Origin of the sequence: Pseudomonas umsongensis (genome assembly GCF_012647205.1) — a bacterium.
Taxonomy (GTDB): Bacteria; Pseudomonadota; Gammaproteobacteria; order Pseudomonadales; family Pseudomonadaceae; genus Aquipseudomonas; species Aquipseudomonas umsongensis.
In genome coordinates this window covers 5311978-5769388 of record NZ_CP051487.1, presented here as the reverse complement: position 1 = coordinate 5769388, position 457411 = coordinate 5311978, and the positions used below count along the sequence as shown (strand labels likewise).

The window sequence follows — 457411 nt, the reverse complement described above, 5'->3', positions numbered from 1 at the left end:
GCAATTGGTGACCTCTACCTGCTGGGCAATAGCCTGATTGGTGAGTTCAAGGGCTTCAAGTCCGGCCACGCACTGAACAACCAGCTGCTGCGCAAGTTGATTGAGCAGACAGATGCCTGGGAAGTCGTGACGTTCGAAGACGCCAGCACCGCACCGATCTCTTACATGCGCCCTGTAGCGGCCGTGTAAGTAAAAAACCTCTCTAGTTTTTTAAAGGCTGCCTTCGGGTGGCCTTTTTTTATGTGTGCGAATGTTCATCGCCATCCACTACAAGGCTACCACCCGATTGCGCCCGGTCTCCTTGGCTTGATACAACGCTTTGTCCGCGGCGAACATCAGCACCTCCAGGTTGATGTCGGAGCAGGCGTTCCAGGTGCTGATGCCAATGCTCACGGTAATCGGCGAGTCGGTTCCGTCGATCGGCGGTAGCTGCTCGACGGCCTCTCGAATGCGCTCGGCGATCTGTTGCGCGCCCGCCATATCGGTTTCCGGCAGGACCACCGAAAACTCCTCGCCACCGTAGCGCGCGACCAGGTCGGCAGGCCGTCTTACGTGGGTGCGCAACACATTGGCCACCGCGCGCAAGGCCTCATCGCCGGCTTGATGGCCGTGACGATCGTTGAAGGCCTTGAAGTGATCGGCGTCGATCATCAGCAGCGACAATGGCTTGCCGGAACGCTGGGCGCGAAACCACTCATGACGCAACGTCTGGTCCAGCGTGCGGCGGTTCGCCAGACCGGTCAAGGCGTCGGTGGCGGCCAGTTGTGCCAGTTCCAGTTCGGCATGGTGGCGCAGGCGCAGTTCGCGGCAGAGCAACCAGGTCAGCCACAGCAGGCACGCACACAGCGCAATTGTGGCCAGGCTGACCACCAGCGCCGTGCGTTGCCAGGAAGCAAACACTTCCGCGCCCGACAGCGCCACGATGACAATCAGCGGCAGATTGCCAACCTGGGAAAAGGTGTAGAGCCGTTGATCCTGGTAGCGACTTGAGACACTGCTGAAGCTGCCGTTGCCTTCCTTGACGATGCGCTGGAAGTTGGGGCGACTGCTGAAGTCCGAGCCGGTCAGGTCTTCGCCCAGGCGAGGGACTTGGGCTAGGAGAATTCCATCCTTGTTGATCAGGCTGATCGAGCTGTCAGGACCGATGTTCAGGCTGTTGAACAGCTGTTCGAAGTAGCTCAGGCGCATGGCCGCTTCGGCGACTCCAAGGAACTCGCCCTGGGCGCCACTGATCCGGCGGCTGAAGCTGATGCGCCATTCGTTGTTGGCCAACCGGGACCGAAAAGGACGGCTGATGAACATGCCCGGGTCGCTGTTGTTCACGTGGGACTGGAAGTACTCGCGGTCGGCAAAGTTACCTTTCCTCGGTTCTCGCGAAGCCGAGTCGGCGACTACGTTGCCCTGCTGGTCGAGCAACAGGATGTCACCCTTGTACGGTGCCGCGGTGGCGCGATCGAACAAGGCCAGGTGACGGATCTGCGGGGAAACGTGCATGAGGTCTTCACGACGCGAGGCCGCGATCAAGCCGAGCAAGGAGACGTCATAGAGCTCGATGTTGCGCAGGACGTCGGCTTCGATCAATTGCACAATGTTGGCCGCGGAGCGACTGGCTGACAGTTCGGCATTGGCGCGTTCACGCACCAGCAGGAACGCCACGATGCCGAGGATGGCAATCACCATCAAGACGCTGCCGACAATCACCAATCGCTCGGAACGCGTGGATGGGGTTGTGGGGTGAAATGTCGCGCTGCGCTCGCTCATGGTTCTGGCTTCTGCTGTCTAGGCGTCGGGAACATTCTTTTACAAGAATCGGGCAGCGTTCCGGACACCCGTCATATCCACCGCCTCCCTGCGCACTCCGGATAAAAAAAGGCCAGCAAAACGTGCCGGCCTTTTGTTTACTGAAGCTTAGAAGACATTGAGCGGGTAGTCGAAAATCACCCGGTATTCGTCAGTGTCCTGATCCAGTGCGCCATAACCGTTGCCACCCCGGTTCGTTGCCCATTGCAGGCGTAGGGCAAGGTTTTTCGCCTGGCCAGCCTGGACCACGTACTTGAGTTCGATGTCGCGCTCCCAGTGCCTGGCGTTTTTGCCGTCGGCGCTATACCAAGCGCTGTACCCTGGGCTGTCTGGATCGACTTTGGTCAGGTCCAGCTTGCCTCGGGAGTAGGACAACGCGGAGGTCAGTCCCGGCAGGCCGAGTCCGACAAAGTCATAGGCGTACTTGAGTTTCCATGAGCGTTCGTTGGGGCCGTTGAAGTCCGAGTATTGCTGGGAGTTGTCGAGGAAGACGCTATCGCCCTGGCTGATGTAGTCGAATGGGGTGTTGCCATTGACTCGCTGGTAAGCAGCGGTGACGCTGTGATGGCCGATGCCGAGGGTGAAATGCAGGCTGTAGGTGTTGTTGTCGATGTGGCCGAGCAGCGCGTCACCGGTGTCTTGCGTGTGATAGAAGTGCAGGCCTGGGTTGAGGCTGACCACCTCGTTGAGCGCATAGGTGTAATCGAGGTCGTAGTAGTACTGGTTCCAAATGTCCTTGAGCTCGGCGGCATACAGGCTGCTGCTCAAGCCGGGCAGACCGCTCCAGGCCACGCCTGCCCAGTTGAGATGCCGGCTCTCGTCACCTTCGGCCAAGGTGCCGTAGGATGTGCCGATACGGGTATGGCCACTTTGGTTATACGGCTTGGTGAAGCTCGCTTGCCCACCCTCTATCAGCCAGCCGTCGAAGCTGTGGTTGGTCAGGCTGACCCCGCGAAAGGTCTGCGGCAACATGCGGGTCTCACCGCCGGCAATCACCGGATTGGCGAGAAACAGGTCACCGGCCTTCAATTCGGTATCGAAGGCACGCATTTTCAGGGTGCCGCCTGCGGTGGAGAACGAGCCCGGTGCCTTGCCGTTGCCATCGCTGACCGGCAGGATGCTCGAATTGTCCGTGCCGCCACCACCGTCGAGCTTGAGCCCAAGCATGGCATGTGCGTCGAAGCCGAACCCGACGCTGCCTTCAGTGAAGCCCGATTCGAAGATGCCCAGGAAACCCTGGCCCCATTCAATATTGTCATCGGCCTGCTGCTGGCGATTGCGGTTCATGTAGTAGTTGCGCGCGTTGAGGGTGAGGCTGGCGTCTTCGGCGAAACCTTGGGCAGCTGAATTGTCGGTGGCGTGAGCATTGGCCGTCATCGTTGCAGCGATTGCAACGAACAGCGCAGGTGAACTGAGTGGGAAACGCACGGGGGGTAAAGCTCCTGGGTCAGCGGGGAACAGCACTTTTCCTGCAGTCGCAGAGGTGTCTTGTTGGCGAAAAAAGGACGCAGCGGGTGTTAAAACCACAACGAAAAAAAGCCGCTGACAGCAGCGGCTTTGAAGACAACTTTTCAATGGGAAGAGCCGTTGAAAAGTGTCGAGGGAAACTGGAGCGGTGAGCGGCGATCAGCTGTCTTTCTCAGCCTGCTTGGCCTGGACGCTCGACGCTTGTGGGGCTTGGGTGGCCTCCTGGGCTTTGGCGGTCATCTCGATCTGGTGCTCTTCGTAGGCTGCGGCCCGGGCGGTATTTTGTGCGACGAAGGCCTGTGACTCTTCGGCCATGGCGAACGGAGACAGGAACAGAGAAGACAGAACGAAAGCGCTGGCAATACCCATACTGTTGGACATCTTTTAAACCTTCTTGCTTGGCAAGTGCTGTTTGGTGCGGGCAAAGATAAGGGGCTTGAGGGAAAGGAAAAAGAGCGGATTCATGAAAGGACTGTTACCTAAAGAGCAAAGATCGAGCTTCCGACACAACGCGCGGGAAAGATTTTTTGTAGGAGCCAGGTTTGCCGGCGAAGGCGTCCTTACAGCTGGAGCTAATCTTTCAGGTGTACATATCCAATTCTGCGGTAACGGCCACCTATGGTTTCGCCCTTACGGCGAGTCACTTGGAAAAACGGAACGCCGCCCGGCCCTAAGTAACCAAGGGCTCTTGCCCCTGGCGTTCGGAGCCTCGCTCCGGTCCTGCTCCGTGGGTCGCCGCGCTGGGCCATCCTTGGCCCAGCGCGGCTAAACCGGCATCCATGCGGGTTTACCCACTGCGCAGAACCGGAACGAAGCCTCTCGATGGGGCAAGAAAATCAAAAACCAAATCAAAAACCAAAGCGAGGCGGCCTGACAGCCGACCTAATTGCAGGCTTGTCCGCGATCCCCTGTGTGAGCCAGCCTGCTGGCGATGAGCGTCCAGACAACGCGATCCTTCAGACAGGGCGCGTTATCGTTGACGTCCATCGCGAGCAAGCATCGCTCCTACAGGGGTACGTGCTCACTTGAAGTCAGGTCGGCTTTAAGGCCGCCTCGCTTTTGTTTTTGATCGTGGGCGCCCCGTTAAACCACGATGGCCGAACGCAGGCATTGCGCAGTGGGTAAACCGGCAGGACGCAGGTTTAGCCGCGCTGGGCCAGGGATGGCCCATCGCGGCGACCCACGGAGCAATGCCGGAGTGAGGGCATGCCGAGCCCTAGCGAGGCACCGAGTGGTGGGGCAAAGCCTTTTGCTTCCTTTTTGGCGTTTGAAAAAGGGAGTCGCTGTAAGAGCGAAACCATAAGTGGCCGTTACCGCAGCAACGGATATGTACTCCGCAGCAATGGATATGTACTCAGACAACAATCTCCCACAGGCTTCGACGCGGCACGGATCAACGAGCAACACCCAAAACGAGGCGGCCTGCCGGTCGGCCTGTTTTCGGGGGGGAGGGAGCGTGGGGCCTCAGACGGGCAAATGCATGCCAAAGGTATTCATGCCATGGTCGCTGTGCACGAACACATCGCCGCCATGCATCAGGGCAATCGCCTTGACGATGGCCAGGCCCAACCCGTGGTTGTTGCCACTGTTGCTGCGTGAGGCATCGACCCGGTAGAAGCGTTCGAACAGGCGCGGCAGATGCTCGCTGGAAATCGGTGCGCCCGGGTTGGCGACGCCGATGCTGACCTGGTGCTCGCCTGCTTCGATTCGCACCTTGATGACTTGTCCGGGGTCGGTGTGCTGCACGGCGTTGTTGAGCAGGTTGATCAAGGCCCGGCGCAGGTGGGCGATCTCGATTCGCACCTGGGCATCGCCGCTGACCTGAACCTGTACCTGGGCGTCCTCGAGAATGAAGTCCAGATATTCCAGGGTCGTCGCCACTTCCTCCGCCAGTGAGGTGGAGGTCAGTTTGGTGGCCTTGCTGCCCTGGTCGGCGCTGGCCAGGAACAGCATGTCATTGATGATCGAGCGCAGCCGTTCAAGTTCTTCAAGGTTCGATTGCAGCACCTCGAAATAGTGTTCCGCCGAACGCCCGCGTGTAAGCGCGACCTGGGTCTGGCCGATCAGGTTGGTCAGCGGCGAGCGCAGTTCATGGGCGACATCGGCGTTGAACGATTCCAGGCGCGAGTACGCCTGTTCGACCCGTTCCAGTGTCGAGTTGAACGAGTCGACGAATTGATTCAACTCAGGGGGCAGCGACGACAGGCGCAAGCGACCTGAACGCAATGGCGGGGCCAGGCGCTGGGCTTCCTGGGATAGCTTGATCAATGGTTTGAGCCCGATCCGCGCCACCCAGTAACCCAGCGCCGAGGCCATCAGCACGCCGATAACCGCCAGGCTGATCAGGGCGATCAGCAACTGGTGCTGGGTATGGTAAAAAGTTTCGGTGTCGATACCGATCATGAATCGCAGGGGCGGGCGCTGGTCCTTGGCCGGGAATTGGCTGACCAGCACTTTCAGCGGGTAGGGGTGATCCGCCAGTTGCAAGTCGCGCATGCCCAACGGTCCTTCGGCGAAGGCACGGATGCTCGGGGTCGGATTGCCGTATTCGTACTGGGGATCGCCGCTGACGATCCAGAAACTGATGCGCTTGTCTTCTTCGCCGAGCAGCTTGAGCTTGTTATTGATCTTCACCCAGTGCTCGGGCGTGCCGTAACGGCCGACGGTCGATTCGAGCACGCTGTAGCGCGCGTCCAGTTCGGCTTCGGGCAACAACCCCAAACCTTTGTCGACCTGTTGGTACAGCGCCCAGCCGATCAACAGGAACACCAGCAGCGCCACCAGGGTAAACATCCCGCTCAGGCGCAGCGCAATGCTATTACTGGACACCACGGCTCTCCAGTACATAACCCATGCCACGAATCGTGTGCAGCAATTTCTCTTCGAATGGCCCATCGAGCTTGGCTCGCAAGCGTTTGATCGCGACTTCGACGACGTTGGCGTCGCTGTCGAAATTGATGTCCCAGACCATTTCGGCGATGGCCGTCTTCGACAGGATTTCACCCTGGCGACGGGCCAGAACACTGAGCAGCGAGAACTCCTTGGCTGTCAGGTCCAGGCGTGTGCCGGCGCGGGTGGCCTTGCGGCTGATCAAATCTATCCACAGGTCGGCGATGCTCACTTGCACCGGCTCGTGGCCACCGCTGCGCCGGGTCAGCGCCTGTAGGCGTGCCACCAGTTCGAGGAAGGAAAATGGCTTGCCCAGGTAGTCGTCGGCACCGTCGCGCAGGCCCTTGATGCGGTCTTCGACCCGTTCGCGGGCGGTGAGCATGATCACCGGCGTTTGTTTGCGCGCACGCAAGGCGCGCAATACACCGAAACCGTCGAGGGCCGGCAGCATCACGTCGAGGACGATCACCGCGTAGTCGCTTTCCAGCGCCAGGTGCAGGCCTTCCACGCCATCGCGGGCCAGGTCCACGGTGTAACCCTGTTCCGTCAGGCCGCGGTGAAGATAGTCCGCGGTTTTTTCTTCGTCTTCGATAATCAGGACGCGCATGACCCCGCCTCAGTCTGTGCTCGCCAGCGCCGGCACGGGCGCGGGCTTGGGCCTATGGAAGAGTCGTTCAAGCCATAAGTATATGACCGGCGTGGTGAACAGCGTCAGTGCCTGGCTCACCAGCAGGCCGCCGACCACCGCGATCCCCAGGGGTTGGCGCAGTTCGGCGCCGGTGCCATAGCCGAGCATCAGCGGCAGGGCGCCGAGCAGTGCGGCGAGGGTGGTCATGATGATCGGGCGGAACCGCGTGAGGCACGCCTGGAAGATCGCTTCCTCCGGCGCCAGGCCACCCTTGCGCTGCGCGTCGAGCGCGAAGTCGATCATCAGGATGCCGTTTTTCTTGACGATGCCGATCAGCAGCACCAGCCCGATCAGCGCCATGATCGAAAAGTCCTGGCCGCAGATCCACAGCATGATCACTGCGCCCAGCCCGGCCGAGGGCAGAGTCGAGATGATCGTCAGCGGGTGGACGAAGCTCTCGTAGAGCACACCAAGAATGATGTAAACCGCCACCAGCGCCGCCAGGATCAACCATGGCTGACTGGCCAGCGAACTCTGGAACGCCTGGGCCGCGCCCTGGAAGTTACCGCTGATGGCCGTTGGCATGCCGATGTCGACCTTGGCCTGGTTGAGCATGATCACTGCATCGCCCAGCGCCACACCGGGCGCCAGGTTGAACGACAGGTTGGCGGCCGGGAACATGCCGTCATGGGCGATGGACAGCGGCCCCACCGTGGGCGCATCGAATTTCGCCAGGGCCGACAGCGGCACCATTTCCCCGCTCAGGGGCGAGCGCAGATAGAAGTAGTTAAGGCTTTCGGCCTTGCCGCGCTGGCGCGTGTCCAGTTCCAGGATCACGTTGTACTGATTGATCTGGGTCTGGAATTCGTTGATCTGGCGCTGGCCGAAGGCGTCGTACAGCGCTTCGTCGACATCGCTGGCCGTCAGGCCAAAGCGTGCCGCGGCACTGCGGTCGATGCTGATGTGGGTGATGCTGCCGCCCAGTTGCAGGTCGTTGGAAATGTCGCGAAAGGCCGGGTTGCCACGCAGTTTTTCCGTCAGGCGCTGGGTCCAGGTGCTCAGGATTGCACCGTCGTTGCTCTTGAGTACGTACTGGTACTGGGCCCGGCTCGGGCCGGAGCTGAGGTTGATGTCTTGCCCGGCGCGCAGGTACAGGACGATGCCCGGAACTTTCATCAATTGCGGGCGAATACGGTCGATGAATTCGCTGGCTGAAACATCGCGGTCGCCGCGTTTTTTCAAGGCGATCCAGAAGCGGCCGTTGGCGATGGTCTGGTTGCTGCCCGACACCCCGACCGAGTGCGAGAAGGTCTCGACGGCGGGGTCGGCAGCGACGATTTCAGCCATCGCCAAGTGTTTTTTCACCATGTCGCCGTAGGAAATATCAGCGGCGGCTTCGGTTGTGCCGAGGACAAACCCGGTGTCCTGGATCGGGAAGAAGCCCTTGGGAATAAAAATGTAACCGGCAACGGCCAGGGCCAGCGACAGACCGAATACGCCGATCATCAACTTCTGGTGAGCGAGCGCGCGGCGCAGGCCTTTTTCGTACAGCGCGAGCAGGCGTTCGCCGAAGCCGGGCTTGTCGTGGGCGTGATGCACCGGCGCGCGCATGAACAGCGCTGCCAGGGTGGGCGCCAACGTCAGCGACACGACCACCGAAATCATGATGGTGGCGGTGGCGGTCAGGGCGAACTCCTTGAACAGGCGTCCGACCACGCCGCCCATGAACAGCAGCGGAATGAACGCCGCGACCAGCGAGAAACTGATCGATACCACCGTGAAGCCGATTTCTCCGGCGCCCTTGATCGCGGCCTCGCGCATACCGTCGCCTGCCTCCAGGTGGCGGTGGATGTTTTCCACCACCACGATCGCATCGTCGACCACAAACCCCACGGCCACCACGATTGCCACCAGCGTCAGGTTGTTCAGGCTGAAGCCCATCACGTACATCAATGCAAAACTGGCGATCAGTGAAACCCCCAGTACTGCCGACACGATCAGGGTTGCCGAGAGCTGGCGCAGGAACAGCGCCATCACCGCCACCACCAGCATGATCGCGATCAACAGGGTGATTTCCACTTCATGCAGCGAAGCGCGGATAGTCTGCGTGCGGTCAATCAGTGTCTTGACCTGCACCGAAGCCGGGAGCATCGCTTCCAGGCTCGGGAGCGCCGCTTGAATGCGGTCCACGGTCTCGACGATGTTGGCCCCCGGTTGGCGGAAGATCACCAGGTTGACGCCCGGTTGGGTGCCCGCCCAAGCCTGGACGTAGGCATCTTCCGAGCCGTTGACGACTTTGGCGACATCCCTGAGATGGACCGGTGCGCCGTCCTTGTAGGAAACGATCAGTTGGTTGTATTCCTCAGGATGGAACAACTGGTCGTTGGTGGACAGGGTCGAGATGCTCGATTCCCCATACAGCGCACCTTTGGCAAGGTTGAGGCTGGTCTGCTGGATCGCCAGGCGAATATCGGCGAGGGTCAGGCCAATGGCGGCGAGTTTGTCTGCCGAGACCTGGACACGAATCGCCGGACGTTGCTGGCCGGTAATCACGACCTGGCCGACACCGTCGATCTGACTGATCTGACGGGACAACAGGGTTTCCACCAGGTCGCTGAGCTCCGGGCCGGGCATCAGGGACGAGTTGACGCTGAGGATCAGTACCGGGCTGTCGGCCGGATTGACCTTGCGCCAGGTCGGCAGGTTCGGCATGTCCTTGGGCAGTTTGCCTGCCGCGGTGTTGATCGCGGCCTGGACCTCCTGGGCGGCGGTATCGATGCTCTTGTCGAGGGTGAATTGCAGGGTCAGGTTGGTTGAGCCCAGGGCGCTGCTCGAGGTCATTTGCGTCACGCCGGGAATGGCGCTGAACTGCACTTCAAGGGGTGTGGCCACCGATGAGGCCATGGTTTCCGGGCTGGCCCCCGGCAGTTGCGCGGCCACCTGTATCGTCGGAAATTCTGCTTGCGGAAGCGGCGCGATGGACAGGCGCGGGAAGGCAATCGCCCCCAGCAGCACCAGGGAAAACGTCAGCAGAATCGTCGCCACAGGGTGGTCAATGCACCAGGCGGATACCGAACCGTGGCCTTTCATGGCGCCGACTCCGATTTTACGACCTGCGGCGGGTCGGTGAGTACTTGCACGGTAGCACCGGGCTTGAGCCGCGACTGGCCATCACTGACCAGCACGTCACCGGGTTTCACCCCTTTGATGATGCTCTGACCGCTACTTTGATGAACCATCTGCACCGGTACGGTTTCGACCTTGTTGCCATTCACCCGATAGACGAAGTGCTGATCGAGGCCACGCTGCACGACGGTGGGCGGTACGACCAGCGCATCTTTATCCAGCGCTGTCTGGATCTTTACTGTCACCAACAGGCCTGGCCAGAGTTTTTGCCCAGGATTATTGAATTCGGCCTTGGCGCGGATGGTGCCGGTGTTGGCGTTGATCTGGTTGTCGATCAGGGTCAAGTGGCCTTCGCCCAGCAGGTTGCCGGTTTCACCATCGGTGTCGGCACCGATGTAGGCCTTGACCTTGGCATGTTGTGGATCGTTGATCAGGCCTTGCAGGGTCGGCAGCATCTGCTGCGGCAGGGAGAATTCCACGGCGATAGGGTCGATCTGGGTCACCGTGAACAGTCCCTGGGTGTCCGTCATGCGCAGGAAGTTGCCTTCATCCACCGTACGAATACCGACGCGACCACTGACTGGGGAGCGAATCTGTGTGTACGACAATTGCACCTGGGCTGCGTCAATCGAAGCCTGGTTGCCTTGGGCCGTGGCCTTTAGCTGGTTGACCAGCGCTTGTTGCTGGTCGTAGGTCTGTTTGGACACCCCGTCGTCGACGCTCAACAGTTTGTAGCGCTTGAGATTGACCTGGGCCACTTGCAATTGCGCCTGGCTTTCGCCCAGTTGCGCCCTGGCCTGGTCCAGACTGGCGCGGATCGATCGGTCGTCGATCGTGGCCAGCAAATCACCTTTGCTCACCAGTTGGCCTTCCTTGACCAGGATCCTGGTGAGGATGCCGTCGATTTGCGGACGGACTACCACGCTGTGCAGCGATAGCACTGAACCGATACCGCTGACATAGCGGGGCACGTCTTTTTCGACCACGTTGACCACGCGTACCGGAATGGCGGCCTGTGTAGTTACCCGGGCTGCAGAGGGTTTGCCCAGGTACCACGCACCCAGCGCTACCAGCACGATCAGAAAGGCTGCAATAACAACGGTTTTTTTCTGAGTTCGCATGCGAGAGGGGCGCCGGGTCGGAAAGTGGAAGTGTGCGCAGCTTTGTCTATCTACGTTATATCCCTGTGACCCGGTCAGGAAAGTGACTGCTGACTGACAGCGGTGTCAGTTTGGGCGTATGGAGTCCCATTCGGTCACGTAGGCTGTTTTGCTTTTCTTGTTGTAGAGGCACAGTTCGGTTCCTTGTCGGCCTTTCATGTGCTTTTGCGGGTACTGGCCTTGCAGCAGCAGCGCGGTGTAACCGACCCGATCATCGAACTGCGCGGCGTTGCCGACGGGTTTGGCATTGGCCAGACCGCTGGCCTTGGTGCAGCTGGCGAGTACGGCTTTGTCGAAGGCGGCCCAGGCGTCGGGGCTGGAGGCCTGGGCCTGGGTAGCGAGGGCCGTGAGGCAAACGAAGGTGAGGGTGACGGCTTTCATGGTTTGGTGATCCTTGGGCGGGTGTGGGCCAAGGCCTGAGTATGCCTGAAGGTCTGGGTCAGACCGGCACTGGTTCCCGGCGGACTACATGCATCCCAGCCCTTTCATACAACTGCTGTGCGCGAACGTTGTCTTCCAGCACTTTCAAATCGACATACCCTTCGCGCCGCAGTTGAAACACCTTGAAGGCATTGAGCAGCAACGCTCGCCCCAAGCCCCGGCCTTGCGCCCGCGGATGCACCACCAGATCCTTGATGTAGGCGCTGGTCCAGCACTGACACACACCCGCGATACCCTGGGCATCCAGGGCGATGAAGCACAAGGCCGGATCATATTCAGGATCGGATTCAAAACGCTGTTGCCATTCGTCCAGGGCCGGGACGCGGCCGCCTCCTTGGGAGTAACCCAATTCCAGCAAGTCGTGAACCTCTTCTGCCTGATCGGGACGATAGCCGGTCAGGACGATCCCCTGAGGCCAGGCGGGGGCGGGCACGCCTCGCGCGAGACTGCGCCGCATGAGATAGCAGAATTGCTCGTTCAAGACTCAACGACCTTGTTCGGCGACAGCCTTGGCCGCGTCGATCAGGCACTTGGTCAGTTCCGGCGAAGAGAACTTGGTCAATACCGCATTGGCCCCCGCGAGCCGCGCCTTTTCGCTGTTCATCGCACTGTCCAGGGAGGTATGCAGCAGCACGTAGAGGTGCGCGAAGTCCGGGGTTTCACGCAGGGTACGGGTGAAGGCGTAGCCGTCCATTTCGGACATTTCGATGTCCGAGACGATCAGGTTGATCTGCTGGGCGGTGCCTTGCAGGTCCAGCAGGCAGTCGATGGCTTCCTTGGCGCTGCGGGCCGTATGGCATTGGAGGCCCAGGTTGCGCAAGGTGTGCACCGATTGCTGCAGCGCCACCTGGCTGTCATCGACCACCAGGATACGAGCGCTGCCCAGTATTTCTGCGTCTTCCATGCTGAGCTCGGTCGGCGCCATGTCGATGGGGACCGGGGCGATGCCATGGATGACCTTCTCGATGTCCAGCACCTGCACCAGAGTGCCGTCGACCGAGGTCACGCCGGTGATGTACGAGCGCGAACCGCCAGAGCCGAAGGGTGGCGGACGGATGTCGGTGGTCAGGCAGTGCACGATCTTGCTCACCGCCTGGACATGCAAGCCTTGCTTGGAGCGGCTGACGTCAGTGACGATCAGGCACCCACCGTCAGGGTCTTCCAGCGGACGCTCACCGATGGCGCGGCTGAGGTCGATTACCGACAACGACGTGCCGCGCAGGGTGGCGATGCCTTTGACATGGGGGTGCGATTCGGGGAGTTTGGTCAGTGGTGGGCAAGGGATGATTTCACTGACTTTGAGCAGGTTGATCGCCATCAGCTTGCCACTGCGCAAGGTAAACAGCAGAAGCGAAAGTGAATCTGCGCGGGCTTTGGTGGAGGACATAAAAACCTTCTGTGGAAAAAGGTGGTGAGGTGATCAGTGGATCACCCACGGCTATCGATGCCAGGTTATCGACTTGTGGGGAGCAGGCTTTAGGAAAAATCCCCTGGGCCGGTTGAGACATTGGCAAATTGAAACAAAAAAGCCCCGCCTCTTTAAAAGAGCGCGGGGCCTTCTGTTACATCGAGGCGGGCAGTGTAGAACTTACTCGTCGTCGCCCATCTGCGATTGCAGGTAGTTCTCGATTCCGATCTTGTCGATCAGTCCCAGTTGGGTTTCCAGCCAGTCGATATGTTCTTCTTCGGATTCAAGGATATCTTCAAGCAATTCACGGCTGCCGAAGTCGCCCGCTGTTTCACAATGCGCGATGGCCGCTTTCAGGTCGGCATGTCCAGTCTTCTCGATACGCAGGTCACACTCAAGCATTTCCTGGGTGTGCTCGCCGATTTGCAGCTTGCCCAGGTCCTGGACGTTCGGCAGGCCTTCAAGGAACAGGATGCGCTTGATCAGCTTGTCCGCGTGCTTCATCTCGTCGATGGATTCGTGGTACTCGTGCTTGCCGAGCTTGTTCAGGCCCCAATCTTCGTACATGCGTGCATGCAGGAAGTATTGATTGATCGCGACCAGTTCATTGGCAAGGATCTTGTTGAGATGCTGGATGACTGTAACGTCGCCTTTCATGATGGGGTCCTGCCCTGTATTAGCTGTCTATAAGGCAGAGTTTGAGCCGCACTACTAAGAGTGTCAAACCTAAGTTATTGAATCATATATAAAAATTAATCGGAATAAGAATGTTTGTGTTCCGCGTCTAGCGCCTAAGCAGTTGATTTGCAGACATAAAAAAACCGGACATGAGTCCGGTTCTTTGAAATGCGGGATTTAGGCGGCAGTAAATTCAACTGGAAACGGGATCGAAGCCTGGGCCGTCTGCAACTTGGTCAGGGTCTCGCGGACCACTTCCTTGGCAAGGCAGGCACATTTGCCGCATTGACTGGCAACGCCGGTGGCCTGGCGCACTTCCTTGTAGCTGCAGCATCCTTCATAGATCGCATCGCGGATTTGGCCGTCGGTGACGCCAGTGCAGAGGCAAACATACATAAGTGAAGACCGTCGCTTGTTGATGTCTCGAATGCGATGGATCTTAATGTTAACGAGAATGATTGTCAAAGTGCTTTGAGAGCACTTTTTGCCAGGTCTGACGAACGGTTGGTCCGCAGTGTGCTGCCATCCCGATGACCCTTCGTCCTTTTTTACGCTCAGGGGAGAAACCGTTACGGACACGCCAAAAACGCGGTGTATGATGGCCGGTCTTTTCGAAACGGGTTTGTGTCACAGGGCTGTCGCCTGAGGGTGGCAGGCTGATGCAAACCTTGTTCTTAACGCTTCTACACCAGGAGATATCCAATGAGCGTACTCGTAGGCAAACAAGCCCCTGACTTCACCGTACCGGCCGTACTCGGCAATGGCGAAATCGTAGACAGCTTCACCCTGTCGTCGGCCATCAAAGGCAAATACGGCCTGGTGTTCTTCTACCCGCTGGACTTCACCTTCGTTTGCCCGTCGGAGCTGATCGCTCTGGACAACCGCATGTCTGAGTTCAAGGCGCGCAACGTTGAAGTGGTCGCTGTGTCGATCGACTCGCACTTCACCCACAACGCATGGCGCAACACCCCGGTTAACGACGGCGGTATCGGCGCAGTTCGTTACACCATGGCTGCCGACATCAAGCAGGAAGTCATGAAGGCCTACGACGTTCAGTCCGCTGACGGCGTGGCATTCCGTGGCGCCTTCCTGATCGACGACAAAGGCGTTGTCCGCTCGCAGATCATCAACGACCTGCCGCTGGGCCGTAACATGGAAGAGCTGCTGCGTCTGGTTGACGCCCTGCAATTCCACGAAGAGCACGGTGAAGTTTGCCCTGCCAACTGGAAAAAAGGCGACAAAGGTATGAACGCTTCGCCAGAAGGCGTTGCGGCTTACCTGACCGAGCACGCTGCTGCGCTGTAAGGCACACGCTCCAGGTACAAAAAAACCGGCCCTTGAGGCCGGTTTTTTTATGCGCGGAGTAAACGCAAGACCCCTGTAGGAGCGAGCATGCTCCGGGCGGCGCTCCGACGATGGACTCAAGAACACCGCGGGAATCCAGACTGCCCGCGTTATCGTTCACGACCATCGCGAGCAAGCTCGGCTCCTACAAAGAGCAAAGGGCAGAAAATCTTCAATCAATCGTCGAAATCTTCCCAACCACCCATTTGTTTCCAGCGGTTGACGATGCCGCAGAACAGCTCGGCAGTCTTCTCGGTGTCGTAGCGAGCCGAATGCGCCTCGCGACCGTCGAAGTCGATATCGGCGGCCTGACAGGCCTTGGCCAGCACGGTTTGACCGTAAGCCAGGCCCGCGAGCGTCGCGGTATCGAAACTGGAAAATGGATGGAACGGGTTACGCTTCATGTCCAGGCGCGCAACCGCGGCGTTGAGGAAGCCCAGGTCGAAGCTGCTGTTGTGCCCAACCAGAATCGCCCGTTTGCAGCCGTTGGCCTTGAGTGCCTTGCGCACGCCGCGGAAGATATCGTTCAGCGCCGCTTCTTCAGTCACGGCCATGCGCAGCGGGTGATCAAGCTTGATCCCGGTGAACTCCAGGGCTGCCGCTTCGATGTTCGCACCTTCAAAAGGCTCGACCCTGAAGAAGTAGGTGTGATCGGGGTACACAAAACCCTTTTCATCCATGGCGATCGTGGTTGCAGCAATTTCCAGCAGGGCGTCGGTGGCCGAGTTGAAACCACCGGTTTCTACGTCGACGACAACCGGCAGGTAGCCACGAAACCTGGCGGCCATTGGATGACGGGAACCGCCACCACCGCCTTGACCTTCCTGTTCGTCGTCGAAATGGTCTTCACTCACGCGTGTTCCTCCAGCAGGCGCCAGCGCAGTTTTTCACCGGCGCGCAGCGGGATAACGGTCAACTCGCCAAACGGCAGGCTGGTCGGGGCGGTCCATTCTTCGCGGACCAGGGTAATGCGATCGGTGTTGGCCGGCAGGCCATAGAAACGCGGGCCGTTGAGGCTGGCGAAGGCTTCGAGCTTGTCCAGCGCGTTACGTTGTTCGAACGCCTCGGCGTACATCTCGATCGCCGCATAGGCGGTGTAGCAGCCGGCGCAGCCGCAAGCGGCTTCTTTGGCGTGCTGGGCGTGGGGCGCCGAATCGGTGCCGAGGAAGAACTTTTCGCTGCCGCTGGTGGCGGCGTCGAGCAGGGCTTCCTGGTGCGTATTGCGCTTGAGGATCGGCAAGCAATAGAAGTGCGGCCGAATTCCACCCACCAGCATGTGATTGCGGTTGTACAGCAGGTGATGCGCGGTGATGGTCGCGCCAACGTTGGCCGAAGCCGAGTTGACGAACTGCACGGCGTCGGCGGTGGTGATGTGTTCGAACACCACCTTGAGCGTCGGGAAACGCTCGACCACCCGACGCATGTGCTCATCGATGAAGATTTTTTCGCGGTCGAACACGTCGACATCGCCGCGGGTGACTTCACCGTGGATCAGCAAAGGCATCCCGACTTCGGCCATGGCCTCGAGTGCAGGGAAAATCTTGTCGATGCTGGTGACGCCCGAGTCCGAGTTGGTGGTCGCGCCGGCCGGGTACAGCTTGGCGGCGTGAACGAAACCGCTGGCCTTGGCCTCGCGAATTTCTTCAGGCTGGGTGCGGTCGGTGAGGTACAGGACCATCAGCGGTTCAAACGGGCTGCCGGCCGGGCGGGCAGCGAGAATCCGCTGGCGATAGCCGTCGGCTTCAGCCGCATTGCGCACCGGCGGTACCAGGTTGGGCATGATGATGGCGCGGCCAAAGGTGCGCGCGACATCCGCGACGGTATTGGTCAACACGGCACCATCGCGAAGATGAATATGCCAGTCGTCGGGACGCAGCAGGGTCAGGCGGTCGGACATGAGGGGATTCCAGGCGGGTCAAACTCAAGGGAATGCTACCGGAAAAGACTCTTGCAGGCACCCGCTATCAAGTTTTACGGGAAGCTTCCGATATCCAACAGGTATGCCGTAAACATCTGTGTGTCGGTCTTTTTGTCGTAGAAGCCAGTGGAGCCTCCCGTGCGCCAGCGTTATTTAGCCTTGCTCAGTGTGTTTGCCAGCCTTCCCGCAATGGCACTCACTTTCCAGACTCGCCTGGAGAGCATTGAGTGGACGGTCGAAGGCGACAAGTTCGAGTGCCGGCTGACGCAGCCGGTCACTGATTTCGGCTCGGGCCAGTTCGTGCGCCGCGCTGGCGAGCAGGCGATATTTCGTTTGAATGCGTACAACGCAATGATGGGCGGTGGTTCTGCCACTTTGTTGGCCGCCGCCGCGCCTTGGCAGCCAGGACGTGGTGATATCAATCTGGGCACGGTACGGATCGGCAGCGGCAATGTCCTGTTCAACAGCTCACAGGCCCAGGCCGGACGCTTGATCAGCGGCCTGATCGACGGACGCAGCCCCGTGGTCCGGCACTCCTCGGGCGATGGCCGGGTATCGGAGGTGCGTTTGTTGCCGGTCAGGTTCAACAAGGCGTTTGCCGATTATCAGGGCTGCGTGGCCAAGTTGCTGCCGCAGAACTTCGATCAGGTGAAGCAATCCCAGGTCGGCTTTCCCGGTGGCGGTATCGATCTGGACGGGCCCGCCAAAGCCAGGCTGCAAGTCATGCTGGAATACATGAAGGCCGATCCGACCGTCAATCGCATCGAACTGGACGGCCACTCCGACAACAGCGGCAATCGCCTGACCAACCGTGACCTGTCACGGCGCCGGGCGCTGGCGGTGATGGAGTTTTTCAAGGCCAACGGCATCCAGGAGTCACAGATCACCCTGCGTTTCCATGGCGAGCGCTATCCACTGGCACCCAATACCAGCAACATAAACCGGGCGAAAAACCGCCGCGTGGCGATACGCCTGGAGCGGGGAGCCCCCGCGGAGCAGGTGGCCCCTCAAGCGACGAAGCCTACCGCTTCGGCAACTTCCTGACCCTTCGGTCATCGTCGCGCTCTCGACATAATCTGTCGCTTCGTCGTCATAAGCTGTCGCGCCACTGTAAATTATTCTGTATGGGCGGTAGACTTGACGGCTTTCCGTAGAACCCCGTGGAGTGATGGCATGGCGGACGTAAACAAGGTCGTTCTGGCGTATTCCGGCGGCCTGGACACTTCGGTGATCCTCAAGTGGCTGCAGGATACTTATAACTGTGAAGTGGTGACCTTCACCGCTGACCTGGGTCAGGGCGAAGAGGTCGAACCTGCGCGTGCCAAGGCTCAAGCCATGGGCGTGAAAGAGATCTACATCGACGACTTGCGCGAAGAGTTCGTGCGCGATTTCGTTTTCCCGATGTTCCGCGCCAACACCGTTTACGAAGGCGAGTACCTGCTGGGTACTTCCATCGCTCGTCCGTTGATCGCCAAACGCCTGATCGAAATCGCCAACGAAACCGGTGCTGACGCCATTTCCCACGGCGCCACCGGCAAGGGTAACGACCAGGTTCGTTTCGAACTGGGCGCCTATGCCCTGAAACCAGGTGTGAAAGTGATCGCTCCATGGCGCGAGTGGGACCTGCTGTCCCGCGAGAAGCTGATGGATTACGCCGAAAAGCACGCCATCCCGATCGAGCGTCACGGCAAGAAAAAATCCCCGTACTCGATGGATGCCAACCTGCTGCACATCTCCTATGAAGGCGGCGTGCTGGAAGACACCTGGACCGAGCACGAAGAAGACATGTGGCGTTGGACCGTCTCCCCGGAGAAGGCGCCCGACAAACCGCAGTACCTGGAACTGACCTACCGCAACGGCGATATCGTGGCACTGGACGGCGTCGAAATGACTCCTGCCACCGTGTTGGCGACCCTGAACCGCATCGGTGGCGAGCACGGTATCGGCCGCCTGGACATCGTCGAAAACCGTTACGTGGGCATGAAGTCCCGTGGCTGCTACGAAACCCCTGGCGGCACCATCATGCTGCGTGCCCACCGTGCGATCGAATCGATCACCCTGGACCGCGAAGTAGCTCACCTCAAGGACGAGCTGATGCCCAAGTATGCCAGCCTGATCTACACCGGTTACTGGTGGAGCCCTGAGCGTCTGATGTTGCAACAGATGATCGATGCCTCCCAGGCACACGTGAATGGTGTGGTTCGCCTGAAACTGTACAAGGGCAACGTGATCGTCACCGGACGCAAGTCCGACGAGTCGTTGTTCGACGCCAACATTGCCACTTTCGAAGAAGATGGCGGCGCGTACAACCAGGCCGACGCAGCGGGCTTCATCAAGCTCAACGCCTTGCGCATGCGTATCGCAGCGAACAAAGGTCGCAAGCTGTTCTGAGACCTTTGATGTAATGGAATGTGTGGCCCGGTCATCGACGGGGCCACACATTTTGAAAAGTGGGTGTCTGCCTGCATCAACATACTTCCGGCTTTTTGCTTTTTCCTCGCACATCCTTCCCTTCAGATTGATCGTCAAACGCCACGGGCTGTCGTGCGTCGCTTGGCAACTGTTGATCAATGACCGTCAAGCCCTGTGAATTCAAATTGTAGGCAGCACAAAATGTAGTGCGGCAGGATCTCTTCGCGTGTTTTACAGGGTTTTCCGCGCCTTCCTTCAGTATTGAATCTGACGCGTTGCAGGTGAGGAATACGACTGCACGCGCAGCTTTCCCCGGTTCGTTGTGAATGCTCTCCATCAAGTGGCAGAGCTCGGCGTTGCCTGTCATCGCGCGTGCATCAACGACATACAGGTCCCTCAACCGTTCAGGCAGGCGTAGGCGGTGTAGCGCCGAAAGGGCGACGCCAGGGACCGATTTCGAAGGTGGATCCTGTGCCTTGGAGGGGCGGCGAGTGGATCGGCCGCCACTGCCTGATGTCCTGCCAGCGGACTTTCTATTCTTCCCGTTTTCGGGTTGCTCAGCACCGTCCATGAATTTTATGAAATGTTTTCCCTTCTCAAAGTCAGAGGGGGCGTACAGCGATCGATAGTTGAAGTTGAGCGTTGCGAAGAATAGCAACAGCAGATAAAAGGGAAAGCTGATCAGGAACCAGATGTAGACGTCTCTGTCATCGTCATCAAGGAACGGCAATGTAACGGCCGCTGATGTTTCTGACAGAGTTGCAAATATTGCAATCACTGTCATGGGATTGCTTATGCTTTTTTTGAGCTTATCCATTTTTTATCCTCGTACTGTTATTTGGTGTGGTGTTTGTTTTTAATTTAATGCATCTAACTGATCTTGGGCATCCCGGAGTTTTTATTTTTCAAGTAATTTAATGTCAGGCCGGCACCCTTGCTGTTTATCGTTTCCATAAGGGCGATGATGTGTTGGTTTTTGCTGTAAGGGCGAGTTGATAAGTCATGTGTGATATTTTTGGGGAGGAGAGGATATTGGATAACCTTAGTTACCTTTGAGTTTGTGGGGCGGGTCGATACATGTCTGTTCGCTGTCTGAAAATTAAATTCCCCAGGTTATTTTGTTGCAGGTCGATACAAAAAAATAATCTCAATTGGAAAGTCAAGTCCTCAATTAAGGTTTTCTGTCCTGGGGTTTCTTGGGTTTTTTGTAAGAAAAGTCTCTAATTTCTGTAGGGAATGTCTCTGGGTGCGAGTGGCCGGGGGGAGCGACATGCCAGGGGGGAAACGACTAGGCTATTGTGCGGGTTCTAAAAAATCGAATAGCGAAATTGGACTTGCCCATGAATAAAGTGCTGATTGTGGATGATCACCATATCCGTTTGTCGATTGGCGCTATTTTTAGGTTGCGATTCTGCTTCTGCCCGCTAGAGTGAATTGATGCAAATGGAGCGTGAGATTATGGGTTATTCGTTCCAGGTTGTTTATACGGACCCAAATATCCTTCGAGATTCTGGCTATGGAAAAGTGTCAGATATCCCTTGCATATTCGATAGTAGGCCAGGCTTTCACCGGGCGGGAAGTCAATTTCTTCAAGAACGCGGGTTAGGGGTTTGGAAGCCATTAAAATGTCGAAAGAAAGGCAGAGTATTTTTATTATCGGCAATATCGGTTAAGAACTATGCTAATCGGTTAGCCAACTTTCTTGAGTGGTGCGATGTTAATGGCAGGGACCCTGCGACCTGTCCGTCCGAAATAGACATCATTATAGATTATAAATCAGATATGTCTGGCGGCGCTTGGGCCGTTAAGGGTAAACGATTGTCAGTGGCTACGGTTAATGTTCGTGCAGATACCGCAATGGAGTATTTTGAGTGGCTAACTCATAAAAAGCTGAGATATGAAGAGGCTAGGCTTGTCATAAACTCTGAGCTTGGATCTGGAGGTGAATCCGCAGGGCGAGCGGGTAAGAGCGGTGTAACAAGAGCAACGCCGAGCAAGCGAATGATTACATTCCCGCCTCAGAGTATGCTAGCTGCTTGGTACAAACGTGTTGAGACAAGGGCGGTGAGAGGGGCGGTTGAAGCATTGATAGTTGACCTTATGATGGAAACCGCGATTCGCCTCAATGAGGCAGCTTGTTTCAGGGTTGATACTATACCAATTAAAATAGATGATTGGGTAATCGCAAATCCACATGTATCAGACGAGCTCAAAACTGTTTTAGTAGAGATTAAGTATGGAACAAAAGGACCTGATTTTGGTATTGATCATGGCGACAAAATTGGCCCGGTTGGGACCATAAGAGTTCCCTATAAGCTCGCATTGAGATTGCATGATTACCGGCGCACGCTTAGGTTGAAAGCGTTGAGTATACGAGTGTTTGAAGGCCGCAGCGCTAGAGAACAAATCAAAATTCGCAATGAATGCGTGCATCTTTTTTTAAATCCAATCAGTGGTCGCCGCTACACTGCGGATAATATTTATGAACTTTGGAGATTGGCAGACCCACCCAAGGGATGGAGCCCTCATCGATGCAGAGATTATTGGGCCTGTACCGTGCTGTGGGAACGGCTTGAGCAGCAAAGGTTGTTGCTGGAAAAGGCGTTAGGAACTGACAGCGTGGATGAAATTCGGAGGGCTGTAGTTATGAGTGCTGAAACTTGTATTCAGTTGGAAATCCAACCTCAACTACGGCACCGCTCATCAGATACTACTGTTATTTATCTGCAGTGGCTATCAGACCGAATTGGTTCAAATGTAAATTTTCAATTAAATTGGATTGATGAAATTACTGAGGGCTAGCAGTTCATGGTCCGGGAATATTTAAAGAAACAGGAAGAAAGCGACGAAATATTACTTAGCAGAGTCTCAACGATTTCAAGTATTATCAATTCAGAAACTGAGCTGACATTCTGGACTTGCCATGAAACTAGGCAAACATTTGTTGATCTCACCGAGTTTAAAGAAGGTTATATAGGCAAAAGAAAGTCATCAGGTTCATTTTTGGGGCGGCCTGAGTTGATCCTTCAGCTTGCACCTTCGATTAAGAAGGTTATGAAAGATTACAGCTCGTTTTCGGTAGATTCCGCACTGATGTGCCTGAGATCCTGGTATCGGATATTCGACACGGTGGAGGCCTTGCTGTCGATATCTTCAGATGAGCCAATCAGGCCATTGCGAGATATCAGTGAACTGAATGTAGTTCATTATGATGCCGCATATCGTACGTTAAGCCCTGATACTTTCCGTTGGTTTTTGAGAGTTGTGAATAATACTTTAGAAGCTTCTGGCCGGGCTAAGCTATATTGGGATACACCTCCTGAAAAAGATGTCGTTAGATCTTTGCCTGATGAAAAGAAGATTTTTCTGCTGCGAATAGCTTTGAAACAAGAGTGGGCAAAAGTTGAAGTACGTTGGGCTGATCAAGATCAGGTTAAACTTGATGGGTTTCGACCTACCACTCCTGCCCAGGCTGATGGACTCGCCGCATTCGTTTTTATGAGCCAAGCACAACGACTCACAGGGGATTATGTGCCCGACTCACCTCATGTTCAAAGTGTACTGCCTTGGCTAATTAGGGATAACCGGGTTTCCGACGGTCTCCACATGCGCAAATTGTGGGAGCTAAATTTTCCCAATCATTGGGATATATTAACGGCATTTCACATGTGTCTTGCAACAACGGGGTGGAATGTGAGTGTTTTAAACAGTTTAGATTCCAGTAAAGAAAGTGATTGGCTTTATGATCATCCTTCTGATCCTAATAGATATGTGCTTGTTGGTCATAAAGTTCGATCCAATGAAAAAGCGATGCCTGTGATCGGTCTCTGGAAGACGAGCTTTGGGCCCGGTGCTGTGATAAAGAAAGTCATTGGCCAAACCCGGCCTCTTCGAGATCAGTTGAAATTATCCTTGATTTCAGCTGAGAAAAAGTTAACCAGTATGGTGATGTCTAAGCAAGCTCACAGTTCGGTTGACCTCAAAGATCAATACGAATTAGTACAGAAATTGACCGAAGGCACCCGTTCTGTATGGTTATATGTTAATAAATTGGGTGCGATATCTTGGCCTTCCAGAAATTCTACTACGGCAATGAGCGCTCTTGCTAAGTCTAAAGTCAATTATTTGGATGTGTTAATACCGAAAATAAATACGGAGCTGTTATTGGGCGGCCACGACTCCATACCTCGAGTCGTGGCTAGCGATTTTCGCGACATGTTTGCGCAGTATGTTTGGGAAAGTAGTGGTGGGAATATTCTGCCCGTGATGAGGGCGTTGGTTCATAAAAGATTATCAACAACCCAGAGATATATCGATAATAATATTTCAAATGTCGAAAGGGATGCTCAGCTTCTGTCGTTTTTGAATACTTTTTTCGTTCAACTAAGCGAAGGGCGTATCGACACTACGCTTTTGGCGTATCAGAATAGGTTTGGTGCAGTTCCTGAGGCGGAAGTTGAAATTCTCAAACAGTTTCGAAGTTTAGAGCGTAGTCGATTGAGTGTTGCATGTAAAGATCCTAAGTCTCCGCCAATTAGTACTCAGACCGTAGGCAAATCAAGGTGTAGTTCGCAAAGATGTCTTATATGTCCAGAAAACGCAATAATATTACCTGAGTCTTTGCATGGGATCGCGATGCGTGCAGAGGAATTAGTAGCTATAAAACTAACGATTCCGTATGAGGCTTGGTCAACTTCAAATTTTGACATCGAAATGGAAAATGTTGAACTCGCTTTGTCTATATTTAACGTTGCCGATGTTTTGAGTTCACGTAATTACTGGCAAGAAAAGATTGCCGCAGGACAACACATAGTACCTGGGTTATAGGGGTGAATATGCGCTCTGTTAAATATCAGGGATTTAGCGATAATGAATTTATTGGGCATTCAAAAGCTAAAGTTTTGAGCGAATATAGTGTTGATAAAATACAGTATTTTGATAAAGCGACAGTCATTAAATGTCAAGAGGCACTCGGGCATGGCTCGGTATATGGCATTTGGAGAACCGGCCCAGAGCTAACGGGCAGGAATATTACTCCGTCCCTTGAAGCTGTCAATTTTCGATACGAAATACAATCTAAGATGGGGGCGTATTTACAAACTCCTCTATTTTTCGAGTTGCTTGATCAGTCTGAGCTTTGGTTAGCCAGATATGCGCTGCTATTACGTATTGGTCCATCTTCCTTAAGGTTTGTAAGTGGTTGCCTTGATATTACAACCATCTCAAAAACACTTAGGGATCATATTGCTCGCCTAATAGCAACTGCAATTAAGTGTAAGCTAGTGGCCGAAACTTCACCCATTAGCTTGTTCTTAATATTGACAACTGATGATGTTCAGAAGCTTAAAAACAACCATCGGTCCATAAGCGCAGAGCTGGCAAGGATGAAAAAATTCCATGAAATGGGTTTGTTGTCAGATATCTTCTGTGACGCTTCGGTTGAAACAGAATTTAACCCTCGTGGTGATAAAGTTGAACCACAAAAGGAACGGGTTCGTGAACCATGGTTACCACTACCTGATTGGTTTATGTCTGAAATAGGTCCCAAGGTTTTAAGGCTAGTTAAAACGATTGGGCCGAAAATTATAGATCTCGGGAACGAGCTTGTACAGATCGCGAAGGATAGCGATGCCTCACTATTTCCAACTTTAGTACAAAAGTTTACAGCAAATTATTTTTGTGAATTTAAGGAGCGTGAAGGGGCGGACGTATTGGATTACTCATTGTACGTTGGTCCGGCCCGAATAAACGGTAAAATGACTGAATACTTATCTTGGGGGTATTGGCCTCCCAAAGACTTTGTTCAGTTTAAGGCTGCTTGCGCTGCTTTGCAGGGAGCGCATTTATGGCTTGTAATGCTTGCTGTTGCGGGTAGAAGTCAAGAAATTCTATCTATACCTAGGAAATGTTTCGTAGAGTCCTCTGAGGGGCCACTCACCATCAATGGCAAAACTTATAAGCTAAGTAAGTTTTTCGCTGGCGAAAACCGTGATTGGGTTGTTCCACCACTTATTATTGACGTTTTAAAACAACAAACCGAACTGGCGGACTTATGTGAGAGTTTAGCTGATCAAAGGGGACGGGAGAGTAGCCATAGGGATAATCCGCCTTTGTGGATAAGACTTGACGCTAGGGGTAAAGGGGGAAGGGTAGGTGACCAACTAATCGATCTCAATAACGCATTGATGTACCTATGTGTCCGTTTGGGTGTAACGTCCAAGCCAGAAGGAGTTAGAGTCCATTCGCATCGGTTTCGTAAGACAATTGCTAGACTCGCAGCGCTAGCCATAACAGAAAGTCCTAGGGTGCTAATGCAGTTGTTCGGTCACAAGGATGTTGGTATGACTTTATCTTACATTTTAACTGACAAAACTTTGCAAGCTGAAATATCACAGATTTCTCGAGAGATGCGTATCATGCGCTGTAGGGATATTGTTGAGCGAGTGCATGACAATTTAACTACTGAACGCTCTCCTTTTGAAAAGTATGGGGGGTATGGTGGAGGTGCAATGCCGGGAGTACTCTCAGCTGTTAAAGCGCGTGAGAGTCTCCTACTACAGTCAGATAAAACTTGGGGTGTTAATACGGCATATGAGTTAGGCAGTTTACTCAGCTTAAATGGCGAGGGATATCGATTGATACGCCCTGGGGTGATATGTACTAAGCCTTTGAAGGATTTTATGCCTTGCGTATGCGGTTCAGACTGTGTAAATCGTATCGAGGATCGTACACTGAGGCGTGACACGGCGAAGGTGTTGGAAGTTTTGATGGGCGACGGTATAAGAGCTAGGTCAGAAAACAATCTACTGTTGTTAGAGTGCATCGTTGGACAAATTAGCACTGAGGCTTCAAGGTTTCCCGACATTGAAAAGACACTGCTCGACGACCCTGATTATTGTGCGCTTAAATTGGCTCTTGAGGGCGGTTATGAATAATTATAAGCAGGCTGCTATTCGAAACGGATCTGCACGTACTCAACTTATTTTTACAAAAGTTAAAAATATGCTTGATGATATGCGTGAGGAGATTCAATTGAATGGGGGGGTTTACCCTTATAATGGAGGTAAAATATCTAAAAATGAGGTATGCAGAAGAGCCGGTATTGGAAAGACGACGATATTTTCCGATAAGCAGCGCGAGCTAAACTCTCATGTTGACGCGTGGTTGGATCAGTTCCTGCCGAAGAAAAACTATAATTCTCAACGGAAATCTAAAACAGAATTAGCGGCTCAATGGAAGAGCAAGTTTCTAGCACTTTCGGAAAGTCATCATGTGACCGAACTTGATCTCCAAGCGTTACGTTCTGATTATGATAAGATCCTCGAAAAAAATGTTGCGTTGCAATGCAAGCTTGATGCGCTTATGGAAAGTCTAAAGTCTCAAAAGGTCAAAATTATTTTTCCAATTAAATAGAAGCGTGAACCGTTCAGTACATTGCATCTCGTTGTGTTTACTTGTAGTTGAGCCACTAATGTGGCTAATCTCACAGCCGCACGCGACGCAACTTTGGCAAACAAAGCGCTAGCAAATGGGCGGCCTTTTTGCATGTGCTTGTTACGCATGAATATCAATTCTGCAACAGACAAAGAAAGCTCCGAGCTCAAAAGATATCTCAAAGTTATCATGCGTTACTCCTAGTTTGCCCTCGCTGTCTACGGGCATTTTTCTAACCGGTCATACCCCTATCTACCTGAGGCCTCGGTTGGTTATAGATAGAAATCGGCCTGTCGCGACCTCTTACCGTGATCGGCATCATGAAAAATTGCGAGCATTTTGACGTGTCCCCGTAATGCGGAGTTAGATCATCAGTGAAACTCAGAGCTGGCAGCCAAATGCCATGACTCCACAGATGAAAGTGGCGACATAATCTTCGATCTACCACCAGAACTGCTTACGAGCTTGGCTTGGTCCTTGATGACGAACTGACAATCGAGATCTTGACGGTGACATAGTCCTGAAGCTGATCCGCCGGCGAAGTGTGCGGAGTTGAAGGGGATATTTCAGTCTGCATCAGGGTCAACGTTCGCTTTGCGCCAATGTCGGTCCACAGTCGTTGTTCCAACACCGAGCTTACGAGATATCTCTATTTTGCTAAGCCCTTCGGATTGGAGTTTCTGAATGGCGATGCGATTGTTCTCAGCACGCTTTCCTCGCACCCCTTGAATAGCTCCCGCACCAATTTCGCTGCGTAACTTTCCAGCCTTGAGATATTCATCGAGCTCGCTGCTTTGTCTTGCCTGGTACTCCCCTAAACTCAACGATGCCAAGCGGGCCTCTACGGTGAAAAGCACGATGCTCGGCGTAACTCCCAGGCATTCGCATAAGGACCAAAACTTTGCGATCGAAATGCTTTGACGGCCCCGCTCTACGCTGGCGAGGTATTCGCGACTCAGCGCCCTCGAACAGTCCTCCCGTCTAAGTCCGGCGTCTACTCGAATTTCTCTCAGAGTTTGCCCAAGAGCCTCCAGATATCCCATTGCTCTTCCGTACAGCCGCAAAAGAGACAATGAGGCCATGCTTTGACACCCCACATCGCGGGGCTATAACATGTATATACGGGGTGTTGATATCGTTCCCCTAGCGTTGCACCACCTTCATAGATCGCAGGTCCTTCTGATGCTGCGGTAACCAAGCCCTGCAGTGGCAACTGACCAAAACCCAGGCCGCATCAGGCGGAGCCTGCTTATTCGCAATGGAGCAACTAGTGATTTACGTGCTTGACCCCAGGAGCCGCGCAGTTCATGCAAGGTCGCACTGTGAAGTGGAAGGCTTCTGCTTTCTGATAACCATCACCTCAATCCAAACGGGCAAACGAGACCGTGCTGCTATAGTCCGTTGCACCTATGAGCTCCAGAACTATCTGAGTTTTGCCAGGGATGTCCTCATCGAAGGCGTACAAATGCTTTGTCCACCCAGTGTGAACGGTCGGGAATTTTGGAGCTTGGAGGACGTAATTCAGATTGTCTGCTTTAGAGGTACCGAAGCTGACGAATCAGCGGTGGTCTACAGGACAGCGACAGGTACCTACAAGCTTGGGGAACTCGATCTCCGCCGAAAAAAAACTCGCCATGTCTGGTATTCGGAACATCGTCTCCATGCTCACACTCCTCAAGTCTCCAGCCGTGTGCTGAATGAAAGCGAGCTGTTCCTTTATGCGGCCGTTCCGTGACGCGACTTGTCATCACCGGCAGAGAGCGGCATGTCGGCGTCCGCGCCTAACTGATCCAATTGCCAAGATATCACTGACGCAGCCTGACGCCTCGCGAACCCGAAGTTTACTGGATTTGTTCTGATTTGAAGGTGGATTAGTCTTGCGTCAACACGTCGACAAATTCGGTGTTGGCTCAAAACCGTGATTAACCTAATCGCCGTTTCATGGACCATCGGCGAACTGGAACGCCTAAGTCAAAGGTGGAAGAAGTGCGGTCCACTCCGTTACAGGTAAAACGTATGCAGGGTACAAAGCGCTGGTGCGCCACCGGTCGACGCGGTGCCTCCGACGACGATCCGGCTGCGGCCTCAAGAAAAAACACAGCAGCGATTGGCGACTGAGGCATACGCGACCATCGCGCCTCGTCGTGTGGAGTTGAGGGGGAGGACTGACACAAGGAACGAATCGCAGGGTGGCCACTACCATTCTCCGAATGAAATGGTGGCGCTCCGTCTGTGGATATAACTAACGTATCGCAGGAATCGTTATGAAAGGTAAACGCAAAGTCAAAACGCTCAAGTGGCAGAACGCAGCGCCCCTCAGGGCGCAGGCTCGCTGCCGACTCGAACGGCGCACGTCGCGGGCCTCGCGATTCTTGGATGTTGCCCTGTCGCTCGGTAAGGAGTTCGAACCGGTTGGACTGCTAGCGGGTAGCGGCAACCCATGTTCGCTGAAATTATGAGCGCACCGGCTTATCGCGCTTACCGGCTACGACTGGAAGCGTCGTTGCGCATTCCATCCGACGCTGCAGATCAAGAGATTCATGAAATCATCGCGGCTGGGTTTGCGTCTACGAGGGTAAATAACTGGTGCGAGCAGAGTATCTTCAGCGCTGATGCGCTCAGCCAGGTAATTCCGATGAGCACTGTCCGTCGCCGATTAGCTCGCGGACAGCGCTTTACCGTGGGCGAGAGTGATCGATTGTTTCGACTTGCGCATGTGACGGCCATGGCCGAGACGGTGTTTGGGGACAAAGAAAAAGCCCAGCGTTGGCTGTGCAAACCGAAACAGCGTTTTGCGGGCACTCCCCCCATTGCGCTGCTTTCTACCTGCCAAGGCACTCGCTTGATTGAAGAGTTGCTCATTGAGCTTGCAGAGGGATTGGCGTTTTGAGTGGTCAAGACGTCAAAGGCTCAGGGTTCGGATCCACGAGGGTCCTGGTTAGACATGGCTGTCATCCCGCTGCTATTCAAGTACTTTGTGAGCAGATGGGCTGATGCATTCACGTAATCAATGATTTTCATCCATGGACCGTTATGGCTATTCCAAATCTTTCAAAGCTTCTCGCTCAAGTCACCGATATCGTCGAGCGTGCAGGCGTCTTGCTTTCCGAGGAGTGGAGTCGTGCGGAAGGACCTCGCGGGCAGGGTGATAAAGCCGTGGTTGATGTGGAAATTGAAAATATTTTGAGGCCTGAACTTCTCAACTTGCTAAGTTGTGATTTCTGGGGTGAAGAGACGGAGCGCTTATTCACAGGGCATGCTTGGTGTTGGGTTGTAGACCCAAACGATGGCACAAGCGATTTTTTGAAGGGTTTGAAGGGGTCTGCTATATCGGTCGGGCTACTGTGTGAATCGATCCCGGTACTGGGGGTTGTCTGTGCACCTATAACTCCTGAGGGGCTTGCTGACTGTATCGGTTGGGCGGAGGGAATTCCCCATTTGATTCGCAACGGCCAATCAGTAAATGTGCGTCTTGCTGATAAGCAGCTTTCGAGCGGCAGCACAATAATGGTCAGTGCCGCGGCGGTGAATAAACCGGAGCTCAATCGTGATCTGTGCGCGCCAGGGCGTTTTCATGCAATGCCATCAATCGCATACAGGTTGGCAAGAGTTGCCGCCGACGATGGTGTATGCGGTATCTCGCTCTACCCGGTCTCAGCCCATGACGTTGTAGCTGGCCATGCACTGTTGAGAGGTGCAGGAGGTGTGTTGCTGGATGAAAATGGAGTCACCATCCGCTATTCGTCAGAGGCCAATATGGCGAATGTGTCGAAACGCTGCTTTGGTGGATCACCTTCCGCATGTTACGAATTGGCCGCGCGTGAATGGGATCGGGTGCTCTATACCTAACGCCACGAATAACAAATACGCGAATCAATATTAGAATGCTTCCGGACCAGATTCGACGCCTGTGAACGTGACCTCTACTGGTTCGCCTTGCTGGGTATGTACAAACTGCGAAATTGCACCCTACTTGACCACCCGTTTGCGTTGCATGTGACCACCTATTTGCATCGGACCTGACCAACTGTTTGCATGGGACTTGACCAGATGCTTTGAATTAAATCCTCAGAGCATGAGAGTGTTGCTTTCGACCATTTTCAGATCACAGTTGGGTAATTGCACGGGTATGGCCCCGCTTGCCTTAACCTGATCAGTCATATGCTCCATGTTTGACCAGCAAGATTCGTGGAGTCATTAGCAGCAGAGAACGGCCAAAAGCTGTCTGTGGTAACGGGCAGAAAACGACCCATTGCGGCCAGTCGCTGCAGGCGATAATCAGCAATGTGTCTACGAAATCCGGGCTATGAAGTCTCAACAGCTATGGTTTTGCGGCGTGACCATCATCCGTTGGTTTTTTCTCCGGAACAATAAAACTCACTATCGTACTGGTCAGGATTTTGTGAGTCGGGTCGGCCACTTCAAGAAGAACCTTGTGAGTGCCAGGCGTCAGCCCAACCAAGATAATCGGGTCTTCACTGGTGTGCGCCCATGTACCTTTCCAGTCGTCGACGGTCACGTGAAGGTGACCGAGACGTGGTGATACTTCAGCAGCTGCTTTGCCGAATACCGGCATGATCCTGGCGTGCTCTGTTCGATACTGGATAATGACAACACCCCGGGCGAGCGGCTCGGCAAGCGGCGGAAAGGCAGAGAGTTTTGGCAGCGTCTCAGATTCCAATGGGAGTATTGCCGGTGGGTGATTGCTGTCTGCTTCTCCTTGACCGAATGCTGCTATGCAAAAAAAGCCCAAGGCAAAGGCAAACAGATTTCTGAGAGCGAGGGACATGGAGTTTTCCTCCCGCGTGGTTTCGATTATTTCGATCGGCAGTGGCAGTGCGCTTACTATTTCTCGCTTGTAACCAGATTAAGGCAGTTCTAGTACAAGCCTCTCTACACTGACAGGTATGAAATGGGATGCATTGATGCGCTCGTTGAGTCTATTCAAAAACGCCTCGGCCTCTGCATGACTGCGAAATTTGACGCACCAGGTGTCCATCCAAACAACCCAGCCTTCAGCGGCGCTCGCTTTCTCGATTTTGAGCAGCATTCCTGAATTCCTCCGTACTCCGTTTCAGTTCGACTTCGAGTGCAGACGAAACACTAGGATGTGGGACGCGATCCCTTCTCGACACGAATGATAAGCCTAGCAGCGGCGAGAAATATTTGTGGGTTCATGGGCGATCTTGAATGGCTGCTATTAACCATTGCAGCCGGTCGCGATAGGCAGCACAAGGCCAGAAGCGACTGTCAACGCAGGTCTGCTTCCCGCTAGAAGCGCTCGGTTCCGATCCTGCTTCGGATCAGACACTTAGGCGTTGATGTTGGTTTGGCCAATGTCACCACCGAAGATCGCAAGAATGTTGGATTTTTCGGCTGCCCCGACAATTGCCGAGATCGCCATGACCAAGGTCGTCACCAGGGTGAGTTTCGATAGCCACTTGCGTATAGGAATCATCTGACTTACTCCCTTGCTCGTTGGGGGTTGTGAAGCAACGGACCAGTAAGTGCACTTAAGCCCTACCATCTTCTCTCAGCGCCATAATCTAGGTTCTCTTCAACCCCATCCCTTCCTTGATTCCGTACTTAACTACGGAAATAGAGTCCACTCGTGGAAATAAAACCCGAGAGGAGGCTGTTATGAAATACCTAAGACTACTGCTGATAGTTGGTTCGACTCTGTTGTCATCCACGATATGGGCCGAGGGCGGGAGCGATCGTTCGATTGAGCGGGCCGCCTCTATGCACGACAAGGCGGAGGCGGCCTTGGTGGTGAAGATTGAGCAACGAGGGGGCACGGCGGCTAGCCGTGTCGAAGAGCAGCCCGCCTGTTCACCTGCAGGGTAGGACATGAACGACCGCCGCACGCTCCACTCAACCAGACTCAGCGTGAGCCGTCCTGATAAGGCGCGAGCGTAGATGTCAGTTACCCATCTGTGGCCTCGCAAGTGCTCCTTCGGCCATTCAGCGGCGCTCATTGAGCGCCGCTTTTTTTTAAGCCCCCAGCCGACCAACAGGGGCGCCTTACGAAACTGCTGATCGTAGGTCAGCGCGGCTCTTTGTTGCTATGCAGTGAAAGGATCAGCGGACAGGAAACAGTCCCGTGGCTCGCACAACAGTCCTGAACCAGTTGCTCCAAAACTGACTCGATCCGCTTCAAATCCGCAAGTTTCCCGCGCACATCCCCAAGCTTCTGCTCGGCGAGCACACGCGCGTCATCGCAGTGAGCGCCGTCATCCAGCCTCAATAGCCCCGCCACTTCTTCGAGGCTAAAGCCCAGCCTTTGCGCGGATTTGACGAATTTCACCCGTGCAACATCCGCCTCGCCGTAGCGGCGAATGCTGCCGTAGGGCTTGTCCGGTTCGGGCAACAGCTCCTTGCGTTGATAGAACCGGATGGTTTCCACGTTGACCCCGGCCGCCTTGGCGAAAGCGCCGATGGTCAGTCTTTCAAAATTGTTTTTCATTTCGCTTGATTCCGTACACGACTACGGAAGTAACGTTAAACCATCAACCAAATCCTCGAAAGGAGAAATGCATGTCTGAACCATCAAACGGGCGCGCCCCTCTTGTCGCTGGGGTGCTTGCAGCGATTCTCGCCTCAACTTGCTGTCTTGGGCCATTGGTACTGATCGCACTGGGATTCAGCGGGGCCTGGATCGGCAACCTGACCGTGCTGGAACCTTACCGCCCGATCTTTATCGGCGGGGCGTTGATCGCGCTGTTTTTTGCCTACCGGCGAGTTTTTCGACCGCAACACGCTTGTAAGCCGGGCGAAACCTGCGCGATCCCTCAGGTACGCACCACCTACAAACTGCTGTTCTGGGTGGTAACGGCCTTGGTGCTGGTCGCACTCGGCTTCCCCTACATCCTTCCCTTGTTCTACTGATCAGGAGTAAACCATGAGAAAACTGCTTGCATCCTTAGCCCTCGCCACTCTCGTCGCCACACCTGTCTGGGCGGCCATGCAAACCATCACTCTGGCGGTGCCGGGCATGACCTGTCCTGCCTGCCCGATTACGGTGAAGAAGGCGTTGACCAAGGTCGATGGCGTGACCAAGGCTGAGGTGAGTTTCGAGAACCGCGAGGCCATCGTCACCTTCGACGATACCAAGACCAATGCCCTGGCGCTGAAAAAGGCGACCGAGGACGCTGGCTATCCGTCCAACATCTATCAATAGGAGGCCATTCTGATGGCAAATCCTCTCAATCTGTTCACTCGGATCGGTGACAAAGCTGGTTCCGTCGGCGTGCTGATTTCTGCAATAGGCTGCGCCATGTGCTTTCCCGCCCTTGCTAGTCTGGGGGCCGCAATCGGTCTGGGCTTTTTGAGCCAGTGGGAAGGCCTGTTCATCACCACGCTGCTGCCCCTGTTTGCTGGACTGGCTCTGCTCGTTAACGCCCTTGGCTGGCTCAATCATCGGCAGTGGAAACGGACTGCGCTCGGCCTGATCGGTCCTACCCTGGTGCTGGCAGCGGTATTTTTTATGCGGGCTTACGGCTGGCGGAGCGGCTGGCTGCTTTATATCGGCCTGGCCCTCATGTTTGGTTTGTCGATATGGGATTTTGTGTCGCCCGCCAACCGCCATTGCGGGCCGGATTCCTGTCCGACTCCGCAGAAAAAATAATCCCGACAAGAGATCCATCTGAGGAATATCGCTATGACCAAACTAAAAATCATTGGCATGACCTGTGCCTCCTGCGTCGAGCATGTGAAAGATGCCTTGGAGAAGATTCCGGGCGTGCATCAGGCGGATGTTGCCTACGCCAGCGGGCAGGCTGAATTGAAGGCCGACAAGGGCGTAAGCCGAGAGCAAATGCAGGCCGCCGTCGAGGCCCTGGGGTATCGAGCGACGTTCGAAGACGCCACAACACCAGTCCGTCACGGCCTGCTCGACAAGGCTCGGAGCTGGCTGAGCGGTGGCACTGACGCCGGGAAAGAGGGTGACAGACTGCACGTTGCGGTCATCGGCAGCGGTGGCGCCGCCATGGCGGCCGCGCTCAAGGCGGTGGAAGGCGGTGCGCGCGTCACGCTGATCGAGCGCGGCATCATCGGCGGCACCTGCGTCAACGTGGGCTGCGTGCCCTCCAAGATCATGATTCGCGCCGCGCATGTGGCCCATCTGCGCCGCGAAAGCCCGTTCGACGCCGGGCTTTCTGCCATGACGCCGACCGTCCTGCGCGAACGTCTGCTCGTGCAGCAACAAGACCGTGTCGCCGAACTGCGCCACGCCAAGTACGAAAGCATCCTGGAGAGCACGCCGGACATCAGCGTGCTGCGCGGCACCGCCCGTTTCCAGGACGGCCACACGCTCAGCGTGGAACTGGCCGAGGGTGGCGAGCGCATCGTGGCCTTCGACCGCTGCCTGGTTGCCACCGGCGCAAGCGCGGCCGTTCCGCCGATTCCAGGGCTGAAAGACACGCCGTACTGGACCTCGGACCAGGCACTGGCGAGCGACACAATCCCTAAGCGGCTCGCCGTGATCGGCGCCTCCGTAGTGGCGGTGGAACTGGCGCAGGCCTTCGCCCGGCTGGGTAGCGAGGTCACGATCCTGGCACGCAGTGCGATGTTCTTCCACGAAGACCCGGCCATCGGCGCGGCGGTGACGGAGGCCTTCCGTATGGAGGGCATCGAAGTGCTGGAGCAAACGCAAGCCAGCCAGGTGTCCCACGCCAACGGCGAGTTCGTACTGGCCACCAACCATGGTGAGTTACGTGCCGACCAACTGCTCGTCGCCACCGGCCGCACGCCCAATACCCAGGGCCTGAACCTGGACGCGGCCGGCGTGCAGCTGGACGAGCGCGGTGGCATCCAGATCGACCAGGGCATGCGCACCAGCGCAGCGGATATCTATGCGGCCGGCGACTGCACCGACCAGCCGCAGTTCGTCTATGTGGCGGCAGCGGCTGGTACCCGCGCGGCAATCAACATGACCGGCGGCGAGGCCAAGCTCAATCTCGACGTCATGCCGGCCGTGGTGTTCACCGATCCGCAAGTGGCCACCGTCGGCTACAGCGAAGCCGAGGCGCAGCACGCCGGCCTCAAAACCGACAGCCGCACCTTGACCCTGGACAACGTGCCGCGCGCGCTGGCCAACTTCGACACGCGGGGTTTCATCAAGTTGGTCGCCGAAGCGGGCTCCGGCCGGCTGCTGGGCGTGCAGGCGGTGGCCCCGGAAGCGGGCGAACTGATCCAGACGGCGGTGCTCGCCATCCGTGCCCGGATGACAGTGCAGGAACTGGCTGACCAGTTGTTCCCCTATCTGACGATGGTCGAGGGGCTGAAGCTCGCCGCACAGACCTTTAACAAGGACGTCAAACAATTGTCCTGCTGCGCCGGGTAATGAGAGAGGGAGGTTGAAACATGAGCAACACGGCAGACGATCTCGGTAGGTGCGACAGCCTACGCAAGACATGGCAGGTGATCAGCATCTGGGGGCTGCCTGCCGTCGTGTCCAGACTGCTACTGGCTCTGGGGGCTACACCGTTGCTCCTCTGGCTACCTGAGCGCTTGGCTGGAAGGAAATATCTGGGCGCCCCAGTTTACGTTGAAGACCGGGAGTGTCGGTGATGAATTCCTACTCCATATCCAAATTGGCCGAGGACGCGGGCGTCAGTGTCCATATAGTCCGCGATTATGTGCTGCGCGGCTTGCTGCATCCCGCGCGGCGCACGGAAAGCGGTTACGGCATTTTCGATGAGCGGTCCCTGGCGCGGCTGTGCTTCGTGCGTGCCGCCTTCGAGTCCGGTATCGGACTCGACGAATTGACACGGCTCTGTCGAGCGCTCGATGCAGACGATAGTACCGATGTGATCGGGTGTATCGACCGCTTGCTTGGGCAAATCGCGACACGGCTGGCAGCTTTAGCCGCAGTGAAAACGGAGTTGGTCGGACTGACCCATCGCGCCGTCGAAGGTCACACCCATGCGTAATACCAACCAATTCGAATCAATCAAAATGCCCCGCTGGCGCGCCTACACATGGGGTGTGCTCGCCGCGCTCACTTGCCCCTGTCATTTGCCGGTGTTGGCATTGCTGCTTTCAGGGACTGCGGCCGGGGCCTTTGTCAGCGAACATTGGAGCCTTGCCGCGCTCGCACTGGCGGTTGTCTTCATCCTTTTCCTGAGAGCGGCACTGCGGGCCTTTCAGGAGCGGCGGTGACCAGCTCAGACACTGCGCGGTCTCCGCTACCGAATTGCGGCAGGCTCGGGAGCGTCGGGAGTTTTTGCTGCAGTACCAGCCCCAGGTCGATCTGTGCACCGGTGCGGAAGGGTTACTAGGTTTTCTTGGACGATGGAGGAACCCCATCATGAACGCAAACCACACCCCACCATCAATTGCTGCGAATGTTGCAAGGAAGGTTCCCTTGACACCGCGCTTATTCCAGAAGGTACCGAGTACGTCGTGCACTTCTTTGGCCTGGAGTGCTTTCAGCGTTCCAAGTCGCGCGTGGATGAGAGCGCGGCATCCGAGCCTGGCCATCCTTGCACACCAAAGGTCAGTACCCGTCACGACGGCTAAAACAGCAATGAAATGGGACAGGAACTATGGAAACCACGCTGTACATCACCAAAATCGTTGAAAGCCTCTCGTCTGCGAATAGCACTGATGATTTCGCGGACCTCTTCGTTGCTCTTCTTCGCCAGATTGCCTTGGGAAGTCCAGTTTCACGAGAGACGCTTGGAGCCGCGCTCAGTTGGTCTACCGAAAGAACCGCGGCGGCACTTGACCAGATACCCGGCACCGAGAACGACGAGGAGGGGAACATCGTCGGCTATGGCTTGACGCTGCGCAAGACGCCTCATGCTTTTGAAATCGATGGCCAACGCCTCTACACCTGGTGTGCACTGGATTCCTTGATGTTCCCCATGATAATTGGCAAGGAGGCGCGCGTGCTTTCGCGCTGCCCCGCGACAGGAGCGCCAGTGTCGCTCATCGTGACACCGGATCAAGTCAGTCATATTGAGCCTGCGGAAGCAGTGGTATCGCTGCTGCTGCCGGATGAATCGTCCGACATCCGCCGCTCCTTTTGCTGCCATGTGCATTTTTTCGCCTCTGCCGCTGTGGCCGACAAATGGATGTCGCAACACGGCGAGACGGCGATTGTTGTTAGTGTTGAGGAAGCGTTTCGTCTGGGGCACGCGATCGGTTGCAAATTGTTAGATCCTGCCGGACCAGCCCCATCGTGAATGCCTACTCGTGGTCAGGTCGGATGCAAGCGCCTAGTTAAATGGAGTGCAAATGGGTGGTCACGTCGATGCAATTACACAGTCCGCTGCGTACTGCTGTGCGCGCTAAAATTCCCCCGCCTCGTTTCACCTGGGTAACCGTCCGCTTCTGGCCGTTTTCTGCCCATCGTGAGAGGCAGAAAACGACCCAAAGCGCTTATCTAGGACAGGTGACTATCAGTGTGCTTTCTTTAGTCCCTTCAAGCGCACATTCGCCCTCTGCACCGCAGCCATTTTTTCAGGCCGCTTCATGCGTTTCCACTTCCTGATGTCTTCCTTGCTGCGCCCGCAACTCACACACAGATCGCCGCTCAACTGGCAGACCGAAATGCATGGGTTTTCGATTTCTTTAGCCATCGTCAACCACCCTGGATCACGCGCGGCTGCGCAAGGCGCTTCTGCCAATCACCACCATGAGTGCGTTGGCACTCCTCCTCAGAGTCGAACCGGACAGTGTGATCTGAAGGTTTAACATCAATGTTTGCCTCGATCAACGCGATAGCTGTCAGCTCGAAAATCCGCGCTTTCACGTTAGACTGGGCGAGCTTTTTGTCGCTCAACGTTTCGAACACCCAAGTCACCTTCAGTGTTTGAGCAAAGGCGTTCAAGTCAGCTGTATGGGTGAGCCAGGTAAAACCTTTGATTTCACCTTTTGCGGTCTCGCAGGCATCGGTAAGCGTTGTAACTAAACGGCGCTCGATCCGAGCAAGTTCACGTTTGCCCAAGGGCATAGCGGGCTCCTTTGGAGAGGAAAAAGGGAAGCACTTTGCACCGTGTGTAGGGAGAAAGCCGCAAAAGGACTCAAGCCTGTTCACGAAATCAGCCAACAATTAACCCTGCTTGGTAGCCCTAGCAGGAGTCAGAAGGAGGTGCATTCGATGATTTCCCCCCCTGTGAGCATCTTTAACAGTCCCACGAGGTTTTTTAGTTGCCAGGGCTCTCCGCCATAATTACCGCCGAAGCTTCGCGTTATCATCGATGGTTATTTATTGATCACTGAAGCATAGGCAGCCCAATCGATTGCTGGGACCGTTCCCAGGGATTGGAGTCGAGCGAGGAGGCGGAATAAGAAATAGATGAGTGCCCCTTCAGAGCCGACAACTTTTAAGCTGTCATCGAAACTGTCGAACGCACCGTCATCAAGGGCGCATCCACAATCCAACCTCTCCATATTTTCGATCGGAAGATTTTTTAGAAAATGCTCTCCTAGCCCATCCGCCCAACTCGATTTCGCGGCAACGATGCCTGCGATGATTGGAAATAGCGGCTTCGGCGCAAAGGTCCCGCCGGCATGCGCGATGGGAACAGAGGTTCGGTGTAGCTTTCGCACCGAGGCAGCTTTATCCCCGGCATACTCGATATAGCTTTTATCGAAATGTGGCTTCGATTCGAATACGGCATACACCGCTTCGACTGGGATGTATCGATGGTTCTGTTGGTCAAGCAGCGTAGGAGTGAAGTGACGGTCAAAAATCACAATGTCAATCTGATCACTGCGATTACCTAGGCTGTCGATCACTAAGCCTGTATTCACCGCATAACGGTTGGGTAGGTAAGACCGGAAAATATCGATCCAATGATCTTCGTTGACTGCGCCGTGGGTCCCTGCGTGTGAAATGGATTGAGCCGCCCGTTTCAGTTTGATTGCTAATTCCGCCTGAACGTCTACGAAGGACTCTTTCATCCAGGCTGTATCGGCAATGCGATCTTTTTTGGTGGCCATAATTCACTCCTTATCGATGCATTCAGTGGAACGGCAAGCTATTGGCGGCTAACGGACGTGATCTTGAAACGGAGGTGTCGGATCCATTTTTCGTGCGATTTCCACTGCACGTATTGGATCAACAGCTTGCGTCGGATAGGCATCCAAAACTATCGATGGGATCAGACGCTGGGTCAGGTCCGAGAATGTGAAGCCTGGAACTTTGCCATCTTTAGGACCCGTGAACTTCACCATGGCTTCGATGATTGATGCCGGGATGCCAAGCGTACCAAGCTGCCTAGTCAGAATGTATCGACGCTGCTCGTCATTTGGACGATCGAAAGTAAGCACTTCAGCCGCGCGGCGACGTACAGCCGGGTCCAGGGAATTAAGGCGGTTGGTGCACATGATTACCGCCGCTGGAAGCTGAGCGTTTGCGATCCTGTCGATGCCCCGGATGAAAGCATTAACGCCTGCGCGATCTTCGTGGTGCATCTGAGCGTTTTCACGGGATTGAGCTAGCGCGTCTGCCTCATCCACGAGCAGGATGACAGCTCCACGGGAGCGTCCTTCTCTGGATTTGAGCTTTTGTGCTTCTTCAATGGTGTAGTCAAAAGCTGCTGAAATAAGCTGAGTCATCTCGCCGACTCGACCTTGTCCGCGAGTGGAGAGGCTCAATGGAAAAAGTGTGATGCCAATTTTTTCTTGGCGCGCGACAGCATCACCAATCGTTTCCCCAAGCTCCGACTTGCCTGAGCCCACGTCGCCGGCCAGGACAACGAGGGGAGGGCGCCGTAGTACGGTTTCCAACAAGGCTACGGAATTAGGGTGAAAGTTATTTGCCCACTCGGTCAAACCAGTCGAGTTGACCAGCAGACCAAGGGCTTTTGTCAGGCGCAGCTTCTGTTCATCCAGACCTACTAGCCTCGCCAAGCGCGCTTGGGGCTCGAAGTCTGGGTAATTCACTCGGTTTTCGAACAGTTCATCAAGCGTAGGTTTAGTGCTCATTAGAAACTCCTTACTGTCGAGCGATTGAGGGCGCGACCACCCGAGGAATAAGAGCGGTCGTCGACGAGATAGCCGCTAACACCAGGTGCTGAAGCAGTACCGCGAGAAAATGGTCGCTCTCTTTCAAAGGCGTCTTTTTCGCTTTGCGTAGAGAGTTCCCAAGCCGCGCTATAAGTCAGGTAACTGTAGAAAGTGGCACCTGAGATATCCGCCCCTGGGCGAATGCGACCAGGAGAATCGTCGGTCCCTGTGCCCGAAAGCTCAGACGCTGAATAGTTGAGTGTGGGTTCGATCCAGTTTTCTCCACGCTTGAATCCGTAGATCACCGATCCGAGAAAACCCGCCTTCAACAGCAGGGTTATCTCCTGTTCGAAGTCAAGAATTCGTTGAGTGGTCGGTGTCCCATAAAGACGCTGGAGGCGCATCAGATCGGCAGCGACCTTTGCGGCCATATGCTTGGCATGGGTGAGAGTAAAGGTTTGGGTCTCCGCGACCGTATAGCTGTAAGACGACATATTGCTACCTCACACTTGGAAGGAAGACCCAAAGACCTGTTGCCAGTAACCGACAGTTAGCTGCTTTGTCGGCGCATAAAGAGCTGCATCGATGGCGTCACCTGCATCCAGAGCAGCGTCGATGATTGCGTCGACATTTTGCTTTGTGTAGAGGCAGGCGACGTTGTTGTCGGGGTTTACTGGATCGATGATTTGCACGGGATCTGTGAATACACCGACCTTTGAGGCTGAGTAGTTATCTTCGAAGAAGATTTTTTCCCGAAGCTCTGAGCGAGCGATGTACGTAAAGAAAGCCTGTAGGGCTTCGGGGTAATCGGAAAAGTCGACGCCTTGGTCGCTGAGTTTTGCCAAGATCATTTCGATCATGAACGACTTGAAGCGAAATCCGTCGCGCTCCTGTTTCATCAGTCGGGCCCAGAATTTCACAAGCCTTACGATTTGCGCGTAATGAGTAGGCTGTGCCTGCTTACGCTTTTTTGCGAAGGCCAGGTGCAGTGGGATGCTAGTTTCCAGAAAGGAGCCGTCATCTTGGCTGATCAGGTTGCCACGCCATTCAGGCAGGCCCGAATACAAGACAGGAACGATGTCGACGTCCAGGCCCGAACCGCGAAAGGAAACAGTTACGGAATAGGTTTGTGGTACCACTTGATCAGGGGTGAAGTTCGGAAAAGCCTTACGCAGTTTTTCCGCCAGGTAGTCGAGCAGCGCCTTGGTGTCATGTGGAGCATCGGAGCCACTCACATAAACAGCGACATCGATGTCATTCAGGGAGCGTAGCGCGGTGCCTTTCGCCAAGCTCCCGGAGACCATCATCCGCTTCAATGAAAAGTCAGGGTGATCGGAAAGGTAGCCTTCCAACTTGTCCTGCAAACGTCCTGCCTGCTCCCGATATGCGCTAGCCTTGTCTTTCGGAAGGTTCACCTTTTCTTCGGCAAATCGAACGAGGTCTCGGTGATCAACGTGTTCTCTGGACATACCTGCCCCCAGTGGGAATAGATCAGTTGAAGGCAGGACGACTACACCTAAACTGCGGGTTATCGGCTAGCCAGACAAAAAGTTCGGTATAGCGAACTTTTTGTAAACCTACTCCTTCTATCGCGGTTGTCAAACGCTTTGTTCGGAATAGTGGTACTATTTTTACCAATCACCATCAAAAGGGAGGCGCGATCGTGACAACCCGTCTCGGCGAAAAGCTTCGCGACTTGCGCAAGCAACGCGGGCTGACCTTAGAGAAGCTGGCGGACATGGCAGGTCTGAGCAAAAGCTATCTCTGGGAATTGGAAAACCGTGAGTCTCAGCGGCCCTCCGCGGAAAAGCTAACGGCCCTAGCAGACGTTTTAGGCGTAGCGACACCGTATTTTTTTGAAGAGGATGTCCGTGCACCACAGGAACGGCATTTAGACGATGCATTCTTTCGCGGGTACAAAAACCTTGAGCCAGATGCGAAAGAGCAGCTTCGAAAGATTTTGGAAACCTTCAAAAAGGGATCTTGATGAGCGACGAGCAGGTATGGACACCTCAAAAAGCTGCTAACCGGCTATCTAAAATCTCAGAGGCATTCGGTAAGGCGCATGGCGGGGGCAGGTTCCCGGTCGATGTGCCTTTGCTCGCGTTGGAGGCTGCTAACATTTTCGGCTGGTCTGACCCCATTACCGAGGTCAAGCCTGTCGATATCAAAAGCTTCGACGGCGCGCTGTTCCCGGATGGTGAGCGTAAGAAATGGATGCTTTTGTTTAATAGCGCGATGTCATCACCAGGTCGTATCCGTTTTACCCAAGCCCACGAGTTAGGCCATTACATTCTGCACCGACAGATGCGTGAGGCATTCCAGTGCAGTAATGACGACATGCTTGATTGGGAAGAAAAAACGATTGAGGCACAGGCTGATCTTTTTTCCTCTTACCTGCTTATGCCTTTGGACGATTTTCGAGCGCAAGTCACGACGCTGGTCGATCTTGAAATGCTTGGGCACTGTGCAGATAGATATGGCGTATCGCTGACCGCAGCTGTGTTGAAGTGGATTCAATACACGGAAGAAAACGCCGTCCTGGTCTTGTCACGTGATGGCTATATGCAATGGTCTTTTTCGAGCCGACAAGCAGCGCGTGCCGGTGCTTTTTTTCGGACTCGAAAACAAACTGTTGCCGTACCGGCAGGCTCTATTGCCGTCGCACCTGGAGTGAAGCATGAACGACGAGGCATCGAAGTACCCGCCAAAGTCTGGTTTCCTCATGCTGATGCAGGGATGTCGGTCCGGGAGATGAAAGTATCCTCTGACCAGTTTGATTACGTCCTATCTCTCCTCTACCTGCCGCGATCAGCATCGGTATGGCGTCCATCTGAGACTGAAAGGCATAGCTGGTAACATTCGACGAAGCCGGTCCTCTATTCCGGACTATCGGAAGCTTGCGTTGGACAGATCAGATGTCAGCATCCTTAAAAAGGATCTTTGGATCTAATGTAGTTCTTTCAATTCCCTCCAAGAGAGTTTTTACGAAGGCTTCGGAGGCCCCATTCTTTGGATCATCTGGTATCAGCGAGTGTTCCGTTTTAGAGGTTCTGAGAACAATCATTCTGAAAATTAAGGTCATCGAACGCAGGAACACCTTGCGCGGAGGAGAGCCTTTTTCGCCAATGCCATAGTAATTCAGCTCCATACATCGAGACTTGATGCTATGTGTTTCAAACGTCTTGGGCGCCGTGCTATGAGCGAATTCATTTCTGATGGCGCGTAGCAGGTGGAGGTCCTGCCTGAGAGCATTAGGTAATAGGCCCAACAAAAAAGCATGGTCTATTCTTCCCGAAAATGATCCAAGCGCGCCGTTAAAAGAAAAAGCGCTTTTGATAAGCTTCTTATCATTTACCATTTTTGACTTTATGAGCTTTGCGAGTTCTTCACAGAGGATCTCCGCGGCAACCAAGGCAGCACCTCGGTCGCTTTCTTCGTTAAGAGTCTCGGTAAACTCTCTGAGTTGCTTGAAGCTAGCCGCCGCTTCCTTCGTTAGGTAGCTATAAACCACCTCCTCAAGCTCCTCCATAAATTTGTGTTCGTCGCTTTTTTCGTCGTCAGCCATGGTTTTCTCGAATAGAGGAGCGTTCGCAGAATTGAGAGTTCTGAATTGCCTTTTTTTAGACATCTCTGAAGGGGCTTTTGGCCGAAACGCGCGCTTCATGGGAGGCTACTTTCGACACCATAGATGTCGGACATTTTGTTTAGAGAACCATATGAAATTCACTAGGACTGTCGTATTCGCATAATCGCATCTGTAATCGCCTTTGCATTTGTGTCCAGGGTTTCCATTGCCACTGCTGCATTAACTGCGACACTCTCTACGCCATTCTCTGACAACCACTTGCTGATCTCTTCGATCGCCGCGCTTAGGGCATGCTGATTGTGCAGGAGCAGTGTCAGAGCATCTGCAGTGGCGATCTTGCAGCCTGAGTTATCTGGCATGGCGGTCGTCCTTGGGTAATGGTTAAAGAAGTCTAGTTCATCCCACCGCTGACTACGGCTGGGTAGGTCATCGCATAGAAGCTCGACCGAGAGCAGCGACCGAATGACAGCAGGCAGTCACAAATGGCGATGTACAGCCAGAGGCGGTCCTGTGTTGACTGAAAAATGGAGCCGGTTCAGATCCAATGCAAACAAGTTGTTACGGCCGTGTAATTACCAAAGAGCACTATTTTTGAAAAATTTGATAATTTACAATCTATTGGAGATTAAAATAGCGACGCTCCACGGATAGTCCACCCCGTCATTCGTCTCGCGGTACGAATGCTGATGGAGCGTCATGGCTACGAAGTCATTGCAGAAACAGATAATGGTGTGGATGCATTGCAACTGGCCCGAGAATACATGCCGGACATTGTCATACTGGATATTGGAATACCGAAACTGGATGGACTGGAAGTTATTGCGCGGCTGACATCGGCTGCGATGCCGATGAAAGTACTGATATTAACCTCTCAGTCACCTGGGCATTTTTCCATGCGCTGCATGCAGTCCGGCGCCGCCGGGTATGTGTGCAAACAGCAGGATCTCACGGAGTTGCTCAGTGCAATAAAGGCGGTCTTGTCAGGCTACAGTTACTTCCCCAATCAGGCGTTGCATACAGTGCGTGCCAGTCTTGGCAATGCCAGTGAAGCCGATATGGTGGATCGTCTTTCAGGGCGGGAAATGATGGTGTTGCAGCAGTTGGCCCGGGGCAAGACCAATAAAGAAATTGCTGATGGGATGTTTCTCAGTAACAAGACCGTCAGTACCTACAAGACCCGACTGCTGTTGAAACTCAATGCGCGCTCCCTGGTCGATCTGATCGAGCTCGCCCAGCGTAACGGCCTGGCATGATGAGCCCGAGTTTTACGAAGTGCCACAGGCGAGCATTGATCGCGACTCGACACTTGGTAAAAAGCCTCCGTTTCGGGAGGCTTTTAGGTTTTACAAGTCAAAATCGTAATCGGCCAATTGCTTTTGCAGTCGGCGCTCCTCCAGCAGGTTGTCGATGGTCCGACGCTTGCTCAGGTTGGTTTTCGCTACTTCAGCCACCGGCTCGGCATCATCAGCCTCTCCGGCGGTAAAGTCCTCATCCACGTCCAATTGTTCTTTGCCAGTGCTCATTTAGTTACTCCAGGCGAAGAAGGCCTTTGGGGCTCCTTATATCGACAATCTTGCGACGGGTAAAAAAGATTTTTTCAATCGATAAATCGAAAACCCCAATAGCAGCTCAATCGTCCGACGTCTTGTGCTTGTATTCGCACAAGTCTTCGATCCGGCAACTGCCGCAGCGAGGCTTGCGGGCAAGGCAGACGTAACGCCCGTGAAGGATCAGCCAGTGATGGGAGTCGAGCAGGTATTCCTTGGGCACAAACTTCATCAATTTTTTCTCGACCTCGACCACATTCTTGCCAGGCGCGATGCCGGTGCGGTTGCTGACCCGAAAAATGTGGGTATCCACGGCCATCGTCAATTGGCGAAATGCAGTATTGAGCACCACGTTGGCGGTCTTGCGGCCGACGCCAGGCAAGGCTTCGAGTTCCTCACGGGTCTGCGGCACTTCCCCTCCATGACGCTCAACCAGCAGCCGGCAGGTATCGATCACGTTTTTAGCCTTGCTGTTGTAAAGGCCGATGGTCTTGATGTATTCCGACAATCCTTCCACGCCCAGGGCATAAATCGCCGCCGGGGTATTGGCAACCGGAAACAGTTTTGCCGTGGCCTTGTTGACGCCGACATCGGTTGATTGCGCCGAAAGAATCACCGCAATCAGCAACTCAAAGGGTGAGGAATAGGCCAGTTCGGTCTTCGGTTCCGGATTGTCTTCATGCAGCCGGCGGAATATTTCCAGACGTTTTGCGGCGTTCATGTGCGGTGCGTTTCCTCGAAGGCGATCAGTGTGAGGGTGGGGGGCGATGCCAGGCTTGCCAGGCGGCGATGAGCAACCCGAGCAGTATGAAACCGCCAGGGGCCAGCGTGGCCAGTCGCAAGCCACCGTCAGCGGTCAGCAACCAGCCCTGCCAATCCGCGTGCGTTGCACCCGCCAGCCAGGGCAGATGATTGCCGAGGGTCCCGTAGCCAATGAGTTCGCGCAGCAAGCCCAGGGACACCATCAATGCGCCGAACAGGCCGCAGAGGCGCCAGCGTTCGCGCCAGGGGCCCTGGAAGAAATCACTGCGCTCCAGTACGACGCATTGCAAGGCGATCAACCCGGCATAGATCCCGGCATGTTGATGCCATTGCAACGACCAGGCCTGCGCGCCGAGTTCTGCGCAACTGGTCAGCGTTGCGGCAAGCAATACGCTGGCCGGCAAATGGGTCGCTGGGAGCAGGCGCGAGCGCAAGGCGTTCATGCAGAGGCCAAAGGCACTGGTTACCACCATGAACATCAACCACAGGCCCAGGGCATTCACCAGTGAGCCGGTGGCGCCAATCAGTGGCACGAGCATCAGGGTGTTCCGCAGCCGCAGCGATTCATTCATTTGAAGGGCTCCCAAGCAGTGAGGCTCGGTGCTCATCGAAGTAGCGCAATGCGTCATGGGTGGCGTGGATCACCGCTCTTGAGGTGATGGTCGCTCCCGCAACCTGGTCAAACTGTCCCTGGTCCTTTTTCAAGGCCCACCCGTTGTCAGCCGGATCGGTTCGCGACCTGCCGGAAAAGCCCTCGAGCCAGGCGTTCGGCCAGTCGGCGATGCGTGCGCCGAGCCCCGGGGTTTCCATCTGCCTGAGAGTTTTGACCCCCAGCAACCTACCGTTGCGATCGATGGCGATCAGCAAGTCAATGGCGCCCGCGTAGCCCAGGGTCTGGCTGCGCAGCAGCACGGCATAGGCTCGGCCGGCCTTGGTCGCACGGTAGCCCGCCAGCAGCGTGCTGTTGGCCAACGTAGCGTTTTCGAGGCTGAGCGGTTGCTCCAGCGGTTGATTGTCATAGCCGTCGGGCGGCAGCAGGTCCAGCAGGTTGCGACTGTCGATCAGGCGCTGTTCAGTCGCAATCCGCGGTGCGCTGGCGTGCTGCACGAGATAAGTCAGGCCAGCCCCGAGGGTGGCGAGCAATGCAAGGATGGCGGCGCTCGACGCTCGGCTCATGGTGCGCGCAGCTCCTGCCTGGCCGCGACAAGCCGCTCCAGCGCCGGTACACAGAGGTTCATCAACAGCACGGCAAAGGCCACGCCGTCCGGGTAGCCGCCCCAGGTGCGAATAAGGTAGGTCAGCAACCCCACGCCTGCACCGAACAGCAGTCGCGCACCGGGGCTTTTTGCGCCGGACACCGGTTCAGTGACGATGAAGAAAGCGCCGAGCATGCTGGCACCGGTGAGCAGATGAAACAGCGGTGATCCGTGGGAGTCTGAGCCCGAACCGTTCCAGCACAACAGGCTGATGATGAACAGGCTGGCGAGCATGCCAACCGGTGCATGCCAGCTGAATACGCGGCGTTGCAGCAAGAACGCGCCCCCGGCGAGAAAGGCCAGGTTGACCCATTCCACGCCATGGCCACCGAACTGACCAAAGGCCGGATTCGCCGCGAACAGTTCATCCATGGTCAGGCTTTTGTTGATCCGCAGGCTGTCCAATGCCGTGGCCCGGACCCAGGCGTCCGGGTCTTGGCCTGCGCCGAACACTTGCTGCACGCCACCCCACAGGTCCATGCCGTGGGAGGCTGGCCAATGGGTCATCTGCTGTGGAAAGGTCACCATCACCAGGGCGAAACCCAGCATTGCCGGGTTGAACGGGTTGCTGCCGACCCCGCCATACAGGTGCTTGCCCAGCAACATCGCAAACGCCGCAGCACTGATCGTCAGCCACCAGGGACAATAGGGTGGCAAGGCCAGGGCCAGTAGCGTGGCACTGACCAGGGCGCTGCCATCGCTCAAGGTCGGCTTGAGCGCGCGCTTGCGCAATCGCAGCACCGCCGCTTCAAAGGCTAAGGCACTGACACCAGCGAGCGTCAAGTTGATCAACACCCCCCAGCCATAGAACCAGAACAACGCCAACACGCCTGGCAGCGTCGCCAGCAGAACCAGTTTCATCGCCTGCTGCAGACGTTCGTCCGCCGATTCAAGGGGCGGCATGTGCATCCACCTGGCGTTCGGCTTCGCTCAGGGCTCGCTCCAGGGCTTCGATCTGCTCGATGGGAGCCGCACTCGCCTGGGCTTTCTTCAGCTCGGCACGACGCATGGCTAGCTGGATCTTTGCGCGTTTCAGGTCGGCGTCGTTCGCCACAGCGGCGACAGGCGCCACGGCTGGCGGCGCAACGCGTTCCAGTTGGGCCAAGGCTTGCTCGGCGGCTTCGAACTGCTGTTGCAGCACAATCAACTGCGATTGCTGTTCGAAGGTCGGCGGATGACCGAAGGCCTTGAGCGACTTGTTCAGTTGCGCCCGGCTCATCGCCAGGTCGACCTTGGCTTTTTTCAAGGCGGCATCGGCGTTCGCGGCCTTCTGCGCGCGCACGCGTTCGAGGGCTGCCTGCACCGGGTCGAGCGCCACTTCACTGGGTTGGACGGCCCGTTGCGCACGGGCTTCTCGCTCGGCAATTTTTTGTTGCTCTTCACGCTGCAAACGGGCGTTGCGCTGCTCGAAACGGCGCCGTGCATGATTGCGTTTGGCGGCTCGCGCCCGTTGTTCTTCCAGGCTGGAGGCCAGGCCACCGACAATCGGCAGCACGCCGCTCAAGGGCAGCGGATGCATTTCGATGCAGTCCACCGGGCATGGCGCCACGCACAGGTCGCAACCGGTACATTCATCGATGATGACTGTGTGCATCAACTTGGCCGCGCCGACGATGGCGTCAACCGGACAGGCCTGAATGCATTTCGTACAACCGATGCACTCCGCTTCACGAATATAGGCGATCTGCGCCGGAGCCGAACCGCGACTGGCGTCCAGTTCCAGCACCGGCACGTTCAACAGTTCGGCCAGGGCAATAATGGTTTCACTGCCGCCAGGCGGGCATTTGTTGATCGGCTCACCGCTGGCGATGCCTGCGGCGTACGGCTTGCATCCGGGGTGGCCACACTTGCCGCATTGGGTCTGCGGCAAAAGGGCGTCGATGCGTTGAATCAGACTCATGTTTTGATTAGCCCGCTGAATCCGAGAAAGGCCACTGCAATCAGGCCGGCGCCGATCAGGTCGATCGGCAGGCCGCGAAAGGGCAGGGGCACATCGTTGTCGAGTGTGCGCTGGCGCAGGTCCTGGAACAGACTCAGTACCAGCCAAAAGCCCAGCCCGGCACCGATGCTCAAGGCTGAGGCGTGAAAAAATCCGTTGTTCTCCCGGGCGTTGAGCAATGCCACGCCGAGCACCCCGGCATTGCACAGCAGCAACGGCCAAAGACCTTCGAAGGACAGTGTCGAAAACACCCGTGCAAGCAACTTCAACAACGGGCCGATCAGCAGCGCACTCAATGGCAGGAACACGAACAGCTGCAGCGCGGTCAACGCCAACGGTACCAGCAGCCATTGATAGATCACATAGCCAAGCACCCCGGTAACCAGCATCAGGCAAGTCGTCGCGATGCCCAGGGCATGCACCTGGCGACGTTCGCTGCCCAACAGGGGATCTACACCCAGCGGCCAGTGCAACACGAGGTTGTTGAGCAGGGCGGTACTGATGAGCGTAAGCAGGGTTTCGGTCATGATAGTGCTTTGTGGCGAGGGGATTTATCCCCGTTCGGCTGCGAAGCAGTCGTAAATCCGAACAACTCGGTCTGTTTGAACGGTTGCTGAGGGCTGCTTCGCGGCCCAACGGGGCGGTGCGACGTCTCGATGAATCCCCTCACCACATATTTCTTGCTCGCCTTAAAATTGTCTTAAGTGAACAGCATTACGGCAAGAACGGGGCTTTTTCAACGCAGCCGTCTAAAAAGTTTATGCATTATCCGGCAAGGACGGAGGGTGGGCCAGACATGAAAATCCCACAGTCGCGCCAGGCACGACTGTGGGATCGGTTTACCGCAGTGCCTTACTTGATCCGCTGACCAGGCTTGGCGCCGCTGTCAGGGCTCAGCAGGTAGATTTCTTCACCGCCGGGACCTGCCGCCATCACCATGCCTTCGGAAATGCCGAACTTCATTTTGCGCGGCTTGAGGTTGGCGATCATCATCGTCAGTCGGCCATTGAGTTTGGACGGGTCCGGATAAGCGCTCTTGATCCCGGAGAATACATTGCGCTGCTCGTCACCGATATCCAGGGTCAGGCGCAACAGCTTGTCTGCGCCTTCCACGTGCTCGGCCTTGACGATCAGGGCGACGCGCAGGTCAACCGCGGCAAAGGTGTCGAACTCGATCTCCGGCGACAACGGATCCTTCGCCAATTCGCCATTGCCCGCAGGTAAAGCCTCGCCGGTGTCGGTCTGGCTGGCGGTCAGGTCTTCTTTCGAAGCGTCGGTCATGGCCTGCACTTTTACCGGGTCGATACGGGTCATCAGCGGCTTGAACTCGTTCAGCTGATGGTTGGCGAGCAAGGTCGCGTGGTCGTTCCAGGTCAGCGGCGCGACGTTGAGGAACGCCTCGGCATCGGCGGCCAGCAGCGGCAGCACCGGCTTGAGGAAGATCACCAGTTGACGGAACAGGTTGACGCCGGTGGCGCAGATGGCCTGGACTTCTTCCTGCTTGCCTTCCTGTTTGTTCAGCGACCAAGGTGCCTTGTCGGCGATCCAGGCGTTGGCGCGGTCGGCCAGGCCCATGATCTCGCGCATGGCGCGTGCAAAGTCGCGGGCTTCATAGGCGTCGGCAATGCTTGGTGCGGCAGCCAGGAACGCTTCGGTCAGCTCCGGCGCGGCGTTGGTCTCGACCATCACCCCGGCATTGCCCTTGTTGATGAACCCGGCGCAACGGCTGGCGATGTTGACAACTTTGCCGACCAGGTCGGAATTGACCTTCTGCACGAAGTCTTCGAGGTTCAGGTCGAGGTCGTCGACGCCACGGCTCAGCTTGGCTGCGTAGTAGTAACGCAGGTATTCCGGCGACAGGTGATCCAGGTAGGTCCGGGCCTTGATGAAGGTGCCACGGGACTTGGACATTTTCTGGCCGTTGACGGTCAGGTAGCCGTGCACGTTGATGCCGGTCGGCTTGCGGTAGCCCGCGCCTTCGAGCATCGCTGGCCAGAACAGGGCATGGAAGTTGACGATGTCCTTGCCGATGAAGTGGTACAGCTCGGCGGTGGAGTCCTTGCCCCAGAACGCGTCGAAGTCCAGCTCCGGCGTGCGGTCGCAAAGGTTCTTGAAGCTCGCCATGTAGCCGATTGGTGCGTCCAGCCACACGTAGAAGTACTTGCCCGGCTCATCGGGGATTTCAAAACCGAAGTACGGCGCATCGCGGGAGATGTCCCACTGTTGCAGGCCCGCATCCAGCCATTCGGCGATCTTGTTGGCCACGGCGTCTTGCAGGGTGCCGCTGCGGGTCCAGGCCTGCAGCATTTCCTGGAAGTCCGGCAGCTTGAAGAAGAAGTGCTGGGAATCCTTGAGCACCGGAGTGGCCCCGGAAATCGCCGACTTCGGATCCTTCAGGTCGGTCGGTGCGTAGGTCGCGCCGCACTTTTCGCAGTTGTCGCCGTACTGGTCCTCGGTGCCGCATTTCGGGCAGGTGCCCTTGATGAAGCGGTCGGCCAGGAACATTTTCTTTTCCGGGTCGAAATACTGCGTGATCGAACGCGTGGCGATGTGCCCGGCGTCGCGCAGCTTCAGATAGATCTGGCTCGACAGCTCACGGTTTTCTTCGGCGTGAGTGGAGTGGAAGTTGTCGAAGTCCACCAGGAACTCGGCAAAGTCGGCGCTGTGTTCAGCCTGGACGTTGGCGATCAGTTGTTCCGGTGTAATGCCTTCCTTTTCCGCGCGCAGCATGATCGCCGAACCGTGGGCGTCGTCGGCGCAGACATAGATGCATTGGTTGCCGCGGTGCTTCTGGAAGCGCACCCACATATCGGTCTGGATGTATTCCAGCATGTGGCCAAGATGGATCGAACCATTGGCATAGGGCAGGGCACTGGTGACGAGGATCTTGCGTGGCTCGGACATGGGGCTCGGCTACTTGATGAAACGGAGGTCGGCCACTATAAAGCGCCGGCAAAGATATTTCACCCCTGCAAATCGTTGCCAGGCATGCCGTCCGGAAGACAGAAGGGGTAGGATACCCGCCATCTATTCCCAGTCTTGTTTTCGGAGTTGCCCATGAGCGCCGTCAATCGCGCAGCGGTGGAAGCCGTCCTTCGCCAATACACCGACCCCTATCTGAACCAGGATCCGGTCAGCGCCGGCTGCGTGCGCCACATCGAGATCCAGGGTGAGCGCGTCACCGTGCAGCTGGAACTGGGTTATGCCGCCGGCTTGTTCAAGAGCGGTTGGGCGCAGATGCTGCAAATGGCCATTGAAGGCCTTGACGGGGTCAGCGCCGCCCGCGTCGATATCACCAGCGTGATCGCCGCGCACAAGGCCCAGGCACAGATCCCGGGCCTGGCCAACGTCAAGAACGTCGTGGCCGTGGCATCCGGCAAGGGCGGGGTGGGCAAGTCCACCACCGCGGCCAACCTCGCGCTGGCCCTGGCCCGCGAAGGCGCCAAGGTCGGGATCCTCGACGCGGACATCTACGGGCCGAGCCAGGGCATCATGTTCGGTATCGCCGAAGGCACCCGGCCGCAGATCAAGGATCAGAAATGGTTCGTGCCGATTCAGTCCCATGGTGTCGAAGTGATGTCCATGGCGTTCCTCACCGACGACAACACGCCGATGGTCTGGCGCGGGCCGATGGTCTCCGGCGCCTTGCTGCAATTGGTGACACAAACCGCGTGGGGCGACCTGGATTACCTGGTCATCGACATGCCGCCAGGCACCGGTGACATCCAGCTGACACTGGCACAGAAAGTCCCGGTGGCCGGCGCGGTGATCGTGACCACGCCACAGGACCTGGCATTGCTGGACGCACGCAAGGGCGTGGAGATGTTCCGCAAGGTCAACATCCCCGTACTGGGCGTGGTGGAAAACATGGCCGTACACATCTGCTCGAACTGCGGGCATGCCGAACATCTGTTCGGTGAGGGTGGCGGTGTGAAACTGGCCAATCAGTATGGCGTCGAGCTGCTGGCGTCGCTGCCGCTGGCGATGGCTATCCGCGAACAGGCCGATGGCGGCAAGCCAACGGTCATCGCCGAACCGGACAGCCCGATTGCACTGGTTTACCAGGAACTGGCCCGCCATGTCGGTGCGCGGATCGTGTTGCAGGAAGCCGCCACGCCAGCGATGCCGAATATCACCATCAGCGACGATTGATATCTGCCGGATAACGCCGGTACCTGTGGGAGCGGGCTTGCTCGCGAATGCGGATTAACATTCAACAGTATTGTTGACTGAACCACCGCTTTCGCGAGCAAGTCGAATCGTCGCACCGCCGCTCCCACATTGGTTTAGGGGGGCTCTAGATGCGCAACCCGCCATCCAACTCCAGAATCCGACCGGTGTAATAGTCGTTCTCAAAGATGTAGGCCGCCGAATGGGCGATTTCCTCAGGCTTGCCCATGCGCTTGAGCGGAATCCCCGACGTCATTTTCTCCAGTGCTTCAGGTTTCATGCCCAGCGTCATTTCGGTTTCGATGAAGCCCGGTGCAATGCCGGCCACCCGGATGCCATAGCGCGCCAGTTCCTTGGCCCAGGTCACGGTAGCTGCCGCGACACCGGCCTTGGCGGCGGAGTAGTTGGTCTGGCCAACATTGCCGGCGCGGGAAATCGACGAGATATTGATGATCGCGCCGCTGTTGTCGAGCTCGACCATTTTCGCCGCGACTTCACGGGTGCACAGGAATACGCCGGTCAGGTTGACGTCGATGACCGCCTGCCATTGAGCCAGGGTCATCTTGGTCATTTCGCCATCCTTGACCTTGAGCAGCAGGCCATCACGCAAGATCCCAGCATTGTTGATCAGGCCATGAATAGCACCAAAGTCGCTGGCGACCTGGGCGACCATATGGCTCACTTGCTCTTCATTGGCGACGTTGCACAGATAGGCGCGGGCTTCGACGCCCAAGGCCGTGCAGGCAGCGACGGTGTCGTCGAGCTTTTCCTGGTTCAGGTCGACGAGCGCCAGTTTTGCGCCCCTGGCGGCCAAATACTCGGCCATGGAGCGGCCTAAACCCTGGCAACCGCCCGTGATAATGATTACTTTGTCAGTGAGTTTCATTCGCATGCCCCCGGTGGCAGGTCTGGTTGGTTTTGCTTCTTGAGTGCCTCTCGATCTGCGCCCGAACTGGCCACGGCTGCACATGAGAACTACCCCAACGGCATGCTGGAACTTTCATCAGCAGCCTGTCCGTTTTTGCGACGGATTCTTAATAAGGAGTCATAAATTGAGCGTTGAAGCGGCTAAGCATGCACGAGAATTGCTCCTCAAGGAATACCGTGGGGTGCTCTCCACACACTCCAAGTCAATGCCTGGTTTCCCGTTCGGTTCCGTGGTTCCGTACTGCCTGGACGAGCTCGGCCGGCCGCTGATCCTGATCAGCCGCATCGCCCAGCACACCCACAATCTGCAAAAAGATCCGAAATGCTCACTGTTCGTGGGCGAGCGTGGGGCCGAAGACGTCCAGGCCGTTGGTCGCCTGACCTACCTGGCCGAAGCGCAACAGGTCGAAGACGTTGCCGCCATCGAAGCGGCCGCCGAACGGTACTACCGCTATTTCCCGGATTCGCAGAACTATCATCAGGCCCACGATTTCGACTTCTGGGTGCTCAAGCCGGTGCGCCATCGCTACATTGGCGGGTTTGGCGCGATCCACTGGGTCAACGAGCTGACCCTGGCCAACCCGTTTGCCGGCAAGGCCGAGGCGAGCATGATCGAACACATGAACGCCGATCACGCCAAAGCCATTGCGCATTACGTCGAACTGGCCGGCTTGCCGAAAACTTCGCCGGCGACCCTGGTGGGCATCGACAGCGAAGGCATGCACCTGCTCATCGGCCAGGGGCTGCACTGGCTGCCGTTTCCAGCGCCTTGTAATACGCCGACACAAGTGCGCGAGGCCTTGGTTTTCCTGGCTCATGCCGAACATTGGCCGAAAAAGGCAGTGGCTGACGCTTGAATTCACGAAATGGCGACGTCATCTAAGGATTACTGGCAAGGCATTCTTGCGTTGAGGAACCATTTGATGCGCCCTTTTTTGTTGCTCTTTCTGCTGTTCCCGGTGTTGGAGCTGTTCGTATTCGTCAAGGTGGCAGGGTCGATCGGGTTTTTCCCGGCCCTGCTGCTGATCATTCTCGGCTCGATGTTCGGTGTGTTCGTGTTGCGCGTTGCCGGGTTGGCCACCGCACTGCGTGCCCGTGAAAGCCTGAATCGTGGCGAATTGCCAGCCCAGACCATGCTGGAAGGCCTGATGTTGGCGTTGGCCGGTGGCTTGTTGATTCTTCCGGGTTTCATCAGCGACGTGATCGGCCTGGTCATGCTGATGCCGATCAGCCGTCGCCTCCTGGCCAATAAAATGCGCCAGCGTGCCGAGGAACAAGCGATCCGCCAGCGTGCGTTCGCCGACGACCTCCAGCCCCGTGGGGGGCCTGCGCCGCGCGAGCCTCTGGGCCGCGAGCCGAACGTGATCGAAGGCGAGTTCGAACACCGCGATACCAAGTAACAGCAATATCGACACGGCACCTTCGGGTGCCGTGTTCGTTTTCGGGCGATCACCGTAAAAATTTTTCGATCTGCGCCCTTGTAATAAGCTTGTGCGCCCTTATGTAACGGTCACCGCAAGGTTTCTGGTGATCACGCCAGACAGACTTCCGCGGTTCGCTCGACGAACCGCACCCGGCACCGCCGGACTTTGTTAAACCCGCCGGGACTACACCGGCCGATGAAAACCACAATTAGGAGAGATCGACAATGAAGCTTCGTCCTCTGCATGACCGCGTCGTCATCCGTCGCAGCGAAGAAGAAAAGAAAACCGCTGGCGGTATCGTCCTGCCAGGTTCGGCTGCTGAAAAAGCCAACAGCGGCGAAATCCTCGCTGTCGGCACCGGCCGCGTACTGGAAAACGGTGAAGTGCGTGCACTGTCCGTGAAAGTGGGCGACAAGGTTGTGTTCGGTCCTTACTCCGGCAGCAACACTGTGAAAGTCGACGGCGAAGACCTGCTGGTAATGAGCGAGAACGAAATCCTCGCTGTTGTCGAAGGCTGATTCCCCGCTCATTTTCCCGTTACTACAAAGTATTTAAGGAATATCGATCATGGCTGCTAAAGAAGTTAAATTCGGCGATTCCGCCCGCAAGAAAATGCTCACCGGTGTCAACGTCCTGGCTGACGCAGTAAAAGCGACCCTGGGCCCGAAAGGCCGTAACGTGATCATCGAGAAGAGCTTCGGCGCTCCGACCATCACCAAGGACGGCGTTTCCGTAGCCAAAGAAATCGAACTGGAAGACCGTTTCGAAAACATGGGCGCGCAGCTGGTCAAAGACGTTGCCTCCCGTGCCAACGATGACGCAGGCGACGGCACCACCACCGCTACCGTTCTGGCTCAATCGATCGTCAACGAAGGCCTGAAAGCCGTCGCTGCCGGCATGAACCCGATGGATCTGAAGCGCGGTATCGACAAAGCGACCATCGCTATCGTCAAAGAGCTGAAGGCCCTGTCCAAGCCATGCGCTGACACCAAGGCTATCGCTCAGGTAGGTACCATCTCCGCCAACTCCGACAACTCCATCGGCGACATCATTGCTGAAGCCATGGAAAAAGTCGGTAAAGAAGGCGTGATCACCGTCGAAGAAGGCTCGGGCCTGGAAAACGAACTGTCGGTTGTTGAAGGCATGCAGTTCGACCGTGGCTACCTGTCCCCGTACTTCGTCAACAAGCCAGAGACCATGGTCGCTGAGCTGGACGGCCCGCTGATCCTGCTGGTCGACAAGAAGATCTCGAACATCCGCGAAATGCTGCCAGTACTGGAAGCCGTTGCCAAAGCCGGCCGTCCACTGCTGATCGTGGCCGAAGACGTTGAAGGCGAAGCCCTGGCGACTCTGGTTGTGAACAACATGCGCGGTATCGTCAAAGTCGCAGCCGTCAAGGCGCCTGGCTTCGGCGACCGTCGCAAGGCCATGCTGCAGGACATCGCCGTTCTGACCGGCGGTACCGTTATCTCCGAAGAGATCGGCCTGAGCCTGGAAAGCACCACCCTGGAGCACCTGGGTAACGCCAAGCGCGTAACCCTGTCCAAGGAAAACACCATCATCGTTGACGGTGCTGGCGTTCAAGGCGACATCGAAGCACGCATCAACCAGATCCGTGCCCAGGTTGCCGAGACTTCCTCGGACTACGACCGTGAAAAACTGCAAGAGCGTCTGGCCAAGTTGTCCGGCGGCGTTGCAGTGATCAAGGTTGGCGCTGGTTCCGAAGTTGAAATGAAAGAGAAGAAAGCCCGCGTTGAAGACGCCCTGCACGCTACCCGTGCAGCCGTTGAAGAAGGCGTGGTGCCTGGCGGTGGCGTGGCCCTGATCCGTGCTCTGGAAGCACTGACTCAACTGAAAGGCGACAACGCCGATCAGGACGTGGGTATCGCTGTACTGCGTCGCGCTGTTGAAGCGCCGCTGCGCCAGATCGTTGCCAACTCCGGCGACGAGCCAAGCGTAGTGGTCGACAAGGTCAAGAACGGCGAAGGCAGCTTCGGCTACAACGCTGCGACTGGCGAATACGGCGACATGATCGAAATGGGTATCCTGGACCCAACCAAGGTCACCCGTTCGGCTCTGCAAGCTGCAGCGTCCATCGGCGGCCTGATCCTGACCACCGAAGCTGCGGTAGCTGACGCACCGAAGAAAGACAGCGGTGCTGGCGGCGGCATGCCAGACATGGGCGGTATGGGCGGCATGGGCGGCATGATGTAAGCCAGCCTTACCCCTGTATAAAAAAACCCCGCCTGCGTAAGTAGGCGGGGTTTTTTATTGCCCGGATTTTGAAGTGCAAGCGATTCAGTGTGGGAGCGGGCTTGCTCGCTAAGACGGTGTGTCAATCACCGGGGAGGTTGACTGATCTACCGCCTTCGCGAGCAAGCCCGCTCCCACATTTGATCTGTATTTCAGGCACTGACCGGCTGTGCTTCGAGCTCTCTCTCGGCCTTGGAAGTGGGTCGATAAAGGATGTAGTAATACGACCCCAGGCAAATCAGCCAGCAGAATACCGCCGTCCACACGTTGTGCGAGAAGAAGTGTGCTCCCTGCAGCATCCGGCCGATGGAAAAAACCGAGCCCAGGGCGAAGGCGAAAACAAAGGCCGCACGCGCCATGCGCGGACGGCGATCACGCAACACGAAGAACAGTGCAAACAGGGTGAAACCGGTCGCGGCGTGACCGCCAGGCCAGCAACGCCCCGGTTTTTCTGTAGCCGGACGCGGGCTCAACAATTCGCTGTAGGTCTCGTGACCGCCGAATTGCTCCAGGCTCCACGGGCATTGCACCGCCGTCACCGCTTTCATCGGCGTGACAAAGGACGTCGCCAGCCCCAGGGACAGCACCAGGCAGCCCAGTTCCCGCTTGAACGGCTTGAGCCGGGGCAGAAAGAACGAACCGGCAAAACCGAGGATAGCCAGCACCGAGAAGGCGATAACCACTTGCTTGGCCCGATCATGCAGGACGGTTTCCAGGAAATAACTGTGCCGGCCGATGAAGTCCCCGGCGACCGGATCGTAGAACAGCCTGGCCAGGTCCATGTCCAGGGTCGTCAGTTCAAGCAACACCAGAATGATTGCCGCAACGGCGGGAACACCCAGGCACACCCAGAAGTTGAGCGGGCGAGAAGCGGGGCGTGCAGAGATCGAAACCATGGTCAATCCTTGGTCAGTGAAATGTTCTTGAATACGCAGCCGCGCGGAGTCTGGGCTCGACCCTGTCGTCAACCCGTGAACCGATAGTGAAAAAAACGTTGGGGCTTGATCCGACGATTTCGCCCAACCGACGACTGCACGCAACCCTGGCCCTGAATCACGCTTGGCCTTAAGCTGCGCGGGCCGAGACGGCCGTTATTGTGTACGGAGAAGATGCCCATGCGAATTTTATTGGTTGAAGACAACCGCGATATCCTGGCTAATCTGGCCGATTACCTGGGACTCAAGGGCTATACCGTGGATTGCGCACAGGACGGTTTGTCGGGCCTGCATCTGGCAGCTACGGAGCATTACGACTTGATCGTACTCGATATCATGTTGCCTGGCATCGACGGCTACACGCTGTGCAAACGCCTGCGCGAAGATGCCCGGCGCGACACGCCGGTGATCATGCTCACTGCCCGTGATCAACTGGACGACCGGCTGCAAGGCTTCAAGTCCGGTGCCGATGACTACCTGATCAAACCCTTCGCCTTGTCTGAACTGGCGGCGCGGATCGAAGCAGTGATGCGTCGCACCCAAGGTGGAGGTCGCCGGACCTTGCAGGTGGGTGACCTGAGCTATGACCTCGATACGCTGGAGGTCACCCGCGAAGGCCGATTGCTCAAGCTCAACCCGGTGGGCCTGAAGTTGCTGGCGGTCCTGATGCAGAAAAGCCCGCATGTACTGCGCCGCGAAATTCTCGAAGAGGCCCTGTGGGGCGATGACTGCCCAGACAGCGACAGCCTGCGCAGCCATGTCCATCAATTGCGCCAGGTGATCGACAAGCCGTTCGCCAAACCGCTGCTGCAAACCGTGCACGGTGTGGGTTACCGCCTGGCCGAGGGGCGTGATGGAGTTTAAACAGAGCCTCGCTCAACGGATCATCATTGCCTTTGCGCTGATGAGCGCACTGGTGGCGGGCGCCTTTGCCATGGGCATCGTTGCCACCGTGCACCTGGTGGAAGAAAAATTGATTTCGGCGGGCCTGGGTGGCGATTTGCAGCGCCTGTTGCTGATGGACAGCGTTTCGGACTGGAGTCATCGCCCGGAACCGGACCAGTTGTTTTATTTCAGCGGCGGGCGGGGCGATTTCGAGTTGCCCAAGGATTTGCGGCACCTGGATCCAGGGTTTCACGAGGTTTTTCGCGAGCAGCTGTCGTACCACGCGATGGTCGAGGTGGTCGATGGTCGGCGCTATGTGCTGTTGCAGGACCAGAGTGACTTCGAAGAGCGCGAGCGAGTGCTGTTTGCCGTGGTGCTGGTGGGCTTCGTGCTGAGCCTGGCGCTGGCGGTGTTTCTCGGCTGGGTGCTGGCGCGCAAGGTAATGGCACCGGTAGTAAGGCTGGCGCGTCAGGTACGTCATCGCGATCAGCTACTGGGTCTGGCACCGCCACTGGCGCCGGATTATGCGGCCGATGAAGTGGGTGAGCTGGCCGTGGCCTTCGACGCTACCCTCGGCCGGTTGCGCCAGGCGCTGACCCGTGAGCGCATGTTCACCAGTGACGTCAGCCATGAACTGCGCACGCCCTTGATGGTGTTGGCCAGTTCCTGCGAGTTGCTGTTGGAAAACCCCGGGATCGACCAGCGCGGCCTTGCCCAGGTCGAGCGAATTGCCCGCGCCAGTGAAGAAATGCGCGAGTTGGTACAAACTTTCCTGATGCTGGCCCGCGCTCAGCGCGAAGACGCCGGCATGTCTGCGCAGCAAACGCTGGATGAAGTGGCCGACGGCTTGATCAACCTGTGGCGCGAGCAGATCGAGGCCAAGGGGCTCAAGCTGATTGTCGACTGGGGTGGTCCCCACACTACTCGGTATAACGCAACGCTATTGCACGCGGTCATGGGCAACCTGCTGCGTAACGCATTGCATTACACCGACCGTGGATTTATCCGGCTGAGCCTGATGCCCACCGGGTTCACGGTCGAGGACAGTGGCGTGGGTATTCCCGAGGAAAAACGCGAAGCGATGTTCGAACCTTTTGTGCGAGGCAACGAGAAACGCGGAGAGGGCCTCGGGCTTGGACTATCGTTAGTACAACGGATCTGTGAAAACCAGGGCTGGAGCGTCAGCCTGACGACCATGGAACCCAATGGCTGTCGTTTTCAGGTCCAGTTCAATGCGTCGACTGTGAGTTGATGGTCGCTGGACGGTTGGTTGAGATTGCCGCCTTGTAATACCTCGAAACGTTTCGAGGTTTTCATCACGAAATTTTCACAATCGCATGACCTGACCCTCACACATCACTGCCTAAGGTGGTTGGAATCAGAAGCTCAGGAGATTGATGATGGTGGATGGCCCGATCAAACTGGATTTTTCCAACAAGTACGACGATCAACACGCCAAACGTTACCTGCAAAAACACAAGGATGGCGTCGGCCGCCGCCTGTCCCACTGGCGTGACGTACAAATGGCGCGCAAGGCGCTGGCGTTGGTCGGCGAGCCGGGCCTGGTTCTCGATCTGCCCTGCGGTGCGGGGCGTTTCTGGCCAATGCTGGCGGAGAAACCCAACCGCGTGATCATCGGTGCCGACAACTCCGAGTCCATGATCAAGATCGCTACACAGTCGCAACCGGCTGAAGTGGTGAAACGGGTACAACCCTTGCAGACATCCGCGTTCGACATTGCGTTGCCGGATAACGCTGTCGACAGCATTTTCTGCATGCGTTTGCTCCACCACATCGGTGAAGCCCAGCATCGACTGGCGATCTTGCGCGAATTCGAGCGCGTCAGCCGAGACAGCGTCATCCTTTCACTGTGGGTCGACGGTAACTTCAAAGCCTGGAAACGCAAGCGCGCGGAGAGAACCCGTGGGCAGGAAGGTTACCAAAATAGATTTGTGTTACCGGCGGCTACCGTAGAAAAGGAGTTTGAGCAGGCTGGTTTCCGTATTCAGGAACGTATCGACTTTTTGCCGCTCTATGCCATGTGGCGAGTTTATGTATTACGCAAGAGGTAACAGATGGTAGAGCAGTGTGCAGCAGGAACAGGCGTCGCCTCCCAGGACCGATTCGATTACTTCTGGAATCAGCGCGGAGAATGGGTGGAAGAGCCCAACGTCCGGCGCGGTGGCGAGAGTGGCGTGCAGCGTCTCATGGACAGTGATGGACAACTGCTCTACGTAAAACGCCAGACCGGCCATATCCATCGGGGTCTTTTGCACCCTTTCGGACGGCCGACGGTGCTGCGCGAGCGTGATGCACTCACCGGCTTGCGCCTGCTCGATGTGCGCGTCCCGGAAATCGTGTTCTGCGAAGCGCAACGCGATCCCGTGCACAAGTGGCGCGCCTTGTTGGTGACCAAGTCTTTGGACGGCTTCGAGGAAATCGAACGTTGGTACGAAAGCGGCGGACGCGAGCGTCATGGTGAGGCTGTGCACGATCGCGTGCTCAAGGACCTGGCCGAGAACCTGGCGCGGATGCACAAGGGGCGTTGGCAACACAGCTGCATCTATATCAAGCACGTATTTGTTCGCGTCACCGGTGAGGGTGAGGCAGCCAAAGTCGAAGTTGCCTTGATCGATCTGGAGAAGTGCCGGCAGCGCTTGACCGCTCGCCAGGCGGCGGCCCATGACATGAAGCAGCTGCGCCGCCACTCGTCATTCAGCCCGACGGACTGGAAGAAACTCGTCTATTTTTATGAGACGGCGTTTGGCAGCGCTATCAAAGGTTTATAGCAATGAAACTTGAAGTTGCGCGAGGTTTGTTTCTGGTAGGAGCCTTGGCAGTTGCTTCACTCGCGGTGGCGGCATGGGAGCAGCCCCGCACGCAAGTCTTAAGTTCAGTACACAGTGGCGAGCACTGTCCGTTGCCACGGGTTGCCAAGGCATCCGTGGCCACTCAACCCGATCATGATTTGTTGCTGTTCATGTTCGGACTCTCTCAAGGATTGAGGCCGCAAAGTTGAACACAATGAAGCCCAAATAAAAGGCCTCGCTGATGCGAGGCCTTTTTTGTTGCGCAGTGCAGATCGTTCCCACGCTCTGCGTGGGAATGCAGCCCGGGACGCTCCGCGTCCCAAATCAAGAGCCGAACGCGGAGCGTCCGTAGAGGCATTCCCACGCAGAGCGTGGGAACGATCTTAGCGAGAGGATTTGGCCAGCAGCGTATACACGCACGGCAACACAAACAGCGTAAACAGCGTCCCAATCGACATCCCGGTGGCAATGACCGTACCGATATCGAACCGGCTCACCGCGCCGGCCCCCGTGGCGATGATCAACGGCACCATGCCGAATACCATTGCCGCCGTGGTCATCAATACCGGGCGCAGGCGAATGGCCGCGGCTTCCTCCACCGCTTCGCGGGGCGTCAGGCCCCTGTCCTTGCGCAGCTGGTTGGCGAATTCGACGATCAGGATGCCGTGCTTGCTGATCAGGCCGATCAACGTCACCAACCCGACCTGGGTATAGATGTTCATGCTCGACCAGCCGAGGAACAGCGGCAGCAAGGCGCCGCAGATCGACAGCGGGACGGTCACCAGGATCACCAGCGGATCGCGAAAGCTTTCGAACTGGGCCGCCAGTACCAGGAAGATGATCGCCAGTGCCAGGCCAAAGGTCACCCATAGTGCACTGCCTTCCTGGACGTATTGCCGCGATGCACCGGCATAGTCGAAGGCAAAGCCCGCCGGCGCTTCTTCCCGGGCGATCTGACGCACGGCGTCGATGGCCTCGCCCATGCTGACCAGCGGCACCCCGGAAAGAATCGCCGAGTTGAGTTGCTGGAACTGGTTCAGTTGCCGAGGGCGCGCCCGGTCGGTCACGGTGATCAGGGTCGAGAGGGCGAGCAGTTCGCCCTGGGTGTTCTTGACGTAGTAGTTGTTCAGCCAGTCAGGGTTATCCCGGAAGGGGCGTTCGACCTGGGCAATGACTTTGTAACTGCGGCCATCCACGGTGAAACGGTTGATTTCCGCCTCACCCAGCAACGTCGCCAGTGTCCCGCCCAAATCCTGCATCGACACGCCCATCTGGGCCGCCTTGGCACGGTCGATATCCACCACCACTTCAGGTTTGTCAAAGGCCAGGTCGACGTCGACGAAGGCGAATTTACCGGACTCCATCGCGCGTTTTTTCACCCGGTCGACCACTTGCAGCAGTAACTCGTAATCGTTGGCCGTGTTGACGACGAACTGGAACGGCAGACCCTCGCCGGTACCCGGCAGGGAAGGCAGGTTGAAGCCGAATACCTGCAAGCCTGAAATGCTCTCCAGCTTGGCCTGAACCTCGGGCAGGATCTCCATTTGCGTGCGACTGCGCTCGTTCCAGGGCTTGAGAAGGAAACCGCCAATACCCGATTGCACACCGTTGAAGCCGTTGATCTGGAACGACGAGTAGTACTCGGGAAACGCCTTGAAGATCGTGATGAACTCGTCGGTGTAGGTGTTCAAATAGTCGAGGTTGGTCGGTTGCGGTGCACTGGCCAGCATGAAAATGATGCCCTGGTCCTCATCCGGCGCCAGTTCCGACTTGGTGAACTTGAGCAGCACGGGAATCAGGCACAGCACGATCACCGCGAACACCAGCACCACCGGCCGGGTGTTGAGGGTGCCGTGGAGCATTGTCTGGTATCGGCGCTTGAGGCTTTCGAAAATCAGGTCCAGGCGATGGGCCAGGCCCGTGGGGTTTTCGTCGTGACGCAGCAGCAGGGCGCACATCATCGGCGACAGGGTCAGGGCGACGATGCCGGAAATCACCACCGCACCGGCCAGGGTAAGGGCGAACTCCTTGAACAGCGCCCCGGTAAGGCCCGTGAGGAAGCCGATCGGCGCATACACCGCCGCCAGGGTGATAGTCATCGAGACCACCGGCATGGCGATCTCCCGGGCGCCCTCGATGGCGGCATCCAGCGGCGTCTTGCCTTCCTCGATGTGGCGGTGGATGTTTTCCACCACCACGATGGCATCGTCCACCACCAGGCCGATGGCCAACACCATCGCCAGCAGGGTCAGCAGGTTCAGCGAGTAACCCATCATCTGCATGAAGAACATCACGCCGATCATGGACAACGGAATGGTGACCACCGGGATCACCACCGAGCGCAACGCACCGAGGAACAGGAACACCACCACGATCACGATCAGCACCGCTTCAAACAGGGTCTTGATCACTTCGTTGATCGAGGCCTGGATGAACAGCGTCGCGTCGTAGGCGATTTCCGCCTTCAGGTTCGGTGGCAGTTGGGCCGTAAGCTCCGGCATGATCTTGCGCACTTCCTTGATCACGTCGAGGGGGTTGGCCGCAGGCGTGGCCTTGATGCCGATGTACACCGAGGGCGTACCGCCGAACGAGCTGATGGTGTCGTAGTTTTCCGCTCCCATCTCGACCCGCGCGACATCGCGCAGCAGCACGCGACTGTCACCTTCGACCTTGAGCGGGATCGCGGCGAAGGCTTCGGCTGATTTGAGCTCGGTATTGGCGCTAATGCTGGTGACCACGTACTCACCTTTCACTTCGCCCGCGGCGGAAAGGAAGTTGTACTGGCGCACCGCGTTGGTCACGTCGCTGGCGCTGAGGCCGAAACCGGCCAGCTTCACCGGGTCCAGCCACAGGCGCATGGCGAAGACCTGGTTGCCGAGAATCTCGGCTTCGGCCATGCCCGGCAAGGTTGCCAGCTTCGGCTGGATGACGCGCGACAGGTAATCGGTAATCTGCGGGTTGCTCAGCTCCTTGCTGGAGAAGCTGATGTACATCAGCGCCGAGGCGTCGGCAGCTTCCTTGCTCAGCACCGGGTCCTCGGCATCCTGGGGCAGGCGGTTCTTGACCTCGTTGGCCTTGGCCAGCAGTTCGGTGAACAAGCGGTCGCTGTTGGAGCCGATGCGTGCGTAGATCGAGATCACCGAGAAATTCTGCCGACTGACCGAAGTCATGTAGTCGATACCTTCGGCACTGGCCAGGCTCTGTTGCAACGGTTGCGTGATGTAGCCCTGGATGGTTTCGGCGTTGGCCCCGGGGTACGCGGTGGTGACCGTGATCAGGGCGTTTTCCATTTGTGGGTACTGGCGCAGCGGCAGCGTGCTCCAGGCCTGGAAGCCCAGCAGCACAATCAACAGGCTGACTACGGTGGCGAGCACCGGGCGACGGATGAATGGGTCGGTAAAAGCCATTGGGGGTTCCTTGATCAGTCAGCGCGTGGCTGACTGTTCTTTTCGGCCAGGGTCTTGTCGTCGCTGATGGCGATGTGCGCACCGTTGTCCAGTTTGATCTGGCCGGCCGTGACCACCTTTTCGCCGTTCTGCAGACCTTTGGTAATTACCACCTGCCCGTCGCGGCGTTCACCGGTTTCAATGAACCGCCGTTCAGCGATCAGGATCGGCTGGCCCTTGTCGTCTTTTTCGAGGCTGCCGTCTTCAGCCTTCTTCTCTGCAACGACATACAGGGAGTTGCCGTAGAGCGTGTAGGTGATCGCGCTTTCCGGCACGACGATGCTCGGCCGCGGGTTGGGCAACATCACCTGCAGGTTGGCGAACATGCCTGGCAGCAGCTTGCCATCGGGGTTGGCCAGGGTCGCGCGGACCTGCATGTTGCGCGTGCTGTTTTCCAGTTTCGGGTTGATCGCACTGATGGTGCCGGGGAAGGTCTGGGACGGATACGCCGCGACGATGATTTCAACCGGCTGGCCAATGGCGATCTTTGGCACCGACTGCTCTGGCACGAAAAAGTCGACGTAGAGGCTGCTGAGGTCTTGCAGGGTGGCAATCATGGTGCCACTGGCCAGGTAGTCGCCAACGTCCACCTGACGAATGCCGATGGTCCCGTTGAAGGGGGCAACGATGCTTTTTTTGCCCAGCGCGGCCTTGAGTTGGTTGACCGTGGCCTTGCTCTTTTTCAGTACCGCCGACAGTCGATCGAACTCGCCTTTGGAAATGGCCTGGCTGCCCACCAGCTGGCTTCCGCGACCGTAATCGAGTTGGGCCAGGCCGAGGTCGGCCAGGGCGGTTTCGAGGAACGCGCTTTCCACGGCGCTGTCCAGGCGCAGGAGGGGTTGACCGGCTTTGACTTTCTGCCCGGACTCGAACTGCAGGTCAACGACCGTACCATCGGTCTCCAGGCTCAGGTCTACGCCTTGCAGCGCCTTGAGGGTGCCTACGGTAGGCAGCCTGGCTTGCCAGGGCCGTTCGATGGCCGTGGCCACGGCGACGCTGATCGGCGGTTTTGGCGCGGAGAAGCCCTGAATCATCGTATAGATGGAGAAGGCTTTGTAACCGGCCAGGACCAGCACGATCAACAGTACAACACCCAACATGATCAGCATGCGGCGACGCAGCATATTTCCAGTTCCTTGGAGAAATCAGGTGAGACAGTGGGGCACATTACCGCGAGTGGGAAGGGGAATCCAATGGCTGATTTTTGTCGGTTCCGGAAAAGATCGCAGCCTGCGGCAGCTCCTACAGGTGTACACATGACCCTGTAGGAGCTGCCGCAGGCTGCGATCTTTTTGGGCCTGACTCAAGCCATCAGATGCAGATGGTTGTCCCAGAGCCCCGCCGGCAGATCCAGCGGTTTGGCGAGCAGATTTGCCTGGCGGCAATCGTAGTACCGGCAGCGTCCCTGGCCCGAGGTCACGACGAATCCGTCGGCCACCGCGCCCACTCCGGCGCAATCGGGCAGTGGCGCGTCCAGGCGCACTTCGCCGCTGTCCAGGTCCCAGATGAAAAAGCGGTTGCCCCGAGGCGCGGTCAGCGCGACCAGGCGCAAGTCGCTGTGCACCGCAACGCTGGCGGTGTAGTGCCCCATGGCTTGCAACTGATGCTCCGGCACCGGGAACGCCACGAACGGCTGGCCCGGACGCTTGATCGCCAGCAGCTCCGAATGCTCGTGGGCTGCCCCCATGAATTGCTGGCCGGCGACGATGGTGCCATCGCTGGCAATGCCCAGGTGACGCACGCTGTTCATCTGCTGGCCGAGGGTTTCCTTGCTCAGCAGGGTGCCGTCGCGCTGCATCAGGACCAGGCTCGGCTCCATGGCATTGAGGTTCATCTCGACCCGGCTTTCGGCTTCGGTGCGGATACCACCGTTGGCCACCACCAGGGTCTCGCCATCGGGCATCCACGACACTTGATGCGGGCCGATGCCGTGGGTGGAAATCTCACCGCTGTGCACCAGGCGTTCGCCTTCGAACGTGTACACGCCGAGCAAGCCGCGACCCGGATCGGTGGTGTCGTTTTCGGTGGCGTACAACCAGTCACCGCTGTGGTGAATCACCGCATGACCGTAGAAGTGCCGGTTCGGTTGCGACGTCACGGTTTGCAGGAGCGTGCCGTCACGCAGGTCGATCAGGTAGCTCTCGGTGCCCGGACGCCGGGCAACGAACAGCGCGATCGGCAGCGTCGGGTGATTGATGATGTCATGGCAGCGCTGGCCGACCTGGGTGGCAAACACCCGGGTGCCGTCCAGCCGGTAACCGACGGCGTAGTGCTTGCCGTCGGTATCGTCCCGCGCCGAGAGCAGCAGCGGGCTTTTATCCTTGTGCCTGGACAGCGTCCAGCCGCCCAGTGACACCGCACCCAGCAGCAAACTCCCTAATTTCAGAGCCTGGCGTCGTAGCATGGAACTCGCCCTCATCAGTCACCGTCGTTGGCGTTGAAGCCCAGTTGGATGCCCAGCGCCTTCGCCAGCTCGCCTTCGTGCAGGCGGTGGACCACGTTGATGCTGTCGTAGAGATCATTGAGTTGCTGGCGACCGGCGTCGTCGTTGAGCATTTCGGTCAACGAGCGCTGGCTGCTGGCGAACAGTTTCAACGAAGCGGCGTAGGCCGCGTCGATCTTGTCGGCCAATGGCTTCTGGTCGCTTGGCAACAGGCCGCGCAGGCCTTTGTTGTCGACACCTTCCCATACCGTTCTGGCCGCAGCGAGGCTGGCCTCCAGGGCGGTCAGGGACGACTGGCTGCGCCAGGCATCGGCCTGGAACGGCTGCGGCACGCCTTTGCTCTGGCGGCCCATCGGTGTGCCGAGCTTCTTCTTCAAGGTATCGAGGGCGGTCACCTGCACGCGCAACAGATCGGCGATTGCTTCGTGGGAGTCGGCGTAGCGCTGGTTCGGGAACTTGCTCATTTGCGCGAGCATGCCGTCGGTGTTGTTCCAGCTTTTGAGGATTTCTTCGGCCAGCTGTTTCTGACGCTCGCCAATGGCGATCAGCAGCGGGCAGTACTTGGCCTTCTGCTCGGCGTTGGCCACATCAGGCTTGCTGTCGAACAGGATGTATTCGTAGGCCGACAGGCCTTGGACCACCACGCTGGATTTGGCCAGTGCAGCAGCATCGATCTGCGGTTGTGCAGTGACCAGTTGCTCGACCTGGCGGCCGACCAGGTTCTTCTTGTCGGGCCAGAACTGCACCTGCCAGGCACGGTTGCCCTCGGCCAGCGGACCAATCAGCAGCGGTTGCAGTTCGGCCCAGGCTTTTTGCGCGTGCAGGAAGTCGGCGCGGGCGGTTTCGAGATTTGCCTTGCCTTCGCAGTAGGCGAGGGCGCTGACGGCCAGCTGGCGGTCGGCTTCAACCCAGCGGGTATAGGTCGGCAGAATCACCGACTTGGCGATCGCAGCCGAAGTGACGGCCTGCGGGTCCTGTGGCGAGCAGGCGCCCAAGGCTAGCGCGGCAAGGCTGGTGAACAACAATTTGGGACGGAACATGTCGGGCTCCCGCGGGAAGATGGGTATTAAAGGGAATTCAAGAACGCCAACAACGCAGCGCGCTGCTCGGTATTGAAAGACAAAACTTGTTGTTGCGCCGCTTTTGCCTCGCCGCCATGCCAGAGCACAGCTTCGAGCAGGTTGCGGGCGCGGCCGTCGTGCAGGAACTGGGTGTGGCCACTGACGGCTTGAGTCAAACCAATGCCCCACAACGGCGGGGTACGCCAGTCGCGCCCTCCGGCCTGGAATTCGGTGCGGTTGTCGGCCAGGCCATCGCCCATGTCATGCAGCAGCAGATCGCTGTAGGGGCGAATCACTTGATTGGCCAATTCAGCTTCGGCGGCGTCGGCGGCGGTGGTGTACTTGGGTGTGTGACAGGACTGGCAACCGGCCTGGTAGAACAGGGTCTTGCCGGCCAGCACTTGCGGCGTGCTGACATCGCGGCGCGCCGGTACGGCGAGGTTACGGGTGTAGAACAGCACCAGGCGCAGGATGTTGTCGCTGACTTCCGGCTCGCCATCGGGGCCGTTGCCACTGGGTGCCTGCTTACAGGCCGTTTGCGCGTCGGTGCAGTCGTCAAAGGGCCTCAGGTGGGTCGTGAGGCCCATGTCACCGGAAAACGCATGGACATTTTGTTGATTGAGGTTCGGCTGCCCGGCTTTCCAGCCAAATCGCCCGAGCACGGTTTTCTGCTGCATATCATCCCAGACCCGGTTCGGGCGCCCGGCGATGCCGTTTTTCGCTTTGGCCTGCGCGTCCGCATTCGCCAGGATGGCCTCTTCAGGAATGGCTTCCAGCAAGCCCAGGCCGATCATCGGAGGTGCGACACGGGCCGAGAAGCGCGTGTCGGGGTGCATCGGGCCGTAGTTCAGCTGGGTGATGTTCAGGCTCGGCTTGCGCAGTTCCACTTCGGTGCCGTCCTTGAAGCGAACCATCACCGGCGAGTAGTCGACCCGCACCTTGCCTTCCGGCGTCACGCCGGGCACGGCCATGTCCTGGAACTGCCCGCCATACACGGGCTCCGGTACGACACCCTGTTGCTCGATGACTTTGGCGTAGGCTGGGGTGTCGGGAATCGACAGGCGTATCAGCATCGACACGGCATTGCGCGCATCTGGCGCAGGCGGGTGACCGCGGCCGTCCTTGATATGGCAGCCCTGGCAGGCATTGGTGTTGAACAGCGGACCGAGGCCGTCGCGAGCGGTGGTGGTCGACGGAGCGATCACCCAGGGATTACGAAAAAAGCTATTGCCGACACTGAAGTCCACACGCCGCGATGGCGGCAGGTTAGCGGAGGGCAGCGAAAAGGCGTTCTGATCGGTCTTGCGCACGGTCGTACCGCCGCCGGAGCGGGCTTCACCGGGTTCAGCCTGGGTGAATTTCGGGGCGTCATCGCAGGCACTCAGGCCCAGGGCCAACAACAGTGCGGACAAGCGAAGAGGCAGCGAGGGCATCAGACATCCTGCAAGACGAGCAAAACAAGGGCGCAAAGTCTAACAGGGGATGGGAATTTGAATAAGAGGAATTATCGTTCGCTTAGGCAGATGATCGTTCCCACGCTCCGCGTGGGAATGCCTCAACGGACGCTCCGCGTTCGGCTTTTGATTTGGGACGCGGAGCGTCCCGGGCTGCATTCCCACGCAGAGCGTGGGAACGATCGGCAACCGAAGAGCCTGCGGTGATCAGAACTCGTGATCAGCGTTGTCCGGGTTCAGGTCGCTGATGCCCAGTTTGCCAGCGGCGGCTTCGATCGAACCGGTCTGCTTGACCAGGGAGGCGATGGCGTCACGGACGATCTGGTTGCCGGCGGTGTTGCCGGCAGCGATCAACTGGTCGTAGTGCTCACCCTTGTTGGCGTGGTCGACGATGACCTGCATCTTGGCTTCGGTGGCAGCCAGGTCGGCTTTCAATGCGGTGTCTGCCGCTGGATCGACCTTGGCCACCAGGGACGACAGGCTGGCGCCGGTCATCTTGCTGCCGTCGACACGGGTGTATTCGCCCAGGTACACGTTACGAATGCCTTTGGCATCGTAGAACTGCGAGTTGTGGGTGTTGTCGCTGAAGCAGTCGTGTTCGTCTTCCGGGGAGTTGGCTTCCAGGGAAACCTTCATGCGCTCGCCCGCCAGTTCGCCCAGGGACAGGCTGCCCATCCCGAACAGCATTTTGCGCAGGCCGCTTTCAGCCGGTTCCGCTTCCAGGGTGGCGCGGTAGTTGTCGGCCACGTTCGGCTTCCAGTTACCGACCATTTCTTCCAAGTCGCTGACCAGCAACTGAGTCACGGATTTCAGGTAGGCGCGGCGACGATCGTTGTGGCCGCCAGTGGCGCCTTTGCCTTCCAGGTAGTCGGAAGCTGGACGGTTGCCGGCGCCAGGGCCGGTGCCGTTCAGGTCCTGGCCCCAGAGCAGGAATTCGATGGCGTGGTAGCCGGTGGCGACGTTGGCCTCGGAACCGCCCAGCTCGTTCAGGCTGGCGAGTTTTTCCGGGGTGATGTCCTTCACGTCGACCTTGTCTTCGCCGACCTGGATTTCAGTATTGGCGATGATGTTGGCCGTGGCGCCGGGGTTACCCAGTGCGTGCTCGTAGGATTTGTCGACGTAGTCGATCAGGCCTTCGTCCAGTGGCCAGGCGTTCACTTGGCCTTCCCAGTCGTCGATGATGGTGTTGCCAAAGCGGAACACTTCGCTCTGCAGGTAAGGAACGCGAGCAGCGATCCAGGCGGCCTTGGCGGCTTTCAAGGTGTCGGCGTTCGGCTTCGCGAGGAAGGCGTCGACGGCGCTTTGCAGGGTTTTCGCAGTAGATTCGGCATCGCTGTAAACGGCGAAAACCATGTCGGCATAGTGCGCGACAACGGCTTTGGCGGCCGCTTCGTCGACTTTGCTGGCAGCGGCAGGCGCAGCAGCTGGTGCGACTTGGGCCGCAGAAGTGCTGGCCGCTGGCGCAGGAGCGGCCGCTTGTTCTTTGTCTTTGCCTTCACCGCAACCGGCGAGGGAAATTGCGATGGCCAACAGACTGGCGGTAGCCAGAGGCATACGAATCATGGCGAACATCCTGCTTCGAGAGGGGGTGGAATAACGCGTCCGGCGCGCAAAAGTGACACATAATGCAAATCTTTCGCATTATGTGTAAAGGGTTGCGGTTGGAAATATTTCTTATTCACTCTGTAGGAGCGAGCATGCTCGCTCCTACAGGGGGGGTTACAAGATTGCCGCGTTACTGCGCTGGGCTTGCTTCAGATAAGCCACCAGCTCGCGGGCCGGCAGGGGCTTGCTGTAGAAGTAGCCCTGACCCTCGTGGCAGCCTTCGGAGATGATGTAGGCCTCCTGCTCCAGGGTTTCCACGCCTTCGGCGATCACCTGCATGCCCAGGCTCTTGCCCAACTGAATGATGGCGCGAACGATGGTTGCGTCGTCGTCGTCATCGAGCAGGTCCTGGACGAAACTCTTGTCGATCTTGATCTTGTCCAGCGGCAGGCTTTTCAGATAACTCAGTGACGAATAACCGGTGCCGAAATCGTCGATCGCGATCAGCGCACCGGAGCGGCGCAGGCTGAGCAGATGCTGGGCGGCGGTGCTGATGTCTTCCATCAGGCCGGTTTCGGTGACTTCCAGCTCCAGGCTGCGTGGCGGCAGGCGATACATCTGCATCAGGTTGTTGATCACCCGTGGCAACTCGGCGTGGTGCAATTGCACGGTGGAAAGGTTCACGGCCATGCGCATGTCGCTGAAGCCCTGGTCGTGCCAGTCGCGCAATTGCTTGCAGGCCTGGTCCAGCACCCATTCACCAATGGCGATGATGGTGCCGTTCTGCTCGGCCAGCGGAATGAACAGGTCCGGTGGTACCAGCCCGTGCTCGGGATGCTGCCAGCGAATCAACGCTTCGACGCCAACGACCCGGTGATCGCGGTAGCTGATCTGCGGTTGGTAGACCAGGTAGAACTGGTCGCGGACCAGTGCGTCGCGCAGGTCTTTTTCCAGCTCGCGACGGCGGCGCATCTCGGTGTCGACGCTGGCGATGTAGAACTGATAGCGGTTGCGCGAGCGCGTCTTGGCCAGGGTCATCGTCTGTTCGGCTTTTTGCAGCAGCTTCTCGGTACTGTTGCCATCTTCGGGGAACAGGGTGATGCCAATGGTGGCGCGCAGGCGGATCTGCTGATGATCGAGGGCAAACGCCGCTTCCAGGTCATCGAGGATGCTTTGGGCCAGTTCGGCGGCTTCGTAGGGTTGTTCGATATCGGCCTGCACCAGGGCGAACTGGTCGCCACCCAGGCGGGCGAGGGCGCCCAGGCGTCCACTGTGCGCGCGCAGGCGATCGGCCAGGGCCAGTAGTAGCTGGTCGCCGGTCTGGTAGCTGAACTGTTCGTTGATGCCCTTGAAGTCATCGAGCCCGACGCACAGCACCGCAACCCGGCGCTGCAACTTGCCGGCATCGACGAGGATCTTGTCCAGCTGCGTTTGCAATTGCTGGCGGTTCGGCAGGCCGGTAAGGAAATCGTACTGGGCCATGCGCAACAGGCTGTTTTCCGCTTCGTGGCGCAGGTGCGTGTTGCGCTCGATGGATTCGAGCAACTGGTTGGCGGTGTTGATCCACAGCCCCAGTTCGTTCTTCTCGTGGCCCTTGAGCAATGGAATCTTGTGCTCGCTGGGGCGGTCGGGATTGATTTCGGTCAGGTGCTCGATGATGCGCGACAGGGGTTTGGTCAACAGCCAGTGATAGACCAGGTACAGCACCAGGCCCATCGCCAGGGCACGCAATACCCCGGAAATGAAGATGATTACCGAACTGACGATAAAACCCTTGCCGTAGGTGGCGGTGTCGAGGGTAATGCTCAGGTCGCCGTAATACTCGCTGTAAGGGCCGCGTCCCACCAACTGGGTGGTGAAGGTGCGTTCCTTGCCGAGGATCAGGTCGGTCAGCCAGCGACTGCTGGACTGCTGCAACTCACGGGATTTTTGCGCCAGCATGGCTTCGTTGGGATGGCCTATGGAGGCCTGACGCACCGCATCATCCTGGAACAGGCCTTCGATCACCTGCATGCCCATTTCCCGGTCCAGGCTGTAGACGGCCTGGGTCGAGGGGTCGCGGAACATGTCGAGAATGCGTTCGGCATCGCTGGCGACGGCCTGGCGTGTTTTATAGGCATCGAAAACAATCTGCGCGCAGCTCAAGACCACGCCGACGATCAATGCCGACAGGAGCACGACCCGGAGCAACTTCACCGACAAGCTGTTCTTGAGTTCCAGCTTCAAAGGGTAATTCCTTGTTCCGTGCGGGTAGCATCAAGTTGCCATGAGTATTGGCAATCCCGTGGTGGCAGTCAAAGGGACAATCCATCCTGCGGGATAATGCCAGCAGCTTGGCCGATTTGCTGTGTCTGGGGCAATTGCCCGATCAGTACTGTGTCGGTAGTCGAGTCCTTCAACTTGAGGGGATTGGGACAAAATTTCCTTTCGTTTGATGTTAGACCGCTGTGGCGTTGAGGCAAGGCCCCGGGTGCTGCTTTTGGACTGGTAGCTCGCCCACAAAAAAGGCGACCCCCTTGCGAGGGTCGCCTTGGCGCTAGCTACGGTTGTTACTTATTCCGACAGCTTGTAGGCAATCACATAGTCGCCCTGTTTGGTGCCCAGTGAACCGTGGCCGCCAGCCACGACCAGCACGTATTGCTTGCCGTCCTTGCCGGTGTAGGTCATCGGCGTGGTTTGCGCGCCTGCGGGCAGGCGACCTTCCCACAGTTGCTTGCCGTTTTTCACGTCGTAGGCCCGCAGGTACTGGTCCAGGGTGCCGCTGAGGAAACCGACGCCACCGGCGGTGATGAAGGTGCCGCCCAGGCTTGGTACGCCCATGCTCAGCGGGATCGGAACCGGCGAGCTGTCGCGCACGGTGCCGTTCTTGTGCATCCAGATTTTTTCATGGGTGGTCAGGTCGATCGCGGCCACGTAGCCCCACGCTGGCGCCTGGCACGGCAGGCCCATTGGCGACAGCAAGGCTTCGAGCACCACGCCGTACGGCGCGCCCTTGTTGGGTTGCACGCCTTCGGTTTCGCTTTTGCGCGGGCCTTGGGCGGCGATTTCGGCGGCCGGGATCATTTTCGACTTGAACGCCATGTAGCTCGGGTTCACGAACGCGATCTGACGCACCGGGTCAACCGAGATGCCGCCCCAGTCGAACACACCGAAATTGCCCGGATAGACGATCGAACCCTGCAGCGATGGCGGGGTGAACGGGCCGTCGTAGCGCAAGGATTTGAAGTCGATCCGGCAGATCAGTTGGTCGAACGGCGTGACGCCCCACATGTCGCGCTCTTGCAGCGGCGGTGGCATCAGGTTCAGGTCGGATTTGGGTTGCGTCGGCGAGGTGTGGTCGCCTTCCACCGCGCCTTGCGGTACCGGCACTTCGTTGATCGGCACGATGGCCTGGCCGGTGCTGCGATCCAGCACATAGATGCTGCCTTGCTTGGTCGACGCCAGGACGGCCTGCTTCACGCCGTCGGCGGTCTTGAGGTCCATCAGGGTCGGCTGGCCGCCGACGTCCATGTCCCACAGGTCATGGTGAGTGAACTGGAAGTGCCAGCGCACTTTGCCGGTGGCGATGTCCAGGGCGGTCAGGCCGGCCGCGTGCAGTTCCGATTCAGGGGTACGAGCGCCGCCGAACTGGTCCGGGGTCTGGTTGCCCATCGGCAGGTACAGCATGCCGAGTTTTTCATCGACCGCGAATACGGACCACATGTTTGGCGAGTTGCGGGTGTAGGTCTTGCCCTCGGCAATCGGCGTCGTGTCGTCCGGGTTGCCGCTGTCCCAGTTCCACACCAGTTTGCCGGTGTGCACGTCGAACGCGCGGATCACGCCGCTTGGCTCGTCGATGGAAACGTTGTCGGTGACGTGGCCGCCAATCACCACCAGGTCCTTGGTGACCGCGGGTGGCGAGGTGGAGTAGTAACCGCCGGCCGTGAAACCGCCGATGTTGGCGCGCAGATCGACCTGGCCCTTGTCGCCGAAGTCCTCGCACATTTTGCCGGTGTCGGCGTTCAGCGCGATCAGGCGGGTGTCGGCGGTCGGCAGGAAGATCTTGCGCGGGCAAGCGCTGGCCGGGGCCGGACTGGCGGAACCGGTCGGGCTCTGTTCGGAGGCATACACCGCGTCATCGTGATAGGTCACGCCACGGCAGGTCATGTGCGCCCAACCCTTGAAGTTCGCCGCATTCTGCGTCGACAGCTTCGGATCGAAACGCCAGATTTCCTTGCCGGTGTCCGGGTCCAGGGCGATCACCTGGCTGTGCGGCGTGCACACGTAGAGCATGCCGTTGACTTTCAGCGGGGTGTTTTCGGCGGTGGTTTCGCCCGGGTCGTTCGGCCCTGGCAGGTCACCGGTGCGGTAGGTCCAGGCCGGTACCAGTTTGTTGACGTTCTGCGGGGTGATCTGCGCCAGCGGCGAGTAACGGTCGCCATGGGCGCTGCGGCCGTAGGAGTTCCAGTCACCGTCGGGCATGGCCGGCGCGGTGTTGGTCATGCCCGGCACGCTGTCGCGGTCCAGTTGGCCCTTGATTTCGCCCGGGTTGGTGAACTGGCTGGCCAAAGCGGTCGCGCCTGCGATCACCACAGCCACGCTCAGTGCGCCGGTGCCCAAGGGGGCGGCGCCATCACGCAGCAGCGGACGACGAAACCACGGCAGCAACATGACCAGGCCCAGCGCGAACAGCATTGCCAGGCGCGGCACCAGCTGCCACCAGTCGAGGCCGACTTCCCACAGTGCCCAAACGGTGCTGGCGAACAGTACCAGCGCGTACAGGCCCAGCGCGGCACGGCGCGCGGCGATCAGCAGGATGCCGGTCAGCGCAAGACCGATACCGGCCAGCAGGTAGTAGAGCGAGCCGCCGAGCATGCTCAGCTTGATCCCGCCGGCCAGCATGGCCAGGCCCATTAGCAGAAGCAGTATGCCGAGCAGGGTCGGCAACAGACGGCTTCGACTCAAAGCACCCTCAGTGCTCATAGTGTGGTTCTCCGTTACGTTTCAAGTGGTCCCGCGCAGGTTCACTGTAGATGACGATCCCGCGGGGGCGTGGTTCATATAACAGGTGTTCAGTCGATGTAATCCCTTGTGGGAGCGAGCCTGCTCGCGAAAGCACTGTGTCATCCGACGCTAATGTTGGATGTGATGGCCTCTTCGCGAGCAGGCTCGCTCCCACAGGGGTTGTGGTGTTGGTTAGAAGGACGACTGGATCTTGATCCCGCCAATCAGCGCGTCATCGACCTCGTTCACGCCACCGGGGTGGCGGATGTATTGCAGGTTCGGGCGCACCGTCAGCCAGTTCGTGACGTGCACGCCGTAGTAGAGTTCGGCGCTGTATTCGGTGTCTTGGGGCGGCAGGTAGGCCGGGTTGTCGTAGTCAAAGACAGCATTGGCCTGATTACGCGCCTCGGCATTCTTGCGGTACGCCGGGTTGACGTGCACGCGGGCCATGGCGAAACCGATGTCATCCCTGGCGCGGGCATCGAACAGGCCTTTGTAGACGAGGCCGGCCTGGACATAGTTGTCGATGGCGTTGGTCTTCTTGTCGTGCATCGTGCCATTGGCGAACAGGCTCAGGCCTCGGGAATGGTCGCTGGCAATGCTGGTGACTTGCTGCTGCAGGCCGAGCCAAACACCGTGCTTGCTTGAGGCGCTGCGATAAGCCTCGCCACTCAGCGCGGCGGGCTGGCCGTTGCTGTCTTTGTAGACATCGGTGGCGTCGGCGTTGCTGTAGTAGTAGCCGGCACGGTATTCACCCGGCAGGCCGTTGAACTTTGGTGTCCACACCAGCTCCACCGGCAGGATGGCCCCTTGGGTGCCGCTGCCGCTGAGCTTGAAGCCGTTGTCGCGATCGAGGTTCGACGGGTTTTGCTCATAGGCGCCAACCTGTGCGTACAGTTCGGGCGTCAGGTGATACTTGACCCGCATCGCCCACTGGCTGACGGGCCAGTTGTACCAGATGTCGCCCACCCAGTTGCCGACCTGGGAGCCGCAGAACGCCAGGTTCTGGAAGTCGCAGGGAAAACTGTTGAAGTCTTCGCCTTCGCCGAAACGGCCGACCTTGATGTCGAGCGTCTGGTCGAGGAACTTCTGCTGGTACCACATCTGCGTCAGGCGCGTGGTCTGGCCACGGCCCCAGACTTCCTGTGCCGAAGTGAATCCGCCCACTCGCGGGTCATTGATCCGGTCGTTACTGATGTTGTTGCCGCTGCGCTTGGTGATGGTCAGCTGGAACTCTGCGTCATCCCAGCCAAGGATTTTCTGCAGGTCCAGGTGAGTGCCGAAACCAAACTGATCGCTGTAGCGAGCGGTGTGATCCTGGTCGTAGCCGCCCTGCAGATTGCTGCCCATTTCGCCGGTGTAGTCGATCTTGAAATCGTAGCCCTTCGCCGAAAGATCACTGCGGGTGCCGTTCCAGTCGCCAAGCATCCACGGGGAGTCGCTGTCGAAGGCGGGCGCCGCCTGGGTACACGTGGCGAGGCTGAAAGCGCCTAGGCCTGTGAGCAGGCTAACAGTAGTCTTGAAGACAGCGCTGTCTTTGGGGAGTCGTAAATCAGGCATAGAGAAGAAATTCTTGATCTTTTTCTGGGGAATGAACGTAAAACGGCAGACGCAAAGCAGAGGAGGAAACGTTTCAGCTAAAGCGGGCGTAAGGATAATGTTCTGTTACAAATAGAGAAAGGTCTTTTCCTGACATGCATCCTTTCGGATTCGGTAACAGTCCTTGTAGGCGCTGGGGCAGGATGCGATCTTTTGGGTTTCACCTACATTTAACGTAAGGTGCGCGGCTTCCAATTCCCACTCCTGCTCGAAGGCTTGGCATGAACGAACACAACCCCGATCCGCTGCACGGCGTCACCCTGGAACAGATCCTCAATGCGCTGGTGACCCATTACGAGTGGTCGGGATTGGCCGAGCGCATCGATATACGTTGCTTCAAGAGCGATCCGAGCATCAAGTCGAGCCTGACGTTCCTGCGCAAGACCCCGTGGGCACGGGAGAAAGTGGAGCGCTTATACGTGAAGCTGATGCGCACCAAGCGCCCGGTTTGACATGCCACCCAAGGAAGGCGTGCAGCGACGCTTGATGACGTTGGCGGCCGTGCTGGGCTGGGCCGGGCTGAGTATTCAGCTGTACCTGATTTTTTTTGCGCGCTGGAGCATCGGCGCCAGCCTGCTGGGCGGGCTGATGAGTTTTTTCAGTTTTTTCACCGTGCTGAGCAACACCCTGGTGGCGACCGTGCTGACCTGTGCAGCCACGTCCCGCGAGTCGGCGGCGCGTCGCTGGTTTCTGCAGCCGGGGGTCAGTAGCGGTGTTGCCGTGAGCATCGTGGTGGTTAGCCTGGCCTACAACCTGCTGTTGCGGCATTTGTGGCATCCGCAAGGCTGGCAATGGCTGGCCGATGAGCTGTTGCACGACGTGATGCCGCTGCTGTTTCTGCTGTATTGGTGGTTCTGTGTGCCGAAAGGCACCTTGCGTCTGCGGCACATTGCGCTGTGGCTGATTTACCCGTTGCTGTACTTCGCATACACACTGCTTCGCGGGCACGTGTTGGCGGCTTATCCCTATCCGTTCATTGATGTGGACAAGTTGGGTTATCCACAGGTGTTTTTGAATGCCGGCGGATTACTGATGGGGTTTGTGGTGATTGCTTTGTTGTTGATGGCGCTGGATCGTCGGTGGCGGTGACCACTGGGCTCTCAGATGTACCCGATCTACTGTGGGAGCGAGCTTGCTCGCGATGAACCTGAGAGCACCCTGGGGTGTCTGGTACCCAGCGTCATCGTTGACGACCATCGTCGGAACGCCGCCCGGAGCATGCTCGCTCCTACAGTTCAAACCTCATTACTCCTCGTCGCTGTCGTCCAGCCGCCAGTAGCCGACGGCCTTTACGAACTGTTCGTTCAAACCGTGCTTGTCGAGCAACACCCGACGTATCTGCCGCGACACCTTGCTCTCGGTTGCCACCCACGCGTACAGGCTGCCGGCTGGCACCTGGATCTGGCGCACGGTGCTCAACAAATGGTCTTTGCCCCCTTCGCGCAGCACCCAGATCACATTGACCTCGGCAGCGCTTTGCAGCACTTGCTGTTCCTTGCCATTTTCCACTTCGATCACCACCAGCGCCTTGCGATTGGCCGCCAGGCCTTCAAGGCGTCGGGCGATGGCGGGCAGGGCGGTCTCGTCGCCGATCAGCAGGTAGCTGTCGAAGATATCCGGCACGATCATCGAGCCCCGGGGCCCGCCGATGTGCAGGAACTGCCCGGGTTGGGCCTGTTCGGCCCAGGTCGACGCAGGGCCGTCGCCGTGCAGCACGAAATCAATATCCAGCTCCAGGGTGTCCAGGTCGTAGCGCCGCGGGGTGTAGTCGCGCATGGCAGGCATCGGGCCGTTGTCTTTGCCGGCGCCGAGTACCAGGGTTTCCAACGCCGCCTGTTGCTCCGCGTTCTGCGGGAACAGCAGCTTGACGTGGTCGTCGGTGCCGAGGCTTACGAAGCCGGCCAGCTCAGGCCCACCGAGGGTAATGCGGCGCATGCGTGGCGTCAGGTCGACGACGCGCAGCACCTCCAGGCGCCGTCGTTTTATTTCATGCATCACGCGGTGAATGGTTTGGGAAGGCACGATAACGTCGGTCATTCGGCTGGCTCCTGGGCAAATTGAACGGCGGGGCCGTCGACAATGGCTTTGGCGGTGTTGTTGAGCAGGTTGGCGACACGCTGGATCTCTTCGGCACTCCAGCGTCCATGGTGCAGTTGCAAGGCATGACGCAGGTTATGCACCGCCTCGTGGATCTGCGGCGGGCGATCGTGGCCGCGCAACGAGCGCTTGCTCACATCGATGCGTGTGCGCACGCCGTCCAGGGCAATCGCTTGTTCGGTTAAAGACAGACGTCCGGCGTCGGTCACGCTGTAGCGTTTTTTGCCACCCTCGGCATCGCCCTGAATCATTTCGCTCTCTTCCAGAAAGGTCAGGGTCGGGTAGATCACCCCTGGGCTGGGGCTATAGGCGCCGTCGAACATGCCTTCGATCTGGCGGATCAAGTCATATCCGTGGCAAGGCTGCTCGGCAATCAGCGCCAGCAGCAGCAATTTCAAGTCGCCGGGGGCGAACACCCGGGGGCCGCGGCCGCCGCGTTCGCGCCCGGGACGTTTTTCGAAGCCGTCACGGCCGTCGCCGTGTTCGCGGTGCGGGGAATGATGGTCTCTCATTTTTTCCTTCTCCTGTGATTTCTAGATACAACGTAAGATATATCTTATGCAGTGCGCAAGCTTTATTGACCGACGGTCGGGAGACCAGAAGCTCCGCCGGTCTGGCGGGAGAAGGGAGTGTTGGTAATTTTAGAGTGACTAAAATAATTATCAGGTTCCAACTGTTGTTGGTAATGAGTTAATGAATAAGTAGTACACTTCTTACAGAAGTTGTTTTAGTTCTTTTCTGTGTGTTTTTATTGCGAAAACTGGACTGCCCCTACCAAACCGGACACCAACTCCCCGTTACATTGATGCTGCCGCATAGCAATACGGCCTTCGTGCCGACGCGGCACGCCGGGTTGTTTGATCCGACGTTCAAGCAAAAGGTTTGTTGTCACGTATCACCCGGTAAACCCGTTTCAACAATGGCCAGCTTCTGCTCTGGGCTCCAGCGGCGCCGCCGCTCCTGGGCCAAAAGCTCCCCACTCTTGTCGTCGCTATTAGTCATAAGCCCTGTTTGCCTATCCCCTATCGTAAGGGGGGAACGGTGTCCTGTCGGTCATGGGGCTCGTTCAAAAACTGTGTGTAGGATATGGCTGATAGGTAAATGTCTTACTCTGTTGTTTTTCGTGCTTTTTCCACGGGTGCGTGGGGTACTTTAACTACATCTTGCATGGAGTTTTCGTACTTACTTTCCTAGGATTTTGGTTGATCATTGTTGGCGTCGAAAGTTGAGCAGGAATGCCATCACGCTGGTTGCTGGCACGGTTCATTAAAACTTTCCACAGACCAATCCTTTGAAAAAAAACAGGTACTCAACAATGTTCAAGAAGTTTGCAATCGCCGTCCCGATGACTCTCCTGGCCCTCAGCTCTTCGATGGCGTTCGCTGCGGATGAAGCGCGCTCGTCCATCAACATCAGCGCCTTTATTCCCACCAACACATTCCACGCCCAGCCGGTGAATCCTGAATTCGGTAAAGATGAAAAATTGGCCTACGACGTGGTAAATGAGAAATTGAGCACGCTGCGTGCGACTTACGATATCCGCCACACTCTCGGTTCGGTCAACGCTTATGTGGAAGGTGGTCCGCAACCCCTGCACAACGGCACCAACTTCATCGCACTGACCTACGCCTTCAACGGCGTAACCTTGAGCGGTACATCCCAGGAAGTGGTCAGCGATGCCGCATCCAACGGGGGCATGCGGGCTGATCTGGTGATTACCCCCGCCCAGCCGCTTGTTGCTCAGACAGGTCTTTACACGGCCAGTCCGGTCGTGATCTTCGACGCCGTTCCACGCATCAACTAAGTCGGCCATGACTTAAGGCCCAGCCTTATTCGTTAACACTTACCGGTCGATGGGTAACCAGTGCCTGTCGATCGGGTTTCAACGAATTTATCTTCAGAGTATTTCGTTCATGTTCCCGATGACTCCCATCGCGGCGGCGCTTGCCCTGTGTTTTTGCGCAACTGCCGTGGCCGCGCCCATGGAAAACGGCCACACACCTCGAAGTTTGCTGGCGCAGGCCAAAGGCTTGCCGAAGGGTTTCGAAGAACACTTCTTCGATGTGCCGATGGCGGTGCGCGTGGAACTTGACCAACAGTTTCTTGGTGAAGCGATGATTGTGCTGACGCGCGACGATCGCGTCACTTTGGTTAACTTCGTCGATGTCAGCGACAGCACCATCAAGCCCAGTGAGCGCGACACCTGGGCTAACTATCTGAAGCAGGGCGTAGCCTTGGGCGGCTGTCAGGCGAAATGCCCCGAGCAGCTGTTGGCTGTGCATTACAGCCTTGAAAATTCCCTGGTGTCGATCCTCACGGAAAACGCCGAGCGTGACGGTGAGGTACAGCGTTACTACAACCTGCCGGAGCACGGCAGCACCGGGTTGATCATACGCAACCAGTTGAACCTCAATGGCGGTCAGAATCAGGACCTTGGCGGACGCTACGGCCTGGACGCCAGCAGCAGCCTGGGCAACTGGACCCAGGCGGTCAACTTGCAACTGTCTCGACTCGGTGGCCTGGACAACAAGCTCTACCACGCCGTGTACGAACTCTTCACTCAACGCGAACTGGAAGGCAACTTCCTGCGCCTGGGTTATTTCACGCCGACTTCCGAAGGCTTGACCCGTCAGCCCCGCGCCTTTGGCATCAGCCCCGACACCGCGCTGGGGGTGATGTACGGCAGCTCCGACAGCCTGGCCATCAACAACCCGAAACCGGCGGTGTACCCCATCTATGTCACCGCCAATCGACAGGGTTCGGTGGAGATTTACCGCGACGGTTTGCTGATCAACACCCAGGCCGTGCCAGCAGGGTTGCAGACCCTCGATACGCGTGCGCTGCCGGGCGGCATCTATGAAGTGGAAGTGCGCCTGATCGAAGACGGCCAAATCACTTCCAGCACCCAGGAACTGGTCTACAAACCGAGCAACTGGCGCAACCATGAGGAGCGCTGGCGCTACAACCTGTTTGCGGGTCGCGAATCGAAGTTGCTCAGCAACTGGGAGGAGCAGCACGATGGCGACATGACCGCCGGTGCGGCGTTTAACTACCTGTTTCACCCACGCGTAATCCTCGGCCTGAACGCTCGCCAGGTGCGCGACTCGCTGCAATACGGCACCTCGGTGGACTGGGCCATCGTCAATAACGCCAGCCTGTTCGCCAACGTCTACAAGACTCAAGACTACGGCACCGGCCTCGATGTACAGGGCCTTTATTCCTACGGCAGCGGCAGTCTCGTCGCCAGTCACACCCGCAGCTGGCTCGACACCACTCGGCTCTACGACACCTTGCCCGATGGCACGCGGGTGCGGCAGCGCAATGTGTTCGTCGGCCAAACCAGCAATTCGTCGCTGTCGATCAATCACCGAGTCACCACTAAAAGCTCAATCAACGCCCGGGTGTCCCACAGTGAAGGCAACATCAACGGCACGGGCGTGGACCTGGGCTGGAGCCAGCGCACTCAACTGTTTGGCAGTGACGCCAATTGGCGCCTGTCGCTGTTCGATCGGCCGGGCAGCGTGAGTTCGGGAGACGACCGCAATCGCGGCATCGACTTGAGTGTGAATATCGCGTTGGGCGGTCCCGGTGAACAGATTTCCGGCAGCATTGGCACCCGCACCGCGAGGGAAGGCGGGCGCGATAACAATGCCTCGATCACCTATCGCAAAACCCTGCAGGACCATGTGCTGCAAAGCGTCTCCGCCTCGGCCATCACCGATACCTATGGCATCGGCTTGAATGCCATGGCGACCATGAGTTCGGACCTGGTCAATGGCGACGGCTTCATCCAGCGTTCGTCCTTCAACAACGACCTCACCGGCGGCTTGAACCTCGAAAGCACCGTGGCCGTCGGCGGGCAAAAAATGGTCATGACCAGCCAATACCACCGCAACGGTGCCGGGATGATCATCGACGTGGAGTCGGACATCGAGGACATCGCCTTGCGCGCCGATGATTTGAGCGGCGGCAGCGCGATACTCAAGCCAGGGCGCAATTTCGTGCCGATCACCGCCTACAAAAGTAGCTCGGTCAGTTTCGATTTCGAGGGTAACCACGTTCCCGCAGCCACCATCCAGCCGGCTCGTTCCAGCTATCACCTGAACAAAGGGGGGGTGGAATATCGCCAGGTGAAAGTGATGAGAACCCTGACCGTGCTCGGTCGCTTGATCGACCCGCAGGGCAACCCGCTCAAGGGCCACCACATCATCAACCACGCCAGTCGCGGGGTGAGTGAAGTGGACGGCTTCTTCTCCATGGAAATGAACGCCGGCTCACCGACCCTGGAGGTGCGCCACGGCAACCAGTTGCTGTGCCAGTTCCGTCTCGACCCGAGCGATGGCCGCACGGAAAACAACGTGCTGATGATCGGCGATCTGCGTTGCACGCCGGATACGTTGGCGGATGCGACGTTCAAGGCTCGAACTGCGGGTTAACCCCCGGCAAACCGGATTAATTAACGAGGTAGGGACGATGAAACGTCTGTTGGTATTAGTTGGTTTTTGTTTGTTCACCCAAACGGCTCACGCTAGCCCGAGCATCAATATCGGTACCGTCTACGACTATCTGGACGGAGATAAAAGCACCTTCCTGAAACGTGTGTTCAATGGCGGCGACAGTACGGCATTCGTCAAGGTCAACATCCTCGAGATTCTCTACGACGCCGATGGCAAGTCGCAGGAAGTACCGCTTCAATCCAATGCCGATGGCAGCTCCCGCGACGGCTTGATGGCCAGCCCGGCGCGGTTGATCGTGCCGGCCAACGGCATGCAGGGCACGCGTTTGCTGTACATGGGCGAGCGTGACCGGGAGCGGTATTTCAGGGTGCGTTTTGTACCGGTGGTGCCGGAGAAGGAAGACGCGTTCGCGCTGTCCAGCGAAGAACAGGAAGACTACAAAAAGTCGCTGTCCGCCGGTGTCACCGTGCTGGCAGGTTATGGCGCGGTGTTTTTCGTGCGGCCCAAGGAAACACGCTTTGACAGCGCGGTTGAAAACGCCACAAGCACCTATCGGATCCGCAACAACGGCAACTCCGTTGTGGTGATCGATGAGTTCAAGGACTGCGCGGTCAAAAACGATCAGGACTGCCAGCCCACGACCAAGCATCACATCCTCGCAGGTCGCACTTTTGAGTTCGAAAAGCAGGCCGGTCGCGAATACCGCTTCACCTTGGTCGAAGGTGAACGCAGCAAAAATCTCGACGTGAAGGGCTGACCCATGAACAGGAAACTGATCCAGGTCTTGTTGTCGGCCGCCGTGATGGGGGCGAGCGCGGGTGCCTTCGCCGCCCGGGAAGAGCACACCTTCGACGTGTTCGTGACCATTCCGACCCCGGCGTTTTACGTCATCCCCTCAGACCCGGGCTGGATTCATCGCGAGCAGCAACTGCCGTGGAGGCTGGCGACGTCGACACTGGGCAGCCTGCGCAAGTACTTCGATGTGAAGAATGTTGCAGGCTCGATTGAAGCGCGGCTTGACGGCCGACCCTATCTGTCTAACGGCACCGATGCCGATGACATCGCCTTGCGTGTGCTGTTCAACGGCAAATTGTTGAGCGAGCACGAGAGCGGCGAAGTGGTGTCCCTGACCGATGCAGCACCCGGAAAACGCGTGTTGCTGGAAATTCTCCCGATGCCGCCTGCCAACGGGGTTTACAAGCCCGGCAGGTACTTTGGCAGCGTCAACATGGTTTTTAATGCGGTGTTGCCCGATGCTTGATCCCGAGCCTGGAAAAGGAGTGCAGTAATTATGGAAAAGCTCAGAAAAATCATCCCGCTGAGCGGTGTGGTATTGGCGTGTGCGTTCATGCAATCCGCCATCGCGGCCACCGTTGATATGACCGCAGTGTTCCGTCCCGATCCGGCGAACCCGATGAAAAATGCCTTTATCAATACAACGCCTCAGGGCGGATATTGCGGGGACCATCCTGAATACTGCGAAGACGGCGTTTTCAGTATTGCGTTGCCCATTCGCTTCAGGTCGATAGGGCTGATTCAGGCGATGCATGAGCAACGTAAGGGCGCCATGTTCAAGGTACCGTCGTCATGGAAGGACCTGACGGTCATTCACGATGGCACCGGTGAAACCGAGACGGTAAGAATGCGTGTTAACGGCATCGGCGCTGCTTACAGAATTAAAAGCCCGCTTCCCGTAGGTGTCTGGGACAGTTCGTGGGTCAATGCGCCATCGCCGTGTCGTTACGGCGGGGTAGGCTACGGCAATGCCACGTACTATGCGTTTTTTTGGAGAGTGCCGGCCGACGCGGGTGTCTGTGCCAAGCAGGCCTACAAGGACATTACTGAAGACTACCAGTTCGCTTACGAGAACACCGGGTTCACCTACGAACTGATCACGCCTAACCCACTCAAGATGTCGGCAGGCACCTATAGGGGGGTCTTGAACTACTCGGTCGGGCCCCAACAGGATTTCGACATGGGCGATTTGATGTTGCCTGACGACAACCTCATAACGCTCAACTTCGCTTTGAATGTCGAGCACACCTTGAAGGTGGATATCCCCCCTGGCGGCAACCAAGTGGAGCTCGTTCCGCCGGGAGGCTGGCAGTCCTGGCTGACCCAGGGGCGCAAACCAACCCGGTTGTTTCGCGATCAAACCTTCAACATTTCCTCGTCTAGCCGTTTCAAGATGCAGCTTCAGTGCGAAATCACCGGACTTTTCGATTGCATGATTCGCGACCCCGTTTCCAAGCGAGCCGCCGTGGTGCAACTGAGCGTCAGCTTGCCCAACGGCTTGACGGATCTCAGTGGTCAACCGGTCACTCGTCGTCCTTTGCATGTCGGACAGGTGAACGCCCAGGAATTCAAACCCGGCTTTTATGTAGATCGTGCGCCCGGCACCCTGCATTTCGAAGTTGCACCTTATTACGTGGACTACATGATCAAGGCAGGCGAAGCTTCCAAATTCAGGGGCAATATCACCGTGATCTGGGATTCCGAAGTGGGATAGATAACGCGTGCCCTGAAGGCGTGACGGCCTTCAGGGCGAGGTCTGCCAAAAATAACCGAATGACCACCCGCGATCAGCGTCGGGCGACTTCAACAGGCAGGCATTCGGTGTGACTTCCCGGTTGCAGGTACGGCGTCAGGATCGGTGCCATGCCTTTGAGCACTTGCACCGGCAACGCCGAGGTGAACTTGAACGCTTCGGCCGAGCGCCCCGGCACGAAGGCGGTCAGGGTGCCGAAATGGGTGTCGCCGATGTAGAACACGAAGGTCGCCGTCCGGTTGATCGACTTCGAGCTAAGAATCCGGCCGCCCGAACCGATGGCTTCGATGCGGTTGTCGCCGGTGCCGGTCTTGCCGCCCATGGCCAGCGGCTTGCCGTCTGGCGTGGTGAAGCTACCGGCGACGCGCTTGGCCGTACCGGCGTCCACCACCTGTGACAAGGCTTCGCGCATGGCCTTGGCAACCTCGGACGGCATCACCCGTTTGCCGACGTCCGGGTCATTGATCAGTTTGGTTTCATAGGGCGTGTTCGCTGCGAAGTGCAGGCTGTCGATGCGCAACGTCGGCATGCGCACACCGTCGTTGAGGATGGTGCCGATCAGCTCGGCCAGTGCGGCCGGACGGTCGCCGGAGCTACCGATGGCGGTGGCCAGCGAAGGCACCAGGTGATCGAACGGATAGCCCACTTGCTGCCAGCGCTGGTGAATGTCGAGGAAGGCTTCGATCTCCAGGATGGTGCGGATGCGGTTGTCGCGCGCGCCCTTGTGACGACTCTTGAACAGCCAGCTATAGACTTCCTGGCGCTCGAACTGGCTGGCTTTGACGATGTCCTTGAACGTGGCGTCCGGGTGGGTTAGCAAATAGCCCATCAGCCACAGGTCCAGCGGGTGGACCTTGGCAATGAAGCCCTGGTCGGGCAAGTCATAGGTGCCGGGGCCATAGGCGAGGTACAGGCGTTCGAGGCGCTCGTCAGTGAGTTTTTCCTTGTCGATGCTGGATTTTTCGCCGGTGAGGTGCGAGCGCACAAAGGTGTTGAAGCTCTGCTGGCTGGCCTGCGGCAGCAGGTAGCGGTGCACGGCGGCCAGGCGGATCGGGGTCGGGCGCATGCTGTCGAGGAAGGTCTCGAGCCGCGCCTGGGTGTCCTTGTTCTTGTATTTTTTCCAGAACTTGAGCAGGAACGACGTGCCCTCGCGGTCGGCAAACGAAGCCAGGTATTCCTGGCGGCGAGGGTCGCGGTCGTCCTTGAGCAATTCGGCCCGGTTGTTGGGGCCGGAGTACGTGGTGTAGCGCACCAGGTCGCGCATCAGGCGAATGAACGGCAGGTTGATCGACTCCCGCAGGGCGTCGCGCAGGGTCGGGTTGCGACCATTGTCTTCCTTGCGGAAGTTATTGAACGTGTGCAAGCCGCCACCGGTGAAAAATGCTTCGCCGGGGCTGGCGGAATACTTGCGATCCAGCGCGGCGCCGAGCATGGGTTGCAGGCTGTGGTCTTTGTTCTGGATCAGGTAATCGACCACCCAGCGGCTCAGGCGATCCTGTTCCGGTATCTCGACTTTCTTCAGGTCCGGGACGGACATCTCGCCGTATTTGTCATGCAACTCGGCAATGATCTGCAGGTAAGTGGTGAGCACGCGCATTTTCGCCGTGGAGCCCAGTTCCAGCTTGCTGCCTTCATTGATGTCGAACGGTTGATCGGTGCTGTCGGTTTGGACCCGCACCCGTGAGCCATCCGGTGTCAGCTCGAACAGTGTGAAGCTGTAGCGCACCTGGGTGGTGCTGGTGGGGGTCAGCAAGCGTTCGCCCATCAGGCCGATTTCAGCGGCATAGGCCGGGTCGGCCAGGCGTTTGAGATAGGCTGTGGCCTGGGTTTGCAGCTCGCCTTGCAGGGTGCTGGTGGCCGAGAGGTCAAGCCGATCGAGATCGTACAATGGACGATTGAGCAACCCGGCCAGGCGGCTGCGGGCCACGCTGATGCCCTTGTTGGTTTCGATTGGTTGAATGGTCGGTTGGGTCGCCCAGTCGCGATACGTGACTTTGCTGGCCAGGGCCGCGGCGGCAAAGGGCGCATCGATCACGCCGTTTTGTGCCAGCAAACGAATGTGACTGTCGGTGAGGTCGGCCAGTTCAACGTGGCCTTTGGTCAAGTAATGGGACGGGCGGCGCTGGGCAATCATCAACGACAGCATCTCGCGCAGGGCCAGGCCTTTTTCCGCCATGCTTTTTGGATCCGTGGCGTCGCTCGCCAGGGTTTCGTTGGCCTTGTTGAAGTCGGCGCCATACCACACGCGCAAACCTTCGGCCATGCCATGCACTTCACCGTGGCCCGGCACCGCCGACAGCGGCACGCTATTGAGGTAGTCGCGCACCACGTTCTGCCGAGCCTTGAGCGTTTGCGGGCCATCCTGGTAGGCGCGCACGGTGGCGGAAATCATCTGGCGAATTTTTTCCCCACCCGAGACGGTCAACCCATCGGGTGAATGTCGATACTTCTCAAGTTGCGTGGCCAGGGTACTGCCACCCGCCGATTGACCGGGCAGGTGCAGCATCTTGGCGACTTGGGTATACGCCGCCATGCCGAACCGTGGCCAGTCCACCGCCGGGTTGGCGAGGGGCTGGCTAGGGTCGAGCAAAAAGCGGTTTTCGATGAACAGCAAGCTGTTGACCACCACCGGCGGGATCGCCTCGAAGCTGGAATAGAGCTGTTGCGGATACTTGTATTGGTACAAGGGGTTGGCGCGGCAATCGGTGATTGACAGCCCAGCCTGGATTTTCTCCGCATAAGGCACGAACAGGCCCTTGTCTGTGTAGTCCATCAAAGCCTTGGAAAACCGGGTCTGGGCAGAAATGACGTAGTCACGCTTGATAAGGCGTGGCAGAAATTCGTCCAGCGAGCTGTAACCCAGGCGCAGGTCGAATGGGCCCGCGCCAGGGTAGTGAATGGCGTCGCTGGGACCGGGTTTGAGTTCATAACTCAGGGTCTTGGCAAACTTGCTGACCTCCCTGGCTTGAAACCTCGAGGTACGCATTTCCTTGGCCGCCGCCAGACCCACGACAATCGCAATGATTACTAACAAAAGCCAAAACGCTTTCCAGCCGTGCTTGACGCGACTGCGAGGGGGTTTTTCAGGTATTGGCGCTTCATCCACAGGTTCAGTCTGGACCACGGTTGTACTCGAATCGGTTTGCTGTAAAGCGCCCATAGTCGATTGATCCATTCACGCAGATTGATCGGACTTGTCTGAAGCTTAGTAGGCGCTGCCGCAGGCTGCGATCTTTTGATCTTGTCTTTTAAAAGCAAATCAAAAGATCGCAGCCTGCGGCAGCTCCTACAGGGTTGATCCAGAGCCCTCGAGAGGTTTAGCGGGGCATGACGACGCACCAATACCGTGCAATACTCGCCGCCGTTTCAAAAAGCGAAAATTCCTACAAGACCCAGATAATCCATCTCCGTGGATACCGCTTTCGCCGAGATTTACACCTGATTTTTGTGGTTTATAGAGTGAAAATCTCTGTCGCGAGCTTTTTATACTGCACCCCCCGCTGATCTCGCAGGTTTCGGACTGCAAGACGGTTCTGCCCACGAAGCAGAGTCGGTCAAGGCAGGCGATGGCTTATCGGTCAACGCTTCGCCACTCGGTGGATATATCCAATAACAATACGAGGTTGTACCCATGCCCGTAGGCAATCACCTGCCCCACGGCGAGACCGCTCAGGGCGGCCCGCTCAAACGTGAACTCGGCGAACGGCATATTCGCTTGATGGCACTCGGTGCCTGTATCGGCGTCGGTCTGTTTCTGGGTTCGGCCAAGGCCATTGAAATGGCTGGCCCGGCCATCATGCTGTCCTACATCATCGGCGGCCTGGCCATCCTGGTGATCATGCGTGCGCTCGGCGAGATGGCCGTGCACAACCCGGTCGCCGGCTCGTTCAGCCGTTACGCCCAAGACTACCTCGGCCCGCTGGCGGGCTTCCTGACCGGTTGGAACTACTGGTTCCTGTGGCTGGTGACCTGTGTCGCGGAAATCACAGCCGTGGCGGTGTACATGGGCGTCTGGTTCCCTGATGTGCCGCGCTGGATATGGGCACTGGCGGCATTGGTCAGCATGGGTTCGATCAACCTGATTGCGGTGAAAGCTTTCGGTGAGTTCGAGTTCTGGTTCGCCTTGATCAAGATCGTCACCATCATTGCGATGGTGTTCGGTGGCATCGGCATCATCGCATTCGGCTTCGGCAACGATGGCGTGGCCCTGGGGATTTCCAATCTCTGGACCCACGGCGGCTTCATGCCAAACGGTGTGCAGGGCGTGTTGATGTCCCTGCAAATGGTCATGTTCGCCTACCTCGGCGTGGAAATGATCGGCCTGACCGCCGGTGAAGCGAAGAACCCGCAGAAGACCATTCCCAGCGCCATCGGCTCGGTGTTCTGGCGGATCCTGCTGTTCTACGTCGGTGCGCTGTTCGTGATCCTGTCGATCTACCCGTGGAACGAAATCGGTACCCAGGGCAGTCCGTTCGTGATGACTTTCGAGCGTCTGGGCATCAAAACTGCGGCGGGCATCATCAACTTCGTGGTGATCACGGCTGCGCTGTCGTCCTGTAACGGCGGTATCTTCAGCACCGGGCGCATGCTCTACAGCCTGGCGCAGAACGGGCAGGCCCCGGCCGGCTTTGCCAAGACTTCCAGCAATGGTGTGCCGCGTCGCGCCTTGCTGCTGTCGATTGGCGCCCTGCTGCTGGGCGTGTTGCTCAACTACCTGGTGCCTGAGAAGGTGTTTGTCTGGGTGACGGCGATTGCCACCTTCGGCGCGATCTGGACCTGGGTGATGATCCTCCTGGCCCAGCTCAAGTTCCGCCAAGGCCTGAGCGCCAGCGAGCGAGCCGGCCTCAAGTACCGCATGTGGCTGTACCCGATCAGCTCTTACCTGGCTCTGGCATTCCTTGTGCTGGTGGTCGGCTTGATGGCGTATTTCCCGGACACGCGCGTGGCCCTGTATGTGGGGCCTGCGTTCCTGGTGATGCTGACAGTATTGTTCTACGTGTTCAAGCTGCAACCGACCAATATCGCGCAGGGTGCGGTGCGTTCGGCTTCGTAAATCGTAACGCCTGAAATGCAAAAGCCCCGATCGAATTGATCGGGGCTTTTTTTCATCCTGTAGGAGCCGGCTTGCCGGCGAAGGCGTCCTTGGGCATTGCGCCGCACTTTCGGGTGCCTTCGCTGGCAAGCCAGCTCCTACAAGGCGGCTACCGCCGAAGCCGGTCGATTCAAGCGCTTGTTGAACTCAAGCCACGCCCCCAGCAACGCCATCAACCCGGCCCCCACCAACGCGGTAAAAATCTGCATGGCGAACGCATCGTCGGTCAGCGCATTGAGCATGTCCGCCAGAGGCGCCAGCAACACGCCCAGGCAGAAAATCTCCAACGAAAAACGCCCCATGCGACAGCTCTGCTGCGCCAGCCAGTTTTGCGTCCAGCCGGTGTTGGGCAACAGTTTCGCGGTGACGTAGGCCAACGCCAGGAAGTGCAGCAGACGCACAGGCGACAGGTTGGTCTTACTGATCGGGTACAGCAGATTGCCCAGGCTGGCGGGCATCAGGGCGTCGTGGACTTGAGGCCAGCGCCAGGCGATGGTCAGCACCGCGGCGATTACGCAATACACCGCCGCCATCATGAACAACGGCTGGCGCACCAGCGGCCGGGTATCGGGCACGCGAGGGCGTTGAGCATGCATCGCCGCCGCACCGCCAAGGACAAACAGCAGTTGCCAGGCCACGGGGTTGAAGTACCAGACGCCATCCTTGATCGCTGCCAGGTTCCAGCCGAACAACGGCACCGTCATGTACAGCGCAAAGGACACCGCCACCACCGGCCAGGCCTTGCGTACCAATATCGGCAGCACCAGCGGCAAGCCCGCCAGCAGCACGATATACAGCGGCAGCGGGTCCATCAGGTTCGGTTTGAAACGCAGCAACAACTCATCGATCAGGGCCTGCTGAGGGTCGCTGATGAAATGATGCATGCCCATTTCTTCCACAAGGTCGCGGGTTTCCACGTGGCTGTTGGCGAAAAATACAATGCCCATCAGCATTGCCAGCAGGAAGATGTGCACCACATAGAGCACCCAGGCGCGGCGCAGGATTTTCACACAGGCGATCAAAAAGCCTTCGCGCGCCAGGACTTTGCCGTAGGCCAGTACGGCCGCGTAACCGGCGAGGAACACGAAGACTTCGGCGGCATCGCTGAACCCGAAGTTGCGCAGCGTGATTTGACCCAAAGGGTTGTGGGGCACGTGATCCCAGAAAATGAAGATCAGTGCCAGGCCGCGAAAAAAATCGATCCGGTGATCGCGCGCTAGCGTCATGACGTCAGGCTCGTAGACAGGTATTGAACAAAGGATTAGCCAAAGGCGCAAAAAGTTGCGCGCCACATATTGGCGGCGCGCAGGGTGGACTGATTCGCCGGCAATTGCAAAGGCGGGGTATTTCGGAATGTCTCCTGCCCTGATTGCAAGTCCTGACCGCTGGTCTGAAAGGTTGGCCGACCTGCGATTTCTGACAGTAGACAAGCTCAAATACCTGTGTATTCAGCGTTCTGTCGCAGGAGCGTTACATGAGGCTTTCATGCAAAGGCTTGTCCAGCTACACGGTGATTGGCGTTGCGAACACGCTGATTCACTGGCAGATCTTTTTTCTATTGAGCGTGGCTGCCGGCTTCACGCAAGCGGCCAGTAACCTGGCGGCCTTTTGCGTGGCGGCCTCGTTTTCCTTTTATATGAACGCGCTCTATACCTTTGACGCCAAGGCGTCGGTAGGCGGCTACCTGTCGTTCATGCTGGCGATGGGTGCGCTCAGCTTCGGCGTCGGTCATGCCGGCGATGTCTGGCGCTTGCATGGCCTGCTGACCGTGGCGTTGTTTTCCGGCCTGAGCCTGGTACTGGGTTTCCTGTTTTCCAAATACGTGGTGTTTCGTGAGCGTGATTCATGAAGGTTTCGCTTATCGTCCCGGTGTTCAACGAAGAACAGGCGATCAACCTGTTTTACCAGGCGGTACGACGTGAGTTGAAACTCGACGGTGCCGAGGTCGAGATCGTGTTTATCAATGACGGCAGCACCGATGGCACCGCCGCACAGGCCGCGGCCCTGGCGCAGGTGGACGAACAGGTGATGCTGATCAATTTCTCGCGCAATTTCGGCAAGGAACCGGCGCTGTTTGCCGGGCTGGAATATGCCAGCGGCGATGCGGTCATCCCGATGGACGTCGACCTGCAGGACCCGATCAGTGTCATCCCGCTGTTGATCGAACAATGGCAACAAGGCGCGGACGTGGTTCTGGCCAAGCGCCGCGACCGCACCTCCGACAGTTACTTGAAGCGCCACAGCGCGGCGCTGTTCTATCACCTGTTGAATCGAATTTCCTACACCCGGATCGAAGAGAACGTCGGTGATTTCCGGCTCATGGACCGCAAGGTGGTGGACGTGATCCGGACCTTGCCCGAGCATCAACTGTTCATGAAAGGCGTGTTGTCCTGGGCCGGGTTCAACACGGTGGTGGTGGAATACGAGCGGGCCGAGCGTGTGGCAGGCAGTAGCAAGTTCAACGTCTGGAAATTGTGGAACCTGGCACTGGAGGGTGTGACGTCGTTCAGCACCGTGCCGCTGCGCCTGTGGACTTACGTCGGCGGCGGGATTTCGATTTTTGCGGTGCTCTACGCGGTGTACATGGTGCTGGACAAGATTTTCTTTGGGAACAGCGTGCCCGGTTACCCCTCGTTGATGACTGCTATCCTGTTTCTCGGCGGTGTGCAGCTGATCGGCATCGGTATCCTCGGCGAATACGTCGGCCGGATCTACATCGAAGCCAAGCACCGGCCGCGCTATGTGATCAAGGACATCGTTGGCGGCAAAGACAGGCGCAAACCCTAAATGGGCAGGTTCAGCGATTTCTTCATCAAGGAACTCACTCGCCGCCAGGCCTGGCTGTTTTTTCTGTTCGCAACCTTTGTGTATGTCCTGCCGCTGATCCTCGCGGATTTTCCCTACATCGATGACAACTGGCGTTCGCTCTCGGCCGGTATGGCCTGGGCAAAGGAAGGGCGATTGTTCGCCGAGTTGTTCTACAAAGCGCTGACCTTCAGCAACGGCGCGCCGAACATCTTTCCCCTGCCGCTGTTGATCGCCACCCTGGTCATGTCCTGGGCACTGACCAGCCTGACCTTTCATCACTTCCGCCAACCGACCGTTGCCTGTTGCCTGGTGCTGTTGCCGCTCTGGTACAACCCGTTCTTCCTGCAAAACCTGACCTATCAATACGACGGTCCGGTCATGACACTGAGCGTGGTGGCGGTGATCTACGCCATCACGTTTCATCACCCTTCACGTATTTTGCAATGGCTGGTGCCTTCCTTCCTGATCGCGCTGGCGCTGGGCTTGTATCAAGTCAGCATCAATGTGTTTCTTGGCCTGTGCTGTCTGGAAGTGCTCAGGGCAGTCAATGAGCAAGTGGCCTGGGAGCGGTGGGGCGGCTTGATCGGCTGGAGGATCGCCCAGCTGCTTCTCGGCTGGCTGATTTACTGCGTCAGTGCATTTCCCTTCATGGGACAGGACCGCACGTTGCTGCTCAACGGGGGAACGCAGCCTTTGCTGCAAATCCACATGAACATCGCGCGAGTGCTGGAAAAAGTCGTGCTGCTGTTCCATGGCGGATTTTCCTGGGTGTCTGCCGGGTTGTTGCTGTGCGCCGTTGCCGGCGCTGTTTGTCTGGCATTGGAGATTATCAAGCGTAAGGACAGCGGATCGAAGAAGCTCCTGATCGGCCTGCTGTGTCTTCTGTCCGTACCGGTTGTGGTGTTATTGGTGTCCGGTGTCGCGCTGTTCTTTCGCGACTTCAACGAAGGCGCCAGGACCTTGATGGGGTTTGCGGTGTTACTGGTGCTGCTGTTCTTTTTGAGTCATCTGGCGCTGGCAATGCTGCATGACCGCCTGCCGCTGCTGTTGCTGGTACCGCTGCTGGCCATGCTGTCGTTGTCGTTTGCCTATGGCCGGGTCCTGACGGTGCAGAAAACCTTCGCCAGCAGTGCGCTGAATAGCCTTGAACGCGACATTGTCAGCCATCAACCCTTGCGTGAGGCCAAACGCATCTACATGTCGGTGACCTATTCCGATCACTGGCTGCTGGGAGCCGCGGGTTCGTTCAAGCAACTGCCGGTGTTGCATTATCTCCTGAACGTCGACTTCTACATGCTGGCTGAAAACCTGCCGAAAGTGGGCATCACCAACGTGGTCGCGGAGAAGGAGCGACGCAACGCGACACGGGTGGGTTATCTAGACTACACACCGCTGGTGGAAAGCCAGTTCTACCGGATTTACCTGATTGGCGATTACGGCTTCATCGTCATGAAGGAGCCGGCCCCGATCAAATCGCTGCGTTGGTGACGCGCAATGTCGGGGCCGCGAAGGTCAGGCCGCCGCCACCTCATTGGGCTCGAAACTGTCCGCCCGTGCCATCTGCCACATCCGCGAGTAGAACTCGCCATTGATTTCACCGGTCAGCAACTCTCCTGGTTTAAGGAACACATGCAGCTGCGAGAACAGTTTGATCTCGGTCGCCGACATGCGCCGTACCAAGTGCTTGGCCGACAGCTGCGATGGGTGTTCAAGGCCCGCGGCGGCGAGCATCTCGGCCAGGCCCTTGAGGGTGTTGCGATGGAAGTTGTACACGCGTTGGGCCTTGTCCGGTACCACCAGCGCGCGCTGTCGCAACGTATCCTGGGTGGCGACGCCGGTCGGGCATTTGTTGGTGTGGCAGCTTTGCGACTGGATGCAGCCGATGGCGAACATGAACCCGCGCGCCGAGTTGGCCCAGTCGGCGCCGATGGCCAGCACGCTGGCGATATCGAACGCGCTGACGATCTTGCCGCTGGCGCCGAGCTTGATTTTGTCCCTCAGGTTCAATCCCACCAGGGTGTTGTGCACGAACAACAAACCTTCGCGCATCGGCACGCCGATGTGGTCGGTGAATTCCACGGGCGCGGCACCGGTGCCACCTTCCTTGCCGTCGACGATGATGAAGTCCGGGAGAATGCCGGTCTCCAACATGGCCTTGGCGATGCCCATGAACTCCCACGGATGCCCCAGGCAGAATTTGAAGCCCACCGGTTTACCGCCGGACAACTCGCGCAATTGCTGGATGAAATGCATCAGCTCTATCGGCGTGGAAAACGCGCTGTGGCGTGACGGCGAGATGCAGTCTTCGCCCATCAGAATGCCGCGGGTGTCGGCGATCTCCCGAGTGACCTTGTGCTTGGGCAGGATCCCGCCATGGCCCGGCTTGGCGCCCTGGCTCATCTTGATTTCGATCATCCGCACTTGAGGTGTTCGTGCTTGAGCGGCGAAGCGTTCCGGGTCGAAGCGCCCGTCGGCCGTGCGGCAACCGAAATATCCGCTGCCCAGCTCCCACGTCAGATCGCCGCCGTGTTCGCGGTGATAGGGGCTGATGCTGCCTTCACCGGTGTCATGGGCGAAGTTGCCGAGCTTGGCGCCCTGGTTCAGCGCGCGGATGGCGTTGGCGCTGAGCGAGCCGAAGCTCATGGCCGAGATGTTGAACACCGACGCCGAATACGGCTGGGTGCACTGCGGGCCGCCGACGGTGACGCGGAAACCGCTGGGGTCGCTCAAGGGGGCGGGACGCATCGAGTGGCCGATGAATTCAAAGCCGGACTGGTACACGTCGATCAAGGTACCGAATGGTTTGTCGGCACTCTCATTCTTGGCGCGGGAATAGACCAGCGAACGCTGGGCGCGGGAAAAGGGCAGGGCGTCGCTGTCGGATTCGAGCAGGTATTGACGGATTTCCGGGCGAATCGCTTCGACCAGGTAACGGATGTTGCCCAGGATCGGGTAATTGCGGCGCACCGCGTGGGGGCTTTGCAGTAGATCGAAAATGCCGATCAGGCTGAGGATGCCGGTAACGACAGTGATTGGCCAGAGCCAGTCGTGATCGAGGAAGGGCAGGCTGGCGAGGGTGAAAATTACGCAGACGGCAAAGAAGGCGTAGCGGCTCAGGAGTGACAGGCTCATACGGTTTCCTTGGGTTCGGACTCGGTTTTTAAAGATCGCAGCCTTCGGCAGCTCCTACAGGTGGGTGCATGGCTTGCCTTTTTAGGCGCTGCCGAAGGCTGCGATCTTTTCAGGCGTTTTGTGCCTGGAGAAAAATCGAAAACAGCTCGGACTGGGACTTGATCCCCAGCTTGCTGTACATGTGTTTCTTATGGACTTTCACGGTCTCGATCGAGATTTCCAGTTTGCGGGCGATTTCCTTGCTGGAGCAGCCGCTGAGCATCAAGCGCCCGACATCCAGCTCCCGGGCGGTCAATTGTGCGCCCATGAGTTGCTGCACCGAAGCTTCCAGTTGCACGCGCCAGTCGCCTTGTACCGGCGCGGGGGCAGAGGCCGCCAGCACTTCGTTGGTCTCGTAGGGCATGCGCTGGCGCAACAACCCGAGCACCCAGGGCTGGATCAGCGAAAGCAGGGCAATCTGCTGCGCACTGAAGCGTTGCTGGCTGCCCAGTGACAGGCACAAGGTGCGATCGCCCTCCAGTTGGCAATTAAACTGTATTTCGTCGGCCACGACATTCACACGAAAGTATCGTTGATAGTACTCGGTGAGTTCGAACTGCTCCGGCGCGACTTCCGACAGGCGATACAAACCGCTGCGCGACTGCTCGCGGCAGGCGATATAGAACGGGTCGAGCAGGTACAGGCCGCGCAGGTAATCCTGGAACAGCGGGTCGGGGCTGGCGTCAATGCCTGGGCATTCAGCAAACACCTGTGGGTGCTGGTCGGCGCTGAACAGCAAGGCCACCCAGCTATCGCAGGGCACGTATTGATCCAGCAAGCGCACCAACTGCGTCCAGAAATTGGGCTTGTCCAAGGCATCGATCAATTGCCCGACCGAGCGGTGCCAGGCGATGTCGTCCAACGCGAGTGTCATGCCTCTACCCCTATCGTGTTACCCCGGCGGCGTGATTTTCGACCGCGTGCTTGCTGCGCATACTGGCGCACACACAACGACCGGGCAATCTTTCCGGCGTTCAGAACAAGGACTCCCCATGAAAGTCGAACTCGCCCAATTGGCGGGCCGTGACAATGACACGGCTTACAACCTCGAACGTGCCCTGGCGGCGATCAACGCCTGCGCTGCCGATACGCAACTGATCATGTTCCCGGAAAGCCACCTGATGGGCTTCCCGTGCACGGAGTCCGTGGCCGAGGTTGCCGAACCGCTGGAGGGCCCGACCGTCAGTGCGATTGTCGCAGCCGCCCGTGATCGCAACATTGCCGTGGTCATCGGCACCAGCGAGCGCGACAACGGCCGGTTCTACAACACTACGTTGCTGATTACCCCCGAGGGTATCGCCCTCAAGTATCGCAAGACGCACCTGTGGCCGTCGGAGCGTGGCGTGTATGAGGCCGGTGATCGCTTCGCCACCTGCCTGTGGAACGGGGTGCGAGTTGGTTTGCTGATCTGCTACGACATCGAGTTCCCGGAAACCGCACGCGCCCTGGCGCAACTGGATGCCGAATTGTTATTGGTGACCAATGGCAACATGGACCCCTACGGTCCCACTCACCGCACGGCGATCATGGCCCGAGCCCAGGAAAACCAGGCGTTTGCACTGATGGTCAACCGGGTGGAAGAGGGCGATGGCGGTGTGTTGTTTGCTGGCGGCAGTGCGTTGGTCGATCCCTTGGGCACGCTGTTGTTCGAGGCCGGGCGCGACGAGGGGCAGTTTGCACTGGAGCTGGACCTGGAGCGGTTGACGGCGGCGCGTCGGGATTATCGATACCTGGAGGATCAGCGGCTGAAGTTGCCAGGGGAATTGGTCGAACATGCTTGTGGATTGCGGGAGCTGATGATTCCTGCGCGTTAACTGATCGTTCCCACGCTCTGCGTGGGAATGCATCAACGGACGCTCTGCGTTCGGCTTTTGATTTGGGACGCGGAGCGTCCCGGGCTGCATTCCCACGCGGAGCGTGGGAACGATCAACCGACTCCTACACAATCGGTGGCGGACATGTGATCCTTGGCGCTTTTGAGTCAAAGGCCTTTGTTCATGTCGACGTTTGCTGCCCAATCTTGCGGACTTATCCACATCGCCGCCGCCCTGTTGATCGGCCCGGACGGCCGTACGCTGCTGGTGCGCAAGCGCGGCACCCAGGCATTCATGCAACCGGGCGGCAAGATCGAGGCCCATGAGCAACCGGCCAGCGCACTGGCCCGGGAGCTGGAAGAGGAGTTGGGGCTGGTCATCGATCCGACGCAAGCCACTTTCCTCGGGCAGTTCTCGGCCCCTGCCGCCAATGAACCGGGTTTTGTCGTACAGGCCGAACTGTTTCTGCTGACCATCGACACCGATGTGTCCCCGGCCGCCGAGATCGAAGAGGTGCTCTGGATTGATCCGGGTACCGACGGTGGTGTCGTTCTGGCGCCATTGACACGGGACCTGATCCTGCCGTTTTATCGAGCTTCGCTGACCGCGACCGCCTGATCATTTACGCAAAGGACTTCGCCCATGATCCCGCTTCAAGACCTGCTGATTTTCGCCGCTGCCGCGTTGTTGATGGTGCTGACACCGGGGCCGAACATGATCTACCTGATCTCCCGTTCGATCTGCCAGGGCCGCAAGGCTGGGGTCACTTCGTTGCTCGGCGTGGTCGCGGGTTTCTTTGTGCATCTGTTCGCCGCCGCGGCCGGGTTGACCGCCGTGTTCCTGGCGGTGCCGATGGCCTACGAAGTGTTGAAGTGGGCCGGCGCACTGTACCTGTTGTGGCTCGCCTGGCAGGCGGTCAAGCCGGGAGCGCGTTCGCCGTTCGAAGCGCAACAACTACCACCGGATTCGTCGCGCAAGTTGATCACCATGGGTTTTCTCACCAGCGCCCTGAATCCGAAGATTGCGGTGTTCTACCTGTCGGTGTTTCCGCAATTCATCACCCCTGAGCACGGTTCGGTGTTCACTCAAAGTATCGTCCTGGGCCTGACCCAGATCAGCGTCAGTTTCTGCGTGAACCTGATGATCGCCCTGTTCGCGTCGGGCATCGCGTCATGGTTTATCAGCAATCCGACCTGGCTGGCATTGCAGCGTTATTTCATGGGCTTTGTGTTGTCGGCACTGGCGTTGCGCTTGATGCTCGAGCAAAAACGGATGGCTTGAGCAGCTTTTGTGGCGAGGGGACTTGTCCCCGTTGGGCTGCGAAGCGGCCCTGATACCCACGAGCAATGTTTGTCTGAAAAATTGCAGGGGAGTGCTTTGCACTCCAGCGGGGACAAGTCCCCTCGCCACAAGGCGGTTAACGAACCGCGCTAACCCCATCCAGCGTCGAAAACGACGTGTCCTTGGCCGTCAGCAAGAAGTCCCGCATGTACGGCGCATCGAGCATGTCGGCCCGGATTGCCGCATACAGCGTCGCAAACAGGCCTTTCTCGCCCAGGCGCTTGGCCTTCACGTAGCCCCGTGAGCTGTATTCATGCAGCGCCCAATGGGGCATGCCGCACACGCCGCGCCCGCTGGCCACCAGTTGCATCATCATCACCGTCAGTTCCGAGGTGCGGACCTGGGCCGGTTCGACGTCGGCCGGTTCCAGGAAGCGCGTGAAGATATCCAGCCGGTCACGTTCCACCGGATAGGTGATCAGGGTTTCGCTGAGCAAGTCTTGCGGGACGATGTAGGCCTTGCTGGCCAGGCGGTGCTGGTTCGCCACCGCGAGCATCGCTTCATAGGTAAACAGTGGCACATAGGTGATCCCTACCAGCTCCACCGGGTCGGACGTCACCACCAGGTCCAGGTCGCCACGGGCCAAGGCGGGCAGCGGGGCGAAGGAGAAGCCCGAGGCCAGGTCCAGCTCGACTTCCGGCCAGGCGTCGCGGAACTGGTCGATGGTCGGCATCAGCCACTGGAAACAACTGTGGCACTCGATGGCCATGTGCAAGCGCCCCGCGGTGCCACCGGCCAGCCGCGCGATGTCGCGCTCGGCGGCGCGCAGCAGCGGCAAGGTGGCGTCGGCCAGTTGCAGCAGGCGCAAGCCGGCACTGGTGAAACGCACCGGCTTGGTCTTGCGCACGAACAACGGCATGCCCATGCGTTCTTCAAGTTCCTTGAACTGATGGGACAGCGCCGACTGCGTCAGGTGCAGGCGGTCGGCTGCATCCACCAGGCTATCGGCTTCGCGCAAGGCGTGCAGGGTCTTCAGGTGACGGATTTCAAGCACCGTGGGGCTCCATGAGAAAAACTTGTGATCAACACGAAAAGGTTGAGTTTGTCTCATGATGGCTTCGCTGTCGACAATAGCGCCATCTTTTACCCAGGAGCAATTCGACATGGCCGTAGCCCACACCCTTGGTTTCCCCCGCATCGGTGCCGACCGCGAATTGAAAAAAGCCCTCGAATCCTACTGGAAGGGCGACCTCGACCAACAGGCGCTGAAAAGCGTCGGTCGCCAATTGCGCACCCGCCACTGGCAATTGCAGAAAGACGCCGGTATCGACCTGCTGCCGGTCGGCGATTTTGCCTGGTACGACCAGGTACTGACTCATTCCCTGGCCTTCGGCGTGATCCCCGAGCGTTTCGACAGCACCCGCGACGCGCGTGGCCTGCCGACCCTCGACACGCTGTTCGCCATGGCCCGTGGCGCCACGGCGAGCTGCTGCGGCGCGGAGCACGGCTCAGAGCAATACGCCCAGGAACTGACCAAGTGGTTCGACACCAATTACCACTACCTGGTCCCGGAATTCAGCGCTGACCAGCAGTTCACGCTGAGCTGGGAACAGCTGTTCGATGAAGTCGATGAAGCCAAGGCCCTGGGGCACACCGTCAAGCCGGTGATCATCGGCCCGCTGACTTACCTGTGGCAGGGCAAAGTCAAAGGCCAGGACTTCGATAAACTCGACCTGTTGGAACGCCTGCTGCCGGTCTACAACGAAATCCTCGTGCGTCTCGCTGCCCAAGGCGTGGAGTGGGTACAGATCGATGAACCGATCCTGACCCTCGACTTGCCGCAGGAATGGAAAAACGCCTTTGAACGGGCCTACCACATCCTGCAGTACTCGCCGCTGAAAAAGCTGCTGGCCACTTACTTCAGCGGCCTGCAGGACAACCTTGGCCTGGCTGTCGGCCTGCCGGTGCAAGGCTTGCACATCGATGCGGTGCGTGCGCCGGATCAACTGCTGCACGTGCTCGATCGCCTGCCAACCTACAAGATTCTTTCGGTGGGTCTGGTCAATGGCCGCAACGTCTGGCGCTGCGAGCTGGAACCGGTGCTGGCGCAACTGCAATTTGCCCAAGAGCGTTTTGGCGACAACCTGTGGGTCAGCACCTCCTGTTCGCTGCTGCACAGCCCGGTAGACCTGGAGCGTGAAGACAAGCTCGATCCGGAACTGAAAAGCTGGCTGGCGTTTGCGGTGCAGAAATGTGGCGAAATCGCGGTACTGCGCGATGCCCTGAATGATCCGCAAGCACCCAAAGTGCAAGCGGCGCTGGCTCAAAGCCGTGCCATTGCGACCAGCCGCGCCGAGTCGCCGCGTATTCACAAGGCCCAGGTACAGGCGCGGATCAACGCCATCGTTGCCACGGACAGCCAGCGTCATTCACCGTTTGCCAAACGCATCGAGCAACAGCGCGCACGCTTGAAGTTGCCAGCGTTCCCGACCACCACCATCGGCTCGTTTCCGCAGACTGGCTCGATTCGCCTGGCGCGTCAGGCCTTCAAGCAAGGCAAGCTGTCGGCCAACGATTACACCGATGCCATGCACCACGAAATTCGCCACGCAGTGCAGATTCAGGAGCGTCTGGGGCTGGACGTGCTGGTGCATGGCGAAGCCGAACGCAATGACATGGTCGAGTACTTCGCCGAACAGCTGGATGGGTATGCCTTTACCCGCTTCGGATGGGTGCAGAGCTACGGTTCGCGCTGTGTGAAACCGGCAATCATCTATGGCGACCTGAGCCGTCCCAAAGCCATGACGGTCGACTGGATCAGCTACGCGCAGAGCCAGACCGACAAGGTCATGAAAGGCATGCTTACCGGTCCCGTGACCATGCTGATGTGGTCATTCCCCCGCGAAGACGTGTCACGCAAAGTCCAGGCGCAGCAACTGGCCCTCGCCCTGCGCGATGAGGTGCTGGATCTGGAAGCCGCCGGCATCAAGATCGTACAGATCGACGAAGCGGCGTTCCGCGAAGGGCTGCCACTGCGCCGGGCGCAATGGCAGGAGTATCTGGAGTGGGCGGTAGAGGCGTTCCGCTTGAGCGCCAGCGGTGTGCGTGACGAAACGCAGATTCACACCCACATGTGCTACAGCGAGTTCAACGATGTGATCGAGGCCATCGCAGCGATGGACGCCGATGTGATCACCATTGAAACCTCGCGTTCGGACATGGAGTTGCTGCAAGCCTTTGAGGCGTTCGACTACCCGAACGATATCGGTCCGGGTGTCTACGACATCCATTCGCCACGGGTGCCGGACACCGCCGAAATGGTCAAATTGATCAGCAAGGCCGTCAAGCGGATCCCGGCCGAGCGGCTGTGGGTCAACCCCGATTGTGGTTTGAAGACCCGGGCGTGGCCGGAAACCGAGGCTGCCTTGGTGAACATGGTCGCCGCGGCACGACAACTGCGCAGCCAACTGGCTTGAGGACGATAACGGGAGTGGTTCAACCGCTCCCGTTATCGCGTGTCAGGCCTGATCGAAATGTCGCAATACCGTTGACCGTTTGCCAATGTCGGCATAGGGCAGGGTGGCGTCATCGGCGTGGGTCAGATACCGGTACTGCGGCAGTTTCAGGTGCGCCTTTTCGAATTCGGCGAAGGCGGGTGTGGCCTTGCTGTAATGAAAATGGGCGTACCACAACACGTTGGACGGGACGCTGGTCAGGTCCCAGATTTCGTATTCCTGCAGGTAGTCGGCTCGGCCACCCGGGCGTTTTCGCAGGCTTTTGATCGGGCTGGTTTTACGTATCTCCACAGCGTTGTGGGTAATCAAGTCATCGAGCATGCCATCCGTAGGGTTTTTGCTCAGTAGCGACTGCCGAGTACGCATCTGGCGTCCGGTGGCGATCAGTTCCGTCGCCTTGTTACGCAGTTGCTCGATGACGGGGCTCTGTGGAACAACGGCTTCGATGTCCAGCGCCCGCCGCGTCAGCTCGCTGGCTTCACTGACCATCATGTGCTCCAGATCGACCGGGAGCATGTCTTGCGCCGCATAGGTTTCGATCTTCGACTGGTAGGCCTGCTGCGACTGAAGGCGGTTACGGGCGTCTTCGAGCATGGCGGCAGGGTTCCTTTGCGCGGGACGAGCGGTCGGCGCTGCTGGATTGAGCAAGCGAAACTTGCCGTTTGCACCCTGTTCCCACGTTTCCTGGACACCACCCTGGCCAGTCAGGATGTATTGGTGCTTCTGGGTTGTCGGCTCCCAGCGTTCGACCCCGATTAACAGATGGTCGTCTTCAGTGGTGAAGATTTTCTTGCTGCGTTGCCCGGAGGGCAGGGCTGGAGCCGGTTGGTCGATAGCCTTGCGTGCCCGTTCGGCCATTTTCTCGATACCCTCGAGCAAGGGCGCAACAGCGTCGAGATGAAAGTGCCCGGGGTAGCTGGCGGTCCAGGCGTTCATGCCGCGACGAAATTGCTGATAGTGCTCAAGGCACTCCTGAAGAATCTGATTGCGCTGGGCTCGGTTGGCGGTGACTTCCGGCAGGCTGTATTGGGTAAACAATGCACGGTCGACTTTGGTCCGCAGGCTGTCGACCTGGGCCTGTAGATGGAACCAGGAGAGATCCTGTGTCGTGTCGAAGCGCTGGACGGTTTCCAGCAAATGCCCGGTTTTCAAGTAAAGCAGATTGGCTTCACTCAGGCGTGCGTTCAACATCGTTACTTCGGGCGTCATTTGCGCCTTTTCGGTACTGATCGTAATGCGCTCGTACCACCGCTTGAGCTCGCCCATTGCCGTTTCCATCTGCCCCAGGTGGCCGATCAGTTCGACGCGAATTTTTCGGATGTCTTGCAGAATCCGAAGGCGTTCGGCGTGCGCGTTGTCCGGTAACTCGTCCAGTTGGTCGATTAGAGCGTCGATCCTGTCCATGAGCGGGTTAGCTCGATGATTGATGAAAAAGACCCGCTGCTTTTGGCGATCGGCGATCACGAGGGCATCATTACTTTGCATGTCCTTGAGTACACGCCGTTTGTTGCCATGTGTCAGGGGCGCCAGTTCGACCAGCGTCTGATAGTGCCTGTTGACTATTTCGATGTCGCTGAGACAGGCTGTATCGGCGGCTGGCAACAGGTCCGGGCGGGCTTCGACGGGGCTGCTGTTGTACCGGTTCAGCGTTGCGTTAGTGCCCTGGATCCGGGTCTCGATTTGCGGCGCCAAGTCATCGGCGGCTTCGGTCAATTCATGGTGACGACGAAACACCCGATCGGCCCACCAGCGTGGCAGTCGCTCGCGAATGGCGGCCGGCCAGAGCGGGTCGAAGGTGTCCGCCAGATGTCCGAGCACGCCACCACCACCCAGCCCGCCGCCGTCGAAAGTCGACCCGTAAACACCGAACCAGGTGTCCCACCGGCCTGCTTCATCGAGAGCGATGGGTTGCTTGTAGGTTTTTTTATGAGTGCCGCTCAGTCGCCAGCCGCGTGAGTCCTTGCTCAGTTCAGCCTGGAAGATTCGGCCATGGCGCGTGATGAAGTCACCATCGGCATGACGGTACACATTGCGATAGACACCGTGCTCGACCGGTTGCAACCCGACGAGGGAGATTGGTTTTTCATACTCGTAACCGGCGAAACGTTGGGCGATGTGCCGCGCCTGGTGTTTTGAGGTCGGTGGCAAGGCCAGGGTGCCTTTGCCAAGCGCCTTTAACTGACGAGCACGCGTCAACGTGCGGGCGGCTGCGGCCGATCGGGTGCCCATCGTACTGGGAAGGAGGTCCATGGCGGCATCGATCAGAGACAACAGCACCGACTCTATCTCTGTCAGGCCTTCACCCGCGTCCGCGCGTAACAGCGCTGCGACAGCCCGATTGGCGCTGCTCCAGGCATCGTAGAGAGCAATGGCTGCGCCCACGTAGGGCACAAGGCCCAAGGCCATTTTTATGTAGTTCAACGCCTTCGGTCCGCTGAGCGCGTAGCGTTCCAGGAATAACGCTTCGTTGGAACGCGATGTGCCGCGATGGGCTTCGATCAGGCGTCCCATCTGGGTATTGAGCAGGTGCGCGGCCAGTGAAGTGACCGCCGGCCAGCGTGCCCCGACACCGATCATGGCGTCGAAGTGTTTGAGGACGGCCTGGTTGATCCGGCTTTCATGAGCCCGCACGTCTCCCTGCAAAGCGCGATCGGCCAGGTAGCTGACCATCTCACTGCGCAGGCACAGGTTGAACAGGGCCTTGCGCGCGTCTTCGAGGCTGTCGTGACGGCGCAGGAACTGGCCATCGGGACTGTCGGGCAGGTACAGCAAAGTCATGCCGCTGACCTGTTCGTGAATGAACGTCACCCCGGACAAGGTCACCGGGCCCTCGTTGGGGGTGTCCTTGCCGCCCGCGCTCAGGTAGGCCGGCAATAATTCGATGCGCTTGCCGCCCGCGAGCCAGGCTTGCGGGGTATCGGCGTCGATGGCGGCGTTCAGGACGAGCAGGTCGTCGAGGCCGATGTGTCGTTGCAGGCGTGCACACTCCCCTTGCAGCTTGAGGGTCTGGCGCCAGGGCTCGATCAGGCATTCCCGGCGATGTTCCCTTACAAACAGCGGTTCGCCGTGACTGCCCATGAACGTGTCATAGATGAGTTGTTCGTAGACCTTGGGCAAGTCGAGTTCCGGCAGCGTCTTGCGCAGGTAGGCATGGGTGATGCCGGTTGTCAGGGCCTGGCGTTCGCCGTCGTCCGGCGCCTTGACTTCCACCCGCATGAAGCCCAGGCGCAAGGACAAGGGCTCAAGCTGCATCGACGGCTTGTTGTCGATGTTGAGTTGGGCGAGTTCTTCGAGTGACATCTTGCTTCTGGCGGTACTGGGCACCGTCACCAGTTTTTGCGGGGTACCGGGAGCCGCGCCGTCCGTCAGTTGTTTTTGCAGCGTGACGGAGTCGGGCAAGTCCAGTTGGACGTCGAAGTCGCCTTTGAGCGAGAAATCCTGGCGCAGGCGCGCCTGAAGGTGTCGACGGGTGAAGACTTCGCGAGGCGCCAGGGTTTTTTCCAGTTGTTCGTGGCCGCGTTTCATGGCCTGGATACAAGCGCTGGTCAGGCTCTTGAGCCTGGCACGGTCGGGAGCTGCCAAGGTCGTCAACCAGGTGGGAAGCCTGGCAACTATCGCGGCGCTGCGCTGCTGTTCCAGAATATGCATGAGCGCCAGGCTTCTCGCTGCGTTCACCGGGACCTGCAGTAGTGCCAGCGTTTGTTTGCGCAGCTTTTCCAGTGCCTGCGCACGTTGTGTCGCCTGGCCGCTGTCAGGATAGCGCTGGCGTGTTTGCGCGGCTTGTTCTTCGAAAAAGCTGATCTGTTGATTGAGGCTGTATAACAGCGGATCGGTCGTGATGGTCTTCAGGTGCAGGGCCAGGACCGGGTCCCGTCGCTGGATTTTCAACAACTGCTCTTCCAGGTCCTTGCGGTTGGCGAATCGTTGCAAGCCGCCGCCAATACCGGGCCAGTAGAGCAGCAGGCTGTGAGGGGATTCTGGATCGGACAGCGCGTGTGTCCGGCCAATCACAAACACCCCTTTGAGCTCATGGGGCAAAGGATCGCCGGCGTCTGTTCTCACACTCAGCATCAGGCTGGCGAATGCAACGTCAGGGTCTGGCTCGGCGGCTGTGTCCAGCAGGCCCCTGAGCAATTCGAGTTCCGTGCTATCGAGCTGATTAAGCGTGCGTTGCAGTTCCACCTCGGCCTTCAGGCCGTCTTTGTGTGCCTGGTAGAGTGCGTTGAAGCCACGATTGAACGTTATCAGGTCCAGTGTGCGCGATCGGTAGAGCAAGGTGGATGCGGCAGCGTCTGCAGCAAGCTCTGCGGTTTCCAGCGCCTTGAGTGTGTCCTCAAGTGCTTGTTGAAGGTCACTGTCCAGCGCCTCACCCAGCAGTGTTTCGAGCACCGCACGCTGTTTGCCAAGCGAGGCCTGGCGCAGCGACAGTGGAATATCCGCAGACAGGCTATCGAATAGCGATGATTGATCTTCATCGCCAACGCCTTCGGTCTGATCCAGGTCCTCAAGGGGCGGCGCTTGGGCGAATACCTCGGCGAGGCGCCCTTGCGGTCCGGGCGAAAACAGGTCCGCGATGCCTGTCGTCAATGGCCCGGTCCGGGCCGTGTATTCAAACCTGTAATGGCTGGGGAGCTCTGGCGGGGCGAGTAGTTGCGCGGACAACCAGTGCTCCATGTCGCTGCGGTCTTTGAAGGCCTGGACGGGGACCGGTCGAGACGGCAAGTACAGCAATTGCGCGACGGGGTGCTGGTTGCCCACGCTGATCACCCAGGCCGCGGGAAGTTTGAGGATGCTGTTGTCGCTCAGCTTCAGCGCCAGGTGTTCGCAGTGGATCAACTGATCGTCCAGCTGCATTGCCTGGGGCCCTGAATCCAAAACCAACCACAACGGTTTCAATTGTTCGGCGCTCACGGTGCTCAGGGCGAATGCCACCTGGGCCGCGGCTTCGATATGTTCGCGGTACAACTGACTGGCCCGATCACGCCGTGACAGCGGTGTTCCGGGGGCGCGGGCATCCCAATAGGCATTGGCGTCTTCGCTGCGCGGCGCGTCGGCGAACAGCGCCTGCAAACCTTCCTTGCATGCTTGCCAACGGGTCAAGGCGCCTTGCAGCAGGCTCTGATCGATATGGCTCGGCAGCGTCGAGAACTCGGGGATGGGGATTAGAGAGGGGGTGGGGAGAGTTGGGGGCAGCAGCGTCGGGAGCAGTCTTTCGGTCATGGTGGAGGGCTCTTCTACGGGGAGCGGCAAGTCCACTCCTGATCCAGCGCCATTAAAAAAAAATCCCCCAGGCCCGTGGTACTACATAGTTACCGCATCGACCGCTGAGCGGCATTCATCAAATTGTCATGCAACTGTGGCAGCGCGCTTGAACAAACTTCATCAGACTTTCGCTCTACTGGGGTTCTGCGTTTCGGTGTTTTTCATGCGTGCACGATTTTTATCGACAGCGGCCTTTTTGGCCGCGTTGTTGTTGAGTTTTCCTTCTTTTTCGGCGTCCCGCTGTGACGTCAATGTGGCCACCGAGCGGGTCAACCTGGATCAGGTAAGCCTGGCGTACCAGAGCATCGGTCGCGCCTCGGACCCGGCGTTGCTGCTGGTGATGGGCCTGGGTGGGCAGTTGATTCATTGGCCTGACGAAGTGGTGGTTGCGCTCTGTCAGCAAGGGTTCCGGGTGATTCGCTACGACAATCGCGACGTCGGCCTGTCGACCTGGCGGCACCCCCCCGTCGAGGCCAACCTGACCTTCGAAGTGTTGCGCTATAAGCTCGGCTTACCCGTGTCGGCGCCATACTCCCTGACCGATATGGCGGATGATGCACTGGGCCTGATGGATGCGTTGCACATCGAGCAATTTCACGTGCTGGGCGCCAGCATGGGCGGGATGATTGCCCAGCACATGGCGGCGATGGCGCCACAGCGGGTTGAAAGCCTGACCCTGATCATGAGTACTTCCGGCGCCGAAGGTTTACCCGCACCCAGTGCGGCGCTGCTGCAGTTGCTGGCGCGCCGGGGGGCGCCCAATCGTGAAATCGCACTGGAACAACAGGCGGACCTGCTGGCGGCACTGGGCAGTCCGTCGGTGACCGATGATCGTCAGGCACTGTTGCATCAGGCGGCACTGGCGTATGACCGGGCATTCAATCCCGAGGGGGCTAAACGGCAGATCCTGGCGATCCTGGCCGAGCCGAGCCGAGTGGCACTGCTCAACCAGCTACGGGTGCCGGCGCTGGTGGTGCATGGCACGGCCGATCCGTTGTTGCCGGTGATGCACGGCGTGCACCTGGCGGCGCATCTGCGTGGCAGCCAGTTGAAGTTGATACCGGGGTTGGCTCATCGGTTTCAGGAAGCGTTCAAGGCGCCGTTGCTGGCGGCGGTGTTGCCGTACCTACGGGCGCATCGTGAGGACACTTCGCATTGGGCGCAGGTTGAGCCCGTGGCGGAACACAACCTTTTGTAACACCGCCTTCCCCTGTGGTAGCGAGCCTGCTCGCGAAAGCGGTGGCACAGTCAACATTGGCATGACCGACCCTCCGTCTTCGCGAGCAGGCTCGCTCCCACAGAGGAATTGTGATCAGGCCTGCAAGCGAATCCAAACTGTGACCAGCGCCGTCGCCGCGATCAACCACGCCACTGCCGCCACGGCCAGCGATGCCTCGAGGCGCATGCGATCGACCAGCACATAGAGGGTTGCCAGGTAGATGAAGTAAGGAATGATCGACCACATGCCAAACACGATGGTGGTCTTCAAGTCATCCAGCGAACGACCCTTGCCGACAATGTAGTGGGCAATCAGTGCAAAGGTCGGAAACAGTGGCACCAGTCCGGCGATGTAATAGTTTCTGGTCTTGGCCAGGGCCGCGAGGATCACCACCACCGATGCGCCCAGGGTTGCTTTGAGAATCAGATCCATCAGTGGCTTAGCCCGTACTTTTTCACTTTGTCGAACAGCGTGGTCTTGGCCATGCCCAGTTCCTGGCTGGCCTGGGTCAGGTTGCCGCCGCTGCGTTGCAAGGCATCGCTTAGCAAGTTGCGCTCAAAGGCCTCCACCGCTTCAGCGAAAGCCAGGCCTTGGGCGGCACCGCCCGCACCCGGTTTCTTGAATGCCGGCAGGCCCAGGGCAAATCGCTCGGCGACGTTGCGCAATTCGCGCACGTTACCCGGCCAATCGTGGCTCATCAGGTTAGACAGGGTCTGGTTATCCAGCTCCGGTACGGCGCGGTCGAAACGCAAGGACGATTGCTGCAAGAAAAACTCGAACAATTGCAGGATGTCTTCGCGGCGCTCGCGCAGAGGTGGCAGTTCCAGGGTCACCACATTAAGGCGGTAATACAGGTCGCTGCGAAATTCACCGGCCTTGCTCGACTCGTCGAGATCGGATTTGGTGGCCGCGATCACCCGGCAGTCCACCGCCACGCTCTGGTTCGAGCCGAGGCGTTCGAGGGTGCGCTCCTGCAATACCCGCAGCAGTTTGATCTGCAGGGGCAGGGGCATGCTTTCCACTTCGTCGAGGAACAGCGTGCCGCCGTCGGCATGCTCGATCTTGCCGATCCGCCGTTTGCCTGCGCCGGTGAAGGCGTTGGCTTCGTGGCCGAAGATTTCGCTTTCGAACAGGTTTTCCGGCAGGCCACCACAATTGAGCGCCACGAATTGCCGGGTGTGCCGACGACTGAAATCATGCAGGCAGCGCGCGACCAGTTCCTTGCCGGTGCCGGTTTCGCCCTCGATCAGCACGTTGGCTGACGTATCGGCAACATTGGCAATGAGTTCGCGCAAGTTCTGCATTGCCGGCGAACGGCCGATGATTCGACCTTCAAGTGAGTCGCGCTCGGCCAGTTGCCGGCGCAACGACGAGACTTCTCGTGCCAGGCTGCGTTGCTCCAGGGCACGGCGCGCTACATCCACCAGGCGTTCGGGAGAGAAGGGCTTCTCCATGAAATCGTAGGCACCTTTCTGCATGGCGCCGACGGCCATGGAGATGTCGCCGTGACCGGTAATCAGCACTACCGGCAAGCTGCGGTCGCGGGCCTTGAGTCGGTTCAGCAGTTCCAGTCCATCGATGCCGGGCAGGCGAATGTCACTGATGACGATGCCGGCGAAGTTTTCGCCCACCCGCTCCAGGGCTTCCTCGGCACTGCCGACACCGATGCAGGGAATATCTTCCAGGGTCAGTGCCTGCTGGCAGCCGAGCAAAACATGGGGGTCGTCTTCGACGATCAATACACTAAGGTCGTTGTTCATATTGGCTCAGCGGAAGTGGGGCTTACCAACGGTAAACTGAGGACGAAAGCAGTACCACCGCTGGCCGGGTGTTCGACACCCAGGTGACCGCCAGTGGCAGCGGCCAGGCTCGCGGAAAGGGTCAGGCCTAGGCCCAGGCCTTGTTCGCCGGGCTTGGTGGTGAAAAATGGTTCGAACAGGTGTTTGCGCGCTTCGGCATCGATGCCGTGGCCATTGTCCCGTACACGCAGCCGATATTTACCCTCCAGTGCTTCGCCTTCAAGCCACAATTCGGGCTGCGGCTGCGCCTGCATGGCGTCCAGGGCGTTGCCAACCAGGTTGACCAGGATCTGCTCCAGGCGCGTCTGATCGATCTGCATTTGCACATCGTCGAAGTGGCGATGCACCTGCAGATGGGCGTTTTCCACACGCCCGCCGAGCAATTGCAAGGCGGCGTCCACGGCTTTGCCAAGACAAGCCTGGCCCTTGTCGTCACCGCGCCGGGCGAAGGAGCGCAGGCTGGCGGTGATCCGGCCCATGCGGTCGATCAATTCGTTGATGGTCTTGAGGTTGGTGCTGGCCACATCCAGTTGACCGCGCTCGAGAAACCGCACGGTGTTGCCGGACAAGGTGCGCAGCGCCGCCAACGGCTGGTTCAATTCGTGGGCGATGCTGGTGGACATCTGGCCAATCGCGGCGAGTTTCCCGGCCTGCACCAGTTCGTCCTGGGCACGGCGCAGCGTCTCTTCGGCGTGACGACGCTCGCGGATCTGCCCCTTGAGCCGCTCGTTGCTGGCGCGCAGGTCGGTGGTGCGTTCGGTAATCCGACGCTCCAATTGGTTGTTGGCTTCCTGCAAGGCTTCTCGGGCAGCGAGGCGGGTGGCGATCACTTTGCGCCGCTCGTTCCAGGCGATCAGCAGGAACGCCACAAGGGCAAAGGCCACGGCCACCAGAATCCCCTGGTTGACCGCTTCGCGGCGCAGATCCTGCAGTGGCGTGAGCAGGGTGAAATTCCACGGTGTATCGCTCAGGGGACGAGTTTGTGACAGGTAGCTGATGTTTTCGTCATCGGAAACCAGTTCGCTATTGGCGGGGAAGGTGAGTTTCTCCACGCCCTCGGACAGGGTTTCCCGGGCCAACGGTTGCAATTCGTTCAGTGGGAACCAGTAGTACTGGAGACTGCGGGCGAGCTTTTCCTTGGTTTCTTCGCTCAGCGGCACCACCGATTTCAGGCGTCGAGCGGGGTCACTGGAGAGAATGATGATGCCGTTCTCGTCGCTGACGAAGGCTTCAAGGCGCGCGCGTTGCCAACGCTCCTCCATGGCCTCGAGGCGGACCTTGACCACCGCGACGCCGATGATCTTGCCGTGTTCTTCCAGGCCATGGGCCAAGTAGTAACCGGGTTCGCCGTTGGTGCTGCCAATGCCATAGAAGCGTCCGGGCTGGCCACGCACGGCGTTCTGGAAATAGGCACGGAAAGACAGGTCTTCACCCAGGTAACTGTCGACATCGCGCCAGTTGCTGGTGGCCATGACGCGGCCGGTGGTGTCCATCACGTAGATGGCCCGGCTGCGGCTGCGCCGGTTCAGGCCTTCTAGGTAATCATTGACGGTCTGCCGGTGCTCCGGCGTCGGGTCGGCCAGCAACTTCGAAACACTGGTTTCGAGTTCCAGCAGGCTGGGTAGGTAAGTGTATTTGCTGATCTCGCTCTCGACAGCGCGGGCGTGCAGTTCCAGCTGGCGCTGGCCATTTTCGCCGAGGCTGCGGATTCCGTAGTGTTCACTGGTCCAGAAGCCGATATAACCCAGTCCGATCATCAGGGCGATGATCAGCGGCGGCAGGAACAGATGGCGAATCAGGCGAGGTTTCACGGCGAGTGATGGCGACGCGGCGCGATAGAGATTGGGGTCGCATTTCATCACAGATGCCTTGGGTCAACCAGCGTCGGCCTCCTGTAGGAGCGAGCATGCTCGCGATGGTCGTCAACGAAGACGCGTTCATCCTGGATGTACGCGGTGTCTTTGAGGTCATCGCGAGCATGCTCGCTCCTACAGAGGGGCGGCCGTGTTGCTGTTAGTGTTGCAGGATCTTGTTGAGGAAGTGCTGCGTACGCTCGGCGCGGTGGCTGATGTCGCCGAAGAACTCCTCTTTCTTGCAGTCTTCGATGATCTTGCCCTGGTCCATGAAGATCACCCGGTCGGCCACTTTACGGGCGAAACCCATTTCGTGGGTTACGCACATCATGGTCATGCCTTCGTGGGCCAGTTGCACCATCACGTCCAGCACTTCGTTGACCATTTCCGGGTCCAGCGCCGAGGTCGGTTCGTCGAACAGCATGACGATCGGGTCCATCGCCAGCGCGCGGGCAATCGCCACACGCTGCTGCTGGCCACCGGAGAGTTGGCCCGGGTGCTTGTGGGCGTGAGCCGAGAGGCCAACACGTTCAAGCAGTTGCAGGCCTTTCTTGGTGGCCTCTTCCTTGCTGCGGCCCAGCACCTTGATCTGCGCGATGGTCAGGTTTTCAGTGATGGTCAGGTGCGGGAACAGTTCGAAATGCTGGAACACCATGCCCACGCGCGAACGCAGTTTCGGCAGGTTGGTCTTCGGGTCGGCGATGGAGGTGCCGTCAACCACGATGTCGCCTTTCTGGAACGGTTCCAGGGCGTTGACGCACTTGATCAGGGTCGACTTGCCGGAACCGGACGGCCCGCATACCACGATCACTTCGCCTTTCTTGACCTCGGTGCTGCAATCAGTCAGTACCTGGAAGTCCCCATACCACTTGTTGATGCTTTTGATAGAGATCATACGGCGAACCTTTTTTGCAGACGCTTGACCAGCAGCGAGGCGGAAAAGCTGATGATGAAGTACACGAGACCCGCGAAAATCAGGAACTCATTGGAGCGGCCAATGATGTCGCCACTGGCGCGCGAGGCATTGAGGAAGTCCACCAGACCGACGGCGTACACCAGCGAGGTGTCCTGGAACAGGATGATGCTCTGTTGCAGCAGCAGCGGGGTCATCTTGCGGAACGCCTGGGGCAGGATGATCAGGCGCATCATCTGGCCGTAAGTCATGCCCAGTGCCTTGGCAGCCCCCATCTGGCCCTTGGGAATCGACTGCACGCCAGCACGGACGATTTCGCAGAAGTACGCCGCTTCGAACATCATGAACGCCACGATGCAGGAGGTGAACGCACCGATCGGGGTGTCTTCGCCGGTGATCCAGCGCAGCACGAACGGCACCGCCAGATAGAACCAGGTGATCACCAGCAGCAACGGGATCGAGCGGAAATAGTTGACGTACGCGCCGGCCAGGTTCGACAGCAATTTGTTGTGCGACAGACGGCACAGCGCCAGGATGGTACCGAGGATGATCCCGCCGATCACGCCCATGGCCATCAGCTTGAGGGTCATGACCATGCCGTTCCACAGGCCCGGCAGGGACGGGATGATGCCCGAGAAGTCGAATTCCATCATTTACCCCCTACGGAAATCAGGCCCGGTACGGCGACTTTCTTCTCGACCAGGCGCATCAGCAACATCAGGCTCATGTTCAGGGTGAAATAGATCAGCGTGGCCAGGGTGAAGGCTTCGAACAGGTTCGCGGAAAACTCCGCAGTCTGTTTGGTTTGCGCCAGCAGCTCCATCAAACCGATCAGCGAGGCCACGGAGGTGTTCTTGAAGACGTTGAGGAATTCCGAGGTGAGCGGTGGAATGATGATCCGATACGCCTGGGGCAGCAGTACGTTCCAGTAGATCTGCGGCAACTTGAAGCCCATGGCGCGGGCTGCAGACTCCTGGCCGCGGGGCAGCGCCTGGATACCGGTGCGCACCTGTTCGCAAACGCGGGCGGTGGTGAACAGGCCCAGGCACACGACAACGCTGAGGAATGCCGAGGTAGTCGGGTTCAGGTCCTGCTTGTACCACTCTTGCAGGTCGGCAGGCAGCAGGTCGGGTACCAGGAAGTACCAGATGAACAGCTGAACCAGCAGCGGCACATTACGGAAGAGTTCGACGTAGCAGGTGGCGATGCCCGATACGATGCGGTTCGGCACGGTACGCATGACACCCAGGATCGAACCCAGTGTCAGGGCAATGATCCAGGCCGCGATGGCAATGCCGATAGTCCAGCCCAGGCCGGCGATGTACCAGTCGAGATACGTCTCGCTGCCAACGCCAGTGGACTTGAAGAACACGCCCCAGTCCCAGTTGTAATTCATTAGGGTCTCCCCTTGAGATCAATCGATGTACCCGCTTGGGGGAAGCTCCGTTCCCGCCCGAACGAGATGCTCGGGCACACGCCACCGGCTCGACAGCCACCAGTTCGAGTGTTTCCAGAAATGCCAGCAGGGAGTGACAACCTCCCGAGAGGGCAGTTGCCCTCTCAGGAGATAAGGTTAGTCAGAAATCAGGATTTCTTGTCGTCAGCCGCTTTATCGGTCGGATTGGCGATCAGGGCCTTGAGCTCGTCGCTCATCGGGAAGTTCAGGTTCAGGCCTTTTGGCGGGATTGGCTGCATGAACCATTTCTCGTAGATCTTGTTGATCTCGCCCGATGCGTAGGTGGCCTTGATGGCGTCATCCACGGCCTTTTTGAACGGCTCGTCGCCTTTGCGCACCATGCAGCCGTAGATTTCGTAGGACTGTGGCGTACCGGTCACGGCCCAGTCACTGGCTTTCTTGGCCTTGGCCGCTTCACCGGCCAGCAGGGCGTCGTCCATCATGAACGCAACGGCGCGACCGGTTTCCAGCATCTGGAAGGACTCGCCGTGGTCCTTGGCGGAGATGACGTTCATGCCCATCTGCTTGTCGGCGTTCATCGCCTTGAGGATGCGCTCGGACGTGGTGCCGGCGGTGGTCACGACGTTCTTGCCTTTGAGGTCGTCGAAATCCTTGTACTTGGAGTCTGCCTTGGACAGCAGGCGCGTACCGATTTCGAAGATGCCAACGGAGAAGTCAACTTGTTGCTGGCGCTCGACGTTGTTGGTGGTCGAACCGCACTCCAGATCCACGGTGCCGTTCTGTACCAGCGGAATTCGGGTTTGCGAGGTGACGAGGTTGTACTTGACCTGCAGGTTCGGCAGATCCAGTTCTTTTTTCAGGGCCTCGACGACTTTGAGCTGGATGTCGTGGGAGTAGCCGACCGGTTTGCCGGAAGCGTCCGCAATGTAGGAGAACGGGATGGAAGCGTCACGATGCCCGAGGGTGATGACACCGGACTCTTTGATCTTTTTCAGGGTGCCGGTGAGTTCGGCGGCGAAAACTGGCGTGCTGATCAGAGCGGCAGCAATGGCTGCGCCCAGGATATGGGGAACGATGCGCATCAAATTTTCCTCGACATTGTTTTTTTTATGGAGCCAGTTCGTCGGCCCTTTTGTGCTTCGAATGCCCGACGGCTCCTGGAGCGTCGGTACAACAAACATTCGTCCAAGAGTGTAGAGCATGACTCGTGCCAGGCCAGGCTCTATAGCTCAATGCATTGATTTATAAGGAGATTAAATATTTATTGAGGTTTTTTTTGGTAACGGAAATCCGGTTAACCGAATCGACCGGCAAGTCGCGTTCGGAAAACCGAATGCAAAAAGATCGCAACCTGCGGCAACTCGCTCTGTAGGAGCTGCCGCAGGCTGCGATCTTTTGATCTGCTGCTCTATTCAAGCAATCCGTCAGGCTGCTTCGATCTTGCTGCGGTTCTGCTCGACCTTGCTCAAGTAATCGGCGAGCCTTTGCTGTTGTTCGGGGGTGGTGAACAAGCCGAGCTTGCTGCGCCGCCACAGAATGTCGCGGGCGCTGGTCGCCCACTCTTCGCTGCACAGGTAATCGACTTCGCGGGTGTAGAGACCGCCGCCAATGTGTTCGCCCATGTCGTTAAGGTTCTGTACGCCTTCGAGCATGCGCCAGGTGCGACTGCCGTAGGTGGTGGCCCAACGACGCGAGATTTCGCTGGGGATCCAGTCGAACTTGTCACGGATCTGAGCGCTCAGCGCCTGCGGTGTGCTCATGTCTTCGCCGCCCGGCAGGGGGGCGTTGGCGGTCCAGCTTGGCAAGATGTGCGGGAAGTGCGACGCCAGTTGCGCCAGCGCCGATTCGGCCAGCTTGCGATAGGTGGTCAGTTTTCCGCCGAATACCGACAGCAGGGGCGCTTCCTCGCCACTGCCCGACAGCGCCAGGGTGTAGTCGCGGGTGACGGCCGATGGGTTGTCGGACTCGTCGTTGCACAGCGGACGAACGCCGGAGTAGCTGTGCAGGATATCGCCACGGCCGATCTGTTTTTTGAAGTGGGCGTTGACCACTTGCAGCAGGTAATCGGTTTCGGCCTCGGTAATCGCCACTTTTGCCGGATCACCGGTGTACTCGCGGTCGGTGGTGCCGATCAGGGTGAAGTGATTGAGGTATGGAATGGTGAAGACAATGCGCTGATCTTCGTTTTGCAGGATGTGCGCGTGATCGCCGTCATAGAGCTTTGGCACGATCAGGTGGCTGCCCTGGATCAGGCGGATGCCGTAGGGCGATTCCATTTTCAGGTCGTCACGAATGAACTTGGCGACCCAGGGACCGGCCGCGTTGACCAGCGCCTTTGCACGGATCGAAAACAGGCTGCCATCGGCGCGCTCCAGGTGCAGGTGCCAGAGGCCTTTGGTGCGACGCGCGCTGACGCAGCGGGTCTGGGTGTGGACGTGGGCGCCTTTTTCCCGGGCCGCCATGGCGTTCAATACCACCAGGCGTGCATCGTCGACCCAGCAGTCGGAATACTCGAAGCCTTTGGTGATTTCACTTTTCAGCGCGCTGTCGGGACCGAACTTCAGGCTTTTGGAACCGGCCAGCTTTTCCCGTTTACCCAGGTTGTCATAGAGGAACAGGCCAGCGCGGATCATCCAGGCCGGACGCAGGTGCGGGCGATGCGGGAGTACGAAGCGCATTGGCTTGACGATGTGCGGGGCCTTGGCCAGCAACACTTCGCGCTCGGCCAGGGCTTCGCGCACCAGGCGGAATTCGTAATGTTCAAGGTAACGCAGGCCGCCGTGGATCAGCTTGCTGCTGGCCGATGAGGTGTGGCTGGCCAGGTCATCCTTTTCGCAAAGGAACACCGAGAGCCCGCGGCCCGCGGCGTCTGCCGCGATCCCTGCGCCATTGATCCCGCCACCAATGACAGCGATATCGTAGACCTCGGCGAGAGGAGGCGTAGGTGAAATAGAAGTGGGCATCGGCTAAGGCCTCGGGATTCTTTGATTTTCTGTATTTGAATTCGAACATTAATGTTCATTTGCGAAAATCTTAGCCCATAAAGACACGCACAGCCAGTCGACTTCGATTGAAAAAACTCATCGAAGGGCGGTTAAAGGAAAATATTCGAACATTCTCGCGCTGATCGTTCCCATGCTCTGCGTGGGAATGCATCAATAGACGCTCTGCGTCGGCGCTGGAATTGGGACGCGGAGCGTCCCGGGCGGCATTCCCACGCGGAGCGTGGGAACGAGAATCGCGCAGGGGTTAAACGACTTCGAGGCGAATCTTGTGTTGATTCAACAACTGCGTCAGCGCCGGCACCGGCTGCTGGTCGGTCACCAGGCAATCGATCAGGCTGATGGGCCCCAGGCGGATCATGGCGTTGCGCCCGAATTTGCTAGAGTCGGCGGCGAGAATCACTTTGCGCGCGTTGGCGATGATCGCCTGGGATACCCGCACTTCCTGATAATCGAAATCCAGCAGGCTGCCATCTTCATCGATGCCGCTGATGCCGACCAAGGCAAAGTCGACCTTGAACTGGTTGATGAAGTCGACGCTGGCCTGGCCGACCACGCCACCGTCTCGCCGCACATTGCCTCCGGTCAGCAGGACGTCGAAGTCGTCCTTGGCGCTGAGCATCGAGGCCACGTGCAGGTTATTGGTGATGATCTTCAGGTGATTGTGATTGAGCAGGGCGCGGGCAATCGACTCAGTGGTCGTACCGATATTAATGAACAGCGAAGCGTGGTCGGGGATCTGCGCGGCAATGGCTTCGCCGATGCGCTGTTTCTCGTCGCGCATCTGATCGGCGCGCATGGCGTAGGCAGTGTTTTCAACACTGGAATCGTAAGCCGCGCCACCGTGGTAGCGGCGCAACAGATTGGCTTCCGCCAGCTGATTGATGTCGCGGCGGATGGTCTGCGGGGTAACAACGAACAGCGTGGCCATTTCCTCGATGCTCACATAACCGCGTTCGCGAACCAGTTCGAGGATTTGCTGCTGACGGGGAGGCAGATTCATGGGGCGTCCTTTGGGCTGCCGTGCAAAATTTGCCCATGATGCCGCAGGAATCTGCTCCCTACCAGTTACATCCCGATACGAGCCTTACAGCCTGGCTTATTCAGCCCCTTCGTGAGGCTCCCAATCGCGTGTGCGGCTGACGGCTTTTTTCCAGCCGGCGTAGAGTTTTTCCTTCGCCGCTTCATCCAGGGTCGGTTCGAACTTGCGCTCGATAACAGCCTTGCCGCGCAACTCGTCCAGGCTGCCCCAGAAGCCACAGGCCAGTCCCGCCAGGTAGGCGGCGCCCAATGCCGTGGTTTCGCGCATCTGCGGACGCTCGACCTGGGTGCCGAGAATGTCGGCCTGGAACTGCATCAGGAAGTTGTTCGCCACTGCACCGCCGTCAACGCGCAGGGCCTTGAGGCGTTCGCCGGCATCCTGCTGCATGGCGTCGAGGACGTCGCGGGTCTGATAGGCAATCGATTCCAGCGCGGCACGAATGATGTGGTCGACGCGCACGCCACGGGTCAGGCCGAACAGCGCCCCACGGGCGTAAGGGTCCCAGTACGGCGCGCCGAGGCCGGTGAAGGCTGGCACCAGGTACACGCCGTTGCTGTCCTTGACCTTGTTGGCGAAGTATTCGGTGTCGTGGGCGTCGTTGATGACCTTCAACTCATCGCGCAGCCATTGGACGGTGGAGCCGCCGTTGAACACCGCCCCTTCCAATGCATAGGCGACTTCGCCGCGTGGGCCGCAAGCGATGGTGGTGAGCATGCCGTGGTTGGATTTCACGGCTTTGTCACCGGTGTTCATCAGCAGGAAGCAACCGGTGCCGTAGGTGTTTTTCGCTTGGCCGGATTCGACGCACATCTGCCCGAACAGGGCGGCCTGCTGGTCGCCAGCGATACCACCGATGGCGATGCCGCTTTTGGTGTGGCCGTAAATTTCCGAAGAGGACTTCACCTGCGGCAACATTTCCCGGGGGATGTCCAGCAACTCCAGCATCTTCGCATCCCACTCCAGGGTGTGGATGTTGAAGAGCATCGTGCGCGAGGCGTTGGTGTAGTCAGTGACGTGCACCTTGCCGCCGGTAAATTTCCAGATCAGCCAGCTGTCGACAGTGCCGAACAGCAGCTCACCGTTGCGCGCGCGCTCGCGGCTGCCCTCGACGTTGTCGAGAATCCACTTGAGCTTGGTGCCGGAAAAGTACGGGTCGGTAACCAGTCCCGTGGTTTCGCTGATGTATTGCTCATGGCCATCGCGCTTGAGCTGTTGGCAGATTTCGGTACTGCGCCGACATTGCCAGACGATCGCGTTGTAGATCGGGCGGCCGGTATTCTTGTCCCAGACCACCGTGGTTTCACGCTGGTTGGTGATGCCGATGGCTGCGACCTGATCGTGATGCAGGCCAGCTTGCGCCAGGGCCTCGACCATCACCGCGCTTTGGGTGGCGAAGATTTCCATCGGATCGTGTTCGACCCAGCCGGCTTGTGGATAATGCTGCGCGAACTCGCGCTGTGCGGTGCAGACCACGTTGGCGTCACGGTCGAAAATGATCGCGCGCGAGCTGGTCGTACCCTGATCGAGGGCAATGATGTAATTCTTGTTCTGAGTGTCGGTCATGTCGATTGCCTTGGACGAAAAAGGGAAGTGAGGTCTGGCGCGCGAGCAAACGGGCAGGTTTCGCGCGCCAACGCTATCAGGAAATTCTGGGCTTGCCGTCAATGGCCGGTGTTGCATCCTGTGTAGCAGGCGCGGCGCCAGGCAAGTGACGGGCAATCAAGCCGCGGTAGGCGGCAGCACCCAGGCAGGCACCGACAATCGGCGCAAAAACCGGAATCAGGAAGTACGGGATATCGCGGCCGCCAGTGAAGGAAATTTCACCCCAGCCAGCGAAGAAAGTCATCAGTTTAGGACCGAAGTCCCGTGCCGGGTTCATCGCAAAACCGGTCAGCGGGCCCATGGAACTACCAATCACCGCAATCAGCAGACCGATCAGTATCGGCGCCAGCGGGCCGTTGGGCAGGCCATTGTTATCGTCGGTCAGCGACATGATCACGCCCATCAGGATGGCGGTGATGATCACTTCGACAAGGAACGCCTGGGCCGTGGACAAGCCTGGATTGGGGAAGGTGGAGAACACCGACGCCAATTCGAGGCTGGCCGCACTGCCGCGAACCATTTGGTGAGTTTGTTCGAAATCGAAGAATAGATTGCTGTATAGCGTGTACACCAGTAATGCGCCGCAAAAGGCACCCGCCACCTGGGCGACGATGTAGAAAGGCAGTTTGCGCTTTTCGAAGTCGGCAAAAATGCTCAGTGCGATACTGACGGCAGGGTTCAGGTGAGCGCCGGAAACCCCGGCGGTCAAGTAGATCGCCATGCTCACGCCAATACCCCAGATAATGCTGATTTCCCAGAGGCCAAAGCTGGCACCCGCGACCTTGAGCGCGGCAACGCAGCCCGTACCAAAGAAGATCAGCAGCGCAGTGCCCAGGAACTCGGCCATGCATTGGCTCGACAGCGACGGTTGTTGTAAAGCAGTTGTCATTGAAACCTCATTTTTTTTCTTGTCTGGCGCTTTCATTTCATCATGGTCGAAGCGCGTTCTTCATTGAGGCAGGATCCCCATCCTGTTCCCGTTTTGCAGCTGGGTACTGCGGTAAGACATTTCATACAGTTTCAGAAACGAAAAAATATAGACAAGAAACGCTGATGTCAAAGGTCGAAAGTGAACCGCTGGTCACAAATAATCTATTAGTTCTGTGAATGATCGCGTCGGTGAGTGTGCAAAATCACATGGGCTTTTTTAAGGCAGTGCCGCAATAGAGCCTTTTGTGGGTCAATGTCTTAGAATCCGGCCGAGGATTTCTACCGCCACCCAGTCTGGAGCTGTCATGACACCCGCATTGGATTTGCTGAAAAAGGTTCGCGCCGAACACCGTGTGCACAGTTATGAACATGACCCGAAGGCCGCTTCCTATGGGCTGGAAGCGGCGGAGAAGCTCGGACTGGACCCGGCGCAAGTGTTCAAGACCTTGCTGGCGGCCAGTGAGAAAGGCGAATTGCTGGTTGCGGTGGTGCCCGTCGGCGGAAGCCTGGACTTGAAGGGCCTGGCCCATGCGGCCAAGGTGAAGAAGGTCGAAATGGCCGACCCTGCGGCGGCGCAACGCTCCACCGGTTATCTACTGGGCGGTATTAGCCCGCTGGGACAGAAGAAGCGCTTGCGGACCTTTATCGACAGTTCGGCCCAGCCGTTGGCGAGCATTTTTGTCAGTGCGGGACGGCGGGGGTTGGAGGTCGAACTGGCACCGGCGGTGCTGGCGGAGCACACCCAGGCAACATTCGCCGATATAGGCCGAGCTTGAACTTGGGTTGAAAACGAAAAGATCGCAGCCTGCGGCAGCTCCTACAGGGAGCGCATTCCAATGTAGGAGCTGCCGCAGGCTGCGATCTTTTGCTGTTGATCAGTGCGCGGTGCTGTGGCGCCGCACGCCTGAATCAACGGTTGGAATCTGCGCCGCCATGCTGCCGGAGGCCTGGAACAGCACCAGGTGTTCCGCCGCCACACGAATGCCGACTTCTGCGCCGATCTGATGATCGACATGGCTCGGGAAAATCGATTCCAGTTGTGCGCCGGTCAGCATTTGCAGGCGGTAAAGCGTCGAGGCACCCTGGAAAGACTTGCCGACGATCCGCGCCTTCAATGCACTGTCTGGCGCATAGACGATATCGTCCGGACGCAGCAATACATCCACCGCACCGCCGACCGGCCAGGTGTAGGCGCGGTTACCGCGCAATTCACCGAGTTCCGTCTGCACCGACTCCGGGCTGCTCAACTGGCCGCGAATGAAGTAACCCTGGCCGATGAAGCTGGCCACATAGGGTGTCAGTGGTTCGTGATAGAGGTTGTAGGGCGTATCCCATTGCTCAAGCCGGCCTTCCTTGAACACGCCGACGTGATCGCTGACCGCGAAGGCCTCTTCCTGGTCGTGGGTGACCAGGATCGCGCTGGTGCCACGGGCCTTGAGGATGTCGCGCACCTCGTGGCTGAGTTTGCGGCGCAATTCTCCGTCGAGGTTGGAGAACGGTTCGTCCAGCAGCAGCAATTGTGGTTCTGGCGCCAGGGCGCGAGCCAGGGCGACCCGTTGCTGCTGGCCACCGGAGAGCTCGTGGGGGTAACGCTTGCCGAGGTTTTTCAGGTTGACCAGTTCGAGCAACTCTTCGGTGACGCGATCCTTGTTCGGATGTTTGCGAATGCCGAAGGCGATGTTGTCAGCCACGCTCAAATGCGGAAACAGGGCGTAGTCCTGGAACACCATGCCGATGCGACGTTTCTCGGGTGCGAGGGTGAAACCGGCACTGGAGATGGTCTCGCCAGCCAGCTGGATGTCACCTTCGTGCACCGGTTCGAAGCCGGCGATGGCGCGCAGGGTGGTGGTCTTGCCGCAGCCCGAGGAGCCCAGCAGGCAGCCGATGTCACCGGCGTTCAAATGCAGGTTGAGGTTTTGCACCACGCGCTGGTCTTGATAGCCGCAGGCGAGGTTGCGCAGGTTAAGCAGTAATGGCTGGCTCATGCGTGGTGGTACGCCGCTTCGACCAGAAACTCGAGCAGGGCCTTTTGTGCGTGAAGCCGGTTTTCAGCCTGGTCCCATGCCACCGAGCGCGGGTCGTCGAGCAGGTCGAGGCTGATCTCTTCGCCGCGGTGGGCCGGCAAGCAATGCATGAACAGTACGTCCGGGGCGGCCAGGTCGAGCAGGGCACGGTTGACCTGGTATGGAGCAAACAGCTGCAGGCGCTTGGCAGTTTCTTCTTCCTGGCCCATGGAGGTCCAGACGTCAGTGCTCACCAGATGCGCACCGCGCACGGCGTCCTGGGGATCACGAACGATGGTCACCCGATCGCCGGCCTTGGCCACGAATTCGGGATTGGGTTCGTAACCTTCCGGGCAGGCGATGCGCAACTGGAAGTCGAACTGGATCGCCGCTTCTATATAACTGTTGCACATGTTGTTGCCGTCACCGATCCAGGCAACGGTCTTGCCCTGGATGGAGCCACGGTGCTCGAGGAACGTCTGCATGTCGGCCAGCAACTGGCACGGGTGCAGGTCGTCGGACAGGCCGTTGATCACCGGCACACGGGAGTTGGCGGCGAATTCGGTCAAGTTGCTGTGGGCAAAGGTGCGGATCATCACGGCGTCGAGCATGCTCGACATGACGATCGCGCAGTCGCCGATCGGTTCGCCACGGCCCAGTTGGGTGTCGCGCGGCGACAGGAAGATCGCCTGGCCACCGAGCTGGATCATGCCGGCTTCGAACGAAATTCGGGTGCGGGTCGAGGACTTTTCGAAAATCATCCCGAGCACGCGGTTTTTCAAAGGCTCGAACAGTACACCGCGGTTACGCAGGTCTTTGAGCTCAACGCCTCGACGGATCACGCTGACCAGCTCTTGGGGCGTGCAATCCATCAGGGAGAGAAAGTGCCTTGCGCTCATCATTGACTACCTTTTTGCTACAAACCGCAGATGCTCAAAGCCTTGTTTAACGGAACAACGGGCGAGACCTGCGGCGTAAGCCGCACGGGGCGACGAAATAGGGGAAGGCGCGATCTTATAATTAAATGTCGCGTCTTACCAATAGGGCTACGGTTTTTAGGGGATTTCAGAGGGGCTATCGGTGGACCGCAATAGCGCTTTTGAAGCCTGTTTCCTGACTGCAGCCAGGCATTTGTACACCGGGGCCTTGGAACTTGGCAATCCAGAGGGGCGGGGATGGCGAACAGACAGTCGGTTTTCGGCCGGTGGTTCGTGGCCTTGGTGCCGGGCGCAGCCGATCTGAAATACTTGCGAATGCAAAGTGCTGGGTTATAACTAATTCACGAGTGACGCAGGAAGCTCAGCGATGGAATCGAAAGAACAGCAGCTTATGGAATTGCTCGGCCTCACGGCACGCTCCCTGACTCACCTGACCGCCTCCATGACATCGATGTCTTTCGAACTGCTGCGCAGCGACGACCAGGTCACACGCGACGCAGGACGGCGCATGATCGATCGCATGGTCACCATCAGTGCCGGGCTTGACGAACACTGGCGCCTGATTGGCGAGCTGACCGGTGTGCACGCAGCCCAAGGGCCGGTCGAAACCCTCCAGGAAATCCAGTTGCAGGCGCCGCCGAGGTTGCCTTCGAGCTGATGGCTTGCGGTTATCGGCAGGCCTGATAACCACCGATTCACAAGATGAACGTCGCTGGCGCGCTGGAGGGGCAGGCACCATAGTTTTGTTTCCGCGGTCGCTATTGCCCGCCCAGAACAAGACAGAGACTGGCCATGACCAAGACTCTCCATCACCGTGCGTGCCATTTGTGTGAAGCCATTTGCGGGCTGACCATCGAAACCACCGAGCTCGAGGGCAACCTGCAGATCACCTCGATCAAGGGCGACCCCCAGGACAGCTTCAGCCGTGGGCACATCTGCCCCAAAGCGGTTGCCCTGCAAGACATCCAGAACGATCCGGATCGCCTGCATCAGCCAATGCGACGGGTGGGCAGCGAGTGGCAACCCATCGAATGGGACGACGCCTTCAACCTGGTCGCCGAACGCCTGGCCGCGATTCAGGAGCGCCACGGGCAGAATGCGGTGGCGGTCTATCAAGGCAACCCCAGCGTGCACAACTATGGGTTGATGACCCACAGCAATTACTTCCTTGGCTTGCTGAAAACCCGTAACCGGTATTCCGCGACGTCGGTCGACCAGTTGCCCCATCACCTGACCAGTCACTTGATGTATGGCCACGGTTTGCTGTTGCCGATACCGGACATCGACCACACCGACTTCATGTTGATCCTGGGCGGCAACCCGCTGGCCTCCAACGGCAGCATCATGACCGTGCCCGACGTGGAAAAACGCTTGAAGGCGATCCAGGCCCGAGGCGGCAAGGTCGTGGTGGTCGATCCGCGTCGCAGCGAAACGGCGGCAATCGCCGACCAGCATCTGTTCGTGCGCCCCGGTGGCGATGCGGCGCTGCTGTTCGGTCTGCTGCATACCCTGTTCGCCGAAGGCCTGACCCGCGACAGTCATTTGCCAGTGGACGGTCTGGACCAGGTGCGCGAAGCCGTGACCGGTTTCTCCGCCGACGTCATGAGTCCATTGTGTGCGGTGCCGGCGGAGCGGATCCGCCAATTGGCACGGGATTTTGCCGCCGCACCCACGGCGGTTTGCTACGGACGCATGGGCGTCTCGACCCAGGCATTCGGCACCCTGTGCCATTGGCTGGTGCAGTTGATCAACCTGGTTACCGGCAACCTCGACCGCGTCGGCGGTGCCTTGTGCACGGAACCGGCGGTGGACCTGGTGGCTTCGACGTCGGGCGGGCACTTCAATGTGTGGCAGAGTCGGGTGTCCGGGCGCCCGGAGTACGGTGGCGAACTGCCGGTGTCGGCGCTGGCCGAAGAGATGCTCACCGAAGGCGAAGGGCAGGTCCGTGCATTGATCACCGTGGCGGGCAACCCGGTGCTGTCCACGCCGAATGGACGCCAGCTCGAGCAGGCGCTGGACGGCCTGGAGTTCATGGTCAGTGTCGACCTGTACATCAATGAAACCACGCGTTATGCCGACCTGATCCTGCCGTCTACTTCTGCGCTGGAAAACGATCATTACGACACCACCTTCAATATGTTTGCGGTGCGCAATGTCAGCCGCTTCAACCGCGCCATCCTGCCCAAGCCCGAGGGTGCATTGCACGACTGGGAGATTTTCGTCGGGTTGGCCCAGGCGTTTGCAGCGAAGACCGGCAAGGAGTTGAAGCCCACTATCGCCCCGGCGCAGATGATCGACCGTGGTTTGCGCATGGGACTGTACGGCGACGCGTCGCCGCACAAGCTGTCGCTGGCAACCCTGTTCGATCATCCCCATGGGGTTGACCTGGGCGCACTGAAGCCCAATCTGGTGCCACGCCTGAAAACCGCCAATCAGCGAATCCAGGCTGCCCCCGCCGCAATCCTCGCCGACCTGGCGCGTTTCGCGACATTGCAGGCGCCGACCAGCGATGAGTTGTTGATGATCGGTCGGCGACATGTGCGCAGCAATAACTCATGGATGCACAACTATCACCGTCTGGTGAAGGGCAAGCCGCGTCATCAGCTGTTGATGCACCCGGATGATCTGGCGAGTCGCAAATTAAGCGACGGGCAGAAGGTGCGGGTCAGTTCGCGGGTCGGGGTGATCGAAGTGGAAGTGTTGGCCAGCCTGGATATGATGAAAGGTGTGGTCAGTCTTCCACACGGTTGGGGCCATGCCCGGCCAGGTGTGCAAATGAGCATCGCCAGTGGTCAGCCGGGTTCCAGCGCCAATGACCTGACCGACGAGTGTCAGCTCGACGAGTTGTCGGGTAATGCGGCGTTGAACGGTGTGCCAGTGACCGTGGTAGCGGCCTGATCGCATCAGACGGAGAGACCGAGCAGGGCGCTCGGCTTTCCGTTACAATGCGCCACCGTGCCGACCCATGAGTCGGAAAGTTCAGCCGAGGTGCTCCATGGATATCATCGAAACGATTAAAGAGCAGATTGCCAACAACACCATTCTGCTTTACATGAAAGGCTCGCCGAATGCCCCGCAGTGCGGCTTCTCCGCGAAAGCCGCGCAGGCCGTGATGGCGTGTGGCGAAAAATTTGCGTACGTGGATATCCTGCAGAACCCGGAAATCCGCGCCAACCTGCCTAAATACGCCAACTGGCCAACTTTCCCGCAATTGTGGGTAGCTGGCGAGCTGGTTGGCGGTAGCGACATCATGACTGAAATGTCCGCTGATGGTTCGTTGCAGGCGCTGATCAAGGACGCGGCTGCCAAAGCAGCGGCAGCCAAGACCGAAGCCTGATACACGGGCATCAAAAAAGGCCCTTCACGGCAAACCGTGAAGGGTTTTTTTTCGCCTGCCAATCCTGCCGTCCCTGCCATCCCTGCCATCCCAGTAGGAGCGAGCATGCTCGCGAAAAACCTGAGTGCTCCGCGGGGTGCCAGGTTTCCAACGTTATCGTTGACGACCATCGTCGGAACGCCGCCCGGAGCATGCTCGCTCCTACCTCCTACAGAGGGGAGGGTTGTTCTCTGGCGTTAAGCTGACTAAGATGTCAGAAAATTCATCCTATGATTGGATGAAAGGATGAATCCCATGTCAGATACTTCTCCGTTAATCAAGCGCTCCCTGGTCGATCAGGCCTTGGAGCAGTTGCGCTTGCGCATCAACCAGGGCGTCTGGGCGGTCGGTCAGCGTTTGCCCACCGAGCCCGAGTTGTCCGCAGAGCTGGGCATCAGCCGCAACACGGTGCGCGAAGCCATGCGCGTGCTGGCGTTTTCCGGGTTGATCGAGATCCGTCAGGGAGACGGCAGTTACCTGCGCGCGGTGGTCGATCCGCTGGACACCCTAAAGGCGTTGTCCCGCTGCTCACTCGAACAGGCCCGGGAGACACGGCACATCCTTGAAGTCGAGGCCATCGGCCTGGCCGCCATGCGCCGCACCGATGAAGACCTGGTGGCCTTGCGCGAGGCACTGGGCGTCAGCGGTACCCACTATCACGGCGATCTCGACACCTACATCGCCTGTGACCTGGTGTTCCACCGACGCCTGGTGGACGCCGCGCACAACCCGACGCTCAGTGAGCTGTATCGCTATTTCTCCAGCGTTGTCGGCGAACAATTGCGCCACTGCCTGAACATCACGCCCCGGCGCCAGGAGGTGTTCGACCTGCACGTCGAACTGCTTGATGCCGTGGAGCAACGCGACCCGGAGCGGGCCAAAGCCCTGTCGAGGCAGTTGATCAATGAACCTTGAAACCGAGAACGCCATGTCCAGCCAGCACACCGATGTCACTTCACCCAAGCGCACGGCAGAGCTGGAAGAGCTGCTGATCGACGCCGAGGCCGATGACGAGCAGGTCCAGCAAACCCAGCCAGTTCTGCGGCATCCGTGGTTGTTGCTGCTGGGCCTGATCCTGGTGGCTTTGAATCTGCGCCCGGCGCTGTCGAGCATGGCGCCGCTGCTGAGCGAGGTGTCGAAAAGCCTCGGCCTGTCGGCGGCCCAAGCCGGTTTGCTGACGACGTTGCCGGTACTGTGCCTCGGTTTGTTCGCTCCGCTGGCACCGGTGCTGGCGCGCCGCTTCGGGGCCGAGCGTGTGGTGTTGGGCATTCTCCTGACGCTGGCGGGGGGGATCATCCTGCGCAGTTCCTTCGGCGAAATCGGTCTGTTTGCCGGCAGTGTGCTGGCAGGTGCCAGCATCGGCGTGATCGGCGTGTTGCTGCCGGGCATCGTCAAGCGCGACTTCGCTAAACACGCCGGTACCATGACCGGTGTCTACACCATGGCCCTGTGCCTGGGCGCGGCAATGGCCGCGGGCGCCACGGTGCCGTTGAGTGAACACTTCGACAACAGCTGGAGCCTGGGCCTCGGGTTCTGGGTGATTCCAGCCTTGATCGCGGCGATGTTCTGGCTGCCACAAACCGGGCAGAAACACGGCGCGCATAACGTTGCCTATCGCGTGCGAGGATTGCTGCGCGACCCGTTGGCCTGGCAAGTCACCTTGTACATGGGCCTGCAATCGTCCCTGGCCTACATCGTGTTCGGCTGGTTGCCGTCGATCCTGATCGGTCGTGGCCTGAGCGCAACCCAGGCCGGGCTGGTGCTGTCGGGTTCGGTGATCGTTCAATTGATCAGCTCCCTTGCAGCGCCATGGCTGGCGACTCGCGGCAAGGACCAGCGCCTGGCGATCGTGATCGTCATGGCGCTGACCCTGGCAGGTTTGTTCGGTTGCCTGTACGCCCCGATCGAAGGCTTGTGGGGATGGGCGATTGTGCTGGGGCTGGGGCAGGGCGCCACGTTCAGCCTGGCATTGACCCTGATCGTATTGCGCTCGCGCGATTCCCACGTGGCGGCGAACCTGTCGAGCATGGCCCAGGGTTTCGGCTACACCCTGGCCTCCATGGGGCCATTCGCGGTCGGCATCGTGCACGACTGGACCGGCGGCTGGAACGCCGTGGGCTGGATCTTCGGGGTGATCGGCCTGGGTGCGATCATTGCCGGGCTGGGCGCCGGGCGTTCGCTTTACGTTCAGGTGGTCAGCGAAAAAGTCTGAATTCGCTCCTTGGCAGGACGAGCAAGCGGCATGAGTCCTTGCCCGGGGCATGAGTCCGGGCAAGGTGGGCTGCGGTGTTATGGATACTCGACTTCGAGGGTAATCGAGCCGTCGAGGGCGACATCGTTGGTCAGGTCGAGTGAGTCGGCGCGGGCAATCTGGGTGTATATCCGAAGGTCGGTTATCAGTTCCTTGATGGCGATCGGCGTGTACGGTCCACCGGTAGACCTGAATGCCGCGAGGGTACTAGGTGCCAGAAAGGCCGATTGAAACCAGGTGTTGCCATCGTCGTTAGACTGCAAAGGCTGCACCGGAACACCATCGGCCAGTGGAGCCCTGATTTGCACATCGACACTGCCGAGCTTCTGATTGCCGTTGATGTAACCCAGGCCGAACAAATTGCTACCTATACCGGAACCAATCCGGTTATCGATCGGTTTCAGCCTGAACGCAATGGCTGAACCGCAACTCACGGAGAGTTGCAAGGTCTTGTCAGGCAGGTTCGTGGATTTGTCCTGATTCAAGTCGTTGGACGAAATCGTCTTGTGGTCGACGACCCCGCCGCCAGACAAGGTCGGCGTGCACGCATTGGGGGTGATGGTACCGATGACCGTCAAATCGGTGCTGGGGGCTGCAAGCGCATAAGGCGCGATGCCGATCAATGCGGTGGCCGAGAGTGCTGCCAAGTATTTTTTCATTATGTGTTACTCACTTCTAGGGTTGTTGTCCCGGCTGGCCACGATGCTTGATTGCATTCGGGGCGCGTACCAGGTTGGGTGGTTTGCTACAGGTAAATAATCTCGATCGTCCCCGAGCCATCGAGGTCGATGGCGCTGCTCAAATCCAGGCTGTTGGTAGGGGCGATGACGGCGTTGACGGTGAGCCGGGTGCTGAGGTTCTGGATCAGTGCCGGGCCGGAATTTGCGGGGTTGTCGGTAAAACCCAGGTAGCTGTTTTTGCCGATGGCCATCGAGGTCGGGCCGGCCGTGCTCCATGCCATGCCGCCATTGGCGGAACCGGTTAGAAAGAGGCTGGCGAACGGGTCGGCGCTGGCGTCGACCGGGTCGAAGTTCAGCGAAAACGAACCGATCTTGCCGTTGCGGCTATCCGTCCCCAGGCCGTAGTCCGTTTCGTTGTTGGCTATCGCCGTACCCAAGCGGTTGTCATGCATGAGCATGGCGAACGTAGTCGGTGCATCGCAGCGCACGTTCAACGTCAGGGATCGCGCAGGCAGACGCGTGCTTTGGGTCGCGTTCAGGTCGTTTACCGACAGCGTGCCAAAGTCGACCAGCCCACCGTTGGATAGCGCCGGTTCGCAGGCCGCCGGTGCGAATCGGGCGCGCAAGGTCGCCTGTTGGCGACGTCCGATGCTAGTCGCGTCGAACTCCCCCGTGGTTTCCCAGGTGACTGCATCACGCACCTGTTGACCTTGCTCTTGTACCCAGGCGGTCAGCTCGAGCTGCGCCGTGAAATGGCGGCCCTGCGCGGGCACACCTGCCTGTACCGGAACGATCCCGTGCGCCGGTCGCCAGATCAGGTTCGATGCCGTCATCACGGGTGCCTGACCGACACCGGCAATCAAACCGATCTCGACTGACCGACCATCAAGCGCTGCGTCGCGAACACGGATCTGGTAGCTGCCGCGTTCGGCAAAGCGAAAGCGTTCGGCCGTTGTCGCCATGGCCCGGTAAAACACGCTCATGTCGACCGGTTGCGAACAGCTCAGGCTCAGGCCGAGGCGACGCTCACCCAAGGATCGCTCAGGACTGGCATCGGGGCGTATCGCCCGATTCATCAGACCGTAATCAAGCAGCGGTTGACTCAGGTTGAACTGACAGTCATCAGTGGATGCCCGGGCGACCGGCATGAGCCCGCTCAGTACCGCAAAGACGAGGCCCGGCAGCCAATAGCGCAACAGGTTCATATCATCACCCTCAAAGAGCCCCGCACTGGGCGGGTGCTGTTTCGTAATAGGCGCTGGGATCGGCGTCCTCCGGCAGTGTGAAACGCAGTTCACAACGTTCCATCCCCGGCGCGCTGATCCACAGCGCACGGGTGTCGAGGACGTTGGGCAGGAACACCAGGCCGCCGTCCTGCACCAGGGTGACGAACTCACCCTCCCCGGTATTCACAGCCGCGCCACGGGGTAGTGGCTCCCCGTTGTTGTTAGTCACTTTGAGCAAGGCGCGCCGTGTCAGGCTGATGCCGAACTCAACGTTGTCGACGGCACCGCGACCGGCCGAAATCACCGCGAGCCCGTTGTTGATGTCGGCGTTGCGCGGCAGGGTTCTGGTGTCCACTTCCACCGCGCTGCGACCGTAGGCCACCACTTGCGGGACCACCGCCCGGCCTTGCCAGTCGGTCCAGACCGGGCCGCTGGGCGTCGTCACTTTGATCGCGCCCATATTGCCCACCGAAAGCAGCGCGAAGGTGTCGCTCACCTGATAGGGCGACAGCGTCACGCCACCGCCGTGCAGCACGGCCCCGCCCCGGGCACCGATCTGATAACTGTCACGCTCGGCATCAGTGCGGGTGTAGTTCAGGTCCAGTTGGGTGTAGCGCGGCAGCAAGGAAACCCCCGCGTGCGATTGCACCTGCCGGTCTCGTGTGTCGTGCTCGACGCCGACCCGATACGCCAATTGATCGTTGATCTGTTCACTCACGCCCACGCCGCTGCGGTACTCGCCGCCCGTGCTGCGCGCCCAGGTGCGTGCCCGGCGGTTCTGGCCCAACGGGATGCTCAGGTTCACATATACGCTGTCGTCGCTGCGGTTGGCGCCACTGACCTGCCACTCAGCCGTAGCCGAGATCGATACACCGCCGATGTTGGTCCCCCAGGAGGCGAGCGCGCGGCTGCTGCTGTCACCGTCGAACGTGCCAGAACGACTGAAGCCGGCACTGAATGCGCCGAGCCAGGGATGGGACCAGGACAGCGCAGCGCTTTGCTGGTCGCGGTAACGGGAATTACGCTGGTCACTGGTGCTATCGAACACTGCGTCTTCCAGTTCCCGGTAACCCGGGGTCCGGTAAGAGCCGCCGGCATTGAGTGACCACTGCTCGCTCAAAAGGTGTGAGGCGCTCAGGTCGATCTGAAGCCCTTTACCGGGTTGTTGGCCGCTGGCGTTGGCACCTGTCAACGTGGCTTGAATCTGGGTGACAGGTGAGGGTAACAGCGCGATGCCGGCACCCGCCGCGCGGTACTCGTCGGCGCCGGTAATGCCGACGCTCAGCAGGGCTTGTGCACCGAGTGCACCGCTCCAGCCGCTACTGATCAACCAGGGATCGCCACCTTCTTCGTCGCCGGTATTGCGCACCCTGCCAGCCGCCAGCGAGTAACCCGGAGCCGGTAAACCGATGCCGAGCATCGCGGCAGGAACGGTGAAGCGGCGCTCGCTGCCATCAGCCTCCTTGACCGTGACTTCCACATCGGAGCGGCTGTTGAGGCGACGTACATTGGTCAACGCAAACGGTCCGGCGGGCACCACCGTGGAGTGGATCAACGCGCCGTTCTGGCGGATTTCGACCTGCGCCTGACTGTTGGCAATGCCTTCGATGACCGCGCTTTGTCCTTCGACCTGCAGTGCCTGTTCGTTCAGTACTTGCACGCCGGTGATCTGCGCACCGGCCAGCACCGGGTTGTAGAGATTGATCTGGCCCGCCTGCAGCACCGCTTCCTGGCTGGCGAATGTGCGCTGGGCGTACGCCGCAATGTGCGTCGTGCGGGAGATATCGTCCTGCCAGGTCTGAATCTGTCGGCTGCGCACGATCCAGTCACCGGCATTGAAACCCAACTCGGTGCTGGCCGAGGCGTAGCGGCTCGAATCATCGCCGTATCGGCTGTGCAGACCGGTTACGTCGTAATTGAGCAGGCCAGCGATGCCGCCGGTTTGATAGCCGGACACATCTCGAAGAACCGGGCGCAGTGCGTCGCCGGGCACGATCAATGACAGGGCAAGATTGGCCGGGTCCTGATCGACGACGGTTTGCGGCCAGGTGCCGAGCACATCGTGACACGGGGTGTCGTTTGCAGGTTGTGCGTCCACCAACTGTTCAGGCACACCCAGGTTCGCCGCGTCGAGCAAGTCGCGATCAAAGCACAACGTCCCGTCGCGATTGAACCGGACGTCGACCCGACCCTGACGCTGGCCATTGACCGACAACGTGACCGGATGCCGCCCTGCGGGGAAGCTCGGTGCCGCCAGCAACAGCGTCGCCAGCGCCGGATCGATACCGCGTTGCTGCAGGGTGTTTTTATCGAACGATGCCGGCGACGGCACGTCGGCTCGAGCATCGAGCGCCATCAGCACAATAGCTAGCAGCAACACTGCTTTCATCCACAGCCGGCAGGCGTGAGGATGAGCAATCAACCGAATCGCGGGCATGGCTTCGCCGTCACGGTAAATCATCACTGTGTTCATGGGTTTCACTTGGTTTATGCGCGCGTGCCGGCCGATTGCACTGTGGCCTCAGTCACGCTCGGATTCCACTTCACTGAAAACAAGGCGCTCACTGTTCCTTTGTGGCGTCCTGGGTCGCTGCAATCGTCAGGAGCTGATCGGCGCGTCATAGAGCGGTACCGCAAAACCGTAGACGGTGGCCGGTTGAAAGCGCACATGCGTGGCAGTCCCGGCTGGTACCGAAACGCTAATGTGCTCACCGGGCAACACGTAGGTCTTGGGCAACATCGCACTGCCCGCCGAAGGCAGCAGATGTACCTGCTGGCCCAGACGGACCACGTAGGGAGTGTCATTGCGCACGGTCAGTTGATCGCCATTTAGTGACCATTGAAGATCAGTCCATGGGGTGCGATTAGGCGCCAGGCCCTTAGGGTGCAGAATCACCGGCAGGTTCTGGCGCACCGTCACCCCTACACGGGCCTGTCCAGCTTCGGCGGCGGGTTTGCCTTGCGGTATGCCTTCAAAGATCACCCGCTTCAAACGCTGGGTGAGCAAGGGTTTTTCCGATTGCAGAATAAAGCGCACCAACTGGGTCTTCGACGCTTCAACCCGGGCCAGCGGTGGTGTCACAAACACCAGCGATTCAGGGTCTTCGGCAATGTTTTCGAGAGTGACGTGCATCAACGCCAGAGTGGTATCAGTGTTGGTCACTGTAACGGACGCCTCGCCATCGGCCTCATTGATGATGACCACGGAAGTGTTCGGGACCATCCCGTCAGCTTGGGCGTAAACGGTCATCAAGAGCGGGAGTAAGCCAGCGCTGGCGTGGATCAGAAGGCGCACGAAAGCAGAAAACATCGTCATGACGTGTCTCGTTGAATGATCAAAAAAAGGGTGCTGGCGTGACACGGGTTGCTGGTGTCAGCGCTCCAGGCTGATATTGCGCAGCACGCGGTCTGTCAGTAATCCAGTTGCACGGTGATATGGCCGTCGATGGGGATTTCATCGGTCAGAGTCAGGTCGCTGGCACGCACGATAATGGTGAATGCCGTCAGCCTTGCATGCAGGTCTTTTATGGCGATCGGTGTGTCAGGTGCATTCATCGCCGCAAACGAAGTCTTGCCGGCATGTCCCAGGTAGGGCGACGCTCGCCAACTGACACCATCGTCCCGGGACGAGATGGTTTTTACCGCGGCTTTGTCGGCAATCGCGTCAAACAGACCAAGGGCTACACTGCCCAGTTTTTCGTCATCATTAACGATCCCCAGCCCGTGCTGGCTCGGGCTGATGGCAGAAGATCCGCTGCGGTTATCCATCGTGGTCAGGGTAAACAGGGTGGCCGCCTCGCAGTTCACGTCGAGGTAGAGCGTGCCGTTTTCCAGCCGGGTGGGCTGGTCCGGATGCAGGTCCTTCATCCCCACCCTGCCGTGCTCGACGATACCGCCGCTTGAGAGACTGGGCTTACAGGCACTGGGAGTGATCATGCCGGTGACACTCAAGTCGGTGTTGGACCTGGCCAAAGCGGACGGAGCGCCTGTCAGCAGCAAGACTGCGGCCAGCAACGATAAAGGTGTGTTCATGCGTTGGCTCTTCCTTGAAGGAGGTTGTCAGTCATTACCCTGGGTGGGCAGGAGGCAATCTATAGGTCGGGGTAGACGGAAGGAATGCAACTAATACGAAAACGCGGCGTTCGGAGCACGAAGGATGACGACGGACTACAACTCGTCATGGTTCGCTGTATTGTCTGTAGTCTTTTGGCGTGGGTGACGTAGCTTAAAAAAGTAGGGGGCGTCTGTTTGTTTTGTAAGAGAAAGGACAAAACCCCGAAGGCATTGAGTGTCGCTGTTTTACTGATGAGATTGGTTGTTGTAGTGGCCAGTGGACAGCGCTATTTTTCGCGCATTCCAGTCACCTCACAGGAAAACTACGACCATGCGCGTCATCATCGCTGACGACCATCCCGTCGTTCGTATCGGCTTGCGGATGCTCATCGATTCAAGCACAACCTGCGTGGTTGTCGGTGAAGCCGACGGCCCCGACAGCCTGCTGAGTCTTCTTTCCACACTACCTTGTGATCTGCTGATCACAGACTTCTGCATGCCGGGCGACGGGCAGGCCGATGGCCTGAAGATGCTGAGCAGGGTGCGCCGGCACTACCCGGCGCTGCCGATCATTTTGGTCACCATGTTTGCCAACGTCGCGACACTGAGGTCGGCCTTCGCTGAAGGTGCGACGGCCATCGTTGCTAAAGGCGCGTCGGCGACGGAGCTGCCCGACGCGATCAAATCGGTGAGTCAGGGACGGCGGTTTATCAGCGAGTCCCTGCGCGCCGAACTGACCGAGGCCGGCACCGGGGACTCGTCCCCGTTACCGTCACTGTCGGCCAAAGAACATGAAGTGGTGAGAATGCTCGCCAGCGGCATGACCGTCAGCGAGATTGCTTGTTACTTCAAACGCAGCGTGTCGACGATCAGTAAACAGAAAAGCATGGCCATGCAGAGGCTGGGCATTTCCACGGACGTGGATCTGTTTGCTTATGCCCGTGACAGTGGCATGGTGCATTAGCGTGCCAGAGGGTATTCCCACCACGAATGTCGATAGTGTTCGGCGGCTTTGCAGACTATCTTGCTGGCAATCCTTTATTCGTACGGAGCCTGCCCATGAGTGATGCCCATCGCGCATTGATCACCCAGTTCTACCAAGCCTTCCAGCGGCTGGACGCCGAGGCCATGAGCGCCTGCTATACCGATGACGTGGTGTTCAGTGATCCGGCGTTCGGCGAGCTTCGCGGGCGCGATGCTGGCGACATGTGGCGCATGCTCACGACCCGGGCCAGGGATTTCTCCCTGACCTTCGATAGCGTTCACGCCGATGAGCACACGGGCACCGCGCATTGGGTCGCGACGTACCTGTTCAGCCAGACCGGCAACACCGTGGTCAACGACATCCAGGCACGATTCGTCTTCCGTGACGGCAAGATCTGCGAACACCACGACCGTTTCGATCTGTGGGCCTGGTCCCGCCAGGCATTGGGTTTCAAAGGCCTGATCCTGGGCTGGACGCCATTGGTAGGGAACGCCGTTCGGGCACAGGCCCTGAAGGGGCTGAAGGCATGGCAGGCCAGTCGCTGATAAGATCGCGGCTTGTTTCCTTTCAAGTTTTGATTGTGCCGTGACCACCCTCAGCGAAAATTCTCTCGACGCCAATGCACCGGTGAGTAAACCCTGGTTCGTCTACCTCGTGCGCGCGGCCAATGGCGCGCTCTACTGCGGGATCAGCGACGATCCGGTACGCCGCTTTGCCACTCACCAGAGCGGCAAGGGCGCGCGCTTCTTTCTTTCCAGCCCGGCCGTGGCGCTGGTCTATACCGAACTCTGCCGCGATAAAAGCGAAGCGCTGCGCCAGGAACGGCTGATCAAGAAACTCAGGAAAAGCGCCAAGGAATGCCTGGTGGCGAGCTTTGCTGCCGGCTTATCAATCTGACTGATAAGTTCCCATCAGGCATATCGGTGTGATGCTTATGGATTGCGCGCTAAGCTGCGGATTCCTTACCCGTGCGGCGGAGCCGAGCATGTCCGAGTTGATTCTTCATCATTACCCGACTTCCCCTTTTTCTGAAAAGGCCCGCTTGCTGCTGGGCTTCAAGGGGCTGTCCTGGCGCTCGGTGAACATTTCGCCGGTGATGCCAAAGCCTGACCTGACGGCCCTGACCGGAGGCTATCGCAAAACCCCGGTGTTGCAGGTTGGCGCCGATATTTATTGCGACACTTCGTTGATTGCCCGCCGCCTGGAACAGGAAAAGGCCTTGCCGGCGTTCTTCCCCGAAGGCCAGGAAATGATCGCGGCCTCCTTCGCCGCGTGGGCCGATTCGGTGGTGTTCCAGCATGCAGTCAGCCTGGTGTTTCAGCCGGAATCGGTAGCTGTGCGCTTTGGCAATATGCCGCCGGAAGCGATCAAGGCATTCATCGCCGACCGCGCCGCGTTGTTCAGCGGTGGCAGTGCTACACGCTTGTCCGCCGAGCAGGCCAAACACCAATGGCCGACGATCATGGCGCGCCTGGAGCAGCAGCTGCAGCGCGAGGAGGGCGATTATCTGTTTGGCGAGCCGTCGATTGCCGACTTCGCAATGGCTCATCCGCTGTGGTTCCTCAAGGCAACCGCCGTGACTTCACCGTTTGTGGATAGCTATCCGGCGGTGTCGGCCTGGTTGGCGCGGGTGCTCGGTTTCGGTCACGGTGCGCCGAGCGAGATGACTTCCGGACAAGCCCTGGAGGTGGCGCGCAATGCCACGCCGGTTGATCTGCCGGACGAGCAGTTTGCCGATCCGAACGGGTTCCAGCCCGGTCAGCAGGTGGTAATCGCCGCGACTGACTATGGTGTTGATCCAGTAGCGGGGGAGCTGCTTTTCGCCGGTCGCGAGGAATTGATTCTGCGTCGTAAAGACGAGCGCGGCGGTTGGGTGCATGTGCATTTTCCGCGGTTCGGGTTTCGCATCGAGGCCTGCTAAAAGCGAAAGATCGCAGCCTGCGGCAGCTCCTACAGGGGATCGATGTACACCCTGTAGGAGCTGCCGCAGGCTGCGATCTTTTGACCTTTAAATCATTTCAACGCCGCCAGAATCGCATCCGGGTCATACCCGCGAATCAACGTCCCGTTGACATCGATGATCGGAATCCCGCCGCCGCCCAGCGCCTGGTAAGCCTTGCGCGCTTCGTCATCCTTCTCGATATCGAATTCCTTGTAGGGAATGCCTTTCTGATCGAGAAAACGCCGGGTCAGCTTGCAGTAGCCGCACCACTCGGTGGCGTAAAGCACGACGTTGGCCTTGGCCTGGGTCTGCTCGGGCACTACTTGCGACGGGTTGAACACCCGCTCGATCTTGCCCCAATGCTGATAGACCACGACCACCAGCAGGATCAGCAGGCATTTCTTCAATACGCTACCGAGCATCAGTTGCGGCGCTTGAGCTGGTCGGTGAGCGACGTTGGCAGTCCCTTGATGATCAGCGTGCCGGCTTCTTCGTCGTACTCGATTTTCGAACCCAGCAGGTGCGCTTCGAAGCTGATGGACAGGCCTTCGGCGCGGCCGGTGAAACGGCGGAACTGGTTCAGGGTGCGTTTATCAGCCGGGATTTCTGGCGACAGGCCGTAGTCCTTGTTGCGGATATGGTCGTAGAAGGCTTTCGGGCGGTCCTCGTCGATCAGTTCCGATAACTCTTCCAGGCCCATCGGTTCGCCGAGCTTGGCCTGGCTGCTGGCGTAATCCACCAGGGTCTTGGTTTTCTCGCGCGCGTCGTCTTCGGGCAGGTCTTCGCTTTCGACGAAGTCACTGAAGGCCTTGAGCAGGGTTCGGGTTTCACCGGGGCCGTCAACGCCTTCCTGGCAACCGATGAAGTCGCGGAAATACTCCGAAACCTTTTTGCCATTCTTGCCTTTGATGAACGAAATGTACTGCTTGGACTGCTTGTTGTTCTGCCACTCCGACACGTTGATTCGCGCCGCCAGGTGCAACTGGCCCAGGTCCAGGTGACGGGAGGGGGTCACGTCCAGTTGTTCGGTCACCGCGACGCCTTCACTGTGGTGCAGCAGGGCGATCGCCAGGTAATCGGTCATGCCTTGCTGATAGTGGGCGAACAGCACGTGGCCGCCGACCGAGAGGTTGGACTCTTCCATGAGTTTTTGCAGGTGTTCCACCGCCACGCGGCTGAAGGCGGTGAAGTCTTTGCCGCCATCGAAGTACTCCTTCAGCCAGCCGCTGAACGGATGCGCCCCGGATTCGGCATGGAAGAAACCCCAGGCCTTGCCTTGTCTGGCGTTATAACTTTCGTTGAGGTCGGCAAGCATGTTCTCGATGGCGCTGGACTCGGCCAGCTCGGAGTCCCGAGCGTGCAGAACTGCAGGTGTGCCGTCGGGTTTTTTGTCGATCAGGTGGACGATGCAATGACGGATCGGCATGGGCTTCTCGGCTGAAGGAAGACGGGAGGGCGTGCTCCCCGAAAAAGCGCCCAGTGTACCGCAACCACTGGTTTTGGCGCGGTGCGAACGGCAATTGCGGGGCGACCGGTGGTGCTTATGCGTTTTTTTGCCGATTTAGAGCAATAAAGCTGACCAATTGGGTAGCTAGAGGCGGATATTTCCCCGCCTCTGTGCTAGTTTTGCGCGGTCTTACGCGTAGTCACTGCGTTAAGCGTGCATTCAGCATTTGTCAGGTCGAACCAAACCCTGATTTCGGAATCTATAACCCCGATCCCGTGGTTATTTGGCCGAGGGTGCCGGATCCAAAAGATCGGGCTCGATGGCTGACACTGCACTCTGCAATCCATATGAATTTGATAGGGAAGGAACACTACATGGCTCTTACTAAAGACCAACTGATCGCCGACATCGCTGAAGCTATCGACGCGCCAAAAACCACCGCGCGTAACGCTCTGGACCAACTGGGCCAAATCGTTGCCGATCAGCTGGAAAACGGCGGCGAAATCACTCTGCCAGGTATCGGCAAACTGAAAGTGACTGAGCGTCCTGCCCGTACTGGCCGTAACCCTTCGACTGGCGCCGCCATCGAAATCGCTGCCAAGAAAGTGATCAAGCTGGTTGTGGCTAAAGGCCTGACCGACGCTGTTAACAAGTAAGACTTGTTAAAAAAAACCGTGCGCCGGAGTGATCCGGGCACGGTTTTTTTGTGTCTGCGATTCTGAGGCGGATTATGGAGTAATGACGAAATCCGTTGGAGAGACTGCAAAGAAGATATTGTCCTCGCAGCTCACAGAGAGGCGAGCCTTTACTGTGTTCACAAGAGGAAGTTTTACCGCTGCACTCCCATTGTTTAACCGCTTGGTAACCAAAGGCTCCTTCAGAAAGTTATGACCACCGTCGATTGACAGATGCACGGCAACTCGAAGACAACTGATGGGTTGAACATCTGTCCCGGCCACGTTCCAGGCAATGTCATAGATTTCGCCTGCTTTCCAGTTCACGGAGCTGCTCGGTACTGTTACAGCAAACGCTGTACCTGTGTCCACAACCCCGACCTTGACGTTCGCTTTAGCAGTGGTTGGATGCACGGCCTGGTTATCCCGCACTGTCAGGTTGAAGTTCAAATCACGGGATTTTTTCGGATACAGGTCGCCAGGGGTGGGTAACTTTTCGTTCAATATTACCGGGAGAGAGGGGTAGGTTCGTTCATTCGATGACGATGGGAGTAGAGGTATAGAAAGATTTCCATATCCGGGATCATCTGTTATTTCGGTAGGTAGGGGCCCATTCATCGGGTCCCACGCGTACGTTAGTGCTGCGTTGGGGGCGCTGTGCAGCACTGTTGCTGACAATCTGAACGGAGTGTTAGCGGGAACACGCATATGAGGCATGGGCAAAGAGTCGTGATCGATCCATGGGGCGTTGACTGGATTTAATGCTTTGGTGGCACATTGACCACCGAGGGACTGTAGCCAAGCGTGCATTTCATCAAGGGACAAGGCATGGAAGTATGCATATCTTGGACTGCCGTATCCCATTATCTGATTACCCTCGAAAACATGTTGAGCGCCGAGTTTGTGCCCGAACTCGTGCACGGTGGTCTCAAAAAACTTCGGGGCGTTTACTGGGTCGTGGTGTCCTGAATCTCCGTAGGCCGTATGCTTTTTGGGCGCGGGAGTGCCTCCCTCAACAACGCAGGTGTTGCCTATTCCCCCCGCACTGCCGCCTTCATGTGGAGTGAACATGAAGCCAACATCATAGCTATTTGCACCTATCAACCGGTCCATCAGCTTTCTGTTTGACTCGTGCCAGGTAAAACCATCGTTGATGGGATCCAGCGCGGGGTCCGTCAAGATGAGTTTGTCATTTTCATCAGTCAGCGTGAAACTCACTCCCAAATCTCGTTCAAAAACCCGATTTACTCGATTGACCGTATTGACGACTGCGAACAGACCATCTTCGACGGTGCCACCAAAAGCTTGGGTGAATCCGCTGTTTGAAGTAATAGCCACTCGAAAGTTATAGAGAATATTTCCCCGGGGCACGCCATATGGCGGTGTGGCGGTGGATGGCTCGCTCTCTGAGTCGATTGACGGTTTTTCCGGTGGTATATCAAATTGACTGAAGCTGAAGTAACGGGCTGCCTTTTCACCCGTCGCCTGGGTATTGCCCTGTGCATTCCAGGCTCGCTGAATCAGCCACACGTCCTGACCGTTTGAAATGGAAGCGCGTAGCGACTTGCTTGACAGGTCAAGACTTACCAAGCGACCACTACTATCGCGCCCCTTGAAACTGAGTATGTTTGGGAAACGCTTGGCGAGAGCGGTGGGTATGACGCCTGATTGAAGCAAGTTGAATTGGCTGAATCCGCCCTGAGGTAAGGGCAGGCTCACCTGACGCGACGATGATCCTTCCTGGCCGGATTTACCGGTAGCGGACAGATATTGATGAAGGCCTGGCAGGTCTAGATGGAGTTCTCGGTAGTGCGAGGGAATAGCTGATCCCTCGTTTGTCTGGGGTTGGGCAGGAACCGAATCGACCGGTTTGACTTCGTGCCAAAAACTTTCGCTCTCGCTAGCGGAAGCGGGCAGCATCGAAGCGCTGCTCAGGCAAAATGCATACAGGCATCTACGGATCGGTGTTGCGAGTGTTTGCAGGCGCATGTTGTGGACTCCAGAGCTTTTCTGATGGTCCATTACAATGCAGCTGAATTTTTCGGGGTGATACTGTCATAAATAACAGTCAGTCTCCTCTGGAGACTGGAAGTTGTTCTAAATATGCTTTTACTTCTGAATAACAAACGCCCCGGTATTTCGGGGCGTTTGTAGCCTGTTGGCTTTCAGAAAAATGGCTTGCCAGCCTACATTCAACTAGTGCGAGCCCAACGCTCACGCCAGACTTGTTGTTCGGATTTTGTCTGAAAGGTCCAGGCCACAAAGCGGCTCTGTTTCTGGCCCTGGGACATTTCCACCACCTGGCTTTCCAATGCGCCAGCCTTTTTCAGGGCCGTCTGGATTGCCGGCAGGTTCGAAGCTTTCGATACCAGGGTACTGAACCACAACACCTGCTGACCCACCTGAGCGCTCTCGCTGATCAGTTGGGTGACGAATCGCGCTTCACCGCCCTCACACCACAATTCCGCCGCCTGACCGCCAAAATTCAGCACTGGCAGTTTGCGTTTCGGATCGGCCTTGCCCAGCGCGCGCCATTTACGGCTGCTGCCTCGGGTGGCTTCCTCCAACGAGGCGTGGAAGGGTGGGTTGCACATCGTCAAGTCAAACCGCTCGGCGCTCTCGAGCAGGCCCAGCAAAATATGCTTGCGGTTGCCCTGCTGGCGAATCTGGATGGCCTTGTTCAAACCGTTGGACTGGATGATGGCCCTGGCGGCGGCGATGGCGGTGGCGTCGATTTCCGAGCCGAGGAACTGCCAGCGGTAGTCGCTATGACCGATCAACGGATACACGCAGTTGGCGCCCATGCCCACGTCCAGCACCTTGACCGCGGCGCCCCGGGGGATCTCGCCATCATTGCCGCTGGCCAGCAGGTCGGCGAGGAAGTGCACGTAGTCCGCACGCCCTGGAACGGGTGGACACAGATAGTCAGCCGGAATGTCCCAGTGGGCGATGCCGTAGAACGACTTCAGCAGCGCCCGGTTGAACACCCGCACCGCGTCCGGGCTGGCGAAGTCGATGCTTTCCTTGCCGTAGGGGTTGATGATCACGAACTTCGCCAGTTCCGGCGTGGTCTTGATCAGCGCCGGGAAGTCGTAACGACCCTGGTGGCGGTTGCGCGGATGCAAGCTGGCCTTTTCGCGCGGCTCCACGGCTTTGGCCGGAGTCACGGATTCGGGCTTTTTACGCGCAGGTTTGGGTGTACGGGGGGCGGTCATGGGTGTGATCGATTCGGGTATGGCTAAAAGTGGCGGCTATTGTCCCACATCCAACCGTAATCGGTGCGCCCCTGTAGGAGCTGCCGCAGGCTGCGATCTTTTGATCTTGCTTTTAAAAAACAAGATCAAAAGATCGCAGCCTGCGGCAGCTCCTACAGGGGGATTTGCGGTGGACATAAAAAAGGGAGGCCACTTGGGTCTCCCTTTTTTTATTGCGATTTGCCGTTACAGACTGGCAATCCGCGCATGCTGCTCGGCCAGCTTGCCCAGAGCCTGTTCGGCTTCGGCCAGTTTGGCGCGTTCCTTGTCGATAACTTCGGCCGGAGCCTTGTCAACAAACCCGGCGTTGGACAGCTTGCCACCGACGCGTTGCACTTCGCCTTGCAGGCGCTGGATTTCCTTGTCCAGACGCGCAAGCTCGGCACCTTTGTCGATCAGGCCAGCCATTGGCACCAGCACTTCCATCTCGCCGACCAGGGCAGTGGCGGACAGCGGTGCTTCTTCGCCAGCAGCCAGCACGGTGATCGATTCCAGGCGCGCCAGCTTCTTCAGCAGGGCTTCGTTCTCGGTCAGGCGACGCTGGTCTTCTGCACTGACGTTCTTCAGGAACAGCGGCAGCGGTTTGCCCGGGCCGATGTTCATCTCGCCACGGATGTTACGCGTGCCGAGCATCAGGCCCTTGAGCCATTCGATGTCGTCTTCGGCGGCCTGGTCGATGCGCGCTTCATTGGCCACTGGCCAAGGTTGCAGCATGATCGTCTTGCCTTCGATACCGGCCAGCGGCGCGACGCGCTGCCAGATTTCTTCGGTGATGAACGGCATGAACGGGTGCGCCAGGCGCAAGGCAACTTCGAGCACGCGAACCAGGGTGCGACGGGTGCCGCGCTGGCGTTCGACCGGGGCGTTTTCGTCCCACAGCACTGGCTTGGACAGTTCCAGGTACCAGTCGCAATACTGGTTCCAGATGAACTCGTACAAGGCTTGCGCGGCCAGGTCGAAACGGAACTGGTCGAGCTGGCGGGTGACTTCGGCTTCGGTGCGTTGCAGCTGCGAAATGATCCAGCGGTCAGCCAGAGAGAGCTCGTAGGCTTCGCCGTTCTGGCCGCAGTCTTCGCCCTTGTCCAGCACGTAGCGCGCGGCGTTCCAGATCTTGTTGCAGAAGTTGCGATAGCCTTCGACGCGGCCCATGTCGAACTTGATGTCGCGACCGGTGGACGCCAGCGAGCAGAAGGTGAAGCGCAGGGCGTCGGTGCCGTAGCTGGCGATACCCTCGGCGAACTCTTCACGGGTCTGCTTCTCGATCTTCTTCGCCAGTTTCGGCTGCATCATGCCGGAGGTGCGTTTCTGCACCAGCTCTTCGAGCTCGATACCGTCGATGATGTCCAGTGGGTCCAGGACGTTGCCCTTGGACTTGGACATCTTCTGGCCTTGGCCATCACGCACCAGGCCGTGCACGTACACGGTCTTGAACGGCACCTGCGGTGTGCCGTCTTCGTTCTTCACCAAATGCATGGTGAGCATGATCATCCGGGCAACCCAGAAGAAAATAATGTCGAAGCCGGTGACCAGGACGTCGGTGGAGTGGAATTTCTTCAGGAATTCGGTCTGTTCCGGCCAGCCGAGCGTGGAGAAGGTCCACAGGCCCGAGCTGAACCAGGTGTCGAGTACGTCGTTGTCCTGTTGCAGCGCGACGTCCGGGCCGAGGTTGTGCTTGGCGCGCACTTCGGCTTCGTCGCGACCGACGTAGACTTTGCCCGACTCGTCGTACCAGGCTGGAATCCGGTGGCCCCACCACAGCTGACGGCTGATGCACCAGTCCTGGATGTCACGCATCCACGAGAAGTACATGTTTTCGTACTGTTTCGGCACGAACTGGATGCGACCGTCCTCGACGGCGGCAATCGCAGGTTCGGCCAACGGCTTGGTGGACACATACCACTGGTCGGTCAGCCACGGCTCGATGATGGTGCCGGAACGGTCGCCTTTCGGTACTTTCAGGGCGTGATCGTCGACGCTGACCAGCAGGCCCGCGGCCTCGAACGCCGCAACGATCTGTTTACGCGCTTCGAAACGGTCCAGGCCGGCATACTCGGCCGGGATCTTGCCGTCGATCGTTTCGTTCAAAGTGCCATCGAGGTTGAACGCCTGAACGGCTGGCAAGACATGGGCGTTCTTGTCGAAGATGTTCAGCAGCGGCAGGTTGTGGCGCTTGCCGACTTCGTAGTCATTGAAATCGTGGGCCGGGGTGATTTTCACGCAGCCGGTGCCGAATTCGGGATCGCAGTAATCGTCGGCGATGATCGGGATGCGGCGGCCGACCAGCGGCAGCTCGACAAATTTACCGATCAGGGCTTTGTAGCGCTCATCGTTCGGGTTAACCGCGACGGCGGAGTCGCCGAGCATGGTTTCCGGGCGGGTGGTCGCGACGATCAGGAACGGGTTGCCTTCAGCGGTCTTGGCGCCATCGGCCAACGGGTACTTCAGGTTCCACAGGAAACCTTTTTCGTCGTGGTTTTCCACTTCAAGGTCGGAAATCGCCGTGTGCAGCTTGGTGTCCCAGTTGACCAGGCGCTTGCCGCGGTAGATCAGGCCGTCTTCGTGCAAGCGCACGAACGCTTCCTTCACGGCTTCCGAGAGGCCGTCATCCATGGTGAAGCGCTCGCGGCTCCAGTCCACGGACGAGCCGAGACGACGGATCTGACGGCTGATATTGCCGCCGGACTGATCCTTCCATTCCCAGACTTTCTCGAGGAATTTGTCGCGGCCCAGGTCGTGGCGATTCTGGCCCTGGGCTTCGAGTTGACGCTCCACCAGCATTTGCGTGGCGATACCGGCGTGGTCGGTACCCGGTTGCCACAGGGTGTTGCGACCCTGCATGCGGCGGAAACGGATCAGGGCGTCCATGATCGCGTTGTTGAAGCCGTGTCCCATGTGCAGGCTGCCGGTGACGTTCGGCGGCGGGATCATGATGGTGTAGGACTCGCCCGCGCCTTGCGGGGCGAAGTAATTCTCTGACTCCCAGGTGTTGTACCAGGAAGTTTCAATGGCGTGCGGCTGGTAGGTCTTATCCATGCGCGGCGGGACCCTATTGGCATTAATTCAGGAAAAGCCGACGAGTATAGCGGGGCATCAAGGATAGGGCGAGCAGGTGCAGACAGGCGCAGAGCGAATGTGGGAGCGAGCCTGCTCGCGAAAGCGTTGTGCCAGTCGACTTAAAGGGTGACTGTTACACCGCCTTCGCGAGCAGGCTCGCTCCCACAGGGGGGCAGTGTGTGGTTCAGTCGTTGTACTGACTGAGAAGCCGTTCCATGCGCGCGCTGAGGCGGCGTTTGATTTCGGTTTCGATGTGCGGCGCGAAGTCGTCGATCACGTCTTGCATGATCAATTGCGCAGCGGCGCGCAGTTCGCTGTCGAGGTAGAGCAGGGCGTCGGCGTTCTGATTGGCGCTCGGCGCGGGTTCGGCAGCAGGTTTGAGGGGTGTTGGTGCGACGGCCGGCGCGGGTTCGCGGACGGTGTCGAACAACATCGGGATCTGTTCCTGGTCACCTTCCTCGACCGTGTCGGTCAGCAGCGGTGGTTGCAGGTTGTCATCGCCGAGCAGTTGGCGGATCGACTCGAGGTCGTCCAGCAGGTGCGCGGATTGTTGCAGCGGTTTTGGAGTGTCCATCGGAATGCTCAGAGTCGCTGTAAACGGTGATCTTGCAGAGGATAGCCCTGTTCGCGGTAGAAACGGAAACTCTCCCGCGCAGCCGTGCGTATGACCGGATCTTCAACCACCACTTCCGCCACGCGGGCGAAACGCTGGGCAAAGGCCGGTACTTTCAGGTCGAGATTGACCAGCAGGTCCTGATGCGAACCGCAGTCATCGCCAACGCCCAGCACGATCAGGCTGTCGGGCTCATTTTCAGCGGGGCCGTGGGGCACGAAGCTTTCACCCTTGAATGCCCACAGGCGCGCATCGAGATCGTCACGCTGGGCCGCATCGCTGCAATGCAGGTAGACGCGATGGCCCATGCGCCAGGCTTTTTCGGTGAGCTTGCAGGCGAAGTCCAGCCGCGCCGAAGGATCGGCGCTGGGCAGGATATAAAAGTCGACTTTGGTCATTGCGGTTCCTGAGCCCGGGTCGACGTCGCCCAAAAGTGACGTCGCCCCAGGGTCATTGGTTTCAGGCTTTGGCACGGTCCAGCAGGTATTGGGTCAGCAGCGGAACCGGACGACCGGTGGCGCCCTTGTCCTTGCCGCCGCTGGTCCAGGCGGTGCCGGCGATGTCCAGGTGCGCCCAGTTCAGGTTCTTGGTGAAGCGCGACAGGAAGCAAGCCGCGGTGATGGTGCCGGCTTTCGGACCGCCGATATTGGCGATGTCGGCGAACGGGCTGTCCAGCTGCTCCTGGTACTCATCGAACAGCGGCAGTTGCCAGGCGCGGTCGTCGGCAGCCTTGCCGGCGCTGAGCAGTTGGTCGATCAATTGCTCGTTGTTGCCCAGCAGGCCCGAGGTATGGGAGCCCAGTGCAACCACGCAGGCGCCGGTCAGGGTGGCGATGTCGATCACCGCTTGCGGCTTGAATCGCTCGGAGTAGGTCAGGGCGTCGCACAGCACCAGACGGCCTTCGGCGTCGGTATTGAGGATTTCCACGGTCTGGCCGCTCATGGTGGTAACGATGTCGCCCGGGCGCGAAGCGTTGCCGCTGGGCATGTTCTCGGCGCAAGCCAGGATGCACACCAGGTTGATCGGCAGTTTCAGTTCGAGCACGGCACGCACGGTGCCGAACACGCTGGCGGCGCCGCCCATGTCGTACTTCATTTCATCCATGCCGGCACCCGGCTTGAGGCTGATGCCGCCGGTGTCGAACGTGATGCCCTTACCGACCAGGGCGTAGGGCTTCTCGGACTTCTTGCCACCGTTATATTGCATGACGATCAGGCGTGGCGGTTGGGCGCTGCCCTGGCCGACGGCGTAGAACGAGCCCATGCCCAGGGCCTTGATCTTTTTCTCGTCGAGGACTTCGACTTTCAGGTCCTTGAATTGCTTGCCGAGGTTTTTCGCTTGCTCGCCGAGGAAGGTCGGGTGGCAGATGTTCGGCGGCAGGTTGCCCAGGTCACGGGTAAACGCCATGCCGTTGGCGATGGCGGTGGCGTGGGTCACGGCGCGTTGCACTTCAGCCTCGGCGGCCTTGATGGTCACCAGGGTGATTTTCTTCAGCGCGCGCGGCTCGGCTTTCTGGCTCTTGAACTGGTCGAACTGGTATTCGCCGTCCACCAGGGTTTCGGCCAGCAGGCGGGTCTTGCCATAGCTGTCGCGGCCCTTGACCACGATTTCGTCCAGGGCCAGCACGGCGTCGCTGCCACCCAGGCCTTTGAGCGTGTTGAGGATGCCGGCAACGATTTTGCGGAACGGGCGGTCACCCAGTTCTTCGTCCTTGCCCACGCCGACCAGCAATACGCGTTCGGCTTTCAGGTTCGGCAGGCTGTGCAGCAACAGGCTCTGGCCAACCTTGCCGGCCAGGTCGCCGCGCTTGAGTACGGCACTGATGGCGCCAGCGCTGAGTTCGTCGAGCTGTTTGGCAACGGCGCCGAGCTTGCGGCCCTCGCCGACGGCAACCACCAGCGTGGCGGTTTTCAACGTTTGCGGGTTGACGCTTTTTACAACCAGTTCCATGTCCGGATCCCTGAATTGATGGTCAATAGCAAGCGCTGGACAAGGTATGGGCAGCGCTTGCTTATAAATAGAAAGGCGCCAGGATCGACCGGCGACGAAGGCGGCAGTTTGAACCTCGCCAGCGGCGCCTGACAACCCTCGGTTGTAGATTGTGGGAGCAGCCGGTCGACGCTCGACTGCTCGCGAAGAACCTGAGGCCGCCGAGGGGCTTTAGACTTCCCGCGTTATCGTTGACGACCATCGTCGGATCGCCGCCCGGAGCGCTCGCTCCTACAGTCCTCCCCATGCATTGCGCAGTGACAGGCGCACCCAATCACAGGATAATGCGCAATCTTTTTTTCGGCGGCCCTGCCTTGCGGGCTGTCTGACGTGTTTGCTTGTTTGGCCGCCATAGCCTGACAACCCTGGAGTGTCTGGTTTGATCGTCTTTCGTTATCTATCCCGCGAAGTCCTGTTGACCTTGAGTGCCGTCAGTGCGGTGCTGCTGGTCATCATCATGAGTGGACGCTTCATCAAGTACCTCGCGCAGGCCGCTTCGGGTCAACTGGATCCGGGCTCACTGTTCCTCATCATGGGTTTTCGCCTGCCGGGATTCCTGCAACTGATCCTGCCGCTGGGCCTGTTTCTCGGGATACTGCTGGCCTACGGCCGCCTGTACCTTGAGAGCGAGATGACCGTGCTGTCGGCCACGGGCATGAGCCAGCAACGCCTGTTTCGCATGACCCTGTTTCCGGCCACCCTGGTTGCGCTGGTCGTTGCCTGGTTGAGCCTGAGCCTGGCGCCACAAGGCGCCAATCAGTTCCAGCTGCTGCTGAACAAGCAGGACGCCCTGACCGAGTTCGACACCCTGGAGCCTGGCCGTTTCCAGGCCCTGCGCGATGGCACGCGGGTGACCTATACCGAGCAGTTGTCTGATGACCGCGTCCATCTGGCGGGGGTCTTCATCTCGCAAAAGAACCTCGGTTCCGACAACAAGGATCGCGGGATCTCCGTGCTGGTGGCGGAAAAAGGCCGCCAGGAAATCCGCCCCGACGGTAACCGCTACCTGATCCTCGATAACGGCTACCGCTATGACGGCAATCCGGGGCAGGCCGATTACCGGGCGATCAAGTACGACGAATACGGCGTGTTGCTGCCCAAGCCGGACGTCAGCGACGAAGTGACCGACCGTGACGCGATGCCCACGAGCTCCTTGCTGGGCAGCGATGACCTGCGTTCGCGCACCGAGCTGCAATGGCGCCTGTCCCTGCCGCTGCTGGTGTTCATCGTCACCTTGATGGCGGTGCCGTTGTCGCGGGTCAACCCGCGCCAGGGACGTTTCCTCAAGTTGTTGCCGGCAATCCTTCTTTATATGGCCTACCTGACTATCCTGATTGCCGCTCGCGGTGCGCTTGAAAAGGGCAAGATCCCACCAGCGCTGGGCTTATGGTGGGTGCATGGGATATTCCTGGCCATTGGCCTGGGTCTGCTCTATTGGGAGCCTTTGCGCTTGAAGATGGCGAGTCGCCGCAGTGCGCTGGAGGTGGCCCGTGGTTAAGCTCGACCGCTACATCGGCAGCAGTGTGTTCATGGCGATCCTGGCGGTATTGGGGATTATTCTCGGCCTGGCCACGTTGTTTGCGTTCATCGACGAGATGGGCGATGCCAGTGATACCTATACATTGCTCGACGTCATGAGCTACGTGCTGCTGACGGCACCACGCCGGCTCTACGACATGCTGCCGATGGCAGCCTTGATCGGTTGCCTGATCGGTCTCGGCAGCCTGGCCAGCAACAGTGAGCTGACCATCATGCGTGCGGCTGGCGTGTCCATCGGGCGGATCGTCTGGGCGGTCATGAAGCCGATGCTGGTGCTGATGGTGGTGGGAGTGCTGATTGGCGAATACGTCGCGCCGGCGACTGAAAGCACCGCCCAGGCCAACCGCTCGCTGGCCCAGGGCAGTGGCGATGCGCAAAGCGCCAAACACGGTTTGTGGCATCGCCAGGGTGACGAATTCATCCACGTCAACTCCGTACAACCCAATGGCCTGCTGTACGGCGTGACCCGCTACCACTTCGACAAGGAGCGGCACATGCTGTCGGCGAGCTTCGCCAAGCGCGCCGAGTTCGACAAGGATCACTGGCAGTTGTCCGATGTCACCACCACGGTGTTCCACGAAAGGAACACTGAAGTGGTGAGCGCCCCGGTCGAGCGCTGGGATGTGGCATTGAGCCCGCAGTTGCTGAGCACCGTGGTCATGGCGCCGGAATCGCTGTCGATCTCGGGGCTGTGGGGCTATATCCACTATCTGGCTGAGCAGGGGCTGAACAATGGCCGTTACTGGCTGGCATTTTGGGTCAAGGTGTTGCAGCCGCTGGTTACCGCTGCCCTGGTGCTGATGGCGATCTCCTTCATCTTTGGTCCGTTGCGCTCGGTGACCCTCGGTCAGCGGGTATTTACCGGTGTGCTGGTCGGTTTCACCTTCCGCATTGCCCAGGATTTGTTGGGGCCTTCAAGCCTGGTCTTCGGTTTTTCGCCACTGTTTGCGGTGCTCGTGCCAGCCGGTGTCTGTGCCCTGGCGGGGCTGTGGTTGCTGCGTCGCGCCGGTTGATGGCGACTTGTTCATCGCTTCGCTGCTGATAAAAAACGCCCCTGTCACAAGACCGGGGCGTTTTTGTACGGGCCGTCTGGCCTGCAAACGTGACGCTTGCGCCGTGGATCAGGTACAATTCCCGGCTATTTTTCGGCGGGCTATGCCTGCAGCCTTTTTGAGTGTTGATCCGTGAGTGATTTGAGTCATATCCGCAATTTCTCCATCATCGCCCACATTGACCATGGCAAGTCGACGCTGGCCGATCGCTTCATCCAGATGTGCGGCGGCCTGGCCGAGCGTGAAATGGAAGCCCAGGTACTGGATTCCATGGATCTTGAGCGCGAGCGCGGGATCACCATCAAGGCGCACAGCGTCACGCTTTACTACAAGGCTCGTGATGGCGTCACTTACCAGCTGAATTTCATCGATACTCCAGGTCACGTTGACTTCACCTATGAGGTGAGCCGATCGCTGGCCGCCTGTGAAGGCGCGCTGCTGGTGGTCGATGCCGGTCAAGGCGTTGAGGCGCAGTCGGTTGCCAACTGCTACACGGCGATCGAACAGGGCCTGGAAGTGATGCCGGTGCTGAACAAGATCGACCTGCCACAGGCTGATCCGGACCGCGTAAAAGAAGAAATCGAAAAAATCATCGGCATCGATGCCACCGACGCGGTCACTTGCTCTGCCAAGACCGGCCTGGGCGTCGATGAGGTGTTGGAGCGTCTGGTTACCACCATTCCTGCACCCACCGGCAACATCGAAGATCCGCTGCAAGCGTTGATCATCGACTCCTGGTTCGACAACTACCTGGGCGTCGTGTCCCTGGTGCGCGTGCGTCACGGCCGCGTGAAGAAGGGTGACAAGATCCTGGTCAAGTCCACTGGCAAGATCCACCTAGTGGACAGCGTCGGTGTATTCAACCCGAAACACACCCCTACCGCTGACCTGAAGGCCGGTGAAGTGGGCTTCATCATCGCCAGCATCAAGGACATTCACGGTGCCCCCGTGGGCGACACCCTGACCTTGAGTTCGACGCCGGACGTCGATGTGCTGCCAGGTTTCAAGCGCATCCAGCCGCAGGTCTACGCCGGTCTGTTCCCGGTCAGCTCCGACGACTTCGAAGATTTCCGTGAGGCCCTGCAAAAGCTCACCCTGAACGATTCGTCGCTGCAGTACACCCCGGAAAGCTCTGACGCCCTGGGCTTCGGCTTCCGTTGCGGGTTCCTCGGCATGCTGCACATGGAAATCATCCAGGAGCGCCTGGAGCGCGAGTATGACCTGGACCTGATCACCACGGCGCCGACGGTAATCTTCGAGCTGCTGCTCAAGACCGGCGAGACGATCTACGTCGATAACCCGTCGAAGTTGCCGGACCTGTCTTCCATCGAAGACATGCGCGAGCCGATCGTGCGCGCCAATATCCTTGTGCCGCAAGAGCACTTGGGTAACGTCATTACGTTGTGCATCGAAAAACGTGGTGTGCAGGTCGACATGCTGTTCCTGGGCTCCCAGGTACAAGTGACCTACGACTTGCCGATGAACGAAGTGGTCCTGGACTTCTTCGATCGCCTGAAATCCACCAGTCGCGGCTATGCTTCGCTGGATTACCATTTCGATCGTTACCAATCGGCTAGTCTGGTGAAACTGGACGTGCTGATCAACGGCGACAAGGTCGACGCGCTGGCGTTGATCGTGCACCGTGACAATGCGCACTACAAAGGTCGCCAGTTGACCGAGAAGATGAAGGAACTGATTCCGCGGCAGATGTTCGACGTGGCAATCCAGGCCGCCATTGGCGGGCAGATTGTGGCGCGTACAACCGTCAAGGCGCTCAGAAAGAACGTATTGGCCAAATGCTACGGTGGTGACGTGAGCCGTAAGAAAAAGCTGCTGGAAAAGCAAAAGGCCGGTAAGAAACGCATGAAGCAGGTCGGCAACGTGGAAATTCCACAAGAAGCCTTCCTTGCCGTGCTCAGGTTGGATAGTTAGGTCCTATGTCACTAAATTTCCCGCTGTTGCTGGTCATCGCCGTATTCGTCTGCGGCCTGTTGGCGTTGCTTGATCTGTTGATCCTGGCGCCGCGTCGGCGTGCCGCCATCGCCTCCTATCAGGGCAGCGTCAGCCAGCCTGATGGGGTGGTGATCGAGAAACTGGGCAAGGAACCGTTGCTGGTCGAATACGGCAAGTCGTTCTTCCCGGTGCTGTTCATCGTACTGGTGCTGCGTTCGTTCCTGGTGGAACCGTTCCAGATCCCATCGGGCTCGATGAAACCGACCCTGGACGTCGGCGACTTCATTCTGGTGAGCAAGTTTTCCTACGGGATTCGCTTGCCGGTGATCGACAAGAAAATCATCGAAGTCGGTGAGCCACAGCGTGGCGATGTGATGGTGTTCCGCTATCCGAGTGATCCGAACGTCAACTACATCAAGCGTGTAGTGGGGCTGCCGGGCGATACGGTGCGGTACACCGCTGACAAGCGTCTGTTCGTCAACGGTGAGTCGATTGCCGAAAAGCTGGTCGGCTCCGAGCCGGGCACGCTGGGCAGTGCCGAGCTCTACAAGGAAAAACTCGGTGTCGCCGAGCACTTGATCCGCAAGGAAATGAGTCGCTATCGCGCAACACCGGACCGTACATGGACAGTGCCTGCCGGGCACTACTTCATGATGGGCGACAACCGCGACAACTCCAACGACAGTCGCTACTGGGATGATCCAGCCATTCCCAAGGATCTGCTGGGCATGGTTCCCGACAAGAATATCGTCGGCAAGGCCTTCGCGGTCTGGATGAGCTGGCCGGAACCCAAACTCAGTCACCTGCCGAATTTCTCGCGGGTTGGCCTGATCCAGTAATCAAGCACGGCGCTGTTCAACACAGCGCCGAATGCATTTCTGGAGTCGGCACAATCGGCGACAGAGGCATGAAAACAACGATATTCAGGACGTTATTTTTGAACACAGCGTTAATTGTCCCAGGCCTGCGCCGACTCCCGGCGATGGCGGTGGAATCCAACCACGAACTCAGCGTGGGTAAACCGTGAGCGTCTCCTTAAGCCGTCTCGAGCGTCAGCTCGGCTATACCTTCAAGGATCAGGAACTGATGGTCCTGGCCCTGACTCACCGCAGTTTTGCCGGGCGTAACAACGAACGCCTGGAATTCCTCGGTGATGCCATCCTCAACTTCGTTGCTGGCGAGGCGCTGTTCGATCGCTTCCCGCTGGCCCGCGAAGGCCAGTTGTCGCGTTTGCGCGCACGCCTGGTCAAAGGTGAGACCCTGGCCGTACTGGCCCGTGGTTTCGATCTGGGCGAGTACCTGCGCCTGGGCTCCGGCGAACTGAAAAGCGGCGGTTTTCGTCGCGAGTCGATTCTGGCCGATGCCCTGGAAGCGCTGATTGGCGCGATCTACCTGGACGCCGGCATGGAAGTGGCGCGCGAGCGCGTGCTGGCCTGGCTGGCTGGGGAGTTCGAAGGCCTGACGCTGGTCGACACCAACAAAGATCCAAAAACCCGCCTGCAGGAATTCCTGCAGTCCCGTGGTTGCGAGCTGCCGCGTTACGAAGTGGTGGATATCCAGGGTGAACCGCATTGCCGGACGTTCTTCGTCGAATGTGAAATCATCCTATTGAATGAAAAAAGCCGAGGTCAGGGTGTGAGCCGTCGTATTGCCGAACAGGTAGCGGCCGCCGCAGCACTGATTGCCCTGGGTGTGGAGAATGGCAATGACTGATACAAACGCAACGCGCTGTGGCTATGTTGCCATCGTCGGCCGTCCGAACGTGGGCAAGTCCACGCTGCTCAACCACATCCTCGGCCAAAAGCTGGCGATCACCTCGCGCAAGCCGCAAACCACCCGTCACAACATGCTCGGCATCAAGACCGAGGGTGATGTGCAGGCGATCTACGTCGATACGCCCGGTATGCACAAGGGCGGCGAAAAAGCCTTGAACCGCTACATGAACAAGACTGCCTCGGCGGCATTGAAAGACGTCGACGTGGTGATCTTCGTGGTGGATCGCACCAAGTGGACCGACGAAGACCAGATGGTCCTCGAGCGCGTGCAATACGTGACCGGCCCGCTGATCGTTGCGCTGAACAAGACCGATCGCATCGAAGACAAGGCCGAGCTGATGCCGCACCTGAGCTGGTTGCAGGAGCAGTTGCCGAACGCACAGATCATCCCGATTTCGGCGCAGCACGGGCACAACCTCGACGCGCTGGAAAAAGTCATCGCTGATCATCTGCCGGAAAACGATCACTTCTTCCCGGAAGACCAGATTACCGACCGCAGCAGCCGTTTCCTCGCCGCCGAGCTGGTACGCGAAAAAATCATGCGCCAGTTGGGCGCCGAGCTGCCGTACCAGATCACCGTCGAAATCGAAGAGTTCAAGCAGCAGGGCAAGACCCTGCATATCCATGCCTTGATCCTCGTCGAGCGTGATGGCCAGAAGAAGATCATCATTGGCGACAAGGGCGAGCGCATCAAGCGCATCGGCACTGAAGCGCGCAAGGACATGGAGCTGTTGTTCGACTCCAAGATCATGCTCAACCTGTGGGTCAAGGTGAAGGGCGGCTGGTCCGACGACGAGCGTGCCCTGCGTTCGCTGGGCTACGGCGACCTCTAAGACTGCATAACGATCCACTGTGGGAGCGAGCCTGCTCGCGAAGAGGATGTAACATTCAGCATTGATGTTGACTGTTCCACCGCTTTCGCGAACAGGTTCGCTCCCACAGTGGTTTTGGGTTGTCAGCAAAATCGCGATCCATCATTGAGAGCTCCATGTCCCAACCCATCCCCCAACCCGCCTACGTCCTCCATTCCCGTGCCTACCGCGAAAACAGCGCCTTGGTGGACTTCCTCACGCCGCAAGGTCGGCTGCGGGCGGTATTGCGCAGTGCGCGGGGCAAGGCCGGGACGCTGGCGCGGCCGTTCGTGCCGCTGGAGGTCGAGTTTCGCGGGCGTGGCGAGCTGAAAAATGTTGGGCGCATGGAGAGCGCCGGCATCGCCACCTGGCTCAACGGTGAGGCACTGTTCAGCGGTCTTTATCTCAATGAGCTGTTGATTCGCCTGCTACCCGCCGAAGACCCTTTCCCTTCGGTGTTCGATCACTACGCCGCGACCTTGCTCGCCCTGGCCGAAGGTCGGGCGTTGGAGCCGTTACTGCGTTCGTTCGAATGGCGCTTGCTGGATGACCTGGGCTACGGCTTTTCATTGACTACCGATATCCACGACGAACCCGTTGCGCCAGACGGTCTCTACCGTTTGCAGGTGGATGCGGGGCTGGAGCGGGTCTATCTGCTGCAGCCCGGTTTGTTCAACGGCGCCGAATTGCTGGCCATGGCTGAAGCTGACTGGAGTGCCCCTGGTGCATTGTCAGCGGCCAAGCGTTTGATGCGCCAGGCACTGGCTGTTCACTTGGGCGGTCGTCCACTGGTCAGTCGCGAGCTGTTTCGCAAGCCGTAGTCTCCCCGTATGCTGTGCACCGAACTTTTTCTTATTCTGGAGCGCTTCCGTGACCACCAGCACCCGCATTCTTCTTGGCGTGAACATCGACCACGTTGCCACCCTGCGTCAGGCCCGGGGCACGCGCTACCCGGATCCGGTCAAGGCGGCACTGGATGCGGAAGAGGCGGGCGCGGATGGCATCACCGTGCACCTGCGCGAAGACCGCCGGCACATCCAGGAGCGCGACGTGCTGGTGCTCAAGGACGTGCTGCAAACCCGCATGAACTTCGAAATGGGCGTCACTGAAGAAATGATGCAATTCGCCGAGCGCATCCGTCCGGCGCATATCTGCCTGGTGCCGGAAACCCGCCAGGAGTTGACCACCGAAGGTGGGCTGGACGTGGCGGGGCAGGAGGCGCGGATCAAGGCTGCTGTGGAGCGCCTGTCGAGGATTGGCTCTGAAGTGTCGCTGTTCATCGATGCCGACGAACGGCAAATCGAAGCATCGCGTCGCGTCGGTGCGCCAGCCATCGAACTGCACACCGGTCGTTATGCCGATGCCGAGACGCCGACCGAAGTGGCTGAAGAGCTAAAGCGCGTCGCCGACGGCGTAGCGTTCGGCCTGGCGCAGGGCCTGATCGTCAATGCCGGCCACGGTCTGCACTATCACAACGTCGAGGCGGTGGCCGCGATCAAGGGCATCAACGAACTGAACATCGGCCATGCGCTGGTAGCCCATGCGTTGTTCGTGGGCTTCAAGTCGGCGGTTTCGGAGATGAAGGCGCTGATTCTGGCGGCTGCCCGGTAGGAGCGAGCATGCTCGCGAAAAACCTGAGGGCGCCGCGGGGCATCAGGTTTTTCGCGTCATCATTGACGACCATCGCGAGCAAGCCGGCTCCCACATTTGATTGAGGTGTCTGTTAGAGCGGGGCAGGTTCCTGGGCCGGCTTGGTCTTGTCGATGCCCGGCACATGCAGGTTGCCCTCGGCGACCTGATCGCCTTCAAGCTGCGGCTGCGTTACCCAGGTCAGGATGTCGTAGTAGCGACGGATGTTCGCCACGAAATGCACGGGCTCGCCGCCACGGGCGTAGCCGTAACGGGTTTTGCTGTACCACTTTTTCTCGGACAGGCGCGGCAGGATTTTTTTCACGTCCAGCCATTTGTCGGGATTCAACCCTTCCTTGGCCGCCAGCTTGCGGGCGTCATCAAGGTGACCGCTGCCGACGTTGTAGGCGGCCAGGGCAAACCAGGTGCGATCCGGTTCCTGGATCGACTCGTCGAGCTGATCCTTTATGTAGGCCAGGTACTTGGCGCCGCCCATGATGCTCTGCTTGGGATCGAGGCGGTTGGACACGCCCATGGCTTGCGCGGTGTTCTGGGTCAGCATCATCAGGCCGCGCACACCGGTCTTGGACGTCACGGTCGGTTGCCACAGGGACTCCTGATAACCGATCGCCGCCAGCAGGCGCCAGTCGACCTGTTCTTTCTTGGCGTAGGCCTTGAAGTGCGGTTCGTACTTGGGCAGGCGCTGCTGCAAGTGCTGGGCGAACGTGGTCGCGCCCATGTAGCCGAGTACATCGACATGCCCGTAATAACGGTCCTTCAGGCGTTGCAGGGTGCCGTTTTTCTTGACCTTGTCCAGATACTCGTTGATCTCGTTGAGCAGGCTGTTGTCGTCGCCCGGCGCCACGGCCCAGCTCTGGTTGCTGGCGTCACCCAGGTCGAAGGCAACGCGGATGTTGGTGAAGTACACCTGGTTCATCGCGACTTCATTGGAGTCTACCAATGTCAGATCGATCTGACCTTCGTCGACCATGCGCAGGAGATCCACGACCTCGACCGCGTCGGATTCTTCGTATTCGATACCGGGAAATTTCTGTTTCAGCTGTGCGAGCTGCTCGGCATGGGTGCTGCCCTTGAGCACCATGATCTTCTTGCCGACCAGGTCTTTCGCGTCGGTAGGGCGCGACTTGCCGTTGCGGTAGATGACCTGTGGGGTGACTTCCAGGTAGGGATGGGAGAACCGCACCTGTTTTTTGCGTGCTTCGCTGCTGACCAGGCCGGCAGCCGCCAGGACCGGGCCATTGGGCTTGCCCACCTGACTGAACAGGTCGTCGAGGTTGTCGGCCGTCTCGATCTTGAGATCGACCCCCAGATCGTCGGCGAAGCGCTTCACCAGCTCGTATTCGAAGCCGGTTTCACCGTTGCGATCCTGAAAGTAGGTGGCGGGGCTGTTACGGGTAACCACCCGCAGCACACCATCCTCCTTTACGCGCTCCAGTGTGTTGGGTTTATCAACACAGCCACTGAGCATCAGGAAGAGTCCGGTTGCGATCAGCCATTTGGCGTACCGCGGACGCAAAGCCGTTGGGGAAAACATTTGCGCAGTATACGCAAAGGACCACGAGCGCCATATCTCGACAGCAACAGGGTAGTCTGCTAGAGATCGCAAAAGCCGCCAAAACCCCACTGGAACGGGCCTTTTCAGCATTTTGATACAGTAAAAATAAGCTGTCGTCACCCGGCGGGTTAACCTGACTTTCGGGGCAGAAACACAGATCGGCACTCGAGTGCAACCGTGCGTAGCGTTTCGGGTGCTGTCGCTGGCTGTTTAGGCTAGAATGCACGGCCTCAAAGCACACCCCTTCCCGAGGCTGTCCCGAAGATGTTGATCCTGCGCGGCGCTCCTGCCCTTTCTGCCTTTCGCCACAGCAAGCTCCTTGAGCAACTGAGCCAGAAGGTTCCGGCTGTCAGTGGCCTGTATGCTGAATTCGCTCACTTCGCCGAAGTTACCGGCGACCTGACCGGCGACGAACAGCAGGTGCTTGCGCGCCTTCTGAAGTACGGTCCAAGCGTTCCGGTCCAGGAGCCGACCGGTCGTCTGTTCCTGGTGTTGCCACGTTTCGGCACCATCTCGCCCTGGTCGAGCAAGGCCAGCGACATCGCTCGCAACTGCGGCCTGACCAAGATCCAGCGTATCGAGCGCGGCATTGCCTTCTATGTGGCTGGCCAGTTCAGCGACTCTGAAGCCCAGTTGATCGCCGACGCACTGCACGACCGCATGACCCAGATCGTCCTGGGCAACCTCGAACAGGCTGCCGGCCTGTTCAGCCACGCCGAACCCAAGCCCCTGACCGCGATCGACGTGTTGGGTGGCGGCCGCGCCGCGCTGGAAAAAGCCAACACCGAGCTGGGCCTGGCCCTGGCTGAAGACGAAATCGACTACCTGGTCAACGCCTTCGTCGGCTTGAAGCGCAACCCGCACGACATCGAACTGATGATGTTCGCCCAGGCGAACTCCGAGCACTGCCGTCACAAGATCTTCAACGCCAGTTGGGACATCGACGGCGAAAGCCAGGAAAAAAGCCTGTTCGGCATGATCAAGAACACCTACGTGATGCACAGCGAGGGCGTTCTGTCGGCTTACAAGGACAACGCCTCGGTGATCGTCGGCTCCGTGGCCGGGCGTTTCTTCCCGGACCCCGAAACCCGCCAGTACGGCGCGGTGCAGGAGCCGGTGCACATCCTGATGAAGGTTGAAACCCATAACCACCCGACCGCGATTGCCCCGTTCCCGGGCGCGTCCACCGGTTCCGGTGGCGAGATTCGTGACGAAGGCGCGACCGGTCGTGGCGCCAAGCCAAAAGCTGGCCTGACCGGTTTCACCGTGTCCAACCTGCAGATCCCGGGCTTCTTACAGCCGTGGGAAGTGCCGTACGGTAAGCCCGAGCGCATCGTTACCGCGCTGGACATCATGATCGAAGGCCCACTGGGCGGCGCTGCGTTCAACAACGAATTCGGTCGTCCGGCACTGACCGGCTACTTCCGTACCTTCGAACAGTCGATCAGCACCCCGCACGGTGATGAAGTGCGCGGTTACCACAAGCCGATCATGCTGGCTGGCGGCATGGGCAACATCCGTGAAGAACACGTCAAGAAAGGCGAGATCGTGGTCGGCTCCAAGCTGATCGTGCTCGGCGGCCCGGCGATGTTGATCGGCCTGGGCGGCGGCGCGGCTTCTTCCATGGCCACCGGCACCAGTTCGGCAGACCTGGACTTCGCCTCCGTGCAGCGTGAAAACCCTGAGATGGAGCGTCGCTGCCAGGAAGTCATCGACCGTTGCTGGCAACTGGGCGACAAGAACCCGATCAGCTTCATCCACGACGTGGGTGCGGGCGGCCTGTCCAACGCCTTCCCGGAACTGGTCAATGACGGCGACCGTGGTGGCCGTTTCGAACTGCGCAACATTCCAAACGACGAGCCGGGCATGGCCCCGCACGAAATCTGGAGTAACGAATCCCAGGAACGCTACGTGCTGGCAGTCGGCCCGGCCGACTTCGATCGCTTCAAGGCGATCTGCGAACGTGAGCGTTGCCCGTTTGCCGTCGTCGGCGAAGCCACGGCCGAGCCGCAGCTGACCGTCACCGACAGCCACTTCGGCAACAGCCCGGTGGACATGCCGCTCGAAGTGCTGTTGGGCAAAGCCCCGCGCATGCACCGTTCGGTAGTGCGTGAAAACGAGCTGGGCGACGATTTCGATCCGTCGACCCTCGACATCGGCAATTGCGTCGAGCGCGTCCTGCATCACCCGGCCGTCGCGAGCAAGAGCTTCCTGATCACCATCGGCGACCGCACCATCACCGGCCTCGTGGCCCGTGACCAAATGGTCGGCCCATGGCAGGTGCCGGTGGCCGACGTTGCCGTCACCGCCACCAGCTTCGACGTCTACACCGGTGAAGCCATGGCCATGGGCGAGCGCACTCCGCTGGCACTGCTGGACGCTCCGGCGTCGGGCCGCATGGCCATCGGCGAAACCCTGACCAACATCGCCGCTTCGCGTATCGGCAAGATCTCCGACATCAAGTTGTCGGCGAACTGGATGTCCGCTGCCGGTCACCCGGGTGAAGACGCACGTCTGTACGACACCGTGAAAGCGGTCGGCATGGAATTGTGCCCTGAGCTGGGCATCACCATTCCAGTGGGCAAGGACTCGATGTCCATGGCCACTCGCTGGAACGATGAAGGCGTGGACAAGGCCGTGACCTCGCCAATGTCCCTGATCGTGACCGGTTTCGCGCCAGTGACTGACATCCGTCAGACCCTGACCCCGCAACTGCGCATGGACAAGGGCACCACCGACCTGATCCTGATCGACCTGGGCCGTGGCCAGAACCGCATGGGCGCCTCGATCCTGGCCCAGGTGCATGGCAAGCTCGGCAAGCAGGCTCCGGACGTCGACGACGCCGAAGACCTGAAAGCCTTCTTCGCGGTGATCCAGGGCCTCAACGCCGACGGTCACCTGCTGGCTTACCACGACCGTTCCGACGGTGGTCTGCTGACCAGCGTGGTGGAAATGGCCTTCGCCGGTCATTGCGGCCTGAGCCTGAACCTCGACGGCCTGGCAGAAACGTCTGCTGACATCGCCGCGATCCTGTTCAACGAAGAACTGGGCGCCGTGATCCAGGTTCGCCAGGACGCTACCGCCGACATCCTGGCGCAATTCAGCGCTGCCGGCCTTGGCGAGTGCGTGTCGGTGATCGGCCAGCCGATCAACAATGGCCAGATCAACATCACCTTCAACGGTGACACCGTGTTCGAAGGCCAGCGTCGTCTGCTGCAACGCCAGTGGGCCGAGACCAGCTACCAGATCCAGCGTCTGCGTGACAACGCCGACTGCGCCGATCAAGAGTTCGACGTGCTGCTGGAAGAAGACAACCCGGGCCTTAGCGTCAAGCTCAGCTACGACGTCAACCAGGACATCGCCGCGCCTTACATCAAGAAAGGCATCCGCCCACAGGTTGCCGTGCTGCGTGAGCAGGGCGTCAACGGTCAGGTGGAAATGGCTGCCGCGTTCGATCGCGCCGGTTTCAACGCGATCGACGTGCACATGAGCGACATCCTGGCCGGTCGTGTCGACCTGAACGAGTTCAAGGGCCTGGTTGCCTGCGGCGGCTTCTCCTACGGTGACGTACTCGGCGCCGGTGAAGGCTGGGCCAAGTCGGCGCTGTTCAACAGCCGCGCCCGCGATGCGTTCCAGGGTTTCTTCGAGCGTAACGACAGCTTCACCCTCGGCGTGTGCAACGGTTGCCAGATGATGTCCAACCTGCACGAGCTGATCCCGGGCAGCGAGTTCTGGCCGCACTTCGTGCGTAACCGTTCCGAGCAGTTCGAAGCGCGCGTGGCGATGGTGCAGATCCAGGAGTCGAACTCGATCTTCCTGCAGGGCATGGCCGGTTCGCGCATGCCGATCGCCATCGCCCACGGTGAAGGCCATGCCGAGTTCGCCAGCGAAGAAGCGTTGCTGGAAGCTGATCTGTCCGGTTGCGTGGCGATGCGTTTCGTCGACAACCATGGCAAGGTCACCGAAACCTACCCGGCCAACCCGAACGGCTCGCCGCGCGGGATCACCGGATTGACCAGCCGCGACGGGCGCGTGACCATCATGATGCCGCACCCGGAGCGTGTGTTCCGTGCCGTGCAGAACTCGTGGCGTTCGGAAGACTGGAACGAAGACGCGCCTTGGATGCGTATGTTCCGTAATGCGCGTGTGTGGGTGAACTGATAGCTGTGTACAAGCTCGCTTTCTTCGTTCCCGACAGCCATGTCGAAGTGGTCAAAAGTGCCGTATTCGCCGCCGGTGGCGGGCGGATCGGCACTTACGATCACTGTGCCTGGCAGGTGTTGGGCCAGGGCCAGTTTCGTCCACTGGATGGCAGTCAGCCGTTCATTGGCGAGGCGGGGCAGGTCGAGCGAGTGGAGGAATGGAAGGTCGAGCTTGTGGTGGCCGATGAGTTGATTGGCTCGGTGGTGGCGGCTCTGAAACAGAGTCACCCCTACGAGACGCCGGCATACGAAGTGTGGCGGTTGGAGGATTTCTGATCCTTTGGTCGCGGCAATAAAAAACCCGCTGATTCGTCAGCGGGTTTTTTATTGCCCGCATTTTTCTTCGGGCGTAAAAAACCCGGCATGAAAGCCGGGTTTTTCAGGAGCGTCGAGCTTAAGCGGTGAAGGTTTTGCCTTCGAACTGCTCAGCCACGAACTTCCAGTTAACCAGGTTCCAGAACGCCTCAACGTACTTCGGACGCAGGTTGCGGTAGTCGATGTAGTAAGCGTGTTCCCAAACGTCGCAGGTCAGCAGCGGGGTGTCGCCGTTGGTCAGCGGGTTGCCGGCACCGATGGTGCTGGCCAGGCCCAGGGAGCCGTCAGCCTTTTTCACCAGCCAGCCCCAACCGGAACCGAAAGTACCGATGGAAGTCTTGCTGAACTCTTCCTTGAACTTGTCGAACGAACCGAAGGCTGCGTTGATGGCGTCAGCCAGCGCGCCGGTTGGTTGACCGCCAGCGTTTGGCGCCAGGCAGTTCCAGTAGAAAGTGTGGTTCCACACTTGAGCGGCGTTGTTGAAGATGCCGCCCGAGGAAGTCTTGACGATTTCTTCCAGGGTCTTGCCTTCGAACTCGGTGCCTGGCACCAGGTTGTTCAGGTTCACGACATAGGTGTTGTGGTGCTTGTCGTGGTGATATTCCAGGGTTTCCTTGGAAATGTGCGGCTGCAGGGCATCGTGTGCGTACGGCAGCGGCGGCAATTCGAAAGCCATGATGATTCTCCTAATCAGGTCTGTTGCGGTGAGCGCAAGGCCGATCACGGGCGGCCAAACAAGCGCCGGGGAGTTTGTACTCTTTGCGGCGCAGGGATCGGATCATAGCACCGGGGGTGCGGCATAACCACGCAACAACTGTGTGGAATAGAGGTTCCAGAGCCATTTGGAATAAATCAGCCAGCGCTGATCAGCTGCAATGCTACGGCGAACATCATCACCGCCACCAACAGGTCAAGAATTCGCCAGGTGCTTGGCCGCGCCAGCCACGGCGCTAGCCATGCCGCACCGAGTGCCAAGGTAAAGAACCACAGCAATGACGCACTGGCCGCCCCAACTACATAAGCGCCGGGCTCCGTTTGCTGGGCGCCGAGGGAGCCAATCAACAGAACGGTGTCCAGGTAAACGTGCGGGTTGAGCAGGGTAACCGCCAACGCACTGAGCATCACCGCGCGCAACGAACGAACGGTCTGGTTCTCACCTTGTTGCAGACTCTGTCTGGAGCAGGCCCGACGCAACGCCTGGCTGCCATACCACAACAGAAACGCCGCGCCGCCCCAACGGGCAATGGCCAGCAGGGTCGGGTTTTGTGCCAGCACCGTGGCCAGGCCGAATACCCCGGCGGCCACCAGTAATGCATCGCAGGCCACGCAGAGTGCCGCCACCGGCAGGTGATGTTCACGTCGCAGGCTTTGCGCCAGTACGAATGCGTTCTGCGTGCCGATCGCCATGATCAGGCCGAAGGCCACCAACAGGCCGTTCATATAGCTTTGCCACATTATTTTTTACTCCGCGTTGGCTGCCAAGTCGCGCAGCACTTGCATCGCGCGTTCGGCGTCGGCCTGGCCGACAAACAAATGGTCGTGGTAGTAACCGGCGATCACATTGCAGCTGATCCCGGCATGGCCCAGGGCCGTGGCGAACGCGGCGGTCAGTCCGACGGCTTCGAGGGCCGAATGCACGTTCAGGGTGATCCACGCGGCGATGTAGTCGAAGCTGTATCCAGCCTGTTCTGCATGGGAGCGTTCGAGAATTACGGTCAGGCCTTCCTGCTCGCGAAAGCTGCCGATGATTTCCAGGCCCGCGGGCAATTGGCCGTTGGCCAGGGTGCAGAACACGTACTCGCCGGCATTGAGTTGCGGGCTCATGCTGCGCAGTAGCGTTGCCAGTGAAGTTTCGCCAGCCATGAGGAGGATCCTTGTGCAAGAGTTCGTGCTGGCCATTTTCCAGTAGTAACCTGTATAAGAAAAACCAATATTGCTGATCGCTCATTAGGAAAACTGATGTTCGACTATAAATTGCTTTCTGCCCTGGCTGCGGTGGTCGAGCAGGCCGGTTTTGAACGGGCAGCCCAGGTGTTGGGTTTGTCGCAATCGGCTATCTCCCAGCGCATCAAACTGCTCGAGGCGCGGGTCGGCCAACCGGTGTTGGTGCGGGGCACGCCGCCGTCACCGACCGAGATCGGCCGGCGGCTGCTCAACCATGTGCAGCAGGTACGTCTGCTTGAACGGGATTTGCAGACGCTGGTGCCGGCGCTGGACGAAGAGGGCCTGCCGGAACGCCTGCGAATCGCCCTGAATGCCGACAGCCTCGCGACCTGGTGGGCCCAGGCGGTGGGGGAATTTTGCGCGCAACACCACCTGTTGATGGATCTGGTGGTCGAGGACCAGACCGTCGGCCTCAAGCGCATGCGCGCAGGTGAAGTCGCGGCGTGCCTGTGTGCCAGTGAGCGCCCGGTAGCCGGTGCGCGCAGCGTATTGCTCGGGGCGATGCGTTACCGTGCATTGGCCAGCCCGGCCTTCATTGCGCGGCACTTTCCCCAAGGCGTGCGCGCCGATCAGTTGGCCCGGACTCCTGCGCTGGTGTTCGGCCCGGACGACTTCCTGCAGCATCGCTACCTGGCATCCCTGGGCGTCGATGGCGGTTTCGAACACCATCTTTGCCCATCGTCTGAAGGCTTTATCCGCCTCACCGAGGCCGGGCTTGGCTGGGGCCTGGTGCCGGAACTTCAGGTGCGCGAACAACTGGAGCGCGGCATTTTGCTGGAGCTTTTGCCAGATAAACCGATCGACGTGCCGCTGTACTGGCATCATTGGCGCAATGGCGGTCAGTTGCTGGGGTTGCTGACCGAGCAATTGGTGCAGGTGTCCCGGCAATGGTTGGTGCCGTTGGGCTGACAGGCAGCGTCAAGACCTCACGCAATACGCAAAAAACGAAATATTCGGAGCACTACATGAAGATTCTGGTCACCGGCGCAAGCGGCTTCATTGGCGGGCGCTTTGCGCGTTTCGCCCTGGAGCAGGGCCTGGACGTGCGGGTCAACGGTCGCCGGGCCGAAAGCGTCGAACATCTGGTGCGCCGTGGCGCGGAGTTTATCCAGGGCGACTTGTGCGATCCGCTGCTGGCACGCGACCTGTGCTCCGAGGTCGAGGCCGTGGTGCATTGCGCCGGTGCCGTTGGCCTGTGGGGGCGTTATCAGGATTTTCACCTGGGCAACGTCCAGGTCACCGAAAACGTGGTTGAAGCCTGCCTGAAGCAGCGGGTTCGGCGCCTGGTGCACTTGTCGTCGCCGTCGATCTATTTCGATGGTCGCGATCATCTGGGATTGACCGAAGAGCAGGTGCCTAAACGCTTCAAGCACCCGTACGCCGCGACCAAGTACCTGGCCGAGCAAAAAGTTTTCGGCGCCCAGGAGTTTGGCCTCGAAACCCTGGCGCTGCGCCCGCGTTTCGTGACCGGGGCCGGTGACATGAGCATCTTCCCGCGGTTGCTCAAGATGCAGCGCAAGGGGCGCCTGGCGATCATTGGCAACGGTTTGAACAAGGTCGACTTCACCAGCGTGCACAACCTCAATGAAGCGTTGCTCAGCAGTTTGCTGGCCACTGGTTCAGCCCTGGGCAAGGTGTACAACATCAGCAACGGCGCGCCGATCCCGTTGTGGGATGTGGTCAATTACGTCATGCGTAAAATGGAAGTCCCACAAGTCACGCGCTACCGTTCCTACGGCCTGGGCTACAGTGTCGCGGCGCTCAACGAGGGGTTCTGCAAGTTGTGGCCGGGTCGTCCCGAACCCACCCTGTCGCGACTGGGCATGCAGGTCATGAAGAAAAATTTCACCCTGGATATCAGTCGCGCCCGGCATTATCTGGACTACGACCCCAAGGTCAGTCTCTGGACGGCGCTCGATGAATTCTGCGCCTGGTGGAAGGCCCAGGACATTCGCTGAAATCGGCTTCACTGAACCGAGGTTGGGCTTCGGGGTCAATCGTTGCGGCCGTGGGGGGTTATACTGCGCCGCATCAAGCCAACACCGTGTTTCACAAAGGTTGACTCAATGTCCATGCGTAACGATGCCAACGATGACTTCGACGATGTACCGAGCCTGCGTGCAGACATCCTCGATGATGATTTCCCGAAGAGCACCCGCACCTCCGTGCACTCGCGCACGCCGCCAGTGGTCAAGGTCAAGGCGGCGAGTACCGGCCCGTTGTGGGCACTGGTCGGCGCCCTGTTCTTTGCCTTCGCAGGCCTTGCCTGGTGGAGCTTCCAGCAAATTTCGCTGATGGAGCAACAGCTGGTGGCAACCCAGGAAAGCTTTGCGCGAATCAGTGAAGAAGCGGCGGGGCGCCTGCAGGATATTTCCGGCAAGGTGGTCGCCAGCCAGACTAACGTCAGTACCGACAGCGAAGCGCTGAAGCTGCAAATCCGGCAGCTGCAAAATCAGCTGCAGGATCAGGGCAAGCAACAACAGGGCGTCGCCGGCCAGGCCTCGGACCTGGACAAACGCCTGGCGCAGATGACCGCGCAGACCAGCGACCTGGAAAAGCGCCTCGCCGAGATGGCCGCCCAGGACACCGAGCAGCAAAAGGCCAATGCGCAAGTGCAGGAGCAGGTCAAAGCCTTGGGCAGTGAACTGGCCACGCTGAAAAATACCCCGGCGGATACCGAGAAATTCGATGCGCAACTGAAGAGCCTGGGCGCCGACATCACGGCGCTGAAGAAACAGGGCAATCCGAACGCTGCCATCGATCGCCTGGAGCAGGACATCGTGGTTCTCAAAAGCCAGCAGGACAACCGTCCAGGCACCTCTCAAGGCGCAAGCACTGCTGAGTTCGATGCCTTCCGCAGCCAGGTCACCCGAACCATCAACAGCCTGCAAGCGCAGATCCAGAACCTGCAACAGCAGCTGCGCACTCGCCAGTAAGCCCTGCCTCATTCCCGGTTCGCCGGGAATGATCCCCGCCTCGATTCGCTGAATGTCCCTGCATGCGCCATTGCCGTCTACGCTCTTGAAACATCAAGAGAACGGGGGGACGTGCCATGGGAGTTGTGCAAAAGTTGGCCTGTTTGGGGGGCATGCTGTTGATGTGCCTAGGCCAGGTTCAAGCTGCCGAAACGGAAAAGGCCGACAGCCAGGCCGCCATCGCTTTGCTGGAAAAAGCCCTGGCCTACTACCACGACAATGGCGACAAGGCTTTCGCCGCCTTCAGCCGTCAGGGCGAGTTTGTCGACCAGGACCGGTATGTCTTCGTGGTCGATACCAAGGGCGTGATGCTCGCCAGCGGTGGGCCGTCGGCTGCATTGATTGGCCGGGATGTGTCGGATGTGCTCGGGCCGGATCTGCAGAAGGCCTTCAAGGATGCGCTCAAAGTGCCCGAGGGCAATGGCATCCAGCAAGCGGAGTACCGTTGGCAAAACTGGTCCGACGGCAAGGTCGAGCGCAAGCATGTCTACTATCAGCGAGTCGGCCAGCGAATCCTCGCGGTCGGTTACTACCTGCCACGGGCTTCAGCGGAGCAAGCCATGGCCTTGCTGAACAAGGCGGCGGCCGACCTGGCCAAGGACGAGAAGGGCACCCTGAAAGCCATCAACTCTCTGAAGGGCGGTTACCTGCAGGATGACCTGTATGTCTTCGTCGTCGACCTCGATACCCGGCGCTATGTCGCCCATGGCACCAACTTGCGATTGATCAACACGGATTTCAGCAAGATCAATGATCCGGATGGCAAGCCGGTGGGGGAGCCGATGCTGGCGCTGATCGCGAAACAGGATTACGGCGAGTATGAATACCGCTGGAAAAACCCGGTGACCGGTAAGGTCGAGAACAAGCATGCCTATCTGAAGAAGGTCGGGCATTTCCTGGTGGCGGTGGGGTATTACAGCCCTTGAATGGTATTGCCTGATACACCGCATTCGCGAGCAGGCCGCTCCCGCATTGAATCTCCAGTGATCACACATTTTGTGTACTCTGGAAATCATTGTGGGAGCGAGCCTGCTCGCGAATGCGGGCGACTCGGTCTCTCTACCGGACCTTGTCCTCGCGCCCGCGGAGCACCCTGTCCGGCATGGCGATCGCCGCCGCCAACCCCAGCAGCGACACCGCCGCACTTACCATCAACAGATGCCTGAACGTCAGCAACAGTTCAGCGCGCAGGGCATCCTGCGCGTCACCCTGTGCGGCGTTCAGGCCATCCAGCAAGACATTCCCCGAGTGACCCTCGGCCAACAGCGAAGAGCCAGCCAGGTGGGCGAAGCTCGAATCCTGCAACAACGCCAGCAACAGCGCCGACATCAGTGCCACGCCCACCGCTCCGCCCAATGAACGGAACAGGTTGGTGGTGCTGGTGGCAACGCCGATGTCTCGCTGTTGCACCGAGTTCTGCGTGCCGACCAGGGAGGTCGGAAACTGCATGCCCGAGGCGATACCGCAGAACAGCATGAACAGGCTGCTCAGCCAAAAGGACTGTGGCGGGCTGAACGCCATACCGAGAATCGACAACGGCATGAGCAGGGCGCCGGTCAGGATCATCGGTTTGTAGCGTCCGGTCACGGAGGTACGGCGGCCGGCGAAATATGCGCCAATCGGCAAGCCCATGGCCAGCGGCAGCAGGTGCAGGGCAGCGCTGTCGGCACCGGCACCGGTGACACTCTGGAAACGCAGGGGCATCAGCACGATCAACGAGATGGCCTGGAAACTGGTGAAGAAAATCGTGCACCAGCACAGGATCGCATTGCGGTTGGTGAACAGGTGCATCGGCAGCAATGGCTCCGATGCGCGTCGTTCATGCAGCACGAACAGGCCCAGCACCGCTGCCGCACAAGCCAGTAACCCCAATACTTCGGTACTGCGCCAGGAGTGCCCCTGACCGAATTGGGTGATGCCCAGCAGCAACGCCGTCAGTCCGATGATCATCAACAGGGTACCGAGGTAATCGATCACCGGTTTGCGTTGCGGAATCGGCAAGCCGACCAGCGTGCGATTGGCCACCAGCCATGCTCCCACGCCCAGCGGCAAATTGATCAGGAAGACCCAACGCCAGGAAAGGTATTCGGTCATGTATCCGCCCAGCACCGGGCCGGCGACGCTGGCCACCGCATACATGCTGCTGAAATAGCCCTGATAACGGCCGCGCTCACGGGGGGGCACGATGTCGCCGATGATTGCCTGGCTGACGGAGATCATTCCACCGGCTCCGATCCCCTGGAGAATTCGCGCCAGCACCAGTTGCTCCATGCTCTGGGCCATGCCACAGAACAGCGACGCCAGGGTGAATAACCCCATGCCAAACAGCATCAATTTGCGCCTGCCGTACAGATCGCCCAGCTTGCCGTAGATCGGCACCGCCACCGTCATCGCCACCATGTAGCCGGATATCACCCAGGCCAGCAAACTGACGTCCTTGAACTGTGCGGAAATGGCTGGCATCGACACAGCAACGATGGTTTGGTCCAGCGCACCGAGGAAAATAGCCAGCATCAGCGCGATCAGCACGCTGCGGATGGCCGGTTTGGGCAATTCAGGCTGGTGGAAAGTGGTCACGAATAAACCTGCGGCAGTGAATGACCCGCCAGTCAAGGCGAGCGGGATGCTCGCCAGTGTAAGTCGATAGGAGGCTATTCGATAGCCTCATATGGAAGGCCTGGCCCATCGTTTTGCAAACCTTCGACCTGACGAGCGGCCATGCGGTCGCGGATGACTCCTGTCTGGCCTTAGACCATCACCGTTTTGCAACGGGTCAGCCCTTGCAGATCCCACGCGGCGGGGGGCGGTGATGGATTTTTATGGATCGAGTGCTTGCAATTTTCCCTTGCGGGTCGGTCAATTGAAGGTGAAAACTGAGCGGGTAGCTGTACATTCTGCCATTCGGTGCGATTATCGCCCGTCGTCCATTCCGAAACCTGGATTGAAGTGATGAACAAGCCTGACCTGCCTTCGATTCCGGTGTTCAAGCTCTACGGTGAAAGCCTGGATTGGCCGACCCCGGACTTGCTGCACTGTGAAACCATTTCCAAACGCAGTCGCGAACACCAATGGGAAATCAAACCCCACCGCCACGCCGATTTATGTCAGTTGCTCTTCGTGTTCAAAGGTCAGGCAGAGCTTGAAATCGAAGGCAAACGTTCGCAACTGACCGAACCGGCGATCCAGATCCTGCCGCCGTTGTCGGTGCATGGTTTTCGGTTCAGTGAAGACGTCGAGGGGTTCGTGGTCACCCTCGCGGCACCGCTTATCGCGCATCTTCAGGCGCAATTGGGGCATTCGGTGAATGCCCTGGCCCAGGCCGAGAGCTACCCGGCAGGCCAGGACGCCGCGTACCTCAACAGTCTGTTCAGCGCGTTGCAGAACGAATACACCGGCCACCAACCGGCGCGGGAAATGCTCATGCATTCGCTGGTCAGCGTGATCATGGTGTGGGTCAGCCGCCAGGTGATCCAGCGCCGGTCAGCGGGTCAACGACCGCAGCGGGCGCGGGAATACCTCAATGGCTACATCCAGTTGGTGGAAGAAACCTACCGCCAGCACGTCAAGGTTGAAGACCTGGCCCATCGGCTGGGGATTTCGGTCTCTCACCTCAATGGCACCTGCCGCGAGTTGGCGGGGCAACCGGCATTGCAGATCATGCACGAACGGCAGTTGTTGGAGGCCAAGCGCTTGCTGACCTACACCAGCATGACCATCTATGAAATGTCCGACGTGTTGGGGTTCTCTGATCCGACCAACTTCACGCGCCTGTTCCGACGCCGCGTTGGCATCTCGCCAAAGGCGTTCCGCGATCGCTTGAAGGCCGATCAGGACAAAGAAGGCTGATCCGCTCCTTAGCGCAGTGCGTTAAGGGTGGCGTTGTGTGGAATGCAGCGCTCGAAGTTGCAACTGGCAGCCTCCCGGGGCAAGTTGCGTAGCTGCTCGACACGCCACGCAGCAGCGCCATACAACCCGAGCGTGACCGCGCAGGTGATGAAGATGGCGAGGTACCTTCTTGTTTTGATGTTCATGGCGTAGACCTCTGAACGAATACCCTTCGGTATTACCTTGAGCATAGGTCAGATGCGTAGGAGCTGCCGGAGGCTGCGATCTTTTGATCTTGATTTTCAGCGGCGTTGAGAAGATCAATATCAAAAGATCGCAGCCTGCGGCAGCTCCTACAGGCCGATATCCCACGCCGGTTTTTCGGGAAACCTCACCACCAGAAAATCCAGCAAGCAACGCAGCGCCGATGGCATGTGTTTGCGTGAGGCGTATACCGCGTACACGTTCATCTGCCTTGGCTCGGCCCGGGGCAGCAGGCGCACCAGCTCACCGCTGTGGATGTACACGCCGGCCTGATAAGTGGGGAGCATGGCCACGCCTGCGCCGGCCAGGGTGGCGCGAAGTAGCGTGCTGGCTTCGTTGGCGCTGATGTTGCCTTGCACGGGCATCGCCACCTGTTCGCCATCGAGTTCAAAGTGCCACAGGTTTTTGCCGAAGTACGAGTGGGTCAGGCAATTGTGCAGGCTCAAATCCTCGATCCGCCGGGGTGCAGGGTGTTCGCGCAAATAGGCGGGGGCGGCGCAGATCACCGAGCGACACACCGTCAACCGACGGGCGATCAGGTTCGGGTCCAGGTCATTGCTGGTGCGAATGGCCAGGTCGATGCGCTCGTCCACCAGGTTCACCGTGCGGTCAAGCATCTGCAGGTCAATGCTGACAGTCGGGTAGCGCTTGACGAATGCCGCCATGGCATCGGCCAATTGCGCCTGGCCGAATGAGGTGCTGACGCTGATTCGCAGCAGGCCGCGAGGTGTATCGTCCGGCACGCTGACGGTAGCTTGCATGTCCGTGGACAGGTCAAGCATCTGCCGGCAGCGGGGCAGTATTTCGCTACCGGCGGTGGTCAGGTTCAATTTGCGCGTGGTGCGGTGCATCAGGCGTGCGCCAACCCAGTTTTCCAGTTCCGCCAGATAACGCGAAACCACCGGCCGTGACAGTTCCAGATGATCGGCGGCGGCCGACTGGCTGCCAAGATCGATCACCGTGACGAACACCCGCATTGCTTGTAGACGATCCATGATTTGCCCGGTTTCAGAAACAAACTATGTCCAAGCATCGCATTTTTTGTACTGAAGCAGGCAACTAAGCTCTGTTCCCATACCGGCCTTCCCTGGCCTGCAAACAACGGAGCAACAGATGATCGGTTTCACCACACTTAAACGCGTTTTGCTGGCGACCGCTGTCCTCGGCTTCGCCGCCCACGCAGCCGCGTCGACATTGACGCTGGATGTCTATAACCCCGGCGATAAAGCGATATTCCCGGTGACCTCGGTACTGGTCAGCGGCGAGAAAGAAGCAATCCTGGTGGACGCCCAGTTCGGCAAATCCCAGGCCGCGCAAGTGGTGGAAAAAATCCGCGCCAGTGGCAAGCAACTGACCACTATCTACATCAGCCACGGCGACCCGGATTATTACTTCGGCCTCGATACCCTGACGGCTGCATTCCCCAATGCAAAAGTGCTCGCTTCGCAGCCGACCGTTGATCACATCAAGCAAACCGTCGACGGCAAGCTGGCGTTCTGGGGGCCGAAATTGGGAGCTGACGCGCCCGCCAAAACGGTTGTGCCGGATGTGCTCAAGGGCGACAGCCTGATGCTCGAAGGGCAGAAGCTGCAAGTGATCGGCCTTGAAGGCAAGCAACCGGATCGCAGCTTCGTGTGGGTTCCGTCGATCAAGGCCGTGGTCGGTGGTGTGGTCGTGGCAGAAAACATCCACGTCTGGATGGCCGATACCCAGTCTCCCCAGTCCCATGCCGATTGGTTGGCGACGCTGCATTCGATCGAAACCCTGAAGCCGAACACCGTCGTGCCGGGCCATTACCTCGGCGATAGCGCCCGATCCCTGGCCGCCGTTAAATTCACCGCCGATTACATCAAGGCCTTCGATGAGGAAACCGCCAAGGCCAAAGATTCGGCGGCACTGATCGCGGCGATGAAAAAGCGCTACCCAGCACTGGGCGAGGAAAGCTCGTTGGAGCTGAGCGCCAAGGTCGCCAAGGGCGAGATGAAGTGGTAAATCTGCCAATGGGACGCAGAGCGTCCCGGGCTGCATTCCCACGCAGAGCGTGGGAACGATCATACGAGTACACCCCTGCAGGTTTCGATTACCGGGATTGCGCCTGTTCCACCAGCCAACCCATCAACTCGCGCAACTTCGGAGAAGGTGCGGGTTTTTCCGGGAAAACCAGGTAATACGCCAGCCCTGTTTTCACCTTCAATTCAAAGGGCATGACCAGCCTCCCGGCACTCAGGTCATCGCCAATCAACGACCAGTCACCGATCGCCACCCCCGTGCCCTGGGACGCCATCGACATGGCCAGGTCCAGCGTTTCGAAATGCTGGCCCTTGCTCACGTTGCTCAAGCGAATATCCGCAGTGGCCAGCCAGGCCTTCCAGTCCCGTTCATCCCGGGTCGGGTGGAGCAACATGTGTTGCTCCAGGTCCTTTGGCGATTGGAGCGGCACCGAACCTTCGAGCAATGGCTGGGAACACACCGGCGTCAGTTGCTCATCGAAGAGTTTTTGCGACAGCAGTGAGCTGTCCGGCGGCGCGCCATACATCACCGCGGCATCGAACTGCTCGCGATGAAAATCCACGCCGTGCTTGACCGTGGTGGTGAGCTCTACCGGCACGTCCGGGCGTTCCCTTTGCCATTGCAACAGGCGTGGCAGCAACCAGCGCATGACGCAGGTCGGAGCCTTTAGCTGCAGGGTTTCGCGCTTCTCGCCGATCTGTTCGACCGCTTCGTCGATCAAGCCGAAAATCTGCTGGACCCGTGGCAGCCATTCCCGTCCTTCGGCGGTCAGGTCCAGGCCTCGAGCCTGACGTATAAACAATTCGTAACCCAGGAAATCTTCCAGCCCGGCGATCTGCCGACTCACCGCGCCCTGGGTGATAAATAGCTGTTCAGCAGCACGGGTGAAATTGCAGCACTGCGCGGTAATCAGGAATGTGTGCAGCGCCGGCAGGGGAGGCAGTCGTTTCATCGGGATCCAAGGTATGACGTGAGGACATGGCTAGTATGACTTTTTATCCATTGTTGCGGCTATGTGTCGCCCGTTCCAATGAGGCCATCCCTGGACCTGCGAACCCATCATAAACATTGCGCAGGCCCGGCGTCTCAAACGAACAATAAGGGCAATGACATGGCGACGTGTGGCGAAGTATTGGTCAAGTTACTCGAAGGTTACGGAGTCGAGCAGGTGTTCGGCATTCCCGGGGTTCATACCGTGGAGCTGTATCGCGGGTTGGCCCGTTCGAGCATCAACCACGTCACCCCGCGTCACGAACAGGGCGCCGGCTTCATGGCTGACGGCTATGCCCGCACCAGCGGCAAGCCGGGTGTGTGCTTCATCATCACCGGCCCTGGCATGACCAACATCACCACGGCAATGGGCCAGGCCTATGCCGACTCGATCCCGATGCTGGTGATCTCCAGCGTACAGACCCGCAACCAACTGGGCGGCGGTCGCGGCAAGCTCCACGAACTGCCGAACCAGAGCGCACTGGTCGGTGGCGTGGCGGCGTTCTCCCATACCCTGATGTCGGCGTCCGAATTGCCGGACGTGCTGGCCCGTGCCTTCGCGCTGTTCCAGGCCGGTCGCCCGCGCCCGGTGCACATCGAAATTCCGTTGGACGTACTGGTTGAAGAAGCCGACGACCTGCTCGCCAGCCTCCCGGTAAACATCGATCGCGCCGGTGCCGCACCGTCCGCCGTGAGCCGCATGACCGAGCTGCTGGCCGGTGCCAGGCGTCCGTTGATCCTCGCCGGTGGTGGCGCCATCGATGCCGCCGCCGAATTGACCGAACTGGCCGAATTGCTGGACGCGCCCGTAGCGCTGACCATCAATGCCAAGGGCATGCTGCGCTCTGCTCACCCGTTGCTGATCGGTTCGACCCAGAGCCTGGTTGCCACGCGCGCACTGGTCGCCGAGGCCGATGTGGTGCTGGCCATCGGTACCGAGCTGGCCGAGACCGACTACGACGTGACCTTCGCCGGTGGTTTCGAGATTCCTGGCAAGCTGCTGCGCGTCGACATCGATCCGGACCAGACCGTACGCAACTACCCGCCACACGTGGCCTTGGTCGCCGACTCGCGCAACGCTGCCCAAGCCTTGCTCAGCGCGCTGTCGCACAAGCCACTGGCCGAGCGCCGCAACGATTGGGGCCAGGTGCGCGCCGCCCGTTTGCGCGAAGAACTGGCCGCCACCTGGGACGCGCCGACCCTGGCCCAGAGCCGCTTCCTGGAAACCGTTCTGCACGAACTGCCGAACGCGGTATTCGTCGGTGATTCGACCCAACCGGTGTACACCGGCAACCTGACCTTCAACCCGGAACGCCCGCGTCGCTGGTTCAACTCCTCCACCGGTTACGGCACCCTCGGTTACGCCTTGCCAGCGGCGATTGGCGCCTGGTTGGGCGGCACCGTCGAAGGCGGCGCACGTCCTCCAGTGGTGTGCCTGATCGGCGACGGCGGCCTGCAGTTCACCCTGCCGGAACTGGCCAGCGCCGTTGAAGCGCGCACCCCGGTGATCGTGCTGCTGTGGAATAACCAGGGTTACGAAGAGATCAAGAAGTACATGGTCAACCGTGCCATCGAGCCGGTGGGGGTGGACATCTACACCCCGGACTTCATCGGTGTAGCCAAGGCATTGGGTTGTGCAGCCGAGGCAGTCAATGGTGTTGAACAATTGCGTACGGCATTGCGTGTTGCCACCGATCGCCAGGGCCCGACCCTGATTGAAATCGATCAGGCCGCGTGGACGAAGGCGGTGTCGAAATGAGCTTTTCCACGACTTTTCCGACGACTTTGGATGGCCTTTTCATCGACGGTAAATGGTCGGCGGGCAAGGAACACTTGCGCGTGATCAACCCGGCGACCGAAGCGTTGTTGACCACGGTGAATGGCGGCGATGAGCGCGCCGTCGATCAGGCGGTCAGCGCAGCGAGCAAAGCCTTTGCCGACTGGTCGAAGACCACCGGCGCCGAACGTGGCGCGATCCTGCGCAAAATCGCTGCGGGTGTGCAGGCCGGTCGCGACCAGTTGATGCACTTGCAGTCGAGCAACAACGGCAAGCCATTGTTCGAAGCAGCCATCGACGTTGATGACGTGATCGCCACGTTCGAATATTACGCCGGCCTGGCTGAAGGTCTGGACGCGAAACAGGACAGCCCGGTAGAGCTGCCGACCGACGATTTCAGTGCGCGCCTGCGCCGTGAACCTTGCGGTGTGGTCGGCCTGATCGTGCCGTGGAACTTCCCGATGGTCACCACTGCGTGGAAACTCGCCCCGGCCCTGGCCGCCGGTTGCAGCGTGGTGCTCAAGCCCTCGGAAGTAACGCCGCTGCCGGAGCTGGAACTGGCGAGGATCATTGCCCAGGCCGGCTTGCCTGCTGGTGTGTTCAACCTGGTGTGCGGCACTGGCCTGGCCGTTGGCGCACCGTTGTCGGCAGACCCGCGCATCGCCAAGGTGTCGTTCACCGGCAGCAACGCGGTCGGTGTGCAGGTCATGCAGCGGGCAGCGGAAACCGTCAAGGGCGTGAGCCTGGAACTGGGCGGCAAATCTTCCTTGCTGGTGCTGGCCGATGCCGATCTCGACCTGGCGGTGGAAGTGGCCTGCGGTGGCGGTTTCTTCAACGCCGGGCAGATGTGCTCCGCGACCAGCCGCGTGCTGGTTGCCGATGAGCTGGCCGATGAGTTCCTCAGTCGTGTGAAGGTCCGCGCCGAAGCCATTCGTGTGGCCGACCCGTTCGACCCGAACGTGGAGATGGGCACGCTGGTCAATCAGGCGCAGTACCAGCGCGTGCTCGGCCACATCGATCGCGGTTTGAGCGCTGGTGCCAAACTGGTTTGCGGCGGCAATCGTCCTGCAGACCTGCCGCGTGGATATTTTTTGCAGCCGACCGTTTTCACTGATGTGCCCCTCGACAGTGCGCTGTGGTGCGAAGAGATTTTCGGCCCGGTGATTTGCGTGCGTCGTTTCGCCTCTGAGGCTGAAGCGATTGCCCTGGCCAACGACAGCCAGTTTGGTCTGGTCGCCAGCGTGGTTACGCGTAACGCAGAAACGGCGGATCGCGTCGCCAACGCTTTGCAGGCGGGGCTCGTGTGGATCAATGCGCCGCAAGTGATCTTCCCGCAGACCGCCTGGGGTGGCTACAAGCAGAGCAGTATCGGCCGCGAATTGGGGCCATGGGGCTTGCAGGCTTTCCAGGAAATCAAGCACGTGATTCGCGCTGTCTGATGCCTCTCCCGTAGGAGCGAGCATGCTCGCTCCTACAGTGAGGCATGCGCCGACGTCATGGCTTCAATGAATTTTTATCGATAGTCAGGTGTTTTACACGACCTCAGGATGAACCCGCTGGCTCAGTAAAGCCCCCGAACATACGAGGGGTAAACGCTGAACCGGCTGCGCGGATGCAACAGTTTCGACCTGCCTTATACCTACAAAAACAAAGGGAGTCCGTAATGGGCGAGCATGATCTGAACAGACGTCAATTCATCAAGACCGTGGGCGTAGCCTCGGTTGCCGCGGCGGCCATGAGCCTGCCGTTCGTCAAGGCCAACGCCAGCGACACCCGCTTTCAAGGCAAGACCCTGCGCCTGCTGACCTGGTCCGACGATACCGGCCTGGCCGCACTGCGCAACATCGCCGCGACCTTCGAAGACAAGTACGGCTGCAAGGTCATCGCCGACCGCACCGGCAGTACCTCGGAAATGGTCGCCAAACTCAAGGCCGGCGGTGATCGTCCGCAGTACGACATCATCACCCTGGCCGGCGTCGGCGCCGAAGGCCTGGCCGCCGCCAACCTGCTGGAAAAGCCCGACCTCAACCGCATCCCTAACCTGGTCGACGTACCGGAGAAATACCGCACCGGCGCCAATGGCCACGGTATCGGCTACCTGCTCTGGTGCAACAGCCTGGTCTACAGCACGCGCACCATCAAGCAGGCACCGGACAGCTATGCCGCCCTGTGGGACGCCGACCTGTCGCCGAACATCTTCCTGCCGCCGCCGAACTGGACCGAGGCCATGGACCTGATCATCATCGCCGCCAAACTGGCCGGTGGTGACGAGCACAACATCGAGCCGGGCTTCAAGAAACTCGCCGAGCTCAAGGATCGTGTGGTGACCCTGGGCGAGAACCCGAACCAGATTGCCGAACTGTTCCGCACTGGCTCCCTGGACATGGGCGGCCTGTACGCCCCGGCGTTTTTCCCGAAACAGATCCGCGATCCGAACTACGGTCTGGGCGCCACCTTCGGCATGAAGGAAGGTTTCTACACCGACCTGATGCTCTCGGTGATGCCGAAGAATCGTCCGGGCGATACCGACCTGACCTACGCCTTCATCAACCACTCCCTGGACCCGCTGGTGCAGGGCAAGATGGCTGAAGACATCTACAACGGCCCGGTCAACGCCAAGGCGATCATCTCCGCCGAAGCGCGCAAGAGCCCGTACATTCTCACCCCGGAGCAGATTGCCGAGAAGGCGATCATGCACGACAACGCCTTCCTGGCCACCGTGCATGACCAATGGATTCGTCGTTACACGGAAATCTTTTCTTCCTGATCTTCGACCACTGAAGATCCCCGGTGGGAGCGAGCCTGCTCGCGAATGCGGTTTGACATTCACCCTTGATGTCGACTGACAAATCGCTTTCGCGAGCAGGCTCGCTCCCACAAGGGAATGATGTGTCTGGAAGATCTGTGTTTCAGCTGCTTTCCATTGACGAGACCTTTGCTATGGAACACCAACCTTTGACCCATTCGGTCAGTGTCGCCGAGCCGCGCCCGAACCGGGGTGTTTCGCCGACGGCCCGTGCCTGGTTTTTCCTCACGCCGTCGATGCTGTTTCTTGGCGTACTGATTGCCGCCAGCCTGCTGGTGCTGCGCATGAGCGTGGGCACCAAAGGCGCGGAATGGTCCGGGTTCAGCCTGGCCAGCTACGCCCAATTGCTCGAACCCTACTACCTTAAATCGCTGATGCTGACCCTGCGCCTGGCGCTGATCAGCGCGGTGATCGCGGTGATACTGGCGATCCCGGTGGCCTACACCATGTCGCGCCTGACTTCGCCGTTTGTGCGGCGGATCTTTCTCGCCGCAGTGCTGTTGCCGTTGCTGGTCAACCTGCTGCTGCAAAGCTACGGCTGGCTGGTGATTCTCGGTCCCGGCGGCATGCTCAACCAGGCACTGATGGGCCTGGGCCTGATCAAGCGCCCGATCATGCTGTTGTACAACCAGAACGGCGTGTTGATGGGCCTGGTGCAAACCGCCTTCCCGCTGGCCGTGCTGCCGATTGCCAGCGCCATGCGCGGCGTCGCCCGCAGCTACGAAGAAGCAGCCGCCACCCTCGGCGCCAGTCGTTTCCAGGTGTTCCGCCAAGTGGTCTTGCCTATGAGCCTGCCGGGGATCATCACCGGCGCGACGCTGGTGTTTGCCTACAACGCCAGCAGCTTCGTGGTGCCGCTGCTGCTCGGTGGTCGACGCGTGCCGATGCTGGCGGTGATGGTGCATGACCAGATCGCCCCGCTGATGAACTGGCCCGCCGCGTCCGCCGCCGGCGTGGTGCTGATCGTCACCACCCTGGCGATCATGACCTTGTCCGAATTCATCACTGGCCGTCGTCGGCGCATGCTGGAGGCTTCCCAATGAGCACCCTGACCAAGAAGCGATATGGGCTGTTGCCCGGCGAGACCGGCAAGTTTGCCGGCATCCTTTCGGGCTTCATCCTGCTGCTGGCGGTATTGCCGATCCTGACCATGATCGTGATGTCGTTCAGCGGCGCGTCGAACCTCGACTTCCCGCCCAGCAGCTATAGCCTGCAATGGTACAAGGCAGCCTGGCACACCTTCGTGTCGCCGGACGCCAGCGATGTGCTGAGCCTGGGCAAGGCCATGACCACCAGCCTGATGGTGTCGTGCCTGACCATGGTCTTCGCGACCATCATCGCCGTGCCGGCGGCCTATGCCCTGACCCGTTGCGAGTTCCGTGGCAAGGCCGTGGCGCTGCAATTGATGTCGCTGCCCCTGGTGTTCCCGATGGTGGTGCTGGGCCTGGCGTTGCTGCTGGTGTTCGACAGCCTGCCGTTCCAGATGACCACTTCGCGGCTGGTGATCGCCCACGTGATCCTGGCACTGCCGTTCGTGGTGAAGAACTGCACGGCGGCCATGCTCTCGATCGGCAGCGAAGTCGAAGAAGCCGCGCAAATGCTAGGTGCTTCGCCGCTGCGGGCGATTGTCGACGTGGTGGTGCCGTTGATGAAGTCGGGGATCCTGGCAGGCATGTTGCTGGCGTTCATCGTCTCGTTCAACGAGTTCACCGTGACCTATTTCCTCTACACCATCGATGTGATGACCGTGCCGATCTGGATGTACAGCCGCACCGTGTCGTCGCTCGATCCAACCGTATTTTCGTTTGCCGTGCTGATCGTGCTGATCGACTTCGTCCTGATCTGGGCGCTGGAGAAGCTGGTCGGTGAAGGTGGCGTTTCGTTCTGATTTCTTGAGGTGATTCTTATGTCTGGTCTGATTCTGGAAAACGTCGAGAAATATTACGGCTCGGCCTGCGCGGTAAAAGATGTGAACCTGCATTTGCCCGAGGGCAAGCTGGTGTGTTTCCTGGGCCCGTCCGGTTGCGGCAAAACCACCTTGCTGCGCATGATCGCCGGCCTGGAAACCCTGAGCGGTGGCGAGATTCGCCTGGACGGCGAGGACATCGGCCATACCCCGGCGCACCTGCGTAATTTCGGCATGGTGTTCCAGTCCCTGGCGTTGTTCCCGCACATGACCGTGGGGGAAAACATCGCCTATCCACTGAAACTGCGCGGGGTCAGCAAGGCGGACCAGCAGGCGCGGGTGGTGGAGTTGCTGGAGTTGATTCAGCTGCAAGCGATGATCGATCGCCCGGTAGCGAAACTCTCCGGCGGCCAACGGCAACGCGTGGCGATTGCCCGGGCGATTGCCAACCACCCGAAAATCCTGTTGCTCGACGAGCCGCTGTCGGCGCTGGACGCCAAGCTGCGTGAGTCGATGCAGGTGGAAATCCGTCAGTTGCAACAGCGTCTGAACATCACCACCATCATGGTGACCCACGACCAGCGCGAGGCCATGACCATGGCTGATATCGTTGTCGTGCTGGGCGAGCACAAGGTGCAGCAGGTGGGTACGCCGATCGAAATCTACCGCCACCCGGCCAACGAGTTTGTCGCGGACTTCATCGGCTCGGGCAACATCTTCCCAGCCACGGCGCTGGGCGACGGCAAGGTCAGCCTGCCGGGCGGCGATGCGTTGCAAGTGCCAATCTGCAGCAGCATTGTGGTCGGTGAAAAAGTGAAGATGCTGATTCGCCCGGAAGACCTGCAACTGTCGGCGCCGCAAGCCACGGCGGGTAACCGCTTGCTGGGCAAGGTGACCTTCGTGCGCGATATCGGCGCGACCATCGAGACTACGGTGGAGTGTTCCGGGGTGTCGTTTACCGCGCTGAGTACACCGTGCCAGGGGTTTGGCTTGAGCGTTGGGCATCCGGTGTCGGTGACATTGCCGGCAGAGGCTTGCCGCGTACTCAGCGCCTGATCGAAGGGATGGGTTGACTGTACTGGCCTCTTCGCGAGCAAGCCCGCTCCCACAATGGATTGGCGTACGCAGGACCAATGTGGGAGCGGGCTTGCTCGCGAAGGCTTCAGTAGCAGCAATGAAAAAATCGGATCAAACACTCAGGCGCAACCGCGCCAGGTCCCGCAACGGCGGCGCGCCGAACAACCGGCTGTACTCCCGGCTGAATTGCGAAGGGCTTTCATAGCCGACCCGATACCCCGCCGCCGAAGCCTCCAGCCCTTCGGCCAGCATCAAGCGCCGCGCCTCCTGCAGGCGTAGCTGCTTTTGATACTGCAACGGACTCATTGCCGTCATCGCTTTGAAGCGGTGATGCAACGTCGACACGCTCAAGTTCACTTCTTTGGCCAGGTCATCGATACGCAGCGGCTGCTCATAGTTGCTGTTGAGCCACTTGATCGCCTGGCTGATGCGATGACTCTGACTGTTGGCAATGGCAATTTCATACAGCCGATGCCCCTGCTTGCTGCGTAATAACCGGTAGAGAATTTCCCGACGAATCAGCGGCGCGAGCATGGTGATGTCTTTCGGCGTGTCGAGCAATCGCGCCAGGCGCAGCACGGCGTCGAGCATTGCGCTGTCGAGACGTTCGACATACAACCCGCGTCCGGTTGGCCGGGTGGGTACGCCGAGGGGACCAGCGTCGGCGATCAGCGCGGTGATCTCCGCGGGGTCAATGTCCAGCCGCAAGGCCAGGATCGGTTCCTCGGTCGAGACATTGACCACCCGCCCGCTCAGCGGCATCGAGACCGAGACCACCAGGTAGTTCAGCGGGTCGTAATTGAAATACTCGTTAGCCAGCTGAACTTCTTTGCGTCCCTGGGCCATGATGCACAGCGCTGGTTGCGCCAGTACCGGGGCGAACTCGTGGGACTGGCTGTGGCGCGACATGAACAGTGAGCCGATGGCAGTGGCATAACTGCCATCTTCGGCAGTGTTGCGACGGATGATCGCCGCCAGTTCCGTGCGCTGCTTTTCCATGTCGGTGTCCAGCGGGGTTTGCGGCGGGTGTGAAAAGTGATCGAGAGACGACATGCAAGGCATCCTCGGCAAGGCATGGGTGATGGGGCAGAGCATATGTTTGTGCAAGCAACAGCGGTAGACACATCCTGCCAGATGCTTGCCTGATTCTGCACGGGGTTGTTTCCGTGCACGGGCAATGCGGGATGCAGACGGGAAAACTTGCTTGAAACTCGCATGGCAGAACCGTGACAGGATTTTCCATGTTGTTACAGCCAGTTCATGCACGTTCGCAGGATTGTGCAACGCGCCGGCAGGAATCGACTAACGACACAGGCACATCGGCCTTTAACCTTGGATCCTGTCGCAGCCCGTTCCGCTGGCTGCCTCGCGACTCCCCGGGAGGGTTGAACATGTCAAAGCAGATCCCCGTCAGTCATATGGCCTTTGTCCGGGCACGCCCGGGGCGTTCTCAAGAACTGGGAGTGCGCCTGAGCGCGCTGATCGAGCCGTCGCGGGCCGCACCAGGCTGCCTGAGCTTCGCCTTGCAGCAGTCGCAATGCGATCCGCAGTTGTGGCTGGTGTCCGGTTTTTGGGTCAACCAGCAGGCCATGAACGCGTACTTCAGCACGCCGGCCATGGAGGTTTTTGCCGAGCTGGTGCAGGAACTGGTGGTCGACAGCCTGGATTTTCACACCTTCAAGGACGTGTCGGCGACGCAGGCGTTGCGACAGTCCGGGGCAGCGGTACACAAACTGGCCGGTTGAGGGTTTAATGGCAGCATTCTCAACTAGCCAGGATGCGCGACATGGCACGCAAAGCCTTTGAACACTTCGAAGCTGTATCGGCTGTAGTCCCCCGCGAAGGCGGGTATTACGCGGCAATCGCCACCAAAGCCATCGGCGGCTCCGGTGCGCCTCGTTTCAACAAACTGCTGGAAGAACAGACTTTCAAGACCGCCAAAGAAGCGGACGAAGCTGCAGCCCTGCAACTGACCCACCTCAAGGGGGTCAGCGAAGACGGCGGGCTGCTCTGGTAATCATTTTACCGCCCCCGGGCGATACATCTTGAACAATGCCTCAGGCCCCAGCTGGAAATAATCCGCCGGCCCGCCGCCGCGCAGAATCGGTTCTGCCGCGGCGGTGTCGTACACCCCATCCTTCAATAGCCACTTGGCGATATGCACGGCGACGACTTCGCCGAGAATCAGCCAGCTCGGCACCACATTTCCGTCCGCCCGCTGCAGCTGAATAATCTGGGTGACCTTGCATTCGAAAGACACCGGGCTTTCGGCGACCCGTGGCACCTGAATGACTTTCGAGGGGACGGTGGTCAGGCCTGCCAGTTCGAACTCGTTGACCTGCGGTCCGACCATGGCACTGCTCTGGTTCATCTGCTCGGCCAGTGGCCGGGTGGCGAGGTTCCAGGCGAATTCACCCGTCTGTTCAATGTTGTTCAGGCTGTCTTTGCGCCCGACGCTGGAAAATCCAATGATCGGCGGGATGTAGTTGAAGGCGTTGAAAAAGCTGTAGGGCGCCAGGTTCAAGCGGCCTTCGCCATCCTGTGAAGAAATCCAGCCGATGGGGCGCGGGCCGACGATCGCGTTGAACGGGTCGTGGGGCAGGCCGTGGCCATTGGCGGGTTCGTAGTAGTGGATGTCATCGGGCATGGAGAAAAATCCTGGGGCTTTCGATAGGCGGTCATGGTGCTGGGACCGGCACTATTTTTCCAGCCAATAAACATCTCGTAGGAGCTGCCGCAGGCTGCGATCTTTTGATCTTGCCGTTGGAAATCAAAAGATCGCAGCCTGCGGCAGCTCCTACAGGTGTTGTGACAGTGCGCATGTTTTTGCTGTGCTCCAGAAATGACTAAGCCCGGCCGAAGCCGGGCTTTGGTGCCAATCTTGCGGATTAGCTGACGGAAGCACCGCCAGTGCGGTCGTAACCATCTTCAGCGACAGTGGCGCCGCCGGTGCGGTCGTAGCCATCTGCGGCGACGGTAGCGGAACCCGTGCGGTCATAGCCGTCTGCTGCAACAGCGGAACCAGTGCGGTCGTAACCGTCGGCAGCGAAGGTGTTGGCGGCCAGTACGGACAGGGCGATGGCGAGGAACAGTTTGGTTTTCATTTCATTTCTCCAGGTTCTTTGGCGTTTTGTCTCTCGGGCATGGGTTTCATGCTACGCCAATTAAACTGATTAAAAAGCGCAAAATAATGCTAAAAACAATCGATTAAGTAGATGTTAAGGCCGTGAGGCTTTACTGCTTTCAGAGACTAGTGAACGCATCGCATTTAACCGATCAGGCAAACTCAGGATGGCGGCCGGGCATTAACTCGTGATTAATCCATTGGATGGCGATTCTGTTTTCCAAGACCCTGGGCACCGCGCTTGGCGATTACCTGGCTGATGACTCGGGGCTTGGCTTTGCCGGTGGCGCGCTATTGATCGGCTCGACCATTGCGTTGGTCGTGCTGCTCAAATACTTCACGAAGATTTCGTCGGTGCTGTTGTTCTGGGTGGCGTTCGTGCTCACCCGGCCGTTCGGCGCGACATTGGGTGATTTCCTGACCAAGCCACATGAAAAGGGTGGGCTGGACTTTGGCACCATTGGTTCGACGCTGGTGCTGGCGGGGATTCTGGTGGTGATGATTGCGGGGGCTTCGTACGCGCAGAACACGTACGGGAATCGGGCGGCAGTCGAGTTGACTTGATACCGAGGCGTCCCCTTCGCGGGCAAGCCTCGCTCCCACAATGGATCCGAGTGAATCAGCCCTTGTGGGAGCGAGCCTGATCGCGAAGAGGCCGGTATGACCGACCTCGATGCGACTGTCAGTCAGTGACGATCCGCGAATGCTTGCGGGTGTCTTTCATGGTGACGTACACCAGCAGGGACACGGCGATGCACGCCGTGACATACCAGTAGTAACCGGTTTCCATGCCAATGCTCTTGAACCACAGCGCGATGTATTCAGCGGTGCCGCCGAAGATCGACACGGTCAGGGCATACGGCAGGCCTACGCCCAAGGCGCGGATTTCGGTCGGGAACAGCTCGGCTTTGACCACCGCGTTGATCGAGGTGTAGCCGCTGACGATGATCAGTGCCGCCATGATCAGGAAGAACGCGCCCCACCAGGTCGTGATGGTGTGCAAGGTGGTGAGGATCGGCACGGTGAAAATCGTGCCCAGTACGCCAAAGGCGATCAGGATCGGACGTCGGCCGATCTTGTCCGACAGGCCACCGATGATTGGCTGCAGGCACATGAACAGGAACAGCGTGGCGGCAGAGATGGTGGTGGAGTCGGAAATGCTCATGCCGACGGTGTTCACCAGGTATTTCTGCATGTAGGTGGTGTAGGTGTAGAACGCCAGGGTCCCGCCCATGGTCAGGCCAACCACGGTCATCAGCTCTTTCGGATGGCGCATCAGGGTGCGCATCGCGCTTTCCTTGGCCTTTTCTTTCTTGGTGAACGACTCGGTTTCTTCCATGCCACGGCGCAGGTACAGCGCGACCACGGCACACAGCGCGCCGATCGCGAACGGGATGCGCCAGCCCCAGGCGTATAGCTCTTCGGTGGTCAGTACGTTCTGCAGGACGATCAGTACACCCAGTGCTATGAGTTGACCGGAGATCAGGGTCACGTACTGGAAGCTGGAGTAGAAACCGCGACGTTCCTTGGTCGCCATCTCGCTCAGGTAAGTAGCGGAGGTGCCGTATTCGCCACCGACCGACAGGCCTTGCAGCAAGCGGGCGAACACCAGCAGGATCGGCGCACCGATACCGATGATTTCATAGCCCGGGCTCAGGGCGATCAGGAGCGAACCGAAGCACATCAGGTACACCGAGGCCATCAGGGCTTTCTTGCGTCCGACTTTGTCAGCGTACAGGCCCATCAGCCACCCGCCGATCGGGCGCATCAGGAAACCCACGGCGAAAATCGCAGCGGTATTCAGCAGTTGTGCGGTGGTGTCGCCTTTGGGGAAAAAGGTCTTGGCGAAATAGAGCGAGAAAGCGGCGTAGACGTACCAGTCATACCACTCGACCATGTTGCCGACAGAACCGCTGAAGATAGATTTGATACGGCTGGAAGTGGTTCGTTCTTTTGCCGGCGCGGCAACCGACCCACGGGGCAGGGTATTGGAGTTATCCATTGAAGGATCCTTCATTTAATTATTTTATGTGGAGCGCGCATAAACGCAGCCTGCGGGGGCTATAGCAGGAGCTGTGCCAAGAGGGAGAGGGCCGGTTTAGAGGGGGATTGAGGTTTGAGTGAGCGGAAATCCGCTTATTCTGGAGAGGGTGTGAGCGAAAAACCGCTTAACGCTTTGATCGTTCCCATGCTCCGCGTGGGAATGCAGCCAGGGACGCTCTGCGTCCCAAAAGCCGAACGCGGAGCGTCCGTCGAGGCATTCCCACGCAGAGCGTGGGAACGATCATTCACCGAGAAACATCTCTCGGTTAAGCCCATGCCGCTGCATCTTTTCATTGAACGTCCGGCGCGGCAGCTGCAGTTCTTCAAGCACCGCCTTCACATCACCCTTGTGCCGGGTCAATGCTGCGCGCAGGCACTGCGCTTCAAACGCTTCCTGCTGCGCTGCCAGTGACTGTCCCGGCTCGATGCCCGCCGGCACAGGCTCGCCAAGCCCCAACACCTGGCGCTCGGCTACGTTTGCCAGTTCGCGCACATTGCCTGGCCAGTCGTGACTCAACAGATGGCTCAACTGGGGCCCGCTCAACGGCGCAAAGGTTCGCCCCAGTCGCTCTGCAGCACTTTGGGCAAAGGCCTCGTACAACAACGGAATGTCTTCGCGACGGTCACGCAGCGGTGGCAGGCGCAATTCGGCGACGTTCAAACGGTAAGCCAGGTCCTCGCGGAAACGTCCGGCCCGTGCTTCGTCGAGCAAGTCCGGCTTGGTTGCGGCGATGATGCGCAAATCCACTCGAATACTCTGGTTCGAGCCCAAGCGCTCAAGCTTCTGCTCCTGTAGCACCCGCAGCAATTTCACTTGCTGGGCCAGGGGCATGCTTTCGATTTCATCGAGAAACAACGTGCCGCCATCGGCGTATTCGAGTTTGCCGATGCGCTTGCCTTGGGCACCGGTGAATGCGCCGCTTTCGTGGCCAAACAGTTCTGCTTCGAACAATTGTTCGGGGATGGCCGCACAATTCAAGGCGACGAAGGGTTTATCGGCGCGCGGCCCGAAATCGTGCAGGCAGCGGGCAACCAGTTCTTTGCCGCTACCGGTTTCACCGCGGATCAATACGTTGACCGGCAACGCCGCCAAATCAAGAACCTGGCGACGTAGCGTCTGCAAGCCACGGGACACACCCAGCAGCGTCGCGTCGAGTTTGGCGCGGTTGTCGGCCTGCTCGTGCAAGGCGCGGTTTTCCAGCACCAGCCGGCGCTTGTCCAGCGCGCGGTGCAGGCTGCCAAGCAGGGTTTGCGGGCTGAAGGGTTTTTCCAGGAAGTCGTAAGCGCCATCGCGCATCGCATCGACAGCCATCGGCACGTCGCCATGGCCGGTCAGCAGAATCACCGGCAAGTCGGCATCGCGGCGCTGGACTTCAGCCAGCAGTTCCAGCCCGGACATGCCGGGCATGCGCACGTCGCTGAGGATCACGCCGGGGTAATGCGCGGGCAGTTGCGCCAGGCATTCGTCGGCGCGGCTGAACAGTTGCACCTGGAAACCCGACAGGCCCAACCACTGCTCGACGGCGCTGCGGATGCTGCTTTCGTCGTCGACCACCATCACTGAATTGAGCATGTGCCAGGAGCCTCCGGATCGATGGGCAAGGTGAGTGTGAACACCGCGCCGTTGTCGTGATTATCGGCGCTCAGGCGTCCTCCCGATTCGTGAACGATGGCAAAGGATACGGCCAGACCGATGCCCAGGCCATCACCCACCGGTTTGGTGGTGAAAAAGGGATCGAAGACCTTCGACAGGTTTTCTTCGGCGATGCCGCCGCCGTTGTCGATGACGCTCAGGCGCCACAGTTGTTCGTCGGCTTCCAGGCGGATTTCCAGGCGTTTGCAGGGTTTGTCCTGCATCGCATCCAGAGCGTTGCGTAGCAGATTGATCAACACTTGCTCCAGGCGAATTGCGTCGCCGCGCACCCACGCCGGGCGCGCCAGGTGCAGCACGGTGCTGACCTGTTCGTCGCGCAGGCGAGTGTCGAGCAGCTCAAGCGATTGGTCCACCACCGATGCCAGGTCCAGGCGTTCGCGCAAACCGCTGGGGCTTTTGCGGGCGAAGGTTTTCAGGTGGCCGGTGAGGGCGGCCATGCGCGTCAGCATGTCATCCACCGGCTTGAGAGCCTTGTAGGCGTCGTCGACCCGGCCGTGGTCGAGCAACAGTCGCAGCGTCGCCAGCTGCATGCGCTGGGCGGTCAGTGGTTGATTGATTTCATGGGCCAGCGCCGCCGACATCTGGCCGAGGGCCGCGAGTTTGGCCGATTGCACCAGACCGTCCTGGGCGGTGCGCAGGTCGCGGGTACGCTCTTCCACCAGCTGTTCGAGCTCTTCGCGACTACGCTGGCGCATTTTTGCCAGGCGCCAGCGCTGATTGAGGAACAGCAGCAGAAACACCAGTGTCAGCCACAGGCCGGCTGCGGCGAGGGCGGCGTTGCGACTGTCTTCGAATGCTACTTGCGGACGACGCAGCAGGTGCAGCGTCCAGCCCTCGGCGGCCAGCGGCAGGGATTCCCACAGGTAATCCGTCTTGCCGTCCGGACCGTCGACCCGCGCCAGTTCGCTGTTGTCGTCGAAGCGGCGCAACGATTGATAGTCGAGCCGCGTCAGCGGCTGCTTGTCGTATTGGCGGGTGGCCTTGAGCTCGGCAAGGTCGCTGTCGCTCAACGGTTTCAATTGGCGATAGCGCCAACCCGGCTGATTGGCGATGAAGATGATGCCGCGCGCATCGCTGACCAGCAGCGTGTCGCTGCCCTGGCGCCATTCGCGTTCCAGCTCGGGAAATTCGAGCTTCACTACCATGGCTCCGAGAAACTGCCCGTCGTCGTTGGTCACGGCACTGGACAAGAAGTAGCCTGGTATCCCGCTGGTCACCCCCACGGCATAAAAACGCCCGGTGCCCTGGGTGCGGGTCTGGTTGAAGTAAGGGCGAAAGCCATAATTGTGGCCGACGTAACTGCTGGGCAAGCGCCAGTTGCTTGCTGCCACGGCGAGACCGGTGCGATCGAGCAGTTCCAGGGTCGAGGACTCGGCGGCGCCATTGATCTTTTCCAGCTTGCGGTTCAGCACGTCCTGTTGCTCTGGGTTGACCGGGCCTTTGAGCGCGTCACGCAGCTGCGGGTCCAGCGCCAGCACCGAGGGCAGGGCGCGGTAGCGTTCGATCAGGGTGTGCAGGGATGTGGCATACAGCGCCAATTGCTGATTGGCACGGGCCGCATCTTCAACCAGGGACTGGCGCACGGTGTGGCGCATGGCCAGGGTGGCAGCAATGGCGGCACCGGCGATGATCAGCACGGTGTACAGCGCCAGGCGCAGGGATCGGGAAGTCAGCGGCATGCAGTGGACAACAGGAAAAAATGAGGGGGAGCACAATACCATGTGGAGGGCAGTCATCTCTCGCCGGTACCCATGCGCTGGCGCTGGTTTTACCGTGATGGTCGATCCCAGGCGTTTCAGTTTGTTACCAGCCAAAAAAAACCGGCGGGTCGTTGCCGACCGGCCGGTTTGTTGGGGTTTCAGTGCAGCTTACTGCACTTCCACCGCCAGGCTTTCACTGATCTTTTGCTGCCAGATGGCAGGACCGGTGATGTGTACCGACTCGCCCTTGCTGTCGACTGCGACAGTCACTGGCATGTCTTTCACGTCGAACTCGTAGATCGCTTCCATGCCCAGTTCGGCGAATGCCACCACGCGGGATTTCTTGATCGCTTGCGCCACCAGGTAAGCCGCGCCGCCCACTGCCATCAGGTAAACGGCCTTGTGGTCCTTGATCGCGTCGATTGCGGTCGGGCCGCGCTCGGATTTGCCGATCATGCCCAGCAGGCCGGTTTGCTCGAGAATCTGACGGGTAAACTTGTCCATGCGCGTGGCGGTGGTCGGGCCAGCCGGGCCTACCACTTCTTCGCGCACCGGATCGACCGGGCCGACGTAATAGATGAAGCGACCCTTCAGGTCCACCGGCAGGGTTTCACCCTTGTTCAGCATCTCGACCATGCGCTTGTGCGCAGCGTCGCGACCGGTAAGCATCTTGCCGTTGAGCAGGACGGTTTCGCCCGGCTTCCAGCTCTGCACTTCTTCCGGGGTCAGGGTGTCGAGGTTGACGCGACGGGCCGACGGACCCGCTTCCCAGACGATTTCCGGGTAGGCGTCCAAAGGTGGCGCTTCCAGGGATGCCGGGCCAGAACCGTCGAGCACGAAGTGCGCGTGACGGGTAGCGGCGCAGTTCGGGATCATGCACACCGGCAACGAGGCGGCGTGGGTCGGGTAATCCATGATCTTCACGTCGAGCACGGTGGTCAGGCCGCCGAGGCCCTGGGCGCCGATGCCCAGCTGGTTGACCTTCTCGAACAGCTCCAGGCGCATTTCTTCGATGCGGTTCTGCGGGCCGCGGGCCTTAAGCTCGTGAATGTCGATGGACTCCATCAACACTTCCTTGGCCATCACCGCGGCTTTCTCGGCGGTGCCGCCGATGCCGATGCCGAGCATGCCCGGTGGGCACCAGCCGGCACCCATGGTCGGAACGGTCTTGAGCACCCAGTCGACGATCGAGTCGGACGGGTTGAGCATGGCCATTTTCGACTTGTTCTCGGAACCGCCACCCTTGGCTGCCACGTCCACTTCCACGGTGTTACCCGGAACGATGGAGTAGTGGATGACGGCCGGGGTGTTGTCCTTGGTGTTTTTACGAGCGCCCGCCGGGTCGGCGAGGATCGAGGCGCGCAGGACGTTTTCCGGCAGGTTGTAAGCCCGGCGCACGCCTTCGTTGATCATGTCGTCCAGGCCCATGGTGGCGCCATCCCAACGTACGTCCATGCCTACGCGAACGAAAACGGTGACGATGCCGGTGTCCTGGCAGATCGGGCGGTGGCCGGTGGCGCACATCCGCGAGTTGATCAGGATCTGCGCCATGGAGTCACGGGCCGCTGGCGATTCTTCGCGCAGGTAGGCTTCGTGCATCGCCTGGATGAAATCCACGGGGTGGTAATAGGAAATGAACTGCAGGGCGTCGGCAACGCTCTGAATCAGGTCGTCTTGCTTGATCACGGTCATGAGTCGCGCTCCTCTAAAAGACGGGAACATTCAATAAGGTGCTTGCAGCTTGGGTACTTCGGTCGGTTGCAAGCACCTTTCAAGGCACGCCGGGCATGCTGGCGCGACGCTAAAAAGGCGCGGCAGTATACCGCGCATCAAAGGCAGGTACACGCGCCGGCGGTCAAACCTTGGTCTGATTGTCGTGCCCGATCCCCGTAGGAGCTGTCGAAGGCTGCGATCTTTTGATTTTGTTTTTAAGATCAAGATCAAAAGATCGCAGCCTGCGGCAGCTCACAGTGAAATTGTGTCACCCGAAAATTGAATGGTTATTTATCGGCCGCACCACTAAAGTGACATTCGGTCTGTAGAGTAGGACGCTCTGTCAGTCTCCTTTCATAGGGTGAGTCAACGATTGACCCATAACGCCATCCAGCGCCTGTTGCTCAAACGTTTTGCCCTCGCAGCCGGCACCTACGCCCTGGCCCTGCTACTGCTGTGGCTGGCGTTTTTTACCGGCCACTACGATGAGTCGCTGGCCAACGTCGCCGTCGGCAGTGGGCTGGTGGTCATCAGCCAGGCGGCGTTGTTCGTAGTGTTTTACAGCGGCTGCAACCTGCGTTTTTCCGACCCCAGCCTGACCGAGACGCAGGTGCTGCTGGGGCTGGGTTGGCAAACCTGGCTGATTGCCAATCTGGATGAGGCTCGTGGCGCGTTTCTGGTGTTCTACGTGCTGATTCTGTTGTTCGGGCTGTTTCATCTGTCGCGCCGTGCATTTGCGCGCTGTGCGTTGCTGGTCTTTTTCAGTTTCAGCGCGATCACGCTGTGGGAGGGTTACCACTTCCAGCTGGCCGACCCGGCGCTGGCCGCATTGCAGGTATGCGTACTGTTCATCGTGCTGGTCTGGCTTGAACTGTACGCCCGTTACGTCCAGGCCTCCCGCCTGCGCATGCGTCAACGCCGCTTCGCCTTGCAGGCGCACCAGGACACGTTGCGCGGGATGATGCGCCAGCTCGAGGACCTGGTCGCTACCGACGAGTTGACCGGACTGTTCAATCGCCGGCATTTCCTGCGCCTGGCTTCACGCGAACTCAAGGCCATGGACGCCAGCGTCGTGCATGGCCTGGCGCTGATCGACCTCGATCACTTCAAGCGCATCAACGATATTCACGGCCATGCGGCTGGCGATCAGGTATTGCAGGCATTTGCCGGCGTGGCGTCGGCCTGCCTGCGCGACGGTGATGTCCTGGCGCGCTACGGCGGAGAAGAGTTTGTGGTGTTGCTGCCTGATTGCGATGCCGGGCGATTGACCGCTTGTTGCGAGCGGCTGCGCCTCGCCTTTATCGATGTCGAGCTGATCGGCTTGAAAGTCGGCAGTCTCAGCCTGTCCGCCGGCATGACCCTGCTGTTACCGGGTGATGATCTTGACGAGGCCTTGCAGCGGGCTGACCAGGCGCTTTATCGGGCCAAACGTGACGGCCGCAACCGTTGCGCTGCAGCATGGGAAAACGTCGATGCCTGAGTTGCGCGTCGGTGACCGCCAATGGTCGGTACCAGCTGGCAGTAATCTGCTTGATGCCCTGAATCAGAACGGCGTGTCGGTGCCTTACAGCTGTCGTGCCGGCAGTTGCCATGCGTGCCTGGTGCAATGCGTGCAAGGGCTGCCGAGCGACAGCCGGCCCGATGCCTTGAGTGCGCAGCAGCGCCAGCAAGGCTGGCGGCTGGCATGCCAGTGCCAGGTGGTCGAGGATTTGCAAGTGCACACCTTCGACCCGCAGCAGGATGGCAACCCGGCCGAAGTCGCGGCCGTCGATTGGTTGAGCGCCAGCGTATTGCGCTTGCGCCTCACCCCGCAGCGTCCATTGCGCTATAGCGCAGGTCAGCATCTGGTGTTGTGGGCCGGTAATGTGGCGCGGCCGTATTCCCTCGCCAGCCTGCCGGAGGAAGACCGCTTCCTGGAGTTCCACCTCGATTGCCGCCTGCCAGGTGAATTCAGTGACGCGGCGCGTCAGCTGAGCATTGGCGATCCAGTCCGCCTCGGCGAGTTGCGGGGCGGGGCATTGCATTACGACCCGGACTGGCATGCCCGGCCGTTGTGGCTAATGGCCGCCGGCACCGGCCTGGGACCATTGTTTGGCGTGTTGCGCGAAGCATTGCGTCAGGATCATCAGGGTGCCATCCGTGTGATTCACCTGGCCCATGATGCCAATGAGCATTATCTGGCCAAACCCCTGCAAGCCATGGCAGCCAGTCGTCCGAACCTCAGTATCGAGCTCTGGACCCCAGCCGGGTTGCCAGCGGCATTGGCGCAAATGCGCCTTGTCTCTCGGCAAACCCTCGCCTTGGTCTGTGGAGCCCCCGATAGCGTTGACGCCTTCGCCCGGCGCCTGTACCTGGCAGGACTGCCGCGTAATCAACTGCTGGCCGACGTGTTCCTGCCCCGTGGTTGAGATGATACAGCTCAAGGCAATGGCGGCATTGAACCCAAAAAAGATCGCAGCCTGCGGCAGCTCCTACAATGGAATGCGTTCCCTGTAGGAGCTGCCGCAGGCTGCGATCTTTTAATCTTCAAAACAAAAAAGCCCCGCCATTCACATGGCAGGGCTTTCGTTTTTCAGCGAGCGGTCACTCAGACCATCGGATCGCCAACGTGCAGGATCTTCATGCCGTTGGTGCCACCGGTGGTGTGGTAGCTGTCGCCCTTGGTCAGGATGACCCAGTCGCCTTTCTGTACGACGCCGCGCTTGACCAGTTCGTCGATCGCCTTCTGGCTGACTTCGTTCGGTGCCAGCGAAGCCGGATCGAATGGAATGGTGTACACGCCACGGAACAGCGCCGCGCGCGCCTGGGCTTCACGGTGTGGAGTGAACGCATAGATCGGCACCGAGGAACGGATGCGCGACATGATCAGCGGGGTGTAGCCACTTTCGGTCAGGGCGATGATCGCCTTCACGCCCGGGAAGTGGTTGGCGGTGTACATGGTGGCCAGGGCGATGCTCTCGTCGCAGCGCTGGAACTCCTTGCCAATGCGGTGGCTGGAGGTCTTGCTGGTTGGGTGCTTTTCAGCGCCAACGCAGATTCGCGCCATTGCTTGCACAGCTTCCAGCGGGTACAGGCCGGCGGCACTTTCGGCCGAGAGCATCACGGCGTCGGTGTAGTCGAGCACGGCGTTGGCTACGTCGGACACTTCGGCGCGGGTCGGCATCGGGTTCTGGATCATCGACTCCATCATCTGGGTCGCCACGATCACGGCCTTGTTGTGGCGGCGCGCGTGCAGAATGATTTTCTTCTGGATGCCCACCAGTTCGGCGTCGCCGATTTCCACGCCCAGGTCACCACGGGCCACCATTACGGCGTCGGAGGCATTGATCAGGCCGTCGAGGGTTTCGTCGTCGGCTACGGCTTCGGCACGTTCGATCTTCGCCACCAGCCAGGCGGTACCGCCGGCTTCGTCGCGCAGTTGACGGGCGTATTCCATGTCGGCGGCGTCGCGCGGGAAGGACACGGCGAGGTAGTCGACCTGCATTTCGGCAGCGAGCTTGATGTCTGCCTTGTCTTTCTCGGTCAGGGCCGGTGCCGTCAGGCCACCACCGCGACGGTTGATGCCTTTATGGTCCGACAGCGGGCCGCCGATGGTCACGGTGCAGTTCAGTTCGGTAGCGGTGGCGGTGTCGACGCGCATCACCACGCGGCCGTCGTCGAGCAGCAGCTCGTCACCTACACCGCAGTCCTTGACCAGGTCCGGGTAGTCGATGCCGACCACTTGCTGGTTGCCTTCGGTCAGGGGATGGCTGGTGGAGAAGGTGAATTGATCACCGATCTTCAGCTCGATCTTCTTGTTGGCGAATTTGGCGATACGGATTTTCGGGCCTTGCAGGTCACCCAGCAGGGCAACGAAGCGGCCGTGCTTGGCAGCGAGGTCACGCACCAGCTTCGCGCGAGCCTTGTGCTCGTCGGGGGTGCCGTGGGAGAAGTTCAGGCGGGCTACGTCCAGGCCAGCCAGGATCAGCTGTTCGAGAACTTCCGGCGAGTTACTGGCCGGGCCAAGGGTGGCGACGATTTTGGTACGACGGACGGACATGCAAAGACTCCTGAGTTCAAGCGCTGAGTGAGGCTACTATGCTCTTGGGGTGTAGTCATTGTTCATGTGCACTACTTATTCGTTTGATTCTTTGAATGAACACTTTTGCTGACCTGCCACCTGAAGATTTTCGTCCACGGGTCGATACAGAGCTCAAGTCAGGAGAACTCCCATGCGATTCGTGCTCATAGCCGTCCTTGCCCTCAGTGTCGTGGGCTGCACCCGTTGGTCGATGAACCACCATTTGAACCTTGCCTATAGCGCCTATGACCGTGGCAATTGCGAGCAAGTGACGCTCGAGCTTTCCAAAGTTGAACGCGCCAGCCGCGCGCGGCCTTATGTATGGCCAGAAGTGTCAATGTTGCGCGGATTGTGCCTGGAACGGCAAAAACTGTTTGTCGATGCGGCGCAAACCTACCAGTTCATCATTGCTTCGTATCCGCAAAGCGAATACGCGTATCGTGCCCAGGCTCGCCTGGAAACCTTGCAAGCACTCAATCACTACCCGCTGCGAAGTTCGGCGACGGTACGTCCAACCCGCTTCTGATTACGTTTCTCATCTGGTGGCTGGCTCGCCGGCGACGGTGAGCTATAGTCGAATAGATCGGTTTGGAGCCTTGTCTGCAAACCGACGTAACACCTGTGATCGGCAGGAGTAAGCGGCAGCGGTTCATGGACTGTCGCACCAGGATCGGGGAGAGCGCGCCCATCGCCTGTCTATCAGGCCGGCCCGTTCCGAAGCATTAGTGCGGCCCTGCTTAAGGGCCTGGCAAAGCGAATTCAGCATGTTCACTGACCGCCGGATCGAGCGGCATCAACTGCCGTATTTTCTGAAAGTGTTCAACCGCATTACCGACAAGCCGATTGGCTATCTCGGCAACGTCTCCGAAGACGGGCTGATGCTTATCAGTCAGTTGCCGATGATGATCGGCGTGGATTTCGATTTGCGCCTGAAAATCCCCGCGAGCGGCGGGTGCATGCAGGTCATCGATCTGCGGGCGTGTTGCCTGTGGTGTCATGAAGACGCAACTCCTCACTACTATGACGCCGGGTTCAGCCTGCAACGGGCACCCCCGGAGTATGGGCAACTGGTGGAGGCATTGAGGCAGTACTTCAGTTTTCAGCCGTTGCCGGCGTCTGCCTGATGCCGCATGGGTTGCGCTTGGAGCGTTGTTAAATCGTCCCTGCTTTTTTCCAGCTCAAGTACCGGGTGACCAACTCGGGGCCCAACGCCTCGGGTTGCCCATCCACTACCGGTACTCCGTGGGCGATCAAGCGCTCATGGAGTGCTGCGCGCGAATTCAGGTATTCGACCGTCCCGCAATAGGCCAACGCCTCTGACAAAGTTTGCACCGGCAATAGTCGCGTCGTATCCAGGACGCTCTCACGCAAGCTTGCGACCAACACCTGGTGCTGCTTGCTCAAGCGCTTGACGGCAGTCAGCAGTTCATCATCGTCTTCATCGCGCAGGTTGGTGACCAGCAGCACCAGCGCCCGCCGTTTCTGCCGGGACAGCAGTTGGCTGGCAGCGGCTTGATAATCGGCGCTGCGTTGAGTGCTGTTCAGATCGTAGACCGAGTTGAGCACCACGTTGAGCTGGCCAGCGCCTTTCACCGGGGCGAGGAAGCGCGGATGATCACTGGCAAAGGTGCAGAGGCCTACCGCATCCCCTTGGCGCAGCGCGACGTAGCTCAACAACAGGCAGGCATTGAGCGCATGATCGAAATGCGCCAGCTCGCCGTCCTGGCTGCGCATGCGTCGACCGCAATCGAGCATGAAGATGATCTGTTGGTCACGCTCGTCCTGGTACTCCCGGGCAATGGGTGTGCGTTGGCGGGCAGTGGCTTTCCAGTCGATCTGGCGCAGGCTGTCGCCTTCGCGAAATTCCCTTAGCTGATGAAACTCCAGGCCCAGGCCACGTCGTTGGCGCTGGCGAACACCGAGTTGGCTGAGCCAGTTGTCCACCGCCAACAGTTGGCCGCCGTAGAGTCGGGCGAAGTCGGGATAGATGCGGGTGCTGTCAATCACGCTCAGCAGGCGTTTGCCGTGCCATAGCCCCAATGGGCTGGGCAGGCTGATTTCGCAGTTCTCGAAGCTGAAGTGGCCGCGCTTGAGCGGGCGCAGGCGATAATCGATGTCACTGTGCTGGCCGGGTTGAAGTTCCACCGACAGCGGCAGGTTTTCGAAGCTCAGGCCGTCGGGTACGTGGTCGTAGACCTGGATGTTCAGTGGCAGGGGAAAGTCGTGCTCGACTTGCAGTCGCACGACGCTCCAACGGCCGAGGGCCAGGCTGCCGGGCAGTTGACGTTGTACCCGGGGCGACGGCAGGCGGTTGAGACGGATGGCGTCGATTATTGCCAGGGCCAAGAGAGCCAGGAGCAAGCCCCAGTTGATCGAGAACAGCGTTGATGGAACCGCGATGTCCAATGCGTGCAATGTGCCCAGAATGAGACCGATGCCCAGCAAGGTCGCAAGCCAGGCCAGTAGCAGGCGCGAGGGTTTCACAGCCGTGGCGCCGGTACTTGGTCGAGCAGTTGCCGCAACACCTGATCGACGTCCAGCCCTTCGATATCCAGTTCCGGCGCTATGCGCACACGATGGCGCAGAACGGCCAGGGCGCAGCCTTTTATGTCGTCAGGGATCACAAACTCGCCACCGCGCAACAACGCCCGCGCCCTTGCGCAGCGCACCAGCGCAATGGATGCACGAGGCCCGGCACCGAGGGTCAGGCCGGGCCAACTGCGGGTGGTGCGAGCCAGGCGTACGGCGTAGTCGAGGACCTGGTCGTCCAGCGGCAAATCGCTGGCAATGCGCTGCAAGGCCAGGACCTCCCTGGCTTGCAGCACCGTGCGCAGCGGTTGGACATCGAGCATGTCGGCCCGGGTCGAGCGGCTGACCTGGCGCACCATGTCCAACTCCTGCTCCACGTCAGGGTAGTCCATGCGCACCTTGAGCATGAAGCGATCGAGTTCGGCTTCCGGCAACGGGTAAGTGCCTTCCTGTTCGATGGGGTTTTGCGTGGCGAGCACCATGAATGGCTGCGCGATGGGCAGGGCGCGGCCTTCGAGGGTGACTTGGCGTTCCTGCATGGCTTCGAGCAGTGCGGCCTGGGTTTTTGCCGGGGCCCGGTTGATCTCGTCGGCGAGCAACAGGTTGGTGAACAACGGTCCCTTGCGCAGCTTGAATTGCTCGGTCTGCATGTCGTACACCGCATGCCCGGTGACATCGCTTGGCATCAGGTCCGGCGTGAACTGGATACGCGCGAATTCGCCGCCGAAACAACGTGCCAGCGCCCTGACCAACAGCGTCTTGCCCAGCCCCGGCACGCCTTCGAGCAATACGTGGCCGCCAGCGAGCAGGGCGGTGAGAACGTCGTCGATGACGGTGTCCTGGCCGATCACGGCTTTTTGCAATTCATGGCGCACCGCCTGGGCCAACTGGCAGGCACGCTGGCGTTGCCGGATGGCGTGGTCGATTGCATCGGGCTCGATCGGTTGACTCATAACGCATTCCTCAAGGTTTGCAGGTGGGCGACCTGGCGGCTGAATTCAGCACTGGAAAACCGCTGTTTCGACCGCGGGCCCATGGCTTGGCTGATCGCGTCTGCGGGCTGGCCGCTCAGACGGGCGAGCACCCGCCATTGTTCGGCGACATCGAGTTGTTCATAGCCAGGATGACGATGTCTCACGCGGCGCAGTATGTCTTGCTGCAAGGCCTGCAACAGGCTGTCCTGGCCGTTGTGTCGCAACATGAAATCGGCGCTGGCGCGCAGGTGTTCCTGCAATTGGCGGCGAGCTTTGGTTTGCGGTTGCAGCAGTGGCCCATGGCGCACGCCGAAGTGCCAGCAACCCAGGCCGATCAGGGCGGCCAAGGCGACCAACGCCTGGGGGAAATGGCGTAGCAGCAGTGTCAGCAGGCTGTCGTGCTCGGTATTGAACAGCAGGGTCACGCTGGTATCGGCGGTCAGGTACCAGAGCAGCCAGGCGTTGTCGTATTGATCGATGGCCGGGGTTTTCCACAGGTCGGCGTCGGTCACCACAATGATCGAGCCAAGCCCGTGGTTCAGTTGCATCATATGGGTTGCCTTGGCACTGTTGGCCCAGGCCTTGGCGAGGTTTTTCGGGTCTTCGAGATGGAACGTGGTATCGAAGCCGGCGTAGGCCGGTGCGTCTTCATCTTCCAGATAGAGTTTGGTCAGTTGCGGGTAGGGATCATCCGGGGTGTCGGGCGGTGGGTCCTTGAGGTCTTTGCTCAGCGACTGTTGCAGTTGCACCCGATCCAGCAACAGGTCATTGCTTTGCCCGGTCTTTTCATCCCACAGCGACTGGGCTACGAACAGCAGGCGCCCGCCGGCTTGGGTCCAGTCCAGCAACTGATCGATCTGCCTGGGCGTCATGTTGTAGCGATCGCCTAGCAACAACAGGCTGTGATGCTGCGGCGCCAGGGTTGGCAGGATATCGAGGCTGTTGGCATGGCTGACACTCAGGCCCTGCTTGCGCAAAAAAAACTCGGCGGCCAGGTACGGGTTGACCAGGGCTTCAGGCGCCGGGCCATGGTCGATTTCGACCGGATAGGGCGTTGCCTTCAGGTACAGATAAATCATCAACACGGCCAGCAGGACAGCGGTCATCGTGCTGATGAATGGCCAGGCGCGCCGGTTCAATGGGGGATTCCCGAGTCAAATACGCCACGCCAGCCGTTACACAGTTCGCGCTGTACATGCGCGGGTGGCAATTGGTGCCCATAGGCCATGTTTTGCCAGTGCACGATCAGGTCTTTGCTGAAGGCCAGCAGGGCCGGTTGCTGTAGTTGTTCGATGCGTTCAAGCACCTGGCCTTCGGTGTCGGCGGCTTTGAGTGGCATGTCGAAATCGTGCAAGAGGCGGCTGAGCAGGGCGCGATAGAGCAAGCCAAGCGCTGCACGCGGGTTGTTCTGCCAGAGGCTTTCGGCACTGGAGGCGATGTCGCAGGGCAGGGTCTCGCGGCTGAGGTCAAGACCAAATACCTGAGGGGCAGGCGGGTGGGGGGCTTTTTTAGCGGGACGCGGTCGACGGCTGACGAATGCCTGCAACCCCTCACGGTAGTACCAGATCAAGCCCCCGATGGCGGTGATCACGGCTGCCCACAGCACAACTTCGATCAGCGTGGCCAACGCGCCGAAGTCTCGGTTGTCAAACATCTGGAGCAGCGCCTTTAGCCATTGGGGTGTGTGGTCTTCATTCGCGCCTTGGTCCGCGGCCTGGTTTTCGCCGAATCGATAGCGGGTGACGGTTTCCCTGTTCTTGAACGGAGGCTGGTCGAGGATGGCCTTGATGCTGTCCCTGGACCCCTGGCTGGTCAGTGGTTGCTGCAGCATGCGCGGACTGTCGGGCGTCGCAATGGCCGACTCGGACGCCCAGGCGATAGGGGCGATCGGCAGCAGCAAGGTCGCCGTCAGTAACAGGGCAAGGGTCGCTCCGCTCAAACGATGGGACAGGCTGCGAAACACCAGCTCGATATCCCAGGCTTCGAGTGCGGTGCGTCGGTTCAGGTACAGACTGAAGCCAGCGGCCACGTAGATCGGTTCCCAAATCACCAGCACCAGGACGTAGAAGCCGTTGGACAGGTGTTCCAGCCAGTGCCAGTCCTGCGTCGCGGCGCTGATCAGCGACTGCCAGCTCCAGTCGAGGGCGACCTGTTGTGGCAACAGCAGATAGAACAGCACCATCAAACCGATCCATAACGCGCCTTCCAGGTGCGCACCTATCACGGTCAGCCAGCGTGCAGCGCTGGCGTCACGCTGCAACAACACTTGCAACCGCTGTTGGCGCGCATCACCGCTCAGGCCTTCGAGCTGTAACACGGGCAGCGTGAAGCTGCGACTCAGGCTCAGGCGTCGCCAGGTCAGGCTGGCCAGCAGTTGTGGCTTGAGCAACCGTGGCCACTGGTAAAGCGCCTGTTTGAGGGTGGGCGTTTCTGCAAAAATGGCTTTGGAAAGGATGTACAAGGGCAAGCGTTCAAACGCCGGTTTCAGCCACCAGAAGATGAACACGGCCAAGGTCGGCGAATCCCACAGCAACCAGGTGAGCAGCGCGAAAACCGGCAAGGTGACAATCGCCCAACTGCTCATCAGCAGGCGCCGGTGGCGCTGGCTCAACAACACGCCGAGGTCCATTGCTTCCCAGGTCGGTCTTGGGCGAATGACCACGGTGGTGTCACTCAGGCGCATGGTGCGTCCGTCCGGCGAATATCAAGTAAATCGCCACCAGCACCCACAGGGCCGCACCGACCAGGTATTTGGTCAGGGGTGCCGGTGTCGTCATCGACGACCAGTAGGCTTCTATAAATGCCGCAATCAGCAGAAATAACATGACGCCGCAAATCAGCAGAACGCTCTTGCGGGCCGCCAGGCGCAAGGCTTCGGCGCGGGGCAGGCGACCCGGTGCAATCAACGCCCAACCCAGTTGCAGGCCTGCGGCACCCGCCAGTGCAATGGCCGTCAACTCAAATGCACCGTGACCGACCACGAATGACCAGAAGCTTTGCCCGTAGCCGATATGCGTCAGGTGTCCGGCTACCGCGCCGATCATCAAGCCGTTGAAGACCAGGAAGAATGCGCTGCCCAGGCCGAACAGCAATCCGCTGGCGTAGGTCTGAAAGGCGATTCCGATGTTGTGCATGATGTAGTAGCCGAACATCGCCCAATCTTCACTGGCCGCGCGCTCCATCGAGCGTCCCAGGTGACCGGCATCGGGGTCGTACATGCTTTGCATGTCGCTGACCTGATCGGCTGGAATCAGGTTGTAGACCAGTTCCGGAAACAGATAAACCAGGCCTGCCATTGCGATCAGGCTGCCGAAAAACATCAGGCTGGCAGCGAGCACGAAGCGCCATTGTTCACGTACCAGCCGGGGGAAGCCCGCCAGGATGAAACCCAGTGCATGGGCTCCAAAATGGCTGCGATGTCGATAAAGCTGCTGATGCCCACGTAACACCTGTTGCTGCAATGAGTCATTCAGGAAACTGCTGTAACCGCGCTCGCGGGCCAGCGCCAGGTGTTGGCAGATGCGCCGATAATCGGCCAGGAAATTGTCGGCCCCTTTGGCTTTGCTGTCCCGCTCCAGCCTGTCCAGCAGGAGGGAGAACTGCTCCCATTCAGCCATATGTCGATGTTCGAAAAGGCTTTGTTTCATGTCGGACCCAACAAACCGTGGGCAATGCCGTTGAGTTCGGCCACGGCGCGGGAAGCCGGAACCTGCAAGGGGCGCGCGAGTATCGAGGCGAGCTCATTGACCCTGGCATCGGACAGTCCGGCCTGGCGTTCGGCAAAACCGAGGATGGCACGTTGCTCGGTCAGTGTCAGGGCAAAAGGAGGACGACGGGGTTGCGAGGGTGGGAGTTGGGGACGGGTAAGCGGCTGCTCGCGGTAGACCACCAGCGTGCCGGCGGCCAGGTCACCGAGGCGCTTGAAATTGGGGTGTTGCAGGCAACTGATAGCGCCGAGAAAGTAGCCAAACGGCAACATGTCGACAAATCGCAGCAGGTTGCGCAACAGTGACGCGGACCAGTCGATAGGCGTGCCATCGTCCTGTATGACCCGAAGACCCATCCATTGTTTGCCCGGTGAGCGCCCCTGGTTGAAGACTTCGAACAGCACCATGTACCACCAGCTTACGCCGAAGAGCAGGATCGAACCCAGCCCCGCACCGAGTTTTCCGAGCATTGCCAAAGCAATGAACATCAGGCCCAGGATCAACCCGCGTATCGCCAGGTCGATGGAAAACGCCAGTGCGCGCACCATCAAGCCGGCCGGTCGCAGCGGCAAGTCTATGCCTTCGGGCGTTTCCACCTGATACCGCGTGTCCAGTGGTGGTGGCAGCGTTGCTTTCCGTGGCAGTGCTGTGGTGTCGAGCATGGGCAACCTGATGCTGTGGCCTGATCGGTTTGTCTCTTCACCGGATGCTAGCAGCCTCGCCGGAAAAAACGACATAACTATGTATTGCATATTGCGTGGCCAGGGATGATTCAATGGCACGATTGCTGGCCGGAGCGGGACGGGAACGCCTAGACTTCGCCAATCTTCAGTTCAGGAATAGCCCGTGACCTCCATCTTCTGGTACGACTACGAAACGACGGGTATCAATCCCCGTTGCGACCGCCCGCTGCAAATGGCGGGGTTGCGTACTGACTTCGAGCTCAATGAAGTCGACGAGCCTGTCAATCTCTTTTGCCGGCCCAGCGACGACATCCTGCCGCATCCCGCGGCTTGCGCAATCACCGGCATCACGCCCGCCCAACTGGCCGAGGACGGGTTGAGCGAAGCCGACTTCATGACCCGGGTGCATGCCCAACTGGCGGCGCCGGGTACTTGCGGCGCCGGGTACAACACCTTGCGCTTCGACGATGAGATGACCCGCTACAGCCTGTACCGCAATTTTTTCGACCCTTATGCACGGGAATGGCAGGGTGGTAACAGTCGCTGGGACCTGATCGATGTCGTTCGCGCAGCCTATGCCTTGCGCCCCGATGGCCTTGTCTGGCCGACAGACGAAGAAGGGCGAGTGACACTCAAGCTCGAACGCCTGACCGCCGCTAACGGGATCGATCATGGCAGCGCCCACGAAGCGCTGTCGGACGTTCGCGCCACGATTGCCCTGGCGCGCCTGATCCGGGAAAAACAGCCGAAGTTGTATGACTGGTTGTTTCAGCTTCGCAGTAAACAAAAGGTGCTGGACCAGGTGCGCTTGCTGCAACCGATGGTGCATGTTTCAGGGCGCTTTTCTGCGGCGCGCAACTATGTCGGCGTAGTGTTGCCCTTGGCCTGGCACCCACGCAATAAGAACGCACTGATTGTTTGCGACCTGCACCTCGACCCGCAGGGTTTGCTCGATCTCGATGCCGAAACCTTGCGCCAGCGTTTGTATACCCGCCGAGACGAGCTGACAGAAGGTGAATTACCCGTACCGCTCAAGCTTATCCACATCAATAAATGCCCCGTGGTCGCGCCTTTATCGGTTCTTCGTCCCGCAGATCAGTTGCGCTTGGGGATGGATGTTGCGCTCTATCAGCAACGTGCACTGCGGCTAAGTGACGCGCAGCAGGATTGGCAAGCTAAAGTTCTGGCGATTTATGCCCGGGAAGATTTTTCCTCGAGCGAGGATCCTGAGCAACAGTTATACAACGGATTTATCGGGGACCGTGATCGGCGTTTATGCGAGCAAGTCAGAACAGCCGACCCGCTGCAATTGGCGCAACAGCAATGGCCTTTCGATGATGAACGTTTGCCAGAGCTATTGTTTCGATATCGAGCACGTAACTTTCCCGATACCTTGAATCTCGACGAGCAAGAACGCTGGCGAATATTCTGTCAGAAACGTCTATCAGTCCCTGAATGGGGCGCGCCAAATACCCTGGATAGTTTTACAGAGGCGGCAGCCCAGTTGGCCCTTACAGCGACATCGTTGCAGCAGGCGGTTCTCAATGATTGGCGGGAATATGTTCAGGGTCTTCGCAATCGTTTGAATCTTTGAAATCGAAAATGCCCCGGGGCTAAACTCCGGGCATAAAAAAACGCCAGCGTATGCTGGCGTTTTTTTTGTCGCAATCGATCCGCGACAAGCGCGTGAGCTTAGCCCAGCAGGGTAGCCCAGCCTTCAACCACGTCACCGCCCCACTTGGCTTTCCACTCTTTCAGAGTTTTGTGGTTGCCACCTTTGGTCTCGATGACTTCGCCGTTGTGCGGGTTTTTGTATTGTTTAACTTTGCGAGCACGCTTGGTGCCAGTAGTTTTTACTGCACCGCCACGTGGCGCTTTGGTTTTGGCTTCTGGATCCAGCAGCGCGATGATGTCGCGCAGGGATTTGGAATATTCGCCCATCAGGGTGCGCAGTTTGCCTTCGAATTCCAGCTCAGTCTGCAGTTTGTCGTCTTGGGACAGATTCTTCAAACGGGCTTGCAGCTCTTTGATAGCTTCTTCGGTGGCGCGATATTCGTTGATCAAGGACATGATTACTACCTTATGTAGGGCGCTGGATGGCAGGTGACAGTGCGGCAATAATAGTCAGGCTGTTTCATCAAGTAAACATTAAACCTGAGTTTATTTAATTAAATTCCAGTGAGTTCAGCGCACATTGGAGGCGCAGTTAAATAACTCGCCACCTGTGCTACAGATATTTACAAATCAGTGCTGGTCGATAGCCAATTAGGGGCGTTCGCCTGGTGCTGCGCGAACGTTGGCGCAGGCCATTGGGGAAGGCGGCGTGTCATCAATACTGCAGTTTTGCTGCACAATCGCTAGAATGCCCGCCTTTGCGAAGTTCTGGAGTTTCCCCCTCATGCGCACTTTTCGGCTGGTGATTTCTTGCCCGGACCGCGTCGGCATCGTTGCCAAAGTCAGTAACTTTCTGGCGTCACATAACGGCTGGATCACTGAAGCGAGCCACCACTCGGACAATCTCAGTGGTTGGTTCTTCATGCGTCACGAAATTCGTGCCGACTCGCTGCCTTTCGGGATCGAAGCCTTGCGCGAAGCCTTTGCGCCGATTGCCGAAGAGTTTTCGATGGACTGGCGTATTACCGATACCGAGCAGAAAAAGCGCGTCGTGTTGATGGCCAGCCGCGAGTCTCACTGCCTCGCCGACTTGCTGCATCGCTGGCACAGCGATGAACTGGATTGTGAAATCGCCTGCGTGATTTCCAACCACGACGACCTGCGCAGCATGGTCGAATGGCACGGCATTCCCTACTACCACGTACCGGTTAATCCCCAGGACAAGGAGCCGGCATTTGCCGAGGTCTCGCGCCTGGTCAAGCAGCATGATGCTGAAGTGGTCGTATTGGCCCGCTACATGCAAATCCTGCCGCCTGAGCTGTGCCGGGAATATGCGCACAAGGTCATCAACATCCACCACAGCTTCCTGCCGTCGTTCGTCGGCGCCAAGCCTTACCACCAGGCTTCCCTTCGAGGGGTAAAGCTGATTGGCGCTACTTGCCACTATGTGACTGAAGAGCTGGACGCCGGCCCGATCATCGAGCAGGACGTGGTGCGTGTCAGCCACAGCGACAGCATCGAAGACATGGTGCGCTTCGGTCGAGATGTCGAGAAAATGGTGCTGGCCCGTGGCCTGCGTTACCACCTGGAAGACCGGGTACTGGTACACGGCAACAAAACCGTGGTGTTTTGACCGCTGCACGACAGGGTTGAAATTCGAAGGGCCTGGGCGTTCAATCGCACAGGCCCTTCGCCGTTTCTGCACCGAGGACATGAGCATGGCCGATCCACTGGACAAAGCCACCTCGAAGGCACCCGCCACCTTGGGTGAGGGTTGCTTGAGTCGGTACGACCCCGATGAACTGAGCCCTGAAGATGGCACGGAGTTTTCGGGGGCTGCCGAGTTGTGGGAAGCGTTGCAGCTAGAGCCTGGGCCTACGGATACACGTTCTTCATAAGCTTCTTGAGCAATGGTCGGCCCAGCATCAGTAAAAACACCGGTCCACCCACCAGCAAATAAAAGTAATAGGTCACTGCCCGCCAGATCAGAATGGCGGCCGCCGCCGTGGATTTACCCACCATGGGCGCCAACAGTGCCGCTGACGTCAGTTCAGCCGCCCCCGCACCGCCTGGCAACAGGCTGAACTGCCCCGCACTCAATGAAACCATCTGGATCAGGAAGCTCCAGGCCCACTGCAAGTCCGCGCCGAGCCCGCGCAGCGCCAGGTACAACACGCTGTAACGCAAGATCCAATGCACGCACGTCAAGCCAAACACGGTGATCAATGTCTGCGGGGGTAACTTCAGGGTGTCGGTAAACGCCGCCAGGAAGTGCAGGAGTTTGCGTGCCCAACGCATGCGGGTCGAGGGCTCGACGTTGAGGCGTGCCAGCAGTCGGCCCCCCATACGGATTACCAGGCGGTGATAGCGCGCCACCACCACGCAACTGACCAGCCCACCAAACATCGAGAGGGCACTGATGATCAGCAACCACGCCATGTGCTGGCTGAGATGCTGGAACAGGGCGTAAATCAGAATGCCGGTCAATGCGCAGAGAAAAAACAATAGATCGCTCAATTGGTCCATGGCAAACACGGCGCTGCCCCTGGCCGGTCGCACGCCATTGCGCGCCAGCAAGGCCATGATGGTCAGCGGCCCGCCGCTGCCTCCCGGCGTGGCGCAATAGGCAAATTCGGCGGCCATCACCACGCCAAGGCTCTTGACCGGGCTGACCTTGTCGCGCTGATCTCCCAGCAACAGGCGCAATCGCAGGGTATTGACCACCCAGCACAGCAAGATCATGCCGAGCATGACCAGCAAGCTGCTCAGTGGAAAGTCATTAAGCCGTGACCAGGTTTCGCTGCCGCCCAGGAGCCAGGGAATCAGTAACGCGGCAAGTAGACCGATGCACAGCAGGATCGAGCGGCTCATGCCGCACGCCCCATGCGCTGGCTTTGCAGGGCCAGCCAACGGGTCTTGGTCATGGGTACGCGGCCCTCATCGAGCAGGCGCTTGAGGGTTTGCAGCCAGTACGTACGCGAGAACTCATGACGCATGTCCACCGGGTGCAGGCCCAATCGAATTACCGGCGCCGATCGCCAGCGCTGTTCGAGTTGCTGGCTGACCAGTTTCGATACGCCACGCCGCCAGGCACTGCGCGCACTCCAGACCAGTCCGGGGGCATCGATTGCAGTGAAATCAGGCAGGCGAAAAAGATGCCGGGCATCACTGGTGTAATCCAGCGGTAATTGGCGCAAGGCCTGGCGCGTGCCTTCGCTCATCAACCAGGCGGGAGCGACGAAACCCTGGAGCGGCCAATTGTTCCGTTGGAACATTTCAATGCCGGCGTGCAAGCGGTTGAGGGCGGCTTCGCGAGACAAACTGTAGAACTCGCCTTCATGGGTGTAGATCCGGCGCATGAACCAGTCATGGGGGTTGCTCGCCTTCGGCGCGTCATCGCAGTGAAAATAACCGTGCAGCACCAGTTCATCGCCGCGCTCGAGCCGTGCGCCGAGCTGACGACAAAATTGCGGTTGGGCTCGCAAGTCGTAGTGTTTGTGGAAATCCGGCACAACAAGCCAGGTGATCGGCACGCTGCCAAGCGCGTCGACGGCTTCGACAAAGGGCTGGTAATCGGCCCAGGTGGGTGGCGCGACATCGTGCAGTACCAGCAGCAGGCTCGGGGCGCTCATAGATTCAACCATTGGCGGCTCGCGGCCATTGACTGCCGAGGACGGCGTGATAATGGCCGAGCAGGCTGTTGACCACTGCGTCCCAGGCGTAATACCGCTCGACATGGCGTCGGGCTTGCTGGCCGAGGGCTACGCTGCCCTGGCTGAACAGTTCGCGCACGGCGTTGGCCATGGCCAACGGATCGTTGGGGGCGCACAAGACGCCACATTGATCGGTGATGATTTCCTCAAAGGCGCCAGCAGCCACCGCCACGACGGGTATACCGCAGGCCATGGCTTCGAGGGTCACCAGGCCAAAGGTTTCCTGGTCACCGGCATGCAGCAACGCGTCGGCACTGGCCATCAGGCGGGCGACTTGGGTGGCAGGGCGGAACCCGTCGATGACCGTGACGTTTCCCGGCACAGAGGTCGGCATCGACGAACCGACCAGCAGCAAGTGATAGCGTCGGCCCAGGCGCTTCATGCATTCGAGCAGCACCGGCAGGTTTTTCTCCTTGGAACCGCGCCCCGCGAAGATCAATAGATGAGTGTTTTCGTCAAGGCCCAGGTCGGCCCGAAGGTCGCTGTCCCGTGCATCGGGATGAAACACCTGGAGATCGACCCCCAGGGGCTGCACGAAAACGTTCTTCACCCCAAGGCCGGTCAGTTTATCGGCCATGACCCTGCTCGGTGCCAGTACCCGGTCGAAGTTTCCGTAGAGCTTGCTGACATAGGCCTCGACGTTTGGCGTGACCCAATTGCCCATTCTATTGCGGGCTAGCAGTGGCAGGTCGGAGTGATAAAAGCCGATGACGGGCACATCCAGTTGGCGACGGGCGTCCAGGGCCGCCCAGGCGGTGAGGTAGGGGTCGCCGACTTCAATCAAATCGGGGTGCAGATCCTGCAGGACATTGCGCCAGGGCGCGAGACGCAGAGGGAAGCGATAGCCTTTGCCGAAAGGCAGGGCGGGAGCCGGAACCGTATAGATGCCATCCTGTTCGCTGAGAACGGCCCCCGGTATCAATACGCTGTGGCGGATACCGGGCCTGGTGCACAGGCGATGATGCTTGGCATCCAGATAAGTGCGTACGCCACCGCTGGCAGGGGCGTAGAACATGGTTATGTCAGCGATATGCACGATGAACATTCCTCCAGTCCGTTGTTCTCCTTGGTTGACCTTAATGAAGAATAGTTGTTCGGTCAGGATTTGGCGGGGATGGGGAGGGGCTGGAGAGGGGGGTGGTGTATGGACGGATTGGTGTCAGGGTATTTCTCCTCGCGGGCGAGTCGGATCGCCGCCCGCGAAGAGGCCAGCTAAAACGCTAGATGCGGAAGCTGCCTACCAACTGCTTCAATCGCGCTGCCTGTTGCTCAAGGTCCGTACATGCGCGCAATGTTGACTGCAGGTTTTCCACACCTTCCTGGTTCAGGGTGTTGATTTCGGTGATGTCGACATTGATCGACTCGACCACGGCGGTCTGCTCCTCGGTGGCGGTTGCCACCGACTGGTTCATGCCGTCGATTTCGCCGATGCGTTGCGTCACGCTGCTCAGGCGCTCGCCAGCCAGGTTGGCAATTTCCACGCTGTCCTGACTGTGGCGCTGACTGTCGCTCATCGTGCTAACCGACTCGCGGGCGCCGACCTGCAGCTCTTCGATCATGGTCTGAACCTGCTGTGCCGATTCCTGGGTGCGATGCGCCAGGTTTCGCACTTCATCGGCCACCACGGCAAATCCACGCCCGGCTTCACCGGCCCGTGCCGCTTCGATGGCGGCATTGAGCGCCAGCAGGTTGGTTTGCTGGGAAATGCTGGTGATGACCTCAAGAATCTGACCAATGTTCACGGTTTTGCTGTTGAGCGATTCGATGTTGCTGCTCGAGGCGCTGAGCATGTTCGACAGTTGATTCATGGCGGCAATGCTGCGGTCTACCACTTGCTGGCCATCTTCGGCCAGGTTGCGGGCATCGCTGGCCTGGCTCGACGCTTGCGCGGCATTGCGGGCGATTTCCTGGGCGGCGGCACCGAGCTGGTTGATCGCCGCTGCCACGCTGCTGGTGCGCGACGCTTGCTGGTCGGAGTTGTACATCGACGAGTTCGAGGCGGCGACCACGCGTAATGCCACTTCGTTGACCTGGCCGGTGGCCGAGGACACTTCGCGGATCGATCCGTGGATTCGTTCCACGAAACGGTTGAAAGCGGTGCCGAGGTTACCGAACTCGTCGTTGTTCTGGATCACCAGGCGTTTGGTCAGGTCGCCTTCGCCGTCGGCGATGTCGGCCATGGCCCGGGTCATGACGTGCAGCGGCTGAATCAACAGGCGGATCAGCATGCCCAGCAGGGCGATGATGATGGCGACGGCGATCACCGTGGCAATCACTGCCGAGGTGCGGAACTCGCTGAGCATCGAGAAGGCCTTGTCCTTGTCCACCGACAGGCCGATGTACCAATTGACCGACGGCAGGCCCTTGATCGGAGTAAAGGTGACGATGCGGGTCTTGCCGTCGACCACGATTTCACTGAAGTCGCGGCTGATGCGCGGGGTATTTTGCGGGTATGCCTCGCCCAGGGACTTCATGACCAGGGCTTTGTCCGGGTGGACCAGGATCTTGCCGTCGGCGCTGACCAGAAATGCGTAGCCCATGCCGTCGAAATCCCGGGCGCTGAGGGTATCGATCAAGGTTTGCAGGCTGAGGTCGCCGCCCACTACGCCAACGCCTTGCCCGGCTTTCGTCGAGGCCGTGGCCAGGGAAATGATCGTTTGCCCGGTCGCTGCATCGACATAGGGTTCGGTCAGGGTCGGCGTGCTGCTGTTTTGCGCACCCTTGTACCAAGGACGAACCCGAGGGTCGAAACCGTCCGGCATCTTCGCATCCGGACGGATGGTGAAGTGCCCGGAAGCGTCGCCTAGGTAGGACGCCATGAACGTCGACGTCAGAGCTTTCTGTTCCAGCAGGGCGGCGACGTTGGCTTGTTCCGGGTTGATGGCAATGTTTTGCGAGAGGTTCTCGATCAGCAGGATACGGCCGGTCAGCCAGGTCTGGATATTGCTGGCGGTGACGTCGCCCATCTCGTTGAGATAGTTGCCCAGGTCTTCGCGGATGGCATTGCGCTGTAAATAGTCGTTATACAGGGTAAATGAGGCGAAAGTCGCAATGACGATAAGGGCGGCGGCAAGCAGGATTTTGTGGCTGAAGCGTAGATTTTTGTTCATGGCTTGGGGTTCCGCTAAGGTCTTAATGCCCAGCGCGTGCTTTTATAAAGGAACGCACGATGGGCAATGTTGAAAGCAAGTGATATTTCCGTCGCTCCTTAAGGGAAATGTCCGACAGATTTGTGTCTGTCTGCTTTGTCGATATTTCTATCGGCTGTGTAGGACCAAAGATTAACCATGGGTGACCAAATGCCTGATTCATTGCAACTTGTTATCGGCGCCGATCTCGCGGGCCAGCCGATCGCCCAGGCCATGCGCCTGGCGAACCGTCACGGATTGATCGCAGGCGCTACCGGGACCGGCAAGACCGTCACGTTGCAACGTCTGGCCGAAGCCTTCAGCGATGCCGGCGTGGCGGTCTTTGCCGCCGACATCAAGGGTGACCTGTGCGGCCTGGGCGCTGCCGGCAACCCCCAGGGCAAGATCGCCGAGCGTATTGCCGGCATGCCGTGGCTGAACCACAAGCCTGCGGCCTATCCGGTGACCTTGTGGGACATTCACGGTCAGTCCGGTCATCCTTTACGCACGACGTTGAGCGAAATGGGGCCGTTGCTCCTCGGCAGCCTGCTGGAATTGACCGACAGCCAGCAGTCGGCGCTGTATGCCGCGTTCAAGGTGGCCGACCGCGAAGGCTTGTTGCTGCTGGATCTGAAGGATCTCAAGGCGCTGCTCAATCACCTCAAGGACCACCCCGAACTGCTGGGGGATGACGCGGCGCTGATGACCACCGGCTCCAGCCAGGCCCTGCTACGACGCCTGGCAACCCTGGAACAGCAGGGCGCTGAGGCGCTGTTTGGTGAGCCGGCGCTGCAACTGGAGGATATTCTGCAACCGACCGCCGATGGCCGCGGGCGCATCCATCTGCTCGATGCCAGTCGCCTGGTGCATGAAGCCCCCAAGGTCTACGCGACGTTCCTGTTGTGGCTGCTGGCGGAACTGTTCGAGCAACTGCCGGAACGTGGCGATGCGGACAAACCGTTGCTGGCGCTGTTTTTCGACGAGGCGCATTTGTTGTTCGCCGGCACGCCCAAGGCGCTGCAGGATCGACTGGAACAAGTGGTGCGGCTGATTCGATCCAAAGGGGTGGGGGTGTATTTCGTCACCCAGTCACCGGGCGACTTGCCCGATGACGTGTTGGCACAGCTGGGCCTGCGCATCCAGCACGGCTTGCGCGCGTTCACCGCCAAGGAGCAGAAATCACTGCGAGCGGTGGCCGATGGCTTCCGACCGAATCCGGCGTTCGACGCCCTGTCGGTGCTGACCGAGCTGGGTATCGGCGAGGCACTGGTGGGCACCTTGCAGGACAAGGGCACACCGGAAATGGTCCAGCGCGTGCTGGTGGCTCCACCGCAATCACGCATCGGGCCGCTGACGGAAACGGAGCGCACGCTGCTGATAGCCGGTTCGCCGTGCAAGGGGCGGTATGACAAGCCGATCGATCGCGAATCAGCCTATGAAATACTGATGGGCCGCAAGGGACTGGCCCCCGAACCTGAGGCTGCGCCAGCAAAACCGACGGCGCAGGAGCCGAGCTTCACCGAGCAGGCCGGAGAGTTTCTCGGCACGGCGGCGGGACAGGCACTGAAATCAGCGATGCGACAGGCGGCTAATCAGCTGGGACGGCAATTGGTGCGCGGGTTGATGGGGTCATTGTTGGGCGGCAGCAAACGCCGCTAACTGTGGGAGCGAGCCTGCTCGCGAATCCGATGTTACATTCAACATTTATGTCGACTGAAGCACCGCTTTCGCGAGCAGGCTCGCTCCCACAGGGGTTCTATGTCATGCCCTGGACTTGGCGTGCGCCGCCAGGCGCTCCAGCGCCGCCCGCAGATTTGGATCGCTGATGCCGTCGGCCGTGGCCTGGATGGTCGCGGCCGCATCATTGGATAAATCCATGGTATGCCCGGTCGCCCCTTGTTGAACGGTAGGCGGCTGGACCTTGAAGAGGATTCGCGTGAGGCTGGCGAACTCATCGAACATCTGCAGTTGCCGCTGCAGGCGTTTTTGCTGGTAGCGCAGGCGGGTGGCCCAATGACCATCGGTGACAATGAGCAACAAACTGCCTTCGCGCCAGGACGCCACGTGGCAATGCGCGCGCGCGGCGGGTTGCAGCTGGCTCTCGAGCAAGCGTTGCAAATGACCCAGGCGTTGAGCATGGCCTAGAATGGCCTTGAGCGGCTTGGCTTCGCGAAGCAGGACGGCGGGTGCTCTGGCCGTAAGAGGGCGAAATGCCATGATCAGACACCTGAAGTAACAGAGCCGCCATGGTAGCAGAAAGCACCGGATGCGCCCGCCCCATTGCTTTGCGCGCGCTTTACCCATTAAATCAACCAGTAACTTCTGCCGTGAATGGCTTGAAGTTCAGCGATTTGCCCTTATTTTAAATGAGCCCCGTCACAACGCTGTGCCAGCATCGTGGAGTAACGCCACTTTCCTCACCACCGTTTCCGGGTAGAATGCTCGTTCGCATGCGGCCATGAGGGCTGCTCGGGCGACTCACGGGGCCGCCCTCCATCCCTTTAGTGTGGAAGATCCTGCCGATATGTTTGCGCCTTTGTTAAAAAAACTTTTTGGAAGCAAGAACGAGCGTGAAGTCAAACGCATGCTCAAGACGGTGCAACTCGTCAATGCCTTCGAAGAGCGAATGGTGGCCCTTTCGGACGATCAATTGCGTGCCAAGACAGACGAGTTCAAGGCCCGCTTCGCCAAAGGGGAAACCCTCGACCAGCTTCTGCCGGAAGCCTTCGCGGTTGCCCGTGAAGCCGGCAAGCGCGTCATGGGTATGCGCCACTTCGATGTCCAACTGATCGGTGGCATGACCTTGCATGAAGGCAAGATCGCCGAGATGCGTACCGGTGAAGGCAAGACCCTGGTGGCAACACTGGGTGTTTACCTCAACGCATTGTCCGGCAAGGGCGTGCACGTTGTGACGGTGAACGATTACCTGGCCCGTCGTGACGCCAACTGGATGCGCCCGCTCTACGAATTCCTCGGCTTGACGGTCGGCGTGGTCACGCCATTCCAGCCGCCGGAAGAGAAGCGCCTGGCCTATGCCGCCGACATCACCTATGGCACCAACAACGAGTTCGGTTTCGACTACCTGCGCGACAACATGGCGTTCAGCATGGAAGAAAAATTCCAGCGCGAACTCAATTTTGCCGTGATCGACGAAGTCGACTCCATCCTCATCGACGAAGCCCGTACCCCGCTGATCATTTCCGGTCAGGCCGAGGACAGCTCCAAGCTGTATATCGAGATCAACAAACTGATCCCGCAGTTGGAGTTGCACGTCGAAGAAGTCGAAGGCGAAGTCACCAAGGCCGGTCACTACACCGTTGACGAGAAGACCCGCCAGGTCGAGCTCAACGAAGCCGGTCACCAGTTCGTCGAAGACGCGCTCACCCGCCTTGGCCTGCTGGCGGAAGGCGAGAGCCTGTATTCGGCGCACAACCTGGCCCTGCTGACCCACGTTTATGCCGGTCTGCGTGCGCACAAACTGTTCCATCGCAACGTTGAATACATCGTGCAGGACGGCCAGGTCGTACTGGTTGACGAACACACCGGTCGCACCATGCCCGGTCGCCGTCTGTCCGAAGGCCTGCACCAGGCCATCGAAGCCAAGGAAAACCTGAACATCCAGGCCGAAAGCCAGACGCTGGCCTCGACCACCTTCCAGAACTACTTCCGTCTGTACAACAAACTGTCCGGCATGACAGGTACGGCCGACACCGAGGCGTTCGAGTTCCATCAGATCTATGGCTTGCAGGTCATCGTCATTCCGACGAACAAGCCGCTGGCCCGTAAAGACTACAACGACCTGGTGTTCCTGACCGCCGACGAGAAATATGCGGCAATCGTCACTGACATCAAGGAAAGCATGGCCGCGGGCCGTCCGGTGCTGGTGGGTACTGCGACCATCGAAACCTCCGAGCGCATGTCCGACCTGCTCAACAAGGAAGGCATCGAGCACAAGGTCCTGAACGCCAAGTTCCACGAAAAAGAAGCCGAGATCATCGCCCAGGCCGGTCGCCCGGGTGCACTGACCATCGCCACCAACATGGCCGGTCGCGGTACCGACATCCTGTTGGGCGGCAACTGGGAAGTGGAAGTGGCCTCGCTGGAAAACCCGACGCCTGAGCAGATTGCCCAGATCAAGGCGGACTGGCAGAAACGTCACCAGCAAGTGCTCGAGTCGGGTGGTTTGCAGGTGATCGCGTCCGAGCGTCACGAATCGCGCCGTATCGACAACCAATTGCGTGGTCGTGCCGGTCGTCAGGGTGACGCCGGTTCCAGTCGTTTCTACCTGTCGCTGGAAGACAGCCTGATGCGCATCTTCGCCTCTGATCGGGTGAAGAACTTCATGAAGGCCCTGGGCATGCAGCCTGGCGAAGCGATTGAGCACCGCATGGTGACCAACGCCATCGAAAAGGCCCAGCGCAAGGTTGAAGGTCGCAACTTCGATATTCGCAAGCAACTGCTCGAGTTCGACGACGTCAACAACGAACAGCGTAAAGTGATCTATCACATGCGTAACACGTTGCTGGCTGCCGACAACATCGGTGAAACCATTGCTGACTTCCGCCAGGACGTACTCAACGCTACCGTCAGCGCGCACATTCCACCGCAATCGCTGCCAGAGCAGTGGGACGTGGCGGGTCTGGAAGCGGCCCTGGAAAGCGATTTCGGTGTGAAGCTGCCGATCCAGCAGTGGCTCGACGAAGACGATCACCTGTACGAGGAAACCCTGCGCGAGAAGCTGATGCAGGAGCTGATCGCCGCGTACAACGAGAAAGAAGACCAGGCGGGCGCGGAAGCGCTGCGCACCTTCGAGAAGCAAATCGTCCTGCGCGTGCTGGATGACCTGTGGAAAGACCACCTGTCGACCATGGATCACCTGCGTCACGGTATCCACTTGCGCGGTTATGCGCAGAAGAACCCGAAGCAAGAGTACAAGCGCGAGTCGTTCACGCTGTTCTCCGAGCTGCTGGATTCGATCAAGCGCGACTCGATCCGTGTGTTGTCACACGTTCAGGTGCGTCGCGAAGATCCGGCCGAGGAAGAGGCGCGCCTGCGCCAGGAAGCCGAGGCACTGGCGGCGCGCATGCAGTTCCTGCATGAAGAGGCTCCGAGCCTGGAGCAGCCGGAGCAGTTGGGTGAAGAGGTCGATGTGGCCCTCGCCACCGCCCCGGTTCGCAACGAGCAGAAGCTGGGCCGTAACGAACTGTGCTACTGCGGTTCGGGCAAGAAGTTCAAGCATTGCCACGGGCAGATCCAGTAACCCCCGTTTCATACGCTGAAATACCCGCGCCGCGACCGGCTCATGCCGTCGCGGCGTTTTGCCATTTTTACCATCGCTTTTGCTGAAGCGGTGCAGACATCATTTATAAAGGAGCGCATTCATGGCTGTTGGTCTTGGTCCTTTGCCAACGTTGCACCCGGTTGCCGGTTTTGAACTCGGTATCGCCTCGGCCGGTATCAAGCGCCCGGGGCGCAAGGATGTGGTGGTCATGCGTTGTGCCGAAGGCTCGACGGTGGCGGGTGTATTCACCTTGAACGCCTTTTGCGCCGCCCCGGTGATCCTGGCCAAGCAGCGCGTGCAAGGTCCGGTGCGTTACCTGCTGACCAATACTGGCAATGCCAACGCCGGTACCGGTGAACCAGGTTTGGCCGCGGCCGAGCGCACCTGCGCCAAGCTGGCAGAGTTGACCGGCGTAGACGCCAGCCTGGTGCTGCCGTATTCCACTGGTGTGATCGGCGAGCCGCTGCCGGTCGAGAAAATCGAGGGCGCACTGCAAGCTGCCCTCGACGATCTGTCGGAGAACAACTGGGAAGCTGCCGCCACCGGCATCATGACCACCGATACCCTGCCAAAGGGTGCCAGCCGCCAGTTCCAGCACGACGGCGTGACCATCACCGTCACCGGTATCAGCAAGGGCGCGGGCATGATTCGCCCTAACATGGCGACCATGCTCGGCTATATCGCCACCGACGCCAAGGTTGCTCGCGATGTGCTGCAAAACCTGATGCTGGACGGCGCCAACAAGTCGTTCAACCGCATCACCATCGATGGCGACACCTCAACCAACGACTGCTGCATGCTGATCGCCACCGGTCAGGCGGCGTTGCCGGAAATCACCCGTGCCGAAGGCGAGTTGTTCGCCAAGCTCAAGCAGGCGGTATTTGAGGTGTGCATGGAAGTGGCCCAGGCGATCGTTCGCGACGGCGAAGGCGCGACCAAATTCGTTACCGTTGAAGTCAACGGCGGCGGCACTCACCAGGAATGCCTGGACGTTGGCTACACCGTGGCCCACTCGCCATTGATCAAGACTGCGCTGTTCGCTTCCGACCCGAACTGGGGCCGCATCCTCGCGGCTGTTGGTCGTGCCGGCGTGCCGAACCTGGACGTGAGCAAGATCGATGTGTTCCTCGGTGAAGTGTGCATCGCCAGCCGTGGCGCCCGCGCTGCGACCTACACCGAAGCCCAGGGCGCAGCGGTGATGCAGCAGGAAGAAATCACTATTCGTATCGAACTGGGTCGTGGTGATTGCAGCGAAACCATCTGGACCACCGACCTGTCCCACGAGTACGTGAAGATCAACGCCGAGTACCGTACTTAAGACCGAGTCGACCCCATCGCGGGCAAGCCCGCTCCCACAGGTTCCGTGGTACGGCGCGATCACTGTGGGAGCGGGCTTGCCCGCGATGACGGATGACCAGACGCTAAAGAATTTGGCCTGTCCACCTCATCAAAAGGTCCCGAACATGAGCCTCCACCTGATCATCGGCGACAAACTGCTTTCCTCCTGGTCCCTGCGTGGTGCCCTGGCCCTCGATCTGACCGGCGCCACCTATACCGAAGAATTGATCAAGCTGAACCAGCCGGACACCCGCGAACGTCTGCTCAAGCACTCGCCAACCGGCAAGGTCCCGTTGCTCAAGACCGAACACGGCACCATCGCCGACTCCCTGGCGATTGCCGAATACCTGGCGGAACAGTTTCCCGACGCGGGCCTGTGGCCCAAGGATATCGCCGCCCGTGCCCAGGCGCGTTCGGCGTGCGCGCAAATGCACAGTGGATTCTTCGCCATGCGCGGCAACATGCCATTCGACCTGAGTCATGACGCGCCGCTGTCGCCGGTTCCGGCGGATGTGCAGGCAGACATCGAGCGCATGTCGGCGTTGTGGGCTGAATGCCGCTCTGTCGCGACCGAGCCTGGGCCCTACCTGTTCGGTCGCATAAGCCTGGCCGACGTGTTTTTTGCACCCATTGCCGTGCGCCTGCGTACCTATCAGGTCAAGCTGTCGGCAGTCGACGAAGCCTATGTTGAAACCCTCTACCAATGGCCAGCGTTCAAGGCTTGGCAAAAGGCCGGCCTGGAGGAGATCAAGCGGTGAAACGAGTACACGTAGCAGCCGCCGTTATCCGTGATGGCAGCGGCAAGATCCTCATCGCCCGTCGTGCCGATACTCAGCACCAGGGCGGCCTGTGGGAATTTCCCGGTGGCAAGGTCGAGGCCGACGAGTCGGTCGAAAGCGCCTTGGCCCGTGAGCTGCAGGAAGAGCTGGGTATCGTGGTCGGCGCGGCACGCCCGCTGATCAAGGTCCGCCATGATTACCCGGACAAGCAGGTGTTGCTGGATGTCTGGGAAGTCTCGGCGTTCACCGGTGAGCCTCACGGCGCCGAAGGTCAGCCATTGGCTTGGGTGACGGCGCGTGATCTGTCGGGTTACGAGTTCCCTGAGGCCAACCGGCCAATCGTGGCGGCCGCGCGCTTGCCCGAGCAATACCTGATCACGCCTGAAGACCTGGAAACCCCGGCCCTGTTGCGAGGGATCCAGAAAGCCATCGCGGGCGGCATCAAGCTGATCCAGTTGCGCGCACCAAACGGTTACGACCCGAAGTACCGCGATCTGGCTGTGGACGCCGTCGGGCTGTGTGCCGGCAAGGCGCAGCTGATGATCAAGGGGCCGTTCGAGTGGCTGGGAGATTTCCCCTCCGCCGGTTGGCACATCACGTCGGCACAGTTGCGCAAGTACGCGGCTGCCGGTCGTCCGTTGCCGGCATCGCGCTGGTTGGCGGCGTCTTGCCATAACGCTGAAGAGCTGGCGCTGGCCGAGGAGATGGGTGTGGACTTCGTGACCCTGTCGCCGGTGCAGCCGACCTTGACGCATCCGGGCGCTCTACCGCTTGGCTGGGAGCAGGCTTCGAGCTTGATCGAGGGTTTCAGCAGGCCGGTGTTTTTGCTGGGTGGGGTTGGCCCGGCGGAAGTCGAGAAAGCTTGGGCAGCAGGAGCGCAGGGCGTGGCGGGGATTCGGGCGTTCTGGCCTGAGACTTGATTCCCTGGTGTAGCCACTGACCCCTTCGCGAGCCTGCTCGCGAAGGCGGTCTGAAAGGCGACGGCTAAATCTCTGGTTTCACCGCCGGCTGCCACAAAATCTCGGCAACCCCCTGACGCCGGGCAATCAATCTTGCCACCACAAACAACAAATCCGACAGCCGATTGATATAAGCCAATCCCACCCCGCCCAAAGGCTCAACAGCATTCAAATGCTGGCAGTGGCGCTCCGCACTGCGAGCCAGGCTTCTGCACACATGAGCCTGGGCGATCAGCATCGACCCCCCCGGCAGAATGAAATTCTCCAGCGGCCCAAGCTCTTCATTCCACACATCGATCGCCGCTTCCAGTCGTTCGATTTCCGCGTCGTTCAGTGCCTGATACTCCGGCATGGCCAGTTCACCGCCGAGGTCAAACAATCGGTGCTGGCAGGGCGCCAATACCTCGATCACTTCCTTCAAGCCCGGATGCAGGGCAATTTCTGCCGTCAGTCCAGCCAGTAACACTCCGACCTGACTGTTGAGCGTATCTACCTCGCCAATAGCCTCGATCCGCGGGTGGTCCTTGGGCACACGGCGACCGTCGCCCAGGCCGGTTTCGCCTTTGTCGCCGGTGCGGGTGTAAATCTTCGACAAGCGAAAGCCCATGGTTACCTCGTTAACTGGTTGAGTTCTTGAGAGACGAGCGGGGTGCTCGCCAATGGCAGGCGCAGGGTAAAGCAGGTGCCCTGGCCTTGGGTCGATTGCACTTCCATCTGGCCCTTGTGGTTGTTGGTGATGATGAAATACGAGACCGACAGGCCAAGGCCGGTACCCTGACCGACTTCCTTGGTGGTGAAAAACGGTTCGAAGATGCGCTTGCGCACGCTTTCGCTCATGCCGATGCCGTTGTCTTCGACCTGGATCTCCGCCCACGGCGGATTCAGCTTGGTGCGCAGGATGATGCGCCCTGGTTCGCTGTCGTCTTCACGCTGGTGAATGGCTTGAGCGGCGTTTTTCAGCAGGTTGAGCAGCACCTGTTCCAGCTCGTTGGCGGTACCGGGCACTGGCCCCAGCGCCGGGTCGAACTGGCGAATGATCGCCTGGCCCTTGAAGTCGAAACCAATCGCCAGGTCGAAGTCGTTTCCGGCGATTTCCACCGCCTGGTCGATCAGCGCTGGCAGATCGCACGGGGCCATTTGGCGGGTACTGCGCCGACTGAAGCTAAGCATGTGCGTGACGATCTTCGCCGCCCGGGCGCCGGCCTGCTGGATGCCGTCGAGCAGTTGTGGCACTTCGCGTGCTTGCAGGTACTGGTTGACGGTCGACAGCTCGACACCGATCTGCTCGGCCTGTTCCAGGTTCTTGGGCAGTTCAGGGGACAGTCGGCGGCGGATATTCTGCACGTTGTGCAGGATCGCTCCGAGCGGGTTGTTGATTTCGTGGGCCATGCCGGCGGCGAGGCCACCGACGGAAAGCATTTTCTCTGACTGCACCATCATTTCTTCAAGGGACAGGCGCTGGGTAATGTCGTCGATGCGGATCACCACGCCGCGTCCGGCACCGCCCATCAACGGATAGAAGGTCAGGGCGTAGTGGCGGGGCTCATCGTCCTTGACCCAGGTCACGCGCTCGATCTTGGCCACCGTGTGTTGCTCGACGGTTTGCTTGAGCTGCGGCAGGAACGGCTTGAGCGGTTCGAAGGCGAGGAAGATCGGCTGGTTCAAGGCTTCGTCCAGGCGTGTACCGGAAAGGGCGCTGGCTTCCTGGTTCCACTGCGTTACGTAAAGCTGTTCGTCGAGGGCGATCAGCGCCGATGGCATGGAGTCGATGATGCTGTTGAGGTAATTCTGGAAACCCGTGAGTTTTTTCTCGATCTTGCTCCGTACCTGGACTTCGAGTTCCAGCTTGCGATTGGTGTGGCGGGTTTCTTCGGCCAGTCCCTGGGCCTGGTCATACGCGGCCTGGGAGTCATCGCGGGCGCGTTTGAGTTGCTGTTCCCGGGCTTCGATCCGCGAGAGCATGGTGTTGAACGCCTCGGCCAGGCTGCCGATTTCATCGTGATTGCCCCGGGAGGCGCGCAGGGCGTAGTTCTCTTCCCGGGTCACTTGGCGGGAGAGCTCCTCCAGCTGATGAATCGGCCGGGTAATCAGGCGTTTGATCTGTCGCGCGATGACCAGCCACAGCAGCACGCTGAAAATCAGGATTCCCAGGCTGGCGGTCAGGGTCCCGGTATAGAACGCCATGGGCAGCTCGCTACTGGCCACCAGCAGCAAGTGGCCGGGTGCGGTGCCGGGGCGGGGCAGGGTGATGACCTGGTTACTGCGAAACTCGGTGACTTGCCAGGATTCGATGTTCCGGTAATGCTTGGGCAGGCTCAGGTGATCGCCATGTTGCAACTGCGCCAGGCGCTCGCCCTTGCCGTCATACAGGGCTGCAGCGCGCAGTGGTGAATAGCTGTCGAGCTCATCGAGCAGGCGCTGGGCGCTTTGCGGCGATTGCAGTGCCTCAGATACCAGGCTCGGGTTGGAGACCAGTCGGCCGATGGTCTGCAGGGCCTGGGGCGCCATGCTTTCCTGGGAAATGTAGTAAGCGGCGCTGATAAAGGTCAGGTTCGCAACCAGCAGTACAGTGGTCAACAGCACCAACAGGGCGGCCAGCAGTTTCTGGCCGACAGGGAGGTTTTCAAGACGCTGGCGCAATGGCATCAGGTTTATCGCTGCAAGGGAACAAGTGGCCAGCGTAGCCGCTGCTCAGTCGCTGGGCAATCCAAGGCTGAGCAGGCGCGCGATCAACTTGGACTCAAGCTGGTTGAGGTGCGGCAGGTTCAGTTGATGCCGCGCCGCGACTTTACAGGCATGGCCCAGCAGGTAACTGATTTCGGTGCGGCGCCGGTTGCTGACGTCCTGGTACATCGAGGAGTAGTTGGCAGCGGTCGCGTGGATCACCCGTTCAACCTCCTGTTGCAGGTTTTCGGCGGCTGCTGGCTGGCCGCATCGCTCAAGCAGCTCGATGAGTTCGCCGCACAGGGTGGCGACCTCACAATGGTGCTCCTGCAACCCGCCGTTGCGACAATCGTGCAGCACTGTCAACGGATTGATCGCGCAGTTGAGCGCCAGTTTGCGCCACAACCGGGTGAGAATCTCGGTGCTCCACTCATGGGGAATGCCCGCGGCGTCGAGGTCGTCCAGCCAGATCGGGGCGACGGGATGGCCGGCATCTCCCAGCCAGGTAAACCCGTGCCCGGCAAAGACTACACGCCAGTCACCGTCGCGAAAGGCGCCTTCCGTGCTTGACGCATAAATGCAGCGCGCCTGCGGGACTTGCGCCGCCACGGCGTCCTGGCTGCCCAGGCCGTTCTGCAGCAGGATCAGTTCGGCGCCAGGCGCCAGTCGGGGTGCCAGCTGTGCCACGGCCAGTTCCGCATCGTAGGCCTTGCAGGCGACCAGTAGTCGATTAATCGGCGCTAGGCTGTCGGCCGTTTCGGCGCTTACCGGGTATAGCTGTGCCTGGCCATGTTCGACCAGGGTCAAGCCGCCTGCCGCCTCGTACGCCCGTAGCCGGGCTGAGTCACGCAGTATCAGGCGCACCGGCACTGCGGCCCGAGCCAGGCGAGTGGCCCACAACGTGCCGAGGCTACCGGCGCCTAGTACATGCCAGGTGGTGGACATCAGCTTTTTGCTCTGTTTAAGGCGCGCATGGGTGGCTCGCAGTGAATGATCGGAAAGACCCGTTATAATCAGCGCGGATTTTAACCGCAAGCCAGGCGTGCTCCATCTAGATCGAGCGCGCCCTATTTATTGGAGAGATTACATGCCGTCGTTCGACGTGGTATCCGAACTGGACAAACACGAAGTCACCAACGCGGTCGAGAACGCCGTCAAGGAGCTCGATCGTCGCTATGACCTGAAAGGCAAAGGCAGCTTCGAGTTCAAGGAAAAGGACCTGACCGTCAACCTGACCGCTGAAGCGGATTTCCAGCTCGAAGCGATGATTGAGATCCTCAAGCTGGCCCTGGTCAAGCGCAAGATCGATGTGCAGTGCCTTGAGGTCAAGGATGCGTTTGCATCGGGCAAGCTGATGAAGCAGGAAGCTGTGCTCAAGGAAGGCATCGACAAGGAGCTGGCGAAGAAAATCGTCGCTCACGTCAAGGACGCCAAGCTGAAGGTGCAGGCCGCCATCCAGGGTGAGCAGGTGCGCATCACCGGCAAGAAGCGTGACGACCTGCAGGAAGCCATTGCAGTGCTGCGCGCCAAGGAATTCGGCATGCCGCTGCAGTTCAACAACTTCCGCGACTGACGTGCAAGGCGGGAACCTCCAGGCGTTTTCGGCGTCCGAGGCCCAAGCAACGGCAGAAACGATCGATCCGCACAGGATTTGGTCTTTCTGCCGCTTTATTTTTCGCGTGCCGGGTAGCCGGAAAAATGCAGGAGAAAGCAGATGGACTTAAATGCTGAAGTAGACAACCTGGTCAAGGTGTCCCAGTCCTGGATCCCGATGATCATGGAATATGGCAGCCGTGTGCTGCTGGCAGTGATTACCCTGGCTATCGGCTGGTGGTTGATCAACAAGGTCACGCACAAGCTCGGTGGCCTGATAGCCCTGCGTAACGCTGATCTTGCGCTGCAAGGCTTTATCAGCAGCCTGGCGAACATCATTCTGAAGATCCTGCTGGTCGTCAGCGTGGCGTCGATGATTGGTGTGGAAACCACTTCGTTCGTGGCGGCGATCGGTGCGGCTGGCTTGGCCATTGGCCTGGCGTTGCAGGGCAGCCTGGCGAACTTCGCTGGCGGCGTGCTGATTCTGCTGTTCCGTCCTTTCCGTATCGGTGACTGGATCGAAGCCCAAGGCGTAGCGGGTACCGTCGACAGCATCCAGATCTTCCACACCGTGCTGCGCACCGGCGATAACAAGACCATCATCGTGCCTAACGGCAATCTGTCGAACGGCATCATCACCAACACCAACCGTCAACCGACCCGCAAGGTGGTGTTTGATGTGGGTGTCGATTACGAAGCGGATTTGCAAAAGGCTCGTGAAGTCTTGCTGGAACTGGCCAAGGATCCGCGCGTGTTGGACGACCCGGCACCGCAAGCAGTCATTTCGACCCTGGGTGACAGTTCAATCACCGTTTCCCTGCGTGTGTGGGTGAAAACAGCGGATTACTGGGATGTGATGTTCATGTTTAACGAACAGTCCCGTGACCGATTGAAAACGGCGGGTATTGACATTCCATTTCCACAGCGTGTAGTTCGTGTGGTTCAGGAAGCGGCCGTACAGTAAGCCTGTTTTGTTAATGGATACATAAACCCGAGAGATTAATAGTCTCTCGGGTTTTTTTGTGACTATTGATCAGTTCATTGAAAAAAGTATTAACGTTATGCGCGGAAGTTGCTTGCTGTAGTGTTTGACATATGGCAGGCATAAAAAAACCGCCCACCTGAAAAGGTGGGCGGTTCTTGATCTACGCAGTTGCCTACTTACACCCTGATTACAGGATGCTCAGTGGGTACTCGATGATCAGGCGGGTGTCGTAGACGTCAGACGAGTAGCCGCTGTACGCGCCGTTCGAGCGGTAGTTGGCGAAACGTGCACGGAACGACAGGTCTTTTGCTGGACCTTCCTGTACGACGTACTTGGACTCCAGGTTCCACTCGTTTTCCTTACCTTCACCCAGACCGTTGGTCTTGATGTTGTCACCCATTACGTAACGGGTCATGAAGCTCAGGCCAGGAACGCCGTATTGCGCCATGTTCAGGTCGTAGCGAGCTTGGTAGGATTTCTCCTCGCGGCCCACGAAGTCGGAGATCTGAATGGAGTTGGATACGAAGATGGTGCTGTTGCCGTCAACGCCGTAGTAGTAAGCGTTGTCGCCGCTCGACTGCTGGTAGGCCAGGGTGAATTTGTGAGCGCCCAGGCTATAGGCAGCTGCCAGGGACCACAGGTTGTTGTCCACACCCAGGGTGCCGTCGCCGATTGCGTCAACCAGGTCGCCACGCTTGTCGCCCTTGGTTTTGTAACCGTTCAGGTCGAAGTTCAGCGACTGTTCGTCGTTGATCGGCACGGTCAGGTTCATGTTGACGTAGTACTTCTTGAAGTACTCTTCAGCATCCGACGCAGCCACGGCAGCGGTGAAGTTATCGGTGAAGGCGTAGCTGGCACCGAAGATGTTGATGCCGTCGCTCAGGCCCTTGGAGTGGAAACCGTCTTCATCTGGCAGGCCGCCGATGCTGTCACGGGCCATACCGGTTTGCTTGCTCAGCGCGGTGAAGCGACCAGCGCTTACTTCCAGGCCTTTGATTTCCTTGGAAGTGATCAGGGTACCGGTAGCCACTTCCGGCAGCATACGGCTGTCGTCAGTCGCGAACACTGGGCTGGCAACGAACTGCTGGCCGTATTTCAGGACGGTGTCGGACAGGCGCAGTTTCACTGCACCGCCCAGCTTGCCCTGGGATTTTTCCGGGTTGCCGTCGCTGTCGTTAGCGAACAGGCCGTTACCACGCTTGCCTGAACCGCCGTCCAGTTTCACTGCGCCCATGGCCATGGCGTCGAGGCCGAAACCAACAGTACCTTGAGTGAAGCCCGACTCGTAAGTGAGCAACTGGCTCAGACCGGAGTCCTGACGATAGCCGGCGGTGCCGCTCGATGGGTTGCTCGCGCCGTTCTTGTAGTCGCGGTTCATGTACTCAAAACGGGTTTTGAGTTTCAGGCTTTGGTCGCCGAAGAAACCCTTGGACTCGTCCTGGGACGACGCCACTGCGAACTGCGAGGTACCAGCTGCAACAGCCAGTGCGATCATGCTCCACTTCATCACGCGCATCGTGATTTGCTCCTTTGGTTTTTAGAAGAGTACTGCCGCTCCACCTGTTTTATTATCTGGGCGGCTCTTTCTTTTTGTGTCGGCGCAAACTTATATCACGCCGACAATGTTGGCGATACTTGCGCATCTATCCTTTCAGCTTCTTTACGACCCTGTCGTAAACGGCTAGCTAGATGTCGCAAATTTACAGCCCCGATGCAACCGTACTGACAACTTTAATGCTGTTTTTCTGGACTGGCGCATCGATAAAAAGAGTCCCTGGTGAAACGTTTGAATCTCCATCGGGCTACCCTGCCACTGTTTTTTTTTGGTCTTGAGGCTGGCCGCTTCCCGCGGTGCCTTATAGACGATGTGGGTATCAATGCAACAAGCGTGCACAAATCAGAACTCCATCGATGTTTTTTTCTGTCTGGCTGCTTGAAGCGGTAAAAACCTCATAAAACCGGGGGGCTCATGCTGCTTTATTTCAGGCTTGACGCAGGGGTGGGCATCGTGTTTGACCTCCATGTCTGGCCGCGTGACATGCAAAAGCGTTACCGGTTCACCCCGCCAGTGAGTAAATGGCGGATATGCGAAGCACTTAGCGTAGACGTACTGTGCGGTTTTGGTGCAAAAAATTTCAATGACTGTACTGAATTCAAACAGTCGGAGTTTTTAGGTGGTGTGGGCGGGTCGTAGCGTTCTGGTCATTTCCGCGTTTTTTGCAGCCCATTAGTTCTATATTGGTGCTTTTTCGCAGGAAATGTCTCATCTCGGGGCGCGCATGTACCATTTTTGGATCCTCGAACAGCGTGGGCGGTGGTTCGCTGCAAAGCTGGCAAGGTATCCTGCCGTCCAGTGGCTTGGCGTACGATCTCTCTGGATGGGCGCTAAGCTGAATAATGATGACCTGGCGGGAGTATGTGCAGTGTTCGCTTTAGATCCACGACTTCAACAAGACACACTACCGATTGGCGATTTCCCGCTTTGTCGGTTGCTGCTGTCCAATGATTCGAACTATCCCTGGTTCATCCTCGTGCCACGCAGGGACGATATCAGCGAGATATTTCAGTTAAGTGTCGCCGATCAGCAGCAGCTGTGGCAGGAAACGACCTCGTTGGCAGAATTGCTCAAGGACTCGTTTGATGCCGACAAGCTGAACGTCGCTGCCCTGGGCAACGTGGTCAGTCAGTTGCACATGCATGTGATCGTGCGCAAGCATGAAGACGCGGCCTGGCCGGCACCTATCTGGGGCAAGCACCCGGCCAAACCTTACAGTGCAGAGCAGGTCGAGGCGATTCGCGAACGGCTGCGTCTGGTGTTGACCGATGATTTCAAGTTTGAGGAGGGTTGAATCATGAGCCTTGAAGAGCGCGTCACCGACCTTGAAAGCCGCCTGGCGTTTCAGGATGACACCATCCAGGCATTGAATGATGTCCTGGTGGCGCAGCAGCGGGTTGTCGAGCGCCTGCAGCTGCAAATGGCCGCGCTCCTCAAGCGGCAAGAGGAAATGGTCGGCCAGTTCGAGTCTTTCGAAGAAGAAGCGCCACCGCCGCATTATTAAGTAGTAGCGCTGGAAGAAACGCAGGCATAAAAAAACCGCGAACTCGTTCGCGGTTTTTTTGTTGCCGTTGATCAGCGTCGCGGCAGGGCGGCGATGACGTCTTCGGCTTGCAGGCCTTTGTCACGATTCATGACGGAGAACTCGACGCGCTGGCCTTCGACCAGAACGCGATGGCCTTCACCGCGAATGGCCCGGAAGTGCACGAAAATATCATCGCCGGAGTCGCGGGAAATAAAGCCGAAGCCTTTGGATGTATTGAACCACTTGACGGTACCGGTATCGCGGTTGCTCATGTCATAGCTAGGCGAAGCGGCGGCCGGTGACGATTTGTAGAAGCTGATGGCCAGGTGCAGGGCAACAGCGATCAGGGCTGCAACCAGGCTGAACAGCACGGCAGGCTGACCGGCAATGACCGAAATCTCTGCGATCAGCGTCAGGGTTTGCAGGACGACAGCCAACACCAGCAGGGCGCTGACCAGATTCTGCAATTGATGGCGCGGGCCTTTGTTCCAGTAAGGGATAACTGGAGCAAGTGTCAGGTTGAGCAGGCCGAAAAAGGCCAGGTACAGCGCCTCGGGTTGTTGCAGGTAAGGCAGGGCTTCGGATCGCAGGCTAGGGAAGAAGGACAGCAGCAAGGCCGCTGCGCCTATCAGCAGGTGGACGATTTTCAACATTTTGATTAACTCACGTTAAGACAGCTCACAAGGAAGAGCTGATGGCGCACGGTTCGCTTCGGAATAAATAAGAGGCGTTGGACACGTGCCCGGTATCAGCCTATGCGTAGCACCCGAAAAAATAGGCACTGACGACACGCGGTCTATTTAACAGCAAAGCTGCAGGCTACTCAAATCAAGGAGTCCAGCGGTTCATCGCGGCCCTTGCTGTCGCCCGCCGAGGCTTGCGGGCTGCAGCCTGGCGACAGGCTTGCTAGAGTGGTCCTGCACCTGTTGGATGAACTTCATCACCTTTAGGGGAAAAACATGGCAATCGATATCGGTATCAGTGAAGAGGATCGCAAGTCCATCGTCGACGGACTTTCTCGTCTGCTGTCGGACACCTATGTGCTTTACCTGAAAACCCATAACTTCCATTGGAACGTCACCGGCCCGATGTTTCGCACCCTGCATTTGATGTTCGAGGAGCAATATAACGAGTTGGCCTTGGCGGTCGATTCGATTGCAGAGCGAATTCGCGCGCTCGGGTTCCCGGCCCCGGGCGCCTATTCCGTTTATGCGCGCTTGTCTTCCATCAAGGAGGAAGAGGGTGTGCCGGCTGCCGAAGACATGATCAGGCAGCTGGTGGCGGGCCAGGAGGCTGTCACGCGCACCGCCCGAGGGATCTTCCCGTTGCTCGAAAAGGTCAGCGACGAGCCTACGGCTGACCTGCTGACCCAACGCATGCAGGTCCACGAGAAAACCGCGTGGATGCTGCGCGCACTCTTGGATCAATGAGGCATCGGCGCGTGGATGGCATTGTTGTTCGCGCGCTCCTTTTCGTCAGAATGGCACCCAGTTGCTTGAGCGAATCTTCGCTCGTTGCTGTAGGAAAAGTGCCGGACTAGGACGCTCTCCCTCATCCGCCTTCCGTTGTTGGCTTATCCTACGCGGATGGTCATAAAGTCATCTGGCTATAACTTTGCCCTGGCGTTTTTATAAGCACTCACATTGCTCTTATAGAAACCGCAAATGGCAAAGGAGTGTCAGCGATATGGAATATGAAGGCAGGAGAGCTGAGGGGCGGGGCGGGCAGACCAAGGATATAACGGTCGATCCATTTGTCAGTGAGTTCGATATGGGGTTGGCCCGGCCGTTGTCCCGATCGGTGCGATTGAATGGCTTTGCCACCTGTTTGCGGCTTGAGCAGGTGTATTGGGATATTTTAGCCGACATGGCCAGGGTCAATAGCTGTTCGGTCAGCGCGTTGCTGTCCCATGTCGATCGCCAAGTGCATTTGCGTCATGGCGGGGTGAGAAATTTCAGCGGGCTGGTGCGGGTGGTCTGTGTTGTCCACAGTCGCAAGGAGGGGCGTTGCCCGGTTCTGGCTTGAACCTGATGTATCAAAGGGCAGCGTGTCGATCTGTGCAGTCTTACGGCTGCACAGGCTGCATTTAATGGATATAATCCCGCTCTTTGCCGCAAAACCCAGCGTGCGCGGTAGCAATCTGATCGCCGAGACAACCCCCATGCCGATGTACGATTACCAATGTGCTTCCTGTGGTCATCAGTTGGAAGCCATTCAAAAGATCAGCGATGCACCGTTGGTCGACTGCCCTGCGTGCCAGGCGCCAGAGCTTAAGAAGATGCTGTCCATGCCAGGCTTCCGCCTCAGCGGCACAGGCTGGTACGAGACCGATTTCAAGACCGGTTCCAAGAAGAACCTGGCCGGCGGCGACAAAGCTGACTAGGTTTCAGGGCCTGAGTTGAACCACACGCGCGAGCTCTTGCGTCATCCGCCAGCGGATCGGCGCAGGAGCTCCAAACGAATGTCGAATTACGAGAAGTGAAACCACTACCATGATGCGCAGCCATTATTGCGGCCAACTGAACGAAAGCCTGGACGGCCAGGAAATTACCCTTTGCGGATGGGTCCACCGTCGCCGTGACCACGGTGGGGTGATTTTCCTCGATATCCGTGATCGTGATGGTCTGGCCCAGGTGGTGTTCGATCCGGACCGCGCTGAAACCTTCGCCGCCGCCGATCGCGTGCGCAGCGAGTACGTCGTGAAGATCACCGGCAAGGTTCGCCTGCGTCCGGCCGGTGCCACCAACGCCAACATGGCGTCGGGCATGATCGAAGTCCTGGGCTATGAGCTGGAAGTGCTGAACGAGTCGGAAACCCCGCCGTTCCCGCTGAACGAGTTTTCCGACGTCGGCGAAGAAACCCGCCTGCGCTATCGCTTCCTGGATCTGCGTCGTCCTGAAATGGCCGAGAAGCTGCGCTTGCGTTCACGCATGACCACCAGTATCCGTCGCTTCCTGGACGAGAACGGTTTCCTCGACGTCGAAACGCCGATCCTGACCCGCGCCACTCCTGAAGGCGCACGTGATTACCTGGTGCCAAGCCGTACCCACGCCGGTTCGTTCTTTGCCCTGCCGCAATCGCCACAGCTGTTCAAGCAGCTGCTGATGGTGGCTGGCTTCGATCGCTACTACCAGATCGCCAAGTGCTTCCGTGACGAAGACCTGCGTGCCGACCGTCAGCCGGAATTCACCCAGATCGACATCGAGACCAGTTTCCTCGATGAAAAAGAGATCATGGGCCTGACCGAACAAATGATCCGCAACCTGTTCAAGGAAGTGCTGGGTCTGGAATTCGGCGAGTTCCCGCACATGACGTTCGAAGAAGCCATGCGCCGCTACGGTTCCGACAAGCCAGACCTGCGTAACCCGCTGGAACTGGTGGACGTTGCCGACCAGCTCAAGGAAGTCGATTTCAAGGTGTTCAGCGGCCCGGCCAACGATCCTAAATGCCGCATCGCCGCTCTGCGCGTTCCAGGCGGGGCAAGCATGCCGCGCAAGCAGATCGACGACTACACCAAGTTTGTCGGTATCTACGGTGCCAAGGGCCTGGCGTACATCAAGGTCAACGAGCGCGCCAAAGGCGTCGAAGGCCTGCAATCGCCAATCGTGAAGAACATTCCCGAAGCCAACCTCAACGTGATCCTCGATCGCGTTGGTGCGGTCGATGGCGATATCGTGTTCTTCGGTGCCGATAAAGCCAAGATCGTCAGCGAAGCCCTGGGTGCCCTGCGTATCAAGCTCGGCCACGACCTGGAACTGCTGACCTGCAAGTGGGCGCCAATGTGGGTCGTCGACTTCCCGATGTTCGAAGAGAACGACGACGGCAGCTTCACCGCGTTGCACCACCCGTTCACCGCGCCGAAGTGCACCCCGGCAGAGCTGGAAGCCAACCCGGCTGGCGCCCTGTCCCGTGCCTACGACATGGTATTGAACGGTACCGAGCTCGGTGGCGGTTCGATCCGTATTCACCGCAAAGAGATGCAGCAGTCGGTCTTCCGTCTGCTGGGTATCAATGAAGCGGAACAGGAAGAGAAATTCGGCTTCCTGCTCGACGCCCTGAAGTACGGCGCGCCGCCGCACGGTGGCCTGGCCTTCGGCCTGGACCGCCTGGTGATGTTGATGACCGGTGCCCAGTCGATCCGTGAAGTGATCGCCTTCCCGAAAACCCAGAGCGCGGCGGACGTCATGACTCAGGCGCCGGGTCAGGTCGATGCCAAGGCATTGCGTGAACTGCACATTCGTCTGCGCGAAACGCCCAAGGCAGAGTAAGGTTCACCTGAAGGGCGCATCTGCGGATGCGCCCTTTCTGCATATGTAGAGCAATCCAAGATTTTTGTTTGCCGGCCGAAGCGATGCAGCGGGGCGGGCAATGTGTCAAAGAGAATTCGGAGCGAGTTATGGCAGGTCATTCCAAGTGGGCGAACATCAAGCACCGCAAAGAACGTCAGGATGCCAAGAGAGGCAAGATCTTCACCAAGTGGATTCGTGAGCTGACCGTCGCGGCCCGTCAGGGTGGTGGCGATCCGGGCTCCAACCCGCGCCTGCGCCTGGCGCTGGACAAGGCCCTTGGTGCGAACATGAGCCGCGACATCATTGATCGCGCCATTGCTCGTGGCGCTGGCGCGACCGAAGCCGACAACGTCGAAGAACTGACTTACGAAGGTTACGGTCCCGGCGGCGTGGCGGTGATGGTCGAATGCATGACGGACAACCGCAACCGGACCGCGGCGGCTGTTCGCCATGCGTTCAGCAAGTGCGGCGGCAACCTCGGCACTGACGGTTCTGTGGCCTATCTTTTCGAACGCAAGGGGCAAATCAGCTTTGCGCCAGGCGTCGATGAAGATGCCTTGACCGAAGCTGCGCTGGAAGCCGATGCCGATGACGTGGTCAGCAACGAAGACGGCTCTATCGATGTGTTCACCTCGTTCACCGGATTCTATGCGGTGCGCAACGCGCTGGAAGCGGCCGGATTCAAAGGTGATGACGCAGAAATCGTCATGTTGCCGACCACCAGTGCCGAACTGGATCTGGAAGGCGCAGAAAAAATCCTCAAGCTGATCGATATGCTCGAGGACCTGGATGACGTGCAGAACGTCTACTCCAATGCGGACATCCCGGAGTCGGTCGCCGCACAGCTCGGTTAACGGCGACTGCGATCCAGTGTGGGAGCGAGCCTGCTCGCGAAAGCGACTTCAAATTCAGCAACCATGCTGCCTGAAAGTCCGCATTCGCGAGCAGGCTCGCTCCCACATTTGTTCTGCGCAGTCTTTAATGGCGTGCTTTTACTTAACTCACAGGCGTTATGACTTTAATTCTTGGTATCGACCCCGGTTCGCGCATTACCGGTTATGGTGTGGTGCGCGATACCGGTCGTGGCTGTGAGTACGTGGCTTCCGGTTGCATCCGCACCGGCGCCGGCGAGTTGCACGAGCGCCTGCAGATCGTTTATCGCGGTGTACGGGAAATCATTCAGACCTACGGTCCGGTGACCATGGGCATCGAAAAGGTGTTCATGGCCCGCAACGCCGACTCCGCCCTGAAGCTGGGGCAGGCGCGTGGCGCGGCCATCGTGGCCGGCGCAGAAGAAAACCTGGAAATTGCCGAATACACGGCCACCCAGGTCAAGCAGGCTGTGGTCGGTACCGGCGCAGCCAACAAAGAGCAGGTGCAGATGATGGTCATGCACATGCTGAAGCTGACCAGTAAACCGCAAATCGACGCCTCCGACGCATTGGCCATTGCCATTTGCCATGCGCACACCCGCTCCAGCCTGTTGCCCCATGGCCTGGGCGCGGCACGCAGTCGTGGCGGGCGCTTGCGTCTCTGATAGCATCAGCAATCATTTTTCTGGAATGAGGGGCATGCGCCTGGGTTGTCGGCGCAAAACCCTTGTTCTGTCAGCCGCTGGCCCAGGGCTGGTCAACGCTCAAGGATCTGTAACGTGATTGGACGCTTGCGCGGCACACTGGCTGAAAAACAGCCGCCGCACCTGATTCTGGATGTAAACGGCCTGGGGTATGAGCTGGAAGTGCCCATGACCACGCTTTATCGCCTGCCGTCGGTCGGTGAGCCGCTGACGCTGCACACCCATCTGGTCGTGCGCGAAGACGCGCAGTTACTCTATGGCTTCGTCGGCAAGCGTGAGCGAGACTTTTTCCGCGAGTTGATCCGTCTCAATGGTGTAGGGCCGAAACTGGCCCTGGCCTTGATGTCGAGCCTGGAAGTCGACGAACTGGTGCGTTGCGTGCAGTCCCAGGATACCTCGGCGCTGACCAAGGTGCCGGGCGTGGGCAAGAAAACCGCCGAGCGCCTGCTGGTGGAGCTCAAGGATCGCTTCAAGGCCTGGGAAACCGTACCAGCCATGTTTGCCCTGGTGCCTAACCAGCCGGATGCCCCTGCGCCGGTCAATACCGCCGAAAACGACGCGGTCAGTGCGCTGATCTCCCTCGGTTACAAGCCGCAGGAAGCCAGCAAGGCGATTTCCGCCATCAAGGAGAAAGGCTTGAGCAGCGAAGACCTGATTCGTCGTGCCCTGAAGGGAATGATCTAAGTGATTGAAGCTGATCGTCTGATCGCTGCCACGGGTGCCCCCCGTGATCGCGAGGAAGTCCAGGACCGCGCGATACGTCCCGTCAGCCTGGCCGAATACATCGGCCAGCCGACCGTTCGCGAGCAAATGGAACTGTTCATCCAGGCCGCCCGAGGGCGTAGCGAGTCCCTTGACCACACCTTGATCTTCGGTCCGCCGGGCCTGGGCAAGACTACCCTGGCCAATATCATCGCCCAGGAAATGGGCGTGTCGATCAAGAGCACGTCGGGGCCGGTCCTCGAGCGTCCAGGCGACCTGGCAGCGTTGCTGACCAACCTTGAGCCACACGATGTGTTGTTCATCGATGAAATCCATCGTTTGTCGCCGATTGTCGAGGAGGTGCTGTACCCGGCGATGGAGGATTTCCAGCTCGATATCATGATCGGCGAGGGGCCTGCCGCGCGGTCGATCAAGCTTGATTTGCCGCCGTTCACGCTGGTCGGTGCGACCACGCGGGCGGGGATGCTGACCAACCCGCTGCGTGACCGTTTCGGCATCGTCCAGCGCCTGGAGTTCTACAGCAACGCCGACCTGTCGACGATTGTCAGCCGTTCGGCGAACATCCTTGGCTTGCCACTGGATCCGGAAGGCGCTTTTGAAATCGCGCGGCGTGCCCGCGGTACCCCGCGGATCGCCAACCGCTTGCTGCGCCGGGTGCGTGACTTCGCAGAAGTTCGTGCCAAGGGCCATATCACCAAGCCAATCGCCGACCTGGCCCTGAACCTGCTGGATGTCGACGAGCGTGGCTTCGATCACCAGGACCGGCGCCTGTTGCTGACCATGATCGAGAAGTTCGATGGCGGGCCGGTCGGGGTGGACAGCCTGGCCGCAGCCATCAGCGAAGAGCGCCACACCATTGAAGATGTGCTGGAGCCCTACCTGATCCAGCAGGGCTACATCATGCGTACCCCGCGGGGCAGGGTAGTGACGCGACATGCGTATCTGCACTTCGGCTTAAACATTCCGTCACGATTGGGCGAGATGCCCGTGGTAGACGAGTTTCCTGATGCCGTGGACGATTAATTAACATTGCGAGCTGATTTTTTCGGGCATTGTGTGGTCCCAGGACCGTACTTTTGCACGAAAGCCGCAGAACATTGAAAAACAGTTGCCTGGCCGGATTGGCAACCCGAGGAGTAAGCACTAGAGTATGCGCGCGCAAAACGGGCTTGAGCCTTTCGCACATCGTTGTCGCGTTTATTACGAGGACACCGATGCGGGCGGCATCGTGTATTACGTCAATTACCTCAAGTTTATGGAACGGGCTCGAACCGAGCGACTGCGAGAGCTGGGCTTTGCCCAATCTTCGCTTGCCGGGGAGGACCTGTTGTTCGTCGTGCATTCCAGCGAAGCGCGCTATCACGCGCCGGCGCGACTGGACGACGAGCTGTTGGTAAGCGCTGAAGTAGTCGAATTGAACCGTGCCAGCCTGCGCTTCAAGCAGCAGGTCAGACGGGCCACCGATGATGTATTGCTCTGTGAAGGGCAGTTTCTGGTGGCCTGTGTGCGCACTGAAAGTTTAAAACCCCGGGCCATTCCCGAAGCTCTACGAGCGGCCTTTGCCGCCGTGAGCGGCGCGGGTACACACTCAAAGCAGGAGATAAAGCGTGGAAGCTAACGTCGTCGACCATTCCTCCATGTGGAGCCTGGTCAGCAATGCCAGTATCGTGGTGCAACTGGTAATGCTGACCCTGGTAGCCGCATCGGTGACCTCATGGATCATGATCTTTCAGCGCAGCAACCTGCTGCGTGCCGGTCGACGCGCCCTGGAGAGCTTCGAAGAGCGCTTCTGGTCGGGTATCGACCTGTCCAAACTCTACCGCCAGGCGGGTAGCAACCCGGACCCGGATTCCGGCGTCGAACAAATCTTCCGTGCTGGCTTCAAGGAATTCTCCCGTTTGCGCCAGCAGCCAGGCGTTGACCCGGAAGCGGTCATGGAAGGCGTGGCCCGTGCCATGCGCGTTGCCATTTCCCGCGAAGAAGAAAAGCTCGAGCAGAGCCTGCCGTTCCTCGCCACCGTCGGTTCCGTGAGCCCGTATATCGGTCTGTTCGGTACCGTCTGGGGCATCATGAACTCCTTCCGTGGCCTGGCGACTGCCCAGCAAGCCACCCTGGCCACCGTGGCGCCGGGTATCGCCGAAGCCCTGATCGCCACTGCGATCGGTCTGTTCGCCGCCATTCCAGCCGTTATCGCTTACAACCGTTTTGCTGCCCGCAGCGAAACCTTGCTGGGCCGTTACTACACCTTCGCCGACGAATTCCAGGCGATCCTGCACCGCAAAGTGCACACCAGCGAAGAATAAGCAGGTAATTCCCAATGGCTTTAATCGCTCGAGCTCGCAAAAAGCGCAAGCCGGTCGCCGAGATGAACGTGGTGCCCTACATCGACGTGATGTTGGTGCTGCTGGTCATCTTCATGGTGACCGCGCCAATGCTCAATCAGGGCGTGAAAGTTGATCTGCCCAAGGTTTCCAGCGAAGCCTTGCCGCAGGACAACAACACCCAGGTCCTGACCATTTCGATCAAGGCTGACAAGACCTACTACTGGAACCTTGGCAGCGAAGTCGATACAGAGAAGCAACAAGACCGCGCCATGACCCTGCCGCAGATGACTGACGCGGTGACCAAGATCATTCGCGTGGGCAACGAAGGCGGCAAGCGTACCCAGGTCTTCATTCGTGGCGACAAGAGCGTCGACTACGGGTCTGTCATGGGCGCGATGGGCGGGTTGCAGAAAGCCGGCGTCGGTAATGTTGGCTTGATTACCGAGGCGCCCTGATGCAGCAACAGCGAGAGCCGTCCGCCTCGGAAAGCTACTTCTGGCCTAGTGTCTGGGCGATTGGCTTGCACGTGCTGGTGTTCGGCATGCTGTTTGTCAGTTTTGCCTTCACTCCGGAGTTGCCGCCGGCCAAGCCGATTGTCCAGGCGACCCTGTACCAGTTGAAATCGAAAAGTCAGGCAACCACCCAGACCAATCAGAAGATTGCGGGTGAGGCGAAGAAATCCGCCGCGCGCCAGACCGAAGTCGAGCAGTTGGAGCAGAAGAAGGTCGAACAGGAAGCGGTGAAGGCTGCGGAACAAAAGAAAGAAGAAGCGGCTCAAAAGGCCGAGGAAGCCAAGAAGGCCGACGAGTCGAAGAAAGCTGAAGAGGCGAAGAAGGCTGACGAGGCCAAGAAGGCCGACGAAGCCAAGAAAGCCGATGAAGCGAAGAAGACCGCCGAAGCCAAGAAGGCAGAAGAGAAACAATTGGCTGATATAGCCAAGAAGAAAGCGGAAGAAGAAGCCAAGAAGGCTGCTGAAGAAGAGGCCAAGAAAGCGGCCGCTGAAGAAGCGAAGAAAAAGGTCGTCGAAGACGCGAAGAAGAAAGCCGCTGAAGACGCCAAGAAGAAAGCTGAAGCTGAAGAGGCGAAGAAGAAAGTCGCCGAAGAAGCGAAGAAGAAAGCTGCTGCCGATGCTGCGAAGAAGAAAGCGCAGGATGCGGCGCGTAAATCCGCCGAAGACAAGAAGGCCCAGGCCTTGGCAGATTTGCTTTCCGACACGCCTCAGCGTCAGCAGGCCTTGGCGGATGAGCAGGGCGACGAAGTCGCCGGCAGCTTCGATGATCTGATTCGATTGCGTGCAGCGGAAGGCTGGGCTCGTCCACCTTCGGCCCGCAAAGGCATGACGGTTCAGTTGCAAATCGGCATGTTGCCGGACGGTACGGTGACTTCGGTCAAGGTGCTCAAGTCCAGTGGCGACGGTCCGTTTGACGCTTCAGCCGTAGCGGCAGTGAAGAATATTGGACGTTTGACAGAAATGCAGGGAATGAAGCCGAGCGATTTTGCTCCGTATCGTTCATTCAAGATGACATTCACACCTGAGGATCTAGCCCCGTGAGAAACCTCCTTCGAGGAATGCTCGTCGTGATCTGCTGCATGGCAGGGATCGCGATGGCAGATGAGAAAAACATTCTGGTCACCAGCGGCAGCGATCGGGCTACTCCGATTGCAGTCGTGCCGTTCGGCAACCAGGGCGGCAGCGTGCTGCCGGACGACATGGCGGAAATCATCGGTAACGACCTGCGCAACTCGGGTTACTACTCGCCGATTCCAAAACAGAACATGATCAGCCAGCCAAGCCAGGCGAGCGAAATCATCTTCCGTGACTTCAAGGCGCTGGGCGCCCAGTACGTCATGGTCGGCAGCATTGCGCCAGCGGGCGGTCGCCTGCAGGTTCAATACGCCTTGTTCAACGTCGCCACCGAGCAACAAGTGCTCACCGGCAGCGTGTCGGGCAGCGTCGATCAGTTGCGCGACATGTCGCACTACATCGCCGACCAGTCGTTCGAAAAACTCACCGGCATCAAGGGTGCGTTCTCGACTCGCCTGCTGTACGTGACGGCCGAGCGCTTCTCCGAAAAGAACACCCGTTACACGCTGCAGCGTTCGGACTATGACGGTGCCCGTGCCGTGACCCTGCTGCAATCGCGTGAGCCGATCCTGTCGCCGCGTTTCGCTCCCGATGGCAAGCGTATCGCCTACGTCTCGTTCGAGCAGAAGCGTCCGCGCATTTTCATGCAGAACATCGACACCGGTCGCCGTGAGCAGATCACCAACTTCGAAGGCCTGAACGGCGCGCCAGCCTGGTCGCCGGATGGCAATCGCCTGGCATTCGTATTGTCCAAGGACGGTAACCCGGACATCTACGTGATGAACCTGGGCTCGCGCCAGATCAGTCGCGTTACCAACGGCCAGGGCATCAACACCGAACCGTTCTGGGGCAAGGATGGTTCGACCATCTACTTCACCTCCGACCGTGGCGGCAAACCGCAGATCTACAAGACCAGCGTGGGTGGCGGTGGTGCCGAGCGCGTGACTTTCGTCGGTAACTACAACGCCAACCCTAAGCTGTCGGCTGATGAAAAGACCTTGGTGATGATCCATCGTCAGGAAGGTTTCACCAATTTCAAGGTGGCGGCCCAGGATTTGCAACGCGGTAGCGTAAAAATCCTCACTGATAGCACTCTGGACGAGTCGCCCACTGTCGCGCCCAACGGCACCATGGTAATCTACGCCACCCGCCAGCAGGGCCGGGGAGTCTTGATGCTCGTGTCTATCAATGGACGCGTAAGGCTCCCGCTTCCTACCGCTCAAGGCGAAGTCAGAGAACCTTCCTGGTCCCCTTACCTGAACTGACGCGGCGCTATACGTTGTACTTAACACACTGGGGTTCATTAGGAGTTTCACGATGGAAATGCTGAAGTTTGGTAAATTTGCTGCGCTGGCACTGGCCATGGCTGTAGCTGTAGGTTGCTCGTCCAAAGGCGGCGACAATGCCGGTGAAGGCGCGGTAGATCCAAACGCTGGTTACGGCGCAAACACTGGTGCAGTTGACGGCTCCCTGAGCGAAGAAGCTGCACTGCGCGCTATCACCACTTTCTACTTCGAATACGACAGTTCGGACCTGAAGCCAGAAGCCATGCGCGCTCTGGACGTTCACGCCAAAGACCTGAAAGCAAACGGCGCTCGCGTTGTTCTGGAAGGCAACACCGACGAACGTGGTACTCGTGAGTACAACATGGCACTGGGCGAGCGTCGTGCGAAAGCCGTTCAGCGCTACCTGGTACTGCAAGGTGTTTCCCCAGCTCAGCTGGAACTGGTTTCCTACGGCGAAGAGCGTCCAGTTGCTACCGGCAACGACGAGCAGTCCTGGGCTCAAAACCGTCGCGTCGAACTGCGTAAGTAATTCGTCATGCGAACGTGCCGTCGTGCTGTAACTGTCCTGGCTCTCAGTCTCGCGCCGCTTGCGGCGTGGGCTGCGGTTCCTGTGGTCGAAAACGATTCCGGCTATAACAATAGCGGGACCAGTTATCCGCCTGCAGGTTACGGTACGAACGGCGCCTATGCCGGGGGAGGGGTTTCGGCCCCTGTCTCGGCACAGGGCGAGCTGTTCAACCAACTGCAATCAATGCAGCAACAGATCGAGCGCCAGCAAGGTGCGATCGAGGTTCTGCAAAATGATGTAGCGCGCATGAAGCAGGAAAGCCTGGAGCGATACCAGGATCTTGATCGGCGCATAGGAACCGGCGTTGCACCAGCCGCGACTCCTGAGAATTCTTCCACCGGTGGCGATTTGAATGCCCCTGGTGCAGCAGCTGGCGCAGCTGCAGGTGCGGGAGCGGCTGCCGCTCAAGCACCCGCCGCGGGTAGCGAGCCGGCAGATCCGGCGAAGGAAAAGCTCTATTACGACGCTGCCTTCGACCTGATCAAGGCCAAGGACTTCGACAAGGCCAGCCAGGCTTTTGCCGCTTTCCTGCGCAAGTACCCGAACAGCCAGTACGCAGGCAATGCCCAGTACTGGTTGGGCGAAGTGAACCTGGCCAAAGGCGATCTGCAAGGTGCGGGTCAGGCATTTGCCAAGGTTTCGCAGCTGTACCCCAAGCACGCCAAAGTGCCTGACTCGCTGTACAAGCTCGCTGATGTAGAACGCCGCCTGGGTCATCCCGACAAGGTAAAAGGCATTTTGCAACAAGTTGTGTCGCAGTACCCGGGCACTTCCGCCGCTCAGCTGGCCCAGCGTGACTTGCAAAAAATGTAATGGCTGCTTGACCCGTTTCGAAGAAACCCGCGCTTGTCGCGGGTTTTTTCGTTAGAATTCACGCCCATTTTCTGAAACACGCTTTTTGGGGCCTGCGCATTGCCGGGGTTCCTTGAAGTGCCTGACGGAGGCGGACAGCCTGTTTAGCTGTTACGCCCGTGGCGACTATGCAAGACACATTGAGAATTACCGAAGTTTTCTACTCGTTGCAGGGGGAAACGCGGACTGCTGGCCTGCCCACTGTTTTCGTGCGCCTGACCGGTTGCCCTCTGCGTTGCCAGTACTGCGACAGCGCCTACGCATTCACGGGTGGGACCCTTCGCACCCTTGACGATATCCTCGAGCAGGTAGCCGGCTTTCGGCCGCGTTACGTCTGTGTCACAGGTGGCGAGCCCCTGGCCCAGCCCAATGCCATTCCATTGCTCAAGCGCTTGTGCGATGCCGGTTACGAAGTGTCACTGGAAACCAGTGGCTCTATTGATATCTCGGCGGTAGATTCCCGGGTCAGTCGCGTTGTCGACCTGAAAACCCCGGGTTCGAAGGAAGCGCACCGCAATCGCTATGAAAACATCGAGCTGCTGACGCCCAACGATCAGGTGAAGTTTGTCATCTGCTCGCGTGAAGACTATGACTGGTCCGTGTCCAAGCTGATCCAGTACGGTCTGGACCAGCGTGCCGGTGAAGTCCTGTTCTCGCCAAGCCACCACGATCTCAATGCGCGAGACCTGGCGGACTGGGTGGTGGCGGACAACCTGCCAGTGCGTCTGCAATTGCAGCTGCACAAATATCTTTGGAATGACGAGCCGGGGCGCTGAAATGACTGAACCACTCAACACTGCCGAAAAACGCGCGGTCATCCTGTTGTCCGGTGGCCTGGACTCGGCAACCGTCGTGGCCATGGCGCGTGCCGAAGGCTATAGCTGCTACACCATGAGCTTCGACTACGGCCAGCGCTCTCACGCCGAACTGTACGCCGCCGAACGCGTTGCCCGCGACCTGGGTGTGGTCGAGCACAAGGTCATCGGTCTTAACCTGAACGGAATGGGCGGCTCGGCGCTGACCGACACCAGCATCGATATCCCGGAAGAGTTGGGCGAGGGCATTCCGGTGACTTACGTGCCTGCGCGTAACACGGTATTCCTGTCCCTGGCGTTGGGCTGGGCGGAAGTGCTCGGTGCGCGGGATATCTTCATCGGCGTCAACGCGGTGGATTACTCCGGTTACCCGGATTGCCGTCCCGAGTTCATCGAATCGTTCGAGCGCATGGCCAATCTGGCGACCAAGGCAGGCGTGGAAGGCAATGGCTTCCGGATTCAGGCGCCGCTGCAAAACCTCAGCAAGGCACAGATCGTCCAGGCAGGTGTGAAGCTTGGCGTGAACTACGGCCTGACCGTTTCCTGCTACCAGGCCGACGATAACGGCCGTGCCTGCGGCAAGTGCGACAGCTGCCGACTGCGCGCAGAAGGCTTTGCGGCAGCCGGAATCAGCGACCCAACACCTTATTTTTGAATTATTTTAAAATAGGTGTTGAATAGTCCTTAAAAATCAGTATTATACGCGCCACCACACAGCGGGTCGTTAGCTCAGTTGGTAGAGCAGTTGGCTTTTAACCAATTGGTCGTAGGTTCGAATCCCACACGACCCACCATTTTTGGCGGTTTAGAAAATCCGGAAGGCCCACGCAAGTGAGGATTTCCGGGTTTTTTTTTGCCTGCGATTTAACGCTCGCCTGTTCCTTTGCTGCACTGCAGGGCGCAGGTCAGAATCATCTTTTGCATCCTGCCGATATTCTGTAGCCTTGCGCAGCTTCAACGCTGTCCGTGCCTGATCAATACTCACTTTCCCGGCGGTACCCTGTTGGGTCCGGAGCCGGGTGTATACTCGACTTTCGCGCGAATGCGCCTGCAGGTCTTGCGAACATGACGCAGATTTCCGAACGCCTTCTGGTTCAAGCCCACCTCGACGCCAAGCAGCCCAAGCCGCTGACCGCCGATGAGGAAGCTTATTATCGTGCCGCCATCGCTGCCGAGCTCAAGGCTCAGGACGCGGTGCTGGTGGCGCACTTCTATTGCGATCCGGTGATTCAGGCCCTGGCCGAAGAGACCGGAGGCTGTGTTTCCGACTCGCTGGAGATGGCCCGCTTCGGCAACGCCCACCCGGCCAAGACGGTGGTGGTCGCCGGTGTGAAGTTCATGGGCGAGACAGCCAAGATCCTCAACCCCGAAAAACGCATCCTGATGCCGACCCTGGAAGCGACTTGCTCGCTGGACCTTGGTTGCCCCGTCGATGAGTTTTCCGCGTTCTGTGACCAGCACCCGGAGCGTACGGTGGTGGTCTACGCCAATACCTCGGCGGCGGTCAAAGCCCGCGCGGACTGGGTGGTGACTTCAAGCTGCGCGCTGGAAATCGTCGAAAGCCTGATGGATAACGGTGAAACCATCATCTGGGGGCCGGACAAGCACCTGGGTACTTACATCCAGCGTCAGACCGGTGCCGACATGCTGCTATGGGACGGTGCCTGCATCGTTCACGAAGAATTCAAGTCCAAGCAGCTCGAAGACATGAAGGCGCTGTATCCGGATGCAGCGATCCTGGTACACCCGGAGTCGCCGACCTCGGTGATCGAGCTGGCGGATGCCGTCGGGTCTACCAGCCAGTTGATCGCGGCGGCACAGAGCCTGCCCAACAAGACCCTGATCGTCGCTACCGATCGCGGTATCTTCTACAAGATGCAGCAGCTGTGCCCGGACAAGGTCTTTATCGAAGCGCCAACGGCCGGTAACGGCGCGGCATGCCGCAGTTGCGCGCATTGCCCCTGGATGGCGATGAATACCCTTGAGCGCACGCTCAAGAGCTTGAAGGAAGGGACGAACGAGATCTTTGTCGACCCGGCGTTGATTCCGCAGGCGATTCGGCCGCTCAAGCGCATGCTGGACTTTACCCAGGCGGCGCGGATGAAGCTGGCCGGCAACGCCTGAGATCTCTCATTCAGTAAAAAAACTTGTGGGAGCGAGCCTGCTCGCGAAGACGGTGTAACAGTCAAAGTTGATAGTGACTGACACACCGCTTTCGCGAGCAGGCTCGCTCCCACAGTGGTTTTCGTATGGCTGAATTATTTGTTCTTCTTCGGGACCCGCACCAGCTGGGTGTTGGAATACATGTCATGCCAGCTGCGCTTCTGCTTGTCGAACAGCGACCAGAAGAACCCCAGGCCTACGCACAGCAACGACGCGATCGCCACTACAAAGCGCAACAGCGCCTGCCACAGGCTGATGGATGAGCCATCGGCATTCTGTACCCGTACGCACCACACCTGCATGCCCAGGGTCTGCCCTGAATAGGTCCAGAACTTGGCGAAGAAGCCGAACAGCACGAACAGCAAGACCGTCGAGAGCAGCGGATCACCGTCCAGCGCGCCGGCTTCGGTCAGGGTGCGCATTTTCTCTTCGCCGATGATCGCCATCTGGATCATCTTGTAGACGCCGCTGGTGACGATCAGCAGGGCGGTGCACAGCAGGAAGTCATAGAACATTGCTGCCAGGCGACGACCTAGGCCGACGGCGGGGAAGTCGCCCTGGGGTTTGAGCAGGTGTTTCGACATGGCAGCCTCTGGGCGCAAAAAGAAGCCATTTTACGGATTTACGCGCACAAAAAAGCCCCTGATGTCAGCATCAGGGGCTTTTTCGTTACAGAAGATTAAGCTTCTGCTTGTACTTCGTCAGCCTGCATGCCTTTCTGGCCCTGCACAGCGATGAAGGTCACTTTCTGGCCTTCTTTCAGGCTCTTGAAACCGTTGCCCTGGATGGCGCGGAAATGCACGAACAGATCCGGACCGCTTTCAGGTGTGATAAAACCAAAACCTTTTTCGTCGTTAAACCACTTGACGGTACCGCTCTGACGTTGGGACATTTCTTATTTCCTTTGACGCAAAAAATTAATGACAGTCTCTTTCTCATGAAAGAGTACTGGGGCTGGTTGCAGGAGAGTAAGAAGACGTCGAACGGGATGTAGCTAACTTGTAGGCTACTGCCCAGGTCACGATTCCAAGCGACCCATGCAAACACAGTGAACAAACTCTACGCCAACTTCGGGAGAAAAAACAAGCCCCTTTGGAGGCCCCGGATTTGCTCAGGTTGCTGACACCACTGACAACTAGCGCGGGCGTATGCGTTGACGGTGTTCAGATGTTTTCGATCGTTATAAGCAAAGTTCATAATCGAAGCTAAGAGCCAAACGATGCACTATTTTATGGCGGTTGCGTTACACATTAGTGCAGTGTAAGCACAACCGCGTTACTTATAGGAACAGTCAATCAACCGCGATAGTAGCGTTGTGGAACAAATGGCATTTTGCTTACAAGCAAAGGCACCTTTTTCCCACGAACGATTGCCCATACCGGCGTATCGATGGCGGTGTAGGCGCTGTCCAGGTAACCCATGGCCAAAGGGCCACCCAAGGTCGGTCCAAAGCCGCCGCTGCAGACGCTGCCGATGATCTCGCCTGCTTCGTTGACGATTTCAGCACCTTCGCGCACAGGTGTGCGTTCCTGCGGTAGCAGGCCAACGCGCTTACGGGTAACACCGGTTTGTTGTTGTGCGAACACACTTTCTGCGCCAGGGAAGCCACCGGCGCGCGCGCCATCGGCACGACGCGGCTTGGAGATGGCCCATAACAGGCTGGCTTCGATCGGGCTGGTGTCGGTGTTCATGTCATGGCCGTACAGGCACAGGCCGGCTTCCAGGCGCAGGGAGTCGCGTGCGCCGAGGCCGATGGCCGCTACTTCAGGCTCGGCCAGCAAGGCCCGGGCCAGGGCTTCGGCGTTGGCGGCCGGTACCGAGATTTCGAAACCGTCTTCACCGGTGTAACCCGAGCGGCTGACAAAGCAGTCGACGCCCAGCAGTTTCACGGGGGCGAACTGCATGAAGGTCATCTTTGCCACTTCTGGCGCCAGACGTGCCAGTACGGTCACCGCGGCAGGACCTTGCAGGGCGAGCAGGGCGCGTTCTTCGAACAGGGGCTCGATGGTGCACTGGTCACCGATGTGCTTGCGCAGGTGGGCCAGGTCCTGGTCCTTGCAGGCGGCGTTGACCACCAAAAACAGTTCGTCGTTACCCAGGTTGGCGACCATCAGGTCGTCAAGGATGCCACCGGTCTCGTTGGTGAACATCGCGTAGCGCTGCATGCCCACCGGCAAGTCGACGATGTCCACTGGCACCAGAGTTTCCAGTGCCTTGGCGGCATTGGCGCCGGTCAGGCGAATCTGGCCCATGTGCGAGACATCGAACAGGCCGGCCTGCTCGCGGGTGTGCTGGTGTTCTTTCATCACGCCCAGCGGGTACTGCACCGGCATGTCATAGCCGGCGAACGGCACCATGCGCGCGCCCAATTCGACGTGCAGGGCGTGCAACGGCGTTTTCAACAGTTGTTCGGTGGACATATTCAGCTCCTGGAGAAGTGTGAAGATGAGCGCGCATCAGCACTCGATAATGTTGACCGCCAAACCGCCACGGGCGGTTTCCTTGTATTTGCTTTTCATGTCGGCGCCGGTTTGGCGCATGGTGCGGATGACCTTGTCGAGGGACACGAAGTGCTGCCCATCGCCGCGCATGGCCATGCGCACGGCATTGATGGCCTTGACCGAGCCCATGGCGTTGCGCTCGATGCAAGGCACTTGCACCAGCCCGCCAATCGGGTCGCAGGTCAGCCCGAGGTTATGTTCCATGCCGATTTCCGCGGCGTTTTCCACTTGCTGCACGGTGCCGCCAAGCACCTCGCATAGGGCGGCCGCCGCCATTGAACAGGCCACGCCGACTTCGCCCTGGCAGCCGACTTCGGCGCCCGAGATCGAGGCATTTTCCTTGTACAGAATGCCAATGGCCGCGGCTGTCAGCAGAAAGCGCACCACCCCGTCATCGTTCGCGCCGGGTATGAAGCGCATGTAGTAATGCAGTACCGCCGGGATGATCCCGGCCGCACCGTTGGTCGGGGCAGTTACCACGCGTCCGCCGTTGGCGTTTTCTTCGTTGACAGCCAGGGCGTACAAGTTGACCCAGTCCAGTACCGACAGCGGATCGCGCAGTGACGATTCGGGGTTCTTGCACAATTGCCGATGCAGCGCGGCTGCCCGGCGCTTGACCTTCAGGCCGCCGGGCAGGATGCCTTCGTTGCGGCAACCGGCGGCGACGCAGTCCTGCATCACTTGCCAGATCTTCAGCAGGCCGGCGCGGGTTTCCGCTTCCGGGCGCCAGGCGCTTTCGTTGGTCAGCATCACTTGGCTGATGGACAAGCCGTAGGTGGTGCAGTGACCCAGCAGGTCCTTGGCGCTTTTGAACGGGAAGGTCAGGGGGGTAGCGTCTTCGACGATGCGGTCGGCGCCGGCGGCGTCTTCATCGACGACAAAACCACCGCCGACTGAATAGTACTCGCGGCTGCGGATTTGCAAACCCGCGGTGTCGAAGGCGCGAAAGATCATGCCGTTGGGGTGATAGGCCAAGGGCTTGCGAATCATCGCCAGGTGTTCTTTCTCATTGAACGCAATGCTGTGTTCGCCGAGGAGGTTCAAACGACCATTGCCGCGAATTTCGTGCAGGCGAGCGGCGACGGTTTCGGTATCCACGGTATCCGGGTGTTCGCCTTCCAGGCCGAGCAACACAGCCTTGTCGCTGCCGTGGCCTTTACCGGTGGCGCCGAGTGAGCCGTACAGCTCGACTTTGACGCAAGCGGTCGCGGTGAGCAGCCCTTCACGGCGCAAACCTTCGGCGAAACGTGCGGCTGCGCGCATCGGGCCGACGGTGTGGGAGCTGGAGGGGCCAATGCCAATCTTGAACAGGTCGAACACGCTTAACGACATGGTTGTTCTCCGGTTTCTTGTTATAGGCGTTTCACGGGAGATGCTTTGTGTAGGAGCTGCCGCAGGCTGCGATCTTTTGATCTTGTTTTTTTCAAGATCAAGATCAAAAGATCGCAGCCTGCGGCAGCTCCTACAGGGGGTGTGGTGTGCTTGATAGGGGCTAGTAAACCCGCCCCCTGTTGGTTTAAGCGTAGCTTTCGATCGACGGGCAGGCGCAGACCAGGTTGCGATCGCCGAAGACGTTGTCGACACGGCCGACCGGCGGCCAGTACTTGCCTTCGATCAGCGAGGCAACCGGATAAACCGCCTGCTCACGGCTGTACGGATGCGACCACTCGCCGACCAACTCCGCCGCGGTGTGCGGGGCGTTTTTCAGTGGGTTGTCGTCCTTGTCCAGGGTGCCGTTTTCCACCGCGCGGATTTCTTCGCGGATGCGGATCATGGCGTCGCAGAAGCGGTCCAGTTCTTCCTTGGATTCGCTTTCGGTCGGCTCGATCATCAGGGTGCCGGCCACCGGGAAGGACATGGTCGGGGCATGGAAGCCGAAGTCGATCAGGCGCTTGGCCACGTCGTCGACGCTGATGCCGCTGCTGTCTTTCAGCGGGCGCAGGTCGAGGATGCATTCGTGCGCCACCAGGCCGTTGCTGCCGGTGTACAGCACCGGGTAGTGCTCTTCCAGGCGACGGGAGATGTAGTTGGCGTTGAGGATCGCCAGCTGCGAGGCGCGCTTGAGGCCGGCGCCGCCCATCATGCGGATGTACATCCAGGTGATCGGCAAAATGCTCGCGCTGCCGAACGGCGCGGCGCACACCGCGCCTTCCTTGCGCGCCATGTGCGCGTGGCCCGGCAGGAATGGCGCCAGGTGCGATTTCACACCAATCGGGCCGACGCCCGGGCCGCCACCGCCGTGGGGAATGCAGAAGGTCTTGTGCAGGTTCAGGTGCGAGACGTCGCCGCCGAACTTGCCCGGGGCGCAGAGGCCGACCATGGCGTTCATGTTGGCGCCGTCGATGTACACCTGGCCGCCGTGCTCGTGGATGATGCCGCAGATTTCGCGGATGCCTTCCTCGAACACGCCGTGGGTCGACGGGTAGGTGATCATCAGCGCGGCGAGGTGCTCGCGGTGCTCGATGGCCTTGGCGCGCAGGTCTTCGATGTCGACGTTGCCGCGGGCGTCGCAGGCGGTGACCACCACGCGCATGCCGGCCATCTGTGCGGTGGCCGGGTTGGTGCCGTGGGCCGAGGACGGGATCAGGCAGATGTCGCGACGGTCTTCGCCACGGCTCTGGTGGTAGGCGCGAATCGCCAGCAGGCCGGCGTATTCACCCTGGGAACCGGCGTTCGGCTGCAGCGAGATCGAGTCGTAGCCGGTGGCGGCGCAGAGCATCGCTTCCAGTTCATCGGTCAGTTGCTGGTAGCCGGCGCTTTGTGCGGCCGGGGCGAACGGGTGCAGGGCGCCGAATTCGGCCCAGGTCACCGGGATCATTTCGCTGGCGGCGTTGAGTTTCATGGTGCACGAACCCAGCGGGATCATGGTGCGGTCCAGCGCCAGGTCCTTGTCCGCCAGCTTGCGCAGGTAGCGCATCAGCTCGGTTTCCGAGTGGTAGCGGTTGAACACCGGGTGGCTGAGGATCGGCGACTGGCGCAGCAGCGCGGCCGGGAGGGTCGCTTGCGTGGCGGCGGCGAGGGCGGCGAAGTCCGGCAGGGCCTGGCCCGCGGCGAACAGCGCCCACAGGGTTTCGACGTCAGCCTGGGTGCTGGTTTCATCCAGGGACAGGCCCAGACGTTCAGCGTCGACCACGCGCAGGTTGATCTGCTGGGCGTGGGCCCGCTCGTGCAGCTTCGCGGTGTTGGCGCCGGTGTTCAGGGTCAGGGTGTCGAAGAAGTGTTCTTGCTCGACGTTCAGACCGATCGCTTTCAGGCCTTGGGCCAGGATCGCGGTCAACTGGTGCACACGCTGGGCGATCTGCGTTAGGCTCTGCGGACCGTGGTACACGGCGTACATGCTGGCGATGTTGGCCAGCAGCACCTGGGCGGTGCAGATGTTGGACGTGGCCTTCTCGCGGCGGATGTGCTGCTCGCGGGTCTGCATCGCCAGGCGCAGGGCCGGCTTGCCGAAACGGTCCACCGAGACGCCGACCAGACGGCCCGGCATGTCGCGCTTGAACGCATCCTTGGTGGAGAAGTACGCCGCGTGCGGGCCACCGAAGCCCAGCGGCACGCCGAAGCGTTGCGCGCTGCCGATGGCCACGTCGGCACCGAATTCGCCCGGCGGGGTCAGCAGGGTCAGGGCCAGCAGGTCGGCGGCCACGGCCACCAGGGCGTTGGCGGCGTGCAGGCGCTCGGTCAGTTCGCGGTAGTCGAACACGTCACCGTTGCTCGCCGGGTACTGCAGCAGGGCGCCGAAGAACGGCGACACGTCGCTCAGTTCGCGCTCGTCACCGACCACCACCTCGATGCCCAGCGGCTCGGCACGGGTGCGTAGCACGTCAAGGGTCTGCGGGTGGCAATGCACGGAGGCGAAGAACTGGTGGCTGCCCTTGTTCTTGCTCAGGCGCTTGCAGAAGGTCATGGCTTCGGCGGCGGCGGTGGCTTCGTCGAGCAGGGAGGCGTTGGCGATCGGCAGGCCGGTGAGGTCGCTGATCAGGGTCTGGAAGTTCAGCAGGGCTTCAAGGCGACCCTGGGAAATCTCCGGCTGGTAGGGGGTATAGGCGGTGTACCAGGCCGGGTTTTCCAGGAGGTTGCGCAGGATCGGCGACGGCGTGTGGGTGCCGTAGTAGCCCTGGCCGATGAAGGTCTTGAACAGTTGGTTCTTGCCGGCGATGCCTTTGATCATCGCCAGGGCGTCGGCTTCGCTCAGGCCGTCTTCCAGGCCGAGCACGCTGGTGCCCTTGATGCTGTCGGGAATGACGCTGGCGCTCAGGGCTTCGAGGGAGTCGAAGCCGAGGGTGTTGAGCATGGCTTGCTCGTCACCGGCGCGGGGGCCGATGTGGCGGGCGATGAATTCATTGGCGGTGCTGAGATTGATAGTCATGGCAGGCTCCTCAGGCTTCGGCTTGGGCTTTGATCAGGCGGTCGTAGGCGTCCTGATCCAGCAGTTGGCCGACAGCGGCAGCGTCAGCGGGCTGGAAACGGAAGAACCAGCCTTCGCCCAGCGGGTCTTCGTTGACCAGCTCAGGGCTGGCGTCCAGCGCCGGGTTCACTTCCAGCACTTCTCCGTCCAGTGGCATGTACACGCCGCTGGCGGCTTTTACCGATTCCACGGTGGCTGCTTCAGCGCCTTTGTCGTAGGACTGCAACTCTGGCAGTTGTACGAAAACCACGTCGCCCAGAGCGTTCTGCGCGAAAGCGGTGATGCCGACTGTGACAGTGCCGTCAGCTTCGGTGCGCAGCCATTCGTGATCTTCAGTAAAACGCAACTCGCTCATGGAAACTCCTAAGGGGGCCAGACTCGTCTGGTGGACGCGATTGAATGCTTGGGCAATGCCCTGGTTTATGGGGGCTTACTAAGCAAAAAGGCGGCCAATGTTGTTTTATTGTTATAAATCAACAAGTTAAGATTATATTGGGTCAAGCTGAGTTCGCAGGCTGTAGCGAAATCGCTACGGCCGCAGCAGGAGAAAAAAGCTGAAGTGGATCAAAGCCTTGCGCAGGGCTGGTTGCAGAGGGGTGTAGCGAAATCGTTCCGCTGTAGCGCTTTCAGTACAGGTGAAGGTCGCTTTTGAATCGATCGTTCCCACGCTCTGCGTGGGAATGCCTCTTGTGACGCTCTGCGTCACGCTTTGGGACGCAGAACGTCCCGGGCTGCATTCCCACGCGGAGCGTGGGAACGATCAATTTCAAGGCTGTTTGGGGATGCCGTACTTGCGCAATCGATGAGCGATGGCGGTATGAGACGTTTGCAGGCGGCTGGCCAGTTGGCGGGTCGAGGGGTAGCTGACGTAGAGCTTTTCCAGCAGGGTTTTCTCGAATTCATCCATGGCCTGCTCCAGGCTGTCGATATCCTGATCGCTCTGGCGTGCCACCGAGGTGCCAGCGATGTCGAGGTCGCCAATGTCCACCAGGCTGCTTTCACAAATGGCCGCTGCCCGGAAGATCACGTTTTGCAGTTGCCGCACGTTGCCCGGCCAGCGGTTGCCGAGCAGCGCCGGGTAAGTGCCCGGCGCCAGGCGACAGACCGGGCGCTGGATCTGTGCGCAAGCCTGCTGCATGAAATAGCGGGCCAGGAGCAGGATGTCCTGGCCGCGTTCGCGCAGGGGCGGAACTTCGACATTGAGTACGTTGAGGCGGTAAAACAGGTCTTCGCGGAACAAGCCTTCGCTGACCATTTTCTCCAGGTCGCGGTGGGTCGCGCTGAGGATTCGCACGTTGACCTTGACCTCGCGATCGCCACCCACCCGACGGAAGCTGCCATCGTTGAGGAATCGCAGCAGCTTGGCCTGCAAGTACGGTGACATTTCGCCGATTTCGTCGAGAAACACCGTGCCCTGGTTGGCCAGTTCCATCAGCCCCGGCTTGCCGCCCCGTTGTGCCCCGGTAAAGGCGCCGGGGGCGTAGCCGAACAGTTCGCTTTCGGCGAGGTTCTCCGGCAGTGCCGCGCAATTCAATGCCAGGAACGGTGCGTTGTGGCGGGCGCTGATGGCATGGCAAGCCCGCGCCACCAGTTCTTTGCCGGTGCCGGTTTCGCCCTGGATCAACAGCGGCGCATCGAGTGCCGCCACCCGCTGCGCGCGAACCTTGAGCGTGCGAATGACCGGCGATTCGCCCAGCAACGCATCGAAGCCTTCAGCGTGATCATGGTGCAATGCCGACAGGCGCTCACCGATGCGATTGGGTTGATACAGGGTCAACAGGGCGCCAGCGTCGGTGATCGGCGTGGCGTCGAGCAACAAGGTCTGGCCGTTGACGGTGATCTCTCGCAACGGCAGGCGAAATCCGTGTTCGAGTAACGCATCGAGCAGCGCCGGGTCGGCAAACAGGTCGGCGACACTTTCTCCGGCCGGCTCGCGACCGTACAGGGCAATCAACGCCGGGTTGGCCAGCAACACCTTGCCGGCGCTGTCCAGCGCCAGCACCGGGTCGGTCATCGCCGCGAGCAGCGCATCGAGCTGCAGGTGCCGACGCTGGCCGGGAAGAATGTCGACTACGGTCATCGCCTGCACGCCCCGCACGCTCAGCAATGCATCGCGCAACTCTTCGAGCACTTCGGGGCTCAGGGTCGGCGCGTCGATGTAGACGTTGGGTGGAACCATTTCCACCGCATCCAGGTTGAGGTTACGTCCACCGAGCAAGGCCAGGACTTCCTGGGTGATGCCGACGCGATCGATGAAGCTGACGTGGATGCGCATGGTGCGGTTTCGGGTTCTGGGGTGCGAAGGGTGGCAAGTATGCCTTGGGGAGGGCTAATGGTGAAATCCTGCGTGGACTTCAATGCCGGGGGTTAGACCCTTGTGGGAGCGAGCCTGCTCGCGAAGGCGTCGTGTCAGTCAACGAGGATGGCGACTGACACAGCGCTTTCGCGAGCAGGCCCGCTCCCACAGTGGTTTGGGTTGAGCACAGAACGCGTGTTCGGGTTACTCGAAGTGTTCGGGGTTTACCGGATCACCGGATTTCATATTCAACTGCTGCCGGATGTCTTCGAACATCAAGTCGTAGTGCTTGTGGATCGAGCCGATCTGGCTGTGTGCCTTCGGAATCCCGTACTTCTCGGCAATTCTCGTCACATCCCTGGCGAAGTTGTAGGCCTCCTCCTTGGGCAGGAAGAAGGGCTCTGACATGTCCTTGCCTTGAATGTTGCCATGCATGGTGAACAGGATGCCTTTTTCACCTTTGTCATTGGTGCTGACTTCATAGTCGAGGTGCACGTTGTAACTGACATCGTCCGGTGTCAGCGCATGACGCTCGATGTGCAAGTGACCTGGCTCAAACTGTGCCATGGACTTCTCTCCTTACAAGTAAGTAATGCCAGGTGTCGCTGTGCTGATGCGTGTGCCAGCCTTGCCCTGGACGATCGCCTCGATGTCCGCCAGAGAGCCGATCACCGCGACTTTTCCAGTATGGCGTGCGAACTCGCAGGCTGCCTGCACCTTCGGTCCCATGGAGCCAGCGGCGAAGCCGAGCTTTTCCATTTCGTCGGGGTGCGCCTGGGCGATGGCTTTCTGCGTCGGTTTACCGAAATCGATAAAGGCGGCGTTGACGTCGGTGGCGATCACCAACAGATCGGCTTCCAGCTGTTCGGCCAACAGCGCCGAGCACAGGTCTTTGTCGATCACAGCTTCCACGCCCTCAAGTTTGCCGGGTGCGGTGTACATGGTGGGGATGCCGCCACCGCCGGCACAGATCACGATGCTGCCTTTTTCCAGCAGCCATTTGATCGGGCGGATTTCGAAGATGCGTTTGGGTTTGGGGCTAGCGACCACGCGGCGGAATTTGTCGCCATCGGGGGCGATGGCCCAGCCTTTTTCGGCAGCCAGTTTTTCTGCCTCGGCCTTGCCGTACACCGGGCCAATGGGTTTGCTGGGTTTCTGGAAGGCCGGGTCGTTGGCATCGACTTCGACCTGGGTCAGCAAGGTGGCGAAGGGCACCTCGAAGTCCAGCAGGTTGCCCAGCTCCTGTTCGATGATGTAGCCGATCATGCCTTCGGTTTCGGCGCCGAGGACGTCCAGCGGGTAAGGTGACACCGAGGTGTAGGCGGCCGCTTGCAGCGATAGCAGGCCGACTTGCGGGCCATTGCCGTGGGCGATGACCAGTTGGTTGCCGGGATGGATCTTGGCGATCTGCTCGGTGGCGATCCGGATATTGGCGCGCTGGTTGTCCGCGGTCATGGGTTCACCCCGGCGGAGCAGGGCGTTACCGCCCAGAGCAACGACGATACGCATGGTGCATGTCCTTTCAGTTTGATCGTTCCCACGGTCCCCGTGGGAATGCATCCCGTGACGCTCCGCGTCACATCGGACGCGGAGCGTCCGTGGCGGCATTCCCACGCAGAGCGTGGGAACGATCGGATGGAGGGGGCTTCAGTCCTTACAGATCCGCCAGTGTCGACACCAGAATCGCCTTGATCGTGTGCATGCGGTTCTCCGCTTGCTCGAAAGCGATGCAGGCCGGCGACTCGAACACGTCATCGGTCACTTCGATGCCGTTCTTCAGGTGCGGGTACTGCTCGGCAATCTGTTTGCCGACTTTGGTGTCGCTGTTGTGGAAGGCCGGCAGGCAGTGCATGAACTTGGTGCGCGGGTTGCCGGTGGCTTTCATCAGCTCGGCATTCACCTGATACGGCAGCAATTGCTGGATGCGTTCGGCCCAGGCTTCAACCGGCTCGCCCATAGAGACCCAGACGTCGGTGTGGATGAAGTCCACGCCCTTGACCGCCGCTTTCGGGTCTTCGGTGAGAGTGATGCGCGCGCCGCTTTCCTCTCCGTATTTTTTGCAGCGTGCCACCAGGTCGTCCGCCGGCCACAGGGCTTTCGGCGCGCAGATGCGCACGTCCATGCCCAGCTTGGCGCCGATCAGCAGCAGCGAGTTGCCCATGTTGTTACGCGCATCCCCAAGGTAGGCATAGCTGATTTCGTGGATCGGCTTGTCGGCGTGTTCACGCATGGTCAGCACGTCGGCGATCATTTGTGTCGGGTGATATTCATCGGTCAGGCCGTTGAATACAGGCACGCCGGCAAACTTGGCCAGCTCCTCGACGATTTCCTGTTTGAAGCCACGGTACTCGATGGCGTCATACATGCGCCCGAGCACGCGGGCGGTGTCCTTCATGCTTTCCTTGTGGCCGATCTGCGAGGAGTTCGGGTCGATGTAGGTGACATTGGCACCCTGGTCATAGGCGGCGACTTCGAACGCACAGCGGGTGCGGGTCGAGGTTTTTTCGAAGATCAGCGCGATGTTGTTGCCCTTGAGGTGTTGCTGTTCGGTGCCGGTGTATTTGGCCCGTTTCAGGTCGCGGGACAGGTCGAGCAGGTAGCGCAATTCGCGAGGGGTGTGGTGTTCCAGGCTCAGCAGATTGCGGTTATGGATATTGAACGCCATTTTGGATCTCCTAAGGTGTCGGTTATCCCGTTGGCCCGCGCTCGGTCAGTGCGGGCCAAGGCTGATAGGTTAGTAGTCGATCGGATCGCGGATGATCGGGCAGGTCATGCAATGGCCGCCGCCGCGACCGCGTCCCAGTTCGCCTGCGCTGATGGTGATGACTTCCACACCGGCCTTGCGCAGCAGGGTGTTGGTGTAGGTGTTGCGGTCGTAGCCGATGACCACACCGGGCTCCACGGCGACCACGTTGTTGCCGTCGTCCCATTGCTCGCGTTCGGCGGCGAAACTGTTGCCGCCGGTTTCGACGACGCGCAGGGCCTTGAGGTTGAGGGCCTTGGCCACGGTGTCGAGGAAGTTGGTTTCTTCGCGGCGGATATCGATGCCGCCCGGCTTGCTTTCATCGGGGCGCAGGGTGAAGGCGACAATCTGGTTCACCACTTCCGGGAAAATGGTCACCACATCGCGGTCACAGAAGCTGAACACGGTGTCCAGGTGCATCGCCGCGCGGGATTTAGGCAGGCCGGCGACGATGACTTTTTCCACGGCCTTGTGCTTGAACAGACTGACAGCCAGTTGGCCGATGGCTTGGCGGGACGAGCGTTCGCCCATGCCGATCAGGACCACGCCGTTGCCGATCGGCATCACATCGCCGCCTTCCAGCGTGGAACTGCCATGGTCCTTGTCCGGGTCGCCGTACCAGATCTGGAATTCAGCGTTGGTGAATTGCGGATGGAATTTGTAGATGGCGGTGGTCAGCAGGGTTTCCTGGCGACGTGCCGGCCAGTACATCGGGTTGAGCGTGACGCCACCGTAGATCCAGCACGTGGTATCGCGGGTGAACTGGGTGTTGGGGAGCGGCGGCAGGATGAAGCTGGAGTGGCCGAGGAATTCGCGGAACATCTGAATGGTCTTGCCGCCAAAACTGTCCGGCAGGTCATCGGCCGAGACACCACCGATCAGGAACTCGGCGATCTTGCGCGGTTCCAGGCTGCGCAGCCACGAGCCGGTTTCATTGATCAGGCCCAGGCCCACCGAATCGGCGGTGATCTTGCGCTCGAGAATCCAGTCCAGCGCTTCGGGGATGGCGACGATGTCGGTCAGCAGGTTGTGCATTTCCAGCACATCGACGTTGCGTTCACGCATTTTGGTGACGAAATCGAAATGGTCGCGCTTGGCCTGTGCCACCCACAGCACATCATCGAACAGCAATTCGTCGCAGTTGTTCGGGGTCAGGCGCTGATGGGCGAGCCCAGGGGAGCAAACCATGACTTTGCGCAGTTTGCCGGCTTCGGAATGGACGCCGTACTTAACTTTTTCCGTGGTCATTTCAGTGAACCTCCAGATGGCAAATCAGTCGTGTTACAGGGTCAGGAAGCCGTCGTAGAGACCGTAGGCCGCCACCAGGGCGCCGACGACCACCGCGGCGAAAATCAGCTTCTCGACGTTGGTGAAAACCGGTTTCTTGAGTTCCAGCTTGGCCTTGGCGAACAGGATCACGCCGGGTGCATAGAGCAGGGCCGAGAGCAGCAGGTATTTCATGCCACCGGCGTACAGCAGCCAGACCGCATAGATCAGGGCCACGGCACCAATGAACAGATCCTTCTGACGCTCGCCCGCCGCGCCTTCGTAGGTTTCGCCGCGCACCGCCAACAACAGGGCGTACGCCGCCGACCACAGGTAAGGCACCAGGATCATCGAAGTGGCGAGGTAGATCAGCGACAGGTAGGTGCTGGCCGAAAACAACGTGATGACCAGGAATATCTGGACCATGGCATTGGTCAGCCACAGGGCGTTGACCGGTACCTGGTTGGCGTTTTCCTTGCGCAGGAACGCCGGCATGGTGTGGTCCTTGGCGGCGGCGAACATGATCTCCGCGCACAGCAGTACCCACGACAGCAGGGCTCCGAGCAACGAGATGATCAGGCCGACGCTGATCAGCACCGCCCCCCACGGACCGACCACGTGTTCCAGCACGGCGGCCATCGACGGGTTCTGCAGCTTGGCCAGTTCCGGTTGGGTCAGGATGCCCAGCGACAGCACGTTCACCAGTACCAGGATCAGCAGCACAGTGATAAACCCGATCACCGTGGCCTTACCCACATCACTGCGTTTTTCCGCCCGGGCCGAAAAAATGCTCGCGCCCTCGATGCCGATGAACACCCACACGGTGACCAGCATCATGTTGCGCACCTGGTTCATCACGCTGCCCAGGTCCGGATTCTTCAGGCCCCAGATGTCGGCGGTGAAGATCTCCAGTTTGAAGGCGAAAATTGTAATCAGCACAAACAGTATCAGCGGTACGATCTTGGCGATCGTGGTCACCAGGTTGATGAATGCCGCTTCCTTGATCCCCCGCAGTACCAGCCAATGCACGGCCCACAGCAACACGGACGCACCGACCACGGCGGCGACGGTATTGCCCTCGCCGAACACCGGGAAGAAGTAACCCAGGGTGCTGAATAACAGGACGAAGTAACCAACGTTGCCCAGCCAGGCACTGATCCAGTAACCCCAGGCCGAAGAGAAACCCATGTAGTCGCCGAAACCGGCCTTGGCGTAGGCGTAGACCCCGCCGTCCAGGTCGGGCTTACGATTGGCCAGGGTCTGGAAGACAAAGGCCAGGGTGAGCATGCCGACGGCGGTGATCGCCCAGCCAATCAGAATGGCGCCGACATCGGCACTGGCCGCCATGTTTTGCGGCAGGGAAAAGATGCCGCCACCGATCATCGAACCGACGACCAGGGCAATCAGCGCGCCGAGTTTCAGTTTTCCGGGAGTTTCAGACATTGCATGACTCCATTGCAGGAGAAGAGAGGCAACAGACTAGTCCGCCCACCAATGAGTGGACTGACTTAGATCAGTGCAGGTCTACATTCCATTGTGAATAACCGAAAAATCGCTCATACAAAGCTAATGCCTGTAATGCTTGTCCCAGAGGCTTCGTTGAATTTTTTTTGAAACTTTTTCGCATTCCTTGCGCCTTATGAAGCTAGCCCTTTTTTGCCAATCCGCAAATTTTCGCGAAGCGTTCTCAGAACTGAATTGGCTTATCAAAGAAGTTGTATAAATCAAAAAAATATATCGATGCCTATTGGGTTTTATCTGGCACTTGGATGGGCGTTTGTTGGCGTTATCCAATAAACGTCATTACGCTTCATCCATTTAGTTAACGCAGGTTATGTGACGATCTTGCGGCGATGGCCGCCCCTGGCAACTGGAGACGCCGCCATGTCGCAATCGACGCAAAAGCTTCGCCTGAGCGCACTGATCGCCCTGGTCGTCGGATCGATGATTGGCGGCGGGATCTTTTCCCTGCCGCAGAACATGGCAGCCAAGGCCGATGCGGGGGCGATCCTGATTGGCTGGGCCATTACGGCCGTCGGCATGCTGACCCTGGCCTTCGTGTTCCAGACCCTGGCCAATCGCAAACCGGAACTGGACTCGGGGGTGTACGCCTACGCCAAGGCCGGTTTCGGCGACTACATGGGATTCTCTTCGGCCTGGGGTTACTGGATCAGTGCCTGGCTGGGCAACGTCGGCTATTTCGTGCTGCTGTTCAGCACCCTGGGGTTTTTCTTTCCGGTGTTCGGCGAAGGCAACACCCCGACCGCCATCGCCTGTGCGTCTTTGCTGCTGTGGACGGTGCATTTCATAGTGATGCGCGGGATCAAGGAAGCCGCTTTCATCAACCTGTTGACTACCGTGGCCAAGATCGTGCCGCTGATCATGTTCATCGTGATCGCCGCCGTGGCGTTCAAGGCGGATATCTTCACCCGGGACATCTGGGGCCGCAGCAACCCGAGTTTCGGTAGCGTGATGGACCAGGTGCGCAACATGATGCTCGTCACCGTGTTCGTGTTCATCGGCATCGAGGGGGCCAGTGTCTACTCGGCGCGGGCGGAGAAACGTTCGGATGTGGGCCGGGCCACGGTCATCGGTTTTGTCGGGGTGTTGGCACTACTGGTATTGGTCAACGTGCTGTCGCTGGGGATCCTCAGTCAACCGGAACTCGCCACTTTGCAGAACCCGTCGTTGGCCTCGGTGCTGGAGCATATCGTCGGGCCGTGGGGCGCGTTGCTGATAAGCATCGGCTTGGGGATCTCACTGCTGGGCGCGTTGCTGTCCTGGGCGTTGCTTTGTGCAGAAATCCTGTTCGCGACGGCCAAGGACAAGACCATGCCGGCATTCCTGACCAAGGAAAACGCCAACCATGTACCGGTCAATGCGCTGTGGCTGACCAACGTGATGATTCAGCTGTTTCTGCTGATCACCCTGTTTTCCGCCGGCACCTACACCAGCCTGATCTACCTCGCGTCATCAATGATCCTGGTGCCCTATCTGTGGTCGGCGGCTTATGCGGTGCTGCTGAGCGGGCGCGGTGAAACCTATGAACACGCCTCTGCCGAACGCACCAAGGACCTGCTGATCGGCGGCATCGCCCTGAGCTATGCCGTGTGGTTGCTGTATGCCGGCGGCGTGAAGTACCTGCTGCTCTCGGCCTTGCTCTATGCGCCAGGCGTGATCCTGTTCGCCAAGGCCAGGCATGAACAGGGCAAACCGCTGTTCACCACCCTCGAGAAGGGCATATTTACCTGTGTCATCAGCGCTGCCGGACTGGCGGCGTATGCGCTGTACAGCGGAGTGCTCAGCCTGTGAAGTTACTGCTGGCGTTCCAGGCGCCCTACGACTGGCCCGCGATGCTGGGATTCCTGTCGGCGCGGGCGATCACTGGAATGGAAGAAGTGGTCGGCGACGTCTACTCACGCAGCATCGGCTTGAACGGGGTCCACGGCACGCTCGCTGTCGGGCCTGCGACGGCGGACTCACTGGAACTGACGTTGGACTTTCCCGATGCCAACGCAGTGCCCGAGATCGTCGCCAGGCTGCGGCGGATGTTTGATCTGGATGCCGACCTGATCAGCATTCATCGGCACCTGTCTGTTGATCCTCTGCTGGCACCGCTGATCGCAGAGCGCCCAGGACTGCGCGTGCCGGGGACGTGGGATGGTTTGGAACTGGCGATTCGTGCGGTGTTGGGGCAGCAGATTACCGTCGGCGCGGCTATCAAGCTGGCGGGAAAACTGGTGGCGCAATACGGCGTGCCCTTGAGCTCGCCGCGCGGTGGCCTGACCCATGTGTTTCCCGAAGCGGCGGTGCTGGCGGCGGCGGACCTTGCGACATTGGGGATGCCGAAAAGCCGAGGCCGTACGTTGTCGGGCGTGGCCCAGGCGGTGATCGATGATCCCCTGTTGTTTGAACCCGGTCGGCACGGCGGGGTGGCGCGGTTGCTGGCGTTGTACGGCATCGGCGACTGGACGGCGCAGTACATTGCGTTGCGGCAGTTGCGGGAAATGGATGGGTTGCCGAATGGGGATGTGGGGTTGATCAATGCGTTGGCGGCATTGGAGGGTGGGGCGGTGACGGCTCGGCAGTTGTTGGAGAGGGCTGAGGGATGGCGGCCGTATCGGGGGTATGCGGCGCAGTTGTTGTGGAGTTCGTTGAGTCGGCCGGACTGAGGGTTGATTCATCCACGTGGCCTCCATGGACAGACCCTTTTGTAGGAAAAGGATTGTTTCTTTTGGAGAAACTTCTGAATCGTCTTTTTGACCCTGCCGTGAGGCTCGCAACGCTGTTAGCGTCCGCTGCATTATTTCTGAACACCCTTCCAAGGATAAGGAGTTTGAAATGAATGCACCCTTTCAGTTCTTGTGTGGCAATGCTGTTTCCCCAGAATACCTCCGCAGCCTGGACACCCCGCACTTCACTGAGCAGCACATTGCGCGATTCGATGAGGAAACCCAGGCGACTGTTCGCGAACAGCAGGCATACCTTGACGCTCATCCCGCCATCGCCATCTTCCGCTTTGCCACCGAGGGCAGCCATACCCGTAACGGCGGAGTGATCCAGCAAGGGACCGGACTGCAGTAGTTCAAGCTGGAAAATGGACAGTCGGTGCGTGGAGCGCGCAAAGGCGACTACGTCATGTATGTCGATGGCAGTACGGCGCAGATCATCACAGGCGCCGGGCAGGTTCACAATGATGTGGCGTTGGTCGGCAGCTTGCTCAGCAATGGCGACGAGATCATCAATACGCCGCAGGACGGCTTGGTGTTTGTTGCGCGCGAAAGGGAGTCGATGGTTAAGGATTTTCTTCCATCTATCGCGGACTGAGCGATCAAGTCTGGCGCTGCCCAAGGCTGTCTCAGTTCGGCGTTGCTTGAATGCTGACGCAACTGACGGTCGCAACCCCTCGTCGTAAACCTTCTGGACTCGACCGGAAGTCATGGAGAAGAAATTCAATGAGAGAAGGACATTTCATCGGTTTGAATGACCGAACCACCTGTGGCGGCACAGTTCTCGATGGTGACACCCGGATCATGATGTATGGCGTTGCCCATGCCTGTGATGGTGATCGAGTCACCTGTGGAAAGGACAGGAAGACGTATCGGATCGTCGGTGGCATCTCGTATATGACCAGTCTTGGAAGGCCCATGGCTGGCACGCTGGATAGCTACAGCAATTGCCCTTGTAAGGCCAGTCTTATCCCCACGGTACTCACGGCAACTTACACGAAAGCGGACGCTTCACCGCCGGTGTCCAGAAGAGCGGCTGAGCCAACTGCTTCAACTGCCAGCACCCAGCCAGCAGTGCCACGTCAATCCGGTTTCGCTCCTTCCAGTCATCCGGCACCAGCAACATTCAACAAAGCAGACCTACCGGAACCCGGCTTCTACGTTGTCCCCAACAGCATGACCCGCGAACAACTGGAAGCCACGCTTTTCCCCTCGCGCCAACACGCGACCATGAGCAAGTTCAAGGCGCTCAACCCTGATCGAAGCGACCTCAAAGCCGGTTCGATGATCGTGCTAAGCGATCCGAGCAACACTTCCTGCACCTACCAGGAAGCCCAGCTGATGCAAACCGCTCAACAGGTCAAGGCAGCCCTCGATCCCCTGACGCCAGCAGAAGCGGAGTTCATGTATCGCCACGGCGCCGAAATTGCCAGTTTTACCGGCGATACTTCGACCGTTCTCGGCGTCAGCGCAGCGGTAATGGAGAAGCACCTGATCCGCCTGCGCGACACCCTCCAGGGCATAGAGCGCCTGCATCAGGAAACCTATCGCCAGCATGGCAACCTGAGATCGAAGCCGTTTGTTGCCGAGCGCCAGCGTCTGCTCGCCCAGCTGGATGCCCACCTGCTGAACTCCACGCGCCTTCGTGGTGTGACCACCTTGGGTGATCACCCCAAATTGAAGACCGCCCTCGGCATTTCCAGTCGTAGCCTGGTGCACCACTGGGACAAGGCTGGGGCGCCGGGGCAGATTCCGGGTTATGCGACCCATGTGAATGCGGTCAGTCGGGCTGCCAAGTACATGAGCACCGGTGGTTACATCGGCATTGGTATTGGCGGGGTTTCTTCGCTGCTGGCTATTCAGGAAGTTTGTGCTGGGGATTCTGGTACGGCTTGTGAGAAGGTTAGATTTACTGAGGGTGGAAAATTCATCGGGTCCACCGTTGGTGGCATTGTGGGTGCAGAGTTAGGCAAATATGCCAGTGCGCCTGTCTGCCTGGCGCTTGGATACACTACAGGCATTGGGGGCGTTGTCTGCATTGCGACCTTGATAGGTGGTGGGGCATGGCTGGGTAAGACCCGTGGTGGTGATGGAGGAGAGTTTTTAGGCGAAAAAATATACGAAGGCTCAACGCCATGATCGACATGTGGCCAACCTGGGTTTCCATAACTGTTGTTGGGGGACCATTCCTACTGGGGGTTGTGGGTATCGCGTACTCCCTATATTTAGGCCGTCATCTGGATGTGATGATGGGGGCCCTGAAGAACAGTCGCTATATCGCGATCTGGGGGCCGGGCCTGAGGACTCAGGGATGGTTTGGGTGCCTTATGCTGGTAGCAAAAATCGCCGGGATGGTAATGATGCCAAACGCATCAATCCGCAGTGGTGAACTGGACCCCGAGGATATTAAAAACTTCCCTCCTCATCTGAAGCGTCTACTAAAAATAAAAGCTGTCATGTTGGTTGGTAGTGGTGTTTGGCTGTTGATTGGATCTTTGCTGGTGAAATTCAGGTAAGAGGGCAGGCCATAACCGTCCCGCACACAAAAAATCTGACAATCTCGATTTTGGCGGTGTCGGGGCGAATTCCAGCCCCTGCGACTCAATGACCTGAATGCGACAGGATTTTTCGGCAAGAATGCGTTTTACTTCGTCAAAGATCCTTCGCAGAGGTAATGCTCATGCCCATCATCGAAAGCGACTGGAAGAAGTTCAAGGAACTGCGCAAGCTGGCGCTCGATCGTTTCTGCCAGGGTGTGTTGGCCGATGCCAAGACCATCACTGAGCATGGTGCGCTTTCGGCTCAAGCCAGGTATGGGATGCTTTATCGGCTGATGCGCGACCGGGATAAAGACATCGTCCGGACTTTCGATCCTTACAGTCGCTCTAGCGCACTGATGGCTTTGAGAATGATGGTCAGACACGACTTGCTGACCGATGCAGAGCTGTCGGTCCTCAGCGAAGCGGCGCGGGAAGAGATTGCTGACGTGGTTCGCCAGCCCTATGAGATTGAATGGGCAGATGAGATAGTGCAGCAGGACTGACAACCGCTATCACCCGCCTTCTACCAGAGAACCAGGATGTTGATCTTCAATTGCACCGAAGCCGCCAGCAACTTTTTCAGTCGTGTGCACAAAGGCAAGAAAATCTCCCCGGTGGGTAAACCACCATCGCCCATTATTGAGGACGATGCGCCTGATGCGTCAGCCGAACAGTGGCTGGTCCACGCGATTACCGTTCAACGCAAGCACGTGCTGTTCGTCATCCATGTGCAAACCCGGTACTGCATGATTTTCGCGCACGCGAAAAAAGCCGATTTGGAAGGCTTTGTCGATCGTTTTGCCGAGCGTTGGATAAACGGCCTGGTCCGCCATGCGGGCCAGCACGACATCCTTCAATGGGTCGATGACGAGCCGATGATGGAGCGTTTCCAGGAGAGTTGCCGCGAGCAGGTGTTTTACAAACGCGGCCATCGCGGAGCGCAAAAACACCTCAATGAGATTTCCTGGGTATTCGAGGATTGCGCCGCCGAATGGGGCACGTTGCCCCCGGATGAATTCGCGGCTGGCCGCTTCGACAGTGATATGAATGACACCCTGAGAGGGAGTAAAGGCCACAAGGACTATTACCACCCTGATGAGGAAATGATCGTTCATTGGCTACGCCGCTACGCTGGCCTTGACGAGTCTCGCATTCAAGCCGCCCGTGAGCGGCGCATGGAGGTGAAGCGGGAGATATGGGCGCTGGAGGATCGACTTCGGCAAGCGCTCGAGCCATTGCAGTAATGCAGACATGGACGGAGGGTTGATCCTTGCATCGGCAAGTTACCTCGCTACAGAGTTCGATTACTCGGGAATCAGCCGTGTGACCTTCTTGTAAAGCGAAGCGGTGAATTCCTCACTGTCGCTCGAATGATGACAACGACGATGGCAGTTCGGGCAGAGTGCTACGGCGTTGGTGACTTGATCCGAGCCTTTTTCGGCGAGGGGCTTAACGTGGTGGACTTCCAGATAAGGCAACCCAAGTTTTTGAAACGGAGCAGGTTCGCCACAGCCATCGCAATGACCTTCGGCTTCATTTCGCACCCACGCTCGCACCTCGGGATCACGCACATAGACTGTGCCAGAGCTTGCTGCTCGTTTCGGTTTTTTAATACCTTTTGGCGGCTCCTTGATCTTTTGCTTTTGAAGCGCAGCAGCACGTCGCTCTAGCGTTTGTTCATCAGCTGTCGGAGCGGTGGGGTCGCCGGGCTGAACGCCTCGTTCGGTGAGCGCTGCCCGAATTAACTGCTCAACATTCGAACCAACGTTCTTGGCAGGCTTATACCCCTTGATGAATTCTCGATCCATCTTCATCAGTACCGTAGAGATGTTCTGCATCCGGAATTCGACGGAGCCTTTGGTGCGAGTGGGTAAGGCCGCTTCGCGTAGAGCAAGATTTTCTACAGTCTTCACGAATTTCTGACCGCTTAGCTCTAGCGCGAGCATTTTTAGATAGGCATCCACCGCGGCCCTGATCTCTGAAACGCTCCAGTCGCTGTCTTTTATCGTTTCGCTCATAGAATCGCCGAGAGTTGAAAACCCTCGGACGATACTGAGTGGCCACTACGGCTGTCTACGAATTTTCCTACAAGAAATAGCGGCGTTTCTTACAGGAGATCCTACCGGCGCATTATCTAGCCCATCGAATGGAGTTTTCCTAATCCATAAAAAAGCCCCCGAACAAGTCGAGGGCTTTCAGATGTTCGATTTGCCGATTCAAGTCGTCAAATCGTGGCTAGCTTGGAAATCAATCCCAGCTAAGCGCCCCACCAGTCTGATACTCAATAACTCGAGTCTCAAAGAAATTCTTCTCTTTCTTCAAGTCCATGATCTCGCTCATCCAAGGGAACGGGTTAGTCGTCCCTGGGTACTCTTCCTTCAGACCGATCTGCGACAGGCGACGGTTAGCGATGAACTTGAGGTAGTCCTCCATCATCGCCGCGTTCATGCCCAGCACGCCGCGAGGCATGGTGTCGCGGGCGTATTCGATTTCCAGTTGGGTGCCTTGCAGGATCATCTGCGAAGCTTCTTCCTTCATTTCGGCGTCCCACAGGTGTGGGTTTTCGATTTTGATCTGGTTGATCACGTCGATGCCGAAGTTCAGGTGCATGGATTCGTCGCGCAGGATGTACTGGAACTGCTCGGCGACGCCGGTCATTTTGTTGCGGCGGCCCATGGAGAGGATCTGGGTGAAGCCGCAGTAGAAGAAGATGCCTTCCAGGACGCAGTAGTAGGCGATCAGGTTGCGCAGCAGCTCTTTGTCGGTTTCGACGGTGCCGGTTTCGAACTTCGGATCGGAGATCGAACGGGTGTATTTCAGGCCCCAGGTGGCTTTTTTCGCGACCGATGGGATCTCGTGGTACATGTTGAAGATTTCGCCTTCATCCATGGCCAGCGATTCGATGCAGTACTGGTAGGCGTGGGTGTGGATCGCCTCTTCGAAGGCCTGGCGCAGGATGTACTGGCGGCATTCCGGGTTGGTGATCAGGCGGTACACGGCCAGGACCAGGTTGTTGGCAACCAGGGAGTCTGCGGTGGAGAAGAAGCCGAGGTTACGCATCACGATGCGGCGCTCGTCGTCGGTCAGGCCTTCCGGGTTTTTCCAGAGGGCGATGTCGGCGGTCATGTTGACTTCTTGCGGCATCCAGTGGTTTGCGCAGCCGTCCAGGTACTTCTGCCAGGCCCAGTCGTACTTGAAGGGTACGAGCTGGTTGAGGTCGGCACGGCAGTTGATCATGCGCTTTTCATCGACAGCGACACGGGCGGAGGCGCCTTCGAGTTCGGCGAGGCCTTCGGCGACGTCGAGGGAATCCAGGGCAGCCTTGGCGCGGGCGACGGCAGCGGAGTCCGCAGCGGTCACGGCGCGAGCTTCCAGGGCGGCGGCACCGCCGGCGCTGTCGAGACGGTCCATGTTGGCTTCGGTGGCGTGGCCGGCGTTGGCGCTCTTGGCTACAACTTCCGTGTCTTCTTTGTCGAATTCGTCCCAGCTCAGCATGACGTGTCGTCTCCTGCGTGAGGGCCAGTGTGCCCGTGTGAAAATGGATGGGTTGGTTTTTTCACACGGCGGTGCTGGCCGCGTTGGATATCGTTTTTTGCAGCGGTGCTACGCAGGCAAATAAACATAATTTTGTACGGGGTTCCGAGAGCCACTGATGGGCGCAAATCAGCATCGAATGCCGTTGCGGGGCTTCAGACTGGCTATTCATCCCTGTAAGGGGATATTGCAGGCCCGTTTAAGGCCGCATTATATGGAAATTTTCACGGTCGTGGTGGGGCGAATCCGCGCATGGCACGGTCGAGAGGGCGGGTTTTTCGGTCGGAGCGAGGGTTTACAGGGCTTTGGCGGGTGAAGATTTTTTTTCGTGAAAATGGCGAGGTATCGGTTTTGTTCAAAAAGTAAGCAGAAAATGGCCTTTTTCACTACATCTTGTGTTTGTGGGCGTTTTTTGACCAGTCCAGACACAACTGAGCCCGACGTTAGCCGGGCTGGAATCGACCTTCAGCACGCGGCTGAGTGGGCCGGATTCGGCGCAGTCAATCAGCCGCTGGAGCAGCCGTTACCCATGACGCTGTAACGCAGGATATGGCGCTGGCCCTTGGAGTCGTCATATTCCATTTTCATCGGGACAACTTCGCATACATTGGGAACTTCGCTCATTGAAATAACTTTGGCGATGTCCAGGTGCATCGAGTAAGTGTAATCCTCGATGGCCGGTTGTTGCTGCGCGACATCAGTCTGGGCCTCGTCTGCCATGGCGGTTGCGCACAGACTGCTGAGGGCCAGTACCAATAAAGCTTTCATTTAATATTTACCTTTCTAAGGGCGAAGGGGGTCACGCAACCTTTTTGAGGTTGCGTGTGGAACTGCACTACTTGGATTTGGGTTAACTGCCTTCGTGGGGGCTGTAACTCGGTTAACTCAGTTTGCCGGGTTGGCGGAGCGAATTTTAGGCGCGGGGGTGGGATTCATATAGGCATGGTTTTGATAAACACCTTTGACGGATTTTGTAACAATCTCTGGATAGCCTTTGATAATGCGTGTTGTCTGGTGCCCCGTGGTGTTCTCGGGTTTTTCGCGAGCGGGCTCGCTCCTACAGGGGGTCCAGGTACACCCGTAACAGTCAGGTCTGCTTTAAGGCCGCCTCGGTTTGGCTTTTGATCTGGGTGCTCCGTTAACCACGATGGCCGAACGCAGGCATTGCGCAGTGGGGAAACCGGCAGGACGCCGGTTTAGCCGAGCTGGGCCAGGGACGGCCCATCGCGGCGACCCACGGAGCAATGCCTTCGTTCTGGCATGCCGAGCCTAAGCGAGGCACCGAGTGGTGGGGCAAAGCCTTTTGCTTCCTTTTTGCTGGGCCGGCACTCCGGCGTTTGAAAAAGGGAGTCGCCGTAAGGGCGAAACCATAAGTCGCCGTTACCGCAGCAATGGATATGCACTCCCACAATAAATCTCACATATAGCTTCCTGTTACGCTTCGCATAACCGCTGCGCACGGCTCAATTAACGCGTCGTCAGTGGAACGCAGAGCGTCCCTGGCGGCATTCCCATGCAGAGCGTGGGAACGATCAGTACAGGGGGGAGGGAGAAAGTTGGGACATTTGTTCCAGGCGTGTTTTGCGGTTATCAGGACGTTTTGTGTGGGCTTGTTACTACCATCGTCGAATGGTTCTATAGGCGCCGCCCGGATAAAACAGGGTCATACAAAAACAACTATTCCACCGAGGTAAGAAAGATGAGTGCGGCTTCCCTGTATCCCGTTCGTCCCGAGGTTCTGGCCAACACCCTGACCGACGAGGCGACCTACAAGGCCATGTACCAGCAGTCAGTCGTCAACCCGGACGGCTTCTGGCGCGAGCAAGCCAAGCGCCTCGACTGGATCAAGCCTTTCACCACGGTGAAGCAGACGTCCTTCGACGATCACCATGTCGACATCAAGTGGTTCGCCGACGGCACCCTCAACGTTTCCTACAACTGCCTCGATCGTCACCTGGCCGAACGCGGTGACCAGGTCGCGATCATCTGGGAAGGCGATGACCCTTCCGAAAGCCGGAAAATCACCTACCGCGAACTGCACGAACAAGTCTGCAAGTTCGCCAACGCCCTGCGTGGCCAGGACGTGCACCGCGGCGACGTGGTGACCATCTACATGCCGATGATCCCCGAAGCCGTGGTCGCCATGCTGGCCTGCACCCGGATCGGCGCGATTCACTCGGTGGTGTTCGGCGGTTTCTCGCCGGAAGCCCTGGCCGGTCGCATCATCGACTGCAAATCCAAGGTGGTGATCACCGCCGACGAAGGCATCCGTGCCGGCAAGAAGATCCCGCTCAAGGCCAACGTCGACGACGCCCTGACCAATCCGGAAACCAGCAGCATCCAGAAAGTCATCGTGTGCCAGCGCACCGGTGGCGACATCAAGTGGAACCAGCACCGCGACATCTGGTACGAAGACCTGATGAAAGTGGCGGGCACCGTGTGCGCGCCGAAAGAGATGGGCGCCGAGGAAGCGCTGTTCATCCTCTACACCTCCGGCTCCACCGGCAAGCCCAAGGGCGTGCAGCACACCACCGGCGGCTACCTGTTGTACGCGGCCATGACCCACGAGCGCGTGTTCGACTACCGCCCGGGTGAAATCTACTGGTGCACCGCCGACGTCGGCTGGGTCACCGGCCACACCTACATTGTCTACGGCCCGCTGGCCAACGGCGCAACCACACTGCTGTTCGAAGGCGTGCCGAACTACCCGGACATCACCCGGGTGGCGAAGATCGTCGACAAGCATAAGGTCAACATCCTCTACACCGCGCCGACCGCGATCCGCGCGATGATGGCGGCGGGCACGGCCGCCGTCGAAGGCGCCGATGGCAGCAGCCTGCGCCTGTTGGGTTCGGTGGGTGAGCCGATCAACCCCGAGGCCTGGGACTGGTATTACAAGAACGTCGGCCAATCCCGTTGCCCGATCGTCGACACCTGGTGGCAGACCGAGACCGGCGCCACCCTGATGAGCCCGCTGCCCGGCGCCCATGCCTTGAAGCCGGGTTCCGCCGCGCGTCCGTTCTTCGGCGTGGTGCCGGCCCTGGTGGACAACCTGGGCAACATCATCGAGGGCGAGGCCGAAGGCAACCTGGTGATTCTCGATTCGTGGCCAGGCCAGGCGCGTACGCTGTATGGCGATCACGACCGTTTCGTCGACACTTACTTCAAGACCTTCCGTGGCATGTACTTCACCGGTGACGGCGCCCGTCGCGATGCCGATGGTTACTACTGGATCACCGGTCGCGTCGACGACGTGCTCAACGTCTCCGGCCACCGCATGGGCACCGCCGAGATCGAAAGCGCGATGGTCGCCCACCCGAAAGTCGCCGAAGCGGCGGTGGTGGGTGTGCCGCACGACATCAAGGGCCAGGGCATTTATGTCTACGTCACCCTGAACGCTGGTGAAGAGACCAGCGAGCAATTGCGCCTGGAGCTGAAGAACTGGGTGCGCAAGGAGATCGGCCCGATTGCCTCGCCGGATGTCATCCAGTGGGCACCGGGGCTGCCGAAGACCCGCTCGGGCAAGATCATGCGGCGGATTTTGCGCAAGATTGCTACCGCTGAATACGATGGCCTGGGCGATATCTCCACCCTGGCCGATCCGGGGGTGGTGCAGCATTTGATTGATACGCACAAGACGATGAATGTGGCGTAAATAGCCTTCAGCGTCCATCGAAGCCCTGCCAGGTGTGAGCCTGGTGGGGCTTTTTATTGGCTGACTGTTTAGTCTTGGCAGTGCTGGCCTCTTCGCGAGCAGGCTCGCTCCCACAGGGGATTAGTGGTGATCAAAAAACTGTGGGAGCGAGCCTGCTCGCGAAGGCGGACCGTCAGGTGCCAAATAAACATGAGCCAATAATTATCGGCTTCCCCTGTGGGAGGTTTCCTACTGTTACCCGCCAGCTTTCAAGTTACTGAATGTGTAACCGCGCTGCGCCGATTCGGGGCATTGGGAAACGCCAAGCCCTGTTGGATGCCTCCACAAACAATAAGAATCCACGCTGCGCTTGCCGGATTAGAAGGGTTTGCCAATAATAGGCCCGCAACTTGCAATATTGATCGGTTCACTGTCTTTTGCTCTTGCATGATTCTGCAAGGCTGTCAACGTGCCCGGGCGGCTTTCTCGGTGCTTCTGTAATTAGTTGTCGCATTGAAGAAATATCGGCTTCGGGCCTGTCGTTAGAATGCCGATCACTTGCTCGTCGTTGCCCGTGTTGAATTTCAACACCTGCATCCCAGGACGCAGCAACGCTTTCCGGTTCCACTCATTCGCATATTGGGCTATCGCTCACTCTGCCGTTTTAGCCCTTTACCGATGGAGTCCCAAGATGAAGAAACTCGTGCTGCTTGGCGCCCTGGCTATGTCCGCCGTGCTGTCCCTGCCATCCTTCGCCGATGAAAAACCTCTGAAGATCGGTATCGAAGCGGCTTACCCTCCGTTCGCTTCGAAAGCGCCGGACGGCAGCATCGTGGGTTTCGACTACGACATCGGTAACGCCCTGTGCGAAGAGATGAAGGTCAAGTGCGTGTGGGTTGAACAAGAGTTCGACGGTCTGATCCCTGCGCTGAAGGTGCGCAAGATCGACGCGATCCTGTCGTCCATGTCGATCACTGAAGACCGCAAGAAGTCCGTGGACTTCACCAACAAGTACTACAACACCCCGGCGCGCCTGGTCATGAAGGCCGGTACTCAGGTGGGCGACAACCTGGCTGAGCTCAAGGGCAAGAACATCGGCGTGCAACGTGGTTCGATCCACGAGCGTTTCGCCCGTGAAGTGCTGGCCCCGCTGGGTGCCGAAATCAAGCCTTACGGCTCGCAGAACGAAATTTATCTCGACGTGGCCGCCGGCCGCCTCGACGGCACCGTGGCAGACGCTACCCTGTTGAATGACGGCTTCCTGAAAACCGACGCAGGTAAAGGTTTCGCCTTCGTGGGGCCTGCCTTCACTGACGTCAAATACTTCGGCGACGGCGTGGGTATCGCCGTTCGCAAGGGTGACGCGCTGAAAGACAAGATCAACACCGCGATCGCCGCCATTCGCGAGAACGGCAAGTACAAGCAAATCCAGGACAAGTACTTCGATTTCGACATTTACGGTAAGTAAGTACGTCGCAACGACAAGTCCGAAATGGCGCAAGCAACAGGATCTCTGAGGTTTGCGCCATTTTTTCATCCCAACTTTCGAGGACCTGAATCATGTTGAAAGGCTACGGGGCTGTCATCCTCGATGGCGTTTGGCTGACGCTTCAGCTCGCCTTGTCGTCCATGGCCCTGGCCATTGTCCTGGGCCTGATTGGCGTGGCGCTGCGCCTGTCGCCAGTGCGCTGGCTGGCCTGGCTGGGCGACCTGTATTCCACGGTGATTCGCGGCATTCCAGACCTGGTGCTGATCCTGCTGATTTTCTACGGCGGCCAGGACCTGCTCAACCGCGTCGCGCCGATGCTGGGTTATGACGAATACATTGACCTGAACCCCTTGGCCGCCGGTATCGGCACCCTGGGCTTCATCTTTGGTGCATACCTGTCGGAAACCTTCCGTGGCGCGTTCATGGCGATCCCCAAGGGGCAGGCCGAAGCCGGCATGGCCTACGGCATGAGCAGTTTCCAGGTGTTCTTCCGGGTGTTGGTACCGCAGATGATTCGCCTGGCGATTCCCGGTTTTACCAACAACTGGCTGGTGCTGACCAAGGCCACCGCGCTGATTTCGGTGGTGGGCCTGCAAGACATGATGTTCAAGGCCAAGCAGGCGGCAGATGCTACCCGTGAGCCTTTCACCTTCTTCCTCGCAGTGGCGGCGATGTACCTGGTGATCACCAGTGTCTCGTTGCTGGCATTGCGTCACCTCGAGAAGCGCTACTCGGTAGGCGTAAGGGCGGCTGAGCTATGATCTTCGACTACAACGTCATTTGGGAGGCCTTGCCGCTGTACTTCGGCGGCCTGGTGACCACCCTCAAGTTGCTCGCGCTGTCGCTGTTCTTCGGCCTGCTGTGTGCGTTGCCGCTGGGCCTGATGCGCGTCTCGAAAAACGCCGTGGTCAACATGACGGCGTGGCTCTACACCTACGTGATCCGCGGCACGCCGATGCTGGTGCAGCTGTTCTTGATCTACTACGGCCTGGCACAGTTCGAAGCCGTTCGCGAAAGCTTCTTGTGGCCGTGGCTGTCCAGCGCAACGTTCTGCGCGTGCCTGGCGTTCGCGATCAACACCAGCGCCTACACCGCCGAAATCATCGCCGGCAGCCTGCGCGCTACGCCGAACGGCGAGATCGAAGCAGCCAAGGCCATGGGCATGTCGCGGGTCAAGATGTACAAGCGCATCCTGCTGCCGTCGGCCCTGCGCCGTGCGCTGCCGCAGTACAGCAACGAAGTGATCATGATGTTGCAGACCACCAGCCTGGCGTCCATCGTGACCCTGATCGACATTACCGGTGCTGCGCGCACGGTCAACGCCCAGTTCTACCTGCCGTTCGAGGCGTACATCACCGCCGGCGTGTTCTACCTGTGCCTGACCTTCATCCTGGTGAAGTTGTTCAAGATGGCCGAGCGCCGCTGGCTGGGCTACCTGGCCCCGCGGAAGCACTGATATGGAGCGCATCGATCATGCTTTGCCGTGGAGCCACCTCGGTAGCGAACGCCGGATTTCGGTATTCCGCTTCGGTGGTGGCGAGCGCAAGGCTTACATCCAGGCCAGCCTGCACGCCGATGAATTGCCGGGCATGCGCACCGCCTGGGCCCTGAAGAAGCGCCTGGCCGAACTCGAAGCCCAAGGTCTGTTGAACGGTGTGATCGAGTTGGTGCCGGTGGCCAATCCACTGGGCCTCGGTCAGTTGCTTCAGGGCAATCATCAAGGGCGTTTCGAGGCCGGTAGCGGCAAGAATTTCAATCGGGATTTCGTTGAGTTGAGCGCGCCAGTGGCTGCGCAACTTGATGGGCATCTGGGTGACGATCCGCACGCCAATATTCGTTTGATCCGCCAGGCCATGAGTGATCACCTGGCGGCATTGCCTGAGGCGAGCAGTCAGTTGCAAGGCATGCAGCGTGTTCTGCTCAGCCACGCCTGCACCGCCGATGTGGTGCTGGACCTGCATTGCGATGCCGAAGCCGCGCTGCACATGTACGCCTTGCCACAGCACTGGCCGCAGTGGCGCTCGCTGGCGGCGCACCTGGATGTGAAGGTTGGCTTACTGGCGGAAGATTCCGGCGGCAGCTCCTTCGACGAAGCCTGTTCGCTGCCGTGGCTGCGCCTGTCGCGTCTGTTCCCGGATGCGCAGATTCCGCTGGCGTGCCTGGCGACTACCATTGAATTGGGTGGTCAGGCCGACACCGGTCGCGCGCAATCCGAGGCTCACGCCGAAGGCATCCTGGCGTTCCTCGCCGAGCAAGGCCTGATCAGTGGCGAGTGGCCGAACGCGGCGCACGAACCTTGCGAAGGCCTACCGTTCGAAGGCACCGAACTGCTGTTCGCCCCGCATCCGGGTGTGGTGAGTTTCCTGCGCAAACCCGGTGAATGGGTTGAGGCAGGCGATGAAATTTTCGAAGTGATCGATCCGCTGGCGGATCGGGTCAGCACGGTGTGTGCTGGTACGTCCGGGGTGCTGTTTGCCATTGAACGGCTGCGTTACGCCCAACCCGGTTTCTGGCTGGCCAAGGTGGCGGGGCGCGAAGCGCTACGTCACGGGCGCTTGCTCAACGACTGACTGACTGTTTTTGTGAGAACCGACCGCATGTACAAGCTTGAAGTCCAAGACCTGCATAAACGCTATGGCAGTCACGAAGTGCTCAAGGGCGTGTCCCTGAAAGCGGCGGCCGGCGATGTGATCAGCATCATCGGCTCCAGTGGCTCCGGCAAGAGTACCTTCCTGCGCTGCATCAACCTGCTGGAACAGCCGCACGCCGGCAAGATCCTGCTCAACAACGAAGAGCTGAAGCTGGTGGCGAACAAGGACGGCGCGCTGAAGGCCGCCGACCCGAAACAGCTGCAACGCATGCGTTCGCGTCTGTCGATGGTGTTCCAGCATTTCAACCTGTGGTCGCACATGACCGCGCTGGAAAACATCATGGAAGCGCCGGTTCACGTGCTCGGTGTGTCCAAGGCCGAAGCTCGCGAAAAAGCCGAGCACTACCTGAACAAAGTGGGCGTCGCTCATCGTAAAGATGCTTACCCGGGCCATATGTCCGGCGGCGAACAGCAGCGCGTGGCGATCGCCCGTGCGCTGGCGATGGAACCTGAGGTGATGCTGTTCGACGAACCGACTTCGGCGCTCGACCCGGAACTGGTCGGTGACGTGCTGAAGGTCATGCAGGCCCTGGCCCAGGAAGGCCGGACCATGGTCGTGGTGACCCACGAAATGGGCTTCGCCCGTGAAGTGTCGAACCAGCTGGTGTTCCTGCACAAAGGCGTTGTTGAAGAGAGCGGCAATCCGCGTGAGGTGCTGGTCAATCCACAGTCCGAACGTTTGCAACAGTTCCTTTCGGGTAGCCTGAAGTAATCAAGACTCTCGTTGTGCACCTCGTAGGAGCTGCCGAAGGCTGCGATCTTTTGATGTTGATTGTTCACGTCAAAAGATCGCAGCCTCGTTTCACTCGACAGCTCCTACAGGGGATCTGTGCGGGCTTTTGAGATTTGTGTTCATTTACGGGCTAGCATTGGCCCATGCCTTCATCACTGTTCTTCGCTTCGGATCGCTCGCCCATGACTGCCCATCGAATAGGTTTCCTGATATGGCCCAGCACAAAAGCACTGACGCTGGCGCTGGCTGAGGAGGCCTTGCGGGTTGCCCAGCGTGTGCATCCCGACGTGGTTTATGAGCTGTCGTTCCTGCAGGCCGAACCGCAGGGCGAAGGTCAGTGGCAATTGCCCGGTGAACCCTGGGCCGGCAAGCTCGAAAACTTCCAGAAACTGTTCCTGCTCGCCGATGAGCCGCCGACCAGTCTCGCGCCGGCCCTGAGCAGTGCGCTCAAGCAGTTGGTGCGTGCCGGTTGTGTGATCGGCGGGCTGTCGGCCGGTGTTTATCCGTTGGCGCAACTGGGCTTGCTCGACGGCTACCGCGCTGCGGTGCACTGGCGCTGGCAGGACGACTTCGCCGAACGTTTTCCGAAAGTCATCGCCACCAGTCATCTGTTCGATTGGGATCGCGATCGCCTGACCGCCTGTGGCGGCATGTCAGTGCTCGACTTGCTGTTGGCGGTACTGGCTCGCGATCACGGCGCCGAACTGGCCGGCGCGGTGTCGGAAGAATTGGTGGTCGAGCGTATTCGCGAAGGCGGTGAGCGCCAACGCATCCCATTGCAGAACCGCCTGGGCTCCAGTCATCCTAAGCTCACCCAGGCGGTGCTGCTGATGGAAGCGAACATTGAAGAGCCGCTGACCACCGACGAAATTGCCCAGCATGTGTGCGTGTCTCGTCGACAACTGGAACGGATCTTCAAGCAATACCTCAACCGCGTGCCGAGCCAGTACTACCTGGAACTTCGCCTGAACAAGGCGCGGCAGATGTTGATGCAAACCAGCAAGTCGATCATCCAGATCGGCCTGTCCTGTGGTTTCTCTTCGGGCCCGCACTTCTCCAGCGCCTACCGCAATTTCTTCGGCGCCACGCCGCGCGAAGATCGTAACCAGCGGCGCAGCAGCAGCCCGTTCGAATTGTCGTCGGTTCCGTCGGAACGCGGCTAATCCCAGCACAAAAGGCCATGGCATTGTTCCCATGGCCTTTTGCATTCAAGCCCTCATCTCCATGTCCGCATTTGCGCAATCAACCCGCAGTAGAGAGTCGGGGTGGGCGGGTGCCGCAAATCAAATCCCCGCAACCCTGCCGTTAACCCGGTCGGCCAGTTAAACTGCGCCTTTGCGACCCTATTTGTCGCATTGCCATAAACCCGGGCAAAACCGGGTTTGGCGCTATAAGAAGTTGTCGCTTGGCGGCAAGGCCGGGCTGAAAACTGTCCTTACAATCCTCACCAAGCTCGCCAGTTTCAGGCGAGTGTTTTCTCTTCAGGAGACTCCGATGTCCGTTGAGCACGCTGCGGTAGAACGCGCCGATTTCGATCAGGTAATGGTTCCCAACTATGCGCCAGCCGCCTTCATTCCCGTGCGTGGCGCCGGTTCCCGCGTTTGGGACCAGTCCGGTCGCGAGCTGGTCGACTTCGCCGGCGGGATCGCCGTCAACGTATTGGGCCACGCACATCCGGCGCTGGTCGGTGCCTTGACCGAGCAGGCCAACAAGCTGTGGCACGTGTCCAACGTGTTCACCAATGAGCCGGCCCTGCGCCTGGCCCATAAGCTGGTCGATGCCACCTTTGCCGAGCGTGCTTTCTTCTGCAACTCTGGCGCCGAAGCCAACGAAGCGGCCTTCAAGCTGGCCCGTCGTGTCGGTTTCGACCGCTTCGGCAGCGAGAAGTACGAGATCATCGCCGCGCTCAACAGCTTCCACGGCCGTACCCTGTTCACCGTGAACGTCGGTGGCCAGTCGAAGTACTCCGATGGCTTCGGTCCGAAAATCACCGGTATCACCCATGTGCCGTACAACGACCTGGCCGCGCTAAAAGCTGCCATTTCCGACAAGACCTGCGCCGTGGTACTGGAGCCGATCCAGGGTGAGAGCGGTGTGATCCCGGCGGAACTCGAATACCTGCAAGGTGCCCGCGAACTCTGCACCGCGCACAACGCGCTGTTGATCTTCGACGAAGTGCAAACCGGCATGGGCCGTACCGGCCATCTGTTTGCCTATCAGCATTACGGCGTGATTCCGGACATCCTGACCAGCGCCAAGAGCCTGGGCGGCGGTTTCCCGATCGCGGCAATGCTGACCACCGAAGACCTGGCCAAGCATCTGGTTGTCGGCACCCACGGCACCACCTACGGCGGCAACCCGCTGGCGTGCGCAGTCGCCGAAGCCGTGATCGATGTGATCAACACACCCCAAGTGCTGGCCGGCGTCAATGCCAAGCACGACAAGTTCAAGGCACGCCTTGAGCAGATCGGCGAGAAGTACGGTCTGTTCACCCAGGTTCGTGGCCTGGGGCTGTTGATCGGTTGCGTACTGAGCGATGCCTGGAAAGGCAAGGCCAAGGACATTTTCAACGCCGCTGAAAAAGAAGGCCTGATGGTGCTGCAAGCCGGCCCGGACGTGGTGCGTTTCGCGCCAAGCCTGGTGGTCGAAGACGCGGACATCGACGAAGGTCTGGACCGTTTCGAACGTGCCGCGGCAAAACTGACGCAAGCCTGATAGACCCTTCGACGCCTGCAAGTCAGGCGTCGAACCCAAATTTTTATGCCGGGCCCGTTTTTTATGTGGGAGCGAGCCTGCTCGCGAAGGTGTTTCAGTCGACATCAATGTTGCTGACATACCTTCGCGAGCAGGCTCGCTCCCACAAGGGTCCGGCTTATTTTCCTCAAGAGTATGAGAAAGGAGTGACACCATGCTGGTGATGCGCCCCGCGCAAATGGCTGATCTGGGCGAGGTACAGCGTCTGGCTGCGGACAGCCCGATTGGTGTCACTTCCTTGCCGGATGACGTTGAACGCCTGAGCGACAAGATCGCCGCGAGCGAAGCCTCGTTCGCTGCCGAAGTCAGCTTCAACGGTGAAGAGAGCTATTTCTTCGTACTTGAAGACACGGCCACCGGCAAGTTGGTGGGCTGTTCGGCGATCGTCGCCTCGGCGGGTTATTCCGAACCGTTCTACAGTTTCCGTAATGAAACCTTCGTGCACGCCTCCCGCGAGCTGAAGATTCATAACAAGATCCACGTGCTCTCGCAGTGCCACGACCTCACGGGCAACAGCCTGTTGACCAGTTTCTACGTGCAGCGTGAGCTGGTGGGTTCACCGTGGGCCGAGCTCAACTCGCGTGGCCGCTTGCTGTTCGTGGCCAGCCACCCGGAGCGCTTTGCCGATTCAGTGGTGACTGAGATTGTCGGCTACAGCGACGAAAATGGCGATTCGCCGTTCTGGGATGCCATCGGCCGCAACTTCTTCGATCTCAACTACGCCGAAGCCGAGCGTCTGTGCGGTCTGAAGAGCCGGACCTTCCTCGCCGAGCTGATGCCGCACTACCCGATCTACGTCCCGCTGCTGCCGGACTCCGCTCAGGAAGCCATGGGCCAGGTGCACCCTCGGGCGCAGATCACCTTCGACATCCTGATGCGCGAAGGCTTCGAAACCGATCACTACATCGACATCTTCGATGGCGGCCCGACCCTGCATGCCCGTGTCTCGGGGATCCGTTCGATCGCCCAGAGCCGCGTGGTGCCGGTGAAAATCGGTGAGCCGGTCAAGGGTGCCGGTCGACAATACCTGGTGGCCAATGCCCAGTTGCAGGATTACCGCGCAATCATGCTCGAGCTCGATTACGCGCCGGGCAAGCCCGTGACCCTGGATCTGGAAGCGGCCGAAACCCTGGGTGTCGGTGAAGGTGCGAGCGTGCGCCTGGTGGCGGTTTAACGCCTGCTTGAAAAAAATGCCTGAAAAGCAGCGAGTTTCACGGGTGGCGCAAGCGGCCCGTTTGAGGAGATAGCATGATCGTTCGTCCCGTACGCAGCAGCGATTTACCCGCTCTGATCGACCTGGCCCGCAGCACCGGCACCGGCCTGACCACCTTGCCGGCCAACGAAGAGCGTCTGGCCCACCGGGTCGGTTGGGCTGAGAAGACCTTCCGTGGCGAAGCCGGGCGAGCCGATGCGGACTACCTGTTCGTGCTCGAAGACGACAATGGTCGCGTGGTGGGCATTTCCGCCATCGCTGGCGCCGTGGGCCTGCGTGAGCCCTGGTACAACTTCCGGGTCGGCCTGACGGTCAGTGCTTCGCAAGAGTTGAACATCTACCGTGAAATCCCGACGCTGTTCCTGGCCAACGACCTGACCGGCAATTCCGAGCTGTGCTCGCTGTTCCTGCATGCCGATTACCGCAGTGGCCTCAATGGCCGCATGCTGTCCAAGGCGCGGATGCTGTTCATCGCCGAGTTCCCGCAACTGTTTGGCAACAAGATCATTGCCGAGATGCGCGGGGTTTCCGATGAAGCCGGGCGATCACCGTTCTGGGAAAGCCTGGGTCGGCACTTCTTCAAGATGGAATTCAGTCAGGCTGACTATCTGACCGGCGTGGGCAACAAGGCCTTCATTGCCGAGCTGATGCCGAAGTTTCCGCTGTACACCTGCTTCCTGTCGCCCGATGCGCGCAACGTGATTGGCCAGGTGCACCCGGACACCGAGCCGGCGCTGGCCATGCTCAAGAGCGAAGGTTTCAGCTACCAGGGCTACGTTGACATCTTCGACGCGGGCCCAGCCATCGAGTGCGAAACCGGCAAGATCCGAGCCGTACGCGACAGCCAGGCGCTGGTGCTGGCTATCGGCACGCCGGGTGACGACGCCACGCCGTTCATCATTCACAACCGCAAGCGCGAAGACTGCCGCATCACTGCCGCTCCGGCACGTCTGGCCGCCGGCACGCTGGTGGTCGACCCGCTGACCGCCAAACGTCTTCAACTCAACGCAGGCGATCAAGTGCGCGCCGTGGCGTTGTCTGCTGCTCGGGAGTCGAAATAATGAAATCGCTATACATCGCAGGTGAATGGCTGGCAGGTCAGGGCGAAGCCTTTGAGTCGCTGAACCCGGTGACCCAGCAAGTCCTTTGGTCTGGCAACGGTGCCACCGCGGATCAGGTCGAATCGGCGGTACAGGCTGCGCGTCAGGCGTTCCCGGGCTGGGCCCGTCGCCCCCTGCAAGAACGTATTTCGGTGTTGGAAGCCTTTGCCGCAGCGCTGAAAAATCACGCGGACGAACTGGCGCATGCCATCGGTGAGGAAACCGGCAAGCCCCTGTGGGAAGCCGCCACCGAAGTCACCAGCATGGTCAACAAGATTGCGATCTCGGTGCAGAGCTACCGTGAGCGCACTGGCGAGAAGAGCGGCCCGCTGGGCGACGCCACCGCCGTGCTGCGCCACAAACCGCACGGTGTGGTGGCGGTGTTCGGGCCCTACAATTTCCCTGGGCACTTGCCGAACGGGCACATCGTGCCGGCCTTGCTGGCCGGTAACTGTGTGCTGTTCAAGCCAAGTGAGCTGACGCCGAAAGTCGCCGAACTGACGGTCAAGTGCTGGATCGAGGCCGGTTTGCCGGCGGGCGTGCTGAACCTGCTGCAGGGCGCTCGCGAAACCGGTATCGCCCTGGCGGCGAACCCGGGCATCGACGGCCTGTTCTTCACGGGTTCCAGCCGTACCGGCAATCACCTGCACCAGCAATTTGCCGGTCGTCCGGACAAGATCCTTGCCCTGGAGATGGGGGGTAACAATCCGCTGGTGGTGGATCAGGTCGCCGATCTCGATGCCGCTGTCTACACCATTATCCAGTCGGCGTTCATCTCCGCCGGCCAGCGCTGCACCTGTGCCCGCCGCTTGCTGGTGCCGCAGGGCGCCTGGGGCGACACATTGCTGGCGCGCCTGGTGGCGGTCAGCTCGACGATTGAAGTCGGCGCGTTCGATCAGCAACCGGCGCCTTTCATGGGCTCGGTGATTTCCCTCGGCGCGGCTAAAGCGTTGATGGATGCCCAGGAGCATTTGCTGGCCAACGGCGCCGTGGCGCTGCTGGAAATGACTCAGCCGCAAGCGCAGTCCGCCTTGCTGACCCCGGGCATTCTGGACGTCACGGCAGTCGCTGAGCGCCCGGACGAAGAGCTGTTCGGCCCGTTGCTGCAAGTGATCCGCTACGCTGATTTTGAAGCGGCGATCGTTGAAGCCAACGACACCGAATACGGCCTGGCCGCCGGGCTGTTGTCGGATTCCGAAGCGCGCTACCAGCAGTTCTGGCTGGAAAGCCGCGCCGGTATCGTCAACTGGAACAAGCAATTGACCGGCGCGGCCAGCAGCGCGCCATTCGGTGGCGTCGGCGCCTCGGGCAACCACCGCGCCAGCGCCTACTATGCGGCGGATTACTGCGCATACCCGGTGGCCTCACTGGAAACCCCGAGCCTGGTGTTGCCGGCGGCCCTCACGCCTGGCGTGAAAATGGCGTGATGCCATTCGCGAGCAGGCTCGCTCCCACATTGGAATGTATGTCCCTGTGGGAGCGAGCCTGCTCGCGAAGGTCGCCACGCGGTCTTACTCAATTGTTACCAGAAGCCTATAACAAACAGATTCTCGTGGAGCCTCGCTGATGAAATCCTATGAAGTCAATTTTGACGGTCTAGTGGGGCCGACCCATAACTACGGCGGCCTGTCCTACGGTAACGTCGCGTCCCAGAGCAACAGCCAGCAGTCTTCCAATCCGAAGGAAGCGGCGCTGCAAGGCCTGGCGAAGATGAAAGCGCTGATGGAAATGGGTTTCCAGCAAGGCGTATTGGCCCCGCAGGAGCGCCCGGACGTGGCTGCCCTGCGTCGCCTCGGTTTCAGCGGTACCGACGCTCAAGTCATCGAGCGCGCCGCCAAGGAAGCCATGCCATTGCTGGTCGCCAGCTGCTCGGCTTCGAGCATGTGGGTGGCCAACGCGGCCACCGTCAGCCCGAGCGCCGACACCGCGGATGGCCGCGTGCATTTCACCGCCGCCAACCTCAACTGCAAGTACCACCGCAGCATCGAGCACCCGACCACCAGTCGCGTGTTGGGCGCCATGTTCGCCGACCAGAAGCACTTCGCCCACCACGCCGCGCTGCCGGCCGTGGCGCAGTTCGGTGACGAAGGCGCGGCCAACCACACGCGTTTCTGCCGTGAATACGGCGAAGCCGGTGTCGAATTCTTCGTGTTCGGTCGCAGTGCTTTCGACACCCGCTACCCGGCACCGCAGAAATACCCGGCGCGCCAGACTCTCGAAGCGTCGCAGGCAGTCGCTCGCCTGCACGGCCTGAGCGATGACGGCGTGGTCTACGCCCAGCAGAACCCGTCGGTGATCGACCAGGGCGTGTTCCACAATGACGTGATCGCGGTCGGTAACGGTGAAGTGCTGTTCTATCACGAGGACGCTTTCCTCGAGACCGAGAAAATGCTCGCCGAACTGCAGAGCAAACTCGCCAAGGTCGGTGGGAAATTTCAATCGATCTGTGTACCGCGTTCCGCGGTAACCGTCGAAGACGCGGTGCGTTCCTACCTGTTCAATAGCCAGTTGCTGTCGCGTCCTGACGGTTCCATGCTGTTGATCGTGCCGGAAGAATGCCGTGGCAACGAGCGCGTATGGCAATACCTGCAGGGTTTGACCAGCTCCGGCGGCCAGATCAGCGAAGTGAAAGTCTTCGATCTCAAGCAGAGCATGCAGAACGGCGGTGGGCCTGCCTGCCTGAGGTTGCGTGTTGCGCTCAACGAAACCGAGCTGGCGGCCGTCAACCCAGGCGTTATCATGACGGCACCGTTGTACGGCACCCTGACCGAATGGGTCGAGAAGCACTACCGCGACCGCATGACCGAAAACGATCTGGCGGACCCGCAATTGCTGCTCGAGTGCCGGACGGCACTGGATGAACTGACGCAAATCCTTAAACTGGGCGCGGTTTATCCATTCCAGATCAATTGATCGACGGCGCGTTGTCATGCACGACGGCGCGCCGCTTCATCTCCACTGAGAGCGTAAAAGACATGAGCGACAAACTGCAGCTGATCCTTGAAGACACCGACGGCACGCAACTGGAAACGTCCTGCACCCGCGTCGCGGTCATGTGGCAAGGCAAAGAGCTGTGGATCCAGCACGATGGTCGTGGCCAATTGCTGATCGGCGTGGACGTCGAAGAAGGCGATGCCGAATACGCCAACCTGCTGTTGCGCCCATTGGCGACTAATCTGGTAAGTCTGCAACTGGAGATGGAACCGGCTGACCTCGGCGACGACGAGGAACACGTTCACGGCCCGGATTGCAATCACGACCATTAAGGAAACCGCTCTATGCTCGCCCTCGGCAAACTGCTTGAACTGACCCTCGCCGGCCGCGAACCGGCGGAGAAGACTCAACTGACTGTCGAAGGCGTGCGCATGCGCTGGTTGAGCGAAGGTGCGCTGGAAGTGCGACCGCCGCAAGCCCGTGATAATGGCCTGGACCTGCTTTTATCGGCCGGTATCCACGGCAACGAAACAGCGCCGATCGAACTGCTCGATCGCCTGTTGCATGACATCGCCCGCGGCGACCTGAAGCCGCGTGCCCGCATTCTGTTCCTGTTCGGTAACCCTGAAGCCATTCGCAAGGGCGAGCGTTTCGTCGAGCAGGACGTCAATCGGCTGTTCAATGGCCGTCACGAACAAAGCAGTGGCTCCGAAGCGCTGCGCGCCTGTGAGCTGGAGCGTCTGGCGGCCAGTTTCTTCAGCCTGCCGGATCGTCAGCGACTGCACTATGATTTGCACACGGCGATTCGCGGCTCGAAAATCGAACAGTTCGCCTTGTACCCCTGGAAGGAAGATCGCCAGCATTCACGCCAGGAACTGGCCCGGCTTCGCGCCGCAGGCATGGAGGCGGTGCTGTTGCAGAACAAGCCGTCCATCGTCTTCAGTTCCTATACCTACGACAAGCTCGGAGCCGAGTCCTTTACCCTCGAACTGGGCAAGGCGCGACCGTTCGGGCAGAACGACGGGGTGAACGTTTCCTTGCTGGAAAACCGTCTCAAACAGATCATCGAAGGCACCGAGCCGGAGTTGGCGGAAGAGGCGTTGGACGGTTTGCAGCTGTTCAGCGTGGCACGGGAAATCATCAAGCACAGCGACAACTTCCGCCTGAACCTGCCAGTGGATATCGAGAACTTTTCGGAGCTGGAAGTGGGTTACCTGCTGGCGGAAGACATCGCCAATACCCGCTGGATCATCGAGGAGGAGGGTGCCCGGATCATCTTCCCGAACCCCAAGGTGAAGAATGGCCTGCGTGCCGGCATCCTGATCGTGCCGACCACCGACGAAAACCTCGCCTAAGGACAACACAAAACCACTGTGGGAGCGAGCCTGCTCGCGATTTATCCGAGAGTGCCGCGGGGAGCCAGACTTCCCGCGTAATCGTTGACGACCATCGCGAGCAGGCTCGCTCCCACAGGTTCAGTGTTTAGACAGCTACGGCGCGCGGTTCAGTGCGACGCAGGCTACGGATCTTCATCAGCGTATCCGCGCACGTCTTCGCTGCTTCCTGTCCCTTATGCACGAAATGCTCGAAGAAGAACTTATGATGCAGTTCTTCACCCGCGTGAAAGTGGTGCGGGGTCAGCGATACCGAGAACACTGGCACTTCCGTTTCCAGTTGCACCTGCATCAGGCCGCTGACGACCGACTGGGCGACGAACTCGTGGCGGTAGATCCCGCCGTCAACCACCAGGGCTGCCGCGACGATGCCGGCATAACGGCCGGTCTTGGCCAGCAACTTGGCGTGCAGGGGCATTTCAAAGGCGCCGCCGACTTCGAAGAAATCGATGTCGGACTCCTGATAACCCTGGGCAATCATTTCAGCGACGAAGCCTTTACGGCTCTGGTCGACAATGTCCTTGTGCCAGCAGGCCTGGATGAACGCAACGCGTTCGCCATGGTGGTGTTTGCTTTTGCTGTCGATTGCGGTGGGTTGCATGTTCTGATTCCTGTTTGTGTGAAAAACAGGGCTTATGAATCGAATGGGATTTAAGGGTATGCACGCTCGCACGAGTGCCTGCGGACAGCCCTTTGGCGCCAATCCCGTTCTCTCTTCATCCGGACTATGACCGTCGGCCCCGGAATCACACCGGGTCTGCTGACCTTGTCGCCATGCACGGCAAAAGCCGTGCCTGTCACCAAGCGCTCGCGGGCTATGCGTGTTGCACGCAATTACCGCCGGTGGGGAGTTGCACCCCGCCCTGAGAACGTTTTGCCGCCAGATTGTTAGGCGGCGAAGCTTTTTTATCACATATTTCTCATCTGTGCATGGCTGCTATCCGATGATTGCTATCGACTTTTTCGTCGAAACAGCAAGTCGATTGCTGCCCAAGGGTTGAATATTGGTCGGCATGACCGCAGTACTTCCCGTCTGAAAGGGATTTCCCCCTGCTAACCGAGGCCAGATTCATGAGCGTTATCGATCTTCGCAGCGACACCGTCACCCAACCCACCCCTGGCATGCTCGAGGCGATGGCCACCGCCGTCACCGGTGACGACGTGTATGGCGAAGACCCGACGGTCAATCGACTGGAAGCCGAGCTGGCAAATCGCCTGGGTTTTGCTGCCGCACTGTTCGTCCCGACGGGCACCATGAGCAACCTGCTGGGCTTGATGGCCCATTGCGAGCGCGGTGACGAATACATCGTCGGCCAGCAGGCTCACACCTATAAGTACGAAGGTGGCGGGGCGGCGGTACTTGGCTCGATCCAGCCACAGCCGCTGGAAGTACAGGCCGATGGCTCGCTGGACCTTGCGCAGGTCGCGGCGGCGATCAAGCCGGACGACTTCCATTTTGCCCGCACCCGTTTGCTGGCGCTGGAAAACACCATGCAGGGCAAGGTCCTGCCCCTCGAATACCTGGCACGGGCGCGCAACTTTACCCGCGAACACGGGTTGCAACTGCATCTGGACGGTGCGCGGCTCTACAACGCGGCGGTCAAGCTGGGTGTCGATGCGCGGGAAATCACCCGGCATTTCGATTCCGTCTCGGTGTGCCTGTCAAAAGGCCTGGGCGCACCGGTGGGTTCGGTGTTGTGCGGTTCGGCAGAGCTGATCGGCAAGGCACGGCGCCTGCGCAAGATGGTCGGCGGCGGCATGCGCCAGGCCGGGATCCTGGCGGCGGCGGGCCTGTACGCGCTGGACCACAACGTCCAGCGCCTGGCTGACGACCACGCCAACGCCCAATTGCTGGCGCAAGGCCTGCGTGCAGCAGGTTTCGAGGTCGAGCCGGTGCAGACCAACATGGTGTACGTCGCCATGGGCGACAGGGCCGAAGCACTCAAGTCATTCGCCGCCGAACGCGGGATCAAGCTCAGTGCTGCCGCTCGTCTGCGCATGGTCACGCACATGGACGTCAGCGCTACGCAAATCGAGCAGGTCGTCGCGACATTCGTCGACTTTTCCAGTAAGTGATAGCGTTAGCGCTCCAATTGACCGTTTCTATCGTATAAACACGCTGTACCCCGCGCGCAGGGCCGATATAATGCGGCCCTTTGCCGTCGCTTCGTCTGTTGACGTTTCGAACAGGCCTTTGGCCGCAGCCTCCGTGGAAGAACCTAATGAAAAGCGCAGAAATCCGTGAAGCCTTCCTTCGCTTCTTCGAAGAGCAAGGCCACACCCGTGTAGCCTCCAGCTCTTTGATTCCGGGCAACGACCCAACCCTGCTGTTCACCAACGCGGGGATGAACCAGTTCAAGGACTGCTTCCTGGGCCAGGAAAAGCGCGCGTACACCCGCGCCGTCAGCAGCCAGAAATGCGTGCGCGCCGGCGGCAAGCACAACGATCTGGAAAACGTCGGTTATACCGCTCGTCACCACACCTTCTTCGAAATGCTGGGTAACTTCAGCTTCGGTGACTACTTCAAGCGTGACGCCATCACTTACGCCTGGAACTTCCTGACTTCCGACAAATGGCTGAACCTGCCGAAGGAAAAGCTCTGGGTCACCGTCTACGCCAGCGATGACGAGGCGTACGACATCTGGACCAAGGAAATCGGGGTTCCGGCCGAGCGCATGGTTCGCATCGGCGACAACAAGGGCGCGCCTTACGCCTCCGACAACTTCTGGACCATGGGCGATACCGGCCCGTGCGGCCCTTGCACCGAGATTTTCTACGATCACGGCGCCGACATCTGGGGTGGCCCACCGGGCTCGCCGGAAGAAGACGGCGACCGCTACATCGAAATCTGGAACAACGTGTTCATGCAGTTCAACCGCACCGCCGACGGCGTGTTGCACCCGCTGCCAGCGCCATCGGTGGACACCGGCATGGGCCTGGAGCGGATCAGTGCCGTGCTGCAGCATGTTCACTCGAACTATGAAATCGACCTGTTCCAGAGCCTGCTGAGCGCTTCGGCCAAGGCCATCGGTTGCACCAACGATGCCCAGGCTTCGCTGAAAGTCGTGGCTGACCACATTCGTTCCTGCGGCTTCCTGATCGCCGACGGCGTGCTGCCGTCCAACGAAGGCCGCGGTTATGTGCTGCGCCGCATCATTCGCCGCGCTTGCCGTCATGGCAACAAACTGGGCGCCAAGGGCAGCTTCTTCTACCAGATCGTCACGGCCCTGGTCGCCGAGATGGGTGAAGCTTTCCCTGAATTGAAATCCCAGCAGTCGCATATCGAGCGCGTGCTCAAGGCCGAAGAAGAACAATTCGCCAAGACCCTGGAACAGGGCCTGAAGATCCTCGAGCAGGACCTGGCCGAATTGAAGGGCGACGTGGTGCCAGGCGACGTAGTGTTCAAACTCTACGACACCTACGGTTTCCCGATGGACCTGACTGGCGACATCGCTCGCGAGCGCAACCTGACCATCGACGAAGCAGGCTTCGAGCGCGAGATGGAAGCCCAGCGCGTCCGTGCCCGTTCGGCCAGCTCCTTCGGCATGGACTACAACAGCCTGGTCAAGGTCGATGTGGACACCGAGTTCACCGGCTACACCGCCCACAGCGGTTCGGCAAAAATCGTTGCTCTCTATAAAGACGGGCAATCGGTCGACGTGTTGAATGAAGGCGACGAGGGCGTGGTTATTCTGAACCAGACGCCGTTCTACGCCGAATCCGGCGGGCAGATCGGTGATTGCGGCTTCCTCCAGGCTGGCGCTGCACGTTTCGACGTGCGCGACACCACCAAGACCGGCGGCGCGTTCCTGCACCACGGTGTGCTGGACTCGGGTAGCCTGATCGTCGGTGCTCCGGTCGAGACTCACGTCGATGCCGAAGTGCGTCACGCGACGTCGCTGAACCACTCGGCGACTCACTTGCTGCACGCCGCATTGCGTCAGGTGCTGGGCGATCACGTTCAGCAGAAAGGCTCGTTGGTCGACAGTCAGCGCCTGCGCTTCGACTTCAGCCACTTCGAAGCCATCAAGCCTGAGCAGCTCAAAGCGCTGGAAGACATCGTCAACGCCGAGATTCGCAAGAACTCCGAAGTTGAAACCGAAGAAACCGATATCGAAACCGCCAAGCAGAAAGGCGCCATGGCGCTGTTCGGCGAGAAATACGGCGACAACGTGCGCGTGCTGAGCATGGGCGATTTCTCCGTCGAGCTGTGCGGTGGTATCCACGCCAACCGTACCGGCGACATCGGCCTGCTGAAAATCATCAGCGAAGGCGGTGTGGCTGCTGGCGTGCGCCGTATCGAAGCAGTGACAGGCGCTGCGGCACTGGCTTACCTGAACGCTGCGGAAGAGCAACTCAAGGAAGCGGCCAGCCTGGTCAAGGGCAGCCGCGACAACCTGATCGACAAGCTGTCGGCTGTGCTGGAGCGCAACCGTCTGCTGGAGAAGCAACTCGAGCAGTTGCAAGCCAAGGCCGCCAGTGCGGCGGGTGACGACCTGTCGGCGCAAGCCTTGGACGTCAAGGGCGTGAAAGTGCTGGCCGTGCGTCTGGACGGGCAGGATGGCAAGGCGCTGCTGGCGCTGGTCGATCAACTGAAAAACAAACTCGGCCGCGCAGTGATCCTGCTCGGCAGTGTCCATGAGGAAAAGGTCGTTCTGGTTGCAGGCGTAACCAAAGACCTGACTGGCCAACTCAAAGCCGGTGATTTGATGAAACAGGCCGCTGCGGCAGTGGGCGGGAAGGGCGGTGGTCGTCCAGACATGGCGCAAGGCGGTGGTACCGACGCTGGCGCCCTGGATGCGGCACTGGCGCTGACCGTACCGTTTGTAGAGCAGGGTTTATAAGGCAGTGTCTGCGGTCCGCAGTCTAGTGGCGGGCCGCAACGCTGTTTGAGTGTTTATTTGGGCGCCCTTCATGGGCAGAGGCGGCTTTGAAATGGCTTTGATCGTACAGAAATTTGGAGGCACCTCGGTCGGCACCGTCGAGAGAATCGAGCAGGTTGCCGACAAGGTTAAGAAATTCCGTGATGCCGGCGATGACCTGGTGGTTGTGCTGTCTGCAATGAGCGGCGAAACCAACCGTCTGATCGATCTGGCCAAGCAAATCAGTGGCGGCGATCAACCGGTTCCTCGCGAGCTGGACGTGATCGTCTCCACCGGTGAGCAGGTGACGATTGCCCTGTTGGCCATGGCGTTGATGAAGCGCGGTGTACCAGCGGTGTCCTACACCGGCAACCAGGTACGGATCCTGACGGATAGCGCACACAACAAAGCGCGTATCCTGCAGATCGACGACCAGAAGATTCGTGGTGACCTTAAGGCCGGTCGCGTGGTGGTTGTCGCCGGTTTCCAGGGCGTCGACGAGCACGGCAATATCACCACCCTCGGTCGTGGCGGTTCCGACACCACCGGCGTGGCCCTGGCAGCGGCCCTGAAGGCTGACGAATGCCAGATCTACACCGACGTCGATGGCGTCTACACCACAGACCCGCGCGTAGTGTCCGTGGCCCAGCGCCTGGACAAGATCACCTTCGAAGAGATGCTGGAAATGGCCAGCCTCGGTTCCAAGGTGCTGCAGATCCGTGCGGTGGAATTCGCCGGCAAGTACAACGTCCCGCTGCGCGTACTGCACAGCTTCAAGGAGGGTCCGGGCACCCTCATTACTATTGATGAAGAGGAAACCATGGAACAGCCGATCATTTCCGGTATCGCTTTCAACCGCGATGAAGCCAAGCTGACCATCCGTGGCGTGCCAGACATCCCAGGCGTTGCCTTCAAGATTCTCGGCCCTATCAGCGCCGCGAACATCGAAGTCGACATGATCGTGCAGAACGTCGCGCACGATAACACCACCGACTTTACCTTCACCGTGCACCGCAACGACTACCAGGCGGCGCAAACCGTGCTGGAGAAAACCGCTGGCGAGCTGGGTGCACGTGAAGTCATCGGCGACACCAAGATCGCCAAGGTGTCGATCGTCGGCGTTGGCATGCGCTCCCACGCAGGCGTCGCCAGCCGCATGTTCGAAGCGCTGGCCAAGGAAACCATCAACATCCAGATGATCTCGACTTCGGAAATCAAGGTTTCCGTGGTGATCGAAGAGAAGTACCTGGAACTGGCTGTGCGCGCCTTGCACACGGCTTTCGAACTGGACGCACCGGTCCGCCAGGGCGAGTGATGCGTTTGCCAGAGGGCGCGGTCTGACCGCGCCCTTTGTTTTTTTGCACGGCGCGACCCCAAGGCTGTTCTTTTGCTCGCGCTGGTCAATACTCAGGCATGTAGGCCTTCGACCACTTTGGTTGTAGGTCGAGTGCCTTTTTTTTGCAGACTGTTGTCCCTGAAAATGTAATGCGTGAGGAGAAAGGTATGCTGATTCTGACTCGTCGGTGCGCAGAAAGCCTGATTATTGGTGATGGCGAAATCACCGTGACCGTGCTCGGCGTCAAAGGAAATCAAGTGCGCATCGGTGTCAACGCCCCGAAAGAGGTTGCGGTCCATCGTGAGGAAATTTACCTGCGTATAAAGAAAGAGAAGGACGAAGAACCAAGCCATTAATTTTTATCGTTTTTTATGTTTGCAAACGGGGAAAAGGTTGGTTAAGATACGCCCCGTGTTGCGGAGAGCTGGCCGAGTGGCCGAAGGCGCTCCCCTGCTAAGGGAGTACACCTCAAAAGGGTGTCGGGGGTTCGAATCCCCCGTTCTCCGCCATTATTTGCGTAGTACGTTGTAATCTGGCTTCTTCGGTAAGTTGTTGAAATTACTAGAAAAAGTGCTTGACATAGAGATTAGACGGCCTATAATGCGCGGCAACAAATGCACTCGTAGCTCAGCTGGATAGAGTACTCGGCTACGAACCGAGCGGTCACAGGTTCGAATCCTGTCGAGTGCACCATTTAAGAGTTGTTTGCAGTGATGTGAATAACTTGGCTTCAACCAGTTGTGATCTGGTCTAAAAACACAAATGCACTCGTAGCTCAGCTGGATAGAGTACTCGGCTACGAACCGAGCGGTCACAGGTTCGAATCCTGTCGAGTGCACCATACAAACAAAAAGCCCGCCTTTAAAGCGGGCTTTTTGCCGTCTGGGATTTGGCTTTTCCCTTCGTACATCCTCTTTCGTCGAACTCGATGCTGGCGCTGCGACCTTGCTTGGCTTGGTAGTGGTAGCGGGTGCTTGAGTTTCGAATGCTGATCTTGTCTGGCTTGCCCAGAGCGCTTTCGACATCCTTTTGGGTCATGCCGGCGATCACGCGCTGATTGATGATTGCTTCGCGGCGCTCGCTGGCGCTGATCAGGTTTGCACATTTGTCTACTGTCTGACCGACAACCAGCGGATCGCGGTGATCGATTTCCAGGTTCGATGTTTGCCGCTGCTGTTGCGGCGCAAGTGGGATATTCGTGCCAGGCCGGTAAGGGTTCACCTTCTGGTAGGAAAGGCTTTCGTCGATGGCGCAGCTCATCGTGGTAAAGGTGATGCGCCCGTCAGCCCTCTCGCAGCGGATAATCGTTGCACCAGGTGTTTCGAGCGGCAGGTAGAGCAGGGTGGCGAGTCCCAGGCGGGATAATCTCGATGGCATTGCGAGTCCTCCGTGACGGCTACCGATCAAGGCTAGCGCCTGCATTTTCCATCGCTAGTGTGTTTTCTTTTCGAGATGAGTCGTCGCACTTTCATGTGTCAGGCGCGCACTCAGGATTGTTTCGCAAGCGCTTGTTTCAGCCGCGATTTTTTAACGTTTTAAGCCGTCAGTCGGTGTATGATTGCGCCCGTCAGCCCCGCCGGGGCTTTTGGATTACCTCCATGGACTTACCCAGTAGTTACTCAATACCCCGATTTTCCAATCATGAATTGACTGATTGATCCTTCCGGCGCACCCCGCTGCTGGGAGTGGAGTTCGCCTATGTCTGAAGTAGAAGTAAAGAAAACGCAGGAAAGCTTGCAGGACCGTCTGGCTCAAGTTGTTGAGCTGTTGCAGCGTCAGCGAGTAGTTGAAGACCTGACTCATCGCCAGGAAGGTCCGAATCAGGATCGCGTCGAAAACCTGGTTCACCGGCAAAATCTCGTTGAGCTGCAACGCAAGCTCGATGACCTGCACTCCGCCGACGTCGCCTATATTCTTGAAGCCCTGCCACTGGATGACCGCCTGACACTCTGGCAGTTGGTCAAGGCTGATCGCGACGGCGACATCCTGCTCGAAGTATCCGATTCGGTTCGTGAAACCCTGATCGCCGACATGGACGATCACGAGCTCCTGGCTGCGGCCAAGGACATGGATGCCGACGAACTGGCCGACCTGGCCTCCGAGCTGCCTCGAGATGTCGTCCATGAGCTGATGGAGACCCTCGATGCCCAGCAGCGCGAGCGTGTGCGCTCGGCGTTGTCCTATGACGAGGACCAGGTCGGTGCGTTGATGGACTTCGAGATGGTCACCATCCGTGAGGATGTCAGTCTCGAAGTGGTCCTGCGCTACCTGCGACGCCTGAAGGAGCTGCCAGGCCATACCGACAAATTGTTCGTGGTTGACTACGACGGCGTGCTCAAGGGTGTGCTGCCGATCAAGCGCCTGCTGGTCAACGATCCGGATAAGCAGGTTTCCGAGGTCATGGCCAGCGATCCGGTGAGTTTCCATCCGGATGAAGAAGCCTACGATGCTGCCCAGGCGTTTGAGCGTTACGACTTGATTTCGGCCCCCGTCGTTGACAAGAACGGCAAATTGATCGGCCGTCTGACCATTGATGAAATGGTCGACCTGATTCGTGAGGAGAGCGAAAACGAAGTTCTCAACATGGCAGGTCTGCGTGAAGAAGAGGATATTTTCGCGTCGGTCTGGAAGTCCCTGCGTAACCGTTGGGCCTGGCTGGCAGTGAACCTGATTACCGCATTTGTGGCTTCCCGGGTAATTGGCCTGTTCGAAGGCTCCATCGAGAAGCTGGTGGCGCTGGCTGCATTGATGCCGATCGTTGCGGGTATCGGAGGTAACTCCGGCAACCAGACCATCACCATGATCGTTCGGGCCATGGCGCTGGACCAGGTGAGTACAGGTAACACTTCGCGTCTGATGCGCAAGGAGTTGGCGGTTGCCTTGATCAATGGCGTGATTTGGGGGGGAGTCATTGGCGTAGTTGCCTACCTGCTTTATGGCAGCTGGTCGCTCGGCGTGGTAATGACCGCTGCCATGACCCTCAATCTGTTGCTGGCGGCGTTGATGGGGGTCTTGATCCCGATGACGCTGGCGCGACTTGGGCGTGATCCTGCCATGGGGGCGAGTGTGATGATTACCGCCATGACCGATAGTGGTGGTTTCTTTATCTTCCTGGGGCTGGCAACGATTTTCCTACTCTGAGGTGCTTGTTCCAAAGCCCGCCCTACGGCGGGCTTTTTTTTTGCCAAATTTCAGGCAAAAAAAAGCCAGCGATCAGGCTGGCTCGAACTTGCGGGGATGAATCAGGAGGCGTCTGCAGTCATTTCGGCATCATGGGCGATCAGTGAAACAAGCGCATTTTGCTGGCGGTGAGAGAGTTGGCGGAAGCGCTGAAGCAATTCGCGCTCGTGCAATGACAGCTCCGGGCTGTCCAGCCGCATGCTCAGCTCTTCGCCCAGTGCGCCTTCCTGAATGAGACTCTGCTCCAGGCGCGCAATGATCTCGGAGTTCATGCTGCGGTGATGATTGCGAGCCACCTCGGCAATGCGTTCACGCATTCCGTCTGGCAGACGTACGACGAACTTGTCAGCCGTACGGCTGGAATAAATTGCCTGTTTCAATGGGCGCATATATTTAACCGGTTAGTTCAGGGGAGCGGTTCTCGGGATTGGCCGCAGGATGTCAGATAGGACAAGCGCTCTGGCCAAATGTTCAACCTGAATTGGTAGAGGCACGCATCATGCCTCAAAATCGCCAGTTCATTGGCGTCAATTCTGTGACAAATATTGAGCTGGCTAAAGGCGTTATGCCAGCACCAATTGTCAGAAATGCGGACTGGTTTTGAAAAAAACACCGGGTCCGTGTCTCTGGCCGCGTCCTTTGCCCCCGTAACTCCTGAAAAAGCCGAGGGGCATCCCATGCGGATTCGATCACTGTTCCTTATCTGTACAGGATAGTGGCAAATGGCCGATTTACTAGTGTTAGTCGTATGATGAGATTCATTTGGGATGGGTGGCAGGTCGATTTTCCCTGGGGTGGGCTTCGTTGGCGGCGCGGGCACTGGTTCGCTTCTGCTTCGCTCGTTAAAACTTCAAGCCCTTGCGTGACATCTGCCTACACTTAAAAAGCCTACGCATGACATGACAAAGGCAGGTTCGCCCGTTAACATGCTCGCCGTCTATCGCTACGCGTCTCTTCGCGGGCATCTTGTGTCTCAGTAGCTCAATTGGATAGAGCATCCCCCTCCTAAGGGGAAGGTTGGCAGTTCGAACCTGCCCTGGGACACCATTCAATCAAGTCTTCAGCTGTTCATAATTCCCGCTCCAGGCCTTTATGGGTTGACGGCGGGTGCAAATGGATTGCTCGAGGCATAAAAAGGCCCTGCTCAGATGCGTATCTGGCAGGGCTTTTTCATTTATGTGGCAAGCACCTGGGCATCCTTTCCGGTTTGGGCTCTTCTATATAGAGGAAGAGGCGACTATTTCTGCATCAAGTACCTTTTTGCCAGGAAACCAAATCAATGCTTGACGGCAGATTCTGGAAGCCTATAATTCGCCCCACTTCCGGCGCAGTCGAAACGGAAAACTCCTTGGTAAACAATGAGTTAAGCAGTTTTCGGCAGCAGGTTGCTTCAGTTCATCGAAGTGCAAAGGAAGTTGAAAAAGAGGTGTTGACAACAGCGTGTAACGCTGTAGAATTCGCCTCCCGCTGATGAGAGATCTGAAGCGCAAGTGGTTGAAGTTGTTAAGGATTCCTTGAAAACTTCTGAAAAATACCACTTGACAGCAAATGAGGCTGCTGTAGAATGCGCGCCTCGGTTGAGACGAAAGATCTTAACCAACCGCTCTTTAACAACTGAATCAAGCAATTCGTGTGGGTGCTTGTGGAGTCAGACTGCTAGTCAGCAGATTATCAGCATCACAAGTTACTCCGCGAGAAATCAAAGATGTAACCAACGATTGCTGAGCCAAGTTTAGGGTTTTCTCAAAACCCAAAGATGTTTGAACTGAAGAGTTTGATCATGGCTCAGATTGAACGCTGGCGGCAGGCCTAACACATGCAAGTCGAGCGGATGAAGAGAGCTTGCTCTCTGATTCAGCGGCGGACGGGTGAGTAATGCCTAGGAATCTGCCTGGTAGTGGGGGACAACGTCTCGAAAGGGACGCTAATACCGCATACGTCCTACGGGAGAAAGCAGGGGACCTTCGGGCCTTGCGCTATCAGATGAGCCTAGGTCGGATTAGCTAGTTGGTGAGGTAATGGCTCACCAAGGCGACGATCCGTAACTGGTCTGAGAGGATGATCAGTCACACTGGAACTGAGACACGGTCCAGACTCCTACGGGAGGCAGCAGTGGGGAATATTGGACAATGGGCGAAAGCCTGATCCAGCCATGCCGCGTGTGTGAAGAAGGTCTTCGGATTGTAAAGCACTTTAAGTTGGGAGGAAGGGCAGTAAATTAATACTTTGCTGTTTTGACGTTACCGACAGAATAAGCACCGGCTAACTCTGTGCCAGCAGCCGCGGTAATACAGAGGGTGCAAGCGTTAATCGGAATTACTGGGCGTAAAGCGCGCGTAGGTGGTTTGTTAAGTTGGATGTGAAATCCCCGGGCTCAACCTGGGAACTGCATTCAAAACTGACAAGCTAGAGTATGGTAGAGGGTGGTGGAATTTCCTGTGTAGCGGTGAAATGCGTAGATATAGGAAGGAACACCAGTGGCGAAGGCGACCACCTGGACTGATACTGACACTGAGGTGCGAAAGCGTGGGGAGCAAACAGGATTAGATACCCTGGTAGTCCACGCCGTAAACGATGTCAACTAGCCGTTGGGAGCCTTGAGCTCTTAGTGGCGCAGCTAACGCATTAAGTTGACCGCCTGGGGAGTACGGCCGCAAGGTTAAAACTCAAATGAATTGACGGGGGCCCGCACAAGCGGTGGAGCATGTGGTTTAATTCGAAGCAACGCGAAGAACCTTACCAGGCCTTGACATCCAATGAACTTTCCAGAGATGGATTGGTGCCTTCGGGAACATTGAGACAGGTGCTGCATGGCTGTCGTCAGCTCGTGTCGTGAGATGTTGGGTTAAGTCCCGTAACGAGCGCAACCCTTGTCCTTAGTTACCAGCACGTAATGGTGGGCACTCTAAGGAGACTGCCGGTGACAAACCGGAGGAAGGTGGGGATGACGTCAAGTCATCATGGCCCTTACGGCCTGGGCTACACACGTGCTACAATGGTCGGTACAGAGGGTTGCCAAGCCGCGAGGTGGAGCTAATCCCATAAAACCGATCGTAGTCCGGATCGCAGTCTGCAACTCGACTGCGTGAAGTCGGAATCGCTAGTAATCGCGAATCAGAATGTCGCGGTGAATACGTTCCCGGGCCTTGTACACACCGCCCGTCACACCATGGGAGTGGGTTGCACCAGAAGTAGCTAGTCTAACCTTCGGGAGGACGGTTACCACGGTGTGATTCATGACTGGGGTGAAGTCGTAACAAGGTAGCCGTAGGGGAACCTGCGGCTGGATCACCTCCTTAATCGACGACTCAGCTGCTTCATGAGCTCCCACACGAATTGCTTGATTCATTGAAGAAGACGATAGAAGCAGCTCGAAATTGGGTCTGTAGCTCAGTTGGTTAGAGCGCACCCCTGATAAGGGTGAGGTCGGCAGTTCGAATCTGCCCAGACCCACCAATTTTGTTATGGGGCCATAGCTCAGCTGGGAGAGCGCCTGCCTTGCACGCAGGAGGTCAGCGGTTCGATCCCGCTTGGCTCCACCATAAACTGCTTCGAAGTTTGAGAGTTTAGAAATGAATATTCTGCGATGAATATTGATTTCTAGTCTTTTGATTAGATCGTTCTTTAAAAATTTGGGTATGTGATAGAAAGATAGACTGAACGTTACTTTCACTGGTAACGGATCAGGCTAAGGTAAAATTTGTGAGTTCTCTTAGTTGAGAAATTCGAATTTTCGGCGAATGTCGTCTTCACAGTATAACCAGATTGCTTGGGGTTATATGGTCAAGTGAAGAAGCGCATACGGTGGATGCCTTGGCAGTCAGAGGCGATGAAAGACGTGGTAGCCTGCGAAAAGCTTCGGGGAGTCGGCAAACAGACTTTGATCCGGAGATGTCTGAATGGGGGAACCCAGCCATCATAAGATGGTTATCTTGTACTGAATACATAGGTGCAAGAGGCGAACCAGGGGAACTGAAACATCTAAGTACCCTGAGGAAAAGAAATCAACCGAGATTCCCTTAGTAGTGGCGAGCGAACGGGGACTAGCCCTTAAGTGGCTTTGAGATTAGCGGAACGCTCTGGAAAGTGCGGCCATAGTGGGTGATAGCCCTGTACGCGAAAATCTCTTAGTCATGAAATCGAGTAGGACGGAGCACGAGAAACTTTGTCTGAATATGGGGGGACCATCCTCCAAGGCTAAATACTACTGACTGACCGATAGTGAACTAGTACCGTGAGGGAAAGGCGAAAAGAACCCCGGAGAGGGGAGTGAAATAGATCCTGAAACCGTATGCGTACAAGCAGTGGGAGCCCACTTTGTTGGGTGACTGCGTACCTTTTGTATAATGGGTCAGCGACTTATTTTCAGTGGCGAGCTTAACCGAATAGGGGAGGCGTAGCGAAAGCGAGTCTTAATAGGGCGTCTAGTCGCTGGGAATAGACCCGAAACCGGGCGATCTATCCATGGGCAGGTTGAAGGTTAGGTAACACTGACTGGAGGACCGAACCGACTACCGTTGAAAAGTTAGCGGATGACCTGTGGATCGGAGTGAAAGGCTAATCAAGCTCGGAGATAGCTGGTTCTCCTCGAAAGCTATTTAGGTAGCGCCTCATGTATCACTGTAGGGGGTAGAGCACTGTTTCGGCTAGGGGGTCATCCCGACTTACCAAACCGATGCAAACTCCGAATACCTACAAGTGCCGAGCATGGGAGACACACGGCGGGTGCTAACGTCCGTCGTGAAAAGGGAAACAACCCAGACCGTCAGCTAAGGTCCCAAAGTTATGGTTAAGTGGGAAACGATGTGGGAAGGCTTAGACAGCTAGGAGGTTGGCTTAGAAGCAGCCACCCTTTAAAGAAAGCGTAATAGCTCACTAGTCGAGTCGGCCTGCGCGGAAGATGTAACGGGGCTCAAACCATACACCGAAGCTACGGGTATCACCTTCGGGTGATGCGGTAGAGGAGCGTTCTGTAAGCCTGTGAAGGTGAGTTGAGAAGCTTGCTGGAGGTATCAGAAGTGCGAATGCTGACATGAGTAACGACAATGGGTGTGAAAAACACCCACGCCGAAAGACCAAGGTTTCCTGCGCAACGTTAATCGACGCAGGGTTAGTCGGTCCCTAAGGCGAGGCTGAAAAGCGTAGTCGATGGAAAACAGGTTAATATTCCTGTACTTCTGGTTATTGCGATGGAGGGACGGAGAAGGCTAGGCCAGCTTGGCGTTGGTTGTCCAAGTTTAAGGTGGTAGGCTGGAATCTTAGGTAAATCCGGGATTCCAAGGCCGAGAGCTGATGACGAGTTACCTTTCAGGTGACGAAGTGGTTGATGCCATGCTTCCAAGAAAAGCTTCTAAGCTTCAGATAACCAGGAACCGTACCCCAAACCGACACAGGTGGTTGGGTAGAGAATACCAAGGCGCTTGAGAGAACTCGGGTGAAGGAACTAGGCAAAATGGCACCGTAACTTCGGGAGAAGGTGCGCCGGTGAGGGTGAAGGACTTGCTCCGTAAGCCCACGCCGGTCGAAGATACCAGGCCGCTGCGACTGTTTATTAAAAACACAGCACTCTGCAAACACGAAAGTGGACGTATAGGGTGTGACGCCTGCCCGGTGCCGGAAGGTTAATTGATGGGGTTAGCTAACGCGAAGCTCTTGATCGAAGCCCCGGTAAACGGCGGCCGTAACTATAACGGTCCTAAGGTAGCGAAATTCCTTGTCGGGTAAGTTCCGACCTGCACGAATGGCGTAACGATGGCGGCGCTGTCTCCACCCGAGACTCAGTGAAATTGAAATCGCTGTGAAGATGCAGTGTATCCGCGGCTAGACGGAAAGACCCCGTGAACCTTTACTATAGCTTTGCACTGGACTTTGAATTTGCTTGTGTAGGATAGGTGGGAGGCTTTGAAGCGTGGACGCCAGTTCGCGTGGAGCCATCCTTGAAATACCACCCTGGCAACTTTGAGGTTCTAACTCAGGTCCGTTATCCGGATCGAGGACAGTGTATGGTGGGTAGTTTGACTGGGGCGGTCTCCTCCTAAAGAGTAACGGAGGAGTACGAAGGTGCGCTCAGACCGGTCGGAAATCGGTCGTAGAGTATAAAGGCAAAAGCGCGCTTGACTGCGAGACAGACACGTCGAGCAGGTACGAAAGTAGGTCTTAGTGATCCGGTGGTTCTGTATGGAAGGGCCATCGCTCAACGGATAAAAGGTACTCCGGGGATAACAGGCTGATACCGCCCAAGAGTTCATATCGACGGCGGTGTTTGGCACCTCGATGTCGGCTCATCACATCCTGGGGCTGAAGCCGGTCCCAAGGGTATGGCTGTTCGCCATTTAAAGTGGTACGCGAGCTGGGTTTAGAACGTCGTGAGACAGTTCGGTCCCTATCTGCCGTGGACGTTTGAGATTTGAGAGGGGCTGCTCCTAGTACGAGAGGACCGGAGTGGACGAACCTCTGGTGTTCCGGTTGTCACGCCAGTGGCATTGCCGGGTAGCTATGTTCGGAATAGATAACCGCTGAAAGCATCTAAGCGGGAAACTAGCCTCAAGATGAGATCTCACTGGGACCTTGAGTCCCCTGAAGGGCCGTCGAAGACTACGACGTTGATAGGTTGGGTGTGTAAGCGCTGTGAGGCGTTGAGCTAACCAATACTAATTGCCCGTGAGGCTTGACCATATAACACCCAAGCAATTTGATGCTCCTAGTTGAAAAGACGAAAGAGACCAGATTGCGGTGTGTGAAGACGAAACGAACCGAAAGTTCGAAGTTCACAAAACACCGAAGCTATCACATACCCAATTTGCTGAAGCGAGGCCATCTGGTCACGACTCAGTACCCGAATTTCTTGACGACCATAGAGCGTTGGAACCACCTGATCCCATCCCGAACTCAGAAGTGAAACGATGCATCGCCGATGGTAGTGTGGGGTTTCCCCATGTGAGAGTAGGTCATCGTCAAGATTAAATTCCAAAACCCCTATCTGCGCATGCAGGTAGGGGTTTTGTTTTTGTGCCCGATTTTTCCCCTGTAGGAGCGAGCATGCTCGCGAAGAACCGGAGAGCGCCACGGTATATCAGGCCCCAGCCTTATCGTTGACGACCATCGTCGAAACGCCGCCCGGAGCATGCTCGCTCCTACAATGAAACCGCTCAATTCCACTCCCCTCGCTTCAAGAGAATGCTACTGCCGGCCGATAACCTTTAGGTCGCAGCGAGCTTTACATCTCACAGCTTCAAGAGTCATCACGGTTTCGAGAAAAACCCCTTGATGACTAATGGCTAACCGCTATCATCTGCGCGCCGTAAAGGGCAGTGAAGCTGATCTTGTTCGTGCATTCGCCTCTCGGTTCTTCTTCTTAAATTGCCTGGAAATCTTCGATGCTGTCGTATCACCAAAAGAGTTTTCTGATCGTCGACGATTTTTCGGATTTCCGCAGTTCGGTAAGGTCGATGCTGCGGGAGTTGGGTGTCAAGGATGTGGACACGGCCGACACTGGCGAACAGGCGCTGAAGATGTGTTCGCAGAAATCCTACGATTTCATCCTCCAGGATTTCCACTTGGGCGATGGCAAGAAGAACGGTCAGCAGGTGCTCGAAGACCTGATGATCGACAAGCTGATCAGTCATGAAAGTGTATTCGTGATGGTCACCGCTGAAACCAGCCAGGCCATGGTGCTCAGCGCCCTGGAGCACGAGCCTGATGCTTACCTGACCAAACCCTTCAACCGATCCGGTCTGGCTCAACGCCTGGAGCGACTGGTACAGCGCAAGACGTTGCTCAAGCCGATATTGCAGGCCCTCGACCGTGGAAAGCCGGTGGAAGTGCTCAATGCCTGCATAGCCTTGTGCAAACAGGATATCCGCTATTCGCCGTTGTGCTTGCGCTACCGCGCTGATGCCCTGCGTGACCTCAATCAGAACGAGGTACTGGAGCGTCTCTACGACGGCATCATCGCCGATCGACCCTTGCCATGGGCATTTGCCGGACTGGGCAAGTTGTTGTTCAAGCGGGGCCAGGTCACCCAGGCAAAAGCTGTCTACGAAAAAGCGCTGAAAGTGTTTCCGATGATGCCGGCGCTCTACGATGGCATGGCAGAGGTGCTGATTGCCGAAGGCGATACCAAGGCCGCTCAACGCGTTCTTGAAGAGGCGATTCGCTTGTCGCCACTGGCGGTGCGCAGACAAGCGCAATTGGGAAAATTGGCAATGACCAATGAAGATTTTGACACGGCGTCCAAAGCTTACCGCCAGGCTGTTGCCCAAGGTGCCCAGTCACGCTTCAAGGATGCGGAAAGCAACCTCGGACTGGCTCATGCCTTGATCAGCAAGGGCAGTGAAAAAGGCCTTGATACCCGCACTCGTCTGGAAATCAACACGACCCTGAGTGCGGTGGCAAAGGAGAACCCGTCCGATCCCGGTCTGCAAATCAGGGCGCGGTTGATGAAGGCGACCAGTCTGCTGCTCAACGACGCCGAAACGGCGGAAAAGCTGACTGAGCAAGCCATCATGCGGCTCGATGGCATGGAGCAGTTCATGAGTGCCGAAGCGGCGCTGTTGGTAGCCAAGCAATTACAGATGCTGGGTCAGGCCAATGCGGGCGCTTCGATGTTGAAAAACTGCGCAGAGATTTACGGCGACGATCCTGCGGTCATGAAGGGCATCGCCAAGTTGACTGATGATCCGAGCATCCTCAACTCCGGCAACGTTGCAGCCGATCTCAATCGGCAGGGCGTGCGCGTGTACAAGACTGGTGACTTGGTGCAGGCCCGAGGGATTTTCCGCAAAGCCCTGGCGCTGCAGCCCAAGAACATCAGCATCGCGTTGAACCTCGCACAGGCGTTGCTGCATGGTACCGATACCAATGTCCCCTCAGAGGAACTGGAGGAATGCCGGGCCTGCCTGAAAATGGTCGGCTTAATGCCGGACACCGACTCGCGTTTTGCGCGTTATACGAAGCTCAAGAACAAGGCATTTGGCGAATGAACGAACACCAACAGGCACTGGATTTCTCGACGGTGATTGCGTCCACCGTACACGACATGAAGAACTCGCTGGCCACGCTGATGCAGGCCCACAGCCAATGCCTGGCGAGCTTGCCGGCGTCTGCCCGCCACACTCCTTCGCTGGGTGTGATCGAGTTCGAGTTCGCGCACCTCAATGGCATGCTGGTGCAGTTGCTGGGCCTGTACAAACTGGGCGTCAACCAGATGCCCCTGCAACCGGCCTACCACGAACTGGACGACTTCATCGAAGCGCAATTGGCGTGTCATCAAGACGTGTTCGCCAGCCGCGGTATTGCCGCCACGTTTGAAGTCGATCCCTTGAGTCCGTTGGGTTTCTTTGATCGAGAGCTGATCGCTTCGGTACTGGCCAATAGCATCAACAACGCGATCCGTTATGCCCGTCACGCAGTGTTGATCAGTGCCAGCGACGAAGCCGGGCAGTTGGTCTTGACCATCAATGACGATGGTGAAGGCTATCCTGCGCAAATGATCGAGCACCAGGCCGAGTATGTGCAGGGCATCAACCACAGCACCGGCAGCACCGGCCTGGGGCTGTACTTCGCCGGTCGGATTGCGGCACTGCATCAACGTAACGGCGTAGGCGGGCGCACGGAAATCAGCAATGGCGGTCCTTTGGGTGGGGGCGTCTTCAGGCTCTATCTTCCTTGAACCCTCGGGACCTACATATTTGAGAATCCTGCTTGATATTCTGAACACGCGGAGCCTATTTTGTACGAGTTGCCGCTCGCGGCTCGTATAAAAACAAGGATTGCGTCATGACAACCGATGGCCTGGGTTCACTCGCGCAGCGATTGACGGGCATTGATGAGATCGAATGCGTTACACCGGATTTGAATGGCGTGCCCCGAGGCAAGGTGATGACTGCCGAGGGCTTCCTCGAAGGACGTCGTTTGCAGATGGCGCGGGGAGTGATGCTGCAATGCATCATGGGCGGATATCCGCCGGCACGCTTTTACGGTTGCGATGACGGCGACCTCGCGCTCGTCCCTGATCCGGCGCAGATCCACCGCTTGCCCTGGAGCCAGCAACCTCGGGCATTGGCCATCTGTGATGCGGATGAATTGTCGGGCGAAAGCTCCAGTCTGTCGACCCGCGGCCAGCTCAAGGCGGTCATCGCGCGTTACGCGGCGGTGGGCCTTGCACCGGTGGTGGCGACTGAACTTGAGTTTTTTGTCTTCGCTCCCAATACCGATTCGACCCAACCCTTCCTGCCGCCGACTGGCTTGGACGGTCGACGCGAGGAAGGTCACTCGGCGTTCAGTGTCAGCTCCAACAACGGCCTGCGGCCGTTCTTCCGCGAGGTCTATGAGTGCATGGCTGCGCTGGGCTTGCCGCGCGATACCTTCATGCACGAGATGGGCATCAGTCAGTTCGAAATCAACTTGCTGCACGGCGATCCTTTGCTGCTGGCAGACCAGACATTCCTGTTCAAGCATTTACTCAAGGAAGTCGCGCTCAAGCACGGCCTGATCGTGGTTTGCATGGCCAAGCCATTGGCGCACACGCCAGGCAGTTCGATGCACATTCACCAGAGCATCATAGAGATCGGTACGGGGCGCAATGTCTTCAGTGACGAAGCCGGTCAACCGACTGCTGCCTTTCGCCATTTCATAGGGGGGCAGCAAGCCGGCATGGCGGATTTTACCGCGCTGTTTGCACCCAACGTGAATTCGTATCAGCGCTTGTGCCATCCCTTTGCATCACCGAATAATGCCTGCTGGTCCCATGACAATCGGTCGGCTGGATTGCGCATCCCCGCCAGCTCGCCGGTCGCTCGTCGGGTCGAGAACCGATTGCCAGGAGCTGACGCTAACCCATACCTGGCGATCGCAGCGAGCCTGGCCTGCGGGTTGTATGGCATTGAGCATCGACTGGAGCCCGACGAACCGGTTCAGGGTGAGTTCCAGGTACCGGATAAACTTTCATTGCCCTGTACCTTGCATGCAGCGCTTGAGCGTCTGAAACGTAGCCATTTGGCAATTGAACTGTTCGGCAAGGAATTCATCGAAGGCTACGTCGCTTCGAAGACCATGGAATTGACCAGTTTCCTTGATGAAATTACTCCCTGGGAACGGCGTGTCCTGGCCGCCCAGGCCTGATGAAATGTCGACACCGGGCTATCGTTTAATAGCCCGTCACCCACTGCAAGGAGTCGCTCGTTGCGCCTAATCTGGAAGTCCTTTCGAGCGCTTTATTTCGCGTCGCTGATGATGTTGATCGGCTCGGGCCTGCTGAGTACTTACCTGGCTTTGCGCCTGGCTGCCGATCATGTCGATAGCCTGTGGGTCGGCGCGTTGATGGCTGCCAACTATTTCGGCCTGGTGCTGGGCGGCAAGATCGGCCATCGGTTGATAGCCCGGGTCGGGCATATTCGAGCCTATTCGGCCTGCGCCGGGATAGTCGGCGCGGCGGTGCTGGGCCATGGCCTGGTGGACTGGTTGCCTGCCTGGTTGTTCCTGCGGGTGATCGTCGGTCTCGGCATGATGTGCCAGTACATGGTCATCGAGAGCTGGCTCAATGAGCAGGCCGATGCCAAGCAGCGCGGCCTGGTGTTCAGCGGATACATGATCGCCTCCTACCTGGGGTTGGTGCTGGGTCAGTTGATTCTGGTCATGCACCCGGGGCTGGGGTTGGAACTGCTGATGCTGGTAGCCCTATGTTTCACGCTTTGCCTGGTGCCGGTGGCCCTGACCCGACGGATTCACCCGGCGCCTTTGCATCCCGCACCGATGGAGCCGCGGTTCTTTATCAAGCGGGTGCCACAGTCATTGAGTACCGTCCTGGGCGCAGGCCTGATTGTCGGCTCGTTCTACGGTCTGGCACCGCTGTACGCCTCCCAGCAAGGGCTGTCCACGGAGCAGGTCGGCCTGTTCATGGGTAGCTGCATTTTTGCCGGGTTGCTGGTGCAGTGGCCGTTGGGATGGTTGTCCGATCGCTATGATCGGGCGCTGTTGATTCGCTGTTTTGCGTTTAGCCTGGCGTTGGCTGCCTTGCCGTTGGCGATCATGGAGCGGGTGCCGCTGGAGGTCCTGTTCGTTGCCGGGTTCCTTTGCTCGTTGGTCCAGTTCTGCCTGTATCCGTTGGCAGTGGCCTTCTCCAATGACCATGTCGAGGGCGATCGACGTGTATCGTTGACGGCGATGTTGCTGGTGACCTACGGCGTTGGCGCCAGCATCGGTCCGCTGGTGGCGGGCGTGCTGATGAAGTTGTTCGGCAGCCAGATGCTCTATGCGTTCTTCAGTTTCTTCGCGTTGGTGCTGGTGTGGCGAATTCGTCCGAAAGCGGTGACCAATTTGCATCAGGTGGACGACGCACCGCTGCATCACGTCGCCATGCCAGACAGTATGTCGAGTTCACCACTGGTGGCGGCCCTGGATCCAAGGGTGGACGAGCAGGTGGTGCAGGATCAGATGCAGAATCCACTTCCCTCCGATCCGAGTCCGGAACCGGAACCGGAAACCGATCCTCCCCCGCAAGAACCGGATTCTGGCAGGGAGCAGAGTTTTACCGAGGCCAGGCCCTGACATTCAGGCAAAAAAACGGGCAGTCACCGCAAGGGGCTGCCCGTTTTTGCTTGAAGCGTTGCCTCAGAAGTCGTCTTTGTCGAAGCGCCGCGCTTCGCGTTGCAGCTGGTAGACGAACCGCTCGACCTGACGTTGCACCAGTCCGCTCATGTTGTGGAAACGAACGCCAGCGAAAGTGGTGGAGATCTTTTCTTCAAAGTGCAGGTAGCGCAGTTCAACCGGTGCCGTCATTTTGCCGAAAGGCAGATCGGCGTTGAAACGGTCGTAAACCTGACCCAGTTGCAGGCTGCCGGTGATATCGCCTTCAAAGCGCAACTTGCAGCCAGTGGCGGAGATGTCCAGCAGCTTGCCGCTGATCGATGCCTTGAGTTTTTCACCGTCCAGATTGACGTTGACCAGTTGGGCCAATTTCAAGGCAGCGCGGAATGCATTGCGGCGCTGGTGGTAGACGACTTCATCGGGCAGGGTTCCACGGTAGCAACGGCTGCCGTTGGATTCGTCGATGGTCAGCGGGCCATTGCTTTCCCACGCGATGCGCACGCCTTCATGAAAACCTTCGACTTTGAAGGGTTCGCCGGCCAGCAGGAAACGTTCGCCATCGCGGGGAATCATTTCGTCCAGGGCAATCATGTTGCGCTCGCGATCGAGGTCCACCAGATAGCTCTGGAAGCGCTGGCTGCGCTCGTGGAACGTGATGATCAGCGGGTCATGGCTGTCTAGCAGCTGGCGCAAATTGCCGGAGATCTCCAGGGGCGTTCTGAGCACCTTGGGAGGCTGCGGAGCATCTTCCGCGTTTAAGGCATTGGACACGGTTAATCAATCTCCAGACAAATGTTGACTACGGCAAGCGGCATTTTGCCATCATGTTTCGCGTCTTGATAGAGCGTGCTTATAGACAGGCTCAAGCCTGACTGAGCGGGCGCGGTTTCACTAACCGGGAGAATGATCCGCTGGCGTCATAGAGCGCGGGCTGGTCACCGCCGTTAAGGATTCTCAGCTGGGTGGCCGTGGCGGCCTGCTGTACAAGGATCGACTGTCCATTGTCGGCGTTGGCGGCGTGGCATTGAGCCAACAGGTCGGTCAGCGCATCACTTTGCACCAGCAGTTCTTGACCAATGCTCGATTGACTGGCCAGTTGCTCCAGACCGCTGCGGTTGGCTGGCAAGTTGAGGCTGGCGAGAATCTCACTGCGTCTGCGGCCATGCTGATCGAGTTCGATGACCAATGCCTGCTTGTGCGCCAGAATTTCTTCCAGCAACCGCATGTCGCGGCCGTGCAGGGCGAGGGATTCGGTTTGCAGTAATTCCAGCAAGCGTTGCGCTGGAGCAAGGTCGTCGGTGATCAGTTGCAGTAAATTAGTGTCGTGCATGGCTGGCCTTGGGGTTTAAGCGTCCAAAAGCCTGGCGCGGGCCTAGGCCTAGCGCTGGGCTTCGAAGTTGAGCAGTTTGCTGGCTACACGGTTGCTGTCGACTTTATAGCTGCCATCGGCGATAGCTGCTTTCAACTCAGCCACGCGGGATTTGTCGACGACAGGCTGATCACGCAGCGTATCGGAGATCTTTTGCAACTGTTGCGCCTCATTGCTCAGATGTACCGACTCCCCGCTTTTGACGGTACTGGCCTGTTCGGCCGCGGAGGTAGGCTCGGCAGGTTTGCCGGATTCGGCGGTTTCCCTGGCGGCGCTGGTACGTGTACTGCCCGTGACTGACGGGGAGCTGTTCAATCGGCTGAAATCGATAACCATGTTAAAAAACCTCTGGGAATTTGGACGCTTGCCATGTTTTCGGCCATTCCCTGAAAAACTTTAGGCTCATTCATCAAATGAGCTTGCGCGCGCCAGCGCTTGCCGTGCCTGGCACACAGTTTAGGGAACCGCCGAGGCCGGCGCCACATCTTCACCCACAGTAAATCCTACATGGACACTTCCACCTGGCCTGGTGCGATCACCTGTGCCTTGATGACCCGTTTGGAATTGAGATTCTTGACTCGAATCTGTTCGCTCAGGCCGCCACTGGCCAATGCCTCGCCGGGCATTCGCACGCTGAGCGTACCGCTGCGGGCGGTAATCACTACCTGGTCGCCCTTGCGTATCACTTCCGCTTGTTCGATGTGCACCAGGCTGATGACCTGATCGTTGACCATTGGTCGGGTAAGTCGCTGCCCGACAGCCTGGTCCACGGCAGTCAGGTACCCCTGGTTAAGCAGGCTGATATCGCGCTCACGCAGCATGACGTCCTGCGGCTCGATAATACCGGCGCGGCGCAGTGGCCGGGTGGTCGTGACGACCTCGCGAAACAGGCGTACTTGAGCGGGCACGAAGACTGTCCAGGGGGATGTTCCCTCACAGCGAACCTTGACCGTTACGCGGCCCAAGGGCTTGGCCGGACTCTCCAGCGTGGCTGTCAATTCCTTGTCGCACATCGGCATGCGCAGACGCGGATCGAGCGGGTTTACCTGGATTTCATAGCGACCCTGGGTTTGACTGGTCGCCAGATAGTCCTCTACGGTGAATTCAAGAAAGCCCTGGGTGACGCCGATAAGCATGTCAGGCAAGGTAACCGCGTCAGCAAGGGCAGGGCTGCCAGCGTTGAACAGGCAAACAGACGACAACACCCCCAGCCATTGGCGGCAGCGGGTGGTCAGGCGTCGGAATAATGTCGGTTCTGAGTTCATGACATGTAAAAAGCAAGCGCCGTGCCGTTTAGTGAAGAAGGCGCGTCGCAACAACACTTAGCGTTGGCGTAGGAGTCAGGCATGGCTGGTGTAATGGATTCGGTGAACCAGCGCACGCAACTGGTGGGGCAAAATCGCCTTGAGTTGCTGTTGTTCCGTCTCGACGGCCAGCAGCTGTATGGGATCAACGTGTTCAAGGTGCGGGAGGTGCTGCAATGCCCCAAACTGACGCTGATGCCCAAGTCCAGTCCTGTCGTGTGTGGCGTGGCAAATATTCGGGGGGCGACCATTCCGATCCTTGATCTGGCGATGGCGACCGGTTCCGGTGGCTTGAAGGACAAGAACAACCCCTTCGTGATCATCACGGAGTACAACACCAAGACCCAGGGATTCCTGGTTCGCTCGGTGGAACGCATCGTCAACATGAACTGGGAGGAGATTCATCCACCACCCAAGGGCACCGGACGTGATCACTACCTGACGGCGGTGACCCGGGTCGACAACCAGTTGGTGGAAATCATCGACGTCGAAAAGGTACTGGCGGAAGTGGCGCCGACCCCGGAAGCGATCTCCGCTGGCGTGGTGGATGTCGAGACCCAGCACAAGGCGCTCTCCTTGCGCGTGCTGACGGTCGATGATTCGTCAGTGGCGCGCAAACAGGTCACCCGGTGCCTGCAAACGGTCGGTGTTGATGTGGTGGCGTTGAACGACGGTCGCCAAGCGCTGGATTACCTGCGCAAACTGGTCGACGAGGGCAAGAGGCCAGAGGAGGAGTTCCTGATGATGATTTCCGACATCGAGATGCCGGAAATGGACGGATACACCCTCACGGCGGAGATCCGCAACGACCCTCGCATGCAAAAGCTTCATATCATCCTGCATACTTCGTTGTCGGGTGTATTCAATCAGGCGATGGTCAGGAAGGTCGGTGCCGATGACTTCCTGGCCAAGTTCCGTCCTGATGACCTGGCATCCCGGGTAGTCGACCGGATCAAGGCAGCAGACATCAGCTAGGGGCGTTCGGCCCCCGGCAGTCAACACGATTTTAGAGGCGGCAGCATTGTCTACGGGTAATTTGGATTTCGAACAGTTCCGGGTGTTCCTGGAAAAAGCCTGTGGCATTTTGCTCGGTGAAAACAAGCAATATCTAGTCTCCAGCCGTCTCAACAAACTGATGGAGCAGCAAGGCATCAAGTCCCTGGGTGAGCTGGTCCAGCGCATTCAGACCCAGCCGCGCAGCGGGTTGCGCGAGATGGTGGTGGATGCAATGACGACCAACGAAACCCTGTGGTTTCGTGATACCTATCCGTTTGAAGTCTTGAAAAACAAGGTGCTGCCCGAAGCGATCAAGGCCAGCCCCGGTCAGCGTCTGCGGATCTGGTCGGCGGCCTGCTCGTCGGGTCAGGAACCGTATTCGCTGTCGATGTCCATCGATGAGTTCGAGCGGTTCAATGCCGGGCAGTTGAGAATGGGCGTACAGATCGTTGCCACCGACCTGTCGGGCACCATGCTGAACAACTGCAAGACCGGCGAGTACGACAGCCTGGCCATCGGTCGCGGCTTGTCTCCCGAGCGGCTGCAGCGTTATTTCGACCCCAAGGGGCCGGGGCGCTGGGCCATCAAGGCGCCGATCAAGAGCAGGGTCGAGTTTCGCTCGTTCAACCTGCTGGACAGCTACGCCGGCCTTGGCAAGTTCGACATCGTGTTCTGTCGCAATGTGCTGATCTACTTCTCCGCCGAAGTGAAGAAGGACATCCTTTTGCGCATTCACAGCACGTTGAAGCCGGGAGGTTATCTGTTCCTCGGTGCTTCCGAAGCGCTGAACGGATTGCCGGACCATTACCAGATGGTCCAATGCAGCCCGGGGATTATTTACCAGGCGAAGTGATGCAAGCGCGACAGGCATAAAAAATGGGAGCCCACAGGGCTCCTTTTTTATGCCTGTCGCGCTTGCATCACGTAGGAGCTGCCGAAGGCTCGGGCCGCGTTCGGACGATCTTTTGGACTTGATCTTAAAAAACAAAATCAAAAAATCGCAGCCTGCGGCAGCTCCTACAGGGTATGTGTTGTCCACGGGAAGCGGCAGAAAAGCGGCATCCAGCGGAAACCGGTTGCCGCTTTTCTGTCGTTGCCGCATGGGTCGTTGCCCGCAAAGCCCCGGTTTATGGGGTTTTCTAAATTGGCATGACGCTTGCTTTGACCATCTCACGAAAAACAGGTCAGCCGAAGGTTTCCCGCCATGAGCATCAGCTTCGATAAAGCGCTCGGTATTCACGAAAAGGCATTGGGCTTCCGCGCTCAGCGTGCCGAAGTCCTGGCCAACAACATTGCCAACGCCGACACCCCCAACTACAAGGCTCGGGACCTGGAGTTCTCGAAAGTGCTCGAGGCGCAGAACGACAAGGCCAAGAATGGCACCTTCGCCTTGAACATGACCAACAGCCGTCACATCGAGGCCCAGGGCCTGGGCAATGGCGACGAGTCGCTGATGTACCGCACGCCGATGCAACCGTCGATCGACCAGAACACCGTGGACGCCCAGCTGGAACAGTCGAACTACGCAGAAAACTCGGTCAACTTCCAGGCCAGCTTCACCCTGCTCAACAGCAAATTCAAAGGGCTGGTGTCAGCCCTGCGCGGAGAATAAGTCATGTCTCTCTCCAGTGTTTTCAACATTGCCGGTAGCGGCATGAGTGCCCAGACCACGCGCTTGAACACCGTGGCTTCGAACATCGCCAACGCCGAGACCGTCTCGTCGAGCATCGACCAGACCTACCGTGCGCGTCACCCGGTGTTCGCCACCATGTTCCAGGGCGCTCAAGGTGCTGGCAGCGATTCTCTGTTCCAGAACCAGGACGCAGCCGGGCAAGGCGTGCAGGTACTGGGCGTGGTCGAGGACCAGAGCAACCTTGAGGCACGCTACGAGCCGAACCATCCGGCCGCCGATGCCAAGGGCTATGTCTACTACCCGAACGTCAACGTGGTGGAAGAAATGGCTGACATGATTTCCGCGAGCCGTTCGTTCCAGACCAACGCCGAAATGATGAATACCGCCAAAACCATGATGCAGAAGGTCCTGACCCTCGGTCAGTGATAAGGGGCGACTCAGATGAGTGTTACCGATACCACCAGTGGTCTGAGCCTCAACGACATCCTGGCCAACTCGTCGATCAAGACCAATACCAATTCCGACAGCCTCACATCGGCGGCCAGCAGTGCCACGGGCAAGAAGGCCCTGGGCAAGGATGCGTTCCTGCAATTACTGGTGACCCAGCTGAAAAACCAGAACCCGCTGGAGCCTCAGGGCAACGGCGAGTTCGTGGCACAACTGGCGCAGTTCAGCAGCCTGGAAGGCATCACCACGCTCAACGATACCGTGTCCGGCATCGCTGGCAACTACAACTCGTCCCAGGCATTGCAGGCTTCGGCACTGGTCGGGCGTTCCGTCATCGCACCGGGCGACAAGGCCGTGGTCGACACCACGAAGGGCATGACCGGTTCCGTCGTCATTCCACAGTCGGTGGCTGAAGTGTCGGTGAAAATCACCGACAAGGATGGCAAGACCATCCGTACCATCACCCTGGATGATCAGAAAGCCGGCACTGGCAGCTTCACCTGGGATGGTAAGGACGATGCCGGCAAGGTCGTGGATTCGGGTACTTATACCTTTGTGGCGAGCACCACCATCGATGACAAGGCCGTGGCACTGGTCACCAATCTGCCGGCAACGGTCAACAGCGTGACCATCAGCCAGACCGGCGGTGAGTTGATGCTCAACCTGGCCGGGCTCGGCAGTGTCGCCCTGTCCAAAGTGCAAACCATTGGTATATAGAGCCGACTAACGCGGCACAAAAGGAGTGGAATATGTCTTTCAACATCGGCCTTAGCGGTCTCTATGCCGCCAACAAGCAATTGGACGTCACCGGTAACAACATCGCCAACGTGGCAACCACCGGCTTCAAGTCGTCCCGCGCAGAATTCGAAGATGTGTACTCGGCGTCGAAGCTGGGTACCGGCAGCAAGGTCACCGGCAGCGGCGTGCGCCTGGCCAACGTTTCCCAACAATTTACCCAGGGCGACATCAGCGCCACCGGTAACGTGCTGGACATGGGGATCAACGGCTCAGGCTTCTTCGTACTGAACAACAGCGGCTCGTTATCCTATACCCGCGCGGGCACGTTCAAGGTCGACAAGGAAGGCTACGTCACCAACAGCGATGGCACCTCGCGCCTGCAGGGCTATGGTGTTGATAACAATGGCAAGATTGTCAAAGGCGTATTGACCGACCTGCGCATCGACACCTCCAACCTGGCGCCAAAATCCACCACCACGGTGTCGTCGACGATCAACCTGAACTCGACGTCTCCCGTGATCGATCAGGCAGTGGCAACCAACAAATTCGACCCTAGCAAATCCGAAACCTTTACCAACCAGTTCAGTACGCCGGTTTTTGATACTCAGGGCAACCAGCACACCATGGATCAATACATGGTCAAGACGGGGCCGAACACTTGGGATACCTACACCCTGATCGATAACCGTAATCCGGACGGCAGTGACCCGACGGACGCTGCGACGCCGCCAATCGCTTCGACCATGACCTTCGACACGTCGGGCAAGCTGGTGTCGGTCAGCACGCCGGTTCCACCCACCGTGCCTCCGACCGTTCCAACGCCTGCTCCGGTGATCAGCAATGAGCTGAAAGTCACCAACTGGACCCCGGGCACAGTCAAGGATGGTGTCTGGACGGCCAATGGTGCAGCCGCCGATCCGGCAGGCCTGACAATTGCCATGGATAACACGACTCAGTTCAACGCCGATACCGCGCGCTCTATTCCCGTGCAGAACGGTTATGCCACGGGTCAGATCACCAACCTGACCATCGACGGCAGCGGTGTGCTGTTGGCAAACTTCAGTAACTATCAGACCAAGCCGATTGGCCAACTGGCGCTGGCCAGCTTCACCAACGAACAAGGCCTGCAGGCAGTCGGCGGTACCAGCTGGAAAGAAACCTACGCTTCGGGCATCCCGGGCTACGACGCGCCGGAAACCGGCTCGCTGGGTACGATCCGCTCCAACTCCCTGGAAGAGTCCAACGTCAACGTGACCAATGAGCTGGTCGATTTGATCAAGGCGCAGAGCAATTACCAGGCGAACGCCAAGACCATCTCTACCCAGAGCACCATCATGCAGACCATCATTCAGATGGCCTGATGTGGAATAGCTCAAAGCTCTGCACAAGGAGCCCCTCGCAAGAGGGGCTTTTTTGTTGATCAAAAGATCGCAGCCTCGCTTCGCTCGTCAGCTCCTACAGGGATCGCATTTTCAATGTAGGAGCTGACGAGCGAAGCGAGGCTGCGATCTTTTTCGTGGGCAAAAGAAAACCCCCGACAAGCCGGGGGCCTGTCGGGGGTCTAGTGTTACCGGCTCAGCTTATTGGCAAGCTTCGCAATCCGGCTCGTCGATGGCGCAAGCCTTCGGCACTGGAGCAGGGCCGGCTGGTGCTGCCAGGACCGAGTCGTCACCGTGGTTGCCACCGCTGGAAACAGCGTTGAGCTTGCCGGTGTTGATGGTCGACTTCTCGGTGCTGGTCGCGGCCAGGGCACGGAGGTAGTAGGTGGTTTTCAGACCACGGTACCAGGCCATGCGGTAGGTCACGTCCAGCTTCTTGCCCGAAGCGCCAGCGATGTACAGGTTCAGCGATTGAGCCTGGTCGATCCACTTCTGACGACGGCTGGCCGCATCGACGATCCACTTGGTGTCCACTTCGAACGCGGTTGCATAGAGCTCCTTGAGTTCTTGCGGGATGCGCTCGATCTGCTGCACCGAACCGTCGTAGTACTTCAGGTCGTTGATCATGACCGAGTCCCACAAGCCGCGAGCCTTCAGGTCGCGAACCAGGTACGGGTTGATCACCGTGAACTCGCCCGACAGGTTCGACTTCACATACAGGTTCTGGTAGGTCGGTTCGATCGACTGCGAAACGCCAGTGATGTTGGCGATGGTCGCGGTCGGTGCGATGGCCATGATGTTCGAGTTACGGATGCCTTTCTGAACACGGGCGCGAACCGGTGCCCAATCCAGGGTTTCGTTCAGGTCGACATCGATGTACTTCTGGCCGCGCTGCTCGATCAGAATCTGTTGCGAATCCAGTGGCAGGATGCCCTTGGACCACAGCGAACCCTGGAACGTCTCGTAGGCGCCACGCTCGTCAGCCAGGTCGCAGGAAGCCTGGATCGCGTAGTAGCTGACCGCTTCCATCGACTTGTCGGCGAACTCGACGGCAGCGTCGGAACCGTAAGGGATGTGCTGCAGGTACAGCGCGTCCTGGAAGCCCATGATGCCCAGGCCGACCGGACGGTGCTTGAAGTTGGAGTTCTTCGCTTGCGGCACCGAGTAGTAGTTGATGTCGATCACGTTGTCGAGCATGCGAACGGCGGTGTTCACGGTGCGTTGCAGCTTGGCGGTGTCCAGCTTGCCGCCCACGATGTGGTTCGGCAGGTTGATCGAGCCCAGGTTGCAAACGGCGATCTCGTCCTTGTTGGTGTTCAAGGTGATCTCGGTGCACAGGTTCGAGCTGTGGACCACGCCGACGTGCTGCTGCGGGCTGCGCAGGTTGCACGGGTCCTTGAAGGTCAGCCATGGGTGGCCGGTTTCAAACAGCATGGACAGCATCTTGCGCCACAGGTCTTTGGCCTGGATGGTCTTGAACAGCTTGACCTTGCCTGGGTACTCGGTCAGGGCTTCGTAGTACTCGTAGCGCTCTTCGAAGGCCTTGCCGGTCAGGTCGTGCAGGTCCGGCACTTCGGACGGCGAGAACAGGGTCCACTTGCCGTCATCAAAGACGCGCTTCATGAACAGGTCAGGGATCCAGTTGGCGGTGTTCATGTCGTGGGTACGACGACGATCATCACCGGTGTTCTTGCGCAGCTCGATGAACTCTTCAATGTCCATGTGCCAGGTTTCCAGGTAGGCACAGACAGCGCCTTTGCGCTTGCCACCCTGGTTCACGGCGACGGCGGTGTCGTTCACTACTTTCAAGAACGGCACCACGCCCTGGGACTTGCCGTTGGTGCCCTTGATGTACGAACCCAGCGCACGAACCGGGGTCCAGTCGTTGCCCAGGCCGCCAGCGAATTTCGACAGCATGGCGTTGTCGTGGATCGCGTGGTAGATGCCCGAAAGGTCATCCGGCACGGTAGTCAGGTAGCAGCTGGACAGCTGTGGACGCAGGGTACCGGCGTTGAACAGGGTCGGAGTCGACGACATGTAGTCGAAGGACGACAACAGGTTGTAGAACTCGATCGCACGGTCTTCTTTCTGTTTCTCTTCGATCGCCAGGCCCATGGCCACGCGCATGAAGAAGATCTGCGGCAGTTCGAAACGCACGCCATCCTTGTGGATGAAGTAACGGTCGTACAGGGTTTGCAGGCCCAGGTAGGTGAACTGCTGGTCGCGTTCGTGGTTGATCGCCTTGCCGAGTTTTTCCAGGTCGAAGTCGGCCAGGACCGGGTTCAGCAATTCGAATTCGATACCTTTGGCAATGTAGGCAGGCAGGGCCTTGGCATACAGGTCGACCATCTCGTGGTGGGTCGCGCTTTCGGCAACACCGAGGAAGCCCAGGCCTTCGGCACGCAGGGTGTCCATCAGCAGGCGCGCGGTCACGAACGAGTAGTTCGGCTCACGCTCGACCAGGGTACGGGCGGTCATCACCAGGGCGGTGTTGACGTCGGTCAGGGCCACGCCGTCGTACAGGTTTTTCAGGGTTTCACGCTGGATCAGGTCGCCGTCGACTTCTTCCAGGCCTTCGCACGCTTCGGTAACGATGGTGTTCAGGCGGCCCATGTCCAGCGGCGCCAGGCTACCGTCTGCGCGGGTGATGCGGATCGACGGGTGAGCGTTGACCGCTTCTTCGGCAGGAGCGTGGGCGGCGCGTTCCTTGGAACGCGCGTCACGGTAGATCACGTAGTCGCGAGCGACTTTTTGCTCGCCGGCACGCATCAGGGCCAGTTCGACCTGGTCCTGGATTTCTTCGATGTGGATGGTGCCGCCCGATGGCATGCGACGCTTGAAGGTGGCAGTGACCTGTTCGGTCAGGCGCGCCACGGTATCGTGGATGCGCGACGAAGCGGCAGCGGTGCCACCCTCAACTGCGAGAAACGCTTTGGTGATGGCGACGGTGATCTTGTCATCGGTATAAGGAACGACAGTGCCGTTACGCTTGATCACACGCAGCTGGCCCGGCGCGGTGGCGGACAGATCCGAATTCGAATCAGCGGCCTGCGGCAAGGTGCCCTGCGGGTTCTCGCGAGTTGTGTCGGTTTGCATCGGGGGGTGTCTCCACATTCTCTATGTTTGATTGGGCACCATCTCGGTGCCCACCGTTCCGTCCTGAAGCACTACAACCGGCCAAGGCCGGGCATAACAACTTCGGGACAGTAGGAAGGGGGCTATTGGGCGCCGCTTCCATGCCGAAGTCTTTGGTCTCACGCCTTGGGCCTGAGACCTTGGTCCTTTGAGATGACAGTTGGGAGGTGGCAGTTGCACTGCAACACCCGTACCGTTTTTCACCCCATGGGCCGAAATACAGTAGCCATCCGCGCGCGCGGTTTTGGGCTTTGGAAATTACGTTTGGTTCAACCGGAAAGAGGCAATAAAAGCGCTTGAATTTGGTATCCGGTTTGTGTTTGGTATTTCACGAAAAACCCTACATCTAGGGTTTTTTTTACGCTGGGCTACAAGATAATGCGTTTTGGGGGGTGATTGCAACGTACTACCTGTGGATAAACCTGTGCGTAAATTGTGTGTTGTGAAAGGAATCGGCGTGCAGGCCGCGACGCTGCTGGACCCGGCTTTTTTTCATCGATTTTCAAGCCGCGAAAACGCCCGAGCGGATTTTTAAGGGCGCGAACCCTATCACAAAAAACTCTGTTGTCCGAACGTATATGCCGGCTTGTGTTCTGAGTGGGCGACGTTTATACAATCGGTCGGCGTGTACCCAATTTATCCACCCCTATCATTACAAAAAGACGGGCGGATCCTTCCTTATGAGCGTTCTGGCAAGTAGAGGTCACCGGTGGAACAAGAAGCCTGGCAGGTATTGATTGTGGAGGACGATCAACGTCTGGCCGAACTGACACGCGATTACCTGCAAGCCAATGGCCTGCGTGTATCGGTCGAAGGCAATGGTGCGCTGGCCGCGAACCGCATCATCAAGGAACAACCGGACCTGGTCATTCTCGACCTGATGCTGCCAGGCGAAGATGGCCTGAGTATTTGCCGCAAGGTTCGTGACCGTTATGACGGTCCGATCCTGATGCTCACCGCACGCACCGACGACACCGACCAGATCCTCGGCCTCGACCTGGGCGCCGACGACTATGTGTGCAAGCCGGTGCGCCCTCGCTTGCTGTTGGCGCGCATCCAGGCATTGCTGCGACGCAGCGAGGCGCCGGAGGTGACCCCGGAAAAACAACGACGCCTGCAATTCGGCCCGCTGGTGGTGGACAATGCATTGCGCGAAGCCTGGCTGCACGACAGTGGCATCGAACTGACCAGCGCCGAATTCGACTTGCTCTGGCTGCTGGTTGCCAACGCCGGACGCATCCTGTCCCGGGAAGAAATCTTCACCGCGTTGCGCGGCATTGGCTATGACGGCCAGGACCGTTCCATCGACGTGCGCATCTCGCGCATCCGCCCCAAGATCGGCGATGACCCGGACCATCCGCGACTGATCAAGACCGTGCGCAGCAAAGGTTATCTGTTTGTCCCCGAGGCCTGCGTAGACCCAACCCCGTGAACTCGATCTTCCTGCGTATCTACGGCGGCATGTGTGCCGCGCTGATATTGGTGGCGGTACTTGGCGTGCTGGCCTTGCACATGCTCAACCAGGTGCGCGGCGAGCAGTACCGGGAACGACTGGCCCACGGCACCTTTTCGCTGATGGCCGATAACCTGCAGCCGATGAACAAGACCGAGCGCCAGCGGGCGTTGCTGGTGTGGGAGCGGCTGCTGGGGATTCCGCTGGCGCTGAAAACCTTTGCCCAGACCGATCTCGACCTCACCCAGCGCACCCGCGTCTTGCGTGGCCAGGCCCTGGTGGAGAAGACCGGCCCGCATGCGGCCCGAGTCTATCGACTGGTCAGTGACCAGGAACAGCTTGTGCTTACGGGGGATGTCCAGCAGATCAGCGAACAACTCGCCCGGGCGACGATTTACCTCCTGGCGGACGAGCTGGTGCGCTACCCCGTGGGCGAGCAGCCGGTGCGCCTGGCGCAATTGAAAAAGGACAAGGGGTTTGGCTTCGATTTGCGTCTGGTCACGGTCCAGGAAGCCGACATGGACGAAGACCAGAGCCGTCGGGTGTCCGAGGGCGACACCGTGATGGCGCTGGGCAAGGAGGGCGATTCGATCCGGGTGTTCGCCGGTATGGTTGGCACGCCGTGGGTGCTGGAAATCGGCCCGTTGTACCAGATGAATCCGTATCCACCCGAGTGGCTGGTGCTGATTGCCGCACTGGGGCTGAGCCTGATCGGCCTGATCGTCTACCTGCTGGTGCGGCAACTGGAGCGCCGTCTGCGCGGGCTGGAAGCGGCGGCCACGCGGATCGCCAAGGGCAGTCTGGAAACCCGTGTGCCGACGCGGGGCGCGGACTCGGTGGGGCGACTGGCGTCGGCGTTCAACGGCATGGCCGAGCATCTGCAACAACTGCTGGCCATACAGCGCGAGCTGGTACGTGCCGTGTCCCACGAGTTGCGTACGCCGGTGGCGCGCCTGCGCTTTGGCCTGGAAATGATCGGATCGGCCAAGACACCGCAAGCCCTGGAAAAATACTGCGAAGGCATGGACCACGATATCGAGGACCTCGACCGCCTGGTCGACGAGATGCTGACTTACGCGCGGTTGGAGCAGGGCTCGCCGGCACTGAATTTCCAGCGTATCGACCTGGACGCCTTGGTCAATCAGGTGATCGAGGAGCTGGCGCCCTTGCGCGCCGACGTCACGGTGCAACGAGGATTGTGCCTGTCGGCCGCCGACTGTGACGACGCGTGGGTCGAGGCGGAGCCGCGCTACCTGCACCGGGCGCTGCAGAATCTGGTGAGCAATGCCATGCGCCATGCCCATTCGCGGGTCACCATCAGTTATCAGGTGGGGCAACAGCGCTGTCGGGTGGATGTCGAAGATGACGGGCCGGGAGTTCCGGAAATGGCCTGGGAGAAAATTTTCACACCATTCCTGCGACTCGACGACAGCCGGACCCGGGCCTCGGGCGGCCATGGATTGGGATTGTCGATCGTGCGGCGGATCATCCATTGGCACGACGGCCGGGCGTTGATTGGCAAGAGCAAAAGCCTGGGCGGCGCGTGTTTCAGCTTGAGCTGGCCGAGGAATCAGGAGAGGCGGTGAGCGGTTTTTTGTCGAACCTCATGTTGTGATCGACGTAGAGCCGTAGGCGCGAGGCTTGCCCGCGAAGAGCCCCTTACAAGCTGCAGAAGTCTTCAGGCCTTGATGCTGACCAGACTCAACAACTGCCCATCCTTGACCCCGAACTGTGCCTCGAGCTCGGTACCGTTGCGCCACTCGCCGGACAGGTCGGTCAACAACCGCAACCGCACTTCACCTGATTCGCTCCACTCCAGCACCTCGGCGTGTTCGAAGTAGAAGCGTTGTTGGACGATCGGGTAAAGCGCCTTGAACAGGCTCTCTTTCACTGAAAAAGTCAGGGTGACCAGCAACGCCAGTTGATCACGACGCCCAGCGGCCATGCGCTGCATTTCCGGCGGAGTGAGGATTTCCCCGGCCAGGCGTTCGGCACGTTCGGCATTGAGCAAGTTTTCCAGGTCCATCCCCAACCCTCGCCAATGGGTTTTCCTGGCGACAATCGCCGCGGCCCGACCGGTGCTGTGGGTGATCGAACCGGTGATGTGCGCAGGCCACACAGGTGCCCGGTCATCACCGATGGCCGGGCTGAAGTTCAGGCCTTCCAATTGATGCAGGGCTGCGCGGGCGCAGATTCGCCCGGCGAGAAATTCTGCCTGGCGTTTGGCGACCGAGCGCTGAATGCTCGCGGGCGCCTCGATAGCGCTGAGCTGGAAGTCATCGCTGTGCAGTTGCGAAGTATCGAAGTGGGTACTCAGCAGCACTACGTCGGGCAGCACCAACGGCAGCGGCCAATGGGCATCGAGGGGCGTGCAGCAAACGGGCAGGGCAGGGACGGAATTCATGTCGGGCATTTTGCCGGGTTGCCTTGATGCTGGGTAGTGCTTGCCACAAAAGCCCCTCAATACGGGATCTACTTGCTAAAGATCTTCTTGAAAAATGCCTGCATATCCGCCCACGATTTTTCATCCGCCACTTTGTTGTAGCCAATATCCGGCCCGCCATGATCGCCATGGCTCAAGCGATCAGCATCGGGGTTGCTGAAACCGTGCTTGGCGCCGTCGAGGCTGACAAAATGGTAGTCAGCGCCGGCCTGGTCCATCTCGGCCTTGAAGGCCGCGACGTTTTGCGGTGTGACCAGGCTGTCCTGGGCGCCGTGTTCGACGAGGACTTTCGCCTTGACGCTGCCTGGTGTCGCAGGGGTATTGGTCGCCAGCGCGCCATGGAAACTCACGACACCCGCCAGAGGAACACCCTGGCGAGCGGCATTGAGCACCACGCCGCCACCGAAGCAGTAGCCAATGGCGGCAAGCTTTTTCGGATCGGTTTGCGCCTGTCGCTTGAGCAATTCGAGTCCCGCCTGAAACCGCGCACTGGCAATTGCGTTGTCCCTTTGCACGGCCTGCATGAAGGCCATTGCGTCCTTGGGATGCTCGGTATTCTTGCCGTCGCCATACATATCGATGGCCAGGGCGCTGTAGCCCAGACCGGCGAGGTCGCGGGCGCGACGCTTGGCGTAGTCGTTCAACCCCCAGAATTCATGTACCACCACGACACCGGGACGCGGACCTTTTATTGCGTCATCAAAGGCGTAGTAGCCAAACATCCGTGTGCCGTCGGGACTTTGGTACGGGATTTCCTGAGTCTTGATGGCGGCCTGGGCCAGCCCGCTGGCGGCGAGTAAGAAGAGGGCGAAGAGCATGCGCATGGTCGGTCTCCTGCAAGAAAAACCTCGAAACATCTGGGTGGATATGGTTCAGCTCAGGTTAAGCGGGTGTTCAGGGTGGGTTCAGGGCCGCGTGGTTAATCTTGCCTCGTAGCCAAAACAACGCTAACTCTTGAGGAGCTTCACCCATGACTGGATTCAAAAAACTGCTGCTGGCATTCACCGTCTTCGGCGCTAGCACCGCAGCGATCGCTTCCAACGACAGTTTCGCCAGCCTCACTTATGGGCAGACCAGCGACAAGATCAAAAAATCCCACGCCTTGAACGATAACCTGAATAGGCCGAACGCCGACGGCGTGATTGGCAAGGACAACACTTGGGGCTTGCGTGTAGGCCAGCAAAACAGCCAAGGCCGCTACTACGCCACTTACGATAACGTGTCGGGCTCGCACAATGGCATTAAACTGCGTCAGGAAAACCTGCTGGGCAGCTTCGACCTGTTCCATCCGCTGGGTACTGATACCAGGCTGTTCGGCGGAGCCTCGGCCGGATTGACCAAAATGACCCAGGAATCACCAGGCTTCAGTCGCGACAGCAACATCGGTTACGCCATCGGTGCACAGGCAGGCATTCTGCAACAGGTTTCGCAAAACACTTCTGTTGAACTGGGGTACCGTTACCTGCGCAGTAACGCCAGCACCGAAATGAGTGAGCGAGGTGGTAGCAAACAAGGTTCGCTGAGCTTGACCAGCAGCGCACAGACCTACCTTTCAGCCAACTACGCTTTCTGAAAAGCGAGTGTGACCGCCGCGCCGGGTCAATCCAGGAGATTGATCCGGCGCGGCCCGTCAACCATGGAGGTCCGTCAATCGTGCCTCTGGAGTATTTGATTTGCCTGGGAGAGCGAGATGAAACTGCTGGTCGTCGAGGATGAAGCGCTGTTGCGTCATCACCTGCAAACCCGCCTGACGGATAGCGGCCATGTGGTCGAGTCCGTGGCCAACGCCGTTGATGCGCTGTACCAGACAGGGCAGTTCAATCATGACCTGGCGGTGATTGATCTCGGGTTGCCGGGCATGGGCGGGCTGGATCTGATCCGTCAGTTGCGCTCGCAGGGCAAGACCTTTCCGATCCTGATCCTCACAGCACGTGGTAACTGGGAGGACAAGGTGGAAGGTCTTGCTGCCGGTGCCGACGACTATGTGGTCAAGCCCTTCCAGTTTGAAGAACTGGAAGCTCGGCTAAATGCATTGTTGCGTCGCTCCAGCGGGTTTACCCAGTCAACGATCGTTGCCGGGCCGCTACTGCTGGACCTCAATCGCAAGCAGGCGACCCTTGATGAGCAACCCCTGGCGTTGACCGCGTATGAATACCGGATACTCGAGTACTTGATGCGCCACCACCAGCAGGTGGTGCCCAAGGATCGTTTGATGGAGCAGCTTTATCCCGATGATGACGACCGCGATCCGAACGTGATTGAAGTGCTGGTTGGCCGGCTGCGTCGCAAACTCGAAGGTACCTCCGGTTTCAAGCCAATTGATACGGTGCGTGGGCTGGGCTATCTGTTCACCGAGCGTTGCACTTGATCGGTTCTCTTCGCGTTCGCCTGATGCTCGCCGCCACGATCCTGGCGGTATTGTTCATGCTGGCATTGTTGCCGGCGATGCAGGGAGCATTCAGCCTGGCACTGCAGGATGCCATCGAGCAGCGATTGGCGTCGGACGTCACCACGTTGATCTCCGCCGCACGGGTTGAGAACAACCGCTTGCTGATGCCGGAACAGTTGCCCGATGAGCGCTTCAACCTGGCTGATGGCAATTTGCTCGGTTACATCTACAGCCGCGAGGGCCAATTGGTGTGGCGTTCGAAGGACACCCTTGACGCGAATATCAATTACAAGCCGCGTTACGACGGGCGCGGTAATGAATTTGCCAGGATTCGCCAGGACAATGGCCAGGAATTTTTCGTCTATGACGTCGAGGTCAAACTCCTCGGTGGCAAAAGTGCGGCGTTCAGCTTTGTCGCGTTGCAACCGGCGCGTGAATACGACGCCACGCTCGGCGGCCTGCGAGACAACCTGTACTTGGGTTTCGGCGCGGCGTTACTGGTGCTTCTGGCGTTGCTTTGGGTCGGCTTGACCTGGGGGTTGCAGGCATTGCGCCGGCTGAGCCAGGAACTGGATGAGATCGAAAGCGGAACCCGCGAAAGCCTGAGTGAACAGCACCCGCGTGAACTGCTGCGCCTGACTGGCTCTCTCAACCGTCTGCTGTTCAGCGAGCGCGAACAGCGTAGCCGTTATCGCGATTCACTCGACGACTTGGCTCATAGCTTGAAAACCCCACTGGCGGTATTGCAGGGTGTCAGCGAAGGCATGGCGCAACGCCCTGAGGACCGGGAGCAGGCCTGGGTGCTGCAGACACAGATTGAGCGCATGAGCCAGCAGATCAGTTACCAACTGCAACGAGCCAGCCTGCGCAAAAGCGGTCTGGTGCGTCATCAGGTGCGCCTGCAACCGGTGTTGCAGAGCCTTTGCGACACACTGGACAAGGTCTATCGCGACAAACAGGTACAAGTAACCTTCGATTTGCCGGAGCCGTGTCTGGTCCCTATCGAGCAGGGCGCCTTGCTGGAAATGTTGGGCAATCTGCTGGAGAACGCTTATCGACTGTGCCTGAGCGAGGTGCGCGTCAGCGTGCGCGCCCTTAACGGAATCGAGATATGTGTAGAAGACGATGGTCCAGGCGTCCCGCTCGATCAGCGCACACGGATCCTGCAGCGCGGTGAGCGCCTGGACCGACAGCATCCGGGGCAGGGTATTGGCTTGGCGGTGGTCAAGGACATCATCGAAAGCTATAGCGCAAGACTTACCCTGGGTGACTCGCCCCTGGGCGGTGCGGCTTTCCGTATTCAGTTTCCGCAGGCGTGATGCTGTAGGAGACAGCTTGCTGGCGATGGCGATCGTACAGACGCTATCGCCAGCAATCCGGCTCCTACAAATCCCGAGCCCGATAGGCCCCTGGCGTCAGTCCGGTCCACTTCTTGAATGCCCTATGAAACGCTGACGGTTCGGAAAATCCCAATTGCTCAGCGATCTGTTGCAATGGCAAGTCGTTGCGGCCCAGGTGATAAATGGCGATGTCGCGGCGTAGTTGGTCCTTCAGCTCCTGAAAACTGGTGTTTTCTTCACGCAGATGCCGGCGTAGCGTTTGCTGGCTGATATGCAGGTGCGCAGCCACGGCCTCCAGATCCGGCCAGGGTGACCTGTCGCGACTGAGCAAGCGTCGCAACTGGCTACTCAGGCTGTGGCCGTCATCGGGGCGTGATAACAGATCGGCAGGCGAGCGTTCAAGGAACTGCTTGAGCGTGCGTTCGTCTTGCAACAGTGGCATGTCCAAGTAGCGGCTGTGAAACAGCAGGCTGCTCTGTTGTGCCGAAAACTCGAGCGGGCACGAGAACAACAACTCGTATTCGGCACCATGTTCCGGTCGCGGATAGCTGAACGTGGCGTGCTCCAGCCGAATACGCTGGCCGATCAACCAGCTGGCGAAGCGATGCCAGATCACCAATAGACTCTCGGTGAGGAAATGTTCCGGGTCCCAGAGGTGTGAGTCATCCAGGCTCAGTCGAATCATTTCGTCTTCGCGCGCCAGCGTCAGGCGCGGGGCGTCCGGGAATAGGCTGTAAAACATTAATCCGCGATGCAGTGCCTTATCCAGATTGCGGCAATGGATAACGGCATGACACATCATCGCGAAGCTGCCTGGCTTGCTGACACCTTGCCCGAAACCCAGGTACTCATCGTCCAATGCCAGCCAAAGTCCCTGGATCAGGCGGGTGAATTGTTCCGGAGGAATGCGCGCTCGAGGCTCGTCGAGCAATTCGGGGCTGATCCCCAATTGCTGCAGCAGTCCTGAATAATCGTAGCCACGCCGTTGCGCCCCACCGAGAACGGCGCGGGCGAAATGACTGGCGATGGTGCGTTCGCGCATAGCAGGCAAGTCCGTCCATTGAACGACGGATGGTAGCCGCGCTTCATACCCATGAACAAGGCGGATATCCGCCAGATTACCGGGGTGTGATTCGACGAGTGGGCGGAAATCCGCCATGGCTCAAACGTCGTGCGCGGCCCTGGAAAAACCTGCAGCCCTTGTTGTCACAAGGCTTACAGACTTTTCGTACAAGGTGGCACGGGCCTTGCGATGGAACCAGCAGATGCCTGCCGTCGCGCAGCTCGAAAAAACAAATCCCTCCAGTGCAGGAGGGTTCGCCATTGAGGTGGGGTGGGCAACAGATGGATGTTGACGCCGCGCACTCTTGAGGAACTTTGCAATGACGACTCGTCAGCCACTGTACAAATCCCTGTATTTCCAGGTGATCGTTGCAATTGTCATCGGTATTTTGCTCGGTCACTACTATCCACAGCTCGGTGTGGCCGTAAAACCGCTGGGTGACGGGTTCATCAAGCTGATCAAGATGATCATCGCGCCGATCATTTTCTGCACCGTGGTCAGCGGTATCGCTGGCATGCAGGACATGAAGTCGGTCGGCAAGACCGGCGGTTACGCACTGCTGTACTTCGAAATCGTTTCGACCATCGCCTTGCTGGTCGGACTGGTAGTGGTCAACATAGTCCAGCCGGGCGCCGGCATGCACATCGACGTGTCCACGCTGGATGCCTCCAAAGTGGCTGCCTATGTCTCGGCCGGTGCGGATCAAAGCGTCGTCGGCTTCCTGCTCAACGTGATCCCATCCACCATCGTCGGTGCGTTCGCCACCGGTGACATTCTGCAAGTGCTGATGTTCTCGGTGATCTTCGGTTTCGCCCTGCATCGCCTGGGTGCCTACGGCAAGCCGCTGCTGGACTTCATCGATCGCTTCGCCCACGTGATGTTCAACATCATCAACATGATCATGAAGCTCGCGCCAATCGGTGCCTTCGGTGCCATGGCTTTCACCATCGGTGCCTACGGTGTCGGCTCGCTGGTGCAACTGGGTCAGTTGATGGCCTGCTTCTACATCACCTGCCTGCTGTTCATCCTGATCGTGCTGGGCGGTATCGCCCGCGCTCATGGCTTCAGCGTGTTGAAGCTGATCCGCTACATCCGTGAAGAGCTGCTGATCGTGCTGGGTACGTCCTCTTCGGAGTCGGTGCTGCCGCGCATGCTGATCAAGATGGAGCGTCTGGGGGCGCAGAAGTCCGTGGTTGGCCTGGTAATCCCGACCGGCTACTCGTTCAACCTCGACGGTACTGCGATCTACCTGACCATGGCAGCCGTGTTCATTGCCCAGGCCACCGACACCCACATGGACATCACGCACCAGATCACCTTGCTGGTGGTGTTGCTGCTGTCTTCCAAAGGCGCTGCAGGCGTGACCGGTTCGGGCTTCATCGTACTGGCGGCCACCCTGTCCGCCGTAGGCCACCTGCCGGTTGCCGGTCTGGCGCTGATCCTGGGTATCGACCGTTTCATGTCCGAAGCCCGTGCATTGACCAACCTGGTCGGTAACGCCGTTGCCACCATCGTTGTGGCCAAATGGGTCAAGGAACTGGACACCGACGTGCTGCAAGCAGAGCTGGCCTCGGGCGGCCGCGGGATTGCCGACGAGCCTAAAGACGATGTTCTGGGCCACGTCGAAGGGGCTACCCCGACTAACGCCCGGTAAGCCTTGTTGTCATGAAAAACCCGCTTCGGCGGGTTTTTTCTTGCCCGGGATTTGAGCACAACGGTCATTGCGTTTGGCGCATAAGGTGATTGCTGCAAAGCGCTTGGCTGCCTAGGCTGGGGAATCATCCAGGGAGAACGCTCATGCTCGGTCCACTGGCATCACTCAAGGTTCTGGATTTCTCGACACTGCTGCCGGGGCCGTTCGCTTCGCTATTGCTGGCGGACATGGGCGCCGAGGTGCTGCGCATCGAATCGCCGGCCCGCATGGACCTGCTGCGCGAGCTGCCGCCGCACGATCAAGGTGTATCGGCCAGCCATGCCTACCTCAATCGCAACAAACGCAGCCTGGCTCTGGATCTCAAGCAGCCCGAAGCGATGGAAGTGATCAGGCAATTGTTGCAGGACTACGACATCGTGCTTGAGCAGTTCCGCCCCGGCGTCATGGAACGCTTGGGTCTGGGTTATGAGGCTCTGAAGGCGATCAAACCAGGACTGATCTATGTATCGATCACTGGTTACGGCCAAACCGGCCCCTATAAGGACCGTGCCGGCCATGACATCAATTACATGGCGCTGGCCGGGCTTTCGAGCTACAGCGGTCGCGCTGACAGTGGGCCGCTGCCGTTGGGCATGCAGGTGGCAGACATTGCCGGTGGTTCGCTGCACGGGGTCATCGGCCTGCTGGCCGCCGTGATCGCTCGACAGCAAACCGGACAGGGTCAGCACCTGGACGTGAGCATGACCGACTGCGTGTTCAGCTTGAATGCCATGGCGGGCGCCGGGTACCTGGCTTGTGGTGTCGAGCCGGATCGGGAAGACCAGATGCTCAATGGCGGCAGCTTCTATGACTATTATCGTTCCCGGGATGGGCGTTGGCTGTCTGTAGGCAGCCTGGAACCGGGGTTCATGAAACAGTTGTGTGCGGCGCTGGGGCTGGAGGAGTGGGCCAGCCTGGGGCTATCTGCGCAACCTGCACAGCAACGCAAGCTCAAGGATGCGCTGAAGACTGAGTTCGAAAAGCATGACTTTGCCGAGTTGTGCGCGCTGTTCGCCGAGCTGGACGCTTGTGTCGAGCCGGTACTGAGCCTGGGGGAAGCGGTGCGGCATCCGCAGTTGCAGGCTCGGGAGCTGGTGACACAAGTGCCTCGGGGTGATGGTTCGAGTCAGGCGCAGATGGCTTGCCCGTTGAAGTTTTCAGGCGGGTTGCCAGAGCCCAGGCATATTGGCGCGGCGCTGGGGCAGCATACGGATCAGGTGTTGGGAGAGTTGGGGTTCACTGCTGAACGGATTGCCGAGTTGCGACGTGCCAAGGTAATTCTTTAGCGCCTGCCAGTCCGCCTTCGCGAGCAAGCCCGCTCCCACATCGGATTTGAGCTGGAGCGAAAATTCCCTGTGGGAGCGGGCTTGCCCGCGAAGAGGCCGGCGCAGACACTGAAAATCCTGTTACTCAACCCGCATTTCGCCACTGAATACCAAGGTGTTGCGACACCGCCGACACAAATAGCGCCGCCCTTGGCGCACCAGGCCGTGACGTTGCGCCGAGAACGGGAAATCGCTGTCGGCGCACGGGCACTTGTAGATGTAGCGGGTCACGCTGCGGCGCTTGACGTCGTAGGTGTGGCAGCGGTTGGGCGGCAATTCGTAAACGCCGCGCATGATCAGTTGCCACTCTTCGCCATGGGGCTGGATGCGGTCGCCGAACAATTGATGGGCGATCAGGTGCGCGACCTCGTGAGCGACTGTCTGCTTGAGAAAGTCTTCGGTATTTTCACGGTACAACTGCGGATTGAAGCGCAGCAGGTTCTCGTGCAAGTGCGCGACACCGGCTTTTTGCCCACGCAGCTTAAAACTCACCACGGGGCGCTTGAAAGGTCGTTTGAAAAAGGATTCGGCTTGTTGGAAACAATCTTCGACGCGGTTATTGAGTTGCTCGGGCATGCTTGATGGATCTCCAGAGCGGTCGAGTATGCCGCAAGCCAGGGGCCTTGCGAATCTGCGAGGTGCCGAATGGTCTTCGGACTCTTTGTGCCTGGGCATTAAAAGGCCGCCTTGCGGCGGCCTGTGTCGGCAGATCTGATTTTTTTGTGGTGAGCTGTTAATTGGTATAGACCGGCCCCACGCCGAGTCCCCAGACAATCACGGTAAACGCCATGATGGCGACCAGCACCACCAGGCCTACGGCGAGCACCGAACTTGAAAACAGAAAGCCCTCGTCAGATGGAATGTTCATGAATGTTGGCAATCCCACATACAGCAGGTACACCGTGTAGCAGATGGCCGCCGTGCCGACGATCATCCCCAGCCACAAGTGGGGGTACAAGGCCGCGAGGCCGCCGATGAACAGCGGAGTAGCGGTATAGGTTGCGAACGCAATGCAGCGTGCGAGGCTCGGATTGGCGTCATAGGTGCGGGCCATCCAGTGGATGAACGCGCCCATCACCGCCACTCCGCCGAGCATCGCCAGGTACGACATGACTGTCATCCATAGTGCGCTTTCCACGGTCAGCATTACCGGCGGGCGATTGCCGATGACCCAGCCCACCTGTGTGGTCCCGATGAATGCCGATACCGCAGGTATCGCCGCCAGGATCAGCGTATGGGTCAGGTACATGTGGCTGATACTTTCTTCCTGATCGCCACGAATCTCTTTCCATTCTTGGTCAGGGTGGGTAAATAGCCCCACTACGTGATGGATCATGCCAGTCACTCCTCTTGTTTTTACCGTCGCCCCCCAGTGGAGCGCCCTACGGGCCAATGAGGCCAAGTAAGTACTAGGTCTGTATGTGATTGCGACCTTATGTCGCAGTATAGGAAGGACTTAACCCTACAGGGGGTGTGGCTTAGAGCAAATTGCGCTGTAAAGCGCCGGGGTAATCGCTGTTGCATCTGTAGGGCGGGCGATCCGTCGGGGCACTTCGCCCCTGGAGGGTTTTTGCGTAAAATGCCGGCCTTTCGTCACACCTCACGGATTTCGCGTCATGGGCACTCTTACGGTCAACCAGAACAAACTGCAAAAGCGCCTTCGCCGACAGGCCGGTGAGGCGGTCGCCGATTTCAACATGATTGAAGACGGGGACAAGGTCATGGTCTGCCTGTCCGGCGGCAAGGTATAAGCAAAGATTATTTTGTAAAACAGAAAATTCTTTAATTCTTAGCTTAAAAGCTTGCCGTATATCAGTTCTCCCTTCCTCTAATTTGACAAAGCTCGCTTCCGGCCTAATCTTCACCGATTGGTTATTGGACGAGGTATTTTGTCAATGAAAGTCAGACAGTACCAATATAATTCGATACCTTTCGTGTCCATAGTGGATGATTCGGATTGTCCGATCGATCCGTATGTTTCGTGTTATCTGAATGGGTCACTGTCTTCTAAAGCGCCAAATACAAGACTCAGGTACGCGAATGAACTGTTGTTCGTGCTTCAGTTTTTTTCTGAAAAAAAGATAGATCTTCCGGCGCGAATTGCGTCTGGAAAATTGATATCGCAGAAAGAATACATGCAGTTTTATGACGCGTGTTGCTTAATCAAGGATGTGTTTGATTCAAGTTTAAGTGTAAAAGAGTTTCGAGTAAGCGATAAGCATCTCCGGAATATTATTGTCGCCAATCAGAAAGGTATGGCAAAGGTATCAAATGAAACTTTGCAAGGCCGTATCAGAAGGCTTCGTTGTTTTCTTAAATGGCTGTTTGAACATTTTCATGGTGAATTCGGGGTTGAAGAAGATCTGAATGAGCGATTCGCTAGGCTGACTTCCAAAATTAAACTAGATGAAGAAAGTCTTGGGCGAAATCGCGGGCAAGAAATAAAAGGGGCTGACGAGTCTGTGATTCCTGATGAGGTTTTTACGAAACTACTGGAAATGATGATGCCTTCTTCACCTAATAATCCATTCAAAGGTGCAAGGGTAAGAAATTACTTGATAGTTAATTTGCTAATTTGCAGTGGTATCAGGAGAGGCGCGCTAGCGAAGGCAAAGGTTTCAGACTTTCATTTCTACGGAACTTATGATCAGGTATCTATATATCGCTCGGGAAATGACCCAACAGACTCACGTACAGAAAAACCCAACCAAAAGACTAAGGCGCATCTGGCGACGGTTGGTCAAGATTTGATGTTTCATGTTAAGTTCTATATTGATCAGATTCGGCCAGAATTTTCTCGGGCTCAGTATCATGATTTTTTATTAATCAGTGAAAATGATTCTAAAGGAACTGCAGGCCAACCACTTTCCTTAAAATCGATAAATTCAATTTTTCAGACCATTTCTAAGGCTTTGGGGTTTCATGTCCATCCTCATATGCTCCGCCATAAATGGAATGAGATTTTTGATGAAGAAGCGGATCGTGTTGGAACTGATCCAGCTCTTCGTGAGGACACCAGAAAATATGCGATGGGGTGGTCGCAAAACTCCACAATGGTCGACGTATACGATGATAAACGCTTGGCGCTTACGGCAAGGGAACTGTCGATAGCGCATCAGCAACGTATGGCGCAAAAAAGATGAACCACACAAACGGATCGATATCGACAAATGAAGTTGATATAGCGCCTTCATTTTTTTCAGCCAAGTCTGGTTTGATGGTCAATGCTTTAGATGATGAATGGGTAATACTTCCAAATAAAGGGAAAGGAGCGCAGGTTAGTGTTGGCTGGGTTCATGCTTCGGATATGTCAGGAACTGAAAAAGAGTTGATTTTGGAAGTATTTGTTTATTACGTAAGAACAAAGGCTGCGAGCACTGCCTGGGGAGTTGTTTCCAATATAAGATCTTTTGTCTTGGGTGGCATACCTTCGTTAGATAAAGTTAAGACATTATGGAGTGGTTTGAGTACGCATAAGAAAAAGGCTCTTAACCAGTTTTTCGGTACTTTATCAAAAATGGGGCATAAGAAATTTCATGGCTACCACAAATTCACAAGAGAACGTTTAGATAAAAGTAGTGTTAATCCGCTTGATTCGTCCACAGGTGCTTTTAACGATGTTGAGTTTGATTCGTTGGCGAAGAAAATCAATGAAAGCCTGCAGCAATTCAAGTGGAATGCTGAACGAGAGCTTTCCTTTTACCAGTCATCGATGCGTTATGGTGTTCTAAAAAATATGGTGACGACTAAGTTGTTGGTGTCCATTGTTCGTCGGCCAATCCAGATTGCGCTTTTGAAATGGTCAGATTTGATTCCCTCAGGTTCAAGTTTTCACGATGCGGCAATACTTAGTGTGGACGAAATAGGCAGCTTGGGGGGAGAGACGCTTCAACTTAGAGTGTACATCGCTAAGTCTACGGGAATGCTTTTTTCACGGGAGTGTCCCGAGAGACATCCATTGTATATTTCTGAAGAGTTAGCAAAAGTGCTCATTGAGTTTAAGGGCGTAGTCCTCAGTGGGCTTAAGCTGCTTATGACCTCATCTGAGGTTGACGTTGATGATGCTGAGCTTCTGACTTTAATGAACGATATTCCTATGTTTCCAGATATAAGCTTGTTTTCATTGAGAGTTGAGTCTTTAGATTTCTTTAGAAGTCTTTTTTCTTCCCGCTCTACTGCCTACCATGTATCGGAATCGACCATCACAAATGCCATCAGGTGCGTTCGTCCCAGCTCTGATCGCGTTGCGGATTGTATAGCCAGTTCTAATAGGGTTCGTCATACCGTGTTAACTCGAGGTGCTCAAGATGGACTCTCTGCTGCACAATTGGCTAAAATAACCGGTGTGACCGTGCCAGCTGCAAGGCACTACATTGACTTGGATTACAAGTCTAGACGGGAGATTGACTCAAAATATATAGGCAACGAATTTCTTAAGGCTGCGTTTAGCGGCTCCTTAACTTTGATCCGGGAAAGAGAGGAACTTATAGTTGATCAGAACTTCAGTCCCGTTGGTGGGGCGCGAAATGAGCGTGTATGCCATACCTGTTCCACAGTTATGGGACGGCCGTTGGGCTGTTATGGGTGTCCGAATTTCCTTCCAATACTCGAGGCAGACCACAGATCGGTCTTAGAATCAGCTGAGGACAAACTTACTGTAAATCGCACCGCCTTACTCAATCCTCTTCATACTCGCAGTATCGAAAAACTAGAGCGGCAGATAGTTTGGGTCAAATTGACTATTGCCGTTTGCGATGAGACCCTTGCAAGGCAGCGCTCAATAGATGATTAATAAATACGTAGACCGACTGGAATCACTCATCTATTTATATCGAGAGTCGGATTTTTTACAATTTGAGGGGCCTAGCGGAAAGAAGGCAGATTTCGATGATCTAATTTGGTACCACATTGATCCTATTACGGGCCGCAATAATAGGTATCTCTGCGGCATACATGGGAAAAAGGGTAGAGGCAATGCCGGTAATCTGCCTGGCGATGCCCTGTCTTATCCTTATAGTTATCTGATAAAAGTGTGGGTTATCGAAACGACCAATACGAATTTGTCTGCCAATGAAAAAAAAGCTCGAACATCTGCTGCTAGAAAGATGCTTTCATACATGGACGGCGATCTTTACGTCCAATCAGAGTCTACAGTACGGAGTCTTAATTTTGGAGAACGTACTATCGCCCGGCTGCGTCCGTTTTTCGATTTCTGTGCAAATAACGGGCTGATGAGGAAAATTGATTTACAGGCAGTTGATAACAGGGACAGGTCGGGGCATGCCAGTTTTGATAAGAAGTTAGAGAAACTCCCCGATATCAGTGCAGTTTTAGCCTTAGGAAATATTTTTTCGACAGTATTCGAACATGTTGATGACAAAGGAGCGGTCGTCCCCGGTAAGGAAGTTAAAATCCATGATGCAATGATTTTAACGTTTACTCTTCTATCTCTCGCATCACCTAATCGTACTTCTGCAGAAATTCCAGTCCTGCCTAAGCAAATGCTTCAGTCTCACTCAGAGAGAGAGGGAGAGCTTGTTTATTATCTTGATTGGATTGGAAGCAAGGGATACAAAAATAACCAGAATCACGTACTTTCGGCGCTTGCTGAGCCAATCAACAAAGCCGTAAACTTTTTTTTCAATGCGTGTGAACCCGCTAGAATATTATGCAGATTCTATGAAAAGCCTGGTAGAAATTGGAAGCGGCTGCTTGGGAATTTCGAAATTGAGCCAAAGTTAGAGAAAAACCTGAATTTGAAACAACAGCCGAATCTTTTTACGCTGGGCTATGCATTAGGCTTTTATAAAATAGATGATTGCGTTCCTATACTAAAAAAGGGAGCTGATGTAACGTGCACTCATCCTAATCATAGAGGTCGTTTTTTTGAAAGCAAGCCAATTTTTTCTCTACGGCCTGATGATCAATTGTCTATTTCGAAGTCTAAAAAGACTAAATTATCTGGCTTGCCCATTCTATTCGGATATACAGAACTGCCAAAAATATTTGCTGATAAGGATGTCGTAACGGTTAGAGAGGTTCAAGATTGGTGGATTTCTTTTTATAGTAAAAAAATTCTACCCGAGTTTCCATTCTCTTTCTCTAGCGGTGAGTCGAGCATTAAGCTAAAAAGCGCTATGTTTTGCTTTTTGGGAAGTTGGTTTTATGGAGATTCAAATACTCCAGGTGGAGGTGGAAAGGTACTTCAAAAGACGAATTACGCTATTGTGCCTTTGAACTCATTAGCAAGCTCCATTTTAACTCGACTTTGCCCCCCTAAAAATAGAGATTCGATTTTTACTGACTATGGATATTCTTCAGAACTTAGGTTGGCTCCAAATCAGTTGCGGCATCTAACAAACACTCTCGCTGATTTGAGTGATATTCCAGTTGAAATTATCACTGCTTGGTCAGGTAGAAAGAACTCTGAGCAAACTCATACCTATATCCACACGAGTGATGAAGTAAAATCGAGCCGGGTAAGCGCGATAGTAAATCCGCCTGAGTTCGACAAAAATTCTATTAGAGCCTATTCAAGGGAGCAGCTTTCGACAGATACGAATCTTCCTGCCTCGATCACATCGACGGGAATTTGTACTCAAAATCTACATGTAAATCCTTGCAATTATTTGAACGATTTCATCTCCCAGTGTCTTTTGTGTCCTGAGGCTTGTCATATTGCCGGCGATGAGATTGCTATGGAACTTTTGGAGAAAGATTTAGGGTTTCAAACCGCGCGGCTAGAGTCAGTAACAGGCGATATTCGCTTAGCAGCGTCTTCGGCAATGAAAAAATGGTATGTTATCCATTCTCGAAATGTTCGAGTTCTTTCAATGTTGATTGATCTGATGAAAAGTTGTTCCGCAGGTACGGTAATTCGTTACTCGAACAAAAACTCTGAATTTAATCTGATCGATTTAAATACAATGGTCATAACGAAAGTTACGTGTGCGCTTCCAAATTTTGAGGCTCGCTTAAAAGTTTTGATTGACGATAACGTTACGAGCGCTACAACTGATACCAATCCTCAGCTACGCTCTCTTTTTTCGTCTTTCGGACTGTCCGATAAGGAGGTATGACATGGTGGAACCAAAAATATCTGCCCAGGCGCAACGTAAGATAGAGATTATGCTGACCAAGTGGACAGGGAAGCTTACTTGGGATGCGTTAGTGACAAAGGTTGAGCTTGAATTCGCAATAAAAACTACAAGACAAACTCTATGCACTTATGTGGGTATAGCTACATCATATAAAAATAAGAAGGCACAACTTCGAGGCGCATCACCCTCTCTCTACACAAAAATAACAGCTTCTGATGTGAAGTTGATTGAGCAGATAGAGCACCTGAAGGCTGAGGTTGAGGTGCTGAAAAGAAATAATGCTGAGCAACTTAGAATGATTGAAAGAATGCTATTGAACGCGGAAACAATTCCCAATCTAGACCTCTATGCTTTAGTTAAGAGGAGGCCTGAGGAAATCCAAAAAACTGATGTATAAATTATTTGAATTATGCATATCTATTTAATCTAATTTTTAGGATGTGGTGAGCTTTACTTTTTTGGCGGTGGTTCAATTGGTTTGCAATATTATATTTGTGTCTTTTAACGCTTCAGATTTAAATAAATTTCTACGGTAATAGTTCTGCGGGCCTGCATCCCAGGCTTTCGGCAATCTGGTATAGCTTTTCGACCGTAATATTGACTTCGCCACGCTCAATTCGGCCCATGTAGCTTCGGTCAACTTGGCAAATAAGAGCGAAGGCGTCTTGCGATAGACCTTTTGCTTTTCTCGCTTGCCTGATCTTTTTCCCCAATTCTTTCGCCAGATTCCCCATAGCCGCCTCGAAACGTATGAGGAAAGACTATCGAGTGTTTGCGGACGAATCGGCCACGGACTATAATCCGCATTTTTGTTTAAAGATCATTGAGGCGCCTGCATGAAGCAAGATTTATTCGAATTTGACAGGCAGCTCCATTCTCTGCTTTGCGAGCATTTTTCTGGGGAATTCACGACCCGTCAGTTGAGAGACGCGTACGCAGCACTCCTTCCTCCCTCAAGCTTTCGGCTCGCGGATGTGCGCGTGTATGTTTATGAACAGGTCCGCAGATTGATTCGCATTGGCTGGGCAGAGATGGCAGTGCAGCGTCAAAAGCGCGGGCAGGTGTTTCGTATGCTGGAGATGCCTCAGCGGCTGCAGCTTGTGCTGGTAGATGGGAACTTCTCCCTGGCCGTCGATCCTCTGAAGTCTCCAGCAAATGAGGAAAGAGAAACACCATGCCCTGTGCCTAGCTCAAAGGAAGGGCAAGACGACCAGGCCCGCCTTCAAGCGATGCTAAAGGAGACCCGGCTTGATCTGCTTTCATCCTTGGGCGAGACCGAGCGGTACAAGCAGTTGTTTGAGGAAATTCCTCATCTGAAGGGGCGTTTTGAAGGGGTATATCTGGAAGTCCGTGATAGGAGCTCAAAGCTACTTGGTCACGTTCGTGCAATCGAGAATACGCTTAAGGCGATTTCTGCCGCATGAATTCTACTCTCAGGGTATGGCAGCACGACTGCATTACGTTGGCTATGCAGCACTACACCCATCAACCTCATTTTTTTTGCCAAGCAACTCCCGGTGCCGGCAAAACCAAAATGGCGGCAGAGCTGGCCGGACAATTGCTCAAGCACGACAAGATAGATCTGATCCTCTGCTTTGCTCCATCACGACAGACAATGGATGGATTTCAGAGAACGTTTTCCGCAGTTCTGGGTAAACGCCTGGATGGGTTGATAGGTGCCGTCGGTGCTGCCTGCACATATCAAGGAATGGAATATCGAGACGCAGCATTCTGGAAACTGTTCGACGACTATAGGGTGTTCGCAGTTTTCGATGAAATCCATCACTGCGCTGGCCATGACTTGCTGTTAAGCAATGCATGGGGTCAGCAGATTGTGCAAAGGATTCAAGATCGCGCCACCTTCACTCTTGCCCTCTCGGGAACACCCTGGAGGTCTGACCAAAAGGCAATAGCGCTTGCTCGATATTCTCATCCAGACGGGGTGCTGATCTGCGATTATCGATATGGCCTGCAGGAAGCAATCGCTGACGGCGTATGCCGCTCGCCGCGCATCGTCGTGTTGGATAACAATATGGTGCGGTTAACTGAAACGCTATCTAGAGAAGGCACCGTCACGACGTATACGAGTATAGCCAGGCTACTTTCTGAGTCGCCCGTGTCTTATGAGGATCTGCTGTTCCATGACGATATCCTGCGGCAGATTCTGTCGTTAGGGTGCACAAAGCTTCGCGAAATCCGTGAACGCCATCCCGAAGCCGGGGGCCTGGTGGTTGCGACAAACATTGAGCACGCGCACCGCATTGCTGACCTTATGCGTACCCAGGGGGAGGTTTGCCAGGTCGTGACCAATAAGACGCCAAACGCGCAGCAGCTCATCAATGATTTTCGACATGGTGGTTGCGCCTGGATTATTGCGGTAGGGATGATCAGCGAGGGGACGGACATACCCAGGCTGCAGGTTTGCTGTCATCTAAGTCGTATACGTACCGAACTGCACTATCGTCAGGTCTTGGGCAGAATCCTCCGGCGCTCAAGTGATGTGGATGAAAAAGCTTGGCTGTACGTTCTCGCGGAACCTGCGCTCCAGCAGTACTCGGAGCGTTTGGCCGATGATCTGCCCGATGATCATGCCGTGTTGAGTGTCGTGCGTGCTTCGGAATTTGAGTGCGAAGACAAGATTGAAGATCATCCAGAAGATCCTAGCGGTATTGAAATCTCCATCTTAGGAGGCTCAATGGGCGGAACCTTTTCCCGAATGGGGAGCGATCATGCAATATCGGTTTTTGGCTCGGATGAGCCTGCATTCTATGAACTCAACTTTTCACAGCACTACCGAACTCAGCTTCTGAGCGTGTATTGATCGCATGGGGGCACCAGCGTAGCTGTGCTTGGTAAAGCTCAGCTTCGGCTTCCCTGTGACCTGACCTAGCGGGCGAAAACGTCGGATTCCAAAAGCTCGTTTTGAGAGCAGCAAAACATTGTTCTTGCCACCAATCTGAGAAGCCTGTCGTGCGAAAACAGAAAACTAAACGTAAAAAAAAGAAATTCATCAAGCCGTTGATGGCCATCAAAATCACTCGCGAGGCGCGTGAATTGCTCGAAAAACGTTCAGCTCGCGCGAGTCGATTCCTGGATGTGATATCGACTGTCGATGCTAATTAATAGCCCGAGCTCAAAATTTCACTCCATAGGAACTATTTGGATTGAAAGCCGTTTCGACAAATGCGGAGTATGAGTGTTGGCTATATCTGCGGAGGCTATGCGTGCGAAGGCGTACCGTTCTTACAGATCCCGCCTAGAGGTGATCGTCCGTATTCCTTCAACGGCCTCGGATCATGAAATCCACGCAATGATTAGGATCGGTTTTCCGACCTACAGCCTCGAGTCGTTTCTCGAATACTGCAGTGCAAGCCTACTCGATTGTCGGGGCATCATATTTCCAGTAATGCGTGATGAGAATGTTTTGCGTGGTCAGCGGCTGAGTAAGAATGATAGTGCACAACTGTTTCGCCTCGCACACATCATCGCGCTTACAGAGGTGATTTTCGGCAATGACGACAAGGCTCGACGTTGGTTGACTGCACCGAAGGAGGGTTTTTCTGGCGCAACGCCGATAGCGATGCTTTCCACCATCCAAGGTGCTCAGGCAGTTGAGCAGATGCTAATTCAAGCTGTTGAGGGGATTTCTTTTTGATTCAGTGATTCTTAACTCACGATCTCAGCGTGAGCTAAACCCGTCCTCGTGGCCCAAAAAATGTTGCTTCGTCCGTCACGACAAAATAGGTCCGTTTCTGGTTTTCCATATTCACGATGGCACGGGGAGGGACCTCTTGTCCCAGCTTGACGGTCAATGCAGATCAATCTGCTCAGCTATCGTAGTCAACCGATGACTGCTTTTGGCCGATTTCTGCCCGTCATCAAGGGCTGCAGTCGACCCATTGCGGCCAGTCGCTGCAGGCGATAATCAGCAATGTGTCTACGAAATCCGGGCTATGAAGTCTCAACAGCTATGGTTTTGCGGCGTGACCATCATCCGTTGGTTTTTTCTCCGGAACAATAAAACTCACTATCGTACTGGTCAGGATTTTGTGAGTCGGGTCGGCCACTTCAAGAAGAACCTTGTGAGTGCCAGGCGTCAGCCCAACCAAGATAATCGGGTCTTCACTGGTGTGCGCCCATGTACCTTTCCAGTCGTCGACGGTCACGTGAAGGTGACCGAGACGTGGTGATACTTCAGCAGCTGCTTTGCCGAATACCGGCATGATCCTGGCGTGCTCTGTTCGATACTGGATAATGACAACACCCCGGGCGAGCGGCTCGGCAAGCGGCGGAAAGGCAGAGAGTTTTGGCAGCGTCTCAGATTCCAATGGGAGTATTGCCGGTGGGTGATTGCTGTCTGCTTCTCCTTGACCGAATGCTGCTATGCAAAAAAAGCCCAAGGCAAAGGCAAACAGATTTCTGAGAGCGAGGGACATGGAGTTTTCCTCCCGCGTGGTTTCGATTATTTCGATCGGCAGTGGCAGTGCGCTTACTATTTCTCGCTTGTAACCAGATTAAGGCAGTTCTAGTACAAGCCTCTCTACACTGACAGGTATGAAATGGGATGCATTGATGCGCTCGTTGAGTCTATTCAAAAACGCCTCGGCCTCTGCATGACTGCGAAATTTGACGCACCAGGCGTCCATCCAAACAACCCAGCCTTCAGCGGCGCTCGCTTTCTCGATTTTGAGCAGCATTCCTGAATTCCTCCGTACTCCGTTTCAGTTCGACTTCGAGTGCAGACGAAACACTAGGATGTGGGACGCGATCCCTTCTCGACACGAATGATAAGCCTAGCAGCGGCGAGAAATATTTGTGGGTTCATGGGCGATCTTGAATGGCTGCTATTAACCATTGCAGCCGGTCGCGATAGGCAGCACAAGGCCAGAAGCGACTGTCAACGCAGGTCTGCTTCCCGCCAGAAGCGCTCGGTTCCGATCCTGCTTCGGATCAGGCACTTAGGCGTTGATGTTGGTCTGGCCAATGTCACCACCGAAGATCGCAAGAATGTTGGATTTTTCGGCTGCCCCGACAATTGCCGAGATCGCCATGACCAAGGTCGTCACCAGGGTGAGTTTCGATAGCCACTTGCGTATAGGAATCATCTGACTTGCTCCCTTGCTCGCTGGGGTTTGTGGAGCAACGGAACAGTAAGTGCACTTAAGCCCGACCATCTTCTCTCAGCGCCATAATCTAGGTTCTCTTCAACCCCATCCCTTCCTTGATTCCGTACTTAACTACGGAGATAGAGTCGACTCGTGGAAATAAAACCCGAGAGGAGGCTGTTATGAAATACCTAAGACTACTGCTGATAGTTGGTTCGACTCTGCTGTCATCCACGATATGGGCCGAGGGCGGGAGCGATCGTTCGATTGAGCGGGCCGCCTCTATGCACGACAAGGCTGAGGCGGCCTTGGTGGTGAAGATTGAGCAACGAGGGGGCACGGCGGCTAGCCGTGTCGAAGAGCAGCCCGCCTGTTCACCTGCAGGGTAGGACATGAGCGACCGCCGCACGCTCCACTCAACCAGACTCAGCGTGAGCCGTCCTGATAAGGCGCGAGCGTAGATGTCAGTTACCCATCTGTGGCCTCTGCAAGTGCTCCTTCGGCCATTCAGCGGCGCTCATTGAGCGTCGCTTTTTTTAAGCCCCCAGCCGACCAACAGGGGCGCCTTACGAAACGGCTGATCGTAGGTCAACGCGGCACTTTGTTGCTATGCAGTGAAAGGATCAGCGGACAGGAAACAGTCCCGTGGCTCGCACAACAGTCCTGAACCAGTTGCTCCAAAACTGACTCGATCCGCTTCAAATCCGCAAGTTTCCCGCGCACATCCCCAAGCTTCTGCTCAGCGAGCACACGCGCGTCATCGCAGTGAGCGCCGTCATCCAGCCTCAATAGCCCCGCCACTTCTTCGAGGCTAAAGCCCAGCCGTTGCGCGGATTTGACGAATTTCACCCGTGCAACATCCGCCTCGCCGTAGCGGCGAATGCTGCCGTAGGGCTTGTCCGGTTCGGGCAACAGCTCCTTGCGTTGATAGAACCGGATGGTTTCCACGTTGACCCCGGCCGCCTTGGCGAAAGCGCCGATGGTCAGTCTTTCAAAATTGTTTTTCATACCGCTTGATTCCGTACATGACTACGGAAGTAACCTTAAACCATCGACCGAATCCTCGATAGGAGAAATGCATGTCTGGACCATCAAACGGGCGCACCCCTCTTGTCGCTGGGGTGCTTGCAGCGATTCTCGCCTCGACTTGCTGTCTTGGGCCGTTGGTACTGATCGCACTGGGATTCAGCGGGGCCTGGATCGGCAACCTGACCGTGCTGGAACCTTACCGCCCGATCTTTATCGGCGGGGCGTTGATCGCGCTGTTTTTTGCCTACCGGCGAGTTTTTCGACCGCAACACGCTTGTAAGCCGGGCGAAACCTGCGCGATCCCTCAGGTACGCACCACCTACAAGCTGCTTTTTTGGGTGGTTGTGGCATTGACGCTGATCGCGCTCGGCTTCCCTTACATCCTTCCCTTGTTCTACTGATCAGGAGTAAACCATGAGAAAACTGCTTGCATCCTTAGCCCTCGCCACTCTCGTCGCCACACCTGTCTGGGCGGCCATGCAGACCATCACTCTGGCGGTACCGGGCATGGCCTGCGCCGCCTGCCCGATCACGGTGAAGAAGGCGTTGACCGCGGTCGATGGCGTGACCAAGGCTGAGGTGAGTTTGGAGAACCGCGAGGCCATCGTCACCTTCGACGATACCAAGACCAATGCCCTGGCGCTGAAAAAGGCGACCAAGGACGCTGGCTATCCGTCCAACATCTATCAATAGGAGGCCATTCTGATGGCAAATCCACTCAATCTGTTCACTCGGATCGGTGACAAAGCCGGGTCCGTCGGCGTGCTGATTTCTGCAATAGGCTGCGCCATGTGCTTTCCCGCCCTTGCTAGTCTGGGGGCCGCAATCGGTCTGGGCTTTTTGAGCCAGTGGGAAGGTCTGTTCATCACCACGCTGCTGCCCCTGTTTGCTGGACTGGCTCTGCTCGTTAACGCCCTTGGCTGGCTCAATCATCGGCAGTGGAAACGGACTGCGCTCGGCCTGATCGGTCCTACCCTGGTGCTGGCAGCGGTATTTTTTATGCGGGCTTACGGCTGGCGGAGCGGCTGGCTGCTTTATATCGGCCTGGCCCTCATGTTTGGTTTGTCGATATGGGATTTTGTGTCGCCCGCCAACCGCCATTGCGGGCCGGATTCCTGTCCGACTCCGCAGAAAAAATAATCCCGACAAGAGATCCATCTGAGGAATATCGCTATGACCAAACTAAAAATCATTGGCATGACCTGTGCCTCCTGCGTCGAGCATGTGAAAGATGCCTTGGAGAAGATTCCGGGCGTGCATCAGGCGGATGTTGCCTACGCCAGCGGGCAGGCTGAATTGAAGGCCGACAAGGGCGTAAGCCGAGAGCAAATGCAGGCCGCCGTCGAGGCCCTGGGGTATCGAGCGACGTTCGAAGACGCCACAACACCAGTCCGTCACGGCCTGCTCGACAAGGCTCGGAGCTGGCTGAGCGGTGGCACTGACGCCGGGAAAGAGGGTGACAGACTGCACGTTGCGGTCATCGGCAGCGGTGGCGCCGCCATGGCGGCCGCGCTCAAGGCGGTGGAAGGCGGTGCGCGCGTCACGCTGATCGAGCGCGGCATCATCGGCGGCACCTGCGTCAACGTGGGCTGCGTGCCCTCCAAGATCATGATTCGCGCCGCGCATGTGGCCCATCTGCGCCGCGAAAGCCCGTTCGACGCCGGGCTTTCTGCCATGACGCCGACCGTCCTGCGCGAACGTCTGCTCGTGCAGCAACAAGACCGTGTCGCCGAACTGCGCCACGCCAAGTACGAAAGCATCCTGGAGAGCACGCCGGACATCAGCGTGCTGCGCGGCACCGCCCGTTTCCAGGACGGCCACACGCTCAGCGTGGAACTGGCCGAGGGTGGCGAGCGCATCGTGGCCTTCGACCGCTGCCTGGTTGCCACCGGCGCAAGCGCGGCCGTTCCGCCGATTCCAGGGCTGAAAGACACGCCGTACTGGACCTCGGACCAGGCACTGGCGAGCGACACAATCCCTAAGCGGCTCGCCGTGATCGGCGCCTCCGTAGTGGCGGTGGAACTGGCGCAGGCCTTCGCCCGGCTGGGTAGCGAGGTCACGATCCTGGCACGCAGTGCGATGTTCTTCCACGAAGACCCGGCCATCGGCGCGGCGGTGACGGAGGCCTTCCGTATGGAGGGCATCGAAGTGCTGGAGCAAACGCAAGCCAGCCAGGTGTCCCACGCCAACGGCGAGTTCGTACTGGCCACCAACCATGGTGAGTTACGTGCCGACCAACTGCTCGTCGCCACCGGCCGCACGCCCAATACCCAGGGCCTGAACCTGGACGCGGCCGGCGTGCAGCTGGACGAGCGCGGTGGCATCCAGATCGACCAGGGCATGCGCACCAGCGCAGCGGATATCTATGCGGCCGGCGACTGCACCGACCAGCCGCAGTTCGTCTATGTGGCGGCAGCGGCTGGTACCCGCGCGGCAATCAACATGACCGGCGGCGAGGCCAAGCTCAATCTCGACGTCATGCCGGCCGTGGTGTTCACCGATCCGCAAGTGGCCACCGTCGGCTACAGCGAAGCCGAGGCGCAGCACGCCGGCCTCAAAACCGACAGCCGCACCTTGACCCTGGACAACGTGCCGCGCGCGCTGGCCAACTTCGACACGCGGGGTTTCATCAAGTTGGTCGCCGAAGCGGGCTCCGGCCGGCTGCTGGGCGTGCAGGCGGTGGCCCCGGAAGCGGGCGAACTGATCCAGACGGCGGTGCTCGCCATCCGTGCCCGGATGACAGTGCAGGAACTGGCTGACCAGTTGTTCCCCTATCTGACGATGGTCGAGGGGCTGAAGCTCGCCGCACAGACCTTTAACAAGGACGTCAAACAATTGTCCTGCTGCGCCGGGTAATGAGAGAGGGAGGTTGAAACATGAGCAACACGGCAGACGATCTCGGTAGGTGCGACAGCCTACGCAAGACATGGCAGGTGATCAGCATCTGGGGGCTGCCTGCCGTCGTGTCCAGACTGCTACTGGCTCTGGGGGCTACACCGTTGCTCCTCTGGCTACCTGAGCGCTTGGCTGGAAGGAAATATCTGGGCGCCCCAGTTTACGTTGAAGACCGGGAGTGTCGGTGATGAATTCCTACTCCATATCCAAATTGGCCGAGGACGCGGGCGTCAGTGTCCATATAGTCCGCGATTATGTGCTGCGCGGCTTGCTGCATCCCGCGCGGCGCACGGAAAGCGGTTACGGCATTTTCGATGAGCGGTCCCTGGCGCGGCTGTGCTTCGTGCGTGCCGCCTTCGAGTCCGGTATCGGACTCGACGAATTGACACGGCTCTGTCGAGCGCTCGATGCAGACGATAGTACCGATGTGATCGGGTGTATCGACCGCTTGCTTGGGCAAATCGCGACACGGCTGGCAGCTTTAGCCGCAGTGAAAACGGAGTTGGTCGGACTGACCCATCGCGCCGTCGAAGGTCACACCCATGCGTAATACCAACCAATTCGAATCAATCAAAATGCCCCGCTGGCGCGCCTACACATGGGGTGTGCTCGCCGCGCTCACTTGCCCCTGTCATTTGCCGGTGTTGGCATTGCTGCTTTCAGGGACTGCGGCCGGGGCCTTTGTCAGCGAACATTGGAGCCTTGCCGCGCTCGCACTGGCGGTTGTCTTCATCCTTTTCCTGAGAGCGGCACTGCGGGCCTTTCAGGAGCGGCGGTGACCAGCTCAGACACTGCGCGGTCTCCGCTACCGAATTGCGGCAGGCTCGGGAGCGTCGGGAATTTTTGCTGCACTACCAGCCGGAGGTCGATCTGTGCACCGGTGCGGAAGGGTTACTAGGTTTTCTTGGACGATGGAGGAACCCCATCATGAACGCAAACCACACCCCACCATCAATTGCTGCGAATGTTGCAAGGAAGGTTCCCTTGACACCGCGCTTATTCCAGAAGGTACCGAGTACGTCGTGCACTTCTTTGGCCTGGAGTGCTTTCAGCGTTCCAAGTCGCGCGTGGATGAGAGCGCGGCATCCGAGCCTGGCCATCCTTGCACACCAAAGGTCAGTACCCGTCACGACGGCTAAAACAGCAATGAAATGGGACAGGAACTATGGAAAACACGCTGTACATCACCAAAATCGTTGAAAGCCTCTCGTCTGCGAATAGCACTGATGATTTCGCGGACCTCTTCGTTGCTCTTCTTCGCCAGATTGCCTTGGGAAGTCCAGTTTCACGAGAGACGCTTGGAGCCGCGCTCAGTTGGTCTACCGAAAGAACCGCGGCGGCACTTGACCAGATACCCGGCACCGAGAACGACGAGGAGGGGAACATCGTCGGCTATGGCTTGACGCTGCGCAAGACGCCTCATGCTTTTGAAATCGATGGCCGACGCCTCTACACCTGGTGTGCACTGGACTCCTTGATGTTCCCCATGATAATTGGCAAGGAGGCGCGCGTGCTTTCGCGCTGCCCCGCGACAGGAGCGCCAGTGTCGCTCATCGTGACACCGGATCAAGTCAGTCATATTGAGCCTGCGGAAGCAGTGGTATCGCTGCTGCTGCCGGATGAATCGTCCGACATCCGCCGCTCCTTTTGCTGCCATGTGCATTTTTTCGCCTCTGCCGCTGTGGCCGACAAATGGATGTCGCAACACGGCGAGACGGCGATTGTTGTTAGTGTTGACGAAGCGTTTCGTCTGGGGCACGCGATCGGTTGCAAATTGTTAGATCCTGCCGGACCAGCCCCATCGTGAATGCCTACTCGTGGTCAGGTCGGATGCAAACGCCTGGTCAAATGGAGTGCAAATGGGTGGTCACGTCGATGCAATTACACAGTCCGCTGCGTACTGCTGTGCGCGCTAAAATTCCCCCGCCTCGTTTCACCTGGGTAACCGTCCGCTTCTGGCCGATTGCTGCCTGTCAGCAGGGGTATAGCTTCAAATTGTTAGAATTCCCTGGCAGGGCCTTGACCCAAAAGGCTGGGCGGGGTTTGGGAAACCGTACGCCAACTTATGCCATCCAATGCCAGTTATGCATTTATGTAATCGGATGTCGAGTGGCATCAGGGCCAGCAACCACGGGACTATCCTTCAAAATCCCCCATATACCCCTACATAATCGGGGTGCGATAGTTTTGGGTGCGCTTTGTTATGATTTGGCCTCATCGTTCTTTGCCAAGTTATTCATCATGTTGGGGATTAATCGCTCGATGAAGCCTGACATCATGGCAATCATGTAAAGTCCGTAGTGTTCAGGTGACTTCGCTATGAATGTGAAAGCTATTTCTGATTTTATAGCGAAGTATGAAAATATTGCTGCACTTATTGCAATTATTACACGAGAGCAACCGATCAGCCTGTTGGTTTGGTTCGTGGCGTCGAGGTCTATCTCTAGTCTGGAAAAGCCGAGAGAGATTGACAAAAGTCCTCCAAGGCCACCAGATAGAACAACGTAAAGCAGGGTTCGAACCTCACCTGGTCCGACTAGGCAAGCTACTATCAAGGTAATGACGGTAATGATCGACACAAATGAAAATGCGCTCACTGTGTAATCTAATCGTCCTACAAGGGTTTTTGTTTTTAATATTCTTTCTTCTGCGTGCTTAAGAAGTTTTTGTGCTTCTTCAAGATTGCCTACTGCGTTGGTGGTCATTGCTCGTGCAATTTGTTTGTTTACAGGTTCTGAGTCGTCGAGTTCTTCAGGTAGCCAAGAGTATAGTCTTCCAAGATCGACGGATATTTTCATATGCCTGGTTATTGTCTGTTCCCTGTTGGGATGGTCGTCATCTATATCAATTCTTATTGCACTTTTAGTTCTGTAGACTAAAAATTCAGGAAACTTTGCGTATATTTTTACGATTGGATTTCCGTCGTTATCTTTATCGCCTACGACGTAATCATAAGGTTTTTTATGATCAGATGTTCCGATTTGTTTTGCCTCTGGTTGTGTAGGGTATGGGGTTTGAACTGGTTCAACTGCTATGTTCATTATAGTAATGGCCTTGAGTGCTGACTCAAAGGTGGTAGATGGCATAATAATATCTTTTTGCCATGTCAAAAAGCTAGCTGGCGACGCCTTGAAAATTTAGGTTTGGTCGCCAATTCAGCGCCGGCTCGGGATGATCGAACGATGGAGTTTTTGGGACAAAATTTGGGCGAATCCGGGCCCGCGAAGTCCAATATCGGGCGTAGACGAGTCAGCGTTAGACCGGATTTTCAGTCCTGCTGCGACTGGCGGGCGGGTTTGAATTTACAGGCCGAAAGCGGCCTCCGAGCAAGCAGGAAGGGGTTAGAATCCTATCCAGGTGATTGGGTTTACCCAATGACCGCTTTCGGCTGTGGATTCAACCGGTCGATGCAACAGATTGGCTAAATCGTTCAGCGGGTGTTTCGTAGCCTAATGTTTTCCGAGGGCGGCTATTTAGCTGCCTTGCGACTTCATTGAGCGTGGCTTGCGAGTGATCCGCAAGGTCGGTTCCTTTCGGGAAGTACTGCCTTAACAACCCGTTGGTGTTCTCATTCGATCCCCGTTGCCAAGGACGATGAGGATCGCAGAAGTAAACCTTGATGTCGGTAGCCACCGTAAACCCTTTATCTTTACGGCTTTCAGCGCGGCGGATATTTGGGGGTTTTCAGACAGCAAAATCACTTCGGTACCGCGCACGCACAGCCGTTTGCACACCGGCTCATTGTTGAGCAGAGCCACCACAATATGGCCGTGGGACGGGCTCCAGCGAGCGGTCGACCACCGCCAGATCCCCGTCAAATATCCCCGCACCTTGCATGCTGTCGCCGCTGATCGAAGCCAAGTAAACATGCGGCGCCCGAATGTTCAGGACTTCATCCAGCGAGATCTGCTGTTCGATGTGATCCGCCGCCGGCGACGGAAACCCGGCCGGGATTTTGAACAGGCACAACGGCAGCGGCACGCCACCTTGGAGCAGTTGGCCATAGATGGAAAAACTCATAACGCACGACTTCAGTTAACTGTACGGATGTACAGTTAACTGCGCTCCGTGCTTGCGGTCAATTTTATCTGTGTTTGGCAGACCAACGGACGGACACATCTTTTTTATAGGAGTGCTATGACCAAGACGGAAAATGGCTGATTGATAGCGTAGACATACTGCAAATAAGAAACTATTGTACGTGCAAAATAAGCATCTACTACAAAATGGTAAGTATATGAGTGGGTATTTAACAGCTTGTCATGTTTTTAATTTTTCTGAGTCGTACGCATATGCTGACAAGGTGCGAAAAGCAATTTTTGAAAATGACTTTCCGGTTGATCCATTAGATGTTGCCAATAATTTGGAAGTGCAAGCCGCGAAACCTCAGCAGAGAACTATTTTACACGATTACATTGATTATGTAATTCGTGAAGACTTGAGTTTTTATTTTAGCAGCAGTGGGTGGGAGTATGAAGATGTAACTCCTGTGTTTGCCATGCTGGATTCGCATGGCATTCACTATATGACATTAGAGGAATATGTAGCGGAACAATATCGCGACGATGAGACGGGAGAAACGGTAGCAGTCACAAATGATCTTATGGATAAGATGAAATTTCAGTACCTTAGTGAGTATTTAGAAGATATCGCTATGGACGGCCTATCTTCTCTATTGGTGACAGAAGTTTTTACATTGCTTTTTGCTGATCGTGAAGCAATGAAAGCTTTTAATCTCAGGATAGCTGATAGCCTGGAAGAGCGAACGCCTCGATGCACGTACTGGCCGAAATGGCTAGAGCGGGCGTTATTTTGTAGAGAAAAAGGTCTATGTGCAATTTGTAAGACGGATTTAACATCTTTGTTCCATACCTATGGAAAACTGGCTATTGACCATATAGTTCCTATCGCCCTCAAAGGGGTGAATGACCCTACCAATTTGCAAATTCTTTGCGGAAAGTGCAATGGTGAAAAAAGTGGAATAACAGTGGTTACGTCAAATTCTATGCCAGTATTTTGGTAGGTATTTTCCTAAAAATCATACGTCTATACATTTTGGCGTCGACCTTATGGCGCCAAAATGCTAAGCCGCAGACCTTTAACTGTTGCGAGTTTCCTCGCGTGCAGGGGCACCGCCGGACTCTGAATTGACATACATTTTCAATAGATCAAAAAACCGCTGAGATTCGGTGGGTAACGACGACTGCGCACAAATTCCATCATAATAAACACCGACGGCCTCACGTGCCGTTTCCAGGCTGGAAGACTTTGTGTATTCATTTTTTAAAAGTTCGGAAAACTTTGCGCGACTCATTTTCATTTCCACCTCGTTGTAGGCGAGACGCACAATTGTGGTTAATGAGTTTGTAAGTTCAAAGTTAAAGTAAATCGAAAACAGCGCAAAGAGTCCGCTCATTTCAGCCGTAATTACTCGGAAGTCTGCGTAAGCTGAGTGTGCTTGTTCCATATACTCTTGGTGCTTATCCCAATACATTTTGTGCGCGGCACTGTTTTCTTCATCTTTCGTAATGCCGGCCGCAGCAAGCGCTAACTCCCGCTCAGAAATCAGCATTTGATATCTTTTAACTAAATTTATAACTTTCGCTACGTCGGTTACAGATTTTTTGAATGTCTCAATTTTTAATTTTGATTCTTCACGTGCCCAAAGGTGCGCTTGTTGCTCTTGCCATAATGTAAGTTTGTAATTCTCAAACTGCTTGGCATGTTCACCTTTGACTGATTCGATTTTATCGGTAATTGCTTCTATGTCTTCCTTGGTAGCTAGATTTTTTCCTTTCTCTCTTGAGTAGCTAGTTAAGTAATACTGTGCGATCAAAAGTATTGCACCACCACTCACAATACTCATAAATTGAGTCAACTGTTCCGAAGCCATCCAACTATCCTCTAAATTACAAATTGCCGTGATCGTATGGCAAATGCCGAAGCAGAAAATTAAAACACGGACCGCTTTGGGCCGATTGCTGCCCGACACAACAGACTGCAATCGGCCAATAGCGATTACTGAATCACAGGATTATCGTTACGAGTTGCTTGTGCAAAGACCTCAGCATTGTACTTTCTCAAACAGTATAGAGGCCGCTCGACCGCCAAACGTAACAGAGCTATCTGCCGTGAGGTCCGCTTCAATAGTCTTGCTTCGAAGCATTCCTTGCGTGCCAGATCCTTAACACCCCATCATCGGCTCTTAACCCAACAAGGACGGACTTGACTCCGGTTGAAGGGTTGTAGGCACGCGATGACCTGTACTTACAAAGTGTCACTGTGAAAACAAGTTGCCGGTTGAGAGTGGACAATGTCGCAGCAAGCCAATCGGGCGACGCCCATAAAATCTCACCATCTTCATGGTGGTGATAACGAGGTTGATCGGGATCGGGTTTCCAACTGCCCCAAACTTGGCTTCTTAGAGCTAGATGTCCACCTGTCGTATACCAGTTACCGCTGTATGGTTCATTTACCAACTCCAAGAAATTCGTGAGATCGACTCCAAGACGCGGTCTTCCTCCCGGACCCTCAGCGGCGATTTCGTCGCTAACGTCGATCCCGAGGCCATGGGTTACAGGTGACCACACTAATGGAGTGAAAGGGTTCTCCTGACGATAATGGTCCTCATACCCATCATTCCAAAATTGAGGCAGCCAAAAATCGTGGCTCGGCCGCTTGGCGAATGCCATGCAGCGCCCTATGGCTCCCTTTCGCTCCGTCAGCGCCGAAGTGATGCTAACTGTCACCCCGTCAGGCGATGACCAGCGGCCATACAGTGGAAACGGCGAGTCAGTGGCAACGCCCATGAAGCCCAATTTCTGCAGCACAGTTTCTTGATTCTGCAGCATTTCCTGTCGGGCGACACTTTCACCTAACAGATCTTCCTTCGCCTGTTGAGGAACGGGATCCTTCTGGTCAGACAGCCACGAACCGTCGTCGAATGTGACGTCATAGCGATCCCGCCACTGCCTCCAAGGTGAACCGACGCCGGTTTCATAGCTCCGGACGACCACCGGCAGAGTTTCTGAAAGGCTGGTGGCGGCGTTAAGCAATGCGTGTCTTTGAACGTGCTCCCTGTAGCTCTCATATCGATCTGCCCGGTCCCACTCGTGCCGCTCATGGCCTGGGAAGTAATTCATCGAGGTAGCCTCCGGCCATCGGCGCGTAATCTCAGTCGCGATAGCATCTTCGACCGTTGCCTGCGCGACATTGAATAGGGAAGCGAGGGTGCTGATCTCGTGCTTTTTAAACTCGTAATCGAAGCGAAAACCTGATGTTGGCTTCGCAGCATGCGGGTAGGTATCGCTGGTGATAACGCCGCACGATGGCTGGTCGATCTCCCCGAGCAACGTCTGTAAATCCGTGTCGCGCTCTCCTTCACTATTAATATGTCTTAAACATCTGGCGACGTGGACTTTGTCTATGACGTGCAGGTCGCTTCGTTGAGCAAGAGCCAATAGCTTGGGTTTAAGAGGCCCCATTGTCTGTCCGTGCTTTAACGCGGCCCGCGCTAGGCCCATTAGTAACCACTGCTGTGAGTTTTGGAACGAAAGGTTCCGCTCTGTCGATACTAAGGCTGCGACTTCTCTTTGGTCGAAGCGATCAAGCAATAGACCAAGTTCTTCGTTGAGTCCGAGTTCGCAAAGTGTGTTCAGGCCTCTGGCGACCGTCCAGCGGGCGTAGGCATCTTCACTGCCGAGAAGATGCCAGATGACGTCAGAGATGAACTCCCCCTCGCTCCCCTCGATTGCTTGTTCAGGACGGAATGGTCCCTCTCCAATCTCGTCGGCAATGCGAGCAGTCGGCCCGGACAGTAGCCGCTCCATCGCTTCGAGACCGGCTTGGCCCGATGTTACCTCACATAACGCGGTAGCCAATTGGAGCCACTCATCACCATCGAGCTCGACTTCATCCGCGGCCACCTTGCGGAGGACGAGACGCAATACAAAGCTCTTATCTCTGGAGAAATCCGCTAGTTTAAGGATGTCGCGCGCGACTGCCGGGAACCGACTTTCGAACAGTTCCGCACTCTTGCACTCGAAGAGTCGTTCAACTAGCGTTTTTGCCATAGACACAAGGTGCGAAGATGAGCTGCTCCAGGCGGCAAAACATTCAGTGAGTATTTCCAGCGACTGAGTGAGACTCAACTCGGCGGTATTACAGATCGCGAACAAAAAAGCCAAACGTCTATCATATGGGCAGACGGCACGTAGTCCGGCGATAAAGCGCTGTCGAGCAGTGTAGGGAAGTCTGTCGTTCGCCGAGATAGTTTTTAGAGTGATGTCGATCGAACTTGACGAGGACGAATCGCAGTCCGAGATCAACGTCGCAATAATGCTGTCTATCTCCTCCTCGCTTGGATTCGGATTTTCAGTGGTCAGGAAGCTTGGCGATGAGTTGTTTCGACGATTGATCTCATCCTGCTTGCGTTTAGCTTCTGCCCTGAGCCGTTCAATTTCCTTTCGCTCTTCGATAGTGATTACGTTTGGGTACTGATCCCCCATTTCGAGGAGGCTCTCCCACTGTGAAGGCCAACCACCGAATGGAAATTCCATTCGCAGCTTTGCGAAAATAGCTAGAAAAATCGGCCTCTGATCCGTGGGCCTGGACCGTCTCAATACGTCGGAGACCCCGTCTCCAAAACGCCAGTCCCACCAACCATGATCTTCAAGAATCGTCAGGAAAAAGGCTGCACGGCGTGGATCGAGATCTCCATTCTTGGCAAGAAAGCATGCAACCTGTGGCAATCCGTAAGACAGGTCCGCGACGTCCTGATCGTGCCAACGCACGAGCTTGGCTATTGCCGGAAGCCCTACGGACTTGGCTGCGGCACGCGCAAACGACGTCCACCCGAACTTTGTTGGCTCGTTCCGCACAATAGTCTGACAAAGGTTCATCAGTCGCTGGGCCAATGCAGGCTTCAGAAAACCGCCTTGCTGAACACTCGCAAAATGAAGGAGTGAGTAGATTTGCTCGTAGCTTTCTCCACCCAACTGATCTAACTGGGCCAGACCTTGCCGGTAGTATTCACGGGCCTCATCTACGCTCATGGGTGCAAGAGACGCCGCGAGTTCCACGTAGGAATCGCCGCGCTGTCCAATGTTGTCATCCTGACGGATCTGTTCCGCGACATGCTGCGCAAATTCGCCTGCGAGCTCATGAAGGGGGAGCCTAAAAACGAGCTGACCCAACACGTCGATCTTCTGCTCGATAAGAAACTGGCCGCCGGAAATTAGACTGATCAATGTCGTGGCGTGCTCGACGGAAATATCGGGCGCATGGCTCAGCAGAATGCGGACACAGCCAAATCCAGCGGTGCGGACAAGCGAATCAGCTGCGCTTTCAGACCTCCGATGAATACCTTGCCGCGAATGTTTGCGCCATGAATTGAGGAAGTCGGTGACGCTCGTGCCTGAGAGGTACTTGCGTGAGAGGGCGGCCTGCTCGAATGGCCAAATCAGCTCGCGCACAAGCTCGATGCCTTCGCTGATGTCCTCACATTCTCGGTCGCTGAATCTCGCCGTAAGCTGCTTCTTACCGCCCCTCTCGCTAGCGCCGCTGGAAGCGGGTTCGCGAAGCTCCTTTAGGAATGTCAGCAACTCTTTCCGGGTCGAGATAGCTTTTGCCTTCTTGGTAATCCTCACTTCCTTCGGAAGCAGGTCATGATAGGCGAGCGGCCTTCCGGCGGACCAGGCGCGAACACAGGCGCGTAGGATCGAGGTCCAAGCTCTCGAGCGACCGTAACGATCGCTGTACTCGTACGCAGAAGGACGGGTCATCGGCGAATGGCGGATGAGTGCAGCCGCTGCGGCTCGCGAATTGTGAAAGAGCAAAGTCAAAGCCGCGTTCGCAATGTCGCCGCTGTTTCTTCGTTCAGGCTTGAGTGAGAATTCCTCGTCCGCGTCATCTTCAAAGGACACGGAGGTACCAATCGACCTCGCTAGCTGCCTCACCTGTTTACTATTGAGATATCGGGGGCGCGACAGGAGCTCAAGCTTGAGCGCCCGCGACGTGCATTCGCCGCTTGCGGCAAACAACACAAAATCCGTGAGTATCGACGTGCTGTTTACCTGGTCGAACAGCTCTAGCAATTGCAGAAGCTTCTCGCTTGCCGACAGCGAAAAGCGCTCATTCCAGCGGGCGAGGTTGCAATCAACAGTGCCGAACTCGCCTTCGACAACACGCTGGAATAGCACCGATGCATAGTCTTCGACACCTGGACCGACGAGGTTGCCATTTGTCTCATCATGCGGCTGCGCGATATGCCAGTTGATCCAGCGAACCGTGCTCTCACACTGTATTTGCGCTTCTTCGGCGTCATCCGCAAAACGATGCGCTACCGTCAGTCGTGCACTTCGGGCACCACGCCATCCGGAGCGATCCGCGAAGAGGCGACGATAGGAATCAGAGTCTCCTAGTACAATTGCAAGTGCGGGCGATCTGCGGATGAACCCGTCGCCTCGCATGTTGGCCGTTGCAGCTTGCCCCAGCCGCATGCTGAGGCCAAGCACCCGGTCAAAATCATCTTCTGCAACCGCCAGTCGGAAGGCCGCGCGAAGCCGGGTGAGTGTTAGCCTGCGGCGGCCGAACTCTGACTGCACCGTTGTCGGGAAACTAGTTGAATCGGCGAGCGCGAACGCTCGGTTGCTATCTTTAATAACGACTAGAAAGTGTGGCAGAGCTTCAGCGGCGTAACCCGAAGTCGACTGTGAAGACAGAAGGCGGTCAGCAATTGCACGTTGAGCCTCCGCTCGCTCGGAAAATGTCTCTCGTACATATGTTTCCGTGGGTTCGTCTCTGAAGATCGCACCATGCGGGGTAATCTCGAGCATTGGAGCCAAATCAGATGCAGCAGTATTCACTTGAGCCACAGACCATCCGAGCGAGTTTGCCAGCTCTTCGAGAGGAATAGGTGGAGGTAGAAGTGACAGCGCGACGAAAAATTCTGTTACCTCTGAATCTGCCCATCCCTGAATGTGGAGATCCGAGACGATTTTGTCGCAACGTTGGGCGATAATTTCTGGGACTGTGATCAGGGCGGTCGAAGTTTCCCTGACGACATTTGTATCCCAGGTTTGAACAAGATAGTCGAGGACTCGAGCATTCCGGCCGGATCTCGCAATGGCGGAGACAATTTCCACGCGGGAAGCAACTGGCTTGCGATCCCTCAGAAATTCTCGGGCCTCCGAATTGGTAAATGGCCCTAGTTCGACCTCTTTCACCGAAGCGCGGCCAATGACCTTTTGCTTACGGTGCGTGCGCGCCGTTAGCAGCAACTTAACGCCGCCGATAGGGTCTTCGTCTATGGCTGAAAGTAAATGATTCGGAAATGACTTTTCGTGGCGGTAGTCGGCTTCGAGCTGTGCGTTATCCGCTGCATCGATGATGATTAGCAAACCGAGCTTTTTCGATTGAGTTTGGATCGCTTTCGCTGCTTGTTCGAATCGTTTGCACGCTGCCTTGACGATTTTGCGACTGTCATCTCCGCCTGGAAGCATCGGATCACATAGTGTCCGCGAGGCAAGCTCATTGACGATCTGCACAAGCCCGATTTTTGGGAGGTGCCGGGCATGATTGTCTGAACGGTACGAACCACCACCGAAGCAGTCAAAAACGACAATCTCAAATTCGCTTGCCATCACTTCGGCAAGACTTTGGACAAATACGGTTTTGCCCACTCCACCCTCTGCGTGGACGAGGACAGGCAACTCTGACGTCTTTATTAGATTACTGGTCGCCGAAAGTTCAGCTCGTTCGACTACCGCACCCACGTCGATAAAACGGGGCTCAGCTGGAAGAAGGTCCTCTGCCTCACAATCAAGTGCATCCAAGACATCTTCGCGGTGGATCAGATTCTTTCCCTGACCGCTTGGCCCCGCCTTTTTTAGTACAAGATCCTGGAGTCCCAGAAGCCGGAGCCGGGCCTCTGAATCTGCGCCAGCTGACCAATCGGTGAGCGTTCGCTTGAGTGCGTTTTCTTGACCTGCAAGGCTCTTTTCTCCGGCTCGAAAAACTATCCTCGAGAAGAGTCGGCTAGCGTCCAATAGTCCGCGATTGGCGCACCACGTCTTGAGGTTTCGAGCTTGAGTGGATGCGCCGGGATATGTAGGCTTTGTTCCCTTAATGAGCGCCTGTATTGCGTCCCAAAGACTTTCCGTGAAATCTGAGTTCGTGACGAAAATGAACGATACTTTTTTGTCGACGTCGGTTGCTGGAAACTCTTTTTCGTAGCCGAGAATCGTGTCGGAAAATTTTTCGATTGTCTTTCTTAGATAAGCCGCTGTGACAGCCTCGTTGCGAAGCTTGTATTTGAATTGAACGGTCTCGAGTCGCTCGCAGTCCTGAAAATTGTCCCCGCGACCATAATAGAGAACAAGGTCAGCAACCTCTTCGGCTCCTGCTCCAGGGCTCGCAACCTCGGTAGATGAAATTCCCTCTACGGCGATAGCAAATAGATCGTCATTCGGAAAGACCAGCTGCAACGCCCTCCTTGCAGCCCACCGCTCGTGGAAGGTGTGTCCTGCGCGGGATGCGCGGGCGGTGTCGATGACGGTAGCGTTTTTCGGCATTATTGTCGTTGCGTCCTTGTCCCAACAGCTTTGGATTTCACCAACTATATGTGAGTCAGCTATAGCTGTCCGCTTTCAGTCGATGCGGGTAGACAAATCGAGGAATCGGTCAGCGCCCCTTGCGATTGTCAAACGCCAGATGCTTACTGAGTCCGAGCCCACCACCGAAACGTCTAGAGAACACACCCATGAGCGATGATTTTATCCGTCTTTACGACGTTCCACTCTCTGACAAGGAGGGGGTACTCATCGGCAGGATCATTGCTCTATGGGGGGCGCTTGAGTCCGAGGTGTTTGTGCAAACCCTTGCAACTTTCGATGTGCAAGACGTCGAGAAGTTACCAAATGCAATGAACAACCTCAGCTTCGTCAAGGTACTAGAGTTGTGGAAAGCTCGGGTTGCCGACGTAGCAGAGGGTGAGCGTGCAATAGTGTTGAAGCAGCAGTTCGCCAGAATCACCCACCTGCATGATTCTAGAAACGCGCTGATTCATGGCATGTGGACGTGGTCTATGGCCGAACCTGAGAAAATAAGCACCACGCGTGTGTCTAAAAAGCAGATCATAACCATGCACTTCCCAGCAGGAAGCTTGGCAGACTTCCACAACGAGCTTGGCGTTATCAACTTCAAAATAAGATATCCGGGCGGAGTCGAGGATCACGCACGCGATAGAGCGGAGAACGGTGGCTTCATAAGTCGCAGGGCGCTGTGCATGCTCACCGACAGTCCTGCTGCCGATGACTGGCTCCCACGCCTTAGATTGCAGATAGACAAACCCGACTGACATTTGTCCTGCTACGCTTCCGATTTCCTCGAACGGAGTCGAAGCCATGTCCGCCCCTAAATACTCTCTGTCTGACATCCTTGAACGTCTGTACAACAATCAGCTGGCATTGGAAGCGGCCATCATGGAGCTGACGCTGCTGGTCGAAAGCCAAGGCCATGCCGAGACCGGTGGGAACATTCGTGGCGCTCTGCAGGCCATTGGCAACAACGAGGGGCACATCCGCCAGGGCCTGGCCAAGCTAATGCTTCAGCACCGCGGTGACGCTTGAGCATCCTAATTCCATCATCAGCAGGACGCCTCATGATAGAAACTGATATCCCGGACGACATCATAATCAGAAGGTATTTAACGCCCTTCAAATTCGAGTACCTCATAAAAAATAAGTCTCTCTACATGGCCAGTTACTCCAGTTTTTCAGACCAGCTCGAAGGGGGGATAACCGCTGCGGATTATATTCGTAACTCAAACGAGCCAGATCTGTTAAGTGCTGCTGACGATATCCTAGGGCGCATAGGCGACAGGGATGGGTATGAAGAGAGAAGGCGGCGGTCCGCAGAGCTAGTCTCAGAACTCCGCGCGAGAAAGTTTGAGACCATATTCGGGCAGGAGTCTCGCGACAACTATGAAGCGTATTTGAAGAACGCTAGAAACTGGCTCTATGCCTGTTGCTTGCATACCTACGATTACGAGTGTCATGCAATGTGGGAGATCTACGGAAAGGAAAAGCACCCATACCGTGGATCATTATTTGATCTGCCGGAAGGTTCTGGCTTTTGCATAGAAACCACTGTTGCGAGGCTTAAAGAGAATGTTCTTCTGCTTGAAGGACATAAATTCGCACTATCGATGGTCGACTATATTAACCACTCTGACGCATCAGCTACGGAAAACCCACTGCATCAGTTCACCAGGAAAGCTCGGCATTTCGAGTTTGAAAAGGAGGTGAGGCTAATCGCTTGGCCCACTAGCGAAGACATTGTCTTCAGTTACAAGTTTGAGCAATCAAGTGTCAACGACGTTGGCCAGGTGAGTCCAAATATCAAGGACATGAACAGGTTCATCTCAAGGATCATTTTCTCTCCGGGAATGCCTGATGACTGCGTCGAGGCGGTTACGCAGGTCTGTCGTGCCCAAGGCCTGATTTGTAACATGGACAAATCAGCTCTGGATGAGAAACCTATGTTGGATGTATACGGATACCTGGCAGCATACCCAAAGCCCTGAGGCGGTACGCGGCAGCCCGTATGCCATATTCATGGGGTTAAAGGCGACGTTGTTATCGGCTTTGGCCTGCTGGAAGGTATTCCTCTGCAGGCGGCTAATCACAGGCTGGATCACGCTGCAATCACCAGCAACGTAACGTCTGCTCGTTGATCCTGGCTGCACTGATGGTAGCTACAGCCGGCCCTGATGGTGGATGATTATCTATCGCCATGAGTGTCTGTGGGGCCAATCAACGTGGTCACCAGCAGTACTCCGTGGTGTCGCCAATCACTGAGGCGCCCTAGTGAAGCTGAGCGATCGTTCGTCAGGGTGCACTTAAAATGTAGACACAATCTTGTTATGATGCAGGCAATTCAGATATCGTACGCTTTATCTCTTTTTCGAGTTTTTTCTATTTTTAGTTTTTACGGTAGCTAAGTATCTTGTCTCGTCGCAATTGGTGTAGATACTTTAGGTAAATATTTTTTTCATTGAATTTATTTCTAAATTATTGGTCGGAACTTAAAGCCATGATGATAGATGAAAATACATCTCAATTAAATAAGGCAGCAGAACTTCGTCGTAAAAAGCTGCGTGGCAATGTCGGAAAGGCTGTCGTAGATTATGCTATGATCGAAGACGGCGATAAAGTTATGGTGTGCGTAAGTGGTGGAAAAGACTCCTTTGTAATGTTGGATGCGCTGCTACACCTCCAGCGCGTTGCGCAAATAAAATTTAGCGTTGTAGCTGTAAATCTTGATCAGAAACAGCCCGGTTTTCCTGAGCATGTTTTGCCTGAATATTTTGAGAGTAAAGGGATTGATTATTATATAATCGACAAAGATACTTATTCGGTCGTCAAGCAAAAAATTCCTGAAGGTAAGACTACCTGCTCTCTTTGTTCTAGACTCAGAAGAGGTACGCTTTATAGTTTCGCTGAGGAAATAGGAGCTACCAAATTGGCGCTTGGGCATCATATGGATGATATGGTAGAGACCTTGTTTCTCAACATGTTTTTCCAAGCGCAGATGAAAGGTATGCCGCCTAAACTTCTCAGCGACGATAAGAGAAATATCGTTATTCGACCGCTCGCCTATTGCCGAGAAAAAGATATAGCGAAGGTTGCTACTGATAGCGCGTATCCGATAATTCCATGTAATCTCTGCGGCTCACAAGAGAATCTCCAAAGGAAGAAAATAAAATCGATGATTGCGGAATGGGACTCGGTAAATCCCGGGTGCGTGGAAAACATTTTTCACAGCTTACAAAGCGTAACCCCTTCCCAGATGGCCGATCGCAGTCTGTTCGACTTTGTAAATCTGTCTATTGACAGAACGGAAGACCGGCCGCCCTACAAGTTTGAGGACGCGGCGGTTTCTTCTTCCCGAGTCGAAAACTGGATAGACGTCGTCCAGGTTTTGTAAAGGTTCAACGTCGATTTGTGTGAGGAAAGGAAGGTTTTGGAGGTCGCGAAACCAATAAATTTACAATATTGACTTTTTTTGTAAAGATTGTTTGTGTACAAAATCGAGTAACATCAGAGGGTTACGAGCATGAGTGTACTGTTTACTGGGGTATCCTTGAGTTATAAGGCAAGGACAGCTACACCATGCTTGATGTGCTGATGCACTTGCAGAAGGTCGCGCCGATCAAGTTCGAGATCGTGGCCGTGAACATGGATCAGAAACAGCCGGGTTTTCCCGAGCATGTGCTGCCGGCCTACCTCAAGGAATTGGGTGTCGAGTATCACATCGTCGAGAAAGACACTTACTCGGTGGTCAAGGAGCTGATTCCGGAAGGCAAGACCACCTGCTCCCTGTGCTCACGCCTGCGTCGCGGCACGCTCTACACCTTCGCCGACGAAATCGGCGCGACCAAGATGGCTTTGGGGCATCACCGCGACGACATCGTCGAAACGTTCTTCCTGAACATGTTCTTCAACGGCTCGCTGAAGGCCATGCCGCCGAAGTTGCGTGCCGATGACGGGCGTAACGTGGTGATCCGCCCCCTGGCCTACTGCAACGAAAAAGACATCCAGGCCTACTCGGACCTTAAGCAATTCCCGATCATCCCTTGCAACCTCTGCGGCTCCCAGGAAAACCTGCAGCGCCAAGTGGTCAAGGAAATGCTGCAGGACTGGGAGCGCAAGACCCCGGGCCGTACCGAAAGCATTTTCCGCAGCCTGCAGAACGTGATCCCGTCGCAATTGGCGGACCGCAACCTGTTCGATTTCACCAGCCTGAAGATCGACGAATCCGCCGCTTCGCGCTTCGTCAACGTGGTCAACCTCTAAACACGATCACTGTGGGTGCCAGCCTGCTGGCGCCCACAGGTGTTGTTTCAAGGGGGGCCGTTTATTTTTCAATCCTCAGGAGAGGGCATGCGCGACTACAAGTGGCTGAACGAATACTGCTTGAACCGCTTCGGTTCGGCGGCTGAACTGGAAGCCCATCTGCCCGTTCCCAAGACTGCAGCACAACTGCGTGACATCACCGACGATCGTTACTTGTCGACCATGGCACTGCGCGTATTCCGCGCCGGGCTCAAGCACAGCCTGGTGGACGCCAAGTGGCCGGCTTTCGAAGAAGTGTTCTTCAAATTTGACCCGGAAAAAGTCGTGCTGATGAGCGCCGAACACCTGGAGCGGCTGATGCAGGACACGCGGATCATCCGCCATCTGGGCAAGCTCAAGAGCGTACCGCGCAATGCGCAGTTCGTGCTGGACGTGGCCCATGAGCAGGGCAGCTTCGGGGCGATGATCGCCGATTGGCCGGTGACCGACATCGTCGGCTTGTGGACTTTGCTGAAAAAACGCGGTCATCAATTGGGCGGCTTGTCGGCGCCACGATTCTTGCGCATGGTCGGCAAGGATACGTTTGTGCCGAGCTATGACGTGGTGGCGGCATTGAATGCGCAGCAGATTGTCGACAAGGTGCCGAGCAGTCTGCGCGACCTGGCATTGGTGCAGGACGTGTTCAACCAGTGGCATGAAGAAAGTGGCGGGCGGCCGATGAGCCAGATTTCGATGATGCTGGCCTACACCGTCAACCATTAGGACCGAGTTGCCCCGTTCGCTGGCAAGCCAGCTCCTACAAAAACACCAGACCTGTAGGAGCTGGCTTGCCAGCGAAGGCGTCGGATCAGGCGACGGAGATCTCGCCTTCGCCAGCCAATTTGCGGTTCAATTGATATCGCCACCGCACATACAACAGTGCCGAACAGAACACCGCCAAACTCGCGGCCATCTCCAGCACGCCGAAGATCTGGCGATTCGGGTCATAAGCAGCCAATGCGCCCTTGATGAAATACAGGTTCACCACAAAGCACATCCACGAATGCCCGCGGGCATTGCCGACTATCATCCCCGGCGCGAGCAGTAACAACGGCACCAGCTCAATCAGCAAAATCACCCACGGCCGTGCTCCGTGCAGGTCGGCGACCATCAGGTAGTAAACGCACAGCAACCCCACCAGGCCGAAAAAACACAACAGGCTGATAACGCGCATGGCCCGAACCCGTGGTTCAAGCCATTCGATAGCGGGCAGGACCTTCGGTTTCTTGGCCACCCTTAACCCTCCAGTTTCTGAGCTGTCTTGGCCAAGCGCATGCCCAAGGCCCGGCACAGTGCAACTTCATGGGCATCCAGCCCGCTTTTGCCATCGGCCCCGGCGTGATGGCTGGCGCCGTACGGCGTGCCGCCGCCCTGGGTTTCCAGCAATGCCGACTCGCTGTAGGGCAGGCCGGTGATCAACATGCCGTGGTGCAACAGCGGCAGCATCATCGACAGCAGGGTGGTTTCCTGCCCGCCATGCAGGCTCGCGGTGGAGGTGAACACACCGGCGGGTTTGCCCACCAGGGCGCCGGTCAGCCACAAGTTGCTGGTGCCGTCGAGAAAGTACTTGAGTGGCGCCGCCATGTTGCCGAAGCGGGTCGGACTGCCCAGCGCCAGGCCGGCGCAGTTCTTCAGGTCATCGAGGCTGGCATAGAGCGCGCCTTCATCCGGGATATCCGGCGCGACGGCTTCGCACTCGGTGGAAATCGCCGGTACCGTGCGCAATCGGGCTTCAAGGCCGGCCTGTTCGACACCGCGGGCAATTTGCCGGGCCATTTCGTTGGTCGAACCGCTGCGGCTGTAATACAGCACCAGAATGTACGGCGCAGTCACGGCAACAACTCCAGGATTTGCTCTGGCGGACGGCCGATGATGGCCTTGTCGCCGACTTCGAGGATCGGTCGCTCCATCAGTTTCGGATGGGCGGCGATGGCGGCGATCAATTGCGCCTCGCTCAGGCTGCTGTCGGCCAGGGCGAGGGTCTTGTATTCGTCTTCGCCGGTGCGCAACAGTTGCCGTGCACTGATCCCGAGTTTGCCCAGCAGGCTCTGGATTTGCGCGGCGTCCAGCGGCGTTTCCAGGTAGCGGACCACCGTCGGGGCCAGGCCGCGGGCTTCCAGCAGTTCGAGCGCACCGCGGGATTTCGAGCAGCGCGGGTTGTGATAAAGCGTCAGATCGGTCATGAGCGGGTCGCATCTTGCGTAAGGTGGGGGCTATTCTAACTGGGCAGCGCGTAATCCTGAACCTTGCCGGGCGATGGGTCGCAGGCGCTTTCAATTTTTGACAAGGAACACGACATGACTAGGCGACTGGCAGCGGCATTGACGATTATCGGGGCGTTGATGCTGGGGGGCTGCGGTAACGACTACGGGATCGATCAAAACGGACAGAAGGTCGCCGCCGAGCGCCTGGATGGAAAATGGCTGGTGATCAACTATTGGGCAGAATGGTGCAGCCCGTGCCGTACCGAGATTCCGGAATTGAACGCGTTGGCCGACCAGCTCAAGGACAAGAAGATCGGCGTGTTCGGGGTCAACTTTGACAACGTGCAGGGCGAAGAGCTGAAAAGTGCCAGCGAGAAACTCGGAATCAAGTTCACCGTGCTGGCGCAGGACCCTTCCGAGTTATTCGAATTGCCGCGCAGTGAAGCACTGCCGGTGACCTACATCATCGATAACAAGGGCAAGGTGCGCGAACAGTTGATGGGCGAGCAGACGGCGGCGGGGGTGGTGGCGAAGCTGGAGGCGTTGCAGGCTAAAAACTGATCGCGGGGCTGCTGATCGTTCCCACGCTCTGCGTGGGAACGCCGCCCGGGACGCTCCGCGTCCCTGTGACGCAGAGCGTCACTTGATGCATTCCCACGCAGAGCGTGGGAACGATCAGGTAGAGGAGATCAACCCTCTTCCAGCCACCAGCGCAACGGCTTGCCTTCAGCTGGCCAGAAGCGCATCTGGTCGATCGACGAGACGTCCCAGCGCTGCACGCTTTCCAGCGCCTGGAGGAAGCGTTTTTCCTGCTCCATCAGTGCCGGCGCACAGAGCTTGCGAGTGCTGCCGATCTTGCCGAAGCTCAGCTTGTCGCCTTCCAGTGTGTACGGCGCAAACCAGTGGTTGCAACCGCCGCTACCGTAGGCGCGACCGTCTTCACCCAGGGTAATGGTCAGGTGGCTGTAGTCCATCAACGGCCGTTCGCCGATCCACTCCAGGATATAGCTGCGATTTTGCTGCAGTTGCACCGGCTCGGCGGCGCAGCCCAGCAGGCTTGCACCGGCCATCGCAGTCAGGGCGAGGCGTTTCATCACGCAGGCTCCTGGCATTTGGGGCACAGGTGTTTCTCGCCAACGGTGGTCCAGCCCAACTCGGCAATCCGCGCGGTGGCAGCAGGCTTTTCGGCCTTGTTGCCGAGCTTGGCGTCAACGGCGAATTCGAAACTCAGCTCCTTGGCGCAGCTGTCGCAGTTCACCTGCCAGGTATGGATCGCCAGTTCGCCGAACACTGGACCACTGGCCACCGCGACCCATTGCCCTGGCGGGTTGATCAGGTGGCGAACCGTTTCGACGGTCAGGCGCATGGACAGGTCCTTGGCGCCCTTGAGGGTCACGACCAGCACGTCGTTATTACGAATCGAGCCGCCGTTGCCGGTGACTTGATAACGTCCCGGCACCAGGGCGCGGCATTCAGTGAGGGTGTGTTGCGGGTTCATCAGGGTGTAGCGGAAATCGTGTTCGACCATGGGTCCTCCAAATATGCGCGATATGCTAGCACGGGCATAAGCGCAGCATGGCGCGGGCATATGACCTTCGATCAGGTTCAATCACCCTCGACCTGATTCTCCGGGGTTCCTGCCGCCCAGGCCGCGATGTTCTGCAAGGTGGTCGCGGCAATAGCGCCCAAGGCTTCGCGGGTGAGGAAGGCCTGGTGTGCCGTGACGATCACGTTGGGGAAGGTCAGCAACCGCGCGAGTACATCGTCCTGCAACGGCAGATCGGAACGGTCTTCGAAAAACAGTTGCGCTTCCTCTTCATACACATCCAGTCCCAAATAACCCAGTTGGCCAAGCTTCAAGGCATCGATCAGTGCCGGGGTGTCCACCAGGCCGCCGCGGCCAGTGTTGATCAACATGGCGCCAGGCTGCATGTGCGCCAGGGATTGGTGGTTGATCAAGTGCTTGCTCTGCTCGTTGAGCGGGCAGTGCAGGCTGATGATCTGCGACTCGGCCAGCAGCTGCGGCAAGCTCAAGTAGCGGGCGCCCAGCGCTTCGACCTGCGGATTGGGGAAGGGGTCGTAGGCCAGCAACTGGCAACCGAAGCCATGCATGATTTTCGCAAAAGTCGCGCCGATCTGCCCGGTGCCGACCACGCCGACGGTCTTGCCCACCAGGTCGAACCCCGTCAACCCGTGCAGGCTGAAATCGCCTTCGCGCGTGCGGTTGTAGGCGCGGTGCAGGCGTCGGTTGAGGGCCAGGATCAGGGCTACCGCATGCTCGGCCACGGCGTGGGGCGAATAGGCCGGGACGCGCACGACCGCCAGCCCCAGTCGCTTGGCCGCCGCCAGGTCGACATGGTTGAAACCGGCCGAACGCAAGGCGATCAGACGGGTACCCGCCGCAGCCAGGCGTTCGAGCACCGGGGCGCTTAGATCATCGTTGATAAAGGCACAGACCACCTCGTGGTGCTCCGCCAGCGCGACGGTATCGAGGCTCAATCGTGCCGATTGGAAGTGCAACTCGATACCCGGTGGCAGGCTGGCGGCGAGAAAGCTGTCGCGGTCGTAGGTCTGGCTGCTGAAAATAATCGTGCGCATGCTGTCCTCCTGGAAAGTGCATCAGGCGTTGATGCGCGCCTGGGCGGCCAGGCGATTGATCGCCCGGTCGAGATCTTCAAGTGCGCCGAAGGCCTTCGGGTCTTGCTGCTTGAGCAAGGTTTCGCTGCGTTGGCAAGCGGCGCGCAATTGCGGAACTCCGCAATAGCGGGTTGCGCCATGCAGGCGATGAACCCGTTCGATCAGGGCGTTATGATCGTTACTTTGTCGAGCCTGGCGGATGGCTTCGCGGTCGGCTTCCAGAGATGCCAGCAGCATTGCCAGCATGTCAGCCGCCAGATCGGCCTTGCCGGCGGCCAGGCGCAAGCCTTCTTCGTGATCGAGCACCTGCAACTCGTAGGTGCTGGCGTGGCCATCGCCTGCACGCTCGGGCGTATGGTTGCGCAGTGCCAACCCGCTCCATTTGAGTACCACTTGCGCCAGTTGCCGCTCGCTGATCGGCTTGGTCAGGTAATCGTCCATGCCGCTTTGCAGTAATGCGCGTTTTTCGTTGGCCATGGCATGCGCCGTGAGGGCCACGATCGGCAGCGGCGTGCAATGCCGCTCGCTTTCCCACTGGCGGATCGCTTCGGTACTTTGGCGCCCATCCATGCCGGGCATCTGCACGTCCATCAATACCAGGTCGAATGTCTCGTTCTGCACCGCCTTGATCGCTGCGTAGCCGCTTTCCACGGCGAGCACCTTGGCGCCCATGTCTTCGAGCAGGGTTTGCACCAGCAGCAAATTGGCCGGGTTGTCGTCGACGCACAGCACCTTCGGCGCGCGGCTCGACAGCGGCTCGCTGGACTCGGTGCGCGACTGCCGCGGGTTGACCAGGTCGGACAGCGCGCGCCGCAGCTTGCGGGTACAGGCAGGCTTGGCCTGGAGCTGGCTGTGGGGGTTGGGCACCGACAGGTGGAATAGCGTCTGCTCCGTGGTGGGGCACAGCACCAGCACCTTGCAACCCAGGTGCTCGAGGTCCCAGATGTGTTGGTTCAGGCGTTCCGGTGGCATGTCGTTGCTGGTGATGCCCAGCACCGCGAGTTCGATCGCCTGATCGGTCTGATGCACGCCGGTGACGCCGTTCGTCAGGTTTTCCAGGGTATTGAACGTGGTGACGTCCAGGCCACAGTCTTCCAGTTGATGCTGCAACGCCTGGCGTGCCAGCTCATGATTTTCCAGCACGGCGACCCGCCGTCCGAGCAGCGGCGCACCCGGCAGGTCCTCGGCATCATCGCGGGTCTTGGGCAGGTTCAGGCTGATCCAGAATTCCGAACCCTCGCCCGGGGTGCTGTCGACGCCAATCTCGCCCCCCATCTGTTCGATCAGGCGCTTGGAGATCACCAGGCCCAGGCCCGTGCCACCGGGTTGCCGCGACAGCGAGTTATCGGCCTGGCTGAAGGCCTGGAACAGCGCGCGCACGTCCTGGTTCGACAGACCGATGCCGGTGTCCTGGATGCTGATGCGCAATTGCACGCTGTCTTCGTGCTCTTCTTCGAGCATGGCCCGGGCGACGATGGTGCCCTCGCGGGTGAACTTGATCGCATTGCTGACCAGGTTGGTCAGGATCTGCTTGAGCCGCAACGGATCGCCCACCAGCGACAGGGGCGTATCGCGATACACCAGGCTGATCAGCTCCAGCTGTTTGGCGTGGGCGGCCGGGGCGAGGATGGTCAGTGTGTCTTGCAGCAGGTCTCGCAAATTGAACGGAATATGGTCGAGCACCAGCTTGCCCGCCTCGATCTTCGAAAAGTCGAGGATCTCGTTGATGATCCCCAGCAGGCTGTCGGCAGACTTTTCGATGGTGCCCAGGTAATCGAGCTGGCGCGGGGTCAGTTCACTTTTTTGCAGCAGGTGGGTGAAGCCGAGGATGCCGTTGAGCGGCGTGCGTATTTCATGGCTCATGTTGGCCAGGAACTCGGACTTGATCCGACTCGCCTCCAGGGCCTCCATGCGCGCCAGGTCCAGTTCGATGTTCTGGATCTCGATGGTCTCGAGGTTCTGGCGCACGTCCTCGGTGGCCTGGTCGATGCTGTGTTGCAGTTCTTCCTGGGCATTCTGCAGCGTGCCGGCCATGCGATTGATGCCGGAGGCCAGTTCATCCAGCTCCTGGCTGCCCAGGGGGGGCAGCCGAGTTTCCAGATGGCCGTCCTTGAGTTGCGCCACGGCTTGTTTGATCTGGGTCAGCGGCCGATTGATCGTGCGGCCCATGCGCAATGCCAGCAGCGCCGCGCCGCCGAGACCAGCGCCGATCATCAACAGGCTGGCGAACAGGCTGCGGTAGCCACGCAGCAGCATGCCGTTGTGGGACAGTTCGAGTTCGACCCAGCCCAGCAGGCGATCGGCTTCATCGGGGATCACGTCGCCGGCCAGGTTGCGGTGTTTGCCGAACACCGGCAGCAGGTAACGCGTTGCTTCGTTGCCACTGCGACGCTGCATCTGCGAGCCTTCGCCCATTGGCGCCTGGGTCAGCATGATCGGCCCGGCGTGGGCCCGCGGCGTGCGGTCTGGCGCAAGAAAAGTCACGGCCCGCACGTCCGGTTGTTCCAGGGACTGGGTGGCGATACGTTCCAGCATTTCGTTGTTGTTGTGCCCCATGGCTGGCGCCACCAGCGGCGCCAGTTGCTCGGCGATCATTTCGCCGCGCTGCAGGAGTTGGGTTTGCAGGTCCGATTGCTGCATCCAGGTGAAATAGCCGCCCAGGACCAATGCCATGAGGCTGGTCGGCAGCAACGTCAGCAACAGCACACGGCCCTTGATTCCCAGTTTCGTCAGCACGCCACTCTCCTGCAACCGGCTGTTTATCGAGCTGCGCGTGCGTCTGGCACGCGCCACTTGCGCAGTGTAGCGATTTGCAGGCGGGCGATCCTCGATAATTGATGCCGTCACTCGTCGGTTGGTCGTGCGCTTTTGCACCCTGCGCAACCCTTGGGTTGCCCCGGGAGAAGCAATCTTGAATAATTACCAACTGAGAATTATTTGCAGATACTAATGACGACCATCAACGCTGGCCATCCCCGTATCCTCTCCATCGAAGACGACCTCGTACTCGGTGCCTATGTGCATGAACATCTGGGCCGTAGCGGCTTTCAGGTGACGTGGTGCCAGAATGGCCGCGAGGGCCTGGACATTGCCCGCGAGCAAGCCTTCGATGTGGTGTTGATGGACATTTTGTTGCCAGGTATGGACGGGCTGGCGGTACTGACGCAACTACGCCGCAGCCATTCCACCCCGGTGTTGCTGATGTCGGCACTCGGTGCCGAAGCCGATCGAATCAGCGGCTTTCGGCTGGGGGCCGATGATTATCTGCCCAAACCCTTCAGCATGATCGAGTTGCGCGTGCGCATCGAAGCCATTCTGCGCCGCGTAGCGCTCGATCGCCGGCCGACGCCTGTGGCGATGGTGGCCGAGGTAGACAGTCTGCGTTTTGACGACGATCACTTCGACGTTTTTCATGGACAACAACCTGCCGGCCTGACTCGAACTGAGTATCGCCTGCTGGAAACCCTGAGCCGCAGCGTCGATGAAGTGCTGAGCAAAGCCTTTCTTTATCAACAGGTACTGCAACGCGGTTATGCCGCCCACGATCGTAGCCTCGACATGCACATCAGCCAGATTCGCCGCAAACTCAAGGCCATCGGCTATACCGAGCGGGAGGTACGCACGGTCTGGGGCAAGGGCTATATCCTGAGTGCCGTCGATGAGATGTAACGTGCCGGGCCGGCACTCGCTGTTCTGGAAACTGGCGTGCCTGTTGGTGGCGTTCTGTCTGCTGATGATCTGGTTGAGCTGGTCCTGGGGCCGCTACATGGAGCAGCGCAACCAGTTCCTCTCCGATGAGGCCCGTGGCACCCTGGCGCGCTATGCCGCCGAAGCCGAACAAGCTTGGCAGCAGGGCCAGAGTGTCGGCGTCGATGACTGGCTGCAGGGCATGCATCAGCGGGAGAAAGGCTGGGTCGGTGTCATCGGCGGTGATTTGCAATCCTTGAGCAACCAATCGCTGACGGACAAGGAAGTCGAGCGCCTGACTTTTTTGCGCGGCCTCGATTGGCCGATCCACAAGAAAGGCCGGCCGTGGATGCGCATACCGTTTCCCAGTGACCCGTCCGTCGGCAGCCTGGTGATCGAACTGCCGCAACGCTTCGTGCCCGGGCGCTACCGGGTGTTCTGGCGGGTGATCACCAATGGCGTGATTCCGGGCTTGTTCACCTTGCTGTTGTGCGTCGGCCTGTATCGCTTGTTGGTGGTGCCACTCAATCACTTGCGCGAACAGGCCAATGCCTGGCGTGCCGATCAACTGAACGTACGGCTGTCGAGCCGCACCACCAATCGTTCCGATGAGTTGGGCGAATTGGCCAGGGCGTTCGATCACATGTCCGAGCGCCTGCAAAGTACCGTGGCATTGCAGCAACAACTGTTGCGCGACCTGTCCCATGAATTGCGCACGCCGTTGAGCCGCCTGCGGGTGGCCAGTGAAAGCGAGCAGGGGCTTGAACAGTTGCGCGAGCGCATTGGCCGCGAAGTCGATGGCATGCAACGGCTGGTGGAGGACACGCTGCAACTGGCCTGGCTCGATACCGAACGTACGCGATTACCCGACGAATCGATCCAGGTCCAGGCCCTGTGGGAAATGCTCACGGAAAACGCCTGTTATGAAAGTTGCTGGCCGGATACGCAGTTGCAATGCTCGGTGGACGCCTCCTGCTGGGTGCGCGGCCATCTCAATACCCTGGCCCAGGCCCTCGAGAACATGCTGCGCAACGCCATTCGACATTCGCCCGAGGGTGGCATTGTTCATTTGGGCGGGCGGCGTGACGGCGACTTCTGGTACCTGTGGCTGGAGGATCAAGGTGGTGGCGTGGCGGAGGCGGATCTTGAGCGGATCTTCCTGCCCTTTACCCGCCTCGACGGCTCGCGGCCGGGGGATGGCGGATTTGGCCTGGGCTTGAGCATCGCCAGGAATGCGGTGCGGCGTCAGGGTGGAAGGCTTTGGGCGCAGAACACAGGGAGCGGGTTGCGGATGAATATGCGGTTGGTGGCGGATGATGGAACTGTCAGTGACGATGCCATCGCGAGCAGGTTCTCCCATCCTGCAACGCACTGATTTTGCCGGAGCGTTCCTGAGTTTCTGTACGACATTTCCCAAAGGGTATCACCGGTCATTTCAAGCATCCTTGACGGCTTAAGCTCAGGCTCTTACTCGTGTCCAAGGAGTCATTGCATGACCGTACCCCAGGTGCCCGGCAGTACCACCGATGATCGCTTCAATGAAGTGCTTGCCCTGATTCACAGTGCCAGGCGACAGGCCGTGCAGGCGGTGAATACTCAACTGATCGAGCTCTATTGGCAGGTTGGTGCTTATATAGGCCGCAAGATGGAGAAGGCGGAGTGGGGTGATTCCGTTGTTGGTCAATTGGCGGAGCATCTCAGTCAGACCCAGCCGGGGCTGCGTGGTTTTACTCGGCCCAATCTGTTTCGCATGCGTCAGTTTTACGAGACGTACCGGGGCGATGAGAAAGTCTCACCACTGGTGAGACAATTACCCTGGACCCATAATCTGGTCATCTTCAGCCAGAGCAAACTTCCGCAAGAGCGGGAGTTTTACTTGCGTTCGGCGATCCAGGAAAAGTGGTCAAAGCGCGAGCTGGCCTGCAACAACTGTTTGTCCGGCAGTTGGACCTGATACTCCGCGATCAGCGCGGGTGACAGGCTGCGGTTAAGGGCGTATTCGACGACTTCGTCATCCTAAGAAGGCTGAATCAGACGCTTATTCCCATAAACCATAAGCACCACACTTTGCGTGATATGGCCTTGCGAGGTTTGCCGGTATGATAGGCGCCCCCGCAGTCTGGATTGCGAATACGCCATGACCTTGCAGTACCCAACCATCGCCGATTGCGTCGGCAACACTCCGCTGGTCCGTTTGCAGCGCCTGCCCGGCGAAACCAGCAACACTCTTTTGCTCAAGCTCGAAGGGAACAACCCGGCGGGTTCGGTCAAGGACCGTCCGGCGCTGTCGATGATCACCCGCGCCGAGTTGCGCGGGCAGATCCATGCCGGCGATACGTTGATCGAAGCGACCTCCGGTAACACCGGCATCGCGCTGGCCATGGCCGCGGCGATCAAGGGTTACAAGATGATCCTGATCATGCCGGACAACTCCAGCGCCGAACGCAAGGCTGCCATGACCGCTTATGGTGCCGAACTGATTCTGGTCAGCCAGGAACAAGGCATGGAAGGCGCCCGCGACCTCGCCCAGCGCATGGAAGCAGAGGGTCGCGGCAAGGTGCTGGACCAGTTCGCCAACGGTGACAACCCGGAGGCGCACTACACCACCACCGGTCCGGAAATCTGGCGCCAGACCCAGGGCACCATCACCCATTTCGTCAGTTCCATGGGCACCACCGGCACCATCATGGGCGTCTCGCGCTACTTGAAAGAACAGAACGAGAACGTGCAGATCATCGGTCTGCAACCGATGGAAGGTTCGGCGATCCCGGGTATCCGTCGCTGGCCCCAGGAGTATCTGCCGAAGATCTACCAGGCCGATCGCGTGGACCGTATCGTCGATATGGCCCAGAGCGAAGCCGAAGACGTGACCCGTCGGCTGGCTCGCGAAGAAGGCATCTTCTGTGGCGTGTCATCCGGCGGTGCCGTGGCAGCGATGCTGCGCCTGTCCAAAGAAGTTGAAAACGCGGTGATCGTCGCGATCATCTGCGACCGTGGCGACCGATACCTGTCGACCGGCATTTTCGACGCGCCCAACTGATGGCCAAGCATGAGAGAGGCCTGCGCTTCCAGCCCACGGGCGGCAGCAAGGCCCCGCAAGTCCCGACCGGCAAAAAGCAGCGCCTGAACATCGAGCGCCTGGCCAACGACGGTCGCGGTATCGCGTTTTTCGAAGGTCGCACCTGGTTCGTCATCGGCGCACTGGCCGGTGAAGAAGTCGAGGCACGCGTGCTCGGTGCCCACGGCAAAGTGGTCGAGGCGCGTACCGAGCGGGTGTTCAAGTCCAGTGAACTGCGTCGCCCGGCACCGTGCGCCCATGCTGGTCGTTGTGGCGGCTGCAGCGTGCAACACCTGCCCCATAGCGAACAGCTCGCCTTGAAACAGCGCATGCTCGCCGAGCAATTGTCGAAGGTCGCCGGTGTCGAGCCCGAAGAGTGGGTTGCGCCTTTGAGCGGTCCGGAGTTCGCTTATCGCCGTCGCGCGCGGGTAGCGGTGCGCTGGGACATGAAAGCGAAAAAACTCGAAGTCGGTTTCCGCGCCGCCGGCAGCCAGGACATCGTCGGCATCGATGATTGCCCGGTGCTGGTACAGCCCTTGCAGCCGATCATGGCCCACTTGCCGCAGATGCTGCGACGATTGAGCAAACCTCAGGCCCTGGGGCACGTGGAATTGTTCAGCGGCTCATCGCTGGCGGTATTGCTGCGCCACATGGCGCCGTTGTCCGAAAGCGACTTGACCATCCTCAAGGAATTCTGCGCGCTCCATGAAGCCCAGTTGTGGTTGCACGGGGACGGCGAGCCGCATCCGGTCGAGGCCGATCAGTCCTTGGGCTATCGTCTTGAACAGTGGGATTTGAATCTGGCGTATCGGCCCGGGGATTTCATCCAGGTCAATGCCGGGGTCAACGAAGCGATGGTTGCCCAGGCGCTGGATTGGCTGAAACCGCAAGCCGATGAGCGAGTTCTCGATCTATTCTGTGGGTTGGGTAACTTTGCCTTGCCATTGGCTAAAGCTGTTCGCGAAGTCGTTGCGGTGGAGGGTGTGCAGGTGATGGTCGATCGCGCAGCCGCGAATGCTGTCAGCAACAATCTGCATAATGCGCAGTTTTTTCAGGCCGATTTATCCCAGCCGTTGACCGATGCTGAATGGGCGCGTGAAGGCTTTTGTGCGGTACTCTTGGACCCACCGCGTGACGGCGCTTTCGAGGTCGTGCGCAAGCTCAAGTCCCTGGGGGCCGAGCGGTTGGTCTATGTGTCGTGCAACCCGGCAACCCTGGCGCGCGACACGGTCGAATTGATCAAGCAGGGCTACCGGTTAAAACGTGCCGGGATTCTCGATATGTTTCCTCAGACGGCACATGTCGAAGCCATGGCGTTATTTGAAGCGAGCTAGGATGCTCGTCTGGTCCGACTGGCCCGCCCGTGCAGCCGCGTACCAGCCCGACGTGGGCTCATGGGCAACGAAGGTCAGCGATTTGACGCATTGAATCTGCGTCGTAGGGAAGGTAAGCAAGATGGTACAGGTGAGAGCACACCAGCCGATCAACACCGACGGCAGTATCAATCTCGAGGCTTGGCTCGATCACGCGGTCAGTGTCGATCTGGCACTGGATCGCGAAGCCTTGAAAGAAGCCTGCGAGTACGCTCGCGAGGCCGAACAACAAGCCAATGCGGCGAAGAATTTGTGGTCCGAAGGGACCTCGAGTTTCCGCACCGGCCTTGAGATCGCCGAGATCCTCGCCGACCTCAAGCTCGATCAGGATTCGCTGGTTGCCGCGGTTCTCTACCGCGGTGTGCGTGAAGGCCAGATTCCGTTGCCGGCGGTCAGCCAGCGCTTTGGTCCCGTAGTCGCCAAACTCATCGACGGCGTGCAACGCATGGCCGCGATCAGCGACAGCCTGAGCCCGCGCAAGTCCATGGTGATGGGTACTCAGGGCCAGGTGGAAAACCTGCGCAAGATGCTGGTGGCCATGGTCGACGACGTTCGCGTCGCCCTGATCAAACTGGCCGAGCGAACCTGTGCGATCCGTGCGGTGAAAACCGCCGATGACGAAAAGCGCAACCGCGTTGCCCGCGAGGTGTTCGACATCTACGCGCCGCTCGCTCATCGCCTGGGTATCGGCCACATCAAGTGGGAACTGGAGGACTTGTCCTTCCGTTACCTGGAGCCGGACCAGTACAAGCAGATCGCCAAGTTGCTCCACGAGCGGCGACTGGATCGCGAGCGCTTCATCAGCGACGTGATGAGCCAGCTGAAAAACGAATTGCAGGCCACCGGGGTCGATGCCGATATCAGCGGCCGGGCCAAACATATCTATTCGATCTGGCGCAAAATGCAGCGCAAGGGCCTGGAGTTCAGCCAGATCTACGACGTGCGCGCCGTGCGTGTGCTGGTGCCGGAAATGCGCGACTGCTACACCGCGCTGGGCATTGTCCACACCCTGTGGCGGCACATTCCCAAAGAATTCGACGACTACATCGCCAACCCCAAGGAAAACGGCTATCGCTCGTTGCACACGGCGGTGATCGGTCCTGAGGGCAAGGTGCTGGAAGTACAGATCCGTACCCACGCCATGCATGAGGAGGCCGAACTCGGTGTATGCGCCCACTGGCGCTACAAGGGCACCGACGTCAAGTCTGGCTCCAATCACTACGAAGAAAAAATCTCCTGGCTGCGTCAGGTGCTCGAGTGGCACGAAGAGCTGGGTGACATTGGCGGGTTGGCCGAACAGCTGCGGGTCGATATCGAACCCGACCGGGTCTACATCTTTACCCCGGACGGTCACGCCATCGACTTGCCCAAGGGCGCGACGCCACTGGACTTTGCCTACCGTGTGCACACCGAGATCGGTCACAACTGCCGTGGCGCCAAGATCAACGGGCGCATCGTGCCGCTCAACTACAGCCTGCAGACCGGTGAGCAGGTCGAGATCATCACCAGCAAGCACGGCACGCCAAGCCGCGACTGGCTGAACCCGAACCTGGGTTACGTCACGACGTCACGGGCACGGGCGAAGATCGTTCACTGGTTCAAGTTGCAGGCCCGCGACCAGAATGTCGCCGCCGGTAAAACCCTGCTGGAACGGGAACTCAATCGCCTCGGCTTGCCAGCGGTGGATTTCGACAAGCTGGCCGACAAGGCCAACATGAAAACCGCCGAGGACATGTTTGCCGCGCTCGGTGCCGGCGACCTGCGCCTGGCGCAACTGGTCAACCTGGCGCAGCAACTGGTCGAGCCGGAACGTGGCAACGAACAGCTGGAACTGATTCCACGCAAGGCCACCGGCTACAAGCCAGGCAAGCGTGGTGATATCCAGATCCAGGGCGTGGGCAACCTGATGACCCAGATGGCAGGTTGCTGCCAGCCGTTGCCGGGGGATGCGATCGTCGGCTACATCACCCAGGGGCGTGGCGTCAGTATCCACCGCCAGGACTGTGCCTCGGTGCTGCAATTGGCCGGGCGCGAGCCTGAACGGATCATTCAGGTCAGCTGGGGGCCGGTACCGGTGCTCACCTACCCGGTGGACATCGTCATCCGTGCCTACGACCGTTCCGGATTGCTGCGTGATGTCTCGCAGGTGTTGCTCAACGAGCGAATCAACGTGCTGGCGGTCAATACCCGCTCGAACAAGGAGGACAACACCGCGCTGATGTCCCTGACCATCGAGATTCCAGGGCTGGACGCGTTGGGGCGGTTGCTGGGGCGGATTTCCCAGTTGCCGAACATCATCGAAACCCGGCGTAACCGTACGCCATGAACCTCACCCCTGTAGGAGCTGCCGCAGGCTGCGATCTTTTGATCTTGATTTTTTAAGATCAAAAGATCGCAGCCTGCGGCAGCTCCTACAGTGCGTTTGAATGGGATTAATGATGTACAGCCTTGAAGACTTATTGCACCTGATGAACCGCCTGCGCGACCCGCAGTACGGCTGTCCGTGGGACATCAAGCAAACCTACGCCACCATCGTCCCGCACACCCTCGAGGAAGCCTATGAAGTTGCCGATGCCATCGAGCGGGGTGATTTCGATCACCTGCAGGGTGAGTTGGGCGACCTGTTGTTCCAGGTGGTCTACTACAGCCAGTTGGCGCGGGAAGAAGGGCGTTTCGAATTCGCTGGCGTGGTCGACAGCATTACCCGCAAGCTGATCCGCCGTCATCCGCATGTATTTCCCACCGGTGATCTGTACGCGCCGCTGGATGTACCGCGCTTGAATGAAGAGCAGGTCAAGCAGCGCTGGGAGGAGATCAAGGCCGAAGAGCGTGCGGAGAGATCCGCTGCACCGCAACAGCTGTCCTTGCTCGACGATGTCCCGGCAGCCTTGCCGGCACTGTCCCGTTCGGCAAAATTGCAAAAGCGCGCAGGGCAGGTCGGCTTCGATTGGCCCGACGCCTTGCCTGTATTGGACAAGGTTCGCGAAGAACTTGATGAAATACTCGAAGCGATGGCCGACAACGACTCGGTGGCGATTGCCGATGAAGTCGGCGATCTACTATTTTCCGTGGTTAATCTGGCGCGTCACCTCAAGGTCGATCCGGAAACTGCGCTGCGTGGTGCCAACAGCAAGTTCGAACGACGCTTCCGTTTTATCGAACAGGCATTGCGCGACACCCATCGTCCCATGGAAGATTGCACCCTCGAAGAGTTGGACGCCCTGTGGGGCGAAGCCAAACGCCAGGAAAAGAATGTGCCCAGCTGCGGTTGAGCAGTTGCCTAAGTGAGTAATAAGCACCATGAGCATTTCCCTTCGCGACCAGTTGCTCAAAGCAGGGCTGGTCAACCAGAAGCAGGCCAAGCAGGTCAGCAAAGACAAACAGAAGCAGCAACGCCTGGCCCACAAGGGGCAGATCGAGCTTGATGATTCCCAGCAGCGTGCAGCCCAGGAGGCCATGGCCGAGAAGGTCAAGCGCGATCAGGAGCTCAACCGTCAGCAACAGGAAAAAGCCGAGGCCAAGGCCCGTGTCGCGCAGATCAAGCAATTGATCGAAGCCACGCGCCTACCGAAATTGACGACCGAGGACTACTACAACTTCGTCGACGACAAGAAGGTCAAGCGCCTCTCGGTCAACACGCTGATGCGTAACAAGCTCAGCAACGGTTCGCTGGCCATCGTGCATCACGCCGGAGGCTACGAAGTGATCCCCCGAGAAGCTGCCCTGAAGATCCAGGAGCGCGATCCACTGCGCATCGTGCAACTGAATGTGCAGACCGAAGAAGTGGCCGCCGAGGACGATCCGTACGCGGCCTATCAGATCCCGGATGACCTGATGTGGTAAGCGGTTAACGGCTGCAATAACGACAAACCCCGCTCATGGCGGGGTTTGTCGTTTTTAATGCGGTCATTGCTCAAGCGGAGCGTAGCGCTCGTTGCTGCTCCAGAGTTTCCAGTTCGGCCTTGTAGTTGTGGGCGTCAGTCTCGCTATGGAACATCCCGACCAGCAGGTCCTGTTGGTACACATCCCAGATGCGGACACCGGCGGCTACGCCTTCGTGTGACATGCGTGAATCGTCGCGTTCAGTTACTTTTACAGTCATCTGCTAGCTCCAATTTCTATTATCTGCAGCAAGGCATGTGCAGGACTCTGTTATAGAGTTTGGTAGCTAGCTAAGTAAACGACTGAGTCTGGAAAGAGTTTGTTGCAGAATTGGAAACAGTCCTGCTGCCCGCGTAATCCGCGACATTCAGTCGCAGGCTGTTGAGTTCCATGACAAAAGCTTCATGTTCACGAGGAAGATTCGCGGCCTAAAGGCCGATCTTGTGGGAGCGAGCCTGCTCGCGAAGACGGCATCACATTCAACATCTTTATCGACTGTCAGGCCGCCTTCGCGAGCAGGCTCGCTCCCACAGGGTTTTGCGTTTTTGAAGGCAAAAAAACGCCCCGAACCAGTCGGGGCGTTTTCATGTGCGGCTCAGCAGCGGGGAATTACTTGCCTTCCCAGCGCTTCAGTACCAGCGTGGCGTTGGTGCCACCGAAACCGAAGCTGTTGCTCATCACAGTGTTGATGGTGGCGTTTTCGCGGGTCTTGGTCAGTACCGGCAGGTCGGCCACTTCTGGGTCCAGCTCGTCGATGTTGGCGGAACCGGCAATGAAGTTGCCTTCCATCATCAGCATGCAGTAGATCGCTTCGTGAACGCCGGCGGCGCCCAGGGAGTGACCCGACAGGCTCTTGGTGGAGCTGATGGCCGGAGCCTTGTCGCCGAACACTTCACGCACGCCTTTCATTTCCGCGACGTCGCCGACCGGAGTCGAAGTGCCGTGGGTATTCAGGTAGTCGATCGGGGTGTCGACGGTGGACAGCGCCTGCTGCATGCAGCGGATCGCGCCTTCGCCGCTTGGGGCGACCATGTCGTAGCCGTCGGAGGTCGCGCCGTAGCCAACGATTTCCGCGTAGATTTTCGCGCCGCGGGCCAGAGCGTGTTCCAGCTCTTCCACCACGACCATGCCGCCACCGCCTGCAATGACGAAGCCGTCACGGTCTGCGTCGTAGGCGCGGGAAGCTTTTTCCGGAGTGTCGTTGCGCTTGCTGGACAATGCGCCCATGGCGTCGAACAGGAACGACTGGCTCCAGTGTTCTTCTTCACCGCCGCCGGCGAAAACGATGTCCTGCTTGCCCATCTGGATCTGTTCCATGGCGGTACCGATGCAGTGAGCACTGGTGGCGCAGGCAGAAGCGATGGAGTAGTTCAGGCCCTTGATCTTGAACGGAGTGGCCAGACAGGCGGAAACGGTGCTGCTCATGGTCCGCGTGACGCGATATGGGCCAACGCGCTTTACGCCTTTCTCGCGCAGGATGTCCAGCGCTTCCATCTGGTTCAGTGTCGATGCGCCACCGGAACCGGCAATCAGGCCGGTGCGCGGGTTGGACACTTGCTCTTCGGTCAGGCCGGAGTCAGCAATGGCGTCTTTCATGGCCAGGTAGGCGTATGCCGCCGCGTGGCCGACGAAGCGATAGATCTTGCGATCGATCAGTTCTTCAAGGTTGAGGTCAATGGAGCCGGAAACCTGGCTACGCAGACCCATTTCGGCATATTCCGGGTTGAACCGGATGCCAGGGCGGCTTGCACGCAGGTTAGCGGAGACGGTCTCTTTGTCATTGCCCAGGCACGAAACAATGCCCAGACCAGTGATAACGACGCGGCGCATGCGGATAACCCTTAGAAGTTGTCAGTGGAGGTGAAAACGCCGACCCGGAGGCCTTCGGCGGTGTAGATTTCGCGACCGTCGACAGTCACCGAACCGTCGGCGATGGCCAGGTTCAGCTTGCCCTTGAGGACGCGCTTGATATGAATGTTATAGGTGACTTTCTTGGCGGTCGGCAGGACCTGGCCGAAGAATTTCACTTCGCCCGAACCCAGCGCACGGCCACGGCCCGGCAGGCCTTGCCAGCCCAGGAAGAAACCGACCAATTGCCACATGGCGTCGAGGCCCAGGCAGCCCGGCATCACCGGATCACCTTCGAAGTGGCAGGCGAAGAACCACAGGTCCGGAGTGATATCCAGCTCGGCGACCAATTCACCTTTGCCGTACTTGCCACCCTCTTCGCTGATCAGGGTGATGCGATCGACCATCAGCATGTTCGGGGCGGGCAGTTGCGCGTTACCTGGGCCGAACAGCTCACCGCGACTGCAGCGCAGCAGGTCTTCCCGGGTAAAGGCGTTTTGTTTGGTCATGCGAGCTCCTCAATAGTCCCATGCGGCAGGTGGGGCAAATCATCCCGGCCGATCGAAGCGTTCATGCCTCGAACCGGCAGCCTACTCATAGACTATTGCGTTGTAGTGAAAGTCACAGCACCAAGGACATGAATGTACACTTGTGCACTGAAATTTTTAATCAAGCCCCTTTTCGAGCTTGTTCGGGTGCCTAAGACTGCCGCACTTTCGCCTTTCACGCCAGTCACAGATGCTCGAAAGGCCTGTACTACTGCACCCATCGCTGCAGAATTTGCTGAAGATCAGTGCGTTTGAAGGGCTTGGCCAGGTAATCGTTCATTCCCGCCGACAAACAAGCTTCGCGATCCCCCTGCAAGGCGTTGGCGGTCAGGGCAATGATCGGCAAGTCGGTACAGCCGGGCAGTTCACGAATCTGCCGGGTGGCTTCATAACCGTCGATGACCGGCAGTCGGCAGTCCATCAGTATCGCCTCGAAAATCAGGCTCTCGGCACTGCGTACTGCCTGTGCGCCATCGGCGGCGACGCTGACAGTAAAGCCGAGGCTGCGCAGCATGGCTTCGATCACTGTCTGGTTGACCGGATTGTCTTCGACCAGCAGCACATTGCGCCCTTCGCCATCCCCCTTGTGGGTCGGTACGCGCGGTACCCGAGCCGGCAAGGCTTGCTGATACAACGCCAGCGGAATCTCGAGGGTAAATATCGAGCCACGGCCTTCCTCGCTCTGGGCGCGCAAGGTGCCACCCATGCGTTCGGCGAGTGTGCGTGCAATCGGCAGGCCCAGGCCGGTCCCACCATAGCGTCTTGATATGGAGCTGTCGGCCTGCTGAAACGCGTCGAACATCAATTCCAGGCTTTCGGGGGGAATGCCAATCCCACTGTCGCGCACCGTGCAGGTGAACCACAGCAGTTCGTGATCCAGGGACTGCCACTGCGATTCGATGCGCACGCGTCCCTGTTCAGTAAACTTCAGGGCATTGCCGACCAGATTGACCAGTATTTGCCGGATGCGCGTCGGGTCACCCTGAACCTGCAGCGCGCGCATGTCTTGTGGGATCTGCAACTGTAGATCGAGCCCGCGTTGGACGGCGCTGTGCTGGAACGACTGGGCGCAACTGCCGATCAGGTCTGCGAGATTGAAGGGGATATGCTCTAACTCCAGTTCTGAGCGTTCGATACGCGAAAAATCCAGAATGTCATTGATGACTTTGAGCAGGTGCTCGGTGGATTCCGAAGCCAGAGCCGCGTATTCGAGCTGTTCTTCGGTCATCTGGGTGGTTTCCAGCAATTGCAGCATGCCAAGCACGCCATTCATCGGCGTGCGCAGTTCGTGGCTCATCATGGCGAGGAAGTCGGACTTGGCGTTATTGGCCTTTTCCGCTTCCTCGCGGGTCTGGATCAACTGCGCCATGGCCTGGTGCTGTTCGTGGCTGGCCTGCTCGAGCCCCTTGGCGAGGTTGTTGATGTGTTGGGACAGGGCGCCGAGTTCGGTGTCGTCAACGATGGGCAGGGGCGTCTTGTAGTCGCCGGCCTGGATCGCCTTGACCGCATTGCCGATATCGCGGATCGGTTGCGACAGGCTCGCGGCCAGGCGCCGGGCGACCATGAAGGTAAACAGCAGGGCGAACAGCGCCAGAATGCCGGCCTTGAGCAGGATTTCCTGTTGGCGCTGGCTGAACGCATCATTGGACAGGCCAACGATCACCCGACCCAGGTAATCCTCGGCGGGCGCCGTGGGGGGCACGCTGCCGTCCTGGAAAAAATCATTGTGCAGCGCGATCCGTTGCAGGCGCACGGGGGCCTGGAAGACTTCAATCTGGTGCGGCTTTTGGTAGCTTGCCGAAGGTTGCTCGACATACACCAGAATCCGGTTGGCGCTGTCCTGCACCTCCAGGAACCGTACGTTGGGCGTTGCCAGCGTGGCCTTGAGCAGGCTTTCGAGCACCTCGTTATTGCCCGAAATCACCCCGTATTCGGTGGCCGGCGCCAGTTGGTTGGCAATCAACTGGCCGGTGTGGTTGAGCTCCTGGCGCAGGTCCTGGATCCGCACGAAAGTGAAGAAACTGATCAACAGTAACGTCAGCAGCAGGGCAGGGCCGAGGCTGATGATCTGGGTACGGGTACTGATGTCCCAGCGGCGACGGAAGGTCATGGCTGGCGTTCTCCTTCTGCCAACAGCGTTGCGACAGCCACTTCATTTACCTGTTCAAGCCCCAGGGAACGAGACACCTGCCGATTGCTGGAGACTTTGAAGCGGTGTGGATATTGCGTGCGTGGCCACGTGGCGGGTGGCAGGTCGAGCAGCTCATCGAGAATCGCCAGCCAGTCGCTTTGATCGCTGTAGGTACTGGCCAGGCTCCCGGCCTTGACGAACCCTGCATTGGGACCGATCAAGGCCAGCTGCCGCGCATAGCTGCTGAGCAACAGGTTTTTCGCGGTTTTCGGGTTGTACAGATCGGGGTCGTCGAGGCCCAGTACTACATCGCTGTTGTCCAGCAAAGCCTGCAAGGGACGACTGTCCTGGGTGTTTTCCCAACGTTCGGTGACCACTTCAAGACCCAGGGGATAGGCGGCCTGGCGCAGTTCCCGCAACAGGAACTCGCTATGGCTGTCGTACAGGACGCCAACCCGCTTGGCCTCGGGCAGCAGGACACGGGTGAGGCGCAATTGCCGGTCCAGTGGCGGATCGCTCCAGAGCAGGCTGAGGTGCGGGGGCAGGGCGTGCCCAAGGTGTTGTCGCGCCTGCAGGCGGCTGATGCGCAGCACCAGTGTCGCCGGGCCGCGAGGGTCCTGCAGGCGCCAGTCGAGACTGGGCAGATCGAGCAGGATCAAGCGGGTGTCCGCCGCCAGCTTGCCCGGTGGCGGCAGGCTGGCCAATGGCTGGAAGTGCACGTTGTCGGCCGGTCGCAATTGCACCAGGGCCTGGACGAAGGATTGCACGCCGGGGCTATCGTCGACACCGGTCAGGAGAATGTCCGCGGCGCTGGCCGAATGGCTGTGTAGCCAGCCACCGAATACCAGGCAAGCCATGGCCAACAGATGGCCAAGGATTGACGGCTTGCGTGGCGGGCGATGCGGCATCTTAAAACGCCAGCTGCGCGCTGAAATACATCAAGCGACGCTCGTCATAGTTGTTGTCGACAAAGGAAGTAGGCTGGTTGTCGAGGCGCTGCTGCAGCACACCAGCCAGTTCCAGATGAGTCTTGCCCAGGCGGATGCGCCTGGCGATGCGCGTGTCGAGGCGTTCGAAGCGGTAGCCGTTGAGCGCGTCGTCAGCATAATAGAAGAGCGCGCTGTTCCAGCCATCGCCCCAGTCGCGCAACCAGGCGGCAGAACCACTGTTGCCTGCAGTCTGTTGTGCATCCTGCAGGTTGCTCGCGTCAGCGTCGACGTAGGCATACGTCAGGCGCAAGCGGTCGGCGCTGCTGATTTTCCAGTCGAGTTGGGTTTCCGCTCCGGTGTAGCGCGCGGAGTTGGCATTGCTGGCGATGTACTGGTTATTGCGCAACGGCTCACTGATCATCCCGGTGATCTCGTCGTAGAACAGCTTTACATCGACGGCCAGGCCCGATTCGGCGAAGTAACCGTTATAGCCCAGTTCCCGGGAACGCATGTGTTCCTGGTCGAGGTCGCCGGGGCCGCGGGTTTTGACGAAATAGCGGGCACTGGACTGGCCATAGGCGCCGGGTTGCAGGTGGGTGACCTGGTAGCTCCAGTTAACGTTGTTCTCGAACATGTCCGGCGAGCGGACGGCTTGCGAATACACCGCACGCAAGCCGTGGCGCGGATTGATCAGGTAGTTGACCGCCATCCGTGGGCTCAGAGAGCTGCCGATCAACCGCGTGTCTTCGAACATGGCACCGCCCTGCAGGAGCCAGTGTTCGCTGGCGCGCCATTCGAGCTGGCCGAACGCTCGCCAGGTGGTGTCATCGAGAGTGCCATTGAAGTAGGTCTCGGAATTTGCCCGGTCGTAACGATAGTTCAATCCGCTGACCAGCCGCAGGTTATCGGACAGGCTCAGGGTATCCTGCAATTCAAGGTCATAGCGCGATTCCCGAGTGCTTTGATCGATATCGCCGCAGACCGTTCGCCGGGCGCCGTTGCGCCACTGGTCGAGGACTTGATTGGCCAATGCGCGTTGGGTCGGATCGGCGTCAGGGGCTCCGGAGACCAGAAAGCTCTCGATGTTGCGCGCCAGGCGTTCCGTGTAGTTCGGGTTGAGTTGCCAAAGCTCGCTGAGTTCGGGGCTGAACGATACTTCGGCATCGCAGGCGCGCCAGGTTTGCTGACGGTCCCAGTGCTGGGCCGAACCCTGGATGTAAAGGCTGTGCTCGGTGTTCAGGTCGAGATTCCAGCGCAGCGAGCCGGCGTAGTCCTTGGCGCTGACGTCGGAATTGTCCCCAGCGCGGGTAATCCCTGAAAACACCGGGCGGTAGGTATAGGGGCGTTGGTTGGTGCCGTCCTTGGCATTCACCTGCCATTCGATACTTTGCCGTTCGTCGAGCGCTTGACTAACGGCAAGGTTGAAGCGCTTCAAACGTCGACCGTCATGGTAGTCGCCGCCCCAACGGTCGGTATCAAAGCCATCGTCTTGCTGGCCAGACAGCGACAGGCGTAAATCGCCGTCCTCCCAACCCACGCCCTGGCTGGCATAAAAGTCGTCGATGCCACGCTGGCCGCGGGTGACTTTCAGGCGCGTACCGTGGCTGTCGGCCGGATTGCGCGTGATGATGTTGACCACCGCCATCAGCGCATTGGCGCCATAGCTGACGGTGTTCGGGCCGCGGAAAACCTCGATACGCTCGATGTCCTCCATGGCCACCGGAATGTCGCTCCAGTCCACCGTGGCCAGACCCGCGCGGTACACCGAGCGACCGTCGATCAACACTTGCAGGCGCCGTGCTTCGGTGGCGCTGGTGCCGTGGTAATTCACCGTGGCCTGATTACCGCTGATATTGCCGACCATCATGCCGGGTACCAGGCGTAGCACTTCACTGATGTCGCGCGCGCCGCTGGCATTGATCAGCGCGGTGTCGAGCACCGTCATGCTCCCCGGCACGGCAGCCGGCGATTGTTTCAGGCGCGTGGCCGTGAGTACTTGCGGCAAAGGTTCGCTGTCGAGAAACAAGTCGTCGGCCATCGCCGGCGAGCTGAACACCAGCGCCAGGACCAACGGCGAATGGGGTGAAGTCGAACCCAGGGACACAGCACATCCTTGTTAACCATCGATGGCGCGCATGTTAACCGAGCCCGTTGACTTTTCCAGTCACGATGTAAGCATTTTCCTAGGTATTACCGGACTTCTTCCTACCCATGTCGGTAATTGACGCGGGGACTGGCCGACACGGGGGCGCTCCGTATAATGCCGACATTGCCACTGGTATGGATTAACGGATTACATATGACTCAACAGCGCCCGATCGCGGTTTTGGGAGGCGGAAGTTTTGGTACCGCCGTGGCTAACTTGCTGGCCGAAAATGGTCATCAAGTCCTGCAATGGATGCGTGACCCTGAACAGGCCGAGGCCATCCGGGTCAATCGCGAGAACCCGCGTTACCTCAAAGGCATCAAGATCCTGCCCGGTGTCACGCCGGTCACTGACCTGCTGGCCACCCTGGATGCGTGCGACCTGAGTTTTGTCGCGCTGCCCTCCAGCGCGTTGCGCTCGGTGCTGGCCCCGCATGCTGATCGACTCAGCGGCAAAATGCTGGTGAGCCTGACCAAGGGCATCGAAGCCCACACCTTCAAGCTGATGAGCCAGATTCTCGAAGAGATCGCGCCACAGGCACGCATCGGTGTGTTGTCCGGGCCGAACCTGGCCCGTGAAATCGCCGAACATGCATTGACCGCCACGGTGGTCGCGAGCGAAGACGAGGCGCTCTGCCAGCATGTCCAGGACGTGCTGCACGGCCGCACCTTTCGCGTGTATGCCAGCGCCGACCGGTTTGGCGTCGAACTGGGCGGTGCGTTGAAAAACGTCTACGCGATCATTGCCGGCATGGCGGTGGCGATGGGCATGGGCGAAAACACCAAGAGCATGCTGATTACCCGGGCGCTGGCGGAAATGACCCGCTTCGCGGTGAATCAGGGTGCCAACCCGATGACATTCCTTGGCCTTGCGGGCGTGGGTGACCTGATCGTGACCTGCTCGTCGCCAAAAAGCCGTAACTATCAGGTCGGGTTCGCCCTCGGCCAGGGCTTGAGCCTCGAAGAGGCAGTCAATCGCCTGGGCGAAGTTGCCGAAGGCGTGAACACGCTCAAGGTGCTCAAGGCCAAGTCCCAGGAAGTTGGCGTGTACATGCCGTTGGTCGCCGGGTTGCACGCGATCCTGTTCGAAGGGCGCACGCTTGAGCAGGTGATCGAACTGTTGATGCGGGGCGAGCCGAAGACCGATGTCGACTTTATTTCCACCAGCGGCTTCAACTGAACCCCCACTTCACAGGAACGGAGCGAGAAATGAGTGATCCAAAAGTAGAAGCCAAATACGAGTCCATCCTGCTTCGAGTGCTGTGGATGGTGGTGTTCCTGCTGGTGTGGCAGGTGGCGCAGTTCATGCTTGGCGCCGTGGTGCTAGTGCAATTGATCTATCGTTTGATCTATGGCGCCCCGAGCGCCAGCCTGATGAACTTCGGCGACAGCCTGAGCCAGTTCCTGGCCCAGATCGGTCGTTTCGGCAGTTTCCACAGCGACCAGAAACCCTGGCCGTTCGCCGATTGGCCGACGCCGCGTACGCCGGAAGGTGAAGCGCCGCACGTCGTGGCGCCTGCGCCACATCCGGCCCGAGATGAGGAACCCAAGCTATGAAACTCTGGGTATTGCGTCATGGTGAAGCCGAGCCACACGGCTCCAAAACCCACGATTCGGAGCGGGAGCTGACTGCCAATGGTCGTGAAGAAGTGCTGCGCGCCGCCGCCAACTTGGTTGGCCAGCCGCTGACAGCGATCTATGCCAGCCCCTACACGCGAGCGCAGCAGACCGCCCAGCTGGTTCGGGATGCCTTGGGTTTCGGACCGGAAATACGCACCGTCGAGTGGCTGACTCCGGATTATGATCCCGACAGGGTCACTGACCAGCTGAAGTCGGTCACCAATGCACTGCTGGTTTCTCATAACCCACTCGTGGGAAACCTGCTCAGCTACCTGCAACATGGTGCGGGTCATCCGCCAGAGAAGGTCAGCACCGCTGGTCTGGCCGAGCTGGAAAACTCTGAATTGCTGATTGGCGCGATGAAGCTCAACAGCATCAAGCACCCTTAAAGGCAAAAAACCACAGCCAGCGGCGGCGCCTAAAAGGGCTTTCAGCGTTCCCCCGTAGGAGCTGCCGCAGGCTGCGATCTTCTGATCTTGAAAAATAGCCAACCAAGCATTTGCTTGGTTGGCTACGCTTGCTCCAGACCAAGAAACAAAGGAGCGAGTCCCATGCCTGCTGCTTCCCGTTTGCCCCTGGACGTTTTCTACGAGCGCGAGGCCCGTCATCCTCGCCAGCGCTTTCTCGTCCAGCCTGTGGGCGGTGGCCGTGTCGAGACCTTGAGCTGGGAGGACGTCGGTCATCAGGCACGCTGTGCGGCCCATTGGCTGCGATCCCGGGAACTGCCCCAGGGCAGTCATATTGCCCTGATCTCGAAAAACTGCGCGCACTGGATCATTGCCGACCTGGCGATCTGGATGGCCGGGCATGTCTCGGTGCCGTTGTACCCCAACCTCACCGCCGAATCGGTGGCCCAGGTGCTCGAACACTCCGAAGCGGCGCTGGTATTCATCGGTAAACTCGATGACTGGCCTGGCATGTCCCGTGGGGTGAATCCCGAGCTGCCGACCATCAGCCTGCCGTTACATCCAACCGGCACTTTCGATTTCAGCTGGGACGACCTGCAACGCAGCTCGCCGATCCAGGACGATCCCAAGCCCGCCGCCGATCAACTGGCAACCATCATCTACACGTCCGGCACCACCGGCATGCCCAAGGGCGTGATGCACAGCTTCGCCAACCTGGGATTCGCCACCACGCGCGGCACGCAGTTATTCGGTCTCAATGAGTCGGATCGACTGCTGTCGTATTTGCCGTTGTGTCACGTCGCCGAACGGATGTTCGTCGAACTGGCATCGATTTACACCGGGCAAACCGTGTTCTTTGCCGAAAGCCTTGACACCTTCCTGACGGACTTGCGCCGTGCCCGGCCAACGGCGCTGTTTGGCGTGCCGCGCATTTGGACCAAGTTCCAGATGGGGGTGTACAGCAAGATCCCGGCAAAGCGCCTGGATTTCCTGCTCGGGCTGCCGATTATCGGCAAGCGGGTCGGGCACAAAGTCCTCGCCGGGTTGGGGCTCGATGCCTTGCGCGTGGCCTTGTCCGGTGCGGCGCCGGTGCCCCTGAGTCTGCTGTTGTGGTATCGCAAGCTCGGACTGGACGTGCTGGAGGTCTACGGCATGACGGAAAGTTGCGGTTACTCGCACATTTGCCTGCCGGGGCAGAACAAACCAGGCTGGATTGGCATGCCGTGCCCGGAGGTCGAAGTGCGCATCGACGAATCGGGCGAGGTCATGGTACGTAGCGGCGCGATCATGCTGGGGTATTTCAAGGAGCCGCAGAAAACCGCCGACACCATCACCGAGGACGGCTTTCTGCGCACCGGCGACAAGGGCGAGGAAGATGCCAAAGGCAACTTGCGCCTGACCGGGCGCCTGAAGGAAATTTTCAAGACCAGCAAAGGCAAGTACGTAGCGCCGGCGCCGATCGAAAATCGCCTGGCGGTGCATTCGCGCATCGAGCAGGTGTGCGTGGTCGGTGATGGCTTGAATGCGCCACTGGGCCTGTGCGTGCTTTCGGCCGTCGGGCAGCAGGAGACACGGGCCGGGTTGCATTCAAGCCTGGAAAAGCTGCTGGAAGAGGTCAACAGCGTCCTCGACAAGCACGAACGCTTGCGGCGGTTGGTGGTGGTCAAGGACAACTGGGCGGTGGAAAACGGTTTTCTCACGCCGACCCTGAAGATCAAGCGCAACGTCATCGAAGCCACTTACGGCGCTCGCTTCGAAGAATGGAGCGAGCACACCGAAGCGGTGCTGTGGCAGGATTGAGCCACGATAAAACCAACAAGGAAAACCTGCTATGAGTCTGTGGCGTACCGTTCCCAACATCGAACAACTGAACGCAATTCAGAAAAACACCATTGGCGAACTGTTGGACATCCGTTTCGAAGCCTTCGATGAAGAGTCCTTGACCGCGAGCATGGTCATTGACCATCGCACCCACCAGCCTTATGGCTTGCTGCATGGCGGCGCTTCGGTGGTGCTGGCTGAATCAGTCGGCTCCATGGCCAGCTACCTGTGCATCGATGCCAGCAAGTTTTACTGCGTGGGGCTGGAAATCAACGCCAACCACCTGCGCGGCTTGCGCAGCGGCCGAGTGACGGCGGTCGCCAAACCCATTCACATCGGGCGTACGACCCATGTCTGGGATATCCGCTTGACCAGTGACGAAGGCAAGGCCAGTTGTGTGTCGCGGCTGACCATGGCCGTGGTGCCGCTGGGTGATAATCCGCCAGCACGTTGATCTCCCCGTTCCTTTATTTGCATGGCCGGACTGTCATCATTCCTGTCAGTTACGGTCATTGCTCAAGAACGCGGTCTTGCGGACAATCGGGTTTGTTTTCGCTGATGGATCGACCGGTATGTCGCAACAGATATTTTTCGCCCACGCCAATGGTTTTCCTTCGGGAACCTACGGCAAGTTGTTTGCGGCGCTGGCACCCGAATTTCGGGTGACGCATCTGGAGCAACACGCCCACGACCCGCGTTTCCCGGCGGACGACAACTGGTACAACCTGGTGGATGAACTCATCCACCATCTGCAGCAGCAGTCACAGCCGGTGTGGGGCGTCGGTCATTCCTTCGGTGGCGTACTGCATCTGCACGCGGCGTTGCGTTGCCCCCAGTTGTATCGCGGTGTGGTGATGCTCGATTCGCCGGTGCTGACGCGCACCGATCAATGGGTCATTCGCGCAGCCAAACGCTTGGGTTTCATCGACCGCCTGACCCCGGCCGGCCGCACCCTGGGGCGTCGTGAAGAATTCGCCGATCTCGAGAGCGCCCGCCGTTATTTCGCCGGCAAGAGCCTGTTTCGCAGCTTCGATCCAGAGTGTTTCGATGCCTACCTGCACTATGGTTTGCATCAGGACGGCGACAGGTTGCGCTTGCGTTTCGACCCAGCCACGGAAATCAGCATCTACCGGGGCGTACCACACACCAGCCCCGGCCGCCTGCGGCAGTTGCAAGTGCCGCTGGCGGTCGTTCGCGGGCACGAGAGCCGGGTGGTGATGCGTCATCACACCAGTTCAGTCGGGCGCATGCCAAATGGCGAGGCGCTGAGCATGCCTGGCGGGCACATGTTTCCTCTGGAACGTCCGCAGGAGACGGCCGTACTGTTGAAAAACCTGTTCGAACGCTGGACCTCTCGCCAGCAACGGGATTGCGCATGAGCCAGGTCGTCGAAGAAGTGCGCCTGAGCCTGCCGCATATCGAGTTGGCGGCGCATTTGTTTGGCCCCGAAGACGGTTTGCCGGTCATTGCCCTGCATGGCTGGCTGGACAACGCCAATAGCTTCGCCCGCCTGGCACCCAAGCTCAAAGGCTTGCGCGTGATCGCCCTGGACATGGCCGGTCACGGGCACTCAGGACACCGCCCACCTGGCGCCGGTTACGCCATGTGGGACTATGCCCACGATGTGTTGCAAGTTGCAGAGCAGCTTGGATTGAAGCGGTTTGCGTTGCTGGGGCATTCGATGGGTGCCATCACCTCGCTGATCATTGCCGGTTCGTTTCCGCAGCGAGTCACTCACCTGGCTTTGATTGACGGTGTCATCCCTCCCACGGACAAAGGCGAAAACGCTGCCGAACGCATGGGCATGGCCCTGCAGGCGCAACTGGATCTGCGGGAAAAACGCAAACCGGTCTACAGCACCCAAGACCGCGCCATCGAAGCACGCATGAAAGGCCTGGTGGCGGTCAGTCGCGAAGCCGCCGAACTGCTGGCCCAGCGTGGCTTGATGCCGGTGCCGGGCGGTTACACCTGGCGCACCGACAATCGCCTCACGCTGCCATCGCCGCTGCGCCTTACCACCGAGCAGGCCATGGCCTTCGTCCAGCGGGTCGCCTGTCCGGCGAAACTGGTGGTCGCCGCTGACGGCATGCTCGCCAAACATCCGGAGTTGCTGGAGCGTCTACCCTTTAGCCTAGAACAGCTGCCAGGCGGCCATCATTTGCACTTGAATGATGAACCCGGTGCCGACCTTGTCGCAGACTGTTTCAATCGGTTCTTCGCCATTCCTTGACTTGCGCCGGGCAACTGTCGAGGCTGGGTGGGTTGAAAAGGGAGACAACCATGATAGACCTCTACACCGCTGCGCCCCCGAATGGCCACAAGGGCATGCTGATCCGATGAGTCTATCCATGCGCTCATTCAGTTTGCTGATGCTCTTTTGTTTCAGTCCACTCTCATTAGCCGCCGATCTGCCCGGCAGTCAGGACCTGCCGATCGTGCCGCGCATGACCGATGCGCAGATCGTCGACTATCGCCCCACGGCCGAGCTTGAACGGATCTACCCGCTCGGCTCGATCCGCAAGATCAGCGGTCAGTTGCGCTTTGACGGGCAGGTCAGTGCTCGTGGGCATGTCACCTCGGTGACCTATGAATTGCCGGCGGAACATTCCTCGACCGAGGCCTTCACCGCTGCGCGCGAAGCGCTTCAACAGCAGGACGCCCAATTGCTGTTCTGGTGCCAGGCGCGAGATTGTGGCGAAAGCAGCCTATGGGCCAACGAAGTGTTCGGCAACGCCAAGCTCTATGGCGCCGATAGTGAGCAGGCTTACCTGCTGTTACGCCTGGCCGCACCGAAGGACAATACGCTGGTGGCGCTCTACAGCATCACCCGTGGTAATCGCAAAGCCTATCTGCACGTCGAACAATTCGACGCCGTCGCCCCGCTGGGGGATTTGCTGCCGACGTCCGCAACCTTGCTGCGCGAGCTCAAGAGTACCGGTGAACTCGACTTCCCCAAGTTGACGCAAACACCCGATGACAAATGGCTGCGCCTGATCTCCCGGGGCCTGAACCTGGACACCACCTTGCGGGTCAGTGTGTCCGGGCCCAACGCTGAAGCCTGGCGTCAATCGTTGATCGAGCAGGGCGTACGTGCGGCGCGGATGGAAACCGGTGGTGTCGACGGTCCTGGATTGCATATCAAACTGCTGCGATAAGCGTCATCCGGCGAACACGCGTGGCGTGTTCGCCTACTCTTTTTGCTGAATGATTTTTTCGAGACTGTGATGATCAATAACGATCGGCTGTTGGTGCAGATCCTGCTCCTGGTGCTGTTTGGCGCGAGCTTATGGGTGATGGCGCCGTTCTGGTCGGCCCTGTTCTGGGGCGCGGTGCTGGCGTTCGCCAGTTGGCCGCTGATGCGCCTGCTGACCCGCTGGCTCAATGGCCGCGAATCCCTGGCGGCGGCCCTGCTGACCGTGGGCTGGATGGTGCTGGTGGCGGCGCCGCTGGTGTGGCTGGGGTTCAACCTGGCGGATCATGTGCGCGACGCCACGGCGTTCATCAAGGATGTGCAGGTCGACGGCCTGCCTGAAGCGCCGACCTGGCTGGGCAGCATTCCCCTGGTGGGCGAGCGGCTGGTGGTCATCTGGAACAGTGTCGATCAGCAGGGCGCGGCGATGATGGTGTCGCTCAAGCCTTATCTGGGGCAGGTCGGCAACTGGTTGCTGGCGCGTAGCGCGCAGATTGGCGGCGGCATCCTCGAGCTGACCCTGAGCATTGTCTTCGTGTTCTTTTTCTATCGCGACGGACCACGGTTGGCGGCCTTTGTTCATGGTTTGCTGGAGCGGCTGATTGGCCACCGTGCCGGGTACTACATCGAACTGGTGGCGGGCACCGTGCAACGGGTGGTAAACGGAGTGATCGGTACCGCCGCGGCCCAGGCGGTCCTGGCGTTGATCGGCTTCCTGATTGCCGGCGTCCCCGGGGCACTGGTGCTCGGTATCGTGACCTTCCTGCTCAGCCTGATTCCCATGGGGCCGCCGCTGGTATGGATTCCAGCCACTGCCTGGCTGGCCTGGAAGGGTGAGTACGGGATGGCGGTGTTCCTCGGCGTATGGGGCATGTTCATCATCAGCGGCGTGGACAACGTGCTCAAGCCTTACTTGATCAGCCGGGGTGGGAATTTGCCGCTGGTGATTGTGTTGCTAGGGGTGTTTGGTGGTTTGATTGCATTCGGATTCATTGGCCTGTTTATCGGGCCGACGTTGTTGGCCGTGGCTTACAGCCTGTTGACCGACTGGAGCAAAAGCCAGTCGCGGGTTGATGACCGTCGTTGAATTCAATCCTTGCGCTGCACTCAGGTCCTGGGCAGGCGGATGATCGCCGTCAGCCCACCACCGGGGGTTTCTTCCAGGCTGAGCTGCCCGCCCAGGCGTTGCGCCGCCTCGCGAGCAATGGTCATGCCCAGGCCGACGCCGCCGGAGTTGCGATTGCGTGAGCCTTCCAATCGGAAGAACGGTTCGAATACGGCCTCACGTTTATCCGCCGCGATCCCTGGACCATGGTCGATGACCCTGATCACCAGGTGTTGGCGATTATCTTCGAGCGTGATCAACGCATTCCCGGCATAACGCAAGGCGTTGTCCAGCAGGTTGTTGATACAGGAGCGCAGTGCCATCGGCTGGACTTGCAGCGGCGCGCAATGACCGCTGGCCTGGACGTTTGCCCCCTGGTCCTGGGCGTTTTCGCTCAGGGACTCGACCAGCGCCTGCACATCCATCCACTGTGACGCCTCGCTGGTGCGCTGTTCGTGCAGGTAGCCGAGCGTCGCATCGAGCATGCTGATCATGTCGTCCAGATCCTGGCGCATCTGTCCTTGCAGCTTGTCGTCGTCAATTTGTTCCAGGCGCAGTTTGAGACGCGACAGGGGCGTGCGCAGGTCGTGGGATACCGCGCCGAGCATGCGCGAGCGCTGCTTGACCTGCTCGATGATGCGTTGCTGCATTTTGTTGAACGTGTGCGCCGCTTGTCGCGCTTCCCGTGGGCCGGATTCCTCCAGTGGCGCACTGTCGAGGTTTTCACTCAGGCGCTCGGCCGCGTCGCTAAGGCGTTGAATCGGCCGGCTGAGTAATTTGGCGCCGTACCAGGCTGCAATGATCAGCGAGATCAGCTGAAACGTCAGCGGTACCAGTGGTCCGCCAAACCATGGCCTGGCAGGGCGGGGGGCCAGGCGCGGGTCCATCGGTGGGCGTTGACCGTCCATGTCTTCGGGAAACGCCGGCGGGGGAGGGGGAGGCGGCGGGCCGTAGTAATGAAACCATGCAAATGCCAGCAGGTGTGCCAGGACAATCGCGATCAGCAGTACTCCAAACAGACGGCCGAACAACGTATCGAAGCGCGCCCGCATCAACCGATATCCCGGGCGTCAAACAGGTAACCCTCACCACGCACGGTTTTGATCAGTTGCGGGGCCTTGGGATCGTCACCGAGTTTCTGCCGCAGGCGCGACACCAGCAGGTCAATGCTGCGATCGAAGGCTTCGATCGAACGGCCACGAGCGGCATCCAGCAGTTGCTCGCGGCTGAGGACCCGGCGCGGACGTTCAATAAACACCCACAACAGGCGAAATTCGGCATTGGACAGCGGCACCACCAGGCCATCGGCTGCAACCAATTGGCGCAGCACGCTGTTCAGACGCCAATTGTCGAAACGGATGTTCGCCCGTTGTTCGCTGCGGTCGTCCCGCACCCGGCGCAGAATGGTCTGGATGCGTGCGACCAGTTCGCGGGGTTCGAACGGCTTGGCCATGTAGTCGTCGGCGCCGAGCTCGAGACCGATGATCCGGTCGGTGGGTTCGCAGCGGGCCGTGAGCATCAGGATCGGAATATCCGATTCGCCTCGCAACCAGCGGCACAGCGACAGGCCGTCTTCGCCGGGCAGCATTAAGTCGAGCACCACCACGTCGAAATGCTCCGCCTGCATCGCCAGGCGCATGGCGGCGCCATCAGTGACCCCGCTTGCATGGATGTTGAAACGCGCCAGGTAGTCGATCATCAGCTCGCGGATCGGCACATCATCGTCGACGATCAGGGCGCGAATGCTCCAGCGTTTTTCATCGCCGGGCGCTTTTTGATCGTCGTTCACGGGGGCTGGAGTGTTGTGCATGCGTGGGTTCATCTGCCAGGTAGGCTGCCAACCACAAAGATAGGCTGCGAGGTTGTGGTTCCAGCATAGGCGTCCTGCCCGGAGGCGGGAAGTGCTGAGCCAAGGACGTATTGCGGTTGCCTAGGGTAGCGGACAAGGATGTTGGGGGCGTGTCGTGACTGTACCGAACTCGACACAATTGCCGCAGAGGCTAGTCTTGGCGGAGCGATCTCGACGATTTACCGATCATCGGGTCCCGCAGGGCCATTGGTTCCGCTACAATGCGCGCCGATTTCGACTTGCCTGAGAGCCCACTCATGTCCGCCTGCCAGACTCCTATCATCGTCGCCCTGGATTTCCCTACCCGTGACGCCGCACTGAAGCTGGCCGATCAATTGGACCCGAAACTGTGCCGGGTCAAAGTCGGTAAAGAACTGTTCACCAGCTGTGCTTCGGAAATCGTCGGCACCCTGCGTGACAAGGGTTTCGAAGTGTTCCTGGACCTCAAGTTCCACGACATCCCCAACACCACGGCCATGGCCGTCAAGGCCGCGGCGGAAATGGGCGTGTGGATGGTCAACGTTCACTGCTCCGGTGGCCTGCGCATGATGGCGGCTTGTCGCGAAGTGCTGGACCAGCGCACCGGGCCAAAACCGCTGCTGATCGGTGTGACAGTGTTGACCAGCATGGAGCGTGAGGATCTGGCGGGTATCGGCCTGGACATCGAGCCGCAAGAGCAGGTTCTGCGCTTGGCCGCCCTGGCGGAAAAAGCCGGTATGGATGGCCTGGTGTGCTCGGCCCTGGAAGCCCAGGCGCTGAAATCGGCGCACCCGTCGCTGCAATTGGTGACCCCTGGGATTCGCCCGGCGGGCAGCGCCCAGGACGATCAACGCCGTATCCTGACTCCGCGCCAGGCGCTGGATGCCGGTTCCGATTACCTGGTGATCGGCCGCCCGATCAGCCAGGCCGCAGATCCGGCCAAGGCTTTGGCCGACGTGGTGGCCGAACTGGCGTAAAAGATCGCAGGCTGCGCCAGCTCCTACAGGGGGCCGCATTTCCCTGTAGGAGCTGTGTAGGAGCTGTCGAGTGAAACGAGGCTGCGATCTTTTAATCGATCACTTTTAAACCTTTAGAACCAACTTGCCGAAATTCTCCCCGCTGAACAACTTCATCAGCGTCTCCGGGAAGGTCTCCAGGCCTTCGACGATATCTTCCTTGCTCTTGAGCTGCCCCTTGGCGATCCAGCCAGCCATTTCCTGTCCGGCGGCGGCGAACTGCGCGGCGTAGTCCATCACCACAAAACCTTCCATGCGTGCGCGGTTGACCAGCAGTGACAGATAGTTGGCCGGGCCCTTGACCGCTTCCTTGTTGTTGTACTGGCTGATGGCGCCACAGATCACCACCCGTGCCTTGAAGTTCAAGCGGCTCAATACCGCGTCGAGGATATCGCCGCCCACGTTATCGAAATACACGTCGACGCCTTTGGGGCATTCGCGCTTGAGGCCGGTCATGACATCTTCGTTCTTGTAGTCGATGACGCCGTCAAAACCCAGTTCGTCGATAAGGAACCTGCACTTGTCCGCGCCGCCGGCGATACCGACTACCCGACAGCCCTTGATCTTGGCAATCTGCCCGGCAATGCTGCCCACCGCACCGGCAGCGCCCGACAGTACGACGGTATCGCCGGCCTTGGGCGCACCCACGTCAAGCAGCGCGAAGTAAGCGGTCATACCGGTCATGCCCAGTGCGGATAAATAGCGCGGTAGCGGCGCCAGTTGCGGATCGACCTTATAGAACCCACGCGGCTCACCCAGGAAATAATCCTGTACGCCGAGGGCGCCGTTGACGTAGTCGCCCACCGCGAAGCCAGGGTTGTTTGAAGCCACGACTTTGCCCACGCCCAACGCGCGCATCACTTCGCCAAGACCGACCGGCGGGATGTAGGACTTGCCTTCGTTCATCCAGCCGCGCATGGCCGGGTCCAGGGACAGGTATTCGTTCTTGACCAGGATCTGGCCTGCAGCCGGTTCGCCGACCGGTACTTCCTGATAAGTAAATGTTTCCCGGGTCGCGGCACCCACTGGGCGTTTGGCGAGCAGAAATTGGCGATTGGTCTGGGACGTCATGGCAGGCACTCAGGATGAATGAAACCTTGTTGATAGACCCTCGAGGTCGATGCCGCAAGTTCGGCTGATCCGGCGAATACAGTCTTATCCAGTACAGTGATAGTTGGTACGGTAGTTCCATCACTGCCACTCATGGTGGCTCAACCGGCCGTTTGATAGTGCTGCCGGGCCTTGGGGGCTGTGGCTATGCTGGGAACTCGCGATCCCCCGCAAACTACTCTTCGAGGACAGCACAATGAGCATGACGTTTTCCGGCCAGGTGGCAGTGGTGACAGGCGCGGCAGCCGGCATCGGCCGGGCCACTGCCCAGGCGTTTGCCGCCGCAGGCTTGAAGGTGGTGGTGGCCGACATGGACACGGCGGGCGGCGAGGGCACGGTCGCGCTGATCCGTACGGCTGGCGGTGAAGCGACCTTCGTAAGGTGCAACGTGACAGTGGAAAGCGATGTAAAGAACCTGATGGATGAAGTGGTCAATACTTACGGCCGTCTCGACTATGCGTTCAACAATGCCGGTATCGAGATCGAAAAAGGCAAGCTGGCCGAAGGTACGGTCGAGGAGTTTGACGCGATCATGGGCGTCAACGTCAAGGGCGTCTGGTTGTGCATGAAATACCAATTGCCTTTGTTGCTGGCCCAGGGCGGCGGTGCAATCGTCAATACCGCGTCAGTGGCAGGTCTCGGGGCTGCGCCGAAGATGAGCATCTACGCGGCGTCCAAGCACGCTGTCATCGGCCTGACCAAATCGGCCGCGATTGAATACGCCAAGAAAAAAATCCGCGTCAATGCCGTGTGCCCGGCGGTGATCGACACCGACATGTTCCGCCGTGCTTATGAGGCAGACCCGAAGAAGGGCGAGTTCGCCAATGCGATGCACCCGGTCGGCCGCATCGGCAAGGTCGAGGAAATCGCCAGCGCGGTGCTGTACCTGTGCAGCGATGGCGCGGCCTTTACCACGGGGCACTCATTGGCCGTGGACGGCGGAGTCACCGCGTTTTGATAGCGGATCGACCTCCAGCGTTCTGAAAACGACGCGGGCGTAGCTTTTTGCCATTATTCAGGCGCCAGAGTCTTGTGTTGATACGGGGCCGTTGCGACTCTGCTGTTACTGATAATGGCGGGGGACTGAGTGCAATGAATTCGGCCGTGCAAGGACGTTTTGCCAACCTCGGTATGGCAAAAAAACTGGGTGTAGGGTTTGCGCTGGTGTTGCTGCTGACGGCCCTGGTGGCGGCGATCGGTGTATGGTCGCTGCAAACCATCAGTCAGCGCTTCGACGGGCTCAAGCAGATGTCTTCGCTCAACAGCGGTTTGCTCAAGGTGCGACTGCTGGAGCAGGAATATGCCTTGCATGGCAGCCCGAAAACCGTCGATGCCCTGCACGCAGGCGTTGACGGCCTGATCGCCCTGGCAAACCAGCTCAAGTCAGCATCGGCGGCCAATGTACCGGTCATGAATGATGTCGAGCAGTCCCTGGGGGCTTACCGCAAGGCGTTTGACGAGTTTGTCTCGCTCAGCCAGGCCAAGGACCTGGCGCTGGAAATGGCCAGTTGGTCGGTGTCCAGCGTGGCCAACAATCTCGACGTCCTGCAAGCCGGGCTCGCCGATGACGGCGCTTACACGCTGAAGGAAACCGAAGGCAAGGACGGGGCCGCGTTCATCGAGCAAGCCAGTCAGGTCAGCCAGGTTTCTCGGTTGATGTTGCAAGCCATGAACGAAGCACACGTGCGTCTGGCCCAGAGCCGCAAGGGCGACGACAGCGCCGGGCAGGGCAAGATCGAGCAGGCCAGCCAGGCGCTGGCCCAGGCCGAGCAACTCAAGACCACGGTCAAGGATGAGGGTTACCAGACGGTCCTCAATGAAGTCACCGGCCATATCGCCAGTTTCAGCGACAAGCTCGCTGAGTACACCGGCCTGCTGGAGCAGGAAAAAACCGTCTACCAACAATTGCACCAACGCGCTGCCCAGGTGGTGGAGCGGGTGGATCAGGCCTATGTCGCCGAAGACCAGTCGATGCAGGCGCAACTGAAAAACAACTCGCTACTGATACTCGGCTCTTCGGTGCTGGCCTTGCTGGTTGGCTTGATTGCAGCGTGGGTGATTACCCGCTTGATCGTGGCGCCGCTGCGCACTGTGATTCGTGTGGCGCAGCAGATCGCTGCAGGGGACCTGAGTGCGAAGGTCGAGGTGACCCGTCGTGACGAGATCGGTCAGTTGATGGAGGCCATGCAGCAGATGGGCGCAGGGCTGAGCCAGATCGTCAGCGGTTTGCAGGCGGGCATCGAGCAGTTGGCCACTTCAGCGCAATCCTTGTCTGCCGTGACTGAGCAGACCAACCTCGAAGTCAGCAGCCAGAAGGAAGAAACCGAGCAGGTTGCCACGGCCATGAACCAGATGACCGCCACCGTGCACGACGTTGCGCGTAACGCCGAAGAGGCCGCGCTGGCGGCGCAAACAGCGGATGGCAAGGTTGAAAGCGGGCAGCAGGTGGTGCGCCAGAGTATGGTGCGGATCGAGCAACTGGCGGATTCCGCGACTTCGGCCAGTTCAAGTATCGAAAGCCTGAGCGCGGAAATCCAGAACATCGGCACGGTGCTCGGCGTTATCAAGAGCGTGGCGGAGCAGACCAACCTGTTGGCCCTGAATGCGGCCATCGAAGCAGCCCGGGCGGGCGAGCAGGGCAGGGGGTTTGCGGTGGTGGCCGATGAAGTGCGGGCCCTGGCCAAGCGCACCCAGCAATCGACCGAAGAGATCGAGCGACTGGTCAGCGCCTTGCGCGCGGCGGCGCAGGCCTCGGTGCAGCAGATACAAAGCAGCGGTGAGTTGGTGAAACTCGCCGTCAGCGATGCACTGCAGACTGAAAGTGCGCTGGGGAGTATCGCGGCGGCCGTGTCCTTGATCCAGCAGATGAACCAGCAGATCGCCGCTGCTGCCGAAGAGCAGAGCTCGGTGGCCGAGGAAATCAATCGCAGCGTCACGAGTATTCGTGCGAGTGCGGATCAGTCTTCGCTGGCGATGCAGGGCAATGCGGCGTCGAGTATCGAGCTGGCGCAGTTGGGGGTTGAGCTAAAGGGAATGGTGGGGCATTTCAGGCTTTAATGCTGGCCTGACAGCCGCTAAAAAATCGCAGCCTGCGGCAGCTCCTACTGGATCACGTTTCATGTAGGAGCTGCCGCAGGCTGCGATCTTTTGATCTTCGTGTGTATTACTGCTTTTTTACGTTCGTTCTGTGATCAGTCGTAGATCACTTTCTTCTTCCAGTCCGCATCCGCCTCGACGTCCTTCAGGCCTTCGGTCAATTGGTTGACGTCACCCTCTACCGGAGCGATACGGTCCATGACCTGGTCGTTGGCGCGGGCCAGGAGTTTTTCCAGGTATTCCAGTTGTTCGGCGTAGACCTGGGGTTCCTGTTGTTTGCGCAGGTACTGCACGCCGCGTTCAAACGCCAGTCGCGCTTGGCCGGGCTGGTTCTGCTGCAGGGCATGCTGGCCGAGGTTGTTGAAAAACTCGATGTGAAGCAGCACAAGGATATGGCGCACTTGACGAATCCATCCCTTGGCTTCATTGGGTGGCAAAAAACCATCCTGGGCAGCGCGGGTGATTTGGCCGTGCAGGGCTTCGAGCAGGAAACGCACGTCCTTGGCCTTGGCTTCGGTCTGGATCGGTGCCGGTGGGTTGTTGACTGGAATTGATTCGCCCTGGCCAACCAGAGCCTCAAGTTCAGTAATCCGGGCCTTGAGGTTGGCGCTGGTCTTTTCCAGATTCAGCAGGCGTTGGCAAACATTCAGTTCCAGGCGCGTCAGCAATAGTTTAAGCGCTGGCGTCATCAACTGGCCGGGAAACGTCTCGGTGATCTCCCCACAGCGACGCAGGCGATCATTGAGTTCAACCTTGGTGCGGGCCCTCTCCAGCTTATTGTTTTCCACCACATGGTTGATGTAGCCAATGGCGATCAAGAGTGCGATCCCGGCTACGACGAGCAGGGTGATCATGAGTGGTGTCACCGGTAAGACCTCTTTATAGGGTTTGCGTGCGAGTGAAGTGGCCTGGCCTTCAGGCGCCGGCTCGGCGTGGCTGAAGGTTTATCGGCCGCGATCCGCGTATATAAATGCTGGCACTCTGAAGCATATTGCCATCACTCATGGCGTCGACTATAACGTCTTGGCGAGTGTCAGAATATAGGCGCCAGACCCCAGGCGACAGAAAAGCCGGGAGGGGTCGCAAAGCAGCGCGAAGTCATTGATTTAAATAAATTTATAACAGGGGGTTGACGACCTCTCAATCCATCCATAGAATGCGCGCCACTTGCAGCGTAAAGCGAACAGCGAAACGAAGCAGGGAGTGAATGTTGTAGTGTGTCCCCTTCGTCTAGTGGCCTAGGACACCGCCCTTTCACGGCGGTAACAGGGGTTCGAGTCCCCTAGGGGACGCCAATGCGGGAATAGCTCAGTTGGTAGAGCACGACCTTGCCAAGGTCGGGGTCGCGAGTTCGAGTCTCGTTTCCCGCTCCATTTTTAAGCAGTATTGCCTTCGGGCGGTACTGAGTGAAACCAGAACCAAGTCTTCGGATGCGGATCTGGGCACCGAAACACACACCATGTGTTCCGGGCAGCGTGTCCCCTTCGTCTAGTGGCCTAGGACACCGCCCTTTCACGGCGGTAACAGGGGTTCGAGTCCCCTAGGGGACGCCATTTGCGGGAATAGCTCAGTTGGTAGAGCACGACCTTGCCAAGGTCGGGGTCGCGAGTTCGAGTCTCGTTTCCCGCTCCATATTTAACGAGAATGCCGCTCATTGAGCGGCGTTTTTGTTTGAAACAAGTGTTTGAGTCCCCCAGGGGATGCCATTTGCGGGAATAGCTCAGTTGGTAGAGCACGACCTTGCCAAGGTCGGGGTCGCGAGTTCGAGTCTCGTTTCCCGCTCCATATTTAACAAAAACGCCGCTCATTGAGCGGCGTTTTTGTTTGTGCGCGATTTAGCTGCTGACGCTGTTTTACATCGACAGGATCAACCGCCCGGCGAACAGAATCAGGACCCCCCCCATGCTGCGTTCGAACCAGTGTCCCATGCGCATGAACAGCAACCTGACCCGGCTGCTTGAAAAGAACAAGGCAACGATCACAAACCACAGGGCATTCACAAGGCACATCCATGCACCGTATAGCGCCTGGATCTTCAGGGGTGTCGTGGCGCTGATGATCGTGGTGAAGATCGCCAGGAAGAACAGTGTGGCCTTGGGATTGGTGGCGTTGGTCAGAAAGCCTGTCGTGAACGCCTTCAGCAGCGTTTGCTCGACAACGGGTTGATCTGTCGGCTGATCGCCTTCCAATACGGATTTCGGCCGGCTGCGCACCAGGCTGACACCCAGATAAAGAATGTAGGCTCCACCCACGACCTTGGCCACCGTCAATAGCCAGGGCGTGGTATGCATCAGCGCTCCGACTCCGAGCAAGGTATACAGCACGTGCACGGAAATCCCCGCGCCGATCCCCAGTGCCGTGCAGATGCCAACCATTCGGCCGAAACGCACACTCTGGCGAATCGTCACGGCGAAATCCGGTCCGGGCGCGACCACGGCCAGAAAGTGAATCGTCGCCAATGCCAGGAATTCGCCCAGGTAATTAGAAAGCATTGCAACTCCAGAAGGTCGGGGGGGACTCAGTCCACGTGGTAGTGGACGGACAACGTGCCTTTCTTTTGCGAAAGCGACGCGATCGTGACCGCGCCCAAATCCTTCAGGCTACGTACATGGGTGCCGCCACAGCCATAGGCGGGCAGTTCGCCAAAACTGATTTCCCGGGCGCCTTCGCGCAGCGATGTCAGGCGCGGCAGGTCATGGGCGATCCACTGTTCGAGGCCGTATTGCACGGTCTGCGCGTCAACGTCCAGCGCCGATTCTGACGGTTTGAATTGCACTCGCCCTTCACCGGGCCAGTGATGCGCCTTGATTGGCATCCAGCCCATGGCCTGGACGAAGTGTCCAATCAGATGGCCGGCTGAATGCATGCGCGTATTGATCTGGCGAGGCTGTTCATCCACCCGAATCAAGGTCATGCCAAGGTTGATTGGCTGATCGACGAAATGGACGATCCGGTCTGGATCCTGGACTACGCGTAGTACCCGGCTGTCGCCAATCCAGCCTATATCACAAGGTTGCCCGCCGCCCTGAGGGTGAAACAAGGTTGCGCGCAGCACCACGGCAAATTCGTTCTCGTGAGGTGCGCAGTCCAGGACTTCCACATTGGCCTTGAGGTCATCACTATGGAAAAAGAGGCGAAGCGTCATATTCCATGCTCGTATTCAAATTTCTATTTTTTATTATATGAAGCGCGGTTTGGCGTGATAATCCGTTCAAACATCAAAGGACTGTTGCGTTGTGAGCATAAATCTTCCACTGCCGTTGCTGGGTGAAATGGCGATTTTCGTCAAGGTCGTCGAAACCGGCAGTTTCTCCGAAGCCGCACGCCAGTTGGGCTCTTCGCCCTCGGCTGTCAGTCGCAGTATCTCGCGTCTGGAAAAGGCCCTGGCCACTCGCCTGCTGCAACGGACCACGCGCAAGTTACGGTTGAGCGACGGTGGCGAGGAGGTCTTCAAGCGCTGTCAGGAGATGGTCAACGCCGCCCGGTCAGTGATGGAAATCAGTGGTCAGTTCACCGACGAGCCCGAAGGGGTGGTGCGCCTCAGCGTGCCAAAAGCGGTCGGTCGAATTGTGATTCACCCGCATATGCCGGAGTTTTTGCGCCGTTATCCCAAGGTGGATGTGGAGCTGTTGCTTGAGGACCGTCAGGTGGATCTGATCGACGATCACGTCGACCTGGCGATTCGTATCACCGACCGTCCGCCAGCGGGGTTGGTGGGGCGACAGTTGCTGAGCATCGACCATTTACTCTGCGCCACACCCCAATACCTGGCTGAGCACGGTACGCCGACTCACCCCCATGACCTGCTCAACCACAGCTGCATCTACTTGGGCGAAACCCCGAGCGATGCGCGCTGGAAGTTCAAGAAGGGCAGCAAATCCGTAACCGTCGGGGTGCGCGGGCGATATGCCGCCAATCACACGGGCGTACGTTTTGGCGCGGTACTGCAGCACATCGGCATCGGCAGCCTGCCGTACTTCACCGCGCGTCGTGCCTTGGAGAAGGGATTGATGGTGCAAGTGTTACCGGACTGGACTTTCCTGGCGTCCTACCACGGAGGCGCGTGGTTGCTGTACTCGCCCACGCGATACCTGCCACCCAAGCTGCGGGTGTTGATCGATTACCTGGTGGAGTGCCTGGAGAAGGAGCCGACGTTGGGCAAGCCGGGCAAGTCGAGCAGTTCGAATATTGCGGTTTCGGAGTATGAGCTGCCCGAAAGTGAGGGGTTGTTCTGAGGAAAGATCAAAAGATCGCAGCCTTCGGCAGCTCCTACAGGGTGTACGTGATTTCCATGTAGGAGCTGCCGAAGGCTGCGATCTTTTGATCCTGAAAAAAGGCCCGCATGTTCAACCATGCGGGCCTTTTTCATCAGTGCTTGCTGTCTTGATTGGACAGGGACAGCAGCTGTTTTTCCTGGTTCCAGTCGAAAGGCTCGTCATTCTGTTCGGCTTCGAAGCGACGTTCTTCCAGTGCCTGGTACAGGTCGATTTCATCATCGGGCATGTAATGCAGGCAGTCACCGGCGAAGTACCAAAGCAGGTCGCGTGGCACCAGGTGGGCGATTTGCGGGTAGCGGGTGATGACCTGGCACAGGATGTCCTGGCCCAGGTATTGGCTTTCGATCGGGTCGACCGGCAGCAGTGCAAGCAGTTCGTCGAAGCGCTCCAGGAACAAGGCATGGCTTTCGTCGGGAACCTGTTCGGCCTCACCTACGGCGACCAGGATGCTGCGCAGATGGTCGAGCAAAACGAGATGATCGGCAACGATGTTGGACACGAGATAAGTCCTCAAGAGCAAAACGGGCGCGGGAGTATAAAGCCCCCGCGCGCATTTTCCCATGATGGGGCGCTGGATGGATCAGCGGACCTTGCCATCGGTCAGTGCTATTTCCTCTTTGTCGAAAGCATCGACATCGATCACTTTGCGACGTGCCACTTCGGCCTCTCGAAGAGTGTGTGCTTCCACCGGTTGCAGTACGCCGGCTTCCAGTGCGGCATCGATGACATTTTCTCCAGCGACCGGTTTGACCTGGCCGCTCTTGAGCGCCATATGCAGTTTTTTACGCATGGGTAGCGCGGCGTTCAACTGATCGCAGGTGTGCTGCAGGACGCCAACAGGGTCTTCGACCGATTGCGGGCGATAGCAACCCAGCAGCACTTCCTCCAGGGCCGGATCCCCCTTGGCGCGGCCAATCACGGCGGCGACTTCGGCGCCGAGTTTGTCCGAAGGCCCTTTGTGACGACGCCCGAACGGGAACACGATCACCCGCAACAGGCAGGCCAGCCCCTTGCTCGGAAAGTTGTTCAGCAATTCGTCCATGGCCCGCTCGCCGTGACCGAGGCTTTCCTCCATGGCCCAGGTAAACAGCGGCTTCAGGTATTCCGGCGAGTCGAGGTCGTTGTAGCGCTTGAGCGCGGCGCTGGCCAGATACAGGTTGCTCAACACATCACCCAATCGTGCCGACAGGCGTTCGCGCCGTTTCAGTTCGCCGCCGAGCAGCATCATGCTGAGGTCGGCGAGCAGGGCGAATGCGGCTGCCTGGCGGTTCAGCGCGCGGAAATAACCCTGGCTGAGCTTGTCGCCCGGTACGTGCTCCAGGTGCCCGAAACCGAGGTTCAGCACCAGCGTGCTGGCGGCGTTGCCCACGGCAAAGCCGATGTGCTTGAGCAGCAGGCCATCGAACTCGGTAAGTGCCTGATCCTTGTCCTCCCGAGTGGCCAGGGCCATTTCCTTGAGCACGAAGGGGTGGCAGCGAATCGCGCCCTGGCCGAAGATCATCAGGTTGCGCGAAAGAATGTTCGCGCCTTCCACGGTAATGAAGATCGGTGCGCCGTTCCATTTGCGGCCCAGGTAGTTGTTCGGCCCCATGATGATCGCCTTGCCGCCGTGCACATCCATCGCCTGGCTGATGCACTCGCGGCCACGCTCGGTGAGGTGGTACTTGAGAATCGCCGACAGCACCGACGGTTTCTCGCCGAGGTCCACCGCGTTGGCAGTCAGCATCCGCGCGGCGTCCATCATCCAGGCGTTGCCGCCGATGCGCGCCATGGCTTCCTGGATGCCTTCGAAAGCGGCGATCGGCACATTGAACTGCTCGCGGATCTGCGCGTACTGGCCGGTCACCAGGCTGGTGAACTTGGCCATGCCGGTGCCCACCGCCGGCAGGGAAATCGAACGCCCGACGGACAGGCAATTCATCAGCATCATCCAGCCCTTGCCGAGCATTTCCTGGCCGCCGATCAGGAACTCCAACGGTACGAAAACGTCCTTGCCGGAATTAGGACCGTTCATGAACGCCGCCCCCAGGGGCAGGTGACGACGGCCGATTTCAACACCGGGCAGATCGGTTGGAATCAGCGCCAGGCTGATACCCAGGTCTTCCTCCTCGCCCAGCAAGTGGTCCGGATCGTACGCCTTGAACGCCAGGCCGAGCAGGGTGGCGACCGGGCCCAGGGTGATGTAGCGCTTTTCCCAATTGAGGCGTAGGCCGAGGGTTTCCTTGCCTTCCCATTCGCCTTTGCAGATCACCCCGGTGTCAGGCATGCCGCCCGCGTCCGAACCCGCGAGAGGGCCGGTCAGTGCAAAACAGGGAATTTCGTCGCCGCGCGCCAGGCGTGGCAGGTAATGGTTGCGTTGCTCGTCGGTGCCGTAGTGCAGCAACAGTTCGGCTGGGCCGAGAGAGTTGGGGACCATCACGGTAGAAGCCAGATCGCCGCTGTGACTGGCCAGTTTCATCGCCACTTGCGAGTGGGCGTAGGCCGAGAACCCCTTGCCGCCAAACTCTTTGGGAATGATCAGGGCAAAAAAGCCGTTGTCCTTGATGTAAGTCCAGGCCTCGGCCGGCAAGTCCATGGTTTGACCGAGCTGCCAGTCGCTGACCATGGCGCAGAGCTCTTCGGTCGGACCGTCGATGAAAGCCTGTTCTTCCTCGTTCAGTTGCACCTTGGGATAGGACAGCAGCTTGTTCCAGTCCGGACGACCGCTGAACAGCTCGCCGTCCCACCACACCGTACCGGCTTCGATGGCGTCGCGTTCGGTGTCCGACATCGGCGGCAAGGTTTTCTGGAACCAGTTGAACATCGGTGCGCTGAAGAATTTGCGGCGCAGGTCAGGCAATAGCAGAGGCGCCGCCACGGCGGCGGTGAGCACCCAGAAAATCAACAGCAGCCAGCCCGGTGCGCGGCTGAATGCGCCCATTGCCAGCAGAAAGACAGCCACGATGCCCAGGGCAGGCAGCGGCGCGATGCGACGGTGGGCTAAATAAGCTATCCCGACAACCAGAACCATTATCCACAACAGCAGCATATTTAATCCTCCGTGAACCCAGGGCGAACCAACCCACAGAGCTTAGACGGCATCCGCGAAACGGGGTGGTCAGAGCGAGGTGATTGAAATCGTGGGAAACCCTGGATGATTGTGTAGGCCTTAGGTGCGACAGACCGTGAAAAATCGTTCATTGAGCGGGCGGCAAAGCGCCCATGTTTGGCCGAAACGTCGTTATCTCTGTGCTGAACCTCTCGATAGACTCGGGGCTTGCCCTGGAGATTGCCCGCATGCATGAGTATCTGAGCCCCGGCCGCTTCATCGATAGTGACCACCCCTGCGTGGTGGAGTTCGCCGAAAAACATCGTGGCGCCAGTCGCGACCCGCTCCAGCAGGCGATCCAGCTCTATTACGCCGTGCGCGAGGCGGTGCGCTACAACCCGTACACCTTCAGTCGTGACCCACAGACCTTGCGTGGCAGTTATGCGCTGTCGAGCGGGGAGAGTTATTGCGTGCCCAAAGCCACGCTACTGGCCGGTGCCGCGCGGCATTGCGGGATTGCTGCACGCATCGGTCTGGCGGACGTGCGCAATCATCTGTCGACCCCGCGCCTGCTCGAATTGCTCAAGAGCGACGTGTTCGCCATGCACGGCTACACCGAGCTCTATTTGAATGGTCGTTGGGTCAAGGCCACCCCTGCGTTCAACCAGGGGTTGTGCGACTTATTCAATGTGGCGCCGCTGGAATTCGACGGGATCAATGACAGCGTGTTTCATCCCTTCAATCGCGACGGCGAGCAGTTGATGGAGTACCTGATCGACCACGGCCAGTTCACCGACGTGCCGGAAAAGTTCTTCTTCGAACACCTTGAAAAGTGCTATCCGCACCTGTTCGGCGAGCATCTTGCGCCGCTGCTGGGAGACATGCGCAGCGATTTGAGTCGCGCCTGATCCGGCGTATGCTGCCTGCGCATTCATCCATAAAGAGGCGGTCATGCTGAAGATCTGGGGTCGGAAAAATTCATCGAATGTCAGAAAACCATTGTGGGCCGCCGAGGAATTGGGCCTGGCCTATGAGGCCATTGATGCGGGCGGTGCCTTTGGTGTCGTCGATACGCCCGAGTACCGTGCCATGAACCCCAATGGCCGCGTGCCGGTGATTGAAGACGATGGATTCGTGTTGTGGGAATCCAACGCCATCGTCCGCTATCTGATGGCCAGGCATGCGCCGAACACCCCGTGGTATCCGGCAGATCTGCAAGCGCGGGCCAGCGCCGAGAAGTGGATGGACTGGACCACTTCGAGTTTTGCCGGACCGTTCCGTACGGTGTTCTGGGGCGTATTGCGCACCCCGGCCGATCAACAGGACTGGCCTGCGATCCAGGCTGCAATCAAGGAGTGCGAAGCGCTGCTGGCGATGGCCGATCAGGCGCTGGCGAGCCAGCCATACCTGTCCGGTGACGAGATCGGCATGGGCGACATTCCCTTGGGGAGTTTCATTTATGCCTGGTTCGAGATGCCGATCGAACGCTCGCCACAGCCCCATCTGCAGGCCTGGTACGCACGGTTGAAAGAGCGTCCGGCGTATCGCAAGGCGGTCATGACCGCGTTGACTTAATACTCACTATCGACACACTTGACTGTACTTGTGCGGCGGCGACAAGCACCATTGCACTGATGCGCCGCGGTTGCATTGCTCGCCGCCCGCCCATATCTGTCCCTTTCTTCCCTTCTTGGTGCGTAATCCGATATGAGTTCCGCTCTGTCCATCCGGCAGCTAACCAAAACCTACGGCAACGGTTTCCAGGCCTTGAGTGGTATCGATCTGGATGTCGCCGAAGGTGACTTCTTCGCCTTGCTCGGCCCCAACGGCGCCGGCAAATCCACGACCATCGGCATTCTTTCGACCCTGGTGAACAAGACCAGCGGCACGGTGAATATCTTCGGCCACGACCTGGACAAGAACCCGGCGGCGCTTAAGCGCTGCATCGGCGTCGTACCCCAGGAGTTCAACTTCAACCAGTTCGAAAAGACCTTCGACATCGTCGTGACCCAGGCTGGTTACTACGGCATCCCGGCGAAAGTTGCCAAGGAACGCGCCGAGCAATACCTGACCCAACTTGGCCTGTGGGACAAGCGCGATGTGCCGTCGCGTTCGCTGTCCGGTGGCATGAAGCGTCGCCTGATGATCGCCCGTGCGCTGGTCCACGAACCGCGCCTGTTGATCCTCGACGAACCGACTGCCGGGGTGGACATCGAGCTGCGCCGTTCGATGTGGACTTTCCTCACCGAGCTGAACAAGAAAGGCATCACCATCATCCTCACCACGCACTATCTGGAAGAGGCTGAGCAGTTGTGCCGCAATATCGGCATCATCGATCACGGCACCATCGTCGAGAACACCAGCATGAAACAGTTGCTCGGCCAGCTGCACGTCGAGACTTTCCTGCTGGATCTGAAGGGCAGCGTGAGCGCGCCGCCACAGTTGATCGGCTATCCGTCACGCTTGCTCGATGCCCACACCCTGGAAGTCCAGGTGGACAAAAGCATGGGCATCACTGCGCTGTTCACTCAGCTTGCCCAACAGAACATTGAAGTGCTGAGCCTGCGTAACAAAACCAATCGCCTCGAGGAGTTGTTCGTGTCCCTGGTGGAGAAAAATCTGTCGAAGGTGGCGGTATGAGTTCCGAGCTGCAGCCCAACCTCGTTGCCCTCAATACCATCGTTTACCGTGAGGTCCGGCGCTTTACCCGGATCTGGCCGCAGACCCTGCTGCCGCCAGCGATCACCATGGTTCTGTACTTCGTGATCTTCGGCAACCTGATCGGTCGACAAATCGGCGATATGGGTGGCTTCACTTACATGGAGTACATCGTGCCGGGCCTGATCATGATGTCGGTGATCACCAACTCCTACGGAAACGTGGTGTCGAGTTTCTTCGGCAGTAAATTCCAGCGTTCCATCGAAGAATTGATGGTGTCACCGGTGTCGCCGCACACCATCCTGATCGGCTACACCCTCGGCGGCGTGCTGCGCGGCTTGATGGTCGGGATCATCGTGACGCTGTTGTCGCTGTTCTTCACCGATCTGCAGGTGCATCACTTGGGCGTGACCATTCTGGTGGTGGTGCTGACTGCGACCATCTTCTCGCTGCTGGGCTTCATCAACGCCGTGTTTGCACGCAACTTCGATGACATCTCGATCATCCCGACGTTTGTGCTGACGCCCTTGACCTATCTGGGCGGGGTGTTCTACTCGATCTCGTTGCTGCCGCCGTTCTGGCAGACCGTGTCCTTGGCCAACCCGGTGCTGCACATGGTCAATGCGTTCCGTTACGGCATTCTCGGGGTGTCGGATATTCGGATCAGCATTGCGATTACGTTCATGGTGGTGGCGACGATCGTACTGTACATCGGTTGTGCGCGGTTGCTGGTGAGTGGGCGGGGGATGCGTACTTAAGATTTTCAAACGATGGCGGCCTGGCAGCCGACCTATTGATTGTTGACGGAGTACATATCCATTCCTGCGGTAACGGCCACTTAGGGTTTCGCTCTTACAGCGAGTCACTTGGAAGAGCCCCAAATAACCAAGGGCTCTTGCCCCCGGCGTTCGGTGCCTCGCTCCGGTCCTGCTCCGTGGGTCGCCGCGATGGGCCATCCTTGGCCCAGCGCGGCGACCCACGGAGCAATGCCGGAGTGAGGGCATGCCGAGCCTAGGCGAGGCACCGAGTGGTGGGGCAAGAGCGCTTTGGTTACTTTCGCGCTTTTCGAAAGTGACTCGCCGTAAGGGCGAAACCATAAGCAGTCGTTACCGCAGCAACGGATATGCACACGATCAACCGGCCTCTCACATCCGACTTTGCTTACGCCGCCGCCACTGCCGCGCCACCCACCAGCGCCAATACATCATCACCAGGCAATAAGCCAACGCCCCAAGCACAACGCCTACCACTACCGACCCCAACAAAAATGGCTGCCACAGGGTCGATAGTTCACCGCTGATCCATTCCCAGGTCAGCTCGTCCGGCAGATGCCGTGCGGGAACATCCATCAACCAGGCACCGGTCTGATAAGTACAGAAGAACACCGCCGGCATGGTGATCGGGTTGGTCAACCAGACCAGGCTGACCGCAATCGGCATGTTGCCGCGCACGATGATCGCGAGAACCGCAGCGACCAGCATCTGCATCGGAATCGGCAGGAATGCCGCGAACAAGCCGACTGCCATGGCCCGGGCGACGGAATGGCGATTGAGGTGCCAGAGGTTCGGGTCATGCAGCAGGGTGCCGAGAAAGCGTAAGGACTTGTGTTCCCTGATGCTGGTCGGGTCTGGCATGTAGCGTTTGAATAAGCGCCGGGGCATAAGGCTTCTCGGTCGATCAAGGTGGCAAGTATGTCTGGATTCCATGAGGCACCCATTCAGACTTTGTGACAATTGTTAACGACGGACGTGCGTCGGGCCGACTATGCCTAGGGACTGGACTCTCAAGGACGGGCTTATGCGCACAGGGATGATGGCGCTGGCGTTGGGCTTGCTGGCCTTGCGTTTTTTACCGGTGTTACCGCCGGTCTGGTTGTGGTTGTTGATGCCGGTGGCAGGCTTGATGTTGCTGCCGTTCAGGACGTATCCGGCTGCGTTTTTCCTGTTCGGCTTGAGTTGGGCCTGTGCCCATGCCCAATGGGCCCTGGATGATCGGCTGTCGCCGGCCCTCGACGGGGAAACGCGTTGGGTCGAAGGGCGTGTCAGCGGGCTGCCACAGAATGGTGAGGGGGTGGTGCGTTTCGAACTGACTGACAGTCGGTCACGCCGTACCGACCTGCCGCGACAGTTGCGTCTGGCCTGGTATGACGGTCCGCCGGTAAACAGCGGCGAACGCTGGCGGCTCGCGGTCAAGCTGAAGCGACCCGTGGGGTTGCTCAATCCGCATGCCTTCGACTATGAGGCCTGGCTGTTGGCGCAACGCATCGGTGCGACCGGGACGGTCAAGGCCGGGGAGCGGCTTGCACCAGCCCGGTGGGCCTGGCGCGACGGTATCCGCCAGAGGCTGCAGGCCGTGGATGCGCAAGGTCGAACTGGCGTGCTGGTTGCGCTGGTGCTGGGAGACGGCGCGGGGCTCAGCCGCGAAGACTGGCAGGTGTTGCAAGACACTGGCACCGTGCACCTGTTGGTGATTTCCGGGCAGCACGTCGGCTTGTTGGCGGGACTGGTTTATCTGTTGATCGCCGGGCTTGCCCGTTACGGCTTGTGGCCAGCCCGTCTACCATGGTTGCCTTGGGCCTGCAGCCTGGCTTTCGTGGCCGCCCTTGGCTATGGGCTGCTGGCTGGCTTCGAAGTGCCGGTCCGCCGAGCCTGCCTGATGATCGGCCTGGTGCTGCTATGGCGCCTGCGTTTTCGCCACCTGGGTGCCTGGTGGCCACTGTTGCTGGCGCTCAATGGCGTCTTGCTGATGGACCCGTTGGCGAGTCTGCAACCGGGGTTCTGGCTGTCCTTCGCGGCGGTGGCGGTGCTTATCTTCACGTTCGGTGGGCGCCTGGGGCCTTGGCCATGGTGGCAAACCTGGACCCGTGCCCAGTGGCTGATCGCTATTGGCCTTGGACCGTTTTTGCTGGTCCTGGGATTGCCGATCAGCCTTAGCGGGCCGCTGGTCAATCTGCTGGCGGTACCCTGGATCAGCCTGGTGGTGCTGCCCCCTGCGTTGCTCGGTACACTTTTGCTGCCGGTGCCCTACGTCGGCGAGTGGCTGCTGTGGCTGGCGGGCGGCTTGATAGATTGGCTGTTCACCGGGTTGGCATTGGTCGCCGGCAAGGTTCCCGCCTGGGTGCCCGCGGCCATTCCGCTATGGGTCTGGGCCATCGGCACGCTGGGCGCCTTTTTGTTGCTGCTGCCGCGTGGCGTACCGATGCGACCGTTAGGCTGGCCTTTGCTGTTACTACTGGTTTTTCCTCCGCGGCCGGTGCTGCCCGAAGGCATTGCCGAGGTCTGGCAACTGGATGTGGGTCAAGGGCTGGCGATCATGGTGCGCACGCGCCATCACACACTGTTATATGACGCCGGTCCGCGTTTGCGTGGTCTTGACCAGGGTGAGCGGGTGGTCCTGCCCGCACTGCGCAAGCTGGGTGTGAAGGCGCTCGACCTGATGTTGATCAGCCATGCCCATGCCGATCATGCCGGTGGCGCCCGGGCAGTGGCCAATGGATTGCCGGTGAAACGGGTGCTCAGTGGCGAACCTGCCGACCTGCCTGGCGAGTTGCAGGCCGAGGGCTGTGAGAGCGGTCGGCAGTGGACGTGGGACGGGGTCAACTTTCAACTGTGGCACTGGCCGCAGGCCAGGGACAGCAACCAGAACTCCTGTGTGTTGCAGATCGAAGCCAATGGCGAGCGATTGCTGCTCAGCGGTGACATCGACACCCACGCCGAGCGCGCGTTGCTCGCCAGCCCATTGGCCGTGCCTACCGATTGGTTGCAGTCACCGCACCACGGTAGTCGCAGTTCGTCGTCGATGGCGCTGCTCAACGTTCTACAGCCCAAGGCAGCACTGATTTCCCGTGGACAGGGCAACTCCTTCGGTCATCCTCATCCGGTGGTGATTGAGCGCTATCGACATCGCGCGATGGACATCTACGACAGTGCGCAGCAAGGCGCCGTTCATCTGCAACTGGGGCGTTTCGAACCACCGCGCTCGATGCGTCAAGAACGGCGCTTCTGGCGCGATCCCCCACCCTCGGGCAAATAACCTTGGGTGATCAAAGGCCGACCGGATGCGACATCACAGTCTTCGGTGAGCCCACCCCCTATGTTAGAGTGGCGCACTTTTTCGAGGGGACTGTCACTGTGTGGGAATTGGTCAAATCCGGCGGCTGGATGATGCTGCCGATCATCCTGAGTTCCATCGCGGCAATGGCTATCGTTGCCGAACGTCTGTGGACCCTGCGGGCCAGTCGCGTGACCCCGGAGCATTTGCTCGGGCAGGTCTGGGTCTGGATCAAGGACAAGCAACTTAACAAGGAGAAGCTCAAGGAACTGCGCGCCAATTCGCCGTTGGGCGAGATCCTGGCCGCTGGCCTGGCGAACTCCCGGCATGGTCGCGAGATCATGAAGGAGTGCATCGAAGAGGCCGCCGCGCGGGTCATCCATGAGCTGGAACGCTACATCAATGCCCTCGGTACCATCGCTGCCATGGCGCCATTGCTGGGGCTGCTGGGTACGGTGCTGGGCATGATCGATATTTTCAGTGCGTTCATGGGCACGGGCATGACCACCAATGCGGCGGTACTGGCCGGGGGTATCTCCAAAGCGCTGATCACCACGGCCGCCGGCTTGATGGTCGGTATCCCGTCGGTATTCTTCCACCGTTTCCTGCAACGCCGGATCGATGAACTGGTGGTCGGCATGGAGCAGGAAGCGATCAAGCTGGTCGAAGTCGTGCAGGGTGACCGTGACGTGGACCTGGCGGGGGGCAAAGCGTGAAATTCCGCCGCAAGCAACGGGAGAATGTGGACATCAACCTCGCGTCACTGATCGACGTGGTGTTTATCCTGCTGCTGTTTTTCGTCGTGACCACGACGTTCACCCGTGAAACCCAGTTGCGCGTCGATCTGCCCGAAGCGGTCAGCGGAGCGCCTACCGATGACCAGACCCGGCAACTGGACATCGCGATCAGTGCCGATGGCATATTCTCGGTGAACAACCAGGTATTGCCCAAGAGTGACCTGGCAACGCTGATGGATGCCCTGCAGAAACAGTCCAATGGCGATACCAGTCGACCGCTGTCCATCAGCGCCGACGGAAAATCCCAGCATCAGTCGGTCATCACCGCCATGGACGCTGCCGGCAAGCTCGGCTTCAGCCATCTGCGCATGACCACAGTCGAGGCGGCGCCGCCCGCGCCTTGAAAAGCATGTCCGAACGCTTGCTCGCTGCCTGGTACCGGGGGCATCCGGCCCTGAAGCTATTACAGCCGCTGGAGTGGTTGTACCGCCGCGTGGTCAACAACAAGCGCAAGCGCTTTCTGGCGGGCGAGGGCGAGATCTATCAACCACCGGTACCGCTGATCGTGGTGGGTAACATCACCGTGGGCGGCACCGGCAAGACACCGCTGATCCTGTGGATGATCCAGCACTGTCAACGCAGTGGCCTGCGGGTCGGCGTGGTCAGCCGGGGTTACGGTGCCAAGCCAGCGCAATTGCCGTGGCGGGTCGAGGCGGATCAAAGCGCCGACATCGCTGGCGATGAGCCGCTGTTGATCGTGCAGCGCACCGGCGTGCCGTTGATGATCGATCCGGATCGCAGTCGCGCGGTCAAAGCCCTACTTGACAGTGAGTCGCTGGACCTGATCCTGTCCGATGATGGCATGCAGCATTACCGCCTGGCGCGGGATCTGGAGCTGGTACTGATCGACGCGGCCCGCGGATTGGGCAACCGCCGCTGCTTGCCGGCCGGGCCGCTGCGTGAACCGGTCGAGCGTCTGCAAAGTGTCGATGCGGTGCTCTACAACGGCGCAACGGCTGACAGCGGCGACGGCTTTGCCTTCCAGTTGCAACCGACGGCGCTGGTCAACCTGCAAAGCGGCGAACGGCGCCCGCTCGATCACTTTCCCGCGGGCCAGGCGTTGCATGCGGTGGCCGGGATCGGTAACCCGCAGCGTTTCTTCAGGACCCTCGAAACGCTACACTGGCAGCCAGTCCCGCATGCATTCGCCGACCACGCCGAATACAGTGCGCAGGCCTTGAATTTCAACCCGTCATTGCCATTGGTGATGACCGAAAAGGATGCGGTGAAGTGCCGTGCCTTCGCCGCCCCCGACTGGTGGTACCTGGCGGTCGACGCCGTGCCGTCGCCAGCCTTCACGGCCTGGTTCGATACCCAGTTGATGCGCCTGTTGCCGGCGCGTCTTTTGCCTTAACTCCGTTTCTATCCAGGGAATGATCATGGACACCAAATTGCTCGATATCCTCGCTTGCCCGGTCTGCAAAGGTCCGCTCAAGCTCAGCGCTGACAAGACCGAGCTGATCAGCAAGGGCGCTGGCCTTGCGTACCCGATTCGCGACGGCATCCCGGTGATGCTCGAATCCGAAGCCCGTACCCTGACCACCGACGAGCGTCTGGATAAATGACTTCAGCCTTTACCGTTGTTATTCCTGCGCGCTACGCCTCCACCCGCTTGCCGGGCAAGCCGCTGCTGTCGATCGCTGGCAAGCCGATGATCCAGCACGTTTGGGAACAGGCGTGCAAAAGTAGCGCAGAGCGCGTGGTGGTTGCCACGGACGATGCGCGCATCGCCCAGGCCTGTGAAGGTTTTGGTGCCGAAGTGGTGATGACTCGCGAAGACCACAACTCCGGAACCGATCGCCTGGCTGAAGTCGCGGCAAAGCTGGGCCTGGCGCCAGACGCGATCGTGGTTAACGTCCAGGGTGACGAGCCGTTGATACCGCCGAGTGTCATTGACCAGGTGGCCGTCAACCTGGCTGCCCACACCGAAGCGCGCATGGCCACGTTGGCCGAGCCGATCGAAGACGTGGAGAGCCTGTTCAACTCCAACGTGGTCAAGGTCGTCAGTGACCTCAATGGCCTGGCGCTGACCTTCAGTCGCGCCACGTTGCCGTGGGCACGGGACACGTTCGCCAAGAGCCTCGAGCAAATGCCCGAAGGCGTGCCGTATCGCCGCCACATCGGCATCTATGCCTACCGCGCCGGTTTCCTGCATGACTTCGTCAGCTGGGGCCCTTGCTGGCTGGAAAACACCGAGTGCCTGGAACAACTGCGTGCCTTGTGGCACGGGGTACGGATCCACGTCGCCGATGCACTGATCGCGCCGCCTGCCGGCGTCGATACCGTTGAAGACCTTGAGCGCGTTCGTCGCCTGCTGGAGGCCTGATGCGGGTTCTGTTTGTCTGTCTGGGCAATATCTGTCGTTCACCCACGGCCGAAGGCGTTCTGCGGCATAAACTGCGTGAAGCGGGGCTGGCCGATCAAGTCGAAGTGGCCTCTGCCGGCACCGGCGACTGGCACGTGGGCAGCGCGCCGGACAAGCGCAGCCAGGCGGCGGCAAAACGCCGTGGTTACGATTTGTCCGCCCAACGCGCCCAACAGGTCACCCGTGCCGATTTCGCCACGTACGACCTGATCCTGGCGATGGACAACAGTAACCTGCGCAACCTCATGGATCTGCAACCGCCCAAGTGCAAGGCGGAGCTGGACCTGTTCCTGCGCCGCTACCCGTCGCAGGTCGAGGAAGTCCCGGACCCGTACAACGACAGTGAACATGGCTTCGAGCACGTGCTGGACTTGATCGAGCGCGCCAGTGACCTGCTGGTGATCGAACTGAAGGAACGGTTATGAGTTTGCAACTGCGATCCCAGGTTTCGCTCAAGCCGTTCAACAGCTTTGGAGTGGATGTCCAGGCCCGTCTTTTTGCCGAGGCCCATAGCGACGCCGATGTGCGTGAGGCCCTGGCCTATGCGCGGGAACACCAGGTGCCCTTGCTGGTGATCGGCGGTGGCAGCAACTTGCTGCTGACCGCTGACATTGAGTCGATGGTACTGCGCATGGCCACCCGCGGAATACGCGTGATCAGCGACGATGGCAGCAAAGTCGTGATCGAGGCCGAGGCGGGCGAGCCCTGGCATCCATTCGTGCAACACACCTTGGTGCAGGGCTTGTCAGGCCTGGAAAACCTCAGCCTGATTCCTGGCACCGTTGGCGCGGCCCCCATGCAGAACATCGGCGCCTATGGCGTGGAAATCAAGGATGTGTTCGCCGGCCTGACCGCCCTGGATCGCCAGACCGGCGAACTGCGCGACTTCAGTCTGCAAGAGTGCAACTTCGCTTACCGCGACAGCGTGTTCAAACAGGAGCCTGGGCGCTGGTTGATCCTGCGCGTGCGTTTCACCCTCGATCGCACCGCCCACCTGCATCTGGAGTACGGTCCTGTACGTCAGCGCCTGACCGAGCAGGGCATCGATCATCCGACGGCCACGGACGTCAGTCAGGCCATTTGCAGCATTCGCAACGAGAAGCTTCCGGACCCGGCGGTGCTCGGCAATGCCGGCAGCTTTTTCAAAAACCCCTTGGTCCCAGCGGCACTGGTCGCACAGCTCAAGGGTGAATACCCGGACCTGGTGGCCTACGCGCAACCCGACGGGCAGATGAAGCTGGCTGCCGGCTGGTTGATCGAGCGGGCAGGGTGGAAAGGCTTCCGCGATGCCGATGCAGGCGTGCATAAAATGCAGGCACTGGTGCTGGTCAATTACGGCAGTGCGACGGGGCTGCAATTGCTGCACCTGGCGCAGCGGATCCAGAAAGACATTTCAGAACGTTTCCATGTCGACCTGGAAATGGAGCCGAACCGCTATTGAGGCTACGCTTTCAAGGTGGACTTCAAAGCCCTGCACTGATGAAAAGTGCAGGGCTTTTTTGTTAATGCTGGGTTAACTTAGCGAGCTAACGATACATTGCATTTGTTCCATCAAAGGCCCGGTGCAGACGTCTCCGTCCGGCATAAGAGAGCCCTATTAGCCTGAGTAGATCTGCGTTATGCCAACCGCCGACCTCCCGGTGGCAGATTGCTCGACCCCATGACCTTTATAACTATGCGGGCGTGCCCATGATTACCCTGAAACTCAACGGTCAAGACCATCCACTCGATGTCACCGAGGATATGCCCTTGCTCTGGGCAATTCGCGACGTGGCCGGTTACAACGGCACCAAGTTTGGCTGTGGCATGGGCCTTTGCGGCGCCTGCACGATTCATATTGAAGGTGCTCCGGCGCGCAGTTGCATCACGCCGGTTGGCTCGGTCGTCGGCCAGAATGTCACCACCATCGACAACCTTCACGCCGACCCGGTCGGCAAAGTCGTGCAGCAAGCCTGGCTCGATACGGCCGTGGCTCAATGCGGTTACTGCCAGGGTGGGCAGATCATGTCCGCCACTGCGCTGCTCAAGACCAATCCCGACCCCAGCGATGAACAGATCGAAGAGGCGATGGTTGGCAACATCTGCCGCTGCGGCACCTACAACCGTATCAAGACCGCCATTCGCCAGGCATCCACTCACCTGAAGGAGGCCAAGGCATGAGCCGGTTACCGAATGATTTCGCCCTGAGCAACCTCAGTCGGCGGGGCTTCCTCAAGGGCGTGGGCGCCACCAGTGCGCTGGTGGTTGCCGCGAGTTGGGGCTGGCAAGACGCGTTTGCCGAAGAGGCGCAGAAAAAGTTTGGTGCCGATGGCATGCCCAATGGCTGGATCGACGATCCCAAGGTTTATGTGAGCATCGCCACTGATGGCACGGTGACGGTTGTCTGCAACCGTTCGGAAATGGGCCAGGGCGTACGGACCAGCCTGACCATGGTGGTGGCCGACGAGCTGGAAGCCGATTGGGCGCGGGTCAAGGTGCAACAGGCGCCGGGCGATGAAGTGCGGTTCGGCAACCAGGACACCGATGGTTCGCGCAGCATGCGTCACTGGTACGAACCGATGCGCCGCTGTGGCGCCGCCGCCCGGACCATGCTGGAACAGGCCGCCGCCGACCAGTGGAAAGTGCCGGTTGGCGAATGCCATGCGCAGCTGCATAAAGTCATCCATAAGCCTTCCGGTCGCGAACTGGAGTATGGCGCTCTGGCCGCCGCAGCCGGCGCCTTGGCCGTGCCGGCCCGGGACAGCTTGCGACTCAAGCAGCCCTCGGAGTTTCGCTACATCGGCAAGGAAGGCACCAGGGCCATCGATGGCGACGATATCGTCAACGGCCGCGCGGTATACGGCGCAGACGTGCATTTCGATGGCATGCTGTTCGCCGTCATTGCCCGGCCGGCGGTATATGGCGGCAAGGTCAAGAGCTTCGATGGCAGCGCTGCGATGAAAGTGCCGGGAGTGGTCAAGGTCATCCAGATTGAAAGCCGTCCACTGCCCTCGGAGTTTCAACCCCTGGGCGGCATCGCGGTGGTGGCCAATAACACCTGGGCGGCGATCAAGGGTCGCGAGGCGTTGAAAATCGAATGGGACGACGGCCCCAACGCCAGCTACGACTCGATCGCCTACCGCAAGGAGCTCGAGGCCGCTTCGCTCAAGCCGGGCAAAGTGGTGCGCAATACCGGCAATATCGACGACGCCATGGCCAATGCCGCCAGCACACTGGAAGCCTCCTACTATTTGCCGCACCTGTCACAATCGCCAATGGAGCCGATGGTTGCCATCGCTCGCTACAAGGACGGTGTTTGCCAAGCCTGGGGGCCAAGCCAGGCGCCACAGGTCACCCGCGAGCGGATCGCCGAACGCCTGGGCGTGCCATTCGATAAAGTCACCTTCAACGTGACGTTGCTGGGCGGAGGCTTCGGGCGCAAGTCCAAACCTGACTTCATTATCGAAGCGGCCATCCTGGCCAAGGAGTTCCCCGGCAAGGCGGTGCGGGTGCAATGGACCCGTGAAGACGATATTCACTGTTCCTATTTTCACACGGTGTCGGCCGAATACCTCAAGGCCAGCCTGAACAAGGACGGCTTGCCCTCCGGCTGGCTGCACCGCACGGTGGCGCCGAGCATTACCGCGTTGTTCGCGCCGGGCATGAACCATGAGGCCGCCTTCGAACTGGGCATGGGCTTCACCAACATGGCCTACGCAATTCCCAACATTCGCCTGGAAAACCCCGAGGCCACCGTCCATACGCGGGTTGGCTGGTATCGCTCGGTATCGAACATACCCCACGGTTTTGCGATTCAGAGCTTCATCGATGAACTGGCGCACAAGGCCGGAGAAGACCCGCTCAAGTACCAGGTCAGATTGCTCGGCCCGGACCGCCAGATCGATCCGCGCACCTTGAGTGAAGAATGGAACTACGGTGAATCGCCCGAGCGTTATCCGATCGATACCGCTCGCCTGCGCACGGTACTGGAAACTGCCGCGAAGGCCGCCGGTTGGGGACGTGAGTTGCCCAAGGGCCGAGGCTTGGGCCTGGCGGTGCATTACAGTTTCGTGACCTACGTGGCGGCAGTGATTGAAGTCGAAGTCAAGGACGATGGCACCTTGATCGTGCACAAAGCTGACATTGCCGTGGATTGCGGGCCGCAGATCAACCCCGAGCGGATTCGTTCGCAGTTCGAAGGTGCCTGCGTCATGGGCCTGGGCAATGCGGTGCTGGGCGAAATCAGCTTCAAGGATGGCAAGGTCCAGCAGGACAACTTCCACATGTACGAAGTGGCGCGCATGTCCCTGGCGCCCAGGGAGGTCGCGGTGCACCTGGTAACGCCGCCGGGCAACGTGCCGTTGGGCGGTGTCGGTGAACCGGGTGTGCCACCGATTGCCCCGGCACTGTGCAATGCGATCTTCGCCGCCACCGGCAAGCGTATCCGCAGCCTGCCGGTCCGTTATCAATTGCAGGGTTGGCAGAAGGTCGAGGTGTGATGGACAGTGCCGATCTCAATGTCCTGCGCAGCGTGCTGGAATGGCGTCGCGCTGGCCAGCGGGTGATGTTGTACAGCGTCGTGCAGACCTGGGGTACTGCGCCCCGGGCACCTGGTGCAATGCTGGCATTGCGCGAGGACGGCGTGGTGATTGGCTCGGTGTCCGGTGGTTGTGTCGAAGACGACCTGATTGCCCGTTTGCATGACGGTCGCATTGCGGCCGACGGACCGCCGGTGCAACTGATCACCTATGGCGTCACCCGTGAGGAGGCGGCACGCTTCGGTTTGCCCTGCGGCGGCACTTTGCGTTTGACCGAGGAGCGCGTTGGCGATCCTGCGTGGGTCGCGGAGTTGCTGGCGCGCTGCGAAGGCCATGAAATCGTCGCGCGTTCGCTGGATATCGCGACCGGGGAAGTCATTTTGCAGCCCGCCACCAAGACCGATGTGCTGGCTTTCGATGGCCAGACCCTGCGGGCCGTTTATGGCCCGCGTTGGCGCTTGTTGTTGATTGGCGCCGGGCAGTTGTCTCGCTTTGTCGCCGAGATGGCGCGGCTGCTGGATTTTGAAGTGCTGATTTGCGATCCGCGCAGCGAATTCGTCTACGGCTGGGAGGAACAGCACGGTCGATTTGTCTCGGGCATGCCCGATGAGGCGGTGGTGAACATCCAGACCGACGAGCGCACGGCTATCGTTGCGCTGACTCATGATCCGCGCCTGGATGATATGGCCTTGCTGACGGCCCTCGACTCCCGGGCCTTTTATGTTGGCGCACTCGGCTCCCGGGTCAACAGCCAAAAGCGCCGGGACAACCTGGCTCTGCTCGGTCTGTCGCAACAGGCCATCGGGCGGTTGCACGGCCCGGTCGGCTTGCACATTGGCAGCCACAGCCCGGCGGAAATCGCCTTGTCGCTGATGGCAGAGATTGTGGCGATCAAGAATGGTATCGAGCTCAAGCAGAAGAAACCGCTGCGGGAGGGTGTATGAGTCAATCCATCGGGGTGATCGTGTTGGCGGCGGGGCAGGGCAATCGTTTCCGACAAGTCGCGGGCGACGACAAGGACAAGCTGCTGGCTGACTGCATGGGGCGTGATGGCGCGGTTCGATCGGTCATCGAGCAAGTCCTGGTGAATCTACCTTCCGCGCTGGATAAGCGCTTTCTGGTGACCACGGCCGATCGTCCGCAAGTCAGTCGCATGGGCAAGGCCTATGGCTGTGAGATTGTCCTGATCGAAACGACCGGAATGGGCGACAGCATTGCGGCAGGGGTGGCGGCAGGCGCTCAACTTGATGGTTGGCTGATGGTGCTGGGAGATATGCCGTTCATCCTGCCATCGAGTATTGAACGGGTTGTGGATCAGATAGCCGATGACTGCGTCAGCGTGCCGGTACAGGAGGGTGAGTACGGGCATCCGGTGGGCTTTGGACGCAGTTTTGCTCCGGGATTGATGGCGTTATCAGGCGATCGCGGCGCCAAGGGGTTGTTTGCTCAGGGACGGGTGGTGGAAGTGAGGGTGGATGACCCCGGTGTGTTGTGGGATGTGGATGTGCCTGAGAAGCTGACCTTCAAATAATCGCAGATTCTCTGTAGGAGCGAGCATGTCGAATCGTCGCACCGTCGCGATGGACGTCAACGATGACGCGGGGAACCTGGATACACGCGGTGCATTTGAGATCATCGCGAGCATGCTCGCTCCTACAGAGGTATAAACGATCCTGTTTCCCAGGGTTGTGTGAAGAACCAAAAAAAAAGCCCCGCCCGGGTTCACCGGGCGGGGCTTTTCAATGGCCGAGGGAATCAGACGAGAGGTTTAGGCTCGTGCTCTTTTTCCTGGGCTTTCTCGTGTTGCTCAACCGCTTCCTGAACGGAGCGAGGTGCTTCGGCAATCACTGACTCAACCGGCTCGGCAGCGACTTCGGCAACCGGGGCAGATGCCTCGACCACTTCGGCGGCAACCGGAGCTGGCTCGGCAGCAACAACCTGGGCAGCAGCGGCCGCCAGTTCGGCTTCCTTCTGCAGACGCTCTTCTTCACGCTTGCGGCGACGCACTTCACGTGGGTCGTTCGGTGCGCGGCCACTTGGCGTCAGGGCGCTGATTGGCGCGGCTTCAACCACTGGAGCAGGCGTTGGGGCAACAACCGGCGCTTCAACCACTGGAGCTGGCTCGGCAGCGGCAACCACTGGCTCGGAGACCAACGCTTGCGCCACCTCGGCTTCAGCAACCGGCTCTGGAGCAGGGGTTTCGGCTACGGCTGGCTCGGCAACCCAGTTGAACGCGGTTTGCTCTTCGCGAACTTCACGAACGGCCTCGGTCACGGTTTCAGTCACGGTGTCGGCAACCGGTTCTGCAACCACGGCTGGCTCAGCTGCAGCTTCAACCACTGGCTGTGCTTCTGGCGCTGCTGCCACTTCGATTTCCGGCGAAGCTGTGGTTTCGACCGGAGTCGTCGCTTCCACCACTGGCGCTTCGGCCGGGGCCGTTTCCAGTGTGGCGGCGGTGGCGCGTTCGGCTTGCTCGTTGGCCTGTGCTTCGGCCGGAGCGCTGATCACGCTGCTGGCAACGGCTGCGGTAACAGCTAGGCCGGCGGCCAGGTCAGCAGTGCTTGGCGCTTCAGTGTTATCGCCGGCTTCGGACTCATCCGAACCTTCGATCACGTTGCCGTTGGCATCACGCTGACGCTCGCGGCGGTTGCTGCGACGACGCTGGCCACGGGAACGGCGGCGTGGACGATCGCCTTCGGCGCCTTCCTGACCTTCTTCCTGCAGTTGCTCTTCGTTGCCGGTCAGCTCTTCTTCGGCTACGGCAGCCGCTTGCTCGGCACGCGGTTGACGTTCTTCACGCGGTGGGCGTGGAGCGCGTTCTTCGCGTGGCGGGCGGGCCGGGCGTTCTTCAGTGGTCGCGGCAGCGACAGCAGCGGCAGCAGGAGCGACAGCGTCCAGCGGCTCGCGCAGTTCACGCACACGCTCCTCACGCTCGCCACGTGGCTTGCGATCTTCGCGCGGGGCACGCGGAGTACGCTCTTCACGTGGCGCGCGCGGAGCGCGTTCTTCACGTGGTGCACGTTCTTCGCGGGCTACGACTGGCGTTTCTTCGCGGGTTTCGCGTGGTTCACGTACTTCGCGTGGCTGGCGCTCTTCGCGCGGCTCGCGTGGGGCGCGTTCTTCGCGGGGCGCGCGCTCTTCACGAGGCTTGCGCTCTTCATCGCGGCGACCGTTACGGGTGCGGCTCTGCTGGCGGCCGGTACGACGTTGTTCCTCGTTGCTGCGTGCGGGACGCTCGGTGGTAGCCGGTTTCTCAACCACGGTCGGAGCGACAGGCTCTTCCTTGGACGCGAACAGGCTGACCAACGACTTCACCAGGCCTTTGAAAAGGCTTGGCTCTGGCGCGGCGACAGGTGCGGGAACCGGTGCGGCGACGACTTCGGTCGGCACCGGAGCGTTGGCGCGGGCGGGAGCCGTCTTGACCGCGGCTTCCTGGCGTACCAGGGTGCGGGTCGCGGCAGCTGGCTGCACTTCTTCCACTTCGGCAGCGGCAGCGGCGATTTCGTAGCTGGACTGGTTGATCGCCGCTTCCGGGCTGTCATCACGCAGGCGCTGAACTTCGAAGTGCGGCGTTTCGAGGTGATCGTTCGGCAGGATGACGATGCGGGCACGGGTACGCAGTTCGATCTTGGTGATCGAGTTACGCTTTTCGTTGAGCAGGAACGCGGCCACCGGGATCGGCACTTGTGCACGAACTTCGGCGGTGCGGTCTTTCAGGGCTTCTTCTTCGATCAGGCGCAGGATCGCCAAAGACAGCGATTCAACGTCACGGATGATGCCGGTGCCGTTGCAGCGCGGGCAAACGATGCCGCTGCTTTCGCCCAGGGATGGGCGCAGGCGCTGACGGGACATTTCCAGCAGGCCGAAGCGCGAGATGCGACCGACTTGCACGCGGGCGCGGTCGGCTTCCAGGCATTCGCGGACTTTCTCTTCCACGGCACGCTGGTTCTTGGCCGGGGTCATGTCGATGAAGTCGATGACGATCAGGCCGCCGATGTCGCGCAGGCGCAACTGGCGGGCGATTTCTTCGGCGGCTTCAAGGTTGGTCTGCAGCGCGGTCTCTTCGATGTCGCTACCTTTGGTGGCGCGCGCCGAGTTGATGTCGATGGACACCAGGGCTTCGGTCGGATCGATCACGATGGAGCCGCCGGAAGGCAGTTCGACGACGCGCTGGAAAGCGGTTTCGATCTGGCTTTCGATCTGGAAGCGGTTGAACAGCGGAACGCTGTCTTCGTAGAGCTTGATCTTGCTGGCGTACTGCGGCATCACCTGGCGAATGAAGGTCAGGGCTTCGTCCTGGGCTTCAACGCTGTCGATCAGCACTTCGCCGATGTCCTGGCGCAGGTAGTCGCGGATCGCGCGGATGATCACGTTGCTTTCCTGGTAGATCAGGAAAGGCGCGGAACGATCCAGCGAAGCTTCTTTGATGGCGGTCCACAGTTGCAGCAGGTAGTCGAGGTCCCACTGCATTTCTTCGCTGCTGCGACCCAGGCCGGCAGTGCGCACGATCAGGCCCATGTCGGCCGGGGCAACCAGGCCGTTCAGCGCTTCACGCAATTCATTGCGCTCTTCGCCTTCGATGCGACGGGAGATACCGCCGGCACGCGGGTTGTTCGGCATCAGCACGAGGTAACGACCGGCCAGGCTGATGAACGTGGTCAGGGCGGCGCCCTTGTTGCCACGCTCTTCTTTTTCGACCTGAACGATGACTTCCTGGCCTTCGCTCAGGACGTCCTTGATGTTGACGCGGCCTTCAGGGGTTTTCTTGAAGTATTCGCGGGAGATTTCTTTGAGGGGCAGGAAGCCGTGGCGCTCAGAGCCGAAATCGACAAAGGCAGCCTCCAGGCTTGGTTCGATGCGAGTAATCCGGCCTTTATAGATGTTGGCCTTCTTCTGCTCGCGTGCACCGGATTCGATGTCCAGGTCGTAGAGGCGCTGGCCATCTACCAGTGCAACACGCAACTCTTCGGGTTGAGTTGCGTTAATCAGCATTCTTTTCATGTAGTACCGTCGGTTTCCGGGCTGCCGGAAACGGCGTTCGGCACACACGACTTCTCATGGTCGGTGTCAGGTGCGTCGGGAGTGGTTGGCCATTCCCGTGTCCAGCGATGTCCGGCCAATGTGGGCCTTCGTCGCGACGTACGCGTCCTGCTTGCTGTGGCTACTTAAGCACTCAGTCAGGAGGAGGAATCAACCGGCGGCTGTGGACGAGATGAAGCGTCTTGATAAAGCCTATTGCTACACAGGCCAGCGGTTGTGCATCTCCACCCTACACGTATCCCTGATAATTCGGGTGCTGCCGCGCGCAGAATCCGCAGCGGGTTGGCATTTACCGTGAGCTCCGAAAGGGGAGGTCACGCATCATGGCTAATTTAGGCGTTGTTTCCGAAGCGTTTCGCTCGGGGTCATCCGCAGCTGACTGCACTTTGTGAACTGGCCATGAATATTGGCTCGAAAAGCGAGTGGAAACTCTGCTTTGCGGTTTGATTCAGGCCTCATGTCACCTGCGCTTGTTACAGTTGCAAACTCCACCGTTACGTAGCGAAAACCCCGTAGGACGGCCTCGCGTCCTGGTGAATTGCGTTGGTCAGGGCCGGTTTTTGACCGTTGGTCCGCTGGCCAGGCCGCTTTTGGCGGCGTTCGCGACTATAGCAGCAATGATTAAGTGCTTCAATTCCATAAAAAATTGTTATCATCCGCGCCATGACGACGACTACCCCCCCGACTCCAGGCGTACAACTGCTTGAGGTCTCGCCGGAATATGCCGGCCAACGTATTGATAACTTCCTTCTCGCTCGGCTCAAAGGCGTGCCCAAGACCTTGATTTACCGCATTTTGCGTAAAGGCGAAGTGCGAGTGAACAAGGGTCGGATCAAGCCCGAATACAAGCTGCAGGCGGGCGATATCGTGCGCGTGCCGCCGGTTCGCGTGCCTGAGCGCGACGAGCCGGTGCCGCTGGCCCAGGGGCTGTTGCAGCGCCTGGAAGCCTCGATTGTCTTTGAAGACAAGGCCCTGATCGTGATCAACAAGCCCGCGGGCATTGCGGTTCACGGTGGTAGCGGCCTGACTTTCGGGGTGATCGAAGCCTTCCGTCAGCTGCGCCCCGATTGCAAGGAGCTTGAGCTGGTTCACCGTCTCGACCGTGATACGTCCGGCCTGTTGATGATCGCCAAGAAGCGCAGCATGTTGCGCCACCTGCACACCGCATTGCGCGGTGATGGCGTCGACAAGCGCTACATGGCGCTGGTGCGCGGTAACTGGGCGAGCTCGATCAAGCAGGTTCGTGCGGCGTTGGGCAAGAGCAACCTGCGCTCCGGCGAACGCATGGTCGAGGTCGACGAAGAGGAGGGCAAGGAGTCCGTGACCGTGTTCAAGGTCCTGCGCCGCTTCGGTGACTTTGCCACCCTGATCGAAGCCAAGCCGATCACTGGCCGGACTCACCAGATTCGTGTGCACACCTTGCACGCCGGGCATTGCATCGCTGGCGACAGCAAGTATGGTGACGAAGGTTTCAGCAAGGAAATTCGCGATCTGGGCGGTAAGCGCCTGTTCCTGCATGCCTACATGCTGACTGTGCCGTTGCCGGATGGTGGCGAATTGAAATTGCAGGCGCCTGTCGACGAAATGTGGGCTAAAACCGTGGAGCGCCTGAGTGCACCCATCTGATTACAAGCTGCTGATTTTCGATTGGGACGGCACGCTGGCCGATTCCATTGGTCGGATTGTCGAGGCGATGCACGTGGCGTCGCAGCGGTCCGGGTTCGAGCAGTGCGATGATCTTGCGGTCAAGGGCATCATCGGCCTCGGTCTGCCGGAGGCGATTCGTACCCTGTATCCGGAAATCGGCGATGCCGAACTTGTAGCGTTTCGTCAGCACTATGCCGATCACTACATCGCCTCGGAGGCGGTACCTTCGCCCTTGTTCGAGGGCGTGGTCGAGTCGCTCGAGGCGTTTCGTGCCGAGGGTTATCACCTGGCCGTGGCCACGGGCAAGGCCCGTCGCGGGCTGGATCGGGTGCTGAAGTCTCACGGTTGGGAAAATTACTTCGATATCACCCGGGCTGCCGACGAGACAGCCAGCAAGCCCCATCCGCTGATGCTTGAGCAGATACTGGCGCATTGTGATGTGCGTGCGGATCAGGCCCTGATGGTTGGCGACTCGTCCTTCGATCTGCAGATGGCGCGCAATGCCGGCATGGATTCGGTGGCGGTCAGCTACGGCGCGCAATCGATTGAAGCGCTGAAGCTGTTCGAGCCACGACTGGCTATCGATCGTTTTTCACAATTGCACGCCTGGCTGGGTCAGCGGGCCTAATACGTTATTGCTGGGGTAAATGGCATGGCCGACGAATGGAAAGCGCCCGCCAAGGCGAGCGCAGAGAGCGGTGACGAAAAAAGCTGGAAGCTGCTGGAGAAGACCCTGCTGGCCGGTGTGCAGGAGCAGCGTCGCTCCCGGCGTTGGGGGATTTTCTTCAAGTTGTTGACCTTCGTGTACCTGTTTGTCGCGTTGGCGCTGTTTACGCCTCTGATGGATATCGAGAAGGCTGCAACCCGCAGTGGTAACTACACCGCGTTGATCGAGATCGACGGCATGATCGCCGACAAGGAGCCGGCCAGTGCCGACAACATCGTCGGTAGCCTGCGAGCCGCCTTCGAAGACGACAAGGTCAAGGGTGTCATCCTGCGCATCAATAGCCCGGGCGGCAGTCCGGTGCAGTCAGGCTATGTCTATGACGAGATTCGCCGTCTGCGTGGACTGCATCCGGATACCAAGCTTTACGCGGTGATTTCCGACCTGGGTGCTTCCGGCGCGTATTACATTGCCAGTGCGGCGGACCAAATCTATGCCGACAAGGCGAGCCTGGTGGGCTCCATCGGGGTAACGGCGGCCGGCTACGGGTTTGTCGGCACCATGGAGAAGCTGGGAGTGGAGCGTCGCACCTACACTTCGGGCGAGCACAAATCCTTCCTCGACCCGTTCCAGCCGCAGAAGCCTGAAGAAACGGCGTTCTGGCAGGGTGTGCTCGATACCACCCACAAACAGTTCATCAGCAGCGTCAAGCAGGGTCGTGGCGATCGCCTGAAGGACAAGGAGCATCCGGAGCTGTTCTCCGGGCTGGTCTGGTCGGGTGAGCAGGCGCTGCCGCTGGGCTTGATCGACGGCCTGGGTAATGCCAGTTATGTCGCGCGGGATGTGATCGGCGAAAAAGAGCTGGTGGACTTCACCGTTCAGGAATCGCCGTTCGATCGCTTCTCGAAAAAGCTCGGCGCCAGCGTGGCTGAGCACTTGGCAATGTGGATGGGGTTCAACGGTCCGTCGTTGCGCTGATTCTGTAGGAGCGAGCATGCTCGCGATGGTCTACAGAGCGCCGCGTTCACCCAGGAATCCCGCGTTTGCGTTGACGTCCATCGCGAGCATGCTCGCTCCTACAGAGTTATGCGGTCAGGGGATTTGCACGCCTTCGGTTAGAAGCATATCGACAAGGCGAATCAGCGGCAGGCCGACCAGGCTGGTAGCGTCGGGGCCCTCGGTGCGCTGAAACAGGCTTACCCCCAAGCCTTCGGCCTTGAAACTGCCAGCACAGTCGTAGGGTTGTTCGGCGCGCAGGTAGCGTTCGATGCGTTCACTGTCGAGTGTGCGCATGTGCACCGTGAAGGGTACGCAGTCGACCTGGCAGTGGCCGGTCTGGCTATTCAGCAGGGCGAGCCCGGTCAGGAACGTCACGCTGGTACCGCTTGCAGCCAGCAGTTGCTCGCGAGCTTTTTCGAAGGTGTGGGGCTTGCCGATGATTCGCTCGCCAAGCACCGCGACCTGGTCGGAGCCGATAATCAGATGAGCGGTATGGCTGGCGGCCAGTGCGCGTGCTTTCTCTTCGGCGAGGCGTTTGACCAATGCGACGGCGGATTCACCGAGGCGATGGCTTTCATCGATGTCCGGCGAGCTGCAGCTGAATGGCAGCTGCAAGCGGGCCAGCAAATCCCGGCGATAAACCGAGCTTGAAGCGAGTAATAAAGGCAGCATGCGCAACTCCAAATGGCAGGCATGAATTCTATCGGGGCTTCCAAGTGACGGACAGGGCTGAATTTCCTTTGACATGGGCGGGTGCATCCCTATAATGCTGCGCCTATGTTGAATGACCCGATTCCACCTCACGTTGACCCGCGCAAATTGGCTGATCGTGGCACCACCCTCCAAGGTGAAATGCTGCTGGCCGATTTGGAGAGACTCTGCGACCCGCTTTCCGACAATGTCGGTACGGTGCAGGCTAAATTCGTTTTTGAACGAGATGAACGTAAATCTGTGGTCATCCACAGCTTTATCGACACTGAAGTCAAAATGGTTTGCCAGCGTTGTCTTGAGCTGGTCACCCTGCCGATCCATAGCGAATGCAGTTACGCTGTGGTGAAGGAGGGTGCGAATACCCAGTCGTTGCCGAAAGGTTATGACGTGCTGGAACTGGGCGAAGATCCATTGGATCTGCAGTCACTGATCGAGGAGGAGCTTCTGCTCGCCTTGCCCATTGTGCCTGCTCATCATCCGGAAGAATGCCAGCAGCCGGCGGGAGCAGATGAGCCCGAACCGAGCGAGGACGAGGTAACGCGGTCCAACCCGTTCAGTGTATTGGCGCAGTTAAAGCGTGACCCAAACGTTTAGGAGTTAATCAATTATGGCTGTTCAGCAGAACAAAAAATCCCGCTCTGCCCGTGACATGCGCCGTTCGCACGACGCTCTCGAGGCTAGCACCCTGTCTGTAGAAAAAACCACCGGTGAAGTTCACCTGCGTCACCACGTATCGCCAGAAGGCGTATACCGTGGCCGTAAAGTGATCGACAAGGGCGCTGACGAGTAATCACTTGTCCGCTCAAGTCATCGCGATTGACGCAATGGGCGGGGACTTCGGTCCCCGCAGCATTGTCCAGGCCAGTCTTGCTTGCCTGTCTGCTACGCCCTCGCTGTACCTGACCCTCGTCGGTCAACCCTCCCTCCTTGAAGAATTGATCGCTGGCCAATCGGTTGTGGATCGCGCGCGCCTGTCGATTACTCCGGCGTCCGAAGTCATCACCATGGACGAAAAACCTGCCCAGGCCCTGCGCGGCAAGCCCGACTCGTCGATGCGCGTGGCGCTTGAGTTGCTGCGCGATGGCAAGGTCCAGGCTTGTGTCAGTGCCGGTAATACCGGGGCGCTGATGGCGCTGTCGCGCTTTGTGCTCAAGACCTTGCCGGGCATTGATCGGCCGGCCATGGTAGCGGCGATCCCGACGCAGAAAGGTTATTGCCAGTTGCTCGACCTGGGCGCCAATGTCGATTGCAGCGCCGAGCATCTGTTGCAGTTTGCAGTGATGGGCTCGGTTGCGGCCGAGACCTTGGGTATCGTGCGTCCGCGCGTCGCATTGCTGAACATCGGCACCGAGGACATCAAGGGCAATCAGCAGGTCAAGCTGGCTGCAACCTTGCTGCAAAGTGCCCGTGGCATCAACTACATCGGTTTTGTCGAGGGCGACGGGTTGTACCGTGGCGAAGCGGATGTGGTGGTCTGCGACGGTTTTGTCGGCAACATCCTGCTCAAGTCCAGCGAGGGGTTGGCCACCATGATTGCCGGGCGCATCGAGGCGTTGTTCAAGAAAAACCTGCCGTCACGCATGGTGGGAGCCTTGGCCCTGCCCCTGATGAAGCGTTTGCAAGCTGACCTGGCGCCGGCGCGACATAACGGCGCGAGCTTTCTTGGTTTGCAGGGCATCGTGGTCAAGAGCCACGGTTCTGCGGGGGTGCAGGGGTTTCAGAGTGCAATTTCCCGTGCCTTGATCGAGATCCAGGAAAACCTGCCGGAGCGCATCCACGGTCGTCTGGAGGATTTGTTGCTTTAGGCGTTTTCGTCGGACAATGCTTAAATGTGACCGCTTGGTTCAAATGGCCATCCAACTCTCAGTTTCTTGCGTCCCCCTGAGCGGGACGTCAATTCTCCGACGACAAGATCATTAGGGGCTTGTTACATGTCTGCTTCCCTCGCATTCGTCTTTCCGGGACAGGGTTCGCAGTCCCTCGGCATGCTGGCCGAGTTGGGCGCGCAACACCCGGTCGTCCTCGACACGTTCAAAGAAGCTTCCGATGCCCTGGGTTACGACCTGTGGGCGCTGACCCAGCAAGGGCCGGAAGAACAACTCAACCAGACCGATAAGACCCAGCCGGCAATTTTGACCGCTTCGATCGCCCTGTGGCGTCTGTGGTTGGCTGAAGGCGGCGCGCGCCCGGCGTATGTGGCTGGTCACAGTCTGGGCGAATACAGTGCCTTGGTGGCTGCTGGCAGCCTGAGCCTGGCTGACGCGGTGAAGCTCGTCGAGCGCCGTGGCCAGCTGATGCAGGAAGCTGTTCCGGCGGGGCAGGGTGGCATGGCTGCCATCCTCGGCCTGGAAGACGCTGACGTATTGGCTGCCTGTGCCGAAGCGGCACAAGGCGAAGTGGTCAGCGCGGTCAACTTCAACTCCCCGGGGCAAGTGGTCATTGCCGGCGCCAAGGCCGCGGTGGAACGTGCCATTGAGGGCTGCAAGGCACGTGGCGCCAAGCGCGCCATGCCGTTGCCGGTCAGCGTGCCGTCGCATTGTGAACTGATGCGTCCGGCGGCCGAGCGTTTCGCCGAATCGATCGCCGCGATCGATTGGCAGGCTCCGCAGATCCCGGTGGTACAGAATGTCAGCGCCCAGGTGCCGGCGGATCTGGAAACCCTCAAGCGTGATCTGCTCGAGCAATTGTACAAGCCAGTACGCTGGGTAGAATCCGTACAGACCCTGGCCGCCAAGGGCGCGACCAATCTAGTGGAATGCGGCCCGGGCAAAGTACTGGCCGGTCTGAACAAGCGCTGCGCCGAAGGCGTATCGACTTCCAATCTCAATACCCCAGACGCTTTCGCTGCCGCCCGTGCAGCGCTGGCCTGAATCAGGAGAAGCTTGCATGAGTCTGCAAGGTAAAGTTGCACTGGTCACCGGCGCGAGCCGCGGCATCGGCCAGGCTATCGCCCTGGAATTGGGTCGTCAGGGCGCCATCGTTGTGGGCACCGCGACCTCCGCTTCTGGTGCCGAGCGCATTGCCGCCACTTTGAAGGAAAACGGCATTCAGGGCACTGGCCTTGAGCTCAATGTCACCAGCGACGAGTCCGTGGCGGCTGTCCTGGCGACCATTCAGGCGCAGTTCGGTGCCCCGGCGATCCTGGTCAATAATGCCGGCATCACCCGCGATAACCTGATGATGCGCATGAAAGACGACGAGTGGCATGACGTGGTCGATACCAACCTGAACAGTCTGTTCCGCCTGTCCAAGGGCGTTTTGCGCGGTATGACCAAGGCCCGTTGGGGACGAATTATCAGTATTGGCTCGGTTGTGGGTGCCATGGGCAACGCAGGCCAAGTAAACTACGCTGCCGCCAAGGCCGGCCTGGAAGGTTTCAGCCGCTCTCTGGCGCGTGAAGTCGGTTCGCGTTCGATTACGGTAAACTCGGTAACCCCTGGGTTCATCGATACCGATATGACCCGCGAACTGCCCGAGGCACAGCGTGAAGCCTTGCAGACGCAGATTCCGCTGGGTCGTCTGGGGCAAGCTCAAGAGATCGCGTCTGTGGTCGCTTTTCTTGCGTCGGACGGTGCGGCTTACGTTACTGGGGCTACAATCCCGGTGAACGGCGGGATGTACATGAGTTAAATGTGACGGATCGTTTCAAAAAAATGTCATACGAGCTGTCTAAAATCCGTTATAAAGCTGCAATCTATTTATAGGCAGTGGGTCACCGGGTTTGAGGAGTGAAGCTTTCAGTTGAAAAGCTGAAAAGTCTTTCTATACACTTACCCACTGGCCAGCTGCCTGAATTTGTCCATTAGGAGTGAAAACAAGGTATGAGCACCATCGAAGAGCGCGTCAAGAAAATCGTTGCCGAGCAACTGGGCGTTAAAGAAGAAGAAGTGGTCAACACTGCTTCCTTCGTTGAAGACCTGGGTGCTGACTCCCTTGACACCGTTGAGCTGGTGATGGCTCTGGAAGAGGAATTCGAGACCGAAATCCCTGACGAAGAAGCTGAGAAGATCACTACCGTACAAGCAGCAATCGACTACGTAACTAGCCACCAGGCGTAATAGTTTGTAATCGTTGCTCGCTGTCATGGAAAAACCGCACTGCCATCATGGCGTGCGGTTTTTTCTTTAGGCCTGATGCAAAGTCGTCATTTGAAAAAAGGAGAGTGCTGTGTCGCGTAGACGCGTCGTAGTCACCGGTATGGGTATGTTGTCGCCACTGGGCACGGATGTGCCGAGCAGCTGGCAGGGCATTCTGGCTGGCCGCAGTGGCATTGGTCTGATCGAACACACCGACCTTTCTGCCTATTCCACCCGTTTTGGCGGCTCGGTAAAGGACTTCAAAGTCGAGGATTACCTGTCGGTCAAGGAAGCTCGCAAGCTCGACCTGTTCATTCAGTACGGTCTGGCCGCAGGTTTTCAAGCAGTGCGCAATGCCGGTCTGGAAGTGACCGACGCCAATCGCGAGCGCATCGGCGTGGCCATGGGTTCGGGTATCGGTGGACTGACCAACATCGAAGAAACCAGTCGTACCTTGCATGAGACCGGCCCGCGACGGATTTCCCCGTTCTTCGTGCCTGGCTCGATCATCAATATGATTTCCGGCTTCCTGTCCATCCACCTGGGCGCACAGGGGCCTAACTATGCCATCGCCACGGCGTGTACCACCGGTACGCACTGCATCGGCATGGCTGCTCGCAACATCATGTACGACGAAGCTGACGTGATGATCGCCGGCGGTGCCGAGATGGCAGCCTGCGGACTGGGCATGGGTGGTTTCGGCGCTTCACGCGCGCTATCGACCCGCAACGACGAGCCGACCCGCGCCAGCCGCCCATGGGACAAGGGCCGTGATGGCTTCGTATTGTCCAATGGCGCCGGTGCGCTGGTGCTGGAAGAGCTGGAACACGCCAAGGCCCGTGGCGCTACCATCTATGCCGAACTGATCGGTTTCGGTACCAGTGGCGATGCCTACCACATGACTTCGCCGCCAGCCGATGGCGCGGGGGCTGCACGTTGCATCACCAATGCGCTGCGTGATGCCAGGATCAATGGCGATCAAGTGCAGTACATCAACGCCCACGGCACCTCGACGCCGGCTGGCGACCTCGCTGAAGTCAATGCGATCAAGTCGGTGTTTGGCGAGCACGCCTACAAGTTGGCCGTCAGCTCGACCAAGTCGATGACCGGTCACTTGCTGGGTGCGGCGGGCGCGGTCGAGGCCATCTTCAGCGTGCTGGCGATCAACAGCCAGGTGGCGCCACCGACCATCAACCTCGATGAGCCGGACGAAGGCTGCGACCTCGACTTCGTGCCGCACACCGCGCGCAACATGGATATCGATGTGGTCGTGTCCAACTCCTTCGGTTTTGGCGGCACCAACGGCTCGCTGGTGTTTCGCCGGTTTGCAGGCTGATGGACAGCTGGGTCGACGGTCAGCCGGCTGACGCATTGTCGCTGAAGGATCGCGGCCTGGCCTACGGCGACGGTCTGTTCGAGACCATCGCCGTGCATGATGGCTTTCCGGTCCTGCTGGATCGTCATCTGGTGCGGCTGGCCAAGGGGTGCCGGCGGTTGGCAATCAATCTGGATCATGCTGCCGTGGTTTCGGAGGTGTTGACCTATGCCGAGCAACTGAACGACGGCGTACTCAAACTGATCATTACCCGCGGCGACAGCCTGCGCGGTTATGCTTTCGATCCTTCGGCCCAGGCCCGTCGTATCCTGACGGGTAACCCTCCTGCGGTTTACCCGCAGGCTCATGCGGAGCAAGGCATTCGCCTGTTCCCGTGTACCACGCGACTTTCCTTTCAACCCCTTCTTGCAGGTCTCAAGCACTTGAACCGTCTTGAGCAGGTGATGGCGCGTGCCGAATGGCAGGACACCGAACATGCTGAAGGCTTGATGCTCGATCAAGCCGGTCGCGTGATCGAGGGCGTGTTCAGTAACGTGTTCCTGGTGCATGACGGCGTGTTGATCACCGCAGATTTGAGCAGCTGCGGCGTAGAAGGTGTGATGCGTGCCGAATTATTGTCTCAGGCGGAATCTTTAGGTATCCCCCTGCAAATCACCGATATCACGCTTGAGCAGCTGCAAGGCGCTGACGAAGTTTTTGTCTGCAACAGCGTGTATGGCGTTTGGCCGGTGCGCGCCTATGCCGCACTGAGCTGGCCGGTTGGGCCGCTCACCCGTAAACTCCAAACCATTGCCCGCGCGCTACTGGATGCTTGATACGTGAGACGTAAATTCTTGCTGCTGCTGGAAACCGGACTGGTTCTGGCGGGGCTGATGTTAGGTGCTTCTGCCTGGAAAATTCATTCGGCGCTGGTACAGCCGCTGAATATCAAACAGGAAGAATTGCTGGAGGTGCCCAAGGGCACTACCCCGAACCGCACTTTCCTGCGAATGGAAGCCGATGGCGTCATCAAGGACGCGTTCTGGCTGCGCGTCTACTGGCGCTTCAATTTGCCCAAGCAGCCGTTGCACAGCGGCGAGTACCGCATGACGCCCGGCATGACCGTCGAAGGTCTGATCGATCTGTGGAAGCGCGGGGAAATGGTGCAATACAGCCTGACCCTGGTCGAAGGCTGGAATTTCCATCAGGTCCGTGCGGCCCTGGCCAAGGAAGAAAAGCTCGAGCAAACCTTGAAAGGCCTGAGCGACAGCCAGGTCATGGACAAGCTCGGCCATAGCGGGATTTTTCCCGAGGGACGATTCTTTCCCGACACTTATCGCTTCGTGCGTGGCATGACCGACGCCGAATTGCTCAAAACCGCTTACCAGCGCCTCGACGACGTACTGGCCAAGGAGTGGAGTCAGCGTGCCGCCGACCTGCCTTACTCCGGTCCCTATCAAGCCCTGATCATGGCCTCGCTGGTGGAGAAGGAAACCGGCGTGCCACAGGAGCGCGGGCAAATTGCCGGCGTGTTCGTGCGTCGGATGGAGATCGGCATGCTGTTGCAAACGGACCCAACGGTGATCTATGGCCTGGGTGACCGTTACAACGGCAAGCTGACTCGCGCCCATCTCAAGGAAGCGACCCCCTACAACACCTATATGATTTCCGGCTTGCCGCCGACACCGATTGCCATGGTCGGCCGCGAAGCCATCCACGCGGCACTCAATCCGGTGGAAGGCACCAGCCTCTACTTTGTCGCTCGCGGCGACGGCAGCCATGTGTTCTCCGATGATCTGGACGCGCACAATAATGCCGTGCGAGAGTTCCAGCTCAAGCGTCGCGCCGATTATCGCTCCAGTCCGGCACCGGTGGGCTCGCCCGAAACGCCGGATTCCGAGGCGTCGCCAACCGATGCACCGCCAATGGAGGTGCCGCAAACCGAAACGACGCAGCCCGAGGCTTCCGAAGCCCAGCCCCCTGTCCCGGCGGCTTCGCCCGACTCAGCGCCAGACTCAGCGTCAGACTCAGCGCCCGAGGCTGCACCTGCGGTGCCCGCGCAAGATCCCGTGCCTGAACCTGCTGCAACGCCGGAACCGCAATCCGAACCGAACACAACACCACCGCAAAGCCCGCAATGAATCTGACTAAGGACTGCCTGTGACTGGCTTGTTTATTACGCTGGAAGGCCCGGAAGGCGCCGGCAAGAGCACCAATCGCGAATACCTGGCCGAACGCCTGCGCGCTGCCGGTATCGAGGTGCTGCTGACCCGCGAACCGGGCGGCACGCCGCTGGCCGAACGCATTCGCGAAGTGCTGTTGGCGCCGGTCGATGAGGTCATGAACCCGGACACTGAACTGTTGCTGGTGTTCGCGGCGCGCGCCCAGCACTTGGCCGAAGTCATACGCCCGGCGCTGGCCCGCGGTGCCGTAGTGTTATGTGATCGCTTCACCGATTCGACCTACGCCTACCAGGGCGGTGGCCGCGGCTTGTCGCTGGAACGTATTGCGACGCTGGAAACCTTTGTCCAAGGCGATCTGCGCCCTGACCTGACGTTGATTTTCGACCTGCCGGTGGAAGTGGGGCTGGCGCGCGCCAGTGCCCGTGGACGTCTGGATCGCTTTGAGCTGGAGGGCCGGGCCTTTTTCGATGCCGTGCGCAGTGCCTTCCTCAAGCGCGCAGCAGCGGAGCCTGCGCGGTACGTGCTGATCGACGCCGCACAACCGTTGGCACAGGTCCAGCAATCCCTGGATGCCCTGCTGCCACGCCTGTTGGAGCTGAGCCGTGGCTGAAGCCTATCCATGGCAAGACAGCCTCTGGCAGCAACTGGCGGGTCGTGCGCAACACGCCCATGCTTATTTGCTGCATGGCCCGGCCGGAATCGGCAAGCGGGCCCTGGCCGAACGCTTGATGGCCAGTTTGCTGTGCCAGCGTCCGACCCCGCAGGGCGCTTGTGGCGAATGCAAGTCGTGCCTGTTGCTCAAGGCCGGCAGTCATCCCGACAACTACATCCTGGAGCCGGAAGAAGCCGACAAGGCAATCAAGGTCGACCAGGTGCGCGACCTGGTCAGTTTCGTGGTGCAGACCGCGCAACTGGGTGGGCGTAAAGTAGTGTTGATCGAACCGGTCGAGTCGATGAACATCAACGCCGCCAACGCCTTGCTCAAAAGCCTGGAAGAACCGTCTGGCGACACGGTATTACTATTGGTCAGCCACCAGCCCAGTCGGCTGTTGCCGACCATCAAGAGTCGCTGTGTGCAGCAAGCCTGTCCGCTGCCGGGCGAGGCCATGAGTCTGGACTGGCTGGCCACGGCCTTGCCGGACTGTTCGCCGCAAGAGCGCATCGAGTTGCTGACGCTGGCAGCCGGTTCGCCTCTGGCCGCCGTGAACCTGAACGCCCAGGGCGTGCGCGAGCAGCGCGCGCAAGTGGTCGATGGGGTGAAGAAGTTGCTCAAGCAGCAACAATCGCCGACACAGTTGGCCGAAGGCTGGAATGCGATTCCGTTGTTGCTGCTGTTCGACTGGTTCTGTGATTGGTCGAGCCTGATCCTGCGCTATCAGCTGACCCAGGATGAAGAAGGGTTGGGGCTGACGGACATGCGCAAGGTGATCCAGTACCTGGCGCAAAAAACCGCTCAGGACAAAGTCCTGAATATCCAGGACTGGATTCTCGCCCAGCGCCAGAAGGTATTGAGTAAAGCCAACCTCAACCGGGTGTTGTTGCTGGAGGCGCTGCTGGTGCAATGGGCGACGCTGCCTGCCCAGAGGTGACCGCCTGCGCCTGGAGTCTGCGCATCAGCCGTCATTGAAGGCGATAATACTGCATGCAGTCGAATCGAAACCTACCTGGCCGGACCACTGAAATCCGACCGTCCCACTCATACGATGTAAGTTGCAGCCCTTTATGCTCGTAGATTCCCATTGTCACCTTGATCGCCTCGACCTTGCCGCCCATGACGGCTCGTTGGATGCCGCCCTGGATGCGGCCCGCCAGCGTGGGGTAGGGCACTTCCTGTGTATCGGCGTCAGCGCTGACAACGCGGCCGATGTCAAAGCCCTGGCCGAGCGCTATGACGATGTCGATTGTTCAGTCGGCGTGCATCCGCTGGATGTGCAGCCGGGGGCGGCGCCTGCCTTGGACTGGCTGTTGCACGAGCTCAACCATCCGCGCGTGGTGGCGATCGGTGAAACAGGTCTGGATTATCACTACGAGCCGGAAGCGGCGGAGTTGCAGCAGCAATCTTTCCGATTGCACCTGCAAGCAGCGCAGCAGACCGGCAAGCCGGTGATCATCCACACTCGAGGCGCACGCGCCGATACCTTGAACCTGCTGCATGAGGCGGCGCTGCCCCAGGCAGGCGTGCTGCACTGCTTCACCGAGGACTGGGACATGGCGAAAGCCGCCCTGGACATGGGTTACTACATTTCCCTGTCCGGGATTGTCACATTCCGCAACGCCGACGCGTTGCGCGATGTGGCAAGCAAGGTGCCGGCCGATCGTTTGCTGGTGGAAACCGACTCACCGTACCTGGCGCCGATCCCTTACCGTGGCAAGCCGAACCTGCCGCAGTACGTGCGCGAAGTAGCGGAATTTCTGGCAATGTTGCGGGGTGAGCCCTACGAGCGATTTGCCGAGCAGACCACTGAGAACTTCAAGCGGTTGTTTCCGTTGGCGCATGTAAAAGGCTAAATCGCAGGCAAAAAAAACCCGGGTTCTGGGGGGTGAATCCGGGTTAAGACCATTAGGAGTAAAACAATGGCACGCGGTCCGTTGGTACCAATATCGGCGTGACACTTGGGGGAGATGCCCCGCCGACAGTTCAAGTATTGATCAGTATTTCGCACCGTCCAGTTTGTAGGCCGTGGTTTTTAAACATATTTGGAATACGGGCGCTTCAGAAGAGTTCTCATCAACAGACGATGTTGCGAGAAATCATCAAGAAACACAGATATGGTCGGATGATCCGTGCATTTTTGCGCAATTTAGGCATAATACGCGGCTTCGAATTTTGACCCCTACAGACCTTTTCTTATGCATAAAGAACCTCGTAAGGTCCGTGAGTTTCGTCGCCGCGAGCAAGAAATTCTCGATACCGCGCTCAAGCTGTTCCTCGACCAGGGTGAAGACAGTGTCACCGTCGAGATGATTGCTGATGCTGTCGGTATCGGCAAAGGCACGATCTACAAGCACTTCAAGTCCAAGGCCGAAATCTATCTGCGCCTGATGCTCGACTATGAGCGCGATTTGAACGAGCTGTTGCATTCGGCCGATGTCGACAAGGACAAGGAGGCCCTGTCCCGCGCCTATTTCGAATTCCGCATGCGCGACCCGCAGCGGTACCGGTTGTTTGACCGCCTGGAAGAAAAGGTCGTCAAGGGCAACCAGGTGCCGGAGATGGTCGAGGAGCTGCACAAGATCCGCGCCTCGAACTTCGAACGCTTGACCTTGCTTATCAAGGGCCGGATCAGCGAAGGCAAGCTTGAAGACGTGCCACCTTATTTCCATTACTGCGCGTCCTGGGCGCTGGTGCACGGAGCCGTGGCGCTCTACCACTCGCCGTTCTGGAGCAATGTGCTGGAAGACCAGGAAGGCTTCTTCCAGTTCCTGATGGACATCGGCGTGCGCATGGGCAACAAGCGCAAGCGGGACAGCGATACCCCGAGCAGCTGAGCCATTCAGCCACCTTATTGCTCGTTATTTCGCTACATGGCGCAGCAGCGCAGGAATATACTCAGGCAGAGGGCTTGCTAAAACTTGATTTGTGAGTCAAGTTTTAGCAAGCCCGAATATTCTTGCGCCGGAGTGATCATGATCGTTGACCGACAAGGCAGGCGTTTTCGCAATTTGCGAGTCAGCCTGACCTCAGCCTGCAATTACGCTTGTACCTACTGCGTGCCCAACGGCAAGCGGCTGGTGGCTGCGCAGGATGAATTGTCGGCCGAAGCCATGGCGCGTGGCGTCGCGTACCTGATCGAAGCGGCGGGTATCGAGCGCTTGCGCATCACCGGTGGCGAACCGCTGGTCAGTCCGAAACTCGAAGCCTTCATGGCGGCCGTCGGCCAGATGGGGCTGCAGGACATCAGCCTGACCACCAACGGCCAGCTACTGGCGAAGAAGCTGCCGATCCTGGTGGATGCCGGCATTCGACGCATCAACGTTTCCCTCGATACCCTCGACGCTTCTGCGTTTCGCGGCATTGCCCGTGGCGGTGATCTGGCGACGGTGCTTGAGGGCATGGACCAGGCCCGTGCAGCGGGCATGAAGGTCAAGGTCAACATGGTGCCGCTGCGCGGCCAGAACCTCGATCAGGTGATGCCGCTGCTCGATTACTGCCTGGAACGCGGTTATGAACTGCGCTTCATCGAGTTGATGCGCATGGGCCACCTGGCCAGCGACTCCAATGCCTTCCTGCAGCAGTTTGTCAGCCTGCAACAGCTGCTGGGCCTGATCGGCGAGCGCTATGAATATCTCCAGGCCGATGCGCCTGTCGATGCCACCGCTGTGCGTTATGAAATTCCGGGGCTGGGGCATTTCGGCGTGATCGCCAATGAAAGCGTGCCGTTCTGCCGCACCTGCTCGCGGTTGCGCCTGTCGTCCACGGGCTGGCTGCATGGCTGTTTGTCGTCAAGCAATCGCCACTATGTTGGCGATCTGCTGGACAAGCCGCGTCATCAGGCGCTTCCGGCGTTACAGCGGTTGTTGGTCAAGGCGTTGGGCGACAAGCAGGAAGTGGCGTTTTCCGGTGGTGCTACCGTCATGAAGATTATCGGCGGCTGAGTCGGCCTCTTCGCGAGCAGGTATGGCGCCAACCCTTGTGGGAACGAGCCTGCTCGCGAATGCGATTTATCAAGCGGCGACGCACTTGAGCTGGCGCAAAAGCTGCATCCTACGGCCATTCGCCGGTTTTCCGTCACCGGCCCCTGGAGGATAGGATGCGTAGCCTGGTTTTGCTGCTGGCCATTATGGCGCTCGGTGGCTGCATGAATGTCAGCGACATGGCCGAAGGGACTCGCTACCACATGAGTGACGCCGGCCTGCTGGACCACAGCGACAGCCGCCGGGTGAATAACCTGCGTATCCAGCCGGACTCGTTCGTCTACATTGCCCAGGGCGCCTTTATGCCGCCGGGCAGCGCCGTCTACCCGCGCCCCAATGTGATCGCCGAAGTCGCCTTCGATGGTTTCGTCGAGTATTTCCCGATGGTCCGCCGCGCCCGCACACCGCAAGGCCTTGACCAGGCCATGGGCGAAGCCCGTGCCGTCGGTGCCCACTACCTGCTCTATACCCGTTTCGCCAAGTCCGATGACCGCATTGGCAACTCGGATGAATGGCTGGATCAGGAGGCCGTGGATCGCCTTGGTATCGATACCGGCGTGATTCAGATCATGTTGATCGAGACCAGCACCCAGTATTTGATTGATACTGCACGTATCAACAGTCGTGGCGGTCTACTGACATTCCACGACGAAAAACCCGAAGACCTGATGGGCCCGCCGCTGCAGCAGTACGCGCGTAGCCTGTTGGGGCTCAGCGACCAGTAATTTCAAGGAGAGCACCATGAGTGGCCCGCAAAAAGCCAATGACCTGCTGGGGCAAATCCCCAAGACCCAAGGCTTGCCACCGGTCCACTTGTGGAACCCCGATTTTTGCGGCGACATCGACATGCGCATCGCCCGCGACGGCACCTGGTATTACCTGGGCACGCCGATCGGACGCAAGCCGATGGTCAAGCTGTTCTCCACCATCATTCGCCGCGACGGTGATGATTACTTCCTCATCACTCCGGTCGAGAAGGTCGGGATCAAGGTCGACGATGCGCCTTTCGTGGCGATTGCGGTGGACGTGGACGGCGAGGGCGAGGCGCAGGTGTTGCGCTTCACCACCAATGTCGACGAAACCACCGAGGCCGGTCCCGAGCACCCGATTCGCGTGGTGATCGATCCAGCCACTCAAGAGCCGGCGCCTTACGTGCATGTGCGCACCAATCTCGAAGCGCTGATCCATCGCAATGTGTTCTACCAACTGGTAGAGCTGGCGGTGACGCGGGAGATCGACGGGCAGCGATGGCTAGGCGTGTGGAGCGGTGGAGAGTTCTTCCCCATCGGCCTTGAGCCCTGACACTTCCCCCACAATGATTTCGGCAGTTCCTCACAAAATCAAATTGACAGCCAATCATATGATGATTAGCGTGGACACCCATCACAAACGGTTTTGAGGTGTCCATGTCCAGCAGTTTTCACGCCTCGACGGTCGATTGGCTGGGCTGCTGGATCGCTGCCCGGCACGTCAAGCCGGGGGAGACGCTCAAGGTCGAAGCTGACCTCGGCGAACAACTGGGTGTCAGTCGCACCGTTATCCGCGAAGCCATCAAGACCCTGGTTGCCAAGGGCATGCTCGAAGTCGGGCCGAAAGTCGGTACGCGGGTGTTGCCGGTACGGCGCTGGAACCTCTTCGATCCACAGGTCGTAGGTTGGCTGTCACGCAGCGGCTTGCCGGAAAACTTCGTCGATGACTTGCTCGACTTGCGCCGCACCATCGAACCGATGGCCGTGCGCTGGGCTTGCGAGCGTGCGACCGCCGAACAGCTCGATGCCATTTTACGAGCCTACAACGCATTGGCGCGAGCGGTGGAAAGCGGAGTCGATTACAACCGCGCCGACCAGCTCTTCCACGAGTGCATTCTCGCTGCCAGCCACAATCAATTCATCGAGCAAATGGTCCCGGCCCTGGGCGCGCTGTTGGCAGTGTGTTTCGAAGTGTCCGCCGCCAACCCCGACGAGCTGCGCCGCACCTTGCCCATTCATAAAGACATGGCCGACGCCATCGCCGCCCGGGACACCGCGCGGGGTGTGTGGGCCTGCATGACCCTGATCGATAACGCCGACCTGGCGATCAAGCGCTATTACCCGCAGGTCATGGCCGGGAAAAAAGCCGGCTGACAACCTGTAGAAGCTGGCTTGCTGGCGATGCGGCTCTTAAGGACGCTTTCGCCAGCCAGCCGGCTCCTACCGAAAAACAATAAAAAAGCAGGAGGTTTCATGACGTTGACTGCGGTTACCGAGCACCGGGCGCAACTCGGCGAAGGTCCGTTCTGGGATGCGCCGACCCAGGCGCTGTACTGGGTGGACATTGCCGGCAAACAGGCGCTGCGGTTGATCGGCGCCAACGTGCAGATCTGGCAGATGCCGGAGCATGTGTCGGCGTTCATCCCCTGTGCGAGCGGTGATGCGCTGGTGACCTTGAGCAGCGGCGTGTATCGGCTTGACCTTGATTCCCCGGGGTTGGAACCGCGACTGAGCTTGTTTTGCGTCGCGGATCCGCAGCCTGGTAACCGCGCGAACGAAGCCCGCTGCGATGCCCAGGGCAGGCTGTGGCTTGGCACCATGCAGAACAACATCGGCGAGCAGGGCGAAGACCTGCCCGTCGAACGGCGTTGCGGTGGCCTGTTCCGAATCGATAGCGATGCGCGGGTCACGCCACTGCTGCGTGGGCTGGGCATCCCCAATACATTGTTGTGGAGCGACGACGCCACTACCGTCTATTTCGGTGACAGTCTCGACGGCACGTTGTGCAGATACTTCATTCGTGCCGATGGCCATCTTGACCCGGCACAGGCCTGGTTCGGTCCTCATCCACTCGGCGGCCCGGACGGCTCGGCAATGGACGCCGAGGGTTTTGTCTGGAATGCCCGATGGGACGGCAGTTGCCTGCTCAGGCTGACACCGGACGGGCAGGTCGATCGGGTAATCGAACTGCCCGTCAGCCGTCCGACCAGTTGCGTATTTGGCGATGCGGACTTGAAAACCCTGTACATCACCAGCGCCGCGAGCCCCCTTGGGCATCCGCTGGATGGGGCAGTGCTGGCGATTCGCGTCGACGTTGCAGGAAAGTCCTGTAGCCGATTTTCAGGTTAAATCCCTAAATATGGGATGCGAATATATATATTGAGATTTCCTGCGCGTCGGGTTTATAGTCGGCGCCATCAGTTACACGCATTCACACTTACAAAAACAAAACAGGTGAAGTGATGCAGCGATATTCCCCCGCACTCCCTCGTGGAGTCCGCGTTTCAAAGCACCCCGATGCTGAAACGTTTCGCGCCTGCCTGTTTCTTCCTCAACGCCCTATTGACCGGACCTGACGTCCGGTTTTCGTCGTGCTTTCGAACAGGAGTCCTGATCCATGGCTGAACCTCTTTCGTTACCACCGGTGCCCGAGCCACCCAAGGGCGAGCGCCTGAAAAACAAAGTCGTACTGTTGACCGGCGCCGCCCAGGGCATCGGTGAGGCGATCGTAGCGACCTTCGCTTCCCAGCAGGCCAAGCTGGTCATCAGCGATATCCAGGCCGAAAAAGTCGAAAACGTCGCGGCACAGTGGCGGGGCAAAGGGGCTGACGTAGTGGCGATCAAGGCCGACGTTTCCCAGCAGCAGGACTTGCAGGCGATGGCCAGGCTGGCGGTTGAGCTTCACGGGCGAATCGACGTGCTGGTCAATTGCGCCGGGGTCAACGTGTTCCGAGATCCGTTGGAAATGACCGAGGAAGACTGGCGTCGC

Annotated in this window: 416 protein-coding genes, 12 tRNA genes, 3 rRNA genes, 9 pseudogenes and 1 riboswitch (2 of these 441 running past the window's edge); of the genes and pseudogenes, 263 read left to right on the top strand and 177 right to left on the bottom strand. The window is 58.6% G+C overall.

The features are described 5' to 3' along the window. Positions 1 to 189, top strand: partial view of a UDP-3-O-acyl-N-acetylglucosamine deacetylase gene (lpxC, locus tag HGP31_RS26040; protein WP_008060300.1) — the final stretch only. 723 nt of this gene lie to the left of the window's left edge; 189 of the gene's 912 nt are visible here — the last part of the coding sequence; its start codon lies beyond the left edge, outside the window; its stop codon occupies positions 187 to 189. Positions 190 to 267: 78 nt separating this feature from the next. Here lpxC and HGP31_RS26035 read toward each other — a convergent pair whose 3' ends face one another. The 12 genes from HGP31_RS26035 to HGP31_RS25980 form a co-directional block, all read right to left on the bottom strand. Continuing rightward, positions 268 to 1761: a sensor domain-containing diguanylate cyclase gene (locus tag HGP31_RS26035; protein WP_042955886.1), complete on the bottom strand. Its 1494-nt coding sequence runs from the start codon at positions 1759 to 1761 to the stop codon at positions 268 to 270. A 147-nt stretch (positions 1762 to 1908) separates the two neighbouring features. Then, positions 1909 to 3177, bottom strand: a complete 1269-nt coding sequence (locus HGP31_RS26030; protein ID WP_168759231.1) for an OprD family porin — start codon at positions 3175 to 3177, stop codon at positions 1909 to 1911. Between the two features lie 249 nt (positions 3178 to 3426). Then, positions 3427 to 3648 (bottom strand): hypothetical protein, encoded by a 222-nt coding sequence (locus HGP31_RS26025; protein ID WP_042955887.1) that lies wholly within the window; start codon positions 3646 to 3648, stop codon positions 3427 to 3429. A 1083-nt stretch (positions 3649 to 4731) separates the two neighbouring features. Beyond that, a complete protein-coding gene (locus HGP31_RS26020) occupies positions 4732 to 6096 on the bottom strand; it encodes a heavy metal sensor histidine kinase (protein WP_168758929.1) in 1365 nt (454 codons plus the stop codon). Then, a complete protein-coding gene (locus HGP31_RS26015; RefSeq protein ID WP_020799882.1) occupies positions 6086 to 6763 on the bottom strand; it encodes a heavy metal response regulator transcription factor in 678 nt (225 codons plus the stop codon). The genes HGP31_RS26020 and HGP31_RS26015 overlap by 11 nt, the downstream gene beginning before the upstream one ends. 9 nt (positions 6764 to 6772) lie before the next feature. Next, a complete protein-coding gene (locus HGP31_RS26010) occupies positions 6773 to 9874 on the bottom strand; it encodes a multidrug efflux RND transporter permease subunit (RefSeq protein WP_020799883.1) in 3102 nt (1033 codons plus the stop codon). Continuing rightward, positions 9871 to 11031 carry an efflux RND transporter periplasmic adaptor subunit gene (locus tag HGP31_RS26005; protein ID WP_020799884.1) on the bottom strand — a complete coding sequence of 387 codons (1161 nt, stop codon included), beginning with the start codon at positions 11029 to 11031 and terminating at the stop codon, positions 9871 to 9873. The genes HGP31_RS26010 and HGP31_RS26005 overlap by 4 nt, the downstream gene beginning before the upstream one ends. Positions 11032 to 11136: 105 nt before the next feature. Then, entirely contained in the window at positions 11137 to 11451 is a 315-nt protein-coding gene (locus HGP31_RS26000; RefSeq protein ID WP_020799885.1) for a hypothetical protein, read from the bottom strand. A gap of 58 nt (positions 11452 to 11509) precedes the next feature. Next, a complete protein-coding gene (locus tag HGP31_RS25995; RefSeq protein ID WP_033042996.1) occupies positions 11510 to 11968 on the bottom strand; it encodes a GNAT family N-acetyltransferase in 459 nt (152 codons plus the stop codon). A gap of 27 nt (positions 11969 to 11995) precedes the next feature. Then, positions 11996 to 12898 carry a chemotaxis protein CheV gene (locus HGP31_RS25990; RefSeq protein WP_020799887.1) on the bottom strand — a complete coding sequence of 301 codons (903 nt, stop codon included), beginning with the start codon at positions 12896 to 12898 and terminating at the stop codon, positions 11996 to 11998. A gap of 201 nt (positions 12899 to 13099) precedes the next feature. Beyond that, positions 13100 to 13576: a bacterioferritin gene (bfr, locus tag HGP31_RS25985; RefSeq protein ID WP_020799888.1), complete on the bottom strand. Its 477-nt coding sequence runs from the start codon at positions 13574 to 13576 to the stop codon at positions 13100 to 13102. A 198-nt stretch (positions 13577 to 13774) separates the two neighbouring features. Further along, positions 13775 to 13993, bottom strand: a complete 219-nt coding sequence (locus tag HGP31_RS25980; protein ID WP_020799889.1) for a bacterioferritin-associated ferredoxin — start codon at positions 13991 to 13993, stop codon at positions 13775 to 13777. A gap of 306 nt (positions 13994 to 14299) precedes the next feature. Between HGP31_RS25980 and HGP31_RS25975 the strand changes: the two genes are divergently transcribed. Continuing rightward, positions 14300 to 14902 carry a peroxiredoxin gene (locus HGP31_RS25975; protein WP_020799890.1) on the top strand — a complete coding sequence of 201 codons (603 nt, stop codon included), beginning with the start codon at positions 14300 to 14302 and terminating at the stop codon, positions 14900 to 14902. Positions 14903 to 15117: 215 nt separating this feature from the next. Here HGP31_RS25975 and rnt read toward each other — a convergent pair whose 3' ends face one another. Continuing rightward, complete coding sequence (rnt, locus tag HGP31_RS25970) at positions 15118 to 15795, bottom strand: ribonuclease T (RefSeq protein WP_020799891.1); 678 nt, start codon at positions 15793 to 15795, stop codon at positions 15118 to 15120. After that, positions 15792 to 16838, bottom strand: coding sequence for a dihydroorotase (gene pyrC, locus HGP31_RS25965; RefSeq protein WP_020799892.1), 1047 nt, complete (start codon positions 16836 to 16838; stop codon positions 15792 to 15794). The genes rnt and pyrC overlap by 4 nt, the downstream gene beginning before the upstream one ends. 159 nt (positions 16839 to 16997) lie before the next feature. Between pyrC and HGP31_RS25960 the strand changes: the two genes are divergently transcribed. Together HGP31_RS25960 and HGP31_RS25955 are read left to right on the top strand one after the other, a co-directional pair. Beyond that, positions 16998 to 17903, top strand: coding sequence for a flagellar protein MotY (locus HGP31_RS25960; protein WP_020799893.1), 906 nt, complete (start codon positions 16998 to 17000; stop codon positions 17901 to 17903). Positions 17904 to 18032: 129 nt separating this feature from the next. Next, positions 18033 to 19250 (top strand): argininosuccinate synthase, encoded by a 1218-nt coding sequence (locus HGP31_RS25955; protein WP_020799894.1) that lies wholly within the window; start codon positions 18033 to 18035, stop codon positions 19248 to 19250. A 76-nt stretch (positions 19251 to 19326) separates the two neighbouring features. On the opposite strand, the gene HGP31_RS25950 is transcribed toward HGP31_RS25955, so the two are convergent. Beyond that, positions 19327 to 20088 (bottom strand): hypothetical protein, encoded by a 762-nt coding sequence (locus tag HGP31_RS25950; protein ID WP_020799895.1) that lies wholly within the window; start codon positions 20086 to 20088, stop codon positions 19327 to 19329. A 620-nt stretch (positions 20089 to 20708) separates the two neighbouring features. On the opposite strand from HGP31_RS25950, the gene HGP31_RS25945 reads away from it, so the two are divergent. From HGP31_RS25945 to HGP31_RS25930, 4 genes are read left to right on the top strand one after another with little or no spacing between them, the layout of a single operon-like run. After that, a complete protein-coding gene (locus HGP31_RS25945; RefSeq protein WP_168758928.1) occupies positions 20709 to 22073 on the top strand; it encodes a hypothetical protein in 1365 nt (454 codons plus the stop codon). A 6-nt stretch (positions 22074 to 22079) separates the two neighbouring features. Further along, positions 22080 to 24098, top strand: a complete 2019-nt coding sequence (locus tag HGP31_RS25940) for a hypothetical protein (RefSeq protein WP_168758927.1) — start codon at positions 22080 to 22082, stop codon at positions 24096 to 24098. An 8-nt stretch (positions 24099 to 24106) separates the two neighbouring features. Then, positions 24107 to 26206 (top strand): site-specific integrase, encoded by a 2100-nt coding sequence (locus tag HGP31_RS25935; protein ID WP_168758926.1) that lies wholly within the window; start codon positions 24107 to 24109, stop codon positions 26204 to 26206. Continuing rightward, positions 26199 to 26684, top strand: coding sequence for a hypothetical protein (locus HGP31_RS25930; protein WP_168758925.1), 486 nt, complete (start codon positions 26199 to 26201; stop codon positions 26682 to 26684). Before HGP31_RS25935 ends, HGP31_RS25930 begins: the two co-directional genes overlap by 8 nt. A 587-nt stretch (positions 26685 to 27271) precedes the next feature. Here HGP31_RS25930 and HGP31_RS25925 read toward each other — a convergent pair. Further along, complete coding sequence (locus HGP31_RS25925) at positions 27272 to 27787, bottom strand: helix-turn-helix domain-containing protein (RefSeq protein ID WP_240963512.1); 516 nt, start codon at positions 27785 to 27787, stop codon at positions 27272 to 27274. 1358 nt (positions 27788 to 29145) lie between these two features. Between HGP31_RS25925 and HGP31_RS25920 the strand changes: the two genes are divergently transcribed. Next, entirely contained in the window at positions 29146 to 29595 is a 450-nt protein-coding gene (locus tag HGP31_RS25920; protein ID WP_168758924.1) for an antitoxin Xre/MbcA/ParS toxin-binding domain-containing protein, read from the top strand. Positions 29596 to 29738: 143 nt separating this feature from the next. Then, positions 29739 to 30554 carry an inositol monophosphatase family protein gene (locus HGP31_RS25915; protein ID WP_168758923.1) on the top strand — a complete coding sequence of 272 codons (816 nt, stop codon included), beginning with the start codon at positions 29739 to 29741 and terminating at the stop codon, positions 30552 to 30554. A 472-nt stretch (positions 30555 to 31026) separates the two neighbouring features. Here the strand turns inward: HGP31_RS25915 and HGP31_RS25910 are convergent, their stop codons facing one another. From HGP31_RS25910 to HGP31_RS25900, 3 genes are all read right to left on the bottom strand, one after another. Beyond that, a complete protein-coding gene (locus tag HGP31_RS25910) occupies positions 31027 to 31494 on the bottom strand; it encodes a DUF6130 family protein (RefSeq protein WP_168758831.1) in 468 nt (155 codons plus the stop codon). Between the two features lie 78 nt (positions 31495 to 31572). Continuing rightward, the gene (locus HGP31_RS25905; protein ID WP_168758922.1) at positions 31573 to 31755 is read right to left on the bottom strand and encodes a hypothetical protein; all 183 of its coding nucleotides are present in this window, start codon (positions 31753 to 31755) and stop codon (positions 31573 to 31575) included. Positions 31756 to 32016: 261 nt separating this feature from the next. After that, a complete protein-coding gene (locus HGP31_RS25900; protein WP_168756985.1) occupies positions 32017 to 32163 on the bottom strand; it encodes a hypothetical protein in 147 nt (48 codons plus the stop codon). Between the two features lie 182 nt (positions 32164 to 32345). Between HGP31_RS25900 and HGP31_RS30755 the strand changes: the two genes are divergently transcribed. Beyond that, positions 32346 to 32552, top strand: coding sequence for a co-regulatory protein PtrA N-terminal domain-containing protein (locus tag HGP31_RS30755; RefSeq protein ID WP_277352211.1), 207 nt, complete (start codon positions 32346 to 32348; stop codon positions 32550 to 32552). A gap of 199 nt (positions 32553 to 32751) precedes the next feature. On the opposite strand, the gene merR (HGP31_RS25895) is transcribed toward HGP31_RS30755, so the two are convergent. Beyond that, entirely contained in the window at positions 32752 to 33171 is a 420-nt protein-coding gene (merR, locus tag HGP31_RS25895; RefSeq protein WP_168758921.1) for an Hg(II)-responsive transcriptional regulator, read from the bottom strand. Between the two features lie 71 nt (positions 33172 to 33242). On the opposite strand from merR (HGP31_RS25895), the gene merT (HGP31_RS25890) reads away from it, so the two are divergent. The 8 genes from merT (HGP31_RS25890) to merB (HGP31_RS25850) all read left to right on the top strand — a co-directional run bounded on the left by merT (HGP31_RS25890) (position 33243) and on the right by merB (HGP31_RS25850) (position 37894). Beyond that, a complete protein-coding gene (gene merT / locus HGP31_RS25890; protein WP_168758920.1) occupies positions 33243 to 33593 on the top strand; it encodes a mercuric ion transporter MerT in 351 nt (116 codons plus the stop codon). Between the two features lie 13 nt (positions 33594 to 33606). Then, a complete protein-coding gene (merP, locus tag HGP31_RS25885) occupies positions 33607 to 33885 on the top strand; it encodes a mercury resistance system periplasmic binding protein MerP (protein ID WP_168758919.1) in 279 nt (92 codons plus the stop codon). Between the two features lie 12 nt (positions 33886 to 33897). Continuing rightward, a complete protein-coding gene (gene merC / locus HGP31_RS25880; RefSeq protein ID WP_168758826.1) occupies positions 33898 to 34332 on the top strand; it encodes an organomercurial transporter MerC in 435 nt (144 codons plus the stop codon). A 33-nt stretch (positions 34333 to 34365) separates the two neighbouring features. Next, a complete protein-coding gene (gene merA / locus HGP31_RS25875; RefSeq protein WP_168758825.1) occupies positions 34366 to 36048 on the top strand; it encodes a mercury(II) reductase in 1683 nt (560 codons plus the stop codon). Between the two features lie 226 nt (positions 36049 to 36274). Next, positions 36275 to 36637, top strand: a complete 363-nt coding sequence (gene merD / locus HGP31_RS25865) for a mercuric resistance transcriptional repressor MerD (RefSeq protein ID WP_168758823.1) — start codon at positions 36275 to 36277, stop codon at positions 36635 to 36637. Further along, entirely contained in the window at positions 36630 to 36866 is a 237-nt protein-coding gene (gene merE, locus HGP31_RS25860; protein WP_168758822.1) for a broad-spectrum mercury transporter MerE, read from the top strand. Before merD (HGP31_RS25865) ends, merE (HGP31_RS25860) begins: the two co-directional genes overlap by 8 nt. Before the next feature lie 132 nt (positions 36867 to 36998). After that, positions 36999 to 37226 carry a DUF3330 domain-containing protein gene (locus HGP31_RS25855; protein ID WP_168758821.1) on the top strand — a complete coding sequence of 76 codons (228 nt, stop codon included), beginning with the start codon at positions 36999 to 37001 and terminating at the stop codon, positions 37224 to 37226. A 26-nt stretch (positions 37227 to 37252) separates the two neighbouring features. Then, positions 37253 to 37894: an organomercurial lyase MerB gene (gene merB, locus HGP31_RS25850; protein ID WP_168758918.1), complete on the top strand. Its 642-nt coding sequence runs from the start codon at positions 37253 to 37255 to the stop codon at positions 37892 to 37894. Between the two features lie 216 nt (positions 37895 to 38110). On the opposite strand, the gene HGP31_RS25845 is transcribed toward merB (HGP31_RS25850), so the two are convergent. The 6 genes from HGP31_RS25845 to HGP31_RS25820 all read right to left on the bottom strand — a co-directional run bounded on the left by HGP31_RS25845 (position 38111) and on the right by HGP31_RS25820 (position 42133). Next, the gene (locus HGP31_RS25845; RefSeq protein ID WP_096511483.1) at positions 38111 to 38290 is read right to left on the bottom strand and encodes a DUF1289 domain-containing protein; all 180 of its coding nucleotides are present in this window, start codon (positions 38288 to 38290) and stop codon (positions 38111 to 38113) included. Positions 38291 to 38292: 2 nt separating this feature from the next. Next, positions 38293 to 38664 (bottom strand): hypothetical protein, encoded by a 372-nt coding sequence (locus HGP31_RS25840; RefSeq protein WP_168758917.1) that lies wholly within the window; start codon positions 38662 to 38664, stop codon positions 38293 to 38295. Between the two features lie 251 nt (positions 38665 to 38915). Then, positions 38916 to 39656, bottom strand: a complete 741-nt coding sequence (locus HGP31_RS25835; protein ID WP_168758916.1) for a DUF6602 domain-containing protein — start codon at positions 39654 to 39656, stop codon at positions 38916 to 38918. A gap of 48 nt (positions 39657 to 39704) precedes the next feature. Further along, entirely contained in the window at positions 39705 to 40643 is a 939-nt protein-coding gene (locus HGP31_RS25830; protein ID WP_168758915.1) for an AAA family ATPase, read from the bottom strand. Then, the gene (locus HGP31_RS25825; RefSeq protein WP_168758914.1) at positions 40643 to 41158 is read right to left on the bottom strand and encodes an HORMA-1 domain-containing protein; all 516 of its coding nucleotides are present in this window, start codon (positions 41156 to 41158) and stop codon (positions 40643 to 40645) included. The genes HGP31_RS25830 and HGP31_RS25825 overlap by 1 nt, the downstream gene beginning before the upstream one ends. Positions 41159 to 41167: 9 nt before the next feature. Then, complete coding sequence (locus HGP31_RS25820; RefSeq protein WP_063341191.1) at positions 41168 to 42133, bottom strand: CBASS oligonucleotide cyclase; 966 nt, start codon at positions 42131 to 42133, stop codon at positions 41168 to 41170. Between the two features lie 194 nt (positions 42134 to 42327). On the opposite strand from HGP31_RS25820, the gene HGP31_RS25815 reads away from it, so the two are divergent. Beyond that, positions 42328 to 42651: a helix-turn-helix domain-containing protein gene (locus HGP31_RS25815; protein WP_063341190.1), complete on the top strand. Its 324-nt coding sequence runs from the start codon at positions 42328 to 42330 to the stop codon at positions 42649 to 42651. Then, positions 42651 to 43523: an ImmA/IrrE family metallo-endopeptidase gene (locus HGP31_RS25810; protein ID WP_168758913.1), complete on the top strand. Its 873-nt coding sequence runs from the start codon at positions 42651 to 42653 to the stop codon at positions 43521 to 43523. Before HGP31_RS25815 ends, HGP31_RS25810 begins: the two co-directional genes overlap by 1 nt. Positions 43524 to 43578: 55 nt before the next feature. Here the strand turns inward: HGP31_RS25810 and HGP31_RS25805 are convergent, their stop codons facing one another. Further along, positions 43579 to 44232: a transcriptional regulator gene (locus tag HGP31_RS25805; RefSeq protein ID WP_168758912.1), complete on the bottom strand. Its 654-nt coding sequence runs from the start codon at positions 44230 to 44232 to the stop codon at positions 43579 to 43581. A gap of 161 nt (positions 44233 to 44393) precedes the next feature. Further along, the gene (locus tag HGP31_RS25800) at positions 44394 to 44612 is read right to left on the bottom strand and encodes a hypothetical protein (protein WP_168758911.1); all 219 of its coding nucleotides are present in this window, start codon (positions 44610 to 44612) and stop codon (positions 44394 to 44396) included. 288 nt (positions 44613 to 44900) lie between these two features. Here HGP31_RS25800 and HGP31_RS25795 point away from each other — a divergent pair, with 288 nt between their 5' ends. After that, the gene (locus HGP31_RS25795; protein WP_168759229.1) at positions 44901 to 45506 is read left to right on the top strand and encodes a response regulator transcription factor; all 606 of its coding nucleotides are present in this window, start codon (positions 44901 to 44903) and stop codon (positions 45504 to 45506) included. A gap of 90 nt (positions 45507 to 45596) precedes the next feature. Here HGP31_RS25795 and HGP31_RS25790 read toward each other — a convergent pair whose 3' ends face one another. From HGP31_RS25790 to metG, 8 genes are all read right to left on the bottom strand, one after another. Further along, a complete protein-coding gene (locus tag HGP31_RS25790) occupies positions 45597 to 45776 on the bottom strand; it encodes a PA3496 family putative envelope integrity protein (protein WP_020799896.1) in 180 nt (59 codons plus the stop codon). A gap of 106 nt (positions 45777 to 45882) precedes the next feature. Beyond that, positions 45883 to 46521, bottom strand: a complete 639-nt coding sequence (gene nth, locus HGP31_RS25785) for an endonuclease III (RefSeq protein ID WP_168758910.1) — start codon at positions 46519 to 46521, stop codon at positions 45883 to 45885. Between the two features lie 25 nt (positions 46522 to 46546). After that, positions 46547 to 47134 carry an Rnf-Nqr domain containing protein gene (locus tag HGP31_RS25780; RefSeq protein WP_168758909.1) on the bottom strand — a complete coding sequence of 196 codons (588 nt, stop codon included), beginning with the start codon at positions 47132 to 47134 and terminating at the stop codon, positions 46547 to 46549. Then, positions 47127 to 47738: an RnfABCDGE type electron transport complex subunit G gene (locus HGP31_RS25775; protein WP_020799899.1), complete on the bottom strand. Its 612-nt coding sequence runs from the start codon at positions 47736 to 47738 to the stop codon at positions 47127 to 47129. Before HGP31_RS25775 ends, HGP31_RS25780 begins: the two co-directional genes overlap by 8 nt. Continuing rightward, entirely contained in the window at positions 47735 to 48721 is a 987-nt protein-coding gene (locus HGP31_RS25770; protein ID WP_083349730.1) for an RnfABCDGE type electron transport complex subunit D, read from the bottom strand. The genes HGP31_RS25775 and HGP31_RS25770 overlap by 4 nt, the downstream gene beginning before the upstream one ends. After that, positions 48708 to 49718 carry an electron transport complex subunit RsxB gene (gene rsxB / locus HGP31_RS25765; protein WP_083349729.1) on the bottom strand — a complete coding sequence of 337 codons (1011 nt, stop codon included), beginning with the start codon at positions 49716 to 49718 and terminating at the stop codon, positions 48708 to 48710. The genes HGP31_RS25770 and rsxB overlap by 14 nt, the downstream gene beginning before the upstream one ends. Next, entirely contained in the window at positions 49715 to 50284 is a 570-nt protein-coding gene (locus HGP31_RS25760; RefSeq protein WP_168758908.1) for an electron transport complex protein RnfA, read from the bottom strand. Before HGP31_RS25760 ends, rsxB begins: the two co-directional genes overlap by 4 nt. Before the next feature lie 325 nt (positions 50285 to 50609). Continuing rightward, positions 50610 to 52661 (bottom strand): methionine--tRNA ligase, encoded by a 2052-nt coding sequence (gene metG / locus HGP31_RS25755; RefSeq protein ID WP_033044251.1) that lies wholly within the window; start codon positions 52659 to 52661, stop codon positions 50610 to 50612. 153 nt (positions 52662 to 52814) lie between these two features. Between metG and apbC the strand changes: the two genes are divergently transcribed. After that, positions 52815 to 53909 carry an iron-sulfur cluster carrier protein ApbC gene (gene apbC / locus HGP31_RS25750; RefSeq protein ID WP_168758907.1) on the top strand — a complete coding sequence of 365 codons (1095 nt, stop codon included), beginning with the start codon at positions 52815 to 52817 and terminating at the stop codon, positions 53907 to 53909. 145 nt (positions 53910 to 54054) lie between these two features. On the opposite strand, the gene HGP31_RS25745 is transcribed toward apbC, so the two are convergent. After that, a complete protein-coding gene (locus HGP31_RS25745; protein ID WP_033044250.1) occupies positions 54055 to 54813 on the bottom strand; it encodes an SDR family oxidoreductase in 759 nt (252 codons plus the stop codon). 166 nt (positions 54814 to 54979) lie between these two features. On the opposite strand from HGP31_RS25745, the gene HGP31_RS25740 reads away from it, so the two are divergent. From HGP31_RS25740 to groL, 4 genes are all read left to right on the top strand, one after another. Then, positions 54980 to 55711, top strand: a complete 732-nt coding sequence (locus tag HGP31_RS25740) for a HugZ family pyridoxamine 5'-phosphate oxidase (protein ID WP_033044249.1) — start codon at positions 54980 to 54982, stop codon at positions 55709 to 55711. 66 nt (positions 55712 to 55777) lie between these two features. Next, on the top strand, positions 55778 to 56254 hold the full coding sequence (locus tag HGP31_RS25735; protein ID WP_020799907.1) for an FxsA family protein: 477 nt from the start codon (positions 55778 to 55780) through the stop codon (positions 56252 to 56254). Positions 56255 to 56502: 248 nt separating this feature from the next. After that, the gene (locus HGP31_RS25730) at positions 56503 to 56796 is read left to right on the top strand and encodes a co-chaperone GroES (protein ID WP_020799908.1); all 294 of its coding nucleotides are present in this window, start codon (positions 56503 to 56505) and stop codon (positions 56794 to 56796) included. Positions 56797 to 56845: 49 nt separating this feature from the next. Next, complete coding sequence (groL, locus tag HGP31_RS25725) at positions 56846 to 58492, top strand: chaperonin GroEL (protein ID WP_020799909.1); 1647 nt, start codon at positions 56846 to 56848, stop codon at positions 58490 to 58492. A gap of 191 nt (positions 58493 to 58683) precedes the next feature. On the opposite strand, the gene HGP31_RS25720 is transcribed toward groL, so the two are convergent. After that, on the bottom strand, positions 58684 to 59427 hold the full coding sequence (locus HGP31_RS25720; RefSeq protein ID WP_020799910.1) for a phosphatase PAP2 family protein: 744 nt from the start codon (positions 59425 to 59427) through the stop codon (positions 58684 to 58686). 219 nt (positions 59428 to 59646) lie between these two features. Here HGP31_RS25720 and colR point away from each other — a divergent pair, with 219 nt between their 5' ends. The 5 genes from colR to HGP31_RS25695 all read left to right on the top strand — a co-directional run bounded on the left by colR (position 59647) and on the right by HGP31_RS25695 (position 63370). Continuing rightward, on the top strand, positions 59647 to 60330 hold the full coding sequence (colR, locus tag HGP31_RS25715; protein ID WP_020799911.1) for a two-component system response regulator ColR: 684 nt from the start codon (positions 59647 to 59649) through the stop codon (positions 60328 to 60330). Continuing rightward, positions 60320 to 61603, top strand: a complete 1284-nt coding sequence (locus HGP31_RS25710) for a sensor histidine kinase (protein WP_168758906.1) — start codon at positions 60320 to 60322, stop codon at positions 61601 to 61603. Before colR ends, HGP31_RS25710 begins: the two co-directional genes overlap by 11 nt. A gap of 151 nt (positions 61604 to 61754) precedes the next feature. Continuing rightward, positions 61755 to 62423, top strand: a complete 669-nt coding sequence (locus HGP31_RS25705; RefSeq protein ID WP_033044253.1) for a class I SAM-dependent methyltransferase — start codon at positions 61755 to 61757, stop codon at positions 62421 to 62423. 3 nt (positions 62424 to 62426) lie between these two features. Further along, positions 62427 to 63140, top strand: coding sequence for a lipopolysaccharide kinase InaA family protein (locus tag HGP31_RS25700; RefSeq protein WP_042955730.1), 714 nt, complete (start codon positions 62427 to 62429; stop codon positions 63138 to 63140). 2 nt (positions 63141 to 63142) lie between these two features. After that, positions 63143 to 63370 carry a hypothetical protein gene (locus tag HGP31_RS25695; protein WP_020799915.1) on the top strand — a complete coding sequence of 76 codons (228 nt, stop codon included), beginning with the start codon at positions 63143 to 63145 and terminating at the stop codon, positions 63368 to 63370. A gap of 174 nt (positions 63371 to 63544) precedes the next feature. On the opposite strand, the gene HGP31_RS25690 is transcribed toward HGP31_RS25695, so the two are convergent. From HGP31_RS25690 to HGP31_RS25645, 9 genes are all read right to left on the bottom strand, one after another. Next, positions 63545 to 66568 (bottom strand): multidrug efflux RND transporter permease subunit, encoded by a 3024-nt coding sequence (locus tag HGP31_RS25690; protein WP_168758905.1) that lies wholly within the window; start codon positions 66566 to 66568, stop codon positions 63545 to 63547. Positions 66569 to 66582: 14 nt separating this feature from the next. Further along, positions 66583 to 67731, bottom strand: coding sequence for an efflux RND transporter periplasmic adaptor subunit (locus HGP31_RS25685; protein WP_168758904.1), 1149 nt, complete (start codon positions 67729 to 67731; stop codon positions 66583 to 66585). Between the two features lie 179 nt (positions 67732 to 67910). Next, positions 67911 to 69011 carry a DUF1513 domain-containing protein gene (locus HGP31_RS25680; protein WP_020797463.1) on the bottom strand — a complete coding sequence of 367 codons (1101 nt, stop codon included), beginning with the start codon at positions 69009 to 69011 and terminating at the stop codon, positions 67911 to 67913. Between the two features lie 14 nt (positions 69012 to 69025). Continuing rightward, the gene (locus HGP31_RS25675) at positions 69026 to 70090 is read right to left on the bottom strand and encodes an imelysin family protein (RefSeq protein WP_168758903.1); all 1065 of its coding nucleotides are present in this window, start codon (positions 70088 to 70090) and stop codon (positions 69026 to 69028) included. 26 nt (positions 70091 to 70116) lie between these two features. After that, a complete protein-coding gene (locus HGP31_RS25670; RefSeq protein ID WP_168758902.1) occupies positions 70117 to 71544 on the bottom strand; it encodes a di-heme oxidoreductase family protein in 1428 nt (475 codons plus the stop codon). Positions 71545 to 71772: 228 nt separating this feature from the next. Continuing rightward, a complete protein-coding gene (locus HGP31_RS25660) occupies positions 71773 to 73128 on the bottom strand; it encodes an imelysin family protein (protein WP_168758901.1) in 1356 nt (451 codons plus the stop codon). Between the two features lie 156 nt (positions 73129 to 73284). Next, the gene (locus tag HGP31_RS25655; RefSeq protein ID WP_020797458.1) at positions 73285 to 75336 is read right to left on the bottom strand and encodes a putative bifunctional diguanylate cyclase/phosphodiesterase; all 2052 of its coding nucleotides are present in this window, start codon (positions 75334 to 75336) and stop codon (positions 73285 to 73287) included. Between the two features lie 327 nt (positions 75337 to 75663). Further along, positions 75664 to 78072: a glucose/quinate/shikimate family membrane-bound PQQ-dependent dehydrogenase gene (locus HGP31_RS25650; RefSeq protein ID WP_168758900.1), complete on the bottom strand. Its 2409-nt coding sequence runs from the start codon at positions 78070 to 78072 to the stop codon at positions 75664 to 75666. A gap of 213 nt (positions 78073 to 78285) precedes the next feature. Beyond that, the gene (locus tag HGP31_RS25645; protein ID WP_168758899.1) at positions 78286 to 79653 is read right to left on the bottom strand and encodes a carbohydrate porin; all 1368 of its coding nucleotides are present in this window, start codon (positions 79651 to 79653) and stop codon (positions 78286 to 78288) included. 260 nt (positions 79654 to 79913) lie between these two features. Between HGP31_RS25645 and HGP31_RS25640 the strand changes: the two genes are divergently transcribed. Together HGP31_RS25640 and HGP31_RS25635 are read left to right on the top strand one after the other, a co-directional pair. Next, the gene (locus HGP31_RS25640; protein ID WP_020797453.1) at positions 79914 to 80144 is read left to right on the top strand and encodes a VF530 family protein; all 231 of its coding nucleotides are present in this window, start codon (positions 79914 to 79916) and stop codon (positions 80142 to 80144) included. A 1-nt stretch (position 80145) separates the two neighbouring features. Continuing rightward, complete coding sequence (locus tag HGP31_RS25635; protein WP_020797452.1) at positions 80146 to 80781, top strand: Pr6Pr family membrane protein; 636 nt, start codon at positions 80146 to 80148, stop codon at positions 80779 to 80781. A gap of 156 nt (positions 80782 to 80937) precedes the next feature. On the opposite strand, the gene HGP31_RS25630 is transcribed toward HGP31_RS25635, so the two are convergent. Further along, positions 80938 to 81729, bottom strand: coding sequence for a siderophore-interacting protein (locus HGP31_RS25630; protein ID WP_168758898.1), 792 nt, complete (start codon positions 81727 to 81729; stop codon positions 80938 to 80940). Beyond that, entirely contained in the window at positions 81726 to 82301 is a 576-nt protein-coding gene (locus tag HGP31_RS25625) for a PadR family transcriptional regulator (protein ID WP_020797450.1), read from the bottom strand. Before HGP31_RS25625 ends, HGP31_RS25630 begins: the two co-directional genes overlap by 4 nt. Positions 82302 to 83104: 803 nt before the next feature. Here HGP31_RS25625 and HGP31_RS25620 point away from each other — a divergent pair. The 5 genes from HGP31_RS25620 to HGP31_RS25600 all read left to right on the top strand — a co-directional run bounded on the left by HGP31_RS25620 (position 83105) and on the right by HGP31_RS25600 (position 88755). Next, entirely contained in the window at positions 83105 to 83593 is a 489-nt protein-coding gene (locus HGP31_RS25620) for a CS1 type fimbrial major subunit (protein WP_168758897.1), read from the top strand. Positions 83594 to 83702: 109 nt separating this feature from the next. After that, complete coding sequence (locus HGP31_RS25615) at positions 83703 to 86225, top strand: TcfC E-set like domain-containing protein (RefSeq protein ID WP_033043792.1); 2523 nt, start codon at positions 83703 to 83705, stop codon at positions 86223 to 86225. Between the two features lie 37 nt (positions 86226 to 86262). Next, on the top strand, positions 86263 to 87003 hold the full coding sequence (locus tag HGP31_RS25610) for a hypothetical protein (protein ID WP_020797447.1): 741 nt from the start codon (positions 86263 to 86265) through the stop codon (positions 87001 to 87003). A gap of 3 nt (positions 87004 to 87006) precedes the next feature. Next, positions 87007 to 87507, top strand: a complete 501-nt coding sequence (locus HGP31_RS25605) for a CS1 type fimbrial major subunit (RefSeq protein WP_168758896.1) — start codon at positions 87007 to 87009, stop codon at positions 87505 to 87507. Between the two features lie 30 nt (positions 87508 to 87537). Further along, entirely contained in the window at positions 87538 to 88755 is a 1218-nt protein-coding gene (locus tag HGP31_RS25600) for a hypothetical protein (RefSeq protein WP_168758895.1), read from the top strand. A gap of 73 nt (positions 88756 to 88828) precedes the next feature. Here HGP31_RS25600 and HGP31_RS25595 read toward each other — a convergent pair whose 3' ends face one another. Further along, entirely contained in the window at positions 88829 to 91954 is a 3126-nt protein-coding gene (locus HGP31_RS25595) for a transglycosylase domain-containing protein (protein WP_168758894.1), read from the bottom strand. A gap of 471 nt (positions 91955 to 92425) precedes the next feature. On the opposite strand from HGP31_RS25595, the gene HGP31_RS25590 reads away from it, so the two are divergent. Continuing rightward, positions 92426 to 93847, top strand: coding sequence for an amino acid permease (locus HGP31_RS25590; protein ID WP_168758893.1), 1422 nt, complete (start codon positions 92426 to 92428; stop codon positions 93845 to 93847). A gap of 137 nt (positions 93848 to 93984) precedes the next feature. Here HGP31_RS25590 and HGP31_RS25585 read toward each other — a convergent pair whose 3' ends face one another. Further along, positions 93985 to 95112 carry an OpgC family protein gene (locus HGP31_RS25585; RefSeq protein ID WP_033045130.1) on the bottom strand — a complete coding sequence of 376 codons (1128 nt, stop codon included), beginning with the start codon at positions 95110 to 95112 and terminating at the stop codon, positions 93985 to 93987. A 248-nt stretch (positions 95113 to 95360) separates the two neighbouring features. On the opposite strand from HGP31_RS25585, the gene HGP31_RS25580 reads away from it, so the two are divergent. From HGP31_RS25580 to HGP31_RS25570, 3 genes are read left to right on the top strand one after another with little or no spacing between them, the layout of a single operon-like run. Continuing rightward, on the top strand, positions 95361 to 95735 hold the full coding sequence (locus HGP31_RS25580) for a GtrA family protein (RefSeq protein ID WP_020800893.1): 375 nt from the start codon (positions 95361 to 95363) through the stop codon (positions 95733 to 95735). After that, positions 95732 to 96673 carry a glycosyltransferase family 2 protein gene (locus HGP31_RS25575; RefSeq protein ID WP_168758892.1) on the top strand — a complete coding sequence of 314 codons (942 nt, stop codon included), beginning with the start codon at positions 95732 to 95734 and terminating at the stop codon, positions 96671 to 96673. Before HGP31_RS25580 ends, HGP31_RS25575 begins: the two co-directional genes overlap by 4 nt. Continuing rightward, entirely contained in the window at positions 96674 to 98182 is a 1509-nt protein-coding gene (locus HGP31_RS25570) for a glucosyltransferase domain-containing protein (protein WP_168758891.1), read from the top strand. It abuts the gene before it with no gap. Between the two features lie 24 nt (positions 98183 to 98206). Here HGP31_RS25570 and HGP31_RS25565 read toward each other — a convergent pair whose 3' ends face one another. Together HGP31_RS25565 and HGP31_RS25560 are read right to left on the bottom strand one after the other, a co-directional pair. Further along, a complete protein-coding gene (locus tag HGP31_RS25565) occupies positions 98207 to 99826 on the bottom strand; it encodes an FMN-binding glutamate synthase family protein (protein ID WP_168758890.1) in 1620 nt (539 codons plus the stop codon). Positions 99827 to 99935: 109 nt separating this feature from the next. Beyond that, the gene (locus tag HGP31_RS25560; protein ID WP_168758889.1) at positions 99936 to 100739 is read right to left on the bottom strand and encodes a helix-turn-helix transcriptional regulator; all 804 of its coding nucleotides are present in this window, start codon (positions 100737 to 100739) and stop codon (positions 99936 to 99938) included. 118 nt (positions 100740 to 100857) lie between these two features. Here HGP31_RS25560 and HGP31_RS25555 point away from each other — a divergent pair, with 118 nt between their 5' ends. From HGP31_RS25555 to HGP31_RS25540, 3 genes are all read left to right on the top strand, one after another. Then, on the top strand, positions 100858 to 101679 hold the full coding sequence (locus tag HGP31_RS25555; protein ID WP_168758888.1) for a carbon-nitrogen hydrolase family protein: 822 nt from the start codon (positions 100858 to 100860) through the stop codon (positions 101677 to 101679). 183 nt (positions 101680 to 101862) lie between these two features. Then, positions 101863 to 102297, top strand: coding sequence for an NUDIX hydrolase (locus tag HGP31_RS25545; protein WP_168758887.1), 435 nt, complete (start codon positions 101863 to 101865; stop codon positions 102295 to 102297). Positions 102298 to 102321: 24 nt separating this feature from the next. Beyond that, entirely contained in the window at positions 102322 to 102960 is a 639-nt protein-coding gene (locus HGP31_RS25540; protein WP_033043244.1) for a LysE family translocator, read from the top strand. Between the two features lie 136 nt (positions 102961 to 103096). On the opposite strand, the gene metR is transcribed toward HGP31_RS25540, so the two are convergent. Next, positions 103097 to 104014 carry a transcriptional regulator MetR gene (gene metR, locus HGP31_RS25535; protein ID WP_020800752.1) on the bottom strand — a complete coding sequence of 306 codons (918 nt, stop codon included), beginning with the start codon at positions 104012 to 104014 and terminating at the stop codon, positions 103097 to 103099. A gap of 109 nt (positions 104015 to 104123) precedes the next feature. Here metR and metE point away from each other — a divergent pair, with 109 nt between their 5' ends. Next, entirely contained in the window at positions 104124 to 106436 is a 2313-nt protein-coding gene (gene metE / locus HGP31_RS25530) for a 5-methyltetrahydropteroyltriglutamate--homocysteine S-methyltransferase (RefSeq protein ID WP_168758886.1), read from the top strand. Between the two features lie 42 nt (positions 106437 to 106478). Here metE and HGP31_RS25525 read toward each other — a convergent pair whose 3' ends face one another. After that, the gene (locus HGP31_RS25525) at positions 106479 to 111695 is read right to left on the bottom strand and encodes a dermonecrotic toxin domain-containing protein (RefSeq protein ID WP_168758885.1); all 5217 of its coding nucleotides are present in this window, start codon (positions 111693 to 111695) and stop codon (positions 106479 to 106481) included. Between the two features lie 205 nt (positions 111696 to 111900). Between HGP31_RS25525 and HGP31_RS25520 the strand changes: the two genes are divergently transcribed. Then, the gene (locus tag HGP31_RS25520; protein ID WP_168758884.1) at positions 111901 to 112935 is read left to right on the top strand and encodes an alpha/beta fold hydrolase; all 1035 of its coding nucleotides are present in this window, start codon (positions 111901 to 111903) and stop codon (positions 112933 to 112935) included. A 114-nt stretch (positions 112936 to 113049) separates the two neighbouring features. On the opposite strand, the gene HGP31_RS25515 is transcribed toward HGP31_RS25520, so the two are convergent. From HGP31_RS25515 to HGP31_RS25465, 11 genes are all read right to left on the bottom strand, one after another. Beyond that, on the bottom strand, positions 113050 to 113379 hold the full coding sequence (locus HGP31_RS25515) for a GlpM family protein (protein WP_173667182.1): 330 nt from the start codon (positions 113377 to 113379) through the stop codon (positions 113050 to 113052). An 8-nt stretch (positions 113380 to 113387) separates the two neighbouring features. Beyond that, positions 113388 to 114716, bottom strand: coding sequence for a two-component response regulator AauR (aauR, locus tag HGP31_RS25510; RefSeq protein WP_020800746.1), 1329 nt, complete (start codon positions 114714 to 114716; stop codon positions 113388 to 113390). Further along, a complete protein-coding gene (aauS, locus tag HGP31_RS25505) occupies positions 114713 to 116614 on the bottom strand; it encodes a two-component sensor histidine kinase AauS (protein WP_020800745.1) in 1902 nt (633 codons plus the stop codon). Before aauS ends, aauR begins: the two co-directional genes overlap by 4 nt. Positions 116615 to 116768: 154 nt before the next feature. Further along, the gene (locus tag HGP31_RS25500; protein ID WP_015093699.1) at positions 116769 to 117503 is read right to left on the bottom strand and encodes an amino acid ABC transporter ATP-binding protein; all 735 of its coding nucleotides are present in this window, start codon (positions 117501 to 117503) and stop codon (positions 116769 to 116771) included. Next, the gene (locus HGP31_RS25495; protein ID WP_020800743.1) at positions 117500 to 118171 is read right to left on the bottom strand and encodes an amino acid ABC transporter permease; all 672 of its coding nucleotides are present in this window, start codon (positions 118169 to 118171) and stop codon (positions 117500 to 117502) included. Before HGP31_RS25495 ends, HGP31_RS25500 begins: the two co-directional genes overlap by 4 nt. Then, positions 118171 to 118917, bottom strand: a complete 747-nt coding sequence (locus tag HGP31_RS25490) for an amino acid ABC transporter permease (RefSeq protein ID WP_020800742.1) — start codon at positions 118915 to 118917, stop codon at positions 118171 to 118173. Before HGP31_RS25490 ends, HGP31_RS25495 begins: the two co-directional genes overlap by 1 nt. A gap of 188 nt (positions 118918 to 119105) precedes the next feature. Continuing rightward, positions 119106 to 120020 carry a glutamate/aspartate ABC transporter substrate-binding protein gene (locus HGP31_RS25485; RefSeq protein WP_168758883.1) on the bottom strand — a complete coding sequence of 305 codons (915 nt, stop codon included), beginning with the start codon at positions 120018 to 120020 and terminating at the stop codon, positions 119106 to 119108. 342 nt (positions 120021 to 120362) lie between these two features. Next, the gene (glpD, locus tag HGP31_RS25480; RefSeq protein WP_168758882.1) at positions 120363 to 121901 is read right to left on the bottom strand and encodes a glycerol-3-phosphate dehydrogenase; all 1539 of its coding nucleotides are present in this window, start codon (positions 121899 to 121901) and stop codon (positions 120363 to 120365) included. Between the two features lie 286 nt (positions 121902 to 122187). Next, on the bottom strand, positions 122188 to 122943 hold the full coding sequence (locus tag HGP31_RS25475) for a DeoR/GlpR family transcriptional regulator (RefSeq protein WP_008056633.1): 756 nt from the start codon (positions 122941 to 122943) through the stop codon (positions 122188 to 122190). 96 nt (positions 122944 to 123039) lie between these two features. Continuing rightward, entirely contained in the window at positions 123040 to 124545 is a 1506-nt protein-coding gene (gene glpK / locus HGP31_RS25470; protein ID WP_168758881.1) for a glycerol kinase GlpK, read from the bottom strand. Between the two features lie 76 nt (positions 124546 to 124621). Further along, the gene (locus HGP31_RS25465) at positions 124622 to 125473 is read right to left on the bottom strand and encodes an MIP/aquaporin family protein (RefSeq protein WP_020799854.1); all 852 of its coding nucleotides are present in this window, start codon (positions 125471 to 125473) and stop codon (positions 124622 to 124624) included. Between the two features lie 346 nt (positions 125474 to 125819). Here HGP31_RS25465 and ybaK point away from each other — a divergent pair, with 346 nt between their 5' ends. Continuing rightward, positions 125820 to 126290 carry a Cys-tRNA(Pro) deacylase gene (gene ybaK / locus HGP31_RS25460; RefSeq protein WP_020799853.1) on the top strand — a complete coding sequence of 157 codons (471 nt, stop codon included), beginning with the start codon at positions 125820 to 125822 and terminating at the stop codon, positions 126288 to 126290. A gap of 99 nt (positions 126291 to 126389) precedes the next feature. Here the strand turns inward: ybaK and HGP31_RS25455 are convergent, their stop codons facing one another. Then, a complete protein-coding gene (locus tag HGP31_RS25455; RefSeq protein ID WP_110752750.1) occupies positions 126390 to 127499 on the bottom strand; it encodes an ABC transporter ATP-binding protein in 1110 nt (369 codons plus the stop codon). After that, positions 127496 to 128416, bottom strand: coding sequence for an ornithine carbamoyltransferase (gene argF, locus HGP31_RS25450; protein WP_032831452.1), 921 nt, complete (start codon positions 128414 to 128416; stop codon positions 127496 to 127498). Before argF ends, HGP31_RS25455 begins: the two co-directional genes overlap by 4 nt. A gap of 406 nt (positions 128417 to 128822) precedes the next feature. Between argF and HGP31_RS25445 the strand changes: the two genes are divergently transcribed. The 5 genes from HGP31_RS25445 (at position 128823) to HGP31_RS25425 (ending at position 134043) form a co-directional block, all read left to right on the top strand. After that, positions 128823 to 129113 (top strand): hypothetical protein, encoded by a 291-nt coding sequence (locus HGP31_RS25445; protein ID WP_020799851.1) that lies wholly within the window; start codon positions 128823 to 128825, stop codon positions 129111 to 129113. 134 nt (positions 129114 to 129247) lie between these two features. Beyond that, positions 129248 to 131353, top strand: coding sequence for a molybdopterin oxidoreductase family protein (locus HGP31_RS25440; protein ID WP_168758880.1), 2106 nt, complete (start codon positions 129248 to 129250; stop codon positions 131351 to 131353). A gap of 97 nt (positions 131354 to 131450) precedes the next feature. After that, entirely contained in the window at positions 131451 to 131792 is a 342-nt protein-coding gene (gene grxD / locus HGP31_RS25435) for a Grx4 family monothiol glutaredoxin (RefSeq protein ID WP_007938922.1), read from the top strand. 294 nt (positions 131793 to 132086) lie between these two features. Next, positions 132087 to 132746 (top strand): FadR/GntR family transcriptional regulator, encoded by a 660-nt coding sequence (locus HGP31_RS25430; RefSeq protein ID WP_020799848.1) that lies wholly within the window; start codon positions 132087 to 132089, stop codon positions 132744 to 132746. Then, positions 132736 to 134043 (top strand): CynX/NimT family MFS transporter, encoded by a 1308-nt coding sequence (locus HGP31_RS25425; RefSeq protein WP_168758879.1) that lies wholly within the window; start codon positions 132736 to 132738, stop codon positions 134041 to 134043. Before HGP31_RS25430 ends, HGP31_RS25425 begins: the two co-directional genes overlap by 11 nt. Before the next feature lie 77 nt (positions 134044 to 134120). Here the strand turns inward: HGP31_RS25425 and HGP31_RS25420 are convergent, their stop codons facing one another. The 5 genes from HGP31_RS25420 to HGP31_RS25400 form a co-directional block, all read right to left on the bottom strand. After that, complete coding sequence (locus tag HGP31_RS25420) at positions 134121 to 134741, bottom strand: DUF1120 domain-containing protein (protein ID WP_168758878.1); 621 nt, start codon at positions 134739 to 134741, stop codon at positions 134121 to 134123. 86 nt (positions 134742 to 134827) lie between these two features. Beyond that, on the bottom strand, positions 134828 to 135967 hold the full coding sequence (locus HGP31_RS25415; protein ID WP_168758877.1) for a DUF1120 domain-containing protein: 1140 nt from the start codon (positions 135965 to 135967) through the stop codon (positions 134828 to 134830). Positions 135968 to 135977: 10 nt separating this feature from the next. Then, positions 135978 to 138461: a fimbria/pilus outer membrane usher protein gene (locus tag HGP31_RS25410; RefSeq protein ID WP_168758876.1), complete on the bottom strand. Its 2484-nt coding sequence runs from the start codon at positions 138459 to 138461 to the stop codon at positions 135978 to 135980. Between the two features lie 126 nt (positions 138462 to 138587). After that, entirely contained in the window at positions 138588 to 139304 is a 717-nt protein-coding gene (locus HGP31_RS25405) for a fimbria/pilus chaperone family protein (RefSeq protein ID WP_168758875.1), read from the bottom strand. 95 nt (positions 139305 to 139399) lie between these two features. Then, complete coding sequence (locus HGP31_RS25400; protein WP_168758874.1) at positions 139400 to 140020, bottom strand: DUF1120 domain-containing protein; 621 nt, start codon at positions 140018 to 140020, stop codon at positions 139400 to 139402. A gap of 352 nt (positions 140021 to 140372) precedes the next feature. Between HGP31_RS25400 and HGP31_RS25395 the strand changes: the two genes are divergently transcribed. From HGP31_RS25395 to HGP31_RS25380, 4 genes are all read left to right on the top strand, one after another. Next, positions 140373 to 141005 (top strand): response regulator, encoded by a 633-nt coding sequence (locus HGP31_RS25395; RefSeq protein WP_020799841.1) that lies wholly within the window; start codon positions 140373 to 140375, stop codon positions 141003 to 141005. Positions 141006 to 141100: 95 nt separating this feature from the next. Then, positions 141101 to 141571, top strand: coding sequence for a nuclear transport factor 2 family protein (locus HGP31_RS25390; protein WP_020799840.1), 471 nt, complete (start codon positions 141101 to 141103; stop codon positions 141569 to 141571). A 40-nt stretch (positions 141572 to 141611) separates the two neighbouring features. Continuing rightward, complete coding sequence (locus tag HGP31_RS25385) at positions 141612 to 141923, top strand: GIY-YIG nuclease family protein (protein WP_020799839.1); 312 nt, start codon at positions 141612 to 141614, stop codon at positions 141921 to 141923. Between the two features lie 88 nt (positions 141924 to 142011). Continuing rightward, positions 142012 to 142947: a glutathione S-transferase family protein gene (locus HGP31_RS25380; RefSeq protein ID WP_168758873.1), complete on the top strand. Its 936-nt coding sequence runs from the start codon at positions 142012 to 142014 to the stop codon at positions 142945 to 142947. A 92-nt stretch (positions 142948 to 143039) separates the two neighbouring features. Here the strand turns inward: HGP31_RS25380 and HGP31_RS25375 are convergent, their stop codons facing one another. Both HGP31_RS25375 and yejK read right to left on the bottom strand, forming a co-directional pair. Next, positions 143040 to 143390 (bottom strand): glutaredoxin family protein, encoded by a 351-nt coding sequence (locus tag HGP31_RS25375; protein WP_083349699.1) that lies wholly within the window; start codon positions 143388 to 143390, stop codon positions 143040 to 143042. Continuing rightward, positions 143390 to 144394 carry a nucleoid-associated protein YejK gene (yejK, locus tag HGP31_RS25370; RefSeq protein WP_168758872.1) on the bottom strand — a complete coding sequence of 335 codons (1005 nt, stop codon included), beginning with the start codon at positions 144392 to 144394 and terminating at the stop codon, positions 143390 to 143392. The genes HGP31_RS25375 and yejK overlap by 1 nt, the downstream gene beginning before the upstream one ends. 395 nt (positions 144395 to 144789) lie before the next feature. Between yejK and HGP31_RS25365 the strand changes: the two genes are divergently transcribed. Then, entirely contained in the window at positions 144790 to 145071 is a 282-nt protein-coding gene (locus HGP31_RS25365; protein ID WP_007905514.1) for an HU family DNA-binding protein, read from the top strand. 72 nt (positions 145072 to 145143) lie between these two features. Here the strand turns inward: HGP31_RS25365 and HGP31_RS25360 are convergent, their stop codons facing one another. The 6 genes from HGP31_RS25360 to HGP31_RS25335 all read right to left on the bottom strand — a co-directional run bounded on the left by HGP31_RS25360 (position 145144) and on the right by HGP31_RS25335 (position 153960). Next, positions 145144 to 147078 carry a reprolysin-like metallopeptidase gene (locus HGP31_RS25360; RefSeq protein WP_168758871.1) on the bottom strand — a complete coding sequence of 645 codons (1935 nt, stop codon included), beginning with the start codon at positions 147076 to 147078 and terminating at the stop codon, positions 145144 to 145146. Positions 147079 to 147281: 203 nt separating this feature from the next. Continuing rightward, entirely contained in the window at positions 147282 to 148304 is a 1023-nt protein-coding gene (gene rlmF, locus HGP31_RS25355; RefSeq protein ID WP_168758870.1) for a 23S rRNA (adenine(1618)-N(6))-methyltransferase RlmF, read from the bottom strand. A 225-nt stretch (positions 148305 to 148529) separates the two neighbouring features. Next, positions 148530 to 151376, bottom strand: coding sequence for a valine--tRNA ligase (locus HGP31_RS25350; protein ID WP_020799449.1), 2847 nt, complete (start codon positions 151374 to 151376; stop codon positions 148530 to 148532). 205 nt (positions 151377 to 151581) lie between these two features. Next, positions 151582 to 151971 (bottom strand): hypothetical protein, encoded by a 390-nt coding sequence (locus tag HGP31_RS25345; RefSeq protein WP_020799450.1) that lies wholly within the window; start codon positions 151969 to 151971, stop codon positions 151582 to 151584. A gap of 8 nt (positions 151972 to 151979) precedes the next feature. Continuing rightward, a complete protein-coding gene (locus HGP31_RS25340; RefSeq protein WP_020799451.1) occupies positions 151980 to 152408 on the bottom strand; it encodes a DNA polymerase III subunit chi in 429 nt (142 codons plus the stop codon). A 61-nt stretch (positions 152409 to 152469) separates the two neighbouring features. Continuing rightward, a complete protein-coding gene (locus HGP31_RS25335) occupies positions 152470 to 153960 on the bottom strand; it encodes a leucyl aminopeptidase (protein WP_033039432.1) in 1491 nt (496 codons plus the stop codon). A 418-nt stretch (positions 153961 to 154378) separates the two neighbouring features. On the opposite strand from HGP31_RS25335, the gene lptF reads away from it, so the two are divergent. The 8 genes from lptF to pdxJ all read left to right on the top strand — a co-directional run bounded on the left by lptF (position 154379) and on the right by pdxJ (position 162780). Next, entirely contained in the window at positions 154379 to 155497 is a 1119-nt protein-coding gene (gene lptF, locus HGP31_RS25330; protein ID WP_020799454.1) for an LPS export ABC transporter permease LptF, read from the top strand. Beyond that, positions 155490 to 156551 (top strand): LPS export ABC transporter permease LptG, encoded by a 1062-nt coding sequence (lptG, locus tag HGP31_RS25325; RefSeq protein ID WP_020799455.1) that lies wholly within the window; start codon positions 155490 to 155492, stop codon positions 156549 to 156551. The genes lptF and lptG overlap by 8 nt, the downstream gene beginning before the upstream one ends. A gap of 171 nt (positions 156552 to 156722) precedes the next feature. After that, complete coding sequence (lepA, locus tag HGP31_RS25320; RefSeq protein WP_020799456.1) at positions 156723 to 158522, top strand: translation elongation factor 4; 1800 nt, start codon at positions 156723 to 156725, stop codon at positions 158520 to 158522. A gap of 5 nt (positions 158523 to 158527) precedes the next feature. Further along, entirely contained in the window at positions 158528 to 159382 is an 855-nt protein-coding gene (gene lepB / locus HGP31_RS25315) for a signal peptidase I (RefSeq protein ID WP_020799457.1), read from the top strand. Between the two features lie 184 nt (positions 159383 to 159566). Further along, positions 159567 to 160256, top strand: a complete 690-nt coding sequence (gene rnc, locus HGP31_RS25310; RefSeq protein WP_018927089.1) for a ribonuclease III — start codon at positions 159567 to 159569, stop codon at positions 160254 to 160256. Then, positions 160249 to 161151: a GTPase Era gene (era, locus tag HGP31_RS25305; protein ID WP_020799458.1), complete on the top strand. Its 903-nt coding sequence runs from the start codon at positions 160249 to 160251 to the stop codon at positions 161149 to 161151. Before rnc ends, era begins: the two co-directional genes overlap by 8 nt. 155 nt (positions 161152 to 161306) lie before the next feature. Next, positions 161307 to 161990, top strand: coding sequence for a DNA repair protein RecO (recO, locus tag HGP31_RS25300; RefSeq protein ID WP_020799459.1), 684 nt, complete (start codon positions 161307 to 161309; stop codon positions 161988 to 161990). Positions 161991 to 162039: 49 nt separating this feature from the next. Beyond that, a complete protein-coding gene (pdxJ, locus tag HGP31_RS25295) occupies positions 162040 to 162780 on the top strand; it encodes a pyridoxine 5'-phosphate synthase (protein WP_033039429.1) in 741 nt (246 codons plus the stop codon). A gap of 112 nt (positions 162781 to 162892) precedes the next feature. Here pdxJ and mltF read toward each other — a convergent pair whose 3' ends face one another. Next, complete coding sequence (gene mltF, locus HGP31_RS25290) at positions 162893 to 164353, bottom strand: membrane-bound lytic murein transglycosylase MltF (protein ID WP_168758869.1); 1461 nt, start codon at positions 164351 to 164353, stop codon at positions 162893 to 162895. Positions 164354 to 164638: 285 nt separating this feature from the next. On the opposite strand from mltF, the gene purL reads away from it, so the two are divergent. Together purL and HGP31_RS25280 are read left to right on the top strand one after the other, a co-directional pair. Next, complete coding sequence (gene purL / locus HGP31_RS25285; protein WP_168758868.1) at positions 164639 to 168535, top strand: phosphoribosylformylglycinamidine synthase; 3897 nt, start codon at positions 164639 to 164641, stop codon at positions 168533 to 168535. A 5-nt stretch (positions 168536 to 168540) separates the two neighbouring features. Beyond that, positions 168541 to 168852: a YqfO family protein gene (locus tag HGP31_RS25280; RefSeq protein WP_083350192.1), complete on the top strand. Its 312-nt coding sequence runs from the start codon at positions 168541 to 168543 to the stop codon at positions 168850 to 168852. A 118-nt stretch (positions 168853 to 168970) separates the two neighbouring features. On the opposite strand, the gene HGP31_RS25275 is transcribed toward HGP31_RS25280, so the two are convergent. From HGP31_RS25275 to HGP31_RS25265, 3 genes are all read right to left on the bottom strand, one after another. After that, entirely contained in the window at positions 168971 to 169567 is a 597-nt protein-coding gene (locus HGP31_RS25275) for a superoxide dismutase (protein WP_020799465.1), read from the bottom strand. Positions 169568 to 169743: 176 nt separating this feature from the next. After that, complete coding sequence (locus tag HGP31_RS25270) at positions 169744 to 170346, bottom strand: LysE/ArgO family amino acid transporter (RefSeq protein ID WP_020799466.1); 603 nt, start codon at positions 170344 to 170346, stop codon at positions 169744 to 169746. A gap of 6 nt (positions 170347 to 170352) precedes the next feature. Further along, complete coding sequence (locus HGP31_RS25265; RefSeq protein WP_083349693.1) at positions 170353 to 170754, bottom strand: ACT domain-containing protein; 402 nt, start codon at positions 170752 to 170754, stop codon at positions 170353 to 170355. Positions 170755 to 170850: 96 nt separating this feature from the next. On the opposite strand from HGP31_RS25265, the gene HGP31_RS25260 reads away from it, so the two are divergent. From HGP31_RS25260 to HGP31_RS25245, 4 genes are all read left to right on the top strand, one after another. Beyond that, positions 170851 to 171744 (top strand): LysR family transcriptional regulator ArgP, encoded by an 894-nt coding sequence (locus HGP31_RS25260; protein ID WP_020799468.1) that lies wholly within the window; start codon positions 170851 to 170853, stop codon positions 171742 to 171744. Between the two features lie 56 nt (positions 171745 to 171800). Further along, the gene (locus tag HGP31_RS25255; RefSeq protein WP_033043457.1) at positions 171801 to 172793 is read left to right on the top strand and encodes an NAD-dependent epimerase/dehydratase family protein; all 993 of its coding nucleotides are present in this window, start codon (positions 171801 to 171803) and stop codon (positions 172791 to 172793) included. A gap of 108 nt (positions 172794 to 172901) precedes the next feature. Continuing rightward, positions 172902 to 173771 (top strand): ATPase, encoded by an 870-nt coding sequence (locus HGP31_RS25250; protein WP_033043448.1) that lies wholly within the window; start codon positions 172902 to 172904, stop codon positions 173769 to 173771. 116 nt (positions 173772 to 173887) lie between these two features. Beyond that, the gene (locus tag HGP31_RS25245; protein ID WP_033043449.1) at positions 173888 to 174736 is read left to right on the top strand and encodes a cache domain-containing protein; all 849 of its coding nucleotides are present in this window, start codon (positions 173888 to 173890) and stop codon (positions 174734 to 174736) included. A 133-nt stretch (positions 174737 to 174869) separates the two neighbouring features. On the opposite strand, the gene HGP31_RS25240 is transcribed toward HGP31_RS25245, so the two are convergent. Beyond that, positions 174870 to 176387, bottom strand: a complete 1518-nt coding sequence (locus HGP31_RS25240; RefSeq protein ID WP_020799472.1) for an MDR family MFS transporter — start codon at positions 176385 to 176387, stop codon at positions 174870 to 174872. Positions 176388 to 176759: 372 nt separating this feature from the next. On the opposite strand from HGP31_RS25240, the gene HGP31_RS25235 reads away from it, so the two are divergent. After that, a complete protein-coding gene (locus HGP31_RS25235; protein ID WP_033043451.1) occupies positions 176760 to 177656 on the top strand; it encodes a helix-turn-helix domain-containing protein in 897 nt (298 codons plus the stop codon). 8 nt (positions 177657 to 177664) lie between these two features. On the opposite strand, the gene HGP31_RS25230 is transcribed toward HGP31_RS25235, so the two are convergent. Next, positions 177665 to 177841 carry a hypothetical protein gene (locus tag HGP31_RS25230; RefSeq protein WP_020799474.1) on the bottom strand — a complete coding sequence of 59 codons (177 nt, stop codon included), beginning with the start codon at positions 177839 to 177841 and terminating at the stop codon, positions 177665 to 177667. A gap of 147 nt (positions 177842 to 177988) precedes the next feature. Then, positions 177989 to 178894 carry a LysR family transcriptional regulator gene (locus HGP31_RS25225; RefSeq protein ID WP_205896184.1) on the bottom strand — a complete coding sequence of 302 codons (906 nt, stop codon included), beginning with the start codon at positions 178892 to 178894 and terminating at the stop codon, positions 177989 to 177991. A gap of 118 nt (positions 178895 to 179012) precedes the next feature. On the opposite strand from HGP31_RS25225, the gene HGP31_RS25220 reads away from it, so the two are divergent. Further along, entirely contained in the window at positions 179013 to 179891 is an 879-nt protein-coding gene (locus HGP31_RS25220) for an MBL fold metallo-hydrolase (RefSeq protein WP_168758867.1), read from the top strand. Positions 179892 to 179979: 88 nt separating this feature from the next. Here the strand turns inward: HGP31_RS25220 and HGP31_RS25215 are convergent, their stop codons facing one another. Beyond that, positions 179980 to 180861: a LysR substrate-binding domain-containing protein gene (locus tag HGP31_RS25215; protein ID WP_020799477.1), complete on the bottom strand. Its 882-nt coding sequence runs from the start codon at positions 180859 to 180861 to the stop codon at positions 179980 to 179982. A gap of 159 nt (positions 180862 to 181020) precedes the next feature. On the opposite strand from HGP31_RS25215, the gene HGP31_RS25210 reads away from it, so the two are divergent. The 6 genes from HGP31_RS25210 to HGP31_RS25185 all read left to right on the top strand — a co-directional run bounded on the left by HGP31_RS25210 (position 181021) and on the right by HGP31_RS25185 (position 188444). Next, positions 181021 to 182658, top strand: a complete 1638-nt coding sequence (locus HGP31_RS25210; protein ID WP_168758866.1) for a 5-guanidino-2-oxopentanoate decarboxylase — start codon at positions 181021 to 181023, stop codon at positions 182656 to 182658. Beyond that, positions 182655 to 184115, top strand: coding sequence for an aldehyde dehydrogenase family protein (locus HGP31_RS25205; RefSeq protein WP_168758865.1), 1461 nt, complete (start codon positions 182655 to 182657; stop codon positions 184113 to 184115). The genes HGP31_RS25210 and HGP31_RS25205 overlap by 4 nt, the downstream gene beginning before the upstream one ends. A 224-nt stretch (positions 184116 to 184339) precedes the next feature. Further along, on the top strand, positions 184340 to 185443 hold the full coding sequence (locus HGP31_RS25200) for an extracellular solute-binding protein (protein ID WP_020799480.1): 1104 nt from the start codon (positions 184340 to 184342) through the stop codon (positions 185441 to 185443). Between the two features lie 173 nt (positions 185444 to 185616). Beyond that, positions 185617 to 186525 (top strand): ABC transporter permease, encoded by a 909-nt coding sequence (locus tag HGP31_RS25195; protein WP_033041993.1) that lies wholly within the window; start codon positions 185617 to 185619, stop codon positions 186523 to 186525. Beyond that, positions 186522 to 187370 (top strand): ABC transporter permease, encoded by an 849-nt coding sequence (locus HGP31_RS25190; RefSeq protein ID WP_007986104.1) that lies wholly within the window; start codon positions 186522 to 186524, stop codon positions 187368 to 187370. Before HGP31_RS25195 ends, HGP31_RS25190 begins: the two co-directional genes overlap by 4 nt. A gap of 18 nt (positions 187371 to 187388) precedes the next feature. After that, the gene (locus tag HGP31_RS25185) at positions 187389 to 188444 is read left to right on the top strand and encodes an ABC transporter ATP-binding protein (protein WP_168758864.1); all 1056 of its coding nucleotides are present in this window, start codon (positions 187389 to 187391) and stop codon (positions 188442 to 188444) included. A 132-nt stretch (positions 188445 to 188576) separates the two neighbouring features. On the opposite strand, the gene HGP31_RS25180 is transcribed toward HGP31_RS25185, so the two are convergent. Next, positions 188577 to 189518: an AraC family transcriptional regulator gene (locus HGP31_RS25180; RefSeq protein ID WP_020799484.1), complete on the bottom strand. Its 942-nt coding sequence runs from the start codon at positions 189516 to 189518 to the stop codon at positions 188577 to 188579. 338 nt (positions 189519 to 189856) lie between these two features. Here HGP31_RS25180 and HGP31_RS25175 point away from each other — a divergent pair, with 338 nt between their 5' ends. Beyond that, entirely contained in the window at positions 189857 to 190210 is a 354-nt protein-coding gene (locus HGP31_RS25175) for a putative quinol monooxygenase (protein ID WP_033041757.1), read from the top strand. Positions 190211 to 190251: 41 nt separating this feature from the next. Further along, on the top strand, positions 190252 to 190482 hold the full coding sequence (locus HGP31_RS25170) for a hypothetical protein (RefSeq protein ID WP_168758863.1): 231 nt from the start codon (positions 190252 to 190254) through the stop codon (positions 190480 to 190482). Here the strand turns inward: HGP31_RS25170 and HGP31_RS25165 are convergent, their stop codons facing one another. Further along, a complete protein-coding gene (locus HGP31_RS25165) occupies positions 190483 to 191112 on the bottom strand; it encodes a flavin reductase family protein (protein ID WP_020799488.1) in 630 nt (209 codons plus the stop codon). Between the two features lie 241 nt (positions 191113 to 191353). Beyond that, on the bottom strand, positions 191354 to 191569 hold the full coding sequence (locus HGP31_RS25160; RefSeq protein WP_008061934.1) for a hypothetical protein: 216 nt from the start codon (positions 191567 to 191569) through the stop codon (positions 191354 to 191356). Positions 191570 to 191781: 212 nt separating this feature from the next. On the opposite strand from HGP31_RS25160, the pseudogene HGP31_RS25155 reads away from it, so the two are divergent. Then, positions 191782 to 192153 (top strand): annotated as a pseudogene (locus tag HGP31_RS25155) (COG4705 family protein); the annotation flags it as partial. A 118-nt stretch (positions 192154 to 192271) separates the two neighbouring features. On the opposite strand, the gene HGP31_RS25150 reads toward HGP31_RS25155, so the two are convergent. From HGP31_RS25150 to HGP31_RS25135, 4 genes are all read right to left on the bottom strand, one after another. Next, positions 192272 to 193591 carry an MFS transporter gene (locus tag HGP31_RS25150; protein ID WP_033044967.1) on the bottom strand — a complete coding sequence of 440 codons (1320 nt, stop codon included), beginning with the start codon at positions 193589 to 193591 and terminating at the stop codon, positions 192272 to 192274. A 282-nt stretch (positions 193592 to 193873) separates the two neighbouring features. Next, a complete protein-coding gene (locus tag HGP31_RS25145; RefSeq protein WP_033044968.1) occupies positions 193874 to 195205 on the bottom strand; it encodes a sigma-54-dependent transcriptional regulator in 1332 nt (443 codons plus the stop codon). Further along, complete coding sequence (locus HGP31_RS25140) at positions 195190 to 196965, bottom strand: sensor histidine kinase (protein WP_168758862.1); 1776 nt, start codon at positions 196963 to 196965, stop codon at positions 195190 to 195192. Before HGP31_RS25140 ends, HGP31_RS25145 begins: the two co-directional genes overlap by 16 nt. 189 nt (positions 196966 to 197154) lie before the next feature. Continuing rightward, entirely contained in the window at positions 197155 to 198678 is a 1524-nt protein-coding gene (locus tag HGP31_RS25135) for a fumarate hydratase (RefSeq protein WP_008061943.1), read from the bottom strand. Between the two features lie 394 nt (positions 198679 to 199072). Between HGP31_RS25135 and HGP31_RS25130 the strand changes: the two genes are divergently transcribed. Beyond that, a complete protein-coding gene (locus tag HGP31_RS25130; protein ID WP_020797864.1) occupies positions 199073 to 200179 on the top strand; it encodes a GGDEF domain-containing protein in 1107 nt (368 codons plus the stop codon). Then, a complete protein-coding gene (locus HGP31_RS25125; protein WP_168758861.1) occupies positions 200172 to 201107 on the top strand; it encodes an iron-sulfur-binding ferredoxin reductase in 936 nt (311 codons plus the stop codon). Before HGP31_RS25130 ends, HGP31_RS25125 begins: the two co-directional genes overlap by 8 nt. A gap of 179 nt (positions 201108 to 201286) precedes the next feature. Here HGP31_RS25125 and pyk read toward each other — a convergent pair whose 3' ends face one another. Next, positions 201287 to 202738, bottom strand: coding sequence for a pyruvate kinase (gene pyk / locus HGP31_RS25120; RefSeq protein ID WP_020797866.1), 1452 nt, complete (start codon positions 202736 to 202738; stop codon positions 201287 to 201289). Between the two features lie 172 nt (positions 202739 to 202910). Between pyk and HGP31_RS25115 the strand changes: the two genes are divergently transcribed. Together HGP31_RS25115 and HGP31_RS25110 are read left to right on the top strand one after the other, a co-directional pair. Continuing rightward, positions 202911 to 203285: a tetratricopeptide repeat protein gene (locus HGP31_RS25115; RefSeq protein WP_020797867.1), complete on the top strand. Its 375-nt coding sequence runs from the start codon at positions 202911 to 202913 to the stop codon at positions 203283 to 203285. 238 nt (positions 203286 to 203523) lie between these two features. Then, positions 203524 to 203883, top strand: a complete 360-nt coding sequence (locus tag HGP31_RS25110) for a PilZ domain-containing protein (RefSeq protein ID WP_020797868.1) — start codon at positions 203524 to 203526, stop codon at positions 203881 to 203883. 28 nt (positions 203884 to 203911) lie between these two features. On the opposite strand, the gene HGP31_RS25105 is transcribed toward HGP31_RS25110, so the two are convergent. From HGP31_RS25105 to HGP31_RS25080, 6 genes are read right to left on the bottom strand one after another with little or no spacing between them, the layout of a single operon-like run. Beyond that, entirely contained in the window at positions 203912 to 205243 is a 1332-nt protein-coding gene (locus HGP31_RS25105; RefSeq protein ID WP_083349685.1) for a DUF58 domain-containing protein, read from the bottom strand. Then, the gene (locus tag HGP31_RS25100) at positions 205240 to 206241 is read right to left on the bottom strand and encodes an AAA family ATPase (RefSeq protein ID WP_020797870.1); all 1002 of its coding nucleotides are present in this window, start codon (positions 206239 to 206241) and stop codon (positions 205240 to 205242) included. Before HGP31_RS25100 ends, HGP31_RS25105 begins: the two co-directional genes overlap by 4 nt. Next, positions 206238 to 207401, bottom strand: coding sequence for a DUF4350 domain-containing protein (locus HGP31_RS25095; protein WP_420850676.1), 1164 nt, complete (start codon positions 207399 to 207401; stop codon positions 206238 to 206240). Before HGP31_RS25095 ends, HGP31_RS25100 begins: the two co-directional genes overlap by 4 nt. After that, a complete protein-coding gene (locus HGP31_RS25090; RefSeq protein ID WP_168758860.1) occupies positions 207398 to 208945 on the bottom strand; it encodes a DUF4129 domain-containing protein in 1548 nt (515 codons plus the stop codon). Before HGP31_RS25090 ends, HGP31_RS25095 begins: the two co-directional genes overlap by 4 nt. Then, a complete protein-coding gene (locus HGP31_RS25085; protein ID WP_020797873.1) occupies positions 208932 to 209909 on the bottom strand; it encodes a stage II sporulation protein M in 978 nt (325 codons plus the stop codon). Before HGP31_RS25085 ends, HGP31_RS25090 begins: the two co-directional genes overlap by 14 nt. After that, complete coding sequence (locus HGP31_RS25080; RefSeq protein ID WP_168758859.1) at positions 209906 to 210631, bottom strand: RDD family protein; 726 nt, start codon at positions 210629 to 210631, stop codon at positions 209906 to 209908. The genes HGP31_RS25085 and HGP31_RS25080 overlap by 4 nt, the downstream gene beginning before the upstream one ends. A gap of 184 nt (positions 210632 to 210815) precedes the next feature. Between HGP31_RS25080 and sbcB the strand changes: the two genes are divergently transcribed. Then, entirely contained in the window at positions 210816 to 212246 is a 1431-nt protein-coding gene (sbcB, locus tag HGP31_RS25075; RefSeq protein ID WP_033045366.1) for an exodeoxyribonuclease I, read from the top strand. Between the two features lie 98 nt (positions 212247 to 212344). Here the strand turns inward: sbcB and mvaT are convergent, their stop codons facing one another. Next, positions 212345 to 212722, bottom strand: a complete 378-nt coding sequence (gene mvaT, locus HGP31_RS25070; RefSeq protein WP_008058684.1) for a histone-like nucleoid-structuring protein MvaT — start codon at positions 212720 to 212722, stop codon at positions 212345 to 212347. A gap of 328 nt (positions 212723 to 213050) precedes the next feature. On the opposite strand from mvaT, the gene purU reads away from it, so the two are divergent. Further along, entirely contained in the window at positions 213051 to 213899 is an 849-nt protein-coding gene (purU, locus tag HGP31_RS25065; RefSeq protein ID WP_020797876.1) for a formyltetrahydrofolate deformylase, read from the top strand. Positions 213900 to 213984: 85 nt separating this feature from the next. Then, positions 213985 to 214164, top strand: coding sequence for a hypothetical protein (locus tag HGP31_RS30665; protein WP_020797877.1), 180 nt, complete (start codon positions 213985 to 213987; stop codon positions 214162 to 214164). Here the strand turns inward: HGP31_RS30665 and HGP31_RS25060 are convergent. The 5 genes and pseudogenes from HGP31_RS25060 to HGP31_RS31050 form a co-directional block, all read right to left on the bottom strand. After that, the gene (locus tag HGP31_RS25060) at positions 214142 to 215137 is read right to left on the bottom strand and encodes a glucosaminyl phosphatidylglycerol flippase (RefSeq protein ID WP_020797878.1); all 996 of its coding nucleotides are present in this window, start codon (positions 215135 to 215137) and stop codon (positions 214142 to 214144) included. The genes HGP31_RS30665 and HGP31_RS25060 overlap by 23 nt on opposite strands. After that, positions 215134 to 215910 (bottom strand): N-acetylglucosaminyl phosphatidylglycerol deacetylase, encoded by a 777-nt coding sequence (locus HGP31_RS25055; RefSeq protein ID WP_033039762.1) that lies wholly within the window; start codon positions 215908 to 215910, stop codon positions 215134 to 215136. Before HGP31_RS25055 ends, HGP31_RS25060 begins: the two co-directional genes overlap by 4 nt. Then, positions 215903 to 217024, bottom strand: coding sequence for an N-acetylglucosaminyl phosphatidylglycerol synthase (locus HGP31_RS25050; protein ID WP_020797880.1), 1122 nt, complete (start codon positions 217022 to 217024; stop codon positions 215903 to 215905). The genes HGP31_RS25055 and HGP31_RS25050 overlap by 8 nt, the downstream gene beginning before the upstream one ends. Before the next feature lie 175 nt (positions 217025 to 217199). Further along, positions 217200 to 217964 (bottom strand): methyl-accepting chemotaxis protein, encoded by a 765-nt coding sequence (locus HGP31_RS31055; protein WP_371106612.1) that lies wholly within the window; start codon positions 217962 to 217964, stop codon positions 217200 to 217202. Positions 217965 to 218057: 93 nt separating this feature from the next. Beyond that, positions 218058 to 219089 (bottom strand): annotated as a pseudogene (locus HGP31_RS31050) (cache domain-containing protein); the annotation flags it as partial. 189 nt (positions 219090 to 219278) lie between these two features. Here HGP31_RS31050 and HGP31_RS25040 point away from each other — a divergent pair. Next, the gene (locus HGP31_RS25040) at positions 219279 to 220766 is read left to right on the top strand and encodes a helicase HerA-like domain-containing protein (protein WP_042955423.1); all 1488 of its coding nucleotides are present in this window, start codon (positions 219279 to 219281) and stop codon (positions 220764 to 220766) included. A 102-nt stretch (positions 220767 to 220868) separates the two neighbouring features. On the opposite strand, the gene HGP31_RS25035 is transcribed toward HGP31_RS25040, so the two are convergent. Then, complete coding sequence (locus tag HGP31_RS25035) at positions 220869 to 221324, bottom strand: DUF721 domain-containing protein (RefSeq protein WP_020797883.1); 456 nt, start codon at positions 221322 to 221324, stop codon at positions 220869 to 220871. A gap of 307 nt (positions 221325 to 221631) precedes the next feature. Between HGP31_RS25035 and secA the strand changes: the two genes are divergently transcribed. From secA to HGP31_RS25015, 4 genes are all read left to right on the top strand, one after another. Beyond that, positions 221632 to 224367 (top strand): preprotein translocase subunit SecA, encoded by a 2736-nt coding sequence (gene secA, locus HGP31_RS25030; protein ID WP_020797884.1) that lies wholly within the window; start codon positions 221632 to 221634, stop codon positions 224365 to 224367. Between the two features lie 121 nt (positions 224368 to 224488). Then, positions 224489 to 225706 carry a bifunctional glutamate N-acetyltransferase/amino-acid acetyltransferase ArgJ gene (argJ, locus tag HGP31_RS25025; protein ID WP_020797885.1) on the top strand — a complete coding sequence of 406 codons (1218 nt, stop codon included), beginning with the start codon at positions 224489 to 224491 and terminating at the stop codon, positions 225704 to 225706. Between the two features lie 145 nt (positions 225707 to 225851). Further along, a complete protein-coding gene (locus tag HGP31_RS25020; protein WP_033039752.1) occupies positions 225852 to 226484 on the top strand; it encodes a glutathione S-transferase family protein in 633 nt (210 codons plus the stop codon). Further along, complete coding sequence (locus HGP31_RS25015; RefSeq protein WP_020797887.1) at positions 226481 to 227425, top strand: Nudix family hydrolase; 945 nt, start codon at positions 226481 to 226483, stop codon at positions 227423 to 227425. The genes HGP31_RS25020 and HGP31_RS25015 overlap by 4 nt, the downstream gene beginning before the upstream one ends. 64 nt (positions 227426 to 227489) lie before the next feature. Here HGP31_RS25015 and HGP31_RS25010 read toward each other — a convergent pair whose 3' ends face one another. Genes HGP31_RS25010 through HGP31_RS25000 form a run of 3 tightly spaced genes read right to left on the bottom strand, consistent with a single transcriptional unit; the run spans position 227490 to position 231073 of the window. Further along, entirely contained in the window at positions 227490 to 228071 is a 582-nt protein-coding gene (locus tag HGP31_RS25010; protein ID WP_168758857.1) for a cob(I)yrinic acid a,c-diamide adenosyltransferase, read from the bottom strand. A 2-nt stretch (positions 228072 to 228073) separates the two neighbouring features. Continuing rightward, complete coding sequence (locus tag HGP31_RS25005) at positions 228074 to 230110, bottom strand: HAMP domain-containing sensor histidine kinase (RefSeq protein WP_168758856.1); 2037 nt, start codon at positions 230108 to 230110, stop codon at positions 228074 to 228076. Between the two features lie 45 nt (positions 230111 to 230155). After that, positions 230156 to 231073, bottom strand: a complete 918-nt coding sequence (locus HGP31_RS25000; RefSeq protein WP_168758855.1) for a putative 2-dehydropantoate 2-reductase — start codon at positions 231071 to 231073, stop codon at positions 230156 to 230158. A gap of 142 nt (positions 231074 to 231215) precedes the next feature. Here HGP31_RS25000 and HGP31_RS24995 point away from each other — a divergent pair, with 142 nt between their 5' ends. Both HGP31_RS24995 and HGP31_RS24990 read left to right on the top strand, forming a co-directional pair. Continuing rightward, a complete protein-coding gene (locus tag HGP31_RS24995) occupies positions 231216 to 231701 on the top strand; it encodes a YajQ family cyclic di-GMP-binding protein (RefSeq protein ID WP_007977344.1) in 486 nt (161 codons plus the stop codon). A gap of 141 nt (positions 231702 to 231842) precedes the next feature. Continuing rightward, complete coding sequence (locus HGP31_RS24990; RefSeq protein WP_168758854.1) at positions 231843 to 232685, top strand: mechanosensitive ion channel family protein; 843 nt, start codon at positions 231843 to 231845, stop codon at positions 232683 to 232685. A 208-nt stretch (positions 232686 to 232893) separates the two neighbouring features. On the opposite strand, the gene HGP31_RS24985 is transcribed toward HGP31_RS24990, so the two are convergent. Then, the gene (locus HGP31_RS24985) at positions 232894 to 234222 is read right to left on the bottom strand and encodes an OprD family porin (RefSeq protein ID WP_168758853.1); all 1329 of its coding nucleotides are present in this window, start codon (positions 234220 to 234222) and stop codon (positions 232894 to 232896) included. A gap of 907 nt (positions 234223 to 235129) precedes the next feature. On the opposite strand from HGP31_RS24985, the gene HGP31_RS24980 reads away from it, so the two are divergent. Beyond that, a complete protein-coding gene (locus tag HGP31_RS24980) occupies positions 235130 to 235555 on the top strand; it encodes an HIT domain-containing protein (RefSeq protein ID WP_020798466.1) in 426 nt (141 codons plus the stop codon). Between the two features lie 3 nt (positions 235556 to 235558). Continuing rightward, positions 235559 to 235765: a SlyX family protein gene (locus HGP31_RS24975; protein WP_007977339.1), complete on the top strand. Its 207-nt coding sequence runs from the start codon at positions 235559 to 235561 to the stop codon at positions 235763 to 235765. A 71-nt stretch (positions 235766 to 235836) separates the two neighbouring features. On the opposite strand, the gene HGP31_RS30750 is transcribed toward HGP31_RS24975, so the two are convergent. Further along, the gene (locus HGP31_RS30750; RefSeq protein ID WP_020798465.1) at positions 235837 to 236439 is read right to left on the bottom strand and encodes a cold-shock protein; all 603 of its coding nucleotides are present in this window, start codon (positions 236437 to 236439) and stop codon (positions 235837 to 235839) included. 306 nt (positions 236440 to 236745) lie between these two features. Between HGP31_RS30750 and HGP31_RS24965 the strand changes: the two genes are divergently transcribed. From HGP31_RS24965 to nadA, 19 genes are all read left to right on the top strand, one after another. After that, complete coding sequence (locus HGP31_RS24965; protein WP_020798464.1) at positions 236746 to 237216, top strand: Dps family protein; 471 nt, start codon at positions 236746 to 236748, stop codon at positions 237214 to 237216. Between the two features lie 256 nt (positions 237217 to 237472). After that, on the top strand, positions 237473 to 237811 hold the full coding sequence (locus HGP31_RS24960) for a ribbon-helix-helix domain-containing protein (RefSeq protein WP_020798463.1): 339 nt from the start codon (positions 237473 to 237475) through the stop codon (positions 237809 to 237811). Positions 237812 to 237947: 136 nt separating this feature from the next. Beyond that, on the top strand, positions 237948 to 238169 hold the full coding sequence (locus HGP31_RS24955) for an FmdB family zinc ribbon protein (protein WP_007977333.1): 222 nt from the start codon (positions 237948 to 237950) through the stop codon (positions 238167 to 238169). Between the two features lie 109 nt (positions 238170 to 238278). Further along, positions 238279 to 240054, top strand: a complete 1776-nt coding sequence (gene aspS, locus HGP31_RS24950) for an aspartate--tRNA ligase (RefSeq protein WP_020798462.1) — start codon at positions 238279 to 238281, stop codon at positions 240052 to 240054. Between the two features lie 128 nt (positions 240055 to 240182). After that, on the top strand, positions 240183 to 240929 hold the full coding sequence (locus HGP31_RS24945; protein ID WP_020798461.1) for a YebC/PmpR family DNA-binding transcriptional regulator: 747 nt from the start codon (positions 240183 to 240185) through the stop codon (positions 240927 to 240929). 158 nt (positions 240930 to 241087) lie between these two features. Beyond that, positions 241088 to 241612, top strand: coding sequence for a crossover junction endodeoxyribonuclease RuvC (gene ruvC / locus HGP31_RS24940; protein WP_020798460.1), 525 nt, complete (start codon positions 241088 to 241090; stop codon positions 241610 to 241612). Between the two features lie 114 nt (positions 241613 to 241726). Next, complete coding sequence (gene ruvA, locus HGP31_RS24935; RefSeq protein WP_020798459.1) at positions 241727 to 242335, top strand: Holliday junction branch migration protein RuvA; 609 nt, start codon at positions 241727 to 241729, stop codon at positions 242333 to 242335. Beyond that, on the top strand, positions 242336 to 243397 hold the full coding sequence (gene ruvB, locus HGP31_RS24930; RefSeq protein ID WP_020798458.1) for a Holliday junction branch migration DNA helicase RuvB: 1062 nt from the start codon (positions 242336 to 242338) through the stop codon (positions 243395 to 243397). A gap of 127 nt (positions 243398 to 243524) precedes the next feature. Continuing rightward, entirely contained in the window at positions 243525 to 243992 is a 468-nt protein-coding gene (ybgC, locus tag HGP31_RS24925; RefSeq protein WP_033040440.1) for a tol-pal system-associated acyl-CoA thioesterase, read from the top strand. Continuing rightward, positions 243982 to 244677, top strand: coding sequence for a protein TolQ (gene tolQ / locus HGP31_RS24920; RefSeq protein WP_007995636.1), 696 nt, complete (start codon positions 243982 to 243984; stop codon positions 244675 to 244677). The genes ybgC and tolQ overlap by 11 nt, the downstream gene beginning before the upstream one ends. Positions 244678 to 244700: 23 nt before the next feature. Continuing rightward, positions 244701 to 245153 carry a protein TolR gene (tolR, locus tag HGP31_RS24915; RefSeq protein ID WP_162276380.1) on the top strand — a complete coding sequence of 151 codons (453 nt, stop codon included), beginning with the start codon at positions 244701 to 244703 and terminating at the stop codon, positions 245151 to 245153. Next, entirely contained in the window at positions 245153 to 246250 is a 1098-nt protein-coding gene (tolA, locus tag HGP31_RS24910) for a cell envelope integrity protein TolA (protein WP_020798455.1), read from the top strand. The genes tolR and tolA overlap by 1 nt, the downstream gene beginning before the upstream one ends. Before the next feature lie 17 nt (positions 246251 to 246267). Beyond that, positions 246268 to 247548: a Tol-Pal system beta propeller repeat protein TolB gene (gene tolB / locus HGP31_RS24905; protein ID WP_173667181.1), complete on the top strand. Its 1281-nt coding sequence runs from the start codon at positions 246268 to 246270 to the stop codon at positions 247546 to 247548. Between the two features lie 52 nt (positions 247549 to 247600). Further along, positions 247601 to 248098: a peptidoglycan-associated lipoprotein Pal gene (gene pal / locus HGP31_RS24900; RefSeq protein ID WP_003178634.1), complete on the top strand. Its 498-nt coding sequence runs from the start codon at positions 247601 to 247603 to the stop codon at positions 248096 to 248098. Between the two features lie 6 nt (positions 248099 to 248104). Then, complete coding sequence (ybgF, locus tag HGP31_RS24895; RefSeq protein ID WP_033040435.1) at positions 248105 to 248950, top strand: tol-pal system protein YbgF; 846 nt, start codon at positions 248105 to 248107, stop codon at positions 248948 to 248950. Between the two features lie 167 nt (positions 248951 to 249117). After that, positions 249118 to 249765, top strand: a complete 648-nt coding sequence (gene queE / locus HGP31_RS24890) for a 7-carboxy-7-deazaguanine synthase QueE (RefSeq protein ID WP_020798452.1) — start codon at positions 249118 to 249120, stop codon at positions 249763 to 249765. A 1-nt stretch (position 249766) separates the two neighbouring features. Then, a complete protein-coding gene (gene queC, locus HGP31_RS24885; RefSeq protein WP_020798451.1) occupies positions 249767 to 250459 on the top strand; it encodes a 7-cyano-7-deazaguanine synthase QueC in 693 nt (230 codons plus the stop codon). 63 nt (positions 250460 to 250522) lie between these two features. Beyond that, positions 250523 to 250598: transfer RNA gene (locus tag HGP31_RS24880), tRNA-Lys, on the top strand. A 271-nt stretch (positions 250599 to 250869) separates the two neighbouring features. Further along, a complete protein-coding gene (gene nadA / locus HGP31_RS24875; protein WP_008054654.1) occupies positions 250870 to 251928 on the top strand; it encodes a quinolinate synthase NadA in 1059 nt (352 codons plus the stop codon). A 134-nt stretch (positions 251929 to 252062) separates the two neighbouring features. Here the strand turns inward: nadA and HGP31_RS24870 are convergent, their stop codons facing one another. The 12 genes from HGP31_RS24870 to arcD (HGP31_RS24815) form a co-directional block, all read right to left on the bottom strand. Beyond that, complete coding sequence (locus HGP31_RS24870) at positions 252063 to 252551, bottom strand: RDD family protein (protein ID WP_020798450.1); 489 nt, start codon at positions 252549 to 252551, stop codon at positions 252063 to 252065. Between the two features lie 95 nt (positions 252552 to 252646). Beyond that, positions 252647 to 252859: a cold-shock protein gene (locus HGP31_RS24865; RefSeq protein ID WP_007977299.1), complete on the bottom strand. Its 213-nt coding sequence runs from the start codon at positions 252857 to 252859 to the stop codon at positions 252647 to 252649. A gap of 403 nt (positions 252860 to 253262) precedes the next feature. Then, on the bottom strand, positions 253263 to 254387 hold the full coding sequence (gene gcvT / locus HGP31_RS24860) for a glycine cleavage system aminomethyltransferase GcvT (protein ID WP_033041496.1): 1125 nt from the start codon (positions 254385 to 254387) through the stop codon (positions 253263 to 253265). Positions 254388 to 254423: 36 nt separating this feature from the next. Next, positions 254424 to 255800 carry an L-serine ammonia-lyase gene (locus HGP31_RS24855; protein WP_168758852.1) on the bottom strand — a complete coding sequence of 459 codons (1377 nt, stop codon included), beginning with the start codon at positions 255798 to 255800 and terminating at the stop codon, positions 254424 to 254426. 184 nt (positions 255801 to 255984) lie between these two features. Continuing rightward, the gene (gene gcvP, locus HGP31_RS24850) at positions 255985 to 258834 is read right to left on the bottom strand and encodes an aminomethyl-transferring glycine dehydrogenase (protein WP_168758851.1); all 2850 of its coding nucleotides are present in this window, start codon (positions 258832 to 258834) and stop codon (positions 255985 to 255987) included. Positions 258835 to 258844: 10 nt separating this feature from the next. Next, positions 258845 to 259228 carry a glycine cleavage system protein GcvH gene (gene gcvH / locus HGP31_RS24845; protein WP_110755284.1) on the bottom strand — a complete coding sequence of 128 codons (384 nt, stop codon included), beginning with the start codon at positions 259226 to 259228 and terminating at the stop codon, positions 258845 to 258847. A gap of 411 nt (positions 259229 to 259639) precedes the next feature. Then, on the bottom strand, positions 259640 to 261148 hold the full coding sequence (locus tag HGP31_RS24840) for a sigma-54-dependent transcriptional regulator (RefSeq protein WP_020800261.1): 1509 nt from the start codon (positions 261146 to 261148) through the stop codon (positions 259640 to 259642). Between the two features lie 225 nt (positions 261149 to 261373). After that, the gene (locus tag HGP31_RS24835; protein ID WP_020800262.1) at positions 261374 to 261736 is read right to left on the bottom strand and encodes a DUF5064 family protein; all 363 of its coding nucleotides are present in this window, start codon (positions 261734 to 261736) and stop codon (positions 261374 to 261376) included. Between the two features lie 12 nt (positions 261737 to 261748). Then, positions 261749 to 262678: a carbamate kinase gene (arcC, locus tag HGP31_RS24830; protein ID WP_020800263.1), complete on the bottom strand. Its 930-nt coding sequence runs from the start codon at positions 262676 to 262678 to the stop codon at positions 261749 to 261751. A gap of 145 nt (positions 262679 to 262823) precedes the next feature. Then, positions 262824 to 263834 (bottom strand): ornithine carbamoyltransferase, encoded by a 1011-nt coding sequence (locus HGP31_RS24825; RefSeq protein ID WP_020800264.1) that lies wholly within the window; start codon positions 263832 to 263834, stop codon positions 262824 to 262826. Between the two features lie 69 nt (positions 263835 to 263903). Then, the gene (gene arcA, locus HGP31_RS24820) at positions 263904 to 265160 is read right to left on the bottom strand and encodes an arginine deiminase (protein ID WP_020800265.1); all 1257 of its coding nucleotides are present in this window, start codon (positions 265158 to 265160) and stop codon (positions 263904 to 263906) included. 33 nt (positions 265161 to 265193) lie between these two features. After that, positions 265194 to 266621, bottom strand: coding sequence for an arginine-ornithine antiporter (gene arcD / locus HGP31_RS24815; protein ID WP_168758850.1), 1428 nt, complete (start codon positions 266619 to 266621; stop codon positions 265194 to 265196). A 441-nt stretch (positions 266622 to 267062) separates the two neighbouring features. On the opposite strand from arcD (HGP31_RS24815), the gene arcD (HGP31_RS24810) reads away from it, so the two are divergent. From arcD (HGP31_RS24810) to HGP31_RS24780, 8 genes are all read left to right on the top strand, one after another. Further along, positions 267063 to 268490, top strand: coding sequence for an arginine-ornithine antiporter (arcD, locus tag HGP31_RS24810; RefSeq protein ID WP_168758849.1), 1428 nt, complete (start codon positions 267063 to 267065; stop codon positions 268488 to 268490). Beyond that, positions 268487 to 269350, top strand: a complete 864-nt coding sequence (locus HGP31_RS24805) for a DNA-3-methyladenine glycosylase family protein (RefSeq protein WP_168758848.1) — start codon at positions 268487 to 268489, stop codon at positions 269348 to 269350. The genes arcD (HGP31_RS24810) and HGP31_RS24805 overlap by 4 nt, the downstream gene beginning before the upstream one ends. Positions 269351 to 269519: 169 nt before the next feature. After that, positions 269520 to 269762, top strand: a complete 243-nt coding sequence (locus tag HGP31_RS30655; protein WP_240963510.1) for a hypothetical protein — start codon at positions 269520 to 269522, stop codon at positions 269760 to 269762. 54 nt (positions 269763 to 269816) lie between these two features. Further along, on the top strand, positions 269817 to 270005 hold the full coding sequence (locus HGP31_RS30650; protein WP_240963509.1) for a hypothetical protein: 189 nt from the start codon (positions 269817 to 269819) through the stop codon (positions 270003 to 270005). A 128-nt stretch (positions 270006 to 270133) separates the two neighbouring features. Further along, complete coding sequence (locus HGP31_RS24795; RefSeq protein WP_168759226.1) at positions 270134 to 271546, top strand: PAAR domain-containing protein; 1413 nt, start codon at positions 270134 to 270136, stop codon at positions 271544 to 271546. After that, positions 271543 to 271923 (top strand): hypothetical protein, encoded by a 381-nt coding sequence (locus tag HGP31_RS24790; RefSeq protein WP_042955789.1) that lies wholly within the window; start codon positions 271543 to 271545, stop codon positions 271921 to 271923. Before HGP31_RS24795 ends, HGP31_RS24790 begins: the two co-directional genes overlap by 4 nt. 164 nt (positions 271924 to 272087) lie before the next feature. After that, positions 272088 to 272450 carry a hypothetical protein gene (locus tag HGP31_RS24785; RefSeq protein WP_020800273.1) on the top strand — a complete coding sequence of 121 codons (363 nt, stop codon included), beginning with the start codon at positions 272088 to 272090 and terminating at the stop codon, positions 272448 to 272450. Between the two features lie 36 nt (positions 272451 to 272486). Next, positions 272487 to 273191 carry a DUF6933 domain-containing protein gene (locus HGP31_RS24780; protein WP_168758847.1) on the top strand — a complete coding sequence of 235 codons (705 nt, stop codon included), beginning with the start codon at positions 272487 to 272489 and terminating at the stop codon, positions 273189 to 273191. Positions 273192 to 273251: 60 nt separating this feature from the next. On the opposite strand, the gene HGP31_RS24775 is transcribed toward HGP31_RS24780, so the two are convergent. The 3 genes from HGP31_RS24775 to HGP31_RS24765 form a co-directional block, all read right to left on the bottom strand. Further along, complete coding sequence (locus HGP31_RS24775; RefSeq protein ID WP_020800275.1) at positions 273252 to 273965, bottom strand: HNH endonuclease; 714 nt, start codon at positions 273963 to 273965, stop codon at positions 273252 to 273254. A 229-nt stretch (positions 273966 to 274194) separates the two neighbouring features. Beyond that, positions 274195 to 275442, bottom strand: coding sequence for a ribonucleotide-diphosphate reductase subunit beta (locus HGP31_RS24770; protein ID WP_150772443.1), 1248 nt, complete (start codon positions 275440 to 275442; stop codon positions 274195 to 274197). 543 nt (positions 275443 to 275985) lie between these two features. Then, positions 275986 to 276249 (bottom strand): DUF2790 domain-containing protein, encoded by a 264-nt coding sequence (locus HGP31_RS24765; RefSeq protein WP_008058016.1) that lies wholly within the window; start codon positions 276247 to 276249, stop codon positions 275986 to 275988. A 931-nt stretch (positions 276250 to 277180) separates the two neighbouring features. Here HGP31_RS24765 and acs point away from each other — a divergent pair. The 14 genes from acs (at position 277181) to astE (ending at position 293343) form a co-directional block, all read left to right on the top strand. Next, the gene (gene acs / locus HGP31_RS24760) at positions 277181 to 279136 is read left to right on the top strand and encodes an acetate--CoA ligase (protein WP_033040724.1); all 1956 of its coding nucleotides are present in this window, start codon (positions 277181 to 277183) and stop codon (positions 279134 to 279136) included. Positions 279137 to 279806: 670 nt separating this feature from the next. Then, a complete protein-coding gene (locus HGP31_RS24755; RefSeq protein WP_020800770.1) occupies positions 279807 to 280583 on the top strand; it encodes an ABC transporter substrate-binding protein in 777 nt (258 codons plus the stop codon). A gap of 92 nt (positions 280584 to 280675) precedes the next feature. Further along, on the top strand, positions 280676 to 281365 hold the full coding sequence (locus HGP31_RS24750; protein WP_008058010.1) for an ABC transporter permease: 690 nt from the start codon (positions 280676 to 280678) through the stop codon (positions 281363 to 281365). Next, the gene (locus tag HGP31_RS24745; RefSeq protein WP_020800771.1) at positions 281362 to 282060 is read left to right on the top strand and encodes an ABC transporter permease; all 699 of its coding nucleotides are present in this window, start codon (positions 281362 to 281364) and stop codon (positions 282058 to 282060) included. Before HGP31_RS24750 ends, HGP31_RS24745 begins: the two co-directional genes overlap by 4 nt. Before the next feature lies 1 nt (position 282061). Next, complete coding sequence (locus tag HGP31_RS24740) at positions 282062 to 283174, top strand: M14 family metallopeptidase (protein WP_020800772.1); 1113 nt, start codon at positions 282062 to 282064, stop codon at positions 283172 to 283174. 27 nt (positions 283175 to 283201) lie between these two features. Continuing rightward, positions 283202 to 283966, top strand: coding sequence for an ABC transporter ATP-binding protein (locus HGP31_RS24735; protein ID WP_007971015.1), 765 nt, complete (start codon positions 283202 to 283204; stop codon positions 283964 to 283966). Positions 283967 to 284169: 203 nt separating this feature from the next. After that, positions 284170 to 285150, top strand: coding sequence for a transcriptional regulator ArgR (argR, locus tag HGP31_RS24730; RefSeq protein WP_033043292.1), 981 nt, complete (start codon positions 284170 to 284172; stop codon positions 285148 to 285150). A 331-nt stretch (positions 285151 to 285481) separates the two neighbouring features. Then, complete coding sequence (locus HGP31_RS24725) at positions 285482 to 286702, top strand: aspartate aminotransferase family protein (protein ID WP_020800774.1); 1221 nt, start codon at positions 285482 to 285484, stop codon at positions 286700 to 286702. Positions 286703 to 286895: 193 nt separating this feature from the next. Next, the gene (aruF, locus tag HGP31_RS24720) at positions 286896 to 287915 is read left to right on the top strand and encodes an arginine/ornithine succinyltransferase subunit alpha (protein ID WP_020800776.1); all 1020 of its coding nucleotides are present in this window, start codon (positions 286896 to 286898) and stop codon (positions 287913 to 287915) included. Between the two features lie 74 nt (positions 287916 to 287989). Then, the gene (astA, locus tag HGP31_RS24715) at positions 287990 to 289015 is read left to right on the top strand and encodes an arginine N-succinyltransferase (RefSeq protein WP_020800777.1); all 1026 of its coding nucleotides are present in this window, start codon (positions 287990 to 287992) and stop codon (positions 289013 to 289015) included. Beyond that, a complete protein-coding gene (gene astD / locus HGP31_RS24710) occupies positions 289012 to 290481 on the top strand; it encodes a succinylglutamate-semialdehyde dehydrogenase (RefSeq protein WP_168759225.1) in 1470 nt (489 codons plus the stop codon). The genes astA and astD overlap by 4 nt, the downstream gene beginning before the upstream one ends. A 139-nt stretch (positions 290482 to 290620) precedes the next feature. Next, the gene (gene astB, locus HGP31_RS24705; protein ID WP_110755158.1) at positions 290621 to 291967 is read left to right on the top strand and encodes an N-succinylarginine dihydrolase; all 1347 of its coding nucleotides are present in this window, start codon (positions 290621 to 290623) and stop codon (positions 291965 to 291967) included. A 62-nt stretch (positions 291968 to 292029) separates the two neighbouring features. After that, positions 292030 to 292320 carry a hypothetical protein gene (locus HGP31_RS24700; protein WP_008057983.1) on the top strand — a complete coding sequence of 97 codons (291 nt, stop codon included), beginning with the start codon at positions 292030 to 292032 and terminating at the stop codon, positions 292318 to 292320. Positions 292321 to 292332: 12 nt separating this feature from the next. Beyond that, positions 292333 to 293343, top strand: a complete 1011-nt coding sequence (gene astE, locus HGP31_RS24695) for a succinylglutamate desuccinylase (protein WP_020800780.1) — start codon at positions 292333 to 292335, stop codon at positions 293341 to 293343. Between the two features lie 127 nt (positions 293344 to 293470). Here the strand turns inward: astE and HGP31_RS24690 are convergent, their stop codons facing one another. Further along, on the bottom strand, positions 293471 to 293983 hold the full coding sequence (locus HGP31_RS24690) for a 6,7-dimethyl-8-ribityllumazine synthase (protein ID WP_020800781.1): 513 nt from the start codon (positions 293981 to 293983) through the stop codon (positions 293471 to 293473). 102 nt (positions 293984 to 294085) lie between these two features. Continuing rightward, positions 294086 to 294257: riboswitch (FMN riboswitch) on the bottom strand. A 196-nt stretch (positions 294258 to 294453) separates the two neighbouring features. Between HGP31_RS24690 and ltaE the strand changes: the two genes are divergently transcribed. From ltaE to HGP31_RS24655, 7 genes are all read left to right on the top strand, one after another. Next, the gene (gene ltaE / locus HGP31_RS24685; RefSeq protein WP_033044644.1) at positions 294454 to 295458 is read left to right on the top strand and encodes a low-specificity L-threonine aldolase; all 1005 of its coding nucleotides are present in this window, start codon (positions 294454 to 294456) and stop codon (positions 295456 to 295458) included. Between the two features lie 146 nt (positions 295459 to 295604). Then, positions 295605 to 298226 carry an alanine--tRNA ligase gene (alaS, locus tag HGP31_RS24680; protein ID WP_168758846.1) on the top strand — a complete coding sequence of 874 codons (2622 nt, stop codon included), beginning with the start codon at positions 295605 to 295607 and terminating at the stop codon, positions 298224 to 298226. Between the two features lie 91 nt (positions 298227 to 298317). Continuing rightward, positions 298318 to 299559 carry an aspartate kinase gene (locus HGP31_RS24675; protein WP_008057978.1) on the top strand — a complete coding sequence of 414 codons (1242 nt, stop codon included), beginning with the start codon at positions 298318 to 298320 and terminating at the stop codon, positions 299557 to 299559. A gap of 188 nt (positions 299560 to 299747) precedes the next feature. Next, positions 299748 to 299936, top strand: coding sequence for a carbon storage regulator CsrA (csrA, locus tag HGP31_RS24670; protein ID WP_002554426.1), 189 nt, complete (start codon positions 299748 to 299750; stop codon positions 299934 to 299936). A 62-nt stretch (positions 299937 to 299998) separates the two neighbouring features. Next, positions 299999 to 300089: transfer RNA gene (locus HGP31_RS24665), tRNA-Ser, on the top strand. Positions 300090 to 300196: 107 nt separating this feature from the next. After that, positions 300197 to 300273 (top strand) — tRNA-Arg (locus HGP31_RS24660). Positions 300274 to 300344: 71 nt separating this feature from the next. Continuing rightward, positions 300345 to 300421, top strand: a tRNA-Arg gene (locus HGP31_RS24655). Positions 300422 to 300441: 20 nt separating this feature from the next. Here the strand turns inward: HGP31_RS24655 and HGP31_RS24650 are convergent. Continuing rightward, positions 300442 to 300957: a cell envelope protein SmpA gene (locus HGP31_RS24650; RefSeq protein ID WP_151143180.1), complete on the bottom strand. Its 516-nt coding sequence runs from the start codon at positions 300955 to 300957 to the stop codon at positions 300442 to 300444. A gap of 321 nt (positions 300958 to 301278) precedes the next feature. Between HGP31_RS24650 and mgtE the strand changes: the two genes are divergently transcribed. Beyond that, on the top strand, positions 301279 to 302721 hold the full coding sequence (gene mgtE / locus HGP31_RS24645) for a magnesium transporter (protein ID WP_020800785.1): 1443 nt from the start codon (positions 301279 to 301281) through the stop codon (positions 302719 to 302721). A 101-nt stretch (positions 302722 to 302822) separates the two neighbouring features. Here the strand turns inward: mgtE and HGP31_RS24640 are convergent, their stop codons facing one another. Beyond that, complete coding sequence (locus HGP31_RS24640; protein WP_008066583.1) at positions 302823 to 303149, bottom strand: Arc family DNA-binding protein; 327 nt, start codon at positions 303147 to 303149, stop codon at positions 302823 to 302825. A gap of 581 nt (positions 303150 to 303730) precedes the next feature. Here HGP31_RS24640 and HGP31_RS24635 point away from each other — a divergent pair. The 10 genes from HGP31_RS24635 to HGP31_RS24590 all read left to right on the top strand — a co-directional run bounded on the left by HGP31_RS24635 (position 303731) and on the right by HGP31_RS24590 (position 315306). Then, positions 303731 to 303807 (top strand) — tRNA-Arg (locus HGP31_RS24635). Between the two features lie 715 nt (positions 303808 to 304522). Beyond that, a 16S ribosomal RNA gene (locus HGP31_RS24630) occupies positions 304523 to 306059 on the top strand. A gap of 80 nt (positions 306060 to 306139) precedes the next feature. Further along, positions 306140 to 306216: transfer RNA gene (locus HGP31_RS24625), tRNA-Ile, on the top strand. Between the two features lie 10 nt (positions 306217 to 306226). After that, a tRNA-Ala gene (locus tag HGP31_RS24620) sits at positions 306227 to 306302 on the top strand. A gap of 239 nt (positions 306303 to 306541) precedes the next feature. Further along, positions 306542 to 309435, top strand: a 23S ribosomal RNA gene (locus tag HGP31_RS24615). A gap of 168 nt (positions 309436 to 309603) precedes the next feature. Then, positions 309604 to 309719: ribosomal RNA gene (gene rrf / locus HGP31_RS24610) — 5S ribosomal RNA — on the top strand. The 16S, 23S and 5S rRNA genes sit together here with 2 tRNA genes alongside, the layout of an rRNA operon. Positions 309720 to 310136: 417 nt before the next feature. Next, a complete protein-coding gene (locus HGP31_RS24605) occupies positions 310137 to 311741 on the top strand; it encodes a tetratricopeptide repeat-containing response regulator (protein ID WP_020801347.1) in 1605 nt (534 codons plus the stop codon). Next, positions 311738 to 312430: a sensor histidine kinase gene (locus HGP31_RS24600; RefSeq protein WP_020801348.1), complete on the top strand. Its 693-nt coding sequence runs from the start codon at positions 311738 to 311740 to the stop codon at positions 312428 to 312430. Before HGP31_RS24605 ends, HGP31_RS24600 begins: the two co-directional genes overlap by 4 nt. Positions 312431 to 312639: 209 nt before the next feature. Continuing rightward, a complete protein-coding gene (locus tag HGP31_RS24595; protein ID WP_168759224.1) occupies positions 312640 to 313881 on the top strand; it encodes a glutamine synthetase family protein in 1242 nt (413 codons plus the stop codon). A 60-nt stretch (positions 313882 to 313941) separates the two neighbouring features. Beyond that, positions 313942 to 315306, top strand: a complete 1365-nt coding sequence (locus HGP31_RS24590; RefSeq protein WP_020801350.1) for an MFS transporter — start codon at positions 313942 to 313944, stop codon at positions 315304 to 315306. A 63-nt stretch (positions 315307 to 315369) separates the two neighbouring features. Here the strand turns inward: HGP31_RS24590 and HGP31_RS24585 are convergent, their stop codons facing one another. The 4 genes from HGP31_RS24585 to flgA all read right to left on the bottom strand — a co-directional run bounded on the left by HGP31_RS24585 (position 315370) and on the right by flgA (position 317979). Then, complete coding sequence (locus HGP31_RS24585; RefSeq protein ID WP_033040709.1) at positions 315370 to 316116, bottom strand: flagellar brake protein; 747 nt, start codon at positions 316114 to 316116, stop codon at positions 315370 to 315372. A 91-nt stretch (positions 316117 to 316207) separates the two neighbouring features. Further along, positions 316208 to 316675 (bottom strand): flagella synthesis protein FlgN, encoded by a 468-nt coding sequence (locus tag HGP31_RS24580; RefSeq protein WP_020801352.1) that lies wholly within the window; start codon positions 316673 to 316675, stop codon positions 316208 to 316210. A 48-nt stretch (positions 316676 to 316723) separates the two neighbouring features. Next, complete coding sequence (gene flgM, locus HGP31_RS24575; protein ID WP_020801353.1) at positions 316724 to 317050, bottom strand: flagellar biosynthesis anti-sigma factor FlgM; 327 nt, start codon at positions 317048 to 317050, stop codon at positions 316724 to 316726. A 167-nt stretch (positions 317051 to 317217) separates the two neighbouring features. Continuing rightward, positions 317218 to 317979, bottom strand: coding sequence for a flagellar basal body P-ring formation chaperone FlgA (gene flgA / locus HGP31_RS24570; RefSeq protein ID WP_168758845.1), 762 nt, complete (start codon positions 317977 to 317979; stop codon positions 317218 to 317220). A gap of 81 nt (positions 317980 to 318060) precedes the next feature. On the opposite strand from flgA, the gene HGP31_RS24565 reads away from it, so the two are divergent. From HGP31_RS24565 to flgE, 6 genes are all read left to right on the top strand, one after another. After that, the gene (locus tag HGP31_RS24565) at positions 318061 to 318993 is read left to right on the top strand and encodes a chemotaxis protein CheV (protein WP_168758844.1); all 933 of its coding nucleotides are present in this window, start codon (positions 318061 to 318063) and stop codon (positions 318991 to 318993) included. A gap of 46 nt (positions 318994 to 319039) precedes the next feature. Next, positions 319040 to 319867 (top strand): protein-glutamate O-methyltransferase CheR, encoded by an 828-nt coding sequence (gene cheR / locus HGP31_RS24560; RefSeq protein ID WP_033040711.1) that lies wholly within the window; start codon positions 319040 to 319042, stop codon positions 319865 to 319867. A 351-nt stretch (positions 319868 to 320218) separates the two neighbouring features. Then, positions 320219 to 320626 carry a flagellar basal body rod protein FlgB gene (flgB, locus tag HGP31_RS24555; protein WP_020800602.1) on the top strand — a complete coding sequence of 136 codons (408 nt, stop codon included), beginning with the start codon at positions 320219 to 320221 and terminating at the stop codon, positions 320624 to 320626. A 3-nt stretch (positions 320627 to 320629) separates the two neighbouring features. After that, positions 320630 to 321073 carry a flagellar basal body rod protein FlgC gene (gene flgC, locus HGP31_RS24550; protein ID WP_020800603.1) on the top strand — a complete coding sequence of 148 codons (444 nt, stop codon included), beginning with the start codon at positions 320630 to 320632 and terminating at the stop codon, positions 321071 to 321073. A gap of 15 nt (positions 321074 to 321088) precedes the next feature. Beyond that, the gene (gene flgD / locus HGP31_RS24545) at positions 321089 to 321811 is read left to right on the top strand and encodes a flagellar hook assembly protein FlgD (RefSeq protein ID WP_168758843.1); all 723 of its coding nucleotides are present in this window, start codon (positions 321089 to 321091) and stop codon (positions 321809 to 321811) included. Positions 321812 to 321843: 32 nt separating this feature from the next. Then, positions 321844 to 323193 carry a flagellar hook protein FlgE gene (flgE, locus tag HGP31_RS24540; RefSeq protein WP_168758842.1) on the top strand — a complete coding sequence of 450 codons (1350 nt, stop codon included), beginning with the start codon at positions 321844 to 321846 and terminating at the stop codon, positions 323191 to 323193. Between the two features lie 219 nt (positions 323194 to 323412). On the opposite strand, the gene HGP31_RS24535 is transcribed toward flgE, so the two are convergent. After that, positions 323413 to 326307, bottom strand: coding sequence for a ribonucleoside-diphosphate reductase subunit alpha (locus tag HGP31_RS24535; RefSeq protein ID WP_033045505.1), 2895 nt, complete (start codon positions 326305 to 326307; stop codon positions 323413 to 323415). 748 nt (positions 326308 to 327055) lie between these two features. On the opposite strand from HGP31_RS24535, the gene HGP31_RS24530 reads away from it, so the two are divergent. Beyond that, the gene (locus HGP31_RS24530) at positions 327056 to 327778 is read left to right on the top strand and encodes a response regulator (protein WP_151143168.1); all 723 of its coding nucleotides are present in this window, start codon (positions 327056 to 327058) and stop codon (positions 327776 to 327778) included. Next, on the top strand, positions 327775 to 329385 hold the full coding sequence (locus tag HGP31_RS24525) for an ATP-binding protein (RefSeq protein WP_168758841.1): 1611 nt from the start codon (positions 327775 to 327777) through the stop codon (positions 329383 to 329385). Before HGP31_RS24530 ends, HGP31_RS24525 begins: the two co-directional genes overlap by 4 nt. Before the next feature lie 92 nt (positions 329386 to 329477). Here HGP31_RS24525 and HGP31_RS24520 read toward each other — a convergent pair whose 3' ends face one another. Continuing rightward, positions 329478 to 330203 carry a 4'-phosphopantetheinyl transferase family protein gene (locus tag HGP31_RS24520; RefSeq protein WP_202807815.1) on the bottom strand — a complete coding sequence of 242 codons (726 nt, stop codon included), beginning with the start codon at positions 330201 to 330203 and terminating at the stop codon, positions 329478 to 329480. Between the two features lie 68 nt (positions 330204 to 330271). Beyond that, complete coding sequence (locus HGP31_RS24515; protein ID WP_168758840.1) at positions 330272 to 331066, bottom strand: dienelactone hydrolase family protein; 795 nt, start codon at positions 331064 to 331066, stop codon at positions 330272 to 330274. Between the two features lie 146 nt (positions 331067 to 331212). Here HGP31_RS24515 and HGP31_RS24510 point away from each other — a divergent pair, with 146 nt between their 5' ends. The 3 genes from HGP31_RS24510 to HGP31_RS24500 all read left to right on the top strand — a co-directional run bounded on the left by HGP31_RS24510 (position 331213) and on the right by HGP31_RS24500 (position 333950). Then, entirely contained in the window at positions 331213 to 331815 is a 603-nt protein-coding gene (locus HGP31_RS24510; RefSeq protein ID WP_020800613.1) for a hypothetical protein, read from the top strand. Positions 331816 to 331932: 117 nt separating this feature from the next. Further along, on the top strand, positions 331933 to 332610 hold the full coding sequence (locus HGP31_RS24505) for a response regulator transcription factor (protein WP_020800614.1): 678 nt from the start codon (positions 331933 to 331935) through the stop codon (positions 332608 to 332610). Then, positions 332607 to 333950, top strand: coding sequence for an ATP-binding protein (locus HGP31_RS24500; protein ID WP_020800615.1), 1344 nt, complete (start codon positions 332607 to 332609; stop codon positions 333948 to 333950). Before HGP31_RS24505 ends, HGP31_RS24500 begins: the two co-directional genes overlap by 4 nt. A 64-nt stretch (positions 333951 to 334014) precedes the next feature. Here HGP31_RS24500 and HGP31_RS24495 read toward each other — a convergent pair whose 3' ends face one another. Beyond that, the gene (locus HGP31_RS24495) at positions 334015 to 335013 is read right to left on the bottom strand and encodes an AraC family transcriptional regulator (RefSeq protein ID WP_151143162.1); all 999 of its coding nucleotides are present in this window, start codon (positions 335011 to 335013) and stop codon (positions 334015 to 334017) included. 340 nt (positions 335014 to 335353) lie between these two features. Here HGP31_RS24495 and HGP31_RS24490 point away from each other — a divergent pair, with 340 nt between their 5' ends. Continuing rightward, a complete protein-coding gene (locus tag HGP31_RS24490) occupies positions 335354 to 336688 on the top strand; it encodes a dicarboxylate/amino acid:cation symporter (RefSeq protein ID WP_020800617.1) in 1335 nt (444 codons plus the stop codon). 143 nt (positions 336689 to 336831) lie between these two features. Then, entirely contained in the window at positions 336832 to 338013 is a 1182-nt protein-coding gene (locus tag HGP31_RS24485; protein WP_168758839.1) for a CaiB/BaiF CoA transferase family protein, read from the top strand. Positions 338014 to 338133: 120 nt separating this feature from the next. Here the strand turns inward: HGP31_RS24485 and HGP31_RS24480 are convergent, their stop codons facing one another. Both HGP31_RS24480 and HGP31_RS24475 read right to left on the bottom strand, forming a co-directional pair. Beyond that, complete coding sequence (locus HGP31_RS24480; protein WP_033040846.1) at positions 338134 to 338628, bottom strand: SprT family zinc-dependent metalloprotease; 495 nt, start codon at positions 338626 to 338628, stop codon at positions 338134 to 338136. A 157-nt stretch (positions 338629 to 338785) separates the two neighbouring features. Beyond that, positions 338786 to 339388: a Yip1 family protein gene (locus tag HGP31_RS24475; protein ID WP_020800620.1), complete on the bottom strand. Its 603-nt coding sequence runs from the start codon at positions 339386 to 339388 to the stop codon at positions 338786 to 338788. 280 nt (positions 339389 to 339668) lie between these two features. Here HGP31_RS24475 and HGP31_RS30645 point away from each other — a divergent pair. The 5 genes and pseudogenes from HGP31_RS30645 to HGP31_RS24455 all read left to right on the top strand — a co-directional run. Beyond that, positions 339669 to 339797 (top strand): annotated as a pseudogene (locus HGP31_RS30645) (tRNA 2-thiocytidine(32) synthetase TtcA); the annotation flags it as partial. Between the two features lie 309 nt (positions 339798 to 340106). Then, positions 340107 to 341195, top strand: coding sequence for a site-specific integrase (locus HGP31_RS24470; RefSeq protein WP_240963508.1), 1089 nt, complete (start codon positions 340107 to 340109; stop codon positions 341193 to 341195). Beyond that, a complete protein-coding gene (locus HGP31_RS24465) occupies positions 341192 to 342844 on the top strand; it encodes a hypothetical protein (protein WP_168758837.1) in 1653 nt (550 codons plus the stop codon). The genes HGP31_RS24470 and HGP31_RS24465 overlap by 4 nt, the downstream gene beginning before the upstream one ends. Beyond that, a complete protein-coding gene (locus tag HGP31_RS24460) occupies positions 342837 to 345131 on the top strand; it encodes a hypothetical protein (RefSeq protein ID WP_168758836.1) in 2295 nt (764 codons plus the stop codon). Before HGP31_RS24465 ends, HGP31_RS24460 begins: the two co-directional genes overlap by 8 nt. Before the next feature lies 1 nt (position 345132). Then, positions 345133 to 345549, top strand: coding sequence for a hypothetical protein (locus tag HGP31_RS24455; protein WP_168758835.1), 417 nt, complete (start codon positions 345133 to 345135; stop codon positions 345547 to 345549). Between the two features lie 130 nt (positions 345550 to 345679). Here HGP31_RS24455 and HGP31_RS24450 read toward each other — a convergent pair whose 3' ends face one another. Further along, positions 345680 to 345886, bottom strand: coding sequence for a helix-turn-helix domain-containing protein (locus HGP31_RS24450; RefSeq protein WP_168758834.1), 207 nt, complete (start codon positions 345884 to 345886; stop codon positions 345680 to 345682). 102 nt (positions 345887 to 345988) lie between these two features. On the opposite strand from HGP31_RS24450, the gene HGP31_RS24445 reads away from it, so the two are divergent. From HGP31_RS24445 to HGP31_RS24435, 3 genes are all read left to right on the top strand, one after another. Beyond that, positions 345989 to 346576 carry a hypothetical protein gene (locus HGP31_RS24445; protein WP_168758833.1) on the top strand — a complete coding sequence of 196 codons (588 nt, stop codon included), beginning with the start codon at positions 345989 to 345991 and terminating at the stop codon, positions 346574 to 346576. Then, positions 346573 to 347973, top strand: coding sequence for a DEAD/DEAH box helicase (locus tag HGP31_RS24440; protein WP_168758832.1), 1401 nt, complete (start codon positions 346573 to 346575; stop codon positions 347971 to 347973). The genes HGP31_RS24445 and HGP31_RS24440 overlap by 4 nt, the downstream gene beginning before the upstream one ends. A gap of 489 nt (positions 347974 to 348462) precedes the next feature. Continuing rightward, a complete protein-coding gene (locus tag HGP31_RS24435) occupies positions 348463 to 348807 on the top strand; it encodes an MbcA/ParS/Xre antitoxin family protein (RefSeq protein ID WP_240963507.1) in 345 nt (114 codons plus the stop codon). 313 nt (positions 348808 to 349120) lie between these two features. On the opposite strand, the gene HGP31_RS24430 is transcribed toward HGP31_RS24435, so the two are convergent. The 3 genes from HGP31_RS24430 to HGP31_RS24420 form a co-directional block, all read right to left on the bottom strand. Continuing rightward, positions 349121 to 349588, bottom strand: a complete 468-nt coding sequence (locus HGP31_RS24430; protein ID WP_168758831.1) for a DUF6130 family protein — start codon at positions 349586 to 349588, stop codon at positions 349121 to 349123. A 78-nt stretch (positions 349589 to 349666) separates the two neighbouring features. Next, the gene (locus HGP31_RS24425) at positions 349667 to 349849 is read right to left on the bottom strand and encodes a hypothetical protein (RefSeq protein ID WP_168758830.1); all 183 of its coding nucleotides are present in this window, start codon (positions 349847 to 349849) and stop codon (positions 349667 to 349669) included. Between the two features lie 261 nt (positions 349850 to 350110). Continuing rightward, positions 350111 to 350257 carry a hypothetical protein gene (locus tag HGP31_RS24420; RefSeq protein WP_168756985.1) on the bottom strand — a complete coding sequence of 49 codons (147 nt, stop codon included), beginning with the start codon at positions 350255 to 350257 and terminating at the stop codon, positions 350111 to 350113. A gap of 182 nt (positions 350258 to 350439) precedes the next feature. On the opposite strand from HGP31_RS24420, the gene HGP31_RS30745 reads away from it, so the two are divergent. Next, positions 350440 to 350646 carry a co-regulatory protein PtrA N-terminal domain-containing protein gene (locus tag HGP31_RS30745; RefSeq protein WP_277352211.1) on the top strand — a complete coding sequence of 69 codons (207 nt, stop codon included), beginning with the start codon at positions 350440 to 350442 and terminating at the stop codon, positions 350644 to 350646. A 199-nt stretch (positions 350647 to 350845) separates the two neighbouring features. Here HGP31_RS30745 and merR (HGP31_RS24415) read toward each other — a convergent pair whose 3' ends face one another. Next, entirely contained in the window at positions 350846 to 351265 is a 420-nt protein-coding gene (gene merR / locus HGP31_RS24415; protein WP_168758829.1) for an Hg(II)-responsive transcriptional regulator, read from the bottom strand. A 71-nt stretch (positions 351266 to 351336) separates the two neighbouring features. On the opposite strand from merR (HGP31_RS24415), the gene merT (HGP31_RS24410) reads away from it, so the two are divergent. From merT (HGP31_RS24410) to merB (HGP31_RS24370), 8 genes are all read left to right on the top strand, one after another. Beyond that, positions 351337 to 351687 (top strand): mercuric ion transporter MerT, encoded by a 351-nt coding sequence (merT, locus tag HGP31_RS24410; protein WP_168758828.1) that lies wholly within the window; start codon positions 351337 to 351339, stop codon positions 351685 to 351687. A gap of 13 nt (positions 351688 to 351700) precedes the next feature. Beyond that, a complete protein-coding gene (merP, locus tag HGP31_RS24405; RefSeq protein WP_168758827.1) occupies positions 351701 to 351979 on the top strand; it encodes a mercury resistance system periplasmic binding protein MerP in 279 nt (92 codons plus the stop codon). Between the two features lie 12 nt (positions 351980 to 351991). Continuing rightward, positions 351992 to 352426, top strand: a complete 435-nt coding sequence (merC, locus tag HGP31_RS24400; protein WP_168758826.1) for an organomercurial transporter MerC — start codon at positions 351992 to 351994, stop codon at positions 352424 to 352426. A 33-nt stretch (positions 352427 to 352459) separates the two neighbouring features. Next, positions 352460 to 354142, top strand: coding sequence for a mercury(II) reductase (gene merA, locus HGP31_RS24395; protein ID WP_168758825.1), 1683 nt, complete (start codon positions 352460 to 352462; stop codon positions 354140 to 354142). Positions 354143 to 354368: 226 nt separating this feature from the next. After that, positions 354369 to 354731 (top strand): mercuric resistance transcriptional repressor MerD, encoded by a 363-nt coding sequence (gene merD, locus HGP31_RS24385; RefSeq protein ID WP_168758823.1) that lies wholly within the window; start codon positions 354369 to 354371, stop codon positions 354729 to 354731. Further along, positions 354724 to 354960, top strand: coding sequence for a broad-spectrum mercury transporter MerE (gene merE / locus HGP31_RS24380; RefSeq protein ID WP_168758822.1), 237 nt, complete (start codon positions 354724 to 354726; stop codon positions 354958 to 354960). The genes merD (HGP31_RS24385) and merE (HGP31_RS24380) overlap by 8 nt, the downstream gene beginning before the upstream one ends. Before the next feature lie 132 nt (positions 354961 to 355092). Then, positions 355093 to 355320: a DUF3330 domain-containing protein gene (locus tag HGP31_RS24375; RefSeq protein ID WP_168758821.1), complete on the top strand. Its 228-nt coding sequence runs from the start codon at positions 355093 to 355095 to the stop codon at positions 355318 to 355320. Between the two features lie 26 nt (positions 355321 to 355346). Continuing rightward, a complete protein-coding gene (gene merB / locus HGP31_RS24370; RefSeq protein WP_168758820.1) occupies positions 355347 to 355988 on the top strand; it encodes an organomercurial lyase MerB in 642 nt (213 codons plus the stop codon). A 394-nt stretch (positions 355989 to 356382) separates the two neighbouring features. On the opposite strand, the gene HGP31_RS24365 is transcribed toward merB (HGP31_RS24370), so the two are convergent. The 3 genes and pseudogenes from HGP31_RS24365 to HGP31_RS24355 form a co-directional block, all read right to left on the bottom strand. Continuing rightward, positions 356383 to 357267: a hypothetical protein gene (locus tag HGP31_RS24365; RefSeq protein ID WP_205896183.1), complete on the bottom strand. Its 885-nt coding sequence runs from the start codon at positions 357265 to 357267 to the stop codon at positions 356383 to 356385. Between the two features lie 310 nt (positions 357268 to 357577). Next, a pseudogene (locus HGP31_RS24360) lies at positions 357578 to 357826 on the bottom strand (IS30 family transposase); the annotation flags it as partial. 29 nt (positions 357827 to 357855) lie between these two features. Next, a pseudogene (locus HGP31_RS24355) lies at positions 357856 to 358201 on the bottom strand (LexA family protein); the annotation flags it as partial. Between the two features lie 181 nt (positions 358202 to 358382). Between HGP31_RS24355 and HGP31_RS24350 the strand changes: the two are divergent. Continuing rightward, positions 358383 to 359204, top strand: a complete 822-nt coding sequence (locus tag HGP31_RS24350) for an HNH endonuclease (RefSeq protein ID WP_168758819.1) — start codon at positions 358383 to 358385, stop codon at positions 359202 to 359204. Positions 359205 to 359279: 75 nt separating this feature from the next. On the opposite strand, the gene HGP31_RS24345 is transcribed toward HGP31_RS24350, so the two are convergent. Then, positions 359280 to 360074, bottom strand: a complete 795-nt coding sequence (locus HGP31_RS24345) for a hypothetical protein (RefSeq protein WP_168758818.1) — start codon at positions 360072 to 360074, stop codon at positions 359280 to 359282. Between the two features lie 250 nt (positions 360075 to 360324). After that, positions 360325 to 366753 carry an NACHT domain-containing protein gene (locus tag HGP31_RS24340; protein WP_168758817.1) on the bottom strand — a complete coding sequence of 2143 codons (6429 nt, stop codon included), beginning with the start codon at positions 366751 to 366753 and terminating at the stop codon, positions 360325 to 360327. Between the two features lie 188 nt (positions 366754 to 366941). Here HGP31_RS24340 and HGP31_RS24335 point away from each other — a divergent pair, with 188 nt between their 5' ends. The 6 genes and pseudogenes from HGP31_RS24335 to HGP31_RS24310 all read left to right on the top strand — a co-directional run bounded on the left by HGP31_RS24335 (position 366942) and on the right by HGP31_RS24310 (position 371799). Next, positions 366942 to 367538: a hypothetical protein gene (locus HGP31_RS24335; protein WP_168758816.1), complete on the top strand. Its 597-nt coding sequence runs from the start codon at positions 366942 to 366944 to the stop codon at positions 367536 to 367538. A 46-nt stretch (positions 367539 to 367584) separates the two neighbouring features. Beyond that, entirely contained in the window at positions 367585 to 367809 is a 225-nt protein-coding gene (locus HGP31_RS24330; RefSeq protein WP_168758815.1) for a hypothetical protein, read from the top strand. Positions 367810 to 367841: 32 nt separating this feature from the next. Further along, complete coding sequence (locus HGP31_RS24325) at positions 367842 to 368765, top strand: hypothetical protein (RefSeq protein WP_168758814.1); 924 nt, start codon at positions 367842 to 367844, stop codon at positions 368763 to 368765. A gap of 509 nt (positions 368766 to 369274) precedes the next feature. Next, positions 369275 to 370168, top strand: a complete 894-nt coding sequence (ttcA, locus tag HGP31_RS24320; RefSeq protein WP_168758813.1) for a tRNA 2-thiocytidine(32) synthetase TtcA — start codon at positions 369275 to 369277, stop codon at positions 370166 to 370168. Positions 370169 to 370335: 167 nt separating this feature from the next. Next, positions 370336 to 371037: pseudogene (gene ttcA, locus HGP31_RS24315) on the top strand (tRNA 2-thiocytidine(32) synthetase TtcA); the annotation flags it as partial. 87 nt (positions 371038 to 371124) lie between these two features. Continuing rightward, positions 371125 to 371799, top strand: coding sequence for a DNA-3-methyladenine glycosylase I (locus tag HGP31_RS24310; protein ID WP_020800622.1), 675 nt, complete (start codon positions 371125 to 371127; stop codon positions 371797 to 371799). An 85-nt stretch (positions 371800 to 371884) separates the two neighbouring features. Here the strand turns inward: HGP31_RS24310 and HGP31_RS24305 are convergent, their stop codons facing one another. Genes HGP31_RS24305 through arsC form a run of 3 tightly spaced genes read right to left on the bottom strand, consistent with a single transcriptional unit; the run spans position 371885 to position 373259 of the window. Next, the gene (locus HGP31_RS24305) at positions 371885 to 372310 is read right to left on the bottom strand and encodes a DUF2069 domain-containing protein (protein WP_020800623.1); all 426 of its coding nucleotides are present in this window, start codon (positions 372308 to 372310) and stop codon (positions 371885 to 371887) included. Between the two features lie 2 nt (positions 372311 to 372312). Then, entirely contained in the window at positions 372313 to 372909 is a 597-nt protein-coding gene (gene wrbA, locus HGP31_RS24300; protein ID WP_020800624.1) for an NAD(P)H:quinone oxidoreductase, read from the bottom strand. After that, the gene (gene arsC, locus HGP31_RS24295; RefSeq protein WP_083349660.1) at positions 372906 to 373259 is read right to left on the bottom strand and encodes an arsenate reductase (glutaredoxin); all 354 of its coding nucleotides are present in this window, start codon (positions 373257 to 373259) and stop codon (positions 372906 to 372908) included. Before arsC ends, wrbA begins: the two co-directional genes overlap by 4 nt. Before the next feature lie 114 nt (positions 373260 to 373373). On the opposite strand from arsC, the gene HGP31_RS24290 reads away from it, so the two are divergent. Next, on the top strand, positions 373374 to 373841 hold the full coding sequence (locus tag HGP31_RS24290; protein WP_020800625.1) for a TlpA disulfide reductase family protein: 468 nt from the start codon (positions 373374 to 373376) through the stop codon (positions 373839 to 373841). A gap of 128 nt (positions 373842 to 373969) precedes the next feature. Here HGP31_RS24290 and HGP31_RS24285 read toward each other — a convergent pair whose 3' ends face one another. The 4 genes from HGP31_RS24285 to HGP31_RS24270 all read right to left on the bottom strand — a co-directional run bounded on the left by HGP31_RS24285 (position 373970) and on the right by HGP31_RS24270 (position 378653). After that, positions 373970 to 374374 carry an META domain-containing protein gene (locus HGP31_RS24285; RefSeq protein ID WP_020799715.1) on the bottom strand — a complete coding sequence of 135 codons (405 nt, stop codon included), beginning with the start codon at positions 374372 to 374374 and terminating at the stop codon, positions 373970 to 373972. Beyond that, the gene (locus HGP31_RS24280) at positions 374374 to 374808 is read right to left on the bottom strand and encodes a hypothetical protein (RefSeq protein ID WP_020799714.1); all 435 of its coding nucleotides are present in this window, start codon (positions 374806 to 374808) and stop codon (positions 374374 to 374376) included. Before HGP31_RS24280 ends, HGP31_RS24285 begins: the two co-directional genes overlap by 1 nt. 77 nt (positions 374809 to 374885) lie before the next feature. Then, complete coding sequence (locus HGP31_RS24275; RefSeq protein ID WP_168758812.1) at positions 374886 to 375878, bottom strand: 2-hydroxyacid dehydrogenase; 993 nt, start codon at positions 375876 to 375878, stop codon at positions 374886 to 374888. Between the two features lie 21 nt (positions 375879 to 375899). Beyond that, positions 375900 to 378653: a response regulator gene (locus tag HGP31_RS24270; protein WP_168758811.1), complete on the bottom strand. Its 2754-nt coding sequence runs from the start codon at positions 378651 to 378653 to the stop codon at positions 375900 to 375902. A gap of 213 nt (positions 378654 to 378866) precedes the next feature. Here HGP31_RS24270 and HGP31_RS24265 point away from each other — a divergent pair, with 213 nt between their 5' ends. From HGP31_RS24265 to HGP31_RS24225, 8 genes and pseudogenes are all read left to right on the top strand, one after another. After that, positions 378867 to 379586: a response regulator transcription factor gene (locus tag HGP31_RS24265; RefSeq protein WP_020799711.1), complete on the top strand. Its 720-nt coding sequence runs from the start codon at positions 378867 to 378869 to the stop codon at positions 379584 to 379586. Then, entirely contained in the window at positions 379576 to 380979 is a 1404-nt protein-coding gene (locus HGP31_RS24260) for a sensor histidine kinase (RefSeq protein WP_168758810.1), read from the top strand. The genes HGP31_RS24265 and HGP31_RS24260 overlap by 11 nt, the downstream gene beginning before the upstream one ends. Positions 380980 to 381096: 117 nt before the next feature. Continuing rightward, positions 381097 to 381522 (top strand): annotated as a pseudogene (locus HGP31_RS24255) (DUF1016 N-terminal domain-containing protein); the annotation flags it as partial. 219 nt (positions 381523 to 381741) lie between these two features. Then, on the top strand, positions 381742 to 382644 hold the full coding sequence (cysM, locus tag HGP31_RS24245; RefSeq protein ID WP_020799708.1) for a cysteine synthase CysM: 903 nt from the start codon (positions 381742 to 381744) through the stop codon (positions 382642 to 382644). Further along, on the top strand, positions 382644 to 383996 hold the full coding sequence (rlmD, locus tag HGP31_RS24240; protein ID WP_168758809.1) for a 23S rRNA (uracil(1939)-C(5))-methyltransferase RlmD: 1353 nt from the start codon (positions 382644 to 382646) through the stop codon (positions 383994 to 383996). Before cysM ends, rlmD begins: the two co-directional genes overlap by 1 nt. 121 nt (positions 383997 to 384117) lie before the next feature. Then, the gene (gene relA / locus HGP31_RS24235; protein ID WP_020799706.1) at positions 384118 to 386361 is read left to right on the top strand and encodes a GTP diphosphokinase; all 2244 of its coding nucleotides are present in this window, start codon (positions 384118 to 384120) and stop codon (positions 386359 to 386361) included. A 112-nt stretch (positions 386362 to 386473) separates the two neighbouring features. Continuing rightward, the gene (gene mazG / locus HGP31_RS24230) at positions 386474 to 387307 is read left to right on the top strand and encodes a nucleoside triphosphate pyrophosphohydrolase (protein ID WP_168759222.1); all 834 of its coding nucleotides are present in this window, start codon (positions 386474 to 386476) and stop codon (positions 387305 to 387307) included. A gap of 28 nt (positions 387308 to 387335) precedes the next feature. Next, complete coding sequence (locus HGP31_RS24225; protein WP_168758808.1) at positions 387336 to 387878, top strand: DUF2058 domain-containing protein; 543 nt, start codon at positions 387336 to 387338, stop codon at positions 387876 to 387878. A 70-nt stretch (positions 387879 to 387948) separates the two neighbouring features. Here HGP31_RS24225 and HGP31_RS24220 read toward each other — a convergent pair whose 3' ends face one another. The 6 genes from HGP31_RS24220 to HGP31_RS24195 form a co-directional block, all read right to left on the bottom strand. Further along, positions 387949 to 388137 carry a hypothetical protein gene (locus HGP31_RS24220; protein ID WP_020799704.1) on the bottom strand — a complete coding sequence of 63 codons (189 nt, stop codon included), beginning with the start codon at positions 388135 to 388137 and terminating at the stop codon, positions 387949 to 387951. A gap of 389 nt (positions 388138 to 388526) precedes the next feature. Next, entirely contained in the window at positions 388527 to 389747 is a 1221-nt protein-coding gene (gene fabB / locus HGP31_RS24215) for a beta-ketoacyl-ACP synthase I (RefSeq protein ID WP_008016529.1), read from the bottom strand. An 11-nt stretch (positions 389748 to 389758) separates the two neighbouring features. Then, positions 389759 to 390274 (bottom strand): 3-hydroxyacyl-[acyl-carrier-protein] dehydratase FabA, encoded by a 516-nt coding sequence (fabA, locus tag HGP31_RS24210; protein WP_003179264.1) that lies wholly within the window; start codon positions 390272 to 390274, stop codon positions 389759 to 389761. 247 nt (positions 390275 to 390521) lie between these two features. Continuing rightward, positions 390522 to 392423 (bottom strand): ATP-binding protein, encoded by a 1902-nt coding sequence (locus HGP31_RS24205; RefSeq protein WP_033045355.1) that lies wholly within the window; start codon positions 392421 to 392423, stop codon positions 390522 to 390524. Further along, entirely contained in the window at positions 392420 to 393352 is a 933-nt protein-coding gene (locus HGP31_RS24200) for an ABC transporter substrate-binding protein (protein WP_020799702.1), read from the bottom strand. Before HGP31_RS24200 ends, HGP31_RS24205 begins: the two co-directional genes overlap by 4 nt. 1 nt (position 393353) lies before the next feature. After that, complete coding sequence (locus tag HGP31_RS24195) at positions 393354 to 395477, bottom strand: TonB-dependent receptor plug domain-containing protein (protein ID WP_168758807.1); 2124 nt, start codon at positions 395475 to 395477, stop codon at positions 393354 to 393356. Positions 395478 to 395672: 195 nt separating this feature from the next. Between HGP31_RS24195 and HGP31_RS24190 the strand changes: the two genes are divergently transcribed. From HGP31_RS24190 to HGP31_RS24150, 9 genes are all read left to right on the top strand, one after another. Beyond that, positions 395673 to 396698 carry an NAD(P)H-dependent glycerol-3-phosphate dehydrogenase gene (locus HGP31_RS24190; RefSeq protein WP_020799700.1) on the top strand — a complete coding sequence of 342 codons (1026 nt, stop codon included), beginning with the start codon at positions 395673 to 395675 and terminating at the stop codon, positions 396696 to 396698. A gap of 29 nt (positions 396699 to 396727) precedes the next feature. After that, positions 396728 to 397075, top strand: a complete 348-nt coding sequence (locus HGP31_RS24185; protein ID WP_020799699.1) for a DUF4389 domain-containing protein — start codon at positions 396728 to 396730, stop codon at positions 397073 to 397075. After that, positions 397072 to 397527, top strand: a complete 456-nt coding sequence (sixA, locus tag HGP31_RS24180) for a phosphohistidine phosphatase SixA (protein WP_020799698.1) — start codon at positions 397072 to 397074, stop codon at positions 397525 to 397527. Before HGP31_RS24185 ends, sixA begins: the two co-directional genes overlap by 4 nt. Positions 397528 to 397689: 162 nt before the next feature. Then, positions 397690 to 399345: an AMP-binding protein gene (locus tag HGP31_RS24175; protein ID WP_168758806.1), complete on the top strand. Its 1656-nt coding sequence runs from the start codon at positions 397690 to 397692 to the stop codon at positions 399343 to 399345. A gap of 31 nt (positions 399346 to 399376) precedes the next feature. Continuing rightward, complete coding sequence (locus HGP31_RS24170) at positions 399377 to 399820, top strand: hotdog fold thioesterase (RefSeq protein ID WP_020799696.1); 444 nt, start codon at positions 399377 to 399379, stop codon at positions 399818 to 399820. 118 nt (positions 399821 to 399938) lie between these two features. Then, a complete protein-coding gene (locus tag HGP31_RS24165) occupies positions 399939 to 400745 on the top strand; it encodes an alpha/beta fold hydrolase (RefSeq protein ID WP_020799695.1) in 807 nt (268 codons plus the stop codon). After that, the gene (locus HGP31_RS24160; protein ID WP_151143152.1) at positions 400742 to 401596 is read left to right on the top strand and encodes an alpha/beta hydrolase; all 855 of its coding nucleotides are present in this window, start codon (positions 400742 to 400744) and stop codon (positions 401594 to 401596) included. Before HGP31_RS24165 ends, HGP31_RS24160 begins: the two co-directional genes overlap by 4 nt. A 118-nt stretch (positions 401597 to 401714) precedes the next feature. Next, complete coding sequence (locus HGP31_RS24155) at positions 401715 to 402521, top strand: DUF4892 domain-containing protein (RefSeq protein ID WP_168758805.1); 807 nt, start codon at positions 401715 to 401717, stop codon at positions 402519 to 402521. 69 nt (positions 402522 to 402590) lie between these two features. Then, positions 402591 to 403643, top strand: a complete 1053-nt coding sequence (locus HGP31_RS24150) for an AI-2E family transporter (protein WP_168758804.1) — start codon at positions 402591 to 402593, stop codon at positions 403641 to 403643. Positions 403644 to 403663: 20 nt separating this feature from the next. Here the strand turns inward: HGP31_RS24150 and HGP31_RS24145 are convergent, their stop codons facing one another. Together HGP31_RS24145 and HGP31_RS24140 are read right to left on the bottom strand one after the other, a co-directional pair. Further along, positions 403664 to 404713, bottom strand: coding sequence for a sensor histidine kinase (locus HGP31_RS24145; protein ID WP_020799691.1), 1050 nt, complete (start codon positions 404711 to 404713; stop codon positions 403664 to 403666). After that, the gene (locus HGP31_RS24140; RefSeq protein WP_020799690.1) at positions 404713 to 405471 is read right to left on the bottom strand and encodes a response regulator; all 759 of its coding nucleotides are present in this window, start codon (positions 405469 to 405471) and stop codon (positions 404713 to 404715) included. The genes HGP31_RS24145 and HGP31_RS24140 overlap by 1 nt, the downstream gene beginning before the upstream one ends. Positions 405472 to 405767: 296 nt before the next feature. On the opposite strand from HGP31_RS24140, the gene pyrF reads away from it, so the two are divergent. Beyond that, positions 405768 to 406466, top strand: a complete 699-nt coding sequence (pyrF, locus tag HGP31_RS24135; RefSeq protein ID WP_162247449.1) for an orotidine-5'-phosphate decarboxylase — start codon at positions 405768 to 405770, stop codon at positions 406464 to 406466. 105 nt (positions 406467 to 406571) lie between these two features. Here pyrF and HGP31_RS24130 read toward each other — a convergent pair whose 3' ends face one another. Beyond that, the gene (locus tag HGP31_RS24130; protein WP_168758803.1) at positions 406572 to 407576 is read right to left on the bottom strand and encodes an NADP-dependent oxidoreductase; all 1005 of its coding nucleotides are present in this window, start codon (positions 407574 to 407576) and stop codon (positions 406572 to 406574) included. Positions 407577 to 407811: 235 nt separating this feature from the next. On the opposite strand from HGP31_RS24130, the gene HGP31_RS24125 reads away from it, so the two are divergent. The 3 genes and pseudogenes from HGP31_RS24125 to HGP31_RS31040 all read left to right on the top strand — a co-directional run bounded on the left by HGP31_RS24125 (position 407812) and on the right by HGP31_RS31040 (position 410672). Next, positions 407812 to 408573, top strand: a complete 762-nt coding sequence (locus tag HGP31_RS24125) for an SDR family oxidoreductase (protein WP_020799687.1) — start codon at positions 407812 to 407814, stop codon at positions 408571 to 408573. A gap of 134 nt (positions 408574 to 408707) precedes the next feature. Then, positions 408708 to 409814: pseudogene (locus tag HGP31_RS31045) on the top strand (HAMP domain-containing protein); the annotation flags it as partial. Continuing rightward, entirely contained in the window at positions 409791 to 410672 is an 882-nt protein-coding gene (locus HGP31_RS31040) for a methyl-accepting chemotaxis protein (protein WP_371106620.1), read from the top strand. The pseudogene HGP31_RS31045 and the gene HGP31_RS31040, both read left to right, overlap by 24 nt. Positions 410673 to 410806: 134 nt before the next feature. Here HGP31_RS31040 and HGP31_RS24115 read toward each other — a convergent pair whose 3' ends face one another. Continuing rightward, positions 410807 to 411565 (bottom strand): hypothetical protein, encoded by a 759-nt coding sequence (locus tag HGP31_RS24115; RefSeq protein ID WP_020799685.1) that lies wholly within the window; start codon positions 411563 to 411565, stop codon positions 410807 to 410809. A 365-nt stretch (positions 411566 to 411930) separates the two neighbouring features. On the opposite strand from HGP31_RS24115, the gene HGP31_RS24110 reads away from it, so the two are divergent. The 5 genes from HGP31_RS24110 to HGP31_RS24090 all read left to right on the top strand — a co-directional run bounded on the left by HGP31_RS24110 (position 411931) and on the right by HGP31_RS24090 (position 412496). Further along, positions 411931 to 412006, top strand: a tRNA-Glu gene (locus HGP31_RS24110). Between the two features lie 2 nt (positions 412007 to 412008). Then, positions 412009 to 412084 (top strand) — tRNA-Gly (locus tag HGP31_RS24105). Positions 412085 to 412188: 104 nt separating this feature from the next. Continuing rightward, a tRNA-Glu gene (locus HGP31_RS24100) sits at positions 412189 to 412264 on the top strand. A gap of 3 nt (positions 412265 to 412267) precedes the next feature. Next, positions 412268 to 412343 (top strand) — tRNA-Gly (locus tag HGP31_RS24095). 77 nt (positions 412344 to 412420) lie between these two features. Then, positions 412421 to 412496: transfer RNA gene (locus HGP31_RS24090), tRNA-Gly, on the top strand. Between the two features lie 68 nt (positions 412497 to 412564). Here the strand turns inward: HGP31_RS24090 and HGP31_RS24085 are convergent. Both HGP31_RS24085 and HGP31_RS24080 read right to left on the bottom strand, forming a co-directional pair. Next, positions 412565 to 413203, bottom strand: a complete 639-nt coding sequence (locus HGP31_RS24085; protein ID WP_168758802.1) for a LysE family translocator — start codon at positions 413201 to 413203, stop codon at positions 412565 to 412567. A gap of 26 nt (positions 413204 to 413229) precedes the next feature. After that, positions 413230 to 413856 carry a serine-tRNA(Ala) deacylase AlaX gene (locus tag HGP31_RS24080; protein WP_033045665.1) on the bottom strand — a complete coding sequence of 209 codons (627 nt, stop codon included), beginning with the start codon at positions 413854 to 413856 and terminating at the stop codon, positions 413230 to 413232. Positions 413857 to 413947: 91 nt separating this feature from the next. Here HGP31_RS24080 and HGP31_RS24075 point away from each other — a divergent pair, with 91 nt between their 5' ends. Then, entirely contained in the window at positions 413948 to 414946 is a 999-nt protein-coding gene (locus HGP31_RS24075) for a LysR family transcriptional regulator (protein ID WP_020799682.1), read from the top strand. 133 nt (positions 414947 to 415079) lie between these two features. Here the strand turns inward: HGP31_RS24075 and HGP31_RS24070 are convergent, their stop codons facing one another. Beyond that, the gene (locus HGP31_RS24070; RefSeq protein ID WP_008062898.1) at positions 415080 to 415487 is read right to left on the bottom strand and encodes a PA2817 family protein; all 408 of its coding nucleotides are present in this window, start codon (positions 415485 to 415487) and stop codon (positions 415080 to 415082) included. An 81-nt stretch (positions 415488 to 415568) separates the two neighbouring features. Further along, complete coding sequence (locus HGP31_RS24065; protein ID WP_168758801.1) at positions 415569 to 418016, bottom strand: acyl-CoA dehydrogenase; 2448 nt, start codon at positions 418014 to 418016, stop codon at positions 415569 to 415571. A 248-nt stretch (positions 418017 to 418264) separates the two neighbouring features. On the opposite strand from HGP31_RS24065, the gene HGP31_RS24060 reads away from it, so the two are divergent. The 4 genes from HGP31_RS24060 to HGP31_RS24045 all read left to right on the top strand — a co-directional run bounded on the left by HGP31_RS24060 (position 418265) and on the right by HGP31_RS24045 (position 421432). After that, positions 418265 to 418924 (top strand): transglutaminase-like domain-containing protein, encoded by a 660-nt coding sequence (locus HGP31_RS24060; RefSeq protein WP_168758800.1) that lies wholly within the window; start codon positions 418265 to 418267, stop codon positions 418922 to 418924. Positions 418925 to 418967: 43 nt separating this feature from the next. Continuing rightward, the gene (locus HGP31_RS24055) at positions 418968 to 419591 is read left to right on the top strand and encodes a glutathione S-transferase family protein (protein ID WP_020799679.1); all 624 of its coding nucleotides are present in this window, start codon (positions 418968 to 418970) and stop codon (positions 419589 to 419591) included. A gap of 132 nt (positions 419592 to 419723) precedes the next feature. Further along, positions 419724 to 420656 carry an ABC transporter ATP-binding protein gene (locus HGP31_RS24050; RefSeq protein ID WP_020799678.1) on the top strand — a complete coding sequence of 311 codons (933 nt, stop codon included), beginning with the start codon at positions 419724 to 419726 and terminating at the stop codon, positions 420654 to 420656. After that, positions 420653 to 421432: an ABC transporter permease gene (locus HGP31_RS24045; RefSeq protein WP_020799677.1), complete on the top strand. Its 780-nt coding sequence runs from the start codon at positions 420653 to 420655 to the stop codon at positions 421430 to 421432. Before HGP31_RS24050 ends, HGP31_RS24045 begins: the two co-directional genes overlap by 4 nt. A gap of 387 nt (positions 421433 to 421819) precedes the next feature. Here the strand turns inward: HGP31_RS24045 and HGP31_RS24040 are convergent, their stop codons facing one another. After that, the gene (locus tag HGP31_RS24040; protein ID WP_020799916.1) at positions 421820 to 422335 is read right to left on the bottom strand and encodes a DUF2062 domain-containing protein; all 516 of its coding nucleotides are present in this window, start codon (positions 422333 to 422335) and stop codon (positions 421820 to 421822) included. Between the two features lie 136 nt (positions 422336 to 422471). Between HGP31_RS24040 and HGP31_RS24035 the strand changes: the two genes are divergently transcribed. The 12 genes from HGP31_RS24035 to HGP31_RS23980 all read left to right on the top strand — a co-directional run bounded on the left by HGP31_RS24035 (position 422472) and on the right by HGP31_RS23980 (position 433934). Beyond that, positions 422472 to 424706, top strand: coding sequence for a DNA internalization-related competence protein ComEC/Rec2 (locus tag HGP31_RS24035; RefSeq protein ID WP_020799917.1), 2235 nt, complete (start codon positions 422472 to 422474; stop codon positions 424704 to 424706). A gap of 98 nt (positions 424707 to 424804) precedes the next feature. Beyond that, positions 424805 to 425440, top strand: a complete 636-nt coding sequence (locus tag HGP31_RS24030; protein WP_020799918.1) for a MotA/TolQ/ExbB proton channel family protein — start codon at positions 424805 to 424807, stop codon at positions 425438 to 425440. Next, entirely contained in the window at positions 425437 to 425865 is a 429-nt protein-coding gene (locus tag HGP31_RS24025) for an ExbD/TolR family protein (RefSeq protein WP_168758799.1), read from the top strand. Before HGP31_RS24030 ends, HGP31_RS24025 begins: the two co-directional genes overlap by 4 nt. Before the next feature lie 5 nt (positions 425866 to 425870). Then, on the top strand, positions 425871 to 426875 hold the full coding sequence (gene lpxK / locus HGP31_RS24020; protein WP_020799920.1) for a tetraacyldisaccharide 4'-kinase: 1005 nt from the start codon (positions 425871 to 425873) through the stop codon (positions 426873 to 426875). A gap of 25 nt (positions 426876 to 426900) precedes the next feature. After that, positions 426901 to 427086 (top strand): Trm112 family protein, encoded by a 186-nt coding sequence (locus HGP31_RS24015; RefSeq protein WP_003179363.1) that lies wholly within the window; start codon positions 426901 to 426903, stop codon positions 427084 to 427086. Continuing rightward, positions 427083 to 427847: a 3-deoxy-manno-octulosonate cytidylyltransferase gene (gene kdsB, locus HGP31_RS24010; RefSeq protein WP_020799921.1), complete on the top strand. Its 765-nt coding sequence runs from the start codon at positions 427083 to 427085 to the stop codon at positions 427845 to 427847. The genes HGP31_RS24015 and kdsB overlap by 4 nt, the downstream gene beginning before the upstream one ends. Further along, entirely contained in the window at positions 427847 to 428311 is a 465-nt protein-coding gene (locus tag HGP31_RS24005) for a low molecular weight protein-tyrosine-phosphatase (RefSeq protein WP_020799922.1), read from the top strand. Before kdsB ends, HGP31_RS24005 begins: the two co-directional genes overlap by 1 nt. Continuing rightward, positions 428308 to 429327 carry a UDP-N-acetylmuramate dehydrogenase gene (gene murB / locus HGP31_RS24000; RefSeq protein WP_033044088.1) on the top strand — a complete coding sequence of 340 codons (1020 nt, stop codon included), beginning with the start codon at positions 428308 to 428310 and terminating at the stop codon, positions 429325 to 429327. Before HGP31_RS24005 ends, murB begins: the two co-directional genes overlap by 4 nt. A gap of 248 nt (positions 429328 to 429575) precedes the next feature. Further along, positions 429576 to 430046, top strand: a complete 471-nt coding sequence (locus HGP31_RS23995; RefSeq protein WP_020799924.1) for a (2Fe-2S)-binding protein — start codon at positions 429576 to 429578, stop codon at positions 430044 to 430046. After that, positions 430043 to 432364 carry a xanthine dehydrogenase family protein molybdopterin-binding subunit gene (locus HGP31_RS23990; RefSeq protein ID WP_168758798.1) on the top strand — a complete coding sequence of 774 codons (2322 nt, stop codon included), beginning with the start codon at positions 430043 to 430045 and terminating at the stop codon, positions 432362 to 432364. The genes HGP31_RS23995 and HGP31_RS23990 overlap by 4 nt, the downstream gene beginning before the upstream one ends. After that, on the top strand, positions 432364 to 433347 hold the full coding sequence (locus tag HGP31_RS23985; RefSeq protein ID WP_083349646.1) for an XdhC family protein: 984 nt from the start codon (positions 432364 to 432366) through the stop codon (positions 433345 to 433347). The genes HGP31_RS23990 and HGP31_RS23985 overlap by 1 nt, the downstream gene beginning before the upstream one ends. Further along, complete coding sequence (locus tag HGP31_RS23980; protein ID WP_168758797.1) at positions 433344 to 433934, top strand: nucleotidyltransferase family protein; 591 nt, start codon at positions 433344 to 433346, stop codon at positions 433932 to 433934. Before HGP31_RS23985 ends, HGP31_RS23980 begins: the two co-directional genes overlap by 4 nt. Positions 433935 to 434158: 224 nt before the next feature. Here the strand turns inward: HGP31_RS23980 and rne are convergent, their stop codons facing one another. Further along, positions 434159 to 437404 carry a ribonuclease E gene (gene rne, locus HGP31_RS23975; protein ID WP_168758796.1) on the bottom strand — a complete coding sequence of 1082 codons (3246 nt, stop codon included), beginning with the start codon at positions 437402 to 437404 and terminating at the stop codon, positions 434159 to 434161. A gap of 702 nt (positions 437405 to 438106) precedes the next feature. On the opposite strand from rne, the gene rluC reads away from it, so the two are divergent. The 3 genes from rluC to HGP31_RS23960 are packed head-to-tail and all read left to right on the top strand — an operon-like array spanning position 438107 to position 440732. After that, positions 438107 to 439069, top strand: coding sequence for a 23S rRNA pseudouridine(955/2504/2580) synthase RluC (gene rluC, locus HGP31_RS23970; RefSeq protein ID WP_033041019.1), 963 nt, complete (start codon positions 438107 to 438109; stop codon positions 439067 to 439069). Further along, a complete protein-coding gene (locus tag HGP31_RS23965) occupies positions 439056 to 439718 on the top strand; it encodes an HAD-IA family hydrolase (protein ID WP_020799931.1) in 663 nt (220 codons plus the stop codon). Before rluC ends, HGP31_RS23965 begins: the two co-directional genes overlap by 14 nt. A 24-nt stretch (positions 439719 to 439742) precedes the next feature. Next, the gene (locus HGP31_RS23960) at positions 439743 to 440732 is read left to right on the top strand and encodes a S49 family peptidase (protein ID WP_020799932.1); all 990 of its coding nucleotides are present in this window, start codon (positions 439743 to 439745) and stop codon (positions 440730 to 440732) included. Positions 440733 to 440846: 114 nt separating this feature from the next. On the opposite strand, the gene HGP31_RS23955 is transcribed toward HGP31_RS23960, so the two are convergent. After that, positions 440847 to 441425: a Maf family protein gene (locus HGP31_RS23955; protein ID WP_168758795.1), complete on the bottom strand. Its 579-nt coding sequence runs from the start codon at positions 441423 to 441425 to the stop codon at positions 440847 to 440849. Between the two features lie 105 nt (positions 441426 to 441530). Here HGP31_RS23955 and HGP31_RS23950 point away from each other — a divergent pair, with 105 nt between their 5' ends. From HGP31_RS23950 to HGP31_RS23855, 20 genes and pseudogenes are all read left to right on the top strand, one after another. Then, a complete protein-coding gene (locus HGP31_RS23950) occupies positions 441531 to 442058 on the top strand; it encodes a YceD family protein (protein ID WP_007942001.1) in 528 nt (175 codons plus the stop codon). A 13-nt stretch (positions 442059 to 442071) separates the two neighbouring features. After that, on the top strand, positions 442072 to 442254 hold the full coding sequence (rpmF, locus tag HGP31_RS23945) for a 50S ribosomal protein L32 (protein ID WP_003179396.1): 183 nt from the start codon (positions 442072 to 442074) through the stop codon (positions 442252 to 442254). A gap of 4 nt (positions 442255 to 442258) precedes the next feature. Further along, positions 442259 to 443269, top strand: coding sequence for a phosphate acyltransferase PlsX (plsX, locus tag HGP31_RS23940; protein WP_020799934.1), 1011 nt, complete (start codon positions 442259 to 442261; stop codon positions 443267 to 443269). Between the two features lie 126 nt (positions 443270 to 443395). Then, positions 443396 to 444334 carry an ACP S-malonyltransferase gene (gene fabD, locus HGP31_RS23935; RefSeq protein WP_033043587.1) on the top strand — a complete coding sequence of 313 codons (939 nt, stop codon included), beginning with the start codon at positions 443396 to 443398 and terminating at the stop codon, positions 444332 to 444334. 16 nt (positions 444335 to 444350) lie between these two features. Beyond that, positions 444351 to 445094, top strand: coding sequence for a 3-oxoacyl-ACP reductase FabG (fabG, locus tag HGP31_RS23930; RefSeq protein ID WP_020799936.1), 744 nt, complete (start codon positions 444351 to 444353; stop codon positions 445092 to 445094). A 191-nt stretch (positions 445095 to 445285) separates the two neighbouring features. Continuing rightward, positions 445286 to 445522 carry an acyl carrier protein gene (gene acpP / locus HGP31_RS23925; protein WP_003175607.1) on the top strand — a complete coding sequence of 79 codons (237 nt, stop codon included), beginning with the start codon at positions 445286 to 445288 and terminating at the stop codon, positions 445520 to 445522. A 109-nt stretch (positions 445523 to 445631) separates the two neighbouring features. After that, positions 445632 to 446876, top strand: coding sequence for a beta-ketoacyl-ACP synthase II (gene fabF, locus HGP31_RS23920; RefSeq protein WP_033043585.1), 1245 nt, complete (start codon positions 445632 to 445634; stop codon positions 446874 to 446876). Beyond that, the gene (gene pabC, locus HGP31_RS23915; protein ID WP_020799938.1) at positions 446876 to 447691 is read left to right on the top strand and encodes an aminodeoxychorismate lyase; all 816 of its coding nucleotides are present in this window, start codon (positions 446876 to 446878) and stop codon (positions 447689 to 447691) included. The genes fabF and pabC overlap by 1 nt, the downstream gene beginning before the upstream one ends. A gap of 3 nt (positions 447692 to 447694) precedes the next feature. Continuing rightward, a complete protein-coding gene (gene mltG, locus HGP31_RS23910) occupies positions 447695 to 448996 on the top strand; it encodes an endolytic transglycosylase MltG (protein WP_033043584.1) in 1302 nt (433 codons plus the stop codon). Between the two features lie 19 nt (positions 448997 to 449015). Beyond that, entirely contained in the window at positions 449016 to 449648 is a 633-nt protein-coding gene (tmk, locus tag HGP31_RS23905; protein WP_020799940.1) for a dTMP kinase, read from the top strand. Next, positions 449641 to 450627: a DNA polymerase III subunit delta' gene (locus tag HGP31_RS23900; protein ID WP_033043583.1), complete on the top strand. Its 987-nt coding sequence runs from the start codon at positions 449641 to 449643 to the stop codon at positions 450625 to 450627. The genes tmk and HGP31_RS23900 overlap by 8 nt, the downstream gene beginning before the upstream one ends. A gap of 36 nt (positions 450628 to 450663) precedes the next feature. After that, a pseudogene (locus HGP31_RS23895) lies at positions 450664 to 450747 on the top strand (PilZ domain-containing protein); the annotation flags it as partial. 13 nt (positions 450748 to 450760) lie between these two features. After that, on the top strand, positions 450761 to 451546 hold the full coding sequence (locus HGP31_RS23890; RefSeq protein WP_020799942.1) for a TatD family hydrolase: 786 nt from the start codon (positions 450761 to 450763) through the stop codon (positions 451544 to 451546). 342 nt (positions 451547 to 451888) lie between these two features. After that, positions 451889 to 452527, top strand: coding sequence for a TetR/AcrR family transcriptional regulator (locus HGP31_RS23885; protein ID WP_007945721.1), 639 nt, complete (start codon positions 451889 to 451891; stop codon positions 452525 to 452527). A 138-nt stretch (positions 452528 to 452665) separates the two neighbouring features. Next, entirely contained in the window at positions 452666 to 453634 is a 969-nt protein-coding gene (locus HGP31_RS23880) for a GTP 3',8-cyclase MoaA (protein WP_033043580.1), read from the top strand. A 155-nt stretch (positions 453635 to 453789) separates the two neighbouring features. Further along, the gene (locus tag HGP31_RS23875; RefSeq protein WP_168758794.1) at positions 453790 to 454398 is read left to right on the top strand and encodes a DUF4823 domain-containing protein; all 609 of its coding nucleotides are present in this window, start codon (positions 453790 to 453792) and stop codon (positions 454396 to 454398) included. A gap of 16 nt (positions 454399 to 454414) precedes the next feature. After that, a complete protein-coding gene (locus HGP31_RS23870) occupies positions 454415 to 454975 on the top strand; it encodes a DUF1285 domain-containing protein (RefSeq protein WP_033043579.1) in 561 nt (186 codons plus the stop codon). A 104-nt stretch (positions 454976 to 455079) separates the two neighbouring features. Further along, complete coding sequence (locus HGP31_RS23865; protein ID WP_168758793.1) at positions 455080 to 455796, top strand: FadR/GntR family transcriptional regulator; 717 nt, start codon at positions 455080 to 455082, stop codon at positions 455794 to 455796. A gap of 99 nt (positions 455797 to 455895) precedes the next feature. Continuing rightward, positions 455896 to 456771: an SMP-30/gluconolactonase/LRE family protein gene (locus HGP31_RS23860; protein WP_151143130.1), complete on the top strand. Its 876-nt coding sequence runs from the start codon at positions 455896 to 455898 to the stop codon at positions 456769 to 456771. A gap of 268 nt (positions 456772 to 457039) precedes the next feature. Beyond that, positions 457040 to 457411, top strand: partial view of an SDR family oxidoreductase gene (locus HGP31_RS23855; protein WP_020799948.1) — the 5' portion only. Its footprint extends 447 nt past the window's final position; only the first 372 of its 819 coding nucleotides appear in the window; its start codon is at positions 457040 to 457042; its stop codon lies beyond the right edge, outside the window.

Bases quoted from the DNA above. Each gene is read 5' to 3' on its own strand.
- merE (WP_168758822.1), top strand. From the start codon at position 36,630: ATGCGTAATACCAACCAATTCGAATCAATCAAAATGCCCCGCTGGCGC.
- flgD (WP_168758843.1), top strand. From the start codon at position 321,089: ATGAGTGTTACCGATACCACCAGTGGTCTGAGCCTCAACGACATCCTG.
- HGP31_RS25145 (WP_033044968.1), bottom strand. From the start codon at position 195,205: ATGCTCAATTCAGTGATGGTGGTCGACGACGAAAGCAGCATCCGCAGC.
- HGP31_RS25055 (WP_033039762.1), bottom strand. From the start codon at position 215,910: ATGGTTGAATCTATGAGCGCCCCGAGCCTGCTGCTGGTACTGCACGAT.
- HGP31_RS25595 (WP_168758894.1), bottom strand. From the start codon at position 91,954: ATGGGCGCTTTACAGCAAACCGATTCGAGTACAACCGTGGTCCAGACT.
- flgA (WP_168758845.1), bottom strand. From the start codon at position 317,979: ATGAACTCAGAACCGACATTATTCCGACGCCTGACCACCCGCTGCCGC.
- HGP31_RS25500 (WP_015093699.1), bottom strand. From the start codon at position 117,503: ATGATCTCTATCAAAAGCATCAACAAGTGGTATGGGGACTTCCAGGTA.
- HGP31_RS23880 (WP_033043580.1), top strand. From the start codon at position 452,666: ATGATCGTTGACCGACAAGGCAGGCGTTTTCGCAATTTGCGAGTCAGC.
- HGP31_RS25805 (WP_168758912.1), bottom strand. From the start codon at position 44,232: ATGGCTGACGACGAAAAAAGCGACGAACACAAATTTATGGAGGAGCTT.
- HGP31_RS25675 (WP_168758903.1), bottom strand. From the start codon at position 70,090: ATGTTCCGTCCCAAATTGTTGTTCACCAGCCTTGCCGCGCTAGCCTTG.
- HGP31_RS25235 (WP_033043451.1), top strand. From the start codon at position 176,760: ATGAACAAGCCTGACCTGCCTTCGATTCCGGTGTTCAAGCTCTACGGT.
- HGP31_RS30755 (WP_277352211.1), top strand. From the start codon at position 32,346: ATGAAATACCTAAGACTACTGCTGATAGTTGGTTCGACTCTGTTGTCA.
- HGP31_RS25855 (WP_168758821.1), top strand. From the start codon at position 36,999: ATGGAGGAACCCCATCATGAACGCAAACCACACCCCACCATCAATTGC.
- HGP31_RS25690 (WP_168758905.1), bottom strand. From the start codon at position 66,568: ATGGCTTTTACCGACCCATTCATCCGTCGCCCGGTGCTCGCCACCGTA.
- HGP31_RS25455 (WP_110752750.1), bottom strand. From the start codon at position 127,499: ATGAGCCAGCCATTACTGCTTAACCTGCGCAACCTCGCCTGCGGCTAT.
- HGP31_RS25090 (WP_168758860.1), bottom strand. From the start codon at position 208,945: ATGCGCCTGAGTGACACCACCGTGGTCATTCGCCCAAGACCGACCTGG.
- HGP31_RS24985 (WP_168758853.1), bottom strand. From the start codon at position 234,222: ATGCGCGTGATGAAGTGGAGCATGATCGCACTGGCTGTTGCAGCTGGT.
- HGP31_RS25270 (WP_020799466.1), bottom strand. From the start codon at position 170,346: ATGTGGCAAAGCTATATGAACGGCCTGTTGGTGGCCTTCGGCCTGATC.
- aspS (WP_020798462.1), top strand. From the start codon at position 238,279: ATGATGCGCAGCCATTATTGCGGCCAACTGAACGAAAGCCTGGACGGC.
- HGP31_RS24515 (WP_168758840.1), bottom strand. From the start codon at position 331,066: ATGCGCATGCTCTTCGCCCTCTTCTTACTCGCCGCCAGCGGGCTGGCC.
- HGP31_RS25050 (WP_020797880.1), bottom strand. From the start codon at position 217,024: ATGTTCATCGTGCATATCGCTGACATAACCATGTTCTACGCCCCTGCC.
- HGP31_RS23960 (WP_020799932.1), top strand. From the start codon at position 439,743: ATGGCCGACGAATGGAAAGCGCCCGCCAAGGCGAGCGCAGAGAGCGGT.
- HGP31_RS24145 (WP_020799691.1), bottom strand. From the start codon at position 404,713: ATGCGGGCGCGCTTCGATACGTTGTTCGGCCGTCTGTTTGGAGTACTG.
- HGP31_RS24955 (WP_007977333.1), top strand. From the start codon at position 237,948: ATGCCGATGTACGATTACCAATGTGCTTCCTGTGGTCATCAGTTGGAA.
- aauR (WP_020800746.1), bottom strand. From the start codon at position 114,716: ATGAACAACGACCTTAGTGTATTGATCGTCGAAGACGACCCCCATGTT.
- HGP31_RS24770 (WP_150772443.1), bottom strand. From the start codon at position 275,442: ATGCTGAGCTGGGACGAATTCGACAAAGAAGACACGGAAGTTGTAGCC.
- HGP31_RS24450 (WP_168758834.1), bottom strand. From the start codon at position 345,886: ATGGGGAATCTGGCGAAAGAATTGGGGAAAAAGATCAGGCAAGCGAGA.
- HGP31_RS24165 (WP_020799695.1), top strand. From the start codon at position 399,939: ATGTCGCAACAGATATTTTTCGCCCACGCCAATGGTTTTCCTTCGGGA.
- HGP31_RS24600 (WP_020801348.1), top strand. From the start codon at position 311,738: ATGAACGAACACCAACAGGCACTGGATTTCTCGACGGTGATTGCGTCC.
- fabA (WP_003179264.1), bottom strand. From the start codon at position 390,274: ATGACCAAACAAAACGCCTTTACCCGGGAAGACCTGCTGCGCTGCAGT.
- glpD (WP_168758882.1), bottom strand. From the start codon at position 121,901: ATGCCCACTTCTATTTCACCTACGCCTCCTCTCGCCGAGGTCTACGAT.
- fabD (WP_033043587.1), top strand. From the start codon at position 443,396: ATGTCTGCTTCCCTCGCATTCGTCTTTCCGGGACAGGGTTCGCAGTCC.
- HGP31_RS24430 (WP_168758831.1), bottom strand. From the start codon at position 349,588: ATGTCCCTCGCTCTCAGAAATCTGTTTGCCTTTGCCTTGGGCTTTTTT.
- rpmF (WP_003179396.1), top strand. From the start codon at position 442,072: ATGGCTGTTCAGCAGAACAAAAAATCCCGCTCTGCCCGTGACATGCGC.
- HGP31_RS30750 (WP_020798465.1), bottom strand. From the start codon at position 236,439: ATGTTGAAAATCGTCCACCTGCTGATAGGCGCAGCGGCCTTGCTGCTG.
- HGP31_RS30745 (WP_277352211.1), top strand. From the start codon at position 350,440: ATGAAATACCTAAGACTACTGCTGATAGTTGGTTCGACTCTGCTGTCA.
- HGP31_RS24480 (WP_033040846.1), bottom strand. From the start codon at position 338,628: ATGCCCGAGCAACTCAATAACCGCGTCGAAGATTGTTTCCAACAAGCC.
- HGP31_RS24045 (WP_020799677.1), top strand. From the start codon at position 420,653: ATGAGTTCCGAGCTGCAGCCCAACCTCGTTGCCCTCAATACCATCGTT.
- acs (WP_033040724.1), top strand. From the start codon at position 277,181: ATGAGTGCGGCTTCCCTGTATCCCGTTCGTCCCGAGGTTCTGGCCAAC.
- HGP31_RS24265 (WP_020799711.1), top strand. From the start codon at position 378,867: ATGACGACCATCAACGCTGGCCATCCCCGTATCCTCTCCATCGAAGAC.
- HGP31_RS25930 (WP_168758925.1), top strand. From the start codon at position 26,199: ATGAATAATTATAAGCAGGCTGCTATTCGAAACGGATCTGCACGTACT.
- lpxK (WP_020799920.1), top strand. From the start codon at position 425,871: ATGTCCGAACGCTTGCTCGCTGCCTGGTACCGGGGGCATCCGGCCCTG.
- HGP31_RS24160 (WP_151143152.1), top strand. From the start codon at position 400,742: ATGAGCCAGGTCGTCGAAGAAGTGCGCCTGAGCCTGCCGCATATCGAG.
- HGP31_RS25730 (WP_020799908.1), top strand. From the start codon at position 56,503: ATGAAGCTTCGTCCTCTGCATGACCGCGTCGTCATCCGTCGCAGCGAA.
- HGP31_RS25010 (WP_168758857.1), bottom strand. From the start codon at position 228,071: ATGGGCTTTCGCTTGTCGAAGATTTACACCCGCACCGGCGACAAAGGC.
- ybaK (WP_020799853.1), top strand. From the start codon at position 125,820: ATGACACCCGCATTGGATTTGCTGAAAAAGGTTCGCGCCGAACACCGT.
- HGP31_RS24535 (WP_033045505.1), bottom strand. From the start codon at position 326,307: ATGCAAACCGACACAACTCGCGAGAACCCGCAGGGCACCTTGCCGCAG.
- aauS (WP_020800745.1), bottom strand. From the start codon at position 116,614: ATGAAATGCGACCCCAATCTCTATCGCGCCGCGTCGCCATCACTCGCC.
- HGP31_RS25060 (WP_020797878.1), bottom strand. From the start codon at position 215,137: ATGAGCCGCTCGATCCTGCTGTGCATCGGTCTACTTGCCGCGTTACTG.
- HGP31_RS25185 (WP_168758864.1), top strand. From the start codon at position 187,389: ATGTCTGGTCTGATTCTGGAAAACGTCGAGAAATATTACGGCTCGGCC.
- HGP31_RS25710 (WP_168758906.1), top strand. From the start codon at position 60,320: ATGGAGTTTAAACAGAGCCTCGCTCAACGGATCATCATTGCCTTTGCG.
- HGP31_RS25955 (WP_020799894.1), top strand. From the start codon at position 18,033: ATGGCGGACGTAAACAAGGTCGTTCTGGCGTATTCCGGCGGCCTGGAC.
- HGP31_RS23980 (WP_168758797.1), top strand. From the start codon at position 433,344: ATGAGTCAATCCATCGGGGTGATCGTGTTGGCGGCGGGGCAGGGCAAT.
- HGP31_RS24745 (WP_020800771.1), top strand. From the start codon at position 281,362: ATGATCTTCGACTACAACGTCATTTGGGAGGCCTTGCCGCTGTACTTC.
- mgtE (WP_020800785.1), top strand. From the start codon at position 301,279: ATGTCTGAAGTAGAAGTAAAGAAAACGCAGGAAAGCTTGCAGGACCGT.
- HGP31_RS24580 (WP_020801352.1), bottom strand. From the start codon at position 316,675: ATGCACGACACTAATTTACTGCAACTGATCACCGACGACCTTGCTCCA.
- alaS (WP_168758846.1), top strand. From the start codon at position 295,605: ATGAAAAGCGCAGAAATCCGTGAAGCCTTCCTTCGCTTCTTCGAAGAG.
- merT (WP_168758828.1), top strand. From the start codon at position 351,337: ATGTCTGGACCATCAAACGGGCGCACCCCTCTTGTCGCTGGGGTGCTT.
- HGP31_RS24185 (WP_020799699.1), top strand. From the start codon at position 396,728: ATGAGTGATCCAAAAGTAGAAGCCAAATACGAGTCCATCCTGCTTCGA.
- apbC (WP_168758907.1), top strand. From the start codon at position 52,815: ATGAGCGCCGTCAATCGCGCAGCGGTGGAAGCCGTCCTTCGCCAATAC.
- merT (WP_168758920.1), top strand. From the start codon at position 33,243: ATGTCTGAACCATCAAACGGGCGCGCCCCTCTTGTCGCTGGGGTGCTT.
- HGP31_RS25735 (WP_020799907.1), top strand. From the start codon at position 55,778: ATGCGCCCTTTTTTGTTGCTCTTTCTGCTGTTCCCGGTGTTGGAGCTG.
- HGP31_RS25825 (WP_168758914.1), bottom strand. From the start codon at position 41,158: ATGTCGTCTTACAGCTATACGGTCGCGGAGACCCAAACCTTTACTCTC.
- HGP31_RS25990 (WP_020799887.1), bottom strand. From the start codon at position 12,898: ATGTCCTCCACCAAAGCCCGCGCAGATTCACTTTCGCTTCTGCTGTTT.
- HGP31_RS25275 (WP_020799465.1), bottom strand. From the start codon at position 169,567: ATGGCTTTCGAATTGCCGCCGCTGCCGTACGCACACGATGCCCTGCAG.
- HGP31_RS25600 (WP_168758895.1), top strand. From the start codon at position 87,538: ATGGAAAAGCTCAGAAAAATCATCCCGCTGAGCGGTGTGGTATTGGCG.
- HGP31_RS25640 (WP_020797453.1), top strand. From the start codon at position 79,914: ATGAACGAACACAACCCCGATCCGCTGCACGGCGTCACCCTGGAACAG.
- arcD (WP_168758850.1), bottom strand. From the start codon at position 266,621: ATGTCTGAAACTCCCGGAAAACTGAAACTCGGCGCGCTGATTGCCCTG.
- HGP31_RS24765 (WP_008058016.1), bottom strand. From the start codon at position 276,249: ATGAAAGCTTTATTGGTACTGGCCCTCAGCAGTCTGTGCGCAACCGCC.
- HGP31_RS24945 (WP_020798461.1), top strand. From the start codon at position 240,183: ATGGCAGGTCATTCCAAGTGGGCGAACATCAAGCACCGCAAAGAACGT.
- HGP31_RS24605 (WP_020801347.1), top strand. From the start codon at position 310,137: ATGCTGTCGTATCACCAAAAGAGTTTTCTGATCGTCGACGATTTTTCG.
- HGP31_RS24975 (WP_007977339.1), top strand. From the start codon at position 235,559: ATGAGCCTTGAAGAGCGCGTCACCGACCTTGAAAGCCGCCTGGCGTTT.
- sixA (WP_020799698.1), top strand. From the start codon at position 397,072: ATGAAACTCTGGGTATTGCGTCATGGTGAAGCCGAGCCACACGGCTCC.
- HGP31_RS23950 (WP_007942001.1), top strand. From the start codon at position 441,531: ATGTTGAATGACCCGATTCCACCTCACGTTGACCCGCGCAAATTGGCT.
- HGP31_RS25215 (WP_020799477.1), bottom strand. From the start codon at position 180,861: ATGAAACGACTGCCTCCCCTGCCGGCGCTGCACACATTCCTGATTACC.
- merR (WP_168758921.1), bottom strand. From the start codon at position 33,171: ATGAAAAACAATTTTGAAAGACTGACCATCGGCGCTTTCGCCAAGGCG.
- HGP31_RS25975 (WP_020799890.1), top strand. From the start codon at position 14,300: ATGAGCGTACTCGTAGGCAAACAAGCCCCTGACTTCACCGTACCGGCC.
- argF (WP_032831452.1), bottom strand. From the start codon at position 128,416: ATGAGCGCAAGGCACTTTCTCTCCCTGATGGATTGCACGCCCCAAGAG.
- HGP31_RS24345 (WP_168758818.1), bottom strand. From the start codon at position 360,074: ATGGCTTCGGAACAGTTGACTCAATTTATGAGTATTGTGAGTGGTGGT.
- HGP31_RS24335 (WP_168758816.1), top strand. From the start codon at position 366,942: ATGAGCGATGATTTTATCCGTCTTTACGACGTTCCACTCTCTGACAAG.
- HGP31_RS25115 (WP_020797867.1), top strand. From the start codon at position 202,911: ATGCGATTCGTGCTCATAGCCGTCCTTGCCCTCAGTGTCGTGGGCTGC.
- astB (WP_110755158.1), top strand. From the start codon at position 290,621: ATGAAATCCTATGAAGTCAATTTTGACGGTCTAGTGGGGCCGACCCAT.
- rne (WP_168758796.1), bottom strand. From the start codon at position 437,404: ATGAAAAGAATGCTGATTAACGCAACTCAACCCGAAGAGTTGCGTGTT.
- HGP31_RS24310 (WP_020800622.1), top strand. From the start codon at position 371,125: ATGCGCGACTACAAGTGGCTGAACGAATACTGCTTGAACCGCTTCGGT.
- HGP31_RS24175 (WP_168758806.1), top strand. From the start codon at position 397,690: ATGCCTGCTGCTTCCCGTTTGCCCCTGGACGTTTTCTACGAGCGCGAG.
- HGP31_RS23875 (WP_168758794.1), top strand. From the start codon at position 453,790: ATGCGTAGCCTGGTTTTGCTGCTGGCCATTATGGCGCTCGGTGGCTGC.
- merC (WP_168758826.1), top strand. From the start codon at position 351,992: ATGGCAAATCCACTCAATCTGTTCACTCGGATCGGTGACAAAGCCGGG.
- HGP31_RS24825 (WP_020800264.1), bottom strand. From the start codon at position 263,834: ATGGCGTTCAATATCCATAACCGCAATCTGCTGAGCCTGGAACACCAC.
- HGP31_RS25610 (WP_020797447.1), top strand. From the start codon at position 86,263: ATGAAACGTCTGTTGGTATTAGTTGGTTTTTGTTTGTTCACCCAAACG.
- HGP31_RS23860 (WP_151143130.1), top strand. From the start codon at position 455,896: ATGACGTTGACTGCGGTTACCGAGCACCGGGCGCAACTCGGCGAAGGT.
- HGP31_RS24340 (WP_168758817.1), bottom strand. From the start codon at position 366,753: ATGCCGAAAAACGCTACCGTCATCGACACCGCCCGCGCATCCCGCGCA.
- HGP31_RS24700 (WP_008057983.1), top strand. From the start codon at position 292,030: ATGAGCGACAAACTGCAGCTGATCCTTGAAGACACCGACGGCACGCAA.
- colR (WP_020799911.1), top strand. From the start codon at position 59,647: ATGCGAATTTTATTGGTTGAAGACAACCGCGATATCCTGGCTAATCTG.
- HGP31_RS25905 (WP_168758922.1), bottom strand. From the start codon at position 31,755: ATGCTGCTCAAAATCGAGAAAGCGAGCGCCGCTGAAGGCTGGGTTGTT.
- flgC (WP_020800603.1), top strand. From the start codon at position 320,630: ATGTCTCTCTCCAGTGTTTTCAACATTGCCGGTAGCGGCATGAGTGCC.
- HGP31_RS25195 (WP_033041993.1), top strand. From the start codon at position 185,617: ATGGAACACCAACCTTTGACCCATTCGGTCAGTGTCGCCGAGCCGCGC.
- HGP31_RS30650 (WP_240963509.1), top strand. From the start codon at position 269,817: ATGTATGTCGATGGCAGTACGGCGCAGATCATCACAGGCGCCGGGCAG.
- HGP31_RS23955 (WP_168758795.1), bottom strand. From the start codon at position 441,425: ATGCTGCCTTTATTACTCGCTTCAAGCTCGGTTTATCGCCGGGATTTG.
- HGP31_RS24365 (WP_205896183.1), bottom strand. From the start codon at position 357,267: ATGCCATCTACCACCTTTGAGTCAGCACTCAAGGCCATTACTATAATG.
- arsC (WP_083349660.1), bottom strand. From the start codon at position 373,259: ATGACCGATCTGACGCTTTATCACAACCCGCGCTGCTCGAAATCCCGC.
- HGP31_RS25630 (WP_168758898.1), bottom strand. From the start codon at position 81,729: ATGACCGACGTTATCGTGCCTTCCCAAACCATTCACCGCGTGATGCAT.
- HGP31_RS24835 (WP_020800262.1), bottom strand. From the start codon at position 261,736: ATGGCACAGTTTGAGCCAGGTCACTTGCACATCGAGCGTCATGCGCTG.
- pal (WP_003178634.1), top strand. From the start codon at position 247,601: ATGGAAATGCTGAAGTTTGGTAAATTTGCTGCGCTGGCACTGGCCATG.
- HGP31_RS25250 (WP_033043448.1), top strand. From the start codon at position 172,902: ATGTCCATGCGTAACGATGCCAACGATGACTTCGACGATGTACCGAGC.
- HGP31_RS25945 (WP_168758928.1), top strand. From the start codon at position 20,709: ATGCAAATGGAGCGTGAGATTATGGGTTATTCGTTCCAGGTTGTTTAT.
- HGP31_RS25160 (WP_008061934.1), bottom strand. From the start codon at position 191,569: ATGAAAACCAAACTGTTCCTCGCCATCGCCCTGTCCGTACTGGCCGCC.
- queC (WP_020798451.1), top strand. From the start codon at position 249,767: ATGACTGAACCACTCAACACTGCCGAAAAACGCGCGGTCATCCTGTTG.
- HGP31_RS25350 (WP_020799449.1), bottom strand. From the start codon at position 151,376: ATGGATAAGACCTACCAGCCGCACGCCATTGAAACTTCCTGGTACAAC.
- yejK (WP_168758872.1), bottom strand. From the start codon at position 144,394: ATGCCGATCCGTCATTGCATCGTCCACCTGATCGACAAAAAACCCGAC.
- HGP31_RS25910 (WP_168758831.1), bottom strand. From the start codon at position 31,494: ATGTCCCTCGCTCTCAGAAATCTGTTTGCCTTTGCCTTGGGCTTTTTT.
- HGP31_RS25375 (WP_083349699.1), bottom strand. From the start codon at position 143,390: ATGCTCGGTAGCGTATTGAAGAAATGCCTGCTGATCCTGCTGGTGGTC.
- HGP31_RS25900 (WP_168756985.1), bottom strand. From the start codon at position 32,163: ATGATTCCTATACGCAAGTGGCTATCGAAACTCACCCTGGTGACGACC.
- HGP31_RS24870 (WP_020798450.1), bottom strand. From the start codon at position 252,551: ATGTCGAAACACCTGCTCAAACCCCAGGGCGACTTCCCCGCCGTCGGC.
- HGP31_RS25940 (WP_168758927.1), top strand. From the start codon at position 22,080: ATGGTCCGGGAATATTTAAAGAAACAGGAAGAAAGCGACGAAATATTA.
- HGP31_RS25110 (WP_020797868.1), top strand. From the start codon at position 203,524: ATGTTCACTGACCGCCGGATCGAGCGGCATCAACTGCCGTATTTTCTG.
- era (WP_020799458.1), top strand. From the start codon at position 160,249: ATGACTGATACAAACGCAACGCGCTGTGGCTATGTTGCCATCGTCGGC.
- HGP31_RS25255 (WP_033043457.1), top strand. From the start codon at position 171,801: ATGAAGATTCTGGTCACCGGCGCAAGCGGCTTCATTGGCGGGCGCTTT.
- HGP31_RS25760 (WP_168758908.1), bottom strand. From the start codon at position 50,284: ATGACCGAAACCCTGCTTACGCTCATCAGTACCGCCCTGCTCAACAAC.
- HGP31_RS25625 (WP_020797450.1), bottom strand. From the start codon at position 82,301: ATGAGAGACCATCATTCCCCGCACCGCGAACACGGCGACGGCCGTGAC.
- HGP31_RS25580 (WP_020800893.1), top strand. From the start codon at position 95,361: ATGAGGCTTTCATGCAAAGGCTTGTCCAGCTACACGGTGATTGGCGTT.
- HGP31_RS25165 (WP_020799488.1), bottom strand. From the start codon at position 191,112: ATGCCCGATGACATCCACTACTACGAACCCGCCAATGGCCACGGCCTG.
- HGP31_RS24510 (WP_020800613.1), top strand. From the start codon at position 331,213: ATGACTGGATTCAAAAAACTGCTGCTGGCATTCACCGTCTTCGGCGCT.
- HGP31_RS24325 (WP_168758814.1), top strand. From the start codon at position 367,842: ATGATAGAAACTGATATCCCGGACGACATCATAATCAGAAGGTATTTA.
- HGP31_RS23985 (WP_083349646.1), top strand. From the start codon at position 432,364: ATGGACAGTGCCGATCTCAATGTCCTGCGCAGCGTGCTGGAATGGCGT.
- HGP31_RS25685 (WP_168758904.1), bottom strand. From the start codon at position 67,731: ATGCTGCGTCGCCGCATGCTGATCATGTTGGGTGTTGTACTGTTGATC.
- HGP31_RS24155 (WP_168758805.1), top strand. From the start codon at position 401,715: ATGCGCTCATTCAGTTTGCTGATGCTCTTTTGTTTCAGTCCACTCTCA.
- cysM (WP_020799708.1), top strand. From the start codon at position 381,742: ATGACCTTGCAGTACCCAACCATCGCCGATTGCGTCGGCAACACTCCG.
- HGP31_RS25225 (WP_205896184.1), bottom strand. From the start codon at position 178,894: ATGGATCGTCTACAAGCAATGCGGGTGTTCGTCACGGTGATCGATCTT.
- arcD (WP_168758849.1), top strand. From the start codon at position 267,063: ATGTCGCAATCGACGCAAAAGCTTCGCCTGAGCGCACTGATCGCCCTG.
- HGP31_RS25425 (WP_168758879.1), top strand. From the start codon at position 132,736: ATGAACCTTGAAACCGAGAACGCCATGTCCAGCCAGCACACCGATGTC.
- mazG (WP_168759222.1), top strand. From the start codon at position 386,474: ATGTACAGCCTTGAAGACTTATTGCACCTGATGAACCGCCTGCGCGAC.
- HGP31_RS25265 (WP_083349693.1), bottom strand. From the start codon at position 170,754: ATGGCTGGCGAAACTTCACTGGCAACGCTACTGCGCAGCATGAGCCCG.
- HGP31_RS25540 (WP_033043244.1), top strand. From the start codon at position 102,322: ATGATCCCGCTTCAAGACCTGCTGATTTTCGCCGCTGCCGCGTTGTTG.
- tolB (WP_173667181.1), top strand. From the start codon at position 246,268: ATGCTCGTCGTGATCTGCTGCATGGCAGGGATCGCGATGGCAGATGAG.
- merR (WP_168758829.1), bottom strand. From the start codon at position 351,265: ATGAAAAACAATTTTGAAAGACTGACCATCGGCGCTTTCGCCAAGGCG.
- HGP31_RS25365 (WP_007905514.1), top strand. From the start codon at position 144,790: ATGGCTCTTACTAAAGACCAACTGATCGCCGACATCGCTGAAGCTATC.
- HGP31_RS25210 (WP_168758866.1), top strand. From the start codon at position 181,021: ATGGCGACGTGTGGCGAAGTATTGGTCAAGTTACTCGAAGGTTACGGA.
- HGP31_RS24280 (WP_020799714.1), bottom strand. From the start codon at position 374,808: ATGGTCGAACACGATTTCCGCTACACCCTGATGAACCCGCAACACACC.
- HGP31_RS25585 (WP_033045130.1), bottom strand. From the start codon at position 95,112: ATGACGCTAGCGCGCGATCACCGGATCGATTTTTTTCGCGGCCTGGCA.
- HGP31_RS24190 (WP_020799700.1), top strand. From the start codon at position 395,673: ATGACTCAACAGCGCCCGATCGCGGTTTTGGGAGGCGGAAGTTTTGGT.
- HGP31_RS24260 (WP_168758810.1), top strand. From the start codon at position 379,576: ATGAGATGTAACGTGCCGGGCCGGCACTCGCTGTTCTGGAAACTGGCG.
- HGP31_RS30665 (WP_020797877.1), top strand. From the start codon at position 213,985: ATGGCCGATCCACTGGACAAAGCCACCTCGAAGGCACCCGCCACCTTG.
- HGP31_RS25040 (WP_042955423.1), top strand. From the start codon at position 219,279: ATGCCTGATTCATTGCAACTTGTTATCGGCGCCGATCTCGCGGGCCAG.
- HGP31_RS25660 (WP_168758901.1), bottom strand. From the start codon at position 73,128: ATGATTCGTATGCCTCTGGCTACCGCCAGTCTGTTGGCCATCGCAATT.
- pyk (WP_020797866.1), bottom strand. From the start codon at position 202,738: ATGTCCGTCCGTCGTACCAAAATCGTCGCCACCCTTGGCCCGGCCAGT.
- HGP31_RS25230 (WP_020799474.1), bottom strand. From the start codon at position 177,841: ATGAACATCAAAACAAGAAGGTACCTCGCCATCTTCATCACCTGCGCG.
- HGP31_RS25485 (WP_168758883.1), bottom strand. From the start codon at position 120,020: ATGCGCATCGTTCCCCATATCCTGGGCGCAGCCATTGCTGCCGCTCTG.
- HGP31_RS25360 (WP_168758871.1), bottom strand. From the start codon at position 147,078: ATGCGCCTGCAAACACTCGCAACACCGATCCGTAGATGCCTGTATGCA.
- pabC (WP_020799938.1), top strand. From the start codon at position 446,876: ATGGACAGCTGGGTCGACGGTCAGCCGGCTGACGCATTGTCGCTGAAG.
- lepB (WP_020799457.1), top strand. From the start codon at position 158,528: ATGTCACTAAATTTCCCGCTGTTGCTGGTCATCGCCGTATTCGTCTGC.
- HGP31_RS24505 (WP_020800614.1), top strand. From the start codon at position 331,933: ATGAAACTGCTGGTCGTCGAGGATGAAGCGCTGTTGCGTCATCACCTG.
- mltF (WP_168758869.1), bottom strand. From the start codon at position 164,353: ATGTTTTCCCCAACGGCTTTGCGTCCGCGGTACGCCAAATGGCTGATC.
- HGP31_RS24790 (WP_042955789.1), top strand. From the start codon at position 271,543: ATGATCGACATGTGGCCAACCTGGGTTTCCATAACTGTTGTTGGGGGA.
- HGP31_RS25605 (WP_168758896.1), top strand. From the start codon at position 87,007: ATGAACAGGAAACTGATCCAGGTCTTGTTGTCGGCCGCCGTGATGGGG.
- HGP31_RS25525 (WP_168758885.1), bottom strand. From the start codon at position 111,695: ATGACCGAAAGACTGCTCCCGACGCTGCTGCCCCCAACTCTCCCCACC.
- HGP31_RS25405 (WP_168758875.1), bottom strand. From the start codon at position 139,304: ATGACGATGTTTTCTGCTTTCGTGCGCCTTCTGATCCACGCCAGCGCT.
- pyrC (WP_020799892.1), bottom strand. From the start codon at position 16,838: ATGTCCGACCGCCTGACCCTGCTGCGTCCCGACGACTGGCATATTCAT.
- merB (WP_168758918.1), top strand. From the start codon at position 37,253: ATGGAAACCACGCTGTACATCACCAAAATCGTTGAAAGCCTCTCGTCT.
- HGP31_RS25670 (WP_168758902.1), bottom strand. From the start codon at position 71,544: ATGCCCTCGCTGCCTCTTCGCTTGTCCGCACTGTTGTTGGCCCTGGGC.
- HGP31_RS23890 (WP_020799942.1), top strand. From the start codon at position 450,761: ATGCTCGTAGATTCCCATTGTCACCTTGATCGCCTCGACCTTGCCGCC.
- arcA (WP_020800265.1), bottom strand. From the start codon at position 265,160: ATGACCACGGAAAAAGTTAAGTACGGCGTCCATTCCGAAGCCGGCAAA.
- HGP31_RS24005 (WP_020799922.1), top strand. From the start codon at position 427,847: ATGCGGGTTCTGTTTGTCTGTCTGGGCAATATCTGTCGTTCACCCACG.
- merA (WP_168758825.1), top strand. From the start codon at position 352,460: ATGACCAAACTAAAAATCATTGGCATGACCTGTGCCTCCTGCGTCGAG.
- HGP31_RS24130 (WP_168758803.1), bottom strand. From the start codon at position 407,576: ATGACGTCCCAGACCAATCGCCAATTTCTGCTCGCCAAACGCCCAGTG.
- HGP31_RS23870 (WP_033043579.1), top strand. From the start codon at position 454,415: ATGAGTGGCCCGCAAAAAGCCAATGACCTGCTGGGGCAAATCCCCAAG.
- groL (WP_020799909.1), top strand. From the start codon at position 56,846: ATGGCTGCTAAAGAAGTTAAATTCGGCGATTCCGCCCGCAAGAAAATG.
- HGP31_RS24330 (WP_168758815.1), top strand. From the start codon at position 367,585: ATGTCCGCCCCTAAATACTCTCTGTCTGACATCCTTGAACGTCTGTAC.
- HGP31_RS25415 (WP_168758877.1), bottom strand. From the start codon at position 135,967: ATGAACCTGTTGCGCTATTGGCTGCCGGGCCTCGTCTTTGCGGTACTG.
- acpP (WP_003175607.1), top strand. From the start codon at position 445,286: ATGAGCACCATCGAAGAGCGCGTCAAGAAAATCGTTGCCGAGCAACTG.
- HGP31_RS25465 (WP_020799854.1), bottom strand. From the start codon at position 125,473: ATGACAACTGCTTTACAACAACCGTCGCTGTCGAGCCAATGCATGGCC.
- HGP31_RS26005 (WP_020799884.1), bottom strand. From the start codon at position 11,031: ATGCGAACTCAGAAAAAAACCGTTGTTATTGCAGCCTTTCTGATCGTG.
- HGP31_RS25995 (WP_033042996.1), bottom strand. From the start codon at position 11,968: ATGCGGCGCAGTCTCGCGCGAGGCGTGCCCGCCCCCGCCTGGCCTCAG.
- secA (WP_020797884.1), top strand. From the start codon at position 221,632: ATGTTTGCGCCTTTGTTAAAAAAACTTTTTGGAAGCAAGAACGAGCGT.
- HGP31_RS24755 (WP_020800770.1), top strand. From the start codon at position 279,807: ATGAAGAAACTCGTGCTGCTTGGCGCCCTGGCTATGTCCGCCGTGCTG.
- HGP31_RS24725 (WP_020800774.1), top strand. From the start codon at position 285,482: ATGTCCGTTGAGCACGCTGCGGTAGAACGCGCCGATTTCGATCAGGTA.
- HGP31_RS25935 (WP_168758926.1), top strand. From the start codon at position 24,107: ATGCGCTCTGTTAAATATCAGGGATTTAGCGATAATGAATTTATTGGG.
- HGP31_RS30655 (WP_240963510.1), top strand. From the start codon at position 269,520: ATGAATGCACCCTTTCAGTTCTTGTGTGGCAATGCTGTTTCCCCAGAA.
- HGP31_RS24520 (WP_202807815.1), bottom strand. From the start codon at position 330,203: ATGAATTCCGTCCCTGCCCTGCCCGTTTGCTGCACGCCCCTCGATGCC.
- HGP31_RS25545 (WP_168758887.1), top strand. From the start codon at position 101,863: ATGTCGACGTTTGCTGCCCAATCTTGCGGACTTATCCACATCGCCGCC.
- purL (WP_168758868.1), top strand. From the start codon at position 164,639: ATGTTGATCCTGCGCGGCGCTCCTGCCCTTTCTGCCTTTCGCCACAGC.
- flgB (WP_020800602.1), top strand. From the start codon at position 320,219: ATGAGCATCAGCTTCGATAAAGCGCTCGGTATTCACGAAAAGGCATTG.
- grxD (WP_007938922.1), top strand. From the start codon at position 131,451: ATGGATATCATCGAAACGATTAAAGAGCAGATTGCCAACAACACCATT.
- HGP31_RS25615 (WP_033043792.1), top strand. From the start codon at position 83,703: ATGTTCCCGATGACTCCCATCGCGGCGGCGCTTGCCCTGTGTTTTTGC.
- HGP31_RS24040 (WP_020799916.1), bottom strand. From the start codon at position 422,335: ATGCCCCGGCGCTTATTCAAACGCTACATGCCAGACCCGACCAGCATC.
- HGP31_RS25440 (WP_168758880.1), top strand. From the start codon at position 129,248: ATGACCAAGACTCTCCATCACCGTGCGTGCCATTTGTGTGAAGCCATT.
- HGP31_RS24465 (WP_168758837.1), top strand. From the start codon at position 341,192: ATGAACCACACAAACGGATCGATATCGACAAATGAAGTTGATATAGCG.
- HGP31_RS25150 (WP_033044967.1), bottom strand. From the start codon at position 193,591: ATGGATAACTCCAATACCCTGCCCCGTGGGTCGGTTGCCGCGCCGGCA.
- HGP31_RS24475 (WP_020800620.1), bottom strand. From the start codon at position 339,388: ATGATCCATCACGTAGTGGGGCTATTTACCCACCCTGACCAAGAATGG.
- astA (WP_020800777.1), top strand. From the start codon at position 287,990: ATGATCGTTCGTCCCGTACGCAGCAGCGATTTACCCGCTCTGATCGAC.
- HGP31_RS24675 (WP_008057978.1), top strand. From the start codon at position 298,318: ATGGCTTTGATCGTACAGAAATTTGGAGGCACCTCGGTCGGCACCGTC.
- gcvH (WP_110755284.1), bottom strand. From the start codon at position 259,228: ATGAGCGAGTTGCGTTTTACTGAAGATCACGAATGGCTGCGCACCGAA.
- HGP31_RS24425 (WP_168758830.1), bottom strand. From the start codon at position 349,849: ATGCTGCTCAAAATCGAGAAAGCGAGCGCCGCTGAAGGCTGGGTTGTT.
- HGP31_RS24375 (WP_168758821.1), top strand. From the start codon at position 355,093: ATGGAGGAACCCCATCATGAACGCAAACCACACCCCACCATCAATTGC.
- HGP31_RS25620 (WP_168758897.1), top strand. From the start codon at position 83,105: ATGTTCAAGAAGTTTGCAATCGCCGTCCCGATGACTCTCCTGGCCCTC.
- HGP31_RS31040 (WP_371106620.1), top strand. From the start codon at position 409,791: ATGGAGGCCATGCAGCAGATGGGCGCAGGGCTGAGCCAGATCGTCAGC.
- HGP31_RS24960 (WP_020798463.1), top strand. From the start codon at position 237,473: ATGGAATATGAAGGCAGGAGAGCTGAGGGGCGGGGCGGGCAGACCAAG.
- metE (WP_168758886.1), top strand. From the start codon at position 104,124: ATGGCCGTAGCCCACACCCTTGGTTTCCCCCGCATCGGTGCCGACCGC.
- HGP31_RS25820 (WP_063341191.1), bottom strand. From the start codon at position 42,133: ATGTCCAGAGAACACGTTGATCACCGAGACCTCGTTCGATTTGCCGAA.
- HGP31_RS25770 (WP_083349730.1), bottom strand. From the start codon at position 48,721: ATGCCGCCCCTTGAATCGGCGGACGAACGTCTGCAGCAGGCGATGAAA.
- HGP31_RS25950 (WP_020799895.1), bottom strand. From the start codon at position 20,088: ATGGATAAGCTCAAAAAAAGCATAAGCAATCCCATGACAGTGATTGCA.
- HGP31_RS25695 (WP_020799915.1), top strand. From the start codon at position 63,143: ATGAAACTTGAAGTTGCGCGAGGTTTGTTTCTGGTAGGAGCCTTGGCA.
- HGP31_RS24290 (WP_020800625.1), top strand. From the start codon at position 373,374: ATGACTAGGCGACTGGCAGCGGCATTGACGATTATCGGGGCGTTGATG.
- HGP31_RS24420 (WP_168756985.1), bottom strand. From the start codon at position 350,257: ATGATTCCTATACGCAAGTGGCTATCGAAACTCACCCTGGTGACGACC.
- HGP31_RS25395 (WP_020799841.1), top strand. From the start codon at position 140,373: ATGCGCGTCATCATCGCTGACGACCATCCCGTCGTTCGTATCGGCTTG.
- HGP31_RS25635 (WP_020797452.1), top strand. From the start codon at position 80,146: ATGCCACCCAAGGAAGGCGTGCAGCGACGCTTGATGACGTTGGCGGCC.
- HGP31_RS23885 (WP_007945721.1), top strand. From the start codon at position 451,889: ATGCATAAAGAACCTCGTAAGGTCCGTGAGTTTCGTCGCCGCGAGCAA.
- HGP31_RS24035 (WP_020799917.1), top strand. From the start codon at position 422,472: ATGCGCACAGGGATGATGGCGCTGGCGTTGGGCTTGCTGGCCTTGCGT.
- HGP31_RS25915 (WP_168758923.1), top strand. From the start codon at position 29,739: ATGGCTATTCCAAATCTTTCAAAGCTTCTCGCTCAAGTCACCGATATC.
- HGP31_RS24125 (WP_020799687.1), top strand. From the start codon at position 407,812: ATGAGCATGACGTTTTCCGGCCAGGTGGCAGTGGTGACAGGCGCGGCA.
- HGP31_RS25005 (WP_168758856.1), bottom strand. From the start codon at position 230,110: ATGCCATTGCGCCAGCGTCTTGAAAACCTCCCTGTCGGCCAGAAACTG.
- HGP31_RS24275 (WP_168758812.1), bottom strand. From the start codon at position 375,878: ATGCGCACGATTATTTTCAGCAGCCAGACCTACGACCGCGACAGCTTT.
- aruF (WP_020800776.1), top strand. From the start codon at position 286,896: ATGCTGGTGATGCGCCCCGCGCAAATGGCTGATCTGGGCGAGGTACAG.
- ltaE (WP_033044644.1), top strand. From the start codon at position 294,454: ATGAGCGTTATCGATCTTCGCAGCGACACCGTCACCCAACCCACCCCT.
- HGP31_RS24490 (WP_020800617.1), top strand. From the start codon at position 335,354: ATGACGACTCGTCAGCCACTGTACAAATCCCTGTATTTCCAGGTGATC.
- HGP31_RS25100 (WP_020797870.1), bottom strand. From the start codon at position 206,241: ATGAGTCAACCGATCGAGCCCGATGCAATCGACCACGCCATCCGGCAA.
- ruvC (WP_020798460.1), top strand. From the start codon at position 241,088: ATGACTTTAATTCTTGGTATCGACCCCGGTTCGCGCATTACCGGTTAT.
- rlmF (WP_168758870.1), bottom strand. From the start codon at position 148,304: ATGACCGCCCCCCGTACACCCAAACCTGCGCGTAAAAAGCCCGAATCC.
- HGP31_RS25560 (WP_168758889.1), bottom strand. From the start codon at position 100,739: ATGACACTCGCGTTGGACGACATCGCCTGGCACCGCTCGGTCGGGCAA.
- HGP31_RS25245 (WP_033043449.1), top strand. From the start codon at position 173,888: ATGGGAGTTGTGCAAAAGTTGGCCTGTTTGGGGGGCATGCTGTTGATG.
- HGP31_RS25205 (WP_168758865.1), top strand. From the start codon at position 182,655: ATGAGCTTTTCCACGACTTTTCCGACGACTTTGGATGGCCTTTTCATC.
- recO (WP_020799459.1), top strand. From the start codon at position 161,307: ATGTCCCAACCCATCCCCCAACCCGCCTACGTCCTCCATTCCCGTGCC.
- HGP31_RS24485 (WP_168758839.1), top strand. From the start codon at position 336,832: ATGCTCGGTCCACTGGCATCACTCAAGGTTCTGGATTTCTCGACACTG.
- HGP31_RS25700 (WP_042955730.1), top strand. From the start codon at position 62,427: ATGGTAGAGCAGTGTGCAGCAGGAACAGGCGTCGCCTCCCAGGACCGA.
- ybgF (WP_033040435.1), top strand. From the start codon at position 248,105: ATGCGAACGTGCCGTCGTGCTGTAACTGTCCTGGCTCTCAGTCTCGCG.
- HGP31_RS24150 (WP_168758804.1), top strand. From the start codon at position 402,591: ATGATCAATAACGATCGGCTGTTGGTGCAGATCCTGCTCCTGGTGCTG.
- ttcA (WP_168758813.1), top strand. From the start codon at position 369,275: ATGATGATAGATGAAAATACATCTCAATTAAATAAGGCAGCAGAACTT.
- csrA (WP_002554426.1), top strand. From the start codon at position 299,748: ATGCTGATTCTGACTCGTCGGTGCGCAGAAAGCCTGATTATTGGTGAT.
- HGP31_RS25570 (WP_168758891.1), top strand. From the start codon at position 96,674: ATGGGCAGGTTCAGCGATTTCTTCATCAAGGAACTCACTCGCCGCCAG.
- gcvP (WP_168758851.1), bottom strand. From the start codon at position 258,834: ATGACTATCAATCTCAGCACCGCCAATGAATTCATCGCCCGCCACATC.
- HGP31_RS25810 (WP_168758913.1), top strand. From the start codon at position 42,651: ATGAGCGACGAGCAGGTATGGACACCTCAAAAAGCTGCTAACCGGCTA.
- kdsB (WP_020799921.1), top strand. From the start codon at position 427,083: ATGACTTCAGCCTTTACCGTTGTTATTCCTGCGCGCTACGCCTCCACC.
- merD (WP_168758823.1), top strand. From the start codon at position 36,275: ATGAATTCCTACTCCATATCCAAATTGGCCGAGGACGCGGGCGTCAGT.
- HGP31_RS24775 (WP_020800275.1), bottom strand. From the start codon at position 273,965: ATGAGCGAAACGATAAAAGACAGCGACTGGAGCGTTTCAGAGATCAGG.
- HGP31_RS24840 (WP_020800261.1), bottom strand. From the start codon at position 261,148: ATGCGCATCCACGTCAGCTTCATCGATCGCGTCGGCATCACCCAGGAA.
- HGP31_RS24170 (WP_020799696.1), top strand. From the start codon at position 399,377: ATGAGTCTGTGGCGTACCGTTCCCAACATCGAACAACTGAACGCAATT.
- HGP31_RS25335 (WP_033039432.1), bottom strand. From the start codon at position 153,960: ATGGAACTGGTTGTAAAAAGCGTCAACCCGCAAACGTTGAAAACCGCC.
- HGP31_RS25135 (WP_008061943.1), bottom strand. From the start codon at position 198,678: ATGACCGTGATCAAGCAAGACGACCTGATTCAGAGCGTTGCCGACGCC.
- HGP31_RS25180 (WP_020799484.1), bottom strand. From the start codon at position 189,518: ATGTCGTCTCTCGATCACTTTTCACACCCGCCGCAAACCCCGCTGGAC.
- merB (WP_168758820.1), top strand. From the start codon at position 355,347: ATGGAAAACACGCTGTACATCACCAAAATCGTTGAAAGCCTCTCGTCT.
- fabG (WP_020799936.1), top strand. From the start codon at position 444,351: ATGAGTCTGCAAGGTAAAGTTGCACTGGTCACCGGCGCGAGCCGCGGC.
- HGP31_RS25000 (WP_168758855.1), bottom strand. From the start codon at position 231,073: ATGTCCACCACCTGGCATGTACTAGGCGCCGGTAGCCTCGGCACGTTG.
- HGP31_RS26015 (WP_020799882.1), bottom strand. From the start codon at position 6,763: ATGCGCGTCCTGATTATCGAAGACGAAGAAAAAACCGCGGACTATCTT.
- HGP31_RS25780 (WP_168758909.1), bottom strand. From the start codon at position 47,134: ATGAATGAATCGCTGCGGCTGCGGAACACCCTGATGCTCGTGCCACTG.
- HGP31_RS25170 (WP_168758863.1), top strand. From the start codon at position 190,252: ATGGCACGCAAAGCCTTTGAACACTTCGAAGCTGTATCGGCTGTAGTC.
- HGP31_RS25840 (WP_168758917.1), bottom strand. From the start codon at position 38,664: ATGCCCTTGGGCAAACGTGAACTTGCTCGGATCGAGCGCCGTTTAGTT.
- nadA (WP_008054654.1), top strand. From the start codon at position 250,870: ATGACGCAGATTTCCGAACGCCTTCTGGTTCAAGCCCACCTCGACGCC.
- HGP31_RS24795 (WP_168759226.1), top strand. From the start codon at position 270,134: ATGAGAGAAGGACATTTCATCGGTTTGAATGACCGAACCACCTGTGGC.
- argJ (WP_020797885.1), top strand. From the start codon at position 224,489: ATGGCTGTTGGTCTTGGTCCTTTGCCAACGTTGCACCCGGTTGCCGGT.
- merA (WP_168758825.1), top strand. From the start codon at position 34,366: ATGACCAAACTAAAAATCATTGGCATGACCTGTGCCTCCTGCGTCGAG.
- HGP31_RS25380 (WP_168758873.1), top strand. From the start codon at position 142,012: ATGTCCGAGTTGATTCTTCATCATTACCCGACTTCCCCTTTTTCTGAA.
- HGP31_RS31055 (WP_371106612.1), bottom strand. From the start codon at position 217,964: ATGTACAACTCCGACCAGCAAGCGTCGCGCACCAGCAGCGTGGCAGCG.
- relA (WP_020799706.1), top strand. From the start codon at position 384,118: ATGGTACAGGTGAGAGCACACCAGCCGATCAACACCGACGGCAGTATC.
- HGP31_RS25200 (WP_020799480.1), top strand. From the start codon at position 184,340: ATGGGCGAGCATGATCTGAACAGACGTCAATTCATCAAGACCGTGGGC.
- HGP31_RS23865 (WP_168758793.1), top strand. From the start codon at position 455,080: ATGTCCAGCAGTTTTCACGCCTCGACGGTCGATTGGCTGGGCTGCTGG.
- HGP31_RS24050 (WP_020799678.1), top strand. From the start codon at position 419,724: ATGAGTTCCGCTCTGTCCATCCGGCAGCTAACCAAAACCTACGGCAAC.
- HGP31_RS25745 (WP_033044250.1), bottom strand. From the start codon at position 54,813: ATGAAACTCACTGACAAAGTAATCATTATCACGGGCGGTTGCCAGGGT.
- HGP31_RS25680 (WP_020797463.1), bottom strand. From the start codon at position 69,011: ATGCTACGACGCCAGGCTCTGAAATTAGGGAGTTTGCTGCTGGGTGCG.
- HGP31_RS25845 (WP_096511483.1), bottom strand. From the start codon at position 38,290: ATGGCTAAAGAAATCGAAAACCCATGCATTTCGGTCTGCCAGTTGAGC.
- HGP31_RS24060 (WP_168758800.1), top strand. From the start codon at position 418,265: ATGCATGAGTATCTGAGCCCCGGCCGCTTCATCGATAGTGACCACCCC.
- HGP31_RS25980 (WP_020799889.1), bottom strand. From the start codon at position 13,993: ATGTATGTTTGCCTCTGCACTGGCGTCACCGACGGCCAAATCCGCGAT.
- HGP31_RS25565 (WP_168758890.1), bottom strand. From the start codon at position 99,826: ATGAGCCTGTCACTCCTGAGCCGCTACGCCTTCTTTGCCGTCTGCGTA.
- astE (WP_020800780.1), top strand. From the start codon at position 292,333: ATGCTCGCCCTCGGCAAACTGCTTGAACTGACCCTCGCCGGCCGCGAA.
- bfr (WP_020799888.1), bottom strand. From the start codon at position 13,576: ATGAAAGGCGACGTTACAGTCATCCAGCATCTCAACAAGATCCTTGCC.
- HGP31_RS26025 (WP_042955887.1), bottom strand. From the start codon at position 3,648: ATGTCCAACAGTATGGGTATTGCCAGCGCTTTCGTTCTGTCTTCTCTG.
- rsxB (WP_083349729.1), bottom strand. From the start codon at position 49,718: ATGAGTCTGATTCAACGCATCGACGCCCTTTTGCCGCAGACCCAATGC.
- HGP31_RS24080 (WP_033045665.1), bottom strand. From the start codon at position 413,856: ATGACGCTTCGCCTCTTTTTCCATAGTGATGACCTCAAGGCCAATGTG.
- HGP31_RS25345 (WP_020799450.1), bottom strand. From the start codon at position 151,971: ATGGACACTCCAAAACCGCTGCAACAATCCGCGCACCTGCTGGACGAC.
- HGP31_RS24200 (WP_020799702.1), bottom strand. From the start codon at position 393,352: ATGCCGCATCGCCCGCCACGCAAGCCGTCAATCCTTGGCCATCTGTTG.
- fabB (WP_008016529.1), bottom strand. From the start codon at position 389,747: ATGCGCCGCGTCGTTATCACTGGTCTGGGCATTGTTTCGTGCCTGGGC.
- HGP31_RS24750 (WP_008058010.1), top strand. From the start codon at position 280,676: ATGTTGAAAGGCTACGGGGCTGTCATCCTCGATGGCGTTTGGCTGACG.
- HGP31_RS25590 (WP_168758893.1), top strand. From the start codon at position 92,426: ATGCCCGTAGGCAATCACCTGCCCCACGGCGAGACCGCTCAGGGCGGC.
- HGP31_RS24440 (WP_168758832.1), top strand. From the start codon at position 346,573: ATGAATTCTACTCTCAGGGTATGGCAGCACGACTGCATTACGTTGGCT.
- HGP31_RS24225 (WP_168758808.1), top strand. From the start codon at position 387,336: ATGAGCATTTCCCTTCGCGACCAGTTGCTCAAAGCAGGGCTGGTCAAC.
- HGP31_RS25490 (WP_020800742.1), bottom strand. From the start codon at position 118,917: ATGAATTACAACTGGGACTGGGGCGTGTTCTTCAAGTCCACTGGCGTT.
- queE (WP_020798452.1), top strand. From the start codon at position 249,118: ATGCAAGACACATTGAGAATTACCGAAGTTTTCTACTCGTTGCAGGGG.
- HGP31_RS26000 (WP_020799885.1), bottom strand. From the start codon at position 11,451: ATGAAAGCCGTCACCCTCACCTTCGTTTGCCTCACGGCCCTCGCTACC.
- HGP31_RS24015 (WP_003179363.1), top strand. From the start codon at position 426,901: ATGGACACCAAATTGCTCGATATCCTCGCTTGCCCGGTCTGCAAAGGT.
- HGP31_RS25400 (WP_168758874.1), bottom strand. From the start codon at position 140,020: ATGAACACACCTTTATCGTTGCTGGCCGCAGTCTTGCTGCTGACAGGC.
- HGP31_RS24990 (WP_168758854.1), top strand. From the start codon at position 231,843: ATGGACTTAAATGCTGAAGTAGACAACCTGGTCAAGGTGTCCCAGTCC.
- metG (WP_033044251.1), bottom strand. From the start codon at position 52,661: ATGTCCGAGCCACGCAAGATCCTCGTCACCAGTGCCCTGCCCTATGCC.
- HGP31_RS25175 (WP_033041757.1), top strand. From the start codon at position 189,857: ATGTCAAAGCAGATCCCCGTCAGTCATATGGCCTTTGTCCGGGCACGC.
- HGP31_RS25830 (WP_168758915.1), bottom strand. From the start codon at position 40,643: ATGAGCACTAAACCTACGCTTGATGAACTGTTCGAAAACCGAGTGAAT.
- HGP31_RS25020 (WP_033039752.1), top strand. From the start codon at position 225,852: ATGAGCCTCCACCTGATCATCGGCGACAAACTGCTTTCCTCCTGGTCC.
- HGP31_RS24455 (WP_168758835.1), top strand. From the start codon at position 345,133: ATGGTGGAACCAAAAATATCTGCCCAGGCGCAACGTAAGATAGAGATT.
- HGP31_RS23990 (WP_168758798.1), top strand. From the start codon at position 430,043: ATGAGCCGGTTACCGAATGATTTCGCCCTGAGCAACCTCAGTCGGCGG.
- HGP31_RS25645 (WP_168758899.1), bottom strand. From the start codon at position 79,653: ATGCCTGATTTACGACTCCCCAAAGACAGCGCTGTCTTCAAGACTACT.
- HGP31_RS25555 (WP_168758888.1), top strand. From the start codon at position 100,858: ATGAAAGTCGAACTCGCCCAATTGGCGGGCCGTGACAATGACACGGCT.
- murB (WP_033044088.1), top strand. From the start codon at position 428,308: ATGAGTTTGCAACTGCGATCCCAGGTTTCGCTCAAGCCGTTCAACAGC.
- HGP31_RS26035 (WP_042955886.1), bottom strand. From the start codon at position 1,761: ATGAGCGAGCGCAGCGCGACATTTCACCCCACAACCCCATCCACGCGT.
- HGP31_RS24115 (WP_020799685.1), bottom strand. From the start codon at position 411,565: ATGATCACCCTGCTCGTCGTAGCCGGGATCGCACTCTTGATCGCCATT.
- HGP31_RS25720 (WP_020799910.1), bottom strand. From the start codon at position 59,427: ATGGTTTCGATCTCTGCACGCCCCGCTTCTCGCCCGCTCAACTTCTGG.
- HGP31_RS24055 (WP_020799679.1), top strand. From the start codon at position 418,968: ATGCTGAAGATCTGGGGTCGGAAAAATTCATCGAATGTCAGAAAACCA.
- HGP31_RS25430 (WP_020799848.1), top strand. From the start codon at position 132,087: ATGTCAGATACTTCTCCGTTAATCAAGCGCTCCCTGGTCGATCAGGCC.
- HGP31_RS25140 (WP_168758862.1), bottom strand. From the start codon at position 196,965: ATGCCGCTGACTTCCCGATCCCTGCGCCTGGCGCTGTACACCGTGCTG.
- flgE (WP_168758842.1), top strand. From the start codon at position 321,844: ATGTCTTTCAACATCGGCCTTAGCGGTCTCTATGCCGCCAACAAGCAA.
- ybgC (WP_033040440.1), top strand. From the start codon at position 243,525: ATGCGCGCGCAAAACGGGCTTGAGCCTTTCGCACATCGTTGTCGCGTT.
- gcvT (WP_033041496.1), bottom strand. From the start codon at position 254,387: ATGTCCACCGAACAACTGTTGAAAACGCCGTTGCACGCCCTGCACGTC.
- HGP31_RS24065 (WP_168758801.1), bottom strand. From the start codon at position 418,016: ATGCTGCTGTTGTGGATAATGGTTCTGGTTGTCGGGATAGCTTATTTA.
- HGP31_RS24995 (WP_007977344.1), top strand. From the start codon at position 231,216: ATGCCGTCGTTCGACGTGGTATCCGAACTGGACAAACACGAAGTCACC.
- HGP31_RS25790 (WP_020799896.1), bottom strand. From the start codon at position 45,776: ATGAGCACTGGCAAAGAACAATTGGACGTGGATGAGGACTTTACCGCC.
- HGP31_RS24460 (WP_168758836.1), top strand. From the start codon at position 342,837: ATGATTAATAAATACGTAGACCGACTGGAATCACTCATCTATTTATAT.
- tolA (WP_020798455.1), top strand. From the start codon at position 245,153: ATGCAGCAACAGCGAGAGCCGTCCGCCTCGGAAAGCTACTTCTGGCCT.
- HGP31_RS24595 (WP_168759224.1), top strand. From the start codon at position 312,640: ATGACTGCCGAGGGCTTCCTCGAAGGACGTCGTTTGCAGATGGCGCGG.
- HGP31_RS24495 (WP_151143162.1), bottom strand. From the start codon at position 335,013: ATGCGCGAACGCACCATCGCCAGTCATTTCGCCCGCGCCGTTCTCGGT.
- merP (WP_168758827.1), top strand. From the start codon at position 351,701: ATGAGAAAACTGCTTGCATCCTTAGCCCTCGCCACTCTCGTCGCCACA.
- HGP31_RS25920 (WP_168758924.1), top strand. From the start codon at position 29,146: ATGTTCGCTGAAATTATGAGCGCACCGGCTTATCGCGCTTACCGGCTA.
- HGP31_RS25775 (WP_020799899.1), bottom strand. From the start codon at position 47,738: ATGAGCCGAGCGTCGAGCGCCGCCATCCTTGCATTGCTCGCCACCCTC.
- HGP31_RS24735 (WP_007971015.1), top strand. From the start codon at position 283,202: ATGTACAAGCTTGAAGTCCAAGACCTGCATAAACGCTATGGCAGTCAC.
- HGP31_RS25475 (WP_008056633.1), bottom strand. From the start codon at position 122,943: ATGAATCTGCCTCCCCGTCAGCAGCAAATCCTCGAACTGGTTCGCGAA.
- HGP31_RS24690 (WP_020800781.1), bottom strand. From the start codon at position 293,983: ATGCAACCCACCGCAATCGACAGCAAAAGCAAACACCACCATGGCGAA.
- merE (WP_168758822.1), top strand. From the start codon at position 354,724: ATGCGTAATACCAACCAATTCGAATCAATCAAAATGCCCCGCTGGCGC.
- glpK (WP_168758881.1), bottom strand. From the start codon at position 124,545: ATGACCGACACTCAGAACAAGAATTACATCATTGCCCTCGATCAGGGT.
- HGP31_RS25340 (WP_020799451.1), bottom strand. From the start codon at position 152,408: ATGACCAAAGTCGACTTTTATATCCTGCCCAGCGCCGATCCTTCGGCG.
- HGP31_RS25035 (WP_020797883.1), bottom strand. From the start codon at position 221,324: ATGGCATTTCGCCCTCTTACGGCCAGAGCACCCGCCGTCCTGCTTCGC.
- merP (WP_168758919.1), top strand. From the start codon at position 33,607: ATGAGAAAACTGCTTGCATCCTTAGCCCTCGCCACTCTCGTCGCCACA.
- HGP31_RS25080 (WP_168758859.1), bottom strand. From the start codon at position 210,631: ATGCTCGACACCACAGCACTGCCACGGAAAGCAACGCTGCCACCACCA.
- HGP31_RS24220 (WP_020799704.1), bottom strand. From the start codon at position 388,137: ATGACTGTAAAAGTAACTGAACGCGACGATTCACGCATGTCACACGAA.
- HGP31_RS25650 (WP_168758900.1), bottom strand. From the start codon at position 78,072: ATGAGCACTGAGGGTGCTTTGAGTCGAAGCCGTCTGTTGCCGACCCTG.
- HGP31_RS24565 (WP_168758844.1), top strand. From the start codon at position 318,061: ATGGCTGGTGTAATGGATTCGGTGAACCAGCGCACGCAACTGGTGGGG.
- HGP31_RS25390 (WP_020799840.1), top strand. From the start codon at position 141,101: ATGAGTGATGCCCATCGCGCATTGATCACCCAGTTCTACCAAGCCTTC.
- HGP31_RS24740 (WP_020800772.1), top strand. From the start codon at position 282,062: ATGGAGCGCATCGATCATGCTTTGCCGTGGAGCCACCTCGGTAGCGAA.
- HGP31_RS24780 (WP_168758847.1), top strand. From the start codon at position 272,487: ATGTTGATCTTCAATTGCACCGAAGCCGCCAGCAACTTTTTCAGTCGT.
- HGP31_RS25420 (WP_168758878.1), bottom strand. From the start codon at position 134,741: ATGAAAAAATACTTGGCAGCACTCTCGGCCACCGCATTGATCGGCATC.
- HGP31_RS24435 (WP_240963507.1), top strand. From the start codon at position 348,463: ATGATTAGGATCGGTTTTCCGACCTACAGCCTCGAGTCGTTTCTCGAA.
- HGP31_RS24445 (WP_168758833.1), top strand. From the start codon at position 345,989: ATGAAGCAAGATTTATTCGAATTTGACAGGCAGCTCCATTCTCTGCTT.
- HGP31_RS25410 (WP_168758876.1), bottom strand. From the start codon at position 138,461: ATGAACACAGTGATGATTTACCGTGACGGCGAAGCCATGCCCGCGATT.
- HGP31_RS25190 (WP_007986104.1), top strand. From the start codon at position 186,522: ATGAGCACCCTGACCAAGAAGCGATATGGGCTGTTGCCCGGCGAGACC.
- HGP31_RS23995 (WP_020799924.1), top strand. From the start codon at position 429,576: ATGATTACCCTGAAACTCAACGGTCAAGACCATCCACTCGATGTCACC.
- HGP31_RS26030 (WP_168759231.1), bottom strand. From the start codon at position 3,177: ATGACGGCCAATGCTCACGCCACCGACAATTCAGCTGCCCAAGGTTTC.
- HGP31_RS24205 (WP_033045355.1), bottom strand. From the start codon at position 392,423: ATGACCTTCCGTCGCCGCTGGGACATCAGTACCCGTACCCAGATCATC.
- HGP31_RS25445 (WP_020799851.1), top strand. From the start codon at position 128,823: ATGGAATCGAAAGAACAGCAGCTTATGGAATTGCTCGGCCTCACGGCA.
- HGP31_RS25220 (WP_168758867.1), top strand. From the start codon at position 179,013: ATGATCGGTTTCACCACACTTAAACGCGTTTTGCTGGCGACCGCTGTC.
- HGP31_RS25520 (WP_168758884.1), top strand. From the start codon at position 111,901: ATGCGTGCACGATTTTTATCGACAGCGGCCTTTTTGGCCGCGTTGTTG.
- HGP31_RS25125 (WP_168758861.1), top strand. From the start codon at position 200,172: ATGCCTGAGTTGCGCGTCGGTGACCGCCAATGGTCGGTACCAGCTGGC.
- HGP31_RS26010 (WP_020799883.1), bottom strand. From the start codon at position 9,874: ATGAAAGGCCACGGTTCGGTATCCGCCTGGTGCATTGACCACCCTGTG.
- HGP31_RS25085 (WP_020797873.1), bottom strand. From the start codon at position 209,909: ATGAAACAAAGCCTTTTCGAACATCGACATATGGCTGAATGGGAGCAG.
- HGP31_RS25800 (WP_168758911.1), bottom strand. From the start codon at position 44,612: ATGCCAGATAACTCAGGCTGCAAGATCGCCACTGCAGATGCTCTGACA.
- HGP31_RS25835 (WP_168758916.1), bottom strand. From the start codon at position 39,656: ATGGCCACCAAAAAAGATCGCATTGCCGATACAGCCTGGATGAAAGAG.
- purU (WP_020797876.1), top strand. From the start codon at position 213,051: ATGCGCACTTTTCGGCTGGTGATTTCTTGCCCGGACCGCGTCGGCATC.
- HGP31_RS25575 (WP_168758892.1), top strand. From the start codon at position 95,732: ATGAAGGTTTCGCTTATCGTCCCGGTGTTCAACGAAGAACAGGCGATC.
- rlmD (WP_168758809.1), top strand. From the start codon at position 382,644: ATGGCCAAGCATGAGAGAGGCCTGCGCTTCCAGCCCACGGGCGGCAGC.
- rluC (WP_033041019.1), top strand. From the start codon at position 438,107: ATGACGACGACTACCCCCCCGACTCCAGGCGTACAACTGCTTGAGGTC.
- merD (WP_168758823.1), top strand. From the start codon at position 354,369: ATGAATTCCTACTCCATATCCAAATTGGCCGAGGACGCGGGCGTCAGT.
- arcC (WP_020800263.1), bottom strand. From the start codon at position 262,678: ATGCGTATCGTCGTTGCTCTGGGCGGTAACGCCCTGCTCCGCCGGGGT.
- HGP31_RS25925 (WP_240963512.1), bottom strand. From the start codon at position 27,787: ATGGCCTCATTGTCTCTTTTGCGGCTGTACGGAAGAGCAATGGGATAT.
- HGP31_RS24785 (WP_020800273.1), top strand. From the start codon at position 272,088: ATGCCCATCATCGAAAGCGACTGGAAGAAGTTCAAGGAACTGCGCAAG.
- HGP31_RS24140 (WP_020799690.1), bottom strand. From the start codon at position 405,471: ATGCACAACACTCCAGCCCCCGTGAACGACGATCAAAAAGCGCCCGGC.
- pyrF (WP_162247449.1), top strand. From the start codon at position 405,768: ATGTCCGCCTGCCAGACTCCTATCATCGTCGCCCTGGATTTCCCTACC.
- HGP31_RS24650 (WP_151143180.1), bottom strand. From the start codon at position 300,957: ATGCCATCGAGATTATCCCGCCTGGGACTCGCCACCCTGCTCTACCTG.
- merC (WP_168758826.1), top strand. From the start codon at position 33,898: ATGGCAAATCCTCTCAATCTGTTCACTCGGATCGGTGACAAAGCTGGT.
- HGP31_RS25495 (WP_020800743.1), bottom strand. From the start codon at position 118,171: ATGGAATTCGACTTCTCGGGCATCATCCCGTCCCTGCCGGGCCTGTGG.
- argR (WP_033043292.1), top strand. From the start codon at position 284,170: ATGACTGCCCATCGAATAGGTTTCCTGATATGGCCCAGCACAAAAGCA.
- mvaT (WP_008058684.1), bottom strand. From the start codon at position 212,722: ATGTCCTTGATCAACGAATATCGCGCCACCGAAGAAGCTATCAAAGAG.
- HGP31_RS24085 (WP_168758802.1), bottom strand. From the start codon at position 413,203: ATGCTTTCTAATTACCTGGGCGAATTCCTGGCATTGGCGACGATTCAC.
- flgM (WP_020801353.1), bottom strand. From the start codon at position 317,050: ATGGTTATCGATTTCAGCCGATTGAACAGCTCCCCGTCAGTCACGGGC.
- HGP31_RS24855 (WP_168758852.1), bottom strand. From the start codon at position 255,800: ATGTCGTTAAGCGTGTTCGACCTGTTCAAGATTGGCATTGGCCCCTCC.
- HGP31_RS24285 (WP_020799715.1), bottom strand. From the start codon at position 374,374: ATGAAACGCCTCGCCCTGACTGCGATGGCCGGTGCAAGCCTGCTGGGC.
- HGP31_RS25260 (WP_020799468.1), top strand. From the start codon at position 170,851: ATGTTCGACTATAAATTGCTTTCTGCCCTGGCTGCGGTGGTCGAGCAG.
- HGP31_RS24865 (WP_007977299.1), bottom strand. From the start codon at position 252,859: ATGTCCCAACGTCAGAGCGGTACCGTCAAGTGGTTTAACGACGAAAAA.
- HGP31_RS24965 (WP_020798464.1), top strand. From the start codon at position 236,746: ATGGCAATCGATATCGGTATCAGTGAAGAGGATCGCAAGTCCATCGTC.
- HGP31_RS24640 (WP_008066583.1), bottom strand. From the start codon at position 303,149: ATGCGCCCATTGAAACAGGCAATTTATTCCAGCCGTACGGCTGACAAG.
- nth (WP_168758910.1), bottom strand. From the start codon at position 46,521: ATGAACGCCGCAAAACGTCTGGAAATATTCCGCCGGCTGCATGAAGAC.